The following is a 461,373-nucleotide window of genomic DNA, read 5'->3' on the forward strand; positions in this document are numbered from 1 at the left end:
ACAGAGGCGGATTTCAATTCATTCTCACTTCACAGGGGGAGAGACCCGTATTTCATCCCGGGAGAATTAAACAGAATATACTCAGGCAGAGACACAATGTTTACCGATTCACTCTCAGACCCGACAGGAAACTATACATACAAAATCACAGCGAAGGATAACCAGGGACTCGTAAGCAAATGGGACAGTGTAACGGTGGTACTGACAGATATTGCTGAAGGTGGAGAACTTACACCCAAGGGAGTGGTACTCTACCAAAACTATCCCAACCCGTTCAATCCATCGACAACGATAAGATTCAGGCTTGAAGAACCGGGAGAGGTGATACTGAGGGTTTATGATGTAAACGGAGCGATTGTGGCAGTATTGAACAACGGCTGGCTACCTGCAGGAGAGCATGAGAGGGACTTCACCCCGGGAAAGACAGGAACGATGAATGACATGGCATCAGGAGTCTATTTCTACAACCTCACCGTAAGGGATGCAAACCTGAAACCGGTTTTCATCCGGTCGGACAAGATGCTCTTTGTGAAGTAGAACCAAGTCCAATGGCGGTAATATTTCATCTTGACCTTGATACTTTTTTTGTTTCGGTAGAGCGGATACTCGATCCCTCCCTGGTGGGGAAACCTGTGATAGTTGGCGGACAACCGGGTGGAAGGGGGGTTGTTGCCGCCTGCTCATATGAGACCAGGAAATTTGGGGTGAGATCGGGAATGCCTGCAGGAAAGGCGTATAAACTTTGTCCACAAGCCATATTTGTCAGAGGGAGTCATGGTGAGTACAGCAGATATTCCAATATGGTGAAGGATATTCTTGTGAAGTATCCCCCTGTTTTACAGCAGGCTTCCGTGGATGAGTTTTACATGGATTTCACAGGCTGTGAGAAGATATACGGAAATTTCATGCTGCTCGCCGAGAGGATACTGGATGAGATCTATGAGAAAATCGGACTTCCCGGTTCAATAGGAATAGGAAGCAACAAGACGATCGCAAAAATATGTTCAGATTTCAACAAACCACGGGGAATCACTTTTATACCGAATGGCACGGAAAAAGAATTTTTGGCACCACTTCCCGCTGAGGTGATGCCGGGAGTGGGGAAGGTTTTTATTCGTGAACTCCATTCCCGGGGTATTTATACTCTGGGTGACATTGCCCGAATGCCCGCCGAGTATTTTGCATCGGTTTTTGGGAAAGGAGGATTGGATATTTGGGAGAAAGCGAACGGAAAGGGGACGGAATTTCTTGCGGAATCCTGGGAGAGGAAAAGCATTTCGAGTGAACAGACATTTCGTTCCGACATTTCCTCACCCGCAGAAATTGAAGCCATTATGTTCAGACTTGTAGCCAAAATTTGTCAGCAGATCAGAGATGAAGAAAGTATGGCTACAAACATCCATATCAAACTGAGATATGCCGATTTCTCCACCATCACGAGGGCAAAACAGGTGTTGCCAACAATGGATGACAAGTTCGTATATGAAACCGCAGTGGATCTTTTCAGAAAAGCATACACCCGCCGGGTTGGTGTGCGTCTTATCGGTGTCGGAATGAGCGGTTTTGTCGAGTATCATCAACAACAATCACTGTTCGAAACCACCGAAGAAAAACGGGAAAAAATGATGGAAGCCATCAATAAAATAAGGTCAAAGTTCGGATTTGAGTCGATTGAGATGGGGAAGAATTAAGGCTGAATTTCTGAAGGCTGAAGTATGAGGTCAGAAGTTTGAAAAATTTAAGGGACCGGATTGGATAAAGGGATATTACTGCATTATTGGATTACTGCATTACTGCATTATTGCATTATTGGATTAGAAAAAGATGTTACATGTACACAGCAATTACTCCCTGTTACAGGGAGCGGTATCGATAGACGACCTGATCGGGCGGGCAAAGAGCTTTGGAATGAAGGCTCTTGCTCTTACGGACAGGAACGGCATGTACGGACTGATTCAATTCTACAAAAAAGCCACGGAGGCCGGAATCAAGCCTCTATTGGGTGCTTATATTGATGATCCCGGGAATGAGAAGGAGTATGTACTTCTTCTTGCTGCCACAAGGGAGGGGTACTCAAATCTTTGCAGGATAATAACTGCCAGAAAGCTGAAGGGGGACTTCACACTTGATGGACTTGTCAGGAGTGAATTACCGGGAATTTTCCTCATTACCCCTTCGATCAGACTTCTTCAGGCAGCAGGGAACAAGGCAACCGTATTTGGTGAACTTCCCGTAACGCCATCCACTAAGAAAATGTCGAGGGAGGTGTATGAATTCTGCATAGCCAATGGTTACAGATATGTTCCCACTTCTCCCGTTTACTTTTTGGACAAAGAAGACCATCTTCTGCATAAAACCGTTACAGCAATAAGACTGCGAACAACTCTGGGGAGCATAAAACCGGAAGAAACAGAGTCCAAGGATTACTATTTCAGGAGCTATGAGGAAGTGTTGCGGGAGTGGAAAAAGATACCGGGCGCACTTCAGAATATAAACCACATCGTTGACAACTGCAACTTGAATCTCGAGATGGGAAAGACCAAATTTCCTCTTTTCCCCACACCAAACAATGAACCGTCGTTTTCATATTTATGGAAACTTGCCTTCAAAGGGCTGGAAATGAGATATCACACGATCACCGAAACCGCAATTAACCGCCTCCGTTATGAACTTGAAGTGATTAATGATCTCGGCTTTCCCGACTACTTTCTTGTGGTTTGGGATATCGTAAGGGAGGCAAAACGGCGGGGGATGATGCTGCTCGGGAGGGGATCGGCTGCTAACAGTCTTGTTTCATACTGCCTCGGCTTCACGGAAGTGGATCCGATAAAATATGACCTCTACTTCGAAAGATTTCTGAACAGGGGAAGAATGAGTCCCCCGGATGTTGATCTCGATTTTTCATGGCGGGAAAGGGACGAGATTGTTAAATATGTTTTTGAAAAGTACGGCTACGATAAAGTGGCTATGATCTCGACTACTGTTACATTCAGAGCGAGATCAGCTTTCAGAGAGACAGCTAAAGTTTTTGGAATTGCGGAGAGTGAAATATCGCAGTACAGCAAATTTATTCCGTGGACAGATGCAAGAAATCTTGCAAATCTCTCAACCATGTTTCCGGAATCGAAATCATTAAAGTTTGAAGGGGAGCCATGGAAAAGTATCATTTCAATCGCTTCACGGCTGGCATCATTTCCGCGACATCTCAGCATTCACCCCGGGGGAATTGTTATTACACCCACTCCCATCACCGATTTTGTTGCCCTCGAATTCGCAAGCAACAAGGGGTTGGGGATAATCATCACTCAGCCCGACATGTATCCCGTTGAGGATATGGGTCTGATCAAAATTGACCTCCTCAGTCAGCGCTCCCTCGGAGTACTAAGAGAAACCATGGGGAAAGTGCTGTAATCCAGAAATAAATATTCTTGAATAGTTTTAACAGTATAAACAACTAAAGATTTAATTAATCCGTTTCTTGGCGTCCGTGGAATATTTTTTTCGGATTTCCTCCAATTTTTTCAAGTAACTCTCTCTGTGCAAAAGATACTCTTTTGAAGTCTTTTTTATAATTTCTTCTTTCAATTTGATTGCATCCACAGTTTTCATTTTATTCTCCAATAATTTCTCTCGGTGTCCGGATCTCTATTGTTTTTAAACCATTTAACATATTAACTGAATTGAAAATTGTAATCCGCGCTAAATTAACAATATGCTTGAAGTTCCAACTAACCAGTACATCAACATTGTTCAGAGAAGCAACGGCAATATGTAAAGCATCATTAAAATATTTGGGAGATACAGCCTTGGCCTTTAAATAATCTTTAGCTAAATTTTCTGCTTCCTCGTTGAGAGCAATAATTATTTTGTTCTGTTCAGGTACAGTGTCCAATATTTCCCGCACAAATTCTGGTGCATGTTCCATTTCCTCTAATACAACATCAGAAAGTACTATTTGGTTTTCGCCGGACCTGAAAGTATCAAATAATCTGTTAGACCATTTGGAAAATTCCTGGTCGAAACATCCCCCAATCACTGAGGTATCAACATAAATCTGCTTTACACGCGGTTTCATAAAAACTCTATTTTTTCTCTTAAATATAACTATTCCCCTCTGTTTTTACTCAACTTCTTTTTTTAATGTAATTTCTTTTTCCCTTGACATTCTTGAAATATTTCCCTACTTTACCATACAAATGTATGGTATTTTGTAGTCCGCTTTTTTGAAATATTACTGCATTTTTGGATTACTGAATTATTGGATTAACAGTGTTTAACATGATCGATTACCGGCTGCCGGAGCAGTCGAAGACAAAGATAATCTCTCTCCACCGCCCGATACCACGGAAAGCGGCAGGGGTGGACTTTGACATTTTCGATTATGATTTTCTGTTCAAGGATGAGAAGACAGTTGACATAATAAAGCGGGGGAGAACGATAGGGTGTTTTTACATTGAATCGCCGGGAATGCGGTCACTTCTTACGCGGTTGGATGTTGATACATTCGAAATGCTGACAGCGGCAAGTTCGATTATTCGTCCGGGTGTGGCGGAAAGCGGCATGATGCAGGAGTTTATTGCACGCCACAAAGACCCCAGGAGGCGGAAGTATCTTATTCCCGATATGGAGAAGATACTGGGAGAAACTTACGGTGTGATGATCTATCAGGAGGATGTAATCAAGGTGGCGCATCATATAGCGGGGCTCTCGCTTGAGGAAGCTGACCTTCTCCGTCGCGCAATGAGCGGCAAACTCAGGAGCAAAACCGCGATGGAGAGGATTGAGGGGCGGTTCTTCGAGTCGTGTGAGATGCGGGGCTTAAAACCCTATGTTGCAAAGGAATTGTGGCGGCAGATAAAGTCATTTGCGGGTTACTCATTCTGCAAGGCACACAGTGCGTCGTTTGCTCTTCTTTCATATCAGGTGGCATACCTTAAAGTCCATTATCCTGCTGAGTTTATGTCGAGTGTCTTAAGTAATGGCGGAGGCTACTATTCCGCTGCAGTTTACATTCAGGAGGCACGCAGACTGGGTCTTAAGATACTTCTTCCCTGCATAAACAAAAGCGTTTACGAATATACGGGGAAGGGGAGCGAACTAAGAATCGGTCTGCAGGCGATAAAAAATCTCAAAAAAAGTACCGCCGAAAATTTGATCAGGGAGAGAAAAGAAAACGGCGACTACACTTCCCTCAAGGATTTTTTGACAAGAACCCGCTCCGGATTCGAGGACACAGTTCACCTGATAAAATGCGGGGCAATGGACTGTCTCGGTACGGGAAGACCCGACCTTCTTAAGCAGCTCGATGTTTATATGAAACACAGGCGGCTACTCGATACACTTCAGGAGAGCCTTTTTGCGGGTGAGGAGATGGAACTGGAGCGTAAGGTGATCACGGGAGTTCAGTACTCTGTTGAGGAGAAGTGTCTGGCGGAAATGGAGGCGTTCGATTATATGGTCAGCAGGCACCCTCTGCAGTTTTATGGCGGATGGACGAACGATCCCACTGTCACAAAAGCCATCGATATCCCCAAAATGCACGGTAAAAATGTTAAAATGATCGGCTGGTTTATGACCGCCAAAAGGATACGGACAAAAGACGGCAAGGCGATGAAGTTCCTGTCACTGGAAGATCTGACCGATACCTTTGAAGCCGTGCTTTTCCCAGAAACATACGCCAAATATGCCGAAAAAACGATGTCGTTCGGTCCCTATCTCGTCGAGGGGAAGGTTGACGCCCTGAATGGCAACAATCTGATTGTGAACAAACTTGAAATCATCGGCGGTGAACTCGATATGGAACTGCTCCAAAGCGCAACATATTCCGAAAGCAACTACAATGGCGAAAACGAAAAGGTGTACGAAGAGGAAACACAAATCACCCTTGATCTCGACAAAGAGAAGCTGATCAGGGCGTATGCCGGGTAGGGTTTAGCTATGATCTATGAACTATGAACTATAAGCTGGCGCAGTTATGAGTTTTGAATTATTAGTTATTGGTTGGGTTGGGCCTCGATAAACAAATACAAAATGAATGATTTTTATCCATTGCTACTCCAATATTTGTACTTTTCGCCAAAGTTGACAATTATACGGAGAAGTTCCTCCGGAAGAAGAGTAATAATGTGTTCTTTTATTTCTTTGGGGACTCCGGAGTAATAGGCTTCCGCAATACTTCCGGCGATGGCTGCAAGGGTATCACTGTCACCACCTAATGAAACAGCATTTCTTATACAATCTGTAAAGTCAGAACCGTCAATAAAACACCTAATGGCAGGAGGAACAGTACCTTGGCAGATTTCATTATATCGGTAATCTGCCCTAATTTCATCAATTGATCTAGTGAGGTTGTATTGGAAAGTACTCTCAACGAATTCTTTAATGCTTTCCTTTGAATTTCCGGTTCTCGCCATAAATATCGCACCTGCAACTGCCTCAGCCCCCTTAATACCTTCAGGATGATTATGTGTTACCTCTGCTGTCTTGCGGGCAGCTTTCAAAGTCTGGTCAAGGTTGTCAAAAGCCCAGCCAATAGCACTGACACGCATCGCCGATCCGTTTCCACAACTGTTGTATGGCCCCATTGTATCACTTGACAACCACTGCCAGAAGGTACCTCCATAACCACCCTTAGGAAATTTGTACTTATTTCCCATTTTTCTCATTTCGGTGCCATATCCGGAGCCCTCAACAAGTGCGTTCGCAATGGCAAGGGTGAGCAAAGAATCATCCGTATATATTGACTCGTCGGTAAAAAGAGGGAATTCTTTATTTTTTATTCTTTTTCCGGGCCCTTCATACGGTGAGCCAACAACATCCCCTGCAATTGCTCCAAACAAAGGATAATTATTTGTCAGGCATTTTTCCAACAGGTTTTCATGTAACAGTCCCTCTAATGCAACAGGCATATTAAACATTCCTTTCCGGTTATGAATAATTTAAGCTCAAACATAATTTGGATTCAACGGTACTAATCAAATTCAAGCTAAGCAGAAATTTGCTAATTTTGAACTATAAAATATAGAAATTTTAAATGAAAAATCTTACAGACACACACGCACACTTGTTTTATCCCGATTATGCTGATGAAATCGATCAGGTGATTGAGAGAGCCCTGGCAGCAGGGGTTGAGTATATTATTGTTCCTGCCACTGACCTTGCGAGTTCCGCTCAGGTCGTTCAACTGACAAAAAAATATGAAATTATATACGGCTCCGTGGGAGTACATCCCTTGGACAGCAAGGAATGGGACAAAGCCTGGTTGCCACTTCTCGAACAGACAGTATTGGCAAACAAAGAAAAAATAGTTGCCATTGGCGAGATTGGTCTCGACTATTATTACGATTACTCTCCAAAACAGAAACAAATAGAAGCATTCAGAGATCAACTGGAACTGGCGATTAAACTTGATCTTCCTGTGATTGTGCACAATCGTAATTCCGATGATGACATGCTGGAGATTATCAGAGAGTTTACTCCCAGGGGACTCAGAGCACAGTTTCATTGTTTTAATGCACCGCTCGAGCATGCTCTTGAGTATGTCAGAATGGGACACATGATCTCTTTTACAGGTAACATCACCTTTAAAAAAGCGGAGGACCTTCGACTGATAGCAGCAAAGGTTCATCCCGAACACCTTCTACTCGAGACTGATTCGCCGTTTATGACTCCCGTTCCTTTCAGAGGAAAGCGGAATGAACCTGGACATGTTCAGTATGTTGCAGAAGAACTGGCGAAACTTCACCATCTTACAGTTGACGACATTGCCCGGATTACAGCTTACAACGCATGGCGATTCTTCAAAATCGGGAAGGCTCCCGAAACTTCGATTGCTTATCAGATAGGCACGGCCTTATATGTAAATGTGACAAACCGTTGTAATGCCGATTGCGTTTTCTGTGGAAGGAAGGATTCTCCATTTCTGGCAGGATATAACCTCGGGATGGATAAAAACAACGAACCGGGTATTCAGCAATACATACACGCCATCGGTGCTCCGATGAAATATTCCGAGATAGTTTTTTGCGGATATGGTGAACCTACTATCAGATGGGATGTGGTGAAAGTTGTTGCGGGATTTGTGAAGGAGAACGGGGGAAAGACCCGCATTAACACCAACGGGCATGGAAATGTGATAAATCACAGAGATATCACCCCTGAAATGAGAGGCCTTATAGATACCGTTTCAGTCAGTCTGAATGCCACTGATTCCAAAAAGTACGCTGAATTGATGCGGGTGGATGAAAGTATGTATGCTGAAATGCTGGATTTTACGAGAAAAGCTAAAGCATTCGTACCGAATGTAGTTTTATCAGTTGTAGGAATTCCAGAGGTGGATATAGAAAAAGCCCGCTCGATAGCAGTTGACGAGATTGGTGTCAACTTCAGGGAACGGACTTATTTTTAAGATTTAGTATACCGGGTTATTTCGGCATTACAAAGATTTTATCATCAACTTTTGGGTCGATTTCGTTGGAATCGAGAGCCATTTTGTAGATTGTTTGTCCTTCGGCTTTTACTTCAATGTCGAAGGCTATCTTCATACCGTCAATATCTTTATAGTTGGAAGGATAAATCTCCATCTCAACCGGTTGACCACCCATCACGGTTTTTGAGGTTTGCTTCAGGATCATGAATGATTCTTTATCGAGATAGATTTTATAACTGTCTTTTTCGGCATCTTTAAGTTCAATCACGAAGCACTCAACACCCTCGACTTTTTCGTTGGGGAGCAGCTCAGCAGTATATCCCTTGGTTTTGTAATCCCAGAGCGCTCCATCCATATCAGCCTGAACCTTTAAGTTCTTTAGCTGGTCGGCAGGTATTTCGGCAGGTTCACCATCACCCATAAATGGATTGGTTGACCAGCCTTTCACACCATCGAATGCCTGGATCATTGTTAGACCCTGGAATGTGACTTCGAATCTAAGTTTTAACGGTCTTGCATAGGTCATTTTGAAAGGAAGGTTCTGGCCCATCTGGGAGAGTTTGCCTTTTGACAACATGGTATTTACTTTAACAAGTTTTTCCTGTCCAATGGCTTTGTAATATTTTGCGAGCACTTCATCGAGTGTTTGAGCATGAATTGAAGTGGCAAGAAATAGAAAGAGGGATAGAACAATGAAATTCTTCACAGTATTCTCCGAATTAATGAATAAAAATTCAAATCTTATATGTAAAATAACATTTTCTTCAAAAAGATTCCCGATAGTCAATTTCGGGTTGATTTGAGAGTTAAATCATTTTTTTTGAACAATCAACTGTTTATCTTTACTTTCATCAAAAAATATTTTAATAAATTCAATTCAATCAAGAAAAAGGCATTTTATGTTCAAAATCAAATTTTTTCTGTTAGTTTCATTCATTATTTCAGTCTCTTCGCTCAATGCTCAGATTTTTGAGGGAAAAGTCACTATGACCATTTACGACGCAAAATCGCAGGAACTCAAGGATGTAGAGTATTACACGAATGGCAAGGAATCCGCGATACTGGCTGAAGAAGAAGGAATGAAAGTCTCCATCATGATGAAAGAGAATAAAATGCTGATGGTGATGCATGCTCAAAAATTATATATGGAAATACCTCTTGACGGCGAAAACAAAGCAAACGATACTTCCAAAAATATTCAGGACGCTGTTGTAAATACTGGTGAAACAAAAATGATCAACGGGTTGAATTGTACAAAATACATCATTAAATCCGGTGATCTTGAAAACGGTATCGCCTGGTTTACGAAAGACTTGGGCGGATTTTTCCTGTTCAAGCTGGATCAGGGAGCGGAGAGCAAAGGGAGCGTGATGGGAGCGTTGGGTCAGTTTGCCGATCTTTTCCCGGTACTCGTTTTGGATATAAAAGACGGTAAAGAAGTCAAGATGCTTGAAACTACAAAAGCCGAAGTGATGCCTGTACCGGCGAGTATTTTCGAAGTACCAAAAGATTATAAGTCACTCCTTGATCAAATGATGCAACAGAAATAGAAATCTGACAAGAAACGGAGAATTTTAATGTTGGATGTGAAGAAAGATCCCATTTGGAAAATGATGGGTTTGTTGTTCAAACCCCACCCATGGCACGGGATTCCGATCGGTGATAATGCCCCTGACAAAATAACGGTATTTATAGAAATTGTTCCTACCGACACGGTTAAATATGAAATTGACAAGGGCACGGGGTACCTCAAAGTTGACCGTCCACAACGGTTTTCAAATGTTAGTCCGTGTATGTACGGGCTGATACCCCAGACCTTTTGTGCTGAAAATGTTGCCGCATATTGTGATGAAAAGACGGGAAGAAAAGGTATTATCGGTGACGGTGATCCTTTGGATATATGTGTTCTTTCTGAAAAAACCATAACGATGGGTGGAATCACACTTGAGGCGATTCCCATAGGCGGATTAAGGATGCTCGATGGTGATGAGGCTGATGACAAAATTATTGCCGTTATGAAAGGTGATGCCATATATGGAAATATGCGGGACATCCATGAATGTCCGCCTTCACTTATTGAGCGGTTAAGGCACTACTTCCTTACTTATAAAGACATTCCGGGGTCTTCGAAAGCCCGCACTGAGATTACTCATATTTACGGCAGGGAAGAGGCACATGAAGTAATCAGAAGAAGCCAGCTTGACTATGAAAGCAGATTTGGCGGCATAGAGGAGATGCTTACAGACATCCTTCGCGGTTAGTCATTATAAATATCAAACATCATGCAAGTGCCCTCACCGAGGGCACTTTCTATTTGTAAAGCAGATCCGTTAATATTCAAAAAGTTCTTTATGATAATCAATCCGATGCCGGTTCCTTTTTCATTATCAGTTCCGGGTTTCGACTTGATCGAATTCTCATTCAAGATCCTGTAAATCTCATCCTGAGGTATTCCTGTACCTGTATCACAAACCCTTACTGAAATTTTATTGTCACTCGACAGACCAGCATGAATTTTTATGGTGCCGTTTCCGGGTGTGTATTTTATCGAATTGGCGACCAGATTTCGAAGGATGGTGTCGAGCATGAATTTATCGAACCTGACGGGTGGCAAATTTTTCTGGACAGCATTCTCGATTGTTACTGATTTGACTTCCGCAAGGGGAGCAACTGTAAGAATGGTCCCCTCTACAATATTATAGAGATCCAGCGGCTCTTTTATCACGGTTAATGATTTACTTTGGGTTCTTGCCCAACTGAGAAGATTTTCTAAAATCTGTAAAGTGGCGATTGCTGTTCGTTGTGAGTCTTTCAGAAGTTTGAATTTTTCTTCTTCTGTCATCTCATAATACTCGTCGATGAGGATGTCAGCGATATTGATCAAGAGAACAAACGGATTTCTCAAATCATGAGCGAGTATTGAAATCAGACGGTCTTTACTGTCGTTTAATTTAATCAGTTCCTCCTCCGACCGGGTTAATCTTTGCAGGTACTGCTTGATCGTTTTTTCTGCATTCTTAAGAGAAGTGATGTTAGCTGCATAAAGAACTATTTTCTCCACTTCATCTCCCTTGCTCAAGGCCGGGTAAAAATTCAGATTGAAGTTGTAATTGATCCCGTTTTCAGATTGAAATTCGACTTCCTCAATAAATGAATTTTTTTCCTCCTTTATTCGTTTCAGTCGTTCCGGAGTGAGAATCGAACCCATCTTCATTTTCACGAACATATCGCTTATCTTCGATTTATTTCTGATCAGGATTTCACTGTTCGAAGCGTTTATAAGCATAAAGGGGTCGGTCACAGAATTGATCATATCCTGAACGAGTCGTAATGAGGCTCTTTTTTGATAGAAAATGACAAGAACAGTTATAAGTAAGGAACCGAGTGCTATAAAAATGATCAGGTATATCATGAAATTGCGGCTGTTTTGAAGCTCCTGAAGTTGCTGTTGCTCCGAAAGTGTCCTGATTTCCTGATCTTTTAATTTTATTTCGTAGTCTATACTCTTTAACAACAGATTATTGTAAGAAGATCTTGTAAAGAGGCTGTCTCTCTGTTGTATTAGCATATCTGCATATTTAATAGCCGTTTCAGAATCATTCTGTGCTTTGGCGATGTTAAAAAGTGCTATATAAGCCTCCGTCAAAGCAACTTTAAAGTTAAATCGCTTTGCGAGTTGCACCGCTTCTTCCAGTCTTTTGATTGCTTCACCCGGCTGATTGTCCTTCCTGAAGTATTCCGCGAGTTCAATCCATGTCTCACATTTTCCACGCGGGTCGTTCAATTTTTCAAATATCCCCGCAGCCTTCAGTGTGTATTCTATTGCTTTGCTGTATTGTCCTTGATCGGCATAAATCCGAGCGAAACTTTTGTAAACAATTCCCGTTCCACCTTCGTACCTGTACTTGACGCTTAATGAATATGCTGTATCGAGATAACTTGAAGCCAGAGTATAAAGTTTCTTCTTGCGGTAAATTGAGGCAAGATTTGTGTAGGTCCTCGCGAGAGAATTGTAATCCCTTGTTTTTTTCTTTAGTTCGAGAGAGAGGAGGGTATATTTCTCAGAGTTCTGATAGTCTTGCTCCATCGAGTATGCTATTGCGAGATTGTTATAGAGTTTGGAGAGCTTGTCCTGGTTGTTATCATGTTTCCTAAATTCCAGTGCCATCTCATAAAATCGGATCGCCTGCTTTCCATCTCCAAGAAAGTAGAAAGCCAATCCGATGTAGTTGTGTGAATCGGCTATAAGGACGGGGATTTTATACTTCTCACCAATGGCTCTTGCTTTCATTGCGTAGGTAACCACTGAATCGTAATAACCAAGATTGGTAAAATTAACCGCAATCGCAGTATATGCAGTTCCTTCAGTCAGTGGATCTTTTTCTTTTCGGGCAAGTGCTGCGGCCTCAAATCCCTGTCTGGTTCCGAGGAGGGGATCGACATCCTTATACTGGAATGAGAGTTGTACAAGAGTTGCAGCTTTTATGGCACCGGTCTGTTTGGATGCAGCAGACAGGAGTGAATCAATCGATGTGCCATAAGTTGTTTCGACCGTTAAAAACAGAAACAACAAAAGCCGGCATAATTTATATTTCATTGTGTGAAGTATTTTATCATTTTTGAAGAGGTAAAATAAAGATTTTTTCTGTAAACAATAATAAATGTTAAAAAGATATCTAAAACAATCCATGTCCCGAAAGTGGGAGAGAACCCTTTTTATCCTTGTGGTTTGCCAGTTTTTTGCAATGGGTGGAATGAGTGCTTTAATTCCCTTTCTTCCACTGTTCATAAGGGAGCTTGGGATAGCCACGACAAATGAAATTGCCATCTGGAGCGGGATTGTTTTTGCCGGCCCGTTCGTGACGGCCTTGATTGCCCAGCCGATGTGGGGTGCTTTGGGGGATAAACGGGGCAGAAAGCCGATGGTAGTGCGTGCTTTGCTCGGATTGTCGATTGCTCAGGTTTTAATTTATTTTGTACCGAATGTTTACTGGTTGCTTGGAATGAGACTTTTACAGGGAACATTAAGTGGATATAATGTCGCGGCGATGTCTTTAATCACAGCCATCGCACCAAAAGAACGACAGGGTTATTCCATCAGTTTGCTTCAATCGGCAAGCAACGGAGGGGTAGTGATTGGACCCGTGATCGGAGGCCTGCTTTCAGAAATTCTTGGTTTTAGAGGAGTGTTTCTGGTGGTGGGGCTTGCGATAGCTCTGCTGGCGGTTGTTGTGATAATGTTTGTTGATAAGGATTCACATGCTCCTGACAAGGAAGAAGAAATCAGGGTGAGAGACAATATCAGAACCATGCTGAATGACCGGGTTTTATTGGGCACAGCATCGCTCATACTGTTGACTTCACTGGGGATTTCCTCTCTCAGGCCCATATTTGTTTTGTATATCGAAAGTTTCAATTTACCAACTGAGTATTCTCTTGCTTTTATGGCAGGAAGTTTATATAGTATTCTTGGGATTTTTTCAACCATCAGTTCGGCTTATTTCGGAAAAATTGTCGATACAGCAGTTCTTAGAAAGGTCCTGGGATTTGCCTCACTGGGAACAGGCCTGATGTATGTTCTCCATCCGTTCATTACCAATGTATATCTTTTGATACCTGCACGGACAGTATTAGGCTTATGTTATGGGGTTATTGTGCCAGTTCTATTCACAAAAATATCGACACATGCGAGTGGAAAAAATAAAGGAGGCATACTCGCACTCGCGATGAGTTCGCAAACTTTGGGGGTGATTTTCGGCTCCATTCTATCGGGTAACCTGGTGAACTGGTTTGGAGTCCGCTACCCGTTTTTGATTATCGGTGTGTTTTTCCTCTCCATCTTTGCCATCACTCCCTTCCTCAGGAATGATTAAAACGATTTCATCGAGTGCCATTTTCCGGTGTGAAATTTTATATACATCACGACCATGTAAATTGTCGTATATAGAATCAGAGCCGACCAAGCACCGGGCAACCCGTATCCAAGATAGATTCCAAGGAAATATGACATCGGCACCAGGATCAGGAGATTGGTAATTACCTCTACCATCATTACAAAGGTGGTTTTCCCGGTTGATTGTAATCCATATGCGAAAACTATACCCGCTCCGAAAAATATTTGAGCAAAGCCTGCAAATTTTATTGCCGGAATGGCTGCGTTTATGACCGAATCTTTTTCAGTAGTGATATGCAGCAGAACTTCAGGAAAGAAAATGAATATTGTGGAAAGTATAAGTGTGTATATTGTCGCAAGTTTTGCAGTTTCATAACCAAATGTCTTCGCGCCGGCAATGTTATCTTTCCCGAGTTCATTACCCACTAGGGTCTGAGCGGCAATTCCAAACCCGTTGGATGGCAAGAATGAGAGAAAAAGAGTGGAAATGATAGCCTGAGTTGCGGCTTGCTGATTTATGCCGAGTAATCCGGTAATTGCAACAAAAGAGAGGAATCCTACGAGGATAAAAACATTTTGGAAAGAAACGGGAACTGACAATTTCAAAATTCTTTTGATAATCTCCGGGACAATTTTCAGACTTTTGCCAAAATGATATTTTTCCCTGTAGTTTCTGAAACCAAGAAAAACAATAAAATAATAAATTGCATCAAACACTGTCGCGAGAGAAGATCCGAGAGATGCACCGGCAATTCCCATCTCGGGGGCGCCCAGTTTCCCGTATATGAACATGTAATTGAACAGAATATTCAAAAGATTTATCATTATCGCCGAGAACATGAAAACTTTTGTATTTCCCGTTCCGAAAAAGAACCCTCTGAATGAAACTGTAATCATGAAGAAGGGGAGTCCGAGGTATCTCCAGATCATGTATTGTGCGGCATAATCGGCAACTTTATCATCTTTTGAGAGAAATCCGGATATCCAGTCGGCAGTTACCCATCCAATGATAGCCATTAGCGTACCAATCGTCACGGTGAGTACGAATGAATTGAAAAGCACAGCACTGATGCCGGCATAGTTTTTTTCACCATAACGGCGTGCAACGAGTATGTGAGTTCCGGTGGAAAGGGAAGAACAGATGCTCACTACCGCCCAGGTGGCGAGTAATCCCAAACCCATTGCTGCCAAAGTATATTCCGGATCCGGAAGCCTGCCAACCATGGCAGTGTCAACGAGAGAAAGAATCATCTGAGTTGAAAGTCCGGCAATAACAGGTAAAGCCAGTTTGAGGATGGTGCCGGAGTAAGCCGGATCAGGTAGAATTTTCTTAAGCATGCAATTTTGATTTATAAAAGAAGCACAATTTACGAAAAGCAGTGAAAATTTGAAAGACTTTAATATTGTTGATCTAAAATCTCAAAGAGTCTTTTTCGTTTTAGCGGTTTAGAGATAAAATTGGTAAAACCGGCTTCGAGACATTCCTTTTCAGTATTGGTAAGAAAGTATGCGGACATGGCAATAGCCACCGGCACATTTGGTAAAGTATTTTTTATATGCATGAAGAGTTCGATCCCGTTCATACCTGCACCGAGATTAATGTCGGTCATGAGAAAATCGAAGGAAGATTTTTCGAGAGCTTCGATTGCTTCTTTTGCTGATGAAACCAGCGTAATATCATACTCTCCGGAAAGGTATATTTTGATCAGTTCACGGTTTGTGTAATCATCTTCAACGATGAGGATGCTCTTTTTGGGATAGTTATTCAATTTTTCCCGTACTCCATCAGAATCGGATTCGAGCATCAAGATATCCGACTTTAATTTAAGAGTAAATTTGGAGCCATTCCCCGGTGAACTTTTTATTGAAATTTTAGCATCTATCATCTCACAAAATCTCTTGACTATACTTAACCCGATGCCAACGCCTTCATAATTTCTGCCGATTCCTTCAGAAACCTGTCGAAACTCATCAAAAATTATCTCCTGATCCTTAAGTGAAATACCGATTCCGGTGTCCTCAACTGAGATTGAGATGATTCTTTGTTTTTTCTGATTTTCAACTCCGAGTCTTATCAAAATCCCACCCGTGTGGGTAAACTTTATTGCGTTGGAAAGGAGCTGTCGCATGATCTTAACGAGTATTACCTCGTCAATTTCAATTATTACAGGATGTTCAGGAATTACATAACCAAGTTTGAGTTGCTTTTTCTCAACCAAATCGTTGAATCCGTTATAAACCTGAACAACAATTTCCCTTAAATCCACAGCATGTTTTTCAGATTTGTAGTTTTCGATTTCAAGTTTTGAGAGGTCCAGAACTGCTTCCAGAGTTTCCATAAGTTTAATGGCGCTGTTATAAACTCTTTCAGCCATCTCAAGTTGTCCCTGATCCACAAGATCTTCCTTCAGCAAGGCTGAGAAACCGATTATGCCATTCATAGGTGTTCTTATTTCATGGCTCATGTTTGCAAGGAACAATGATTTCATTCGGTTGAGAGTCTGAGCCTCATTTTTTGAACGGATAAGTTCATTCTCGAAAATCTTGTAGCTTGTGTAGTCGCTCATCTGAATAATCAGTGCATCTGTACCGGCAGGTGTCTTAAACCAAAAGTAATTTACGCGAAGAAAAGTTGATTTTTCATCCTTCTCAATCACAGAATCGTAACTGACATAGCTGACAAAGTCCTTTTTGAGTCTTCTTTCAGCATTAAAAATTTCAGGAAATATTCTCTCCATATCATCAAGACTTCCGATTATATCCGGATCAGAGTTTATTTCCAGAATATCAATGGCACTTCTGTTTTTACCAATGAGATGCCCTTTTTCATCTAACAGCAGAATACCGAGAGAAGAGCGTTCGAACAGTGACTCCAGAAGTTGAAAAAAGATGGAGGATTCTTTATTGTCAAGGGGGTTTGGGCTATTCCCGGTTTCTGAATTGCCCGATGGAGATGAAGAATCGTTCTCCTTAGGAGTAATTTGTCTCTTCCTGAAAATGACGAAATAGAAGATGAAAAACACGAGGTTTATCAGAGTTAAAAGGAGGAGAATAGAGTCGGTCATCAAACTGTCAAATTATTGCTCCGTAAAAATATTAATTTCTTCGGTTAGAAAAAGAATTTCAATTGAAAACTTAAAAAAAAATGTTAAATTTGGGCTTAATACATAGAAAGAATAAACGAAGAGATATGTCGCGAGAGCTGGTTCAGAAAATTTTGTTGATTTCGCTTGGTGTTATGTTCATCTTCTCCGGAATAAGTAAACTTTTTCCAATTGAGGCGTTTGAGACTGTTACTGTGCAACAGGGGATAATGAATTGGGAACTGGTTCCCTGGTTTTCGAGGGCAATGATCTCGTTTGAGTTGTTTCTGGGATTATTGTTTCTGTTCAACATCAAGTTACGAAAGTTTACCCTTCCGGCATCTTTTTTGTTGCTGCTAACTTTCACAGTTTATCTGGCAATTCTCGAGTTCAGTGGAAAGGGCGGCGACAATTGTGGTTGTTTTGGTGAACTGGTTCCAATGACGGCACTTCAATCGATTCTGAAGAATCTGATTTTTATGGGTGCTGTCGGTTATCTCTATTTCTCAATTGAAGCAGAGAAGAAATACACATTCGTTCATGTAGCTGCCGGTTATGTTGTCGTACTGGCATTGTTGCTGATTGTTTTTCCCGTTAAAGCCTATGAGGTGCTGAAAGCACCGGAAATCTCGAAACCGTTGCTCAAACCGGCTGAAAACGATTCCCTGATTCAGGCAGCAAAAACAGACAGCCTGAAAGCAATTGAGAAGGGAAAAGATAAGAAGAAAGATACTGTCACAGTGAAAAAGTCTGATGACAAGCCACCTTTGGCATCAAAATATCCCCCGGTCGTCTCGATATACAGTCAACTTGTACCCGGAGCGGACAGGGGAATTATGATTGTGGCTTTTTTGAGTCTTGATTGTGATCACTGTCTTGCAGTCGCAACAGCTTTGAATCAAAATTCGGCATCTCTTAAAGAAGCCGGAAGATATTATTTGTTTTTAGGATCTGAGGATCAGATTGAACCGTTTTTTTCTCAGTCGGGTGGGAGTGTCTCAAACAATCTGTTGACACCACAAAAATTTTATCCTCACCTTAATTCGGCCCCCCCGAAAGTAATACTTTTGGTAAACGGTAATATTGTGATGACCATGGAAGGTGAGAGTGTGAATGTAAAAACACTAATCGACAAAATTAATGAATTGACACTAACTTATTTGATATAATGGAATTAACAAGAAGTATCTCGATAGTAAACAAAATAGAAGAGACTGTGCAGGTAACCGAATTAATCGAGTCGACTGCACAGGAAGTTGGTTTCCCTCAAAAGGATATTTATGACATTTTGATAGCAGTCGATGAAATATTGTCGAACATTGTTTACTATGCCTATGAGGAAGGGGAAGAGGGGCGAATCGAAATCAAGTTGATTTTCAAAGACAAGTCCCTTAATATCGAATTTATCGACGAAGGCAGGGAATTCAATCCTTTGGTAAAGTCCGATCCTGATCTTTCCATTCCACCTGAGGAGCGAGAAATTGGAGGGTTGGGAATTTTCATAGTTAAAAAATTAATGGATTCTGTAGTCTACTCCCGGGAGGGAAAAAGGAATATTTTGAAGATTACTAAAACAAAAACCGGAGAATAAAATGGAAATTAAAATTAACCGGAGCGCCGGACAATTGGAACTGGAACTTGATGGAAGACTCGATATAACTTTTCAGGAAGTGCTTGAGAACGCTGTTACCGATGCTTTCGCTGAAAAACCGGAAAAAGTGATTATCAACTGTGCAAAACTCACTTTTATTTCGAGTGCCGGTCTTCGAGTTTTTATGAAGGCACACAAACTTTCAGCAACTTCGGGTACTCAACTTTTTATATCAAATTTAAATGAAACAACCAGAAAGATATTTGATATCACAGGATACCTTTCTATTTTTAATTTAATCGATTAACCGGAAGTAGATCATGGATATTACCAAAAGTACAAAAAGTGATGTAACAATTCTTGAACTGAAGGGACGGTGTGAGATTCAGGATTTTGATCTTTTGAGTAAGCACTTGACCGACATTATCGAATTGGGTGAAAAGAGGCTTATTTTGGATTTTTCGTCACTTCATTTTATCAATAGTGCCGGTTTAAGAGCCATAATTGTGGCAGTACAAAAGATGAACAATGCATCCGGAAAAGTGGTTTTTTGCAATGTAAACGAGACGGTTGAAAAACTTTTCGGGATCACAGGCTACTCCTCGCTGCTCGAAAGATACTCATCTGTCGAAGAAGCTCTAAAAGGTATAAAAGGTTAGAAAACCGGCTTTAGATTGTCTAACGGTTTCTTGACGGTATTTTTCCCTGTCTCGATATTTTTTGGAACGGCGATTTTGAACAACAGTTTACTATCGCCGTTTGTAAATTCCACAGCATCCTTCATGGAGAGCAGACTGATTTTTCCATCATGGATGAAAAGAGTATACTCGAGATCCCCGTTCATTCTGTCCCAAATCTGTAACAATCCGGTAGAGGAAAGCGCTGCAACATGTGATTTACCAAATTCGGATAAACCGGTCAAAGCGAAATCACTCTCTTCGAATTGAGAAATTGCTCCCTTGTCGATATCTATTGACGATAGAAGTCCGCCATCTCCCGTTGTCAGGACGCTTCCTTTAGTGTTGAAAATTGCACCCGAAACAATACCGTTGTCATTCTGATAGGTTCTAAAATTAAACAACTGATTCGTGTTCCAAAAACGGGTAGTCCGGTCATCAGAAGTTGAAACCATATATTCACCTTTATCACCGGTAACAACCGAGTTCACCGCACCTGTATGACCGGAAAAAGTGCTTTCCTTTTTCCCTGTGAACGGGTCGACAAAATAAATAACACCTTCATATGTCCCGGCCGTAGCGAGTTTAAGCTCCTCAGAAAATCCCACGGATGTAAATTTACCCTTCAGTTCTGATGTGATTGCGCTGAGGGCACCTAAAGCATTGGCGGGCATAATTTTTAATTTTCGGTCTCCACCACTTGAAATCAGAAAATCCTTGCTGAACTTAATTGAGATTATTTCCTTTTCGTGGATTTTCTCCAACAGATTGATCTCTCCGTTTTGAAGGTTAATCACACAAATTTCTCCATCCTGGTTGCCAATTGCCACTTTTTTGCCGTTGTTGTTGAGAGATAAGGCAGTAACCGGGGAGAGAGCCTTATAGATATTTACCGGTTTGAATGTTTCATTTAAAACCACTCTAAATACATCACCATCGGGAGTGGAGTAGACAAGATAGTCTTTTCCTGATACGAAGAGTGCAATTTCTCCCTGAAAAGAGTTAAATTCTCTTTTTTCCAGTTCTGTTTTGTTTAGATCCCAAAAAAGTGATCTGAAGCCGAATGAGAAACTGACACCCTCGGTATCATTTTTGAACAGGAAAAGCGACAGTGTATATTCGTGGGCTTTAAAAGATTTGTAAACGGTTTTTTCACCGATGTTAATCAATAAAATCTGATTCTCGAGGGTTGTAGCTGCTGCCAGTTTTCCGGAGGGGGAAGCTGACAATGAAGTAATCATTGAAACAGGTTTTGTGCTGATGACTCTGTTTTGTTTAGGAATTCCGGCAGGATTACAATCAAAAAATTTGATGTCACCGTTAAAAGATGAAGCAAGCAGCACTTTCCCTTCGTTAAAATTTTGAAGTCCTGAAACATCTGAATCGAAAATCTCGCTCGAATCAGTGATTTTCTGTTTACGGGTATCGAAGAGATACAGCTTTCCTGAAGTTGCCCCCAAATACAGAATACCGGTTTCTTTGGCAAAAGTGGCTGTATTAATATCTGCGGGAAGATTTTTCATATCAAAAAGTGTGGTCAGGGAATCAGGATCCAGCCCGACCAGAAGACCTCCAAAGCCGCTACACCAAATCATATTTGAAGTTTTATCGAAGACCACACTGTTTATTGCCCTTGATGAAATTTTTCTTTTTGATAAAAGCTTCATTGTCTCAATATCGTAGAGGCTGACCGCCCCTTTTGAGTCACCGGTAAGTATAATATTCCCTGAGAAAAAATTCATTGCATTGACAACTCCCGGCAAATTTTTAATATTTCCGGTCAAAATGCCTGTATCGTAATCCCAAATCTTAAGCAGATTATCGAATCCGGAGGTTATGCAGATTGTACCGTCTGGTGAGATAATGGCAGTTCTCACTCCGCTGGAATGATTGTTCTGGGGAACAATTTTTCCTGCCTGAGGGTAAGAAAAGTTGACCATTAAGGTACATAACAGGAATAAAACCGCCGCGAAATAGTTAGGCATCTGCATTTCCTTTTAAAGTTTTCCGATTTTCCATAAATTAAAAATAGTAAATCTTTAATTTACACTTTAAAAGAATTTTCTTTTTGGTGAAGAGCACAAAAACGGAGAGAAATTGAGCGAGACATATGAAAAGGCCGGTGTAAGTATAGAAGCCGGTGAAGAAACTGTAAGAAGAATCAAGAAAATGGCAAAATCCACTTTTAATAAAAGTGTTCTGAGTGATATCGGGCTTTTTGGCTCATTTTATGAACTTGATCTTGAAAAATATAAAAAACCGGTTCTGGTTTCGAGTGTGGACGGGGTTGGAACAAAGTTGAAAGTGGCATTTGCGATGGGAAAACACGACTCGGTTGGGCACGATCTTGTGAATCATTGTGTTAATGATATCGCTGTATGCGGAGCGGAGCCTTTGTATTTTTTGGATTACATGGCATTCGGGAAACTGAATCCTGCCGTTGCAGAGGATATTGTGAAAGGCTTTACACAGGGCTGCCTCGAAAACGGTTGTGCACTTATTGGTGGGGAGACCGCTGAGATGCCTGGTTTATACAACGAAGGAGAATACGACATGTCGGGAACCATCGTTGGCGTTGTTGAAAAGGAAAAGGTAATAAACGGATCAAAAATTAAGAATGGTGATCTGCTGATAGGATTCAAGTCCTCAGGTTTGCATACGAACGGTTACTCTCTTGCGAGGAAAGTATTATTCTCAAAGTTTTTACCGACTGACTATTCGGAGGATCTTGGTAAATCCTATGGTGAGGAATTGTTGAGCATCCACAAATCATATTTAAAATTGATTAGAGCCTTTACTGAGCATGATCTGGTTTCGGGGCTCTCCCATATCACCGGAGGAGGTATAGAAGGAAACACAAACAGAATTCTACGGGAAGGTTTGGCTCTCTCTATCGATTGGTCCGCCTGGGAGATTCCTGCAATATTTAATATCATCCAAAAGACCGGCAACATTTCCGATGAAGAGATGCGGCATGTCTTCAATCTTGGAGTCGGGCTTGTTGCAGTGGTACCGGAATCCAATGTTGACGCTATTACAAAAATCTCCCTGAAAGAAGGTGAGACTCCTGTTGTAATGGGTAAGGTGGTAACCGCATAGATGAGGCGATTCATTCCTTTAGCCGTTCTGATTTTATCTTTTTCGATTAACACTTTTTCGCAAGATGTTACCGGAAAACCTTTCGACACTTGTATCGATGTAATTTCGTATCATCTTGAACTCAACCTCGTAGATGCATTCAAAAAGAGAAACAATCGAGCTTTTGAGGGAGAGGAGATTATCTCTCTTGCGGTCAAACACATTCCTAAAGATGGAAATATCTGGCTAAATGCTTCGAAGAATTCAATTGAAATTAAAAGTGTGTCAGGTCATCTACAAATTTCAGAACGGGATGGTGACAAAGTCCGTTTTCTACTTGATAAAAGTGTAAAAAAGGGGGACACGATAGTCTTCTCGATGAAATATGCACATACCGGAGTGATTGACGAAGGATTGTTTGTTTCTCCCGGGTCCGTCTTCACCAATAATGCACCGATAGAAGCGAGGGACTGGTTCATTTGTAAAGATCATCCGAGTGACAAGGCATTTTTCTCCGCTAAAATTTCGGTGCCATCCAACATCACTGTAGGTGCCGTAGGACTGCTCGAAAGTGTCAGCGATTCAGCAGGTATTAAAAAATGGTACTGGAAGAGCCGGCACCCGATGTCCACCTATTTAATGGTCTTTTCCGCTTCTTCAGATTACAAAACTGAAAAGTTTATTGTGACTTCTAAATTGACCGGCAATGAAATTCCGGTTGAACTATACTGGCGGAAGGGGGAGGACAAAGAGAGTGTGGACTATATCAGAAAAGCAATGCCATATATGCTCGATTTCTTCGAGGAGAGATTTGGTAAGTATCCTTTCGAGAAGATAGGTTTTGCAACTCTTACTTCAGATTTTCCTTATGGTGGCATGGAAAACCAGTCTTTCATAACGCTTTGTGCCGGTTGCTGGGACGAACTGCTCATTGTACACGAATTTTCGCATCAGTGGTTTGGTGATCTTGTCTCTCCCAAGAGCTGGAAAGACCTGTGGTTAAATGAGGGCTTTGCTGAGTATATGGAAGCCCATTGGGTCGAGATTTGGACACCAAAAGAGAAGAACTACTACAAATCGATCATTGAAGACTATGCGAATTACTATTTTATCATAAACCCCAAGGAAGCCATCTCGGAAAAATCGTGGGACTATAATACTCCTCCAGGAGGTGAACTTTACAATCCTGCACTTGTATATAAAAAAGCCGCGTGTGTCATTCACATGTTAAGGCAGGAGCTTGGAGATTCAACATTTTTCCATTTGTTGAAAAGTTTCGTGACTGACCCCTCCTTAATGTACGCAAATGCATCAACAGAAGATTTTGTAAAACTGACTAATGAAGTGAGTGGAAAAGACTATTCGTGGTTCTTCCATCAGTGGCTTGATTTCCCGGGTCACCCGGTTTATGCGAACAGGACCCGCTTGTTCAGCGAGAATGGTGCCGACTGGCTCGAGATTACTTTCATTCAGAAGGAGTGGGAACGGGTATATTACAAAACAAATTTTGAGCTTCTGGTTGAATATGAAGATGGAAGCAAAGAAATTTTCAAGGGATTCAACAAAGAGAATGGAGAGACTTTTAGATTCAGAACAGGAAAAGGTGCGAAATCCGTAATTTTTGATCCCGACAATAAAATTGTGTTGAAGAAGGAGGAATAATCCTCCTTCCTCTACTCCCAAAATGAAATTTCATCAACCGGGAGGCCATGTCATTTTTCTGCCTCCGAGCAGGTGGATATGGAGATGATGAACCTCCTGTCCGCCGTCATCCCCGTTGTTGATTACCAGTCTGTAACCTGATTTGTCGATCCCTTCGGACACTGCAATTTTTTGTGCAGCATCGAAGAGGGAGGCAAGTAATTCCGGGTTTTTTGGCAAATCGAAATTTTGAATTTTATCAATTTCCAGTTTTGGAATTATAAGAATATGAACCGGAGCTTTCGGATTGATATCCTTGAAAGCAAGCACTTCATCATTTTCAAAAACGATGTTTGCCGGGATTTCTTTTCGAATGATTTTAGAAAAGATGGTTTCTGCCATTCTATTCTCCTTTTTCGATACCGTATTTTTTAAGTTTGTTGTACAAATGACTTCTTTGGATATCAAGATCTTCGGCTGTCTTGCTTATATTCCAACTGTTTATCTCAAGTTGTCTTAGTATATAAGCTTTTTCCGCCTTGTCCTTGAAATCCTGAAAAGAACTGCTCTCAGATATGAGATCATCAATCGAGACTTTTTCGACCGGCAGAAGAAAGTCGATATCTGCCAGTTTTATCACCGGTGAATTTGCCAGGATGATTATCCGCTCAATAATGTTTCTAAGTTCTCTCACATTTCCGGTCCACTTCAGCTTTTTGAGGAGAGTTATTGCATCATCAGCGAATTGAGGCACAGTTTTTTTATGCTTTGTCGCAATTTCCTTTGCAAAGTGCCGGACAAGAACCGGGATATCATCGACCCTTTCCCTCAGCGGAGGAACCCTGACCGGAATCACATTTAATCTGTGATAAAGATCCTCTCTGAACTCACCCTTGGCGATCATTTCGTTCAAATCTCTGTTTGTTGCCGATACAAGTCTCACATCGACAGGAATTTTCTTTGAACCGCCCACCCTTTCAATTTTTCCATCTTCGATAGCTCTTAAAACTTTTGCCTGCGCCTGAAGGCTCATGTCACCAATTTCATCAAGGAAGAGGGTGCCCTTGTCGGCAAGTTCAAATTTCCCGGTCCTTTGGTTCATGGCACCGGTAAAAGATCCCTTTTCGTGACCAAAAAGTTCAGACTCGATCAACTCATTAGGTATAGCTGCACAATTTACTTCCACAAAAGGCATAGAGGAACGGGGTGACGCGGAATGGATGGCTCTGGCAACAAGTTCTTTGCCGGTACCGTTTTCCCCAAGAATCAGGATTCGTGCATCCGTCGGAGCTACTTTTTTGATTATTTCGAGAATCGAAGTTATCTGCGATGAAATGCCGAGAATGGGGGAAGGGGTCTCAATCTCTTTTTTTATCGTCTCAAATTCTTTTTTCAGAATTGCAGTTTCAGATGCATTCCTCACGGTTATGAGCAGCTTTTCCCTGTCCACGGGCTTTTCAAGAAAATCGAATGCGCCGTTTCTGGTTGCCTTTATCGCATTGTCTATGTTGCCATAGGCAGAAATAATTACAACATTCAGATTCTTGTCAATTTCCTTGATATGCTTAAGAGTCTGGAATCCATCCATTCCGGGCATATTGATATCGAGGAGGACGGCATCATACTTGTCTTCTTTGATTAATTCGAGTGCCCGTTCTCCATTCTCTGCGGATCCGGTTTCATAACCCTCATAGTCGAGGATCATCGCAATACTTTCTCTTATTCCGGGCTCATCATCTACAATAAGTATTCTTGGCATTTGGTGTCTATTTGTTCAGTTTATACAATTTCAGGTAATTTGACGGGAGTTCCCGGCTTTTTTTTCTTAATTCATTTCCAAATTTAATTCCCAGCAAGTTAACAGAAATATCCTTGCCGGAGAATTTTGAATCAATTTTGAAAGATTCTTCGAAAACTTCTATAAAATAGCCAAAAAGTTCTGTAACCCCGGGGATAAAACTGTTGTACTCCAGGAAAGCCGACCCAAAAAAATGGGACAGTTTGTCGATATCACCCGATTCTGTCGTTGGTGAATCATCAAAAAGATATCTTGGCAGATTCCGGTTTTTTTGCTTGAAAATTTCAGTGGAAGCAGAGAAGAAGGGGATGTTCAATCTCATTTTTAACAGAGGAGTAACAACAGTGGCTTCTTTCACCGTCAGACACGCCCAGGTGCAGGCAATAAGAGCATCTGAAATGTCAGAGTCTGCTATTCTCATGCTTTCCCTGAATATGGAATCTACGGATGCAAGTTCTCCATACCGCTGCCTGATCTCAGCAAACCCGGAAGAGGATATATAACGGGAAAGTTGATCCACATTTCTGCCGGTCGTACTTTGCTGAGAATAGACGATGTTTGCGAATCCGGAAATTGTGACTGACAAGATCAGAAATATTTTAAAAGGAGCCATATCCAAATATAAAAAACTTTCTCATCTCGAGTTATTTTTGTAAGTTTACATAATAATTATAGGTATAAAAGGAGATCATATGGAGACGAAAAACAAGAGTAGTGAAATGCTCGACGAGTCTCTCTATTCGGCTGAAACGCATCTTATATACGGTAAGAATGTCAGCTCAAAATGGGACTACTCCCATCATGTGGTTTCACCACTTTCATCTTCAGTTATCTTCAGGCTCGATTCAGTTGAGAGAGGAGCCGAAGGATTTCTGGAGTTTGGTGATACAAATGTATTAAACTCTGAACTTCAACCAATCTATATTTACGACAGACTAGGCGAACCTAACAAGGATCTCCTCGAAGAGAATCTGTCGTATATCGAAAAAGGTGAAATGGCTGTCACCTATACAACGGGAATGGGAGCAATTTCCGCTGTGCTGGGTGTCTTACTTCGTGCGGGTGATGAAATAATTGCTCACAGAACTTTGTATGGCTGCACATTTTCCCTGTTCAAAAACTGGTACCCCAGACTGAATATCCAATATGTTTCGACTGATCTGACTCATACAGGCGATCTCGCCAATCTTATTACCCCTAACACGAAAGTCATCTACTTCGAAACTCCGGGAAATCCGAATCTTGATTTGATAGACATTGGTGAAATAAGAAGAATAGTGAATGAGGAGAACAAAAAACGGGCAGAACAGGACTGGATATATATCGTGGTCGACAACACTTTTGCCACTCCATTTTGTCAGAGGCCCATCGAACTGGGAGCTGATTTTTCTGTGCATTCCCTTACAAAAGGAATCGGAGGATTTGGTACTGACATGGGAGGGGTTGTAATTGGACCTAAAAAGTTCCAAAGCATGCTTTTACTTTACAGGAAAGACTTTGGAGCTGTTCTGGGTACCAAAGCTGCCTGGACCATTCTGACCTACGGATTGCCCACATTGCATCTCAGAATCAGCAGACAGACCGAGAATGCCGGAAAAATTGCCGAGTTTCTTGTAAATCACCCAAAAGTAGAGTTCGTTAACTACCCCGGATTACCTTCCTACAGATTTTACGAACTTGCTCAAAAACAGATGACAGACTTTAAAGGTAATTTTGCACCCGGAAGTCTGATGTTTTTTGGAGTTAAAGGTGATACACTCGAAGAGCAGAAAGAAAAAGCACGAATTGTCATGAATTATGCTGCAAAATATGCTTACACACTCACTCTTGCAGTCAGCCTCGGGCATACAAGAACACTTATTGAACATCCTGCAACCATGACACACTCGGTCATCCCGGCCTCGGAATTACCGCGGCATGGTATACATCCCGGAGGGATAAGGCTTGCAGTTGGAATAGAAAATCCCGACGATATCATTAAAGATCTTGCGAGATCACTGGAACAAATTTAAGAACAAACAATTCGGATTCACAATGAGAATAGGAATACCAAAAGAAACAAAATTCGAAGAGAAAAGAGTCGCTCTTGCACCGGCAGGAGTTGATGCGCTGGTCAGGAACGGACATACAGTCTATATACAGTCCGGTGCGGGTGATGGAAGTCATTTTTCAGATGAGCAGTACAAGCAGGTCGGAGCAAGAATTGTTTACAGTTGCGAAGAGGTATTTGCCCGGTCTGAGATGGTTGTAAAAGTCAGCAGAATATCGGAAGAGGAACTTGGATTTTTACAGGACGATCAAATTATTGTATCCTTTTTGAATCTCGCAGTCGTAAGTAAAAAAATAATTTCCACATTTATCGAGAAAAAAATTGTCTCAATCGGTCTGGAACTTATCGAGGATGATTTAGGCTTGCCTGTGCTTCATTCAATGAGTGAAATAGCCGGTCAACTGGCAATTCAAGCTGCTGAAAACCTGCTTGAATCCACAAACGAGATTTCCCGAGGTGTTTTACTTGGTGGAATACCCGGAGTTGCACCTGCTGCAGTTGTAATTTTGGGAGCCGGAGTTGTAGGAACCGTTGCCGCACAGGCTGCGATCGGAAGAGGCGCTCAGGTTATAGTTCTTGACAAGGACATCCACCGACTCAGAAGACTCGAAAAAATGTTCAACAAGCAGATAACCACTGTGGTTGCAAATCCTTATACTATATCCCGCGGGGTAAAATTTGCAGATGTTCTGGTTGGTGCTGTTATGATCAAGGGAGAGAAAACTCCAAATCTTGTGACTGAAGAGATGGTAAAAACAATGAAAAAGGGGAGTGTTATAATAGATGTCTCAATAGATCAGGGAGGATGTATTGAAACAAGCAGACCGACAAGTCTGTCGAGTCCAACATATGTAATGCACAATGTGATACATTACTGCGTCCCGAACATGACGGCACTGGTTGCCAGAACTGCAAGTTTTGGACTCACCAACGCTGCACTTCCTTATATTCAGTCAATAGCAGACAAGGGAGTAAACAGTGCTTTAATGGGTGATCATGGGCTGACGAAAGGTGTCTGTACAATGAGTGGTTTCTGCTCCAATGAAGCAATCGCAGAAACTTTTAATGTCGAATTCAGAAGAATTCATATATTTTCAAATAATTAGGTAACGAAAATGACTGATGAAATGAGAGTTAAACCCAGCTTGTCATCCTCCATGTTAAAGAACTACAAGAACAAGTTGGTTAGTGCCGAAAAGGCAGTAAGTGTTGTTAAATCCGGTGATAATATCGCCATCCATTCGAATTGTGCATTCCCAAGGACTCTTATTGAAGCTCTGGTTGAAAGAAAAGATGAATTGAGAAATGTACAGTTGATCCATGCTCTGTCTGTTGGTGAGCTGCCCTATCTGCAGCCAGGGATGAGAGAATCATTCAATCACAAATCGTTTTTTATGGGCGGGGAAGCCCGAAAAGCTGTTGGTGAGGGAAGAGCCGATTTCATGCCAATGTACCTGTACGAATTTCCTATCCTGGTAAAAAAAGGATATCTGCACATCAATGTTGCACTGGTGCATCTTTCTCCACCTGACGAACATGGTTTCTGCAGTTACGGTGTTGAAGTGGGAATTATAAAAACCGCCGCTGAAAATGCCGACATTGTAATTGCTCAGGTTAACCCCAACATGCCAAGAGCGTTGGGTGACAGCTTTATCCACATCAGCAAAATCGATTATATTGTTGAAGTGGAAGAACCGATTCTTGAACTTCCGCAAGGTGCCAAGGACTCCGATCCTGTTATGGATGCTGCATATACCGCAATAGGCAGAAATATAGCTGACCTGATAGAGAATGGTTCCACACTCCAACTCGGAATAGGTGTGATCCCGGATAATGTATTGAAATTTCTTGGTGATAAAAGGGATTTGGGAATTCACTCTGAAACATTCAGTGATGGTCTGATTGATCTGGTGGATCGAGGAATTATAACCAACAGTAAAAAGGGACTCCACGAAGGGAAGATAATTGCCGGATTTGTGCTCGGAACAACAAAACTTTATCAGTTTATCGACAATAACCCGTTGATCGAGTTTCATCCGCAGGAATATGTAAACGACCCGTTCATTATTGCCAAGAACAAAAAAATGGTTGCCATTAATGCAGCTTTAGAAGTGGATATTACAGGCCAGGTTTGTTCCGACTCAATCGGACCCCGGCTCTACAGCGGGTTTGGTGGCCAGGTTGATTTCATCAGGGGTGCGACAAGATCCGAAGGAGGAAAGCCGATCATCGCTCTTCCATCAACAACCAAAGATGGCTCGATCTCGAGAATCACTGCGCAGTTAAAACCGGGTGCCGGTGTCGTTACAAATCGTGGTGATGTTCATTATGTGGTCACAGAATATGGTGTCGCACAACTATGGGGCAAAACTGTGAGAGAAAGAGTAAGAGAATTAATCAACATTGCTCACCCCAAATTCAGGGAAGAGCTTGAATATTATGCTAAATCAGTGAAATATATCTAAAATATGTTTGCTGTTTTTGGAGATATTCACGGTTGTGTAAATACTTTGCGAAGTCTGTACACGCGAGTGAAAGAGACCTACGAGGATATAGAATTTTACTGTACGGGCGACCTGGTCGACCGTGGTAACTTTTCACTCGAGGTGTTGGATTTCGTAATGGAAGAAGATATTCATCCGGTCCTGGGTAACCATGACCGGATGTTCTTCAGCTATTTTACAAGTCCTGACAGTTCACCTGCGAACCTGTGGATATATAATTCATCTTCCAAGACCCTTTATGACTATGAGCATAATCCCGGGCGTCTTGTTGATCACCTGGAATTTGTGGGGAGTCTTCCATTGTTCTATGATCTGCCCCGACATATTATATCGCACGCCGGAATAGGTAAAAACTGGCTTTCGATACTCGATAATAACGGAAATATCGATGTGCAGAAATTAAATCAAATGGCAATCGAGAATATTGACAATGAGAACGGATTGCTTTGGAACAGAGCGGAATTGTTAAAAACGAACAAGATTCAGATTGTTGGCCACACACCTGTTCCAAACTTCAAGTATTATAAAAATCAGAGAGCATATTATATAGATACTGGAGCAGCTGCAGGAAACAAACTGACAGCTCTGATTTTTGGAGACGGAGATGAGGCTGATATCATTTTTGAACGGACAGATAAAAGAGATTTTAGCTCAACATTCTTCAGATAGTTCAAAAATTATTACATTAACGATTTAGCTGATTTTTTTTAATTTTAGCGATGGATAATCATTAATTTTTGAGTCATAATAGACATTTCTACCATTTTTCACAACATTTGGATTCCCGGCCATTAAAAGAGTTGCGTCTACACCAGTCAGGTTGTCAAAACTCCTAATATTATACTTTATAACGGTACTTTTTGCTTCCATCATAACAGGTTTTATGCCGGAAGTCGAAATATCTGCGAACAAGGTATACTATATTCCGGATTACCTTCTCGACAATGCTTCGAAGAAAGAAGCCGTAGAGTCAAAAAAACAGACCGAGAAAAAATCTCCGGCACCCCGAAATATCATCCACCCGCAAAGAAAAACAATTCCGGTTTTTTCACTCGATTTAACTCCGCAGGATACCATCGACAAAAAGGGTGATTCACTCAAAATATCCGATTCGAGTTTAGTGAAGGATACGGTTAAAAAGGACACTCTCAAAATCGATTCTTTGGCACTGGACTCCACCGCACGACTAAAACACTTCAAAGTTTCAAGGGAAGATGTTCCCTACACAAGTTTTAAAACAGAGAAAAACTCCTCATTTTTTGCTCAGTCGGTTAATTACAAACGGGTCATTGAGATTGATTCCGCCGGTGGTTTTGTAAATATCAGGGAATACATCGGAAATACACCCTACCGTTACACATTACGGGTTCCTTTTGATCAGTATCTGCAGATGGCCATTGATAATAAAAGCAAATCGCTTTGGCAGGAACTTGGGTACAAGTATGAACTGAAAGTAAAGAAAAAGGAACTGTCAGATCTCCTCAAAGACATCACGGATTTCGAAATTCCACTGCCGAGTGTGGGTGTTTTAAGTATTTTTGGACCTCCGGTGATCAGTTTGAGAATCGGTGGTGCAGTGGATATCAGAGCCGCATGGAGAAATGAATCGACCGAAGGAATTACGGCTTCCAGACTCGGAAACACCCGAAATGAGCCCGATTTCAAGCAACAGGTGCAGATAAATGTCAGTGGAACGATTGGCGACAAGCTTAATATCAATGCTGACTGGAATACTGAAAGAACTTTCGAGTATGAGAATCAGCTCAAGATCAAGTATACCGGATACGAGGATGAAATAGTCCAAAGCGTGGAAGCCGGTAATGTGTCTCTACAAACTTCAGGCCTCGTAGGTGGATCAGAGGCTCTCTTCGGAGTAAAAGCAAACTTTAAAATGGGTCCTTTTACTCTTACAGCCCTCGTCTCACAGAAAAAAGCAGAAGTGAAGGAGAAAGACCTTGGTGGTGGTACTATTTCTCAGGACTTTGTAAAGAGAGCATATGATTATTCGATTAATCACTATTTCCTTGATACACTTTATGCAGACACATCTGCTCAGTTAAATCTTTTCTACAGGTATTATTCAAAACCTACACCTGAAATAATACAGCAGTTTTTCGTAAAAGATATTGAAGTTTGGAAGTCTATCAATCAGACTCTAAAAGATCCAAATGAGAGATCTGCTAATGCATTTATATCTTTGCCTCCAATTTCGCAAGGTCAATCATACGATGACAGTTACAGAAGAGTCGACATCGAGGAAGTTCCCGGACAGCAGGTTAAAGGCAGATTCATCAGACTGACAGATGGTGTGGATTATATAATTCACAGGGAGACGGGGTTCATTTCTTTTAAGACTAATGTGCAGGATCAGGATATCATAGCAGTGGCATACAGAACTGAGGGTCCCAATCCTTCAAGTGCTGCTGACGATCAGTTTTATGGCGAATTTCTCGATCAGACTTCTGCACAGAGCGATACCACACGCCGACTGGTGCTTAAACTCGTAAAACCGCAGTTCCTTCAGCCACAGTTGACTACCGCTTGGAAACTTCTTCTTAAAAACATTTATCCGATGGGCGGAAGAAATGTGAAAGAGGAGGGGTTTGAGTTCGATATCAAATACGAAATTGATGGAGGGGATCCTCAGTCTGTGTTGGGAGATGTGAGATTATTGAATGCTCTGGGTCTCGATTTGGTTGGTCCGAGTAAACTTCCACCGCCGGATGGTAAATTTGACTTTAAAGCGGGTATCACAATAATTGCCGAGACAGGTGAGGTGATTTTCCCGACCCTTCAACCCTTTGGTCGAAATCTTCCAAGCACCGTGCCAAACAGTGATTCGATAAAATATCTGGCCGTATACGATCAGTCCCTAACTTTTGCAAAACAGGATAAAATCAAAGACAAGTGGCTCCTGACAGGAAAGTTTTCAGGTGAAGCGTCCTCAACCTATCAGCTTGGGTTCAATGTCGTTGAAAATTCGGTGAAGGTTTATCTGGATGGTCGTCAGTTAAGTCCCGGAAGTGATTATATCGTCGACTACAACATAGGTCAGGTAACAATTCGAAATGCCGCAGCACTTGTACCCGGTGCAAAACTAAGGATTACCTACGAAGAAAATGATCTTTTCCAACTCGCCTCCAAGACCCTCTTCGGTGCCAGAGGTGTGCTTGACATATCCAAGAAAACAAAACTCGGTTTTTCTGCTCTTACTCTATCGCAACAGACTCTGTCAGACAAAGTAAGAATCGGTGAAGAGCCGTTGAGCAATTTTATTCTCGGTCTCGACTTTCAGACTGCCCATGATCTACCATTCCTGACTGATCTTGTCGATAATCTCTTTTCCACAAAGGAAATGTCGTCAGTCAGCTTCACCGGTGAAATGGCGTATATGAGTCCTGATCCGAATACCAAAAAAAGCACGATTGAGAGCGACGGTGGTAAATCGATTGCTTATATCGATGACTTTGAAGGTGCGAAGAGAACCATTCCGATAGGTATCACATACGGGGCTTGGAAAGACCTTTCAGTTCCGGACAGTCTTCCGGCTCTCTCCGGATTATCCAGAACTGAACGGATGAAATATAAGGGTAAATCGTGGTGGTTCAATGTGCTTCCATCCGATGTTACAGTATTCAACATCTGGCCGAACAGGCGTGTGGCAAGAGGTGAAGAGCAGGTGACTGTATTGGATTATATATTCCAACCGGACACTGCAGGCAGTTTTAACTATGAACCCAATTTCTCCGATAAGACGAAATCATGGGGTGGTATGATGAAAACTCTTTCATCGACCGCGAACAACCTTGTTGATGAAAACATTGAGTTCATCGAATTCTGGATGAATATCAGAAATGCACCTGTAAATTCGAAAATGTATATCGATCTTGGTAAAATATCCGAAGATGTAATTCCGAATAACCGTCTTGATTCAGAAGACAGACCACCACAGAACGAGTTGATAGATGAAGGTGAAGATACAGGTCTCGACGGGTACTTTGATGCTCAGGAAAGAACCGTGTTCAACAGCCAAAAAGGTGATCCGAGCAACGATAATTTCTCTTTCAACAACTCGGGCATTTTCAATCTGTACAATTACTTCAACATTAACGGCACAGAAGGAAATGCTCAGCTTACTGATATCGGTAGAATACCTGACACTGAAGATTTGAATAAAAATGGTGTGCTCGATCAGGCGAACTCATATTTTAGATATGAAATTCCAATTGATACAACAGCGCAGAATAACCCTTATATTCAGGGTGGTGGAAACAATGCCGGATGGTATCTTGTTCGAATCCCACTGAAGGACTTCAAATCGGAGATCGGAAAACCGAGTCTAACACTTGTAGAATATATCAGACTTTTCGTGACAGGAGCGAATGATCTTGTTGCAATCAGACTTGCAGATTTCAATCTGGTTGGAAATCAATGGAGAAAATCGATAGAAGGTGACACTGTTCTATCCATTTCAGTTGTGAACATTGAGGATAACCCTTCCTACAGTTCTCCTCCGGGTGTACAAAGAGAAAGAGACAGAAGCAGACCTGATCAGGAAATTTTCAGGAATGAGCAGTCTCTTGACCTGGTACTTAATGGACTCAACCCTCAAACAAGCAGGGAAGCGATTAAGTATCTGTTCAGACCTCTCGATGTATTCAATTATTCTGAAATGAAGCTATTCATTCATGGTGATTCAGCACAAATTCCCGGTGGTGTTTCCTATCAGTATCAACCCGGTGTGTATTCTTCGGAGATTTATTTCAGGTTTGGTACCGATACAAATAACTACTATGAATACCGTCAGCCTGTGGAATCGGGTTGGCAGGAAATCGGCATCGTATTCAGTCAGCTAACAGCAATTAAACAGGCACGCGACAGCGCTAATTCGATTTACCGGCTACCTGTAGATGGTAAACCCGGACACTACTATGTCGTTAAAGGAAATGCAACTCTGACATCCATCAAGTTCCTGAGTGTTGGTATTACTAATACTTATCCGTTTGCAGACCTTTTTGGCGAAATATGGATAAACGAGTTGAGGGTTGTTGGTGCTGATAATACACCCGGTTGGGCATATACCGCATCTGCATCGTTGAAGTTTGCCGACATTCTAACGGTCAATGCAAATGTAAGCCAAACAGATCCATATTTCCATAGACTTGCTGACAGATTTGGAAGCAGAATTGAAAGCCGTAACTGGGGTGTTTCTGCCGATCTTGACATCCTTAAACTTTTGCCTGTGCCACTTCCCGGAAGTAATTTAAGATTGAACTATTCCCGTACAGAGGGAGTGGGGAATCCATTATACCTCCCCGGAACAGACATAAAAGTATCGGAAGCTGCAAAAATTCAGAAAGAAAAATTGATAACTGCAGGTGTTGATCCGGCACAAGCAGAGGTGGTCGCACAACAGATTGTAAGCGATGCACAAACTGTGAATGTATCAGACACCTGGACCGTGGCAAATGTGCAAATAAAAATTCCGAGTGATTTTTGGGTTATAAGAGATATCTTTAACAATCTCACTTATAACTTCAACTACAACAGTTCATTCAGTCGAAACCCGACGACACTCTCTTCGAAGAACTGGCTTTGGAATGCAAGCATTAATTACGGAGTTACACTATCTCCGAATAATTACTTCGAACCGGCTAAGATTCCATTTATTGGTGAGGCACTGGCATTTCTGACTGATTACAAAGATACCAGAATCTATTTTACACCTCAGAACATTAACTGGAATATTTCAGCGCGAAGATCATTCACTCTTACTCAAACCAGAGCCATCGGTCAGGCACTCTCGCAGGAAACTGTTTCGAGAGATTTCACCGCCAACAGAGGGTTTAACTTTAACTGGAAAGTAACAGAGAAAGCACTGATAAATCTTGCAATCTCTTACCAGACAGACTTTGCATCATCATTGAATTACCTTGAAACAGATGAATTCAACAATCCAAGGTCTGAAAGCTCGATTTGGAGTGATATATTTGGCGGTCAGTTCTTTGGTCAGGATTTCCGCTATAACCAAAGCCTTGACTTCAAAACATCACCTCGACTTCCGTCGTTCGGGAAAATCAATGAGTATTTCCAGATTACTGCCGGATATAATGTCCGTTACGGTTGGAATAACGATTTCAGGCAGATTCAGGTAGGTAGAAGTGCCGGTTTCCAGAACAGAACCGCTTTGGGTATCAGACTGCGTCTAAAAGCCCTTACTGCTCCGTTGTTTGAAGAGAGTGATCCGTCGAAAGGCCAGCCGGAAGTAACGCAACCCAAGCCAAAAACCCGGTCAAGAGAAATTGATGAAACCGGTGAAAACAAAGGTGAACCTGTACCGGGTGGAAAGGTAGCCCAGACTCCTGATCCCAATGCACCTCAGGATACAGTTCCCAAAGTCAAAAAACCTTCACTTCTGAACAATTTGTGGGGAATTCTAAAGAACGGTATCAGGATTCTAATTTTTGATTACGACAATATTACAGTCGATTTTTCCAATGATGTAAGTGTTTCTGCAAATGGTATCAGAGGATTTGGCAACGGATTTAAGAATTTCTGGGGACTTAAGCAAAGTAACGAAGAAGGTCCCAACAGAATGTTTCTCCTTGGTCTGAATCATGATGTTGGTCCCAGAGCACCGAATGCCAACCTGACAGACAACTATTCAGAACGAAACAACATCGATATTCGTACCTCCAAACCTCTTTGGGAAGGAGCAAAGATCGATTTGTCATGGAAAGTTGGCTGGTCGATAAGTAAATCCACAACTATGCAGAGTGATAATGATGGAAATCTGTTCATTCAGAATATTTCATCAACCGGAAATACAACAAGATCGTTCTTTACGATGCCTCCTGTATTGTTCCTCTCTATTTTCAAGAGTGGAATTAAAAGAGTAAATGAGCTGTATGACAGGAATTCCTCCGATCCGGCAGGCAATTTATCATCGGCTTTTGTCAAAGGATTTGAGTCACTGCCACTCCTCGCAAGTCTTGGACCTTTGGGTGAGTTTACAAACTATATTCCAAGACCTAACTGGAGAATGACCTGGGATGGACTTGAAAAACTTGGTATTTTCCAGGGATTTGCAAAGAGGGTTTCACTTGATCACTCTTACTCCTCGGAATATACTGAGGGTTGGAAAATCACTCCGGATGGAAATAAGGTTGTTCAGACGCAGAGAATCAACTACAGCTTTGCCCCGTTGATTGGTCTGAATATCACATTCAATAACCTTTGGGGTGGTAATTTTACCGGGCGAATTCAATATAACACCAGAACATCTTACGATCTTGGTACTTCAACCCGAAATATCACAGAGAATCTGAACAGAGATATTGGAATTTCGTTTAATTATGCAAAATCCGGATTCGAAATTCCATTATTCGGATTGTCCCTTAAAAATGACATAGAATTCAGTTTCTCTTACACGAGTACTAAAAACTCAACAGTTCAGTTTGACATGGAACGGTTCACTGATGAAGGTATCCCTCAAAACGGAACGACCACAACGACAATTGAGCCTCGAATCAAGTATGTAATCAGTTCCCGTGTTACACTTTCATTGTTCTACAAGCGATCTGACACCACACCGGAGGGTGCAGCAAGAATTCCTCCAACAACGAGAAATGAAGCCGGTCTGGATATCAAAATTTCAATCCAGTAGCAATTCTTAAAACTTTGAAACCAAAGCCGGATTATCACTAAGAATATAATCCGGCTTTATTTTTATTAAGAAACTGTTTATTGCACTCTCACTGTTCAAGGAATAGGGGATAACTGAGACAGGATGTTTGTAGAGAGAAGGATAATTATGATCAAGTAGAAAATGGTTTATACACAGGTAGCCTTTTGACTCATTAATTATTTCCATCAATCTCCCTGATACAGGTCCGTTCAGAGTATGTTCGAAATCCGGTAGTGTTGTATTCGATTTTCCCGGTGAAAACTCTCTGTCATTGTAATCATCAAAATAAAATTTTATTTCAGGTATAACCTCAGCATATTTTGGGGAAAATAGCTTTGTCATTGTCGCAAGTGTATTCTTAGACTTTTCAATACCGAGTATAAGTTTAGCCAGACCGTATTTGAATTTAGACACTGTATAATTGTGGCTAAAGCAGAGAGGAATTGTTGGATCGATTTTATGGAAAGCAAACAAAACTTCAGGGAGCCACGAAACAATTACTGAATTTGGGAGTAATTGTTTTTGTGAAAGCATCGAATAGATTTTCTCTTCCTGACCAAAATCTTTAATATCGATGAAAATCCTGCTATCCGTGCGTTTTTGTTTGCCGAACTCTTCAAGAATTTCTGCAAGATCCGGCAAACAATCTGTCATCCCGGATTTCTCCTGAAATTCTCTCATCTCAGCTAAAGACGAATGGATAATCGAAATTTTATTGTTTCTGTCAGTCCGGAAAAATGGATCATGATTCACCACAGGAATTCCATCAGCAGTTACTCGTACATCGAATTCGAAACAAATAACGCCATTCTCGAGTGCATTTTTAAAGGAGGAAAGCGAGTTTTCACGCTCACCAAAGCCACGAAATCTGTGGGTTACTATTTTCATCGTAAATGCTTACATTTAAAGTTGTGTTTTTTTCTTATCTAAATATAGGTACAATCGGTTGTCAAATAAAAAGAAAAAACTTACCGGCTGGCTGGTTCTCGAAATAGTACTGATTATGCTGCTTTTACTGACTATTCAGTATCAGCGGTATATGCTTGCCGGAGTTGTGGCATTAAAGCTTCTGTTTGTATCTTTCAGATATTATCACCTGAGGAGATTACTTGAGTCGTATTCGATGTTTCGAAAATTCGATCATCTTGAGGACGAAGGTACATTTGAAGGTCAAACACCTGTAATTTATGAGGGTGAAAAGCGTGAAAAAGGTGTACTATTGATACATGGCTTTTCTTCCACTCCACGGGAGATGGGTATTCTGATGGAATTCCTGAGACAGGAGGGGATTCCCCATTATGCTCCTGTTCTCACAGGCTTTGGTCTTGACGATGTTCATCTGCTTCAAGCTATCCAGCCTTCGGACTGGTTTCGCGATGCTATAAATGCGTATGATATCTTTTCTGCCAATTGTAATGAGGTTGTTGTTGTGGGAAATTCGATGGGGGGACTCCTAGCCTGCCATATCGCTTCAAAAAGAAAAGTCGATAAACTTGTTCTGCTCGCACCCTACCTGCTTTCGAAGAAGAAACACGAATTTAGTAAAAAAATGCTTATTGACAGCCCCTTTGCCTGGTTGTTAAAGCTCTTTAATCCTTATGTAAAGAAGAGCCGGAGGCCCGATGACTCAACCGAACATATTCCAAATCCAAGATTCGCCTACGATGTACTCCCGGTAAATTCTGTTGAGGCACTGTGGAGGCTTCAGGACAAAGTGGAATATGAAAACATAAAGGCTGGAAAGACATTGATCGTGACGGGGAAACTCGATAACACTGTCGAAAATGAACGGGTTTTTGAATTGTTGAGGACTAAAAATGTAGATTTTGAAAGTCTCGAACTCGAACAATCAGGGCATCTCGTTTTTGAAGGACCTGATTCGATTCAGGGAGTCAAAAGAATAATGGAATTCATCAGGGGCTGAAGATCAAAATTTTGAAAGCCAGGTTTCTTTCAAAATATCGAATGCTAAAGAGGGGAGAATCTCACCATTCATCAGTTTTTCTTTCATTTCTGAGAATTGACGGCTTGTCTCGTCGTCGTTGAAGAATGAATCGAATAGAAAATCCTTAATCATAAATTCAACCCATTCTATATTCTGAGTCCTTCGGCGCTTGTCAAAAACTCCCGATTCTTTTGTAATTTTTGCAAACTTTTCAATTTCATTCCACAATTCAGGAATGCCTTCTCCCGTTAGTGCTGATGCAGTACAGGCAATTGATTCCCAACCTTCCGTCGAAGGATAGAGATAATGGAGCGCAGATGAATATTCCGCTTTTGCTGTGAGTGCCTTTTTCTTATTCTCTCCATCCGCTTTATTGATTAGTATGGCATCACAGATTTCCATTACACCTTTTTTCATTCCTTGAAGTTCATCACCACCTCCGGAAATCAGTACGAGGAGGAAAAAATCCACCATCGATCTGACGGTAATTTCACTTTGACCCACACCCACGGTTTCGATAAGAATAATGTCGTAACCGGCAGCTTCGCATATTGTTACAGACTCCCTTGTTTTTCTGGCAACACCACCCAGAGTTCCTCCGGAAGGGGAAGGGCGAATGAAACAATGTGGATTTTTAGACAGGTTTTCCATTCTGGTTTTATCGCCGAGAATGCTGCCCTTGCTGATGGAGCTTGAAGGATCGATAGTGAGAACCGCGACTTTATGTCCATTGTCTATTAACCAAGTACCAAGGGCTTCAATCAGAGTACTTTTACCGGCCCCCGGTACCCCGCTGATTCCAATTCTCAGCGAATTGCCTGCGAATGGTAAAAGCCGGTTCAAAATTTCTTTTGCCTTCTTTTGATGCAAAATTGAAGTACTCTCGATCAGAGTAATGGCTTTGGCAAGCAGATTTCTTTTGTTTTCGAGTACACCCTGTACAAGTTCATCATCAGAGTATTCTTTTTTTCGAAACTGCCTGTTGGCGGGTGGTACAGGTGTGGAATCCACGCCTTTAACTATGCGAATCGCAAATTCATCACCATGTTCTTCAGGTACCCAGTCGGGCTTATAGGAATTGTCGTCAGTATTGTTCATAAAAATAAAAAAGCCGTATCAATTGAAAAAATTCATAATTCGAATATAACAATTGATACGGCGAAAATTTAGCAGAAAGGGTTATTCACTAAATCTTTTGTGAACTTCTTCCATGATCTTCATAGCTGCTTCAGGTATTTTAGTACCCGGCCCGAAAATAGCAAAGGCACCATGTTCGTAAAGGTAGTCATAATCCTGATGTGGTATTACGCCACCAACTATTACAATGATATCTTCTCTTCCGAGTTTTTGCAGTTCTTCAACAAGTTTCGGGAGCAATGTCTTATGACCCGCGGCCAGTGAGCTCATTCCGACGCAATGGACATCGTTCTCGACAGCCTGTTTTGCTGTCTCCTCAGGAGTCTGGAAGAGAGGACCCATGTCGACATCGAAGCCCATATCAGCGTAAGCTGTGGCTACGACTTTTGCACCGCGGTCATGACCATCCTGTCCCATCTTGGCGATCATAATCCTTGGACGCCTTCCTGCTGAAGCTGCAAATGCATCGGTCATTTTTCTGACTTCAATAACCGGATCATGCTCACCGTGAGAGTATTCTTTAGAGTATACACCTGCAACGGTTCTGGTCTGAGCCTGGAATCTGCCACATACTGATTCGATTGCAGAGGAAATTTCACCGAGGGTGGCTCTTTCTCTTGCAGCGATTACAGATAATTCGAGCAGATTACCTTCACCTGTTTCGGCAGCTTGGGTAATTGCCTCGAGACATTTTTGCACTTTGTCATTGTTCCTGTTAGCTTTCACTTCCTGAAGTCTTTTTATTTGTGAAATGCGAACTGCAGTGTTGTCAACCTCAAGAATTTCCATAGGTTCTTCTTTGGCAGGTTTGTACTTGTTCACTCCGAGAATGGTCTCTGATCCGCTGTCAATCCTTGCCTGACGACGGGCAGAAGCTTCTTCGATTCTAAGTTTGGGGATACCGGCTTCGATAGCCTTGGTCATACCTCCATAAGATTCCACTTCGAGAATATGCTCCCAGGCTCTGTTCATAAGAGCAGCCGTCAATGCTTCGAGATAATAGCTGCCGCCCCAAGGGTCAATAACCTTGCAAATGCCCGTTTCATCCTGAAGGTAAAGCTGGGTATTTCTCGCAATTCTCGCCGAAAAATCTGTCGGAAGAGCAATAGCCTCATCGAGTGAATTGGTGTGAAGTGACTGAGTATGACCGAGTGCAGCAGCAAGAGCCTCAATACAGGTTCTCACCACATTATTGAACGGATCCTGTTCAGTCAAGCTCCAGCCTGATGTCTGCGAATGGGTTCGTAATGACATCGACTTCGGATTTTTGGGATTGAAAGTCTTAATCAGTTTCGCCCAAATCAGTCTGGCGGCTCTCATTTTTGCAACTTCCATGAAGTAGTTCATGCCCTGAGCCCAGAAAAATGAAAGTCTTGGAGCGAAAGTATCGATATCAAGTCCGGTTTCGATTCCGGTCCTGATGTACTCAAGACCGTCTGCAAGGGTATATGCCATTTCAAGATCGGCTGTGGCACCGGCTTCCTGCATATGATATCCGGAAATACTAATGCTGTTAAATTTAGGCATATTGGCAGAAGTAAATTTAAAGATATCGGCAATAATTCTCATCGAAGTGGCAGGTGGATAGATGTAGGTATTCCTTACCATGTATTCTTTCAGAATATCATTTTGGATCGTTCCACTTAAAAGTTCAGGTTTTACTCCCTGTTCTTCAGCAGCTACGATATAAAATGCCATAACAGGGAGTACAGCTCCATTCATGGTCATTGAGACCGACATCTTGTCAAGAGGGATCGAATCAAAAAGAATTTTCATATCCTCTATTGTATCGATAGCTACACCCGCCTTGCCTACATCACCAATTACACGGGGATGGTCGGAATCATATCCACGGTGTGTCGCCAGATCAAAAGCGACAGACAAGCCCATTTGACCTGCTGCGAGGTTTCTTCTGTAAAATGCGTTACTCTCTTCGGCAGTTGAAAATCCTGCATACTGTCTTACCGTCCAGGGTCTTTGCACATACATTGTCGCATATGGTCCTCTCAGAAAGGGAGGAATGCCTGCAAGAAAATCGAGATGTTGAACATCTTTCAAGTCTTCTTGGGTATAGAGACTTTTAACGGGTATCTGCTCCATCGTATTCCACATTACATCTTCAGGGTTCTTTCCGGTAACAGAGATGAACTCTTTTTTCCAGGCTTCATATCCTGTTTCACTATTGTTTTGCGAAACGATAAAATCTTTAAAATCTGGTCTTTTCATTTCACAACTCCGGTTTTGTCAAAAATAGAGGAGATAATAGTCACTACATCGGCACCAAGGAAAATAAATTCATCGATTCCCGATTGCTTGTGTACTTCCACCTGATCTTTCGGGTATCCGGCAAGAATACACAGATTGGAAGGATCTGCCTTTTTTATTTGTTCTACGAAGGTCGGAACAAGTTCGGGGTAGGTATCATCAGTCGAACAGAGGACAAAAGTCCGGGCACCACTCAAGACAGCCTGCTGAAGCCCCTCGGAGATTGTCTGAACGCCTGCATTATAGATTACTTCACAACCACCGGCTTCAAAGAATCCTCGGGCAAAATCAGCCCTTGCTTTATACTGTTTTATTGTACCGATGTTAAAAAGGTAGATTTTGGGCAATGATCCTTTTTCAGATTTTTCTTTAAAGGCTCTCACACGAAGACTCTCAAACTTCTCTGCAGGTCTGATTGCAGTTACAGTTTCTATTTCCTCGTGATCCGAAGATTTCCTCAGATGGCTGAATATTTCACCAATAGTTGCTCCTCGTTCAGCCAGTGCTGCCGCAAGTGAAATCTGATCGGCTTCATCTCCGGCGTGATTAATTTTTTCTAGCTCGATCAGGATAGAAGAGTGGTTCTCACCGTTCCCGGAGACCCGTAATTTTTGCAGGTACCCGGCTCTTTTATTGTAAACTTCTTCAAGGTCGATTTCAGGCTTATGAACAGGATTTTCCTTCACATTTGCATAACTGTTCACTCCAACGATCACAGACTTACGAGTGGCAACATCTTTTTGTCTTTTTTCGTTGACTTGTTTAATGTCATTCTGAATCTTACCAGCGCGTAAGGCTTCCACAATTCCTCCGGCTGCCTCTATTTCCTTGAAATATTTCCATGCATTTGTGGCAATCTCATTAGTGAGGGTTTCCACATAATAAGAACCACCGGCAGCATCGATAACATGATTCAAATGAGATTCCTCACTAAGAATTATTTGAGTGTTTCTGGCAATTCTTTCTGCAAATTCATCACCTGCAGCGAAGAGCGAGTTAAAGGGAAGTGTTTCTATCATTTGAACACCGCCGATCACCGCTGAAAATGCCTGTGTGGTTATCCGTAGCATGTTTACATATGGATCGACCGTGGAGTGGTAGAAACTGCTTGTCCTGGCACCGGAGAACATTTGCACATTCTCTTGTGTAATATTCATCTGATTCAGCAGTTCAGAGAATAAAATTCTTGCGGCTCTGAACTTGGCAATCTCCATAAAAAGATTGGTGCTGGTTCCAAAAATAAACGCCATACGGTTTACCAGCGATTCAGGACTAATGCCTGATTCAGATAATCTTACGAGAGACTCAACAGCAACTGACATCGCCAGACCCAACTCCTGGACCGCAGTCGCACCTTTGTCTACAAAAACAGATCCATTTATGCCAATGGTGCGAATATTGGATTTGTGTTTTTCAATAAATAGGGTGGTTTTTTTGATCTGGTCGAAAGCCTCGTCCATTGTAACCGGCATTGTACCGTTTTCGAAAAGGAAGCCAACCGGATCACCATAAACAGCCCCGGCAATTTTGGAGATATCCTGGTTGTTTTTATTAAGATATCCTTGTAAGAGTGCCATGAAAGCAAGAGGTGAAAAACCGGCATTCACAAATAGCGGACATGCAGTCAAATCCACTCCGTTAAAAGCCCGTGACAAGCTGCCAATACCGGATATTGAAACACCACTCTTGCCAGTCTCTCCCGGTTTCCCGTAATCAGCATCGAGTCCCGAACGGGAAGTAATATCCAGGGGCAGTACAATTGCATTTTGACCTCTGCTCAGTGCATCAAGCAACAATGTATTATACTCCTCAGCATATGGGTGGGTGAGGCTTGCTGCAACCAGCCAAGGTTGCAGGGTACATCCATCGGGGGCTGAACCTCTGAGAAAATTTGGAAAACCGGGGAAGTTATTTATTGCTTGAAGCTTTTTTAGGTCCTCAATCGTGTAGATTGGCTGAAGGTTTATCCCTTCATAAGTTGGGGTTACAAGTTTCTTTTCAAAAGGGACACCTTTTAAGTCTGCCTCCGCTACCTGTCTCCAGGCATCGTAACCGGAAGGGGAGAAGTCATCCCTAAGATTTAGTTTTGTTGGTAATGTATGATCCATTTTAAGTTTCTTTTTTTTGTCAAAAATCTAATCTTTTGATATGGAAAATTAAGAAAATAATTTCTTATAGTTTTGTCGAAATGGAACAAATTTTGCAGAAAATCGTTTAATTAAGTTGTGCACTTGTTTTTAGAACAATTAACCTTTAGCCATTTCTTATATTGCCAAATCATTTTAATATTTTGGATGTGAAATTGATAACCAGAGTCAGGAAATTTATGAGAACCCCTCTTTTTGTTGCAGTCATATTTTTATTCATTTCTTCATTTAATGCATCAGTATGTTCGCAAACTTCGACAGTTGATACAAGTAAATCTCTGTCACCTGAAGAGAGGCACTCATCAGCGATGCAACTCGTATCGATGTTCGTAGAGAGATATCATTACAGCCCGAAAACTGTTGACGACAGCCTCTCGGCATGGATATACAACGATTATCTGAAGTCTCTTGATTTTCAGAAGATGTACTTCCTCCAGTCGGATGTTGATGAATTCAGCAAATATAAATTTGTCCTCGATCAGAATATGGGGACAGGAAATCTCGTTCCGCCATTTGACATGTTCAACAAGTACAAAGAGAGACTGAATGAAAGAATCAAGTTTGTTCTCACGATTCTGGAGAAACCCCTTGATCTCACCAAAAATGAGGAAATAAATCTTGACAGAGAGAAAGCCGGTTATGCCGAGGATGAGAAAGAATTAAATGAACTCTGGGTTAAGAGAATTAAATTCGATGTAATCGGATTGATTCTCGGTGGAAAAGAGGAAAAAGATGCCAGAGAAGTTTTGCAGAAACGATATAAAAATTTACATAAAGCAGTACTTCAATACAAGGCAGATGATGTTTTTCAAATATACATGTCGTCGGTGATGGAATCAATAGATCCTCACTCATCATATATGTCCCCAAAAACATCACAGGATTTCAACATCAACATGTCACAATCCCTGGAAGGGATCGGGGCCACTCTCACATCAGAGAATGATTATGTTACCATAGTAAGGGTGGTACCCGGTGGACCTGCTTCAAAAAGTGGTTTGCTCGACGACGGTGACAGAATTATTGCAGTCGCACAAGGTGATGATGGTGAGATGGTCGATATAGTCGGGTGGAGAACCGATGATGCGGTTCAACTTATTAGAGGGGCAAAGGGGACGGTTGTCAGACTCTCAATTCTCAAGAAAAAAGATGGCGCGAATGCCATCCCTAAAGAGATCAAACTGGTCCGTGAGAAAATAAAAATCGAGGAACAGTCGGCAAAAAAGAAGATCATTGAAATAAATGAGGACGGTAAACAGTACAAAATTGGAGTGATTGATGTCCCATCATTCTATCTCGATTTCGAAGGGAAAAGAAAAGGTGAAAAAGATTTCAAAAGTACCTCCAATGATGTGAAGAAAATTCTCGATACCCTTAAAAATGAAGGTGTAAGCGGAATTGTGATGGATTTAAGAAACAACGGTGGTGGTTCCCTTGTGGAAGCCATTGAATTGACGGGCTTGTTTATAAGTACGGGTGCCGTAGTTCAGGTTAAGGAAGCTGATGGTTCTGTAAAAGTAAACAAAGATACCGATAAGTCAATTGCGTGGGATGGTCCTATGGCTGTATTGATTAATTCCGGAAGTGCTTCGGCGAGCGAAATCTTTGCGGCTGCAATTCAGGACTACGGCAGGGGAGTAATACTTGGAGAACAGTCTTTTGGTAAAGGGACAGTTCAGAATTTGATTGATCTCGACAAGGTTTCGGGTGGACAGAAACTCGGGCAGTTGACGCTGACAATTGCGAAATTTTACAGAATATCGGGAGGCAGTACACAACACAAGGGTGTGATTCCGGATATCCTTTTCCCTTCAGCTTTTGATCCAGCAGAGACAGGCGAGAGCAGCTACCCTACTGCACTTCCATGGGATAAAATCAACGCTACCGCATTTCAGGCCTCCTCCGGTCTATCCTCGAGTATAACTGATCTTGCAGCAAAGCATGAAACAAGAACAGGTAAAAACAGTGAGTACCAATATTTCATTAAAGATCTCAATAAATCAAAAGGTCACAGAGGGAAGAAGGTTTTTTCTCTAAACCTTGAGAAGAGAAAACTTGAACAGGAAGAAATTAAGAAAGAAGAGGAAGCCCGAAAGAAGGAAAGAGCCAACAAAGGTTTGATAGAACTTGACAAAGAGGGAAAAGTTGTTAAAGAAAAACTTGTAGTTGAAGATCCGCTTCTTGAGGAGAGTGGTCACATTCTTGCGAATCTGATTGAAATCGTGGATACAGGTAAAAAAGCGAAAAAGAACTGATGATCGTGAAAGAGGCTGTCCGGTTTACTGAGACAGCCTCTTCAAATTTAATTGAAATTATTTTTGTCCGTGAACAAAGAGCATGTTGCCTTTTACATAGTGTTCCAATCTCTTAAGAGTTGACGGGAACAATCCGAGCAGGTCGTTAATGGCGATGGGTGTACCGACCTCACCCCGTTTATACAGAAATCGGAGATACCGTCCACCCCGTTTGCGATCGGTGGTCAGGCAAGAGAAGTAGAATTCACCACCCTCAGCCAAAACCCTTAGACCCTCGTTGATAAATTCAGTTTTGTTGTCGAACATGTGAAGCATTCCAAAACTTACGACTGACTCGAAATGGTTGTCATCAAATGGAAGTTTTATCGCATCTGCATGCAAAAGTGTAATTTTTCCGGGAAAGGGGATTGATTGTTCCATAAGTCTTTCCTTCCCAATCTTCAACATCTCAATCGAGTTGTCGAGAAGTACCACTTCATGCCGGTTTCTTGCGTAAATTTTATGGGTCTGAACCAAACCACCACATCCGATGTCAAGAATTTTCCCGTTTGCAGAATTGTATGCAAGAGTCGCGAAACCCGCATAATCCTGTATTGTGGTCCCCCACATAAATTTGTTGTAAAATTCCGAACTGACCAGTTTTTCATAGAGTCTTGCTTTATTGTCGTATAAAGCTTTTTCGGAACCTTTAAGAACGGATACAATTCCGTCTTCAACATTGTAAAACTCCTGATTAAGGTGCATTTCCATTTCTCTCTCCAATTAAACTAAATTAACTGAGACAAAACTAACTCATGGAAATATTACGCATATTCTGAAGTGACAGAGAGTAAAATATTGTTATTTGAGGGCTAAAATCGGGTTAACCGGAGACACCTTCCGCTACAGCGTCTTTGTACCAACCCATAACCACTCGAGGGCGGGTGATAACTGTGCCGACAACAACTGCAAAAGCACCAAGTTCCATCATCTTTTTTGCCTCTTCGGGTGATTTAATCTTGCCTTCAGCAATCACCGGAATATGACAATCTTTCGCCAGTCTTTCAAGAAGTAAAAAGTCGGGAATAACTTTTGGAAGATTTATTGTTTCGGGGGTGTAGCCGCTAAGCGTTGTGGAAATGCAATCTGCTCCGCTTGATTCACACACGATCCCTTCTTCATATGTGGCGATGTCAGCCATAATAAGAACTCCCGGAAACTCAGATTTTATTTTTTTGATAAAATCCGGACCAGTAAGGTTTTCCCTTTTTCTGAAGGTGCCATCTATTGCAATAATTTCGCAACCAAGTTTGAGAAGTTGTTCGACCTGGTGTTTCGATCCTGTTATTTTGACTGTTCCGTCGGGAAATTTTCCTTTTAGTAAACCAATCATTGGCAATGGTACATGCTTTTTGATCATCCTGATCTTGGCAAGACCCTGTGATCTGATTGCCGCAGCACCTGCCATTTGAGCTGCTTTAGCAAAAAGTGTTACACCCGAAGGGGTGTTAAAAGGATCGGAGCCCTCTGACTGACATGATACAATCAAACCGTTTTTAATCTGTTCAAATACCTTATTCATTTTTTCTCTTCTGCAATAATTACACATTTGGAATCAGCGGGGAGATTTTTAATTTCTATTTCAGCGATGGAAACGAGTTGGGTCTCAGATATCAATCCGCTCAAATCGATAATTTTTGGACCTGCAATTAGATAAATTCCTGGAATCAGAGCCCCTGCGTCGCCGTAGGTGGTCATTTCAGCAATTATCGAACTGATTTTACTTTTCACTCCTTCGGCACTGACAGCATAAGCTTTTGCACCATTTATCTGCAATTTTACGGTACCCTCATCATCGATTACTTTTACTCCTGTAACCTTTTCCTTAAAGAGTCCAAAGAACTTCGATTTTTGATGCTCAGCAGAGAAAACGAACAAGGAACCTGTATCTCCCTTAAACTCAATTTTATTTTCAGGAAGTCTGAAGGCATTCGATGCGGTTTTATGAATACCGGCAAAATCCAGAGTGGTGATACCCAGATCCTTTGTGCGTAATTCACCTGAGCCGAGAGCGGTAGCGATTACTTTTTTGTTCTGATTATCGATCTCGATGGTGACTTCAACCGAGTCGGGATTTGCACCCATTTTTACAACCGACCCAAAGGCTTCCTGTCTGATTGAGAGGATATCGTTTTCAGAGGGGTTAATAATATTTCTTTCCACTGAATCTCTTATTATTCCCAGTGCTGCGCCGATAGCAGAGATAACCTCACTGTTTTCGGCAATTTTATAGGGCAGATTCATGTAGTTTGCAGTAAACGGTACAATGGCTGATGCTCCACCACCACCTCCGACAAACTCAATCAAAGCTTCATCCAGTTTATATTCACGACTGAGTTGCTTTATTACGGGTTTAATTTTTTCTGCAGATTTCGTCAGGATTTGCTTTGCAATTTCTCCGGCAGAGATATGAGTCAATGTTTGAAGCCGTTCAAGGATATTCGCAATGGATTCACTGTTCGCAGCTCCATGTCCGTAGTCAGAGACCAAACCAAGGAAGTAGGAACATTCGGTCGGGGTAATAGTGTAACTCGTCTCTTCTCCCGTCAATTTAACACTCAGGTAATCACCGGGATCGCCTTTCAGAGGTGTTACAGGTTCAATTTGACCCTGACTAAAATCAACATTATTTGAGTACGCTGCATAGTGCAAGCCGGCGATGTGTGCTGATCTGGGTCCGACATCAATAAATAAACCATTTGAGTATCTTGGAACCGATCCGCCTGCAATTCCAAGAGTTCTTACATCGAGTGTTCTTACAAAGAGTCTGTTTTTACCAATCTGTGCGGTTTTGACCTGTGGCTTACCGTTTTTAATTACACTAATGTCAGTGGAGGTACCTCCGACTTCAAGAAAAATTCCATCAGAAATTTTTACATATTTTAGCGCTGCCGCAACACCTGCAGCAGGACCGGAGAGCATTGTAAGGATGGGCCTCTTTCTCATCTCGTTAATATCCATTATACCGCCATCCGAACGCATAACCATAAGGGGAGCATTGATTCCGCTTTCTCTCACAGCTTTCTCTGTCATATCAGCGGTTTCAAGCATTTTTGGCATCATGCTTGCGTTGATTACGGCCGTCCTGGTTCTTACCCGAAGCCCGTAGAGTTTGGTGATGCCACTTGCGGTTGTAGTGAGTATTCCTTTTTTAGAGGCTATTTCAGCGACGAAATCTTCATTCGCAGGGTCATCAACTCCAAACGCTTCCGTAGCGACAATAACTTGTGCACCCTCCTGAACAAGTTCATCGATCAATTGAGGGACGGAATCTCTCCAGTTTTTGGAACCGCAATCAATAAATCTGAATTTTGCATTAAGCAGTTTTCCAGGTGACAGCTCAATATTTGTCGGGTTACACTCTTTTTTTGCGAGTAAGGCTTCGAATCCCTTTGCCATTCCGATTACGCCCACAGTGGCTACATCCCCCTCCAGGAGAGCATTTGTCGCCTGTGTGGTTGAATGGGCGATCAGGATTACCTCTTCAGGGTGAATATCACATTCCTTTACGAGAGTGAGCATCGAATCAACCACGCCTCTTGCTACACCTTCTTTCGATTTATGTGTCGTTGGGACGCATGATTTGCCCACAATGGAATAATCTGAAATATCAACAGCCACTGCATGTGTAAAAGTGCCGCCAACATCGATTCCTATTTTAATTTTTCTGTCTTTGTTCATTCTTAAAACCTCAATAGAAAATCAGGGCGGAAGCCATTAGTCCAAGAATTGCAGCACCCCAGGTGTAGGGGATGGTGTTCCACATGATTTTTTGTACATCAATTTTCATTTCATTAGCCAGCCAGACATTCTGGGTGTTCGTTGGATCAGAAATTCCCTGAATCTGTCCAACAGCCATCAGCAAGCCCATGATAGCGCCTGCCGGCATTCCACCCGCGAGAAAAATGGCAGCAATTCCATAACCCATTCCCCACACATTAAGGGGTCCTCTGTAAAGGGCAAGAGGGGCAGCAAGGCTGAACAACAGGACATAGCTAAGGGCGGATTCAGGTTTGATTGCCTGCAAAACGGGCTTTAACAGCAACAAGACAGGCCATCCGTCTTTGTAGTTCTCCATTAAGGCTGCCGGTGGGCCCATAACTGCATTTAACAGCATTCCAATTCCCAACATCAGTGCGACTGCAGGCATCACAACAGCTCCTCCGTCGAGGACCGATCTGATGAGAATATTTAGTGAACTTTTACGATATGTTGAGAGATAACCGTAAGCCAATCCTGCGATAAATGCTGCAATGAAATTGATTCCAAAGACCAGAATCAGAAACAAAGGGACAATGGGAATGAAATAGGCAGTAAAGTAAACTTTATCAGTCTCTCCGTCTCTGAAAATTCTTAAGATTGAAAGCAGAACCAGGAGAGCAATACCTGAACCGGTGAGATACTTCAAGAAAGAGGGGAAAAATGAAAGCAGGTCAGTGATCCCTGTATTAAGGTTGTCGGGGAGGAAACTCCAAACGGCATAACCCGCTGATCCAACTGCCAGGATAATGAGAGAGTATATTGCAATTTTGGAAAAATTTATATCATGACCATCCCTGTAAAGTTGAATTGTTATATAAATGATGGCAATAACAAACATAATCAGAAGCATAACAAGTGCAAATGACTGAACATCACCTGTTTGCAATTTTAGTACCTGGGTGTAAACAGCCCAATTTCCAACATTGAGGATACCGCCAATACTCAATCCGGTCAGGAAAATTCCCGTTGTTGTGACAGGACCGACTCCGACCGAAGCAAGAATAGGAAGTACGACTGTTGAAACCATAATAATAGCACCAAGTCCGCCGAGAGTTGTAAATAGCAGGGTGATCAGCAGCAACATGACCATTGAGATAGCCCACGGTTTGTCGCCCGAAAGTTCGGCTCCTGTTTTTATAAAACTTTCCGCTACGCCGGTCTTTTGCATCATTATTGAAAGCATACTTCCGAATATTGCGATCGTATATGCTTCAGATAATTTGGTCGATCCGTTCCCAAGGACGAGGGTCACCACATCAACAATATTCACCCCTGAAATCACAGGAATAAAGAATGCAAGAATTGGTAACGCCAGTAGTGCCGGTATCTTCCTGAGAAACATCAGGATGACAAAGGCTAAAAATACTGCGAGCAGTAAAAAGAGTTGTAGTGTTTCCATGAAATATTGTTATTAATATTTATTATCCAAAACTCAAATTTAAATTAATTTTTTATTCGGTGGTGGATTATTTAAATTAAACAGGTTGTTTTTTTAAGTTAAGGAAATTAATGAATATCAAGAAAAACAAATCTCTCCGTGAATTTAATACATTTGGTGTGGAATCCACCGTGGCACATTATCTGAAAATAGCCACAGAGGAGGATTTGTATGATTCAATGAAATATGTCGAGAAAAACCGGCTTAAATACTTTTTCCTTGGTGGAGGAAGCAATATCCTTTTGACCTCTGAAAAATATAATCTGGCAGCCCTCCACATTCAAACCTCAGGAATAGATATTGTAAATGAAGACGACGAGAGTGTTACAATTCGATGTGCAGCAGGCGAAAACTGGGACGATGTTGTCGCATTTTCGGTTGAGAGGGGATTGGGTGGGATTGAAAACATGTCGCTCATACCGGGAACAATCGGGGCGGCACCAATTCAGAACATTGGGGCTTATGGACAGGAACTAAAAGATACTTTTGTGGAAGCGAAGGTGTTACTTACTGAAACGAAAAAAACTGTTGACATTTCCAATGAGGAGTGTAAATTCGGTTACAGGGACAGTATATTCAAAAGAGAACTTAAAGACAAAGCTGTAATTTTGTATGTGACCCTGAAATTGAGAAAAAATCCAAAACTGAACTACTCCTACAAGGGAGTAAGGGAGATAATATTTGTTACAGGTGATGAGCAGGTGACAGTAAAAGAAATTAGAGATGCGATAATTAAGTTAAGGACTGAAAAATTGCCTGATCCGGCAATTCTCGGGAATGCAGGAAGTTTTTTCAAAAATCCTGAAATACTGGAAGAATCTTATGACATTCTAAAACGGTTCTCACCCGAAATAGAAGGTTTCAAAACGAAAGATGGTAAAGTTAAACTTTCTGCTGCAAAATTAATCGAACTTTCAGGCTGGAAAGGGAAACGGGAAGGAAACTGCGGGGTTTACGAGAATCATTCCCTTGTTCTAGTAAATTATGGTGGAGCAAAAGGTTCTGAAATTGCATCCGTTGCCAAAAAAATTATTAATGATGTCTTCGATAAATTCGGTATTAAGCTGACCGCAGAGGTCAACTTTTTCTAAGTAAAAATTTTAGCGAAAAATTCTGCCAAAGAGAAATAGATGGGGATGCCCAAAATAATATTAAACGGAAATGTTATCGCAAGCGATGATGTCAGGTAAATGGAAGGGTTAGCTTCAGGTAACACTATTCTCACCGCTGCAGGAGCTGCTATATATGAAGAACTTGCAGCAAGAACCCCAAATAACAACGAATTACCGGTCCCAAGCCCCAGTAATGTTGCGAGGAAGGTGCCTGCGATTCCGTTGAATATCGGGAAAGCTATTGCGAAAATCGTGAGGGGAATTCCAACTTTACCAAATTCATGAAGTTTTCTGCCGGCTACAATTCCCATATCAAGCAGGAAAAAAGTCAGCACACCTTGAAACGGATCAATGAAGAAAGGTTTTGTAAGTGCATACCCTTTATCAGCTGTTATAATCCCGATCAGAAGGCTTCCACCAAGTAGTATTACACTTTCGTTAGTTATTGACTCGTGAATCACGGTTTTTATCGATTTTGAACCCGAAGATTTGGAAGTGTAGTAAAGCGCGAGTCCAATTCCCGCCAGAATCGCAGGGAATTCCATCAGAGCCATTACACCAACCATAAACCCGCCGAATTCAATTCCCGCTCTGTCGATATAAGATATTGCGGTAACAAATGTGACAACACTTACAGAGCCGTAGTGGGCTGCGAGTGCGCCTGAATTGACAGCATCGAGTTTGACAAAGCCCCGCAACAAGTAAAAAGCCATCACGGGAATGATTGCTGCCAAAACCAGTGCCAGGCCGGCAGAAGTCATAAGTTCGGGACTAAAGCCGGTTTTCGATATCTCATATCCACCTTTAAAACCTATGGATGCCATCAGATAGTAGGAAAACATCTTAATTATCGGATCGGGAATCTTTAATTCTGATCTGATCAGGGCAACGGTAAGACCAAGAAGAAAGAAGAGTATTGCCGGGTTTTTTAAGTTTATAAGTCCATTTGAGATAAAATCGAACATACAACCTCACTTTTTGAGACAAAAAAATCAAAAATTGACTCGCAAAAGAACGAAAAAAAAACTATTTTGCGGTACAATTTTTTAATAATTATCAGATAGACTTTAGTGCGTTACTTACAAGCAACATTTTTAATCTTTATTCTGTTCTATTCAAACATTCTTTCACAGACAGCAGTCACACCAAAACAAGAGAAATCATTCACAATCGGACTAAGGGGAATCTATACCACAGGTCCATGGATGAATCAAGCCGGACTAGGTGCCGGGGGTAATCTAAAATTCGAATGGAAACTCGGTAAACGAATAGCCTGGTATTTTCAGGGAGGTTATTACTATATCAACGGTAAACAGGCGACTTCCAATGGAATCACTTACAAGACTTACTTCAACGACGGTGAGGTTTCTACCGGAGTTAAATTTCTTTCAGAGAAAAACTATTTCGGACTTGCCGGAATCAGTATAAATTCGTTGATGAGGAGAACGGATGTCGTTCAATATATAAGCGGATGGAAACAGGAAAGCACCTCTTCGAGCACTGCTGAAAAATTCGGGTTGATAATCGGTGGTGGATACACATACCATTTAAGTGATCTGATTGCCTTGGAAGGAATGGGATTGTTCAACTATTTGGGTGACGAGGGCTCAAATCTTGCGTTGAACATCGGTGTTAAATTTAAATTTTATTAACAGTTTACAAAAGTTACCGGAGTAAAAATGGCACATATGATAAGCTGGTTCGAGATTCCCGTAAAGGATATGCAAAGAGCCAAAAAATTCTATGAGGAAGTATTTAATGTCGAGATGACTTTGATGTCATTTGGCGGCCATGACATGGCTTTTTTCCCTTCTGAGGGGATGGATGACATTTCCGGTGCGCTTTGTGCCGGTCCCGATTATAATCCGTCTTCAGAAGGTACACTTGTTTATTTCAGCGGGAATCCAGATATGCAAAAAATACTTGATCGCATTCCCGGAGCCGGAGGTGTGGTACTTCTTCCCAAGAGAGAAATTTCAGCCGAATACGGCTTTATGGCCCTTTTTATGGATACTGAAGGCAACAGACTCGCGCTTCATTCATTAAAATAGTATGATCAGATATTTAAATGTTGTACTTCTGGCAGTATTTCTGATCACTGCAGCCGGTTTTTATTCGGTCGAAAGAAAAGACCCATCAATCTCTCAACTCCATTGGTTGAAAGGGAGGTGGTCAAGAATTGCATCCGGAGTGGAACATTATGAATTGTGGAATATCGTGAAAGACTCTTTGCTCGAGGGTGAAGGTTATTATATGAAAACCAACAACAAAAAAGTTACCGAAAAACTTTCGATCAAGTGGATCAACAAAAAGCTCTTCTATGTTGCAGACGTTCCGGGTAACGAAGGGCCTGTGAACTTCGAGAATATTTTTCTCAACGATACGATGGCGGTTTTCGAGAATCGAAGTCATGACTATCCGAACAAGATAACCTATATCAAGACGAGTAAACGGGACTTTAAAGTCATCCTGAGTGATAACTCAGGTCAGAGCAAAAGATCGATGAGCTTTAAACTCGTAACCAAAAGGTGATTGCTAACCCAATTCAAAGGAAGTAACACCGAAAATCTTCTCTCTGTCCCTTTCAGGATTTCCGTTGTGATACATTCTGGCGGTTTCAAACACGAATTGCATCCCGAACTCTTTTGCCAGTTGTACTGCCTGCGGGTTAATTTCCGGAGTGTCAAGATAAACCGGTTTGCCCTCGGCAAAATCGGCTAATGCCAGAAAGAGTTTCCTGGCAATTCCATAGTCATCTGCGAACAATGGACCGATTTTATAACCACCATTGTAACACTTTCTTATTGTTCCATACCCCTGAAGAAACACGCCTTGTTCTGCTTTTAGTGTCAGGCTTTCGGGCATGGCTACCCATTCTTTAATAAAAGCCGCTCTGTTGGCAGGAAAAACGGTCTTGTCGTAATCTAGCAGGTTACAGAGATCTTCGTCGGTGACGGGTTTAACTTCAAATGATTTTTTAGGTATCAAATCCTTCGCTTCGAACCGGATTTGCCTGTAAGCGAATTCATATCCTGATCTAATATAATTGTGTTGTTGCTCGACTACACCATCCATCCCGGAAGGAATATCCCGGATTCTGTCAAACCCCGCTTTCCAGAGCTGGAATCCGTATCCCTTGCCACGGAACTCAGGCTTCACAATATAAAATCCCATGAAACCGAATTCATTGCCATACCTGACTGCTGATTTTGTTGCAATTATCTCTCCGTCCAGTTCACCAACGAGAAATCCCGCGGGGTCCGAAAAAAGAAACGGACGATCATCATGTAAACCTGGATTCCAACCTTCCTTTTCAGCCCATTGTATAAAGATTTTAATTTCTTTAGGCAGGATTTTACGGATTTCGTAACTCATGGCACGCTCCTTTGTCAGAATGATGTAAAAGCAAAGCGGAAATTATAAATAATTCAATTAATAAAAAACAATATCCCGCTAATTATTCAATTCCTGTCGGAAGGAAAAAACCGGGCGTTTATTTCTCTGCGATTTTTTCCCTGAACATATTCGGGTTGCCGGTTTTAACAAAAAATCTGATATTTAACATAAGTGAGGAAGCTATCAGGCTGAGGGACAAACCATACCAGATTCCTTCAGTACCCAATCCCAATGGAAATCCGAAAATGTAAGCACCGGGCAATCCAATAAGCCAATATGCAATGAAGGTAATCACAGTTGGAATTTTAACATCGGTAATACCTCTTAAATTACCAAGAGCGATTGCTTGTGTGCCATCAAATATCTGAAAAAAAGCGGCAATCATCAACAACTTGGGAGCAATCGAAACCACCTCCGGATCTGAAGCGTAAAGAAGGGGAATGTGTTCCTTAAATATGATCAGAAGAATACCGGCGCAAACCATGAATGATGCACCGAGAAATAGTGCCACGGTGGCTGCTTTTCTCACCTGTGTGATGTTTTTTGCCCCGACTGCATTGCCCACTCTGATTGTGCCCGCAGTAGACAATCCCAAACATACAAGATAAGTCAGCGATGCAACATTTAGTGCTATTTGATGTGATGCAAGCTCATCTTTACCTATCCAGCCAACCATGAACGCTGCAGTCGCAAAGCAGCCAACTTCAAAAAAATACTGGATTCCACTTGGTATTCCGATTCGTAAAATTTCTTTTCCGTTTTCATCCAGGCCTTTGAACGGGAATATTTTCAACCCAAAACGCTTAAATTCTCTGTTCTTATGGACAAAAACCGCAAGAGAAACGAACATGAAGATTCGTGATCCGAGAGTTGCATAACCGGCTCCATCCAATCCTAACGCGGGGGCTCCCCAGTTTCCATAAATGAATATCCAGTTAAAAAAGAAGTTGACCACATTTGCAGCAATCGAAATTACCATAGCCGGACGCGTAAATGAGAGGCCCTCTATAAACTGTTTGTATCCGGTAAACAGGAGCATGGGAGGGATGGAAAATGAGATAATTCGGGTGTAACTTAATGCAAGGTCAACCACTTCTTTTGGCTGATCCATATACGAAATTATGTCTGTTCCAAAATAAACAACAATATTCAAAATGATGCCGGAGAAAAGACTCACCCAGATTCCCTGATGAAAAACTCTGGAACATTTATCACTGTCGGAAGAACCTACGGCAATTGCTACCAGGGGAGTCATTGCCATCACAATCCCCAAGCCAATCACAGTGATTATGAAAAACAGGCTTAAGCTGAGTGAGGAGGCGGCCAGTGGAGCGTCACCAAGGCGACCGACCATTGCTGAATCCACCACACCCATCATGACAAAACCCACCTGGGCTATCACGACAGGCAGAGCCAGCGATACCGTTTCTTTTAAATGTTCTTTAATTGTCATGCTATTTTTATTAAATCAGATGGCAAATGTAAATATTCAAAGAAAATAATCGACTACTTTTTACCGGATAAATTATGGTTTGTCTTTATTTATGATGAACGGTCAATTATTTACCGGATAAAAGCCAAACATTTTCTTTGAAATCTTTGACAATATTCCTACATTTGTAGTCTGTTTATCTGAAATTTATGACGGAAATTATGGAGAGATGGCAGAGTGGTTGAATGCGGCAGTCTCGAAAACTGTTGTGGGCTACGGTTCACCGGGAGTTCGAATCTCCCTCTCTCCGCCACTTGATTGAGGCTTCCGGCAGATCTTCGACGAACAGAAATTGTATGGGCAAATGGAAAGGTGCTAGAGTGGTTGAATAGGCTCGCCTGGAAAGCGTGTGTACTTTTACCGGTACCGCGGGTTCGAATCCCGCCCTTTCCGCTCATTGGAAAAGATCAGTTTTTACTGATCTTTTCTGTTTTAAACAGTTGATCTTTCTAAATTTCACATATATTCTGAGAGCAGGGGAGTAAATGCCTGTGATTTTTGACATTTTGGGGAAATTGTAACACTAAAATAAATCGTTCATCTTGTATTATGTCCTTTTATCATTAATGGATTGAAATTTTGTCATTGCGGATGTAATTTTACGCCGTAAACAAACAGGAGTCCAAAATGGAAAAGAGAATATACAAATCACGCAAAGAAAGAATGATTGGTGGAGTTGCCGGCGGCATAGCTGAATATTTTGAAGTTGACCCCGTCATCATCAGATTTGCATTTATTGCATTGACTTTGGTAAATGGAGTGGGACTTGCTTTATACATAGTCGGTCTGATAATAATTCCGGAACAGGTTATGCAGTTCAATGTCAAATCCGAGCAATCAGTCCCGTTCGCTGTACCTGATGCAAAGCCTTCGTCTGAAAACAAAGGGAAGTTCTCAATCTATTTAGGAGTTTTGCTTATCGTAGCCGGTATTTTATTCGGACTCGATAATTTTGTTCCTCATTTTGATATTGTTGACGCGTTCCCGTTAATTCTTGTACTGCTGGGTGTATGGATAATATTCACCGGAAGGAAAAAAAGCCATGGAGACAAATATGAAACCGAGTAAAATTTTCTGGGGAGTCTTTTTTCTGGGACTTGGAGCCCTTTTATTGGTTAAAAACTTTTCAGATGTTGATTTCTATCTGCCGGAAATAAGGAAATTTTGGCCATTGCTCCTGATAGCAGGTGGAGTGGTCTATCTGACAAAAAACCTGATCGTTAGAAATGTGCTAGCGGGAGTTGCCGGATTTTGCCTGGCGTTTTTCCTGCTCACGGTCTCAGCATCGATACATAATTTGCCAAAAAAGTTTTTTGGACATGTCAAGTCGTCGAAGGACAAAAGCAGTCTCATATCCATAAAAACTGAACCCTACGATACAACGATAAAACTTGTTGAGCTAAGTTTTGATGGTGGTGCCGGCACTTATATCGTGAACTGTAGAGACACAAATTTGATGACATTAAAAACTGACAGAAGCAACAGGAAATTCTCGGTAAACAACAATATCGCCGGTGGTAAAGCAAACCTTGATATCCAAATGGCTGAGTTTCATTTTGATAGTGACGACACTTCATTCGCTTCACTTGTGGAGTTGAATATCAATCCGAAGCCATTTTATGAAAGTCTTAATTTTCAAATTGGTGCGTCAGAGTTTGAATTGAACATCACCGAACTGCAATTCAGGAAACTGAACATCGATATGGGTGCCAGCTCGACCAAGTTGTTTCTCCCAAAACCTGCAGCGGGAAGCAGTGAGGTAACGATCGAATGTGGGGCAAGCAGCATAGATATAGTCGTAAGCAAGGATGCTCAGGTAAAACTGATTAATTCGATGGCATTAAGCGATTCCCATGTACCAAAAGGTTTTGTAGAAAAAAATGGTGTCATTTTCTCAGAAAATTTTACGGGAACCGGAGACATCCTCACTATAAAACTGGATGGGGGTGTGAGCAGTTTGAAGATAAGAAGAGATTAATTTAGTTTACAGTTGGAAAATATTGTTTAAAAACGGCTGAAATATGCCGTTTTTTTATTTTAAAAGGTGATTTAACAATAAATAATCATATTGTTTCTTTTTTTTGATCATAAGAAAAACTATTTTTGATAACAAAAGGTACAAAAATTTCTCAAGACCGATGACTGACGAAGAAACACTATCATTTATTTATCGATTTAAGCTTCCATCTGAAGTGAAAGAGTTCTCAGTCTGTCTGCGTCGCTCTGATCTTTCCATAATCAGAAATGAAGAGGACTCAGTAAAAACCGACTGGGCGCTCCTGAAGAATTTTGCCTGCCCGCATTGCCCGCTTGATCAGTCTGCAAACGAGTATTGTCCTCTGGCGTTAAATCTGTACCATCTTATAATGGAATTCAACCATTTTGCTTCTTATGATGATGTAGAAGTGGAAGTCGAAACTTTTTCGAGAAACTTTACCAAAAGCACTGCTCTTCAATCGGGCGTAAGCAGCCTCCTTGGAATTCTGATGGTATCAAGCGGTTGTCCTATCATGGGAAAACTGAAGCCGCTTTTGTACAGTCATTTGCCGTTTGCCACACTCGATGAAACCCAGTTAAGGGTTTTCTCCCTTTATCTTCTTTCGCAATATATCAGGTATAAAAAAGGTGATCAACCTGATTGGGAAATGGATAATCTTGTCGAGATTTATAATAAAATCTCCATTTTGAACAGAAATGTCAGTAAACAGATTGTTCTTCTCGAGGAAAAAGATGCCAGCATTAACAGCCTGATAATCCTGAACAATTTTGCAGAGTATGTAACCTTTACCATCAATGAGAAGATGATTGATGAGATAGAGTTTTTTGTAAAGTCATTTAATGAATAGTTGAATGTCGGGAAGGGCCATATATGAAAGACAAACCGAATTTAGTATTTCTGTTCCTGGGTATGTTTTTTGTCTCGAATGCTGTGTTGGCGGAGTTTATTGGGGTGAAAATCTTCTCACTGGAAAAAACATTCGGTTTCGATCCCGTCTCTTTTTCTTTTTTTGGACAGGAAAACCTCTCTTTCAATCTTACTGCCGGAGTTCTTCTTTGGCCCATCGTTTTCATTTTTACAGATATCATCAATGAATATTTTGGGAGGAAGGGAGTTCGCCTGCTTTCCTTCATTTCAGCCGGTTTAATTGGTTACGCATATGTAATGGTTTACTTTTCGATGGGACTTGTACCTGCAGATTTTTGGGTTATGCGGGACACTGTTACCGGACCGGTAAACATGAACACAGCGTTTAATGCCATATTTGGGCAGGGGCTATGGATTATCATAGGTTCACTGGTGGCATTTTTGGTAGGTCAGGTTGTGGATGTGACGGTTTTCCAATGGGTAAGAAAGCACACCGGATCGAAATGGATATGGGCAAGAGCCACCGGATCAACGCTTGTGTCCCAGTTTATCGACAGTTTTGTTGTTCTTTTTATAGCATTCTATTTCGGGGCGAACTGGAGTCTTGGTCTCGTTTTGGCAATTGGCTTGATGAACTACATCTATAAGTGTAGCGTGGCGGTCTTTCTAACCCCCATATTGTATGTTTTACATACAATAATCGACCGTTACCTCGGGAAGGATATTGCTCACCAACTGATGGAAAAGGCTGCTTCCGAAGAACTTTAGTTATAATGCAAGATTCTGTACATCTTCAATTGTTATCTTCACAAGATCATCGTCGCTAAGGTTGCTCAAAGTCAGAATTCTTTCCTCCTGATTCCCTATAGCCTTGTAGAGGACATTTCTCACCGTGCGGGCATTACCAAAATTTTGATCTCTGCTATCATAGATTTCCTTAAAGACATGATTAAGGTGTTCCATCGCCGATTCATCAAGTTTGTAACCGCTCTTCTCACTCAACACTTTCGTAATATCGAGCATCTCCTCGGGAGTGTAATCTTCAAACATGAAGAAATTTGTAAACCGGCTCTGAAGTCCCGGATTTGAATCGAGAAAATTTCTCATCTCATTAGGATATCCCGCCACGATTACAACAAGTTTGTCGGAGTAATCTTCCATTCTTTTAAGAAGTGTATCGATAGCTTCCTGACCGAAATCGTTACCACCGCGGGAAAGTGTATATGCTTCATCAATGAAGAGGGTGCCCCCGAGTGCCTGTTTTATTACATCATCCGTTTTTTGGGCAGTCTGACCCTGATAACCGGCAACCAAAGATGACCTGTCAACTTCTATCAAATGTCCTTTTTCAAGCAGTCCAAGTTCTTTGTATATCTTACTAAGTAATCTGGCAACGGTAGTTTTTCCGGTACCCGGGTTACCCATAAAGACAACATGAAGATTTTTCTTGATAACTTTTAAGCCCCGCTCTTCCCGAAGTTTGGCAATCTTTAATGAGCTTATAAGTTTTTCCGTTGCTTTTTTTACCTCACCCAATCCGGTGAGAGATTCGAGTTCTTTGAGATGCTGCTCTAAAAGTTTGGCATCACCTTCAACCCTGACCTGCTTCTTTGCCGCTACAGGTGCCAGCTCTTCGATATCTTCCACAGTTATTGTGTGTGACATTTCATCGGTTATCGATTCCTTGGGGACCTCCACCATTCTCAGAAGCTGTCTTTTAATGGCCGCTTCAGCGATGTTTCGTACCATTCTGGCATTGGAAAATGTTTTGTCGCGCTGGCGGTATTTCTCGTTGAAATAAACTTTAAGTTTTGCCATCGTCTCGGGGGTCATAGTCAGTTGTTTCGACTTGAAGATATTAACGGCGATGCTAACCAGTTCGTCAGGAGTATAGTCCTCGAAAAGGATAAATTTTGTGAATCTCGACTTGAGTCCGGCATTACTGTCAAGGAATTTTTCCATATCCTCAGTATAGCCGGCTGCGATTACTATAAATTTGCCACGATCATCTTCCATTCTTTTAAGAAGCGTATCGATTGCTTCTTTTCCAAAATCGCTGCCTGAATTATCACCGGCTTTTACGAGTGTATAAGCTTCATCCACAAACAGAGTGCCACCAATCGACTGATTTATCACTTCGGTGGTCTTTGCAGCAGTTTGTCCCACATAGCTTGATACAAGATTTTGCCTGTCGGTCTCTACAAGATGACCCTTCGGCAGTATACCAAGAGCCGAGTAAATATCGCTGAATATTCTCGCGACGGTTGTTTTACCGGTTCCGGGATTTCCTAGGAAAATGATATGATCTGAAAATTTATTCTGAAGATTCTCACCTCTCTCAAAATAAAATCTGGCTATCTTTACCAGTTCATTAATTTCTTTCTTGACAATGGTTAAACCCATTAAACCGTTGAGTTTATCGAGCGATTCCTTAAGTTTTTCCTCATTGATCCCCACATCAAATTGTTTGGCTTCATCCTTTTTAAATACAGCTGCAATATCCTCGGGTTCGAATGTGGTCAATGCTTCTTCAGTTCTCATTCCGGGAGGCAATTTGAGGTATCGTTTGCTTAGCCTCATTTTAGCATCATCGTATACATTTCTGACAAGCCTTCCGTTACCAAAAGTTTTGTCACGGTTTCTGTAAAGATTTGTAAACTCTTTGTTGAGAATATCCTTCGCCTGTTGAGACAATGAATAGTCTTCTTTCTTCGCCATCATCTCGAAAATTTGAATCATCTCATCCGGAGTATAATCCTCAAATTGAAAGAACTGTGTGAATCTGGATTTCATTCCGGGGTTTGATTCGAGAAAATCATTCATCTCATTGGGATAACCGGCAACAATCGTTACGAACTCACCGGCTTTATCTTCCATTCGTTTCAACAGGGTATCGATCGCTTCCTGACCAAAATCCTGCCCGGTGCCACCTTTTTTTACGAGAGTATAAGCTTCATCGATAAAAAGGATTCCACCCATTGCATCTTCAATCACTTTTTCAGTTTTTTGAGCAGTCTCGCCAACATATTGCCCCACGAGTGTAGCCCTGTCAACCTCGATGATATGTCCTTTAGGGAGCAGATTCATTGCCTTGAAAACATCTCCAATAACTCTTGCAACTGTTGTTTTACCTGTACCGGGATTGCCTAAAAATACCGAGTTGACGGAGAGGCCCTCTTTTGTCTTTAAACCGAGTTTTTTTCTTTCCTGAATAAAGTTCAGATAGTCAACGAAATCACGCATTGTCTGTTTCACAGTCCCCAAACCGATGAAACCGTCCAGATCAGCCAGAACCTTTTCTACGGTAAGCTCACCGTCAGCACCTTGTGATGCCTGCGATTCCTCCATTTCCTCAATTTCATTAATATCATAATGCTCGAGATCATAAATAACTGAGAATCCGAGAATGAACCATTTAGTGCAAATTAATTCGTTGTTTAGAAATATTTCAACCCGTCCCTGTCCGGGAGTCCAAAATCCGGGGTTTCCGGTTCCCCAGCTCTGGACAACAGCAACATTGCTCCATTCAGATTCAATTTGGAGCTCAAAATTGCTCTCTCCAATCTGTTTTTCATTAATATACCAAAGAGCCTGTCCATCTACCGCAACATCTTTGCTGTTGAAATATGGATTCTTGACGATAAGTTCAACCGCTATAAACCCTTGAGCTGGCGCATTAAACTGATGGACAAAATACTTCCGTCCCGAATTCAACTGCTCGGTGAGATCGAAAGTTCTGGCATAATACCCCCTGAATTTCACTCCCTTGTTTAGCTCGAAGTCGGTTCGTTTGCCCGCAGAGGCAGGAGTGGAAACTGAAGCCTTCTCCTTTTTGGGTTCTTCTGCTTTGCTTTCTCTTTTACTTTCGGGACTGAGTTCGATTACACCTTTTGGCTCCGGTTTTGTAGCCGGGTCGGGTGGGGAGGGGAGTGGATGTTCAACCGGTTCCGGTTTTAGCGGTACTTCCTCAATTATTTCTTCCTGAGTAGTACTTCTGGTTTCGATCTCCTCCATTTTAACGGCGATTTCGATCAGAACAGGATTTCCCGGGAGGAGCGGGTGTAATTCTTTAAGTAAGGCTTTTGCAGGTAATAATTTGAATTGATTAAAAAGGATTTTTAACTGTAGCAGTTTCGCATTATTCTTTTTGTCCTCGTCTCCGGTACCTTCGATGATTTTTTTAAGAGCATACTCCGCATACCAAAGTTCCTGACAAGCAATAGCATCTTCTGCGTCAATTAGTAAATCGCCTGCAGGAGCGAGTAATTTACTCAGGAATGAAGATTTTTGGCCGGCAAGATTTTTCAACCATTCGCGAAGTCTTGGTTTTCTGTGGGAAAGGGAATGGTCGATGCTCAAGGTGGTATCATAGAATCTCATGGCATCGGCATATTTACCGAGAGCTGCAAGACAAGAAACTTTGTATTCGAGGGCTTTGGCTCCGAATTCTGCAGAAAGGTTAATTACATAGTCGAAATCGAGAAGAGCAGATTCATACATACCCATTTTATACTGAATTTGTCCCCGGAAAAATCGGGCATTCGGATCTCTGTCGGCGAGCTTTACGGCAATATTTGCATATTCAAAAGCATCTGAGATACGAAAATCTTCGAGACAGACTACTGCATAGAGATAGTTTGCCTCGGGGTCTAGCGGAAATGCTTCCAGCATCCTCGAAGCAGCTTCTCTGGCAGCCTTAATATCCTTTTTTTGCAGGTTAATATTAACCTGATCCTTTAACTCTCTTATATCTTTGGAACTTAATACCTGGTTCATTTTTCTTGTGCTGATCTCTTCCGGAAACTTCAAAATCGAAATAAGAATATACTTGATTTATGATAAAGATAAAAGAAGTGAATTGGATAATAAAAAAAAAGCCCCCGACATTTCTGCAAGGGGCTTTGAAAAGGGGCGAACTATTAATAGTCCATTCCACCCATACCTCCGGGAGGCATCATTGGAGCGGATTCTTTTTCTTTTTTCTCATAAACTACTGCTTCAGTAGTGAGGAGTAAACCTGATACTGATGCTGCGTTTTCAAGAGCTGTTCTTGATACCTTGGTAGGATCAATAACACCAACTTTGATAAGATCTTCATATACTTCTGTAGCAGCGTTGAAACCATAGTTTCCTTCACCTGCTTTTACATTGTTCACAACAACGGAGCCTTCGAGACCGGCGTTGAAAACAATCTGTCTCAATGGCTCTTCAAGAGCTCTTTTTACGATCTCGATACCGGTTGACTGGTCTTCGTTAGCGCCTTTGAGGTCTGCGAGAGCATTGATGGCTCTGATGAAAGCAACACCACCACCAGGTACGATACCTTCTTCAACAGCAGCACGGGTAGCATGAAGAGCATCTTCAACTCTGGCTTTGATTTCTTTCATCTCGATTTCAGTTGAAGCACCAATTTTCAGAACGGCAACACCACCGGAAAGTTTTGCAAGTCTTTCCTGGAGTTTTTCTCTGTCGTAATCTGAGGTTGTTTTTTCAATCTGAGCTTTGATCTCATTGATTCTTTTCTTGATTTCAGTATCTTCGCCTTTACCTTCAACTATGGTTGTATTGTCTTTGTCAATAACAACTTTTGAAGCGGTTCCAAGATATCCGAGCTGAGCGTTATCAAGTTTGTAACCTTTTTCTTCGCTTATAACCTGACCGTTGGTGAGGATAGCGATATCTTCGAGCATGGCTTTTCTTCTGTCGCCAAATCCGGGAGCTTTAACAGCAGCAACACGCAGGGTACCTCTCAATTTGTTTACCACGAGGGTAGCGAGAGCTTCACCTTCTACATCTTCAGCGATGATAAGGAGTGGTCTGCCTTGCTGTACGGTTTTCTCGAGGATAGGGAGAAGATCTTTCATTGCGGAGATCTTCTTGTCGTAGATGAGAATAAAAGGATCTTCGAGAACTGCTTCCATAGAGTCAGCATCTGTAATGAAGTATGGTGAGAGATATCCACGGTCGAACTGCATACCTTCAACTACATCCAATACTGATTCAGTACCTTTTGCTTCTTCAACTGTTATAACACCTTCTTTTCCAACTCTGTTCATGGCTTCAGCGATTCTTTCGCCGATCCATTTTTCGTTGTTTGCGGAGATAGTACCAACCTGAGCAATTTCTTCATTGGTCTCGATTGGTTTTGAGATTGATCTCAGGTACTCTACAACCTTTATAACTGCGAGGTCGATACCGCGTTTCAGATCCATTGGATTGGCACCTGCGGTAACATTTTTCAGACCTTCTTTGAAGATTGACTGAGCAAGTACTGTAGCGGTGGTTGTACCGTCACCTGCTACATCACTGGTTCTGGAAGCAACTTCCTTAACCATCTGTGCACCCATATTCTCAACTGCATCTTCGAGTTCGATTTCTTTAGCAACTGATACTCCGTCTTTTGTTACAAGAGGAGCACCGAATTTTTTCTCGAGAATTACATTTCTTCCTTTAGGACCTAATGTAACTTTTACTGCATTGGCGAGCTGATCCACACCTTTTTTAAGTTTGGAACGAGCATCAACATCAAATTCAATTAATTTTGAAGCCATTTTATAATTTCCTTATTTTGTTTGTTACTTAATGATTGCAAAAATATCGCTCTCACGCATGATCAAATACTGCGTACCATCGATTGTTACTTCGGTACCGGAATATTTGCCGTAGAGAACTTTATCGTTTACTTTAACCGACATTGGAGCGGTTTTACCGTCATCGGTAACTTTTCCCGGTCCTGCAGCTACCACTAAGCCTTCAATTGGTTTTTCTTTTGCGGTGTCGGGAAGATATAAACCACTTTTGGTTACTTCCTCAGCTTCCTGTGGTTTAATAATAACCCTGTCAGCGAGGGGTTGAAGATTTAATGACATATTTACCTCTGTTTTTTGTTTGAAAAACAATTGTTATTAGCACTCAATAATTGCGAGTGCTAAATTAACATTTTTTTTCGTGACAGTCAAGAGCATTTTGAAGACACAGCATGATATTTCAACTTTTTTACATTAATTTAACATTCATTTATTCTTGAATTCAAAACTTCGCTATGGTTCCTGAAATTTACAGGACAAAAACTAAAATTGTATATCAAATCAATACTCTCAAATCAATCACACTAACACAGGAGAAGTCATGAAAAAAACGATTCAGATTGTTTTTTTGTTTTTCACTCTCTTTACCACTGATGCTCTGACACAACCGGCATCGGTCGCCCTGAAGGATGGCAGCGGTTCGCCAATCAGCACACATGCCTCAATTACTGAAGCATATGGTGCGATCGTAACACCAATGACACAGGGTTATATAATAGAACTTACCGGTGGTTACACAGGTGCCAACGAGACCTTTCCAATTTCCTTAACTCAAAAGGCAGGTATAGATTCTTCGAAAAGGATCACAATCAGACCGGCAGCCGGAGTAAATCTGGTGACAATTTCTTCGCTTCAGGCAAGTCTTCCTGTGATTCTGTTTGACGGTGGAGATTTTATTACTATCGACGGGCGAGCGGGTGGAACCGGCTCTTCAATAAATCTCTATATCGAAAACACCACACTGTCCGGTGCAAATACCACCACAATCAATTTTATTAATGGCGCGACATACAATGAATTAAGGTATCTACATGCTAAAAAAACAGCCTGCAGAACTCTGCAGGTCCCCGTGTTATTTTATTCTCCACTTCAGCCAACAATCCTGAAGGCAACTCCTATAACAAAGTGACCAATTGCAAAATTGAAGGAAGCAGAACCGGGATAGCATCGAGTGGCACCGTAACTGTTTTCAATAGATTTCTGGTTATTGAAGAGAATGAAATATTTAACTGGGGATATGCCGGTATATGGTTACTCTCGGCATGTTCAGATGTGGTGGTCAAAAATAATATAATCTACCAGACACAAGGCTATAACAACACTATCGTGTCAGGAATTATTACCGGTGCAGTAATCGGGCAGAATATGACCATATCAGGTAATAAAATCTTTGGGATGAACAGTTCATCCACGAGCTCCACACAAATGCGAGGTATTGCCATAACTCCCGGCAGAGATGCCAACTTTAAGATATACAATAATTTTATTGCTCTTGATCAGAATGGTCCCGCTAATGTAAGCGCCTGTTATGGAGTTCTTGTAGCCGGTTCAATTCCATTTACATTTTCATTCGATTTTAATTCTGTGAATATCGGTGGTGTCCACAGCGGTGGTACCACAGCTACCGTTTTATCAGCAGCATTTGCAAAGAGTTCGAGTAATGATACCGCTGTCTTTAAGATCAGAAACAATCTTTTCAGAAATACAAGAACAGGTGGTGTTGCAGGTGGCTTCCACGCCGGCAGCTTCGTTGCTCCAAACGGTATCGCTGAAATGAACTATAATGTAGCTTATTCGACAGGTTCAGTTGATAATTTCCACGCAGGCTGGGGAAATACATTATATAATGACATTGGTCAGTACAAAACCGGTGCTTCGCCACATGAGACCAATACCATTTTCAAAGACATTTCGTACACTACTGCAACAGATTTGCACCTTCTGCCACCATCCGATGGTGATCCCGATCTTGCAGGCATGCCTGTTCCTGAAATAACATCAGATATCGATAACCAGATCAGGAATGCCACTGCTCCTTACAGGGGAGCTGATGAGGCAACCAATCCTGTCCCGGTTGAACTTACATCTTTTGTTGCCAATGTCACAGGAAATTCCGTAACATTGAAATGGGTAACAGCATCAGAAAAGAATAACAGCGGTTTCCAGGTTGAGAGATCAATTGCGACGAGTGATTGGGTTTCGGCAGGTTTTGTGACCGGCAAAGGTACCTCGTTATCATTAAACGAATATTCGTTCGTTGATAAGGGACTTGCTGCGGGCAAGTATTCGTATCGCCTTAAACAGATCGATCATGACGGTTCAGTTAAATATTATCAACTCGCGAGTGAAGTGGAAATAGGAATACCTGCTGAATTCAATATTTCGCAGAATTATCCTAATCCGTTTAACCCGGCAACCAGGATCGATTTTGCTGTTGCAGAACTCGCATCAGTCAATATTGAGCTCTTTGATATTTCCGGATCGAAGGTTGCCGAACTTTATAAGGGGATAAACGAACCGGGTTTTTATTCGATGACAATCGATATGCAAAAGTATGGTTTGAGCTCGGGTAACTACTTTTACAGATTTTCGGCAACAGGTGTAAGAGACGGAAAAATCTTCACATCATTCAAGAAAATGACTCTGTTGAAATAATTTAAAAGCAAAAGAGCCGGCTCAACAGAACCGGCTCTTTTTTTCTAACTTTTATAAAGACTATTTCAAAGCGGCAAGTGCTGCAGCATAATCAGGTTCCTGTGCGATTTCAGGTACCTGTTCTTTGTAGACAACTTTACCTTCTTCATTCACAACTACCACTGCTCTGGAATAGAGACCGGACAGTCCTCCTTCAACAATGGTGACACCGTAATCTTCTCCAAAAGAGGAATTTCTAAATCCACTTAGTCCACTTACTTTTTCAAGGCCATCGGTTGTGCAAAATCTTGAGTGAGCAAACGGGAGGTCCATTGAGATGCAAAGGACTTCTGTGTTTTCCAATTTTGAAGCTTCAGCATTGAATTTGCGTACAGATGAAGCACAAACAGGTGTATCAAGACTGGGGAAAATATTCAAAACCAGTTTTTTTCCTTTGTAATTGGCGAGTGATACTTCTGCAAGAGAAGTATTTACGAGACTAAAATCAGGTGCATCAGTACCTTCTTCGGGAAGGAAACCAATGGTGTTTATCTTGTTTCCTTTTAGTGTAATTTCTGCCATGGGTTCTCCATAAATTAGTGATAATAAAATAACCTTTATTCGTCCGTTTTAGTTTCAGACGGAGGTTTTACTCTAAAACTTTTTGTAATAATCGTGGTTGGATCCCAGCTCCGCATCCTTTTACCTTCTGTATCCTCGGGAAATCCCATCACTCTGCCAAACATCGCAGTCTCGGGAAATTGTTCCAGCATCACCTTAAAAATTACCAGCATCGGGATGCCGAGAAACAATCCGCTCACACCCCACAGACTTCCCCAGAAGACCAGTCCAAACATTGCTGTGATCGTATTCAATCTTAGTTTGTTTCCCATCAAAATGGGTTCAAGAATGTTTCCCATACCCATCTGGATTGTTGTGAGCAGGACAAAAACCACGCCCGGAACAAAAATATTATCAAACTGCACAAGTGCCATCAGTGAAGGGAAAAGTACTGAGATAATTGCCCCGATAAAAGGGACGAAGTGAAGTAAAAAAGCTACAAATCCCCACAAAAATGCGAATTTGACTCCAAAAATTATGCAAACTGTATAGACGAGGATACCAACTATCAGGTTGATGAAGAGTTTTATGTTGGCGTAAGAGTAGATGAATTTTTGAATAGTGAGATAAGCACTGGTAACCATCTCAAGATTTTGTCCACCTGCCACATACCTCAAATATCTTTTATAGTTCGGCAGGGCAAAAAGGAAAACGACAAAATAAATTGAGAACCAGAAAAAACTGTTTGTGAACGCGGTGAATGAGGAGACCAGTCCCTTAGCGGTTGTAGTAATAAAATCTTTTGAGAGAAGTTGGGTCAATTCCTTCTCAATATCTACTGTTGTATGAAAACGAAGATTTATTACATTTTCGATGCCATTAAGCAATCTGTCAATTTTTACTATCAGCACTTGCACAAAGTCATCGCTTTGTGCGCCAATCTCACCAAAGGTCGATGAAATTATCAGGTACATCATAAACAACACCCCCAAAGTTATAAATGAAATTGAGGGGATTATGAGATAAAACGGCACTTTCTTGCTTCTAAGGAAAATTGTAATTGGTTGAAACATGGTTGCAGCAAGAAATGCGAAAGTAAGAGGAATAATAATTGCTGAGAATGTCGCGAGGAGATAGAAAGCTAACACTACAGCAAAAGACAGAAGCAGGACGAATATTCGATTAAGGCTTTTTTCCATTAAAATCTTTAAAATTGTTAAAGCAAGATAACAGAAATCGAGAGTATAAAAAAGAAAAAGGCGATCAAATCATCATTAAATCTGACCGCCTGTAAATTTAGAATAACAGATTGTTGGGGGTTCTTGGGTAGGGAATTACATCACGGATGTTTTTCATCCCTGTAAGGTACATGACAGCACGCTCAAGACCGAGTCCGAATCCTGCATGAGGGAATGATCCAAATTTTCTGATGTCCTGATACCACTCATACTCTTCAGGTACAATTCCAACCGCAAGCATCTTCTGATGGAGGACTTCATAGTTTTCCTCTCTCTGGCTTCCTCCGATTATCTCACCAACACCGGGAACCAGTAAATCCATGGCTCTTACAGTCTTGTTGTCGCTATTCAGCTTCATATAGAAAGCTTTTATATCCTTAGGATAGTCAATAACGAAGACGGGCTTCTTAAAGATTTCCTCAGTAATATATCTTTCATGTTCCGTTTGGAGATTTTCTCCCCACTCAACGGGATATTCAAATGTATGACCCGATTTTTTCAGGTAATCGATTGCTTCAGTGTATGTGATCGTTGCGAAATCTGAATTCAAAACATTGTCAAGACGGGACAGGAGTTCATTATCAACAAACTTGTTAAAAAATTCCAGTTCATCCGGTGCTTGAGTCATTACTTCATTCAGGACGAACTTCATCATATCCTGTGCCAGCCTCATATCATCTTCCAGCTCAGCGAATGCTATTTCAGGTTCAATCATCCAAAATTCGTTTGCATGACGGGCGGTATTTGAATTTTCAGCACGGAAAGTCGGTCCAAAAGTGTAAACATTTCTGAAAGCAAAACAGAATGCTTCTACCGCAAGTTGTCCTGAAACGGTAAGAAATGATGGTTTTCCAAAGAGCTCCTGCGAAAAATCTATCTGTTTTTTTTCATCCCTTGGGGGATTGTCAATGTTCAGTGTAGTTACACGAAACATTTCTCCGGCGCCCTCGGCATCTGTACTTGTTATGATCGGAGTATGAACATAAACGAAGCCTTTTTCCTGAAAGAATTTGTGAATTGCATATGAAACTATCGATCTGACCCGGAAAGTTGCCATATAGGTATTGGTTCTGGGTCTAAGATGAGCGATGGTTCTGAGGAATTCGAAAGAATGTCTTTTCTTCTGAATGGGGTTATCGAGTGAAGCAAAGCCGACCACTTTTATTTCATCAGCTTTTAGTTCGAAAGGTTGTTTGTCGCCCAATGAGCGAACATATGCTCCGTTTATCTCAAGCGATGAACCGATGGAAATTTTTTCAATTTCTTCAAAGTTGGAGATTGAATCATCAAACACAACCTGAAGATTCTTGAAACAGGAACCATCATTTAATTCAATAAATCCAAAATTCTTGGAGATGCGCGAAGTTCTTACCCAACCGGTAAGTTTTAATTTTTCGCCTTCAAATTTTTCTCCTCCGGCGAGCAGATCTTTAACCGTAACGGCATTATATGACATATTGATCCAAAATTTATTCTAATTCAATTCCAAATTTAGTGAAAATTTATTTGCAAGGACTCTACTAACGAATGTTCTTTTAAAATCGGGCAGTCTAAAGTATGTTTGTATTAAAGAATTCAAAAAAAATGGAAGAAAAAGTGAAAGTATTGTTTGTTTGTCTTGGGAATATCTGCCGTTCACCTGCTGCAGAGGGAGTGTTTCGTGAGAAAGCTAAAATCGCCGGACTGGAAAGTAATTTTGAGATAGATTCAGCAGGGACAGCAGGTTACCACATTGGTGAGTCGGCTGACAGAAGAATGATAACACATTGTAATGAAAGAGGTTATGATATCACACCTCACAGAGCAAGGAAACTGTCCGCAAATGATCTTAAAGAATATGACATTATTTTGGCAATGGACAGATCAAATTATTATAACATTACATCGCTGGATTCAGATGGCACATATCGCGAAAAAATCAGAATGATGACCGATTTTGTTACTCGATGGAATGTAAATGAAGTACCGGATCCGTATTATGACGGACCTGAGGCATTCCATCATGTAATCGACCTTCTCGAGGATGGATGTGATAATTTACTTAATTACCTGCTTAATCATTACAATCCAAAATGAATTATTTATCAGATTTGACAGGTGAAGATGTCAAGTTTGTGAGGAGGGCAGGAGGTGGGTGCATCGCTGATTTTGCAATCTATGCAGGAGCAAGTGGCACGCAATATTTTGTAAAAACTTACAAAAGTGAAAGTGGGAATCTGAAGGCGGAAGTGGAGGCAGCAGGGCTAAATGAACTCGCAAAACAAAGTCAGATTCGTGTTCCAAAAGTCTTTGCCTGCTCCGGGAATACTCTTGTAATGGAAATGATAAAAGAAGGGCGAGCACGGTCTAATTTTTGGGAAAATTTTGGCAGAGATCTCTATTTTTTCCATGAGACAGTTTCCGATTCCGGATTCGGTTTCCATGAAGATAATTTTATCGGTGACTCTGTGCAGAAAAACACTCCATTTATGGACTCTTGGGTCGATTTTTACAGAGATAAAAGACTTATGCCTCAATTTCGAATTATGAGCCAAAACGGTTATACTGATAAATTGCTGGCTACAAAATTTGACTCTCTGTTAAAAAGACTGCCTGAATTAATTGATGATAAATCGGTAAAACCGTCCTTGCTGCACGGTGATTTATGGTCTGGGAATGTAATGGTGGATGAGACCGGGGAAGCTGTTATCTTCGATCCGGCAGTTTATTATGGTGACCGGGAAACAGATATCGCGATGACGGAGCTGTTTGGAGGATTTGATGGCGACTTTTACGGGGCGTATTTCGAAAGTTATAGCCGGTATAACCAATACAAAGAGAGAAAAGAGCTATATCAACTCTATCATCTGATGAATCATTTAAATCTGTTTGGGTCAGGATATCTGGGGAGTGTGAAAAGTATAATTCAAAAATATGCTTAGTTACACTTCAACTATTTTATTCCTGTCGACGACTTTGAAGAAGTATTTTCCCGGTTCAAATTCCTGAAGTGCTTCCTCAATAAATATTTCCAGTTTATCGGGTTCGGAGCAGGTGTACAAGTCGATGGAAAGTCTTGATTCCTCGGGAAAAGTATGGACCAATGCATGAGATTCGCTAAGAATGGATACGAAAGTCAAGCCCTGTGGAGTGAACTCGTGCTTCATAGATGATACTATTGAAAATCCGGATCTCTTGAGAAGCGAGTTGAAAACAGAGCTGATTTTCTCATTATCGTAAAGATCGTGACCTTTACAATTACAAAGCTCAAAAATCAGGGTGTATTTGTTCATCATGGCAAAAATTCGCCGCTTGTCAGCGATTATAAAATTTAATCAAAAACAGAGTATAATTTAGCAGATTTTTAATTATATTTCGAACAAAATTAAATCATTCGAGGAAAAAATATGTCTTCAAAATATGAATTGGTAAAAAATTATTTAATTAATCTGGGATATCACATCTCAAGGGAAATACCGGAAGAGGAAATAGTGATTGTTGATGATACAGACAAGGGCATTTCGAATCTGATTATAGATTGCGAAAACCCTCTTTTGATCTTCGAACAGTACATTGGAAAACTCAAAAAAGATGAAAAAGATGTTTACAAAAAACTCCTTCAAGTAAACAGAAAACTTGTTCACGGGGCATTCGTCCTTGAAGAGGTTAATAACACGCTTCTTTTTAGAGACACCCTCCAATTGGAGAATCTTGATGAAAACGAAGTTGAAGGCACAATGTCATCCATCCATTTCGCGATGGCAGAGCATACTGATTTTCTTATTGAAATTTGCAAATAGAGGAGAACATGATGAGTATTTTCAAAAGGCTGTTTAAAATCGGTCAAGCAGAAGCCCATACAGTGATCGACAAACTCGAAGATCCAATCAAGATGTCGGAGCAGGCGATAAGGGATCTTAAGAACAATCTGTCACAAGCAATGCAGGCATTCGCCGAAGTAAAAGCTCAGGCGATCAAAATGGAAAGAGACAGAAATCTCTACAATGAAAGATCGATTGAGTGGGAAAGAAAAGCTGTTCTTCTTCTCCAGCGGGCAGAATCAGGTCAGATGGCTCCCGAAGAGGCAGAACGGCTCGCAAAAGAAGCCCTGATCCAAAAAGAAGACAGTGTGAAAAAAGCCTCTGAATCTGCAATCAATCTGGAAAAGCAGAATGAAATGATTGGAAAACTTCAGATGCAAATTGAAAAATTAAGAAGGACCATTCAACAGCAGGAAAATGATCTTATTACGCTTAAAGCTAGAGCCAAAACTGCTGAATCAATGAAGAAGGTGAATAAACAGCTTTCAGGAATCGATGCAGACAGTACTATTGCAATGCTGGAAAGAATGAAACAAAAAGTGGAAGCTGACGAAACTCTTGCTCAGGCTTATGCTGAAATGGAAGGTCTGAATGAGGGTCTCAATACAAAAATTGATAAAGCTCTTTCCGAGACTGACCTGCAGGGCGACCTTCTGCTTGAAGATCTTAAGAGCAAACTGAAAAAACCTTAATCACTTATTTGGGGCATCCTTCTCAGGGTGCCCTGTTTTTTATCAAAACTGGATGTCAGCATGGTTTTTAACTGGTTTAAAAAGAAGAAAAAAGAGGAAGAACAGCCGTCGTACGATCCGACCAACCTTAAAGTCACAGACCTAAGAAAAGGATTTATTCTTGATGTTGAAGGGGCAAGTTGGGAAGTAACAAAGGAGTTTGAATATGACTGGGGTGATGATTTTTTTACTCTTGAGTTCCAAATAAAATCCTCTGATGCCACTGCATATTTGCATGTCGAAGAAGACGACGAAATCGAGATTACCGTGATGAAGGAAGTGGATATCAATAATATTGACAAAAATTTGATTGAAGAAATTATCGAACAGGAAAAACCGAGACGGATAATTGAATTCAGCGGCAGGACTTTTTTCAGAAAAGCTGAAGCTGCAGGAAATTTCAGGGATATTTCAGGCAACACCTGGGAACCCTTCATCAGTTGGGACTACAGGGATGAAACAGGAAAGTATATTTTGTCGATTGAACAATGGGGTGAAGAAGACTTTGAGGCAAGTATCGGCAGGGTGGTACAAGAATATGAGATCAGCAACATTTTCCCCGGAAAGATTTAAATGAAAAAGATATTTCTTGCAACTCTTATGCTCCTTTTTCTTGCAGGTTGTGGCAAAGAGTACAAAAAACCGCCTGTCGATGATCTGATTACAAAGCTTAACAATGAAAAAGTCCCTATGTATTCGATCATACTGAGCGATATGGATGTTGACGGTACATTCTTTAAGGACTACAAACATAAATATCAGATTATAAAACAGTTTGACTCGATCAAAATAAAAGATGAGACCACCGACTGGATTGAAGTCAGCGAGGAAGTCTTCTGGGAAAATGAGAACTATCTCGGGATGGAAATTGCATCCAAGGGCGCTGACGGAAAGGTGAGCAAAGCCATTGCCCCGGCTGGTTACAATAATTATGTGGGTAATCCAAAGTACGGGAGTTGGGTTAACAGCGGTTCCGGTTCATTTTGGCAGTTTTACGGACAGTACATGTTCCTCAGTTCGATGATGAACCTTGCATCAGGATCGGTTTTCCGCGGTGAGTACGATGATTATAACAGAAACTACAGAAACCGAAAACCGTATTACGGTCCTATGTCGGGAGGAAGTTATAAATACGGTACTTACGGTTCATACACAACCAAAACAAAGCCTGCATCATTCGGTGAAAAGATTTCGAAAATAAAGTCCGGTTCGCAGAGCTTCAAAGAAAAAGTAAACAACAAAGTATCCCGTTCGGTTGGCAGAGGTACTCCCAATGTCAGATCACGCGGTGGATCGGGAGGTAAATGAGATGATTTTAGACCATTTGCTCACAGCTGCAGTCTATTTTGCTGCAGGAGTTATTCTGATGCTTCTCGGTATCTTTGCGTTCAGGTTATTCAATCCGAAATATAATGTAAAAGATGAACTCGTCGAGAAAGATAATTTTGCATTTGCGATAGTTTTTGCGAGCTATTTTGCGGGAGTAATCATATCAATCGGAGGAGTCTTTTTCGGACCGTCCGGAGGACTTGTAAATGATTTGATAGATATTGCCATTTACGGGCTTCTTTCCATCATACTGCTGAATATTTCTGCATATATAAATGACTGGTTTATACTGCGGAAGATTGATGCTCCTAAAGAAATAACTGTGGACAGAAATGCCGGAACTGCGGTTGTACTTGGTGCTTCATCCATCGCCACAGGACTTGTGGTCTCGAGTGCAGTTTCAGGTGAAGGCGGAAGTATTCTGACAGCGATTGCATTTTGGGTGATCGGCCAGTTTGCTCTTATTTTATTTTCATTTTTATATCAGTTTATCACTCCATACGATTATTTAAAAGAGATAGAACAGGACAATGTGGCTGTTGGACTTGGATTCGCAGGTATCCTGATTGCCATATCCATAATAATCAATGAAGCGATGTTTGGTGATTTTCCGGGCTGGGAAAATTTCATATCTGATGTTGTGGTCGATCTATTGATTGGTATTGTTTTGCTTCCTCTGGTCAGAATCCTGACGGATAAGGTGATTCTTCCCGGCAAGCGATTAAGTTATGAAGTTCAGGGACAGTCAGTGCCAAATACTGGTGCCGGCCTGATAGAGGCTTTTGTTTATATAGGATCTGCACTACTAATAGGCTGGGCTCTATAGGTTTGTGAAAAAATCCAACCTTTTAAAGTTATGTCTCTTTGCCACAGGAGTTTCGGGCATTGTGGCGGAGTATATTCTCTCTACTCTTGCTGCATATTTTCTTGGAGACTCGGTCATTCAATGGACGCTTATTGTCTCTTTGATGCTGTTTTCCATGGGGCTTGGGAGCAGTTTAAGTAAATTTATTAAACATAATTTACTCGAAAAATTCATCCTGATTGAGTTTACACTCTCTATAGCGACCTCATTTTCAGCAATAATTGTCTACTCGATATCCGCATTCCCTGAATTTCGGGGAGTTACAATCTATTCACTCTCTATTTTTATCGGATTATTGATCGGACTGGAGATTCCAATCGTAACCCGTCTGAACGAAGAGTTCGAAGAACTGAGGGTCAATATCGCGAATGTACTGGAAAAAGACTACTATGGAAGTCTGGTCGGTGGCATTTTTTTCGCTTTTGTTGGTTTGCCGATCATCGGACTGACTTACACTCCCTTTATCTTGGGTGCGATAGATTTCTCAGTAGCACTACTGCTTTATTTGCACCTTCGCGAGCGATTTAAATATTCAAAAATTGCGATGGGAACATTGATTATTTCAGTTACTATTATCATTGTTTCAGGTGCCATATTTTCGAATCCAATAATCCGTTTTTCCGAGCAGTTAAAATACCTCGACAATATTGTTTATGAAGAGCAGACCAAATATCAGAAAATTGTTATTACAAAATGGAAAGAATATCACTGGCTCTACTTAAATAACAGTGTTCAATTTAGCACTTACGATGAATCGCTTTATCACGAACCCCTCGTCCATATTCCTCTTCAAATGTCCGGGAGTATGGATCGTGTACTAATACTTGGCGGTGGAGACGGTTGTGCAGCAAGGGAAGTCCTGAAATATCCTGCCGTGAAGGAAATTTATCTTGTGGATATTGATAAGGCAATTACCGACCTCGCGCAAAAAAACGATATACTCCTCGAGATTAATAAGGGCTCTCTGAATAACAAAAAAGTCAAAATCATTAACACGGACGCTTTTCGGTATCTGGAGGAAAGCAATAGTCTATACGATGTCATCATCGCAGATTTCCCTGACCCAAGAAATTCCGATATCAGTCGTCTGTATTCCAAAGAGTTTTATTCGATTGTCCAAAAACATCTCTCAAAAGATGGAATATTTATAACCCAGGCATGTAGTCCATATTTCGCTGCGAAGGCTTTCTTTTGTATTGATACAACGATTAAAGCATCCGGTTTCAGTACGCTTAGAATGAGAAATCATGTTCCAACAATGGGGGAGTGGGGGTATATCATCGGTTCGACTTCGCTTAACGGGGAGCAACTCAAACAAAAATATAATGAAATTAAAATTGATGAGCATATAACCAACTGGTTAAATAACAATGTGTTAGATGCCCTCATCTCATTTGGTAAATCTCCTCTGAAAGATAATGAGGAAATTAAGGTAAATAATCTTACTGAGCCGGTTCTTTACCGGTATTTTGAACAGGGAGACTGGGGTCTTTATTAACCAAATAGAACTGGAACTGCTATATTGATATTTTGTTTTAATACTTTTTGGAATACACATGTTTGAAGGCGCTTTCGGTCCGATTATTGTCGGACTTTTAAGGATTTGCGATGTTAGTCTGGGAACACTCAGAACCATACTCGTTGTTCAGGGCAAAAAATATCTTGCAGGATTTGTCGGATTCTTCGAAGCTGCAATCTGGGTTATCGCAGTCAGTCAGATTTTTGCGTATCTTAATGACAATCCATGGATGATACTTGGGTATGCAACAGGTTACGGGCTTGGAAATGTTATCGGGGTGTGGTTCGAACAAAAGATCGGACTGGGATTTGTCCAGGTTACAATTTTTTCTTTGGAGAAATCGGACGAAATTGCAGCAGAACTCAGGTCGTCTGCCTTCGGAGTAACGATTCTTCCGGCAGAAGGTCTCACCGGTAACATCAAAATGCTCATATCTGTCGTTGACAGAAAAAAACAAAGACATCTCATGAAACTTGTTGAGTCGATCGACTCAAAAGCGTTTATTTCAATTCAGTCATCACTCCCTTATCGGGGATATAGACCCGGAGCCAGAATTTAGTCTTAAAGAACAATTGTTAATAATTTGTTAATCTGACTGTTGTTAAAATTCAAATTGAGTCTAAGTAAATTTCGAAGCCATTATTTTAAAATTATGGCAATTGATTCACATATGAGAAAATCATGGAAATTTATTACTTAGTTATAGTTTTTGTTCTTTTTATACTTGCAGTTTCTGATTTGATATTTGGTGTTGCTAATGATGCAGTTAACTTTCTAAATTCAGCCATCGGTTCCAAAGTTGCTCCGAGACATATTATACTTGTCTTCGCAAGTTTGGGTGTTCTTGGTGGAGCTCTGTTTTCGAGTGGAATGATGGAAGTGGCAAGGAAAGGTCTCTTCAATCCTGAGATGTTCAATTTTGCACAAGTGATGGGCCTTTTTGTAGCTGTAATGTTTACGGATGTACTGCTTCTTGATCTTTACAATACTTTTGGATTACCCACTTCTACGACGGTTTCTCTGGTATTTGGACTGCTGGGGGCAGCCCTGGGGACAGCAACATTTAATGTTTTATCCACATCGGGCAATTTAGATAGTGTGATGACTTTCATTAACACCGAAAGAGCATTTATCATAATCAGCGGGATTTTTCTTTCCGTGATAATATCGTTTAATGTTTCTTTGGTTGTTCAATATTTTGTAAGGATGATCTTTACATTCGATTACAAACCAAGAATAAAGAAGTATGGTGCAATTTTTGGTGCTGTGGCATTTTCACTCATTTCGTTCTTTTTATTCTCCAAAGGTTTGAAGGGTTCCATTTTTGAACATACAGCCTTTGCAGACTGGGTGACACATCACATTCTTGAGAGTTTAGCTTATTCTTTTGCCATTTCTTTGGTTTTATTCTTTATTCTGAATAATATCCTTAAAATAAATATCTTTAAACCCATCGTTATTCTCGGAACATTCGCTTTAGCCTTTGCATTTGCTGCAAATGATCTGGTAAATTTTATTGGTGTTCCTCTTGCAGGCTATCAGGCGTTTCAAAGTGTTTCGTTTGACTCTGATCCTTCAAATACAATGATGTCGTCTTTAAAAGAAGGCGGTGCTGTGCCATTTCTGATACTCGTTTTATCGGGTGTGATAATGATCGTTACAATATGGAAATCGAAAAAATCCAATACTGTGACAAAAACAGAAGTTAATCTTTCCCGACAAGGAAAAGGGAAGGAAAAATTCAAGAAGTCCAGCATCGCAAAAAATGTGGTAAAATCCACACTTTTCATTTTTGATATGTTCAAATCTGTTTCACCTAAAATTCTGACCAATTGGATTAACTCCCGTTTTGATAAATCAAAATATCAGCCGGAACCGGGACCGGATGGCAAAATACCTTCTTTCGACCTTATAAGAGCATCGGTTAATCTTGTGGTTGCATCCAGTCTGATTTCATTTGGAACATCTTTGAAACTACCGCTATCCACAACTTTTGTTACATTCATTGTTGCGATGGGAACCTCTCTTGCTGACAGAGCCTGGGAACATGATAACGCTGTAAATAGAGTTAATGGCGTGCTGACAGTGGTTGGTGGATGGTTTCTTACAGCCGTTTTTGCTCTTGTTATTTCTTTTATTTTCGCGCTCATGATTTCTGCAGGTGGATTGGCAATTATCATGTTGCTTCTTTTGTTATCTGCTTTCCTGATATTCAGAACACACAAATATCATGGAGAACAAGTCAAAAAGGAAGAAGAAGCTGACGCTAAATCAAAATAAATAAAATCAGGTATTCGTAGAAAAACCGCCTTCGGGCGGTTTTTTTTTAATCAATTTTTAAGCAGGCGAAATTAATATTATAAACCGATTTTCGCTAATTTTGTTTATGGAATTTAAGATATTTGAAGCTATCCCCCGGAAGTATAAAATATGATCAAAAATCGGTATCTACCTGTAATATTTTTCTTTATTTCAATTGCGGTGTGCTCGCAATCGCTTGATAATCCCTCCTTCGTCGATACACTCTCCGTAAAACGGGCTCTGCACCTGGCAGTACTGAAAAGTCCGAAATTACAGAAGCTTGTCCAGGCAGTAAATCAAAAAAAGGCAGAATTAAGAGGGAACAGCGGACTCTCTGATCCGGTGCTTTCTTACTCGCGTGAAGGCATCGGAAATACAAGTTTCTCCTCTTTTGATGAACAAAGACTGGGTATTTCACAAGACATCATTTTCCCGGTTACAACTTCACGAATTACCGACAGAATAAGTTCAGAAATCGAAGCTCTTCAACTTGAATATGAAAATGCCCTCCTCCTACTTCGCGAAGAGATTAAAAAATCCTATTCACAACTTCAGTATGGTCTGGAAATATTGCATCTCGCAGAGAGTGAACTGGAGATTTCAAAGGGTGTCTATGAAGCCGTGAAATTGAAGTTTGAATCCGGGGAAGCGACAAAAATTGAGTTACTCAAAGCTAAAATACAGGTAAATGAAGCAGAAAATTCGATTTCGGAGGCGCAAAATTACCTGCACCAGTCACGATACAGTCTGTTCAATCAGATTGGACTCGAGACCACAAACCAGAAATATTCGATCAATTTCCCCGATACACTCTATTACAAAAAAACTGAAATTTCCCAGAGCGATATACTCTCTACTTTTTATGACATGCCTGGTGTGCGTTCCAAGAAAAAACTTATTGAAGCCGCAGAAAATCAACTCCGGGTTGCTGAAGCCGCTTATTTCCCAAATATCTCACTTAATCTATTTGGACAGGATTTCGGATCCGGTTTTAAAGCACTGGGCTTTGAGGTCGGGGTATCGCTTCCACTCTGGTTTCAAAGTAATCAACGAAGTCTCATCGATCATTCAATTTCATCAGTTAAAATATCTGATGAAAACTACCGTGAGGAACTTCTATTGATGAAAAAGGAAGTTGAAATTGCATGGCATGGCTACGAGTCCGCCGGTGAAAATTTGGACCGGTTTGCAAACGGCATACTTGCGGAAAGTGAAGAACTTCTTAATCTAACAACCGAGGGCTACAAACTCGGAGAAATTGATTTCTTAACCCTGCTCGAAGCAAGGAGAACATACTTAACCAGCTCCAGGAGATATTACGACTACCTCCTTGATTATAATTTTAGATTGATCGAACTTGAAAAATTTTCACCCAAAGAATTTTTATATAATGAATAGATACAGGTATACTATGAAAATACAGCTTACTCTTTTTACTATTTTTATGATTGTCGCTTTCACTGCAGGCGGTTGTGGAGAGGAGCAAAAACCTAAAACAAAGGAGCAGAAAAAGGAACAACCTAAAAAGTATCAGGAAATTACCTTGACAAAAGAACAGGCAGCAATCCTGAATGTCAAACTATTCAAAATTGAGAAGAAATCTCTCGACTATTCTTTAGTGATAGCTTCTACAGTTGTTCCTGCACCTCAAAACATCGCCAAAGTTAGTGCACCGATCAGCGGAAGGATTATCAAGATTTACAAAAATGAAGGTGACCGGGTCAGGCAGGGAGAAGTGATTTGTGAGCTCGAAAGTTTGGAGTTTGCTGACCTGATAGCCGATTTGGTAAAAGCAAAGTCAGAATTGAACTATCAAACAAACAAACTTGACAGGAATTTACAGTTAAAGGAAAAGGGAATCAGCACAGAGAGCCGACTCGAAGAGGTAAAAGCTGAATACGAGAGGGCTGTTGCTGCTCTTGCTGCAGCAAAAGCAAGGTTGAGATCTGTCGGAGTACCTGAAAAACAAATAGAATCCCTAAATTCCTCAAACATCAAAGATCCGGTCCTAAAGATTTTCAGTCCAATGTCAGGGCTTGTAAACGAAGATATGATCGATCCGGGTCAGGCTGTAACCTCCTACCAAAACATGATGTCAATTGTAAACCTGAGCAAAGTTCAAATTCGTGGTTTCGTTTCCCCTGAGGATCTTAAACTGGTCAACACAGGTGACAGATTTACTGCTTTCTCAAAAGATAACCCTGAACAGTTTGTCTCGGGAACCATCGGAAGCATAAACCCTTCCCTCGATGAGGTGAACAAGGCCATAACCGTCAATTCCACAGTCACGACGAAAAATGAATGGCCTAAACCAGGTCAGATTCTACGAATGGAAATTTCTACAGGTACGGAAGAACCGGTAATAGGCATACCATTGGATGCCATTATCTACCAAGGTGATGTTCCATATGTATTTGTGAAGAAAAGTGAAAACACATTTATTCTCAGACCCGTAAGGCTCGCAAAATCCACTGAGAAGATTGGTATCGTAAAAGAAGGTTTGTCAGAAGGAGAGGAGATAGCTACAAGTAATGTATTCGATTTGAAAGCCCTGTCGAAGTCCGCCGAGGGTGGAGAATAAAATTATGCTGAAAGGAATAATCGATTTTAGTTTGCGGCAAAAGGTAGTCGCACTCAGTCTGATGATTTTGATGGCTTTCGGCGGCTATTATTCGTTAACTGAACTTCCGATAAACTCGCTTCCGGATGTTACCCCTGTTCAGGTGCTTGTAATTACAAAATCAGGAAGGTATTCTCCTTACGATGTTGAAAAACTCGTCAGTTACCCGATAGAGACATCGATGAACGGGCTACCCGGCGTAAAGCAGGTGAGATCCATCTCTCAGTTTGGTCTTTCAGCAGTGATTATAGAGTTCGAGGAAGATCAGGATATCTATTTTGCCCGCCAGATGGTCTCACAGAGGCTTCAGAGCGTTCAGGACCAGCTTCCACCCGGTGTATCGACTCCAAACCTGGGACCCATCTCAACCGCTCTAGGAGAGATATATCAGTATGTGGTCAGAGGTGAAAAATATTCGCTTACAGACCTCAGGACCATTCAGGACTGGCTGATAATGCCTCAACTTAAGACTGTAAAAGGTGTAACTGAGATAAACTCATTTGGTGGTTATGTTAAACAGTATGAAGTGGTCGTGACTCCCGGTAAACTCCGGGCTTATGACCTCGGGTTCAAGGATGTTCTTGATGCCATTCAGAGCAATAACAGCGTGTCTGGTGGAAACTATCTTGAGCATAACAGAGAACAGTATATCGTCAGAGGTTTTGGTCAGATAAAAAATGCAACAGACATATCTCAAATAATCGTGAAGAAGTTTGCCAACCGGTCCATTTCGATAGGTGATATCGCAGATGTAAGAATCACCGAACAGCTCCGGCAGGGAGGTGTCACTCAGGATGGAAAAGGAGAAGTCGTTACCGGCATCGTGATGATGTTAAGAGGTGGTAACGGCAGGGAAGTAATCGCCGATATCGATGCCAAGATTAATTCCATAAATGAGAATTTACCGGAGGGAGTAACCATTGAGAAATTTTATGACCAGTCTGATCTTGTAGACCGTACCACATCCACTATTCAAACCAATCTTTTGGAAGGCGGATTCTTTGTAATTGCGGTGTTGCTACTTCTGCTTGGTGAGATAAAAGGTGCCCTGATTGTTGCTTCTGTCATTCCATTTTCAATGCTCTTTGCATTTATCGGGATGAGAGAGTTCGGACTTGCAGCTAATCTGATGAGTCTCGGTGCCATCGATTTTGGGATGGTTGTGGATGGATCTGTTGTTATGGTGGAAAACATAATAACAAAACTGCAGAAGAGTCAGGGAAAGGATAAAAGTAAAATTATCAGGGAGGCGGCTCATGAAGTCGCTCGACCTATTTTCTTTGGTGTTCTTATCATCCTGATGGTATATGTCCCGATAGCCACTTTCTCAGGGATAGAGGGGATTCTTTTCAGGCCCATGGCGATTACGGTGGCTACTGCAGTGTTTGGCTCCTTGATACTTGCATTGGTGTATGTTCCGGCTCTCTCTTCAATTGTTTTCAGAAAAGGTGTGAAAATCCGGAAAAATTATCTTATCGAGTGGCTCAAACCGATCTACACAAAGCAACTGGAGTTGCATCTTGATAAAAAGGCACTGGTGCTGGGTGTCTCAACTTTGATAATATTTGGTTCACTTGCCACACTTCCATTCCTCGGAACAGAGTTTCTTCCTGAACTCGATGAAGGGTCAATATTAATAGAGGAGGTGAGACTACCTAGTGTTACCCTTAAAGAATCGATGGACAAGGCGAACGAACTCGGTAAATTTATAATGGCAAATGTTCCTGAAGTGAAGACGGTGGTTCCCAAGACCGGCAGGTCAGATCTGGCTAACGACTGGATGGGGGTACATCAGACCGATGTATGGGTGATTCTGAAACCGTCCTCCGAATGGCGGGATGGAATGACCAAGGAAAAAATTCAAGAGCAAATAAAACCGTTTCTTGAAAAGGAGCCGGGGTTGTCGTATAATTTCACGCAGCCGATTGCAATGAGAGTGGATGAGCTGACCTCCGGAGTAAAATCCGATCTGGCTGTGAAAATCTATGGTGATGATCTTGAGAAGCTCTCCATGATCGCTGAAAACATTTCTAAAGAAGTTGCTTCGATTGAAGGAACTGACAATTACTTCATCGAGAAACCATCGGGACAACCATATTTAACAATTGAAATTGACAGGGAAGCCATCTCAAAATACGGTCTAAATGTGGATGATGTTCAACAGGTAATAGAGACCGGTATTGGTGGAAATACTGCCGGAACTGTTTATGAAGGTCAGAAACGATTTGACATCGTTGTCAGATTAAGAGAAGATTTTAGAAAATCATTCGATGACATTTCGAACATACCTGTTCAAATACCCTCGGGTGGAAATATTCCTTTAAGGGAAGTTGCCCGCATCTCTAATCAGGAAGGACCTCGAGAGATTGCCAGGGAAAATGGCTGGAGAAGGGTGATCGTCGGGATAAATCTTGCAGGTCGGGACATTGGCTCTTATGTTGCCGATCTTCAGTCGCGAATCTCAGCTAATATTGAAGTCCCTTCAGGCTATTTTATCCAATACGGCGGGTCTTTCGAGGATCAGCAGAGAGCCATGAAGCATCTTTATATCGTGGTACCTCTTGCGATTTTTATAATTCTGGGACTTCTCTATTTAATGTTTGGAAAATTTGTTTATGCCGGATTGATATTCCTCAATTTACCTTATGCACTTTCCGGTGGTATACTTCTGCTCCTCGCGAGGGGTCTATACCTTTCAATTTCAGCGAGTATCGGATTTGTAGCCCTGTTTGGTGTGGCTGTGTTGAATGGTATAGTGTTGCTTGAGCACCTGAATCATATGCGCGAAAAAACAAGTGACCTTCGGAAAGCTGTGATTGAAGGGACGGCGGACAGACTAAGGCCTGTACTTATGACTGCTCTTGTGGCAAGCTTCGGCTTTATTCCGATGGCGTTCAATACGGGTCCCGGTTCCGAAGTGCAGCGTCCACTGGCGACAGTTGTAATCGGAGGTCTTGTTACTTCAACGCTGGCGACTCTGATGCTTCTGCCTGTAATCTATTATATTGTGGAAAACAGGAAGAAAAAGAAAGAAACAGATGCCGTTCCTTCAACAGAAACTTCAAACACAGTTGAAAATTAGATAAAATTAAAAAGAGGCTGTCTCAAAAGGGGCAGCCTTTTTTGTTTTGTTCTCATAATTAGCACGAAGTGTCCCATCCTCAACCTGGTTCCAACTTATACATTACTGATTTATTGACTCCTCTCCCAACCATCAATATTAGAAAGTGTAGTACCTTGTTTTCGCCAGAAAATTGACCAAAGCGTGTTAACATAAACATGTCCTAACCTATTGTAATATATAGTAGTTAAGAGGAATATATATTTGTGTATCCGATCAATTTTTTGTATTTTTGCATATGAAAAAGACACCAAAAACCCCTGCATTCAAACCCTACGATCAGCACCAAATGTTTCTGTTTCCTCCTTCAATTGAGGATATGATACCCAAGGAGCATCCTGTTCGTGTGGTAAACTCAATTCTTGATAAAATTAACTATACATCTTTGTTCGACCGATATCCGGGTGGAGGGACTTCCAGTTATAATCCCGTGATGCTTGTAAAGGTAATCGTTTATTCCTACCTTAACAATATTTACACCAGTCGAAAGATAGAAGCTGCCCTAAAGGAAAATATTCATCACATGTGGATAAGCGGTATGCAGCAACCTGATCACAATTCAATAAACAGGTTCCGCAAGGATAAGCTGAGTCTATCCCTGAAAAACCTCTTTACACAGGTGGTTGAACTACTGGTAGAACAGAAAGTCTTGAGCATAAAAGAGTTGTATTTAGACGGTACAAAGATAGAGGCGAATGCCAATAAATATACCTTTGTTTGGGGCAATGCCATCAAATCAAACAAAGAGAAAATGAAGAGACAGCTTAAGGATATTTGGGAATTTGCTCAAACACAGGCCTCAGAGGATGAGAAGGAAGATTTTCCCTTTGAGTACCATGAGCCCGATCCTGAGAGTGTCAAGGAGGCAATAGAGAGGATTAATAAATCTCTGGCAGACAGCGAGGCCGAGGTACCGGCAAAGCTAAAGCAGAAGTTGAAATACGCAGAGAAGAACTGGCCGGTGAATCTGAAGAAATATCAGGAGCAGGAGGGTATACTTGGTGAGAGGAAGTCGTATAGCAAGACAGATAAAGATGCGACATTCATGCGGATGAAGGAAGATCACATGATGAACGGGCAGTTAAAAGCGGGTTATAATGTAGAGATAGCAACGAACAACCAGTTAGTGGTAAGTTATGATATTTTCCAGAAACCTGCTGATGCAACGACATTACCTGATGTAGTAAAGGGAATACAGCAAGAGTATGGAGAGAGCCCTGAGTACTTAATTGCGGATGCGGGTTATGGGTCTGAGGAGAATTACCAGTTCCTACATAAGGAGGGAATAAAGGGAGTAATAAAGTACAATTACTATGATGCTAAGAAGAAGAGAAAAAGTAAGTACCCATTCAGTCACGAGAATCTTTACTATAATCAGGAAGAGGATTGTTTAATCTGTCCGATGGGTCAGAGAATGGATAATGTAGGAAAACGGCACAGAAAAACAGAAAATGGTTACACACTTGAGTTGAGCAGGTACAAGGCGAAGAACTGTGAGGGATGTCCACTTCGGGGAGCATGTCACAAAGGTGCCGGGGAGAGAATTATAGAAATAAGTCATACAGGGAGAGAACTAAGACAGAAGGCGGAAGAGATACTCGAATCAGAGACCGGAGCAGAACTCTACAGACGGAGAAAGATAGATGTGGAGCCGGTCTTCGGAAACATAAAGCAAAACATGGGATTTACGAGGTTCACACTTCGAGGAAAGAAGGGTGTGCTGACAGAGTTGGGATTGGTAGCTTTTGCTCACAATTTTAGAAAGATAATATTAGGCAAAATGTTCGAATTTACCCCAAATTTTGCTTAAAAAAGGGTTAATACCCTTTTTTTGTGATCAAAAAACACAAAAGTTACTTTGGTTAATGAACAATTACCGGTAATATTCGAAAAAACGAAAAATGACATAAAAAAAGAGGCTGCTGGATATTTACTATCGAGACAGCCTCTTTTTTTTTTGAAATATATTTCGTTTCGCTCTTGACTCGGTACTATACTACGGTGCGTATATTTGTGAAGTACGAAAAAAGGAATTAAAAAATGGTTGAATATTTTGTAGGTCAATTGGCAAAAGATGCCGGAATTAATGTGGAGAGTATCCGCTATTATGAAAAGCAAGGACTTCTTCCCAAACCAAAGCGTAGAGATTCGCATTACAGAATCTATGATGAAGTGGATTTACACCGATTACTTTTCATTAAACGAGCTAAAGAACTTGGTTTTACGCTTAAAGAAATTAAGGAGTTGTTAAGGTTGAGAATCGATGACGATGCAAAATGCGGAGATATCAAACATCTGACTGAACAAAAACTGAGAGATGTGGAGAATAGAATTAGAGACTTAAAAAAGATCAAAACCGTTCTTGTTAAACTCATAGACCAATGCATTAATGAAGAAGTATCATCAGAAGAATGCCCGATTCTTGAATCAATCAAATTTTAATATTGGAGAAAAAATGAAAAGTAAATTATTATCAGGTAGCGGAATTGTAACTGCACTTCTCGCATCGCTTTGCTGTATTACGCCTGTGCTTGCCGTGCTTGGTGGTTTGGGAGGAATAGCTACTACTTTTTCTTTCCTTGAACCGTTGAGACCTTATCTTATTGGACTAACGGTTATCGTTTTGGGATATGCATTTTATAAAACATACGCGCAAAAAGAAAATGATGCAATTGAATGCGCTTGTTCAACCGATGAATTGTCTGACAACAAAGCAGTAAAGATCAAATTCATTAACTCAAAGAAATTCCTTTGGATTATTACTGCTGTTAGTGTAATGCTAATTACATTTCCGTATTACTCGGCAGCTTTTTTCCCAACTGAAATAGAAGATATTGTAATAATACAATCTAATAATATCGTTAAATCCAAGGTGAACATAGAGGGAATGAGTTGCATCGCCTGTGAAAAGTCAGTTGATCATGCGCTTAAATCAAAAAAAGGTGTTGTTAGTGCAACATCATCTTACAAAACCGGTACTGCCTATGTTGAGTATGACACGACAAAAGTTAAACCAGAACAACTTAAAAAGGTTGTTGAGGATAAAGTTGGCTATAAAGTGACGAGCATTGAAAATATAGCAAAATAAGAAGATGTTTTCAGAAATTAGTGCCACGAAATTCCTAAATAAATTTAATAACGGAAAACAAATTGAAAGATTAAAATGACTATTCAGACAATAGACCTGGAAATAAGTGGAATGACTTGCGATCATTGCTCAAAAACAATTGAGAATAAAGTCTCAGCAATCGATGGTTTAGTCGATGTGTCTGTTAGCTACCCGGATAAGAGAGGTAAATTCCAATATGATTCTGATAAAACTTCAGCAACTGAAATTATTACTGTTATCAATTCTATTGGTAGCTATAAAGTGGTTGATGATATTAAAGGATTGAGCGACGAAAACTCTAAATATGATTTAATAATTATCGGTGGTGGTTCAGCAGCTTTTTCAGCAGCAATTAAAGCCAGTGAGTTTAAGAAAAAAGTATTGATGATTAATGAAGGACTTCCTGTGGGGGGTACCTGCGTTAATGTTGGATGTATCCCATCCAAAACATTAATTCGTGCAGCAGAACAATTCCATATTTCAAATTATCCCGGATTTACGGGAATTAAATGCGGAAAAAGTCAGATTGACTTTAATGACATAATTCGGCAAAAAACAGAATTAATAAACGGATTACGAAACGCAAAGTATGTTGATATTATTCAAGATGATCCAAATGTAACTTTCAAAAAGGCATTTGCTAAATTTTTCGATAAAAATACGGTTGAAGCTGATGGTAAAAAATTTACTGCTGAAAATATTCTTATTGCCACCGGGTCCACTACTTTCATCCCGACAATTCCCGGTCTGGAAGAAGCCGGCTATTTAACAAACGAAAATCTTTATGAATTAAAAGAACTTCCTGAGCACTTAATCGTAATTGGCGGACGATATATCGCATTGGAAAATGCCCAAATGTTTGCAAGATTTGGTTCAAGGCTCACTATTCTTCAAAGGTCGAGCCGAATTCTTTACGATGAAATGCCGGATGTTACTGAGACGCTGAGAGAATTATTAGAGGCAGAAGGAATATCAATTTTAACTGATACGAAAATAAAATCGGTTGTAAAAAGAGAGGGAAAGACCTTGATCAATGTTACAGTTAATGGAAATGATCAAGTTATTGAAGGGACTCACATTTTTGTCGCCACGGGAAGAATGGGTAATACTAAAGGTTGTGGTCTGGAAAAATCAGGGATCAAAATTCATAGCGGCAGTTTTATAGACACGAATGAATTTATGCAAACATCAATTCCGAATATCTACGCTGCCGGTGATGTCACAGGGGAGTATTTATTTGTTTACTCAGCTGCTTATGAAGGTTCGCTCGCAGTTCAAAATATGTATGATGAGATAAAAACCAAAAAAGACTATGCTATTTTTCCCTGGGTTGTCTTTACCGATCCGCAGATTGCAGGAGTAGGGATGGATGAAAGTATGGCTAAAAATAACAAAATTGAATATGAAGTTTCCATAATTCAACTTAAAGATGTCCCTCGTTCACTTGCGGCACGAAATACAAAAGGATTTATTAAGCTTATCCGTAATAAAGAGAATGACAAATTAATTGGAGCGCGGATTTTAGCTTCCGAAGGTTCGGAATTGTTAATGGAAATTTCTCTTGCCATTAAATATGGAATTACCGTGAAGGAATTAAGAAAAATGTTTCATCCTTATCTTACTTTATCAGAAGGAGTAAAATTAGCAGCCATTAGTTTTGACAAAGATGTGAAGAAACTTAGCTGCTGTGCAATGTAAATTCTTAAGTAGCATTGTAATTAATAGATCATCATTAAAGAATTTTCTTGATTTAAACGGTTAGAATACACAAACAAAAAAGAGGCTGTCTCAAAAGGGGCAGCCTTTTTTGTTTTGTTCTCATAATTAGCACGAAGTGTCCCATCCTCAACCTGGTTCCAACTTATACATTACTGATTTATTGACTCCTCTCCCAACCATCAATATTAGAAAGTGTAGTACCTTGTTTTCGCCAGAAAATTGACCAAAGCGTGTTAACATAAACATGTCCTAACCTATTGTAATATATAGTAGTTAAGAGGAATATATATTTGTGTATCCGATCAATTTTTTGTATTTTTGCATATGAAAAAGACACCAAAAACCCCTGCATTCAAACCCTACGATCAGCACCAAATGTTTCTGTTTCCTCCTTCAATTGAGGATATGATACCCAAGGAGCATCCTGTTCGTGTGGTAAACTCAATTCTTGATAAAATTAACTATACATCTTTGTTCGACCGATATCCGGGTGGAGGGACTTCCAGTTATAATCCCGTGATGCTTGTAAAGGTAATCGTTTATTCCTACCTTAACAATATTTACACCAGTCGAAAGATAGAAGCTGCCCTAAAGGAAAATATTCATCACATGTGGATAAGCGGTATGCAGCAACCTGATCACAATTCAATAAACAGGTTCCGCAAGGATAAGCTGAGTCTATCCCTGAAAAACCTCTTTACACAGGTGGTTGAACTACTGGTAGAACAGAAAGTCTTGAGCATAAAAGAGTTGTATTTAGACGGTACAAAGATAGAGGCGAATGCCAATAAATATACCTTTGTTTGGGGCAATGCCATCAAATCAAACAAAGAGAAAATGAAGAGACAGCTTAAGGATATTTGGGAATTTGCTCAAACACAGGCCTCAGAGGATGAGAAGGAAGATTTTCCCTTTGAGTACCATGAGCCCGATCCTGAGAGTGTCAAGGAGGCAATAGAGAGGATTAATAAATCTCTGGCAGACAGCGAGGCCGAGGTACCGGCAAAGCTAAAGCAGAAGTTGAAATACGCAGAGAAGAACTGGCCGGTGAATCTGAAGAAATATCAGGAGCAGGAGGGTATACTTGGTGAGAGGAAGTCGTATAGCAAGACAGATAAAGATGCGACATTCATGCGGATGAAGGAAGATCACATGATGAACGGGCAGTTAAAAGCGGGTTATAATGTAGAGATAGCAACGAACAACCAGTTAGTGGTAAGTTATGATATTTTCCAGAAACCTGCTGATGCAACGACATTACCTGATGTAGTAAAGGGAATACAGCAAGAGTATGGAGAGAGCCCTGAGTACTTAATTGCGGATGCGGGTTATGGGTCTGAGGAGAATTACCAGTTCCTACATAAGGAGGGAATAAAGGGAGTAATAAAGTACAATTACTATGATGCTAAGAAGAAGAGAAAAAGTAAGTACCCATTCAGTCACGAGAATCTTTACTATAATCAGGAAGAGGATTGTTTAATCTGTCCGATGGGTCAGAGAATGGATAATGTAGGAAAACGGCACAGAAAAACAGAAAATGGTTACACACTTGAGTTGAGCAGGTACAAGGCGAAGAACTGTGAGGGATGTCCACTTCGGGGAGCATGTCACAAAGGTGCCGGGGAGAGAATTATAGAAATAAGTCATACAGGGAGAGAACTAAGACAGAAGGCGGAAGAGATACTCGAATCAGAGACCGGAGCAGAACTCTACAGACGGAGAAAGATAGATGTGGAGCCGGTCTTCGGAAACATAAAGCAAAACATGGGATTTACGAGGTTCACACTTCGAGGAAAGAAGGGTGTGCTGACAGAGTTGGGATTGGTAGCTTTTGCTCACAATTTTAGAAAGATAATATTAGGCAAAATGTTCGAATTTACCCCAAATTTTGCTTAAAAAAGGGTTAATACCCTTTTTTTGTGATCAAAAAACACAAAAGTTACTTTGGTTAATGAACAATTACAAGTTTTGTTCAAAAAACTGGTAAAATGACAAAAAAAAGAGGCTGCTGGATAATTACTATCGAGACAGCCTCTTTTTTATTAATTAACAGCTTCTTTTCTTTTTAGCAATTTTTTGATTCTGGCTCCTGTGTTATCCACAAGTTCATAAACCACAGGAACAAGAACGAGGGTAAGAAGCAGGGAACTTGACAGACCACCTATAATGCCCCAGGCAAGTCCTGATTTCCACTCTGATCCATCACTTGATGACATTGCTATTGGTATCATACCCATGATCATCGTAAGGGTTGTCATCACGATTGGTCTCAACCTCGATCTTCCGGCTTCAACAAGTGCATCTCTTGATGAAACCCCTTGTTCAAGTTTCATCTGGTTTGCCCGGTCAACGAGGAGAATAGCATTTTTCGCCACCAGTCCAACAAGCATTACTATTCCGAGCATGGAGAAAATTGATAGAGATTTCATCGCCATCGCAAGGGCAAGAAGTGCTCCAACCATGGCAACCGGTATTGAAAAGAGCACTACAAAAGGATATACCCAGTTATCGTATAAAGCAACCATAATCAGATACACGAACAAGATTGCCGCAGTAAGTGCAAGGAACATGCTGGAGAATGATTCACCCTGCATCTTTACATCTCCCATGTACTTGAAGGTCACACCTGCAGGGAAATTAACTTTTGCTCTTGCAATATCAATGTCCTGAGCGATAGAACCGGTGGGTCTTCCAACTGCCTGCGAGTAAACATAGAGAGCGTTACTTCTGTCGGTTCTTGTCAATTTTGAAGGACCTGTTGTCGACTCAAGTGTAGCAAACTGACTTAGCTTAACCTGTTTTCCGGTTCGCGAAGTAAATATCATTTCCTCGAGCGAAGAGGTTTTATTTCGGGAGACATTATCGAGCATGATTCTGATATCAAACTCGTTCCGGCCGTCCCGGAATTTGGTGTTATTATCACCTGTAAAAGCGATTCTTAATGTCTGTCCCACTTCTGCAAGAGTCAGTCCGTAGCTCGCCATAAGTCTTCTGTTGACTTTGACAGAAATTTCTTTCTTACCCTGTTCAGAAGATAGTCTGACATCAGCAGTACCCGGTACTTTTTTGATGACTTCGGCGAGTTTTTCGGCGGCTACTCTTACACTGTCGAGGTTAGCACCGGAAACCACGAGCATAATCGGCGTTTGATTGGCAGTACCAAAAATACCAATTGGATTAACATGAACTTTTAATCCTGGCCTAGCATTCAACTTCTGGCGTATTTCTTCACTTATCTCATCGGTTGATCTTTTTCTCTCTTTTCTTGGGATCAGCGTTACATCGATAGAAGATATATTGTTGGCATTTTGACCGAGCATTCCTTCTGCTGCAAGTCCGGCAGTCGTGTTAATTCTTTTGACCTCCGGAATCTGAGAAATTATCTTTTCAATTTCCATCGATTTGAAATTTGTTTCCCTGATATTGGTTGACGATGGCATCTCGACAACGACAGTAAATTCACCTCTGTCTGCGACAGTCATAAATTCTCCACCTATGAAGCCGAGAGGGACGAGACTTAAAGAGCCCAGAAAAAGAACTGTAGTAACAAGGAACACTGTTTTCTTATGGTTCAGACCCCATTTTAGAAGTGCAATGTAATCCTCGGTCAACTTTTTGAATGCTCTCTCAAATCCGTTAACAAATCTGCCGAAGAGTGTATTTTCGGAGAACTTTTCAATGTTCGAGAACCTTGATGCCAGCATTGGAGTAATCGTAAACGAAACCAGCAGACTCATAAGAGTGGATACTACAACAACGAGAGAAAACTGCCTCAAAATATTACCCACGATACCCGTTACTAAAGCAAGCGGAAGGAAAACCGCCACATCCACAAGGGTAATTGACAGAGCGGCAAATCCAATCTCATTTCTTCCTTTCAGAGCTGCAACCCGTCTGTCCGCACCTTTTTCCAGGTGGTGATAAATATTTTCCAGCACCACGATAGAATCGTCGACGAGGATACCCACGACGAGAGACAGAGCCAACAGGGTCATCAGGTTGAGTGTAAATCCAAACGCATATATCGCTATAAAGGTGGAAATCAAGGATGATGGAATTGCGATCAATACGATTACCGAGTTCCTGAATGAATGCAGGAATAGAAGCATCACAAGCGCAACAAGAACCACCGCGATTGCAAGATCTTCTTTTACAGCATCGGCTGCAGCGATAGTATAGAGCGAACCATCCTGAGCAATATCGAACTTTAAATTGATATTCGAATACTGTTTTTCAAGTTCGAGGAGGGTTTGCTTACTTACTTTTGCAACTTCCACTGCGTTAGCGTCCGATTGCTTTTGTATGAGCACTCCCACAGATGGAACTCCATCAATACGCGATTGCTGGGTGAATTCCTTGGTGCCATCAATAACTTCCGCGACATCGCTTAGCATTATGTCTGAGCCATTGAAGTTTCGCAGAATCACCATATTTCGAAGATCGTCGATATTATTGAACTTACCTGCGATTCTGACCACATATTGTGCATCAGCGTCTTTGATTGCACCCGCAGGAAAATCCAGATTTGAAGCCCGGATAATCTGAGTGACTGTATTTATTGAAAGATTGTAACTCTTTAATTTCTGCTCATTTAGGAGGATTTGAATTTCGCGTTCCTGACCTCCCACAAATGAAATTTGAGCAACACCTTTTACCTGTGCGAGTTCAGGCTTCACAAAATCATTCAGAAAGGTTCTAAACTCGTTTGGTGGAAGGTTGCTTGTTGTACCGATTCTTAAAATGGGGATCTCATCAAGAGCAATTTTAAGAAGTGTAGGCGGATCGATGTCATCCGGGAGCTTTGCCACTATCTGGTTTACTCTTCTTTGAGCATCCTGTAGAGCAAGATCTATATTCACAGACTGATTAAACTCAACTGTAATGAGGGATAAATTTTCTGAAGAAGTTGCATTTACAGTGGATACCTGATCCTGTCCGGAGACTGCATCTTCAATTATTTTGGTAACCGAAGTTTCCACTTCATCGGGTGATGCACCCGGATAAGTGGTAATGATCACTATTACAGGGGGGCTGATTTTTGGGAGCAACTCATAGCTCAGTTGCTGGTAACTGAAAAGTCCTAAAAGAATCAGTACCGTAAACAGAACAATGATCAGGGAGGGTCGCTTGATCGATAATTCAGTAATTGTCATTTTTTGTTCTCAAACTTATTTTGATTTAACGATATTTACAGGACTGCCATCTCTCAAATTTACCTGACCCGATATTGCGATCTGATCACCTTTTTCTATTCCTGAAAGAATCTCGATATTCGTTCCGGTTTCGATTCCGGTTGTTACTTTTTTCAGTTTTGCAACATTATTCTCGATGATAAAGACTTGAGCATCTGCTGTGCTTCCGATAATCGCAGTTCTGGGGACAACCACCGATTCTCTATTCACTCTTCTGTTAAATTCAACATCGACATTCATCCCGGCTTTCAAATTTTTGTTATTCAAAATGACAAGTTCCACCGGGAAACTGTGGACTTCATCACCTTTCACACCGATTGATTTGATTCGTGCACTAAATTCCTTACCGGGGAAAATATCGGTAGTAATTGTGGCGAGATCACCGTTCTTTAGAAAAAATACATCACTTTCAGCAACACTTACCTTTACTCGGGGAGCGCTGATATCAACAAGATTAACGACAACAGTTCCTCCAATCACATTACTACCGAGATTAACCATGCGCTGCGTAATCACCCCTGAGAAGGGGGCCTTTATTTTGGTATCTTCAACCTGTCTCCTTGCAATGGTCAGTTGAGCTTCTGAAGATTTGAATGCCAGTCTGTAGGCATCCACCTGTGCCTCGGTCGCAGAACCTTCTTTGAGAAGTGCTTCAAATTTTTCAAGGTCTTTCTTTGATTTTTCGTAATCAGCTTCCCTGAGTCGAAGAGCAGCTACTTTCAGTTCATCATCCACTTTAAATAGTATCTGACCGGCTTTAACCATATCGCCAACATCGCAATAAACCGCTCTTATTAGTCCGGGTGCCTCTGATACAACTGCCACTTCCTTATCAGCGAAAACCGTTCCAGTTTGCGTAAGTTTTTTATCAATAGTCTCGATTGCTGCCTCAATCACGGAGACTGCAACGGTGGTCATTTTTTTTGTTTCAACTTTTGCAGCCATTTTCTGTTTGTTGTTAAAAAGTACAAAAGCAATAACTCCAATTATCGCTACAACAATCAGGATGTAAATAATCTTTTTTAGCATTTTTTTCTCTTAAATTCTTTATTAGTTACCGGTTGCTTTGTCTAAAAGTGCTTCTGCGTTCCTGAGATCGGAAATTGATGTGACGAGTTTTATTTTTGCATCAAACAGCGCCACTTCAGCATCAATCAGGTCAGAATTTTTAATCAAGCCTTGCTGAAAGAGGTTGTAACTTACTCTGTAATTTTCTTCGGCTTGTTTTACGGTATTTTGGGCAAGTTCAATTCTGCTCTTGTTGGCAGTATAGTTCAAAAAGGCTTGTTTCACCTCGATGAGAATGCCATCTTTCATCATCTGATACTGATAATTGGTCTGTGCAAGTTCAGATTCAGCCTGCTGTGTCTTATATGAAGTGGCATTCCAATTCCAGAGAGTGTAGGAGAGTGAAAGTGTTACATCCCAGGTACCTTTAAATTCATCCTTGGTAGGAACGATTCTTTGGTTCGGTCTTGAATAATTATAATTGCCAATGAAATAAATATCAGGGTACCATGCAGAGCGTGTAAGCTCAATCGCACTTTTTCTGGAGTTTAATCTTACCTCCATAGCCTTAAGTTCGGGTCTGCTCTTCAGGGCGAGAGTGTTTATCTCGTCGAGTGTAAGATTTGTTGCAGGTTGATCGGTAATCAGCGAAGGTTTAAGGGTCAGTTCGGTTTCATATGGCATATCCATACTGTTCAACAACATTAACTTCGCCATCTGCTTCGCATTTTCTGTTTCCAACAGTTGTACTTTTGCGGAAGAAAGTTGCACTTCCAATTTAAGAATTTCGTTTTCTGTGATCAGGCCCTGTTTGAAAAAATTCCTGAGATCTTTCAAGTGCAATTCAATTGTCTTTATGTATTCTTCGACAACTTTTTTGCCTTCGGTTACTTTATAAAGCGACCAGTAGGAATTAGCAATTGAGTATTTCAATTTGCTCTTCTCACTCTGAAGGTCAAAAAGACCGGCAGCAATTGCCTGATCTGAGAGCTCTTTGTTCAGGTCAATTTTGAAACCTGTAAAGACGGGTTGAGTGAGTGTTAATTTTGCCGAATAGTTGTTCAGTATGCTTGGGGAGACTGTGAATGTCTGCATTGAGCCACCGAACGGTATACTAATTGCGAATGGATCAACCTCACTCAGTCTGGTATAACCTGCTTGAAGGGAGAGCGAGGGGAGTCCGGCGGTTCCTGCCTCTTCTCTTTTTAATTTTGCAGCATTTACCTTTTCAGCAGCAACCTTTATGCTCTTGTTGTTCTCCAATCCGTACTTGACGCAATCATCCAGGCTCATCTCCACACTTTTCTGTGCGGATGTCAGCCCTGTCACGAACAAGATTAAAATGGACAGGTATTTGGGCAATTGAAACATAAATCTTCCTTGGTGTGTTTTCCTGTTAAATCACATATTTCGCAGGTAATTATTAAAAAAATCAGGTGTTTCTGCTTATTTTTTCAGTCTGTTTTATTGAAAATGTAAAATTGCAATAAAAGACAACAAATTTAAGAAAAAGCGATTGATCAAAGATGAATATCTCAATCATGATTTCATTTATGGAATGATTTTATAATTAAAAAAAAGACTTAAATATGGAATGGATATTTTTATTTGTTGCGGGTTTACTCGAAATCGGATGGCCCCTTGGGTTCAAGTTGTCTCAATCATCACAGGATGGATCTACAAAATGGTTGTGGATAATCGCCGCGGTTATAAGTATGGCAGGGAGTGGCTATTTCCTTTGGCTTGCACAAAGAAATATTCCAATAGGAACAGCTTATGCAATCTGGACAGGAGTAGGAGCAGCAGGAACATTTATAATAGGGATATTATTCTTTAAGGATGCGGCAACGGCAGGTAGAATTCTGTCGTTTTTTCTGATAGTTGCGGGGATAATAGGATTGAAACTTACGAGTTAAAGAAGGGTTTAAAGGTGGTGCCGAAAGCCGGGGTCGAACCGGCACCTGGTGTGAGCCAGACTGGATTTTGAGTCCAGCGCGTCTGCCAATTTCGCCATTTCGGCATACCTGAAAAAAATTGCCACGGTCGGTATCGTGGCAGGAAAGTGGGCAGGGACGGAATCGAACCGCCGACACAAGGATTTTCAGTCCTTTGCTCTACCGACTGAGCTACCTGCCCTCTAAATCAAATATTTAGACTGTAAATTTAAGGAATTTCTCAATATTGAGCAAGACCTGTAAGCAAAAAAAACAAAAAAAATCGCCAAAAAATAAAAAGAGAGGAGCGATTTGGAATCACTCCTCTCAAAAGGCATGGTTAATTGGCCAACTATTTTATTAACATCATTTTTCTGTTTGCTCTGAAACTCGACTTACCATCTGATGAGACAGCTTCAATAGAATAGAAATATGCACCTGAGGCTACAGAACTCATTATCTGTGAATGATGATGCAATCCCGGAGCCAGGGTTCCTTTATCGTAACTTTCCACGAGGTTACCTGCAGCGTCATAAAAGTTCAATTTTACTCTGCTTTCAACAGGTAATGAGAAGGAGACCATGGTTGAAGGATTGAATGGATTCGGATAATTTTGATGCAGTTCAAAAGTTGCCGGAGTAGTAATTACGGCTTCAACAGCTTTAGTGTACTCAAATCTTCCGTCAAAATCCACCTGGCGGAGTCTGTAGAAATATCTTCCGGGTTTAGTCACACTTCTGTCAGTAAATACATAGCTGTTCTCTTCAGAAGTTGTTCCTTTTCCTTCAACAAATGAAATTCTTGACCATGCAAGTCCTGATGCCTGATCTTCAGCTCTCTCAATTTCAAATCCCTTATTATTGGTTTCGGTAGCGGTTGTCCAATCGAGTTTGACCGTGTAACCATCGGAATTTGCGATGAAAGAAGTCAATTCCACCGGTACAGCAGCTGTAACAGTGACATTTGATGTTCTCTTATGAACAGGAGTACCACCGGCACCTTCGCCTGTGACAGTAACTGTATAATTGGCTTCGGGAACTCCACCTGAAGTACGAATCCAAAGTTTCAAACTGTCCGGGAAAGTAGTCAGTGAGTCTTTCCCTTCGAACCGTAAGGAAAAACTACCACTCGTTGGTACAGGGGTTATTGCCGCTGAGAACTTCACACTTTTTGTGTATGCTTTAACGGATGGAACCGTTACATAAATAAATGTACTGTCAAGATCGTTACCTACAGAAACATTGGCGGGTAACACTCTCATTCCATAATCGGGGAAGTAGGAGCCATAAGCACCAAAGCTGTTGTTCCTGAAATCGGTATACGCCATGAAAGCCTGATTACCAACCGACTGAATCGCATCGTAGTCACCCTGGTAATTGGCTCCAGTGCCTGATGATTGCTTAATCTTGGCTGTCTTGTTTGTAATTCGGTAGTTGGGAGCGAAAGTCTGTCCTCCATCATCGGTATAGGTTGCAAAGACATCCATGCTGTCTGAGGTTGGAACAAGCCTGGTGTCGTAGAATTTTACATAAAGTCTTCCGGATGAAATGTCGCACCAGATAGCAGGGAAGAAACTGTGATTATTCTGCGGATTTGCATCATCATTCACCACCTTTGCGGCTGACCATGTAGCACCGTAGTCGGTTGAATAGCGACTGAAAACATCAGATTTGTTTCCGCTTCCTGTTGGACTGTTTGAGGCATAAACCAGATACAATCTTCCTCTGTATGGTCCGTTACTGTTGTCAGCAGCTATCATTGGATATGGTCGGGTACGCATATTCTGGACAGTTGATCTTCCTGAAATTTCTGTACCGATCACATTTGAGAAGGTTTGCTGTGATTTTAGCGTAAAAGTAGCACCGCCATTGGTTGAATGGTAGAAACTGTAAATTCCGGCAGCATTAGTACCCGAGTGGGTAACTACAAAAACTGATCCGCCATCCACCCAGCTTGTACCATTGTAGTATGGTCCAATTGCAGACATCATTCCGGGAAGAGCCTGTGTGGAGAGCTGTGTTACTCGCGAAAATGTAACCCCACCATCGGTGCTCCGGTGGATATTACCCATACCTGAGCCGGCGGTCATCACATTATAGATATAGTTCGAGTAAGGCCCGGTGGTCTGATCGATTGCCATCCAGTTTTTATCGACACCATCAACTCCGGTAACTGCTGCGGTCCATGTTACACCACCGTCAGTGGAACGAATGTTTTTTGAACCTGTGATATTTCCAAACATACTTTGATAATGGAGAACGCCATCTCTTCCCCATGCAGTAAGTGGATCACCCTGGACCGCGACTCCGAATGATGGAACTATGCGTGTCCAGTTCCAGCCATCGGCTGTGTAGTATGCAGCGTTAATGTTATACGCTGCAAACATCCTCTTAGGATTCGTCGGATCCATTGAAAAATGAGGTTCAGCCTGTTCGGTACCAAAAAAGAAATTATCGTAATCTCCGATGGTAACAGGTACTGATTCAATTGAGATGAATGGGGGAGATATCTTCTCCAGATCTTTCGGAAACCGGTCAAATATGGCATCAGGGTTTCCTTGTGAAAAAATACTACTGAAAAAGCCGGCTATGATAAAAAAAGCCACAACTTTTGAGCGTATCGATGTTGTCATCGGGACTCCGTTTGGTGATGAGATTAATTAAGATATGATGTAGCATAAAGTTACAAAGAAAATTTAATATTAGAAAATGAGAAGTGAATATTTTTTGTAATTTCCTAAATTTGTTATTCATTTTTTTAAAGATATCTGATGCCAGAGATAATTTTAGCCCCTGTCCTGCAAAAACTCGAAAAGGTTGCATCCGGAAAAGTAAGAGAAATCTACAAAGCCGGGGATGACTTGTTATTCATTTCAACTGACCGATTATCAGCCTTTGATGTCATAATGGCTCAAGGAATTCCATTTAAAGGAACAGTACTGAATTCCATTTCCGCGTTTTGGTTTAACCATACAAAAGATATCGTGAAGAATCATTTGGTAACAACGGTTGTTTCTGAATATCCTTCCGAATTGCAGGAATACAGTCACCTGCTTAAGGGCAGATCAATGATAGTCAAACGAGGCAGGATAATTCCAATTGAATGTATCTTGCGAGGTTATATCAGCGGGTCAGGTTGGAATGACTATAAAGAGACGGGTAAAATTTCGGGGATTCCGTTGCGTGCAGGGATGAAAGAATCCGAAAAACTGGATGAACCTGTATTTACGCCTTCAACCAAAGCTGAGATCGGCGAACATGATGAGAATATCTCATTCGACGAGGCTTGCAGGATAGCCGGAGGTCCGCTGATGGAAGAAGTAAGAGAAAAGGCTATTGCCATATATAAAAAATGTGCCGAATATGCCCTTGAAAAAGGAATTATTATTGCTGACACAAAAATGGAGTTTGCTATTGATCATAATGGGGAATTGATGCTCGCGGATGAACTGCTCACTCCTGATTCCTCCAGATTCTGGGATAAATCTTTATATTCGCCCGGTAAGGCACAATTCAGTTATGATAAACAATTTGTAAGAGACTATCTGCTCTCGATAAATTTTAACAAACAACCTCCACCACCACGATTACCTGACGAGGTTATAACGAAAACCGCGGAAAAATATCTTGAAGCATTCAAAATAATTACAGGTAAAGAACTCATCTAAATGATACTTCCAAACCAGTTGACTGTTTTAAGGATAATCCTTACTCCTTTCGTCGTTTTTTTCCTTCTCGGTGATGGTGCTTATTTCGAAGAGATAACCATTGTCATCTATATCATTGCAGCACTTACAGACTGGTATGATGGCTGGCTTGCGAAAAAGTTTAATTACTTCACCAACTGGGGTAAGATTTGGGATCCGATTGCCGACAAAATCCTGACTGCAGGCACAATGCTCTCTCTGGTTTGGCTGAATGTTCTTCCGTTCATTCCTGTGGCGGTCATTATCCTGAGGGATATCTTTATGACCGGATTCAGATCATACGCAGAGCACATCCACAAGCCTTTTCCCACGAGCAGGTACGCTAAAGTGAAGACATTTATAGAAATGGTGTACCTCAATTATGTGCTCATCAGTTATCTGTTGAAAAATTCCGAAATATTACCGCTTGATGTCCGAAACTTCTTCGCCATGATTCATGTTGAACCGGTGGTGTATTGGGGGCTAATCATTGTCGCCTTTATTACAGTTCACTCTGCGTATATTTATGTGAAGGATAATTTCCATTTATTCAAGGAGATCCTGAAGGGTGAGTAAATTGAATGTTCTCCATAAATTTTTGGGAAGCGGCTTTCTTACAGGATATTTAAAGGGACCAACCGGAACATACGGAAGTGCCGTCGCACTTGGTATCTATTTGATTCCGGGAGTTGAAAATCTTGCCTTTTTAATCCCCTTAATAATCGTCACTTCAATTTACGGCACATGGGTATGTGGCAAATTTGAAGAATTGTATGGAAAAGATCCCGGGGAGGCAACGATAGATGAATTTGCAGGAATGTGGATTTCTCTTATTCTGGTTCCCAAAGAACCTGTTTACCTGATTCTCGCATTCTTTCTATGGCGGATATTTGATATCATTAAACCGCCACCGGCACGAAACTTCGAAAAACTTGAAGGCGGACTTGGAGTGATGGCTGATGATATTATGAGTGGAGTTTACACCCTGATCGTGATGCAGGTAATTATAGCAATGTTTAAATAAGGTATTGTAAATGAATGCAATTGTGATTTCGATTGGTGACGAATTATTAATCGGACAAACTGTGAATACAAATGCTTCTTTCATTGGAGCAAAATTAACTGAAACCGGGTTGAGAGTGATGAAGGTTGTTACCGCCCCCGATGAGATGGACAGCATTATCCTGGAACTTGAAAAAGGATTGAGTGAGCACAATGTTGTGATTGTTACCGGTGGACTTGGCCCAACTCACGATGATATAACAAGAGAGGCAATTTGTAGATTTTTCAAGGCTGAACTTGTCAGAGATGAAGATGTGTACAATGATATCAAGGATAGATTTGCCAGGTTTGGAAGAGATCTAACCCCAACCAATGAGGATCAATGCCGGGTTCCTGAATGTTGCCAGCCGATTAGAAATTTTAACGGTACTGCTCCCGGCTTTTGGATCGAAGAAGGTGATAAAGTTGTAGTCGTAATGCCGGGTGTGCCCAGGGAAATGCAGGCTATGGTCGAAAATTTTGTAATTCCTAACTTAAAAACCAAATACGGGGACAAACTTAAAAAAATTGCACGACGCAATATTCTGACAACAGGAATTGCAGAATCCAATTTGTATGATAAGTTGACACCGATTGATGAAGTCTTTCCTAATGTTAAAGTTGCGTTTCTTCCAAATCTGAACGGTGTAAAAATCAGACTCACAGCAGAGGCCGATACCATGGAAGAAGCAAACGAAATTGTTACTGCCGCAGAGCAGCAACTCAGATTGAGAGTTGGCAGATACATCTACAGTAATGGAGAAGATAACCTGAGCAAGGTAATTGGAAACCTGCTGCGGGAACGACAACTCACTCTCGCCATTGCAGAATCATGTACCGGTGGAAACATTTCCAATCTTCTCACGGATAATTCAGGAAGCAGTGAGTATTTTGAAAGAGGCATAATTGCTTACAGTAATGCATCGAAAGTTGAGATTCTCGATGTAAACGAGGATCTGATAAACGAGAAGGGGTCTGTTTCAGAAGAGGTTGCTATGGAAATGTGTAAAGGTGTTCGTTCAATTTCCGGAACCGATCTTGGACTGTCGATTACAGGAATATTGGGTCCAAAAGGTGCCACGGCGACAAAACCAGTTGGACTGGTGTACATAGGTGTGGCTTCACATGAGCGCGCTGTAGTGAAAAAATTCAATTTTGGCGGAACGCGAATTGAAAACAAGGTGAGAGCATCGCAGGCAGCTCTCGAATTGCTAAGAAGATTTGTACTCGGAATTCCGATTGAAGCATAGACTTTTCATCGCGATCGATTTTCCGGACGAGGTAAAGCAATCTGTTTATCAGAATGTAAAAAAAATGATCAAGGGTTCTGATTTAAGAATCAGCAAACCCGAAAATTTACATATTACAATAAAATTTTTGGGGGATGTTGAGGAAACCAAAATCCTTGAGATTATAAGCAGTCTGGATTTTCTCAAATCGATTCGAGGAGAGACTGTAAATTTCTCCCGGTACGGGTTCTTTTACAGAAATCGGGTTCCTGCGGTTTTTTGGTTGAAATGCGAGGTCGGGGAGAATGTTATTTCGACAGTGAAAAAACTGGAAACCGTTTGTGAGCAAATCGGATTTAAAAAAGTAGATAGGGAATTTGTTCCTCATCTGACTCTTTGCAGGATAAAAAGAGAACCCGATCCTGCTATTGTTCAGAAGATACTGAATGAACCTGCAATAAATTTGGCAACTACAATTTCTAATATCACTCTTTTTAGCAGCGTGCTGACCGAAAAGGGTGCCATTTATACAGTTTTACACAATTATCAGGAGTTAAAATGAGTGATACTCGAGAAGTAAAAAATAGAATTATTGAAGATACAATCTCCAATATTGAGAAATCGTTTGGAAAAGGCTCAATTATGCGCCTTGGAGACGGTGTGATAAATAAAGTGGAGTGCATTCCGACAGGTGCTCTTTCTCTTGACCGGATACTTGGCATTGGTGGCATTCCCCGCGGTAGAATTACTGAAATTTACGGTCCTGAATCGAGTGGTAAAACCACAATTTGTCTCCATGTCATCGCAGAAGCTCAGAAAACAGGCGGAATTGCTGCGTTCATAGATGCAGAGCATGCTCTCGATATCAATTACGCAAAGAGACTCGGTGTGGATGTTTCTAATCTTCTCCTTTCCCAACCCGATTTTGGTGAACAGGCTCTTGAAATCACAGATACTCTTGTAAGGAGTAATGCTCTCGATGTTATTGTTATTGACTCTGTAGCCGCACTCGTACCCCGGGCTGAAATCGAAGGTGAGATGGGTGATTCACACATGGCAGTTCAGGCGAGATTGATGTCCCAGGCACTAAGAAAGCTTACAGGAGCGATTTCAAGAAGCAAAACGGCAGTGATTTTTACAAATCAACTTCGCAGTAAAATTGGTGTAATGTTTGGAAATCCTGAAACTACCACTGGTGGTAACGCTCTTAAGTTCTATGCTTCACTTCGGCTGGATATCAGGAGAGTTGCTCAAATTAAAGACGGAAATGATGTGGTCGGGAACAGGACCAAAATAAAAATAGTCAAGAGTAAAGTGGCAGCTCCCTTCAAAGAAGTTGAGTTTGATATCCTCTATAATGAGGGAATCAGCAAAACCGGAGATCTGATCGATCTCGGTGTCGATACCGGAATAATTAAAAAAGGTGGCAGCTGGTTTACATTCGGTGAGGACAGATTCCAGGGAAGAGAGCAGTTTCGTCAAAAACTTCTTGAATTACCCGATCTTTTCAACAAACTTTCATACGAGGTTAAAGTAAAAATCGGTCTTATTGAAGCCAACGAGGAAACAAAATAATTTTGATGGCATCTTTCGGGATGCCATTTTTTGTTTTCATGAATACAATTCTTAATATCAGACTCAAATCCGAAAATTTTGTAATTATCGAATTCGATAATTTACCTCCGCTTATTGTACCTAAACTGCTCGTTTACGAGATGGGATTACGGAAGGGTGATCTTCTTACAGAAGAGATGTTGGAATCGCTGAATTTCGAGAATGAACTCTACCTGTGTGAACAAAAAGCACTCTATTATCTTGGGAAGAGACTCCACTCCACAATGGAGTTGAAAAGGAAGTTGTATCAAAAAAAGTTTTCCAAAAAGGTTATTGAACCTGTTATCCTGAAGATGAAGGATCTGACCTATCTGGATGACAAAAAGTACTCCGAACTGCTGGTAAATGAATCTCTCAATCTCAGGCACGACGGGCTGCAAAAAATAAAAGCAAGATTAATTGAAAAAGGCATCGCAAAAGAGTTGATTTCAGAAGTGTTGTCTTATATGCTTAATGATGAGATTGAAGCAGATAATATAAAATTAACGGCAGACAGGAAACTTTCTTCCCTGAAAAAGAGATTTACTGATAAGAAGGAGATCAACCAAAAGTTGACTGCCTTTCTTTTATCAAAAGGTTATTCCTTTTCCGCCATTAAGAATTATTTCAAAAATATCGATCAGGAAACTGACCTGAATGAGGAGTATTAAATGCTGACATTTGATCCCAAATCAATTTCTGTGATGGAAGTGCAGCGGTTGATTCAGGGTGGAGTTGCCCCCAGACCCATTGCTCTTGTTTCAACGCTTTCTGAAGATGGAACACCCAATTTATCACCATTCTCTTTCTTTAATGTCTTTGGTGCAAATCCACCGGTTGTAGCATTTTCCGCTTCCAGGAGAGGTCGGGACGCCACTTTTAAAGATACTTACAAGAATCTGATGGCAACAAAAGAATGTGTCATCAGTGCGGTTACTTTCGAAATGGTTGAACAGATTAGTCTTGCTTCAGCCGAATATGAGAGTACTGTTGATGAGTTCGTCAAATCGGGTCTCTCTAAAGTCGATTCCACTTTCGTAAGACCTTTCGGAGTGAAAGAATCCCCATTCAGAATGGAATGCAGGCTTCATCAAATGGTTAGTGTCGGTGAAGGGGGAGCAGCAGCTAACATTGCAATCTGTGAGGTGATCGGATTTCATGTGGCAGAGGATATTTTTACCAATTCTGTCATTGATCCTCAAAAAATCGATCTCGTAGCGAGGATGTCGGGGGATTACTACTGCAGGGCTTCAGGAAGTGCGATTTTCGAAGTGGAAAAACCTGTCGGTAAAAAATGTATCGGATTTGACAATCTTCCGGCATTCATGCTCAATTCGCATTCATATACCGGAAATGAACTTGGTGCATTCGCAAATTCCGAATCCATTCCTGACAACTCAGAAAACAGACAGCTCATCTTAAGCATTACCAGCAAAGAATTTCCGGGATATGAAAGAACCCCCGCTGCCTTAAACCGCTATTTCCGCAGAAATGAACTTGAGAAAGCAGTAAAGCTCCTTTTTACGAACGAAGAAATTAAAAATTATCCAAAAGAGAAACGGGTAAAGTTGCTCGAGCAGACAACAAAACTTGCTCTTCAACTAAAGAAAATCGATATTGCATGGGCACTCGCTCTTGAAGTCGAAAAACTTTAAGAGGATTTAGCATGGAACCCAAACTTCTTTGGTCACCTTCCCCTGAGCGCAGAAACAGTTCAAATCTTCAAAGGTTTATCAGTTTTGTTAATCAAAGACATGAACTCGAAATAACTGATTACCCCGGTATCTATCAATTCTCGATAGATAACATTGAGACATTTTGGGAGGATATTCTTCATTTCTCAGGACTGATTTATTCAGGCAGTTACCAAAAAATACTAAGTAACACTGAAATGCCGGGAGCCAAATGGTTTGAAGGCATTTCTCTGAATTACGCAGAAAATGTCTTTTCAAAATTGAGCGGAGAATATGCCATTACTTCGTATCGGGAGGGTTATGGTACCTTCAGGATAAAATCAACCCGCCTCAAGGAAGTATCTTTGAAGCTGGCAACGGCAATGCGACAATCGGGAATTGTTAAAGGTGACAGAGTGGCTGCATTTTCCGCAAATGTTCCTGAAGCAGTCATGGGATTATTGGCTTGCTCTTCGATTGGAGCAATCTGGAGTTCCTGCTCGCCTGATTTTGGTACTACAGCAGTAATTGACCGGTTTGGACAAATTGAACCAAAAATTCTTTTCGCATCTGAATCATATGAATACAATGGCAAACGATTTGATTGTATTGAGAAAATAAAAGAAATTGTCGCAGCAGTCCCATCAGTTGAAAAAGTCATTCTCATCCCTGCATTTCAAGATTTCGAAAGTGAATCGTTGCATCTCTGTCAATCCGTCCCGGATAATTTTATCTGGTTCGATGATTTCATCGCTGAGCAGAGCGAGATTACCGGATTCGAAAAGGTAGAGTTTTCGCATCCGCTATATATATTGTACTCTTCCGGTACCACAGGAAAGCCCAAATGCATAGTTCATGGAACCGGTGGTGCAATGCTCCAACATTATAAAGAGCTTTCGCTTCACACTGATCTTAAGGAAGGAGAGAAACTCCTTTACTTCACCACCACGGGTTGGATGATGTGGAACTGGCTTGTCAGTGGTATGCTCGCCGGAGCAGAAATTGTGCTCTTTGATGGTTCGGTGATCTATCCTGATGAAAAGGTGTTGTGGGAATTCGTTTCAAATGAGGAAATTAATGTCTTTGGTACGAGTCCAAAATTCCTTTCCATTAGCGAAAAGAATAAGGTAAAACCGTCTAATCTTTTTCATTACAACAAGTTAAAGACGATCCTTTCAACCGGTTCACCACTATCTGAAAATAATTATGAATGGGTTTACCAAAATGTAAAAGCTGATATTCAGTTGGCATCAATTTCGGGAGGTACGGACATTGTTTCATGTTTTATGTTGGGTTCGCCTCTGCTTCCGGTTTATTCGGGAGAAATACAATGCCGGGGACTGGGCATGAAAGTGGAAGTATTTAATGCAGAAGGGAAAAGTGTTTCGGGAGAGAAAGGAGAGTTGGTTTGTACTGCCCCATTTCCGAGTATGCCTGTTAAATTCTGGAACGATGAAGGGGATAAAAAATACAGGGATGCCTATTTCACTCATTATCCGGGAGTATGGCGGCATGGCGACTATATAATGATTAATGAAAGAGGTGGTATTGTTGTTTACGGGAGAAGTGATGCCACTTTGAATCCCGGTGGAGTAAGGATTGGAACAGCAGAGATTTACAGAATAGTTGAAGAACTGGATGAAGTTTCTGACTCAATAGTTTGTGGATTTGAGACAAAGGGAGAAATTGAAGTTTTTCTTTTTGTTGTCCTAAAACCGGGCCTGGAACTGACTCCTGAACTCACATTAAAAATCAGGAAGTCATTAAAAAGCAAAGCCTCACCAAGGCATGTACCCCACAGAATTTTCCCGGTGGCAGATATCCCGAGAACAATCTCGGGGAAAAAAGTTGAAATGGCAATCACCAAAATCCTTTCTGGTGAAGAACCGGATAACAGGGAAGCACTTGCCAATCCTGAATCACTTAGTGCTTTTGAGAAAATTAAATTAATAGTTAACAACACATAGGTGGAAGATTTTAGTATCGGAAGGAGAGGGGATTCCGATTCACGCGCCTTGTACAGATTTTCGCAAAGTGCTATAAAACTGCCTGGGGGGTGTGGCGTTTTCTTAGAGAAATATTCAAAGCGCTTGTAAAAAATTACACCGTTTTTCCTTAACTTTAATAATCAAAAAAACGGATTATTCATGCAGGATAAAGACTCAGCTTACAAGGAAATTGCTTCTCTTATTGAGAGATTTGAAGAACAGATAATATCATATAAACGCTCAGAGTATAACGAAACGCTAACAAGACGAGATTTTATTGATCCGTTTTTTAATGCTTTGGGTTGGGATATTGATAATAAACAAGGTTACGCGGAGGCATACCGAGAGGTTATCCACGAAGACAAGGTAAGGATCGGAAGTTCCACCAAAGCACCTGACTATTCATTCCGTCTTCCGGGAGGCAAAAGACTCTTTTTTGTTGAAGCCAAGAAACCAAGTGTTGTAGTTAAAGAAGAAATATTACCCGCATATCAGGTTCGCAGATACGGCTGGAGTGCAAAATTACCAATCAGCATAATCACAGATTTTGAAGAATTCTCCGTATATGACTGTACCAAAAAACCATTCCCCACAGATAAAGCTTCCGTTTCCCGAATAAAATACCTGACTTTTAGAGATTATCTCAATGAATTTGATTTCTTGTGGGATACTTTTTCAAAGGAAAAGGTCTTAAAAGGGAGTTTCGATAAATTTGTTGCTGGTACTGCTGATAAGAAAGGAACCGCAGCAGTTGATGAAGATTTCCTTCTGTCACTGGATAAATGGCGCAGTCTGCTTGCGGTCTCTATAAGCAAATTAAACAAAGATTTGGATGAAGATGAACTCAATTTCGCAGTTCAACAAACCATCGACAGATTGATTTTTCTAAGAATTGCAGAGGACAGAAACATTGAACCATATGGGAATCTTGCATTTGCTGTAAGACAAGGTGAGTATTTCCAAAATTTGTATCAAATCTTTAAAGATGCAGATGAAAAATACAACTCGGGACTTTTTGATCTGAAGAAAGATCAAATCAGTAAAAATCTGCTGATTGATAAAAAAGTTATCAAATCAATCGTTGAACAACTTTATTATCCTGAATGTCCTTATGAATTTTCGGTTCTTTCAGTTGAGATACTTGGAAGTGCTTATGAACAGTTCCTCGGCAGGCAAATAAAGATTGGGAAATTTAATAAAGCGGTAATCGAGGAGAAGCCTGAAGTCCGAAAAGCCGGCGGAGTATATTACACACCTCAATATATTGTTGACTATATAGTCGAAAACACTGTTGGCAAACTCATTCAGGATAAAACTGTTGATTTTGTTAGTAAAATAAAAGTTTTAGATCCTGCCTGCGGAAGTGGCAGTTTTCTGATCGGAGCATATCAGTATCTTCTTGACTGGCACAAAAACTATTATGGTGCAAACACCAGGTCTTTCAAAGGAGGCAAAAATTCACCCGTTACTCCCGAAGGAAATCTAACAACTTCCGAGAAAAAAAGAATACTTCTGAATAACATATTTGGAGTCGATATTGATGTTAATGCGGTAGAGGTGACAAAACTGTCTCTTCTTTTAAAATGTTTGGAAGGGGAAACCGAAGCATCAATCAAAAATCAACTCTCGCTTTTTAACGAAAGAGTGCTCCCCACACTCGATAACAATATCAAAAGTGGTAACAGCCTGATAGACACCGATTTTTACGATTCACAAATCGACTTCGGTCATGAAAGAAAGATTAAACCGTTCAACTGGCAAAAAGCATTCCCTCAAGTGTTTAACTCCAACGGAGGTTTTGATGTTGTTATTGGTAATCCTCCCTATGTAAAGATTCAAACAATTCTCGAAAGCAATCCCGGAGAGATTGTAGAGTACTTTAAAACCAGGTATGCATCTGCCTCAAAGGGGAATTATGACCTTTATGTTGTATTCACAGAACGGGCTTTTTCCTTGTTGAATAAGGAAGGTGTACTTGGGTACATCCTGCCTCATAAATTTTTCCAATCGGAATTTGGTGCCGGTCTTAGAGACCATATCTCAAAAGAAAATGCTATCGAAAGAATTGTGCATTTTGGTGCGGAACAAATATTCAAAAATGCTACGACATATACATGTCTGTTATTCCTTGGCAAGAATCAGAAAAAATCATTTGAATTCTTGGAGATAAACAAACCCGAAGTTTGGGCAGAAGACCATTCAACATTTAATTTTATCAATGTTAACCAACCTCTACCGGGTGATAAATGGAATTTTAATACATCGATAAATTCGGCGATCTTTGATAAAATGAACAAAATTCCTGATACCTTGGGTAGTATTACAAGGAAGATATTTGTTGGTTTACAAACCAGTGCGGACAAAATTTATGTTTTGGATATAATCAAAGAAGAGACGGAAACTTTCACTTGTTTTTCCAAATCTCTTGAACGGGAAGTCGTATTAGAAAAGGAAATGGTAAAGCCGTTTTTGATGGGAAAAGATGTTAAAAGATATCAAAAACCGAAACCAAGATGTGTGGTGATATTTCCTTACAATATCATTGAAGGTAAAGCTATACTGATGACAAAAGAGGAAATTAAGAAAGTCTTCCCGCTAACTTGGGAATATCTGTCAGAAAATAAAAAGGTTTTGGAAAATAGAGAAAATGGGAAAATGAAGGGGAATTCATTCTACGCTTATATTTATCCCAAAAATCTTGTAGAATTCGATACTACAAAAATTATGACTCCTTACCTGGCGTTACAACCAAACTTTACATTCGACAACGATAATTTGTATCACACAACCAAAGTGTTTAGCCTCTCATTTTCAAAAAGAAGCAAGGTTGATCCATTGTATATACTTGGATTATTAAACAGTAAATTGATGGATTTTCATATCAGATCAACGGGTACCGTTTTTCGTGGCGGTTATTTCACCTTCAATACACAGTTTATTGAAAGTTTTAGAGTGAAATTGTTGAATCAAGATCTCCCTCAAGAAAAAGTTATTCATGATCAGGTGGTACATATAGTAAAGCAGATTCTCGATTTGACTGAGCAGGTTAATCACCTTAAAATTCAATCGCAAATTGACGAGATGAAAACCAAAATAAGCTACCTCGAGGAAAAAGTTGACCGGATATTTTATGATCTTTATGAACTCACACCTGAGGAGATAAAGATAATTGAGACGAAGGCAACAAACAGCCAAGAGCCATAGCCTTAACTTTTAAAAACATGCACTAAATAATAAATTGATAGATGTTAAAAAGAAATAAATCAATCATTTTTCAAAAAGGGCGGATTTCAGATGTCTTTCAACAAGTTCACGAAAACATTAAAACTGCCATTGATAATCAAAGCGAAAGCTATATTCTAAATGTAAATGAAACCGATTACATTGACTATTTGGAAAAAATATACAGATTATCAGTTCCTGAAATTCATTTTGACCACGAATATGTAGACAGTTATGAGGCTGATATTCCAGCAGAAAATTTTCCTAGTGCCTTTTATGTAATTAAAGGGAAAAAGTATAAGAAAGACATAATCAAATTCTTTATTCCTGTTTCTGGTGACATTAACCTTTTAAACTATTTACCTGCATCCTCATTTTCATTACGAGGTGGTAACTTTGCAATTGAAGGAGTCAATTTGGTTACAGAATTCATTAATTTTTCAAACGATGCTGATGAAATTAAGCGGAATTATGAGAATGAGGTAAATGGAATTCGTTTTAACTATAATATTTTAATAAAGGATATTGAAAATTTCAATAATTCACTGCGAACAATAATTAATTCATTTTTGAGTCATAGGAAACAACAACTTTTCAACAAACACAATTTACTTTCATCCTTAGGTGTTCCTCTGAAAAATAAAGAAAATGTTCCGTCGACATTTGCTGTTCCAAAACCCCAGTTAAGAGATAAAATAATTGTTAAACCTATTGTTCGAGATAACGGATTCAAGCCTGAACCAACTTTGGACAACGACAATTATTTTAAGATATTAAAAATAATAAACGATGTGGGTAAGAATTTTGAACGTTTGCCTGGCGTTTATGAAGGTAAAGGAGAAGAAGATTTACGAGACCACATTTTATTGACTCTTGACCCAAACTTTGAATTTGGAAGTGCAAGTGGAGAGACTTTTAACAAGACAGGGAAAACGGATATTCAATTGAGATATGACAGTTCTGTCGTATTCATCGCTGAATGTAAATTTTGGAGTGGGGAGAAAAAATACATGTCAACAATTGATCAACTTTTGGGCTATTTAACTTGGCGTGATACAAAATCATCAGTAATTATTTTTGTCAAGCAAAAAGACTTCTCAGCAGTTATTGAAAAAGTAAAAAATGAAACAAGTCAACATTCAAACTTTTTATCCTTTGTAAACCAATCAGACGAGAATTGGTTTAACTACCGTTTTCATCTTAATGGCGACAGAAATAGAGAAGTAAGACTTGCTGTTCAACTTTTCCATTTACCTGACAACAAAGTATGATTAAAGCAACTAAGCAAGAGGAAATCGCAGACTTCCATTATGTAAGAGCGGAGGTTTCGTTCTATTTGACTTTGAATCTTCATCCCCCAAAACAAAGAAATTTATTTGATGTTTTAATTAAATTTAAAAGTGTCAAGGCTCATAAACTATTACAATTTCCCCCAAAATCTCTCCTGTTTGAAAGGCATTCTTAAATTGAGTATATTTGGAATTCAATTTCCATCAAATTCGAGGAACATTTAGATGTCGAAATACGATCTCGCCATACTTGGCGGAGGACCGGGCGGCTATGTCGCTGCAATTCGAGCAGGTCAGTTAGGATTAAAAACAGTAGTGATAGACAAAGACAATCTGGGCGGTATTTGTCTGAACTGGGGTTGCATACCAACAAAATCTCTCCTTAAAAACGCAGAAATCTATGATACTCTTTCAAATCACAGCGCTGATTTTGGGATCTCATTTAAGGAATTGAGTATCGACTTTTCCAAAGTGATAAAGAGAAGCCGGGATATCTCGGAGAAAATTTCTAAAAATGTTGAATTATTGATAAAAAAGAACAAGGTTGACAGGGTCAGAGGTTTTGGCAAGCTGGCATCTGCATCTTCAATTGATGTTTTCGATAATGAAGGGAAGAAGTTCCAGACAATCGAAGCTGATAAAATTATTGTGGCTACCGGCGCGAGACCAAGAATTCTCCCTTCGATTCCGGTTGACAGAAAAGACATAATAACCAGTTCCGAAGCCATGACGCTTCCCGAACTTCCTTCCAGCCTGATAGTTGTCGGAGCCGGAGCGATAGGAATCGAATTTGCTTATTTTTATTCTGTTCTTGGCACAAAAGTGACAATAATAGAGATGTTAGACAGAATCCTGCCGGTCGAAGACAGGGAAGTGTCTGACGCTCTCGCAAAAAGTTTCAAAAAAAGAGGTATCGAGATTCATACCGGAGCGGTGGTTGAATCCGCGGTACCGGGAAATGACGGTGTTAAAGTCACCATCAACAAAGACGGTAAAAAGATTGAACTGAAAGGCGATAAAGTCCTTTCCGCAATAGGAGTAACCGGAAATATCGAGGGGATCGGACTTGAAGAACTCGGTGTCGAAATATTTAAAAATCACATAAAAGTTGACAAGTCTGACTATTCAACGAACATACCCGGTGTTTATGCAATTGGCGATGTTATCGGGCCACCCTGGTTGGCTCATGTTGCGAGTGCAGAGGGAATTCGTTGTGTTGAAGTGATCAAAGGTGCACATTCAGCTCCTGTAAATTACGACAACATACCGGGTTGTACTTACTGCCAGCCGCAGGTCGCAAGCATCGGTCTTACAGAAGAAAAAGCGAAAGAACAGGGATACAAACTTAAAATTGGTAAATTCCCGTTCATGGCTTCCGGAAAGGCTTTTGCCATTGGTGAAAGAGATGGCTTTGTTAAACTGATCTTTGATGAACAGTATGGTGAATTGCTTGGTGCACATATCATCGGATCAGAAGCAACGGAAATGATCGCGGAACTTGGTATAGCCAGGGCACTCGAAGCCACATATGAAACTATTATTAAAACTGTTCATGCTCATCCAACTCTTTCCGAGTCGGTAATGGAAGCAGCCGCAATGGCAAATGGTGAGGCAATCCATATCTAAGGAATTATTTTATGCAGATCCCGGATTGACGGGTTATCAGGAGGCCTGGGATCTGCAAAAATCTCTGCATTCTCTTAGGTACGAGGGCAAAATCAAGGATACCTTCATCATGCTCGAGCATCCGCATACATATACCCTGGGTAAAACTGCCGATAAAAACAACCTCATTGGCTCTGACGAGTTTCTTCGTGACAGAGAAATCAAAGTTTTTGAGATTGACAGAGGTGGTGATATAACCTATCATGGTCCCGGGCAAATTGTGGGTTACCCCATAATCAATCTTCAGGACTGGAAACCTGACACGCATCTCTATCTCAGAACCCTTGAGCAGGTTATCATCGATGTGCTCAAAGATTACGGGATAGAATCCGGCAGAAAACCTGAATATACAGGTGTTTGGGTAGGGGAGAGCAAGATTGCTGCCATAGGAATTAAGATATCACGCTGGATTACCATGCATGGATTTGCATTCAACATAAATACAGATCTCGACCTTTTCAACGGTATCATACCGTGTGGAATAAAGGAAAAGGAAGTGACATCCTTGAAAAAATTATTGAATAAAGAAATAAATATCGGCGAAGTTAAAGCTAAACTGCTTCTGCGGTTTATGGAGCATTTTAATTTTACTGAAAAACAAGAAATTAACATCTATCAATTGGTTCAATTAAAAACTTAAAAAGGACCGAAATGGCAAAAACTGCGGTATTAGAAGAAAAACCGGTTAAAAAAACTTCACAATCGAATAACGGTAGTGAGAAAATAAACATAGACAAAAACACTCTCATTGCTGCCTACAGATATATGTATCTCGCCAGACAGATCGATAACAAAGCCATGAATTTGCTAAGACAGGGAAAAACTTTTTTTCATATCGCAGGTGCAGGTCATGAGGCTATACAGTCGGCTATCGGTTTGATACTCGATTCACGGGTAGATTGGATTTTTCCCTACTACAGAGATTTGACCCTGACTCTGATGTCAGGAATGACTCCGAAAGATTTTTTCCTTGCCTGTTTTGGAAAAGCGGATGATCCCGCTTGTGGAGGAAGGCAATTACCATGTCACTTTGGAGTGAAAAAACCTAATCTTGTTCCGACTCAATCAAGCCCTACCGGTACCCAATTCTTGCAGGCTGTCGGAACCGCTCTTGCATCCGAACGACAGGGAATCAAAAACATTTCTTATGTCAGTTCCGGCGAAGGAACCACCAGTCAGGGTGAGTTTCATGAAGCGGTAAACTGGGCTTCAAGGGAGAAACTTCCGGTTTTATTTGTAATTCAGAATAACAAATATGCCATTTCTGTGCATGTATCACAGCAGAGCGGTGGTGAGGGAAATCTTATCTCCGAAATGATGAAGGGATATGCAAACCTGAAGAGATTCCATGTGGATGGAACCAACTTTTTCGAGTCATACAGAATCGTGCAGGAAGCTGTAGATTATATCAGATCAGGAAAAGGACCGGCTCTTATAGAGGCTGATCTGGTCCGTTTGCATTCTCACTCATCATCAGATGATCATAAGAAGTACAGATCGGAAAATGAATTGAAGGAGGATCAAAAAAGAGATCCGATTTTTAGATTTGGCCATGATGTACTTGTTCAAAATATTTTTACTGAAGATGAACTTGAAATAATTCGTAAAGAAGTGGATGAATCGATCAATTCTGCGGTTGACGAAGCATTCACGGCTTCAAATCCTGATCCTGCTACTGCAATTAATCATGTTTTCGATGAAAGCGGCTTTAAGGAGTCACTGGATTATGAAAAATCGACTCCGGAAGGCAAGTCGATAGTCATGGTTGATGCCATAAATCATGCTTTACTGGAAGAGATGGAAATCAACGATAAGATCTATGTTTTTGGCGAGGATATCGCTGATGGCAAAGGCGGAGTGTTTACTGCAACAAAAGGATTATCGACTAAATACGGGAGTCGAAGAGTTTTTAACAGTCCTTTAGCTGAGGCGAGCATTGCGGGAGTGGCAACAGGCATGGCACTTGCCGGTATGAAGCCGGTGGTGGAAATCCAATTCGGTGATTACATCTGGCCCGCTTTTATGCAGTACAAAAACGAAACCGCAACATTCAGATACCGTTCAAACAATGAGTGGGCTGCCCCTTTTGTAACAAGAGTTGCTGTCGGTGGCTATATTCACGGAGGATTGTATCACAGTCAGAACATCGAAGCATTCTTCGCCCATGTTCCGGGTCTCTATATTGCATATCCTTCGAATGCAGCGGATGCAAAGGGCCTGCTTAAAACCGCAATCAGGATTAACGATCCTGTGATATTCTGTGAGCACAAAGGACTTTACAGACAGTCATTCGCCATGGCCCCCGAACCAGACGCAGAGTATTTAATTCCTTTCGGAAAGGCAAAAGTCGTCCGAGAAGGGAAAGACCTTACGGTTGTTTCATGGGGAGCCACAGTGTGGGAAGCAGTAATTGCAGCCAAAAAACTGGAAGAAGAAGGTTACAGTGTCGAGGTAATCGATATCAGAACAATCATTCCACTGGATATCGAGACAATCTACTCATCCATCAAAAAGACGGGTAAGGCGATAGTTATTCATGAAGATACACTTACAGGTGGATTTGGTGCTGAAATATCAGCCAGAATCGCTTCCGATTGTTTTGAATATCTCGATGGACCGGTAAAACGATATGCTGCAAGAGATGCACATATTCCCTACAGCCCAATTCTGGAAGATGTAATTTTACCTTCAAGAACAGGCGTTTATCAAGCAATTAAAGATTTAGCACAATACTAAAATTGAGGTTTTGAATGAAAATTGACATTGTAATGCCTAAAATGGGTGAGAGTGTTACCGAGGGAACCATCATAAAATGGTATAAAAAACCGGGTGACAGTGTAAAACGGGATGAGATAATTTTTGAAATAAGCACCGACAAAGTGGACACTGAAATACCTTCCCCTGAAGAAGGAATCCTGACAGAAGTGCTTGTTCAGGAGCAGGAAACTGTTGATGTAGGGGTTGTTGTTGCCCGGTTATCCACCGCCTCTGAAAATGCAGAATCAGCAACACCGGAAGCCACTGATGTCTCAGAAGTTGTAAAAGAGACCGGAAATCAGGCTCAATCTGCCCCGGAACCGGTTGAAACACATACACCTTTAGTTTCTTCTGACCTTGTCGATATCCCGATGCCCAAAATGGGTGAATCGGTCATGGAAGGTACCATAATAAAATGGTACAAAAAGGTCGGGGAGTCAGTCAAGAAAGATGAAACATTTTTTGAAATAAGTACCGACAAAGTTGATACCGAAGTAACTTCACCTTCAGATGGTGTGGTTATGGAAATTCTGGTGCAGGAACAGGAAACCGTTGATGTAGGCACTGTCGTTGCCAGAATCTCCGGATCCGGAAGTGCAGCGACTAAACCCGTTGCACCTGCAAGCACGGCTGTGAAAGTTGAACAAACACCTGTCGAAACCGTATCAATGCACGATATGATAGGGAAGGCAGCAATGACTGAAACCGTTCAGCCGGTTGAAGAGGCGAGCAGTGATAAGTTCTTTTCTCCTCTTGTTTTGAGCATTGCCAGAAAAGAGGGAGTATCGGTATCCGAACTCGAATCAATCAAAGGAAGCGGCATCGGTGGCAGAGTAACAAAGAATGATGTTTTTTCTTATTTGTCAAATCGCTCAGCGACTCCAAAAGCAACCCCTTCCGTGGCAGTTCCACAACCGGTTCATTCACAGCAGACTCCTGTTTATACACCGGCTCCTCAACCGGCGTATAATTTCAATGCCGGTGAGCAGGAAATTGTTCCTATGGACAACATTCGCAGAAAAATCATGCAGCATATGGTGATGAGCAGAGACACCTCTGTGCATGTGACTGAGCTTGCTGAAGTGGATATGAGCAAAATCTATAAGTTCATCCAGTCAAACAAGGACGCAACTGCCCAGAAACATGGGGTCAAACTAACCTACATGCCTTTTATTGCTCATTCTGTGATAAGAGCTTTGAGAGAGTATCCACTCGTAAATTCAAGCATTGATGGCAATAATATCGTCCAGAAGAGATTCGTAAATCTGGGTATTGCTGTTGCAGTTCAACCCAACGGTCTCATTGTTCCGAATATCAAAAATGCTCACGAAAAAAACATTATCGGACTTGCAAGCTCGATAAATGACATTGCTCTGCGGGCGCGAAATAAAAAACTCTCTCCTGATGATATAACAAACGGAACTTTCACCATAACAAATTACGGAGTATTCGGAACACTTTTCGGAACTCCGATAATAAACCAGCCTGAAGTTGCGATACTTGGGGTCGGAGCGGTCGTAAAGAGACCCGTCGTTGTCGAAGTCGATGGCATGGACACAATCGCTATTAAGCCGATGATGTATCTTACCCTGGCACACGATCACCGTCTTGTGGATGGTATGCTCGGTGGTTTGTTCCTGAAATCGGTTAAGGATTATCTCGAAAACTTTAACGAAAACATGATTTATTAAGAGAGAAGTATTGATTTGGAAAGAAAAACTATAAACAAGCATCAAAGAGATTTTGCGGAAAAAGTTCAAGATGCCAAATCCACACTTGGCAGAAGACCAGAATGGCTGAAAGTTAAACTGCCAACAGGGAAGAATTATGTTGATGTAAAAAACCTGATGAGAAACAATAAACTCAACACGGTATGTGAAGAGGCGAAATGCCCCAACCTCGCAGAATGCTGGAATCACAGGACCGCAACTTTTATGATTCTCGGTGATACATGTACCAGAAGTTGTGGATTCTGCAATATTAAAGTCGGGATGCCCAATGAACTTGATTTGGATGAACCCAGAAGAGTGGCAGAAGCAGTAAACAATTTGCAATTAAGGCATGTTGTGATTACCTCTGTAAACAGGGATGAACTGATCGATGGCGGTGCGGGTATTTTTGCAGAAACAATTCGAATTATCAGAGAAACCACTCCTGAATGCACAATCGAAATTTTGATTCCCGACTTCAAAGGCTACGAACCTGCCTTTGAAATAATTATGAAAAATCCTCCCGATATATTAAATCATAACCTCGAAACTGTCCCTTCACTTTACCATGCTGTTAGACCTCAGGCTAAATATCAAAGAAGTCTTGATCTTATCAAGTGGTTTCATGATCGAGGATTGAAGACTAAAAGCGGTATCATGGTTGGAATTGGAGAGACCAAAGAACAGGTGGTGGAACTGATGCGTGACCTCGTGAATCACAACTGCGATATTTTGACTATAGGTCAGTACTTGCAGCCAACAACGAATCATCTTCCGGTAAATCGCTTTGTCACACCCGATGAATTCGATTTTTACAAAGAAGAAGGTCTTAAAATGGGCTTCAAAATTGTGGAATCGGCCCCACTTGTTAGAAGCTCCTATCATGCTGACAAGCAGGCAAGAATGGTTACTCTGGTTAATTAACTGTTAAAGATTAGTGACAGTTTTTTTAGAATCATTATTTGACTTTATTTGAAGTCTCACTTTTATTTTTTTTTGAAATTGTATGAAGATTAAACACCTGTTAGCCCTCACAATTGTGTTCCAATTTCTGGCACTTGCACAACAAGAAATCCCGTCACTGAACGCATTTAGAAAAGACGATAATTCAAAATACACATCAATCGGAAATTTTGGCATAACCATAACAAATTTTGGTACTTATGGCCATGGTTTCGCTCTTTGGCCACAACAGCCATCAGGTGAGTATCCAAAGGGAAGCGGTATTGAACACATATTTGACGGTGGTCTTTATGTTGGAGGGTTTATCAGCAATGATTCCCTGGGATCGGGTAAAGTTGGTCCTTTCGTAACCACCGGTGCAGTTGATGCTGCTTCAGTTTCCGCAAGGGGAGGTGGATTTGAATTTACGAATGCAAAAGAATCCAGAGTGGTGGAAAGATCCTCCCTTCTAACCTCACGGTACTACAAACCTGAAGCCGTTTCACATCAGGATTTTGTAATGGACTTTTCTGATACAAATCTCGTGTGGGAAAATGGAGAACCAATTCAGGAACATACACCCCTGGGTATTGGTGTACATCTTGAAACCTACGCCTGGAACTTTCCCTTCGCTGATTTCTTCGTTATCTTCAATTATACAATCAAAAATGTAAGCAACAAATATCTGGACAGCGTTTATGTCGGAATGTGGACAGATGCTGTCGTGAGAAACACTAAAATTACATCGCCCGGTGGATCGGCATTCTTCAACAAAGGTGGCAACGGGTTCATGGATTCCATAAATATAGCTTATGAATTCGATGCAACCGGTGACATTGGGTTTACGGACAGCTATTTGGGTATTCAATTTTTAGGTTCAGATACTCGCCACGACAGCGTAAATTATGTGAACTGGCAATTTAGAAATACTGCTGACCCGCTTTTCTTTGCTCCTCAAACAGATCAGGAACGATATGTAAAAATGCAGGGCTTTTTTGGCGGGAATGCCCGTTACAATGCCGGCGTTACACCTCAAACACTCAGAGTTCCTTCAAACAGATCTATACTGTTGTCTGCGGGAAGTTTTAAAAAACTTGCTCCGGGTGATTCCGTAAATGTCGTTTTTGCCATGGTGGCTGCCAAAAAGTTTGGTGATCAGCTTGCATCACTCGACAGTGATGAACAAAGAAAAAATCTTGTTATTAATGCGGACTGGGCAATGAGGGCTTACAGCGGGGAAGATAAAAACAGAAATGGTGTTCTCGATCCGGGTGAAGACCTCGATGGTGACGGTAAAATTACCCGTTACATCCTTCCGGCTCCTCCCGTGTCTCCAAAGGTAGTGGCAATCCCACAAAGTAATAAAGTGACCCTCTACTGGGATAAAACTTCAGAACAGAGTATCGACCCAATCTCCGGAAACAAAGATTTCGAAGGATACAGAATTTATCGCTCTAACGCAGGTTTTGATTTTCAAAATAACGCGACCGAAGCTCAGGCTCTCGTTAAAATGGCAGAATTCGATTCAACCGGTAACGATCTCTTCTTTAATACGGGATTCAGTCGTATAAGACTCGATCAACCCGTCAAATTTGAAGATGACAATACAGAATACTGGTACAAATTTGAGATTGATAACCTTCTTAACGGATGGCAATACCTGTTCAATGTCTCCTCATTTGATAAAGGTGATCCGGTTAACAGAATTGAAAGTCTTGAATCAAGCTACCTTTTTAATGTTCACAGAGTCATTCCGGGCACTACACCAACATCAAAAGAGGATGTTGAAATTGGTGTTTATCCAAACCCGTATTACGGAAACGCATACTGGGATGGTCCTTTCGAAAGATTGAGAAAAATTTATTTTTATAATTTGCCCGCAAGAGCAGAAATTGTCATCTACACTCTTGCAGGAGATATTATCAAGAAAATGGATCATGACGGAAACAGCAATGGTGACGATCTAAGATGGTTTCAGAACTTTTCACCCGGTGGAACACAAACCATGTCGGGTGGCGAACACGCATGGGATCTAATCTCTGACGGGGATCAGGCAGTTGCTACCGGTTTGTATCTTTTCTCCGTAAAAGATCTTGATACAGGTAAAATTAAAACAGGCAAGTTTTTAGTTATCAAATAAAAGGAATACATATGAAAAGATATCTTTTTCTTTTCGTTTTCATACTCGCCGGATATAGCTTCAGTCAGCCATATCCTTTGAGAACAATTCAGGAAATTACAACAACTCCTGATTCATTATTATCACCAGGGACAGAGTATTCTCCTTTCATAGGGGATACCGTAAGACTCAGAGGTTTGATTACGGTAAAACCGGTTGTTGATCCCTCAACTGACCGTAGAAGAGTTATTGCTGCCGGTGGACGCTGGTATGCATATGTACAGGATCCTAACGGACTCCCATTTGGCGGTATATCAATTATACAAAATGATACTACCGGAGTAAACCAGAACTCAGGGTTCGACCTTGTGGATACTGCCCAGGTTTGGGAATTTACTGCTGTTCTTTCGGTATTTTCCGGAAACACAGTTCAGGCAAACCTGCTCGTGAATCCCCCGACTCCGGTTGAGTTTATCTCCCAGGCAACAAAAAGACCTGATCCAATCGAACTGCCAATGACAACTTTTATGGAAAACGGAGTCCTTAAAGGTGAAGGCGAAAAATATGAGGGTATGTATGTCATTATCAGAAATGTTTTGACAAGTGACAGAAACAACTCTTCAGGCGTTTTTCGTTTCAATGACGGTAATGGTAATTTCATGGAAATGTATGATCAGTCGGGTTATTTTACAAAAAGAGCTCACCGTCTTACGGGTCTAACTGATTACGATGCTCCTGCAGATGGAACATTCCTTGAGTATATAAGAGGTGTCGTCCACACAAGAGCTACCGGATATTATATCGTTCCGCTTTACCCCGGTGACATAAAGGTTGGAGCAACTCCTCCGAGTATTTCGAATATTGCAAGAAACAACGCTTTTGTTGCAAGAAATGTACCCGTTGAAGTATCAGCCAGAATAGTGGATCTTGATGGAAGAATCACTTCCGGAAAACTCTTTTACAGAGTTAACATGGGTTCGTACAACGAACTCGCCCTCGTTCGTGGAACCGCAGACACAAACACATTTTCAGCTACAATTCCCGGTGTTGATGCAGACTCCGCAGTTGTCGACTATTTCTTCTGGGCACAGGATAATGAAAACAGAATAACCTTGAATCCTGCTGACACTACAAGAAACAGATGGTTTTACCCGGTTCTTAACAGACCTCTGACAATACAGGATGTCCAGTACAGTCCATATGGCTCCGGTTTCAGTGCTGTCAACAATTACAGAGTTACCGTTAGTGGTGTTGTTACCGCTGATACATCTGATATTCCGGGATTCGGAAGCACAGCTCTCAGGGTTTATATCCAGAACGGGTCCACCCCATGGTCAGGTATCTGGGTTAAAGGTTTTGATGCTCTCAACTTGAAGAGGGGAGACCTCGTAACTGTAAGTGGCAAAGTTGTTGAAGATTTTAATGTTACCTGTCTCGATTCAGTAACAGCTATCGTAGTCAATTCAACAAACAATCCAACCCCTGAGCCGATTGTTGTAACAACAGGAACAATTGGAGCAAAAGCAGGCGGTGTTGTTGATGCTGAAAAATACGAAAGTGTTTTGATCAAATATACCAATCCTGTAATCACCAGAACTAACGCTGATCTCACAGGTAATTTCGGTGAAATGCTTGTTGATGACAATTCAGGTGGTACAAGAGTTGAACTCCAGGATGGAAATCATCAGTATCACAATAACTGGGAACCAAATCTTTCCGGTATCCAAGTGGATTCTCTCGCAAGATTCAGTTCTTTGACCGGTGTATTGTATTTCTCATTTTCGAATTACAAACTCACACCAAGAAAAGATGCTGATTTCGTAGGATACACTACTGACATCAAAGATAATCTGACTCCTGCTGAATTTTCACTCAGCCAGAATTATCCTAATCCTTTCAATCCTTCGACAGCTATTGAATTCAGTCTGCCAAAAGGTGAGAATGTAAAACTGGAGATTTTTGATGTTCTTGGAAGAAGTGTTCAGACAATAATTAATGAATACAAAGAAGCCGGAAACTACAAAGTATATTTCAATGCTTCCGCTCTTCCTTCAGGAATGTATATCTACAGAATTGACGCAGGAGCAAAATCCTCCGTCAAAAAAATGATCTTAATGAAATAAATTTCTCAATCATTGGGAGGTCCGGTTCAAGGACCTCCCCTGGATTTTTTGTATGAAGCTCAATAAAAAAATACTGATTACCGTATTTTCCGTTTTTACACTGTTTGGTTTGTCGTCATGTACTGACACTGCGACCGGCGTACTGATAGGAAACAAGCCACCTGACACCCATATCTTTCTGTATCCTGATTCAACAGTATCGCAGCAACCAAGCAAGTTGACTGTAAACTGGTGGGGCGATGATCCGGATGGACTGGTTGTGGGTTACTACATAAGCTGGGACGAAAAAAACTGGTCATTTACCACGCGTAACGACAGTACTTTCGCTCTTCAGATTGGTGCAGCAGATACTTCCTATTTTTTCCAGGTTAGTTCTGTTGATAATTCCGGCAACGGAGTTTACGATAACAGTGTTGTTCAAAATGGGATCAATTACGGTCCTGAACCATTTATTGATGCTAATGCAAACGGGAAGTACGATGCCGGAGAAAAGTTTTTCGACATCGGGATAATTGACCCTACTCCCGCAAGACTTAAATTTCCTATAAAAAACACCCCACCCCAGATATCGTGGGATACACTTACTGTAATGCCTACAATATCATTGCCAGTCATGACATTTAAGTGGAAAGCCTCTGATCTTGATGGTGATGAGTCGATCCAGAAAATTAACATTGTTTTGAATGATACAACGAATCAGGCTAACTTTGTTGAACTCCGCGGTAATACCAGACTCGTAACTCTTCGGGTTAAAGATTTTGTTTCTGCTAATCCCGAAACTGAAATTTTGATTGACGGAGCTGAATTCAACATCTTCCCCCAAAAACTTAAGGGGATTGTGTTGAATGGCTTCAACAAGGTTTTTGTTCAGGCAGTTGATATTTCGGGTGCTAAAACACCATTCATCGAAATGCCGGGACCCAACAAGACATGGTTCGTTAGAAAACCTGTTGGAAAGATGTTGCTCATTGACGATTATGTAACAAACGATGACGTAACTGCATTTTATACCGGTCAGTTGAACACTGTCAGGGGTGGAGCTCTCGCAGGAAAGTTCGATACTTTGAATATAGCAGGTAAACAGATCCCGTTCTTTAGCTACAATTTTTTCCTGACAATCAAACTTTATGATTGTGTGGTTTGGTACGCTGATAACAATCCTTCCATACAGGCTGCACAAAATGTAGTGGACAAGTATCTTGCAAATGGCGGAAAAATGTTTATCTCCATGCAGTTTCCCAGAAATCCGGCTCCGGATATCCTTGCGCTGAGTGAGTTTTTACCTGTTGACTCAATTTCAAATCTTGTCACTGTTCTAACAAGTGGTTTGGAGTTTGTAGTGGATCTCTCGAATCCGGCAAATGCGGGATACCCGATACTTAAAACTTCTTCTTCCATACTTGGTAATTTTGGACTTTTTGTCAATCCAACCCTGGCAAGACAAATCTACAGATCATCCGGGACACAATTGCCGGGAAGTGCAGGATTTATAAATGGTAATAAAAATCTCTTTTTTATGGGACTTCCTCTTAACAAGTTAAATGGCAATTCCAATGCCGGTCAGCTCTTTGAAAAAGTTCTTTTCGATGAATTTGGACTAAATTTATGAACAGTGGAACAAGCATGATAAAACTGATACCCGTTTTTCTTCTGTTATTTACACTTTCGACATTTGCACAAAATGGCAGCATAGGTGGAAAAATAATTGATAAACGAACCGAAACTCCACTACCCGGTGTGAATGTGATACTCAAGGGTACTTACTTTGGTGCCGCATCTGATGTAAATGGCGGCTTTATGATAAAAAATGTTCCTCCCGGTTCATATAATGTTGAAGTTTCTTTTATCGGATATAAAACTACACAGATAACCGGAATAAAAGTTACCGCAAACACCAAGACTACTGTGGATGTGAAGCTCGAAGAGACCTCATTGACACTTACGCAGGATGTCGTAATTATCGGTGACAAGCCCTTGATGGATGTTGAAGAAACTCAGAGCAAGAAAACCATTTCCAGTGAAGACATTGAACTTGCTGTCGTTGAAAATGTCACTGACATCATTGCTCAACAGGCCGGTGTGGTTTCAAATGATAATTCTCTGCATATCAGAGGCGGACGCTCATATGAAAATGCCTTTCTGCTCGACGGTGTTTCCGTACAGGATCCACTTGCAGGAACAGGCTTCGGACTCCAGATCAGTGCTAATTCGCTGGAAGAAGTTGAAGTTATTACAGGCGGTTTTAATGCCGAGTTTGGTCAGGCAACCTCAGGTATTGTTAATGTGAAGACCAAAGAGGGAAGTGTCAAAAGATTTAATGGCTACATATCCTACAAAACTGACAATCTTGCCGACAAATCAAATCCGCATGTATTTAATATCGATATTTTTGAAATAAGCCTTTCGGGACCTGAACCGATTACAAAATATTTACTCCCTGCTCTTGGAATTGAATTTCCGGGTGAAATTTCATTTTTTACCAATCTTTATGTGGGTCTCTCTGACGGTATAACCCAGGGCTATTTCAAACCTAAAACTGCACCACTAAATTCAAGTACATTCTTCGGAACGAGGTTTGCTCCTAAAATGGAAAACAGTTGGTATGGTTTAGGTAAGGTGACATATAAGGTTACTCCAACTTTCAAAATATCCTATTCATATAATCAATCTGTTTCCATTAATCAGAATTCGCAGTCACTGCAATCGAACCTCGAGTATGTGGAACCCAGCCCCGGTTATCAGTATGAATTCCAGAATATTTTGGAAAATGCAAATGTTTTCACTCATAAAAACATTTACAACACATTAGGTTTGACACATACACTGAATACCAAAACATTCTATGAAATCAAGTTTAGCAAGTTTCTCACCAATTTGAGAACTGACGCCAATGGAAGGGACTGGACCCAGTATCGTCAGCCAAAAGATATACCAAACTTTCCGGTAGAGTACTATAATCTTGGAAGAGATACAATCGGTGTAATACCCGGTGATGGATTTTGGGATGTAGGTAATCCCTATACCTGGCATGATCACTATCTGGATGAGTTCTCAATCACAGGTGACCTGACCAGCTTTTTCGACGAGAAAAACAAATTCAAAGCAGGTTTTAAACTCCAGTTTCAGGAGATGCAGGTTGTCGACATCTATCAGCCATGGGTTGGAACACTTGGTTTAAACAATGATATTTACAAAGTTCACCCCATGATCGGTTCAATTTACGCACAGGATAATGTCAATTTTGGTGGTATGATCCTTAATTTCGGTTTGAGACTCGATTTCTGGTTCCCCGGTAAGTATGTCGACGATGCCGTTGCAAATCCTGATGTTGTTACTATTCCTGATCAGGTAAGACAAAATTACCGCGACGACAGTTTCAAGTTTTTTGGTGACAGGTATTTCAAGGCAAGACTAAGTCCTCGTTTGGGTATTTCGCATCCAATCACAAATTCACAGACCTTGTTTTTCTCATATGGACATTTTAGTAAATGGCCAAAGCCTCAGTTTGTTTATGCAAAACTTGATCCATATAATTCTCAGTCTTCCTTCCAGAAATTTGGTAACCCGAATCTGAAACCCGAAACCACAGTGGCTTACGAACTTGGGGTAAAGACACAGTTCACTGATGACGATGTACTCACTGTTACTGCGTACTACAAAGATATTTTTGACTATATAAATACAAGAACTGCCAGAATTTCAAGTCCAAGGTTTGCATCCCAGAGATTTACTACCTATGTGAATGCCGATTATGCACGCTCGAGAGGTTTGGAGTTTGAATATCAGAAGAGAATAGGGAAGTGGTTCAGAGGAAGTGCAGTATTTTCATATTCTGAAGTGACGGGTAAAAGTTCTTCTGCTGATGAAGGCATCCTGATCGCACAGGGAACACTCGAGGAGTCGATAAAAGAACAATATGCTCCTTGGGACAGGCCCATCACTGCAACTCTGAGTGCAAACTTTTTTGTGGCGCCGGGCGAACCGCTCTTCGATTTTGGTGAAGGAATTCTTGATGACTATAACTTTAATGTTAGATTCTTTTTCCAGTCAGGAAAAAGATACACTCCGGCAGTTTTCACCGGAAGTTACGAAGCTGACGGAAGACCTCAGTACGAAACAGTTCGTGGCGAAAGATATACAATGATCGCCGATAACTGGTTTTATATCGATATGAATTTTGAGAAATATGTAAAAATCGGTTCTTTTAGATTCAGTGTATTTCTTGAAGTAAACAACATTTTGGATACAAAAAACTCGGCAATTATAAATCCTGCTACAGGCAAAGCCTACGAAGCAGGTGATCCGACTCCAGGTACATGGAATGACCCTCTTTATCCTGACCTTCAGGCACCGTTGAATCCTTATCCGTTCAACCCAGCCAGATATTTAACAAGACGCAACATTAAACTCGGTGTAAGCTTTAAGTTTTAAAATGAAAAAAACACTATTACTCATAACAATTCTCTTAATTGGCGAGTCATTCGGACAGCTCTTCCCCGTTTTAGGCGGTCAAAGAGCAGGTATCTCGACAGCTCAATTTTTAAAGATCGGTGTCGGCGGACGAGCCTCAGCTATGGGAGACGCTTTCGTTGCAGTAGGTAATGATGCATCCGCACTCTACTGGAATCCTGCGGCACTGGTTCAGTTCAATGATAACCAGGTCATGTTTTCACACAATAGCTGGCTTGTAGGGGTCAAGCATAACTTCGCCGGGGCAGTCTATCACATAACCGGTGATGACGCCATCGGAGTCTCACTTACCTCACTTTCCGCCGGAGACATGAAGGTTACCACCGAGTTTGCTCCTATGGGAACAGGTGCCTATTTTACATTTTCCGATTTGGCAATATCTCTTAGTTACGCCAGAAAAATGACCGATAAGTTTAGTTTTGGTGCAACAGTCAAGTATATGGAAGAGACTTTGGACAAATTGAAAATGCGTGGTGTGCTGGTTGATCTTGGAACTTATTACTGGACCGGGCTTGGCTCATCCAGATTTGCGGTTTCTTTTTCCAATTTTGGAAGTCAGCTTGCTCCGAGCGGGGATGTTACTCTGTCGGGTAACATAACCAAATCAACCTGGCAGGAGTTTTCTCCTCCAACCATGTTCAGGCTCGGATTTGCATTTGAGCCCTACGAAACGGAGCAACACAGAGTGACAACAAGTATACAATTGAATCATCCTAACGATAACAGCGAAAATTTATCTTTGGGTGCAGAATATTCCTTCAAGGAGCCCTCAACCGGATTTTCCTTACTCTTAAGAGGCGGATACAAGATAAATGTTGAGGAACAGAATTACAGTTTCGGAGCCGGTTTGAATCTCCCTATTTCGATGGCAAAATTTACCTTTGATTATGCCTATGTAAATTTTGACCGTCTCGGTGCAGTTCACAGACTTTCCATCATTTTGGGGTTGTAAGATGAAGAAAATACTTTTTGTAAACCTCTTGTTACTATTTCTTTTCGCCGGATGCGGAGAAAAGCTTGACCTCGGAATATTTGATTCCGGAAAAACAGGCGGAAATGTTTCCGGTGATACTGTCTATATTAAAATTACCCCTGACTGGACCGGATTCAATGCACCTACCGACATTATAATCGGAAAAGACTATTTTATTTATGTGACCGACACAGATAACAATCGTGTGGTTATGCTCAATTTGAACGGTGATGTGCTCAGCACTCTGACGCTTCCGAAACCATTGAAGATTGAACAGGATTACCAGCTTAATCTGATTGTTATTGCAAAACTGGATACTGTTTTGGATGGAGTTAATCGTTCAATTGATGCGGTATACAAAATTAATATGGTGGCTGGAGGTCATAATCTCGGATCTGCACCCGTAACAAGATTGTTACCCCGTCCGGGCAGTGGCATCTCTTCTTCTGATCTCAGAGTTTCATACACAGGTATTTCCGTATTCTATCACAACTGGTTCTATATATCGAGAAGAGGGCCAAACAATACCAGTGTTGTTGATCCCGATAACTCAATTTTATCCTTCCAAAAATCAGTTTCAGGTAAAGATACTCTGATTGGAAGACTTCCGGCGATTGATCCTAACGGAACGGGTATTCTTTCTGCAAACGGAATATCATCCCTCATAGCTTTTGATAAAAGAAATATCGATTTTATATTAACCCTGACCGGAGAGAACAGTTTCCGTGTGCAGTGGCTGACTTATGTAGTCAGTTCTCTTGGTGAACAATACGAGTTGAAACTTTCTCCTCAAGGTGGTTCGGATCTGATGCAGATCAATAAATTTACGGCACCGTCTGATGTGGCAATTGACAGATCCGGGAACATGTATGTGGCAGATACCGGAAAGGACTCCATTTACAGATTCAATTCCTTTGGCGGTATTTTGCAAAAGGTGGGAGGTCCCCAGAATTTTGCATCACCGGCAGGAGTGGCACATTATGATCGTATTCTTTATGTTGTAGATAAACCCGGTAACAGAATTGTCAGATTCAGGTTATCCACAGACAATTAGGGTGAATTTTATTTTTATCTTTTGCTGAGCTGTTAACGCCGGATTGAAAAAGATTAAAAAAAATAGTAAATTTGTAATTCGGATTTTAAAAAATAAGGAAAAAAATGGCGCTTCAAGGCAAAATTATACAGGTAATTGGTCCTGTAGTTGATATCCAGTTTGAGAACAACCATCTTCCTGGAATCTTAAACGCAGTAAAAATACCCCGTGAAAACGGCGAAGAGTTGATTGTAGAAGTTCAGCAGCACCTTGGAGAAGATAAAGTAAGAGCTGTGGCAATGGACACGACTGACGGACTTGTTCGTGGTATGATCTGTTATGACACCGGCAAACCGATCATGGTGCCTGTCGGACCAAACACTCTTGGAAGATTGATTAATGTAATCGGTCAGCCAATTGATGGTAAAGGTCCACTTGAAACTGATACATATTATCCAATCCACAGACCTGCTCCTGAATTCAAGACTCTCTCCACCAGTACTGAAATGCTCGAGACCGGAATCAAGGTTATCGATTTGCTTGAACCCTATTCAAAAGGCGGTAAGACCGGTTTATTCGGTGGTGCCGGGGTTGGAAAAACCGTTGTAATCCTTGAACTTATTAACAATATTGCCACGCACCACGGCGGTTACTCGGTATTTGCCGGTGTGGGTGAAAGAACAAGAGAAGGTAACGATCTTTATCTCGAGATGAGTGAATCAGGCGTTATCAACAAAACCGGGCTTGTATTCGGTCAGATGAACGAACCACCCGGAGCCCGTCTTCGCGTTGGTCTTACAGGTCTTGCTCTTGCAGAGTATTTCCGTGATGAAGAAGGAAAAGATGTACTCCTGTTCATCGATAACATTTTCCGGTTTACACAGGCTGGATCGGAAGTATCGGCACTTCTCGGCAGAATGCCTTCGGCGGTTGGATATCAGCCTTCACTTGCGACCGAGATGGGTGCTCTTCAGGAAAGAATTACTTCTACAGATAAAGGGTCAATTACATCAGTTCAGGCAATCTATGTGCCTGCAGATGACTTGACTGATCCTGCCCCAGCAGCAGCATTTTCTCACCTTGATGCGACCACTGTATTAAGTCGTCAGATTTCCGAATTGGGTATTTATCCTGCAGTTGATCCTCTTGACTCAACTTCCAGAATTCTCACTCCTGAAATCATCGGTGATGAACATTATGCAACGGCAAAGAGAGTGAAGGAAGTTTTACAGCAGTACAAGGATCTTCAGGATATCATCAACATTCTTGGTATGGATGAATTGTCTGACGAGGACAAGATTGTTGTAAGAAGAGCCCGCCGTATTCAGAGATTCCTTAGCCAGCCGTTCCATGTCGCTGAACAGTTTACCGGTATAAAAGGTAAATATGTTGAATTGAAGGATACCATCGCCGGATTTAAGGCAATTCTTGAAGGTGAATGTGATGATCTTCCTGAGCAGGCATTTATGTATGTTGGTAAGATCGAAGAAGCATTTGAAAAAGCTAAAGAGTTGAGCCAGTAATGAAAGAGTTCTATCTGGAGGTCTTGACGCCGTCGAAGAAGGCTTACGAAGGGGATGTCCTTTCGGTAACGCTTCCCGGTTCGGCAGGTGAATTTCAGATTCTTTTCAATCATGCCCCAATTATAAGTACTTTGGAAGTTGGACGGATGAAAATCAGAACTGCAGCCGGTGAAGAAACAGTGTACGCTGTCTCCAACGGAGTTGCAGAAGTCTTAAAAAATAAAGTGCTTATTCTGGTGAGATCAGTAGAGAATGTAGCTGATATCGACATTGAGAGAGCTGAAAAAGCTGCGGAAAGAGCGAGAAAACGATTAGGTGATAAAGCCGATCCTGATATCGATTTTACCCGTGCAGAAGCCGCTTTGGAGCGGGCTCTCAACAGGCTTAAACTGAAGGCAACACTATAAAATTAAAAATCCCGGCACAAACCGGGATTTTTTTTTTAATTCAGGTATCCGTCATTTTGCATGATTTGTCGCATGCTCTCTTTTTCATCCAGCTCAATCGCAAGTTTCTTAAGGTGTTCAATCAGAAAGTAGATTCTTTCCCCCTCATTTTGCAGCGTTATCAATGATTGTTGTTGTTCGAGAGTCAGACCGGCTTTTTCTGCAATTTTGAAAGATTTAAATTTGCATTCATTCAGATTAAGGAAAAAGTTGTCTCCCGGATCATATTTGGCTTTCTCAAGCACAATATTGAATGCGGCTATCATTTCTTCTTCCAACTCGCTATAAGTGCCCGTAATCATATCTTCATACTTGTCAACTTCTGCTTCGAAATATCCGATAATATTTTCACGCATTGTTTTTAGTATGAACCGTTCTTCACCGCGAATCACTATGTCGAAACTGCCGTCAGGATAATTTTTTGTGATCGATTCAACTTTGACCTTTGTGCCAATTCTGCCAAGGGTTTTGTTCTCATATACAATTATACCAAAGGGTTCACCCAGCTTAATTGCATACTTAACCATGTTTTTATACCTCTCTTCAAAGATGTGAAGAGGATATTTTGAACCCGGGTAGACCACGAGAGAAAGGGGAAAAATCGGTAGCATTATATTCAGGATTTAAGTGAGTCCCGGCTTTGACACCGGGACTGAAATTTTATTATTTTGCCTCGGAGAATCGTTTTGCAACTTCATCCCAATTCACAACATTCCACCAGTTGCCGACATATTCATTTCTTCTGTTTTGATATTTCAGATAATAAGCATGTTCCCAAACATCAAGACCGAGAATTGGTGTACCTTTTACATCTGCTACATCCATTAGCGGGTTGTCCTGATTTGGAGTGGACGAGATCACTAGTTTACCACCGGCCACGACCAGCCATGCCCAGCCTGATCCAAATCGTGTCATTGCGGCATTGTTAAATTTCTCTTTCATTTCATCTACTGAATTGAAAGTGGAATTTATTGCCTCAAGAAGAGCACCTGAAGGGGTTCCGCCACCCTGTTTCATAATGTTCCAGAACAAGGTATGATTGAAATGTCCACCACCATTATTTCTAACGGCAACCGGATATTTGGATATCGAGCTCATCAAGGCTTCAAGGCTTTTACCTTCCATCTCGGTTCCTTCAACGGCTTTGTTTAAATTTGTAACATAAGCCTGATGATGTTTTGTATGATGTATTTCCATGGTCATTTTGTCGATGACGGGTTCAAGAGCATCATACGAATATGGAAGTTTTGGTAATTCAAATTTTGACATTGTGTTTTTACTCCTCGTATCTGAGTTTAAATGATTAATCTTTTCAATTGTGCTTGATATTGGTTTTACCGTTGCTGCAGCCGAAAGGACTCCGAGTGCAGAAAGAAAATTTCTTCTTTTCATTTACACACCAAATGACTGGCCACAGCCACAGGTCTTGGAGGCATTTGGATTGTCAAAAGTAAAGCCTTTGCCGTTAAGTCCGTCGGAAAAGTCGAGTTCTGTCCCCATCAAATAAAACAAACTTTTTGGGTCAACAAATAACCTCACACCTTTCTGCTCAATTACAGTGTCCACTTCTTTTGGACCATTATCGAAATTCATTGTGTAAGACATTCCGGAACAACCGCCGCCTTTCACTCCAACTCTTAAGCCACTTCCTTCCGGAATTGAATTTTCCTGCATAATCTTAAGAATTTGTGCAGCAGCTTTGTCAGAAATAGTTATTTCACTTGATGTAAGGGTATCATTCATGTTTCGACCTCTTGTTTATTTGGATTCTCCGGCTGTCTCAGCGGGTACCGGGATAACTGTTGAAAATTCGGGATAATTTAACATCCAGGTAAGGGGACTCATATAAACGAGTATTCCGTTTCCTTCAAGGTGTTTAATAAAATCCTTTGTAGTCTGAATTAAAAGCTTGTTTGACAATTCGATGTTTCTCGAATTCAGGTAATATTTAATCGAATATTCGAGATCCCTGTAAAATACATTTGATTTGTGAAAAACAGGAAACCTGAATTTGAAAAAATTAAGAAATTTTTCCTGTTCACTTGTCAGAAGGTTAAAAGCATTATTCATTTTTTTCTCTTTGATTTTATGTAGTTACTTATTGCGACTGCTGCCACTTGAATCTCGTCCAATGTGTTCATAAAACTGAAGCCGAATCTTGCAGTGGAGGCTATTTCCTCGTCATTTAATCCGATGGCTCTAAGAACATGGCTTCGCGATCCGTTGTCGGAAGAGCAGGCAGCACCAGTGGAAAACATGATATGACTTAAATCATTCAACATATCACCGGCACTAATTCCCGGAAATTGCAGGCTTAAATTGTTAAACAGTCTGTCTTTACTGCCGTTAACCAGGAAATTGACATCGAGAGTACCCAAAAAGCTGCAAAAACTGTTTCGAAGTTCAGTTAATTCACTTTCTTCCCGTTTCTTTTTGCTATCCATCAGGGACAATGCTTTACTTAATCCAACAGTCAAAGGGGTGTTTAAAGTTCCTGGTGAAAGTCCGTTTTCCTGACCGCCGCCGAAGAGCAGGGGATTGATTTTGATCCTCTTCGAGCTTCTGTTTATTGCAAGGTAGCCAATGCCCTTCGGTCCGTGAATTTTATGTGCCCCGCCCGAAAGCAGGTCAACATTTAATTGCTTCATGTTTAATTCATATCTGCCGGCGTACTGGGTAACATCGGAATGGAAGATTACATCATGGTTTTTGCAGATACCACCAATTACAGCTAAATCCTGTAATGTGCCTATCTCATTATTCGCTGCCATTATCGAGACGAGAAGTGTATCCTTCCTGATTGCTTTCGCTAATTGATCCGGATCAACCTTACCGGTATGGTCAACATCAAGAATTGTAATATCGAACCCAATTGACTGAAGGTGCGAGAAGGTGCCCATAACAGCAGGATGTTCAGTAGCCTGAGTGATAAGATGCTTTTTAGCAGGATAATTACCGTACGCCTGTCCTGCAATTGCAAGGTTTATGGAAGCAGTTGCAGATGATGTAAAATAGAGATCACCGTCGGGGATATTGAAGAGTGATTTGATATTAAGTCTTGCTGCTTCAATGGCTGCTGAGGCTTTTATTCCGTAGTGGTGGGACGAAGAAGGGTTACCATACACTTCTGAGAAGTAAGGCAACATCTCTCTTAGTACTGTCGGATCGACCGGTGTTGTTGCGTTGTTATCGAGGTAGATAAACTTTTGTATTTTCATCTACCTCGAAAATATCTAAAATCCGGCTATTTTCAAAGTCGCTCGAGCCAAATCAACGACAGGGGAGAAATAAATACCCAGAATGAGTATTGGCAGTCCAAGCGCCAGAAGTACTGCCTTGTTTCCCAGAGAGAGGACAGGAAGTATGTCAGAATTTGGGGATTTCTCAAAATACATTGTTTTGAGGACTCTAAAATAATAGAATACCGCGATTACTGTGTTAAATATGGCAGCGAAGGCAACGAGATACAGTTTAGCCTCCATCAACGCTGTGAAGACATAAAACTTAGCCCAGAAACCTGCAGTAGGTGGAAGTCCGGCAAGTGAGACCATGAAAATTACCAGCATCACTGATAGAAATGGCAGTTTGTAACCCAATCCCTTGTAATCTCTGATATCTTCAGAATTGATCCTGCTTTTTATCAACAAGACGATCAAAAAAGCACCAAAGTTCATAAGAGAGTAAATTGTGAGGTAAGAACCTATTGCAATCATTCCGGTTTCGTTGTGAGCTGCCAAAGCTGCTACAATAAAGCCAATGTGCCCGATGCTGGAATATGCAAGGAGTCTTTTAATGTTGTTCTGAAAAACGGCTGTCAGATTACCGACGGTCATTGTAATTATTGAGAGGAAGACCAGTATTGAATTAATACTAAATCCCATTCCTGCCAACTCTGTGTTTTCCAGTTCGGGAGCGAACGACGCAACCACATATCTGACAAAAACTGCCACACCCGCGATTTTGGAAGAAACGGAGAGAAATGCAGTTATTGAAACAGGTGAACCCTCGAAAACATCAGGAGCCCAGAAATGGAAAGGAACCATGGAAATCTTATATCCAAAACCGCCGATTATGAATATACTCGACAAAATGGTCAGAACTCCATTAGGCATTGCATTTCCGATGCCCTTCAGTGCATCGAAGGAGGTTGAACCAACACCAAGATAAAGTAATGAGATACCGAATAGCATTACACCAGAGGCAACAGATCCAAAAAGGAGATACTTAAGCGAAGCTTCACTGCTTCTGTTATCTCTTTTCAGGAAGCCGGCAGCAACATAAGAGGGAAGTGACAATACTTCCAAAGCTACATAGACTGCGATCAAATCACTTGCCGAGGCAAGGAGAAGCATGCCCAGTACCATTGAATAGAAAAGGATATAAAATTCGCCTCTGCGGCTCTTATATTCGTTTATCTCGTTGTCATGCCTGAAAAAGTAGAGAATTACAAATGAGGAGGCAAGTATCAAAAATTTGAAGATAAATGCGAATCCGTCATTCACAAAAATCGCATTCGGGTCCAAAATCTTTTCGGTACCAAAAAGGCTGCCGGAGAAGAAAATGGTAACGAGGAGTGCCAGGAGCAGTCCTGTCATCGCAACCAAAGGGATTTTTGCAGAAACTTTTTCATTGCTAATGTCCATAAAAACTATCGCCATCAGGAAAAAGATGATGATATATTCAGGGATCAGAGTAGCTAAAAAATCTAATTGATTAGTCATGTCTTAGGTCCCGTTTACTTTCCTAAAGCAACAAGAAGATTGCTGATCGTTTTATTCATGATATCAAGCATCGGAGTAGGATAGATACCAAAGATAATCACGATGATAGCCAGGGGTACGAACATTATATATTCTCTGATCGTGAGATCTTTAAGGCTTTTGTACTCTTCCTTTACTTTGCCAAGGAAAATTTTCTGAAGTGCTCTCAGCATATAAACTGCACCCATTACAATACCGATTGCGGAGACAATTGTCAGAACTCTGATTGATTCGTTGCTGAAAGCACCGATAAAGATCATTAATTCAGAAACGAAGGAGCTAAGTCCCGGCAAACCAAATGCTGCGAAGAAAGCAAGGGTCACGATTCCGGTGTACATCGGTACAACAGATGCAAGACCGCCGAAATCATCGAGACCCCTCTTACCTGTGCGTTCATAGATTACACCCACAATAAGGAATAACATTGCTGTTACGGTACCGTGGTTGAACATCTGAAGAACTCCACCGGCGAGACCAAACTCGTTGAAAGCGGCAATTCCAAGAACCACAAAACCCATGTGAGAAACAGAGGAGTAGGCGATTAACTTCTTGAAATCCTTTTGTCCCAGGGCGCAGAAAGCACCATAAACAATGTTAATCATTCCGAGGAAAGCAATCCAGTATGCCCACTGATGAACCTGCTCGGGGAAAATCGGGTAAATTATTCTTAAGATCGCATAACCACCCATTTTCAGGAGAACACCAGCAAGAATTACTGATATTGGAGTTGGTGCCTCAACATGCGCATCAGGGAGCCATGTATGGAACGGGAAAAGAGGGATTTTAATAGCAAACCCGATAAACAAACCGAGAAATGCGAGGAAGCGGAAATTGTTCGGATTCAGCAGCGACATGATGCCGTCTTTTGAAAAATTCGTACTGTCCATCATGACAAGCATGTTGAAAGTATGAATTGTCTTTCCATCAACCGTTTCCTGTACACTCAGATAAAGTCCGATTATTGCAAGCAATATCAGCACTGATCCGGCAAGAGTGTAAATAAAGAACTTAATGGCAGCATATTCTCTTCTTGGACCTCCCCAGATACCAATCAGGAAGTACATCGGTAGAAGTACGAGTTCCCAGAACACATAGAACAAGAAGAAATCGAGAGCTACGAAAACACCAAGAGTACCGGTGTTGAGGATAAGAAGAAGAATGAAATAACCTTTGCTCGAATTCGGTTTGTGAGTCGAATCTTCAATATTCCATGAAGATATAACCGCAACAAAAGCGATAATTGAGCTCAGTATCACCATCGGCAAACTGAGTCCATCGATTGCAAGGAAATAATCAATCTTAAAGGTATCGAATACGGGGAGACCTGTCATGTAAATCCAGGTAAACTTCTCGATAAACTGATATCCTTTTATATCATTAATCCCTGAGAGGTCAAAGTTAAAGTTCATCCACAACAAAACTGTCAGGATCAGTTGAACGATAACCACACCCAGGGCGGTATATCTAATGGCGTTTTTCTTTTCAGCCGGCACAAAGATTAAAGCGAGTGCCGCAATAAGGGGTAGAAAGGTCAGTACTGAAAGATACGGAAATTGTGACATCTTATATTCTTCCGGTTTCTTTAATTAGAAAAAATATACATTACAAAAATTACTATGAACACCATAACGAGAGTCAGATAGGTCTGTACCTTCCCGGTCTGGAATTTTCTTATTATCATGCTTGCTATGCCATTAATCCAGGCAACGAGGTTAACGAGCCCGTCAACGACATAACGATCGAAAGCTGCACCAAATCTGCCGAGCATCATTGTTATTTTTGCACCAAGATTTACTGCACCATCGATAACATATCTGTCAATCAAAGTCATTAGAGTAGCTGTCAGATAAGTTACTCTTATTATTGTTGCATCATAAAGCGCATCGATGTACCATGCTTTTTGTGAGAAAAGGTACATTTTACCAAGAAATCCTTCTGGGACTTTTGGCAACATTTTTTTATTCATATACATGTACCACGCAGTACCAATTCCAAAGGTGATAATCAACCCGGAAATGACGGTAACTATTATTTCCGATCCATGCAAAGTGTGCATATATGCTTCCGAGTAGATTGTTCCTTCATCTGCAGAAGTCAGGAATGGATATGTTACACTGGCAGGAAGCAATATTTTTGGCAATCTAAAAAGCAACTCTGTAAGATATGTTCCGTGAAGTGTAATCGGATTGAAGGTGAACAGGAAAAAGAAACAGAGTGCCGCAAGAAGTATAAGTGGCAGTTTTATGAATATATTGAAATCGTGAGCATGCTCATAGGCGTGATGATTTCTTGGTTCACCAAAGAATATTAAAAAGACATATCTAAAGATGTAGAATGAAGTCAGGGTACTTGTGAGTACCGCAAAGATAAAATAGATGTAGTTGCCTGAGAGAGAACCGAGAGTTATTGATGATGTAAGTATCATCTCCTTGCTCAAGAAACCAATCGTTAAAGGAAATCCCACAAGCGACAGTGAATAAATCAAAGTTGTGTAGAAAGTGACCGGCATTTTCTTCCTTAGCCCACCCATATCCATGATATCCTGTGTGTGTGTCGCATGGATTATCGAACCAGAACCGAGAAAGAGACCTGCCTTGAAAAATGCATGGAAGAGCAGATGAATTATAGCTGCCTGGTATGCACCCACACCTACCGCCAGAACCATCAATCCGAGTTGACTGACCGTGGAGTAAGCAAGTATTTTCTTGATATCCAACTGTGTGAGGGCTATCGTGGCGGCCATAAGAGCTGAGAAGCCACCGATGATGCCTATGATAAGGAATGCACTCTCTGTGAACATCGGGAAGAGTCTTACGATCATGTAAACACCGGCAGCAACCATCGTGGCAGCATGGATGAGGGCACTGACCGGAGTCGGACCAGCCATCGCATCAGGAAGCCACACATGGAGAGGGAATTGAGCTGATTTACCAACCGCTCCTGCAAACAGCAGAAGTCCGGTAACTGTCAGCCACATTTCACTTCCCAGTGGATACTGACCTTTTCCGATCATATCGAATATGACAAAAAGGTCAAAAGTACCGTAAGTGATGAATAGCATCAAAATTCCAAGAAAAAACCCAAAATCGCCAACACGGTTGGTAATAAAGGCTTTACTGCATGCATTTGCTGCTTCATCCTTGAATCCCCAAAATCCGATCAACAGATATGAAGACAAACCAACGAGTTCCCAAAAGATGTAGATGAACATGATGCTTCCCGTGCTTAGAAGACCGAGCATCGAGAAGGTGAAAAGTCCAAGATATCCAAAATATCTGTTTTTCAGCGGTTCATCATGCATATACTCCAGAGAGAAGAAATGCACAAGGAAACTGATCAGGGTTACCATGAAAAGAAGAGAAACAGTCATGTTGTCCATTGTGAGGTCAACCATGAACTTGAATCCTTCTCCCGCACCGGAGAGAGAAAACAGAACGAATGAGTATCGTATCGTTTCATCAGGATAATCGTGGATTTTGGTAATAAACAGAAATGCTGCCATGAGAAGTGAAACAAACATTATGCTTACTTCTGCGATGTACGACTTTTTCATGCTCCTGGGACTAAGAACAGCCACCAGGAAGCCCGAAAGAGGCAACAAGACTATCAGTATCTGATAAATAGTGAGAGTATTCATTCTTTAATCTTTTAAAGTATTAATTTCATCAACATTTACATTAGAGTAATTTTTGTAGAGATTCAGAACAATTGCAAGCGCAATGGCTGCCTCTGATGCTGCAAGCACAATGATGAACAGGGAAATTACCTGTCCGTGAGCTGCCATATCGGTGAAGCGGGAGATTGCCACAAAGTTCAGAGATGCTGCATTTAAAATCATTTCAAGCCCCATTAATACCGTAATGGCATTTTTTCTGGTGAGTACACCAAAAATTCCGAGGCAAAAAAGGATCGATGAAAGTATAAGAAAATGATTTAGACCAACCATAACTAATCTTTATTGTTTCGTGCCATACCCGCAGCTGCGATCAGAATGACCAAGAGCAGAACGCCGAGTACACCAAAAATTAAATAATACTTGCCAATTAATAAATTTCCTAAATCCTTTATCGGAGTCGAAACGATGTTTGCGCTTAGCATCTTCGAGGGAAGGGATGTAATGCCCGTAACCAGCAGACCACAAAGCAACCCTGTCGTAACCGAAGCCAGAAGGAGATAAAAGAAATTCTCTCTTATTGGTACCGCCTTAACCTGACCTGTCAACATAATACCGAAGACGACCAGGATAAGAATACCACCAACATAGATCAGTATCTGGACCATTGCCAGAAATTCAGCTCCGAGAATAAAAAACATCGCAGCTACACTGCTCAGAAGAACAAGAAGAGCAAAGGCAGCGTATATCAGGTTTTTATTCAGAACAGTAACTGCTCCCGAGATAACAATAACGGTCGCAAAAATATAGAAGAATAAATCAAATAATTCCATAAACTAACTTGCCGTATTTGGTTGTACAGGTTTGGCTTTGCTTTCAGCAAGTATCCTGAAATTTTCCTTCTTTTCAGCGGATTCTTCAGGTGTTAAAGTCGCAAAGTTGTAAATAAGTGCTGACCGGTCATATTCAGAGAATTCATAGACATCAGTCATGTAAATGCAATCGGTCGGACAGGGGAAAACGCAAAGCTGGCAATAGCAGCACTTCGCGAAATCAATATCGAATTTGGTGACCCAAAGCATTTTCTTCTTACCGTTACTTGTTTTACCGAGGTCTTCCCCGGGTACACACTTGACGGTCTCTATATCAATACAACTGACCGGGCATGCTCTCGCACACTGATCGCAACCGATGCAGTCATCCATGTTAACATATAAGCGGTTTCTTGTCCTTTCGGGAAGAATCGGCTTTACCTCCGGATATTGTATTGTTACAGACTCATAGAACATATTCTTCCAGGTAATTTTCATACCGATAAGAGTAGTCATTACTGCTGATTTTATCTCATTGAGATATATAGTTATTGCGTTCATCATACTAGATATACATTACGATCGTGATGTAAATAAAACATATAAATGCTATTGGTATCAGATATTTCCAGCATACTTTCATAAGCTGATCCATTCTCAAGCGGGGGAGTGACCATCTCATCCAAATCTGTACAGCTACCAGGATCAAGCCTTTGCTTAGGAACCAGAAAACCTGTTCTACAGGTACGAGCCATTCCCAGCCTAAAAGTCTTCCGAGGTATCCAAAGGGAGACTGATAACCACCAAGAAAGAATGAAGTCACCAGTGCTGAAACTGCGAACATGTTCGCATATTCCGATAGGAAGAAAAGTGCAAATTTCATTCCGCTGTATTCGGTATGAAATCCTGCAACAAGTTCCGACTCGGCTTCCGGAAGATCGAACGGTGTTCGGTTTACTTCGGCAAGAGTACTTATAAAAAGAACTATCATCAAAGTAAAAAGGGCGGGGATCAGTAAAATCCTTTTGAACCCGAGATCAGCAAAACCAAAAATACCCCAGTTAAAGATGTTTGAGGTTTGCATTTCGCTCAATTCATGAAGATTGAACTGTTGAGTAACTGCAAAAATCGAGATGATTACAAAGAGAGTGGGTATTTCATAGCTTACAAGCTGTGAAGCGGATCTCATTGAACCCATGATTGAGTATTTGTTGTCTGAAGCCCATCCGGCAAATACGATGCCTGCTACAACATATCCGGATATTGCAACCATGAACAAAACTCCAAGGTTGATATTTGTACCAATATATACCGATGTAAATGGAAGTGCGGCATAAGCTGCGTAGCTCCCGAGAAACACAACGATAGGTGCTATCAAAAAGAGTTTTTTGTCTGCTCCTGAGGCAACAATATCTTCTTTCTGCATCAGTTTAAGAATATCCGCTGTCGTCTGAAACCAGCCACCGGGACCTGTTCTGTTTGGACCTACACGGTTCTGGATCCAGGCGGATATTTTTCGTTCTGCAAAAACTGCCATCAGCGCAAAAGGAATAATAAACACGAGCGGCACGATGGCGTAAAGGAGAATTAAAAGAAAGTCCCATAAATTAAACATTGTCATCTGTCGATCTCTCCCAAAACAATATCAAGACTGCCGAGAATTGCTACAACATCACTAACCATGTGTCCTGTGGCAATTTCGGAGAATACGCTTAAATTTACAAAAGAAGGAGGACGCACTTTTACTCTTGCAGGTTGCAGTCCGCCTTTACTGATTATAAAATAACCGAGTTCACCTTTAGGATTTTCAACTCTTGCGTAAGCGATTCCTTCGTTTGGTTTCACTCTCTTGGGAATGGCAGAAGTTACATCACCTTCAGGGATCTGTTCGATTGCCTGTTCCAGAATCCGGAGACTCTGTTCCAGTTCCAATACACGGACATAGTATCTGTCCCAACAGTCGCCTAGAGTACCGGCGAGACCTTGACCAACCGGCACATCGAAATCGAACCTGTTGTAGATGGAATAAGGATCATTTTTGCGGATATCCCATTTGAATCCGGAACCTCTTAAGCTTGGACCGGAAACTCCATAATTAACAGCAAGATCGACAGGAAGTACACCTATGTTGGCGGTTCTTTCGATAAATATCTTGTTATAAGTCAACAGACCGTTAAGTTCTTCAACTTTTGGTCTAAAATATTCGATAAATTCTTTAGTTAATCTTAAAAAGTCAGGATGAAGATCATGAGATACCCCACCAACCCATATATAATTGTATAGCAGTCTTGCACCGCAGGTGATCTCGAAAAGATTGAGGATTTTTTCTCTGTCACGGAATGTGAACAAAAACGGTGTGAAAGCTCCGACATCGAGTCCGAAAGTTCCGAGAGCAACAAGGTGCGAAGCAATCCGCTGTAATTCACTCATAATTACACGAATGTATTCAACTCTCTCAGGAATTTCTATTTTAAGGAGTTTTTCGACTGCAATCACATAACCGAGCTCATTATTCATGGCAGCAAGGTAATCCATACGGTCGACATAGGGAATTACCTGAGGGTATGTCATTGCTTCGCAATGTTTTTCGAAGCACCTGTGCAGATAACCAAGATGTGGTTCTGCATGGATGATCTTTTCACCATCTATTTTAAGTTCCACACGGAGAACACCGTGAGTAGACGGGTGTTGTGGTCCCATGTTAAGGACCATTTCATCAGTTTTTAAGTTTGAAGCTATTTTATTCGTCATGGCAGTTTTTAGTAAGGCACTTTCATTCCGTGATAAAATTCCGGATTTTTATAATCTTTTCTGAGGGGGTATCCAAATTCCCAGTCGTAAGGCATCAGGATTCTGATAAGATTGGGGTGACCCTCGAAAATGATACCATACATGTCAAAAGCTTCCCGTTCATGCCAGTCGGCACATCTCCAAACGGAGGAGACAGACTGAGTGACAGGATTTTCCCTTTCGACGGACACTCTCAGGGTCAATTTGTGTACGAGGGATGTGGATTCGATATGGTAGTAGACACTCAATGTGCCACCCTGAATCTCGAATGACTCATCTTCGTGCTTGATTTTCTCACCATTCTCATCATCCGCACCTGAAAGCAGAATAAGTGAGTCGAATTTCAACTCTCCTTCGGTGGCAAGAAAATTGCAAACATCTTTTATAATAAGGGGATTCACAAGAATGACATCTTCGGTGCCTTCTTTGCGGGCTTCGATATCTGATTCCCCGGTAAATTTAGATTTTAATAGTTCAACGAGTTCTTCGAATGTTTTCATCTGTTTATGCCGATTTAATCAAAGATTCATTTCTGATTTTTTCCTGAAGCTTTAACAGGCCTTCGAGAAGGGCTTCGGGTCTTGGAGGACAGCCGGGGACATATACATCAACAGGAATCACTCTGTCGACACCTTTTAATACATGATATCCGTGTTCCCAGTATGGACCGCCGCAATTTGAACAACTGCCCATGGAAATTACATATTTTGGATCGGGCATCTGTTCGTAAATTCTTTTGATTCGGGTAGCCATCTTCAGGGTAACGGTTCCTGATATAATAATAACATCAGATTGTCTCGGGCTTGGTCTGGGAATCACACCAAATCTGTCAAAATCGTAATGTGAAGCTGAAGTTGCCATCATTTCTATAGCACAGCAAGCCAAACCAAAAGTTGTTTGCCAAATTGAAGAGAGGCGAGCCCAGTTCAATAGAGCTTCAAGATTTGTAACAACTATGTTCTCTTGAAGAAATTCTTTATCGAGTACACCCATTATACCATCTCCTTTTCAATCTTCTTTACGGTTGCTGTCGGATCTTTTACTTTCTGATTGGCTACTACATCTTCATATGTAAACCAGTCGAGATCACCTTTCCTCCATTCGTACACGATACCAACACCAAGTACGATAAGGAAAAAGAGACCCAGCAGGAGACCAAAAAGTCCGTAATTCAGATAAGCTGCAACCCAGGGGATTACGAGAACCAGTTCTACACCGAACACGAGGTATAAAAGTGCAACCACATAAAATCTGACATTATATTTAATGTAAGGTACACCTTGGGTTTCTTCACCGCACTCATATACCTGCATCTTTTCAAAGGTGGGGCGAGTGGGTCTTAAGAGGTAGGCGGTAAAAATAGCCACAATACTAAACAGGACGGCTATCAGGATAAAAGCTACAATATATTGTAAATCGTAAGACATATTGTTCTGATTTTTTTCAACAAATTTGCATCGTTAGTACTAACAGACTATCTCAATTAATAAATATTAATAATCTGTTTTACTAAATTACAAAAAATATTCAGAATAAAATATCTTGTTCAAAAAAAAATTACATTTTTTCTGATTTTTCTCTTTCTGAATCTAATTAAGTATTATTGTAAGGAATAATTTTTATTTTATGCAAATCAGACCGACTAAAGCCTTAATTAATCTTTCAAATCTTGCTCATAATTATATGGTCATCTCCGGGCTTGTCCAGCCGGCAAAAATAATTGCGGTTGTGAAGGCAGACGCTTACGGACACGGAGCCCATAAGATTGTTGAAAAACTCATCACATTGAAGAATCCTCCGGAGTTATATGCCGTTGCTACTGTTGAAGAAGTCATCGATTTGACAATTTCCTTCCCGGAAGCCCGGTTTCTGGTTTTTGAACCCTTTAACTTAACCATGATTAAATCGATTGGGAAATACCGCTATGAAGTTACGGTATCCTCGTTCGATCAACTTGAGTATATTAAAAGTTCAGGACTGCAGGAGAGGCTTGGAGTACATATTAAAATAGACACCGGAATGGGCAGACTGGGATTTAAGACAGACGAGGTTGATCGATTATTAAAGGTATTACCCGCAATTAATATAATAAGTATTAAAGGTGTGTACACTCATTTTGCTACCTCCGATGAACCTGACAGGAAGTTCACCTGTCTGCAGATTGAGAGATTCGAAGCAGTGCTTCGTAAATTCAAAGCAGCCGGCATAGAGACAGGAATGGTGCACGCATCGAACTCAGGTGGGATATTCGACTACCCACAGGCACATTTTGATGCAGTCAGACCAGGGATAGCCTTATATGGTTACTATAAAAATGAGGAAACCTCAACAAACCTTGGTTTGAAGCCGGTGATGTCGATTGTCGGTTCCCTTTCAACCGTAAAGCGGTTTGCTGCCGGGGAGAGCATCAGTTATGGTAGAAAATATATCCTAAAAAAAGACAGTTGGATCGGATCAATCTCCATTGGTTATGCAGATGGAATCAGGAGGTCGCTGGGTAGCAGGATCTATTGTCTAATAAATGGCAAAAAGTATTCTCAGGCAGGTACGATAACAATGGACAGAATTATGATTGATCTTAAGGATGACGAATACCCGATCGGTCAGGAAGTTGTAATTCTCTCAGACGATCCAAAATCAGATTCAAGCTGTTGGAAGTGGTGCTCAGAACTGGATACGATTCCATATGAGATTACAACAGGCATCTCAAAGCGTGTCCCAAGGGTTTACGAAAGCTAAAATGGACATAGTAAAAAATTACATAATCAGTGCGATTAACGAAGCCTCGAATAAACTGAGACTGAACCCGGAAAAAATTCAGATATTGAACAGTCTTGAAGAATGGATTTCGAGCAGAGAGAATCTGAATGCTGACATTCAGGTACTTAAGCGGATTACAGAAACTTCGAAACTTTCCATTCGGCTACAGGATATCACAAATTATTTGAGTTTCGAAAAAATTGACTATAAAAAGTTTTCTGAAAAGTTTCTCGAGCACAGTCTGTTTCTTGTTGCAGATCTCGATTTCCTTCTGCTCAGTGTAAATACTCTTTCATTCAAAAAAATTCTTAACAGGGTCGAAACCCTCAAAAGTCTTAAGATGGAAGAACAGAGCCATAATCTAAAAATTGAACTTGACCAGGCAGCAGAGGAATTCCAAAAGGTTCAAAAAGCCGCATCAGGTAAAAGATCAATGAAAATAGAAAAAAAATTAGAACCTGAATTGCCTTTAATCTATGAAGATCCTCCAAAAAAAGAGAAGAGAAAGTTAATCGAAGAGGAAAGGGATTTCCTTTATGCCCCGTTAAAGGATTTGGAAGAACTTTTGCAAAGAATGAAAAAAGAGGATTTCAGAAGCAGCGAGGTTTTTAGATTTTCGGACATTTTCGAGGAAAGATTAAAATTCTGCAAACTTCACGGATTGAAAGAACTAATCGATGCATACAGCAATCTTGCCGGTGCTCTCTTACTTATATATAATAAGGAAATGACTGTCAATAAAGATATTCTTGATTATTTCAGAGCAGCGATGATTGTGGTGGTTACCGAAATTCGCGGACTCGATCATGACATTACAGAATACAGATTGCGAAACCAGTTGTTCACTGAAAGTTTAAAAGTTTACAAAGGATCACAAAAATGAATATTTACGCTATTATAATGGCTGGTGGTGTCGGTTCCAGATTTTGGCCCCGCAGTCGTGAAAAAAAACCTAAACAGCTCCTCAATTTGTTTGATGATGAATCTCTGATAAGGAAAACGGTAACGCGCCTCGATGGTTTGGTGCCATCTGAGAATATTCTTGTAATAACAAATACGGTTCAGGCTGACTCAATCGCGGAAGAGCTTCCATGGATTCCGAGAGAAAACATAATTGCAGAACCATATGGCAGAAATACTGCTGCTTGTGTGGCATTGAGTGCGATTTTAGTGGCTAAGAAAGACCCTGAAGCAGTTTGTTTTGTTTTACCTGCAGATCATCTGATTACAAATACGGCCAAATTCAAAGAAGATCTGTTAAAAGCCGCAAACTATGCTTTCAACAGTCATGGACTGGTCACCCTGGGAATCCCTCCGTCAAGACCTGAGACCGGATACGGCTATATACAAATTGAGAATAACGAGAAAAACCCTGAAGTTTTTAAAGTGGCAACATTTGCTGAAAAGCCCAACTATTCCACAGCCGTCAGATTTCTTAAATCCGGTGATTTTATGTGGAACAGTGGAATGTTTATTTGGAAGGCATCTGTGATTCTTGAAGAGATTAATATTTTCCTTCCTGAACTTGCCAAACACATGAGAGACCTCTCAAATTATCTTTATACAAATGAGTTTGCTGAACATCTTGAAAAAGCTTACAGCCAGATCAAAAGTATTTCGATTGATTACGGGATAATGGAAAAATCTCACAGGGTGTTTCTGATAAAAGCCTCGTTCGACTGGAGTGATGTTGGCAGTTGGGAAGAAGTCTATCAACTAAGTGAAAAAGATGAGAGAGGTAATGCTGCAGTAGGAGAAGTGTTTACCAATATGACTCACGATTCCTATATTTACTCTCCAAATAAATTCACTTCTGTAATAGGGGTGGATAACCTGATAATCATTAATACAGAGGATTCACTCCTTGTTTGCAGAAGAGATCAGGCACAGGAAGTGAAGCAAATAGTCGATTATCTTAAACACAATAACAAAACAGAATTGCTCTGATGAAAAGACTTATTACTGAAGATTTTGTAATTGCCGCCGCAAAACGGGGTGAGAAAGAACTCGTTGTGTGCAGGAATTGTGTGATTACTCCCTTGGCTCACGATAGAATCAAATCTCTGGGGATGGCAATCGTCGACGAGTCGCAGAAATCAACCGGTTCGACCATTGCGCCAGTCTATAATCTTCGGGTAATTATTGGTGGCGATCATACAGGTTTCGCACTTCGCAAAATCATTTCGAATTTTCTTAAAGAAAAGGGGATTGTTGTTGAGGATGCAGGCTCTTATTCCGCAGATGCCTGTGATTACCCTGATTTTGCAAAAGAGGTTGCGCTTGCAGTAAAGACCAAAGGATTCAACTTTGGAATCGTGGTGGATGCAACCGGAATCCCGTCCTGCATCACTGCGAACAAGTTCAAAGGCATAAGAGCTGCCACATGTTATAATGAATTTTCCGCGAGAAGTGCCAGAGAGCATAACGATGCAAACATACTGGCACTCGGGGCAAAAACCCTCGGGGAAGAGACAATTAAATCGATTATAAATACCTGGTTATCGGCTGAATTTCTGGGTGACCGGCACCAAAAAAGACTGGATAAAATAAGCAAAATTGAAGAACTTAATTTCCGTTCCTGAAAAAAACTGTTAAATTTTTGCCAAACCATCCAATAAATTATATATTTCGAATGTGGTTTTGATATTTTATTACTATTTTTGGATATCAGAATAATCCGTTCTTGAATTTACCCCCGGTAAGTTCTCCCTGTTTACAATAAATAATTCTTTTCACGATTCCACCCGTTCTGTAGTTTCTTGCGGGAAATAACTTGATTATTACTAAAGTCTCTGTCACATCTGTAGCACAGTTAAAAAATCACATATTCCTTCTAAAATGTAATTCTTCCCGGTTAAGCAGTGAGTTTAAAGCCGGGCAGTTCGCAAATATCAAGGTCAGCGATTCTTCATTTCCCTTATTACGCCGTCCTTTTTCCATCTGCGATATTGATCAGGATAACATCTGTTTTATGTTTACAGTACATGGTGAAGGAACCAAAAACCTTTCTGATAAGAAACAGGGCGACTTGATTGATGTTATTGCACCTTTGGGAAAAGGATTCGGGATTGATGAAGATTTCGACCACGCAATAATCATTGCCGGAGGAATCGGTGTAGCTCCATTTCCTCTTCTCACAAAAAGACTGGCCGGGAAAAAGGTGACGACTTTCTTGGGGGGCCGAAGTACAAATGATATTGTAACGTATGGACTTGAGAATATGAAAATCGCCACTGATGATGGTTCAATGGGGGTCAAGGGAAATGTAGTCGATTTGTTCGCCACACACCTCGATGAATTGAGGGATGAGAAAATGAAAGTTTTTGCCTGCGGACCAACACCGATGTTGAGGGTTTTACAACAATTACTTCTTCGGGAGAATATTAACGGCGAGATTTCCACGGAATGTGCGATGGCTTGCGGCTTTGGAATTTGTCAGGGATGTCCCGTTGAAAACAGCCACGATGAAACGAAATACCTCTTGGTATGTAAGGACGGTCCGGTCTTCAATGTGAAAGATGTAGTGCTATGAAAACGCCTGATCTTGGTGTTGAAATTGCCGGTTTGACCTTTAAAAACCCTGTACTTCTTGCGTCAGGGACTGTCGGTTACGGCTATGAAATTTCAAATTTTACCGACTTGAACAAAATCGGTGGAATTGTAACAAAATCGATAAGTTTAAAACCGCGTAAAGGGAATCCACCTCACAGAATAGTTGAGACAGCATCCGGAATGCTTAACGCAATCGGGCTAGCAAATGTTGGCGTGGAAGAATTTATCCTCGAGAAACTTCCTTTTCTTTCAAAGTACGATACCCGTGTAATTTGCAATATCGCAGCCTCATCAGTTGAGGAATATGTTGAATGCGCACGGATTCTGACACAGGAACAAACTATAGATGCCTTCGAGATAAATGTTTCATGCCCGAATGTCAAGGATGGCGGACTAATTTTTGGGAACGATCCGGGTTTTGTTGGCGAGATCACCGATAAAGTCAAAAGTGTCTCATCGAAACCTGTCATCATCAAACTATCTCCTAATAATTCCGATATTGGATTGTTTGCGAGGATAGCAAAGGAAAACGGTGCTGATGCGGTGTCTGCGATCAATACTTTAGTTGGAACAGCATTCGACATTTGGACACGCAAGCCAAAACTGTACAATATCACCGGTGGTTTGTCAGGTCCGGCAATTAAGCCGGTAGCACTTGCAAAGGTACTCGAAATAAGCAGAAAGTGCGATATTCCGATCATTGGAATTGGAGGTATTACAGGTTGGGAAGATGTTGTTGAATTTATGATAGCCGGAGCATCACTGATTCAACTCGGAACAATAAATTTTGTAAATCCGGATGCTGCCGAAAAGATTATTCCTTCACTCGAGGAATTTTGTCTAAAAACTAAGAGAACTAATATTAATACAATCATTGCATCATATGAGTTTAACTAACCCTGCCATAGACCATTATCTCCAGATTCTATTCAACCTCCACAATCGTGGAGTGAAGTTGGGCTTGGAGAATACCATGAATTTTCTCGATCTCCTTGGGAATCCACAACGAAAGTTAAAGTGCTTTCATGTAGCGGGGTCAAATGGAAAAGGGAGCACCTCATCTTTTATAGCCAGCATTCTGACTGAAGCCGGATACAAAACCGGGTTATATACATCACCGCATTTCATAAAGTATAATGAACGGATAAGAATCAACGGGCAGATAATTCCTGATAAATATGTCATTGAATTTATGGCCGAGTATGAGAGTGTTATCTATGAGACAAACCTGACATTTTTTGAAGTGACCACAGCACTAGCCTTCAAATATTTTGCCGACAAGGAAGTGGATTATGCAGTAATTGAGACCGGACTTGGCGGAAGACTCGATGCGACAAATGTAATAAAACCTTTGGCTTCTGTTATCACTTCCATCAGCCTCGAGCACACCAATATACTTGGGAACAGTTTGGAACAAATAGCTGAGGAAAAGGGGGGGATAATTAAAGAAAAGGTACCCGTTTTTCTCGGTTTTCTGGAAAAACCGGCTCAGGAAACCCTGATCAGGATTTCCGAAGAAAAGGGATGCAAATATTACAAGCTAAAGGACTACATTAACAAGAGGGAACACAGCTTCGAGTTTTATTCAAGTGAGCTTTTTTTCGACAATTTTGTTACCCCTCTTAAAGGCTCATATCAGCAACTTAATGCAGCGCTCGCCATTCTGACCCTGAACAAAACAATAAAATTTAGTGATTCAAAAAAAATACTCGCCGGGATCAAAAATGTTGTGACAAATACCGGAATACAGGGCAGGTACGAGAAGATACATGATAATCCAAGAATTATTCTCGATTCTGCTCATAATCTTGATGGAATTCAAAATTTCCTGAAGGAATTCTCGAAAGAGGAAAAGAAATTCAGGGAGCGCTATCTGTTGTTTTCATGTCTTAACGATAAAAATCTGGAAGATATGCTGATTCAGAGTAAACCGCATTTCGATTTAATCTATCTGTTTGAACTGAAGGATAACGAAAGGGCGGTGAAGATGGAGGAGTTTGTAAAAATTGCAGAGAAACATGAAATAAAATACAAGAAAATCGATGACATCCCGGCTTTTATTAAGAAATTTTTGAGCGCCGCAGATAAAGAATGTCTTGTAATTTACGGCAGTATGTATCTTATCGCCGAAGTAAAAAAAGTATTTGAAAAAAAATATTACAGTAACATTTTGTAAAGTTTTAATAACAAGGTAATCAAATGGATATTTCAGAACTGAAATCAAAAAAAATCGTTGAGTTAAACGAAATTGCCAAAGAGCTTAAAATCACCGGTTTTACCGACCTGAGGAAACAGGAACTGATTTTTAAGATTCTCGAAGCACAAACTGCAAAGGATGGACTTACTTTTTCCAAAGGAGTTCTTGAAGTGCTGCCTGATGGATATGGATTCCTCAGATCAGCAGCATACAACTACCTCCCTTCACCAGACGACATCTACATTTCACCATCTCAAATCAAAAAATTCTTTCTCAGAACAGGTGATTTTGTCAGCGGACAGGTTAGACCGCCTAAGGAAGGGGAGAGGTTTTTTGCTCTGCTGCGTGTGGAAGCTGTAAACGGAATGGATCCTATCGAGATAAGGGAAAGAACTCTTTTCGATAACCTTATTCCGGTATACCCGACCAGAAAACTCGTTCTCGAGTCAGCTCCGGGTGAGTATGCCATGAGAATAATGGACATGCTTACTCCTATCGGCAAAGGACAGAGAGGTCTGATTGTATCTCCTCCAAAAAGCGGTAAAACCGTTTTGCTTCAAAAAATAGCAAATTCAATCACAAGAAACCATCCTGAAGTCAAATTAATCATCCTCCTTATCGACGAGCGTCCTGAGGAAGTAACTGACATGGAAAGAAGTGTAAATGCTGAAGTTATCAGTTCGACTTTCGATGAACCCGCTGAAAGACATGTTCAGGTAGCTGATATGGTTATCGAGAAAGCGAAGAGACTTGTAGAGGCCAAACACGATGTCGTGATCCTTCTTGACTCAATCACAAGACTTGGAAGAGCCCATAACCTCGTAGTACCTCACTCAGGGAAAATCCTTTCAGGTGGTCTCGATTCGAATGCACTCCACAAGCCAAAGAGATTTTTTGGAGCAGCAAGAAACACAGAAGACGGCGGATCACTCACAATCATCGCGACTGCACTTATCGACACCGGTTCAAGAATGGATGATGTTATTTTTGAAGAGTTTAAGGGCACCGGTAACATGGAAATTGTGCTCAATCGCGATCTTAGCGACAGAAGAATTTTCCCTGCCATCGACATTAACCGTTCAGGTACCCGTCGTGAAGAACTTCTACTTAAAGAAGAAGAACTCCAGAGAATCTATATTCTGAGAAAATTCCTTAGCGACTTCACCCCTGTCGAGGCAATGGAAGAAATACTCGACAAAATGAGAGGAACCAAGAATAACAAAGAATTCCTTCATATGATGAACAGCTAAAATGATTCAGAAAATGACGGGTGTAATATCCTGTGGTGATATCAATGGCATTGGCCCCGAAATTACTCTGAAAGCGATTGATAAACTTCTTCAGGTAAAGGATATTAACTATAAAATTGTTATTCCCGGCAATGTATTTGCAGAGGCAGTTGAACTGACAAAGATAGACCTCTCGGAGAAGCGGAATGTGGAGATTGTCGATATCGGAACCTTTGAACTCAGAAAGGGGGAACCGACTGCCGCCTCCGGAGAAGCATCATACCGTGCCCTCGAAAAAGCGTTCGAGATTGTTTCAAAGGACGATCAAGCTTTTCTTGTAACTGCTCCAATTTCCAAGTATGCATTCAGTCTGGCGGGTGTCGATTTTCCGGGTCATACCGAATTGCTGGCGGAGTGGGATAATTCGACCGGTTTTGTGATGACTTTTTTGTCAAATCAATTAAAATGTGCCCTTGCAACTATTCATATCCCTCTATCAAAAGTCAGCCGGGATCTAACGACTGAGAAACTGAGAATGTGTCTTGATACGATAAGCAATTCTCTCAGATACGATTTTAGTATCCATCAACCCAAGATTGCCGTCCTTGGTTTGAATCCCCATGCCGGAGAAAACGGGCTTTTAGGGAGTGAAGAGAACGACACAATTATTCCTCTTTTAAAGGAGTTTTCAGGCACTGTGGAGGGGCCATTTCCGGCTGATGCATTTTTTGCACGAAAACAATATCTGAATTTTGATATGTTTGTCGCGCTGTACCACGATCAGGGACTTATTCCTTTTAAACTGCTTACTGCAGGATCAGGTGTCAATTTTACTGCCGGATTAAACATCATAAGAACATCGCCCGACCACGGCACTGCACACGATATTGCATGGCAAAATAAAGCTGATTTCAGTTCCATGATTGAGGCTATCGATTGGGGGCACAGAATATCCACGAACCGTCGTTTCATCTATGGGAAGTGATTCCTATTCAAACATTTCCACGATTTACAACGATCTCGTTAGGCATGTAAACTATTCCGGTTGGGCTGATTACCTGAATGAGTTGATTGCAAAGTATCAAATAAAAACTGATTTTGTACTCGAACTGGCTTCAGGAACAGGCAGGATGCTGCCCGCAATGAAACTCTCTTCCAAACTTACGATATTGAGTGATAGATCCTTCAGAATGATAGATCAGGCACCTGCGGATGCGGTAAAAATGTGTATCGATATGACTGAAATACCGTTCAAACAAAAATTTGATCTGGTGATATCTTGTTTCGACAGTGTTAACCACCTTTCTACTCGAGAGTCTTTAATTAAATTCTTTAACGAAGTCAAAAGGGTGCTGGTCTCAGGCGGCTACTTGTTGTTCGATATTGTGACTGAACAAAATTCATATGCATATGTGGGTTCTTACAGTAAAAAAAGGAAACAGGGTAATCTAGTCTATCAGCAGGCTTCCAATTACGATCCTGTGAGAAAGATTCACAAAAATTCCTTTGTCATTAATCTTCCTGACAACACTAAGATTGAAGAAGATAACTACGAATACATTTATTCCACTGAAATGATAGATGAATTGCTCAAAGAGTGCAATTTTACGATAATGAAGAAATTTGAAGCCTTCACCCTAAAGGGAGTTAATCAGAAGACATTTAGAATACAATATGTGACAAGGAGTATGGATGATACTGGAGTTTAAAGGCGTTGAATTTGCATATGGAAATCATAAAATCCTGGATGACTGCGATTTTTCTCTCGCCCAGGGTGCTTTTGCTTATCTTGTCGGAAAGAGCGGATGTGGGAAATCGACCCTCATGCAACTTTGTTATTTCAATATTTTGCCTCAAAAGGGGAGTATAGAAATCGCGGGATTCACTTCATCAAAAGCTGACCAAAAAAGCATTCCAAAACTCAGGCAGAAACTCGGAATTGTCTTTCAGGATTTCAAACTGCTTTCTGACAGAACTGTTTTTGGAAATCTTTCCTATATCCTTGAGATAAATAATTATCCTCAAAAAAAGATTCGTGGGAGAGTGGAATCAGTGCTCAGTGATCTGGGAATATTGCACTTGAAAAATGCTTTTCCCAAAAGTCTGTCAGGAGGGGAACAGCAGAGAACCGCAATAGGGAGAGCTATAGTGAACGAGCCTTTATTGGTTATCGCAGATGAGCCGACAGGGAATCTGGATCCTGAGACCTCATCCGAAATAATCAAAATATTTCAGGATATCAACAGAAAAGGTACAGCCATTCTGTTGGCTACACACAATTATGACATCATTGATACATCAGGGGCTATTTACAAACTTGACGCTGGCAAAATTACCAAAGTAAAAATAAAAAATTAGATTTTTGCCATTTTTTTGTGGTAGTAACTCTGCAGGTTAAACCCGTTGTTTTAACTCATCCACAATATCTGAAATCAGTTTACTGACAACATTGATGGGTTGCAGACCGTTGATGTAGTGAAGATCAGTTAAACCGTCATAATATTTGACAACAGGTAAAGTCGTGTCATTAAATATTTTAAGTCGTTTTCTTATAACCGATTCATCGTCATCGGGTCTTTGAAAAAATGAGTATTTTGCCCCACATTTCGGACACTCGGTCAGATTGGCAATTTCATTATTGCTGAAAATATTATTACAATTTTTGCAGGCCCGCCTTCTCGCCAGTCTTTCGACGAGGGCTTCCTCGTCCACCTGAAAAACAAGTACAGCACCAACACCGAAATTGAGCTCACCGAACAGTTTATCCAGTGCTTCAGCTTGTGAAACTGTTCTTGGAAAACCGTCAAGAATAAAGCCATCACGAAGCTGCGGTTCAGATAACTTTTCCCTTATGATACCAATCATGATATCATCGGGGAGGAGTTGTCCACTCGACATAATCTCGTGAGCCTTTTTTCCCAAAGGAGTTCCTTTTCTAACAGATTCTCTTAAAATGTCGCCGGTCGAGATGTGTTCGAAGCCATATTTATCACTTATTATTTTGGCTTGCGTTCCTTTTCCCGCACCAGGAGCACCGAATAGAATTAAATACATGATCTTCCTTGTTGTATCTCTGTTAAAAGACTAAAATTAATACAAAGCAAAACTACTAAATAAATATTAATTTCTTAACTTTTCAAAAAAGTTCTTGAGCAAAAACATACTCTCCGACTCCATCAATCCGGAATAAATATCCACTTTATGATTGAACCTGCCATCCCCAGCATGATTGCATATTGAACCACAGCAACCGGCTTTTGGATCAAATGCCGCAAAAATCAGTTTTTTTATTCTGGAATGAATGATCGCACCGGTGCACATTAAACATGGCTCCAGCGTGCAATAAAGTGTACATTCATTCAATCTGGATGAGTGAAGATAATTTGACGCAGCAGTAATAGCGATCATTTCTGCATGAGCAGTAGGATCATTCAACTTTATGTTCTGATTGTAACCTCTGCCGATGATACGGTTGTCGTGTACAACCACACAGCCAACCGGTACCTCTTCCTGCTCGAGGGCGAGTGAAGCTTCCTGAAGTGCAGCATACATAAACCTGTAATCATCTTCGGTGAAAATCATAAAGCGTTTTAAATTTTTGAAAAATTAAGAAACAACGGTTAAAATTTACGAATAAAAAGGGGAAATAAAAAAAGTCCGTTTGGAGAAACGGACTTCGAAGTACACCCGGAAGGAATCGAACCCTCAACCTTTTGATCCGTAGTCAAACGCTCTATCCAATTGAGCTACGGGTGCAAATTTCAATTATTCAGACCGTAAATGTAAGAAAAAGCGCCAATTTATCAAAACACTACTTTCTGTTTCTGTAATAGATTGAATAAATTCCGATTAAATTAAGGAATTCTTCGTATTGAAAAGGAATTTGCAGATGTGGCATTAATACATCGGCATATCCGCCGGTCACGAAAATTTTGATGTCGGCTGATAACGCATAGAAGTGACTATAGACTCTTTCAGCCAGTCCAATTGTCGAATTGATCAGACCGGAACGAATCGAATTCTCTGTATTGTTGCCGAGAAAACTGCCAAGATTCAAATTATCAACCAACGGCAACTTTGCGGTGTACTGATGAAGTGCAGCGTTCATTATTCTCAATCCGGGGGCTATCATCCCTCCGGTGAAAGAGGGTACTTTGCCAACCTGTAATACATTAACCGTAGTGGCAGTGCCCAAATCGAAAGTAATTACATAATCATAATCCATCAGTGCGTTATCAATCTCCAATAGATGTTTTGCCCCGGAAACCGAGCAAAGTCTGTCGACTCCAAGTGAATGGACAGGTGAATAGGAGATAGTAAATCCAAAATCAAGATTATGATCGATCAGATAAATGTCGGTGTTGGGTTGATTTTTAAGGATACTCTCCATCAATGAAGTATTTTTTGGCACTACGGAGGAAACCACAACATCAATTTTACTGCCGTAAATCAGAGGTTTTATCTCCAACGGATCATTGATGATCATGGTTCTGATCAGTTCTGAGTTATAAAACTCACCGGTTTTGATTCTTGTATTGCCGATATCAACAGTTATAACTTTCATATGGCAGAGACATCACCAAAAGTGATAGTTTTTTTGTCGTCGTAATTATCGATCAGAATTATATGTCCTTCTTCGCTCACATCGGTAAAGAGCCCCGTGAACTCTTCCTCACCGGCTTTTACCGTCACTTTGTCACCAAGCATTTTACAGAATTGTTTCCATTCCGCAACTATCTGATTTGGTTCCTCTTCCAACCTGGCAAGTGTGTACTCAAAATTGTTGAGTATTTCTGCAAGAAGTCGTTCGCGTGAGACTGGTTGCTTGAGTTCCATTCTCACAGATGTAGGCTCGGTCAGATATCCTGAGGCAAAATTAGCCTGGTTGACATTAATACCAATTCCAACCGCCACTTTGCTGATCCTGCTGCCTTGGGAGACCGATTCACAAAGTATACCGGCAACCTTTTTGCTTCCAACGAGTACATCGTTGGGCCATTTTAAATTCGTTTTGATGAGGTGGAGGTTTTCAATCGAGCGCGCGACAACAAGAGAAGCGACAAAGTTCAACAACTGCGGGTGTTTGATGGATCTCTCCTTAAGATCAACCAAAATGGTGAATGTCAGGTTTTGTTCCCGGCTCGAGACCCATTTCCTGTCAAGTCTTCCTCTGCCGGCAGTTTGAAATTCAGCTAAAACAACAGAACCATCCTGTTTTACATTATTTGCACTGTTCAGCACAAACCTGTTAGTTGATTCCGTTTCGTCCAGATAGATGAAATTTCGTCCAATAAAATCAGTTTCAAGTTTGATATCAAACTCTTCAATAGCGAACATATAAAATCCTTTGTGTGACATTGTGTCATATAAAACGACATACTTTATGACAATGTAATATTTTTTATTTACAAAAAGCTGGTTTTTGAGCTGAAAAACAGTTTGGTACGCTTTTTGCAGTGTATAGTCAATTAGAAAAAAATCAGATTTGAAAAACAATTTACGAAAAGGAGACTAAAAATGGGAAAAATCATAGGAATTGATTTAGGTACCACAAATTCCTGCGTTTCGGTTATGGAAGGCAATGAGCCTGTAGTAATCCCAAATGCAGAAGGAACAAGAACCACACCATCTGTTGTGGCTTTTTCTAAAACCGGCGACAGACTTGTCGGCCAGGCAGCTAAAAGACAAGCAATAACCAACCCGAAGAAAACAATCTTCTCAATCAAGAGATTCATGGGAAGAAGAGTTGATGAAGTAACAGACGAGTCACATAAAGTGCCATATCAGATTGTGCCCGGTGATGACAGAACAGCCAGAGTGAATATCGATGACAAACAGTATTCACCTCAGGAAATAAGTGCAATGATTCTTCAGAAGATGAAGAAAACCGCTGAAGATTACCTGGGTCAGGAAGTTACTGAAGCAGTAATCACTGTACCTGCTTACTTCAATGATGCACAGAGACAGGCAACAAAAGATGCCGGGGAAATAGCCGGTTTGAAAGTACGCAGAATAATCAATGAACCTACTGCCGCAGCTCTTGCATACGGTCTCGATAAAAAAGGGAAAGAAGAGACTGTAGCTGTGTACGATCTTGGAGGTGGTACATTTGATATCTCAATCCTCACCATCGGTGACGGTGTTTTTGAAGTGAAATCAACCAATGGCGATACGCACCTCGGTGGAGATGATTTCGATCAGAGATTGATCGACTATCTCGCTGATGAATTCAAAAAAGAAGAGGGCATCGACCTTAGAAACGATCCGATGGCTTTACAGAGACTGAAAGAAGCTGCTGAAAAAGCAAAGATTGAATTGTCATCTTCTGTTTCCACGGATGTTAACCTTCCATTTATCACCGCAACTCAGGATGGTCCAAAACACCTTGTTCATACTATCACAAGAGCTAAGTTTGAGAGTCTCGTTGGTGACCTGATCGACCGCACAAAGTTACCATGTGAGCAGGCGATTAAGGATGCCGGAGTCTCGAAAAGTGAGATAGACGAAGTTATACTTGTGGGTGGTTCTACCCGTGTTCCTGCAGTACAGGAGATGGTAAAAGCGCTTTTTGGTAAAGAACCTCACAAAGGTGTAAACCCTGATGAAGTGGTGGCAATTGGCGCATCAATTCAAGGTGGTGTTTTAAGCGGCGATGTAAAAGATGTGTTGCTCCTCGATGTTACTCCACTTTCACTCGGTATCGAGACTTTGGGCGGTGTGATGACAACCATGATTCAGGCAAACACCACTATCCCAACCAAAAAGACTGAAGTGTTCTCGACTGCATCAGACAGCCAGCCATCAGTTGAGATTCATGTGCTGCAGGGCGAGCGTCCCATGGCGTCTGATAACAGATCTCTGGGAAGGTTCAACCTCGATGGTATTCCACCGGCTCCAAGAGGAGTGCCTCAGATCGAAGTAAGTTTCGATATCGATGCCAACGGAATTCTGCATGTCTCGGCAAAAGACAAAGGCACCGGAAAAGAGCAATCGATTAAGATAACCGGATCCGGTGGCTTGAGTCAGGATGATATCGAGAAGATGAAAAAGAGTGCTCAGGAACATGCTGCTGAAGACAAAAAGAAAAAAGAATTGATCGAAGCTAAGAATCTTGCTGAAAACATGATCTTCCAGACAAAAAAACAGATGGATGAACTGAAAGACAAGATTACTCCTGATCAGAAAAGCAAACTTGAATCTGAAATTTCAAGACTTGAGGATGCAGTGAAAACGGATAATACAGAGCAAATAAAATCTGCTCTCGATCAGTTCCAAAAAACATGGACAGAAATCTCTCAAACTCTTTATGCCCAGCAAGGCCCTGCCGATCCGAATATGGGAGCCAACTTCAACCAGGGAGCTCAGCAACCAGGCGGAGAGACCGGTGGTAAAGAAAAAAATGTTGAGGATGCAGAGTTTAAAGAAGTTTAGTCAACAGTTTTCTGTCTAACTTCCTCTAATTCAAAATATTCCAAGAGGCTGCTCAATCACGGCAGCCTCTTTATTAATTTACCCACCCTCATTTTACCCCTCGTCGGTCATACCCTTTACCTTTCAAAAAGAGCGAATAAATTCGTATATTTGTAACTCAAAAAAATCAAAAGGTGGTATGGCTTTACTTGATACTCTCAACGCGCAACAAAAAGCAATCGTAGAATATAATAGTGGTCCACATGTTGTAATAGCAGGACCCGGAACCGGAAAAACAAAGGTCGTAACATACAAATTAGCTTATCTTCTGGATCAGGGAGTTGATCCTGAGACTATTCTTTGCGTTACCTTTACAAACAAAGCAGCAACAGATTTAAAGAACAAAGTCAGAGAACTTCTTGGTAAAAAAGACTTTGAATTTCCCTGGGTTGGCACTTTCCAGTCTGTGATGGCAAAGATTCTGCGAGTTGAAGCAAAACAAATCGGTTACTCCACAAGTTTTTCAATTTACGACACTGAAGATTCTGAATCGCTGGTTACAAATATCATTGATGATTTCAACATAAACAGTGAGGCTCTCAATCCTCGCGATGTAACCAGAAAGATCAGCTACCTTAAGAATGTGATGACGTTTCCAGCTGACCTCCTTAAAAAAGAGGATAGATCATCAGTTGAAGACAAATTTATCAGAGTGTATCAGGAATACCAGCGAAAAATTCTTGAGAACGATGCGATGGACCTTGAAGACCTGACCCTCAAGCCTCTGGAATTGTTGCTGAATAACAAAAAAGCCTACAACAAGTACAAGAAGAAATTTGATTATTTTATATTCGATGAGTTTCAGGAAACCAACACCGCACAGTATGAAATTATAAAAATACTCTGTTCGAAAGCCGGTAAAATATGCGCGATCGGTGACGATTCTCAGAGTATTTACAGTTGGAGAGGTGCCAAACCGTCGAATATCCACAGTTTTAAGGAAGATTTCACACGGACAAAAGTTTTTCCACTGGAAAAGACCTATCGTTTTACAGAGCAGATACTGAGAGCCGGTGAAGAGATAATTTCCAAAAATGAGAGCTACATCTCCAAAAAGTTATATACCGAACTTGAGGAAGGGGAGCATCTCTCCCTCATAAAGTGCTCTGATGAGAAGGATGAAGCATACCAGCTTGCGAAATTTATAAAAGACGAGATAGCTGATAACAAATATTCCTACTGTGATTTTGCGATCCTTTACAGAACCAACAACCAGTGCCGTGCTTTTGAAGATGTGTTTGTAGAAGAAGGTATTCCCTTTAAAATTTATGGCGGCATAGAGTACTATAAAAGAAGAGAAATTAAAGACCTCATTGCCTATCTGAAAGTGATTATCAATCCTAAAGACGAGGAAAGTCTTCTCAGGATCATGAATTTTCCGCAGCGCGGAATCGGCATGACCACCATAAAAAGAATGATTACCTTTTCCAAAAAACATGAAGTAACACTCTTTGAAACCATGGGCAGAGTGTTCGAGGTGATTGACATAAAAGAGAGAATCCAGAAGAATGTGAAAAACTTCAAGATTCTGCTCGACAAGTATATCGTTCTTAGAGATAAATTATCGGTCGGTGAACTGACCCACGCACTCGTTGCAGAACTGGAACTTCAGAGACTGTTCAATGAAGAGACCACGCATGAATCTCTCGACAAAATCGACAACCTGAATGAATTTCTTCTCTCGATCTCAGAATTTTCCAAGAAGTATCCTGAATCATCAATCGAGGAATATTTAAGAATTGTTAACCTGATGACTGATCTCGACGGTATCGATGAATCTGAGAACGCAATCAGACTTATGACCGTTCACAGTTCAAAGGGAATGGAATTTCCTGTGGTTTTTGTGTCAGGTCTCGAGGAGCAACTTTTCCCGTTATCAACGAAATTTTCACCTGAGGCAACTGTCGAAGAAGAACGCAGGTTGTTCTATGTTGCTGTTACAAGAGCCAAAACCAAAGTTTACTTGTCACATGCAAGAGCACGGTACAGATTTGGCGAAGTTGCCTACGAAAACAGATCGATGTTTATTAACGAAATAGCAACCACACTTCTAAAAGAAGAAGATGCAAGTCAGAACCGTAAAGGCAGAAAGACCAAAAAAGAGAAAATTATCCAGAAATTCCAATCAATCGGTTATGTGGATTGGGAACATCAAAAATCTCTTATCAAACAGGGAAGCAGAGTCTTTCATGAGCAGTTCGGTCTGGGCAAGGTGATTTCAGTCATCGGAACGGGTGAAAACCAAAAAGTGACAGTTGTATTCGATGGCAATAACATGAAGCAACTCATGTTGAAGTTCGCAAAATTGAAGGTTCAGAATTGAAACAAAAATCTCTATTCATCTCTCTTTTTTTCATCCTGACCCTGATCAATCTAAGTGCTCAGGAATTCAGAGGGACATGGCTTGCAAGAAACAGTTTATCCAGCAAGGAAGTCCTGGCGAAAGCTATGGACAGTCTTGCTGCTAATAATTTTAATACTGTCTTTGTAAATGTTTGGAGCAGGGGATATCCCCTATGGAAAAGTGATGTTTTTTTTAGGGAAACAGGAGTGTACATCGACCCGACTTACCAGGGAAGAGACATCCTGGCTGAAGCCATCGTTGAAGGACATAAAAGAGGACTTCACATCGAAGCCTGGTTTGAATATGGATTTGTTGGTGGTTGGACAGGTAATCAGCCTCCCGGCGTGAAAGGACCAATATTCCAGAATCACCCTGACTGGGTAGCCCGCAGAAATGACGGCGGGGAAGTTGACGGTTCCAACTTTTACTGGATGATTCACACCAAACCAGAAGTGCAAAATTTTCTGATTGCCATGTGTACCGAAATTGCTCGAAATTATGATGTTGACGGAATCGAGCTTGACCGAATTAGATATTCAAGTCTTTCTTATGGTTATGATCCTTATACAGACAGCTTGTACAGAGCTCAAAATAATGGAAATCCGCCACCAACCACCGTTTCTGACACATCCTGGATACGATGGAGGGCAAATAATCTGAATCAGTTCATGTTGCGGACACGAGATTCGATTAAAGCAATAAACCCGCACATCAATATTTCAAATGCCCCGTCCCTCTATGCCTCAGGAAGCTATACATCGTATAATACATTTTGTCAGGACTGGATAGGATGGCTTTCCGACGGGTCTGTGGATAATGTTCAGGTGCAGTCCTATGTTGGGACATCCACTTCTTTTTCCTCTATTTTGAACTACATAACTCAGATTGTGCCCGATATTAACAACGTTTATCCGGCCTTCGCAATTTCTCCAAACGGAAATACAATTTCAAATCAGGAAATTACAAATTTTGTAAATGTCACCCGGACCAAGGGATTCAAAGGGAATGCAATCTGGTATTTTACCGACCTCGGCTCTGTTTTCCCGTATATCAGGCAAAATCTGTATCAGTCCCCAAATTATCCGCCACATTCAACTGCATCGTGGAGATCTCTTTATCAAATAATTGAGATTAGTGACCAGAGTAAAGCCGTTCGTTCCGGTACCTGGACTTCGAGCAATGTATTCGGCTATAACGGTCCTTCCATTTATACTGATAATACCGCCCCGGCTTCAGTAAAGTACTTTTTTAATGTACCTGCAGACGGGTTCTATGAAATTTATGCCTACAATGTGACATCGGTTAACAGAACCGATTCTGCATGGTATTCAGTTACTGACTCATCAGGAAATCCTGTTAGCGTGCGACTAAACCAAAATGATGTTAATGTCCGCAGATGGAATAAACTGGGTGATTACTTTCTTAAAGCAGGAGAGAGAAACTGTGTAACTCTCTCGAATAGCGGCCTCTCAACGGGCGAACTTCTGAGTGCCGATGCAGTAATGATATCACTGAACAGGCGGTTGTCGCCATCGGTGGTAAATTCAGTAGAATCCGATGGATCCGACTTAAAAAAAAAGTCCATTAATTCATTCGAGGTAAGGAGTTACCCGAATCCCTTCAATGGTGAGTTTAAATTGTCTTTTGTCCTCAGTGACGAAACTCCTGTGGAAATCTCATTGTTCAACACATTGGGAGAGATCGTATTTTCAAAAAGTGTTGAGAATGTTAAAACAGGTTATAACCAAATAAGCATCGGAACCACCCAAATGTCAAGCGGTGTATATTTAGTTAGAATCAGGCAAGCCGGATACTACGATACGATCAAGATCATCTTAAACAAATAGAAGTTCTAACCAACACAAGGACACAAGAATGATAGCTCCTAAAAAATTAGCCATACTGGTTGGAGGCGGACCGGCTCCGGGAATCAACAGTGTGATAAGCAGTGCGACCATTAGAGCCGCAGTTGAAGGAATAGATGTAATTGGAATCAAGGACGGTTTTCAGTGGATTATGGATGGTGAGATAGGGCATTGCCAGCCACTTTCAATCGATGATGTGAGCAGGATACACTTTAGAGGCGGATCTTTTATTGGTATATCGAGAGCTAATCCGACCAAAAATAAAAAACATCTTGAAAATACTGTAACTTCTCTCCTCCGGTTAAATGTAGATAAACTGATCACTATTGGTGGTGATGACACAGCCTATTCTGCGATGAAAGTTGAAGAAATGGCAGCCGGAAGAATCAGAGTTGTGCATGTCCCTAAAACAATAGACAACGACCTTGACCTCCCTCATGGAATTCCAACCTTTGGTTTTCAGACAGCTCGCCATATTGGAGTTGAGATAGTCAAAAACCTAATGGTGGATGCACAGACCACTTCCAGATGGTACTTTGTTGTTACCATGGGAAGAAAGGCAGGCCACCTGGCTCTCGGAATAGGAAAAGCAGCCGGTGCAACCCTTACCCTCATACCTGAAGAATTTCCATCCACAACGATCAAACTTGATCATGTTATCGACCTTCTTGTCGGTGCCATAATCAAGAGAATCAGCTATGGAAAAATGGACGGTGTGGCCATCCTCGCTGAGGGTCTTGTGGAACATTTGGATCCTAATGACCTGATTGCACTTGGTGAAGTGGAAAGAGATGCTCATGACAACCTTAGAATTGCAGAGGTAAATCTTGGTGAAATCCTTAAATCAAAAGTTCAGGAACGACTCAAAGAATTCGGTCATAAAGTGACTGTAGTTGCCAAAAACATTGGCTACGAATTACGGTGTGCCGATCCGATACCTTTCGATATGGAATACACCCGCGATCTCGGATATTCCGCAGCTCAGTTTATTTTAAATGGTGGAAATGCGGCAATGGTATCGATTCAGGGCGGTAAATTCGTACCGTTGTTCTTCAAAGACATACTTGATCCAAAAACCAAAAAGACAAAAATCAGGATGGTTGACCCGTCAAATGAATCGTTCCTCATCGCGAGACGATACATGTTGCGATTGACAAATTCCGATTTCGATGATCCGCATGAGCTTGCAAAATTTGCAGCAACATGTGGTATTTCACTCGATGAATTCACTCAGCGGTTCCATTATATCATCGAAAATGATATGCTATACAAACATATCAAAGATGGTAAGGTGAAACTTACGGGGTCAAGCGAGAAAGACGAATCAAGTCCTAATTTGTAGGTATTAACAATGAGAAAAGAAGCTTTGATCTTCGGCAGTTCAGGTGCACTCGGCGGGGGAGTCGTCAAAACACTCCTTAAGGGTGAATTTGACCATCTCTATTTTTTCGATATGCACATGCCTGAAGATGAATTACCTGCTGTGACAAAAGTTGTGACCGGTGATTTATCTGATTCAGCGAATGTGAAAAAAGCGTTCGAATTTGTGGATCCATCAGAGGACAAGCTTCTTTTCTTGTTTAGTACAGTTGGAGGGTTTGTTGGTAGTAAAATGATTGAAGAAACCACCGATCAGGACCTCCAAAAAATGTTTTCCATGAATTTCACATCAAATTTTAATATTTTGCGCGAGTTCAAGCAGAAAGTTGCGAAATGTGCCGGGGGATCTGCGATTTTCACTTCCGCGTATACTGCTTTCGCCGGTGAAGCCGGAAAATCCGTTTATGGCGCTTCCAAAAGTGCCCTTTCGCACCTCGTTGAGACGGGATCTGAAGAAGGGCGAGCGATAAACCTAAGCGTAAACGGGATAGCTCCTTTCATTATCGATACCCCTGCGAACAGAAGCTGGATGACGGAGACTAATTTTGATACCTTGATAAAACCTGAAGAAGTAGGTAACCTGCTCCTCTCTGTTTTTCGTAACTTCAATTTCGTTTCAGGAAATATCATAAAGTTGCCTTACCGGTTTCCGGTAAACTTCAATCCACAAAAATAAATCACGAGAGCCGGATGAATTCCTTAACTTCGATGTATATTGACGGTGGTGATTTTATGCACCCCATATTGATTGTTTTTATTTTGGGTCTTGTATTTAGTTTTGAACGGCTTTATACTCTGCGAAAAGCGAAAATTAATACCAAAACATTCGTTGATCAGGTAAAGAAAACCATAGAGAGCAAGGGAATTGAGGAAGCAAAGTTAATCTGCGAGAAGAATCCCGGTTCTGTTTCTGCCGTGCTTCATGCCGGTCTTCAAAGATTCGATGAGGGACTTGATTCAGTTGAAAAGGCCATAATGACCTATGGAGGAATCGAAACGGGGTTTCTTGAAAAAGGTCTGGTTTGGATTTCGCTTTTTATTGCCCTCGCACCTATGCTTGGTTTTACAGGTACCGTGCAGGGTATGATAGAGGCGTTTGAGGCGATCAAGGAGGCTAACCAGATTTCTCCTGCAATTGTTGCCGGGGGTATAGCTAAAGCTTTGATAACCACACTTTTTGGTCTGGTGGTCGCAATGATACTTCAGGTTTTTTACAACTATTTTATCTCGAGAATTGATTCTCTTGTTTCTGACATGGAAGAGAGTTCGGTTCAACTGATCGACAGTCTCTATTCACTGAAACAAAACACAGCAAAAAAATGAGTCTTATCAGACGCAGAAAGAGGACACTCCCTGTTGTCCCGCTTGCATCCATGTCTGATATTGCCTTTCTCCTCCTTATATTTTTTATCGTAGCTGCCACCATAGATATAGATACTGGTATTTCCCTCTCTTTGCCGGAATATAAGCCGGAAGAGTCACCTGCTCAAGTAGAAAAAAGTCGTGTAATCGAAATAAATATACTAAAGGACTCTGTTTTTCTGAATGGCGAACCTGTTTCAAGTAATGGTTTATATGCGAGTATACTTGACCGTGTAAGGCAGAGTCGTGAGATCCCTGATGATGCAAAACCTGTTTCATTAATACGCTACAGTAATAAAACTCTATATCAAAAATATATTGTTGTCCTTGATAATGTGAAGCGGGCATATAAAAATGTGCAGGAAGAGACAGCTAAAGAGAAATTCGGCAAGTCTTTTAAGAATTTATCCGAGGAAGAAAAAAACACAGTTGCTAAAATTGTGCCTGTTTACATCACTGTAGCGGAATTAAAAAAGAAATGATTAATTTTGCGGGCAAACTTAAAAGAAAGAAATCAGAACCCGGTATCCCGCTGGCGTCAATGCCTGATATTATTTTTATTTTGCTTCTCTTTTTTATGGTCTCAACAGTTTTGAAGGAAATCGATGTAAAAGTGCAATATGATCTTCCTGAGGCAACGACTTCCGAAAAATTTGATAACAGACGTCTCACGGCCTACCTGTTTATCGGCAGGGATGGTAAAATGCAATTGAACGACATGGTTGTTACACTCGATCAACTGCGAGAAAAAATGGAGGTCATCAGATCACGAATGAATAATGTCGTGGTGCAACTTAGGGTCGACAAAAATATACCGATGAGTCAGGTGGAGAAAGTTCAACTTGAACTGAGGAAAGCCAAGTGTTTGAGAATTAATTATGTTTCATCACAGAAAGAGGATTAGAGATGAATTTAAAAGAAAAAATTAATGAAGAATTAAAATCGGCAATGAAGAGCGGCGACAAACTTCGCCTCGAAACCGTCAGATCAATAAGAGCCGTGATTCTTGAGTATGAAAAAAGCGGCAAAGGTGAATTGAATAACGAAGCAGAAGAATTAAACATCCTTAACTCTTTGGCAAAAAAAAGGAAAGAAGCTGCCGACATCTATCGTTCGGCAAATCGTCCGGAACTCTGTGAAAAAGAGGAGAGTGAATTAAAAATCATTATGGAGTTTCTTCCTGCTCAACTGACTCAGGATGATATCAATAACAAGGTTAAAGAAATTGCCGAAGCCAATTCCATCGCAAAAGGCGGTGAATTCAGTAAACTCATGTCTGCAGTTATGAAAGAACTAAAAGGTAAGGCTGATGGTTCTTTAATCAAAAAAGCAGTCGAAGAATTCTTGCGTGGATAATGATTGAATTGGATTGATATAATTGTAATTCTATTGAGCGCAGCCTCTTTTTATCTCGGTTATAAAGAGGGCTTTATAAAGAAAATTTTCGATGTGATCGGATTTTTTCTCGGGATATTTCTTGCGATTAAATTTGCAGGAGCAGCCGGAAATGTGTATAAGAGTGTACTTGGGGTTGCTGACGGTTCCGCAGGCATAATTGGAGGAGTTACAATTTTTATCTTCTTTCAAATTTTAACGGCGATTATTGTAAAAGCCACCAAAATTCACGACAAGGTCAATCATCTGATAAATAAAATAGTTGGTGGACTGACCGGTGTAATACAGATAATAATTTTTTTAAGCGCTATCTTTTTCTTCGCTTCCAAACTTTCGTTTCCATCTGAGGAAACGGGGAAAAAGTCTTTTTTCTATGCAAGTGTGAAAAGTGTGCTACCCGGAATAATTGACACAATTATTCCCGATGAGAAGGGGAACACAAAAAAGAAAAGCAGCATAGTAAACAACCTCCTTATCCGGAAATAAATGTTCTACTCTGATAAACTTGAATTCCCCAAAGTTCTGAATTACATCTCCAAATACTGCTACACTCAGAAGGGAAAAGAGATAGTAAACAGTCTTCAACCCCTATTAGCAGAGACTGAAATACTCCTTGAGGGGAAATATGTAACAGAAGCGAAAGAACTCATAAATCAACGCGGGTATCCGCCAATCAATTCTTTAGACGATATTCAACGGGATATCCAATTGTCAAGGGTTGAAGGTGCAGTACTATCAGCCAAGTCAGTTTTTAACATCTTTGAACTCGCCATCTGCTCTGTAAACTTAAAGAGTTTTCTTTCCCAAAACCGGGACATTGCCCCGCTTCTTTCCGAATTTGCCACATTTCTTTTTGAGGATAAATTATTTGAGAGATATATCTCCTCCATATTTGACCCTTCGGGTGAAGTAAAGGATACAGCAAGTAAAAGCCTTCAGTCGATCAGAAGAGAGATTCGGGACCGTTCAGACGAGTTAAGAAGGTATGTCAGCAAAATTGTAAAAGATCTGACCGAAAAAGAAATAACAAGAGAAAATTATCTCACTCTTCGTGACGGCAGACTTGTGGTTCCTGTAAAAGTTGAGTATAAAAGGCAACTTAAAGGTATTATACACTCCGAATCTTCCACAGGTCAGACAGTGTACATCGAACCGGAAGAGACACTTAATCTCAATAATGAAATTGTATCTCTAAATTTTGCAGAAAAACGGGAAATTGAGCGGATATTAAAAGAAGTAACCGTCAGGATCAGAAACAGTTCCGATGAACTTCTTCTTGCATTTGAGACGGTTACCCGGCTCGATTCAATTTTTGCGAGAGCCAATTATTCTATTGAGGTTATGGGAGCTTTTCCATCATTTAACATAGATGAAGAAATATCTGTTTACGGTGGCAGGCATCCGTTATTGATTCAAAAACATGGAATTAAAGGAACCGTTCCATTTAATTTGAGGATTAAACCGGGCAACTCTGTAATTATCACAGGTCCTAATGCAGGCGGAAAAACTGTTCTTATAAAGAGTATTGGACTTCTCGTGCTGATGGCTCAATCGGGCATTCATATACCTGCCGGGCCCGATACAAATCTCCATATTTTCGACAAAATTCTAGTCGATATTGGTGATTCTCAATCAATCGACGATGATTTAAGCACATTCAGTTCGCATCTTTCCAATATCAAGCATATTCTTGAAATCGCTGACGAATCCACATTGGTTCTTATTGATGAGATTGGAACAGGTACAGATCCCGACTCCGGTGCTGCCATCTCCCGCTCAATATTACTGGAATTGAGCGAAAAGGGAAGTCTCGTTTTCTCAACGACTCATCTCTCCGCACTCAAAGCACTCGCGTCAGAGTTCGAGGGATTTAACAATGCCTCCATGAGTTTTGATACAGATGAATTAAAACCAACTTACCTGTTCAGACAGGGAATTCCCGGTTCGAGTTATGCTTTTGAGATTTTACTCAGGCTTGGCTTTGAAAAATCATTTATTGAACGGTCTACCGGATTTGTTCAGGATGTGAATGCAGGCCTGGAAAAAATCCTGCTCGAAGTGGAGCAACGGGAGCAGGAATTGATGAAGAAACTCTCCCATTATGAAAAGGAAAACACAAGGCTTACCGGACTGGCTAACCTGTATGAAAAAAAAGTTCGTGAACTCGATAAAGAAAAAAATAAAATCTTAAAGGATGCAAAAGAAAAGGCAGCCGTTTTCATCGAAGAATCGAATAAAGAGATTCAAAAAGTGATAAAAAATATCAGGGAATCACAGGCAACTAAACAGACCACTTCCAAAGCTATTAGTACAATCTCGGAATTAAAAGGGAAGCTTTCCAAAATCAAAACTGGGGAGACGGAAACAGTTGAAATTGATGCTTCACCGATAGAAATTGGCGATGTTGTCAAAATCAAAGATTCAGAGACCACGGGTGAAGTAATTGAAATTACTCCGGACAAAAAACATGTAGTTATCTCAACCGGTCCGCTTAAAATCTCATTCAATGTTGACGAATGTGTAAAGGTTTCGAAAAAAGACCTGAGAAAAGAAAAAAGAAAAAGCTCACATGTTGAAATCAGATCTGATGTCAGTTACAGACTTGATATAAGAGGGGAGAGACCCGTCGACATTGAAAACAGGGTTGAAAGATTCTTGATAGATGCCTATCTTGCAAACCTTGGCAGCGTCGAGATAATTCACGGCAAAGGTACCGGAGCTCTTAAAAAAGCGGTTCATGATATAATTAAAATAAATCCAAAAGTAAAGAATTTTCACTTTGCCTCTGTCGATGCAGGGGGTGAAGGCATAACCATTGTTGAATTTACGGAGTAACAAGTGTATTTCAAAAAGATACTTATAGTTAATCGTGGTGAAATCGCACTTAGAATTATTCGCAGTGCAAAGGAATTGGGAATCGCCACTGTAGCTGTATATTCAGATGCAGACATGAACGCTTTGCATGTTAAATACGCTGATGAATCATATTCCTTGGGTGGAACAACCGCAGCAGAGTCCTATCTTGATATCAACAAAATACTCGAAGTCGCCAGAATTTCCGGTGCGGACGCCATCCATCCCGGTTATGGATTTCTCTCGGAGCGAGCACATTTTATCGAGGCTGTTGAAAATGCAGGGATCTCATTTATTGGTCCTTCAGCAAAATCGGTGGAAATGATGGGCAGTAAAACCGGGGCAAGACAAATTATGCAAAAACATAATGTACCATTCGTTCCCGGAACTGTCGACCCGCTCGAATCGATTGAAGAAGCAAAGGCTTTTGCTTCCAAAATTGGCTATCCCATTCTGATCAAAGCCTCTGCTGGAGGGGGAGGTAAAGGGATGAAAAAAGTTTATTCTGACTCTGAAATGGAGGAAGCCTTCTATTCAGCCAAGAGAGAAGCTCTTTCGGGGTTTGGTGACAGCACGGTTTATATTGAAAAATTTATAGAAAATCCGAAACATATCGAAGTCCAGATTCTGGGTGACAAGTTCGGTAATTATGTCCATGTATTCGAACGGGAATGTTCGGTACAAAGAAGGCATCAAAAGATAATTGAAGAATCTCCTTCTCCTGTAATGGACAGCGTCACTCGAAAAAAAATTACAGAGACAGCTATAAATGCAGCCCGTGCGTGTGACTACTACAACGCCGGAACAATCGAATTTTTGATGGATGAGAAGAAGAATTTCTACTTCCTTGAGATGAATACCCGCTTGCAGGTGGAACACCCGGTGACAGAACTGATTTCCGGTCTCGATCTAGTGAAGGAGCAGATTAGAATAGCTGCAGGCGAGAAATTGTCATTTACTCAAAAAGACCTGAAAATTGCAGGCCACGCAATCGAGTGCAGGGTATATGCCGAAGACCCCGATAATAATTTCCTTCCTTCAACAGGTAGAATTACTTTTCACAGGCTGCCGACAGGACCGGGAGTAAGAGTTGACGAGGGGATAGAGGCAGGTTCAGAGGTTTCGATGTTTTACGACCCGATGTTGAGCAAGGTTATTGTTCACGGCTCTGACCGTCATTCAGCGATCGAAAGAATGAAAATTGCCCTCGCTTCCTATTCAATTACCGGTGTTCAGACCAATTTGTCTGTTTTATTGTGGTTATTGAATAACGATTCTTTTTTAAGTGGAAAATATTCCATAAATTTACTTGATAAGGAGTTTTTTCCTTTAGTCCCCGGGAAATGGAAGGAAAGTCTGTGCGACGACCTTGAGGATGCTGCAGTCGCACTTGTCTCTATCCTTCGCGATGAAGCACGCAACAGTTCAAACAATGTCCGAATAAATGAGGTATTCCACGATAACAATTGGTACAACGAAGAATAATGCCTGACTATTTTGTTGATGTAAACAAGAAAGAAAAGTCTGTCCGGTTTACGGGACCGGGTACCATTGTGATCGACAACAAACAATACGATTATCGTCTCGAGGAAATCAACGATAATTATTATTTGCTTCGTTTGAACAATAAAGTTTTTAGAGTAAATAGAGTATCAGGAGAAAAAAACAGCCTTCTGATACTTATTGAAGGCAGATATTTCGAAACCGAAATAAGGACAAACCTGGAACAGAAAGCCCGTCAGGTTCTCTCCAATGTAAAACAGAAAAATCACCACTCATTGATCAAATCACCTATGCCCGGGATGGTTCTTAAGCTTAAGAAGAATGCCGGGGATGAGGTTGCTCAAGGTGAGTCTATCATGATCCTCGAAGCAATGAAGATGGAGAATGATATCAAATCCCCCTTCAGTGGAATTATTAAAGAGATTTATGTCTCTGAACGCTCTGCTGTCGAGAAAGGAGCAAAGTTATTTTTAATAGGTTAATCAATAATTATTTTATTCCGGAGGTACTGTGAAAAAATATTTATTCTCTTTTCTGTTTTCTCTAATAATTGGAGGAAATGTAATCGCTGGTGGCTTTCAGTTAAATGAACACGGAGCCAAGGCGATGGCGATGGGTGGTGCGTTTGCCGGTTTAGCAAACGATCTCTCAGCGTTTTATTTTAATCCCGCAGGATTGGCTTTCATGAATGGCATCAATGTGTCGGCAGGTACAGCTCTTATCGCTCCGACCGGCGCATTTAGAGGACCATCACCTTCGATACAGGAATCAAAGATGGTGAACAAGGTGTTTACACCAAGTCATCTCTATTTTTCATATCAGGTGAATGATAAACTGGTTCTTGGTTTTGGTGCCAATAATCCATTCGGTCTCGGTACCACCTGGGATAACAACTGGCCGGGCAGATTTGCTGCAGTTGTGACAGAAGTACAGGTTTTCAGCTTTAACGCGGTAGCTGCATATAAATTGCTTGATAACCTCAGCCTTTCGGCAGGTTTTCAATACAATTTTGCTAATGTAGAGATCACAAAACAGCAGAAACTCGCTCCATTTGATGCCGAAGCACATGTAGATCTCAAAGGAAAAGACATGGCGGCATTTGGATTTATAATTGGTGCCATGTGGAAACCAACCTTGGATTTCTCCATTGGAGCAACATACAGAAGCCAGGTTAAGTACGGCTTTGAAGGTGATGTTGTAACTACAGGACCCGCACAGCTTTCAGCATCATTACCGAATGCACCAATCGCAGCAGAGCTTACAACCCCTGCGCAGGTTATCGCGGGTGTGGCTTACAAGTTTATGCCTAATTTCGTTGTTACCGCTGATTTTCAGTATGTCATGTGGTCAAGTTATGATTATCTGACAGTAACTTACAAGTCTGATGGCAAGGTACTTACTTCATCGGAAAGATTGTTTGAAGATACATGGATAGCCAGACTTGGACTCGAGTACAAGTATTCTTCAGCTCTCGCTCTTCGTGCAGGTTTCCTCTATGACAGAAATCCTGTAAAAGATGAGTATCTCGATCCCACACTTCCTGATGCAAACAGACTTGGTTTCTCAGGCGGTATCGGTTACGCTCTTACAAACAATTTGAGCCTTGATCTTGCTTATCTATTCCTAAGGTTTCAGGAAAGAACAATCACTAATTCAAAAATAAGTGCCACCGGTACTGCCGGTTTCACTCCTATGAATGGTACCTACAATTCCTATGCAAACCTCTTTTCATTAACATTTAATTATAAATTTTAATCTGAAGGAGTTAGATAATGAAAAAGATTCTTAGTTTATTCCTGGTTCTGGTTTCAACAGTAGTACTGTTTACAGGATGTCAGGACAGATCAGACCTTACAGCTCCTGCTGCACCGGCAACGGGCACAGCAAGCTTCGCCCGGTATGTTGCAATAGGTAACAGCCTTACAGCAGGATATCAATCGGGTTCACTTTATGAATCAGCTCAGAAGTATTCGTATGCTAAACTGATCGCTGACCAGGCCGGGACCTCATTTGCCTTCCCGAATATTGGTGAACCGGGTACGAGAGGCAGACTTGAAGTACAGTCGATCACTCCATTCGTATCTTATGTAAATCCGAACAGTGGTCCACTCTTAAATGCAACCTACGCCAAACCATATAATAATCTTGGTGTTCCCGGAGCATTGATTTACGACTTCCTGAATGCTTACGACTCCTTGAGTTGTTTCTCTGCAGTTTTTGGTGGTTCACCGAATCCGATGTTTAACATCGTACTCAGAAACCAGGGTGGTGCCAAAACCACACAGTGGCAACAGACTAAGGCTCAGCAGCCTACTTTTGTAACCTTCTGGCTCGGATCAAATGACATCCTTGGCCACGCCGCCTCCGGTGGTGTTGTTCCTTACACTCCTGTACCAACTTTCACAGCCCTGTTCAACCAGGCAATGGATAGTTTAAAGACTCTCGGCTGCCCTGTGGCAGTAGGAAACATCCTTGATGTAACTGTAGCTGCATACTTCACTACTGTGGGTGGACAGCTTCAGCAACAGGGAGTTACCGCCGTTTGGGGTGTCAGGGGAACCGGAGATACAATTCCACTTTCTCTCAGCAAAAACCTCCTTACTCTTACTGCTTCGGCTGAACTTGCTGCCGGAAAAGGTTTGAGCAAAGCAAATCCTATCGGAAACCGCTACATTCTTGATTCAGCAGAGATTGTTGGAGTCAAAACCGTAATTGCTCAGTTCAATAATGTAATAAAAACTGCTGCTGAAGCCAGAGGTTTTGTACATGTGGATGTTGCGGCACTTCTTGGTAAAATTGCTCTTGCTTATGTAACCAGTGGTGGTTATGTAGTTGATGGAGTGAAGTTTACACCTGTATTTGTTACAGGAAATCTTTTCAGTCTTGATGGAGTTCATCCAACCAGCCAGGCACATGCTTTGGTAGCAAATGAATTCATTCAGGCAATAAATGCGAAGTACAATGCAAAAATACCGGCGATAAATGTAGCAACAATTCCGGGCAGTCTTGTTTTTAAACAGCAGCCAAGTGGAAATGTCGTTCCAAATTATTCTTCGGATATGTTTAAACACATATTGTTCTAATTAAACAAGTAAAGGATTTTGGCAGTGAAACTTTTATTTTCCAACACAAAAATGATCCAAATGTACGCCCTTCTATTTTTGGTCGCGTTGTTTGCATCATCATGTTCCTCGGTTTCAGATGAAAATAAAAAAGAAGAATCGGCAGTAACCTCTAATCAACTTGATACAATCAAATCTGTTGATAACACCCCTTCTGTAGATTCAAAGGTGGAAGTGCCAAAATCCTTCCTTTATATTATTCAGATTGGTGCCTACAGCACATTCGAAAAAGCAAAAAAGTTTCGGGGATCAATTAAAAATAAATTAAGTGAGGAAATTTTTGTAAGTTTCGATAAGAGAACTTCACTTTATGTGGTCAGGTTAAAACCGCGTGAAACTCGGGCAGAGGCAGAGGAGATCAGGACAAAATTGCGCGCGACAAAAGAATTTTCCGATGCCTTCATTTTAACAATTGAGATTTAGTTCAATATATTCACAATCTTCGGGAGGCTGGTATGCGCAAGCTTTTACTTGTTGTATCCATACTTATATTTTTTGTCGGGCAGAATAATGCCCAGATTACGACTAACTGGGCTTTAATCAGTGGTAATGCAAACATGCCATCATGGTTTGGTTTATCAAATACTGAGAGAGGAATGGCATATTCCTCTGTTAATAATTTAATGTATGTTGTCGTCAGAAATGGTGGCGTTGTACTGAAATCCATCAACCCAACCAACGGTGCTGATGTGGCAAACTACGATATGACAGGTGTTGCCGGTGGTACTTTCATTCTTAATGATGCAGAAGCATCAACGGATGATGGTAAAGTTTATGGTTGCAACCTTGCTACCTCGAACGCAAGCGCATTCAAGGTTTATCGCTGGGATAATGCCACCGCAGTGCCTGCTGTGGCTTTTTCATATACTGCACCGGTTGCCGGTACAAGGATGGGTGATAACTTCACGCTGGTTGGTAAAAATGCTGACAACACTACCAAAATACTTTTCGCTGACGCAACCCGCAACATGGTGTTTATTGCCAAAACCACGGATAATGGAGCAACCTTCCAACTCCAGGATTCAGTACAGTTGCCTGCTTCAAGTTTCGGAGGCGCTGCTTCAGTTTACCCGATTATGAATAATCAGGGAGCAATTGAAGGAATCATTACCAACAGTTCCGGAAAAAATGTAGTTGCCTACACTATGGCAGGTCAACCAATGGGCAGTATCCCGGGTGGTGTTATCGGGACAGGTTCAACTACTGTCAGAGGTTTTGAAGTAAACGGACTTTTCTATATTGCTACCTTCCAGTATGGTGGTGGAAATGAGAATGTAAGAATCGTGGCAGTTGGCGATGATCCAAACATGGCAAGGACATATGCGATTACAACACCTCTTGGTACAAATGCAAATGTGAACGGTACCGGAGATTTTACATGCTATGTTCGCCCGAATGGTAAAGTGGAAATTTATGTTTTGGGAACCAACAATGGTATTGCTAAATACACAGTTGATTTCCCGTTCTTCATGAATGGAAGATTCAACGAACCCTATACCTTCGTTGCATCAAAACAGAATCAGAATTCAGGTTTTGGTCCTAACATGGAATTAAAAACCATGGGATATGCCTATGATTCCAACTATGTTTACATTGCGGTTCAAGGCAAACTTGACAAAACAAACTCAAATGGTATTGCAGTTTTCTTAAATTTCAGTGATATCACTGGTATTCCCGCCGGCTCATCACTGGGTGCTGTTCCTAACGGTGGACATCTCTTTGGTGATGCTACGAACCCTAACTTCAAGATGGGCTTCGAGGTTGACATGGCTTTTGTTATCAACGGTGGTGGAAACGATTCCGTTTCTTATCTTGATGCAGCCAAATACTTCAACGGAGTTAAAACCGGTGGTTATATTGGCTATACCTATAAATCAGGTTCGGCGGCTCAAGGTCCTGCAGCTCCCGGAATCTTCGCAGCAAATGCAATTACATTCGCTCTCGATTCGGCTTACGACAGAGGTCGCGGTCTTGAAATAAGAATTCCAAAAACCGAATTAAACAACCTCGGATTTTCAGGAACCATTCAGATGGCTGCTTTTATTGTTTCAAACACAGCCTATTTCTCTGATCTCTCACTTCCCGGCAATATCACCGGTGGTAATGTTGCTTTCAATCCTAACTTTGCATCACTTCCCGGTGGTCCCTACTACACAGGCGCTTTCGCTCTCCCTGTCGAGTTGGTTTCCTTCTCGGCTAAAGCGATTGATAATGTTGTAGTTCTTGACTGGATGACCGCTTCCGAGCTTAATAATAAAGGTTTTTCAGTTGAAAAGAGCTTCGATGGAACAAGTTTCTCAGAGATCGGTTTTGTAGCCGGTAGAGGAACAACCACTGAATTTGGTAAATACAGCTTCACAGACAATAATGCCGGTGCAGCGGTAGTTTACTACAGACTGAAACAGTTGGATTTCGATGGCACTTTCGCTTACAGCAGTGTTGTAAGCGTTGAATCATCTTCAGTTCCGGCAGTTTTCGCATTGAACCAGAACTATCCAAATCCTTTCAATCCTTCCACTTCAATTTCCTTTACTGTAGCTTCGGAAGGAATTGCAAGTCTGAATGTTTATTCCATCAATGGCGAACTTGTTTCCACACTGTTCAACGAAACAGCAAAAGCAGGTCAGGTTTACAATGCTAAATTTGATGCCGGGAATCTTCCTTCGGGAATTTATTTCTACAGACTGACCCAAGGTAATTCTGTTGTTACCAAAAAGTTAACCCTTCTTAAGTAAATTCTTCTGAAATTCGGGCTGTCTTGAAAAGGGCAGCCCTTTTCTTTTCAAGTAAAGATTCTTAACACTTTAGTAATCGTAGTATCAAGAAGTTTTACTAAATTTAGCAACGATTTTTTTTTATTTAACAACTCGAGGATCCAATGACTAAAAAGTCACTTTCAATAATTCTTGTTCTGTTTCTATTCTCCGCGACTTCTGCTTTTTCGCAATTAATCAATGAAAATTTCAACTATCCGGTCGGTGATTCAGTTTCCGCTCACGGATGGACCGGTCATAGCGGTTTCCTTACCAACAATATTCTTATTGGTGCCCCAGGGTTGGAATTCCCCGGCTATTTTGTAACCGGCGGCAACGCTGCATTGGTTAACAACACAGGTCAGGATATCAATAAAACTTTTGATTCGGTTAGTGCCGGAACTGTATATGCTTCATTTCTTCTCAAAGTCACCGCTGCACCGATAACCGGTTATTTCTTCCATCTTGGTCGTAATCCTTTTAATACATTCGATTTCAGAGCAAGAGTATGGGCAAAACCCGAAGGAGCCAATTTTAGACTCGGCATCAGTTTTTCAGGCAATGCTGACACAGTTTTCTCGACAGGAAGTTATTTTATCGACAGTACTTATCTTGTAGTCGTTAAATACAAAGTTGAAGCTGCTGCTGACGATTCAGTAAGTCTTTATGTTTTCAAACCAGGCGATAACTTTACTGTAGAACCGGCAGTTCCAACTGCAGGACCAAAAAGTACAACCGGTGGCGATATATCACCGGGTGCTGTTGCTCTTAGACAATATAATGCAGCTCAAAGATACACCGTTGACAATATTCTTGTTTCAACAAGCTGGATGCTCAATGTAGTACCTGTAGAATTTACCACATTCTCTGCCACTGCTCAGAATGGAAAAGTAAATCTCGTATGGGAAACTGCTTCAGAAACCAACAACAAAGGTTTTGAAGTTCAGAGAAGTCTTGACAATCAGAACTTCAGTAATGTAGGATATGTAACCGGAAAAGGTACAACAACCGAAACTTCCAGCTATAATTTCACAGATGATTTCGCTGTTTCAGGTAAAGTTTATTACAGATTGAAACAAATCGATTTTGACGGAACTTCCGCTTTCTCGAACACAATCGAAGTTGAATCGAACATGATTACCGGATTTGAATTATTCCAGAACTATCCAAACCCGTTCAACCCTTCAACCAGCATCAACTTTACCGTTTCTGAATCAGGTTTGGCAACATTGAAAATCTTCAGCGTTACAGGTGAAGAAGTTGCAAATCTCTTCAGTCAGTCAGTTGAAAAAGGAACTGTTTACACTGTTAATTTCAACGCAGCAAACCTGAACTCAGGTGTTTACTTTGCTCAGTTGTCACAAGGTAACAATGTTAAAAACATCAAATTGATCCTGAATAAATAAGCTTATTAGTCAGATTATTTGGAAAGCGAATAACCTTTTGGTTATTCGCTTTTTTATTTTAATTTTAGTATTGTAATTAATTTAATCTTTTAAATGGAGGAATTGTGGCACTATCACTAAACAAGGTAATGCTTGTCGGCAATCTCGGGAGAGATGTTGAAACAAGATTTTCGAATGATAACAGTCTGACCATATCCTCGTTCACCATGGCGACGAGTAGAAGTACAAAAGGAAAAGACAGCAACTGGATTAATGAATCAACATGGCACAATGTTGTGGCTTTCAATCTTAATGATAAAGTTCTCGAAGGTCTGCGAAAGGGAGTCCGTGTCTTTGTTGAAGGAAGAATCCAGATCAGAGAATACACAAAACAGGATAATACACCGGCAAAGGTGTACGAAATTGTGGCTGAAAAAGTTCAGTTTGTAGATAAAAAACAGGATGATGGCAGTTCACCATTCGAAGCATACGGTGGTGGTCAAAAATCTGAAAACACAGGAGCGTCTGAACCTGAGGCAGGTAAAAAAGTTGACGATGATCTTCCTTTTTAGTCAAATACGAGAACCTTTGTGCCAACCGAGCTGATTCTTCTCCTGGGCTTGCTTGGTTGCTTTATCGTGTCAGCACTGTTCAGTGGATCAGAGGTAGCCTTATTCGGAACTGATAAATCGTTATTAAAGAGGGGATTCCACAAGAACCCCCTCTTGTTGCGATATGCACTGTTTTTAGTGGAAAACCCAAAGCGACTGCTGGTTACCATTCTCTTGGGGAATAACCTGGTCAATACTCTTGCTTCCATCCTTGCGGTTGCAATAACTGTTATAGTTGCGGGTAAATTCTCGGTTGATCTCGAATCTGCTCTTACTGTTCAGATCGCAACTGTGACTATACTGGTGTTGCTTTTTGGCGAGATAACACCGAAAGTATTCGCCACCCATAATCCCATCGGTTTTCTGAAAATTGCTCTGGTACCTTTATACTGGGTCAGTCTTGTACTTTATCCTGCGTCCGAACTGATCAATGAGTTTATTAATTTTGCCTTCCAAAGGTTCAAGTTAAATAAATCCAAGCTTGCTATCAACCAGGATGATATCTCCCAACTCGCAGATATAGGACACAAAGCCGGTACTCTTGCCGAAAAAGAACATGAGATAATAAAGGGACTTGTCTCTTATATAAATGTTTCCGTTAAGCAGGTAATGAGACCCAGGGTGGATATAGTTGCAGTTCCTCAAAATTCTTCCCTGGATGAAGTGGCAAAACTCATTCTCGAAGCAGGTCACAGCCGGATACCGGTTTACAAGGATGATCTGGATAAGATAACCGGGATTCTTTATGCAAAAGATTTGTTACCACTGATTAAAAACACCATGATCAGAAACAAATTGGCTTTTACACCCACAAAACTCGCGCGTCCGGTAATGTTTGTACCTGAAACAAAATTAATCAGCGAATTGATGCAGGAATTCCAGGAAAAAAAACTTCACATGGCAATCGTCATTGATGAGTATGGTGGAACATCGGGTCTCATCACTCTGGAAGATATTCTCGAAGAGATACTCGGTGATATAAGGGATGAATACGATAAAGAGGAACCGACTATTAAAAAACTCGGACTCAATCTCTATGAAGTAAGCGGGGAACTGACCATTGGCGAACTTGAAGAATTGTTGCAGGTGGAATTCGGTGAAATATCTCCGGATATTCAAACTATAAGTGGTTTGATATTTGAAAGTGCCGGAAAGATTCCTGAAGCCGGTTTTTCAATACTCATTGGTCCCGTCCAATTCAAGGTTACCGGAGTTGAAAGAAACAGACTTCGCAAAATTTTAGTACGGCGTCAGCAGTGAAACCAGGATGTTTTCTTAAATCTTTGATTATTGGAACTATCCTTTTGGGTGCCATCATCTATATCATTTCGACCAAAGGGCAGGAATGGATAATAAATCCAGTGAAAGAAACACTGGTGGCGAATGCTTTTGAATCACTGCCGGCGGAGTTTAAGAAAATAAAGGATTCGAAAGAAAAATTGGTAATCGTCCAAAAACTCGACAGCCTGATTAATTTGGTCAAATCGGATTCCGTTTCGGCAACAATCAGCTTCACACGGCTGGAAAAGTTTCTGGAGCAATTGGCTACCTATTCACAAGACAGTGTACTTTCCAGGTCGGAAATGGAATTTCTAAAAAAACTCAGCGATGATATAGTTTCAACAAAAAAACGGAATTTAATCGAATTTGAAAAAGATACGGTGAAGTGATGAATCAACAGCATAAAATGGAAATAAAAGTCGGTTTAACGGTAATAATTGGTCTCCTTGTCCTTATTTGGGTGATCGGATGGGCAAAGAATTTAAGTGTGGTCGACAAGGACAAAAAGGTTAAGGTATTGTTTGGAAATGTATCGGGACTTGAAATTGGCGACAATGTAACGGTTAACGGTGTCCGTAAAGGATTTGTTGAAACCATTGTAGTGCAGGATTCGTCAGTGATTGTGGGTCTTTCGTTGGACAACGATGTTCAGTTGCCGGAAGGATCGAAGTTTTATGTTACCATGCTCGATCTTATGGGGGGCAAGAAGGTGGAAATAAAACCGGGCTCCAAAAAGATACCTCTGAATCTGGCACTTTTGCAGAAAGGTGAGTTTCAATTTGATGTTCCCGAAGTAATGAATCTCGTTGGAAATATGAGCGGTGATATTCCTAAAATAATGACGAAGATCGATACTTCCCTAAGTGCAATAAATGCTTATTTGAAGGATGACGATATAAAACGCGACATAAAAACAGGATTGAAAAATTTCGTGGCACTTGCGGTTGAATTCAGATCAGTCCTTCAGGAGCAAAGAGGTCAAATTGATGTTCTTGTAAAAAACGGAATAAGACTTGCTCAGAATGCTGACTCGTTAACAATGACGGCTTCCGGTTTCATAAAAGAGAATAAAGATTCTATTGCGAGCAGCATAAAAAATCTTAACAATCTTCTGGCGCAATCAGACAAACTTGTTTCGAAGCTGAACTCCATTATTGATGAGACAACATCTCAGAAGAACAATCTTGGGAAACTTCTTTATGATGAAAAAAGTTACGACGATTTAAGGGCTACTCTTAAAGACGCGAAAGAGCTTCTGCAATTAGTGAAAAAACAACTGAAAAATGAGGGATTGAATGTCAAAGCCAGAATCGATCTTTTCTAAGAATTACATTTCTTCCATTTTAGTTTTTTCAATTATCTTTTTTTATGGCTTTACAGGTTACTCCCAAATTCCACAAATTAAAGAGGGAATGGTTGTTTCGGCCGACTCAATCGCCACAGAAGTTGGGATTCAGATTCTCAGGGAAGGTGGTAATGCAGTCGATGCTGCGGTTGCAACTGGGTTTGCACTTGCGGTAACATACCCCGTAGCGGGTAATATTGGCGGTGGCGGATTCATGGTTATCAGACTTCAGAGTGGAGAGGAAATTACTCTGGATTACCGGGAAAAAGCTCCTTCGGGGGCAACCAGGGATATGTATCTTGATAAAGAGGGGAATTTTATCGACTCACTGGCTCAGGAAGGTATTCTCTCCGGCGGTGTTCCGGGAAGTGTTTCAGGACTGCTCACCGCCCTCGAAAAATACGGGACCATGAGCAGAGAGATGGTTATTGCGCCCGCTCTCAGACTTGCAAAGGAGGGCTTTAAATTACCCAAGCCTACCGCTGCCTCATTCAAAAAGTACAACAAAGTTTTCAATAAATTCCCGTCAACTTCTGCAATCTTTACAAAAAATGGTCTCCCATTCGAACCGGGCGAACTGTTTATTCAGAAAGATCTCGCCGAAACACTTGAACTGATTCTAAGAGAAGGAAAAAATGGATTTTACACGGGTCCTTTAGCAGACCGGATCGTAGCCCACATGAAAAGAGAATCAGGTTTAATTACCTCTGATGATCTGTTGAACTACGAAACTGTCGTTCGCAAGCCTGTTACAGGTAGCTACAGGGGATATAAGGTGATATCAATGCCTCCTCCGAGCTCGGGCGGAGTTGCTCTTATCCAATTGTTGAATATTCTTGAAAATATCGATTTAAAATCGTTAGGTCATTCTTCACCTGAATATGTTCATTACCTTGTTGAGGCAATGCGCAGGGTCTACGCTGACAGATCTGAATATCTGGGCGATCCCGATTTTTTTAAAGTACCTGTGAAAGATTTGATCAGCAAGGAGTATGCCAAAAAGCTTTTCTCGCAGATCAAATCCGTTGCAACTCCCTCGGAAGAGGTAAAACCGGGACTCGAAACCCCGAAAGAAAGCATGGAAACCACTCACTACTCAGTCCTGGACCGGTGGGGGAATGCGGTCAGTGTTACAACCACCATCAATTCAGGATACGGTTCAAAACTTGTTATAGACGGTACCGGTTTTTTCCTGAATAATGAAATGGATGATTTTTCTGCAAAACCTGGGGTTCCGAACCAGTTTGGTCTGCTGGGAAGCGACGCGAATTCCATCAAACCGGGCAAAAGGATGCTGTCATCGATGACCCCTACAATTTTACTTAAGGAGAATACTCCTGTCTTGATCGTCGGTTCCCCGGGTGGTTCGACGATTATTACCTCTGTCCTTCAGGTTATTCTCAATGTGGTTGATTTTGGCAACGATATCAGGAACGCAGTTGATCTGCCCCGTATTCACCATCAGTGGTACCCTGATGTGGTTTCAATTGAAGAAGATGTCTTTTCCACCGAAACCCGCGATATTTTTGAGAAAAAAGGCTACAAAGTGAAGGATATACCGCAACTTGGACTCATTGAAGCCATATCTATTGATAACAAAACCGGGGAGGTTTCCGGAGCCTCCGACAGAAGGGGAGTGGGTCTGGCACGAGGGGAGGGTCAGAAATGATAGTAGGAACAGGAGTGGATATCATAGAGATCGACAGGATTCGAAAATCCATCGAAAAATTTGGAGACCGGTTTCTAAATAAAATTTACACCAAAACCGAAATTGAATTCTGTTCGAGCAAAGCCGATAAATACAGAAGATATGCTGCACGATTTGCGATTAAAGAAGCAGTCTATAAAGCTGTCATGAAATATGATGCCACAATTGCATGGCTTGACATCTCAGTGCAAAATGACGGTGATGGGGCCCCTGTACTGGAGGAACTTTCGAAAATCACTGCCATAAAACAAGCCGGCATTCGGATACATATATCACTAAGTCATTGTAATACATTTGCTGTAGCCACTGCAATCGCAGAAAAAGAACTATAATCAAACTTCTTAGAGGTTTTTCTTGTTTCAGTATAAACAAGAAAGGAGCAACAATTCAGCTTCCAGAAAAATCAATCCGTTTTACACAATACCTTTGTACTTGTTCTAAATCAGAGTTATGAACCTCTTTCTGTTTGTTCAGTTCGCCGCGCTTTTGATATGATTTATCTGGGTAAGGCCGAGTTGGTACTTGCTGACAAAGAGAGGACTATAAAAAGTGTCAGGAAGAATTATCCCTTCCCCGTAGTAATCAGACTTAGGAAATATGTGCATATCCCTTATAAACAGGTAATCCTCACCCGAAAGAACATTCTCAGACGCGATGGTCACAAATGCGTCTATTGTGGAAAATCTGATGTTGTCCTCACTATTGACCATATTATCCCTAAATCGAGAGGTGGAGAAGACTCTTGGGAAAATCTGATTTCAGCCTGCCCAAAATGCAACAGCAAGAAAGGTGATCGTACTCCGTCTGAAGCAGGAATGCCGCTACACTTCCAGCCTTATGCTCCTAATAACATGTTTTTTATTAAATTTACAGTCGGTATTTTAGATAATCGCTGGAAACCATACCTTTTCACTAACTGAATTAATCAATGCAGAAAAAACGAATTTTAAGCGGGATGCGTCCAACTGGAAAGCTTCATCTCGGACATTACACCGGAGCCCTGGAAAACTGGATAAAACTACAGGATGAATACGAAAGTTACCATCTAATTGCAGATTACCATGTACTGACCACAAATCTGGACTCATCAAATATTTATAATGACACGATTGATATGGTCATCGACTGGCTGGCTGTCGGGTTGGATCCCGATAAAGTAAAAATGTTCAGACAATCGCAGATAAAGGAACATGCAGAGCTGTTTTTGATTTTCTCGATGCTCATCACTGCAAACAGACTTGAGAGAAATCCTTCATTGAAAGACCAGGTTAGAGACCTCAATATTCAACAAATAGTATATGGACACCTGGGATACCCTGTATTGCAGGCAGCAGATATCCTGATTTACAAGGGCGCTGTTGTTCCTGTGGGTGAAGATCAGGTTCCGCATGTTGAGATCACTCGTGAAATCGCCCGCCGGTTTAACAATCAGTACGGCGATGTTTTCCCTGAGCCCGAGCCTCTTCTTACCGTGTTTTCCCGGTTGGCAGGCTTGGATGGTGAAGCTAAAATGAGCAAGTCGCTTGGTAATACCATACTTCTTTCGGATGAACCTGAAACTGTAAAACTAAAACTTAAAAAAGCCGTTACAGATGTCCTTAAGGTAAGACGAAATGATCCGGGCAGACCTGAAGTCTGTGTTGTGTTTTCATACCATAAAAAATTCAATCCCGCTGAAGTTGAAGAAATTGAAGCAGGTTGCAGAAGTGGTGCGCTTGGATGTGTCGACTGTAAACTTAATTGTGCTTCAAAGATATCAAAATTCCTCGAGCCTGTGCTTGAAAAAAGAAAAACTTACGAGAACAACATCTCACTTGTACTCGATATAATTGCTGATGGTGAAAAAAGTGCAAAAACAGTTGCTAACGAAACTATGACAGCAGTTAGAAAAAACATGAATCTCGGCTAAATGTTCAAAGTCAAACTTGATTCGTTTGAAGGTCCTCTTGATCTTCTCCTCTTCTTTATCAAAAGGGATGAACTGGATATCTATGATATACCAATATCATATATCACCAATGAGTTTCTGAAGTATCTGGAGTTGATTAAAATTCTCGACCTCGAACAGGCAGGTGACTTCATCCTGCTGGCATCCACGCTGATGCATATCAAAGTGAGGATGCTGCTTCCGAAAGAGATTGACGAAAAGGGGGAGGAAATAGACCCCCGGGCTGATCTTGTAAAACAACTTTTGGAGTACAAGAGATACAAGGAAATGGCTGACGAATTTGTCTTTTTTGAATCGGAACAACGAAAATTGTTTTTCAGAGGCAATTTCAATCTGGACGAAAAATCAACTTTTGACGATACCGGGCTTTTATTGAAAAACATAACCGTATTCGATCTTGCGAGGGCATTCCAAAAAATAATGTCCAATCTGAAACCGGAACCGGTACATCAGATAAAGCGGGTACCTGTAAGCATCGAGGACCAAATGGAGTTTATCAGAAACCAATTACTCCTGGAGAAAAGAGTAATTTTTTCGAGAATGGTTACAGGATTAAAGATTAAAATCCAAATCGTCTATACATTCATCGCTTTGCTCGAGATGGTAAAAATGCAGTTGATCGGCATAAAGGAGTCCGACAATTTTAATGATTTTGAAATATATGAATTAGAAAATGGTTGAAGAAGTATATCTTCCTGTTATTGAAGGACTCGTTTTTGCATCCGAAGACCCGATTACTTCAGATGAACTTGTAAGGGCTATCATCGCCATTGATGGTGAAACCACTGCAATTTCTTCCGGCGACATCGATTCGGCTATTGATTTGATTAATTTAAAGTACGAGCCGGCACACTTTCCTTTCAAAATCGTCAAAATAGCCGGTGGATTTCTCTTTGCAACAAAACCTGAATTGAGTAAATATCTCGGTTATCTAAATTCGGAAAAGATCAAACGAAGACTTTCTCAGGCATCCCTTGAAACTCTTTCGATAATTGCTTATAAACAACCTATAACGAAACCTGACATTGAAGCCATAAGGGGCGTCAATTCTGATTATATCCTGAGTACTTTGCTTGACAAGAGACTTATAACCATTACAGGGAGGGCCGAAACTGTCGGAAGACCCCTGTTGTACGGTACAACTGAAGAATTTCTTAAATATTTCGGGCTGAATAAAATTTCAGACCTGCCAAAACCGCGTGAAATTGATGAATTGATGCAAGATGAAGATTTTATTGAGCAGAAAAGAAAATTGATGATGCAAGCGGTTGAAGAAACAATAGAATTGGAATTAAAAGATGACAACATCGAAAATTAGAATTAATAAATTTCTCGCGATGTCAGGGGTGGCGAGCAGAAGAAAAGCGGAAGAGTACATTCTTGAGGGGAGAGTGGATGTAAACGGAAATACCATCATCTCTCTGAGTTTCATGGTTGACCCGGACAAGGATAAAGTATCTCTTGATGGCGAACCTCTCAAATTCGAAGAGAAGGTCTATTATATTTTGAACAAACCATCAGGTTACATAACTACCGTTGAAGACGATAAAAACCGCCCTACAGTGATGGAACTGATAAAAACTTCGAAAAGGATTTTTCCGGTTGGCAGACTTGACTATGATACAACAGGGGTCCTGATCCTTAGTAATGACGGTGAATTTGCAAATGTTATGCTGCACCCCAAAAACAAGATACTCAGAACTTATGAAGTAAAGTTGGATAAACCATTTGAACAAAGTCATTTAGAACCTTTGCTGAAAGGAGTGTCGATCGAGGGCGGGAAAGGCAAGTTCGAAAATGTTAAAGTCGACAAAAAGAATCCCCGTTCCCTGACAGTCGAATGTACCGAAGGAAGAAATCTTTTTGTGAAAAGGATGTTCAGGAAGATGGGTTATTTCGTTGATAAACTTCATCGCAGCAAGTTCGCCGGTTTTACAGTGAACGATCTAAAATCTGGCGCCTACAGACAGGCAAGTAATCAAGAAATCCAGGATGTGCTTGCGAAATATACTCACAGTTAGTTTTGCTTTTGCGATAATTCTTAACTTCAGTATTGAAGCACAGAAGGATTCCGTCCGGAACAGCCCAAAATACTGGACTGCCGGATCAAAAGAAATATGGCAGACTATTGACGGCATCCTAAGCGATCCAAATATTTCGAGCGCTACTTGGGGAGTGGTCATCCAGTCCATTTCTTCGGGCGAAATTCTTTACAAAAGAAATGAAAATAAGCTCCTGAATTCGGCTTCATTGATAAAGCTTTTTACCACAGGTGCCGCTCTAACATATTTGGGAAGTGATTTTGTTTACGAAACTCTCGTAAAAACTTCGGGAACCATTGAAGGTGACCAATTAAAAGGTGACCTGATTATTACAGGCTCAGGTGATCCCACCATCTCAGGCAGACTTCAAAACAATGATGTCTACGCAATTTTCAACTCGTGGGCTGACAAGTTAATAGAACTGGGGGTTTTGAATATTAATGGTGACCTTATTGGTGACGACAGGTATTTCGAAAGCAATGGTATCGGGAAGGGATGGCAATGGGACCATCTTGGTGAGTGGTTCGCGGCCCGTTCAAGTGCTTTGGCGTTTAACGATAATTCTGTGGATGTTACCATCCTTCCGGGAGAAACGGGCTTTCGAGCAGAACTCGATATGACACCTTCCACTAAATATGTCAGTATCATCAATGATCTTGAGACTGTTGGAAAAGATTCTACTACTGCCATTGAAATCCTGAAATACCCCGGGAGTAATATCATAAGGATTTCCGGTACAATAAAAGAGACAGATAAACCTGTTGTGAAGAGTCTTGCCATCGATGAACCCGGCGAGTTTTTCCTGCAGTGTCTACGCGAAGTGCTGCACAAAAGAGGGATTAAAGTCAAAGGTAGAATCAAACTCTTGTCCCAGTACACAAGCCCTCAAGCGGATCCGAAAACAACCATTTTGTTTCGGCACAAATCAAAGCCACTCTCGGAAATTATAAAACTGTGTAACAAGAACAGTTATAACTTTTATGCTGAACAGTTGTTAAAGACAATCGGACTGGTAGAATCGGGGCTGGGAAGCACAAAAAATGGAATAAATTCAGTAACCAGACATCTTAAGAGCGCCGGAATTGATCCAGCGACATTGAACATCGTTGACGGGAGCGGTCTTAGTTTGCTAAATCTTACCTCGGCGGAGCAGTTTTCAAAGTATCTGCGTGTTATCTTTAAATCTGAGGACTTTTCCTATTTTTATAATTCGCTACCGGTGGCAGGTCGTGACGGGTCTCTTGCGGACCGGTTACTTGATGCCAGTGCAGCGAACAATCTAAGAGCTAAACCCGGTCTGAATGAAAATGTGAGAAGTCTGGCCGGATATATCAAATCCGCAGACAACGAGATGATTTCTGTTGTGTTCATTGCAAACAATTTTCTTGTACCATATTCTTTTATCGATAATATTATAGACAAAATTTGTAACAGATTAAGTATTTTGAAGAGAAAAAAATAAAGGAAATAAATTGGAAAATATCCATGTAAATGATGACCTCAACTCATTAATGAGGCGAAGACTTGAGGAATTAGATGAATTGAAAGCAAAAGGAATAAATACCTTTGCATACAGTTTTGATGTAACTTCCGATTCGAAGGATATAATCGAAAATTATGTCGACGAGAGTAAGAGGGAAGTGAAAATCGCAGGAAGAATAGTCACCATCCGCCGTATGGGAAAAGCGTCTTTTGCTCATATTCAGGACAGAGCCGGCAAAATTCAAATCTATCTCCGTCGTGATGATATCCCTGAACAATATGAAAACTTCAAACTTTTTGACATCGGGGACATTGTCGGCGTAGAAGGATATGTATTTAAGACCAGAACAGGGGAGGTTTCAGTACACGCCACTTCAGTTCAGTTACTTACGAAGTCGATCCGCCCAATTCCCGTACCAAAAGAGATGATTGATGAAGAGGGAAACAAGGTTATCTACGATCAGTTTTCAGACAAAGAATTAAGGTACCGTCAGAGATATCTTGATTTGATTTTAAACCCTGAAGTAAAAGAAGTGTTTGTCACCCGCTCAAAAATAATCTCTGCAATGAGGTCGTTCCTCGATTCCAAGGGGATTCTTGAGGTTGAAACTCCAGCTCTGCAGTCGATTTATGGAGGTGCATCTGCACGTCCGTTTGTCACACACCACAACGCACTGAATATCCCTCTCTATCTCCGAATTGCAGATGAACTCTACCTGAAAAGGCTCATCGTCGGCGGTTTTGACGGAGTTTATGAGATCTCAAAGGATTTCAGAAACGAGGGAATGGACAAAACACATAATCCTGAATTCACAATGATGGAAGTTTATGTTGCCTACAGAGACTATGAGTGGATGATGTCTTTCGTCGAAGAAATGGTGGAACATATCTGTATATCGGTGTATGGTACTACAAAATTTGATGTCGATGGTCAGACTATCGAATTTAAGGGTCCTTGGAAAAGAGTTTCGATGGTTGATTCCTTAAAGGAAAAAACAGGTATCGATTTCCTGACCGCATCAGATGAAGAAGTACTCACAATTGCTAAAAAATTTGGTATCGACACACAGAAAGTTCAAAGCCGTGGGAAAATTATAGACGAACTTTTCGAAATCACAACACAAAGTGAGTTGATACAGCCCACTTTTGTGATCGATTATCCCGTTGTAACCTCTCCATTGGCAAAAAAACACCGTGAGAAAGACGGACTTGTTGAGAGATTTGAAGGATTTGTTGTGGGAAGAGAAATCTGCAATGCCTTCAGTGAGCTGAACGATCCCATTGATCAGAGAGCACGATTTGAAGATCAGCTTAAGCAGCGCGATCAGGGTGACGATGAGGCTCAGGTAATTGATGAGGATTTTGTTAGAGCGCTTGAATACGGCATGCCTCCTACTGCCGGCTTGGGTGTCGGTATCGACCGTCTCGTCATGCTCCTTACGAACCAGCCTTCAATCAGGGATGTGATTCTCTTTCCAACCATGAAGCCCCTGAAATAGTGAGAAAATATCTCCCGTTTTATTTGCTCATAATTTTGATCAATCTCTTGCCACAGTCTGAAAGTGGCAAGAGTCTGATCCCTCCAAGGGAACCGGGTGACTCAATCATGATTTTTCCCGATTCTTCCCGGGTTCTGAAACCGGTTTATCCAAAAATAGAATTCCCAAAGCCCGATTATCTGCTCCTAGGTGGTCTTGGTGCCGTTTACACAGGCTCCATCGCTGCAATTCACTTGTATCAAACAAATGCATGGTGGAGCGGAAAAAGAGGAAGTTTCAGATTTATAGAAGACTGGGACTACGCATTATGGCTCGATAAAGTCGGCCATTTCTACGCTCCAATAATTCTCTCACATGCTTTTTCGGTCGGACTCGAGGCAGCCAAAGTTGATTATGGCACCGGCATTTGGGTATCCTCGGCAGCAGCGCTCTTTTTTCAATTATATGTGGAATTTGAAGATGGGTTTGCTCAGGACTGGGGTTTTAGCAGAGGGGATGCCATAGCAGATGTTCTTGGAGCTGCATACCCGGTTTTTCAGTATTACTATCCTGTCCTTTACAATTTCCAGCCCAGATTTAGTTATTTCCCTAAAAATCTTGGGAAGGAAGGACATAATCCGGGTCAAAAACTCATAGTGGTTGATGATTATGAAGGACAAAAATTCTGGCTCTCCGTCCGCGTTAATAATTTGTTTGGCGAGAGCTTCAAGAAGTTTTGGCCTGATTTTCTGATGCTTAGTCTGGGATATGGTGTACGAGACCTTGACGGCAGGGGGGGCGGAAAAGCTGATTTTTATATAGCACTCGATCTTGATTACGAAACCATCCCTCTATATGGTGCATTCTGGCAGATGGTTAAAAATACCTTTGGATTTATCAAATTTCCGATGCCTGCAGTTAGAATTACAAACGGTGTGGCATTTTTTGGTCTTTGCTTTTGATGGGAAACCCGGAATTTTCGATCATCATACCAACACTAAATGAAGAAAAACTCCTTGAGGGACTTTTTGCAAATTTAAAAGAAGCAATCAGACACACAAAACATTCGGTGGAGGTGATTGTCGCAGATGGGGGGAGCACCGATGGGACAATCCCGATTGCACTCAGGTATGCAGATAAGATAGTTAACGCCAAATTCGACGAGGTTAACAATATTGCTTCAGGAAGAAATGCAGGTGCAAAAAATGCAGCAGGAGATTTTCTTGTGTTCTGCAATGCAGATATTCTTTTTGATGATGTGAAATATGTGATCGACAGGATATACAGTGAATTCGAAACTAAAAGCCGGCTCATTGCTATTGCTGCATGGGTTGATACTTTTCCCGAGGAAGAAAAAACCATCGACCGGATTTTCCATCGGTTCTACAACCACTACTTTAAATTTCTAAACACTCTCAATCTTGGTATGGGCAGGGGTGAGTGCATCATAGTAAAAAAGGAATTTTTTGAAAAGGCAGGATATTTTAATTTTGCACTTCCGGCGGGCGAAGATTTTGAACTTTTTAATCGTCTTATAAAATTGGGGAAGGTCGAATATTCAAAAAAGATTAGAGTATTTGAATCGCCCAGACGATTTCGAAAGTCCGGATATTTAAGGGTAACTGCGTTGTGGACATTTAATGCACTTTCAATTATGCTGAGAAAAAAGACCGTTTCCTCTGAATGGAAGCCGGTCAGATAGAAAATCTGGTAACAAATGGATAATAAAGTTGTAAAGTCACTATTAGTGATCGTTGTACTCCTCTCCTTTTTCATGCTGTATGAGCGATTTTACGGTAACGGTAGCCTCTTCGCTACAAGTGAAAAGGATAAAATTGATCAGGCATACGACCTGATTAAAAAATTGTATGTTGACGAACTCTCCGATTCGACCCTTGGAAGGAACGCAATCGAGGGAATACTCTCAAATCTTGACCCTCACAGTGTCTATTTGACCGATGATGAGGTCAGAGGAAGTGAAGAGGAAATGAAAGGTGAGTTCGAAGGTATCGGGATTGAGTTTCAATTGATAAAAGACACTATCAATGTTATTTCTGTAATGTCTGGGGGTCCAAGTGAAAAAGCCGGGCTCCTTCCGGGTGACAAAATAATTAAAATTGGCGACTCTTCTGCCGTGAAAATTAAGACTGAGCTGATCCGAAAAAGAATAAAAGGGAAAGCCGGCTCCACTGTTAACATCTCGATATTGAGGTATGGCAAAAAGGATTTAATTGTCAAATCGATCAGGAGAGGTAAAATTCCTGTTAAATCTGTCACCGCAGGGTTCATGCTCGATTCGATAACAGGCTACTTTAACATAGTAAGATTTGGTGAAAAGACATCCGTAGAAGTACTCGATATGTTGAATTCACTTCGGGCGAAGGGAATGAAGCAGATCGTAATCGATTTGCGTAATAATCCGGGCGGATATCTGAACGAGGCAGTAAAAATAGCCGATTACTTCATCGATGGCGAGAAGGTAATTGTCTCAACAAAAGGACGAATTTCTCAGGCAAATGAAGTTTTTAAGGCTGAAACCGCATATCCGTTTGAAAAAATGCCTCTGATTCTCCTTATAAACAGGTCAAGTGCATCAGCAGCGGAAATACTCGCAGGAGCAATTCAGGATTGGGACAGGGGTCTAATCATCGGAGAAAGAAGCTTCGGGAAAGGACTTGTACAACAGCAGGTGCCTCTTAGCGATGGCTCGGCCATTAGACTGACAATCGCGAAATATTACACTCCGTTGGGGAGATCGATACAAAGACATTACGAAAATAAAGAAGAATACTATAAGGAAGTGGAGGAGAGGGATGATTCTGAAAACGATTCCCTTTCAGACTCGGTAAATCATCTTCCTTCTTATCTTACACCGGACAAAAGAAAAGTATATGGCGGGGGAGGAATAACCCCTGATGTGGCTGCCGGTGTTTTTGAAGACAAGAAAGAGGCTTACGCTCTGTTGAGAAACAACTTTTACTCACAGGCTGCACTTTTGTGGTTCGAAAAAAATGGCGATCGAATTAAAAGTGAATTTAAGGATGTGAGCAAGTTTGAGAGCAAATTTGAATTTAGTCAAGGTGAAATAAATTCATTCCTCACTTTTGCCGGAGAGATAAATCTTGAATCGGACATCAAAAATTCACCTGCCAGCATATCGTATATGAAAAACAGAATTAAAGCCGAGGTCGCACGGTATATCTGGAACCAGCAAGGTTTCTATTTCGTTTTCATGAAACATGATGATGTTGTACTCAAAGCTCTGAAACTGTTTCCTGAAGCGGCTAAAATTGCAAAACTGAGATAGAGGAGAAAATTTAGATTGAAAAATTCGAAAGCCACCATCTGTTCTTACGCAGGTAAATTTCCTCAAATAGATGATTCCGTTTTTATCGCTGACGGAGTCAGAATAATCGGGGATGTTACTGTCGGAAAATGTTCTTCGCTGTGGTATAACTCAGTGCTTAGAGGCGATATTGAGTCAATTACGATTGGTGAATTTACCAATATACAGGATGGTTCAATCCTTCATGTAAACAGTGGTAACTTACCTTTGAAAATTGGCAGTTTCGTCACTGTAGGGCATAGTGCCAACTTGCACGCGTGCACTATTGAAGACTATACTCTCATAGGAATAGGCTCTATAATTCTCGATGGTGCTCTCGTTGAAAAGAATTCCATTGTTGCTGCAGGGTCTGTCGTTACTCCCGGGATGGTTATAAAATCCGGTTTTATGTACGCTGAAGCACCTGCAAAAATAATTCGAAATTTATCTGAGAAAGAACTTGCTTATTTCGAAAAAAGTGCTTATCATTATTTTGAGATTGCAAAAGAAAGTGAAATATCAATTTTGTCTGATATTAGAAAGGACTTGCAATGAAAAATATTGATGTAGAAATTCATTCGAAACCTGCACTCACAAAAACACTGGTAAAAACCATAGTGAATGAGGTCTCGAAGATTAAGAATTTCCATTTTTCTTACCTTGAGATTTCTTTCGTTACAAAGGAAATTATTCGGGAAATAAACAAAGAACATCTTAATCACGATTATCCCACAGATATCATCACCTTCGAGTACGACAGAGACGAGGATGGCAAAATAGATGCCGAATTGCTTATCTGCAGTGAAATTGCTGAAGAAAATGCCGAAGAATTTGGTGTTTCGGTGGAAAGTGAGCTCCTCAGACTGATTGTTCACGGGATTTTGCATTTGACCGGTTACGATGATACAACTGATGAGAAGAAAAAAATCATGAAAAGTGAGGAAGATCATCTCGTAGAGTTGCTTTATCCAAAATTATTTATTATATAATCAAGCAACTTTTTTATATTCTGTGATCATCGACCTCGAAAAAAATTGTGAAGCTTTTCTGGCTTATCTCGAGCTGGAAAAAAAGACTTCGCAGAATACGTTGACAGCATACCGGCATGACTTGCAAGAGTTCAGGAATTTCTGTTACGAACTTGAAATCAAAGCCATAAGTTCTGTTACGATAAAAGTTATCAAAAGATATGTCGGTCACATGAATGGAAGAGATCTTGACAAATCCAGTATCGCCAGAAAAATGACGACACTAAGGATGTTTTTCGATTTTTTACTGGATCGCGAATTGATTGATTATAATTTTGTTAAAGATATAAAAAATCCAAAATTTCGAAGAAAACTGCCGGAGATTATCTCTGAAAAGGAATTTGAAAAAGCTGCCTCAGTATCGCAATCACTCGAACAAAACCAATTTAAAATTCTTCTCCATGAAGCAATTCTTGAGTTGCTCTATGGTTGTTCTTTGCGTGTTTCAGAGGTTTGTTCCGTAAAAACCGGGGATATCGATTTCCTGAAAGGATCAATCAGAGTTCTTGGGAAGGGCTCAAAAGTCAGAATTGTCCCTGTCGGAAGAGTTTCCCTTGATTGTCTGAAAAAATATTACGATATTAGAATTGGAATCTCTGTCAGTCCGTATTTCCTGATTAATCATCTTGGGAATAATATCAATGTAAAATATGTATACCGGCTGGTAAACCGTTACCTGTCGGTAGTCACCGAGATTGAGAAAAAAAGTCCGCATGTGTTGCGACACAGTTCGGCAACCCACATGCTTGACAATGGAGCGGATTTACTGGCGATAAAAGAGATATTAGGTCATGAAAATCTTTCAACCACCCAGATATATACACATGTAAGTATCGAACGGTTGCGAAGTATATACAAAAAAGCTCACCCAAAGTCATAATTATTCGGGAGGTACCATGAATATACAGATAACAGCAAGAAAGTTCACCGCAAGAGACACCTTAAAAGATCTGATTAAGGAAGAGGTTCTCTCATTACAGAAATTTTCAGACGAAATTCTTGATGTCGAGGTGATCATGAGCTATCAAAATGTGAAGGATAGCATAAAGGAAGTTGAATTGATAGTTAAACTCCCAGGAACAGTTTTAACTGCCAAAGATGAAGCTGACGAGTACGGCAAAGCACTAAAAGCCGCCGTTGAAAAAATCGAAAAACAGATCACAAAAAGAAAAACAAAAAGAGACGCTGTAAAGAAAACCGAACAGGAGTTGTAATTTATTGGAACTGATTAAAAAAGACCACATTACTGTTGAGTTCTTCTTTAACAGAACAACCGGTAAATTTAAAATCACAAATTTCACAGGAAACCGTGGATTTGAAAAAAAAATAAAAGAACCCAATCTTCACAGACCCGGCTTGGCTTTAGCCGGGTTTGTTGATTTATTCTCATACAACAGAATTCAGATTTTCGGAAATACTGAGATCAGATATCTTTTGTCGATACCTGAGGAACAGCGAAAAGCTACCATCGAGAATATCTTCAAATTCGACATTCCCTGCATAATCATCACCAACAATATTCAACCATTTCCTGAAATGCTCGAGTTATCGGAGAAATACGGTGTTGCGATATTTGGATCTCCTGATTCCACAACGAGATTAAGTTTCTTTATTAGTGATTTTCTCGATGACCAGTTTATGCCTCAGGCATCCATCCATGCATCTTTAATTGATGTTTATGGAGTGGGTATCCTCTTCACAGGTCAATCGGGAGTAGGGAAGAGTGAGGTCGCTCTTGATCTTGTAGAGCGGGGTCACAGGCTTGTTGCCGATGATGTTGTAATCGCCACCAAGAAGGGAGAAGGAATCATAATGGGTTCCGGAACCGATCTTTCCAAACATTTTATGGAAATCCGGGGCCTTGGTCTGATTAATGTGGAAAAAATGTTCGGAATCCGTGCAATTCGTTATCAGAAAAGAATTGAAGTGATTGTTCATCTCGAGATTTGGGACCCCGAACACGAATATACAAGAACAGGACTGGATGATACAACCACTCAGATTATGGATGTGGAGCTCCCCTATGTCACGCTCCCGATAGTTCCAGGGAAGAATATTACGGTAATTACCGAAGTCATCGCGCTAAATTATCTGTTGAAGCATTATGGCTACGACAGTGCAAAGATTTTCAGAGACAGACTTGACAGAAGATTGAAAAGTCCTTCGGGGGATAATTTTACCCGTGGAATTGACTACTTCGAGCACGATTTTGAGTAAATATGTCTTGTTTAAGAGTGCCAGTTTCTTAGTTTTGTACATCTAATTTTAATTTTTTTTTATTCTTTAAATTCAAGACTCTATGCGCAATTTTCTGAGCAGATATTATTTTATCTCCAGACGAGAACTTAAAATACGCACATTTAAATTACCTCCTGCAAAATCGATTTTCCCAGTTATTGTTACATTTTTTGTTTTTCAATTTATCATTCTTCTCACTTCCGGCTTCTTTCCGGGGGTATCAGGTGACAGCGAAAACCCCTCAGGTCTCGCTGTCGAAAACGCAGAATTAAAAAAGCAGCTCAGTGAGCTGAAGGATGAAATTGCCCGGGTAAATGGGAGACTCTCAACAGTAATAAGTCTGAATAATGAAATCCGTGAGATTGCTGACCTCCCAAGAATGGATGAAGACCTGTTCAAAATTGACAACACTCTTGCATCCTACGAATTGACAGGAGGGCTGGCATCTGCTTCTTATGGCAGTCTTGAAGATGCCTCCAAATTATTGAAGCTGCTCGAGAACAACCTCGAACTTCAGTCGAGAATCAACAAGGAAATTTCAACAGCATTTGTCGATAAGACCGGCTATCTAAGGGGAATACCCTCGATAAAGCCTTTGGATGCTTCGTTTAACCGGACAAGTTTTGGTCCGCGTAAAAATCCGATTACCGGAAAGCCTCAGTTCCACACAGGGCTCGATATTGGTTCCACATATGGACAGGAGATTTTCGTTACCGCTGATGGAATCGTGGAAAGAGCAGATAATTTTAGCGGTTACGGACTTTGTGTAATAGTTGCTCATGCCTCTGGTTATAAAACTCTGTACGGACATTGTTCCAAACTCCTCGTGCAAAAGGGAGACAAGGTGTCCAGAGGTGAGTTAATAGCGCTTGTAGGAAGCACAGGACTCTCAACAGGACCCCATCTTCACTACGAAGTTATCTATAACGGTGAACATTTAAACCCGGCTGATTTTTTCTTTGACGAGGAAAAAGCCAATTTTGACAAGAAATCGAAGAAATAACAAAATAGGGATCAATATATGATTTGGACAATTGAACTGGCGTCTTATCTCGAAGATGCTCCTTGGCCCGCTTCCAAGGAGGAATTGATTGATTATGCAGAACGCATCGGGGCTCCGCTTGAGGTTATAGAAAACCTTAAGGAACTGGAAGACTCTGATGAACCGTACGAATCAATCGAAGATATCTGGCCCGACTATCCTACTGACGAAGATTACTTCTTCAATACCGATGAGTATTGAGTGAAGTGTAATTCCCTCTAATAATGGATCCGTTCAGTGGAATTTATGGTCAGGAATCCGTTAAGGAAATACTTACCGGATTTCTGACCAATAAAAAAATCCCCCAAGCTCTACTTTTCTCAGGACCTGCCGGTACAGGGAAAGATTTTCTGGCAATCAGATTTGCAAATCTGTTAAACTCTCTCTCTGACGGTATTCCTTCTTTTTCGCACATTGATTCCATTCAGGAGCCGGTTGTAAAATTTATTTGCCCGTTACCCGTAGGTAAAAATGAATCGTCTGATGACGGTCCATATGACCGGCTTGCACAAACAGACTTAGAGTTCATTCAGGAAGAGTTTCATAAAAAAGAAGCGAATCCTTACTACCATATAAAAATACCAAAAGCCAATGATATCAAAATCTCGTCAATCAGATCGATTACGAGGTATTTGTCGTTATCCAGCGATACTTCCGGTTACAGAGTTATTCTGATTTCTGATGCCCATCTGATGAATGAACCTGCACAAAATTCACTCCTTAAGAACCTTGAAGAACCTCCTAAAGGCTTTGTTTTTATCCTTACGACCTCCGAGCCGGCGATGCTCAGGGAAACTATCAGGTCACGATGCTGGCCCCTCGAATTTCGTCCACTATTGCCGGAGGATGTGGGGCAGGTACTTAGTAGATATTTTGAAGTTGAAGAACATGAAGCAGAAATTTTGGGGAAAATAAGCGGCGGCTCTGTTTCACGAGCTTTATATCTGAAAGAAAAAAATCTCGTGGACAGGCAGGCAACGATTGTTTCTTTCCTCAGAAACTCACTCAGTGGTAAATTCAGGTCCGCGCAAATGGAGTTGAAAGAGGTTATTTCGGAAAATGACAGTGACCTGTTTCGGCTCTTTTTTAATCTTGTGATGTACTGGTTTGAAGATTACAAACGCTATCTTGCCGGTATCCGTGAGGGTCTCTTTTACTCGGGACATATGGATACATTTGAAAAATTTTCGGTCAGGTATAATAAACTTGACCCCACAAGGGCAATCGATTCGATTGAAAAAATCCTTTATTTTATTGAAAACAACAATGTTAACATGCAAATAGCTTCCTACAATATCATGTTTCTGTTAGCATCTCTGATACAGGAAGAGATCAGATCTGAAAAAATTTATCTTTTATGAAAGGCATTAAAATGAAAAAAGTAGTAATTACTCACGCAAAAAGAACCCCAATCGGCTCATTCGGTGGTACACTTGCATCCTTTACCGCAGCACAACTCGGTTCATTTGCAATTAAGGCTGTGCTCGAGGAATCGGGCATCGATAAATCGCAGGTTGACGAAGTAATATTCGGAAATGTGCTTATGGCAGGTCAGGGACAGGCCCCTGCTCGCCAGGCTGCAATTTATGCCGGTTTACCCGACACAGTCGAAACCATGACATTAAATAAGATGTGCGGCAGTGGCTTAAAAGCGATAATGCTCGCACAACAGGCTATTCTTGCCGGTGATGCAGATGTAATAATTGCTGGCGGCATGGAGTCAATGTCCAATGCTCCTTATCTGCTTCCAAAAGCAAGAAACGGATTTAAGTATGGCCACGGCGAAATTCTTGATTCAGTTTTACTCGATGGACTTACAGATGTTTACAATAAAATTCACATGGGAAATTGTGCTGAAATATGTGCAAAAAACATGACCATCACCAGAGAAGAGCTTGATGAATTCGCTATCAACTCCTATACAAAAGCTCAGAATGCTCAAAAAGAAGGCAGATTTAACGAAGAAATGATTCCTTTGGTACTTAAAACCAAAGCAGGGGAAACAGTCATCGATAAAGATGAAGATCCTGAAAAGACCAATTTCGCCAAAATTCCGACGCTTCGACCCGTTTTTGATAAAGAAGGTGTGGTTACTGCTGCAAATGCAAGTAATCTGAACGATGGAGCCGCTGCAGTTTTAGTGATGTCTGAGGAAAAAGCTCTTGAATTGGGTTTTAAACCTCTCGTTGAAATTGTGGCTCAGAGTTCGGCTGCAAAAGCTCCTGTTGATTTCACAATTGCACCTGCAGACGCCATACACAAAGTATTGAATAAAGCAGGCTTGACGGTAAGCGATATCGATCTCTATGAAATTAATGAAGCCTTCGCTGTCGTTTCAATTGCTGTAAACAGATTAACCGGAATTACCACTGAAAATACAAATGTTAATGGTGGAGCTATTGCCCTCGGACATCCAATCGGTGCAAGTGGTGCGAGAATTGTAGCCACACTTGTCCATGAGATGATGAAACGAAATTCCACATACGGTCTGGCAAGTCTCTGCATCGGTGGTGGTGAAGCTTCCGCAATGATCGTCAAAAAATACGAATAGAGGAGATCATATGAATATTAACAAAGTGGCTGTGGTTGGCGGCGGTACCATGGGTAATGGAATCGTTACCGTGTTTGCGATCAACGGTTTCAAGGTTACTCTCGTTGAAACCAGACAGGAACTGCTTGACAGGGCTATCGTGAACATTTCGTCCAGTCTTGAAAGAATGGTGAAAAAAGAGACCATCACTTCTGAAGTGAAGGATTCGGCTCTTTCAAATATAAGCACACTGATTGGTGTGGAGAATATTGATCCCGATTCTGATCTTGTGATTGAAGCTGTTTTTGAGAATAAAGATGTTAAGTTAAGTATTTTTAACACCTTAGAGAAATTTCTTAAACCTGAAGCGATAGTTGCGTCCAACACTTCTTCCATCTCGATTACTGAACTTGCACCCGGAACAAGAGCCGACAAATTCATTGGAATGCATTTCATGAATCCCGTTCCCGTAATGAAACTCGTGGAAATTATCCGTGGCTACTCAACCAGTGATGAAACCTATGCCACCATTAAGGAGTTGACATTAAAACTTCAGAAGGTTCCTGTTGAAGTTCAGGATTATCCGGGTTTCATTTCGAACAGAATCCTGATGCCCATGATTAATGAAGCCATCTTTTGTTTAATGGAAGGTGTGGCTTCAAAGGAAGATATCGATTCAGTAATGAAACTGGGCATGAATCATCCAATGGGACCTCTTACACTTGCTGATTTCATCGGATTGGATGTTTGCCTGGCAATAATGGATGTGCTCTATTTTGGATTTAACGATCCGAAATACAGACCGTGTCCGCTCCTTAAAAAGATGGTATCAGCAGGCAAACTCGGCAGGAAATCGGGGGAAGGGTTCTATAAGTACCAATAATAGAAGAGTCGGTTGGATTGCTACAGTCTCTGCCGTACTCAAATATTATGCACTTAAGATTCCAATCAGATCGTATAACTGGGATCTTACTCAAGATGGATACACACTTCTTTTAGGCGCTGTTACCGGAGTTTTATGCGGTTTCGGCGCCGTCATTTTTCATTATTCCATTGAACTTATAAGAGATCTCTTCTTTTTTCTTCCTCCGCAAATAATTTCCGGCTTCAAAACTTTCTACCCTGACACCGTCACCGGAGTCTTGTATGTTATACTGGTTCCTGCAATTGGTGGACTTGTAGTTGGTACCCTCGCCATGATCTTCGAAAAAGGGAAAAAAGGGGAGGGGATACCGAATGTAATCCTCGCTGTTGCTACAAAGGGCGGAATTATAAAGGGAAGTGTTGCAATTCTTAAAACTGTGCAGACCGCGATAAGTATTGGTACCGGTGGTGCAGGTGGAAAAGAAGGACCAATTGTTCAGATAGGTGCCGCAATAGGTTCCGGATTTGGTCAGTTTTTAAATCTCTCTTCTGACAGACTGCGCATTCTCGTGGGTTGTGGTGCTGCAGCGGGACTTTCAGCAGCTTTTAATGCTCCGCTGGGTGGTGCAATTTTCACTATGGAAATAATACTTCGGACTTTCAATTCCAGATCATTAGGTCCGATTATTGTCTCATCAGTTTTTGCGACGGTTATTTCAAGAGGATTTATTGGTGAAGAGCCGGCATTTCAAATTCCTGTTTACAATCTGAACAGTAACTCAGAGTTTTTATTCTACATTGTTCTGGGAATTCTTTCAGGTTTGATGGCAGTTTACTTCGTAAAAGTGATTTTCTATTTCGATGAAATGTTTACGAAACTGACTGTTCCGACATTTCTTAAGCCGGCCATCGGAGGCTTGATGGTTGGCATCATCGGTGTGTTGTTACCGGGAATCTACGGCTTCAATCAGCAGTCAATAGATAAATCGCTTTACAACCAGAACACACTCGAGTTGATGATCTTGCTCTTTTTGTTAAAACCGCTTGCAACATCACTTACAGTCGGATCCGGCGGGCATGGTGGAACCTTTGCACCCAGTCTGTTTACCGGAGCCATGCTCGGAGGAGCATTCGGACAGGTTGTAAACATTCTATTTCCGGAAGTACCTGCTGCACCGGGCGCATATGCTCTCGTTGGAATGGGAGCTGTTGTTGCCGGTACCACTCATGCGTCACTCACGGCACTTATTATGGTGTTTGAAATGACAAACAACTATAAAATTATCCTTCCTCTGATGCTCACAATTATTATTTCAACAATGATCTCCAAGGGAATCCTAAAGGGTTCACTTTACACCTTAAGACTGGGTAAGGAAGGCACCGGACTGGATGTCTACGGCAGAAAAAGCTCGGTCCTCAAATCGATGAAGATTTCATCTATTGTTGAAGATGTGAAAGAATTTATTCATGAATCAGACACTTACCAAAGGGTTGTCGAGTCATTAAGGAATTCTCAGTATGAGACGCTTCTTGTAGTCGATAAATCGGGTGAAGTCAAAGGAGTGATATCTTACACAGATTTGAGAAAATCACTGTTCGATGAAGAGACCATGGCCGTAATGGAGTTTTTAATTGCCGGAGATTTGATGAAGAAAAGGTTCACAAAGATTAGTGACCTTGAAAATGCTGATAATGCGCTGAAGATGATGGAAACTTTTGATTTGGAATTTCTTCCTGTTTACAACACAGATGACAAATTCATCGGGGTAGTGTCAAAACAAAAAATACTTAGAGTATATCAGAATGAGTTGTTTTTAGCAGAAAAGAACCTTGATCTGTCAAGTTAACCGTTTTAAGACCTTTTAAATGTCCTATAATGTATATTATGTAAACTAAAAGCAATACCGTTTGATCGAGGCTTTCCGGGCCAACACATTCACCCCGCCTCCCCACATTTGTAGTTTTCAAAGACAAATACCTGTCGTTAAATCATCGAATTACTTTATAACTTCAACCGCCGGAATCAAGTAGAATTTTAACATCGACTTTTTGTTGAAAGTCTTTTTCGCCATCTCAGAAATATCCTTTAGCGTCATCTTTCTGATAATCTCGTTTCCCTCAGTAAATCCTTTCAAATCAGAACCGCTCATAGCATGTGAACTTATCAGGTTCAGTATGCCTCTGTTTGTCTGGAAAACTTCTTCGCGTTCCTTAAGAGCATTTTCCTTTGCTTTCTGAAGTGTTGTTTCATCGTTGAAGTTTTGTACTAAAGAATCAATGATAGATTCTGTTTTAGCTGTAAGTTCTTCTTTTCTGGCAGGGTCACAATTAAAAAATACAGTATTATTGAATTGAGATTCAGGATACTGATTAAAACTTACACCAGCAGAAATAGAATAACTTCCGCCAAGTTCCTCGCGGATTACCTCGTTAAACTTGATATCAAGGACTTTTTGCAGAATCGTTAATTCGAGATTACTTTTTCTACTCCAGTCATACTTGCCCGGGAAAGCAAGAAAAACTGTTGCCTTGTTCTCCATCCCTTTTTTCACGGTTTTTTCACCACCATTTTGAGAATACCTGACTCCCCTGTCAAGCCATTCTTCATGATCCACACTTTTCTGTGATGCTATATACCTGCAAATGAGTGATTTAATCACATCTTCATCAAAATTTCCGGTGAAAACAAAAGTAAAATCGCCTGCTGAATTAAATCTTTCCTTGAATATCTGATATGCCTTTTGTTGATTTATTTCACCGAAACGGCTGATACTCATCGGTTTCATCCGCGGGTTGTTGTTATACAGGGCCACAACAATTGAATCATAAAACACATTGTCTGGTGACAGTCCTTCATTGATCAGATAACTTCTCAGTTTTTCCATAAAATTTGCAGTGGATATTGTATCCAGACGCGGTTTTTCAAATGTAAGGTACACAAGCCGGAAAAAATCCTCGAGATCATTGACCGAACTTTGTCCGTTAATCTCCTCATATAGCTCAGTCACATTTGTTTGGACTGATATCATTTTTCCTGCAAGTTTTTTGTAAAGTTCAGTAAGATTGAACTCACCCAAACCAGATTCCTCGACGATCGAGGTTGCGTAATTTGCTGAGACAAGGTCCTTATCCTCAACTTTGGAGAGACCGCCTCGGCTAAAACCGTACATTAGCACTTCATCTTTTTGCAAGCCGGTTTTTTTTAGGTAAACTTTTGCGCCGTTACTCAAAGTCAACAATTTTACATCATAAACATCAAGGTTTTCTTCTGTAACGATTCTGCCGGGTTTGGGTTCCACTTCCACAAGCGGCTTGTTTACTTCCGTCGATTGAGGTTTTGCAATCTCCATGGTGGTAACAGATTTGAAGATATTTTCAAGATTTTCCTGTTTTGGGACAATTGCACCTGTTTTTTCAGGATAGGAAACGAGAGTTACCATATTCGAATCAGAAATCAGTTCTGATGCAATTTGATTCACTTCCGAGAGGGTGATTTGTGGTACAATTTCCTTGTATATCTTATAACCCGTTTCAATATCCGTATAAATTGCATCATTTATAAACTGATCGAGCAAGGCATTCACCACACCGGTGGAATACTGATTGTCTTTCTCCCTGTAATAATTATCCATAGATGCATCAAGATTTTCTTTAGCCCGCGAGAATTCCTCTTTCGTAAAGCCATATCTTTTCATTTTTTCACCCTCGAGAACCAGAAGTGAAAATGACGAATCTATCATATTTTCTTTGGAAGAGGCGTAAAGAACGAAAGCACCCTTATTATAAGAAAGGGTTGTGGAGTATCCTCCACCATTTTGCAGAGGTGAATTGCTTAATTTAGAAATATCAAACAGTCGTTCACTCAGAATGGAACCGACTATCTGATGTATGATCCCTTTTTTATAGTCAGCCACAGTGTTCGCTTTAAGTACAGGTCGCTTGTTGACTATGACGACATTGCTCGTTGTTGTTTCTTTGTCACCAACGATAGAATAAAGCCTCTCTTTATGATCCGGTACTTCATAAATAATTCGCTTCTTTGGGGTGTCAGAGGCACCGTAAGACCCGAAGTACTTCTTAATGAGTGTTTCCATATCCCCAGCCTTAAAATCACCCACAGCCACCACAGACATTAATTCCGGCCTGTACCACTCTTTGTAATAATCAGTCAAAGCTTTGTGTGGAAAAGACTTCAGAACTTTTTCATCACCGATCGGCAATCTCTGTGCGAATCTCGAGTTGTGGAAAAGAACAGGAAACTGAATGTCCCTGATTCTGCCCTCAGCCCCTTTTCCCATTCGCATTTCCTCAAGCACCACTCCCCTCTCCTTTTCAATCTCAAGAGAGTCAAATGTAGCCTGAAACGCCCAGTCGGAGAGCACCATAAACGCAGAATCGAGAATGGTTTCACGGTCTGTGGGTACCGTTAGCATATACACAGTTTCTTCTGTCGAAGTATAGGCATTTATTTCCGGACCGAATTTCATACCGAGTAACTCAAGAAAATCAATAACCTTGTTTCCCGGGAAATTCTTTGTACCATTAAATAGCATGTGCTCAGTAAAATGTGCAAGACCTTTTTGATCATCGCGTTCATTAAGAGAACCGGTCAATATCACCAGCCTTAATTCAGCTTTTTTCTCAGGTAATCTGTTTTCAAGTATTGAATACTTTAAACCGTTTAACAGAGTGCCCTCAAGAACAGAACGGTGTTTAGGAATTGAATCAGAAGAGGTCTGGGGAAACAGATTTATTGTGAAAAGAAAAAGGGCTAAGATTGATATATTTGTCAGTTGCATGTTATGGGAAGTCTTTCGCATTATGACAGATCGGTCAGATGAAAACTCAAAATATGACATTTAATTTGTGTGGTGATATCGACATCTTGATCTCTTTGACCAGGTCATCAGATGTTTCTCCATCAAGATGCAGGTATGCCGGTTCATCAAGAGAGATTGTGTAATTGTTTGTTGTAAAATAAGTTACCTCTTTTAATCCGAGGTGTGACCCTGTGATGGCTTTCGGTAAATTTTTAAAGATTTTTGGCAGAGACATATTCTCAACGATACAGACATCTGCCAGTCCATCATCAACCTTTGCATCAGGAGTCAGCTTAAAGCCACCGCCGGAATACAACCCGTTGCCCGTAGTGATGAACATGGCTTCTCCGCTCAAATTCTTTCCATCCCCTGTGGACAGTTTGTATCTGACAGGTGTATAAGAGAAGAGTGCCTGAATAAGAGAAATGATATAAACCGTCATCCCGGTCAGGAACTTCTTCTTTTCTTTCAATTTACCAACATAGGCGTCGAATCCTATCCCCGAGGTATTGATAAATTTTTTCTTCTCAACACTGCCATCTACGAAGGTGATTCTTAAATCCCATACATCCATTGCAACAGATTCCGAAGCCGCCAAAGCTGCTTTTAGAACATCGACAGGGTTGTTTGAAAGATGAAAATATTTGGTAAGGTCGTTTCCCGATCCGGTGGGAATCAATGATACAGAGAAACGGTAAGGTGGTGGAACAAGATTCACGAGGGAATTAAAAGTACCGTCACCCCCGGCTAAAAAGATGTGGCTATCACTCCTGTTTAGATCATTGTAATATCTGGAAGCCTCATCGAGAGTTTTTGGAAGGAAAACCCGTAGTCCGGAGATCAATCCGGAATGACCTATGAGTCCGGCAAACTTTCTGCCTCTCCCGTTACCCGAGAGAGAATTTATTATTAAATATTTGTTTTCAGGGAGTTTCAGCAGGTATTCTCTGGTTTACTTTGAAAAAATTGCTTCAACATACATACGGGGGTCGAAATTCTGGAGGTCTTCAATTCCCTCTCCAACTCCAATATATCGTACAGGTACTTTCAGTTCTCTGCAAATTTGAAAGATTACCCCGCCTTTCGCAGTTCCATCAAGTTTTGTAACTATCAAGCCAGAAAGCTCGGTAACTTTTGAGAACTCCTTCCCTTGTTGCACGGCATTCTGACCTGTTGTACCGTCAACCACTAAAAATATCTCATTTGGTGCATCAGGCAGCTTTTTGGAAATCACATTTTTGATCTTCTTCAATTCTTCCATCAAATTCACTTTGGTGTGAAGTCGGCCCGCAGTATCTATCATTACCACATCGGCATTGATTCTGATAGCCTCCTGAATTGTCTCAAATGCAACCGAGGAGGGATCTGCACCCTGGTGTCTGGATATAATTGGAACTCCCGCTCTGTCAGCCCATATTTCGAGTTGTTCATTTGCCGCAGCTCTGAAGGTATCTGCAGCTCCAACAACTACTTTCCAGCCCGATAGTTTAAAATTATGGGCAAGTTTTCCGATCGTAGTGGTTTTTCCCGCTCCATTTACACCTACAATAAGGATAACAAACGGTTTGTGTTGCTCAACATCAGGAACATACTCCTTTGAAGAGAGTGAGTGCTCGAGTTCTTCCTCAAGAACTGCCTTTACAACTGCCAATACATTATCTCCGGAACGGTCTTTTTCTGACTTAAGTTTTTTCCGAACTTCATCAACAATTTTCATTGCAAGATCATATCCGATATCTGAAGTGATCAAAATCTCTTCCATCTCTTCGAGTGTAATTTCATCAATTACAGCCTTGCCTGTAACCGTTTCAGAAATTTTATTGAATATTTTGTCCCGTGTTTTCGAAAGCCCGTCTTTTAGTTTTCCAAAATTAAAATTCTTAATAAAACTCATTTTTTACTCTTTATTATCTTTATAGCTTTTATGACATAGTTTAGATAGGATGCGATTATTAACACAATCAGTGAGTAATAATATAACCGCATGAACAGCAGGGATTCACTCAACTGTAAAAAAACAAGAATGAGATATGAACCGATAAAGAAAAATGTCCATTTACCCAACCAATCGGAGGGTGGCACCCTTCCGATACTCTTGCTTAGGAATAGACCCGGAAGCATAATAAGTAGATCTCTTGCCACAATCACAAAGAAAAGCACCGGATCAAGTATACCAGTGATATAGAATGTGATTGAAACCGAAATTACGAGCACCTTATCAGCGAGAGGATCGAGAATTTTCCCCAGTTCCGAAACCTGATTAAATTTTCGGGCAAAATAGCCGTCAAAAAAATCAGTGATGCTTATTAATAACACGAGCAGAACAGTTAAGGGCCTTCCAAGAATGTCGGGATTTACCAAAAACCATATCAGCGGAAATGAACCGAAGAGTCTTGAAAGACTCAAAAGATTTGATACCTGGAAAAAGTGTTTTTTTTCGATCCCGAACATCATCTTATTATTGCAATCTTTCCGGTTTTTGTACCAAGTTCATTCTTTTTTCCGTCAGTCATTGTTGCCCGGTAAATATATACTCCGGAAGGCACTTCCCTGCCATCTGAATCCAAAAGATTCCAGTCCACTCCACCATTTCCGTCATTTTCCGAAAACTCTGCAATCCTGACTCCCTCAAGATTGAAAATAATTATATCCACATACCGCGGAAGATTTGCAAATGTGACGCTCCTGTGTTTTGATTTGTCCACGGGACTCGGGAAAGTATAGATATCTTCAAGACTGGATGCCGTGGCTGTAAGAACAATAGTAGCACCTGAGTTTGAATTTATCAGCAAGTTTCCGGATCCGGCATCCGATCTGATGTTTTTCAATGTCAGGGTATATTCCCTTCCTAAAGATCCGACCGGTTTTGATCCCTTGAGACTAAGAATAACCGTCTTCTTATCCGTTGGGGAGACGGTCGCGGAAGTCACTTTGTTATCGGGTGAAAATGAATAATTAGAGACATCACCGGCAGTCGCAGGATCCAAATCCAGATTCATCCTGATCGAAACTGTGTAATTATCAAGAATTTTGAAGCTTTCTATAAAGAAACTCTCTGTAACGACTCCGGGAGTATAAGTAAAAGTTGCCGTATCCGAGCTAACGGGTGAGCCGTAGTTGTCAATTAGTCCTGAAATTAGAACCCTGTTGGGACCGTTATTAAAGTTCGAGGAGAAAGTTAAAAGGAAAGCATTCTCTCCCGACGGAGTGTAGGAGGAAAGCGGGATTTTTTCATTTCCCTTGATCAGGTGGATACCCGAGGGATTATCAATCTCTTTTCTCATCTTGTTCGAAAACAAAACTTCAACGGAATTTAGAGTTTTCACAGAGGCAGAAGAATATTTTGCCGGAGAGTGATGAAATACTTTAATCACTTTGGAGGCCGCTTTACGGGTGCCAGAAACACCTTCAACCTTGTAATAATAATTTTTATTCAGCTCCACACCGGTATCATTGAAGAACTGGGAGGTCGTGGAATCGTAAAGAACAAGTTCGGATTCTGTAAGCCCTCTGTAAACAAAATATTTCGATGCTGAACCCTGAAAGCTGATTCTGATTTTTGAATTGTCCACACTGAATGCGGAGGTCAGAGTCGGAGCAAACGAAGCGGTTTGGTTGAACTCAAAAAATTTGATTATGTTTCCATATGGATAAGCTATTTCGGCAATTCCATTTCCGTCAAAATCCTCGATTAGAATTGCATTGGTATTTACATTCTCGTCATACGAAACAATTTCACCACTCAATCCCTGACTTTTAATGATGTATGCGTAAGGATATGTAAACAGGAGCAGTTCCTGCTTGCCGTCACTATCGATATCATAAAACTTAAGTGAATTGGATGCCCGCTGGAAAGTGGATTTAAATTCCACAGCAGGATCAATAAAAGCATTATCATATGAAATATTCAGATTGGTTCCGGCGAAATTGAAAATTATTATTCTATTATAAGGAGCAACATCGACATCGGGAACGGCTTGGAGGAGGACGGCTAAATCCTCTTTTCCATCACTGTTAAAATCTCCCGAAGCAATAAAGGAGGATGACGACATGTAACCGGTTCTGATGATTTTATCGGTTTTAATGTCGTTTATTGCATTTACCTTCATTACAACTATATCACCGTCAGAATCCGTGAAGACAATTTCGTTTTTTGAATCACCATCAATATCTTTGACAACCAGAAATGGCGAGTTAAATGTATTTCCACCGAAACCCATACCTGACTGATTGTAAAATCTTGATTTGTAGGTCAGGGATAAATCTGAATTAATTGAGTAAACAACCACAGTAGTATCGTTTCTTACAGCCAACAGTTCATTTTTATTATCCCGGTCGAGATCAAACACACCAATGGGCCAAAAATAGCTTGTATCAGCCGATGTAGCGAGCTGGAATGTCCCCGTATTGTTCACCTGCTTATGAATGTGGGCAGAGTAACCCCAAAGAGATAGCAGATCTGTTACCCCGTCTTTGTTAAAATCGCCATAGTCTTTGGCTATTTTGCGATTTAAAGTATCAGTCTCCAGAGTTACAAACTTTTCGTTCTCAAATCTGTAAAGTTTGGTGGTCTCCGGCGACATCACTTCCCGAATGAGGGCTCCCTTGTTGTTACCGGGTAAAGCAATCGATTTATCAAAAATATATCCTGCCGGAAGTGTAAAAGTTTTTTGGGTTTTCTCATAGGTTCTGAACAAATCACCGCTGTTTAGTGTGAAATATCTGTCGACAGTATCCCTGATTTCAGTCTTGAATCCACCCTCATTCGTTACTTCAAAATAGATATCATACTGTTCAGATGGAAATATTTGTGATCTCGGAATAAATCCATAGTGCAATTGTTTCACAAAACCCGTGTTGGTCGAAAATCCATCCAGTGTAACATAACTGAAAACTGACTCAGAACTCCTTTTATAATACATCTTGACAACAGCAGGGTCCTCTGTATAAGTTGCAGCCATAAATGTCGGTTTATCGCCATAATAAGCAGGCAAAAGTGAAATCAGTTCACCTTTTGTTCCAGACCTTTTGATACGAAAATTTACTCTTTCTTCTGCTGTGAAAGAATTTGTCTGTTCCACTTTGAGCCGAAGTGTATAGACAGAGTCTTTTAGGCTTTTAAGAGCAAAATTGTAGATGATTTGATCTGAAACCTGATTTTGCTGGTTACTGATAAGATTAGTCCAGGAAACGGGGTTTAATCCTGTGCCGTATTCAAGCGAGAAAGATTTAAAGTAGGATGAAAGAATTGTCGCATTAATCTTCAAAGTATCAAGAGAAGTTGAGTAATCCTGTAGAGGAAAATTGAACTTGATGACAGAGGGAGCGAGTACCTTGAGGGCTCGAAGGAGGTTTAGTCTTCCTGCTCCTGCCCTGATATCCCAGCCGGGGTTCCCGATATCATCAGCGGTCGATTTTAGTATCTGCTTCACTTCTTCATTTGAAAAACTTTTTTTCGACAGAATCATGGCTGCCGATGCGGTAACGAATGGTGCCGCTGCTGAAGTACCGTTAAAATCTGTGTAATTCCAGTTACGGGAGGTAGTCTTGATTTGCGTACCGGGTGCCACAAGATCAAGAGTTGAACCATAGTTCGAACTTCCTGCGACATAATCCTCCGCGGTTGAGTTACCGACTGAAATCACTTCACTGTATCCCGACGGGTAGTGAGGATCGGGCGAATTGGAGTTACCTGAACTTCCAACGAGAACAACATTTTTTGAATAAGCATACCTGACTACATCCCGGAGTACATGTGAATAAGAGTAATCTCCAAAGCTCATGTTTATTACTTTTGCCCCCATCAGGACCGAGTAAAGTACAGCAGCTGACACATCATCTTCTTCGCCATAACCTTGAGGATCGAATGATCTAAGATTTAGAATTTTAATTCGGGGTGCCACACCGGCGATTCCGAGAGAATTATTCGTTTCAGCACCAATGATTCCCGCCACAGCTGTACCGTGTGAGTAGAGGTTTTCATCCATCGGATCATTATCCCAGTCGAGATAGTCACCCCCTGTAGTGTCGAATGGGAAGCCTGTCCTGTCAGTAAAATCCCATCCCATGTAATCATCCACAAAACCGTTGTTATCATCATCAATACCATTAGAGTTTTTATCTCTACCCTGCTGATCTTTTCCGGTTTCACCTTGGTTAATAAACACTTTATTTTTCAAATCAGGGTGTTTATAGTCAATTCCCGTATCTATTACGCTCACTATTACCGTGTCAGCACCCTCAGTGATTGCCCATGATTCAAACGCCCCTATTTTTGAAAGAGCCCATTGCTGATTTACAAGACTGTCGTTAGGAATGTAATCAATTTTGTAGGTCAATCCCTCCTGCACATATTCGATTTCGAAATTTTCCTTAAGTGCATTGGCTACAGATTGTGCGAGAGGTTCATCAGAGATTCTTACGGCAACAATCCGGGACAATTCAGGGATTCTGTCCGCAAGTCCTTTGGCAAAAGGAGCTATCGTTATTTTGGAATCCTTTGACGGGGCATCGGTTGCGATTATCGATTTTATGGAGGCATCAAGTCTGCTTTTTACTTCGGAGGAAGGAACTGATGCCTTGTATTTAACAAAAATAATTTTCTGTGAAAATGCCTGACTCGAGATGAGTAAAATGAAGAAAAAAAAAATCCTGCTAAATTTCATACTGATCCTTCGAGAAATTGAAATCAACTTTTACGGGATAATCACCTGAAAAACAAGCCGTACAATAATCTTCAGGACTGTCTTCCTTCACAGATTCATACAGATGGCTGATATCAAGATAACTAAGGGAATCTACCCCGATATAATCGCGGATTTTGTCCACATTGCCATCCATGGTGTAGGCAATCAGTTCCTCTCTTGAGGGGAAATCCATTCCGTAAAAACAAGAATGCATTATGGGAGGCGATGAAATTCTCAGGTGGATTTCCTTCGGTTTGGCTTCTCTTATCAGATTAATCAACTGTCTTGAAGTAGTGCCTCTCACAATCGAGTCATCAACCACCACAACGATTTTGTCTTTCAGAACACCTTTTACAGGATTGAATTTTATCTTAACCCTGAGTTCCCTGTTTTCCTGACCGGGTTCGATGAATGTTCGCCCTATATAGTGGCTTCTTAACAATCCGATTTCAAATTTTGCGTTGATTCCCTGTTTTTCCAATTCTCGCGCATATCCCAAAGCAGCAGTATTTGAGCTGTCGGGAACACTTATAACAATGACTTTATCATCCTTCTCTTTAGGAATCACCGGAAAATTTCTGGCAAGTATCTTTCCCAGTCTCCTGCGAACCTTGTCAACATTGTGCCCAAAAATCATGCTGTCGGGACGGGAAAAGTAGATATATTCAAAAATACATTGCTTTTTTCCTGCTGTCTTCCCATTCAGGTGCCTGACTTCCAACTCTGCGGATTCTTCAGACAACGGTATGAAGACCACTTCACCTGGATCGATGTCCCTGATGTATTCTGCGGAAATGATGTCAAATGCACAGGTTTCGGATGCAACAACAAAGGTCCCCTCCAGTCTGCCGAGGCAAAGGGGACGAAAACCTGATTTGTCTCTGGCAGCAACCAGATATTTATCTGTTAAAATCACAACCGAAAAAGCACCCTCAAGGAAATTAAGTGCCTCGATTACCTGTTCCCGTTGATCTTTTTCCTTGCTTTTTGCGATCAGATGAAGAATCACTTCCGTATCAGATGTTGTCTGAAAAATGGAACCTTCCGAGACAAGCCAGTCTCTCAATTTTTTGTCATTCGTCAGATTGCCATTGTGAGCAACAGCCAGATTTCCTGAATGGTAATTTACAAGGAAAGGTTGAATGTTTTTTCGGGAGTTTGAGGAGCCGGTTGTGGAATATCTGTTATGACCAATCGCGGCATTTCCGGTTAGTTGAGGTTTCCAAAAATCGAAATCATCAAAAACTTCGGACACCAGTCCTTCGCCTTTTATAACTTTGAAGACATCTTTATTGTTTTCAATATCATGCGTCACTATTCCGGAGGCTTCCTGTCCCCGATGCTGGAGGGCATGAAGTCCGTAGTATGTCATCGTGGAGGCACTTTTATTGTTGGAGATACCAAATATCCCACAAAAGCACTTCGTTTTGCTAATTGTAATTTCCATCAGGTGTATTTTTTATTAAGAGATGTCAAATTTACCAAATACGAGGCAGGTAGAAAAGGCAAAATCGAGTAGAAAAGATGAATAAAATGGTCGGAACGGCGGGATTTGAACCCGCGACCCCTACTACCCCAAAGTAGTGCGCTACCGGGCTGCGCTACGTTCCGAAAACTAAAGTTTTGTTCTTAATATTTCCAAAAAGTTTTTTATCTCAACAAGATCTTTGTAAAGTTCCGATTTATCACCGGATACTTCTTTTTCCTGATCAGCTTCAAAAAGACTGCTCTCATCAGACTCATCATCATGAACCTGGAACTCTTCTCTTTTGAGTTCTTCAAGTGACGGGGTTTTTCCCTTGTACTGATCGGCAAGTACCTTTTTAGCACCTTCGATAGTATATTTCTGATCCCGCAACAAACTTTTGATAAAAAGTATGGTTTCGATTTCTTTATTGGTATAAATTCTGTTCCCGGCTCTGTTCTTTTGAGGTCTCAGTTGCTCGAAAACATTTTCCCAAAAACGGAGCACATATTGCTCCACATCGGTTATTTTACTGACTTCACTAATCGAATAGTAAAGCTTCTTGATGTTAAAATCTTTCATCAGAACCGTAAAAATTTAGATTACAAATGTATAAAAATAGTCAGACAAAGCAAAATTCAATATTCTGACGGTTAATTATTCTCTTTGCTGATAATGTCAAGAATCTCGGAGAAATCGTTTAATTCGTAATCAGCGTTGTGGAACGGGGTATTAAATGTGTCTCCATACTTGGCAAAAGCAGTCTTTATGCCAATATTAGCAGCACCGACAATATCCCTTTCTGCCCAGTCGCCGACCATTAGAGCCTCTGCAGGCTCGACATTCAATTTTCTTAAGATGGCTTTAAAAGGAACCGGACTTGGTTTTCTCTCCCCGGTTTCATCGAATGTAACAACTTCGTCAAAAATATGGTGGAAATTTAAATAAGCGAGTCTCAGCCAGGCTTCCTTGCTCGGCGCATCTGAAAGAATCCCCAGTTTAATTCCCATTTTAACAAGTTGATTTAAACTCGAATAGACATGAGGATAAGGAATCAGGTTTGCCTCCCTCGCTTTTCGATATGCAACGATTCCCGCACTCAGGATTTTATGATCGATTCTGCCAAGCTGCTTGGTAAGAAAGAGGTCAAAAACCTGTTGATACTCAATCCCCTGCTCTTTGTAAATCAAATCTATTTCAGCCGACGCACTTGAAAGGTCCATCTTTAGTCCGGCATCAATCATTGCTGTAAGAGCAGCCTCTATCGACAACCGTTTCATTTTCATAAAATCCACGAGTGTGTTGTCAAGATCAAAAATCACAGCTTTAATCATCTGAATCCTCTTTTATTTTACGAAATCTCTGATAATTTCAACGGCAGCAACATATCCTGTATCTTTAAAGCCCGAAATGTAACCGTCACAGGCAGTCGCTGTCACAAGTCTCTGTCTGAAGTCCTCTCTGTTTGCCAAATGGGAGAGATGAACTTCCACTTTAATGGTTTTTATCAGTTCCAAAGCATCTCTGATGACAACTGAGGTGTGGGCATAACCGCCCGGATTAATTATTATATGAATATCTTCTTTTCTTAATTCTTGAAGTTGTTCGACGATCTCTCCTTCGATATTGCTCTGAAAAAAAAGAAATTCGATTTCAGGAAATGTCGTCTTCAGTTTTGCCTCAATTGATGCCAGAGTCGTAGAGCCGTATTTTGATTCATCCCTTTCACCGAGAAGGTTGAGATTCGCCCCGTTGATAACCGCAATTTTCATTTCATTTCCGCCATTGAATCGATAAATTCCCTGATTCTTGGTGAAGTATAAATTGAATCAACGCCAAGATCTTTAAGCGCAGAAGCAAGAATATTTGCTCTTCTTTGTTCACCGGCATTTTTATTGATCACTATCACTTTCGATTCCTTCAGGATACAATACCCGCCCCTAAAGTCACCTTTCTCAAATCTGACTGTTGCACCAAGCTGGAATGCCAGATCCTTGAGTTCATTGATGAGTGATTCCAACTCTTTTTCTTTTATCTTCATTTACAGCGATTTAATAATCTAAAACTTCAGGAAAAGTTAATAAATTGCATATCCATAATAATTTAGATATTCTGAAAACACAAAATAATAAAATCTTATGAATATTGCCTCAATTGACACCGGTACAAATACAGTTCTTTTACTAATAGCATCCACAGATTCAGGGAAAAGCCTCAAAGTGGTGAAGGAAATTCACAATATGCCCCGAATGGGTGAGGATGTTTTTAAGTCAGGTGTGATCAAAGAGGAAAAGATCATTGAATTATGCAACATCTATTCTTCTTACAGGAAGGAGTGCGATGCAAATAATGTCACAAAAATCATCGCTTGCGGTACAAATGTTTTCAGGATTGCGAAGAACAGCGATGAAGTGATTCGACGGGTGTATGAGGCTTCCGGAATTAAGCTTACAATAATTTCAGGCGATCTTGAGGCCGACTGCTCATATTTGGGGGCGACTGCTGATTTCGACAGAAATGAAAGGATAGCCGTTATCGACATCGGAGGTGGCAGTAGTGAAGTAACTTGTAAGGAAGGAAACAATCTGATCTTTCAAAATAGTTTTAGCACCGGTGTCGTAACACTCCGAGAGAATTTCCTTCGTAAAGGGATGGTTACCGCAGAAAATACAAAGAGGCTGGAACAATTTTGTGATGATTTTTTTGATGAACTAACAAATATCGAACCGCTTCCGGCGAAAGCAATCTCAATAGCAGGAACCCCTACAACACTCTTCTCCCTCTACAAAAAATATCCTGAATTCTATGGTGAGAAGATACACAAGCAATATCTGTCGATAGAAAACATTGATGAAGTCCTGAAAAGAATTCACAATATCCCGTTTAGTGACTATGGAAAATTCGGGAAAATAGTGAAAGGACGGGAAGATCTTTTGGCTGCCGGTGCGATGGTTCTTAAAACAATCCTGAAAAAAACGGGGCTCGCTGGTACCTTTGTTTCAATTACAGGACTTCGTTACGGCATTATTCTTAAACATCTGCTGAGTCCTGATGACTGGTCAGGTACTGCTTCCTAAGACTTCTGATAAGTATTTTGAATGATTGTGTTCTCAGGTGGTCTTGTTTCATCTGTCAACGGATAATCGAGTGTGTAATGCAGTCCCCTGCTCTCTTTTCGAATCACAGCAGACTTAACAATCAGGTACCCGGAAGTAACGAGATTTCTCAACTCGATCAGGGAATCAAAAACTTTTGTCTTCTTGTAAAACTCTTCAATTTCATTGTAAAGAAGGTTAATCCTTCTTGAAGCAAAATCGAGCCGAAGATTTGATCGGACAATTCCAACATAATCTGACATCAGTTGTTTCAACTCCCTCGCACCATGTGTAATCAGAACCTTTTCATCAGCAGTCAGCGTACCAGAATCATCCCAATCAGGAATATGCTCTGCACATCCGGGAAAATCATTAATGTTCTTTCTGATATCATTTGCAGCCCGTTGAGCGAAAACCAAAGCCTCAAGAAGAGAATTGCTGGCTAGACGGTTTGCCCCGTGTACCCCTGTCATCGACACCTCACCCACAGCGTACAATCCGGTTAGAGTCGTCCTTGAAAATTCATCCACACATACTCCACCGCAAATATAATGGGCTGCCGGAACCACCGGAATATAGTTACTGGTTATGTCCACTCCCCGATTTAGACAATTCTGATAAATATTGGGAAAATGATCAAGAATTTGAGATTTCTCTTTGTGTGTGATATCGAGGTAGACAAAATCCTCACCCTTCTTTTTCATCTCGGTATCGATAGCTCGTGCAACAATGTCCCTGGGAGCAAGTTCCTTCCTCGGATCATACCGGTGCATGAATGCATCACCTGAACCGTTCCTCAAGATTCCGCCAAAACCCCTGACTGCTTCAGAAATTAAAAATGAATGTGTAGCCTTGTTGTCAGGTTTCGGGTCATAAAACGAAGTTGGATGAAACTGAATGAATTCCATGTTGCCCATTTTTGCACCCGCCCTGTAAGCCATTGCAAAGCCGTCACCTGTCGCGATTGAAGGATTCGTGGTATGAAAATAGACCTGACCAATTCCGCCGGTTGCCAGAATTGTAGCTTTTGAGGTAATTTTAATTACTTTACCTGAACTGTTCTCCAAAACATAAGCTCCCCAACAGTGCCTGCTGCTTATTGGAAGATGCCGCAAATTAGTGACATTGTGTTCTGTTATAAGATCGATCGCAAGAGTGTTTTCGATAATTTTGATATTCGGGGTATTCGCTGCCTTTTCAATCAAAGCCCTTTCAACCTCTTTTCCGGTGAGGTCTTTTGCATGAACAATCCTGCTGAATGAGTGTCCACCCTCCCTTACGAGGTCAAGTTTTCCGTCTTTCAGAGTAAATCCCGTTCCGATTTCTACAAGCTCCATAATCCGGTCGGGACCCTCTTTAACAAGTATCTCGACGGTTTTTCTGTCACAAAGTCCCGCTCCGGCGATCAAAGTATCCTTAATATGGTTCTCAAATGAATCATTGGGGTCAAGAACAGAGGCTATACCACCCTGAGCGTAGTTTGTGTTGGACTCGCTTTTATCTTTTTTGGTAACTAAAATTACTTCAGCAAATTCAGAAATTTTTATTGCGCTGTAAAGACCCGCAATTCCACTTCCTATTACCAAAACATCGGTTTTAAAATTCATTATTAACCAGCCTGATTGAAATTCAAATAATTAATTGTCAGAAAACATATTACAGAATAAACCGACATCATCAAAAGCGAGATGACGAGCGCTGTTATTCTCTTGATTCCAAATCTGTGAAATAAGGATGTATTCAGGACGAGTGTCCAGATTATGAAAATTACCTCCAACAAAACGAACATCACTCCGAACGATTGTTTAAAGTCGAGAGGTGAAGGTTGGTTGTTAAACAGGAAACCTCCATAGATTATGAATTCGAAAAATATTAAAAGTGCCGCGCTCATTGCGATTGGAGCATATGAGTAACTGACACCAGCCATCAAATCCCGCCATTTCAGGTTTAGAGTACGGAAATTTCCTGTTTTTATAAGGAAAAACGGCAAAAGCAGAAATACACCCAGAAGTACCAGAAACTGGAAATAAAGCATCAGTACTTTGTCAAACTGATATTCGTAGAAGTGAAATGAGAAAAGAAGTGTGAGAAAAAAATACTTCAAGACTGCTAAAACCACAAAAAAGGAGGTGAAATTTTTATTTTCCGCGAAGATTATTTTATCGAAGGTTTCGCCGGGGTGATCGATAATTCCGGAAAGGGTTTCCCACAAGTCGATGTTGGCAACTCTGTCGCGGAGTATGTTACCACAATCTGTACAATCATGGTTGAATCGCGAATTTTCTGTCCCGCACTTGGAACAGATTATTATTGAAGGGATCATGTTGATCAAAACTTAAATTTGAAATTTAGCTGTTTACTGCCTGTATTGAAGTTTTCCGATACATCAAAATCGAATAAACTTGCATCAACATATGCGTCAAGCAGGTTGGCTAAATAAGCAATTCCAATATAAATTACAAATAAATCTCGTTGATCGCGATAAAAATCCCTTAAACGGCGATAACTCTCGATAGAAAAACCGGACTGAATATAGAGGCTCTTGTAATCAGAGTAGTTATTGTTGTTAGTTACATAATTATACGCCAGCCAGCCAAATACTCCCCAGAATACAGGGATTTTCCAATATGACTCGTTGTAGTATTGTCCCCACCCCGGCAGGATCGCACTTTTCCAAACTGCGGTCATTGGATCTTTAGTCGGCACATAAATGTCAGAGTTGCCAATTGTATCCATCACAATCCCCGGAGCACCCTGATTCAAAGATGTGGAGTCTGTCTTGATTGTGTCAATCCCCTGCCCGGAAAGGTTCACAGCCAGCAGTAGTATAAAACCTGTAAGGCTATATATGATTTTTTTCAATTATCTCAAAAAGTTCGATCAGCCTGTCAAGCTCATCATTTGAATAAAACTGGATTACAATATCTCCTGTGCCGTCAGGTTTTTGAGTACAGGTTATTTTTGTTGCGAGCAATTTTCGCAGGTAATCCTCAATTGAATTTAAGGCTGCCGTATTTCTCGGTTTAGGTTTCTCAGGAAGTCTTGTTAATTTGGGTGAAGAGGGCTTTGACATTTTTTTTACGAGCTCTTCCACCTTCCTTACCGAAAGTCCTTCTTCTTTTATTTTGTCAAACGCATGAAGTTGGAGAGATTCACCGGGAAGATTGATCAAGGCCCTTGCATGTCCAACAGTTATTTCATCTTCAATTAATGATTGCTGAATTTTTTCCGGAAGTTTTAGCAATCTTATTGAATTTGCCACAGTCGATCTGTTTTTACCAACCCGTTCAGCGATTTCCTCCTGTGTGAGGTCGCATTCTTCCATAAGTCTTTTGTATGCGAGACCCTCCTCAATTGGATTGAGCCGCTCTCTCTGAATATTTTCGATGAGAGCCATGGCAAGCATAACTTCGTCGGAGGAGACTTCCATGATATAAGCAGGAATCTCTGAGAGCCCCAATTCCCTGAAAGCTCTTAAACGGCGCTCTCCTGAAATCAGTTCATAGCTGTTTTTCCCGACAATTCTCACAGTAACCGGCTGGATAAGGCCGTTCGATTGGATCGATTTTTTCAGATCTTCCAGCGACTGACGGTCAAAATTTGTTCGGGGTTGAAAAGGATTCGGTTTAATCTGCATAATTGGCAGTTTCACAATTGAATCAGCTGATTGCGTTTCCTTTCTCTCCACCTCATGAGTCTGAAAATCCTCACCATTTCTATTTCCCATAAGTGCTTCGAGACCTCTGCCGAGGCCGGTTTTTCCTTTACCCATCACCTCTTACTGTTCCTTCCCAAAAATTCCTGAGCGAGCTCAATGTAGTTTTTTGCACCATTTGAAAGTGCGTCGTACATCAGAACAGGTTTACCGAAACTTGGTGCCTCCGAAACCCTGACATTTCTGTGAATTTTTGTTGCAAAAACTTTGTCTTCGAAATATTTTCTTACTTCTTCAGCCACCTGTTCTGAAAGTTTCAGCCTTGAATCATACATGGTCAGCAAAACTCCCTCGATGGTCAAATGTTTGTTGAACCGTTCCTTCACCAAAGCGATGGTTCTGAGCAGTTGACCAAGTCCCTCGAGAGCAAAATACTCGCACTGGACGGGAATAAGTACAGAATCACTCGCTGCAAGTGCATTCAAAGTCAGGATTCCGAGAGTCGGAGGACAGTCGATGAAGATATAATCGTATTTTGATTTGGCCTCCTTGATACGCTCCTTAAGGATGAATTCTCTTCTTTCCATCTCGAGCAGTTCAATCTCCGCGCCAACAAGGTCAATTGTTGCCGGGATTAGATCGAGGAAAGGTATCACTTCCTTAACAATTGTGTCGGAGAAGCTTACGGACCCGACGAGCAGATCATAGATGGAAGGCTGAGTGTTGGGGAAACTCAAACCTGATGATGAATTCCCTTGAGGGTCAATATCTATAACAAGTATTTTCTTTTCAGCAACCGCGAGCGAAGCAGAAAGGTTGATTGCAGTGGTTGTCTTCCCCACTCCACCCTTCTGATTCGCCACGGATATTATTTTACCATGCATAATTTTTACTTCTGTTCCTGATATCTTCTGAATCTGTCATAAAGATATTTCTTCTCCAAATTTAAGAATCGTACAATTTTTGTTTACAGATTCAAGTTTTCGTTTAAAATCTTCGGGATCGTTCTCGATCACGGGAAATGTGTTGAAATGGAGCGGAATTGCAACTTTTGGATCTGCAAATTCGACAGCTACTACAGCGTCATCAATTCCCATAGTGTAGTTATCTCCAATCGGGAGTAACATGTAATCAATTTTATTCAACTCACCGATAAGTTTCATGTCGCTAAACAATCCTGTGTCACCGGTGTGATAAACGGTTAAACCATCAGCGGTGAGAATCACACCAACGGGGTTTCCACCATATCTTCCATCCGGATAAACACTTCCGTGATGGGCAATTGTAAACTTTACTCTGCCAAATTCAAAATTAAACCCGCCACCAATATGCATTGTGTGGACCTTCACACCTTCTTCCGCGAGAATATTTCCAAGCTCAAATACGCAGATTACGGTTGCATTACATCGTTTGGCAATTGAGACGGTGTCACCGACATGGTCACCGTGTGCATGTGTTAAAATGATATATTCGGCATCAACTTCATCAGCTTTCACCGGTGAAACGGGATTTCCGTCCAAAAACGGGTCGATAAGTATCCGGATGCCATTTGTCGTTGTAAAGAGGCATGCAGAATGCCCAAAAAATCGCAGCTTCATTTTAGTAATCTTTCAAAGGTTTAACTATTTGACTCACAAATTTAAGAGTTGTTTCCATATTTTTCATTTTACTTTTTTCTTCCCCATAAATTGTAGGAATATCAACCCAGCCAAATGAAGCCTGTTTTTTTGCTGCCCTTATTATCATTTCTGTTTCTGCAATATAACCTTTTTCCACGGGAATTATTTCTTTTAACAGACTCGCTCTTATTCCACGGAAGCCGGACTGACTGTCGATTATCCTGACACCCGTTTTCTTTGAGAGTAAAAATGAAGAGACAGAATTACTTATCACTCTGGAGATCGGCATGATGCCCGGTTTGATTTTCCGTTTCCCGATTACAAAATCATAATTCTCCAATTCAGCAAGAAAATATGGAATGTATTTTGGGGGATGTTGTAAATCACCGTCCAAAGTAATTATTTTTTTGAATCCTCTGTCCAATGCTGACTTGAATCCCGTTACAAGCGCGTTTCCCTTACCCGAATTTGGTTCAAGTCTTATTATTTCCACGCCCTCCATTCCACCTATAAGTTCCGCTCCTCCGTCCGTGGAGCCGTCATCCACCGCGATTACTACCGGAGAATATTCGAGTGATTGTTTCACCACTTCGAAAATGAAGCGTTTTTCGTTATAGAAAGGAATTACAACGCAGTAGCTCATTTTCTGAAGAAAATCCGTCTAAGCAAGGTATCTTTTGTGGATTCTTCCTTAACAAGTGATTTTTTCAGAATATTTGTAAGTGACTCCCTGGTCAGTCCACGGGTCAGTGTTCCATTTTGCGCAACGGAGATGGTTCTGGTTTCCTCAGATACGATAATCACGAGTGAATCGAATTCGGCTGAATGAGTCAAACCTGCCTTGTGTCTCATTCCGGTGCCTTCTTCGCTAAAGTGTTCCTCTTTTGAAAAAGGGATTGAACACCGTGCGGCAACTATAATATCGTCACGAACCACAACTGCTCCGTCGTGAAGTGGTGATCCGGGGACAAATATCGACCGTAACAGCATCGTGGAAACCTTCGCATTCACTTCCGTTCCGCTTTCTATCAGTTGTCTTAGATCATTTTCCTTCTCGACAATAATTAAGGCACCGTGCCCGACATTTGAGAGCGCGATCGCAGCATTGGTAAGCACTTCCACCAGACCGGGATTGTTTTTATCCCTTCGGAAAGCCTGGAACAACGGATTGGAAGCAAGGGACGCCAAAAAACGCCTGATCTCAGGCTGAAAAAGAATTATAAAAGCGATCAGCCAGATATCAGTAATAACCTTCAGGATAATGCTGACAGCTTTCAGGTTAAGGGCTTGGGAGATAAGGAAGAGTACGAGAATTATTACCAGTCCAAAAAGGATTTGACTTGCTACGGTTCCGCGAAGCAGTTTGTAGATATTGTAGATTATCGCAGCAACGATAATGATATCCAGTAAATCGAGGAATCTGAAAGTAACAAAACCGATTTGGAAAAGATCAAACATTCAGACTCTCCAAAATTTTCCTGTATTTCAGTGCGTTTTCGATGTTGTGGGTCCTTATATAGCGAACTCCTTTTAGTGCAGCGAAAAACTCATACATCGCAGATGGGAAATCCCGCTCAGAGGTTTCAAGATTCAGATATTTTCCGATGAAGGATTTCCTTGAGAGACCAACTAAAACATCAAAGCCACTATTCGTGAACTTATCAATGTTCGAGATAATTTGGATATTTTGCTCGACTGTCTTGCCAAAACCAATACCCGGATCGATTATCACTTCACTGATTCCTTCACCTTCAGCTTCTTTTGCTCTTGATAAAAGCCAGCCTTTCACATCATTCACAACATCACTGTAGGTGGTCATTTGCTGCATTACCGAAGGTCTCCCGGGTGTATGCATCAAAATATATTTTACCTTGGAACCCGCAACAACCTTCCACATTTCTGCATCAAAAGTGCCTCCGCTTATGTCGTTGACGAATGTTACGCCCTCATCGAGCGCAGCTTTGGCAACTTCACTTTTGTATGTATCAATTGAGATTGCTGCATCAGGTATTTCCCTGAGGATCCCTTTAATTACAGGAATCGTCCGTCTGATTTCTTCCCCGGCGGTTACTTCTTCTGCACCGGGCCGCGTCGACTCACCACCTATATCGATGATGTCCACACCCCGGTGCAAAACTTCGAGCGAATAGCGAATGGCATCTACAGCGGAAAAATAAAGTCCGCCATCTGAAAAGGAATCAGGTGTTACATTGACAATTCCTGCAATCTTCAAATTTGTCACGATACTCAGGTTAGTCCAGCATTCTCTTATATTTGATATTTCCCTGATGAATTGTCATTTCCACTTCAAACTCATCATTCATCACTACAATATCTGCGTCTTTTCCTACAGCGAGAATACCTTTTCTGTCTTCAATATTCAGAACCTTTGCGCCATTCAATGAAGCCATTCTGACAGATTCAGTCACTTTTGCATTAGCTTTTTTAATCATGTTTTTGATCGCACGATTTAAGGTAAGCGTACTTCCTGCGAGAGTGCCGTCAGATAAAAATGCCTTACTGCCTTTCATGTAAACTTTCTGATCTGCAAATTCATACTCACCCTCGTGCATTCCACCGGCGCGAATGGAATCTGTTATCAGGATAATCCCGTTCGATCCCTTTAGCTTGAGCAGCAATTCCATAACCGCAGGGTGAACATGAAGTGTATCTGCTATCAGCTCTATTTTCAATTCATTTCGCAACATCGCACCCAATACCACCCCGGGATTTCTGTGGTGCAACGGAGTCATGGCGTTAAACATGTGGGTAACATGTGCAGCGCCGTGATCAATGGCAAGCTCAATGGTTTCATAGTTGGCTGTCGAGTGTCCGATTGAAAGGACTACACCCTTTAAAGCAGCAGCCCGCATTACCTGAAGTGATCCTTCAAGTTCAGGGGCAATTGTCATTATTTTTATAAGCCCGCGAGAAGCTTCCCACATTTCATCCCATGATTCGACTGATGGAGTCCAAAGGTATTCCTCGTTCATGGCACCCTTTAATACAGGGTTAAGGTATGGGCCTTCCATGTGGATTCCTATGATATTCGAATCAGGGTTGGCATGAATGTAATCAGCAATCCTCCTTAAATCAGCTAAAAGTTGATCTTTTGGTTTTGCGTAGAGTGAAGCCAGAACCGTGGTTGATCCATGACGAATAAAATAATCAGCAACTATACCGATGCTAGAAGGATCTTCATCGGCAAAACCTTTTCCACCACCACCATGAACAAGGAGATCGACAAAACCGGGAGTTACAATGTTCCCGCTTACATCAATCACTTCGCATTCATCTGGAATTCTTACATCCGAGGCTTTTCCGATGTCAGATATCTGTCCATCCTGCATAACAATAGTGCCGTTTTTAACGATACGGAAGGGAGTGATTATCTCTCCGCCGATTAGTGCTAATTTCACAGTTTACCTCAACTATTTAAAATCTTTAAAAAATTATTCATTGACTCTTTAATATTCTTTGCGTTGTAAATCGATGACCCTGCCACGAATACTTCACAACCTGCATTTGAAATTTCTTTGATATTCTCCTGATTTACTCCACCATCCACCTCAATCAGATAGTCGTAACCGTTCTCATTTTTCAGAGCGGCAAGCTTCTTTATCTTCTTAAGAGCATTAGGAATAAACTTTTGCCCACCGAACCCCGGATTTACTGACATTACAAGAATCAGGTCTACCAGATCCAATACCTCAGAGAGCGTTTCAACCGGAGTTGCCGGATTTATGGCAACACCGGCCTTGGCACCGTATTCCTTGATACGGTTTAATGTTCTGTCAAGGTGGACCACCTCTTCATGATGTACAGTGATGAAATCAGCACCTGCCTTTATAAAACCGGGAATCAAAGAATCCGGATCCTCAACCATCAAATGGACATCTAAAGGAAGTTCTGTAATACGACGGACCGCCTCTACTATGATACTTCCAAAAGTAAGGTTTGGTACAAATTTTCCATCCATTATATCACAATGGATGAAACCGGCACCATTATTTTCAACGATTTTTATCTGTTGTTCAAGATTCGTAAAATCAGCGGATAAAATTGAAGGCGCTAATATCTTCCTGATCACTGGATAATCTCCTCATCAGAATTTGAGACAGAGACTTCAAGATCGACGACTTCACCTTTTTTCACTTTTATTCCTGGACTGATACTTTGGCCAATCACTGATCCGGGAAGATGGTCAGGAGAAACGACTTCTTTTATCGTACCAACTTTCAGCCCAAGATCGGTAAGTTGTTTGATTGCCTCCTGTTTTGACAATTTCTTTAATCCCGGCATGGTTACCATGTCAATATCGGTACTCTGATCCTCTTCAGTTGATTTGAAATCGAGTGTATCGACGATAATATCACCCGGCATGTCAATTCGAATGTAAATCGAAGAACCTTCGGGAACTTTCTCACCCGGTTTACGGCTCTGCTCGAGAACGAGAGCCTGGAGGTCCGGTTCTGAAACTTTGTTTATAAGTCTGAGAAGCAGGTTTGAAGAAAGCAAAATCTGTTCAGCTTCTGCGTAGGTTTTTCCAATCAGATCGGGAACTTCGACAGTCTGCCGGGTATCGTTCGGACCGCTGCCTCGGTAACTGCCCACCCAAAGTAAAATTACTCTTCCTTCTTTTACAATTTTACCATTAACCGGTTTTTGCTGAAGAATCTTACCATCTTTGGTGGGATCTGATACTTCGATCACATTTGAAACTGAGTAGTTTAAATCGATCGAGTCCAAAATATCGAGAGCACGTTGCTTGTCCAGTCCGACAACATTTGGAACTTTTACTTCATCTCCGGATACATAGAATGGCATGATTATTTTATCTATTGCAAAAAGAGAAATAAACAAACCGAGAACAATGTAGGATGCTCTTAGTAAAAGTGTGATTTTGCGAGTTTTTTTCATCAAATCTGTTTTAGTGAAATTTTTGTTTTAAACATGAAATTTATCACAAAAAAATGAATTAGAGAAATTAAGTCGCAGTTTCGTAATTTGCCTACTTACAATTTTAAGTTTATTATCACTTCATTTTTCTTTCACTTTTAGTTAACTGATTATCCTTAATAATCGTAAAAGGTATCTTATGTTCAAAAATCACCCTTCCGGACTTCCGGTTCTCTTCTTCACTGAATTGTGGGAAAGATTCGGCTACTATTTAATGTTAGGAATCTTTTTCCTTTACATGACTGATTTTGCCCCCAAGGGATTGGGATATTCAACCGAAATGGCTTCCGATATTTACGGTACATATATTGCTTTGGTTTATTTAACCCCGTTTTTAGGAGGATTGCTGGCTGACAGAGTGTTTGGCTATATAAAATCTATAGTTTTCGGCGGAATATTGATGGCGCTTGGTTATTTTGGACTCGCCATACCCGGCGATACCTTTTTATGGCCCTCACTTTTTCTCGTAATCTTTGGAAACGGTTTCTTTAAACCAAATATCTCCACACTTGTTGGCAATCTTTATTCACAGGAAAAATACAAAATTCTCAAAGATACCGGATACAACATCTTCTATATGGGTATCAATATAGGAGCATTTGTATGTAACTTTGTAGCTGCCTACCTGAGAAATGAATTTGGGTGGGGATTTGCGTTTGCCGGAGCCGGTGTCGGAATGATCATCGGGGTTATCTGGTTCATGTCGGGTCTGAAGCATGTTCGCGAAGCCGACATTAAAAAACCTGCTCAACAGGGTGATCAGTCACTCGCATCCATATTCCTTTATGTCTTTTTGCCGGCTATAGTTACAGCCATAATCGGTTATATGCTTCCGACAATTGCTTTCGGAAAACCACTGTTTGGCTCCCCTGCTACGGATGCATTTATTTTTGCGAGCATACCAATTGTATTGTTTTATTTCAGCCTGTGGTTCCGTGCAGCTAAAGAGGACAAGGAGTCAATTGCCGCACTTCTTTCTATTTTTGGTGTGGTGATTATTTTTTGGGCTATTTTCCATCAGAATGGAGCAGCTCTGACAGTTTGGGCAAGAGACTATACAAACCGTCAACTTCCCACTGTTGTTGAATCTGTTGTTTCTCCACTCGGATTGACAGAAGAAAAGTATAAAAATGTGCTCATAGTTGAGAAAGCCGGTAAAACTACCGAAGTTCCTGTTTTGCTTATAACCACCGGTAAGGAACCTTCAAAAATTTACTACAAAACTTCAGCGGGTGAAAAAACCACTCAGTCCGTTGACACTACCGGAGCAAAAGTAACAAAAGGTCATGGAACCTATTTTGGAAACATGTCCCAGGAAGATAAAGCGAAAGTCCCTGAAAATGAGGCTTATATTATCCTTTCAACTGAGATTTTTCAGTCAATCAATCCTTTCTGGGTTGTTCTTCTGACTCCCGTTGTGGTTTCATTTTTCTCACTTCTTCGCAAGCGGGGTAAGGAACCTTCCACAGCCGGAAAAATTGGATGGGGACTGTTTATTACAGCAATTTCAACCATTGTTATGATCGGTGCTGTTATCTTCTCCGAAAATGGAAGTGTAAAGAGTTCTGCTGCCTGGCTCGTTGGAACTTATTTTGTCATCACAATTGGTGAGTTATGTCTCAGCCCGATGGGTCTCTCTCTCGTCTCGAAGGTTTCACCTCCACGGTTTACCGCTTTAATGATGGGTGGATGGTTTCTTTCCACATCGATTGGTAATAAACTTTCCGGTGTGATTTCAGGACTATGGACCAGTTTCGACAACAAAGTTTATTTCTTCCTGATCAACTTTATCGCTGCAGGATTTGCTGCTTTGGCAATCTTCCTGATGATTAAGTGGCTGCGAAGAGTAATTTCGCAACATTCATAAATTTTATGGAGGCTGTCCTTAAAAGACAGCCTCTTTTTTTACCATGTATAACAGCTATTTTTTTCTAAAACGGTTTTTACAGGAGATTCTTCCGGAAATAAAAGGAAAATCCCTTGTGTCAGTCCATTCACAGGAAAAGGATATTTTTCACATCACGATTGGTGAATTTCTCCATTCAGATGAGAATATAATCCTCGAGTTTTCGACGGTCCCCAACTCCCCCTACCTTCTAAAAAGGAAATACTTTAAACCTGCCGGGAAGAATCTTGTTTACTTTTTCAAAGATTACATTCCTCAAAAAATCAGGGATATTAAGATCGCCCGTGGAGAGCGGGATATGATGCTGATCCTCGAGTCAGGATTTGTGGTAATCTCTCTAAAAGGCGTTAAAACCAATCTTTTTTTCCTTGATTCGGAAACAAACCTGCAATACTCGGTAAAAAAAACTGATGGCTCAGCCTCGTGGTTTGAGACCGGTAAGGGGCTTACATTCATATCTCCGGGTGATAAGGATGTGTTGCCGGAAACCGAATCTTTTCCCGACATAACCACTATCAAAAAGGCTCTCCCCTTTCTGGGTAACGATTTACTCAGGGAGATACAACTTTTGCCCGGACCATACACCCGTAACGATCTTATGAATAAAATCAAAAGGGTTTTAAAAGACAAAATCGTGATGGTGAAAGATGGTCTCACAGGGAAAATGGTATTATTGCCCGAATCATTCAAGACCGATTGTGAGAAGATAAAAACATTTGATAGTGCAGTCATTGCTTTGCAGGAGTTTATTTCACACCTCAGAAAACATGACTCCGAAATTCAGATAAGAAAACGGGTGGAGACCCGAATTAGAAAGGATTATCAATTTTATCTTCAGAAGCGGGAAAACCTTGAGAATGTACTCGCTTCAGAAGACAAAGCAGAAATGTATGACCAGTTTGCAAATCTTATTATGATAAACCGGGATGATGTCCCCAAGGGCGCTGAAGAACTGACAGTCAGTAATCTATTTGATTCAGAAAAGATTGTAAAAATCAAACTGAAAAGTGATCTTTCGGTTAACGAGAATGTTGAGTTTTACTTCAAAAAAGCAAGGGGCGAACGGCTAAAATTTGAGACTGCGGCAAAGTCACTTGTGATGGTAAAACAAAAAATTGTAGATTTGGAATCAAAGATTAAATTATTTGAGAATATGGATTTAAACGATTTAAGAAATTATGAAAAGGGACTTCCACCCGATCGTGATAAAGGAAGTGGTGTTTCTAAAGAGGAGCTGAAAGCCAGAAGATTCCTGATTGACGGCAAGTGGGAAGTTCTTGTTGGCAAGGACAGTGAGAACAACGATTATCTTACTCTTAAAGTGGCAAAACAGTCCGACTACTGGTTTCACGCTAGAGGCTCATCAGGATCCCATACAATCCTGCGGTTTAGTGGCAAAGAAAAACCACCAAAAGAAATAATTAAAAAAGTTGCTCAAATTGCCGCATTTTACAGCAAAGCAAAAAACTCGAAACTCGTTCCGGTATGTTTTACACAAAAAAAATATGTTGTAAAGCGTAAAGGTATGAATCCCGGGCAGGTTTCGTTACTGAGAGAAGAAGTGGTTATGGTTCCTCCTGTAATCCCCGATAATGCTCTGCAGGAGAATAACGATTAATAAATGGAGATCAAAAAATGAGACTAATTATTCAACCAAATTATGAACGAATTTCTGAATGGGTTGCCTATTATGTGGCAGCCAGGATTAAGGAATATGCTCCCAACAACAGAAGAAAATTTGTTCTGGGTTTACCGACCGGTTCCTCCCCGCTCGGAATGTATAAAAAGCTGATCGAGCTTAACAAATCAGGATATGTATCATTCAAGCATGTTGTTACTTTCAACATGGATGAATATGTAGGCTTGCCGGAAAATCATCCGGAAAGTTATCATCATTTCATGCATTCAAACTTTTTCAATCATATAGATATTGATCCTGAAAACATCAATATACTAAATGGTAATGCTGATGATCTTGAAGAGGAGTGCAATTTGTACGAGAGCAAGATTAATGCAGCAGGCGGGATAATGCTTTTTGTAGGAGGTATCGGTCCGGACGGGCATATTGCTTTCAACGAACCGGCATCTTCACTCGGGTCACTGACGAGAGTTAAAACCCTCACCATGGATACAATTATCGCGAACAGTCGTTTTTTCGATAATGATGTCGACAAAGTGCCAAAAACTGCTCTTACAGTTGGTGTAAAAACCGTACTGGATTCAGAAGAAGTACTTGTGATCATTTCAGGACATGCCAAGGCGAGAGCATTGGCCAAAGTTGTGGAAGAAGGAGTGAATCACATGTGGACTGTCAGTGCTTTGCAACTGCATCCGAAAAGTACAATCGTTTGTGATGAGGCTTCAACTGTGGAGTTGAAAGTAGGAACAGTTAATTATTTCAAAGATATTGAAGCACAAAATCTTGACCCAAAAACACAATTGATCTGACCTTAGCTATTCAGGGCTAACCCTTTTATATTGAATGGATTAGCCCTCTTTCTTTATACCTGTATCAGGTAGTTGTCAATCAATCTTGTTTTCCCGATCCTGCATGCAACGAGAATAAAATATTTTTTGCCTTTACCCAGTTTTTCTGCGGATTGAAAAGAATCAAATTCCACAATCTCAAAGTAGTCAAGAGATGCAGACTCAACCTTGGCGTAAAGTGAGGTTGCATTTTCTTTAATTTTTGATACTGATGTCTCCCCTCCCGAAATTAATTCAGAAGCCAATTTTAAAGATCGTGATAACACCAAAGCATCTTGCCGTTCGGTTTCCGACAAATAGACATTCCTCGAACTCATCGCAAGTCCGTCGGGTTCGCGCACAATTGGACATATTATCATCTCAAGATCGATAGCCAGATCTTTTACCATTCTGTTTAGAACAGCGCACTGTTGGGCATCTTTCTGACCAAAATATGCCCGGTGGGGTTTTACGGCGTTAAACAGGATTGAGACAATAGTGGTAACCCCTCTGAAATGCGTCGGACGGAACTCCCCTTCGAGCCGGGTGGATATCTTTTCCTGGACCACAAATGTTTCGAAACCATCCGGGTATATCTCAGAACTTTCGGGATAAAATACAAAATCCACACCCGCTTCGTTCAAAAGTGACTCATCTTTCTTGAAATCCCGGGGATATTTTGAGAGGTCTTCATTTGGACCAAACTGTGTCGGATTTACAAAAATGGATACAACCGTGACAGAATTTTCTGCCTTTGATTTTTGCACAAGTGACATATGCCCGCTGTGCAAATAACCCATGGTTGGAACAAAACCAATAGACTTACCCTCCTTTATCAGAGCGGAGGAGATCGCCTGCATTTCCTTTATGTGGTTGACTATCCTGATGATTACCTCACTTGAAGAAAGTCTAAAATTGTCGAAAGTGTCTGACGAAGTTCTTTTCTGTGTGATATCATATCAACAAATCCGTGCTCCTGAACAAACTCGGATTTCTGAAAACCAGCGGGAAGGTCCTTGCCAATTGTTTGTTTAATAACTCTTGGACCGGCAAATCCGATCAGAGCATTGGGTTCCGCCACAATTACATCACCCAGCATTGCATAGCTCGCGGTCGTTCCACCAGTTGTTGGGTCAGTTACGACAGAGATGTACGGAATTTTAGCATCTGCCAGTTGGGCTAGTCTTGCACTTGTTTTTGCCATCTGCATCAATGAAAGAGCTCCTTCCATCATTCTGGCACCACCGCTTGAACTGATAATAATCAGCGGACATTTGTTTTTTAATGCCTTGTGCGCAGCCCGTGCGAGTTTTTCTCCGACTACAGAACCCATGGAGCCACCAATAAATTTAAAGTCCATACAACCGATCACAACCTCTTTGCCAAGAATTTTCCCAATACCGGTTCTGACTGCATCCTGAAGACCCGTGGCTTTGATTGTACTCTCTATTCTTTGAGTATATTTTTTTGTATCCTCGAACTTGAGAGGATCGGCAGATTTCATTTTTTTGTCGTACTCCTTGAAGCTACCTTCATCGAGCAGCAATTTAAAATATTCTGCGCTTCCTATTCTGAAATGGTAATTACACTTAATACAGGTCCAGAGATTATTCTCAAGCTGTTTTTTGTGCATAATCTCGCCACATTCGGTACACTTCTCCCACAGTCCATCGGGCATGTTTTCCTTTGGATTTGTTTCGGGAGCGATGTTGTCTTTTTTCCTTTTAAACCATGCCATAAATTTAATCTCTAATTAGTAATTTCTGCATAAATGGTGAGTGTGTAATATTCTTCCGTTTTATCATTGGTTACGAGAGTAATGGTTCTGCTCGTTCTTCCTGCTCTGTTTTTCGAATCGAAAGAAACCTTCAATTCTCCTGATTCACCCGGTTTAAATATTTTTTTACTCGGTTCGGCAGCAGTGCAACCACATGAAGTTCTAATATCTTTTATTTCGAGATCAGCTTTACCAATATTTGTAAATTTAAACATGTGCGAAACAATGATTCCCTCTTTTATGACTCCAAAATCATGTTGTGATTTTTCAAATTTGATCTTTGCACCTTCAAGCTCTTTAACGGGAGCTTCTATCACCTTGCCGGAAAGAGTGAACTGAAAAAGAGGGTTATTCGCATCATTTGATAAAACACTGACAGTTTTTAGCTGGTCACCTGTTCTACCGGTGGAGTTAAATTCAACGGCCACGGTAGTGGTTTCGGAAGGTTTCAATTCTTTCTTTTCTGGTTCAGCCACTGTACAACCGCAGGAAGAAACTACTTTATCTATAACCAGATTTTGATCACCATTATTTACCAATACAAATTTGTGTTTTACTAAAACACCGGCTTCAACAGACCCAAAGTCATATTTGCTCGCAGGTGAGTATATTTTTGGTCCTTGAAACTGCGCTAAAACCGCAATCGAAAGAAGCAAGAGAAAAGAAAAGGTCTTCATCATATTATTTAACTTTCACTATAAAATTTTTAAAGTAACGGGGTTCTATAAAATCAACATCATAATCAAACTTAAAGTCAGTTCTTCTTTTTGCGTACCTGACAACCGACAATGCTTCGGGGGAAGTTTTTTCCACAATCTCTATTTGATCCAGTTTCACATTTGAAAAAACTTTCGAAAAATCCCATTTACTGACAAGCGAATTTACAACATTGTTCTCAATCAACGAAAGTTCGAAGAGTTCGTTGAAATAACCGGATTGTGCTTCAAACCCGTAGACATAAGATTCTTCAAGGGCGGCTTTGGTAACAATTAAGCCTCTGCTCCCCGGACTCATAGTCATGGATAGTTCTTCAGCAAGGCTTTTAAATGTTGGGACTTTTATGATTCCGATACCTGCACCGTAAGCAATCCCTTTTGCAGCTGCAAATCCGAGACGAAGTCCTGTAAACGAACCGGGACCCTCCGAAACACATATTCCGCCAAGATCAGCAGGAGTAATATTAAAAGAATCTACTGCAAAATCAATAAGGGAAAGAATCTTTCGTGAATGTGCCTTATCCAGATTCAGAGAGATGGTCAGATTCTTCTTTTCGCTTTCATAAACACAAACACTACAGACTGAACCGGTGGTTTCAATTCCAAGAACCGGTTTACCAAGGATATTCAATGATGACCTCTCTCGAATCGTCTTCCGATATTTTAATGAGAATATTTATTCTTTTGTGTGGGAGCACCTCAGGAAAAAGGTCTGCCCATTCAATAAATGAAACAGCATTTTCATCAGCAAGATATTCCTCAAGACCAATATCGTGCAATTCAGCGGTTTTTTTTATCCGGTAAAAGTCAAAATGATAAATTCTGAACTTCCCCTCATAGGAGTTTACGATTGCGAAAGTCGGACTTGAAGATAACGGGACACCCGCAGCCCTGCAAAACGCCTTCACGAAGAAGGTTTTACCGGCACCCAAATTACCGTTTAGTGTGACGATCGTACCTCCCTTTAAGCTCTTAAATAACTTTTCCGCGAGATGCGTCATCTCATTTTCAGAGCGAACGACAGTCGTTTCAATCATTTAGGCTCCATCGTGATTACAGGAATAATCATCTCCTCAAGTGAAATGCCGCCATGTTGAAAAGTGTCTTTATAGTAACTGAGGTATTTATGATAATCAGTCGGGTAAACAAAATAATAGTCTTCTTTGGCGATGATATAGTTGACTGTAATTCCCCTTCTGGGAAGTTTATAGTCTGCCGGATCTTTAATAAATACTGCGTGTTTATCATCCACTTTAAGATTCCTGCCGTACTTGAAGCGAAGATTTGATGAGGCTTCCCTGTCTCCCAGTACTTTAGCTCCTCTCAGAGCTCTGATGCTTCCATGATCTGTTGTAATTATCACTTTAGCCTTACCCATTGCAGCAATTGCCTTAAAAGTGGAAATCAGGTAGGAATGGGAAAACCAACTGTTGGTCAAAGACCTGTAAGCCGGTTCATCGGGAGCAATTTCCTTCAAGAGATCGGAATCAGATCTTCCGTGTGCGATCATATCCAGAAAATTTATGACAACTGCACTTAAATGACTGTTATGGTATGATTTTATGTTATGTTCAAAGTTTCGTCCGTACTCCGGATCAATCACCTTAACAAACTTGAGATCGCTTCTGAGGTGTATCTTTTTTCTGTCGAGTTGTAACTGAAGGAGATCTTTCTCATATTTATTCATGGAAGTCTCATCCTCGTCATCCCCGTACCAGAGATCAGGATAATACTGTTCTATCTCTGAGGGATACAAACCTGCAAAAAGAGCATTTCTCGAATATGAAGTGGCAGTAGGTAAAATACCGTAATAAAAGGTTTTATCGATTTTGAAATCATCAGTCAAAAGCTTTTCCATAACCAGCCATTGATCGTATCTGAGACAATCAATGACGAAGAAAAAGACCGGAACATTATCCTCTTTTAGTGCCGGAAGAACATAGTCATTAACAATATCAACAGTAAGAACGGGTCTGTCAGCCTTGTTCTTAGCCTGAACCCAGCTTTTATAGTTCTTTTCGATATATCTGCTGAATTCCTTGTTGCATTCTTTTTTCTGCTCATTCAGTGTCTGACGAAGTCCGATTTGTGGGTGAGAATCGAGCTCGATATCCCAGTTCACCAGCTTAAGGTAAATCTCTATCCAGTCCTGATGATCCGGTTGATTCAGAAGGAGAAATGAAATCTGGTTGAAATCCTGGAGGTAATCTTTAGCAACATATTCTGTTGAAATTTTCTTTTTCTCGAGGATTTTTTTGCATACAAGGAGAACCTGGCTTGGGTTAACCGGCTTTGTGAGGTAGTCATCAATTTTACTGCCGATGGCATCTACCATCACAGATTCTTCTTCATTCTTTGTGATCATCACTACAGGAATATTGGGGTCTTTGTCCTTGATCCGTCCCAACACCTCAAGTCCTCCCATTCCGGGCATCATTTCATCGAGGAATACGAGATCCACTTCACTCTCTTCTATGGTTTCGAGTGCGTCAATCCCGTTGGTGACAGTAAGAACATTATACCCTTTTTCTGTGAGGAAAATTACATGTGAACGAAGGAGTTCAATCTCGTCGTCCACCCAAAGAATGGTCTTTTGCTTCATAGTCTTAAATATTTCTGTTTAGTTGTTCAAAATTAAGCAAAACAACCGATAATTTGATACCAAAAAGATGTTACTAATGACAGCAGTCAGGCTGACTCAACTCTTCAGTTTGCGGTTTGTGCTCAAATTTTGGACTTATAAAAGGTATCCCAAGGTTTAACCCTCTAAGGATGAAGATAATTCCCAGAACGAGTGATACGGCCGGAATTATTTTCCTGGAGTTAAATTTCGGCAGGTATTTCCGAAGTGTTGGCAGAAATGAAAAAGCAAAAAGAGCAGGCATGGTGCCCATTCCAAAGAGAAACATATAAAGCGAGCCATCAAACGCATTTCCTGTGGCTATCGCGCCCGCCAGACCGGCATAAACAAGTCCGCATGGGAGAAATCCGTTTACGACACCAATCACGAAAAAAGGCTTTGAGTTGCCTGAACTTAGAACTTTTGAGAGAAGGTTTTTGACCTGTTCATTGTATTGTTTGAATGGTGGCAAACTTGTAACTGCCGTTTTGATCGATTTTGGCAGAATTATCCAGAGAACTATCAAAGACCCGATGACGATTGAGGCGATTTGCTGCAGACCCGATAGTTGTATGTGATTCCCGAGCACACCAAAAAGCGCGCCCATCACAGCGTAAGTAAAGGCTTTACCAAGATGATAGAGAACCCTCTGCAATATCATTTTATACATCTCATGTTTTGCACTGCTGATCGCAAGCACAATCGGACCGCACATTCCAATGCAATGAAGACTGCCTAAAAAACCTAAAACAAAACCGGACAGAATAAACATGATTACCTCAGGAATACATCTTCTTTAAACAAATAATCTTTACTGCCATCGTTCACCAGGATTGAGATTTTCCATTTACCGGGAGCTTTCCCTGCCATATTGATTGTCTGAAACCCGGTCGAATCATATTTCACAGCTATATTATAGTCAAACTTCTTCTGATCAGGTCTGTACAAGTGGATGTTCCCTTTCACCCCGTTTTTTCGCAAGGATGCCGGATAAGATATCTCAAGATTCACATTATTTAAGTTTATTTTCAATGAATCTGGCAAATTGAGAGCGTTGCGCATCATGACGATATCATCTTCGTATTTCAACTCTTTTTCATAGTAATTATCAGTTACAAGTTGCACATCCTGCCTGAAGACAAAAACAATTACAATTAAATTCAGCAGAAGGAATATTCCGAGAGTTATCGCAATGCCATGTCCCCAATTCAATTTCTTTTTCAATTAGTCATTAACCTTTCCCAGAAACGAAGTCTTTATCGTTTCAATTTCTCTTCCATTCTCAATAACTGCAATATCGATTTTTGTATTTACGGCTTTCAAATCTTTTTGATCAACTACGAGCATAAATCTTCCTTCATAAACCTCAAGCTGCTTAACCTTGGGTTCAGATCCGAGAATCTTGATCGTTGCCGGTATTCCCTTCACTTTTAATTCGATATTCATGTCATAAAAAGTTTTGTTGATAACATGAAAATTATAGATGTTGCTTATTTTGTTGTTCGGTTGCTCCTGAAACAGCATACCCGGAGTTCTTAAAATGTTCACTTCAACATCTTTCCTGTTGGCCATCAGGACTGAGATAATTGAAATCAGAATGACAAGAATTGCGGAATAAATGCCAACTCTCAATGAAAAACTGAATTTTTTTCCGGTCTCAACACCATTGAGAGAATCAAGTCTGATTAGCCCCTTCGGTTTCTTTATTTTGGTCATGACCTCGTCACATGCATCCATACATGCTGTACAGTTCACACATTCCAATTGAATGCCATTTCGAATGTCGATTCCGGTAGGACATACATCAACACAGAGTTTACAGTCAATACAATCTCCCTCAGTTCTAACCTGATCTTTGTGAAGTTTACCGCGAGGTTCTCCCCTGACAAAGTCATAGGTTACTGCAAGAGAGTTTTTATCCAACAGAACCCCCTGCAGCCTCCCGTAAGGACAGACTATCAAACAAGCCTGCTCCCGGAACCATGAGAATACGAAGAAAAAGAGTCCTGTAAAGACATTCATGGCTATAAAGCCACCGGGTCTCTCGGATGGAGGAGAAGTTACAATTTGTGTGACCTCATCCAATCCAACCAGATAAGCCATAAAAGTGTGGGCAATCAGATATGATATCCCCAGAAAAACAGAATACTTAAGCACTCTTTTGAATATTTTACGTCCGGTCCAGGGAGCAGCTTTTAGTCTCCTCTGATCCCTGTAATCACCATCAATTAAATATTCGATCTTTCTGAATACCAGTTCCATAAAGATAGTTTGCGGACATACCCACCCGCAGAATATCCTTCCGTAAATCGCTGTGAAAAGGATAACAAAAATGATCAGTGCTATGAACGAAAGAAGAAAAATGTGAAAATCATATGGTCCGAAAAAAACACCGAATATGATAAATTTTCTCTCGAAGACATTAAACAACAGAAATGGCTGTCCGTTCACTTTTATAAAAGGCATCCCAAACAGAAATGCCAGGAGGAAGATACTGACTATACTTCGTGCATTGTAGTACCATCCCGAGGGTCGTTTCGGAAATATCCAGTTCCTTTTACCATCTTTTTTTATCGTACCAATCGAATCCCTGAACGACTGGTCGATAACTTCTTCTTCGTTCATAACACATCAATCTGTTTCAAAATAAAATTTAAAACTATTTTTTAACTTCGTTCTTTTTGTCGTTTTTAACACTGTCCTTCTTTGCACCGTCTCCTTTTGCCGAATCGGCCGGGGCAGTCTCTTTAACAAGATCACCCTGAGGTTCTTTGGCATTCGGAGGATTGGTGCCCTTCAGGCTCTTAATATAGCTGGCAGTCGCTTCAAGGTCTTGTGAGCTAAACTGTGCCCTCCACGATGGCATGCCTTTTGCGAGGACACCATTTACGAGAACAATGTAAACTTCTTTGACAGTGCCGCCGTGTATCCAGTAATCGTCTGTTAGATTGGGACCAACGAGACCCTCACCTTTTGTACCATGGCAGGATGCGCAGTTTTTATCAAAAATATCCTTGCCTTTAGCGAGTGAAGCAGCATCAGTCAGAAGCTTGACATTATCGGCATTAACAGTTGTTTGTCCCTGAGATGCTGCGAGAGCCAGTTGTGCCTGACGCACTTCGTTTTCATATTCTGCAGCGGAAGATGGACCACTCGATAAATGATAATAACCCATATAAACAATAGAAAAAACTATTGTTGCATAGAACATATACTTCCACCAAGGGGGCAGATTGTTGTCCAGCTCTCTGATGCCATCGTAATTATGATCAAGCAAGAGCGCCTCTTCCTCCTCCAATGGTTTTGTATCGTTTATCATTTTGTCAAGTTTTTTGATCATCTCCTTTTCTTCTTCAGGTTTTTTGTTTTGACCGATCAGAAATATGATGGTCATAACAATTACATAAATGAAGAAAATCAGGAATCCGGTGTTGATGTATGTTTCTGCATCAAAACCCGCGCCTTCTGCCGCGATAGCATTGTTCTGCAACAGGATAAGTGAAAGCACGAAATTCAAAAAGATGAACTGCTTGCTTTTCACAGTCGATCCAAATTTACAATTAAATTTTTTAAACATTTTTTTCCTCTAAATTCTTTTCGTCAAGGGGAATTTTTTCAAGCTCATCTATTTTCGTTTTTGGCATTCTGACCACATGAAAGATCATGAATGAAAAGAACGAAACGAAAATTACGAGCCCTATAATCGGGAATATCGTGATGCCATCAATTGATGAAAGAACATCTTTATACATTATTTAGCCTGATTGGTTGTTGTCGGAACAGCTTTGATGTCCTTACCCAACCTCTGAAGATAGGCAATTAATGCAACAAGTTCTTTATCGTGATCTATTGCAGCACCGTTTTTCTGTAAATCTTTTGCAATTTCCTTTGCCTGTGCTTCAAGATTCTGAAGTGCTGTGCTCTCAAATCCTTCCGGATATGGAACCCCGACTCTTCTCAGAGCAGTAATTTTATCTGCTGTCGAAGAGACATCAAGCACATTTGTCTCAAGCCATGGATAAGGTGGCATGATTGACCCCGGAGACATCCTTGTTGGCTCTATCATGTGGTGATAATGCCATACATTGGGATATTTCCCGCCTTCTCTGTGAAGATCAGGACCCGTTCTTTTTGATCCCCACAAGAATGGATGATCATAAACGAATTCTCCCGCTTTCGAATATTCACCATAGCGTTCTGTCTCAGATCTGAAAGGTCTCACCAACTGGCTGTGGCAACCAACGCATCCTTCTCGTATGTAGAGGTCCCTGCCTTCAAGTTCAAGTGGAGTGTAGGGTTTTACAGATGCAATGGTGGGTATATTTGATTTAACCAAAAACGCAGGCACAAATTCCACTATTCCACCAATAAGGATTGCTACGGTAGCCAATAGTGTAAACTGGATAGGACGACTTTCGATCCAGGTGTGAGGTGCCTTTTTGTTGAATTTCTCAGCCTTTTTCTCCAAAGGTGCTGCTTCAGCTTCCTCTTCAGCAAGAAACTGTCCTTGTTTCGCAGTCTTCATCAGGTTATAAATCATAATGAAAAGACTGAAGAAGTATAACAACCCGCCAAAGGCTCTGATGATATACATCGGAATAATCTGGATAGTTGTCTCAAGGAAATTAGGATATTGCAGAATCCCCTGTGGAGTAAATTGTTTCCACATTAAACCCTGAGTAAGTGCACTCCAGTACATTGATGAAGCATAAAAAACTATTCCGAGGAAACCGAGCCAGAAATGATAATTTGCGAGTTTCTTTGAGTAAAGATTTGTTCTCCACAACTTTGGTACCAAATAGTAAAGCATTCCAAAGGTTAGGAAACCGTTCCATCCCAAAGCACCGATATGGACATGTGCGATAATCCAGTCGGTAAAATGCGCAAGCGCATTAAGATTTTTGAGAGAGAGCATTGGTCCCTCAAAGGTGGACATACCATAAGCTGTGATTGCCACAACCATAAATTTCAATACGGGGTCTTCTCTCACCTTGTCCCATGCGCCACGAAGGGTCAACAATCCATTTATCATACCACCCCATGATGGAGCGATCAGCATCACTGAGAATACAGTTCCGAGTGACTGTGCCCAGTCAGGAAGTGCACTGTAGAGCAAATGATGTGGTCCTGCCCAGATGTACAGGAATATCAGCGCCCAGAAATGGATAATTGACAACCTGTATGAATAGACAGGTCTGTTGGATGCCTTTGGCATAAAATAGTACATAATACCAAGATAAGGAGTGGTCAGGAAGAACGCAACAGCGTTATGTCCGTACCACCACTGAACCAGCGCATCCTGTACACCTGCATAAAGAGAATAACTCTTCAAAAAATTGACAGGTATTTCAAATGAATTCACAATATGAAGCACTGCAACTGTAACGAAAGTTGCGATATAAAACCATACTGCAACATACATATGTTTTTCGCGTCTTTTTATGATCGTACCGATCATATTTACACCGAAAATTACCCAAACAACGGCAATAAGTATATCAATTGGCCATTCCAACTCCGCATATTCTTTACTTGATGTAATACCTAATGGAAGTGTAACTGCAGCCAGTACAATAATCAGTTGCCACCCCCAAAAGTGTGCATAACTAAGAATGTCGTTGAACATCCTCGCTTTCAACAGCCGTTGAAGCGAATAGTAGACACCCATGAACAAACCATTTCCGACAAATGCAAAAATAACTGCGTTTGTATGCAGTGGTCTTAGTCTGCCGAAAGTCAGGAACGGCAGATTCAGACTTAGTGACGGAATGAACAATTGCAATGCGATAAGAAGTCCGACAAGCATACCAACAACACCCCAAACGGTGGTTGCCAGAGCGAAGTACTTGACAATCTTATTGTCATAACTGAATTTTTCAACTTGCATTAATTGTGCTCCTTTTTCTCCTGGTCATTTAATTGTGAAGAATCATTTTGACTTTTTAAAACTTTTGGCTCATCCTCAAATAACATCCGTACTGAGGGCGTGTATCTGTCGTCCATCTGTCCACTCTTTACAGCCCACAAAAAAGCAATAAGGAAACCTGTTGCAACCACAAGACTCGCACCGATCAGGATATAAATTGCGCTCATACCTCAAGTCCGTGTTTTTTTGCGGTATACAGGGTACCCATGGTGGTAAACACTACAACAGAAATTGAACTGACAGGCATAAGAATTGCCGCAAACAATGGTGAAAGCTCACCGCTTAACGCAACAGTGACGCCGATTATATTATAAATAGTTGACATTACGAAACTCAATTTAACCACATTCATAGTCGAGACAGATTGTTTGATAAAGGCAGAGAGTTTGCGTAAGGCGCTCCCATGAAGCAAAGAATCACTTGCTGGAGTGAAATTCATCAGATCATCTGACAATGAGACACCAACATCGGCTTTACTCAAAGCCGCCGCATCATTTAATCCGTCCCCTATCATCAATATTTTTCTGTTTTCGGATTGAAGTTTCCCTATAAAATTCATTTTATCGGAGGGTGAACAGTTGAAGATAACATTCTCAGGCCTGGTAAGTTTTATTAAATTTTCCCGTTCGCTTGAATTGTCTCCTGACAAAATGAAAATCTCTTTTTTCTTTCCGATTTCTTTAATAATTTCAGCAATGCCATCGCGGTATTTATTCGTAACCCTGAAAAAGCCTTTGTTCATACCGTCAATACTGAAATAGACTCTGCTTCCCTCAGCACCATCATCAGTGTTCGATCTGCTGTCCTGCCCAGTGATATTCAAAAAGCCTGAAGAACCAAAAATCACAATTTTTGATTCTATTTTTGCCGTACCTCCCATGCCCGGTATTTCTTCAAATGACTCAACGGACAGTTCTTTTGTTTGCACCAAAGAACGATAAATGATTTTACTTAAGGGATGAAGCGAATTCTTTAAAGCAGACTTAACGAGCGACCTCTCGTAATCTGTTAAATTTTCTCCTTCAAATATTATGCCAATCTCCTGATTTTCTGTGAGCGTGCCGGTTTTATCGAAAACGATCGTATCGATTGATCCAAGGTACTCAACAACATTCACACTTTTCAGGTAAAATTTGTTTCTTCCAAGCAATCTTAGAGTGTTTCCGAGGGCAAAAGGGGCTGAAAGAGCCAGTGCACAAGGGCAGGCAACGATTAAAACCGAGGTAATTACCGACAATACCTGAGCCAAACCCGAATTATACCAAAGAATTCCACCAAGGACTGCGAGTAATAAAATTGCCAGTGTAAAGTACTTGCTTACAACATTTGAAAAATTTATGAGCCCGTTTTCTCGATTCTTAGAAACAATAAAGTCATTCCAGAGCCTTGTGAGGTAGCTTTGAGACACTTGCTTGTAAACTTCCAGCTCGATCACACCACCAATTTGTTTGCCACCCGCAAAGACTTTATCTCCCGGTTTTCTGAATTGTGGGAGACTTTCACCCGTCACAAAACTGTAATCAATATTTCCGGTTCCGGAAAGGAGAATGGAGTCGGCCGGAATTATTTCATTATTTCGAATTAATATTCTGTCTTTCACCGAAATTCTGGAGAGTGGAACCACTTCCTCGACACCTTCCTTTGATTTCCGCGTAATTGATATCGGGAAATAAGACTTGTAATTTCTCTCAAAATTAAAATATTCGTATGTTTTGTTCTGAAAGACTTTTCCAATCAACAGAAAAAATATCAGACCGGCAAAGGAATCCATATAACTCTCTCCCGATCCCCAAAATATTTCATAAATACTCCTTCCCCAAAGAGCTACTATTCCGATTGAGAGAGGAAAATCGATATTAATATATTTTTTTCTGATCCCCTTCCACGCTGAGATGAAATAATCAGAACTGCTGTAGAAGAGCACCGGGAGAGAAAGTGTGACCATGATTAATTGGAAAAAAACTCCGAATGATTCCACACTGTCCTTGATTGACAAATATTCCGGGAAACTCAACATCATGATATTCCCAAAAGCGAATCCGGCTATTCCAAGTTTTAAATACAGAGATTTGTTAAAAGTTTTTGTATCCTTTCGGTCGAGTTCATCGAGACTTAACCTCGGCTCATACCCGATAGAATCCATAATCGATACAATTTCACTTATCAGTATCGCCGGTTTCGCTTTAATAAAAACTTTTTTCGCCGGGAAATCGACCCGGGACTCGAGAATCCGGTCGTCAAGTTTGTACAGATTTTCGAGAAGCCAAATGCAGGAAGAGCAATGAATTGAGGGGACAAAAAAGAAAAGTTTGAAAAGCTGATCGTTTCCAAATTCGATCAGCTTTTCAGAAATTTCAGGATCATCGAGATAGTCGTACCGTTTACCTGCCACTTTCTCCCGTTTTGATGATCCGGGAGTCGCATTAAGGTTGTAATAGGTGCAGAGATTGTTCTCCTTGAGCACCTGATAAACCAGCTTGCAACCTTCACAACAAAATGATTTATCTTCAATAGAGATTGATCCGTCTTCACACTTTTCACCACAATGAAAACAGATCAAATCTTCTCGTAAATCAACTATTTCAGGCATTCTTCGTCAACTACTCCACGATTTGGAGTTACAAAAAAAATAAAAATTGTATTTAAATTATAAGCAATTTTTATTTGATTTCAGCCTAATTAGTCTGATTTACTTAACTGTCCTGTCATGGTAATGTGTATGAAGCAATGTATGAGCCGTGTGACTTCCGGGTTCGCGCAGGAACTCCTTATAGAGTTTCTTTACTGATTCGTTGTCATGCGATCTTCTGGTTACACTCTGTTTGTCTATCTCATACAACGCACGAACTCTTTTCATAACATTATCGAGATTTTGGTGGATTGGCTGGCCGCCTCCATTGATACAACCTCCCGGACAAGCCATCACTTCAATAAAGTGATATGGTGAGGTTCCGGCAATTATTTCATCAATAATAGGTCTTACATTTCCAATTCCATTGACAACTGCAACTTTCACTTCAAGATCACCCATCTTCAGAGTGGCTGACTTCACACCTTCCATACCGCGGATCTGGTCAACTTCCACATTGTCAAGATTTTCACGTGTAATGTTGAAGTATGCAGTTCTTATCGCAGCTTCCATAACACCACCGCTCGTTCCGAAAATTGCTGCTGCTCCGGTCGACTCACCTAGTGGATTGTCAAATTCTTCATCCGGCAAATCAGAAAAATCGATGCCTGCCATATTGAAGAAACGAACAAGTTCTCTTGTAGTGAGAACAGAATCGACATCATGAAGTGCGTCATGTGAAAGCTCGGGTCTCTCAGACTCGAATTTTTTCACTGTACAAGGCATGATCGAAACCACAAAAATGTCTCTCGGGTTGATGCCCATCTTCTTGGCATAATAGCTTTTTAAAACGGCACCTTCCATCTCATGAGGAGATTTACAGCTCGAGAGATTCGGTATAATTTCAGGGTAGTTCATTTCAGCGAACTTAACCCAACCCGGGCAACAACTCGTGAACATTGGAAGTGGCTGGTTGTTCTGAACTCTTGATACAAGTTCGTTTGCTTCTTCAATGATTGTCAAGTCAGCAGCAAAATTTGTATCAAATACTTTCTTAAATCCAAGCCTTCTTAAACCACTGACGAGTTTTCCGGTAACATCGGTACCCGCCGGCATATGGAATTCCTCACCGAGCGTAGCCCTGACTGCAGGAGCAATCTGTGCTATGACAAATTTATTCTTGTTGCCGAGTGCGGTACTTACAATTTTAGTGGAACTTCTTTCACGAAGCGCCGCTGTAGGACATGCAAGGATACACTGCCCGCAGAGGATACAATCGCTTACATTCAATCCTTTGTTATAAGGTGTTGTAACGATGCTTCCAAATCCTCTTCCTGAGAAGTCTATTGCACCCACTTTTTGAACTTCATTACAAACTCTAACGCATCTGCCGCAAAGAATACATTTTGCAGGATCCCTCTCCAAAGAAGGACTTGAGATATCCACAACATGTTTCCTCTTATCACCCGCGAACCTGTGTTCCCTGACTGCATATCTTTCGGAAAGATCCTGAAGTTCGCAATTTTTATTACGAACACAAATCAGGCAGTCCTGTGGATGATTTTCAACAAGGAGCTCGACAATTGTTTTTCTGGCTCTTCTCACCCGAGGCGAGTTGGTCTCAACAACCATCCCTTCGGCTACGGGGTATGCACATGAAGGAAGCAGGTTCCTTTGTCCGGAAACTTCGACCACACACATTCTACAGGCACCTGTAGGAAACAAATTTTTTATGTAACACAATGTAGGTATTGAAACACCCACAGATTTTGCCGCATCAAGAATTGTCATTCCTTCTTCGGCTTTAACTTTTAAATTATTTATTGTTAATTCTACCATTTTAATCTCCGGCTCAGTTTACATTAATTGCACAGAATCTGCAGGTTTCGAGGCACATTCCACATTTAATACATTTATCCTGTAAAATGTAGTGCCCTTCACCCTTCTGCCCTACTATTGCCTCGGTACCGCATTTTCTCTTACAGAGACCGCAACCCGAGCATAGAGTATTGTCGATTGTAAAGGTCAAAAGTTCTTTACAAACTCCGGAGCGGCATTTCCTGTCGAAGAGATGCTCTTCATACTCCTCTTTGAAGTATTGCAAACCGGAAAGAATTGGATTGGGTGCCGACTGTCCGAGTCCGCACAATGAAGTGTCGCGGATGACATCTGCCAGTCTTTTTAATCCGATGATTCCTTTGAATCTCTGCAACTGATCATATTTATCAGCTCCATCCTTGTAGGCAACCGGAATTCTCTCGATAATCTCAAGCATTCTTTTGGTACCCTCTCTGCAGGGAACGCACTTGCCGCACGATTCATTTTGAATGAAGTTCAGGAAAAATCTGGCTATATCAACCATACATGTATCTTCATCCATTACAACGAAACCGCCCGATCCCATCATTGCACCAACTTCTTTCAGTGACTCATAATCAACCTGGGTTTTTATAACGCTCATTGGCAGGCAGCCACCAGAAGGACCGCCAATCTGTACGGCTTTGAATTTCTTGTTGTAAGGAATTCCACCGCCAATGCTGAAAACCACTTCTTCAAGTGTAATTCCCATCGGGATTTCCACAAGTCCTGTGTTTACGATTTTCCCGGAGAGAGCAAAAACTTTGGTTCCTTTACTTTTCTCTGTACCAACACTCGAAAACCATTCAGCACCTCTCGCGATAATGGCGGAGACATTGGAAAGTGTCTCGACATTGTTGATTACCGTCGGTTTACCCCAAAGACCCGATACTACCGGGAATGGAGGTCTTGGTTTTGGCATTCCTCTTTTTCCTTCGATTGAGGCAATGAGAGCAGTTTCCTCTCCACAAACAAATGCACCTGCGCCTTTTTTAATTTTCAACCGGAAATTGAATCCACTGTTAAGGATATTGTCACCGAGCAAACCGTACCGTTCACATTCATGGATACAGTGGGTCAATCTCGATATTGCCAAGGGGTATTCAGCTCTGCAGTAGATATATCCTGAACCAGCACCGATGGCGTAAGCTGCTACCATCATTCCTTCAATAAGTTTGAATGGATCACTTTCGAGAACCGATCTGTCCATGAAGGCACCCGGATCACCTTCGTCGGCATTACAAATGATATATTTTGTCTCTGATTTCTGTTTTAAGGCGAATTCCCATTTTTTGCCTGTTGGAAATCCTGCACCACCTCTTCCTCTGAGTCCTGAATCCAGAATTTCCTGCACAACTTCTTCCGGTTTCATCAACTTAAGAGCTTTGTTAATGGCTTTAAAACCACCGCTGGCGATATATGTATCGATCGAATCGGGATCAATAACACCACAGTTCTCGAGGACGATTTTCTTCTGATGTCTGAAGAAAGGTGTGTCATGCATTGATGTGCATACTTCTGATTTTCTTTCGTGACTTCCGAGAAGGTTATCCTGCAGAATTCCACCCTCAACGATAGTGGTCTGTATAAGCTTTGCCACAAGTTTAGGAGTAACCTCTGAGTAGGCAATTCTTTCACCGTTTGGAAGTTTTATGTCAACGATTGGCTCTTTTGCACAGTAACCGATACATCCGGTTCTGACAATTTGAGCTTCGATATTTTGTTTCGAAAGTTCAGATCTTATTGCCTCTTCAACTTTGGCAGCACCGGCTGCAAGTCCACAAGTTCCGGCTCCGATAAAGATTACAGGTACTTCATGCTCCTTGAAGAGAAGGCGGTTGTTGAATGATTTTATTTTATTTGTGCACTCTTCACTGTGGTGACAGAGTGGTCCTTCAGTACAGCATTGTACAAAATGCTGACACTGCTTTTCAGGTGAATGCCAGCACTCCGAACAACATTTTTCGATAAAACTCTTCATTTTACTGTCTCCTCTGTTTTAATCGATGATGATCTGGGGGTTACCGGCTGATATTTTTTGAGAATCTTGTCAATTTCTTTCACGCTAATTCTGCCATAATAATCATCGTTAATGCAGATTACCGGAGCTATGGAACAGGCACCGATGCAACTGACCACTTCAAGAGTAAAATTCTTGTCACGGGTTGTTTGACCGGCTTTAATGTTAAGTGCGGATTCCAGTCCGAATAAAATATTTGCAGAATTTTTTACATGGCATGCAGTTCCTCTGCAAACTCTGACGATATTTTTACCGAGTGGAGTTAAACGGAACTGGTTGTAGAATGTAGCAACGCCATAAATCGAGCTCAAAGGCATTCCGATATGTTTGGCTGCTTCCGTTAATACATCTTCGGGCAGATAACCGTGTTCATCCTGGATATCCTGCAGAAGTGGTATTAAGATACTTCTGTCGTTCTTTGGGTAGTTTTCAATTATATGATTTGCCATTGCAATTTCCTTAATGATACACAGAAATTAATCAATAATCGTGCCACATGAAATCAGGTCACAAATTCATTCATAGTCGTATTGGCACGCTTTTTGCTAATTATTTGCAATTCTCATTTGTTAGAGAAATAGTTCTAATAAGTTAGAATTCCGGTTTTTAATAAATGACCCTTTTAGGAAGTGCCGTTTTTTTATTTTTGTACAGTTGAAAATTAAATAGATGGAGGTATTTGTGTTGAAGAGCAGACCGGTTCTTACAGTCATTGCGGTTATCGCCATATCATCGGCGATATTTTTGTTAAATGGTGACAATTCTTCGGGTAAATCAATTTATGAGAATTCGAATTCGATCTCTTCCGAGAGAGAAAATATTATCACACGAACAGTTGCAAAAATCTCCCCTGCCATTGTCGGAATCAATGTCACAGAGGTTCGACAGGTAAATAACCCTTTCTTTAATCCTTTTTTCAACGATCCCTTCTTTCAGCAGTTTTTTGGTGACCAAAGCTACTCCCAGGAAGTCAAAGGTCTTGGTTCCGGTTTTTTGATCTCAGCAGATGGTTACATTCTTACAAATGATCATGTCGCGGGAAATGCAAAAAAAATAACTGTCACCTTGACTGACGGCAGGCATTTCGACGCCAAAGTTATCGGAACAGACAAAGTCTCGGATGTTTGTCTTCTGAAAATTGAAGAAAGCAAACTTCCCTTTCTCAAGCTTGGGAACTCATCTGATATTATTATCGGTGAATGGTCGATTGCACTCGGAAATCCTTTTGGCCTCTTTGATGTGAACGACAAACCTACCGTTACTGTTGGTGTGATTTCGGCAACCGGGATGAATCTGGAACCAGTCGAAGATCGTTTTTATCTCGACATGATACAGACGGATGCTGCGATCAATGGTGGCAACAGTGGTGGACCACTGGTCAACTCTTTGGGTGATGTAATAGGAATGAATACCATCATTTACTCGACCGGTAGCGGGAAAGGAAGTATCGGTCTCGGATTTGCCATCCCGATAAATAAAGTAAAAAAGATCGTGGATGAACTTAAAGTAAAAGGGGAAATCGACAGAAATTTCTTCACGGGACTTGGTGTCCAGGATATAGATGAAAAAATCGCCGCTTACTTCAAACTTCCGAACTCAAGAGGCGTGATTGTAAACAGTGTTATGAAAAATTCACCCGCAGAAAAAGCAGGATTCAAGAACGGTGATGTAATTCTCGCACTCGGAGATTTCAAAATCAGCAATCGAAACACACTTCTCGGTGCTTTGCAGGAATACAGAACAGGACAGAATGTTTCTTTCTCGGTTCTTCGTGATGAGAAGAATTTAAAACTTGAAATGGAACTGGAGAGAAGAAAATGATCGACAGGTATACTCTTCCGGAAATGGGAAAAATCTGGAGCGATCAATTTAAATATGAAACATGGCTCAAAATCGAAATTCTGGCTACAGAAGCAAGAGTCGGCACGGGTGAAGTGCCTCAAGAGGATCTCGCGGCAATAAAAGAGAGAGCCTCGTTTTCGGTTGAGCGAATTAATGAGATTGAACTCACTACTCAACACGATGTTATCGCGTTTCTCACCAATGTTAATGAAAATGTTGGACCTGCCAGCAGGCACCTGCATTATGGAATGACCTCATCGGACGTATTGGATACTGCTCTTTCAGTACAGATCAAAGAGGCATCCCGTATCATTTTAGAGAAGATAGATGTTCTGACTGATGCCCTGAAAACAAGAGCTGTTGAGCATAAAAACACATTATGCATCGGCAGGACTCATGGCATCCACGCAGAGGTTACTACCATGGGTTTGAAATTTGCCCAGTGGTATGATGAAATGCGAAGAAACCGGGCAAGATTTGTGAAAGCAATTGATGAAATTTCAACAGGACAGATTTCCGGAGCAGTTGGAACTTTCGATCACCTCTCCCCCTTTGTGGAAGAATTCGTTTGTGAAAAACTTGGTCTAAGACCTGAACCGGTTTCCACTCAGGTCATTCAAAGAGACAGGCACGCGTTTTATTTGTCAGTACTGGGAATAATCGGAGGCACGCTCGAAAAAATTGCCACAGAAATAAGACATCTGCAAAAAACAGAAGTTTTGGAAGCTGAGGAATACTTTGGAAAAGGGCAAAAAGGCTCATCAGCAATGCCCCATAAGAGAAATCCGATTATCTGCGAGAGAATTACCGGAATGGCGAGACTGATGCGATCTTATGTCTCCCCTGCCATTGAAAATATTGCCCTCTGGCATGAAAGGGATATATCGCATTCGTCGGTTGAGCGTGTGGTCTTCCCAGACGCCACAATTCTCATCGATTATATGCTTCAAAAATCGATTGATCTGATTACAAAGCTGATTATTTATCCCGAAAACATGATAAGAAACATCCACCTCACCCGTGGACTGATTTATTCCCAGAAAGTCCTGCTCGCTCTAACAGAATCCGGAATGTCACGGGAAGAATCGTATGCGGCTGTTCAGGATGCGGCAATGAGAGTCTGGCGTGACACTTCACTGAACCTTAGGGACGAACTTCTGAAAAACGAAAAAGTTGTGCAAAATATTGACCCTAAAAGGTTCGAAACAATATTTGATCTTACAAATTCGATGAGGAATATCGACTATATTTTCAACAGAACTCTTACTTAAATAAGCTTTTTAGCAAGATCGAAAACTGTTTCTGCATGAGTGGAAACATCGACATCTCTCAAGATATGCGCGATGTTACCTGATTTGTCGATAATAAATGTAATACGACTCGACATGCCAAGTTTGTTCAAAACTCCGTAGGCTTCACTCGTCTTTTTTTCCGAGTCTGAGAGAAGAGTAAAATTGAGTTTTTGTTCAGCCTCGAACTCCTTCAAACTTTTGGTGTCGTCAACACTGATACCCAGGATCTTTATTCCGTTCTCTTCAAATTTCTTGAAATTGTCTCTTATTCCACATGCCTGTTTTGTACAACCGGGTGTTCCCGCTTTTGGATAGAAATAGAGAACTACAGGACTCTTTCCTTTGAAATCAGCCAGTGAAACCTTCGTACCATTCTGATCACTTAACGAAAATTGCGGTGCTGACATTCCTTCTTTAATATTCTCGGCGGTCCCTCCACAGGAAGCAAGCAACAGCCCGGCTACAAACAGAAAAAATTTCTTTAGATTATTCATCACATCTCCTTTTTATTGATAAACAATTACAAAACTGATAGTGTTCCTGTCAACTTCCGAGACCTTGTATTTAATAAAAAAGCTGCCCGGTTTTGACCGGACAGCTTAAGAATATTGAGATTTATGCTTCTACGAATTACTAAATCAGAGATCGAACTTGATTCCCTGTGCGAGTGGTATTTTCGTCGAGAAGTTAATTGTATTCGTTTGTCTTCTCATGTAAGCACGCCATGAATCAGATCCTGATTCTCTGCCTCCTCCGGTTTCTTTTTCGCCACCAAAGGCCCCACCGATCTCAGCGCCTGAAGTTCCGATGTTTACATTTGCAATTCCACAGTCAGAACCGCGAGCGGAGAGGAATTCTTCAGTTTCTCTCATATTCAGAGAGAATATAGCAGAGGAAAGTCCCTGTACCACATCGTTTTGAATGGCTATGGCTTCTTTTACATCACCGCTGTATTTAATCAAATAAAGAATTGGTGCAAAAGTTTCTTCCTGAACAATCGGATAGCTGTTTTCAACTTCACAGATTGCCGGCTTTACATAACAACCGGATTCATAGCCTTCTCCCGACAGCACTTCACCGCCATAGAGTACTTTTCCACCCGATTTTTTCACTTCTTCTATAGCCTTTGAAAAATCAGCTACTGCGCCTTTATCAATGAGTGGTCCAACATGATTCGCTATATCAAGAGGATTTCCGATTTTAAGTGAGCCGTAGGCTTTCACAAGCGTGTCTTTAATCTTGTCGTAGATGCTTTCATGGATGATCAGACGGCGTGTGGAAGTACATCTCTGTCCGGCTGTTCCCACGGCTCCAAACACGATGGCAGGTACCGCCAGTTGAAGATCTGCATCAGGAGTTAGAATGATAGCGTTATTACCGCCAAGCTCCATGATTGCTTTTCCGAATCTGCCTGCGATTACAGAATTTGCATGCTTCCCGACGCGGGTTGATCCGGTTAAAGAGATAAGGGGTATTCTTTTGTCATTAAGAATTCTTTCGCCGATGGTTGAGCCCTTGCCAACAATAAGTGAGAAAACTCCTTCAGGTATATTGTTGGTTTCAAGAACTCTGGCAACAATTTTTTGAACTGCAACTGCTGCCAATGGAACTTTCGAGCTGGGTTTCCATAGATTAACATCACCACAAACCGCTGCTATCATGGCATTCCATGACCATACTGCCACAGGAAAATTAAATGCTGAAATAGTGCAAACGATACCGAGTGGGTGCCATTGTTCGTACATTCTGTGATCGGGTCTCTCAGAATGCATGGAGAGGCCGTAAAGCTGTCTTGACAAGCCTACCGCGAAGTCGCAGATGTCAATCATCTCCTGAACTTCACCCCAGCCTTCCTGTAGAGATTTACCCATTTCATACGAAACAAGTCTTCCGAGCGGGTCTTTATACTTACGGAGTTCATCACCGATTTGCCTGACAATCTCTCCTCTTTTGGGAGCCGGCACATCACGCCAGTAGATAAAAGCCTCAGAGGCCTTCTGAATTATTTCTTCGTAATCAGACTCTGATGCCTGATAAACGGAGGCTATCTTCTCACCTGATCCGGGTGAATAAATTTCAAGTTTTCCGGCATTTTCAGTTTTCTTCCATTCGCGACCGGTGCACGAACCATAATTTATTTCTTCGATTCCAAGTGTCTTTAGGAAATCCATTTTTTCTCCCGAGAAATTAATAAATGTATCATCGAAATATATGGATAATAGATAAATGGAATTTCGTTTTTCTTTTTAGGCTGAGTTACCGCGCAAAAAAAACTTAAAAAGTCGACCGAACTGTAATTTATTCTCTCAATGAAATTGATTATATTTAGGCATGAGATTAAACAATTTAATTTATCCATGTCGTCCTTTCAACGAGTCATTTAGCCCGCGGCTCCTCCGCAGCTATTTCGTCTCCAAGTTCGAATCAGTGTTTTAAGCACACTCCCCCTCCAGACCCTACAAATCCTTTTTTTTACATACGATTTTCTTTCAGATAAATTTCCTTACGGGAGGTGTTCTATGAATAATACAGCAACTTTCAGCGATCATAATGTTACGGCTGTTGATGTTTTTCCAATTCTCCACAAGCATATTCTTGCTGATGGATACGATTTTGTCCTCGATATTAAAAAAAGCCACGGTTGCTACATGGTGGAAGAAAGAACAGGTGATGAATACCTTGACTTCTTTTCATTTTTTGCATCGTCAGCTTTGGGGATGAACCACCCTAAACTCAACAATCCCGAGTTCCGTGACAAACTGGCATGGGCAGCTCTAAATAAACCATCCAACAGCGACATTTACACCGTTTTTAAAGCGGAACTAGTGCATACAATCAGCAAATATGTAATGCCCGCGCATTTCAAATATCTGTTCTTTGTTGAAGGTGGTGCCGTTGCTGTTGAAAACGGATTAAAAGTTGCCTTCGACTGGAAAGTTCGTAAGAACTTTAGAAAGGGATACAAAGAGGAAAAGGGGCATAAAGTTCTCCATTTCAGAGAGGCATTTCACGGAAGAACAGGATATACGATGTCTCTTACAAACACCGACCCGAACAAAGTGAATTTATATCCTAAATTTGACTGGCCCCGTGTATTAAACCCAAAAATTGTTTTCCCCTTAAATGATCACCTTCAAGAGGTCATTCATGCTGAAAATGAAGCAATAGCTCAGATATATGCTGCCATCAAACAGTATCCTGATGATATTGCCGTTATAATCATCGAACCGATTCAGGCAGAGGGTGGTGACAATCATTTCAGAAAAGAATTCCTTCTGAAACTGAGAGAGATTGCCGATGAAAATGATATCATGCTCATGTTCGATGAAGTTCAGACAGGTGTAGGATTGACCGGTAAAATGTGGGCATCCGAGCACTTTGTTATGCCTGACATTATCTCATTTGGCAAAAAAATGCAAGTTTGTGGAATTATGGTTAGCGACCGCGTAAATGAAGAGCCGGATAATGTGTTTAAGGTTTCTTCACGAATCAACTCTACCTGGGGTGGAAATCTGACCGATATGGTTAGAGCCGCCAAAATACTTCAAGTGATTCATGAAGAAGGTTTGGTTCAGAACTCTGCTATCATGGGAGATCTGCTGCTTTCGGAACTGAACGATATGCAAAATGAATTCCCCGCTCTGGTTTCCGGAGTTAGAGGAAGAGGTTTGATGTGTGCTTTTGACATGCCTGATAAGGCAACAAGAAATGAATTCATCTCGAGATGCTGGAAAGAACGACTAATGATTCTCGCCTGCGGTGAAAGAAGTGTCCGTTTCAGAACACCTCTTATCATTCAAAGTGATGATTTATTAAAGGGTTGCAAAATTATCAGAGAAGTGTTAAATTCGCTTGTCAAATAACATAAAGTTGTATATACCTTTAAACTACTTGCACTGCACGGCTCCCCGAAAGGGAGCCGTTTCAGTTTTAAATTCCCGTCGGGCTAATTTTCGTCATCGTACGCTACAAGACTGTCGACGGCATATCCTTTGAGCTTTTCTCTTCCGGGCAGAAAAGTAAGCTCGATGATAAATTGAATCGAAACAACCTCACCACCGGCTTTTTCTATCAGTTTTATTGCTGCTGCGGCAGTACCGCCGGTTGCAAGAAGATCATCATGGAGCAGCACTCTGTCCCCTTTCTTGATCGAGTCAATATGCATCTCGATCGAATCAGTGCCATATTCGAGAGAGTAATCTTCCGAATATTTGGCTGAGGGGAGCTTTCCCGGTTTTCTGATTAGAACAAATCCAGCGTTTAAATGTGAGGCTACAATTCCGCCCAGAATAAATCCTCTGGACTCAATCCCGGCTACTTTGGTAATGCCAAGATGTTTCACCCTGTTATAAATTTCCCCTGCGGAATAGTTGAGTGCCGAGGGATTTTCGAGCAAGGTGGTGATGTCCCGGAACATTATGCCGGGTTTCGGGAAGTCTTTGATACTCCGGATCGTGGCTTTTAAATCCATTTTGATGCCTGTTTATTTGTTAAGAAACTTGTCGATTCCAGTTTTGAATTCCTCTGTTGATCTGCTTATCACATTATACTTTTGAGACAGTTTTACTGAATTTTTATAGTTCAGAGCGGAAGTTTCTCTGATCAATCTTTTGGTTTGAGAAATGCTTTCTGTGGAATTTTTATTCAATTTGGAACATAATTCAAGAGAATCTTTCATCACATCATCCGAAATCTGATCTATTAAACCGGTTTCCAGAGCTCTCTCTGCGTTCAAAATCTCTGCCGAAATCAGAAGCTGTCGTGCCTTGAATTCTGTCAGTCTTCTCAGAAGAAGAAAAGACACAATTGCCGGCAAAAAACCTATCTTTACCTCACTGTATCCCATCATGGTATTTGTTCGGTCTGCAATAATAAAATCACAGGCTGTAGCAAGTCCACACCCTCCTGCTATGGCGGGTCCATTAACGGCTGCCACAACGGGCTTGTCACACTCATAAACAGTGAGGATCATTTCAGATATCAGTTCAGAATCTTTATCGTTCTCCAGTATTGAATTGTTTTGCAACTGCTGAAGATATGCCAAATCAGCCCCGGCCGAAAATGCCTTTCCCGAGCCTGTAATGATAATGGACTTTACTGCGTTATCATTTTCACAATTTTGGAAAACACTTATAAATTTTCTAATGAGTCCGGGTGAAAGAGCATTTCTTTTTTCGGGTCGGTTTAATGAAACAATTGCAGTTTCGTTCTCTATCCTGAAATCAACCATTATTTTCTCCCGATAAACTCTCTAAATTTTTCCAATGAGTAGCAATTTATGATTTCATCCTTTCGCATTCCGGCTTTCTTTGCGATCTTAATTCCATACTTCACGCTTGACAATTGTGAAGTGGAGTGGGCATCCGGATTAATACTAAAAATGCATCCTTTGTCTCTTGCGATGAACAACCTTCTCCAATCCATATCGAGACGATAGGCTGAAGCATTTATTTCTATAGCCACTCCATTTGCCAGACAAGCATCGATAATCTTTTCATAATCTGCCTCATATTCCGGTCGCTCCAGCAGTATCCTGCCGCTTGGATGCCCGAGAACATCAGTGTGAGGATTCTCGATTGCCCTGATTATTCTTGCTGTCATCTCCTCCCTGTTCAGAGAGAACCGCGAATGAATTGAAGCAACAACAAAATCAAAATTAATTAAAAAATCATCTCCGTAGTCAAGAGTCCCGTCTTTGAGAATATCCGCCTCTATTCCGTGAAAAATGTCCTTTCCAAGTGTGATGGCTACATTTCTTATTTCTTCCTTTTGAAGGAAGACCCTGTCTTCTCTTAACCCGTTGGCTTGAAATGAAGCTTTACTGTGATCACAGACTGCGAAATACTCATAACCGAGTGCAGATGCAGCCGTAACCATCTCAGTCAGGGTATTTGACCCGTCTGAATAGTTGGTGTGAAAATGGAAACTTCCCTTAAAATCCTCCGGGGAAAGTGTTGAAATGGAAAATCTTGGATCATCGATGAACGGCAGATACTCCCGTTCTCTCATTTCCGGAGAAATGTAGGCCAATCCGAGTTTCTGGAAAATATCGACTTCAGAATTGAATTCGCCCGATTTTGAATCCGCAACATGGAATTTTTCAACAAAATCCCTCGAACCGGTAGTCTCATAAAGAGTCTCAAAGAAAAAGTGCTGATTCATTTCCTGATGGAACATTATCTTCACTCGCCCGCCGTAACTTGTTTCCTCTGAATAGGATAGATCGGGCAACCCAAGTTTTTCCTTCAATTGTTCGAGCACTTTTTGCTGATCCTGTGTCAGGATTACGAATTCCAGGACTGATATTACTTCCATGTTTCGACGATATTCCCCCGATACCGAATACAGTTCGATACCCGTGCACCCTTTAAGTACCACTTCGATCTCTTCAACAATTCGGGTTGCATCATTTAGCCGGATTTGAGTCTGATTCTTTTTATACATTTTTATGTGATCGAGCAATTTTTCAGCACCAGCGTCAGTAAATCCCTTGACTTTGGCAAGCTCTCCCGACAAACAAAACTGCTCTAAAACCTGCACGCTTGTAACTCCGTGATCATAATATAACTGAACGGCTTTTTTTGGTCCCAGACCCCGGATCTGATTAATCTCAATCAAACCGGGAGGAACTTCGTCTTCCAGCTCTCTTAATGCTGAAGAATAACCCATATTGTAGTAGTCCGCGATTACCGAAAGAATTCCCTTACCAATTCCTTTTAATTCAGCCATTTGACCCGACTCAAACATCAGGGCAAGATCTTCCTGCAGACCGGACAGGATCGTATATGCCTTACGGAAAGCGTTAATCTTGAAAACATTCTCACCTTTCAGTTCGAAAAGATAGGTAATTCTGTCAATGATTCGTAAGAGGTTTTCTTTGTCGTTGTTCATATTAAAGGAATTAGTTTAAAAAGAATTAATGTATTAAATACGCCGAGTGATGCACCGGCTAAAATCTGACCAGTTGTGTGACACTTCAACTCAAATCGTGCCCAACCCAAAGCGAAAACAACAGGAAGTGCCGCCAATCCCCAGAAACCATGAGTCAAAATGACGACTGCCACCAACCCGCCGGCGCCCATTGTATGTGCACTTATTTTCCACAGCAAATTTACAAAAAAGAGAGTTAAAAGATTAGCAAGATAGATGAGAAATAATATTTTTATTTCAACTGCATGGTCATGCCAGGGAATCAGAAAATATCCTGCCAGAATGATCGCCGCAAAAACCAGATAAGGGATGTGTCTCTCGGTTCTGTTTCGTGCGTCAGCATCGGCTATTTTTCCCTTTCGCAGAAAAAGAATGAACACAATAACCGGAAGTACGACTGAGAAGAGAGAGGTGTAACCAAGGATCAGGAGAGAATTCCCCGAATCCGGTTCGAACTTGTTAACTGTTAAAAAAAATGAAATTAGGTTGAGCACGGGAGGGAGAAAGAGGTATGAAATGACTTTTGCTATCAACTCCCGCTTCTTATGTCCCATATCACTGTCTCAAATCGATGTGAGCATTCGCATAAGCACTTTCGAGACCTGAAAGATATCTCTCGTAACTAAACAGAAGCTCCTCGACCCGCGAAAATTCAAGAATTTTCATCAATTCCTGTCGGATATGGCTGGCGTTTACCAGACCTTTAAGGTATCCTGAATAATACTTTCGTTGTTCGAGTATGGCTCTTCTTTCACCTTTTACCATTGTGGCAAGTTGAAGATGTCTCAGGCAAACCCTGATTCTTTCTGAATACGGAATCTCATCCTCTATCGGCAATCCATTCATTAGCCTCTTGGCATCCTTAAAAATCCATGGATAACCAATCGCTCCGCGGGCAATCATTACTGCATCGGCAGAGGTTTCCTGAAACGCTCTTACAACATCCTCAGCCGTCATTACATTACCGTTCAACGCAACCGGTATCGACACAACTTCCTTCACTTTGTTAATCCACTCCCAGTCGGCATCTCCTTTGTGCCCCATGCTTCTGGTTCTGCAATGGATGGTCAACGCTTTTACTCCCGCATCTTCGAGTCGTTGAGCAACCTCGAGTATATTTATATTCTCGTGATCCCACCCGATTCTCGTTTTAACAGTAACCGGAAGCTCCACTGAATCGACCACAGCCTTCACAAGTCTTTGCATGTTCACCGGATCTTTTATCATGCCTGCTCCTGCACCACAGGCAACAACTCCCTTAATCCAGCAACCTGCATTAATATCTATCAACTCGGGCTGAAACGACTCGGCAATTTTGGCCGCTTCTACCATCGACTCAAGTTTTCCGCCATAAATCTGAATACCAACAGGGCGTTCTTCATCTATTATTTTAAGCTTTTTATGTGTCTTTTCATTTTTGCGAATAATGCCTTCAGCATTCACAAATTCTGTGTACACCACATCCGCACCCAGCTCACGGCACACCAGTCTGTAGGAGATGTCTGTAACATCTTCCATTGGTGCCAGCAGAAGGGCTTTATCTATCTCAACAGGACCAACTCTAAACATTTGCCAACTTTGGTTTAATAATAATATTGTAATATTTTGCACAGTAAAAAAGGAGCAGGATCGAGACCACAGCTCCGGTGAAGAACGGAATTTGATACCCCAAGTACTGGAAGGCAAAGCCGCCCCAAAGCGGGCCGAGAACCCTCGCAAATGATGACATTGATTGGTTAAGACCCAAAACCATTCCCTGATCTGCTTCCGAGGAGACCTGGGAGATCAGACTAAGAAGTATCGGCTGTAGCGAGCCAGTCCCAACCGACATAAGACCCAAAATTAATGCCATAATTGTAAATGAATGCCCATAGGGTATAAGTGCCAAACCCACAGCCAGACTTGAAAAACCCGTGATAAGAAGCTGTAATTTAGTAAAGCGGGTAGTCAGTTTGCCCATCATGAAGCCCTGCATAAACGCGGAGACAACTCCCATTATGCCGAACAACATTCCATTATCGAAATCGGTAAATCCGAAATGTCCGCTTCCGAGGATGGCAAATGTACCGTAAATATTGGCAACGGAGAAAGTCAGAAAGAAAGTCAGGGTAATAACGAAAAATGAAGCCTTTTTTCTAAATACCTCGATAAAGGCATGAAAGTCGATCAGCTTTCTTTTTCTTAACGGGGCTTCACCCTCTCCCGGTTTTTTCAGGGATTCAGGCAGATAAAAGAAACTTAGAACAAACGCAAGCACTGAAAACGCTGCACTGGCGAATCCGGTGACTTCATATCCAAATTTTGAAAATATACCACCCAGCATTGGACCGAATACAAAACCCAGGCCGAATGCCACTCCAATCAGTCCCATTCCTTTAGCCCGCTCCTGTGGTGTTGTTACATCGGCAATATAAGCCTGTGCAACTCCAATACTGCTTCCACCAATACCCGATATTATCCTTGCGGCCATTAGCATTATGAAAGTGTGGGTGAAGGAGAAGAGTATGTAACCGGCGGCATTCAAAAGGAGTGTGATGAGAATTATCTTTCTTCTCCCAAATCTGTCCGACAGTGACCCGAATAACGGATTGAACAAAAACTGTGTGAGTGAATAGACTGCCACTACAATTCCGACAGAACTCTCATTCATTTGCAGAACTTTAACTGCAAATGTCGGAATGATCGGGATCAGGATACCGAAACCGAGTAAATCAATAAAGACGACTAAAAATATAAGTGACAGCGGGAGATTTTTTCGCATAATTTTTCCGGAAACAAAATGCAAAATTACAAAAAAAAAGCCACTCAACGGGTATTGAGCGGCTTAACAATTGATATAGGAATCAGTAAAGTATACTAACCTTTGCGTGAATTCTTTGTTTCCTGAACATTCTCACGAAGGTCCTGAGCGAGTTTTTTAAGGTCGCTAAGGCTTTTTCTGATTCTTGTACCGGCTGCTGATTGTTCCTTTTCATAGAATTTGTGGAAATCAGCCTCCATAGCTTGAACCGCGTCTAATAACTGCTTGTATTTCTCCATATGGTTGCTCCTGTTTATTTATGGATGTGTGTGTTTTCAAAAACAATTTCTGCGATGTCCCTGACTTTCACATCGTCCGATTTTTCCAAGGCCTTTACACCGTCTGTCATCATGGTCATGCAGAACGGACAGGCTGTAGCAATGGTGTTGGCTCCTGTTGCTATTGCCTCTTTACTTCTTTCAATGTTCACTCTTCCCCCCTCGGAATCTTCCATGAACATCCTGCCGCCACCGGCTCCGCAACAAAATCCCTTCGATTTGCTCCGCGTCATTTCAATTTGTGGTGTTGCAACCGATTTCGAGATAATGTTTCTTGGTGCGTCATAAATCTCATTGTATCTTCCGATATAGCATGAATCATGATAAGTAGCAGTAATTTCCTTTGATTTTTCGTCAATTTCAATTTTGCCATCAGATATAAGCTTATCGATCATCTCTGAATGATGCAGGACCTCATAGTTTCCACCAAACTGAGGAAACTCATTTTTTAGTGAGTTGAAGCAGTGCGGGCAAGCCGTAACAATTTTCTTGACGCCATAATTATTCAATGTCTCAATGTTTGTCTGCATCAATGTCTGTGCGAGATATTCATTTCCCAACCTGCGTGCTGTATCTCCGTTGCATTGCTCTTCACTTCCCAAAATTCTGAAGTCAATACCCGCCTTCTGCATTATGCCTGCGAAAGATTTTGATACTTTTTTGTACCTGTCATCGAAAGAGCCTGCGCATCCAACCCAAAACAGATATTCAGTATTCGGGTCTTCTGCCATCGTCTTTATTCCCAATCCTTCTGCCCATGCACCTCTTTCAGAGGCAGGAAATGCCCAAGGGGAGCCATTACTTTCAAGACTTTTGAATGTATTGTTTAATTCAGCCGGGAAATTGGATTCCATTAATACCAGGTGACGGCGCATATCCACTATTGTACCCACATGCTCAATCATTACCGGACACTCCTGAACACAAGCCATACATGTGGTACAAGACCATAGTTCGGCTTCGGAAGTGTAATTGGGGACAAGAGATTTCTCCAGCATCTCCCCTTCTTTCACTCCGGATATAAGCAGTGGTCCTTTGTCCAGTGTTCGGTCGCGAACATCAGTGATTATTTTTCGGGGTGAAAGCGGTTTACCAACAGTATTCGCCGGACAAACAGATTCACACCGACCACACTCGGTGCATGAAAAACCATCAAGCAGTTGCTTCCAGGTAAACTTTTCAATGTCATTCACACCAAAATATTCAGCATTTTCATCTGCAAGATTAATCGGCTGAAGTTGCGCTCTCTTCTCCAATGGATTCGAGAAATAGACATTCGGAACTGAGGTGATGACATGGAGGTGTTTTGAGTAAGGAAGATAGTTGAGGAAGCCCAATACAAGCAAAACATGCAACCACCAAAAGACTTCAAATGCGTTTTCCGCAGCGCCGGAAGTACCAAAAAGCCCAGTCAGATAAGTTACAACCGGTCTGACCTCCCATTCGGCGAGATGACCTGTCTTCGCGACATGAGCGGCATTTTGTCCCATCATACTAAGAACAACAAACAGTATCAAAACGAGAATAAATGCTGCATCAAGTTGTCCTTCCCTGTCCACCTCAAGCCTCTTTACTCTCTGGATAAACCTTCTGTATAAGGCAAACAGGACTGAGCCGATAACCAAGAGTCCGAAAACATCCTGCGTGAATGTCATCAAACTAAAAACAGGGCCAAGAAATGCAAATGTAAAATGAGGTGCAAATCCCTGTATGAAAGTCTCAAGAACTGCAGAAATAAACAGGACGAAGCCCCAGAAAATGAGGGCGTGTACGATTCCTGCCACAGGATCTCTGAAAAGTTTTGACTGGGCTATTGCGATCACTATCACATTTTTTATTCTTAATCCGATATCACCAAACCTGTTATCAGGCTTACCGAGTTTAAGAAAACCCAGTATTCTCCTGGCACTTATCGAAAAAATAATAAACGCCGTTAAAAGAACGATTGCAAACGCAACGATTTTCAACATCATTAATAATTCTTATTTTCTGAGGGATTTAAGGATCAATGAAGCAGCAAAAACTTTAACAACAGTCGAAACCGAGAAGATAATTACTCCAAGTTCAAGTGTTTTATCGAAACCGCCTGCAAGGAAAAGATCGAGATAAAGAGCTCCCATTCCAAGAATAACTACATGCGCTCCAAAGAATGTAAGAACGGAGGTCAAGTAATCAGATTTTCTTTCAATGACAAAGCCGGTCAGCCATGCTGCAAGCGGGAAAGCAAGAAGATATCCACCGGTTGGTCCGAACAATCTTGCGATTCCGGGAGCGAGCTCGGGTGACTGTGCAAACACAGGTAATCCTGCAATTCCCATGCCCAAATAAGCGATCATGGCGTAAAAACCTTTTCTGGAACCAAGCATTGCTCCCGACAGTACCACAATCATGGATTGAAGTGTTGTAGGAACAGGTTTCATCGGAATTGTAATTTGTGCAGCAATTGCCATCAGAATTGAAAAGGATGCGATACCAAACAGTGGATGTGATATCACTTTATCTTTAATGTAAGAAATAATATTTTCTGATTTTGTAATCACGGACATTCTAACCTCTGTTATATTTTCGAAAAAAAGATTCTGTTTTATTTAATACTTCGTTAAATTGTTCTGTTATATCACCCGCAGGATGTACCATATTAAATGTATGCCCTGCTTTTGGGACAATAAAAAACTCTGATGAAGGATTTTTGCAATATGAGTAGATGTTTCCTGCATCTTTTACCGGTACGGTCAAGTCGATCTCGCCATGGATTGTAAGAATTGGCAAGTCCAGCATTCTTACACGGCTCTCAACTGACAGTTTGTCATTTTTATTTATTAAAATATCTTCAAGGAACGAATAATCGAGCTTCATCTCCTGCCCCGTTCGCGTGTTCAAAAAGCTCAGACACCCCTTCTGCTTCCACTCTTTTTTCTGTCTTTTAGTATATCTGTCGACATAAGAGATCGAAGCCCAAACAGACAAAGCACTAAGATTTTTAATTTCGGGAGAAGCAAGGAGTGTAACTGCTCCGCCCCTGCTGTGTCCAATAATGAATAATTCACCATTAAAATTACAAAATTCATTTGAAATAACACGCAACGAAATCTCTTTTAATTCGTCTACTTCCAAGGAAAGAGTGTTCTTTTCAAATTTTTCAAGCTCATTGAAAATATCATTTCCGGAGGTTATCCCATTGTGCGAGAAATTAAAGACGATTGAATGATAACCCTGCTCCTCGAAAAATCCGGCTGCCGAAGGGAAAAAACCCCAGTCTTTGAACCCCTTAAATCCATGTACAAAAACAACCACAGGCTTGGGTATTGACTTGTCGCCTGAATAAACATCCAGCTCAATTTTGTTTCCGGATATTGTATCTATCAAGAAATTATATTTCATATTTTCTAAAATGCTATAAATTGGTCATAAAATCAAATTTTTAGCTCAAAAATAGTGGAAATTGTAAAAAAATCTTTATAAAAATTAATATCAACACCTTTTTATTAATTATTTCTTATTTTAGCAAGGTAAAACAACAAATTATATGTCATTGCTAGTAATTCCTTCTATTGATATAAAAAACGGTAAAACAGTTCGTACAGTCCAGGGCATTCCTGAACTGGGATGTTCGGGCTATTGCGATGATCCGCTCGAGATGGCGATGATCTGGCGTAGTGAAAATGCCAAGATGATCCATGTGGTGGATTTTGACGGTATTTATGGTTCCACATCAGTAAATCATTCTCTGATATCACAAATTTGTTCATCTGTAATCATTCCGGTTGAGTTTACAGGTGGCATCAGAACTGTAAAGGATGCAGAATATGCATTCGAAACGGGCGTCTGCAGAGTTGTGGTTGCCTCGGTTGTGATCGAAAACAGAAAAGAATTTTATCGTATTTTTGACAAATTTGGTCCATCAAAAGTGGTGGTTGGAATCGATGTCATTGATAACGAGGTAGTAATCAAGGGACGGAAAGAAAAAACCGGCATTCACCCGGCTGATTTAGCCTCTCAACTTGCAGGTATTGGAGTAAACAGGTTTATCGTTGCTGATGTACTGACAAACGGTATGCTTGGGGGCCCAAATATCGAACTTACAAGGCTGATCGCAGAAGTCACTCAAAAAAGAATCACTCATTCCGGTGGAATCGCGAATAAAGAAGAACTTTTCGCAGTGAATGCATTGGCGTCTGAAGGAGTTGACTCTGTAATTATAGGCAGGGCATTATACGAAAACAGATTCCCCTGTCAAAAAATCTGGCGACTTGCAGAATCGGGTTTATTTGATTAGTTGAATTAATTGAAAGGTTAAGACGATGATACAATTCGATAAAATACTCGTTCCTATCGATTTCAGTGATTACTCTCTTCAGGCTCTTAAATATGCCTCGGAGTTTGCAAAACTGTATAAATCAAAAATTTTACTCGTTTATGTTGTTGAACCCGTAATCTATCCTCCCGATCTTAGTATAGGTCAGATAGCACTTCCAACACTGTCATATCAGATTGATGAAAAAGCCAAGGAGGAACTGGGAAGGGTTGCCAGAGAAAATATCCCTGCTGATATTGAAGTGATTCCAATTGTAAAACTTGGTAAACCATACCTGGAGATAATAGACCTTGCAAAATCTGAAGATGTGGATCTGATCATTATTTCCACTCATGGTCACACAGGTGTCGAGCAGATTCTATTCGGCAGCACAGCAGATAAAGTGGTAAGGAAGGCACCATGTCCTGTTCTTACTCTTCGGGAACCGGTGAAAGGATTCGATTTCAGAGACAGTCGGGCTTGATTGTTCGGCTGCAATAAAGCAGTTTAGAATCTAACTTTTTCTGTTTACGACGAAGTCAACGAGCGAGAGAAGTGAATTTTTATACTCACTCTGAGGAAAAACCTCGAGACAGGCTTTAGCCTCATCTGCTATTTGTACAGCCTTTTCCTGAGCGAGTTTGAGACCATCGTTCTTGATTACGAAGTCGATAATGCTTGCGACGCTGTCTTTTTCGTTCAGAGATTTGATCTCTTTGATGATTTTCCTGCCTGCTGATTTCCCCGCTTTATCCATGGCATAGATAAGAGGAAGTGTAATTTTTTTCTCTTTTATATCACCGCCGATTGGTTTCCCAAAAAGCTTTGTTGTACCCTCATAGTCAAGAATATCATCTTTAATTTGAAATGAAATTCCTAATAAACTCCCGAATTTTCTTGCTTTCTGCCTGAATGTTTCATTATCAGTCGCACTCAACGCACCAATATAGCAACAGGTTTCGATGAGAGAAGCCGTTTTATCAGAAATTACCTTAAAGTAAGTTTCTTCGTCAATATCGAGTTTACGCGATTTTTCAAGTTGGAGCAACTCCCCTTCCGCCATCCGTTTTACAGTATCAGTGATGGTCTCGAGAAAATCATAGTCTTTGGATGAAACCGATAGCATCAAACCTTTTGAAAGAAGATAATCTCCCAGCAGTACGGAGGCTTTGTTTTTCCAAATGGCATTAATGGAGGGAAATCCCCTTCTCTTGTCAGCCTGATCGACCACATCATCGTGTACCAAAGTTGCGGTATGCAACAATTCCACCATCGTGGCACCACGATAAGTTCTTTCATTGATACCACCACACAGGCTCGCTGTCAAAAGCACCAGGGTTGGCCTTATTTTCTTCCCTTTTTGCTTTAAGATAAAGGAAGTGGCGAGATCGAGAAGTTTGACATTTGATTTCATCGACTCTTTGAAGTGTCTGTTAAATTCTGTCAAACCATCCTTGACCGGAGCCAAAACCTGATCCATTACCGGGAAGTTAAATTTTTCTTTGTTGCCCATTTTGATATGAGAATACTCGTTTCGTAAAGTAAAAAAAGCGGAACAGCCAGAATCAACATTGAAAACGGATCAGTTCCCGGAGATAAAAATGCTGCCAGAACCATCAGGATTATTATGGCATGCCTGCGATACTTGATCATGAACTCCGGCGAAAGTATTCCTATTCTTGTCAAGAGATAGGAAACAACCGGCAATTCGAATATTAGTGAGCTTCCGATCAGGATGCTAAAAATCAGCGACATATACTCATCCAGCGCGAAAATATTCAACACCTCTGCACTCCCAAAACCGGCAGCGAAACTTAAAGTCATCGGAATCATGACAAAGTATCCAAAAGCCGTACCACCCAAAAAACAGAATGACGAGTAGAATGCTGCCCAAAGCAAAGCATTTTTCTCATGTTTGTGCAAAGCGGGTGCGATAAACTGCCACAGATGATAAAAACTGTAAGGAACTGTTATTATAAGTGCAACAATAAAACTTACTTCAAAGTTTAACATCAACTGACCGAAAGGCCTGATATTCTGCAGTTTAATTGTTGAATTCCATGCCGGTGTCAACAAAACAGTATTTATTACATCCTGTGCAAATCCAATTGAAATCAACCAAATCGGTATTACACCCGCGAATATTTTGAGGAGTCTGCTCCTGAGCTCTTCAAGATGATCCCAAAATGACATCTCCACTTCAGGTTCATTATTCTCTTCTCCCGATAACTGATCCGGAATTTCTTCAGCGATCATTTATTTCCCGAAAAACAGAGGAAAACCCGAGCAGAGCTCTTTTACATCATTTTTAATGCCTGCAAGAATCTCATCATTTTCTGAATTAAGGACTGCTTTGTCAATCAACTCTGCGATTCTTACCATTTCATTTTCCTTCATTCCACGGGTTGTGGAGGCAGGTGTTCCGACTCTTATCCCACTTGTAACAAAAGGACTTCTTTGGTCAAAAGGTACCATGTTTTTGTTTACAGTAATGCCGGCCTTTCCGAGTGCAATTTCAGCAGCTTTTCCACTGATATTCTTATTTGTCAGGTCAACAAGCATCAAATGATTGTCGGTCCCGCCCGAAATTATGTGATAATCTTTTTTTACCAGTTCGGCAGCAAGTTTTCTTGCATTGGCTCTAACTTGATGTACATAGTCAGTGAATGAGTCCTGTAAGGCCTCACCAAAAGCCACTCCTTTAGCCATAATAATGTGCATAAGCGGACCGCCCTGAATACCCGGCATTATGGTGCTGTCAATCAATTCCGACATCATTTTTAACCTGCCGGTTTTCGGCACCGATATTCCGAATGGATTCTCAAAATCTTTTCCCATTAATATTACTCCGCCTCTCGGTCCGCGAAGTGTTTTGTGGGTTGTGGAAGTAACGAAATGACAATGTTCGAGTGGATTGTTTAACAGCCCTTTTGAGATCAGTCCTGCAGGATGTGCCATATCGCAAAGGAGGAAAGCACCGACCTGGTCAGCTATTTCTCTGAATTTTTTGTAATCCCAGTCTCTCGAATACGCACTGCCACCTGCTACAATCAGTTTTGGTTTTTCCTGCTTTGCAAGCGCTTCAATATTATCATAATTCAACAGGCCGGTCTCTTTGTCAAGTTCGTATGCAACGGCCTGATAAATTTTGCCTGAAAAGTTGACGGGGGAACCGTGTGTAAGGTGACCACCATGAGCAAGGCTCAAACCGAGAATTTTGTCACCCGGTTTCAGGATAGTCATATAAACACCCATGTTGGCCTGTGACCCGCTGTGTGGCTGGACATTAACATATTCAGCACCAAAGAGTTTTTTTAGTCTTTCGCGTGCGATATCCTCAGCCATATCAACATACTCACATCCACCATAATATCGCTTTCCTGGGTATCCTTCGGCATATTTATTGGTCAGAACAGATCCTGCCGCGGCAAGAACTGCGGGACTTACGATGTTTTCGGAAGCAATGAGTTCAAGTTTTTCTGTTTGTCTCCCCGTTTCGAGTTGTAAAACCTCGTACATTTCGGGATCATTTTTTAAAGAATCGTACATTATATAATCTCCGTTTATTGTATCTTTAACTTTTCTTCAATCCAAATATAACAACTTCCCATAATCTTTATATCATCACCTGACTTGAAGCCGGTAGCCGCATAGTCTGAAGTTTCGGGAAGATATTTCTCTATATCTTCAATTCTGTTTTTCAATTCTGTAAGTGTGGAATCATACCCAAGAGCATTCAGATATTTTTCATAAGCAAGTTGATAAACACATTTATCATAAAACTCAAGTTTACCGCAGGCTCTGGCAGAGTTTTCATAAACCAGACCTTCATAAAAAAGTGCTTTGCCCCACCCTTTTCCGACTTCCGAAGCTTTTCTGAAATATTTTACTGCTGCCCCGTAATTGTCTTTTTTCTCGAACAGCACACCAATATTGAAATAGTAATCCTTAACGGACGGTTCGAGTTTGATCAGATTCAGATAGCCGGTTAAAGTGCTTTCTTCGTCTTTCAGCTTGTCTGCAGTAAAAGTGTAGCTTTTCCAGTACTTTAATTCCTCAGGAGATTGTCGTGTAAGTTTGACTAAATATGGGAAGGCATCCTTATACTTTTCGTTCTCGATCAGGATTGAGACAAGAGCCCAGGTGTTGGAGGAACTCTCGGGTTTGAGTTCATGTAGTTTTAATCGGAGCTTAATCAGGTTTTCTTCTGATCCGGCGAGCTGACTTATCAGTTCACCCCACTTTACTTCATCCGGATATTTTTCAAGGAGATATGTACTCATATCAAGAATCGTGAGAATTGTCGAAGTATCTTTGATATCAGCTCGAGCTGCTTTTTCTGAAAGTCGCTGGATAATGAGGTCATCCTGCTTACCCGCAAGTTTTAGAGCAGTTTCGTAGAGAGGGTAAATATCCTTGAAACCCAGATCAAAATATCTGTCAAGTAAAAATGCTTCGGAAACATAGTAAGGGAGTGAATTATCAGGATCGTTAGCCCTTGCGGACTTGAAAAAATCGCGAACAAATACCGGAGTAATACTTTTAGCGGTGTCCGAAATGTTGTGAAGCAGCACTTCACTAAATTTGGGGTAGAACCATGAATTATATGCGGAAAAACCGGGCTGTAATAACAACTCTTTACCCAGATAAAATGCCGAATCATACTCACCTTTTACAACAAGATTCGAAAATATGCTGTATTTCTGTGAAAGTGAGTCAGCATTCTTCCCTGAAAGAGAAGTGATGAAGACAAAGATTAACAGGAAGGATCTAAGAACTGTACTGATCACTACTGTTAATAATCAGTTCTCAAAAACCACAATTCACCAATACTTAACCCTACTACGAAGTTAATCGTGTTATCTTTTATAATATTGGCGGCGTTTGATGAATTGAACGAGTATTGCAAACCAAGATCGATATAGTTTGCCGGTGAAAGTGGAAAGCTGATACCAATTCCGGCGGACATTCTGTATGAACTCTCACCTGATAATAAATATGGCAGTTTCTCATAACTGAGTCCTAGTCTGTAAGAAAGTGCCTGCTCAAAAGTATTCGATTTCGAGTTTGGATTATATTCAAAACCTGCACTAACTTTAAAAGTGTTTGTAAGAGATTGAGTACCCTGATTAGTCATATAGTAATCGGTCCACGACTGTGTCAAGTAATCGGCGAAAATTTTTGTCCGCGGGTTGAATTTGATCGAAAAGCCTGCAAAAAAACGGGACGGAATTGAGGATTCCATATCACCTTTTAATGTGGTATCCTGGAACCCGAAATTGTTCACGGTATAACTGCTGTAATCACCTTTCAGAGTGGCTTTGAGGCTGTAACCCGCTGACAATCTGATTTCGTCAAGAGCATCAATTTTCATAAACTTGTTCAAATCTTCGGTGATAAGTCCAAAAGTCGCTCCAAATCCTTTAAAATTCTGTTCCTTCGCAAAAATTCCATTGAGCACACCGTCAGCAAAGAATTTCACTGTTGAATTATACTCATAGTGTCCCATATAAAAGTCAGCAGTTCCGCCAAGATTCAATCCAAACGGCAATCTGTATGATGTACCAAGGTAGATTTTGGTTATTCCACCGTCATAAAAATACTCTTCTTTGTAGTTAACCGGGACGACAGAACCACCTCCGGTTACAGATCCGTCTCTTGAGCCTTCATAGCTCACATCAGAATATTTGGAAACACCAAACACGATACCAACCCCATGTTCATGGCTTACAGGTATTCCCATGTTAAAGCCGGGGAAATAGGAACCGGCATAGTAGTTTTTATTCTTCGAATCAGAAACGAACGAAGCCTCAAGAACCTGACCAAAATCGACTCTTGTCAGATTAAAGCTTCCAAACGAGGCAGGATTGAAGAGATTTATTCTGTCATCATCATAGTTCGCAGTACCGAGTTCGCCAAAAGAAAGACTTCTTGCGGTTGTTCCGTATATCAGGGTACCGGTTCCAAATCGTGAATAGACCGTATTTACCTGAGCAAACGCGCATGTCGCAAAAATTATAAGGGATACTAAAAGTTTTAATCTCATTTTATAACTAATCTATTTTTGAGTAAGTAATGATCAATTTTGGTTTTAATCCGGCAGCTGCTTTTGAACTCCGAAGGTAGAATGTTTCCAATCCTTCAATTGCGTTGGAGGTTTGGACAACAAATCCGAGATTTTTCTTTGATGTGTAAATTTGTCTCACCAGTGTAGTGAGGTTGCCCGTATACTTTCCGCCTGAATAATAAAGATTAGCCGTGTAAAGCGAATTTTGAACAAATGTGCTGTCATTGGTCAGTTCATCAATAATTCCGATAAGGATACCGTTCAAAAGGCTGTTTCCGATTAGTTTCTTTGTTGTATCTGCTGTGAGAACAAGTTCGGCGTTATTGATAAAAACACGCTCAGGTAACTTTGCAAGATCGAAAAAGACGCGTGATTTTATCGTTGTGCCGCTCTGAACTACCATTTCATCCGGCGCAAGCGAAGGAGTGGCTCCATCGACAATATGAGCATCGGAAAGTGTCCGGAATGAGATTGTGGTATCTTTGCCTGTGGCAAGATATTTGAATTTCAACTCAATTTTGGGAGCATTTTCGCCGGTAGAAGAGAATCCCTGAAATCCGACAAGAAAAGGAGTCGGAGACTCTGCACGGAGCAAAAGACCATTGTTCACAAAATTTATTGTGTCGTAGCTGTTCTTCATCCACTGAAGGGCAATGTCATTTTTTACATTAAAATAGTAGAAAGAATCGGGAGCAGGTTTTGCAGAAAGAATATCCTGAGAGTAGTCAACGGTTGGCAGCGAGTCAATCTTGACTTTTAAGGGATCCCAAGCACCTGTTATTTTATACCCGTTAATCATCGGTACCGGGAAAGCCTGAAGCGTATCGCCAATTCCATAAACTTTCTTTAGAACAATTCGTGCGGAGGTCAGTGAAATGCTGTCTTTTTGGATTGCATTTTTCGTGGTCTCATCAAAATTCACATTAAACTGAAGCATGACGCTCGATTTTACACCAAGAGCATTTCCCAGCAAAATAAAATTTGAAGCACCCAATGGAACAATTTTCCTGAAAGATGCTGATGTCTGGGTCAAACTGTCGGTCTGAGAATCGAGAACTTTTACTTTCAGGAGGTCACTTCCCAAATCATCTACTCCAATCGGAGAAGGTGAATCTGAACACCCTGCAAATATTAATGCAGCGACAAAAAGGGAAATAAATTTGATTTTCAACAAGCGGAAACTCCGGATTTTAATTTTATAATTAATTTTGCAGATTCATAAAGATTTGAACATGTAAACTTTGGCATTTTATTTTGTTCCTGCAAGACAGAAATATGCTCCCTGCCGTTACCGGTATTCACCAAAATGGAAGTTATACCGAAGTTGTAAGCAGCAAGAATGTCTGCCTGAGAATCCCCCACCATGAATGATCTTTCAATATCAATTTCATACTCACTCATTGCCTGCTTAAAAAGTCCGGTTGCCGGCTTTCTGCAGTCACATTCTGAAGCAGGGCTGAAAGATTCATGATGTGGACAATAGAAGAAACGGTCAATATGAACAGAATAATATTTGTCAAGAAGGTTATTTATTCTTTCATGGATTGAATTAACCTGATCATCAGTAATTAATCCCCTTGCTATTCCGGACTGATTGGAGACTACCAGCAGAGTGAAGCCAGCATCTTTCAAAAGTTTTAATGCTGAACCCGTACCCTCAATCAGTTTTACATTCTCGGGATTATTAAGATAACCGGGATCATAATTGATTGTGCCATCCCTGTCAAGAAACACTACCGGAACTGGCATCAACCTGCTAAAATGTTTTTATAGAGTTCAACATATTTTTTTGCAGAGAGCTGCCAACTGAAATCGGTTTTCATTCCGTTTCTGATCAAAGTTATCAAATCTTCTTTCTTCTTGTAGAGAACCATTGCTCTGTGAATCTGTTCCAATAGCGCTGCACCACTGTAATTTTCAAACATCAATCCGGTTGGATTTGCATTTGAAGAGTTGAAATCGACGACGGTGTCAGATAATCCCCCTGTTTTTCTCACAATCGGAATCGTCCCGTAAAGCAGTGAATACATCTGATTCAATCCACATGGTTCTGTTTTTGAGGGCATGAGGTAGAAGTCGGACCCGGCTTCAATAAGGTGGGCAAGTTCGTCATTAAAGCCTAAATAACATGCAAATTTGGAAGGATATTTCTTGGCATATTCATCAAATTTATTGACATATTTCATCTCACCTGTTCCCAGGAGGACAATCTGAAGATTCAGTTTCAGAAGATCAGGCAGGCACTGTTCAATGAGATCTATGCCTTTATAGTCATAAAGTCGCGATATTATGCTGAAAACCGGCACACTGCTGTCGTAAACCAGCCCGAACCGCTCAACAAGATTCTTCTTGTTTACATACTTGTTATCGATACTTCGGATATCGTAATTCTTAACAATAAGTTTATCTGTAGCTGGATTCCAGACTTTTTTATCAACACCATTAATGATTCCACTAAAAGCTTCCGCCTTGTTCTTCAAAATCTCGTCGAGGCCGTTACTTAGTTCAGGTGAAGACAACAAATCATTTCTGTAACCGGGGCTGACTGTGTTGATGTGATCAGAAAAAATGATTCCGGCCTTCAGGAAGTTTACCTTGTCTTTATGGATGATATAGTTTTCATTGTTAAAATCCTGAGACAAGCCGGTCGTGTTGAAAGATTCGATAGGAAACTCACCACCGTATTCAAAATTGTGTATAGTGGTTACAGCTTTGCATTTTTTAAAGTAATCGTCTTCTTTGTAGATTGTTTTCAGGAAAGCCGGAACAAGAGCTGTCTGCCAGTCATTTGCATGAATAATATCGGGAGCCCAGCCCAGTTTCTTAACGAGTTCAAATACTCCTCTTGAAAAAAGTACAAACCTTTCATCATTGTCAGGATATGGTAATCCCGTGAGCATATCGATGTATAAGCTCTTACGGTTTCCGAAGTACTCATCATTATCAAGAAAGTAAACCTGAACACGATTTTTCATGTTTGGAAGAAACGATGACTTGACCGAAAAGATGACATCTTTCTCGCCAAGTCGGACGCTAAAATCTTTCAAACGCACAACATCATGTATCTTGAATTTGCGTGTGTCTATGGCACCATATCTGGGCATAACTATCCTGATCTCGTGACCAAGTTCAGCTAATTCTTGTGGTAATGAGGCGGAAACATCTGCCAACCCACCCGTTTTTACAAACGGAAAGAGTTCAGATGTGATAAAAAGGATTTTGTATTTTTTTCCTGAAGCCATTCTTCAAAAAAATTATTGATTACAAAAATACATAAAAAAAAGGAATTTTCTTTCATTTTCCTTTACTTATTTCCAAATATCCCTTATATTTATTGTTTGTTTATTTCGAAACCAATAGATTAAATTAATGTACTTAAAAATTAGCCTGATTCTTCTTACGGTAATCTCCGTTTCAGTTTTTGGGCAGGAACAGGACATCCAGCTTTCCTTGCCCGGTGACTCGACAGTGATTGTCTCGAAACCCTGGTATTCCTACCAGGATTCAAAATTGTCTGAGCATATCGTCAAATTCTATACGGATGGCTTTAAAGTTTCTCTTGGAAGTGTTCAGACTGAATCAGAGGCTCTCATGATTAAAAGAGAGTTGAGTTACAAGATAGGAATCGATCTCCTCTACATTTATAAGGAGAAAGATAAATACCTCCTCAGACTTGGAGATTTCACGGACAATGGGGCCGCCCGTCTTATGATGTTTCAATTAATACAGATGGGCTACACCAAAGCCAAAGTAATTCCGGATAAAGTTTACAGTTTTTAGTAAATGTATAAACGAATTATTGACCCCGCTTTTATTCTGACCCTCGATACAAAGGGCTCCGGTAAAAAACCTGGACAGACAGCCTCTGACAACGGCATCATTGAAGGTTTTGATTTACTGATTCAGGATGATAAAATTCTCGATTTCATCCCCTCCGGTTCACATTTTGCTTCTCCCCACAAAAAAGTAGATGCCAAAGGGCGAATAGTTCTTCCCGGATTTGTAGAATGTCATACTCACTCACTATTTGCCGGTGATCGCTCCGCTGAATTTAAAATGAAACTTCAAGGAAAGTCGTATGATGAAATCGCCGCTGCCGGCGGTGGTATTGCAAGTACCATGAAGGCAGTAAGATCATCAGACGAGAAATTTCTGCTTGCGACTCTACTCAAAAGGTTAGACTATTTTATTTCACAGGGAGTCACAACTCTTGAAATTAAAAGCGGTTACGGACTTGACTTCGAATCAGAACTTAAAATGCTCAGGGTCATCAAACGAGCGGCAAGCCTTAGAAATATAAGATTAATCCCCTGCTTTCTTGGAGCCCATACCGTTCCACCCGAATTCAAGAACAACAGAAGCGGTTACATTGAAATTCTTCTGCATCAGTTGTTGCCCAAAATCAAAGAAGAAAATCTTTCCAACCGGTGTGATGCATTTTGTGAAGCCTCGGCTTTTTCCCCGGATGAAGTGGAAATCATATTTTCGAGAGCCAAAGATTTAGGATTTGAGCTCACCCTCCACTCAGAACAATTTAACAATATCGGGGGCCTCGAGCTCGCTGTCTCGATGAATGCCCTTAGCGTAGACCATCTGGAGGTATTGAAGGACGGACAAATTCCCCTTTTAGCAAATTCCAACACAGTCGCTGTTCTGCTTCCGGGCGTTTCATACACACTCGACTATGATTATGCACCAGCAAGAAAATTGATTGATTCCGGAGCAACCGTTGCACTTGCTACAGATTATAACCCGGGCACTTCAAATATTAACAACATTTTCCTTATTATGTCGCTCTCTGCCAGAAAAATGAAAATGTCCATAGAAGAGATTATAACTGCATACACAATCAATTCCGCTGCCGCACTCGGAATTTCCAATGAGACAGGGAGTCTCGAGCCCGGCAAAAAGGCAGATATAGCAATTCTTAATCTCTCCACTCCTGATCAGATAATTTATAATACAGCCCAAAAATTTAATGGAACAACTATTCGTTCCGGGAAAATTGTTTACAATAAACCTAACTAACTGAGATTCGATTATGAAAATTAAATTCAACTTACTCACTATTATCACCTTATTATTGTCAGTCAGCATTTCTGCACAGGTATTGACGGGCATAGAAGTTCTTGAAAAAAGAAACTTTGACCTGCTGAAAGGGAAAAAAGTCGGCTTGATCACCAACCCGACAGGTGTAAATTCAAAACTTGAAACAACCATCGACATTCTTTCCAACGCTGAAGGTGTGAAGCTGGTTGCACTGTTTGGACCTGAACATGGTGTCAGAGGTGACTTTTCAGCCGGTGACAAAGTGGATACTTACACCGATCCTAAAACTGATCTTCCCGTTTATTCATTGTATGGGAAAACAAGAAAACCAACCAAGGAAATGTTGAAAGGAATTGATGTGCTGGTTTTTGATATTCAGGATATTGGTTCAAGGTCATACACTTACATTTCAACCATGGGACTCGCCATGGAAGCCGCTGCAGAATTTAAAGTAAAATTTGTGGTGCTCGACAGACCCAATCCGATGGGAGGGCTTAAAATCGAAGGAAATCTTGCAGAAGACGGCTACATCTCATTTGTCAGCCAGTTCAAAATCCCATATGCTCATGCGATGACGGTTGGAGAACTTGCCAAATTTTTGAATGAAGAAGGTCACCTCAAGGGTGGTAAAAAGTGCGATCTCGAAGTGGTACCGATGGAAGGGTGGAAAAGAGAGATGACTTTCGATAAAACAGGACTGCCTTGGGTGCTTACATCACCACACATTCCATATAAAGAATCAGCAATTTTTTACACCACATCAGGAATAATGGGCGAACTGGGCGTTATTTCGGAAGGTGTCGGTTATACTCTCCCCTTCCAAATGTTTGGCGCAGAATGGATTGATGAACTTGAATTAGCCGATAAACTCAATTCTAAAAATATCCCCGGAGTCATTTTCAGACCCCTCAAATTCAAACCATACTATGGGAATGCGAAGGGAAAAAACCTCGGTGGCGTTCAACTCTTCATTACAGATTATTCAAAAGTGAATTTAATGTCGATACAGTTTCTTGTAATGGAAGCAAACAACGAATTGTATCCCGATAAAAACCCGTTCAAACTGGCAAAGAAAGACCGCCTCGATATGTTCGACAAAGTCTGCGGATCAAAGAATGTGCGGGAGAAATTCTCAAAAAGAATGAAATACGATGATGTGAAGGACTATTTAAACAAGGATGTGGAAAGTTTCAGGAAACTTTCTTCAAAATATTATCTTTACAACTAAAAGAGAATAGTCTCAGTCCACATTCCATTTGAAATCGAATGTGACCCATCGGGGAATCAACTCAATTACGAAAGGGTGGACAAAGAATTTTGCGGAATGCTCGAAGGGAAAGAGCAATCCAAAGAAATATTCTTTGTCTCCCCTTTTATCTTCAAACAACCTCAGGTTATACTTCCCCGGCAATAAATCGACAAATTCAAATTTTCCGTCAGGCTGTAACACGGTTTTATAAACCCTGTCTCCTTTTTCGACATCGCTCAATTCAACTAAATATTTGCCGGCCACACCCTTAATGGTCCCAGAGAGTCCCGTAAAGTTGATGCTGTTATAAGTGGTAAACTTCGACTGAAGGAGTGTATCCCTCATGTTTCCGGCGGCATCCGTCAGTTCTGCAGTGTTTATTTTGAGGAAATATTCTGTGAGAGGTTCGAGTTTTTGTTCAACTGTTACTTTATATATCGCATCATCAACTCGGGAAATTTTGGTTTTCACAAGTTTTTTTGAAGTGTCAGAGACCGTTATGGCAGATATCACCTTTAAAGGGTCCACTCCATCATCCAATTTAACTGTAAATTCGGGAAATACAGGCATTATGTTGTTCAAGTCGACAGGCTCTATCTGTGAGATTGAAACCGGAATAGTGTCCCTCTTTTCAGATATTGGCACTTCCATCCTCATTTTTGAAGCCGTATTACCAAAAATATCTTTTACACCTGTGATTTCAACCGCAAGTGCTGATTCCTTTTTGATATTTCCGGTCACAGAAACGACAGCCTCGCTTTTTTTACCACCCGGACAGTAAACAAATAAAGGTTTTATCAATCCATTTGATACAGAATCAATGAATGAAATGTTGGCAGATTCTATTGAAGAAATGGCGATATCTTCATTAAAACTCAAGAGCACATGGTTTATATCTGTCATTACTGCTTTTTGCAAAACAGGTGGAATTGTATCAAATTTTGTCATGAAAAAATTCAGTTTTTCCCTGAGGGTATCATTCTGCGAAAGAGTTACATCCTTGTTGTAAATACCAATCCGGTCGCTGTTGAGATTATAGATTAAATCACCAAAGGCATTTCCGACTGCAAAAAACCTGAAGTCTCCCTTGGGCAAGCCCGATAAGCGAAATTCACCGGTTGAACCGACCTGTGTTACAAAATCAGGCTTTCTTTTTAAAATTGAGTCACCTGGAGTACCGAGAAGATAGGCAAAAACAAAGATTTTATTGGGATCTTTATCATAAATCTTGCCGGAAACAGTTGCTTTATCTATCACATCTCCGGTTGAGAAAATATACGAATACGCAACCGCCATGTTGTTATTGTTGTTAAGGTCAGTAACACTCGTACCGATTGTAATGTTGTAAGTAATATCCGGCTTCAACTCCTCATTAAACTTGAGTATCGCTGTTTTCCCGGACCATTTAACATCGAATCCTTTTTCGAGTGACGGGGAAACGAAAATTGCATCTTTGAAGGTTCGTTTGTCGACATATTCAGAGAATGTAAATTCGATTTCCTTGTAGTTAAACATTCTCTGACCGTTTTCCGGTGACACGCTTACAATTTGCGGAGGAATTCTGTCAACCTCACCGCCACCGGGTGCCTGCATGTTAGCGCATCCCGAAAGGAATGCCATCAAAACAACTATTGAGTAATATTTAATGAGTCGAGCCATTGATGGTATTCTTTTGCATATTTTTTGTGTTCTTCATATGTTTTTGAGAAGATGTGTCTTCCCTCCTTACCGGCAACGAAAAAGAGAAAATCATGTTTTTCGGGGTACACGGCGGCGAGAATTGCTTCTTTTGAAGGATTGCCGATAGGACCGGGTGGCAAACCGGCATATTTATATGTATTATAGGGTGAATCTATCTTCAGGTCTTTTCCTGTAATCCGGTTTTTTGATTCTGGGAGTGCGTATTGAACTGTCGGATCTGCCTGAAGTTTCATGTTTTTTTTAAGCCTATTATGATAGACACCCGAAACTCTTGGCATCTCATCGGCATATCTTGATTCCCTGCTGATGATGGATGCAAGGATGATAATCTCTTTTTTCGAGAGGTCACCTTTGTTAATATCTTCCATAACTGCGGGAGTAAAGACTTTTTCCTGCAGTTCGAACAGTTTTTCCAAAATTTCACGGGCTGATGTGATCCTGTACACCTCGATTGTGCCGGGGAAGAGCCACCCCTCAAAATTGTTTGCTTCGATCCCCTTGCTTCGTACCAGCGCCGAATCCTTTACCAAAATTGCGAGCGAATCAGCTGCCTCAAGTTTAAGCTGTTTAGCTCTGTTAACTATTCCGTTTATGGTAATTCCGGAATAAAGTTCAAGCGAAACCGGTTTTTCATAATCGTTGGATGCAAACATCGACATTAAATCTGTGTAACTTATCTCTTTCGGAATTGTGTAGAGACCGGCTTTCATCTTTTTATCTGCACCAAGGAGAAAAGCTGTAATTTTTGCGAGGGTTTTGTTCCCGACAATTCCTTCTTTCTCGAGGTCATCCAAAACCTTGTTGAATGAGGTTCCTTCTCTGACGATATACTTGATACTTTCATCACCGGAAGAAAAAGGCATAAAAAACAGGTACACAAGGAGAAGCAAACCGGCAAGAAAAGTTGCAAGAACTATGATAAACTGCTTCTTACTCAGCAAATTTGAAAACTTTATCTTCTTTTCTTCCATCGATTAAATCTTTTGAATGAAAAAATTATTAAGTAAAAAGATATTTGGATTGAAACGATGGAAACGGTTCAGAATCATGCGAAAATCTTTCACCCGCTTCATAAATCGATTTTCCACGGTAGGCAATCATCGCTGCGTTATCTCCGCAGTATTCAAACGCGGGAATAACTGCGGGAATTCCATATTTTATACCGAGTTTTTCGACAGCTTCTCTGATTACAGAGTTAGCAGCTACACCACCATTCAAACTTAGTGATGCAGGTTTGAACTCCTGAATTGCTTTTTCCATGTTTTTACTAAGGGCCTTTACGACCGAATCCTGAAATCCATAAGCAATTTCATTCAAGTCCTCCTGCGGGATACTCCCTTCCGGGAAGTGTCTCTGAACATACCTTAAGACTGAAGTTTTGAGTCCGCTGAATGAGAAATGAAACGGTTGCTTGAGCTGAGAAACAGGAAATACAATATCTTTTTTCACGGCAAGTTGAGCTGCCTGTTGTATTTTTGGACCACCAGGGTATCCCAAACCGGTCATTTTCGCAACTTTATCAAATGCTTCGCCTGCTGCGTCATCCACGGTAGCCCCGAGAAACCGGATTTTGATATCTGACTCAACGAGCGTGAGCATCGTGTGACCGCCTGATACTGTCAGAACCAGAAGAGGATATTCGGGTTTCGGTTTCATAAGAAAACCGGAATATATATGACCTTCAATGTGATTTACCGGAACAAATGGTTTGTTGATTGACCAGGCGAAGTGTTTTGCAAAAGTGAAACCGACAAGCAATGCACCGATTAATCCGGGACCGGCTGTTGCCGTCACAAGGTCAATATCGCCCGGTTTTATCCCTGCTTTCGCGATCGCTTCTCTGGTCAGAGGTACGATTTGCTCCAGGTGAGCCCTGCTGGACAATTCCGGAACAACACCGCCGTATAATTTATGAAAATGTTGCGATGAGATAAGATTAATACTTACCTCATCGCCCTTCAATATTGCGACCGAAGTCTCGTCACATGAGGATTCTATACCTAAAACAATCATTTTCCAAACTTAAAAATATTTGCAAATATCTGTCCTGCAACATTTGGATTCTCTTTCAGTCTTCTTATCGAGTATTTATACCAGTCTTTGCCAAACGGTACATATATTCTGACTTTGTGGCCTTCTCTCACTATCTTGTCTCTCAAGTCTTCTTTGACACCGAGTAACATTTGAAATTCCATTAGATTTCCCGGTACATCCATTTCTTTTTTCAAACGCAATGCTTCATTTACGAGATAGTCATCATGAGTAGCAATTCCAACATAAGCCTTGTCTTTCATCATTTGCTCGAGGCAACGAACGTAACTGGCTCTGACTGACTGACGGTCTTTAAAAGCAATTTCAGCAGGCTCAATGTAGATTCCTTTGCATAACCTGTAGTTGCTGTTTATCTTGTTCAGTTCCACAACATCGTTATAAGTTCTCTTAAGATAAGACTGAAGCACTATGCCGACATTGTCAAATTCTTCCCTTAACCGCTTGAAAACGGTTATGGTTTTATCGGTACATGAGGAATCTTCCATGTCTATTCTGACAAAATTCCCGTATTCTTTGGCTTTTGATACGATCTCTTTAATCTGCTGGTAGGCAAATTCAAGATCAATGTTTAAACCAAGCTGGGTTGGTTTTATTGAAAGATTTGAATTGAGTTCATTTTGTTTAATAGTATTTAAGACGGCGAGACACTCGGATTTTGCGAGAATTACCTCCTCTTTGGTGGTAATAGATTCTCCAAGCACATCCATGGTTGCAAGAATCCCTTTTTTATTCAATTCTTTAACGAGATTTACAGCATCCTGCAGTCTTTCACCGGCTATATATCGTTTAGCAAAGAAGTAAACCACACTTTTTGGAAGTATTTTAACTACCGAAACAATTATTTTATTTATCAACAACATAACAACAAAAATCTCCTAATTTAACATTCTAAATTATGAAGTAACAAACGATCATACAAAAAGATAAAAATGATATCATTGGATAAAGTATGGAAATGATGAAATATCACCTGTTTTATCTTTTTCAATAATGTCGACAAATTTCTGAAGTTTATCGATAAATTCATGTTCTGTTTGATCGTTGACTATAACAAAATGGGATAATCTGATTTTTTCATCTTCACTAATCTGATTAGCCATCCTGTCAGTCACATCTTTTTCAGAAAGTCCGCCTCTTGCGACTGCTCTTTTTAGCCGGATATCCCTGTCCGCTGTTATAAGAAGAATGTAGTCGAATCTGTTGGTCATTCCCGATTCAAACACCAAAGCGGCTTCATAAAACACCACATCGTCATATTCCAAGGCCATTGTCATCAGTTCCGCAGATCTTGCGATTACAGCCGGATGCACTATGGCATTGAGTTTTTTAATTTCTTCGGGGAATGAAAAGACACGGGAGGCGAGATATTCTTTATTGAGTCTGCCATCGAGATAGGATTCTGCTCCAAACTCTTTGACGATTTGTGATTTTATTTCAGGATTACGAATCATTAATTGCGTTGCGAGGATATCTGCATAAAAAACCGGATATCCGAGCGACCTGAAATAGTTGGTTGCAAAGGTTTTACCGGAGGCAATTCCTCCGGTAACTCCAATTCTTGTTTTTTTATTTTGCGATTGCAAATTTTCTTACTTCACGAATAACGGTGACCTTAATCTGACCGGGATATTCCATGTCGGACTCAATCTTCTGAGCAATATCAAACGCGAGTTTATCTGCATATATATCATCAATCCTTTCGTGTTCCACCACTACTCTTACTTCCCTGCCTGCCTGGATGGCATAGGTTTTTGCCACACCCTCGAACGATTTGGCAATGGTTTCCAGGGTTTCGAGACGCTTTGCATAACCTTCTATTGGTTCTCTTCTGGCGCCCGGTCTGGCACCTGAAATGGCATCTGCCGACTGAACAAGTGCAGCAATCGGGTGTTCCATCTCGATATCATCATGGTGTGCACCAACTGCGTTGCAAACTATTGCATTCTCACGATATTTCTTAGTAAGTTCGTAACCAATCAGAGCGTGTGGTCCTTCGATTTCCTTGTCGAGAACCTTGCCGATATCGTGAAGAAGTCCTGATCTTTTGGCGAGCATAACATCCAAACCGAGTTCAGCAGCCATGATTCCGGTAAGATAAGCAACCTCAACACTGTGCTCGAGAATGTTCTGACCATAGGAAGATCTGTATTTCATACGGCCTATAAGTTTAACGAGCTCATTATGCATCCCGTGAAGTCCAAGCTGTAAGACCGTGTTTTCACCTATCTTATAGATTTCCTCTTCAAGTTCAATCCTGACTTTTTCCACCACTTCTTCTATTCTAGCGGGTTGGATTCTGCCATCGGCGATAAGTCTCTCAAGTGATACTCTGGCAACTTCTCTCCTAAAGGGATCGAAAGATGAGAGTATAACCGCTTCCGGAGTATCATCAACAATCACATCTACACCGGTTGCTGCTTCGAATGCCCGGATATTGCGACCTTCCTTGCCGATGATTCTTCCCTTGATTTCGTCGCTCTGGATATTCAAAACCGACACAGTGGTTTCCACTGCATAATCTGCAGCGGTTCTCTGTATTGCCTGAACTACAACCTTCTGAGCTTCTTTCTTGGCTTCCGATTTCGCTTTTTCGTAGATATCTTTGATAAGCTTTTGAGATTCCATTTTGGCATCCTGCACCATGTTTTCCAGCAACATGGCTTTAGCTTCATCTGCAGTCAGATTTGCAATTCTCTCGAGTCTGTTATTTTGTTCAGTCTCAAGTAGTTCAAGCTCTTCTTCCTTCTGCTTTATGGCTCTCTGTTTGTCACTGATCGACTGTTCAATTCGTTTAAAATCGTTCTCTTTTACACGAACCAGCTCAATCTTTCTGTCGATTTCATCCTCACGACGCGAAAGCTGTTTCTCCATGCTTTGGAGATTCTGCCTTTTTGCATTAAAGTCGTTGTCGAACTCCACTTTTTTCTTGTACCACTCGTCTTTTACCTCAAGAAGTTTTTCTCTTTTGAGGTTATTGGCTTCTTTGTCCGCATCTTTAAGGAGTTGAGTAGCTCTCTCTTCGGCATTGGAAACTATATGTTTGGCTTTTTCCTCTGCAAGTTCAACGATCTCTTTCCCTTTGTCTTCGGCTGCAGCGATGCTTTTCTTTCCAAACCGGTTGTTTATGTACCAGCCCAAATAGAAAAAGATCGAAACCGCTGCCAGAAGCATCGGGATTATAATTACTAAATCATCCATTATCTGTATCCTAAGTTAAAAATAAATCCGTCATGGCCGGCAATGTCAGTCAAGGAAAAGAACCCTTTAACGACATATTGGGTAACGACCCTGAGCTTTTTGCTTCCACCGCCACACGGATGTGGTTCCGACAAGTCGGAATGAGGCCTGCAATACGCCTTTGGAGTCCGAGTCCCATGATTTTTACATATGGTTCTTTTTATGTGTGTCATCAACCGGCCGGACGGAAAAACTTATGACGGACTGTGAAGAGAGCGGGATTCTAAGAGGAGTTTTAGACCTTTTATTTTATCAGAAGCTTTGGAGGTAAATTCTTTACTTTTTTCTCTCTCTATAAAGAGATCATACGCAATGTTAAGTGCAGCAATAACTGCCACAGTTTGCATCGGTTGATTGGGCAATTCCTGCCTCGTTTCTTCCATTATTTGATCGACATATTTCGCAAGATCTTTGGCAAGATCCTCATTATCTACTAATAGAGAGTATTCTTTATCAAAAATTTTAATCTTCAGCTTCTTTTTTTCGCTCATCAGGGTGTCCGCAGTACCAATATCTATAAGTTGATCAGATGCTTATTGATCTTAAGGATCAGATCATTTATTTTTTGTACCAAAATTTCCTTTTCGTGGTCACTCATCTCTTGAAATAATGAAAGATGAGTGGCAAAAGTCCCACTTTTAAGTGTATCACTTTCCTTTTCGAGTTCGGCGATATGTTTTCTAAGATTTTTATTCTCTTCGAGCACCTTGGTCAGTCGTGACTCAAGGGCGTTCCTCTCCTCTACAGCCCTGTTATGGTCTGCAATGAGAGCTTTCACCAGATTTTGTAAAGAATCCAGATCGCTGAATAAAACATCAATTTTGGTCAGATCACTCAATCAGTTTCCTCGTAAAACTGCGTTGAAATGTTTCGTTATCTTGTTTATTAATCCGGAAAACTCCTTTTCCACTTCCTCTTCAGTCAAAGTTCTGTCATTCTCAAAAAATTCAAGAGTGAATGCAAGACTTCTCTTACCCGGACCAATAACCGATTCATTCTCGTACTGGTCAAAGAGGTCCACTTTTTTAAGAAGAGAAGAAGAATTTTTCCTGATGAATTCAGAAATTTCACCATATTTGATATTCGAATCAAATATGAATGCAAAATCTCTGACAATTTTCGGATACTTCAGAAGCGGTGAATACTTCTTAACCTTATCCGTATTTCTTTTAATGCAATTTACGAATAATTCAGCACAATACACAACTTGTCCGATATCAAATTTTGAACAAAATTGATCTGATACCTTTCCGAGTACCCCAAGCTTCTCCTCGCCGGCGAAAACTTCGATCGAATACTCAAAAATCCCCTTCTCCTCGTTGTTATAAACATGAATTAAAGGGCTTGTGTTCATGAATGATTCGAGAAGTGACTTGAAGTAACCCTTCAGATCATAAAAGTCGAAGAATCGTTCGCTGCTGTTCCAGGTTTTTTGTGATGCCCGACCTGTAAGAAGAAATGTAACCATTCTGTCTTCCACAAAATCGTCGAAAGAATTTATTACATTCCCTTTCTTGTTAAAGGTATGGCCCGTCTCAAAAAGCATCAGATCTTTTTCACCAACATTCAGATTGTTTCTGACAGTATACAGAGCACCGGGTATCAGAGAACTCCTCAGAACTGCCATTTCAGCATTTAGAGGATTTAACACAGGGACAGGATTTCCTGTTTCTGCTGCAATTTCATTGGGTTGAAGTGAATTGTTCATGATTTCGTTAAATCCGAAACCCGAGAGGATTCCCCGGATAGTATCCAACAGTTCCAGATCATCAACCGTTGATTCTAAAGGAGATGTAACCCGGTGAACAGTAGGAATGTTGTCATAACCGTGAATTCTTGCCACCTCTTCAATCAAATCGATTTCCCTGTCAATGTCAGGTCTGAAACCCGGCACTTTAACCGCAACTTTGGTTTGATCGACTGATACAACTTCCAGATCAAGATTTTTGAGAATTTGAACAACTTTATCGTCCGGGACATGATATCCGAGTATTCTTTCAATCTGGGCAAATCTTAGTTCAACTTTTAGCGGTTTGAGCCTTTCAGAAACAATATCGATCTCACCTGAAAGAATTTTTCCACCGGCGAATCTCGACATCAACTCTGCTGCTCTGTTCGCAGCATAGAGTGTACCCTCATGATTTGTGCCTCGCTCAAACCTGTATGAAGCTTCTGTGGAAAGTCCCAGATATTTTGCCGATTTTCTCACGCTTGTCGGATGGAAATATGCACTCTCAAGCAGGATATTAGTGGTGTTATCACTCACTTCAGAGTTTTCTCCACCCATGATTCCGGCAACCGCCACTTCTTTTTCGCCGTCACAAATCATCAGCACCGATTCCTTTAAAGTTCTCTCGACAGAATCAAGGGTTTTGAATTTTGTGTTCTCTACGGCTTTTTTAACAATAATCTTCCTGCCGCTTAGATTATCAAGATCAAAAGCGTGTAATGGCTGACCGAGTTCGAGCATTATATAATTTGTGATATCCACAATATTATTTATTGGACGCATTCCTGCCATCTTCAGTCTGTTCTTCATCCATACAGGTGATTCACCAACTTTACAGTTTTTTATGACAACTGCTGAATATCTCGGACAATTGATCTCATCTTCCACGAGTACATTTGCGACATCCCAAATCCGTTCTGCATCTCTTGTTGCAGTCACAGGTTTCTTCTTCAACGGTTTGTTAAAAAGAGCAGCCAAATCTCTCGCTACGCCTATATGGCTAAGGGCGTCAGGACGATTAGGAGTAATTCCAATTTCAAATACTACATCGTCATATCCGATAGCCTTTGCAAGTGGTGTACCCGGAACTGAATCCTCAGGGAGCACCATAATGCCGGAGTGGTCGTTGGAAAGACCAAGCTCGGCTTCTGAACAAATCATTCCCTGGGACAACTGTCCGCGGAGTTTAGTTGATTTGATAATAAAATCAGCATCAGGAATTTTGGCGCCTTCTATCGCCAAAGGTACTTTCTGTCCCGCGGCAACATTTGGAGCACCACAGACAATCTGTAGTGTTTCGGCTCCTGTGTTTACCTTACATACAGAGAGTTTATCGGCATTTGGGTGTTTGATTTTTTCCAGAACCTCTGCAACGATAAATTTATCATAAACGAGATTGTAGTCGGTTACACTTTCTACTTCCAAACCGGCCATAGTAAGTTCATAGGCCAGCTTGTCAACACTGATTTCCGAGAGGTCGATAAATTCATTCAACCAGCTTAAAACTATTTTCACTTTTTCACCATCTAAAATTGTTTCAAGAATCTGACATCATTTTCGTAAAGAAGACGGATGTCATTGATATCATGCTTTAACATTGAAATTCTTTCTATTCCCATACCAAAAGCATAGCCGGTAACCTTTTCAGGGTCATAACCGACATATTTGAATACATTTGGATCAACCATTCCGCAGCCCAGTATCTCGAGCCAGCCGCTGTGCTTGCAAACCCGGCAACCCTTGCCTCCACAGATAAAACATGTAATATCCATCTCGGCGCTTGGTTCGGTAAACGGGAAAAAACTTGGTCTGAATTTATATTGAACACTGCTGCCGTAATATTCTCTTGCAAAATGTACGAGTGTCCCCTTTAGCTCTGCAAATGTCACCTTTTCATCAATGTAGATGCCATCGACCTGGTGAAACATACAGTAACTTCTGGCATTAATTGCCTCATTTCTGTAGACTCTGCCGGGCATTATCGCACGGATCGGAGGTTGTTGATTTTCCATGATTCGCACTTGAACCGGTGTGGTGTGAGTCCTGAGAACAAAATCTTTGTTGATGAAAAATGTATCCTGCATGTCTCTAGCCGGATGGTCTGCAGGAAAGTTCAACGCTTCGAAATTGTTTTTGTCCGATTCAATTTCAGGACCAGTGATGACAGAAAATCCAATTTTCTTGAAAATAGAAATAATTTCCATCATTGTCTCTGCGACGAGGTGACCTGAACCCGCTTTGGTTTGCCGTCCGGGAAGTGTCAAATCAATTTTTGGCGCATTTAGTTTTGCTGACTTTTCGATTGACTCTTTAAGATCATCAAATTTTGACTGCAGTTCCTGACGGAGGAAGTTCAGTTCTTTTCCCAATACTCTTTTCTCTTCAGGAGTTACAGTTTTAAATTCTTCGAAGAGAACGGATACAAGTCCGTTTCTTCCGAGATATTTGATCCTTAAATCTTCGAGATCTTTGGGAGTTTTAACATGCAAAATATCGGAGGCATATTGCGTTTTGGCATCATTTATCTTATTTAACATCTGCTGACACTTTAAGTTTAAATAAAAAAACCCTCTTAATCGGATAATTTCCGAGAAAGAGGGTGTAAAACATTTAATTTAAGTTAGCTTTTAACCAGATTCGCCAATTCTGCGAAAACCTGCGGATTTTCAGCAGCAAGATTAGCGAGAACTTTACGATTGATTGCTACACCTTTTTTGCTCAAACCGGAAATAAAAGTAGAATAATTCAATCCGTGCATTCTTGCAGCGGCGTTTATTCTTGCGATCCAGAGTCTTCTGTATTCGCGTTTCTTTAATTTTCTGCCCACATAAGCGTGTGTTAAACCTTTTTCAACATGGTTTTTGGCAATAGTGTAAACATTTTTTCTGGAACCCCAGTAACCTTTTGCAAGTTTGAGGATCTTTTTTCTTCTGTGGTGTGAAGCTACATTATTTTGTGACCTTGGCATATTATTTCATCCTTCCTATTGCAACATTCTTTTAATCTTCGGAGCATCAGCGTCGGTAACCATTGTACCTTTTCTAAGATGTCTCTTCCGTTTTGTTGTTTTGGAAGTAAGAATGTGGCTTCTGTAAGCTTTCTTACGCTTGAAACCGCCTGAGGCAGTCTCTTTGAAGGTCTTCCGCGCTCCGCGGTTGGTTTTCATTTTTGGCATTGCTGTCCCGAATTTATTTCTTTTTTGATTTGTTTTTTACCGGTACAACGATAACATTCATATTTCGTCCCTCCAATTTAATTGGAGATTCTACTTTAGCGATTTCTGCAATTCTTTCAACAAACTTGTTCAACAATGTCTCTCCAAGCTGTGTATAAGCCATTTCGCGACCTTTGAACATTACTGACACCTTAACTTTGTTTCCTTCTTCAAGGAAGTTAATTGCATGCTTTGTCTTGAACTCGAAATCGTGAGAATCGGTATTCGGATGGAACCTTATCTCTTTGAGTATCTGTACCACTTGATTTTTACGCTGGGTTTTCTCCCGTTTTTGCTTCTCGTATTTAAACTTGCCGAAATTGATTATTTTACAAACCGGGGGGTCTGCTTTTGGAGCTATCTCCACGAGATCAAGCTCTTTGCTTCTGGCAACGGCTATCGCTGCTTTTGTTTCCATAACCCCTAATTGCCCACCGTCTGAATCTATTACCCGAACCTGAGGAACACGAATTTCCTCGTTAATCCTTACGGAATCTTTTGGTTCTTTGGAATTTGAATTGTTATCTTGTATCAAATTTTAAATGATACCTTTCAAAAGTTGTAAAATAATCACTGCATAATAAAACCGGAATGAACCGGTTTTTGTGGGTTCTACAGGAGTCGAACCTGTGACCTTCTGTACGTCAAACAGACGCTCTAGCCAACTGAGCTAAGAACCCGTTTTAACTCCCTCTCAAATTTATGGTACCGAGAGCCGGGGTCGAACCGGCACGGGAGAAACTCCCACAGGATTTTAAGTCCTGTGCGTCTACCAATTCCGCCATCCCGGCACACAAAAATTTAGATTACAAATATACCCTTTTCTAAAAAAATAACCAAATACTTCTTTTATTTCTTTAGTTCAGGTTTTATAGGGGTAAACTTAATTTCTCTGGACTCAACAATCCTCCAGCCTCCGTCTATTTTTTCTAGGATGTGTCTGGTTGTTGACCGGTGATCGTCAAACTGAGGTCCGTTCACTTTTCTGACTTCCATCTCAACCTCCACTTCGGCAGACCGGGCATCACTTCTTAAAACAGTAAAGTTCAGGATGGTGTAGTCAAGATCGTAGAGTTTTGTTACTGATTCGAAGTAATTATAAGCATTTATGGAGTCAAGTCCGCTGACTTTGATGGTGCTCATATAATCCGATACATTCTTCCCCTTCAGACCTTGGATCTGTTTGTTGAAAACAAGTCTTAAGGATGTGTAATTGGAATCAATTTTTGCATTTCCTGCAAGCGAGTCTTTTTGTGAGGTGGCTTCACTGTTTTTTTTGTCGCAACCTGGTGAGATTAACAAAATAACGACTAGAATGAGTACTGAAAATGTCTTGTATTTCAAAACAAAATTATCCATTTCAAAAAAAATTATTTGTTGAAAACACAAAAATAGCTATATTTTCAGTCTCAATTTGAAATTTTTTAGGACCCTTAGCTCAGTTGGTTAGAGCAACTGACTCATAATCAGTAGGTCCCAGGTTCAAGTCCTGGAGGGTCCACCACTTCCGTGCCAAATCTTTTCCTTGTATTCACATCACTTCAAGTAAATCAATTTTTGGTGTTTTCTGTGCATTTTTCCGGATGAGGAAATAAAGTTGACATCTGCAATATAGACTCCGGATGGTTGACTTCTGAACTCTATAGGCAGCAGTAAGGTCCCGATTTCTTTGCGAATTAATACTGTCTCTACTGCTTTTTCACCGGTCAGTGAGTAGATGTTAACTGTTACTTCCCCACTTTCAAAATGGTCGATTTGCAAAGAGGTGGAATTGTTAAATGGATTTGGGTATGCAGCGACTTGGAAAAAGTTGTCAGGCACAGCATCGTTTACAATTCCAACTGGGACATTAAATGTGAGGGTATGGTATGACTGATATTCAGGGTTTTTTATAAATTTGGGACGAAAACTTTTGTCCTTTAATTTAAGCCAATACCTGACATGATAACCACTCCTAATGATACTGCTATCAAAGGTAACCACAAAACTGTTTGAACTCGAAGCTTTGTATTTTAAAGTTATGATGTCGGTTGAGTCAACTCCATTTGAGTAATAATATTCGAAAAAAAGTGTATCAAGATAATTGAATTGCGGATTATTTGGCTGCAGACGATAATTCAGATAATGCCAGTTGGCTGTCGAAAAAGTTGGGCTCCAGGTAGTTGAGGGAGATGTTACAGGTGTAAAAATCATTGAAGGAAAATAACCATGATCAAGATAAAGTGTATCGCCATTTACTTTCCTCCCGAGTTTCGATAGTGTTGAAGTACTGAATGTTGACCATCTTGAACTCATCACCATTTGTGATACATGGCTAATTTCACCTGTTTCTTTTGCGTATGTGACAGTTATGTCATAGACAGGGTAAACGCCATAGTGAGCCTTGAAAACTTTTGAACTGGAGTTTCCCGTTACAGTAATGGGAGTACCATTCCCGAAGCCACCGATAAAAGAAGACCCTGAAGGTAGACCGAAGTGAAGACTTAGTCGTTTCACTCCATCAGAATATTCATAAAGTTTATTTGAATCGCTGTCAAATCCATAATAAATAAGTCCCCGTTTATAGAACATGATACTATCGATCAGCATCGAGTCTGTCACTTCCCAAGAGCTGTAACTATAACTTGAGTAGCCCCCATCTCCGGTTGCATGAGTAATGCCTTCCCACCGGTCCAGCCCTGACAATCTTAGGAAAGGTTCCGAGACAGTCTGAGCATGCAATAGAGGTAGGTTTATGCCAAAGACTAAACAGATAATTATTATAGAAATATTTCTCTTATTCATTTCTTAAACTCCCATATAATGTACACGAAAAGTAAAAAAAATTCTCAAAATTCCAAAATATCATCTCATAACAACAACTTTTACACTCCTGACTCCTGTATCTGTTTTCATTACAAGAAAATAGATTCCGTTAGTTAGCTGTCTTGAGTTGAACGAAAATTCTTGGATTCCGGATGAAACGGTTCCATTCATGAGATTCATCACCTTCTCGCCGAGAGGATTATAAAATGAAATATCAACATTCCCGGTTGAGTTTAAATGGAAAGATATGATAGCATTCTCTTTAAGAGGATTGGGATAAACTTTTATGTACTCGTCAGTTAATGCCTGCCCGTTATCTCCCTTTGTGGAAGTAACGGTAAAGTTTTTGGTTTCTGTTGCAATTATTGAAGGTGAATGATCCTCGTTTTGCCACATTGAAATAAACCTTATCGCTTCGGGAGTGTTTAGTCCGGCAAGTTTATTGATTGCAGAGGGTTTCATTGTCTGATAACAAAGTCTCGCCTGTATTGTCAGTTCACCATTTTCTGCGGGTTTAATTCTATATGTAACGACATCAGTACCACTTCCTTCGATGTTCCCTGTTTTGTTGAAATTTGGATCATCATATACACCGTAAATTTTGACGCTGTCATACGAAGGATGCGCGGTTGTAAAACCTGAAGGAGGCAGCCGGTTGTCTTTAATATTGCTGGCTGCTCTCAGAAGTGTTTGGGTAACCACTCCATTAACATCCACAGGGACACATTCGAATATTTGGACTTCATCAGCCTGACGGATTATGTCGTAGTGCTTTTCATAAAGCGAATCATGCCCTATGATTTCACCATCACTTCCCCACTCTCCCGAGTGAAAAATTGTCTGATTCAACGAATTCAGAATTTTTAGTTCAATCCAAATTCTTCGAAAAGGAATTCCCGAGGGTAGTTTGTGACCCGTCAGATTGGTGATTTTCACATTTATATCGAGTGAGTCTTCCACAGGCAAGACATCAATTTGAAGTGTTGCAGTTTTGCCATTGAAGTTTTTGTTTACTCTGCCAATAGTGCTGTCGAAAAGCGCTGCTGAAGCGGTTGCACTGAGTGAGTCGATATTGTTTTTAATCAGATTCAGCATCATTTTATTGGCACCGACAAACTCATGTTTGAAGTAGGGCGAATGCTTAACTGTATGGTTAGACGGTAAGGTGGAAATATCAATGGAATCCTGAATTGCAGGCATATGGCAGGTTTGGCACTCAATTCCGTTTTGTGCAAAATCGCTGTTTTTCCATTCCAGATAAGGTGTCTGTTCCGGGTAGTAGCCCGCAACCTGATTGTTATAATCAAAGTAAGGTGTGAAAAGTGTATGGCATGTGGCACAAAGTTCTGAATTATTCATGTGAGGTGAATAAACAGAATTGAAGTTTACGAAATTTATCATGGGCTGTGCAAATGGATTTTGATAGGGACCGTAAATAATTCTCGTTGTATCAATTTTGTAACCACCGCTGAACGAGGTTTGCATTCCGAGATTGGCGGGATCAATCTGGTGGCAAAGGGTGCAGCTTACGCCATCCTTTCCAAGAGGGTCTGACCGCATTTGTGTCAATGTGTAAGTGGTTAATCCATCTTTTTTTGCCTGAGTATTTCCCAACGGAGCATGACATTTTGTACAGATTGACTCAATTTCATCTTTCATCGTTGGGAAATTATGAGTTTCTTCAGAGACCACTGCCTGCCAAAGTGGGTCTTTAGAAGAATTTGCCATCATCGTGCTTCTCCAATGAGTGACGGGTGAGATATCCACGCCGTTTTGGGTAAGCACTGCCCCTGCCCCCGTGTGACAGGTTGAACAGTTGCCCGAAGCTGTGAATAATGAAGAGTTAAAATATGGGAGTGGATTTTGCGCAAAAAGCGCAACGGAATAAAGGCAAATGTGGAACAGAAATTTCATTCAGATCTCAATTTAATTCGCTTGTATATCGTAATTTTTTCAGTTTGACAAGTTTTAATTGAATTTGGTTTATTATAATTGAAAATATACAGTTTCTTCACAAATTATTATGAATTTTTATTGAATCTTTTTTGTTTTACTGTTATCTAACCTGTTAGAGTTTTAATAATTATCCGGAGAACAGAAATGAAGAAGAATGTCGGATCGGCTGATAAAATTATCAGATACATAGTTGGTATCGCCATCATTGGTGCAGGAATATATTACAAGACATGGTGGGGAGCTGTTGGAATCGTCCCACTTCTAACGGCAGTGATGAGCACATGCCCCGCTTACTTGCCTTTCGGTGTATCGACCATAGAGTCTAAAAAGAAATAGTTTAGAACGGGCCCCTGAAAACGGGGTCCTTTATTATATACAATATTTATTATTTCCCCCTTCCGTTTCAAAAGATTAATTTGGAATACACTTCAGATTAATTTTTTGGAACAGCCATGAAAAAGTTAGCACTTCTTCTCTCTCTTATCTATATTTCCGCAACAAACCTGTTTTCACAACCTGTAATTAAAGTCAAAGATTTCGGCGAATTCAATGAGGGATTGCTCTCCGTCCTTATAGGCGATAAATGGGGATTCATCGATACAAACGGAGTTATGGTAATTCAGCCTAAATACCAAAGCATGATGGGTGCTCCCTATTTCTCGAACGGAGTCGCGGTAGTCGAACTTGAAAAAGCAGGTCCTTTTGGCGCGATTGATAAAACGGACAAGACTGTCGTTCCATTCGCATTTTACAGAATGAGCCAATTTGGCGATGATGTGGCGGTAACCATGAAGCCTGCTGACGCAGGAAATGGCGGAACCCGCGCCCATTGCCAGGTGGTTTCCAAGAATGGAACCATAGTAAATGACTCGACCATTAACGAATACAACTTCAACACATTTTACAGCGAAGGCCTGAGTCACTTCCGTGAAAAATCGAAATATGGATTTTTAGACAAAAACGGGATGGAATACATTGACAACATCTATGGAGACATTGCCCCTTTCAGTGAAGGTCTTGCTGCCGTTTACCATGAAGGGAAATGGATATTTATCGACAAATCGAACAAACAGGTTCCCGGATTTTCATCGAAGAACCAACCCGGTGATTTTAAGAATGGCAGATCTATTATTTTTGAGGATAACAAACGGGGGGCAATCGACAAATCCGGAAAGATTGTTGTCGACCTCAAATATGAAGCTTTGAGTACATTCGACGGTGGATTTGCTGTCGGAAAGTACAGCGATGAAAAAACCTGGGAGACTGTTTTTGAAATAATTGATTTGAACGGCAAAGTGATCAAAAAATTTACACCTTCAATCGATAAAGGAAAATACTTTTTCATGCTCACGGGTTTTTCCGAGGGTTTGGCAGTAATCAGAGAAGGTTATGAAAAGTCAGGATTTATCGATACAAAAGGTAAAATGGTAATTGATTTCAAATTCAATCAACTTGAAAAGTTCAAAGATGGCAGGGCTTATGCTGTTTATACAGATCCAAAAACTCAGGAAGAAAACGCAGGATTTATCGACAAAAAAGGTAAATTTGTGTTTTACCTGAAAAAAGATTAACAAACAGAAGGAGAGAATTTGGAAAAGAAAAGGATCGGGTTCATCGGGTTAGGACTCATGGGCAACCCGATGGCAACAAGAATCATTGAGGCAGGACACGAGTTGTTCATATTCAATCGTACAACCGGGAAAGCAGCCTCACTGATTGCCAAAGGAGCGGTTTTTTGCAGCACCCCCCGGGAAACTGCAGCGAATTGCGATATCATTTTTACGATGTTGACGGATTCAAATGTGCTGGAGGATATTGTCTATGGTGAAGATGGAGTATTAGCCGGATTGAAGCCGGGAGCTGTGCACATTGACTGCAGTACAGTCCTCGCACAAACTACCACCTCAATGTTTGAAAGGTACAAAGCCGAAGACAAGCATTTCGTACACTCCCCTGTTCTTGGCAGCGTACCTCAGGCTACTGACGGTTCTCTTTTAATGTTCCCCGGTGGAGAAGCCCAAATTATCAATGAATGCAGTCCCGTTCTCAGGCTGTTGAGCAAGTCAATGTGGATATTCGACCATCCATCAAAATCCAGTAATCTTAAAATAGCATTAAACTCTATAATTGCAGGAACGATGGCGATGCTTTCGCAAAGCATGGTTTTTCTTCAAAAAGCAGGAGTGGATAATTCTGTATTTCTGGAAGTGCTTTCAAATTCGACCTTGAATTCTCAAACAATTCAATTCAAGGGAAATAATATGCTGGACAGGAATTTTACACCCAGATTTACAGTACAAAATCTGCTCAAAGACAGTAATTACATGGCAGAGTCTTGTCACAGCCTGGATTGCCGTGCAGACATAGCCGAGAGCATATCACAAATCTTGAGGGATGCAATCGCTCTTGGTCATGGTGATGAAGATTATTCCGCGCTTATAAAAGCATTCGAATCAAGTGCAAACATTGAAGTAAAAAGAAAAGACTAAAATGAAAAAATTGTTCATAATCCCTTTATTGCTTTTGTTGATTCCGGTCAGTATCAATGCACAAAAGGAAGAGGTAATTGTATCAGGAGAACTACAGGCAGGTGGAAAACCGATTGAATTGATCTTTGTAATTAAACCGGGACGAAGTATAATTGAAGTACCGGTTCAGTATGTTTATGATATGGAACTCACTTCCGCTTATTTCAAGGATGACAGTCTCTTCGTTCTTCACGATCCAATGAAGATGAAATATTCAGGAAAAGTTTACGGTTCGATCGATTCCATTAACGGGATTTATACTCAGGGAAATTACTCGTCACCCCTCACTCTGTTTCCCAAAAATGACTATAAACCTGTCGTCAGAACACAGAAAATTTCACCACCATATCCTTATTACACCAAAGATGTAACATTCAAAAACAAGGTGGAGGGTTTTGAACTCGCGGGAACGGTAACAGCTCCCGATTCGATTGGTAAATATCCTGCAGTAATATTGGTGACAGGTTCCGGTCCACAGGACAGAGATGAAAGTCTTGTTGGTCATAAACCATTTTTAGTGATTGCTGACTACTTAACCCGCAACGGAATTGCCGTTCTTAGATATGATGACAGAGGAACAGCCAAATCGAAAGGTAACTTTAAAAGTGCCAAAACACTTGATTTCGTGGTTGATGCATCCTCTGCAATCGATTTTCTTCGGACACTCCCGTTTGTGGATACCACGAAAACGGGGCTAATTGGTCACAGCGAGGGCGGGATCGTCGCGCCCATTGCAGCAAACGAGAATTCCGGAATTAAATTTATTGTCTCTCTTGCCGGTCCGGGTGTTACCGGGAAGGAGATCATTATGGAACAAACCATACTTCTCGCAAGAGCCGAGAATGCAGAAGAAAAGGATCTGGAAATCTTCAAAGGACTTCTAAAATCGTGTCTTGATGCAATTCTTGCCAACCCTGAGTTTGCAGCAAAACAGCTCGATTCCGCTTACAAAGCTTTTATGTCACAATTCCCCGAAGAGGAAAAAGAGAGACTTCAGAAACTGGAACAGTTTGATAAGAGAGGTTTTTTCTCCTTCACTACGCCCTGGTTTTTGCAGTTTTTGATCCTCGATCCTGTTTCTTACATAGAGAAACTTAAAGTTCCTATGCTTGCTTTGTGGGGAAGTAAAGATTTGCAGGTGCCCCCAGATCAGAGCATGCCACCTGTAAAAAAGGCGCTCGAAAAAGCGGGTGTTGATTATGAGATCGAGATATTCGACTCCCTTAATCACCTGTTTCAAAAAGTAAAGACCGGCGGCATGAACGAGTATGCTACTACCGAGACAACCATAGAACCTGAGGTACTTGAGAGATTAGTGAAATTTATCAAGGCTCTCAAATAAAATTAGTTTTCAGGGGATTCATGACACTTGAAGATATCCGAAAGTGAATGAATCCCCTTATTCTTTGATTAGCTCAGAAAATCGTTTCTTGATGCAGGATACAACTGATTGATCATGTATGTTCCTGCTTCGGAAAACTCTCTCAGATATCCATCCACATCGTCAGTTATTATATAATCGAATACCCTGTCAACCTCGTGTTCCTCGTTCCTGTGTTCAATCACATTTAGACAATCATTCCAGACATTCATATAAACCCTCAGGTTGTGGAGAAGATTGTCTGTTGCAAATGATTTAACGAGGAGTACCGATCTCATCCTGTCTGCTTCCATTGCATGGACAGGAGGAAGATAGTAGACTGACTCTATTTTATACTTGTCCTTATCCAGCTTCGACACCATTCTTTCGAAGAACTTGGCATTTCTATTGTACTTGATATCAGCACCGAGTTCTTTGAATGTATGAGTTGAACTGTCATCGTGCACTTCAGGTTCTGTGTACCCTTCGGGCATTATTACAGCGATTGCCTTTTCTTCTTCAGCATTCATCAGTATTTTGAGTGTACCACCATCAAACTCATCCATAATGTCTGTCACATAGACGACACTTGAAAGATGGGCACTGTCAGGCAGCATATCGATTAGAAGGTTGTCCGACTTCTTGATGAACGCCTCGTTAAAATTGGCATTAGTCTCATCCAGGAAGAGTGGCAGGTATCGAATGGAAGATTCAACCAGATCCTGGAAGAAATGAGTTCCGAAACTAAGGTCAGGTTTGTAATTACCTTTTTGTTTAGCAATTTCTATCAACATTGCAGTATTGTTTATTTGGGAGTATGTCACACTCACGCCAAGTTTGATATCTCCCCGACTTCCCCATCTCCCCGGTCCCATCAAAATAAACTTTCTTCTAGGAAGCATCTTGTTTAGTTTTCCAACAACGGATGCGACCTCCAGCATAGCCTCTTTTGTTTGGAGACTGTCGTAACCGTCAGGATCCACATATACAATGAACCGCACAGGATTCACTTTACCGTTCGAAATGTATTTGTTTGTAGAAAAGAGAACCCTGTCTGCCGGAATATTTTTAGGTATGGTATCCGCAGTATGCTGTTTCGAGTAACTTTGGGGACGGCACTGCAGCAGATAAAAATCTTTGCCATCACTTGCAAATTCAACATCGACGGGGACTCCAAATTTATTCTGCAAAATCTGCAGGATGGTGTGCATTTTCTGAAGGAACTGAGATTTATTCAAAAGTCCGTTAAATGTAACCACAAAATCATCATTCTGATAATCAACCTGCAGCGGGTTCGGGGGTCTAAGCATACCGTTCGAAATTACAGATACGATATTATTGATTTGAGGGTACTCGTCCCCCACTTCTTTAATGAGCTGGTCGATCTCAATAGTCTGAAACTGGTTCGTTTTAAGATTAATAAGATCAATGTTTTTCGGAGAATACCTAAGTGATTCCTCGAATGTAACATTAACCCTGAGATTCGGCTGCCCGGGAGCTATAAGAATTGGATAGTCATCACTTACACGGTCAACGGCGCGTGTACCGAGGCCCGGCACAATTCTTACAAGGCCGTCTTCCCTGTTGATTCTTGGTGACCATCTAAATTCGTTGTTGCTGAAAGCAACACCGGCGAATGCGGGGAAGAAGTAATCTTTAACCCGGGTACCCACCACCTCCATGATCATGATGCCCATCTCTTCATGGAAATCGATCAGACCTCTTTCCGATCTGTATTCGATTGGATCGGGTCCAAATGTAGAGGCATACACCTCGGCAATGGCATCCATTAAAGCGCTGAGACGTTCCGGCTTGCTCCCCTGGTTTGCGAGGAAAAGCGATTTGTATTTTCCTGAAAAAGCCGATCCAACCTGATCCTCCAAAAGGCTGGAACTTCTTACAATTATGGGACTGTTGCCAAAATCATCGAGAGCGAGTGAAAGTCCTTTAAAAATATCGGGAGGAAACTGACTGTCTTTGAATAGCTGAAGCACCTGAGGATATTCGACTCTGATCTCTTCGATGTCACGGTATTTGTGCTCGTAAACTTCTTCAAGGTTATTGTACTGAATAAACTGCATAATACAATCGGAAGTCAGGTACCATGTTTTGGGAATTTTCACTTCGAATGGCAGTTCTGCATCATTTACACTTGCAGTGAGAATGTTATGGGCTAAAAACACCCCCGAACTTTTACCGCCGAGTTTGCCGTGACTTCCGGGGAGAAAAATCATTTTGTCGATGAGTTTGTGGAAGTCTGTCAATTTTACATAATCTTTTGCGATCTGAATAAAATCGAGATCATCCGTGAGAAATCTTCTCAGAAGCGACACCCTTAGTCCCTTAACCGTGGCAGGCGACAATTCGATTTTTTCAGGTGCCATATGATAGAATCTTCTGATGGCATCGGAGATATCCGCGAGAGAGGAATCCTGTGATTCGAGTACTTTTATGAGGGAACTGGTATTATCGTTCTGAATCCATTTTTGGACTCTCCAGAGGATTTCCTCTTCGGTAAAGTTCTCACTCGTAAGTTTCAGAATGGCGTTAATGTAGTTATCATAATCGTTGATTATTCTTTTTTGGAGAGGTCGATTCTCATCCTCGGTTTTTCTTTCCTCATCCCCTTTAAGATCGATGCTCATCTCTTTCAGCAGTGCTTCGGCTTCCTCGATCCCTTTCCAGTTCAACTGGTGCAGCATTTTCCTGAGGAGACGCATAAAGAGCGCAGGATCTGTCTTCCTGATCATATCGACTACAATTCGCCACTCGGTTTTTTCTTTGACGGCTTCTTCAACCTTTTTCTTGTCAAGTTTCTTTTTGAGCCGCTGATTATAGATAAAATCACCAAGCCGGTTAGCCACTGTCTCGAGAAGCCTTTTTTCCTCCTTCAGGAAAGGACCGATATCGGCATTAGGTGCCTCTTTCACATAAGTAACCTGAATGTCACCAACGATTTTCTCACCGGCTATCAAATCCTGATTGAGGACAGGCATGTCTTCGATATATGCCCCTGTATCGAAGGTTTTATCCCTGTAGCGGAGCCGCACTTCACAAATATCAGGATGCTGCCATGCAGATTGCATTCGATGTATTATGATTGAAAAAATATCCTCTTTGAGAAGTGTCGGGTCATGCAAAAGGTCTTCCAGTTCGTGGAGAAAACTGATCTCTTTCATTCTCTCGTCAAGTTGAGTTGATATTCTTGATTTGTTTTCGGAGTGGGGCATTAAAAACCTTAAATTATGGAATCGATTATTTAAAAATAAAAAGGCTGTCTTAATTATCGCTAATATAAGACAGCCTTAAAGCCTTTTTCAAGGGAAATTTATCAGCACCAGCCTCTGTCGTGGCAAGCCTGAGCTACTCTGCTGATCGCAATCACATAAGCGGCATCTCTCATGTAGATTTTCTTCTTTGCAGAAGTGTCATAAACAGCATGGAAAGCTGAAGTCATTTTTGAATCAAGCTTGGTCAGAACTTCTTCTTTATCCCAGAAGTAGTTCATGTTTCCTTGTACCTGTTCGAAATAACTGCAGGTCACACCACCGGCATTTGCGAGGAAATCAGGAATAACGAAGATACCTTTTTGTTCAAAATATTTGTCAGCCTGAGGAGTGGTCGGTCCGTTTGCACCTTCAGCAACAAACTTTACTCTTGGGCTTATTTTGACAACATTATCTTCTCTTATTTGATTTTCGAGGGCTGCAGGGATCAGGATATCGACATCCTGCTCGATCCACTTGTCTCCGGCGAGTACTTCATAACCGAGTTGTTTGGCTTTATCTTTATTGATACCGCCGAATTTGTTTGTGATGCTTAAAAGCTCTTGCAGATCTATTCCCGTAGTTCTCTTGAAGCTGTATGAAGCCTGATCTTCTTCATCCCAACTGGAAACGCAGATAACTTTGCCACCAAGTTGAGTATAAAGTTTAATTGCATACTGGGCAACATTTCCAAAACCCTGAACACTTGCAAGTGTATCTTTAGGATCGATACCTTTAAGTTTCAAAGCTTCGCGAAGCGTATAGATAACACCATAACCTGTAGCTTCGGTTCTGCCAAGTGATCCACCCATCCCGACGGGTTTTCCGGTAATGAATCCGGGATATTTAGCACCGTGAATTGCTTCATATTCATCGAGCATCCACAACATGTGCTGAGGATTGGTCATAACATCGGGAGCAGGTACATCCTGGATTGGTCCGATGTTTCTTGCGATTTGTCTAACCCAACCGCGGCAAATTGCTTCCTGCTCTCTCATGCTGAGGTTATGAGGGTTGCAGATTACCCCACCTTTGCCACCGCCAAGTGGAATATCAACAACTGCACACTTCCATGTCATCCACATCGAAAGGGCTCTTACTGTATCGACTGTTTCCTGCGGGTGAAAACGAATTCCACCTTTTGCAGGACCTCTTGCATCGTTGTGCTGACATCTGAAACCTTTAAAAACCTTGTTTGAGCCGTCATCCATTTTAACGGAAATGCTAAAATGATATTCGCGCAGAGGATTTCTTAAAAGGTCGCGGGTCGCTTCATCGAGTTCGAGAAGTTCTGCTACTTTGTCAAATTGTGCTTGCGCCATGGCGAAAGCATTGAATCCTGATTCAGACATATTTATGCCTCCAATATTCAGATTTTAGATTTTATGCAAATAGATAATTATTCTTTCAAAGAGTTAGTTTAATAATGAAAAAATAATTATTTGAGATATTAAATTACCACTAAATGAACCACATTTCAAAATAATTTTCAAGACTATTTAAAAAGTTTTGGAAAACTCGAAGTGAACAAGATTTTTAATCCGGCGCTCATGGTTCCGGCAGTTTAGAGTAACTTTAAAGTGCCTTGTGTCCTATATCTTTTCGGTAATAAATATTATCAAAACTGATTTTTTTTATTTCTGTGTATGCACTCTCGATTGCCGAACGGAGATTACCGTTTGAGTCCACAGAGGTAACAGCCAGCACCCTGCCGCCTGTCGTTAAAGTCTTATTTTCCTTAAATTCCGTACCGGCATGAAAAACGAAACTGTTACCCTTTACACTGTTGAGTCCGTGAATCTCGAATCCTTTTTCATATTTACCGGGATATCCTTGAGATGCGGCAACCACACTTACAGCAGCGGCATTTTCGTACCAAACTTTGCTGCTGTCAATCTCGCCATTGGCTGCAGAATAAAGCAAACTGAGGAGATCACCCTCAAGAACAGGTAGAACAGCCTGTGTTTCAGGATCGCCAAAACGGCAGTTGAACTCAACGACTTTTGGACCTGATTCTGTTATCATTATTCCCACATAGAGACAACCTGTGAAAGGATTTGACTCAGCTCGCAAGCCTGCCAAAAACGGGACGATAATTTCAGAATTAACTCTCCTCTCAATTTCAGAGGTCACTACCCGTGCCGGACAATATGCCCCCATACCGCCGGTGTTTGGACCGGTGTCGCCATCACCCGCTCTCTTGTGATCCTGGGCTGCAGGAAGACAAACAAAATTTTCCCCGTCGGTAATAGCGAAAATTGAAGCCTCCTCCCCTTCCATAAATTCTTCTATCACAACAGATGAACCGGCTGCGCCGAAAACTTTGTTAAGCATCATGTCACGAAGTGCATTTTCCGCTTCAGTAAAATTGGAAGCGATCACAACACCCTTACCGGCAGCAAGTCCGTCTGCTTTGAGGACAACCGGGAATTTGCCTGTGAAGAGGTACTCGACAGCAGTATCATACTCATCGACTGTGAACTTTTGATACGCAGCAGTCGGAATTCCGTATTTTTTCATGATTCTTTTCGAATATGATTTTTCAGACTCGATTCGTGCTGCCTCTGCGGTGGGTGCGAAAACAACTATTCCATGGTTTCTGAGAAAATCACCGAGTCCGTCAACAATCGGAATTTCGGGACCAATAACGACAAAATCGATTTGCTCAATAACGACGAAGGAGAAAACCTGATTGTGATCTTTCAGGTCGATGTCGACATTTTCACCAAGAGTGTGTGTACCGCCATTTCCGGGTAAAAAGAAAAGCCGGGAGCACAGGGGGGATTTCCCAATCGCATAACCGAGGGCATGTTCCCTGCCACCATTTCCAATTATCGCTACCTTCATTAGTGCACCTTCAGAAAAAACTGAAATTCGGTTGCGAGTTGTTTAGTCAGGATTCTTCTGTCAAACCTGTTCACAAATTCCTCGTCAGGTTTTGGTTGTTTTCCGGAAGTGTAGTCATTATAAGCTTTTAGAATGTTTTGCTTGATTTTTTTAATATCATATGGATCGGAAATATAGCTTGCTTCATAGTCAGCAAGGTGGCTTCGCAAAGCACCGTCGGGCAGGCACGCCAGGACAGGTTTTCTGGTTCCAAAATACTCGTACATTTTACTGCTCGAGATTGTATCAGCATTTCTTCCCTTCCCTACCATAAACCAAAGGAGGTCACTAGCCATAATCTTTTTAAGTGCTTCATTGTGTTCCATATAACTGTGTTCCACAACGAAATTCTGCAGATTGTATCGTCTGATAAGCTTTCTGTTTTCAATCCTCAGAAATCCAATAAAGTGCAGTTCGATGTTAGCTGCTATTTCAGGATTTTCTTTAACTATTTGTCTGAAAGCTTTCAGGAAATATTTGGGAGTAATATATTCGTAAAACAGTCCTGAATAGGTAATCACCATTTTTTTTGAGAGTTTTACAATATTCTGAGAAGCTTTCACAATGTCTTCAGGGTCAAAGCCATGCGGAATAATCAACATCTTATTGTGTGTAAGGAAAGGATAATATTTCATCAGTCTTTCCTTGATTCGGCGGTTAGTTACCACGATCTTGTCAACTTTACGAAGTGTTGCATCCTCTTCTTTTTTGGTCTTCAATCTGTGCCATACCGTGGGATACCTTGCAAACTGATTTCCATACCAGAGATCGCGATAGTCGACGAAGAGTGGAATTTTAAATTCTTCGCTGATTTTCAAAGCTGCTTCAACAGATGAGAAAGGAGGACCGGTAACAAATACGACATCAAATCTCTCCTCAGTACAAAGTTTTTTTGCCTCTTTGTAAGCTTTTTTGCTCCACGATCTTTTGTTGTCAGGGATGTAGAACCAGGAACTGATGTAGGAAAAGATTTTACGGAATATCTCACGGGGCATTTTTATTGTGCCCTTCTTTTTGAGAATCGAGTTTATCTCTTTTCCGCTCACTCTTGCAACCCTGATATTCTCATTTTTCAAATCTTCGAGCAGGGAATGATCATGAGCAAAGTATGCAATATCCCCGGTGGTAATGACCGTGGGACTCCAGTTGAAATCAGGGAGATATTTAACAAATTTTGAGGTTCTTTGTACCCCGCTTAACCCCTTTGGGGGAAAATAATATGAGAATATTAGTGCTTTATACATGAAATTATTTCGTTAGAAGTTTTGGACCATCTTTTGTGATGAGCCAGTCATTTTCAATTCTGATTCCAAATTTCCCCGGGATATAAATCCCCGGTTCAATTGTAATAATTTGTCCCTCCTTAAATTTTGTCCCCTTCGCTGAAGAGATTCTCGGAGTCTGATGTACTTCATAACCGAGCCCGTGACCGAGAGAATGTGGCAGACATTCTTCAGGATTATTATGCTTCGATTCCAGATACTCTTTTGAAGCGGTATAAACTTTGGAAGTATCTTTCCCGGGTTTACACAGTTTTTCAGCAATTTTAATCGATTTCTTGACGATTTTCATTACTTTTTTATACTCTTCTGTCGGGTTTTTACCAAACCAGAAGGAGCGGGTAATGTCAGTGGAAACACCCTTGTATTTCACTCCGAAATCAATTAAAACGGGTGAATCCTTTTCCAGTTGCCTGTCGGATGGTTCCGTGTGAATTTTTGCGGTATTTGTACCAAAAGAGACTATTGGTGTGAATGCTTCTTCACATCCTGAAAGATGGATAAAGTAGCTGATGGTCGCCCGTAGTTCAAACTCCCGCATTCCCGGAATCAAAAGATTGGGAATGTTTTGCTCAACTCTTTTTGTGACATTATTTGCGTATTCGAAGCGTGACAAAGTTTCATCATCAGCGATGGAAATGAATTCATCTATTGCTTCCGTAATGTCGATTGGTCGTGATTTACTTCGTAGCAGACTCCTGCCGATTTGCGAGGCCGGAAGATCAGAATCACCACCTACAGCCACAGGTCTGTGGGGGAAGAAATTTTTCAGAATCTCATGCGGATCGCTTACAACTTTTCTTACTATTCTTCCATCCACTTCCTCAAGTTCGAGCCGGTATCGCGGATCAGTAATAATCATAATTTCGTCTCCGATTGCAAGGAGGCATGCATTGCTGGAAACAAAATCTGAGAAGTAGCGGATATTTGAGGGATTGGCGAGGATGATGCAATCGAGCATATTATCCCGCTTATAGTTTAGCAGGAAGGAGAATCTGTTGTCGAGATATCTGTTTATCATATCTTTTGGTAGTTTGGAGCTTCCTTTGTGACAATAATGTCGTGAGGATGACTCTCTTTTAATGAAGCAGCGGTGATTTTCACAAATCTTGATTTATCCTTGAGGTCGGTTATTGTTGCTGCGCCTGCATATCCCATTGAAGCTTTCAGACCACCTGTGAGCTGGAAAACAGTGTCAGACAATGGACCTTTATATGGAACCATACCCTCGACACCTTCAGGTACAAGTTTGCTGATCTCGGTTTCGGAGTCCTGAAAATACCTGTCACCACTTCCCTTTTTCATGGCATCCAATGAGCCCATACCACGGTAAACTTTGAAACTCCTTCCATCGTAAAGGACTTTTTCACCGGGACTTTCGTCGGTTCCGGCAAACAATCCACCGATCATCACTGTATCAGCACCCGCAGCGATGGCTTTTGCTACATCTCCCGAATATTTTATTCCGCCATCTGCGATGATGGGAATCCCTTTGTCTTTAAGAGCCCGGTGCACTTCCATAATTGCACTGATTTGTGGTACACCAATACCGGCTATTACTCTTGTAGTACAAATTGAACCGGGACCAATACCAACTTTTACAGCATCCACACCTGCATCGTACAGTTCCAATGCTGCTTCATATGTGGCAATATTTCCGGCAATCAGTTGAATGTCGGGGTATTTGGTACGAATCTTCTTGATTGTGTTGATCACCCCCATCGAATGACCGTGAGCTGTATCGACAATAATAACATCAACACCAACAGCTACAAGTCTGTCCATTCGCTCAAAAGTGTCGTTACTTACACCCACAGCAGCTCCGACTCTCAATCTGCCCATTTCATCCTTGCAGGCGAGCGGATATCGCTTCTTTTTTTGGATATCTTTGAAAGTTATCAAGCCTCTCAGGATACCTTCACCGTCGACGACGGGGAGTTTTTCGATTCTGTGCTGGTGAAGAAGTTCTTCTGCATATTCGAGTGTGGTGCCGACAGCAGCGGTTACGAGATTTTTCGAAGTCATCAGTTCATCAACACCGAGACTTGGGTCTTTCACGAACCTCAGATCACGGTTTGTCAGAATTCCAATCAGTTTACCTGTGGAATCAACTATAGGAATTCCCGAAATGGAATATTTCCGCATCATTTCGAAAGCATCAGCGGCTTTTTTGTCTGAAGTAAGAGTAACAGGATTTCTTATCATTCCGCTTTCGGAGCGTTTTACCCTGTCGGCTTCCTCAGCCTGTTGCTCGATCGACATGTTTTTATGAAGGATACCGATGCCGCCTTCTCTTGCAATGGCAACGGCAAGTTTGCTTTCGGTTACGGTATCCATCGCTGCAGAAAGGAAAGGAATATTCAATCTTATTCCTCTCGAGAGCTGAGAAGAAACATCCACTTCTCTCGGTAAAACGGATGATTTAGCAGGAAGTATCAGCACATCGTCGAATGTGATACCTTCGTAAGCAAACTTTTCGTTGTCCATTGTAATGCCTTTATGTTTAATCGAAAGCAGGAATACCTGTGATGTCCTCGCCCAAAATCAGGGTGTGCATCTCGTGGGTTCCTTCATAAGTTTTAACCGATTCCAGGTTGTTGGCGTGTCTCATAACGGGGTATTCGTCAAGAATTCCGTTGGCACCGTGGATTTCCCTCGCGACTCTTGCAATGTTAAGCGCGATTTCGCAGTTGTTTCTCTTAGCCAGTGAGACATGCTGGAAGCGGAGGTTGCCCGAATCCTTGAGTCTTCCGAGTTGCAGGTTAAGAAGTTGTGCCTTTGTTATTTCGGTAAGCATGTAAACAAGTTTTTCCTGAGTCATTTGGTAACCGGCAATTGGTTTTGAGAACTGAATTCTCGATTTCGAATAGTTTAATGAAGAATCGTAGGAAGCCATCATGGAACCAACCACACCCCATGCAATGCCGTAACGGGCCTGATTGAGGCACATAAGAGGAGCCTTTAATCCGGCAGCTCCGGGAAGTCTGTTTTCTTCAGGTATGAATACGGAATCAAAAACCAGTTCTGAGGTAACGGAAGCTCTAAGCGAGTGTTTTCCCTTCATTTCAGGAGCGCTAAAACCTTTCATCCCTTTTTCCACGAGGAATCCGGCCACTTTACCTTCAAGTTTTGCCCAAACAACAGCTACATCTGCAAGTGTTCCGTTTGTGATCCACATTTTGGCACCATTCAGGATATAACCGCCGTCAGTTTTTTCAGCTTTAGTTACCATCCCGCCGGGATTTGAACCGAAATCGGGCTCTGTTAATCCGAAGCAGCCGATTTTTTCACCTTTTGCGAGTGCAGGAAGCCATTTTAATCTTTGCTCTTCACTACCGAATGTGTAAATCGGATACATTACCAGTGCACTCTGAACTGAAACAAAACTACGAACGCCGCTGTCTCCTCTTTCCAGTTCCTGCATAACGAGGCCGTAGGCAACATTATTCATGTCGGAACCGCCGTACTGTGACGGCAGATTCGCTCCAAAAAGCCCCAATTCACCCATTTTTGGTACAAGGTCCATCGGGAAAGTGCCTTCTCTGTAATGTTTTTCTATGACCGGGATTACATTGTCGTCCACAAATTCCCGAACCATATCCCTAACCATTTTCTCTTCATCTGACAATAAAAGATCCGTATTGAAATAATCCAAACCAATAAACTTTGACATCTGATCTCCTTCTGTTTTCGAACACATTTTTTTGAAAATATTAACTTTAAAGGTAAGATTTTGGGAGTTTGTGTACAAGTTATTAGGCAGAGGATAGTGTTAATTATGAGTTATGAGTTTTTATTTATGAGTTTTTTTTAGTGCAAGAAAGGGTTACGAGGATTGCATGGATTTTTCGAGGGAACGCAGATGAACGGTTTTTTTGAGAGGATGCGGATACACGCTGATTTAACGTGCCGAAGGCATCCCTTTGGGAGATTTATGCAGAGGAAGAATGGTTACACGGATTAAACGGATATTTCACGGAAAGCACGGATTTTATATTGAGCCCTCTGGGCGACATATGGGTAGTATTTCTGCACCCAAGCCAAATAAAGCCCTCCGGGCGACATATGGATAGAAATATGGCACCCAACCCAAAAAGAGCCCTTTAGGGCGACATGTAGATAGAAATTTGGCACCCAACAAAAAAAAAGAGCCCTTTAGGGCGGCATATGGATAGAATTTTAACAAGCCGGAAGAAAGCTCTTTAGGGCGACATATGGATAGAATTTCAGCACCCAACCTAAAAAGAGCCCTTTAGGGCGACATATGGATAGAATTTCAGCACCCAACTGAAAAAGAGCCCTTAGGGCGACATGTGGATGTGTTTTTAAGAACGAACGAATTATTTTTTATGTGGCTGAGGGACCATAATCTAAGATCGTTCTGATGAGAGTTCCTGGGTATTGGAGTAGAACTTTTTTCTATCCATATGTCGCCCTAAAGGGCTTTCTTGGGGCTTTTTGCCGAGGTTCTACCCATATGTCGCCCGAAGGGCTTTCTTGGGGTTTATTGCCGAGGTTCTACCCATATGTCGCCCGAAGGGCTTTCTTGAGGTTGGATGATTTGTATTCTACACACATGTCGCCCCGAGGGCTTTCTTAGGATTGGGTGATATGGTTCTATACACATGTCGCCCTAAAGGGCTTTCTTGGGTTGGATGATTTATGATCTACCCATATGTCGCCCTAAAGGGCTTTCTTGGGTTAGATGATTTGTATTCTACACATATTTCGCCCTAAAGGGCTTTCTTGGGATTGGGGAATCCTGCAAATCCTTTAATCCTGTAAATCCAGCTTCAGACAAATGTCACCACCCGGGCTCAATCATGCAATATAAACGGTCTTCACATTTACGAATTCTTTTATGCCGAAGGGTGATAGTTCCCTGCCGTAACCTGATTGCTTTATGCCACCGAAGGGTAATCTGGGATCACTTTTGACGAAGGAATTCACAAAACTTGAACCTGATTCAAGCATTGATTTGGCAATTGTTTCACCGTTTGCCAGGTCTGATGTGAAGATGGCACTGCCGAGTCCGTAGTCAGTTGAGTTTGCAAGAAAGATGGCTTCTTCAAGAGTTTTAACTTTGAAAAGAAGTGCCACGGGACCGAAAATCTCTTCACAAAAAGCGGGAGAGTTTTCTGGAATGTTTTCGAGTACAGTCGGCGGGTAATAAAAACCGGGGCCTTCGGGGATATATCCGCCTGCCAAAACGGTGGCTCCAAGTTCAATTGTCTTTTGTACCTGGGCGTGAACTGTATCCCGTAAGTCCTTGCGGGCTATGGCTCCAATGTAATTTGTTTCATCCATTGGATCACCCGTCTTAAGTTTTTTTACTTCAGCCAGGAAAAGTTCTTTGAATTGATCATAGACTTTTTCGAAGATCAAAAGTCTTTTCGCAGCGATGCAACTTTGTCCTGTATTGAGCATTCTACCAATCAGACATGCCTTGACAGCGGACTCGATATCAGCATCATTCATGATAATATAAGGATCGCTGCCGCCGAGTTCGAGGACACATTTCTTCAATTCGCTTCCCGCGATTTGAGCTACTGACTTCCCTGCCCGGGTACTTCCCGTAAGAGTGACTGCTGCGACTTTTTTGTTTCTTATAATACCTTCTACATTTTCCACTTCAGTAACAATAGTCCGGAAAACATTATCAGGGAAACCTGCTTCTTTAAAGACCTTTTCGATTGAAAGGGCAGATCCTGTGACATTTGGTGAGTGTTTCAGAAGCACACCATTTCCTGCCATAAGAGCGGGTGCTGCGAATCTAAACACCTGCCAAAAAGGGAAATTCCACGGCATGATTGCGAGAATCACACCAAGTGGCTGAAAAGAAACGAAGCTTTTTCTGGCATCTGTTTCAATGGTCATATCCCGTAAAAATGATTCAGCTCCGTCGGCATAGTAGTCACAGACCCAGGCACATTTTTCTGCTTCAGCTACTCCCTGCAAAACCGGTTTTCCCATTTCGGTGGTCATCAATTTTGCAAATTCCATTTTTCTGGAGCGGAGAATTTCTGCTGCTTTTTTGAGTGCGTATTTTCTTCCTTCAAATCCTGTTTTTTTGAAAGAGTGAAAAGCCTCATCAACCTGATCGATCACGGATGCAACCTCTGAGGGGCTCATCACGGAATATTCTGCAACCACTTCCCCGTTATGGGGATTAATCGACTGAAACATTATTTTCCTGTGTAGTAATCTATCATTTTTTGAATTGCCCTTTTGCAGGCTGTGCAATAGTTGTCAACTGAAATGGAGTTCATTGAGCAGTCCTGTTTTGGACGGTAAACGCCTTTCTCCACATAACCACCACCTTCGAATGCACCGAGTTTCTTTTCGAATTCCTTGGTTGCAGGGGTTGGAATTGGTGTGTCTTCTTTAACGAGTTCTTTCCATTTTGAGCCAAAATCGACTAAAGTTGTGATATTTGGTTCGAGAGGTTCGACCCCGAGAGGATAAAAATCGTTATAAGCCGTTGAGCTTGTGTAATATTCATCGGCAAGAAATGCAAAAGCGTGTCCGAACTCGTGAACAAATACATATTCTGAATAGATATTGAAATTAACACAGGTGGCGTAGTAATTGTAGATAGCACCACCCCCATACTTGTCGGTATTTACGAGGATATAGATCTGATCATAAGGAGCATTTGCAGCGAGGTCCCGAACATCATTATACTCTTCTGTCATCAGATACCGTTCTTCATCAAAGGTATAAAAAGAAGACCCGGCAACAGTATTCACATAGATTTTTTCTTTAGGAATATCTGTTCCCGATTGAGCAGAAGGTGCCTCAATTCCCCAGATATTGAAGAAATTTTTATTCTCTTTATAGGGAGATGAATTGAAAAGATACTGAGCGAAGCGGTTGCAGTCTTTTTTGAACTGATCCATTTCCTTGGCGGTATAGCCTTCGGGTATTATCACGATATCCACTTTTTCAGAAGGGTCGCCACTGTTCACAACTTGAAATGAGGGATAGACATTTTTTCTGTCTTTTTTGATGAAGTAGTTCTTCGGATCCACTTCAAGTTCATATCTCTTTTCGAGAGAAAGGTCCTTTTTTCTTGAAGAAATCGTTATAAGAACGGGATTTTTCGGGTATGGAAAAACGACACTCTCTTCAAATGACTTGTTGATTTTCATGGCTTCCTTGGTAGTCTGCCATTCGGAAAAAAGTGTAGAGTAGTGTTTTGAATAGATCAGTTTGCCCGAAGCCTTGTCGAAGACTTCGAGTTTGTATTTGCCATAATTGAAGGGGTCAATCATTTTTTTAACGGGACCTCCCCAGAAGGGTTCCTCGATCAGACTTCCAAAGGAGAAGTAGTCATCGGTCTTGTTGCCCGAGTGAATGTAGTTCAGACGAAGTGTCTTTTTCTCAAAATAATTATTGAAATCACTTTGAGAAAAAGCCAAAGTGGAAACAAAAAGGACAAAAAATAAGATTCTCATTGTACACCGTATAATTGATAGTGCACAAATTTACTGATTTTCTGCCTTTTTTTTAGTTTAAAAAGATTTGGTTATCTCTCAGAAAATATTTTATGATCAATTGCCGAAGCCAATTTAAAATCCCTGCCTGTAATTCCGTTGGCATCATGGGTGGAAGTTGTGATTCTCAACTTGTTCCAACCGAACATAAGGATATCCGGGTGATGGTTTTGGTCTTCTGCCAGTTCGGCGATTCTGTTCACGACCTGAACAACTTCGGAAAAATTACCAAGGTTGTATATTTTGGTGATCGCATCACCCTCTCTCTGCCAGCCGTTCAAGCCTGCGAGTTCGTTATTGATCATTTCATCGGGCAGTTTTAACATTTTGTTCCTCCGTAAAATAAAAAAAGGCTATCCGAAGATAGCCTAATTGAAATTAAACACTAAGATCGGTTCCGACTTCGAGTGATTTTTCATCCATGAAGACAAGAAAATCATTATCGTCAACATGTCGGGCAATCACGCGGGTTCCGTCTTTGAATGACCCTCTAAGAATTTCTTCCGAGAGAGGATCTTCAATATAGTTCTGAATTGCTCTTTTTAGAGGACGGGCACCGAATTTCGGATCGAAGCCTTTTTCTGCAAGGAAATTCTTTGCAGAATCCTCTATCACGAGCTCAAGTTTGTTGTCATGAATATTCTTCAGGAGATCCTTGATCTCAACATCAATAATTTTCAAAATATCTTCTTTCGTAAGATTTCTGAAAACGATTTGATCATCGAGTCTGTTGAGGAACTCAGGACTGAAAAGTTTCTTCACCGCATCATCAATGACGCTCTTCATGTTATTATACTGGTCGGCTACACCGTCAGCATTGAATCCGAAGGAACCGAGCGGTTTTATATCTCTAAGACCAATATTTGAAGTCATTATGATTATTGTGTTCTTGAAATCCACTTTTCTTCCGAGGCTGTCGGTCAGTCTTCCCTCATCGAGTACCTGTAACAGGAGCGAAAAGATATCGGGATGAGCTTTTTCGATCTCGTCGAAAAGTACCACCGAGTAAGGTTTTCTTCTGACTTTTTCAGTCAGTTGACCGCCTTCTTCATAGCCGACATATCCCGGAGGCGCTCCAACGAGTCTCGATACGGCGAATTTTTCCATGTACTCACTCATATCTATCTTGATGAGGGCATCCTCTGTATCGAAGAGATATCTCGCAAGGACCTTGCAGAGTTCGGTTTTTCCAACACCGGTTGGTCCGAGGAAAATAAAGCTTCCGATAGGTCTGTCGGGGTTCTTTAATCCCGCTCTTGCTCTTCTGATCGCTTTTGTAAGTTTCTTAACTGCTTCATCTTGACCGATGATGCTCCCTTTAAGAGCTTCTTCCATATTCAGGAGTTTATCAGATTCGGTCTGAGCAACCCTTGTAACAGGGATACCTGTCATCATGGCGACCACAGTGGCGATATCCTCTTCTGTAACATCGAAGATATTTTCTTTCGATTTCAATTCCCATTCATCTTTGGCTTTCTCGAGTTCTGCAAGAAGGTTTCTTTCAGTGTCGCGGAGACGGGCGGCTTCCTCATAATCCTGTCGCTTAACGACGGCAGCCTTCTCTTTTCTCACATTTTCAACATCGTCTTCCATCTTGAGAATTTCGACAGGAACCTCATAATTTCTCATGTGAACGCGGCTTCCCGCTTCATCGATCACATCTATTGCCTTGTCAGGAAGATGTCTGTCGGTGATGTACCGCATACTCATCTTCACTGCAGATTCAACGGCGGCAGTTGAGTAACTCACATGGTGATGTTCTTCATATTTAATTTTAATGTTCTCGAGGATTTTGATAGTGTCGTCATAACTTGGCGGTTCAACCATCACCTTCTGGAATCTTCTGTCGAGTGCACCATCTGTCTCGATGTATTTTCTGTATTCATCGAGTGTGGTGGCACCTATACACTGGAAATCACCTCTTGCGAGTGCAGGTTTGAACATGTTTGAGGCATCGAGTGAGCCTGAAGCTCCACCGGCACCAACAATGGTGTGAAGTTCATCAATAAAAATGATTACTTCCTTTGCTTTTTCAAGCTCGGTTAAGAGGGCTTTCATTCGCTCTTCAAACTGACCGCGATATTTGGTTCCTGCCACAAGTCCGGCGAGATCGAGAGTAACAACTCTTTTGTCCTGAAGGATTCTGGGAACCTTTTTCTGTATAATTCTAATAGCCAAACCTTCGGCAATGGCAGTTTTACCAACACCGGGTTCACCGATAAGTACCGGATTATTTTTCTTTCTTCTGCTGAGTATCTGGGCGACTCTTTCAATCTCGTTTTCTCTGCCGATAACGGGATCGAGTTTATCCTCGATGGCGAGTTTGGTGAGATCCCTTCCGAAATTGTCCAGAACTGGTGTTTTAGTCTTCTCTGTTTTTTTCCCTTGAGCAGGTGGAACCGACCCTTGCGAAGACTTGTCAGGGTTTTCCCTGCTTGAAAGCAGGCTGTTCAATTCACTTTTTGCTGCCTCATACGACAGACCGAATTGCATCAGAATCTGAGTTGCAAGGGTATCTTCATCTCTGAGAAGAGAAAGCAAAAGATGTTCAGTACCGATAACATCAGCCTTATAGATTTTTGCTTCTATCTGAGTGATCTTTAAAATCTTTTCTGCCTGTTTAGTCAATGGCAAATTGCCGATAGTGAGTGTACCACCACTCGAACGCAAAGAATCTTCTATTACTTTTTTTAATTCAAGTAAATCACAATCGAGATTCTTCAAAATCCGAACAGCTACGCCCTGGCCCTCGCGGATAATCCCAAGCAGGAGATGCTCTGTGCCGATATAATCATGTCCAAGTCTTACAGCTTCTTCTCTGCTGAGCCTTATTACATCTTGCAGCCTGTCCGAAAAACTTCCATCCATTTTGTTGTCCTAAGTTTTTTTCTTAAATAACTAATCGAATATATATATTAAATTCTTTTTGTGCAATTCCCGGATGTTTCAGATAAAAAATAGTGACCAAATCATCCTCCCTCGGAAAAGCACTCCTCTCCATTTAATTAAACAAAACAGTTTGCAAAAATGTTTCTTAAATACCAATTTATTTTATCCTTTAATTCATCTGATTTTGTTATCTTGAGAGGACTTTTTAATAAATCTTATTGGAGAAAAAATAATGCAAGATATCTTATCCGGTACAATGATATTCTTTATCGTTGGTGCTGTAATCTTTTTAATGTTCTTTTTATATTTCGTTCCTATCGGACTTTGGATAACCGCGGTTTCATCCGGTGTTAAAGTAAAGATATTCAAAGATCTTGTTGGAATGCGACTCAGAAAAATAAACCCGAATGTAATTGTAAGAGCCAAAATCACAGCTACGAAGGCAGGAATTGAAGTGGAGATTCCGAAACTTGAAGCTCACTTGCTAGCAGGTGGAAATGTTGACAAAGTAGTAATGGCTCTTGTTTCTGCAGATAAAGCACAATTAAACCTTTCATTCGAGCGGGCTACCGCTATCGATCTGGCAGGCAGGGATGTACTTGAAGCCGTTAAAATGTCGGTAAATCCTAAAGTGATTGAGACTCCACTGGTTGCTGCGATGGCAAAGGATGGTATCCAGTTGAAAGCAGTTGCAAGAATTACGGTCAGAACAAATATTGAAAGACTCGTTGGTGGTGCCGGAGAAGCAACAATTCTTGCAAGAGTTGGTGAAGGTATCGTATCAACAATCGGTTCATCCGAGAGTCACAAACATGTGCTCGAAAATCCTGATTCAATTTCCAAAGTGGTTTTAAGCAAGGGACTTGACAGCGGTACCGCATTCGAGATTCTTTCAATCGACATCGCTGATGTGGATGTAGGTGCGAATATCGGTGCCAAACTTCAGGCAGATCAGGCTCAGGCAGATCTTCAAATCGCCCGTGCCCGCGCAGAAGAGCGCAGAGCTGCAGCAGTTGCCCTTGAGCAGGAAATGAATGCAGAAGTAGCCCGCCAGAAAGCCAAAGTGATTGAAGCCGAAGCCGAAGTGCCAAAAGCAATTGCCGAAGCATTCAGATCGGGTAACCTTGGAATTATGGATTATTACAATTTAAAAAATGTTCAGGCTGACACCTCCATGAGAGAATCAATAGCCAGACCTGACGATTCAAAATCGAAACCGACAAGCTAAGACCGTGGAAGACATAGTTCAAATTGTTGTATTTGTTTTGTTTATTCTTTTCTCCCTCATAAGCGGGTTGAAGAAGAAGAATGAACCAAATGTACCGCAACAGCGCAAACAACAGCCAAAACCTCAACAGAGACCTGTTCCGAAGGAGTATACAACTTACAAAAGCACTCAGCGACAAACTGAAATGGCACAGTCGAGTGATGCTTTTAAGGAGTTGGAGGCACTTTTTGGAAGAGTTCAAACTGATGAGCAGAGCTACACTTCCCCGGCGAAGGTACCTCCAACGAGCGGAAGCAAAACTCCCACAGTTAAGTCACCTGAAAGAGAATCTGATTACACTCCTTTCGAAGAAACTGTAAAAGAAGGTGGATACAGGGAGTACCAGAAAAAAGAACCCCTTATTAAAGAGGATCAGGGAGAGGGAAGCAGCTTCAAACCAAGTGCGGAAGAATTCTCTTACGAGGCGATTGAACCCGTCTCAGTAGAGGAACTTAACAGAAGGTTTGAACAGGCTGAGGAAGATTTATTAAGGCACTCTTACGAGGCAGACCTGGATATTACCAGCAGTACAAGAAGCAGAGGATATGCAACCCTGCTTCGGAATCGCGGGAATGTCCGGGACGCAATAGTCATGAGTGAGATATTAAGAAGACGCGGAGCAAGTTGGAGAAGAGCATAAAAACAATAAAATTAAGGAATATTACCTCTCCCGGTAAATACTTAAAGAATTACGATGAGTCAAAATTCGCAATCGATTATGTCAATTCACTCAATTCTGCACAGTATGAAGCGGCAAGAGCTGAAGAAGGCAGTTTTCTGATTATTGCAGGTGCGGGTTCAGGGAAAACCCGCACTCTGGTATACCGTGTTGCCAGGCTTATTGAAATCGGTTACGATCCCTCCTCCATTCTGTTACTTACTTTTACCCGCAAAGCAGCAAATGAGATGATGCACCGTGCTGAATTGCTTTTGGACAAGAGATGTTCAAAAATTCAGGGGGGTACATTCCACTCATTCGCTAATATGATTCTGCGAAAATATGCAGTTGCAGCACATCTTCAACCGAATTTCACGATCCTCGATCAGGGTGATTCTGAAGATGTGGTTAATCTGATAAGATCTGAATCGAGCGCAATCGAGGAGAAAGTCAGATTCCCCAACAAGCAGACTTTGTTCAAGATTTTCAGTTTAAGTGTGAATACAGGAAGACATCTCGATGAAATCGTCGAGGAAGAATTCCCCCACTTTATGCGGCATATTGAAAAAATCAGTGAGCTTCATATTGCATATACCGAGTACAAGAAGAAAAACAACCTTGTGGATTTTGACGATTTGTTGATCTATCTGAGAGATTTTTTCTTTGAATACTCCCCGACTGCGCAAAGGATTCTGAATTCGATCAATTTCATAATGGTTGATGAATATCAGGATACTAACCACCTGCAGGCGGAACTTGTTGAGTCGCTGACACAAACGAACAAAAACATAATGGTTGTGGGTGATGACCTGCAATCGATTTATTCGTTTCGTGGTGCCAATTTCAGGAATATTATGCAGTTCCCGGAGCTTTTTCCCGGAACGACCCTGATAAAACTTGAGGAAAACTATCGCAGCACTCCACAGATTTTAAGTTTTGCGAACAAGGTTCAGGACGCTGCAGTTTGGAAGTATGAGAAGTCGTTGTATTCATACCGACCGGATGGTGAACTGCCGTACATCATTGCATCTGAAAACGAGAGTATGCAGAGCAGGTTTATTGTCCAGAAAATTCTCGATTTAAGGGAAGAAGGCGTAAAACTCTCTGACATCGCTGTTCTGTTCCGTTCCTCGTTTTTCTCGTTTGATTTGGAAATAGAACTCACCAAGGCTAACATACCATTTGTTAAAATTGGCGGAATAAAATTCGTGGAAGCTGCCCATATCAAAGATATTCTGGCGTTCTTGAGGGTGTTATTGAATCCGCTTGATCTTGTAAGCTGGTACCGGATTCTGATGATGCACGCAGGCATAGGTCCCAAAACAGCCCGAAAAATATTAAACGAGATATCCGATGGCAAGGCCGGAATAACAAAGGAAGTAAGTGCTTCGGCAAACACGATTTTTGCGACAAAATGCCTGAAACTCCTCGAAATGATGAGAAAATTGTATGTCAGGCAAGATACTCCAACTGAGAAGACCCAACTTGTTGTGAATTATTACTATCCCCTTTTTAAGGATCTGTACGACGATTTTAACAAGAGGTCAAAGGATATCGATACTCTTTTAAACATCACAGAAAAGTATGATACCCTACACGACTTTTTGTCGGACATGGCGATCGAACCACCGCTTGATTCCATTTCAGATCTCGACAGTCCCGATAAAGAGGATGAAAAACTGACTCTCAGCACCATTCACTCTGCAAAAGGACTTGAGTGGCACTCAGTTTTTATAATGCATGCTATTGATGGTTTCTTTCCGTCAATCAGATCTATAGAGACTGCTGAAGGACTTGAGGAAGAGCGCCGATTGATGTATGTTGCATCCACCCGTGCAAAACAAAATCTCTTTATTACTTATCCCATGAAGGTTTTTGACCGTGAAATGGGTGTAACTTTCTCGAAACCTACAAGATTTTTGAACAATATCACCCCCGATATTGCAGAAGGTTATCTGCTCGAAGAGTAGCAGATGAAACTTTTTTCTATAATCACGATATAATCAATAAAAAAAGGAAAATTTATGTTCAAATTTGCTCTTTTAGCCCTCCTTTTCATTTCTCCTGTAATCTTCGGTCAGACCGGTCTTACAGTGAAAAAGGAAAAATTCACTAAGGCTTATACCAATCCTAAAAATGCCTCCGAGAAATTTTTGGATTTTCATCTTGAATATCCTGTCTTCTCTGGTACAGGTGCTGCAGCGAATACCGCCAAATTTCTTAACGCACAGGTGGCAGAAATAGTTTTTGAAAAAGAAAGTTCACCTGAAGCCTTGTTTGACAAATCTGTAAAAGAACACAAGGAATTATACGCCGAAGGTGAAGGAATGGGTATGCAGTGGATGCTTGAGAAAATCCTTGACTATAACAAATTAACTGAAGAAGTCGGAACCTTCACACATTCCGGCAGCCAGTACAGCGGTGGTGCTCATGGTGGAGCATGGGTGAATTACTTCAACTACGATCTGAAAAACAATAAACTGTTGCTCCTGAAAGATGTTATGAACGCAAATTTCCTTCCTGCGCTGACAAAAGAAGGAGAAAAGATTTTTAGAAAACTTAAAGGCCTGAAGCCAAACCAAAGTCTTGAGGGTGATTACTGGTTTACAGATAACAAGTTTCATCTGAATGAAAACTACCTTTTTACAAAAAAAGGGATTACATTCTACTACAACCAGTATGAAATTACATGTTATGCATGCGGTACTACAGAATTGGTAATACCCTGGAAAAGCATAAAATCATTAATCAACAAAAATGGCCCCTTAAAATCATTCTCCAAATAATCAAAAGGATACTATACCAAATGACCCGATTCTTCTCATTACTGTTCGTTATCTCGCTTTTTGTTTCAGTGAATGCTCAAACTGTTTTATATACAATGGATACCGAGAGCAGAATCTACAACAGCGAAAAATACAACCGGGACTCTGTATATATAATCGACATCTCATGGCCCGTTTTTGATGAAACTAAAGGATTTCCCGAATTAGCACAAATATTAAACAAATTTGTAAGGCAACAACTTCCGGGTGAGACCACTTCCGTTAAGTCAGCGGTTGACGACATGATTAAGCTGTACAAGGAATTTGAAACCGAAGAAACGATGGGTATGTACTGGATGTACGAAGCCAAAATTTCTGTGACTGAAACAGGAGGTCAGATTGTATCCATAATAAAAAGCGATTACGACTATTCCGGCGGTGCTCATGGAAACGGTTTTCTCGGGTACTATAATTTTGATGTAAGTACGGGGTCCATTCTATCCCTCGCTGATTTGCTGGTTCCCGGTACTTATGAGAAGGTAACTGCGGCAGGAGATAAGATATTTCGCCAACAGACTGGGATTGGTGATGGAGACTTAAACGAGGCAGGTTACTGGTTTGAAGGCGGGAAATTTTATTTGAACGAAAATTTCCTCGTTACTGAAACAGGATTGAGCTTCTTCTACAATTCATATGAAATTGCCCCTTATGCAGGTGGTCCTACAGAACTGGAAATTCCATACTCTGCCATCAAGGATTGCATTAAAAAAGATGGTCCCTTGAAGTTTCTGTTCTGATTTTTGGAAAGAGACCGGAGTTGGCTCCGGTCTCATCCTTTTCTACAAAAGCAGATTTTCCTCTGAAGAAGCGTCAAAAAGGTGAACTGCCGATGTGTCAAATTCCAGTTCGATTTTTTCACCCGCTTTGTATCTGATACCGGTATTTACTCTGGCAACAAATTTAATTCCTTCCACCGTAAAATGAAGATACTCTTCATTTCCCATCAATTCGACAAGATCAAGTTCGGCTTCAACTACATTAACACCCTCTTTTGCGATGGCTGAATGAGGTCTGAAGTGTTCAGGTCTTATCCCTGCGATGACATTTCCAGCACTTCCGAGTGATTTGTCATATTTTGACCTGTCGAATTCAACTGAAACTTTACCCCCCTCACTTTCAAAAGTATAATTGTTAAGCTGACGAGTGATCTTCCCGGGGATAAAATTCATTGACGGACTCCCGATGAACCCGGCAACAAATTTATTTGCAGGTTTTTCATAAAGGTTCATTGGCTCATCAAACTGTTGCACATATCCGGCATTTAGGACGCATATCCTGTCTCCCATCGTCATTGCCTCAACCTGATCGTGAGTAACATAAATCATGGTTGCCTCAAGCTGTTTGTGGAGCCTCGAGATTTCCGCTCTCATCTGGACTCTTAGTTTGGCATCGAGGTTACTCAATGGTTCATCAAAAAGAAAAACTTTGGGCTTTCTGACGATAGCCCTGCCTACTGCAACCCGCTGGCGTTGTCCTCCTGAAAGAGCTTTGGGTTTTCTGTCAAGATATTCACCAAGTTCAAGAATGGATGCTGCTTCGTTCACTCTCTCTTCTATCTCAGCCTTGGGCATTTTTCTTAATTTAAGACCAAAAGACATGTTCTCTCTCACAGTCATGTGAGGATAGAGAGCATAGTTTTGAAAGACCATGGCTATATCGCGATCCTTTGGTGGTAAATCGTTCACCAGTTTACCATCGATAAAGAGTTCACCGCCGGTGATCTCTTCCAATCCGGCAATCATCCTTAGTGTTGTGGTTTTCCCGCAGCCTGACGGACCAACAAGCACAACAAATTCCTTGTCTTTGATCTCGATATCCACGGAGTGGACAACCCTGTTGCCCCCCTCGTAAGTCTTTGATATCTTATGAAGTTTTACCTCAGCCATTCCATTTCTCCTTGAATGTAAACGCTTACATTAATGTTTCAAAAATAAGAGATATTTATGAAAAAATAAACTGTAAAAACCGTTTATCTCATTTTTTTATCAAAATTCAGGAATCTTTTTTATTTTTACCCGTCACTTTTCAGAAATATATGATTCGACCCAAATTAAAGTATCTTTTTATAGTTTTGTTAGTCGTTGTGCCGGCTGTTATTTATCTGTTACTCCAGTTAAATTCCAACGGCAGCAATCATTATTTGCCTGACATCGAAAACAAGGACACTTCCTACATGAACGATGATTATTCCGCAAAACGGGATTCGATGGTAAAAGATCAGCTTATCGCCCGCGGGATTAAGAATGATCTGGTGCTTAAGTCGATGCGAATGGTCAAGAGACATCTTTTTGTACCCGAAAGATACCGACAGTATGCATATGATGACGGTGCCCTCCCGATTGGACTTGACCAGACAATTTCGCAGCCATATATTGTGGCTTACATGACAGAGGCGGTAAATCCCACAAAAGAGATGAAAGTACTGGAGATTGGTACAGGTTCAGGATATCAGGCGGCTGTTTTGGCAGAAATCGTCAAGGAAGTATATACTATAGAGTATTTTGACGATTTAGCAAATAATGCCCGGAAATTGCTCGATTCCCTTAATTACAAAAACATTAAAGTAAAAGCCGGAGACGGATTTTACGGCTGGGCTGAATATGCCCCCTTCGATGCGATAATTGTAACTGCTGCTCCCGAAGATGTCCCAAAACCATTGGTCGACCAACTGAAGGAAGGTGGTAGAATGATCATTCCTCTTGGACAGTCCGGGACGGTTCAGTCACTCGTTATCCTCCAGAAGAAAAACGGCAAAATTGAGCGGCAGGACGCCATGAAGGTCAAGTTTGTTCCCTTCCTCAGGAAATAATCTCTCCTTTTAACTCAGAAACTATTTACCCAGAAATCCGGCGACGGCATTGGATACCACTTTCAGGTCGCATCCGGGTGCAAGGTGACCGCAGTCATTCTGTAAAATCAAAAGATCACAACCCAGCGTTTTGGCGAATTTTATCGATTGAAACGGCAGAATCAGGTGATCTGTTGCCGAAACAATTACAAACACTTCCCCCTTCACAGCTTTCGCAGTTTCTTCAAATGAATGGCCGTAATTCCTTGTGATATCATGCGTTATCATGGCTTTCATTTGGGCGATTCTATTCTTTGCCGGGAACCTCTCGGCTGTTTTTCCCCTGAACTTTGCGAGCAAGTCTTTATACTCATCGGGTGTAAAATTAGTGTCAATCTGTGAAGGAGTTCGTGCAAGGAGGTAGAAATTCAGATCGAAAATTTTGTTTGCAACGGAATCAGGGACTCCATATTTTTCAATGGTCTGAAGTGTCAGCAGAGAAGATTCAAAGACAATCTGGTTACCGCTGCTTTGAATAGGTGTTCCCACATAAGGAATGTATTTTTTAGCATATCCGGGATAAGCAACCATCCACTCATAAACCTGCATTCCCCCCATCGAACCGCCAATAAAAGCATGGATCCCCTTAAGACCAAAATGCTTTGAAAGGAGAAGGTATTCACTTTGCACCATATCAGAAATTGTGATATCAGGAAAAACCGGCTTTGAGTAGTTGGTTGGGGAGGTGGAAACTCCATTTCCCAATGCATCAATGAGAATTGTGAAATAAATGGTGGTATCGATAAGTTTGTTTTTACCGAGACTCGCGATCATGTCTTCAGAGGATCCTGCGTACCAGCTTAAAAATGCAACGACATTTGATTTGTCGTCATTCATCCTGCCAAATGTTCTGTACCCGACTTTTACATCATTGAGGGTCTCGCCTGAAGAAAGTTTTAAGTCACCGGCACTATAAAACTGTTGCTGACCGGATACAATTCCACCCAGAACCAACAGGAAAAGAGCAAGTCCTTTTTTCATTTCAAATTCTTTCTGATTTTATAAAATTAAGAGATTCAAAATTGCAAAAATTATTATGAATCAGAGAATCGATTCATTTTTTTTAATCCGGAAAAGTGAAGATAATAGTTTTAACAGATTGATTATTATGGATATTTAATCACTGTAAACAGTTAAATTTAAGATTGAATTTTATTTATTTAGCAGAACAGGTATTTAATGCGTGCAGTTTTATTATTTCTGATTTTAAGTTTTCCTTTCTTAGCCCAAACCGGTCAACCAAAGATCAAGGAGATTTCTAAAAATCTCGAATTGACGGGCTTTTCAAAGGAAAATGGATTTATTTTACAAAATCAGGACCGTTTTGTTTCGGAAGTTTCCGGATCTGCAATAATTTCTCCGGAAGTGGCTGTACCCGATTTTACGAACGCCCCTTTCATAGCAACGGGAATAAAAGTATCAGGGAAATTCAAAACTCCCGAAGTAATAAGTTTTATTCTCACCGTAGATGGTGTGGATTACAAAATGCACGCAAATGAGGATGGTGATCCAATAATCTCCAAAACCACAATTCTTACCCCTCTTTACTTCGCAAAACCTTCAAGTAAGATGGTGAAAGTTACCGTGATTGCTGAGGCTGCAGGTGTTGAGATCACCGGAGTTGAACTCGTTTTTATCAATCCGGGAATTTCAAACCCTGCTGAACCGGAAGTTTCAGTGACACAGGATACTTATCCTAAGCCACCTGTTGTGAGCAGGACAGCTTGGGGATGTCCGATTGGACAAAACAGCAACTGTGGTGCTTCCTCAACGAATGTAACTCATCTCATCATTCACCATACCGATGACAATAACAACATCACTGACTGGGCAGCAGCAGTTAGAGCCATTTACCAGTATCACACTGCCAGCAACGGCTGGTGCGACATCGGATACAACTATCTCGTCGCACCTACTGGTGTTATATATGAAGGCAGAGGTGGCGGTGATAATGTTGTAGGTGCCCATTTCTGCGGTTATAACGGCGGTACCATGGGTGTTTCAATGCTCGGTACTTATACTACCGTTTCCCCTTCGGCGGCACTTCAGGCATCACTGACAAAATTACTCGCATGGAAAGCCGACCAGAGGACGATCAATCCTCTCGGGATATCTTTTCACGCATCATCAGGATTGACAATCAATAACATTTCCGGTCATAGAGCGGCTTGCGCTACCGATTGCCCCGGTCAAAAATTTGTCGATAATGACATTCAGAATATTCGTCAGGGGGTTTTATCTCTGATTCAAAGTATCGCACCAAAAATAACTTCTTCATTTCCATTAAACGGCAGTAATGATTTTAAGGTTTTTAATCCTCTTCGCCTTACATTCAATCTGCAAATGGATACCAATACTGTCAGAAATGCCATTTCAGTCTCCCCTGCCGATACCTTTGCAGTTTCATTTCCATCCGCTTTTGAGGCGGTGGTAACCCCAAAAGGACTTTGGAGCTACAATACAGCCTATACCTTGAAAGTAGACACAACAGCAAAAAATATTTACGGCACTTCCATCGACGGTGACGGGAACGGAACAGCAGGCGACCCTTTCTTCCTGAATTTCACTACTTCAATGCCCGACAATGACCCTCCTCAGATTGTTAAATATTATCCCTCAGGCTCCGATGTTGGTACATTTGCTGAGATGATGATCGTCTTCAATGAAGAAATCGCCAACTATGCTCAGAACATCTCTTTGAGCGATGGTGTGAATAATAATATTCCTCTTTCTGCAATGTCGTTTAACTGGGACGGGAAATACGGCAGACTGGCTTTCAAAACAGTCACAGCTCTCACGGGAGGTAAATTCTATCTCCTCAAACTAAAGAGCAACATCAGCGACCGGGTTGGAAACAGATTGCCACAGGACTTTGATATAAACTTCCATGTACCGATTGTTAATTATGCCGATGGTAACATTGTTGACAGGTTCGAGGGCTACTCGACATGGGGCAATCCGCTTCAAACGCCCGGCACCACAGGTGTGGATACCACTTTGACCAATTTCAGCATAACCTCTGAAAAGAAGAAGGGCGGTATCTTTGCCGGAAAGCTCGGCTACAAGTTTACCGGAACTGAAAACGGCAAAATCGTCCTTAAAAAATCGACGGGGCATCTGCTTCCAACCGGAAATTCGACTGTCGGAATCTGGATATTCGGCGAGTTGAACAACTGCAAGCTTTCGATGATTCTCGAAAATTCTTCTGAAGTATTGGTGGATATGGGAAGAATCAACTTTTACGGTTGGAGATTTTTCAACATTCCGTTCGATAACTCTGCCGGAAATACTCAGTTTAAAGGCTTTGTTCTCCAGCAGACAGACATCGCAGACAATCAGGGATCAGTCTATTTTGATAATCTGCAATTCAATGGTACTTTCACAGGAATTGAAGATGAGGGCGGAACCCCTGAACACTTCACACTTCAGCAAAATTATCCCAATCCTTTCAACCCGGAAACTGTGATTTCATTTACACTTCCCCAAAAAGGATTCGTCACCGGGAAAGTCTATGATGTTATGGGTAGAGAAATTGCCGTCTTGTTGAACGGAGAATTTGAATCAGGATTTCACTCCGTCAGATTCAACGGTTCAGGACTTTCATCCGGAATTTATTTCTTCAACCTGATCGCCGGTAATGAAAGAAAAACAATTAAAATGATCTTTAACAAATAGAATTTAATATGACTTCAAAAAAGATAGTTTTTGGAACGGATGGATGGCGCGGGATAATTGACGAGGAAGTAAATAACAAGTCGATTGCCGAGGTTGCCCAGGCTTTCGCCGATTATTTGCTCTCGACTGTACATAAAATTATTTCACCTTCGGTTGTAGTTGGTTACGACGGCAGAAAAAACTCAAAACAGTATGCAACCCTCTTTGCAAGAGTTTTGGCAGGAAACAGAATTAAAGTTACTCTGAGCGATAAGATTACTCCCACACCTGTCCTTTCTTATGCCGTGAAAAAGGGTGGATTCAATGCAGGTGTAATGATTACCGCGAGTCACAACCCCGCAAGTTTCAGCGGCGTAAAATTCAAGGGACATTATGGCGGTCCCTTTCTTACCGAAAATACAAAGAGAGTAGAATCTTTCATCAATTACAATTTGATTCAGTCTTCCGATAATCTTGCAACTATTGACATACTTGAAGATTATATACTTGCCCTTGTCGAGAGAATCGACTTCAAAAGTGCAAGAAAGAAAAAATTAAAAGTACTGATCGACTCAATGGGTGGTGCAGGCGGAACACTGATTCAGACTCTTCTGCAAAGACAAAAAATTGAGTGTGAAACCATCTTTGGTGAGCCTGACCCCGACTTTAACGGAAGATCACCTGAGCCGATTGATCAGAATCTCGCCCCTCTTAAAGAAGCAATTCTTAAGGGAGATTACGCATTTGGTATAGCAACCGACGGTGATGCTGACAGGGTTGCTTTTGTGATGGACAATGGTGAATGGTTGAGTGCTCAGGAGACTATTCTCCTCTTTACTGATTATCTGCTCGAAACAGGCTCGGAAGATGGCGACATCGTGAAGACAGTCTCAGTGACCGACAAATTATTCGCTCTCGAAACCCCTTCAAGAAAAATCAGGGAAGTACAGGTCGGCTTTAAGTATATCACCGAAAAAATGCTTGCCGGTGGTGTAGCCATGGGATTCGAAGAGAGCGGCGGATTTGGCATCACAAGCCACATTCCCGAAAGGGACGGTATCCTTTTTGCCATGCTGATGCTCGAGATGCTTGCTGATTCTGATTACAACAAATTAAGTGATTATGTCAAAGCCAAGCGGGTAAAATTCGGTGAAATAAATTATAAACGGATCGACTTTTCCTACAACGAAGAAGACAGGATGGAACTGCTTCCCCGGCTTGTCGAATCGACACCAAAAGAGTTGGCGGGATTTGAAATCACCGGCACTTCCCTTTTCTACTCTGCTACCGGTGTTGTAAACGGAATGAAGTTGAGGCTGTCAGGTAATTCCAGATGGCTTCTGATCAGAAGCTCGGAAACCGAACCTCTGCTAAGGTTTTATGCCGAGGGAGACAGTCCGGATGAACCGGAAACATTATTAAATGCAGGAATCGAACTCCTGCTTCAAAAAAAGAATAACTAATACCATGTCAATTAAATATATTGAAAAATCAGAAATCCCCTTCCTCTATAACGGAATGGGTGAAGATTTTGCCATGATAGAAAATCCGGGATATATTTTCCCCCGGTTTGAAATTGTTCCACTGGCAAAAAAACTCAAAAATGTGGACGATATCACTGCCGTCGTGATGGATATGGACGGAACTACCACAACAACGGAAGTTCTATGCATTCACTCTCTTGAGTTTATGGTAAGACAGATTACAGGCAGAATGTCAAAACAGGATTGGGAGGGACTGAATGAAAAACAAGACTACCCCAACATCATCGGTAACAGTACAACCAAGCATGTAGAATACCTGATAAAAACCTACCGTGACGATATAAACATCGAACAGCTTAAAAGGGCATTTATCAAAGCTGCCGTCAGAACCATCTGCTTTGGGAAGGATCCGAACAGAATTGCCGAGGTAAAGAACAATCTTGTTTCGCTCGGTCTTAACAATCTGTGGGAAGCCGCTGAGGTTGATGCCATAGCAAAAAAGGGATCTGAATTTTTTGAGAACTCACCTGAACTTCAATCGCTGATAACTCACAACCTTAATGAATTCAGAATTGAAACCGAACACGAAGTTGTAAGGGCAGCAATCGATATCTACTATGCCCGTTACCACGAAATTCTTGCCATAATCGCCGAAGGCAAGGGTGCACAGATAATAAAAGAGCTGAACCTGCCTCTTGGCAGACACCTGATTGAACCGATGCCGGGTGCCTTGTTTCTTCTGCTCCTCTTAAAAGGAAAACTAAAAGGGAAAATCCCTGCATTAAAAAATTATCTGATAAAGAATTTTGAAATCCTGAATGATTCTTCACTGGACATCGAATCAGAAATGGGATTTCTGCAGCATCTCGCCGCGAAATTTGAGCACACCCCTGTCAAGATAGCAGTTGTCACCTCTTCAATCAGATACGAAGCTGACATAGTGCTCAATCAGGTTTTCGAAGTTTTTCGTGAACAGCTTGTTGAGACAGGACTTAGTTCCGGTGAAATTGCAGAATTGTGCTCCTTATTTACAGACCACAATCAGTTTTACGATGCAGTAATAACCGCCTCCGATTCAAGTGAAATAAGGCTGAAACCTTTTCGCGACCTTTACTCAATTGCCCTCCACAAACTTTCCGTCCCTGTCGAGAAGTTCGATCAGGTTATCGGATTTGAGGATTCAGAAAGCGGCAACCTGGCTATTCGTGCCGCAGGTATCGGGATGGCGATTGCCGTACCTTTCGCACAAACTGCGGGTCACAATCTCTCCGCAGCAACTTATATTGCCAATGGAGGCATTCCCGAAGTAATCTTTAAAAAACATCTTTTTCTAAATCATATTTGAGAAGTTATGTCAAAGTTTGATGACCACCTGAAAAACAAAGTCTTTCATGTAATCTCCAATACCCACTGGGACAGGGAGTGGCGCTTTCCTTTCCAAAGAAACAGGCAAATGCTCGTTGACATGATAGACAAAGTGATTGAGATACTCGAAAACAACCCCGACTACCGTGCATTTCATCTCGACAGTCAGTCGATTGTGATTACCGACTACCTCGAGGTGAAGCCTCAGATGAAAGAGAGATTCGTAAAACTCGTCGAGGAAAAAAGATTACTGATAGGTCCCTGGTTCATCCTTCCCGAGCAGTTCCAGGTTGGTGGAGAAAACCTCGTGCGGAATCTGCTGATCGGTCATAAAATATGCAAGGAACACGGTGGTGTCTCCAAAATCGGCTACTCCCCTTTCTCATGGGGACAAATCTCCCAACTTCCCCAGATTTACAAGGAATTCGGAATAGAACTGATCATGTTCTACCGCGGAATAAATTCATTGGAGTCGCCTAAAGCTGAATTTGTATGGGAAGGTGCCGATGGTACAACAGCCCTCGCATCGAGATTTTCGACCATGCCGCGGTATAATTTTTACTTCTATATCTACAGAACTGTCGTCCACAACGAAACCCCCTATGATGTTGAACATCCATGGAACAAGGGTGGTGTTCTGTTTCATTTTGCCGATGAAAAGCTCTACAAGGAAGATTTTTTCATGGCGGAATACCCCGATCACTACTACCCTGAAAATGTTAGACCTTCTGTAGAGGATATCGTAAACCGTCAGGCTGATGATTTCACCACTCCGCATGTCATCTGGATGGAAGGTCACGATTCGTCGGGTCCGAATGAAAAAACTGTCAAAATTATCGAGGACATTAAAAAGGAATTCCCTGAGATTAATGTAATTCACTCCACTCTCGAAGATTACGCCGCTGCCCTCGCAGAAACATTTGATGAGGAAAAGGCAGCCTATGTTACGGGTGAAAGAAGAAGTGCACAATACGACGCCAGAAGCGGAAATATGTACGGCTACACGACGAGCGCAAGAATGTACCTGAAACAAAGGAATTTTGAAGTGGAAAATTTCCTTCAGTTTTATGCAGAGCCTTTCAACTCTTTCTCCGGGATGCTGGGAAATGACATAAACCACAAATACCTCGATATCGCCTGGAATTATCTGGTTCAAAACTCAGCCCACGACTCTATCGGCGGATGTTCACTTGATGCAATCCACGACGACATGATGTCGCGCTACAAACAGGTCGAAGAAATTTCAACCGGTGTCTTTGAGCGGGCATGCAAATATTTTATCAAAAACATTGACCATTCGGGCAAACTCGAGAAATATGCTCATCCCGACTATCCTCAGTTTCTTACCGTTTTCAATCCGACTTCATACCTCAGAAACGAAACAATGAGATTGATGATCGACATACCCGACAGAGCAATTGCAGGGTCATTAAAAATCATTAATGAAAACGGTGAAAGTCTTTCCCTCTCCATTCTTGAGGAATATGATGTTGAACCTGTTCTCGAACAAATGATCAACAGACCGATGTATCTTAAGACAAAGAGGTATGAAGTACTGGTTTCACTAACCAATATTGCTCCTCTCGGTTACACATCCTATGCAGTTGTTCCCGATTCTTTCCTCCCGCTTGAGTCAGAATTTATCGCAACGGGTAAAAAGAAAAAAACAAAACTTGACAATGAACACTTGCAGGTTACTTTTAACGACAATGGTACCTTCAATGTTTTCCACAAAGAAACGGGATTCTATTACAACAATCTCGGAAATATTTATGACGAAGGTGAAGGCGGACACGCATGGGTCAACAAACCTCTCCCTCCGTTTGTCACAACTGATGAGTCAAAAGCAAAGGTAAAACTGATCGAAAACTCGCCTCACTCCGCAACCGTGCAGATCAGGCAGTATCTCTCCCTCCCCTCCAATTTAAAGCAGAGACAGGGCAGAAATCCTGACTTTACGGTGGTACCGATAAAACTGAATGTAACACTCGAAAAGGGTGCCAAAAAAGTTGAAATCAAAGTGGATGTGAACAACAAAGCCGAGAGCCATCGCCTTAGACTCCTCTTCCCTACCGGTTTGAAAATAAAAACCCACTACGGTGAAGGACAATTCGATGTGGTTGAAAGAAGTGTTGAGAGACCCGATACTAGCAACTGGATAGAACAACCGATGTACGATTTCCCGATGCATCAGTTTATGGCGGTTTCAGACGGAAGAAACGGTGCTGCTATCTTCACCAAAGGTCTGAAAGAATACGAAATTCTTCCCGATACCCAGAACACAATCGCTATTACACTTCTGAGGTCTTTCAATTACATCATTTCTCCAAGTTCTGTGGAAGATTACTCGGAATTAAAGGGCTCACAATGCCTTGGAAAACAATCTTTCGAACTGGCATTCTATCCCTTTAAAGGTGACTGGTCGGATGGAAATGTTTATCCTGAAGCGATGAAATACAATCTTCCCCTTTCGGCTGTTATCAGCTCCAAAGCTAACGGTACGATGCCCTCGACCATGTCATTCATAAAGATTGAGCCTGAAAACCTGATATTCAGTTGTTTTAAAAGGGCGGAATCTGAAGAAGACGGCGAGTATGTAATAAGAGTCTATAATCCGACCGAAGAAGGAATTTCGGGTAAAATTTCGTTCGGAATTCCTCCAAAACATGTCTCCAGAACCACACTTGAAGAGGAAATTCTGGAAAACAAAAATTTGACAGTACCGAATGAATTGTCCGTCAAGATCGGTGCAAAAAAACTTAAAACCTATTTGTTAAAATATTAGTTGATATAAAAGATGATAAAGAATAAATACGGCTACTATACCGAAGACTACCGCGAATTTGTAATTACCGATCCCCGCACTCCAAGACCTTGGTTTAACTATATGTGGAACAAGGACTTTGCAGGGATGATTTCACATACCGGCGGAGGTTTTTCATTCCTTGAAACTCCCCGTGACAACAGACTGACCAGAATGCGTTATAACTGCCTCCCATGGGACAGACCCGGCAGGTATGTCATGGTTAAAGATGCAAAATCAGGTGAGTACCACTCTCTTAGCTGGGCACCGACAATCGAGAGAAAATATGACCTATACGAGTGCCGGCACGGTCAGGGTTACACTTCCATAAAGACGGTTGTTTCAGAAATCGAAGGCAATATAACATACTTTGTTCCCCGTGAAATTAATGCCGAAGTGTGGCGGGTCTCTCTTAAAAATCTCTCTAACGAAACGAGAAATCTGGAGATTTATTCCTTCGCAGAACTTATGATGGGAAATGCCCTCAACGATATAATCAACCAGCCAAATGACAAGCATTTCACCGATATTCACTTCGACAAAAAACATGACACACTCGTTGCCACCCGCAGATACTGGGTACTCAATAAAAAAGTCAGTGTGGAACAACCAAATCTCGACTGGAAATATGACCTCCTCTTCACTTCCACCCTCCCTGTTACAGGATTCGATGGAAGTCTGGATAAATTCATCGGCAGGTGGCGTTCTGAAGCCAATCCGGAAGCTGTGGAGAGAGGTGAAATGTTCAACACCGAAATTACAGCCGGTGATCCTGTTGCAGCACTTCAAAACAGAATTTCTCTTAATCCGGGTGAATCAGTTGAATTTGCAATAATCATGGGTGTGGCTCCCAAAAACGAGTCGGATTCAGAGTTCAAATACAACGAACTTAAATGGTCAGCACTAAAGGATATCAATAAGATTGATTCCCTCCTTGCTGAAGTAAAAGAATACTGGACAAACTATCTAGGCCACTTTTCTGTAGAAACTCCAGATGAAAAACTGAACGCTTCGCTCAATGTCTGGAATCAATATCAGGCGGCTGTTACTTTCGACATGGCACGAAACTCAGGATATTATCACGGCGGCCTCCTCTTCGGAAACGGTATCAGGGATCAATTCCAGGACATTCTTGGCATGCTCCTCCCCGAACCGGGACGGGTTAAAGCCAGAATTCTAAACGCCTTAAAATACCAGTTTAATGACGGTTCCACCCTCCACAACTTTTTTAAGATTACTGAATGGGGAGAAAAAACAAATCACTCCGACACTCCCCTCTGGATTCCTTTTGGAGTAACTGAATACCTCAACGAGACGGGCGATTTTTCAATTCTCGATGAAGTGGTTAAATTCTATGACGAAGGCGAAGCTACTGTTTATGAACATACCGCCAGAGCACTCGATTTTGCTATTTCTGCTGTAAGTGAAAGGGGCCTCCCCAAAATCATGAACGGTGACTGGAACGATACTCTCGACAAGGTAGGTCCGCGCGGAAAGGGCGAAACCATCTGGGGTGCCTTCTTCCTCGGTTATGTGATAAAAAAAGCTCTCCCCCTTCTTGGTTTAAGAAATGATCAGGAAAGAATCAAACATTGGAGCACTGCTTTTGTTCACATGGAAAAACTTATTAATGAAGTTGCATGGGATGGTGAATGGTATATCAGAGCCTTCAACGATTTTATGGAACCTCTCGGCACTCATAAAAGTGAACAGGGCAAGATTTTTATAAACTCACAGTCATGGGCTGTCATCTCGGGAATGGCTCCCGAAGAGAGAGCGAAAAAGTGTATTGAATCAGTTAAAAAACAACTGCTCCGTCCAAACGGAATTCAGATTTGCTGGCCCTCCTACACAAAAGTGGAGGAAAATACCGGCTTAATCAGCAGATGTGTACCGGGTAAAAAAGAGAACGGAGCAATATTTAATCATGCTTCTTCCTGGTTCATCATGGCTTCAATATATGCAGGTGATATCGATTCGGCTGTGGACATTTACAAAAGGATGCTCCCCGCAAATTCCTCTGAGAGAATCGACATTTATGAAGTCGAACCCTATGTCTTCGCAGAGTATATAACGAGTCCTGACCACCCGACCGAGGGACAGGCGAGCCATTCATGGCTTACAGGAACCGCTGTCTGGATGCTCCGGATTGGTATGGATTACATAATCGGATTTCAACCCCGCTTTACAGGAATTGCAATATCCCCCGCACTTCCTTCTTACTGGAACGGGTTTAAGGCTTCACGGAAGTTCAGGAATTGTAATCTGTCACTTACAGTGAAAAGAGCCGGTAAAAATGAAACTCCCGGCTTGTATCTCGAAAACAACCTGATGCCGGATAATTTTATACCTCAGGAAAATCTGATTCCGGGAGGAAATCTGAATCTCCTCTTCCTCTCTAAATAACCTTAACAAAAAAAGCTGCCCGATAATTACATCAGGGCAGCCTTTTTATTAAATTATTTATTTCATAAAGACAAGTTTTGTGGTTTTTACCATTGTTCCTTTGTCTTGTGTTTGAAGAGTTAACCGGAGTAAATAGACGCCGCTTGGTACATTTAAGCCTGAAAAATCAAGTGTGGTCTCGTTTTTACCTTTGTTCCGGTAAGAGAGATTTTTTTTAACGATTTCTTCTCCGAGGGGAGAATAGACGGAAAGGTTCACCTCTCCCGATTCAGGAAGAATATACTCAACCTTTACTTCAGGGTTAAAGGGATTTGGATATGGATTTATCTCAATATTATATCCTTCTGGCAGTGGTTCGTCTTCGATCCCGCTCGGGTTTATTGCTGTGGTGTCTCCTGACCAGACCATATAATAAAGCGGCTGACCCCACTCCAATCGCTGACATGCATTTCCGCCACCGTTACCGTGAAATTCACCGGCAGCAAAATCATCAACTCCATCACCGTTTATATCACCAACTTGCCCCATGTGACGGTGATATGAGTCTGTATATCGTCTTCCAATAACAGGTGTTGGACCCCCAAGCAAAACAAGTGAACCGCCGGTTAAGGTATAGGATACAAATCCAAGATCATTGTAACCATCATTATTAATATCTCCGAGCAGTTTAGGCGTTTTTAGTGCCGTACCTGTTAACCAAAAAGAAACATCCCTTGTAAGTACATGACCAGATCCTCTTTTCCCAAAACTTATTTGTACATAAGAGTCGGGAAAGTCTTTTGTCCACATCAACTCAGCCATTCCATCACCATTTATGTCGGGTATTATTCGCATATTGGATGCGTACATCGTGTCTTCCGAAAAGAAAACATAATTATCCAACGAATACTGAGGGTTTCCGAAAATAAGTTTGGCGCCCAGACGTTTTGTGTAACTTATATTGTTATTTGCGTTAAGTGTATCAGTTTGCATCAATACATCTGTATAACCATCCCCGTTTATGTCTCCACTTGTTAATATTTGTGAACCAAAACCTTCTCTTCTTGTTAGTGTATCAGGAAGTCCCAGATAATATTGAACTGTAGAAAACGGGACAGTAAGCGGCAAGAACAATAAAAAACCGTACTTCCCCCCTCCTGCAAAGGGATTCAAAAAACTCGATAGCATCATTTCTTTAGTACCGTCTCCGTTAAAGTCACCAAAATTTATAGTAGTGCCATAGAAATGTAACTGCTGACTATTGTTGACATGTCGCCCAGGAGTAGGCAAACTTAAATCAGGAATTGTATCAAAATCAGGACCTCCATAAAAAATATCCATGGTGTCTATTAAATTATAATACATTCTTAACTTACAAATATCAAGATAACCATCTTTATTAAAGTCATAGATTATTGGGTCTGTCTCTGCATTATTGGTGTTCCCGCCGTTATTCACAAACCAATGATACTTTGGCATGGGAGGAGGGGGATTTCCCCCCTCAAATATCATGTATCTGTAACCATCAATCATATAACCGTGCGGTGATAAGTATTCCCGGCAGGAGATCAGCAGGAACTCGTCCTTGACATCACCATTCCAGTCACCAAGTGTTGCGATCTTTGTGCCTATATCCACCCCTCCGCCCTGATTGTAGGCTATGGAGTCTATTGTATTGCATTTGAACCTGAACAGAAGATTATCAAAAGCCTCCGGCTGTGAAAATGCGTTTGCTGTTAATACAAATATTGTCATTAAAAGAATCTTTTTCATCGCCTTACCTCCTATTTCACTAACATCAGTTTAGGGAACACAGTTTTTCCTAACTGTGCATAAATATGGGGGGGGTAATAATAATTGTTAAGAATAAAAACAAGAATGTCTTTTTCATCATCTGCTCCAATATAAAAACAATTCGCCTTCGTATGTTTTGTTCAGTTTATAAACTGATTAGCAAGGGAATAGCTTAAACTATCCTCTTTTGGTGCGCTTAACCGGGGTGGGATGAGAGATGTGAAAAATGGAGTTATCCCTGATAACACCCTGAAAAGGTTGATTCTTAATAACCGGAAGAGAATTTTACTCTTCTTTTTTAGTATGGGCTTGTTTCCGTTTGCTCCGGGAATAAATTATAAATAGCTTTATTTAGTGTAAACATAATTTTATTTAAAGTCAAGAGGGGGAAAAATTATTTTTTTACATTTAGTTTTGCTGAACATTGTAAAAATATTGGTTCAAAATTAAAGACAGATTATATGTTGCCATAATACAAATAAAAGGCTGCCCGATAATTACATCAGGGCAGCCTTGATTGAATTTTTGTGACTTCGTGACTCTGTGACTCCGCTACTTTAAAAGTTGAAGTTTCACTCCCTCTTCTTCACAGGATGAAAAAACATCACAATTCCAAATGACAATGCAAACAAAAAATAGATTGAAGTAAGAACCCACATTCCCGGGAGGTTTGGTTTTTCAGAGAGGACTCTTCCGAGAGCGAATGTGCCGATCAGGAAGTGAGAAAAATTCCCCATCGCAAGTGGTCTGGCATATATTCCCCCGATAATTGCCTGCCGCTGCATCCAGTTCATAATTGCGAAACCCATGTAGAGTGCTGCCATAATCTGAATAATCATGTCGGCTGCCCCGTTCGATGTGATTTTAAGATGAACAAGCAGTTCTTTGGAGAAAAAGGATGACAAAAATCCAAACAATGCCAATGTGACGGCACTCAGTGACATTAAAATCCTGGTATTTATCATATTAGTTTGTTTTCCGTTTAATTGAAAAGTTTTTCGATGTCTTCATCGGTTACGGTTCTTTTCTCGTCATTTAGTTCAATAAGGTAGAGGAACCCTTTTGGATTTCCGAGAGAAGAATAGATATCCAACAGTTTCTGCTGGTCGCTGCTTATGAGAATTCCTTTATCGTCCCATAATTCGATGCCGCTGAGACACCCGTGAGTCGGCACATTTGGATAAAAAACCTCCTTGAGATAGTACCTCTGATCGACAGTGGTTCCGTGCATAACTATGTCAAACCTGCCTGCCTTGCCTGCATAGAAAGACTCCATCACAGGGAAATAATCTCTCCAGCGTTCGGGGAACAATTTCCTGTAAAGTATCGAATCGCTCTCCCCTTTCAGGTTCGCTTTTGAATTATAGAATGTGTTGTTATCGGTTTCTGATGGCATAAACAACCGTATTCGTGGAGTGGGTCCTATCAACTTGGCTGCGGAATTGTAAACACCAGTTACAGAGAAAACCCCCTGCGGTGAATTTCCATTGGTAAGATAGCCTGGCATGTTGGGAAGTGCTCTGGCAAAATATGGAAGTGTCACTAATTTACCTGAATTGTCCCGAAGAAATTCGCCGTTCTTCCTTCTGAAGACAATTCTGCCGGCATAATTTCTGTCGTTACGAACAAACATGAACATCCTGAAAACTGAAGTGTCTTTTCCGTAGTTCAAGAGATCGGTAACGGGTGGAAGTTTTTGTCCCCCATTCGACTTCATCGAGAGATTTCCAATCAGTGCCTGAAGAATCGGGTTTTTCATTTCTCCTGCAAATTTTGTTTTGGCGAGTTTTTCGTATTCCTCCATCTCGGATATATTAAGGTTGCAGTAATTAACAGCCATTGCAAACAGTTTGACATTTGAAGTTTGTCTCGCGAACTTTTCAGCAGACTCTTTAAACTCACCCCTGTAAAGTGTGAAAGCCGTTTGAAGTATTCTCCTTTGTATATCGGAGTCGAATTTAATAAGAGAATCCATCATTGATCCGAGGAAAGCCTTAAACTCAGGGCTTCTGTCCATCGTCAATTCTGCAGCCCACAAACCATTTGCCATTATATCAGCGTTTTTAAAGTTTGCGGGTTTTTGGCACTCAACGATTTTCAGTTTTAATTCAGTGTAAAAACTGTCTTTTCTCGCAAGAGTCGCAAAATCGAAAAAGACGGATTGAGAGAGCAATGTTGAAACGGACAGTAACATAAGCAGTAAAATTCTATAAGGCATTAAAATTTCTCCGGTGTATTTTTTATTTTTGAAGGATCAATCTTGATTCGCAGGTTTTGCAACCTGATTTACAAAGCAACACAAATGGATTGCGATCAATAAAGGAAATAAATTTTTCCCGTAACCACTCAGGCTCAAGGATATAAAACTTGAATCGGGCGGAAAGGCTTTTAAGTTCACCATCCGCTAATAGATAATTTTCAAATACCCTGAACCCTTTCGCACACCCGGGAAACTCAATAACGGGATAAACCCCCGAATTTGACAGTGACATTGGTATTGCTCCCATATACTCCCAGGGGTTGATGTGAATGTAAGGCAACTGCTCCCGGTTTTCGAGGTAATGAAGGTGGGTCAAGGATTCAAATCCACAGCCAATCATTACGATTCTTGCTGAGGCATTAGACTGAATAACCTCACACATCGAACCCTTTCCCAACGGGGAGACAGGGTTGTTCGATTGAGTCAGTCCCGTGCCATCACCCAGAAAAAGGAACGAATGAGACGGCGAAGAAGTTCTAACCACACCCGGATACTTCCTGAATTCTTCAGTCAGGGCCCCGGTTAGAGAATGAGTTGAATCTCTGTCGAAAGGGAGAGTATCCTTGAAACGGTTGATGAAATTATAGCTGAAACACGGCATCACCAGCGTTGTATCATCATTTTTGACAGAACAAAGTGATGAAATGAAGTCAAACGGACTTGAGTACCCGCCAAATTCCCTGATACAACCAAAAGAAGTATGAAAAAGGAGAAGTTTTCCTGATCCGGTTATCTCATTAACCAAGAGATTATATTTTCATGCTCGTTAAAGAATCAGTTTTTTTTTCGCGAGGATGCTGTAATCGTCAACCGATCTTCTGATTGTATTTGAAAGTCTTCCCAATCCTTCAATTTCAAGTTCGATCTCATCCCCTTCTTTCAGCCATACAGGTGTGAAATCCTCTCCTTTTTCCTTCGCTTCCAGTGCTGCGGTACCGTTTAATTCAAGGTAGCAACCTGTACCGACAGTTCCGGAACCGATTATGTCACCGGGATAAAGATCGACACCGTATGAGGCTCTCTCTATCAACTCTGCAAAAGTCCAGTCCATCTGACTAAGATTGCCTTCGGAAATGAGTTTACCATTGTGTCTGGCTTTCATAGCCAAATCAAACTTGTCACCGTAAGGTGTGGAGATTTTTCTTCCTTCAAGTTCATCGGGAGTAACGAGCCACGGTCCGATTGCTGTTGCGAAATCCTTCCCTTTTGCAGGACCGAGATTAAGCAGCATTTCCTCCATCTGCAGAACTCTGGCGGAAAAATCATTCATTATCATATATCCTGCGATGTAATTATCAGCTTCATAGGATTTGATATTCCTGCCATGTCTGCCAATTACAATGGCTGCCTCAAGTTCAAAATCAAGTTTTTGCAGATGATCCGATTCTACAATCAGGTCACCGCCACCATAGATCGCGTTATGATTAGTGAAGTAAAAGACGGGATACTGATCGAACTCGGCAATCATCGGAACTCCCCTGTTTCTTCGCGCCGTAGCCACATGCTGACGGAATGCATACCCGTCGCGGCAGGAAGTGGGATTTGGTACGGGAGGACCAATCGTGACCTCTCCGGCAGGAATACCGCCAATATTTCCCGAATGGAAATTTTTGATAATCATTTCAAGAATTCCCGAAGCATCACCCCAGACTTCAAGAAGCTCTTTCATGGAAGCGGGGAGTTTTTTTCCGGTAGAACCGGAGCCGTCTTCAATATCGACTATTACATCATTTATAAGAAGTGCCGCTCTAAACTTCGAGTCTTTCAGATAACTAACTAATTTCATTTCATTCTCTTTATTAAAAAACAGGTGATTTTGTTTTGGATCTTGGAAACAGCTCTGAAAAACTTCAGGCTTTCTCCCTTATCAGGTCCATTACTTCCACAATAATTTGAATTGCAAACTCAGTCTCCTCTTCAGTACCCGAGTTTATTCTGACTCCGTTGGGAACGCCAAATGAGCCTGTATACCTGAGTATAAGACCCCTGTTTAAGCACTCATCATTAAACTGAATTGCGGTGCTTTCGTCAGGGAAAACGAGCATAAGAAAGTTTCCGACCGATTTGGTGTATTTGATTCCAATCTCATCGAAAGCCTGTCTGAACCGGTTTAAGGACCACTTGTTAAGCTCTGCAGTCCGTTTCAGGAATTCTGTGTCACCCAAAGCCGCCATCGCTCCAATTTGAGCAAGCATGTTGGGTTCGAATGGTAACTTCACCTTGTAGAGCGACTGAATTAGTTGCGGGTCGCCAAATCCCGCTCCAATTCTCAGTCCTGCCAGGCCGTAATCCTTTGAGAAAGTACGAAGAACCATTAAATTACTCTTTTCGTATTTCAATCCATCAGGATATTCCTGATTTTCACGGGCATAAAGGGTGTAAGCCTCGTCCAGAACAATCAGAATTGAATCAGGAACCCTGGCAAGAAATTCATCAAATTTAGCCCTGGTGAACATCGTACCTGTGGGATTATTCGGGTTCGCCAGATAGATTATTTTCGTTTTTGTGTTTATGGCATCATAAACTGCATCAAGATCGTATGTAAAATCATCCATCAGGGTTTTTACACAATTAATATTATACTTGTCTGCGTTTACATACCAGCCAATAAATGTGCCCTGTGAGGTGATTACTTCATCTCCCGTTTCACAGACTCCCGAAATAATGTATTGTAAAATTGCATCGGAACCGCTTGCTACTATTATACGATCCTGATCAACCTCATAATATTGAGCGAGTTTTTTCGTGAGGTTATAGCATTTGGGATCAGTATAGCGGTGAAGCTCGTTCAGATTTTCTGCGATGGCTTTTAATGCCAGCGGAGAGGGACCCAAAGGATTCTCATTGGAAGCGAGCTTTACAATTTTGGTAAGCCCTTTTTCCCTTGCGAGTTCCTCAATCGGCTTTCCCGCTTTATATGGTGTAAGATTTTTTATGTGTTCAGGTAGTTTGATCATTGTTGTATCCGGTCTTTATTTACACCTCAAGCCAGGAATTTTCATATCCTTCGATGAGTGTATCTTTGACATTTTCAGTTAGTCGAAGTGGTGCATAAGTATCAATCATGACCGCATATTCGAATGTTTCTTTTGCTCCGATTGAAGCCTCTGTTTTCCCGGGCTGAGGTCCGTGCGGAATCCCCATCGGGTGAAGTGTAACCGACCCTTCGCTGATGCTCTTTCTCGACATGAAGTCGCCATCCACATAATAGATCACTTCATCGCTGTCGATGTTTGTGTGGAAATAAGGAGCAGGTATCGCCTGCGGGTCGAAGTCGAACAACCTCGGACAGAAATTGCACACTACAAAATTGCTCGTCCAAAATAGAAGATGTACAGGTGGCGGAAGGTGGAGCCGTCCCACTTTTGGAGCATAATCCTTGATGTTAAACGAGTAAGGGTATAAAAAGCCGTCCCAACCGACAACATCAAACGGATGATGGGGCACATCATATTCAAAATGTCTGCCGTTCAGATTGACAATCATTTTGTAGTCACCTTCCTCAAAGTTTGGTTCGAGGTGTGAAGGAGGTCTGAAATCTCTTTCGTAATATGGTGCATCTTCTGTCAACTGACCATATTCGTTTCTGAAGTGCCTTGGTATTTCAAAGGGGGTAAGTGATTCAATTATAAGAAGTTTCACCTTTTCATATGAATCAAATTTCAACTGGTACACTGTCCCTTTAGGAATTATCAGGTAGTCCCACTGCTGAAATGGAATAACACCATATTCGGAATACATCTTTCCGCTACCGTGGTGGACAAAAATCAGTTCTGACATCTGTGAATTTTTATAGAAGAAATCAGCTTCCTCGGTAATATGGGCGGTAGAGATATTGCAGCCCGAATTCCTCATAAATGACTGACGGGCTGTCAGGATATTACCGGGGGTTACTTTTCTCCCCGTAACAAAGTGATAGTACTGAATCGGAGCATCTTCCCAGTCTTTTGTGGTAAAAGGAAAAATTTCCCTTATTTCTTTTACCTGTGGCGGAATGTGAAAATGGTATTTGTTGGAATAGACCCCCGAGAAGCCTCTCGTGCTGAAAAGTTCTTCCCTGTAAAGGGATTTTCCATCGGGTTTGTAAAAAGTGGTATGCCTGCGGGGAGGCAATTCACCAAGTTTATAATAAAATGGCATCGTACTGTCTCCTCTTAATTAAAAGTTTCCTCTTGCAGCCTGATCTCTCTCGATCGCTTCAAAGAGTGCCTGGAAGTTACCTTTTCCGAATCCCTGACTTCCTCCCCTTCTCTGAATCACTTCGAAGAAAAATGTGGGTCTGTCACCAACGGGTTTTGTGAATATCTGCAACAAATAACCGTCACTTTCAGGGTCAAGAAGAATGCCGTAATGTTTCAGTTCGTCAATATCTTCCTCAACCTTAAGGTCTTTTTCCTTCAACATCTGATAATAGGTGTCGGGTGGAGTACTCAGGAACTCAATTCCGTTCTTTCTCATCGCCGAAATTGTCTCTATTATGTTATCTGTTCTAATGGCGATATGTTGAATTCCGGTCCCGCAAAATTCCTCGATATACTCTTCAATCTGCGATTTTTTCAATCCTTTGTAAGGTTCATTCACAGGATTTCGGATTATGCTGTCCTCTGATCTCACAACCTTCGAAAGGAGTGAGGAATACTTTGTACCGATATCCCCTGCCTTAAAATCAACAAAAGTTTCAAAACTGAGGGATGCATTCATATAGTCAACCCAGAAGTTCATTTCATTTTCGCGAACATTACCGACTATGTGATCAATTATCTGAAGACCTGTTTCGTGAGTTTCCACTTCATAATTTTGAACGGGTTCACCGAATCCGGGACGGAATAGGCCCTTGTATTCGTCATGGTTCACAAAAGAGATTTCAGCGTCATCATAGAGTTTGATTGCCGCTTCAAAATAGAGTCCGTTTTCGTCCTTCACTTCCCGTGGCTTTATTGTGGGAATAGCTCCGTTGGTAATTGCATGATTAAACGCATATTCAACATCATTTACATTAAGAGTCCACCTTTTTACTCCATCACCGTGGCGTTGAAGAAAGTTGTAAATCTCGTAATTTTCGGGCTTAACGGGTGATGTAACAACAATTTTGAGGTTGTTTTTTTGCAGGAGGTAGGAAACCTTGTTTTTCACTCCGGTTTCAGGACCTGAATAAGCTGTAATTTTCATGCCGGTAGCTTTGGCAAACCAGTATGCCCATATTTTCGCCGTACCGACAAAAAACTCGACATAATCGTAGCCTCTGATTCCCAGTTTATTAGCCATTTGATCTCCGGTATTAATGGTTAGTAAGAGGAATAAAAGAATAATTAAAATTTAATTCCCTAAAATAATAATAAAGTGCAGGTCGGGAAACTCTAAAATAAGTCACCTGACCTGCAAATCACAAATTCAATTTCTACTCTTCTCCATCATGGCTGTGCTGTGTCTTAAGTGCTTTTGCCATAAAGTAAACGGTGAAGAAAATAATAACCGACCATGTCGGGATCATCATTAGTAATGCAGCAGTACTCATTTATTTACTTAAATCCTTTCTTCTTTTAATCTGATTTTCCATGCGAAGGCAATAAGAATACCTATCAAGACATATACTGACACGAGAAGAAGTCTTGTTAAGTTCGTAACGAGAATTTTCTCGGGGTCGTCAATTCCGATATGAAAAAGTGTTCCTAAAACACTTGATGGATCAAGGTTCCAACCGTGCCCGTTGAACAAACCTGTAAATGCTTCAATCCACTTTCCTCCGACGGGTTGTATCATTGAACCTATAAAAACAAGGCCGATGAATGTGGGTGTAACATATTTCAAAATGTATTTAAAGATCACAGGAATTTTAATGTCGGCTCCCCTGTTGATTTCTTCCCAGGCATTATCAATTCCAAAAACCCACAAAAATATAATGGATTCAGCCAGAGCAAAAACAACCAGCGAGAAAGTCCCTGCCCAAAAATCAAATTCATCAAAAGCCCCGTGATCGTAGAGCAGAATCGTTGGTAGAGCGAGAATAACTACTGCGAGCCCAAAAAACATTGTTGACTTTTGGCGGCTGAACTTGAATGAATCCTGCAGAAAAGCCATTACAGGTTGTCCCATCGCAATTGAACTCGTAATTCCCGCAAAAAACAGCAATCCGAACCAGGTAAAACCACCAAGAGCTGAAAGCAGCGGACCCCAATTCTCGAATAACATTGGTAGAGTCATGAAAGACATTCCGAATCCACTGAAAGTGCTCAATGAAGCCAGTCCGAGATAAGCCACAGCAATCGGAATCACCACCGAACCGCCAAGAACCACCTCGACAAATTCGTTCATGAATCCTGCAGTTGTGGCATTTAGAGCCACATCATCATTTTTCCTAAGATATGCAGCGTAACAGTGTATAGATCCCATTCCTACTGAAAGTGTGAAAAATACCTGACCGGCTGCTGCGAGCCAAACCTTGGGATTTGATAGAGAGTCAAAGTGAGGAGTCCAAAGGAAATTCAAACCCGCAACTGCATCCTCCACTGCCCCGTATTCACCCGCATCAAGTGTGAGTGCTCTGATGGCAAGAAAAATACCAAATAGAATCAGCAAAGGCATCAGTATTTTGCTGGCTTTTTCAATCCCTGCACTGATCCCACGGGAGAGCACCCAAAGATTAAGTCCGATTGTTACAAAGAAAAAGAAAAGAGCGATCGGCGAAAAATTAATAAAACCTTCACCCGAACCAAGATAGTCTTTAAAATACTGAATTACTTCAGGCTGTGTCATACCATTAAAAACATCGAGAACTGAGAAGAATGTGTAAGCAAGCGTCCACGACTCAATATAACAATAGTATGCTGCCACAACCAGATTGGTAAAAATTCCAAAAACACCAAAATACTTCAGTAATTTCGATCTTCCCAACACATCAAGCATTCCCGGAGTGGAATGATGCCCGTGCTGGCCGCCTTTTCTTCCAATTGCCCATTCAACCCACAAAAGTGGAATTCCCATCAGGACCAGAGAAACGAGGTAGGGAATTATAAAGGCGCCACCGCCATTTTGTATTGCCTGTGCAGGAAATCTTAGGAAGTTACCCAACCCGACTGCATTTCCTGCAACTGCAAGGATCAGTCCGAGTCTCGACGCCCATCTTTCTTTAGTACCACTCATTCTATATGCTACTCCTGTTTTATTTCGATTAACTCATTTTCACTTTGTGCTATTATAACGGCTCCTGCAGCATCACCTGTTACATTTGTGATTGTTCGGCACATATCCAATATTCTGTCTATTCCCAGGATTAGAGCTATTCCCTGCTCAGGCACACCAACCGATTTCAAAATTATTATCAGCATGATGATCCCGACTCCGGGAACGGGTGCTGTTCCAATCGATGCCAGTACAGCCATAAAAACCACTGTAATCTGCTGAGCAAGTGACAATTCCATCCCATAAACCTGGGCGATAAAAACGGTCGCGACACCCTGATAGAGTGCAGTTCCGTCCATGTTTATTGTTGCCCCGAGAGGTAATACAAAACTGGTAATTGATTTTGAAACGCCAAGATTCTCCTGACAACATTCCATATTTACGGGAAGTGTTGCTGCCGAGGAACTGGTACTAAAACCAACAAGTTGCATGGGTCTTATGCCTTTAAAAAACTTAACAATGCTGAATTTCGTAAATATTTTTAGAAGCAAACTGTAAGTACCTGCCGTATGCAAAAAGAGTCCCAGAAGAACTGTAACTGCATACCACAAGAGCGTTTCGAGTATGTTGAATCCAAATTCCGAGACAGTGGCAGCGATAAGTGCAAACACACCAACGGGTGCAAATTTCATGATAACATCTATCATCTTTATCATAATGTCGCTGAGAGCGTCAAAAAAATTGAGCATTATCTTCGACTTTTCTTTGTCGGCAAAAGTCAAAACCATCCCAAAGAAAACAGCGAAGAAGACTATCTGCAACATTTCACCCTGGGAAAGCGCTGCAAAGGGATTCTTCGGAATCATCTCCACGATCATCTTTATTCCGTCAAACTCAACATCGCTTCCAATTTTGTCCTGTGTATCCTGTGAGTAGGTTTGAAGCAGATTGTTCTTGGTGGTCTCATTCATCCTTTCACCGGGTTGTATTACATTTGCAAGTACAAGCCCGATCGTCACGGCGAAAGCGGTAGTCAAAATGTAGTAGGTTAAAGTCTTTGTCCCGATTCGTGCGAATTTTTTGATATCGCCAAGACTCGCAGCGCCGGCAATCAGGCTCGCCAATACTAAAGGAACTGCCACCAGATTCAATAGACGAATGAAAATGTCACCCAGCCATCTGATCCATGTTGCGGGTGTTTTCTCATTTCGCACCATCCTTACATCGGTGTAGAGTTCTGTTCTCCCGATTCGTTTTGACTCATCAGATGAGACAGAGACGGCAATGAGGTCAACAGCAAAACCTGCTTTTTTAAATGTCTTGAAGGAGTTAATAAGTTTCGGTTTTTCGCCGGTTTTAAATGAAACTGAGTCTTTGATATTTTTGGAGAGGTCAATTTTTACAAGAGTGACAGAACTCCAGTCAGTAATATTCTGTTCGACTTTTTCTTTTTTATCCATGAAGGATATTACAAAATTGTTCTCATCGACATTGAGCCATGCACCAAAAAGGGCACCTGCTATAAGCGCAATCAATATCTGTGTGTGAAGTGGCGGCAGTTTAAACTTCATGAATTTTCCGGATATCAGAGATTTTTTTGTGAAGCATTCTTTAAAAAACAAAAATAATCAGTATTATTGAAACTTGAAACGATTAATTTTAAAAAATCATCAAATCATCAATTTTTTAGTAATATATTCACCACCCTCCTTCAAATAAATGAACTATAACAGCAAAAACGATTTATTACGCAAACTCACGCTTACGGGCGCAACCATGATTGTTGCAGGATCCATGATCGGTTCCGGTATCTTTCGCAAGCCTGCCACGATGGCAGGGCAACTTCTTTCACCGGAACTTCTGATTATTGTGTGGATTGCTGCGGGTCTGATCACACTGGTCGGAGCTTTAATCAATGCAGAAATTGCCGGTATGATAGATGCCACCGGAGGGCAGTACATTTACTTCAAAAAAATGTATGGTGATTTTACATCCTATATGTATGGCTGGTCTGTTTTATCGGTAATCCAGACAGGAAGTCAGGCTGCCATAGCTTATGTTTTTGCAGAATATCTGAATTCTTATCTTCAGATTGGAGGGTTGTCTCCTTCGATGGCAGGGTTTGAGGTCTATATGCCTTTTGTGGGGATGATAAAGCCGTTTGCAGAGTTTGGCACCAAATCCATTGCCATATGTGTAACTTTGTTTCTTACCGGAGTAAATTATGTCGGAGTTTTCTTCGGTGGAATAGTTCAGACTATAGTAACTTTTGTAAAAATCGGTTCGATTCTCGGGCTTACGGTTCTTATTTTCATTCTTGGTGATGGCTCTGCTTCGAATTTTTCAAACGGCTTTTCGATGCCTGCTGAAACAGCTTCGAACATCGTGTCACTTTTTGGACTCGCACTTGCCGGTGCATTTTGGGCTTATGACGGATGGAATAATGTAACTTTTGTGAGTGGTGAGATTAAAAATCCACAGAGGAATGTTCCTCTCGCTCTCCTTTGGGGAACACTGATAGTTATTGCAGTATATGTCTTAATAAACATGGCTTTTCTGTATGTGCTTCCAATTGATGAAATGAAAAATTCGGACCTCGTTGCAAGAAGTGCAGCAGAAAAAATCTTCGGAATTGCCGGCGGAACTGTAATTTCAATTGCGGTAATAATATCAGCTTTTGGAGCTCTTAACGGAAGTATCCTTTCAACCGCGAGGGTCCAGTTCGCCATGGCGAGAGAGGGTATGTTCTTTGAAAGTCTTGGAAAGGTCCACCCGAAATTCTCAACTCCACATGTTTCACTTTTGGTGCAGGGAATCTGGTCAGCGGTTCTCGTATTGTCGGGGTCATTTGATACCATCAGTGATTATGTCATTTTTGCTGCGTGGTTGTTCTACATGCTCGGTGCTGCGGGAGTATTTGTATTAAGAAAGAAAATGCCGGATACACCGAGACCCTATAAGGTTTGGGGATACCCTTACACCCCCGCTCTTTTTGTAATTTTCTCCTTTTTATTTTTAGTAAATACCGTGGTTTCCGATACCAAAAACGCCATGATGGGACTGATGCTAATTCTCAGCGGACTCCCCTTCTATTTCTACATCAAATACAGAAATAAAAAACAGGAAAGCAAGAATCAGTAAATGAAAAAGATTGTTCTTATCGATGCGATGGCAATCGCATACAAAGCTTATTTCGCATTCATCTCCAGACCGCTTCGTACAAAATCGGGCGAACCTACATCAGCGATATTCGGTTTTTTTAACCAGTTGTTCAGATATCTTGAAGAGATTAAACCCGATTCAGTTATCGTTGCTTTCGACTCAAAAGAAAAAACTCTGAGAGCCGAAAGATTTGAACAATACAAAGCAAATCGTGCTGAAATGCCTGAAGAACTGATCCCGCAGATTGGAAAAATTAAGGATATCCTTGAAGCGATGGCAATTCCTGTCTTCGCAATGCCTAAGATCGAGGCTGATGATATAATTGGGACGATGTCAAGGCTCGCTGAGGAGGACGGTTATGCCGTCTATATGGTTTCTCCTGACAAGGACTATTTTCAACTTGTCACCCAAAATGCATTTCTTGTAAGACCCGGGATCAAGGGAGAGGACTTTGACATATATGATATGGAATCCGCCAAACAAAAACTTGAAATCGAACCATCACAGATGATCGATTATCTTGCATTGATTGGAGACAAGAGTGATAACATTCCCGGTGTTGCGGGTATCGGAGAAAAAACTGCCATTCCACTGATTCAACAATTTGGTACTCTCGAGGCAATCTATGAGAACCTCGATAAAATATCCTCTAATTCGGTAAGAACAAAGCTTGAGACAAACAGGGATAACGCATTTCTTTCCAAAGAGTTAGCGACCATCGATCTGAATGTCGACTTAAAATTTGATCCCGACAAGGCAACCATCGGAGACATCAATTTTCCGCTCCTTGAAAAACATTTCAAAGACCTTGAATTAAGAACTCTCTGGTTGAAGGCTATCAAATATTTTAATTATTCTCCCGAACAGGTACAAACTTCCGATCAACCTGACTCGGGTGAGGGCGATGCTGATGATGACAAGAGCAAATCTTTCGATCCAAAAGAAGTCACTTACAAACTTGTTAAAACTGCCGATGAGGCTCGAAAACTCGCTGATTATCTCTCGAGTCACGATCTCTTTGTCTTCGATACGGAAACCGATTCGTTGAATATCTTCAGTGCACGCATAGCAGGTGTCTCATTCGCAGTAAAGGAGAAGGAGGCATTTTTTGTTGCTCTCGAACCTGATACCCGTACAGTTGACATGTTCTCAACCCGCGTTGAAGAAAGGTTGTCGCTTTCAGATTTTAAGAAAATTTTCTCCCCTTTGTTTGCGAATCCCGCAATTAAAAAAGTGTGTCAGAACGGGAAATACGACATTGCGATCTTAAGAACAGCGGGTATCGAAGTTAAAGGCTTCTACTTTGACACCATGGTTGCGTCATATGTTATCGATCCTGACAAAAAGCACGGAATGGATGATCTGGCATCACAATGGTTAAATTATGATACAATTCACCTCTCAACTCTCATCGGTGTGAAGAAAGACCCTTCAAAAATCTTTGATGTTGATCTGAATGCCCTGTCAATCTACAGTTGCGAGGATGCCGATATCACTTTCAGGTTGTACGAAATACTCAGTAAGAGAATCGAAGAGGATGCATTGCATCATCTCGCTTTTGATATCGAATTCCCTTTGGTTGAGGTGTTGGAAGACATCGAAAGAAACGGTGTTAATATTGACAGTATGATGCTAAAACAACTCTCGCAGGATCTTGAACTTATGATGATGGAAACGGCACGCAATATTTACTCAGTGGCGGGTGAGGAATTTAACATCAATTCACCACAGCAAATGCAAAAGATCCTGTATGAAAAATTGCAACTGACTTCCGGTAAGAAGACAAAAACAGGATATTCAACGGATGCTCAAACTCTGGAATCTCTGAGGGGGCAACATGAAATAATTGATATGATTCTTTCGTTTCGGCAGCTCTCCAAATTGAAATCAACTTATGCCGACTCACTGCCGACACTGATCGAGAAAAAAACAGGTAAAGTACATACATCATTCAATCAGACTGTCGCATCCACAGGAAGACTCTCTTCGAATGATCCGAATCTCCAAAACATTCCGATCAGGACTGATCTCGGAAAAGAGATTCGGAAAGCGTTTGTACCTTCTTCAAAAGATAATGTGATACTTAGCCTCGATTATTCACAGATAGAACTGCGAATTATGGCCTCCATCTGCGGAGATGAATACCTGACAAAAGCATTTATTGATGGTGAAGACATTCACAGAAGGACCGCAGCGCTCGTTTTCCGGGTCGATCCGAGTGAGGTAACGGCTGATATGCGAAGGAAAGCCAAAGAGGTCAATTTTGGCATTCTGTATGGAATTGGTGCCTTCGGACTTAAAATAAGGCTGGGGATAGCTCAGAACCACGCAAAAGAGATTATTGATACATACTTCGGTACCTTCAAGCGCGTTAAGGAGTTCATGGACAACTCCATCGGTAATGCACGGGAAAAAGGATATGCTGAAACACTGACAGGCAGAAGAAGATACCTGCCGAATATCAACAGCAAGAATTTTGCAGTCAAACAGTTTGAGGAAAGAGTTGCCATAAACATGCCGATTCAGGGAACTGCTGCCGATATGATCAAGCTCGCAATGATAAAGGTGCACGCGGCTCTAAATGACGGTGGATTCAAAACTAAAATGATACTGCAGGTTCACGATGAGCTTCTATTCGATGCACCAAAATCGGAACTCGAAACTGTCACTCCCCTGATCAAGAATCTGATGGAACAGGCACTCCCGTTAAATGTTCCCGTTGTAGTGGAATCGGGCTATGGAGACAACTGGCTGGATGCCCATTAATGCGGGGAAGGTAAAACCCGGGAGATCAGACGTTCTGATTTTTTGAGATAATAAGGTTGGCGGCAGTCTTCCCGCTCATTACCGCACCTTCAATGGTAGCGGGGAGCCCTGTGTCCGTCCAGTCCCCGGCAAGGTACAGGTTTTCGAATCCTGTTTTGGAAGGGAGTCGATAATCCAGATTTTTCCCTCCGCAGACGAATGTCGCCCGTTTTTCTTTTATCATTTTTTGAGCGATTACGGCTGAAGGTTTTATCCCTAAACAACTCTCAAGTTCACTCAACACAATCTTAATAATTTCCGGTTCCTCTTTGGTGTTCCAATCTGTCGAAGCACTTGTAACTGTGGTTATATAATCACCATGATTAAAGACCCATTGAACAGGAGAATCAATCAGCGCAACAAATTCTGTTTTAAGAGGGTTGCTGTCTATCCTCAAATGGAATGTTGTAATGGATGAATATTCCATATCAAAATTCTCAATTCCCGGAAAAACTCCGGATATCCCGTCAATTTTTTTCAATGCGAAATGAGGAATCGCCAGAACTGTGTTTTCAGGATACTCGATCGTTCTGTTTCTGAATTTTAGAGAAACGACCCGTCCATCCCCGGTCTCTATACTTTCCAATGGATTGCCAAAATTGACCGAACCTCCCCTCTCCTCGATCAGTTTGATTGCATTATCAACGAAAAGCTCACTCAGCCCACATTTCGGAACAATTATTTTTGCATTATTCTTCCCGTTCAGAAAGATTTCCTTGAGAACCCTCGCAAATATTAACGCTGAGGTTTTCTCAGGGGGTGAGTTCATCGCTCCCACACAAAGGATTTCCCAAATGCCATTAAAAAGTTCATCTGTTTGTCCTTCTCCCTTTAACCATTCAGAAACGGTAAGATTCGAAAGAGTTTTAAGCCGGATAAATCTCAACTTCTGAATAAAAAGAACTGCTTTTAGTTTTTGCTTAAAGGTTAGGAAATCGTAATTGAGGATTGCCTGTAACAGATTGAGTGGATAAGGTAAAGCGCCACTTTTCAGAGTAAACGATTTCCCGTTTCTGTGCCTGTATTCAACACTCATCCTCTCCTGAATATGGATTTTGTCCATTGCTCCAATTTTTCCAAGGAAGGAAAGTGTATCGTGATAACAACCCATCAGTATATGCTGACCGTTGTCCACAAGATATTGATCTGCCTGAATTAGGAAAGTACCGGGGTGAAAAGAATGAGGAAAGGAATATGCCCTGCCGCCTCCTTTTTTTGTGGATTCGAACAGATCAACTTTATAACCGTTTAAGGAGAGTTCCACTGCCGCAGACAGACCCGCGAGACCTGCCCCGACAACAATTGCTCGTGGCATTAGTAAACTAATCTATACTTTGCCCAGACTCCCAGGGAGATGCCAACCTTCTCCACTTTAGAAATATTAACATTCCGGTTATAGATATCGTATTTTTCGTGGATTATATTTTTAAGTATGCGGAAATAGATGTGTTGCATCGCCCGGGCAGCAAACATGTTTCCTTTGTCTTCTTTGTTAAGAGCTGCTGTGGCTTTGTTAAAATATTCCATCGCTCTGGAAACCTGAAACTCCATAAGTTTAATAAAATTATCATTATAAACCGAGTCAAGGAGTTCTTCCTCAGAGTATCCGAACTTTCTCAAATCTTCGAGGGGGAGGTAAATTCTGTCTTTTTCCGCGTCTTTTTTTATGTCTCTTAGAATATTCGTCAATTGAAGTGCAATCCCAAGATTTTCTGCAAATTCCTGTGCACTACGATGCTTGTATCCAAAAATCTCGATGCACATCAGTCCAACAGTTGAAGCGACCCGGTAACAGTAGATCCTGAGCTGTTCAAAGGTATCGTAGCGCCGTATTTTAAGATCCATCTCCATCCCTTTGATCAAATCAAAAAACGGTTCAACAGGAATGTTAAACTGTTTGATGGTCATTGCAAGCCGATTCATCAAAGAGTATGTGGAAGTGCCATTAAAAGCATGCTCAAGTTCAACTCTCCAGTGTGTTAAAAGATTGCTCTTCTCTTCAGGGGTGCGAATTTCTTCATCAACTATATCATCGGTTTCGCGACAGAACGCATAGACAGTTGTCATGGCGTCCCGTTTTGGTGCCGGTAATAAATTGAAAGCGTAGTAGAAACTGCTGTTGCTCTTTTTTGAAATTTCTTTTGCTTGTTCTAACGACATTAAAAAATCGATCTAATGAATAAATAAAAATAATCGAATTTACTCAAAGCCGGACGAATCAGATGAGAGTTGTAACCACCTAATCTGATTTTTTCCAAAATCGACAATCCGCCATAAAAGGTGGCTGAAATTTGAATCCGGAGTCTTCCGTTAAGCAGCCCGATAAGGGGTCGTCCATCCATCATTATGGCCTCTGCCCTGTCAACCTGAGACCGTATCAGTTCTGAAACATTGAGTTGCTCCGGGGACAAGACTAATATCTTAGGATCAATTCCATAAGATAGAATTTCCTCAATGGGAATATATAATCTATTTCGTTTAAAGTCAACTGAAAGATCCTGATAAAAATTAATTAATTGAAGAGCGGTGCATATTTTATCTGAATAGTCATAATATTTTTCATCTCTTATGTCATGTAACTGCAAAATGAGCCTTCCCACAGGGTTGGCAGACCTGCTGCAATAATCCAAAATATCCGCAAATTTATCATATCTTGTTACGCTGATATCCTGACGAAATGCGGAAATTAAATTCCGGAACATCTGACTGTCGAGATTTCGAGTGTAAATGGTATTTGCCAGCGCCTCATCAAGTTCGGAATGATAATTTCCTTTCAATGAGTCTTCGAACCTCTCAAGAAATCTGTCGAGTGCTTCTTCCCTCGCCTGAGGCGGTGCACTCCCTTCATCAGCAATGTCGTCAGCGGTTCTTGCAAACCAGTAGATGATTGCTACATCTTTTCTCAATTTCGCCGGAACAAACATCGAGACCACAGGAAAATTTTCGTAATGTGCTCCGGCAAGTTGAAGCGCTTCCGCATAACCCGGTAATACTTTTTCCATCTTCCTCATATATATTTAAAGTAAACGGTTCTCCCTCCTTCAAAAAAGAAACAGGAAGAACCGTAAATCAACTTCCAACAAGTAAAACTAACTCATTCGCAATCCTTATTCAGATTCTGCGGCGTCCACAAATTCTTCAACCTCGGTTTTAAGATGAGTTTCAATCACTTTCAACATGTCTTTAATGATAAAAAGATGTTCCTCAGTCAGTCCATCTTTAAAATGCACATCTATGTTATGACCTGCAACATGAATACAGAACCTGTTTTTACCTGAAAGAATACTCTCCAACAACTCTTTTTCATAAAGAAGCTTTAGAAGATATTCAGCATTCTCTTTAACATTGTGGGCATGATTAAATGCTTTTTTAATCCTGTCAGCGTTGATCGATGCGTCCTGAAACTTTGCGAGTTTTTCGGCAGCATTGTTAAAATCAAACATTTGATGTGTCAAATGCTGATTTTTTGAAAGCGCGGATTCCATAACGGATACTCCTGATTATTTATTCTGTGTACACGATACTAACGGCGGTTTGAGAACAAACCATAATTCTGTTATCAAAGATAAAGAATTTTTTATACTGTATGTTATAACCTAATAACTAAAAACGACATAATCAAGAGATTTGGGAAAAAAATAAAAAAAAAGCTGAAGAAAAATCTTCAGCTTGTCAAAAATGAGTGCCCGAGACAGGAATCGAACCTGCATGTCGTAACCGACACTAGAACCTGAATCTAGCGCGTCTACCAATTTCGCCACCCGGGCAGATCAAAATTTAGAATGCAAATCTAATCATTTTTTCCGAAATAATCACACCTCTTTTACCATTCACTCCCTGATGTGTCGGTTTTTTTGCTGCCGCCATCACCCACATGCGCTTTCTCGCAAACAGGTATGGCAGATGCCTCACTCGCAAGAACATAATCACTCACAGCAGGACAACCGGGACCCGCCTTGGCAAGAAATCCTGTTCCGGAAGCACAGAGCTCGATTTTAATCAGATTTGGAGCAGTGACGGGAAACTCTTCTTTCGGATAATTCTTCGCTCTATAAACAGCAGCCATAAAATCACCCCAAATAGGAAGCGCAGCCGTTCCGCCATACCCTCCCTGATATTTTATACGGGCATCATCGAAGCCAATCCAGACCAGAGCAACAATTCTGGGTGTAAAGCCGGCATACCAGGCGTCGGTAAAATTCTGTGTGGTTCCCGTTTTTCCTGCAGCAGGAAATGGAAATTTTCCTTTAAGGGATGCGGCCGTTCCTGATTTAACCACATCCTCGAGCATGCTGATCATCATAACGGCGGTTTCTTCGGAAACAGCCCTCCATTTCGATGGAGAAAATGGTACAAATTCGCTCTTATCGCGGTCTTCAATCTTTTTGAACCAGTTCGGAGCGATATACATCCCTTTGTTTGGGAAAACTGAGAAGGCACCGGCAAGTTCGAGAGGCACCACTTCAGATGAACCCAGGGCAATTGTGGCATCATCCGCAACAGGTGTCCTTAGCCCCATTTTTGAGGCTACATCCCTGATCGAACTGACACTCACCACTCCGTCTGATATCATTCTGACGGCGACAATGTTAATAGACCTCTCAAGGGCCGTCCTTATAGGGAAAACTCCACCGCTCGAACCGTCAGCGTTTTTCGGAGAATATCTTCCTTTCAACGGTTCGTTAGAAACTCTGAATTGAGGATAAACATTCGATTTCTCAATTGCTGAAGTATATAGTATCGCTTTATAAGTTGAACCCGGCTGTCTCTTAATCTGAGTAACATGATTCAGTCCAAATCCCCGGGTTGTGTCGGTTCCCCCGACCATTGCAAGAATATGGCCGGTTCCTACTTCAAGGGCTACAAATCCTGCCTGAACCCTGGTTGCTGCATACTTAACGGAATCAACGAATTTTTTATCTTTTTTGAGCTTGTTATAGTAAGCCTGTTTTTCTTCCTTGGTGACAAGAATCTGATATTCCTCATCGTTTTTAATTGCCTTGTCGAGGATATCATCAAGCAGTGCCTGTTTACCTCCCCAGCTCCAGTAACTGTCGAAACCCCGCTGTAATCTGTTTACATTGCTTACAACGGCGCGGTCAGCAATCATCTGCATTTCGAGGTCAAGCGTAGTATAAATATTCAAACCGGCAGTAAGAACATCAATTCCGGTGGCCTTTTCACTCTGAATCATCTCGTTTTTCAGGTACTCAAGGAAGTAGGGAGCCTTGTTCAGAAGCGCTTCTTTCTTTTCTCTCCTTATCTCGATCTTCATTCCTGAATACCTCCGGTATTCATCCTCCGTGAGAAATCCATCGTCCATCATGTTCTTAAGTACCTGGTTTCTGCGCTGGATTGATCTTTCGGGATACCGGATAGGATCAAAATAGGTGGGTGATTTTAACAATGCTACAAGAAGTGCCGATTTTTCAGGAGTCAGTTCTTTTGTTGTCACACCAAAGAAATTTTTTGCGGCACTCTCAATTCCATAGGAGCGGCGACCAAAATAGTTGAAATTCAAATACATCGTGAGAATTTCAGTTTTCGAGAACGATCTTTCGATTTGAACCGCAGTAATCCACTCCCGCACTTTTCGCATTGCCAGTTCGGAAGAACTTTCGTCATTATCCTTAAACTTGTAAAGATTTCGGGCAAGCTGTTGTGTGAGCGTACTGGCACCCTGTGGTTTTCCAAGGAAAATGGTTTTTACCGCTGATTTAATGATTCTGTCAACATCCACTCCCCAATGGTCAAAAAACTTCTTGTCCTCTGTAGAAATGAGGGCTTCAATTAGATTTTTTGGAATATCAGCGTACTGCACTTCGACACGATTCTCCACATAGAAGTGGCCGAGGAGTTCGCCTTTTGTATCAAAGACTTTGCTCGCCAGAAAAAATTTGGGATTCTCCAGCTCTTCCACAACGGGAAGCCCGGATTTTATCTTCACCCACAAAATTGCAAAAGAAAACAGAAAGAGAACCAAAACTCCGCCTGCAATGAGCATTATTTTATGTTTCTTCTGTAATCTTGATCTTAAACTTTTATTTTCAGTCATTAATTCAAATCCGTAATGGTAAATCCTTTATCATCCAAAAGCCCGTAGCAAGGTTGCTGAAACCAGGAACCAAGGTTTATATATGCTCCGGAATCGTATTTTTCAAATTTTCTTTTATGTGAGTGTCCAAATATAACAAAATCGAACCCTTCTTTAATTTTTTCCTCTGCGACCGCAACCAATCCATCCACTTTCCCATAGTCTTTTCCACCGGTGTAGTGCCTGCTCCCCTTGCTCGTGCCACGGGCAATCGCAAGTCCAAGGTCGGGATGAATCAGTCCGTAGAAGAACTGAACTACTTTATTTCTTAATACAGTCTTCAGTATCCTGTAACCGCCGTCATTTTTCACATAACCGTCACCGTGAGCTATAAATAATTTTGAGTCGAGACATTTCATGATCAAAAAATCTTCGATCAAATTAACAGAAAGCTCTTTTTGGAAAAAATCTCTGTGAAAAAAATCATGATTGCCAATCAGATAGTGTATATCCACTCCCCTCCGGCTGCATTCATAAAGAGCTGCAAGCGTTCTAAAGAAACCTCTTTGATAAACCTGCCGGTACTCAAACCAGTAATCAAATAAATCTCCGGCGATAACAAGGGCACTACCGCTTTCCGGCAAATGAAGAAAATCGACCAGCAAGTCTTCCCTCTTCCTGTTCAAATCCTTCTCACCTGCACCCAGATGAATATCAGAAATGAAGTAAACTTTGGAATATTTTTTGTCGATCTGATCTGATTTTTTAATCATCAGCCATCCTGAACAATGAGTAATTTTCAGGGTCAAGTTCAAATTTTGACGGTTTGAAATCAAGATCTATACTTACAACAGTTTCCCTGTTATTCAGTCTAAATGATTTGGTGACAGATTTTTTGTCACCGGTAAATCGAACATCCATCAATAAATTATAAGTTCTTTTCTCTTCCTGCACCTGTTTTAACTTAAGTGAAACTTTGTACTTGCCGGTTTTTTCTTTAACCTCCATCTTCCCTGTCTCCAATGAGACGATACCCTGACCGGAAAAGATCCATTGATCAAAAAATTCATCAAAGTTCCTGCCCGAAATTTCATTAACAAGTTCAACCAGTCCTTTTGTATCGGCATTTGAAAACTTGTTCCTGTTGTAATACTCTTTCAGGAATTTAAAGAACAGTTCATCCCCCATTTCGTGCCTGAGCATTCTCAATACCCACGCACCTTTGATGTAGACACCTGACGAGAAAATTTCTTCCGGAGCATAGATTGGACCGGGGAAAAAATGAGGCATTTTTTCCTCCTTGAGAGCCCTTCCCAGATAATCCTGTCCTTCTTTTTTTCCACTTTCTTCGAGATAGAGCCATTCGGCAAAGGTTGCAAATCCTTCATTAAGCCAGATATCTTTCCAGGTCAAAGGTGAAACGGAGTTCCCGAACCATTGGTGTCCCAGTTCATGTACAAAGATATTCATGTTCGAAGGGTAGTTGTCGATGAATCCACTTCCGAACCCGGAGGCGGTCTGATATTCCATCGCACCCATCTGCCACAGAAAAGCTACAACAGAATACTTTTCATTCTGGAAAGGGTATTCCCCAAAATACTTTTCCATAACCTTAATAAAATCTTTATGGTCATCAAGTATTCGTCTCAGTTTCCCTTTCTGCCATGGAAAACCATAAATCGAAAGATCCAGAGTTTTCCCGGAAACTCCCTTAAATGTTCCATGTTCTGAAACATATTTTGATGAAAAAAACGAAATCAGGTAAGTAGCAATTGGATAGTCTGTGCTCCAATGAAAAGTTTTTTTTGCAGACCCCGGTTTACTTACAACAGAATCAAGATTCCCTGATGAAATGGAAGTGAATCCGGAATCATTTGTGATTGCAAAATTTAAGGTTGCCTTGTCACCCGGAATATCGTTACAAATCAACCAGTCGCGGGCATTCTCCGGTTCATTCAAGGTATATATTACCGGAAGACTGTTAATCCTGCCAAAAAAGAAATTTTTCCGGCGGGAGGGATTACCTTCGTAACTGACTTTTATAATGAGAGTATCTTTATCGAATTTCGTAGAATTAATTCTAACCTTGTCACCATCCCTGGAATACTCTGCCTTTTTCCCGTCAACCGCAACTTCCTTTATTTTCATATCCTCTGATAAATCGAGCGATAAATCAGTTGACTGGGAAGATTTGACGAGAGTAATTGCTACCGTGGATTCGATGTTTTTATTGGTGTGATCAATATCCAAAGAAATATCGTAGTGGAGGACATCTATACCTCTTTTCGAAACCGTATTATGAATCTCAAGTTTTTTTTTGAAACCGTACCATTCTGAGATTTCACCGGATTTAATCGATTGAAGATATAAACTGTTCCAGCCGAACAATAAACCATAAACAGCAGCAAGAATAAATGTTGTCACTATCTTAAAATTTCGATATTTCATATTGCCAAAAATAACCATTCACGCTCAATTATTGTGCCTAAATTTGGGTATCAGCGACAAGAAGCGTGATATTTACGGTGTTATAACATAAGTTCATCGGGCAAAATAATGTATGTATCGAAATCTGTAATTTGTCGATACTGCCATTATTACTTTTGTTTCATAAAAATTTGAAATTCATGAGAGTCCATAATGATAGAATATGTTTATATAATCGCTGCCTCCATTGGCATCTTGACAATTATCTTTAGCGTAATGGCGGCAGTAATGCCTTCAAGAAAAACGGAAGTGCCGTTTGATCCTGTAAATTCCGCTACTTTGTTAAATTACTCTGTATTCGAAAATCACAGAGATGTGCCGATGTCAAACACTCACGAAGAAGATTATAGTGAAGAAGAAAATTACAGTGAGCCGGTTTACGAAACAACAGGACCGGTGACAGGCAAGTACACCGAAAATAATGCGTATTATCCTTTGTCTGTAAGAGATTTCACAATTTCGGGCAGCAGAATAGTTCAACCGGCGAGAAATAATTTCCGGGTATACAACTCCTCACGAATGACACCTCTTCAGTTCAAATAATAGCTGTAATCTGGTTTTTGAGGTTACCCTGCGGGGTAACCTTTTTTGTTTTAATTCGCTCTATTAGATTAAACTTAATTTGTTATTAAAAAAAAATGTCGTAAATTTAGGAGTTAACTCAAATAACTCTCTTACCATTGGGTGGAGAATCATCATCACAACTAAAGGAGTGCTTTATGAAAAAAGTAACAACTTTTTTTATGTCCCTTTTTCTAATCGTAGCATTCATCAACCTTGAAGCTACCAATATTAAAAATCTCAAAAAAGATGAAGGCAGAGGCAGAGGTCACACCGAGGACGGAACATGGACCCTGCAGAACACAGGTTTTGCCACCGCTTCAAGAGGTATTAACTACATTTCCATCGTTGATAACAATGTCGTTTGGGCTGCTGCATATAACGGCACTTCAACAACAACCTATATAACTGAATTCACCATGACTACCAACGGCGGTACCACATGGACACCTCGCACGGTTACCGGTTACACAAGTGGCTGGGGAACATCCATGATATTCGGAACAAGCGCAACTACTGCTTATCTGCCGGTGTTTAATGCTACAGCCGGTGGTGGCAGAATCCTCAAAACCACCGATGGTGGAGCAACTTTCACTTACCAGTCAACTGCTGCGTTTGCTGCTCCTGCGGGATTCCCCAATGTCCTTCACTTCTTCAACGAGAACGAAGGCTTCACCATGGGAGATCCAAATGGAGGTTATTTTGAAATCTACACAACTACCAACGGTGGAACAAACTGGAACAGAGTGCCAACAGGAAACATACCCGCTCCTGCTGCTTCTGATGAGTACGGTGTTGTTGGTTATTATTCAGCAGTTGGAAATACTGCATGGTTTACAACAAACAAAAGCAGAATTTTTAAAACCACTGATAAAGGTGCAACCTGGACTGTTTCGACAACTCCGATCGCAGTAGGCAACCAGTTCAAAATTGAGATGAAAGATGCAATGAACGGTATCATCCTTGATGTTGTTGCTGCAACTCCTCTTTACTACAGAACTTCCGACGGCGGAGCTACATGGACTCCCCTTCTTCCAACAGGTAATTTCTTTGATGGAGATTTCTGCTATGTCCCCGGTACTTTAAATGCTTATGTGTCAACTGGCAGTGCAACAGGATTCACAGGTGCTTCCTATTCACTCGATAACGGTTCAACATGGACAGACTTTACCGGTACGCTTGGAATTCAACACCTTGCAGTTTCATTTTTCGACAATACAACCGGCTGGGCAGGTGCGTTCAACACGAGTGCCACTGTTGGTGGTATCTACAAATTTAGTGGCAGAGTTGATCCCGTTCCTGTTGAGCTGACATCGTTTACAGCAAATGCTTCACAGAGTTCAGTTGTTCTCGTTTGGGAAACAGCAACGGAAGTGAACAACTACGGCTTCGAAATCGAGAGAAGTTTCGATAATGTTAATTTCTCGACTCTCGGATTCGTAAAAGGAAAAGGTTCGACCACAGAGAAACAAATATATTCTTTTACAGATCAGACAGGATTGACCGGAAAAACCTGGTACAGACTCCGTCAGGTCGATTTCGATGGAAGATTCGAATATTCAGAAGTTATTTCAGTTGAAAATACAATTCCTGAATCATTCTCCTTGAATCAGAATTTCCCGAATCCTTTCAATCCTTCAACCAGAATTCAATTCTCGATTCCACAGGAGTCGCAGGTTGAACTGAGCATCTATGACGCTTCAGGAAAACTTGTTGAAAATCTCGTATCAGGTGTGAAAACTGCCGGATACCATGAAGTTATTTGGAATGCAACCAACAATGCTTCCGGAATTTACTTTGCTCAGATAAAAGCCGGAAAATTCGTTAAAAACATCAAAATGACTCTGATGAAATAAGCGGTCGTTATTATATAAAAAAAGAGGTTGACCCTTCAGGATCAACCTCTTTGTTATTTTAAAGAAAACTACACAATATAATGGACAGGATCTTTTACACCGGCCTGCTCAAAACCATGCTTTCTTAGAATGCAACTGTCGCACTCGCCGCATGAAGTTCCGTCAGGGAGAGGATCATAGCATGAATGAGTGATTGAATAATCCACGCCGAGTCTGATACCCAGCTCAATAATTTCTTTCTTGCTCAATTTCTGAAGCGGAGCGTGAATTTTAAGATGTGTTGTCCCTTCCACCCCGACTTTAGTTGCAAGATTGGCCATTTTTTCGAATGATTCGATATATTCAGGTCTGCAATCGGGGTATCCGCTGTAGTCAATGGCATTCACTCCGATAAAAATGTCACTCGCCTGTAAAACTTCTGCAAATGCAAGAGCATATGAAAGAAAAATGGTGTTTCTTGCCGGAACATATGTAATCGGAATATTTTTCGACATCTCCTCCTCTTCCCTGTGCTTAGGAACTTCGAGACCCGAAGTCAGAGCCGATCCGCCAATCACCTTCATGTCAATATCGATTACAAGGTGCTTTTTTGCCCCAAAATATTCAGCAACCTGTGCGGCAGATTTCAATTCCTGAAGATGTCGCTGACCGTAATTAAAACTTAGGCAGTAAATTTCATATCCTTGTTCTTTGGCAACTGCCGCCACGGTGGTCGAATCAAGCCCGCCACTTGTAAGAACAACTGCTTTTTTTGGCATTTGGTATTCTTTGAGTTTTTGAAAAAATTTAATTTTTGAAGCCCAAATCTAACCAAACAGTGACTTTTGACCAATTATTACATTCCACTTGTCCCACCTTTGACTTGTATGGTAAATTGTTTAACACTAAATTAAGAGTTTACTTTAAATATTTAATGCCGGTGCTTATCCGCTGTTAATTACAATTATGGTTCATCAAATATGAACTTTAATCTTCTCTGACAGGTTTTTCAACTGACAGCAAAATCTTATTCCAAAACAATATAGCCCTTTTTCTCAAAGGAGAAACAATGTACAAGTATTTTTTCATGTTAGCCGTCTTTTCTTTCGTGACCTTTGGCCAAAGCAAAGGGAATCCTGAAATTACGCCGAAAGAAATAAGTGAACACATTAAATTTTTGGCTTCAGATGAACTGGAAGGTCGTTCACCTGGAAGTGGCAAAGATATTATAGCAGCAAATTATATCAGGGAGATTCTGAAAAGATCAGGTATCACTCTGCTAGGTAATGATGGATTTCAGCATTTTGAAGTCGGCGGTGCATCGAAAATCAGTGAGAAAAGTTCGTTATCCATGAACAAAACCGAGCTAAAATTTGACAAGGATTTTACACCTCTTGTAATTTCCTCATCAGGTGAAGTGAATGCGGAAGTCGTCTTTTGCGGTTACGGGTATGTCATTAACGATCCAAAACTGAAAGTCAATGATTACACCACAGAAGTAAAAGGTAAATGGGTTTTGGTTCTGAGAGGGGCACCGGATGTTACCGGGATGAAGGATATTTTCGACAGTCACTCTTCGTTAAGAAAAAAAATCATCACCGCTAAAGACAACGGAGCTGCCGGCATCATTTTCGTTAATGGTTATGACTTCGACAAAAACGACAATCTTGTCAACAGTTCACAAGGTGCCGGCGAACCCGATGCGGGAATTCCGGCTGTTCATGTTACCAGAGAAATCGCGGAGATGCTTCTTAAAGGGTCAGGAAAATCTTTGGTACAGTTGGAAGCCTCTCTAAAAAATGATATCACGAAAAGTGTCTCTTTCAACACATCAGTGGTTGTTAAAGGAAATACGGTGGTTACCAGAACCAAGAAACCAACTGTTAATGTTGTTGGAATGATTGAAGGCAGCGATCCGGTTTTAAAGAATGAATATATCGTTATCGGTGCACACTTTGATCACCTGGGTTGGGGTGGTCCCGGTACGGGCAGCAGAAGGCCCGATACAATAGCCATTCATAACGGTGCTGATGATAATGCTTCCGGAACAGCCACTGCTTTGGAGATATTCGAAAAACTTGCTGCAAACAAATCACAGCTAAAAAGAAGTGTGATTTTTCTCGCTTTTGGTGCTGAGGAAATGGGATTGCTGGGATCGAAGTATTTTACCGATAATCCAATAAAAGAATTGAGAAATATCAAGCTGATGATAAATCTTGATATGGTCGGAAGATTGAATCCTGATACTAAAGTACTGAGTGTCGGAGGGACAGGAACCGCCGTCGAATTTGAAAAATACATCGACAAATATATTGCAAAATCAGGCTTGCAGGTCAAGAAATCTCCCGAAGGTTACGGACCTTCAGACCATGCCTCATTTTATTCAAAAGACATCCCCGTTCTCTTCTTCTTTACCGGTGTGCATGACGATTACCACACACCATTCGATGACTGGGAGAAGATCAATTCAGACGGAGCGGGTGTTATCGGTAATCTTGCATACGACATAACCATGGAAATTGCCAATACTGATGTACCACCTGTGTTCCAACTCGCCGGTCCCAAAGAAAGACCAAAAGATTCACCGGGTTACAAAGTATCCCTGGGAATTATGCCAGACATGTCGGCATCGGATATTGTCGGAGTCAGGGCTGAAACGGTTATCCCCGATCGTCCTGCTCACAAAGCCGGGATGTTGAAAGGTGATATTATCACCGCAATCAACGGGAAACCCGTAAAGGATCTCTACGAATACATGGAGAGACTTGCAGAATTGAAGAAAGGTGATCTTGTCAATGTCACTGTTACCAGGGGTAATGAAAGCCTGATTTTGAAGGTTCAACTCTAAAATTTTTTCGGAGCGGAGACCCGGGGTTTTAAGGGTCTCCGCTCCGCTACTTCTCTATTCATCCCTTGAATGCGTTTTCAGCCCGAATTGACAATTTCTTTCCTTTTTTGGTATTTTATACACAAGTTATCAACATTTCTGTTGATAACTTTATATGGAATTAATTTCAGATATTCAAATTAAATCTCTCTTTTTTGACAATATTTTTTTTCTGATCCAATTTTTTTCCTGTTTTGTATGATAATTACTCAATAATTGTCAATTTTTTAGTAAATTTCGACTGTTTTAATAAGCATAATCGTATCGGGCTTTTGGACACAAAAAAGTTATCAACAATTTTGAGTCAACAGCAGTCATAAATATGATCTCTATTATAATATTCCAAAACTCCCTGTTTTAACCTTTATCCATTCAAATGAGTGCAAAATGCCGCAGGATCAATTAGCCAGGTTTTTAGATGAACAATATGTAATTTCTGACTTGCCATACCTCGAGATTGGCGACTCAATCGTCCTTTCAGGTAACACATACAAAATCATCGAATCTTTCTACAATATAGATTTTTTGCCTGATGGATTTTACTACAAAGCTTCAAACAGCGATAATGAAAATTTCCTCATAAAGCTGCTTTTCAAATTTAGAAATGTAGCCAACGAACCAAAACCTGTGGTACACTCCGGACTAACCGGTTTGTCTCATGAGTCCCTTGCCGTTCCCGTGGAATTTGGTACCGGAATCAAGAAATACAACTTCAAATATTGTTTCGAGATTTACGAGCTTCCGGGTGATGTGGTGCCTTTGGTTAATGTTGATATCGCAGCCGGTGCAGTAAGAAATGGTCTTCTTCCGCAAATGAAAAACCTTCTCGAATATTTGCACGAAAATGATTTTTATCTTCCCCACTTGCATTTGTGCAATTTATTTGTTTCTCCGGGAAAGTCACCGAGAATAGTGTTATTTGGTTACGGTCATGCATTGATGAAGAGTAAATTTCCGTTCATCGAAAAGACCTCTTTCTCCGAAGGAAACCTCTGCAGATATTATTATTCGCCTGAAATCATCGAAGGTCTCTATTCTGAAACCAGCGACTATTATTCCGTGGGTATGATTTTGTTGCGACTGTTTTATCCGGAGACTTTTGACTCTGCAGTCTATCGCTCGATCGTTCGGAATGGCGAAGAACTAAAACCGATTATCGATTACAAAACCGACCTTTATGAGGTCAATACGATTATTGAAGGATTGACCCTGCATGAGGAACTGAACCGCTTTTCCTCAAAGGAAATTGAAGACCTGATAGCCGGAAAACGGGTCGTCCCCCTCTATTACGGGAGTTTCTTCCTCTTTAAGGACGATTTTGGTGAAGTCAAGCTTCACAACCTTGGCGATTTTGTCGAGCTGGTTAAATCGGAACCTGAAAGATTTCTTTCGTTCAGCAAAGCGCCTCAAAATCTTAAAGCTCTCTCCGACTGGTTTAATGGTCTCGAAGGGGTTAAAGATATTGCGGGACTGAAAAAGAGGATCATCAGGTATCAAAATATTTCGCCAAAATATTTCATCGAGGTCATTCTTCGTCACCTCCTTCCCACCAAAAGTCTGATTCTGAATGAGATCGAATTCGATTTTTCCGATAAACCGGAAATCGAAAAGAACCTTCAGATATATTTCAGAAATCTTGAACATATTCATTATTACTTCCCTGCTCATGATCTACGCGCTGAACTCTTTTTCTTCCTCCTTGCGGCGAGCGAAATCAGCGAACCTGATCCAACCGGTTATAAGCTTCTTAGGGACGCAAGGGATACAATCTGCAACATTCTTGAGATTAATCCCGCCGGATTGATCGATTCATTCAGTACTCCCGCAATGACAGTTTTTCCTGCCCAATGGGCACGAATATTTCATGCTTTTATCCCCAAAAAGTATTTCAGGTCATTCGAGGGAACGAAGATTCAAAACCTCGAGGATTTTGCTTTTTACCTCGCTCAGCATCCTGAGGTGCTTACCGATGAGTTTCACTACTACGATATGATCAAATTTCTTGAAAATTTCGATGTAACTGACCTGAAGGGAAGAACATACAAAGAAATCGTTTTCGAGATTCTGGACAAAAAAGTGGAATGCGACATCAACATTTCGCGAATTGATGAGATCGAAGCCGGCAAATACAAAATGTACTTTTCGTACCGGTATTCTCTCACCAATTTCTTCAAATCACATGGTCTCGAACTTCCCTTCACAACGGAAATAAAACAGCAGTACAATTATGAGTTCAAGAAAAAGGGACTAAAATCTGCCTCCCAGACCATAAAGCATTTCTTCTCGCATCTTGAAAAAGAATACTCCGTTAAAATCGAAAAAATTACCGAGGAGAAGAAAAGTGAGATAGCAAACCAGTTTAATGAAATTCTGGCAACTAAAATCAGGTGGCAAACAATCCTTGTAAACATACTTATTATTGCCGGTACAGGTTATCTGATATCGGAATTCGGATCGGGTCTTGTCTTGAATGAAAAGATGAAGTGGTACCTTAATTTGATGCCCGATTTCGAATTCTTTGCTACCAAACTGTTACCGTATATCTTTATGACGGGATTTGTGACAATGCTCTATGTCCTGTCGCAAAACCTGAAACTATTCGGATTTATCGTCTTTGCTCTGCTTCTTGTAACAGGTGGAGCAACCTGGTTTGTGTATGACAAAGGCAGTAAAGCTATCGAAGAGGATGTCAGTCTGAAAAAATTGATCCTTACAGATCTTTATACAGGGCGCTCTGCAGAGACGAAACCTGAAGTAATCACTCCGAAGGAAATGGTTGCACTTTTTGATTTAACATTTGGAATTGTAAATCCCGGATACAAACCTCTCGTTCAATATTCAGTTAATCAGGAGAGATTTCGGGTTAAATCAAACAGCAGGGTTGTTTCCCGTACTCTCCGAAAATTACAGGATGATTCCTGGGCGGCCAAGTTTGATTTCATCGACAATTTCGCTCTCCCGCTGGAAAGAACTGTTGGAACTGTTCAGATACCCGATAATAACGGATTTTTTAACAGTCTCGGCTACTTTGGATTTAATTTAAAAATGAGTAATATAAAAATTGAAGGTGGCGAAAATTCAATTTTTGGTATTGCTTTCAACAGATACTACCTGATAATTACGAAATCTGAAGTAAAACTCCTTAAAAAAGAGGAAGAAAATAAAGGTGATAAACACGAATTTTTGCTTCTGAGCGAGATGACAGGTTACGATTATTCAATTGAAGCTTCCGGTCCCGACAGAGAGGTTATGCCGGCAGGGGTGCTCGAAAAATTGTTTACTGAAAAAGAACTTGTAAAGGAGAAACAGGAGCTCAACAACTCTGAATTTGATCTGGAAATTACCGTTTTGTTTTCGTCAATATCTGTTAAGATTAACGGGAATGAAGTGATCAGGACGAATGAAAAGAATGGTTACACTGACCTTGATTATGAACATTTTAAGCCTAATATATCGCTTGTTTTTGGAGTGGCAAGCGACTATTCATTTACTTCTGTCAACATTTCTCCATTACCTGATCCGACAGGTGACAGAAACTACCTTGCAAGGCACAATCTCAAGTGTAAAATCAAACCCGGTTCATCATTTTTTACAGATAAGGGTTTATCTTCAGCATCAGCCGATAAACTGACCGACAAGGAGATTCTTTTTGTAAAAAATCTGGAAGGAAATGTTGTCACTCTTGAAAGTTCCACCGGTAAAGTTTTTTATTTAAGTAAAAAGGATGTGGACGATATCTATTTCTGATCGATTGAAGGCAGGTTCTCTGTTCAGTCACCGTACCCGGTAAGTTCAACATAACCCGTACCTTTGATTGTGGATCCATTGGTTTTTTCGATATCCACAGCCCCTTCGTAGTAGGAAATTCGAAATTTATGCAGTTGGTCTTTCATGGAAGTGGAAATCTTGTAAATGGTCTTCTCCGGCACAACCTGAATTTCCCATGCAGATGGATACACTTTGTTATCAAGTGTTACTGTACTCAATACTTTGAGTTTTATTTCCTCACTCTTCAGGGTTTTGTAGTTACCATCTGCTTTTACCAGACTCCCCTTCTGAAAGTTGGTATTCCCTTCTTTGTCTCTCAATCTGAAATACATCAGTTCGGTTTTATCATCCATTTGTATGGCAAACCAGTCCCAGCCCTTTTGGTCAGGTTCGAGGGCGCTTGTTGACCATTCGTGATCCATCCAACTCCACCCCTCAAGTTCGTGTGATTCACTCCCTGTCTTTACTTGCCCCTTTGTGGCGATTCTGGTAAAGGAATAATAATAAGAAGCATTTCCGGGGTTGTTGGACTTCCTGCTCAACCCTTTATCACCCTGCAATACCATTTCCTTAACAGGTTCAAGGGTGAAAGAAAATTCGAATTCCCTGCTCCTCGCAGAAATGGAAATTTTCGGCTTGGAACTGCCCGTTTTAAAGTCAAAAGAGAGTTCGAATCCCTCGATGAAGATCCTGCCCTCCTCCGGGTCGCTACCTGCCAGTCCTCCGGTGCCTCTTGCGAACTTCTCAACCGAATAGAATTTTCCGGTTGCGATATCACTTAGTCCCAAATGTGCAGAATAAACCGATCCGGTTTGAAATCCCGTAGAATCATCTTCTTTTCCCGGTACAATGCCGTTTCTGAAAATTGTAAACTGGTAACCAAACCGTCTGCCTGTTGTGGTCTTAAGATTTCCTGTAAAGTACCACCACTCCGTTTTGTAATCGTAGTGGGCAAAGTGATCTTCAGGGAAATCAAAACTGATAACTGAATCTGCCTTTCTGAATCCTTGAGATTCTGCAGACATCACACTCGTAACTGTCAATTTTGCCTCACCTGTATCACTATCGAGATTGAACACAAACCACAACACTGCAGAGAGTATAATAGCAGTCACTAAAGAAAGGAGCAACAATCTCATCTATTCGTCCCTCAACGATTTTGCCGGAGTGGTTACTGCCATCTTGTATGCAGGGTATAGCCCGGCGAATACAGAAGCTATCACAGAGATAAGAAACGCCTGAAAAAGAAGAACAGGTGAAACCTGCATGTCCATGGTCCAACCAAATGAACGAAGATTAATAACATAAATCAAGGCATAAGCCAGAACCATTCCAAGCGGAACTGCAATGACGGATGCGAGTGTACCCATTGAAAAAGTCTGAATGGATATTAATTTGAACATCTGCCCGGGGGTCAATCCCGTAGCCCTGAGAATCCCCATCTCTTTCTCCTTTTCCAGTTGAATCGACATCAAAGCGCTGAAAATCCCTATAAAAGCAACAATAACGGATAAAATATGCAGCAGACTTGCCACTACAAAAGTGCGATCAAAAATTTCCACAGAGTAATTCCGTAATTCACTGTTCAACCTTATTACTATGTTTTTCTGTGAACTAAATAGCGTTTCAGCAGACTTTCTGACCTCAGCAGAGTTCGTGCCGGGCTTAAGATAGATGCCAATTCCGGAGATTTTGTAATTTTCCCACAATGTGGAAAAAAGTTTGTAATCGAGTGAGATATGCCCCATTTCTGAACTGTAGTCATAGTAAACAGCGGATATTTTTACGCTTTTTTCACCTTTGGGTGTTGTGAATGAGACGGTATCGCCAACTTGCAGTTTCCATTTATATGCAAAAGTTTCAGTAACAAGTGCACCCCTGCCATCTCTTATCTCTTTCCATGCAAGCGAGGGATCTCCATCCTTAAACTTGAATCGGTATTCATTTTCGGGATTTATTCCTGCACCGAAAACTTCAATCTCCTTTCCCCGGAAAGTACTTTTTGCCTCGGAATAGTAATCAATCGATTTGACCCCTTCAATTTTAAGGAGATTATTTAGAATTGAAGGCTCCATCACAGGTTCATTCTTTCTTGAAACAGGTCCCGGTGCAGAAATGAAAAGATCGGCCACCAGAGTCTGCTCCAGCCAGGTTATTACGGTTCCGCGGAAGGAGGTGATCATTGTTGATACACCGATTGTTGCGGATACTGCGATCGCCAAAGCGGCAATAGCTACAGTCGTTCTGCTCAGGTTCGCGACTATACCCCTTAATCCAATTTTTCCCGTGTTCCCGAACAGCTTTTGAACCAGCGGTTGCATCAAAGCTACTCCCTTTACAACCACAAACGGCGTAAGCAGAGCAAATGAAATAATGAGGAGGAGAATTCCGAAATAGCTGAGCAAAATTCCGGCATCTACAAAAACCAGTATGAAAATACCTGAAAGGAATAATATCGATGAAAGAACTGTAAAATATCTCGATTTCTTTTTCAACCCGGACTCAATCGAGGATCTCTTCAGCACAACCCCCGGAGAGGTTGTGGCAGCTTCATAAGCCGGATAAAGAGATGCGAGGAGTGTACCCGTTATTCCGGCAAATCCTGCCTTAAATAGACTTTCCGCAGGAATCGATACTGATTTGACATTTGTGACAAAGTAGAGGTCGTTTATACTCTGTGTTACAAGACCAAGTAGTTCCTTCCCAAGAAAAATGCCGGCAACTATTCCTGAAAATGTTCCAATTGCACCAATGAAAACAGCCTCAGCCAATATCTGAATGTATATTTCCTTCCTGGTCACTCCAATCGCTCTGAACAGTCCTAGAAGTTTTCTACGCTGAATCACTGAAAATGTCATTGAATTGTAAATCAGAAAAAGTCCAACTATCAGCCCCAGCATGCTCATGGCATTCAAATTGAGCCTGAAGGCCTCTGTCAGGGACTTTGCAGTGTCGTTTGATTTGCTTGACTCTCTTAACTGAAGATCGCCGTTGTTTTCGACGATTTTTACAGCCCGGTCATAATCCTGCCGGTCGAGTATCAGGTCAATATAACCAACCTTGCCTTTTTTATCGAAGAGTGAATCTGCTGCTCCAATATCCGCAATTACAAACTGATCAATCGAGTTTTTCCCGGTATTTGAAGAGGAAGGAATTAACGCCTGACAATATACTTTAAACTGCTTCGTTTGCCATATGACAGTAAGAGAATCACCCGGTTTCACCCCGATAGCCGAAGCGAATGCCTCGGGCAATACCACCCGATCCTTGTGAGACAGCAGGTCTCTCAGCAATTGATCGCTCCCCTGACCTGAAACATCGAAAAAATTCCGGAATTTCTCTTCCGAAAAAGGATCGAGTCCAAGAAATGTTGCATTTTCACTCTTCTTGCCTGAAATCTTTATATTTTCTTCAATGACAGGTGCAGAAGCAGCAATTCCTTCATTACGAATCCCAACGAACTGACTGAAACTTAATGAGCCACTTTTGGATGTGAGACGGTGGGTGGCTTTTCCTGATACTGTTTCCATCGAAATATCGAATGCCCTCAGGGAGCTCTCATTCGCCATATCGATGGCAAGAATTACGGCCACACCAAGTGCTATTCCGGTTGCAGACAAAATTGTCTGCCAGGGATGAGTGAAAAGATACCGAAGTCCGGCTTTCTGAAATAATGAGATCACTTTAGTCACCGGTCGTCGAGATGAGCGTATTGTTCCCCTTAAATTCAATTATCTTGTCAGCCAGTCCGGAGAGATCCCGGCTGTGGGTTGCCATAATCATGGTTTTCCCGGTTTTCTTGACCAGATTATCCAGTAGTTCGACAATTTTGTCAGCGGTCTGGTAGTCCAGGTTTCCGGTAGGTTCGTCGGCAAGTATTATTTTTGGATCGTGAACAAGTGCACGGGCTATGGCGACTCTTTGCTGCTCACCACCGGAGAGAACATCAGGATAGCTGTTGGACCTGTCCGAAAGCCCTACTTCATCAAGCAGGTATTTCGCTCTTTCCAGCCACTCCTTCCCCTGTTTATTGGTCAGTTCGAGGACAAGATTCAGGTTTTCCAATACTGTCAAAGTGGGTATCAGATTGAAAAACTGGAATACAAATCCCACATTTTCACGGCGGAAGATGGTACGAAATGGTTCTTTTAGGGAAGTTAATTCGGTGGAATTGAGAATTATTTTGCCAGTGTCAGGGACATCAATTCCACTAAGCAGATTAAGAAGGGTTGATTTTCCCGATCCGCTTCTGCCGAGCAGAATTACAAGTTCACCCTCATCAATTCCCAGATCAAGATCCCGGAGTACATGGTGACTGGTAATTCCTTCAGTAAATGATTTGTTTAATTTCTCTATTTCAATAAAAGGCAAATGTTATCCGTTTTTATACAGATAACATTTACCCGAAACAATAAATTCCAATGATTCTCTATATTTTACTCAACTCAGTCATCATATCATCAAACTGACTAAAGCTCATCGATTGCTGAGCATCGCTGAGAGCTTTATCGGGATCGGGATGAAACTCGACCATAACACCGTGAGCACCGACAACTTTTGCGGCTTTCGCCAGAGGGATTACTTTGTCTCTGTGACCCACTGCGTGTGAGGGGTCTACTATAACAGGCAGATGTGTCAGCTCCTTCAAAACTGGAATGGCGCTCAGATCCAAAGTATTTCTCGTGGCCGTCTCAAATGTCCGTATCCCTCTTTCGCAAAGAATTACCTGACGGTTCCCCTGAGCGAGTATATATTCGGCAGCACTCAACAACTCTTCAATGGAGGACATCAGACCCCTCTTTAGCAAAACAGGTCTGTGTGTCTTCCCCACTTCGATCAGAAGTGAGAAATTCTGCATGTTTCTTGCCCCGATTTGAAGAATATCAGAATATTTCGCTACTTCTTCCACCTGATTTATCGAAAGCACCTCAGTAATCACGGGGAGATCATAAAACTTGCCTGCGTCTGTCAGAAATTTTAGTCCTTCATAACCCAATCCCATAAATGCATACGGATTGGTTCTGGGCTTGAAGCAACCACCACGGAGGATGTGAGCGTTAGTTTGCTTCAATTCCCTGGCACACTCAAAAATTTGTGTTTCTGACTCCACAGAACAGGGACCACCGATCACAACAAAGTTATCACCACCGATCAATACATCTTTAACTTTTATGACTGTGTCTTCGGATTTGTAGTCTCTGCCGGCGAGCCGGTAAGGTGATGATTTTGTCTTTACTTTTGCCGGAGGTTTGATTTCAGGGATTATTTCTCCGGCAGGTTCATCATTTTCAATGAAACGGGGTAATTCAGTTTTCACTGAAGTTTTTTCAATATCATTGGCAGGATAGCTTCCGAATACCTTGAAATAGCGGGTGTTTTTCCCAAGTTCATCAATCATCAAGTTGACTTTGTCATCCTCGATATTACCTTCGAAGTCGATGTAAAACATCTCCTCCCATGGATTTCCTGCAACAGGCCGCGATTGAATTTTGGTCATGTTAACACCAAATTTGTTAAATACCATCAACGCCTCGACCAGTGCACCCGGTTTCTGAGCCGTCGAAAGAACAACAGATGTTTTTGCCGGAATCCTCAGATCAACAGACACCGGTTTCTTTGACGCTATTACAAAACGTGTAAAATTCTCTTTGTTATTGGCGATATCCTCTCTGATAACAGTCATTCCAAAGGTTGAAGCCGCTTGTTCGCTTGCAATTGCCGCATATTCAAGATTTCCTGAGTCTCTCACCTTCTGAACTGACAGAGCGGTATCGCTTACTTCCTCAATTTTCGCATTTGGCATGGTCTCAAGAAATTTACTGCATTGAGCGGCTGCCTGTGGATGCGAAAATATCTTCTTTATGGTCAAAGGATCTACATTGGCAATACCGATCAGATTCTGCTTGACCCGCAATTTCTCTTCACCAATTATGGCAACAGAAGATTTCACAAGCGCATCGTAAACATCATTTATGTTCCCCGAAGTAGTGTTCTCAACGGGTAACATTGCATAGTCGGCCTCCTGATCTTCGACAGCCTTCACTACCTCTTCAAACGTCATTTTACTTATAAAACCAATATTGACACCCCGATTGGCAAAGAATCTTGCTGCTGCCAATGAACTGAAGGAGCCTTCTATCCCCTGTATGGCTACACGGATGCTTCCACCCGATTCACCACCATTTTCGCCGAGTCTGTGTAAATATGACTGTTGCAGCCTGACAGAATCATCAATTATTTCATGAAAAATCCGGGTCACAAAAGTCGGCTCCAATCCGGCTTTTTTACCGGATTTAATAAGCTTTTGAAGCAATTCTTTTTCCCGGGTTGTATCCCGTAACGGATAACCTTCACGGTCTTTTCGTTTCACAACTTCCATACTCAAACCTCTTCTTTTCACGAGGAGAGCTATGAGTTCTTCATCCAACGCATTAATTAAATCTCTAAGGTCGTTCATTTTTTCCGGAATCTGTTCTTAATTGTTAAATTAAAATTTTTATTTGATTAAAAGCGTTTTGATCACTCCATCAGACTTCCCTGTCTCCACTCTGATGTAGTATGCTCCACTCGCATAACCTGATGCATCCCATTTCCATTCATGTAAACCGGGTGGTAATTCACCGGCATTGTGAGTTGAAATCAATTCACCCAACTGATTGTAAATAAATATCTTAACCAGGGCTGTCTCATTGGTGGTATAACTTATCACTGTTACGGGATTAAAAGGGTTTGGATAGTTTTTAAGTATGAGACTGTTTTCAGGATTTGAAGAAACCGTTTCATCCTTTATCGTTGTGACAACCACATCGGGTGACTTTTTTCTGTCGATCAAAGCCATGCCGGCATCTGACATCACATACTTGCCTGGTGCCACCCCGTCATTGCTCAATTCAATTACTTTGTGATATCCCTGTGGCAACTGAAAGCTGCCGAGATGGTACCAGCCCTGCTTACCGGGGCTTTGTTGATTAACAATGATGGTGGAATCACCATTTTTTGCGGAAATTGTGTATTTCACCTGATTCGAAAAAGAAAATGACGGAATCAGATAAACATAGAGATTGTACCAAGCCTCAGAAGGAATATCGTAGTGGTACTCAAGTTTTGAAGGTTGCGAGGTCCCTGTTCTTGTAATTCCACCTCGAAAACCCGGAACGGGCAGGTTATCCCACTGACCGGTTTTTACCACATTTAGTGAATCTTCATTGATCACCAAGCCCTTGGGTCTTCTGTTAAATTGTCGCCCGGGCATTCCAGCGGGATTTTTGTAATATGTCGCTCTAAGTGTGTCAGCAAGGCGGTTATTGTTTCTCCTCAACCCTTCATAAAAAAAGAACCCCTCTCCCATGACACCATTCTGCCGGTTCAGTTGAAGCGATTGAAGAAGAAATTGTGGATCGATGGTATAACTGCCTATATTCATGAGAATACCGGCAAAGGTAATTCCTTTTTTTGATGGATCGATATGAAACAAGGAATTGTTAAGTTCGTAGAGGTATTCCATAAAACTGTAACGATAAAGCTGCGGCAGGAACTGATCTACTATACCGCTGTTTACCCAGGTCTTTGAATCCTGAAGATACTCTTCATATGCCCAGGGATAAAGACTTGGCGAGGAAGCCACAAAAATATGACTGTCACTGTTTTTTATACTGTCTCTTACCCTTCGATAAAAGTCATTCAACTTATCAGCTCGCCACCTCTTCCAGGCTAAATCATTGTAATTTGATGGGGGTGAAGCACCGTTATGGTCAAGTTTATAGAGAGCCACGGTTACAGAATCATAACCACACTCAACGGGAAGTGCCGGCATTCTGTCAGAATACTCGATACCGTCAATATCATATTTATTCATCACCTCCCTGGTCAGACCAATAATCATGTTCTGCACTTCAGGATTTATGCCTGACATCCAGTCAAATCCGTTTTTTACGCAGATGTCACCGTTAACATGCCGGGCAGCCCATTGAGGATATCGCTGAAGTATATGCCCTCCGTAGGGTGGTGTTCCCCCTGAATAGAAGGATGAAAAACCGTACTCAAACCAGGGATACACTTCAATTCCCACTCTGTGTGCTTCAATTACCACCGTCTCAAGGGGGTCCCTGCCTCCAAACACCGGATCAATTAAAAAACCGAACAAAGAGTCTGTTATCCGGCTCGGATACTGGGTGTATCCACCATTCCAAACGACCGGAATTACAGAATTGATGTTGAAGGAGGCTAAAAAATCCATTGCTTCTGAAATGGACTTTTCGGAAAACAGTACCTGACTGTCGATATCCGTCAATTTCACCCCGCGAAATTCATTGGTCTGAGCCTGACACTTCGAAGATGCTAACAGCATCATAGAAAGAATTAGTAATATTTTAGTAAATTTTAAGTGCTGATTCAAATATTGTGACATTAAAAGGTAATCTATTTATATATTAATTTACAAAAATACAGAAATTTTTATTAGCAGACGAAACGCAAATGCCCCCAAAATTCGACTTTGATTGTATTGTAATAGGCAGCGGTCCCGGAGGTGAGGGTGCCGCAATGAAACTCGTGAAAGCAGGAAAAAGGGTCGCTATGGTCGATTCTTTCCCACGAGTCGGCGGCAGTTGTACTCATACAGGTACAATTCCAAGTAAAAGTTTGAGACAGGAAATTCAAAGAATTGCTGAAATCGGTAGAACCGCAGGAATCACTTATCAGGAAGTGTTAAGGAATACCCAGCGGGTTGTCGATCAGCAGGTTGATCTCCGATACGGCTTCTACAGACGGAATTATGTTGATGTGATAAACGGATGGGCTAAATTTGCGGATGCACACACACTTGATATCGAACTTGGTAACGGTGGATTCGAACGCTACACCGCAGAATATTTTATTATTGCAACCGGTTCCAGACCATATCACCCGGATGATGTGGATTTTTCTCATCCCAGAGTTCTCGACAGTGACACAATCCTCACCACTCCGTTGAATTTCCGCTCAATTGCGATTTATGGGGCAGGAGTAATAGGGTGTGAGTACGCTTCGATCTTCAGAGGTCTTTCTATTAAAGTAAATCTTATCAATACAAGAGATCGCTTACTTACATTTTTGGATGATGAAATAAGCGACGCTCTTTCGTATCACCTGCGGGAAAATGGTGTACTCATCAGAAACAAGGAAGAGTATGTAAAAGTTGTACCCGAAGAGGATTCCGTCTCCATACATCTGGAATCGAATAAAGTAATAAATTCGGATGTATTGCTCTGGGCTCAGGGCAGGACCGGGAACTCACAATCGCTCGAGGTCAATAAACTTGGCATCGAGACTGATTCGAGAGGTTCAATTGTTATAAATGATAAACACCAGACCATCCACCCCCATATTTACGCAGTTGGTGATATATGCGGTTACCCTTCGCTTGCAAGTGCTGCATACGATCAGGGGCGGTTCGCAGCAACTCACATTATTGAAGGAAAATGTGAAAATCAGTTATTGAATTTTATCCCGACAGGAATCTACACAATCCCCGAAATCAGTTCGATCGGGAGAACTGAAAGAGAACTTACCCGCGACAAGGTACCCTATGAAGTAGGGCATTCATTTTTCAGACACCTCGCTCGTGCGCAGATAACCGGACACAAAACAGGTATGCTTAAAATCCTGTTCCACCGCGAGACTCTCGAAATCCTCGGGATTCATTGCTTCGGAACAAACGCAAGCGAGATAATTCATATCGGTCAGGCTATTATGGTCCAAAAAGGAGAGGCAAACTCTCTTATGTACTTTATTAACACCACCTTCAACTATCCGACGATGGCTGAAGCTTACAGAGTTGCCGCCCTTAACGGCCTGAACAGGGTTAGATAATTTGTTTTCGCTGCGTATTCTCCTGTTTTTTACTTTAACTACAGTATTGTCGGTTGCCCAACAATTCGAGGTACATAAGTATGGTATCAGGGACGGGTTGAGTATTGAATTAACAAAATCGGTCACTCAGGACACTTTCGGCTTTATCTGGGTTGCAACTGATGAAGGATTAAGCAGGTTCGATGGATATTCATTTAAATCATTCAACACAATTCCGGAAATTGCATTTTCTAAAGAGATTATAAGGCGAAAGAACGGAAATCTGCTGGCGGTTTCAGATCTTGGTATCTTTGAAGTTACTCCAAGACTCGATTCAGCTATTGTTAAAATGATTTCAAAAGGCTCACGGGAATTCAGCCGCTCTACTATCTGGTATCCTAAAAGTATATTTGAGGCTAAGGATGGTACCATTTTTGTCGGCGAACAAGGATCAATCATACGAATCAAAGACGGTAACCTGAAAAAATATCCACTCGACAAAGCAGATTTCTCGTACAATTTCCTGCGGGCTCACCACTTCTTCGAAACAGAAGCAGGTGAATTGTTTATTGTTGCCCATAATGGTGGTATTTTCCGGTTTGACTTCAGGAATGACAGACTCATCCTTGCCGGCAGACTAAATAACACGAGTAACATCGCTGCCATAAAATACCTTGGGAATCTCAAATTTTTGGCCGGTAACAATCTCGGAGTAACCGAAGTCCAACTTGTCAGGGAAAAAAATAACGAATTTAAAATTGCCTCTTCAAAAAAATATTTCCCCGAACTGAACATCTCAAGTTTTCTCTTAAAGAACGGCCTTGTTTTGGCAGGAACCTGGGACAGGGGTGTCTACTCATTTAAAATTGATAAAGAAATTTCCAACTTGCAGCACCTTGTCGAAGTCGGGGAAATAAAGATTAACACTCTGTTTCTGGCAAAAGACGATGATATCTGGTTGTGCTCGGAGAGCGGACTAATCCTCTTAAATTACAGGCTGTTTAACCCGGTTCTTCCCTCAGTGATAAAGCAGTATATTCAGGATATTATCACAATTAAAGACAACAAGGCTTTTGTTTCAGACGGAAACACCCTGTACGAAATAGTTATAAATGGCTCAAATATTACTTACAAGATCGTTCTGACCGTTCCTGATAATGTAATCATTAGCATATGTAGATTTAAAGACGGGGTACTTGCTTCCCTTTCAAACGGTGAGCTTGTGTATCTGGATGACAACGGCAACCGTACAACGATCAGGATAGAGAGAAAAGGTAAATTCTTTAGATATCTCTCTTATGGCGTTTCTGATGATCTGTGGATGATTGAGGAAGGTGCAAAAGAGATAATAAATTTGAAATCCGATATGTCAGTGAAACGGTACGATGTGTCACATTGTCCCATCGATGCATACAGTATAATTTTCTCGAACCAGAAAAATGAGGTTTTTGCCGCCGGTACTGCTTCAAAGATTGAATTGATAAAACTTGATCCAAAAAAGGAAAAGTTCGAACCGATGAAAATTTCATCGGATTTGTCAATTAATGGTGAAATTACTGTTAATGACATGGATTTTGACCGGGCAAACAATCCGGTTATTGCTACCTCAAAAGGTGTCTTTGTTATTGCCGGGGGAAAGGCTACTCTCCTTGACCGATCATTTAACCGTGTTAATGTGAGATCCGTCTCGGTCGATAATGTTAATTTCAACTATTGGATTGGTACTTCAGACGGACTCTACCGGTTTGACGGACAAAGTATATCACATTTTGATGTTATCTCAGGCTTGCCGAGCAAAACCATCGGAAGCAGAACCCTCACAATTGATCCTTCTGGAAATATTTGGGTTGGTACGGCAGAAGGTGTCGCACTGATGCGGGGAGTCTTTAAAATTGAAATTTCCGACGCAGCCAAACTGATTCTTGCGAACAAGAAAAACGATGTGAGTTTTTCTCAGTATGACAAATCCATCGAGATTCTTGAAGGAGAGAACTGGTTTATTAAAGCTCTGAATTTTACTTATCCTACAAGATCTATACTCTATCAATACAGGTTCTCGGAAAAAGACGAGTGGATAAATCTGTCAGATGGCAATATAATTCCTTTGGAAGGAATTGGATCAGGAAGCTTCAAAGTTGAAGTCCGAACCCGTCAGCATGGTAACCACTCGTGGAGTGAGGTCAGTTCGCTGGAATTCACAATTGTACCTTACTGGTATAAAAGATGGTGGGTGATACTCTTATGGGTTTTACTCATGACCGTTATAGTCTACACGATAGCAAGAATTTATGCAAGGAACCTGCAAAAGGAAAACCTGCTGCTTGAGAAGACCGTCAGTGAGAGAACCTCAGAACTCTCGAGCAAAAATGCTGAACTTGAGAAAAGCCAAAATGAAGTCGTTTCAAAAAACAAGGCCTTGGAAGTTCTATTAACGGACTTACGGGACATAAACGCAACAAAAGATAAAATGTTCTCTATCATCTCACATGATTTGAAGAATCCCTTTACTACAATCATGGGATTCTCTGAGATTTTGAAGGATGACCTCGAAGATATGACAAATGTGGAAGTGAAGGATTTTGTAACCAGAATTTACAGTACTTCCAAGAGAACATATGAACTTCTTGAAAACCTCCTGGGCTGGAGCAGAGCACAATCCGGCAGTCTGTCGATCACTAAATCAGGGATTTTACTCCTCCCGATTGTCAAAAAGGTTGCTGATCTGGCGACAGATACAGCTTTTGACAAACAGCTTACGATCCGTACAGAACTTCAACCCGATCTGATGGTTAATGCGGACCCGAATGCTCTTGAGACAATTTTGAGAAATTTGCTCGTGAATGCCATAAAGTTCTCTATTCCGGGAAAGGAAATATTGATTTCCGCAGTAACTGAAGGTCCGCTGATTAAAATTAATGTCGTCGATCAGGGTGTTGGTATGAATGAGGAAACACTTAATAAACTTTTCAGAAACGATCTTCATTTCACAACAAGCGGAACTCAACAGGAACGGGGAACCGGTCTGGGTCTTATTCTTTGCAAGGAATTAGTAGAAAAACACGGTGGGAACATCTCCGTAAAAAGCAAACCGGCAGAAGGAAGCACATTCACTTTCACTCTGCCGGTTTAGCCTTGGGATCAGGTTATCTGCTTATTAGTTTATAACTTCTATTATTTCACCTTTGTATGCAAATCTTACATTCCTGCCGAGTGAAAGAACCTGGGCGGCTTCTTTGTCAGAAAAGGCAAGTTCAAAATATTCGCTTGATTCGAATTTAATTTTCTTCAGCTTCATGTTCCCCTGTTTTTCAAGCTTCGAGTCAATCCAGATTCCATTATTTTCATAGAAAGCCCTACCTGCTGCATCTGTAAGATTAATGGTTTGGTATTGTCCCGATTTGTTATCCTTGTCGACATTCCGCTTTTCATAATCACGGTGGTTCACCTGGTCAGCACCTGAATAGTCTCTTATAGTCTCACTGGCTGTCGTACTTCCCTTCCCCTCCTTGTTTTTCATTCCATCAAATTCATCTTTGAAAACCTGGGGATTTGCCTCTGGAAATCCTCCTGCATCTTTAAGATTTGGTGCAAGCGGGGGTCTTGGGGTACCGGTAAGTTGTTCATCCTCGAGAATTAAATATGCGGTGTAAGGTGTTATCAGACCGTATTTTTTGGCAAGATAAACTACCTCGTCGATCAGTTCTTTCGATTCACCGTTCAGCCTTATCAAATCCAGCAGATGTCCTACGCGCCTCATTGACCAGATAACCGGAATGAATGTGTAGGAGTCACCATCTGAAATCGTAACATCCTTTTCAAACTTTACTTCTTTACCGTTCCGTTTTCCTTTAATGATTATTTTGCCGGAACTTCCTTCTTCGATAATTCCTGCAAGAGTCAAAACTCCGCCTTTGAATATGTCGATTTTTGTATTTGGATACGATTTGCTGAATTTAATGTTTCCCGAAGTACTGACGGTTACATCAGTCAAAATTGGAAATTCAATTTTTTCAAAGAAACTACTGATATTCACTTCAATTTCACTGTTTGGCGGCGAGTAATTTCTTACACCGCCTGTTTTGAGGGCAATTTTATCGAGCAGATGAATATTGATATCGTATCCGATACCGAAAGTGAAGATTCTTTTACCGGCGATCAGGGAAGAATCAAGTCCGGCAACCAGTTTAATATCATCTCTTTCACCGATTGTAGGTTTGCCGTCAGTGATGAAAACAACATAAAAAGGTCGATCTTTCTCCCCTTTCTCCTTTAAAGCAAGTTTGAGAGCCTCCTCGATATTGGTACCGCCAAGTGCTTCCATTTTCTTTATCTTTTGCTCGGCAGACTCTTTATTTTTCTTATCGGCTTTCATGAAGGAGGAGAACACCTTTTCGGCTTCAGTTCCAAATTTAATAATCTGGAAATTGTCCTTCTCTCTTAATCTGTTTACACAATAGACAAGAGCGGATTGCGCAGCCGTCATTTTTTCACCTGCCATACTGCCTGAAATGTCCAAAACAAATACAACATCCTTGGGAACATACTCAGCAGGAAATTCAGATTCATCAACTGAAAAATTCAAGAGGAAGAATTTCTCTTTGTCAGAGGAGTTATATGTCATTAAATCGATCACACTTCCTTTCGGAACTGTATGAATCACAAGAAGATAATCTTTGTCAGGTTTTACATTAATTTCACTGTAAACAGATTTAAAATGGTTGTCATCCAATCGCTCACTTTTGGTTTCGTGAGTAGGTGAGTAAATGCCGTTGATTTTATTTTTGTTCTTTATATCTACAGCAACAGAAACTTTTTCGAGTGCTTTTGAAGAAAATTTCTCGGTATTCAGAGGATAGAGATATTTGTAGGTCCCCCCGTCGTATTCGAGAGTCTGAAAATATTCAATCTCAATTTTTCTCTCGGATCTTGGCTCGATAGGGAATATTTTTAGTGTATAAATATTTTTTCCTGAATATTCAAGAAGCGCCGGATCTTTACTTTTGGATACTATCTCCTGATAAAGTTTCTTTGCTTTTTCAGCGTCAAGAAGTTCTGCTTTGTACTCTTTCCCGTTTATAAACATTTTGAATCCGGTAATAACCGCACCCTCGGGTATTGGAAAAATATACTGACCTTCGAGCCGCTGATTTAACGGATTGAAAAAGACCTGATCGATCTTTGTTTTGGCAGTAAAACCATCAATCGTCACATTTACATCGTGATATTTCACTTCGAGTGGAAACGGGTCTCTCCACCCCGGATGTGGTCTCGGACCCGGGTACGGCGGATCCGGTATGATAATGAAGCCGTCCGCAAAAATCTGCGGAACGGCTAACATTAAAATGATGAGGAACTTGACTGCGGATTTCATTTTAGTTTCAACTCTGTTTTAATTGACTGAATCAGGGCACTTCCAAAAGTGTTTTTGGAAGAAGGATCGTCATTTTTTGCTAGGAAATCGTTTCTTAATTTCTCATATTTTTTGATTTCAGCTTTGATCTTATCCCGATCCTTGTCATACTGGTCAATTTTTGCCTGAATTTCTTTTTCTGTTAAATTCTTAAACTCTTCAGGTAAATCGGCTTTGTCAATTTTCTTCAAATCAAAACCTTCATCTTTGGAAGCATCAACAAGATCCCATTTGGAATTGTTGTAAAACTCGGTTGCCTTGGCACCTGCTCTTTGAACAGCAGCGCTTGGAGCCGACATCATGGCATTGTTGTCTTCCTGTTCCTGACGCATTTTTGCTTCCTTGCCTGACTTCGAGAAATAAAGGTATGTACCGTTTAATTGATTGTTAAGATCAAGAATTGTCTTGTCATAGGGGGTCGGTTTCTGCTCTGCTGCAAGATTCTGATCGATAAACATAAATGTGCCGTTCCCAAGAGTCGAACCGTCACGCCATGATTTGGCTTCGTCGTTATCAGGATTTCCACAGTAAATTGTGTTTACCTTAATCCCCTTTTCAGAAGCTTTTTTACATACATTTTTATAGTCAATGATCCCCTGATTAAAGGGCTCATTACCGGCAATCAGGATTACATTAACTGCATCTTTGTCTCTGTCCCAGTTGATTTTAAGTAATGCCTGCTCGATAACAGCTCCGCAGTATTCAGCCCCGCCATTGGTTACAAGCCCAAAGAGGTGCTCGGAGACCTTGTCAAGATCCTGGCTGAGTGAATCCACCATTCTTATATAGTGATCTGATGGTTTTAAACCATCATTACCATATTCGAAAAGTGAAATGCTCAGTTCGAGTTTTGTATCAGGCAAATCCTTGCTCAAAGATGCCATTTCGTTAACAATCCTCCACAATTCCTGTCTCGCCTGGTTAATCAAACCATCCATACTGTTGCTTGTATCCAACAGAATAGCGATGTTTATCTTTTTTGTGTTTTTCTTTTTATCAACAACATTAGGAAGTATCGCTGTTGTTAAAATGAGAAACATCAAAAATCCGCTTAGTAACTTTTTCATCTCTTAATCCTTTTTTTGAATCTACTTTCTTATACTATTTATGTGATTTTATGTTCCGGGAAAAACTTAACACTCACTTAAAATCATCCCGCCTCTTTATTTAAGTTTATTTCTTTAAATTTGTTGCTGTCAATTATTTTTTTAATTGATTGGCGCAAACTCAGAATCAAGTAATTTAATGGAGAATAAATGTTCAGCTTAATTCCGAAACAGGAATTTGACCGGGTAAGAGAACTTAACCGGAGTGATTTTAAGGATCTTCAACTGTTTGCAGATATGTGCAGATTAAACACATTCATTATGGTTAAAAAAGCCGGAAGCGGGCACCTGGGGAGCAGTTTTTCGGCAGCTGATATCATTACTTATCTCTACCTTAAAAAACTGAATGTACTTGAGACCGGGTTTGACTCACCCGACAGAGATATCTATTTTTCCTCAAAAGGACACGATGTTCCAGGGTTCTATTCGCTTCTTTACGCTTTGGGTGTTATCCCTGAAGAAAAAGCATTAATGCTTCGTCGCCTCAACGGTCTCGACGGGCACCCCGAAGTGAGGATTACGGGTGTGGAAGCTTCCACCGGTTCCTTGGGCATGGGAGTATCCAAGGCAAAGGGAATGGCATGGGCGAAAGCTTACAACGGTTCTGGTGGAAAAGTTTTTGTGCTGACAGGTGATGGTGAATTTCAGGAAGGTCAAATCTATGAATCTCTCCAGTCGACTGCCCACCAAAAAGTGAACAATGTCACTGCGATTATTGATCACAACAAATATCAAACCGATATGCTTGTGAAAGATGTGAACAATATCGAAGATTTGACTGAAAAAATTTCAGCATTCGGCTGGCATGTTGAAAAAATCGACGGTCACGATTTTGCGCAATTAGACCGTACACTGAGGAAACTCGATACAATAAATGATAAGCCCAAACTCATTATTGCTGATACGATCAAAGGGAAGGGTATCTCATTTATGGAATCTCCGGTGCTCGATCCGGCAACAGGCAACTCATTTTATAAATGGCACTCGGGTGCTCCGGACGACGATACCTTCAAGGCAGGTTATAACGAACTCAAAAGCAGAATTGAATTTCAGGCAGCGGAGCTTGGACTCGATCCGATCGATTTGCCGGTAATAAATGTCGACTCCGCCCCTCCTTCCAAAGCAACTAAAGAATTTGTTACCGAAGCCTATGGCGATGCTTTGGTTGAACTCGCAAAAACCAACAAGAAATTTGTGGTGTTGGATGGTGATCTTTCAGCGGATTGTAAACTCAGAAAATTCGAAAATACTTATCCTGACAGGTTTATTGAAAACGGAATTGCTGAGCAGGACATGGTTTCAATGGCAGGTGGGTTAGCCCGTATGGGACTTATTCCTGTTGTAAATACATTCGCAAGTTTCCTCTCTGCGCGTGCTAATGAACAAATTTACAACAACTCCACGGAACACAAAAAGATTATATATACCTGTCACTTTGCAGGAATGATTCCTGCCGGACCGGGAAAATCACATCAGAGTGTTCGTGATATTTCCCTCTTTGGCGCACTTCCCAACACAACCATTCTACAGCCATGCAACGCACTCGAGACTAAACTCGTTACAGAATATTGCATTAATTCAGAAGATGAAGTAAATGTTATCAGATTGAACATAGGTCCTTCCCCAGAGGTAATAAAGCTCCCTGAAAATTATAAACTGACGATTGGAAGAGGGGTTTCTCTAACCCATGGATCTGATGCCATTATTTTCGCTTATGGTCCTGTTCTGCTGCACGAGGCTTTAGTAGCCGCAGATTATCTTCGTAAAATCGAATTCGGACTGCAGGTTGTTAATATGCCATGGTTGAACAAAGTGGATGTGGAGTGGATTGGAAGTCTGGTTGAAGATCACAACAAAATTTTCGTCCTCGAAGATCACTCCAATTTTGGAGGATTGGGTGACAGATTATTGAACGCTCTCGTTTCGGGACACGACCTCGGCTCGAGAATCTTTATAAAACTCGGACTGGATGATTACCCTGAATGCGGAACACCGCTTGAAGTACTCGAATACCACAAGATGGACGGGAAATCTCTTGCAGAGAGAATCGCAGGAATCAGCAATATTGATGATCTCATCGAACAGAATCCCGAGCTTCAATCAAAATATACTGCTGACGCTCCTCAATAGAGGATAAACACTAAATAATTTCAGAGGCTGCTCTCATTTAAGGGCAGCCTCTTTTAATTTCACTACTCTTGTGAATCTGTATCCAGTTGGTCAGGAGTGATTCCCTTGGCAAGACAGTAATACTCTTTTGTAAGCACCTGAAGTCTTTCAGCCAGATTGATCAGCATCTTTTTCACCAGGTCAGGATATTTTTCTATAAGTTTGTCAATAGGCAGATTTAGATTCAGCACTACAGATTCTTCTTCTGCTATGAGCGTAGCAGTTCTCAATCCATTCAGAATAATGCTCATTTCTCCGATAACCATCCCTTTTTCTGAGAATTCAGCAACTTTCACATCAGCTTTAAAAACTCCAATCTTACCATTGATAAGAATAAAAAGTTCTTTGTCGTTTGCACCTTCCCGGGTAATTACTTCTCCGGCTTTGAAGATTTTCATGTTTGTTCCTTTAATTTGCGGAAAATTTTAACAGATACGCTTTAATAAATTTGTAAATATCTCCGTCCATCACCCCCTGGGTATCGGAGGTTTCCACATCAGTCCGGTGATCCTTGACCATATTGTATGGATGAAAAACATATGACCGGATCTGACTTCCCCACTCAATTTTCATTTTGCTTTTCTCAAGCTCGTTTTTAGCAGCGCTGAGTTTTTCTTTTTCAATCTGATAGAGCTTCGATTTCAAAAGTTTCATTGCTCTCGTCTTGTTCTGGATCTGAGAGCGTTCGCTCTGACAGGCAGCCACAACGCCGGTAGGCATATGAGTAATCCTCACTGCCGTCTCCACTTTGTTCACATTCTGTCCGCCTTTACCGCCTGATCTGAAAGTGTCAATACGCAAATCAGCCGTATTGATGTCAATCTGAATACTGTCGTCCACTTCAGGAATAACTGAAAGGGCGGCGAAAGAGGTGTGTCTCCTCTGATTTGAATCGAAAGGTGAAATTCTGACCAATCTGTGAACACCTGCTTCGGCTTTCAGGTAACCATAAGCAAACTCACCTTCAACCTCAATTTCAGCACTTTTTATGCCTGCCCCATCACCGTCAAGGATATCAACTATTGTTGCTTTCAATCCACTCAGATCGCAGTATCTTAAATACATCCTGAGTAGCATTTCTGCCCAGTCCTGCGCCTCTGTACCACCGGCACCTGAATGGACTGTGATAATACAGTTGTTTCCATCCTCATCACCCGAAAGCATATTTTTGAATTCGAGTTCTTCGATTTTAGCGGAAATTTTTTCGAGTTCTTTGCCAATGTCTTCCGAAAGCGATTCATCTTCCGCTTCTGCAGCCATTTCGATTAGTTCACCAACCGAAACAACGCCGGAATTCAATTCGTCCCACAACTCGATCCATACCGTAAGCCTTTTTGCTTCCTGCAGAAGAGCCTGTGCTCTTCTCTGATCATTCCAAAAATCACTTTGCTCGCTAATGAGTTTTATCTCGTCAACACGAGACTGTTTCTCATCTAACTTAAAGATAACTCCGCATGTTATTCACCCGAACAGTCAAATCTTTATGCGTTCTTATCTCATCATCAAACATCAAATACTCCAATCATTTTATCGACAACTGTCAACCGTAAATTACTTAAAATCTTAAATATTACTGCATTATTGCATTACTGCATTACTGCATTATCTCTATTTCCATCCTCAGAAGTGCTGCCGCAAGAGTCTTTCCCTGGGCGTCAAGTTTCAGAGAAATGGTACCACCTCCACCAAGTGTATTGTGAAGGATAAAATTTAAAGCCCGGAGGTTTGGAAGTTCGTACCTTTCGACCTCTCCGAGACAAACGCCTTCGAAATAATTCTTTACTCTCTCGGCAGTGAGATGATTCTTAATGATTTCGTAGCCTTTATCATCGTAGGCAATTATTCCTACATTCGCAGCATCACCTTTGTCACCACTTCTGCCATGAGCTATATCTCTTAATTTTATTTTCATTTCATAACTCCAAAATTGAGACGACAGGAACCACAAGTTCCTTTTTAATGAGTGCAGGCCAGTATGCTACCACAGAGCTTGGTTTTGGTCTCCCTCCTGCAAATCCTGTAACTGCCGGTGGACCGGTTAGGATTAAGGGCGCAATTTCCTGTCCAAATCTTTCAATTGACTTGTAGTCGGTACCTCTGACTGCAAATCTTACCATAATTTCGTTGATATTCTCTTCATCGACCTCTTTGGCAGCTTTGCCGTGACAGGCATTGTACCCGACAAATTCAGTTCTGAATTCTTCAAATTCGCACCCAAGTGCTTCAAGTCTTTTCTTTAGTATTTTCTCTGCAGCCCTGGCTTTTGTTAGAGCCTGAGGCCAACTGTAAGTTAGCGAGGCAAATGAAGAATAACCATATTCATAAGAGCAGGAAACCTTATAGAATGGAGTAAAAGGTTTTCCCTTCACCCCGGACATTCTTACTCTGTTTTTTCCGTCATCGCTCAATTTTATTGTAGTAAAATCAGCAACACAATCGGGTGTTATATATTCTGCCGGATCACCGATTTCATAAAGAAGTTGTTCCGAAACGGTGTCTATAGTAACTGCACCGCCAAGCGACTCGTGTTTGGTAATCACAACTTCGCCGTTTGGATAAGCTTCTGCTATCGGAAAACCGGGTTTTTCCATATTTTCAATCGATTCCCAGTCACCGAGAAAATTTCCACCCGAAGCCTGAGCTCCACATTCGAGAATGTGCCCGGCAACAGTACCGGCAGAAAGACGGTCGAAATCATCGCTCGACCAGCCAAACTCATAAATCATCGGAGCAAGGGTAAGCCCTGTATCTGTGGTTCTGCCCGTTATCACAATATCTGCACCCTTTTGGAGAGCTTCAACTATCGGGAAAGCTCCGAAATACACATTGGCGCTTAGGAGCCTGTCTTTAACGATTGTGATTGGTTCCCCTGTCTCCATATTTGATAATCTACAATCATCGCTTAAAAGTTCATCAAGCCGGTCTTTTATATTATCGCCTTCAATGATCGCTACTTTTAACCCCTCAATCCCCAATTCTCCGGCAATATTCAGAATCGCCTCTGCACAGGCGGAAGGATTGACTCCCCCTCCATTAGTGATCACCTTAATCCCCTTTTCTTTACAAACAGGAAGAATTCTCCTCATGAGAGGTGGAATGTCTTTTGCATATCCAAGTTTGGGATCTTTGTTTTTTTGTTTCTGAAGAATTGACATCGTCACTTCTGCAAGGTAATCCATTACCAGGTAATCAATGTCACCCGAGGTGACCTGCCAGTATGGTGCCTCAATGAGGTCTCCCCAAAATCCTTGCCCGGAAGCGATTTTAATTTTTTCTTTCATTTCAGTTTCAACTTCATTTTAATGATGAATCAGTTCTAACAGTTGGGTTGGAGATGGTAAAGACTCCGCAGAAATCCATTTTATTTTAGGATCAGCTCTAAACCAGGTAACCTGCCTTTTGGCATAACGGCGGCTGTTTCGCTTAATCAGCTCAATACATCTATCGCAAGAGATTTCATTGCAAATATAGCTAATCATCTCTTTATAACCTACAGTATTCAACGAATTAAGATTCCGTGAGTAACCAAGATCGAGTACTTTCCTGGTTTCGGTTTCCAATCCTGATGAAATCATCCGATCAACCCGCTCTTCAATCCTTTTATATAGATTTTCTCTCGGGAGGTCGATCGCAAATTGAAAAAACTGAGTATCCGTTTTCCCGGTCTGTTTATTGTGGTGTGCCCAAATTGGTTCTCCGGTCAGCTCCAAAACTTCCAGGGCTCTCACAATTCTTTTCCAGTTGCCTGTATTCATCTTCGATGCACTGACGGGGTCTTTCTCCTTAAGCATTTCAAGCAACTTCCCGGTCCCTTCTCGCTCCATTATCCCGTGCATTTCCTCCCTAAAAGCGATATCTTTTGACGGACCATCGAAAATCCCTTCAATAAGCGCTTTTATGTACAATCCGGTGCCTCCGGCAACAACAGGTATTTTCCCACTGTTTTGCAAAGATTCAATAATTTGCATTGCCTGTACTTCGAACATTGAAGCGTTGTACTCTTCATCAGGTTCAAGAATATCGATTAAATAATGTTTGACGGAAGATAATTGGGTCCGGGATGGTTTGGCGGTTCCGATATTCAGGTGTCTGAATATCTGCCTGCTGTCTGCGGAAATTACTGCAGAATCGAAATATTTTGCAAGTTCAATTGCATAGTCGGTCTTACCGGAAGCTGTGGGACCGGTAATGATGATTACTTTTTTTTCCATCCTTCTTTTCCGAGAAGCGGTACAAAAGCGAATTCGGGTATCTCTTCAGTCCTGAACTCACTCTCAGAAACCTTTTGAATAATCATCATTTTCTGTGATTCCTTTTCACCAACAGGAATAATCAATCTGCCCCCGGGAACAAGTTGCTTCTTTAACGGTTCCGGCACGGAGGGTGAACCTGCAGTTACGAGAATTGCATCATAAGGAGCAAATTCATTCCAGCCAATCGATCCATCCCCCCACTTCGAATAAACGGGGTATCCAAGTTTCTCGAATCGCTCCCTCGACTTCATGTAAAGGTCGTATTCTCTTTCAATGCTGTAGACTTTTGCTCCAAGAGTACTCAAAATCGCAGCCTGAAACCCGGAACCGGTCCCAATTTCCAAAACCTTGTCGCCGTTCCTAAGTTTGGCAGCCTGTGTCATAATTCCAACGGTCGTTGGTTGTGAAATGGTCTGACCGTAGCCAATGTGCAGAGCAGAATCTTCATATGCAAGGTGAGAAATGGCTTCAGGAACGAATCTGTGGCGGTCGCATACCATAAAGGCATCCAGTACCTGTGGATCATTTACTCCATTGGATATCAGTTTTTTTATGAGTGTTTTTTTTGCAGAAGTGAACATCATTGTCGATCGAAAAGAAAGAAATTATACACCAAAATAAAAAAAGCTGTCAAAAAAGTTGTTTACCGGTAGTTTGCCGAATTTCAGCTAAAAAGATGAACAACTATTAAGACAGCTTTGTGGAGGCGCCGGTCGGATTCGAACCGACGGATAAAGGTTTTGCAGACCTTCCCCTTAAGCCACTTGGGTACAGCGCCATTTTTATTCTCCAAAATGAAAAAATCCACTGGCGTGGATTTTTTACTGGAGCGGGAAACGGGACTCGAACCCGCGACTTCAACCTTGGCAAGGTTGCGCTCTACCAACTGAGCTATTCCCGCAAATCTTCAATAAATTGGTCTACAAATATAGCTAAATTCAATATTTCATGCAAGTGGAGCAAAAAATTTTTTTAGCTAAATCTTAATTTTTTTGAAGGATTTACCTTCTTTTCCTCTTCACAGGCTCTTTCACAGCACTCTCCTCTATTAATTTAAGAGCCTCTTCAAATGTAATCGAGACAGGTTCCTTCCCTTTCGGGATTTTTGCATTCACCTTCCCGTTTGTTATATATGGACCAAAACGCCCGTTTAGGATTTTAATCTCAGGGTTCTCTGTGAAGCTTTTAATGTTTCTTGCCGATTCAACATCCCGCTTCGTAAGTATCAACTCGATACACTCCTTCTCTTCAATTTCCAAAGGGTCGATATTCTTGGGAATCGAGTAAAACTTGCCGCCATGCTTCACATACGGACCAAATCTTCCGGTAGCTATTGTAAGTTCCTCGCCTTCAAATTCTCCCGCGATTCTCGGAAGCTTAAAAAGATCCAGTGCCTCTTCGGTCGTGATAGTATCAAGCCTCTGCCCTGCCTTAAGAGAAGCCATCCTAGGTTTGATCTCAGGATTATCAGGGTTATAGAGTTGAGCCACCGGACCATATTTGGCCATTCTGACGATCAGATCGAGACCGGTCTTTGGATCCTTGCCTAATTCCCTCGACCCCGTGGCACGGTCACTTGACTCAATAGTTTCTTTGACTATTTTATGAAAAGGCTGATAAAATTTGTTCAGCATCGTTATCCGCTCCACTTCGCCTTTTGCTATATCGTCCAGCTCTTTTTCAACTTTTGCAGTAAACTTAAAATCAAGGATACTGGGGAAGTTCTTCACCAAAAAATCGTTCACAATAAATGCAATGTCAGTCGGGAACAATTTTCCCTTATCAGCTCCCGTTATTTCTGTTTTATCTTCGGTAATTATCTTTCCTGAAGCAACGAGGGTTAACTTCTTGTATTCTCTTTGCTTACCTTCTCTCTCCTCTTTCACAACATACCCTCTGTCCTGAACTGTGGAAATTATCGGTGCGTATGTGGAGGGTCGCCCGATTCCAAGTTCTTCAAGTTTCTTCACCAGGGCAGCCTCGGTATATCTTGCTGCGGGGCGTGTATAGCGCTGTGTGGCAGTAATTTCTTTCATGCTGAGACCCTGCCCGACCTTCAATGGTGGAAGTATCGAGAGATCCTGTTCTTCACTGTCATCATCATCTTTTGATTCGATATACAATTTCAGAAACCCGTCAAAAAGTATCACTTCTCCTGTTGCAATAAATAAATGATCGGAAGTTGAAACCGCGATGGATGCAGTTGTTTTTTCAATTTTTGCATCACTCATCTGTGAGGCGAGAGCCCTTTTCCAAATCAGATCATACAAAACCGATTCGTCACGGGAGAGATTTGATATCTTTCGCTTATCGAAATATGTGGGCCTGATGGCTTCATGCGCTTCCTGAGCATTTGCTGACTTCGTTTTATACTTCCTCAAGTGATGATAATTACTGCCAAAACTTTCAGTAATTGTCTCTTTGGCAGAACCCAGTGCAAAATCGGAAAGATTTACCGAATCGGTTCGCATGTAGGTAATATGTCCTGCTTCATAGAGATTCTGAGCAATTCGCATTGTCTTTGAGACTGAAAATCTCAGCTTTCTCGCAGCTTCCTGTTGAAGAGTCGAAGTTGTGAACGGCGGGGCTGGTGATTTTTTGAGCTCCTTCTTTTCCAGGTTCGAGATGGTAAACTCTGCACCATTGCATTTTTGAAGAAACTCAAACGCCTTAGCCTGGTCATCAAATTTTGTATCCAAATCCCCTTTTAAGGAATAATCCTTTCCACCATCTTTGACACCAAAAAGTCCGGATACATTAAAATAATCTTTGGTAACGAATTCCTGTATTTCTCTTTCCCTGTCCACAATCAGTCTTACAGCCACTGACTGCACTCTGCCAGCAGAAAGAGATGGCCTTACCTTTTTCCACAAAACAGGCGAAAGTTCGAAGCCGACCAGGCGGTCAAGTATTCTTCTTGACTGTTGGGCATCGACCAGGTCATCATCAATGGTTCTTGGATTTTTTACAGCTTCCAAAATGGCAGGTTTTGTGATCTCATGAAAAACAATTCTTCTGATCTTCTCCTTAGGTATCTCCAAAGCCTCTTTCAGATGCCATGAAATAGCTTCACCCTCGCGGTCCTCGTCAGTAGCCAGCCAAACAGTCTCTGCTTCTTTGGCCATCTTCTTTAATTCAGCCACTTTTTTCTTCTTGTCAGAAGGCACTTCGTATTTTGGAATGAATCCGTTTGAGGTGTCTATTCCCATATCCTTCTTTGCAAGGTCTCTTATATGTCCATAACTCGATGTTACGGTGAAATCCTTGCCGAGAAATTTTTCAATTGTCGAAGCTTTTGCGGGTGATTCTACAATTACCAGGTTTTTTATCATAATTCGTAAATTTTCAGATTAACTGTTTTGTTTTGTTCGTCCGGTATGTTTATACAATTCCGGTTTCAAAAAAAAATATTTTCAGGATGCAAAGGAAATGATTTTATTTGGATGTGCAAAAATAATGCTGATTGATGCAAAAAATTAACGGGCGTACCCGATTTATATTCCCTTGAACATCGCTGACTCTATTCATAACACCGATCGTTAACTTATAATTCTATATCACAAACATCCACGATACTTTCAGAATAACAACAAGGTCCTTCGATCTCAATCCGTCGTGTGTGCTTAGTATTTTATTAATGACAAGATAGATGTCGCTGCCGGGAGATGGCTTGATATTTAATTTGTAATTAAAATTAAGCTCCTCCACCTCATTATTCCACTGAAACAAGAGAAATGAAGCGACATTTACATTCATCGTATATTTTATTCGTGTAAAGAACTCATTTGTTTGAAATCTTGTGGAATTTACATCAAGGTCATTAAACCGATAGCCCAGTGAAAACCCAAAATTCTGATTCAGAGTTGCATTCAATTCATTCTCGAATTCAAATCGTTTTCCTCCGTAATAATCTCCGTAAACCATCTCAAACCCGCCGAATAACTGCCTGGCCGGATTCGATTCGAAAGAAAATCCGTACATGTTTCCGTAGTACTCCCCTTTTTGGATGACTGTGTTTTTGAAAATTCTGAAATCCTCTTCAGGCTTGTCAAATTGCCTTAGAAAAGTAAGATTGATCCTGTCGTTGGAGGCAAAAGTAAGACTTAAGGGAGTTGCTTCATACTCAAACGAAATCATGCTCCCTTGCGGATCGTGAGTCATACGAAATTCAACCGGAATAATTTTCAACCGTCGGAGCATTCCGTTGTTAAATCTTGGTGACCATGCTGCATTAAAAACAAATTCGTTCACCCCTGCTTCCGAGATAAATCCCGATTCAGGATTGAAATTCTTCTGTGTGAATCCGTATGATGAGAAAATGTTCACCAGATCATTCGGAAACTCAACACTCAAACCACCGGCAAGATTATCCTTGTTGTTGTTGTTATCCTGCGATGCGGCGATACGAGAGGTAATTACGAGATTCTGATCTCCGAGAAAATCGTTAAAATTAAAACTCAAATCAAGACCTCCCATTCGGTTATATCTGTCAGTCGACTGCACATTACTAAAGATAAAGCCGGCATAGGAATTTGTGCCAAATCCGAATTTTGCCCTGCCGACTGAATAATTTGTCGTATTTTTTGTGGAAGTGCCTTCTGTTTGAACTGACAGCAATCCCGCTTCCAAATTGCCGGTCGACCCCGTGACTTTCAGTCCTCCGATTATTGGAATTCCCTCTCCGTTGGCGATACCTATGACGCGGGAATAATATGCAAGATTTCGACTTGCAAGATTAAAAGAAAAAAGTTTGTGCCCCTCAAGGAAGAAATCCCTCTTTTCGGGCAGATATAGAGGAAATCTCGTCAGGTTTATCTCAGCAATATCCGCCTCGACTTGAGCGAAATCCGTGTTTATGGTGAGATCGACTGTGAAAGCATCGGAAATGCCATACTTAAGATCGAGTCCTGCTTTAAATCTTGTCTCCTTTTCGGAATTGATATCCTGAAATCCTCCATTCACATAAGGAAGTAAATAAACAGGATTCCCTCTTTTTATTCCCTGCAAACCGGTAAGTTGTCCGGCGCGGGTAAGGTCAAATAAAAATCCATTCCTTACAGCACCGGACCAGATAACATCCTGACTCAACCTCCTGATCCCCCTTTGAAAATTAATTTTCCAGTTTTGTATATCTCTGTCAGGAAATTTCAGCGAGGAGAAAGGTAGTTTGAATTCGGCACACCAATAATTATTGTGAATTGCCGAACTTACATCCCAGATCATATCCCAATCCTCATTGAATTCACCATATGATCTGCCTGCTACCAAAGCATCATTTTTTACAGAAAGTGGATTTGTCGCAAACCAGTATCCGTTTCTTTGGTCTCCAAATGTATCCAATATTAATTTTACATTGTCATCCCCTGATGTAAATCCATCGTACTTCATCTCCCTGGCAATTATTTTTTCAGGCTCGGGATCAAAGCAGATGAACAACACATACAATGCATCTGCGGTATATGCAACCTTGACAGTTGTGGGAAATGCAGATGCTTCTCCGGGATTCGGATCGATTTGTAAAAACGATGAATCACCCGGGATTGAGAACCAGACACTCTCCTTATCATTGCCATCCAGTTCAGGTGCTGTCTGTATCCTGGTTGCCTTTATCGATTTTTCACCATTTTGTGAAAGGGCAGTTAACGATATCAATATCAAAATAAGAAGTGTAAAGCGGACAGTTGCGATATTTACTCTCATATTATTAATGAATAATGGTTTTTACTGTACCAATTAAAATTGAATTTCTGTTTTGCGATAAATTACTTTAAAGTATATTTATAATTACAAAAATAGCTTATTTTAATATTTACACATGAAAATACTTTATTCTTCAGCCGAGTCGCTGGCGCAACAACTTAAAGTGTACCTTGCCCCCGGTGGGATGATTATTCACTCCGCTCAGGATGGTTTGCTTGATTCAGTCAAACTCGAAAAACCCTCAGCTATTATACTTCTGCCTGATGAAGTGAATATTGATGTTTTACTTGCTGTCAGGTTCGCCTCCCCTTCATCATTCATTATTGTCGCCGGATCGGATCTGCCTTCTGACTGGTTAAAAGAACTGTTTAACCATAATTGCATTCACTTTTTTCTTGATGAACGAAATATTGATTCTGAATCGGATCTTCTAAAACATTCGTTCTGGAGCCATTATTTCGTTCGAAGAAAAATCGATCAAACGGAAAACCGTACTGAGTATTTCTTTGCCAGAATAAAATTCCTGCATGAGATTACCATAAAGATGCTCGAAAACAAACCTCTTGGAAGACTTCTTGACGAGATAATGCTTGCAAGTCAACATGTTCTCGATGCTGAAAAAAGCTCATTTATGCTTTATGACCCCAAAGACGGACTTCTTCATTTCCATGTTCTTGAGGGAGCATCTGAAAATATTATAAAGGACCGGCCACTCGAGCTTGGTAGTGGAATTGCCGGCTGGGTTGCGAAACACAGAATTGCCCAACTCGTGGATGATTGCTACACCGACAAAAGGTTCAACCCGAATTTTGATAAAATATCCAATTTTAGAACCCGCAATATGGTTTGTGCCCCAATCATTAAAAATGATATGCTGCTCGGGGTGATTTCTGTTCTAAACAAGAGGGGTGACAGTAAATTTCTGGTCGAGGATGTACAATTGCTGGAAACTCTCGCCGGTCAATGTGCTGTAGCTATCGAAAATGCACGGCTGCTCGATTCAAAGATCGAAAATGAGGCAATTAAAAAAGAACTCGAGATGGCTTTTAAGATACAGCAAAAATTACTTCCGAGCGAATTGCCTGTTTTCAAATCACTTTCTGTGTCAGCTAAATTGATTCCGGCTCAGGAAGTCGGTGGTGATTACTATTCTGTTCACAGGTTATCTGAGAACCGTTGTCTGTTGATGGTCGCAGATGTGTCCGGCAAAGGCATACCCGCCGCACTTCTTGTCTCAACAATTGATGCCACTCTCCACACAATAATAAAACTCAAAGGAGATGACCTCGATCCAAAATTTATCGCGGAAACTATCAATTCAGTACTCTGTGATGTTACTACAAGTGAAAAATTTGCCACTGCCTGGATTGGGATTCTTGATATGAATTCCGGAATTCTAAAAAGTATAAACGCCGGGCACAACGAACCGATACTGTTCAAATCCTCCAATTCATCAATTATCAGATTGCGAAAGGGAGGGATTTTTCTGGGTGTGGTACCTTTCGATTATGAAGTGGAGACACTCGAGTTTTCAAAAGATGATATTATAGTATTCTTCTCTGATGGTGTTGTTGAAGCCATGGATACGAGGCTGAATCTCTATTCCGATAAAAAACTGGTGGAATTGGTACAACAGAATTCCCATCTCTCTTCAGGTGAACTTGTTGATATGATTGTTAAAGATGTTTTGCACCATGAGGAGAACACTCAACAAAGCGATGATATAACCATTTGCATTGCAAAGGGTTTGTAAAAATTGGCAATTTATTTAGTATGTTTCAAAGTTTGATTTAAATATTTCCGATGCAAACTTTATATCTTTTTATCCTCGTTCTCTTTTTTGGCTATCTCGTAACCGGACTGGTTCTTAGGAAGATATCCAATAAGAATTATTTCCCCACCGGGACCGAGTATATCATTCTGGGAATCATACTCAGTCCTGCATTTTTTTCCCTCATAAATCAGTTTCTTCCGGAAAATTTTCAATCGCAAACAGGACCCGGGCTTATTCCCGCTTTGTCTCCTTTTATGAGCGCTGCCACAGGGTTCCTCGGCTTTTATTTTGGGATGCACTTCAACATTGTGGAGCTGCTTAAGACCAATCGTGAAAGTGTCAGAATCGCATTATATGATTCACTGTTTTCTCCTCTTCTAACGGGAGCAGCGACTTTCGCAATCCTGGTTTACTTTTTCCCTGATAAACTGGATACATCTCAAATTCTTGCAGCATCAGCCGCATTGGCAATTATTATCTCACTCTCGACCCCCTTCTTCATCGATAAATTGAAGGTTGAACATTCCATCTCAGGAAAACTGACAGAATCAATGCAGATCGCCACCAGGTTCTCGAAGTTCTTCTCCATTCTCCTGTTCGGGACAATCTTTCCCCTGTACCACTCAAGTCAGAGTACCGGACCCGAAATAACATCAACTGAATTTTTAGTTATCAGTCTCGGTATTGCTGTTGCCGGAGGAGTTCTCTTTTTCGTTTTTCTCGGCAGGGAATCGAATCAGCAAAAGATTGTCACCGGTACTTTAGGCATTACTTTACTGGGAGGTGGCATTGCGTATTACCTGGGAATTTCCCCGCTTGCTCTCTGTTTTATCATTGGAGTACTGGCAGGCAATTTTTCCAAAATTAAAAGTGAAATCCTTGCTTCAATCGAAGACCTCGTTTATCCTGTTTCTCTTGTAACTGTCATTTTTGCCGGAATGTTATGGTCTCTGCCGGACAGTGAAATTTCGTGGGTAATAATCCTGATTCTGCCAATAGTCAAAGTGTTTTCAAAAATTCTTAGCCACAAAACCGCCATTAGTGCTGCTTTCGATAAAAAAAGTGTTAATAATCGTCAATTTGAAATTTTTCTTCCGAATGATATACTGATTTTTTCACTTCTGATCAACTATGCCACTGTGATAAACAATTCATTGACTTCCATCGTTATTAATACAGCCATTATCTCGGCAGTAATATTTAATTTTTCAGGCAGTCATGCCGCAAAAAGATTTCTTGTTGAGTCAGACGAAATCCGGGGAGAAGTAAAATGATTTCGTACTTCAGAAAATTTGCAGTCTTGGGGATTTTATTCGGGCTGATGCTACTCACTCTGAATATTGGTTCTTCTCAGAGTCTCATATACCCTAAGATGATAGCAATTCTTGGATTTATAATTCTTGCTTCTTCCACAATTGGCGATCTTTTTCAGAGTCTGTCACTCCCCAGAGTGCTTGGATATCTGATCTGTGGAGCACTTTTCGGGTTACCATTTTTCCAACTCTCGGATATCCCCGAACTCAATCTGATGACAGAAGCAGTTGTTGGTAATTTAACCTTTGTCGCGAACATCGCACTCTCATTTATTGCATTTTCCGCCGGTCTGGAACTGAAGCGGACTAAAGTATCGGGAATTTACAAAAATGCTCTCCTGACAATCGGGTTCAAGGTGTTTTTTGTTTCACTGTTTGTCGGTGGTGGAGTTTTCGTCCTCTTCCCTCTCCTTTCTGAAACCAGTTTTACTACTGACTATCTGCTCTTCTCGGGGATTCTCATTTCCGTTCTGGCTATGGGATCTTCTGTGGAATTCACAAAAGCTGCATCATATGATGAGGATGGAGAAAACCGGTTGCTCGATTTCACCATGGGTACTGTTGCTTTTAAAGAAATTTTCAATCTTCTGTTGATAGCCGGTTCATTCTACTTTTTAGCCACAGTACAATCATTTACTTCTCCTTCATTTTCACCCGACTACATTCAAAGTATTCTTTCTGACCTTCTGCTTTCTCTGCTTGCCGGTATGATTTTAGGAATTCTTACAATATCATATGTCAGATTAGTTAAGAGTGAAATTTCATTTTTTCTCATTGTTTTTGTTATGGCAGGAAGTTATGGCTCAACACTTCTTAACCTTCAGCCATTGATTGTTTTCCTGGTTGCAGGAATTGTTTCGGTGAACTTCACCAAAGATTTTGACTTTAAGTCCCATATCATAAATTTTAATCTCCCTGTCTTTTTAGTGTTTTTTACCCTGCTTGGGGCATCTCTGAATTTCTCCCACATACTGCCGGCGCTCTTCCCCGCTTTTATACTTTTCCTGCTTAGAGTTGTCGCGATTTATATTTCAGTAAAGATTTCTTCGGGAATCACTGAGATGTCGGCACAAACCGGCAGATATGGATGGGCTGGTTTTATTTCACCAAATATGACCCTTACAGCTCTCATTCTTTTGACTATCTCTTCACTCTCGATCGGTTCCCCTTTTGTCACAGGAGTGATTTACGACTTTTTCCTCCTGAACTTGTTTTTGGGTCCATTACTCTTTAAACTTGCTCTCGTGCTAAACAACAAACCCGTAAGTCCTGTATTTGAAGAGAAAAGTACGCCCGAACCTGAAAAAGAAATTGTCGAAAAATTAGAAACTGTTGAAAAAGATTATCGAATCGTTTTCTCTGAACCAAATTTCATTGATCCTGATCTCAATAAAATTCTCTTCGATCTCTATTTCAAAGTTGTAGAACTCGCGAATGAGTTTAGAGACACCTTTATCTCCAAAAGAAATTTTGAGACAGAAGAAATATTGAATGAGACCATTGCACTCTACAGGAACATGTTTTCGAGCATCGAGTCGATTCTCCTGTCAGGCAAAGAACCCAGAGCTATAAAATCGACTCTGCAAAGTCTCAGGATCAATCAAACCGAGGTGCTGCTGCACAAACTTGATGAGCGTAAAAATATTGAACGGGAATTTGCCAATTCCGATACTCTCATCAAAAGACTCCTAAATGAAGTGATGCAACTTACCGACGGGCTCTCTGAAGAGTACCCTCTCGATGTGGAGATAGATTACGCCACCTATTCAAAAAAACCTGTTTCATTTCAGTTTTTTATACTCAAACTTAAAGTCAAAGCTTTTTTCCAGACCTTTTTTACAGGGCGTCACGAAGCTGTAGTTAAGGTTAATCTCAAAAATATTGCCAGATATTATCTGAATTCAAAAGCAACCCACGAATTGTTGGAAACCCTGAATTTAACAGGTGCCGACAGGTTGAACCTGTTCAGAAAATTAAAAGCGATACACAAGAATTATATCAGTTACCTCGATGAATTAATTCTACTGATTGGCCAGGAAAGAAGCAGCCTCGGATTCGTAACTGTTTTCTTCATGCGTTATGAAGAACTGAAAGCAATGTTTTTTAATGAACTCGATGTTTATAACTCGGAACAATCTTCAACTGTTCAGGAAATTGAAAAAAGACTAAGTTACGCTTTTGCATCTCCCTACAATTCACTCCTCGATGAAATTGCCGATATCATGCTGGTTAAAAAGCGTGGTGATGAGTTAAACTTCCTCGAAGCTTTTGAGAATGCACAGTTGGAGAAGGAAAAACTCCTCGACTCCATCAGACACTGGGTAATATATTATCAAGGCATTATCGGGTTAATTCAGAAAGAGCTGTATATTTATCGATTCGAAATTCAGCTTAACAATTTTATCGACAGAGCCTTGTTAAATCTGGCAGATGAAGTTAGTGACAGAATCCGTGCCGGATGTCCTAAAGTTGCTGATCAGTTTAGAACTTTTTCAAAAGAACTTGGTGAACTGATTCCCCTCGGTTACAGCGCTTTGAAGATCTATTCTGACAGTTTCAGAATGTCGTTCGCAATACCCGAGCTCACTTCCCTAATAAGAGATCTGGAAAAAACTGCCCGCAGCCGTAAAATCAGAACTTTTTTTGATACACTGATCAATGGAATTAAGTCAGTCTCACTCGGGTTGCCGGAAGAATCTGTTTTCCTGGACGAGAGTGAGTTGGTGCTCCCGAACCGTACACCGGAGTTCAAAGAGCTTAAAACTTACAAAATAAGATCGCTCACCTCCCATTTTCTTCTTTTGAAACTGCCGAGGGAGATTGGCGAAGTTAACGAGTTTCTCGTCAACTATATCGATGGAGCCCTGAAAGAAATTCGTAACCTCGAGTCAAGTATCAACTACTATTTCGATTCGATGGTAAAAAGACTGCAGGAGGATCCGGATGATCACGACAGTGTAAAAGCAATTCTTGAATCCCTGGATGAAAATTTCATCTCCCGTCTAAGAGAAATTGAAAACAACAACGATAAACTTGAACTTGCGATTAATAAGCAGGTGGCAAGTAAAACTGCTTTTGCTGTTACCGAAGTTAAAAGATTGATTTCCCTCTCTGCGGTCAACTACCAAAGTTCTGCGCTTGATTCAGAGAAATTCAGATTAAAAGTTTACTATTCGTTGAGAAAAGTAAAGGTACTTACGAAGAGATTCTTTCGCTCCATCTATATTTCTGTTAAACACACCCTTTCCCGTTTTGTCTTCCCCCTGTTTAAAAGAGGTGTCGAAAACTTAAAATATCTTTCAGGACGATTGACAGTAAATTATCGTGAAGACCTCTTCAAAACCCAGGAGATTCTTAATTCCCTCCCATTTATCTACAGACGCCTTTTTGACGGCACATCGCTTGAATCAAGCGAACTGTTTCTCGGGAAGGATGAAATAAAGTCTATCGTAAATCAGGCAAAAGAGAGATTCAAGGCAAAACTCCCGGCTTCAATCCTTATTACCGGCGCACCCGGATCCGGCAAAACTTCATATATCTACTATATTAAAAAGGATTTGTTGCAACCCGGTGAGTATATCGAACTCTATTTTCTTGAAAGAATAAGTACGGTAGACGAACTCAGACGACTGATCTCGGATGCTCTTGGTTACAATGAACTCAAAACAGTTGAAGCAATTATCATCGATTTAAATGAGAGATTCAGGAATAAATTTGTTCTGCTTATCAACCTGAACAAGACTTTTGTGAGGACTGTCGATGGCTTCGAGGCTTTGAAGACAATGCTCTACATAATCTCGATGACAAGTTCAAATGTACTTTGGGTGGCTACAATTCAAAGTATCGGCTGGCAGTTCATAAAAACAAACTTCAAGGCAGCGTCACTTTTTAACTTCTCTGTCTCTTTGGAAGAGTTGAACAAACACAGGATAAAGGACATTATCCTCCACAGACAGCACACCACCGGTTTTGCTTTCAGATTCACCCGGGATGACCTCTATCTGTTGAGAAAAAGATTGTTTAAGTCATCCAAACCTGTTGAGGATCAATCATACCTGGAACAGGTCTATTTCGAGCGTCTGACCGAATATGCCGACGGTAATATTGTAGCAGGTATGAACTATTGGCTGAATTCAATCTCGAAGATCGAGGAAAACACACTCGTAATTCACACTTACAAGTCTTTTCCACTTATCGACCTTTCTTTCCTCGATATTTCCATGATTACCGTTCTGTATACTGTAATGCTGCATGGTGGTCTGAAGAGGAGTCAACTGGCACAGTCATTGAATATTTCTGAAAAACAGGCAGGAGAATACCTGGAAAAACTTCTCTCTCTGAACCTCTTGAGGATTGGTGAATTGAGTAAAAGCCATGACTACTATTATATAAACAAATTCAAGTTCAAATCAGTACAGAATGAACTTCAAAAACGGAATATACTGCCATGGTAAATTTCAAACCTCTGCTGGTCTTGTTCTTGTTTTGTGCCATGCACCTTGCGGGTGTTTCACAATCTGTGGAAAAAATCAAAAAGGACTCTGCCGGACACACGATTTTACCGGTCAAAGACAGCGTTTTAAGAATTGATACGATAGTTCGAATCGACAGCGTGTACATTTTTGACACAGTAAGAATTACCGATCAGAAAACCGCCAGAGACAGCAACTTTTTCCCGACATCTTTTATCATCGTGGATTCATCATCTAACAAGCTCCCCTCTCTCGATGATATGGTGAACTCAATAAATTTCGTAAAACAGTTGGGGATCTTCAAACTCGTTCTGATTCTCTTCATTATTGCGATCGCATCAGGTTTGACTTTTGCATTCAGGATTCTCTCAAAATATCTTTCGTTCAAGGGAGAAAAGTTTGGTAGAATTCTGAAAGTCATCTCTGTGGCAAGAACATTTGTTTGGATTGTGACATTTTATTTGATTCTTAAGCTGGTTTTTGTCCAGACTCAATTCCTTCTCCTTCTCTTTATTCTCATATCACTCGTTCTTTTGGGGATTGCAGCACTGCCACTACTCGGCAATTTGCTGGGGAGGCTTTTTATCCTCTCAGGAAACATGTTCAATCATAATGACTACATAAAAGCCGGACTGCATAGAGGATTCGTTCAGGAAATCGGATTAAAACATGTAACCATTCTGAGTGATGAAGGATCAGCCATTTTTATTCCTAATTCATACTTTATCAACAACCCTTTTGAAAATGTAAGCAGAGGTAAAAAGGAAGAGCAGATCTCGCTTGATTTTGACTTCCCGTCTAAGTATGATCCTGAAAGAGTGCTCGGAATCCTGAAGGAAGCGGCGATATCAAATCCTTATTTGTACATCAATAAAGAGCCGGAAGTTTTTATTAAACAGGTCGATTTTATTAATGACCGTTATACAATAAAAGTGAATCTTTATTTGTACGATTCAAACTATATTGACGAATTATATGACTCTATTAATAAATCGGTTTTAGCTAAATTGACCACCGATCAATCTGAGAATAAATGAAGAACGAACCAATCAGGCAAAGTACCCAGGCTAAAATTCTTAGAGCCCTGAGAATAATTCTTATTTTTTCTGCAACAGCCGGATTTGCGACTATAATCCTCGAGCATGGTTTCCAAATAAATTTTGTTGAGGAAGCGTTAATCAATCTTCTCTCCGTGGCTGTCGTTGGAATCTTCATGATTTATCAACTGACTAACATCACTTTTGCCGAAAATAAAGGTCAGTTTCTTCGGGCACATCTTTTTGAGTTCCTCATAATTTTCTTCATCATCATAGAGGGGATACTGACTTTATCCGGGGTTAGTATTATACAAAATATTGGCACGACATTTAACATTAAGAATATCACTTTTCTTTATGTCGTTCTGGCACAGGCATACATTGTAATTGGTATTATTCTCGGAGCAATCAGGTACAATAAAAAGATCCTGGAATCGAAAATACACCCCGCCAGACTCTTTATGCTTAGTTTTGCGGTCACCATTCTCATTGGTGCCCTGCTACTGATGTTACCTGCCGCAAGCAATATTCCCGGCGGTTTAAGATTCATTGATGCTTTGTTCACCTCAACAAGCGCTGTTTGCGTTACCGGATTGACCGTCGTTGACACCGCCATAGATTTTACGAGATTCGGTCAAATAGTGGTCATGTTACTCTTCCAGATAGGTGGACTTGGGTTGATGACTTTTACTACTTTTTTCGCAATCTTTCTTTCGGGCGGACTTGGGATCAAGGAAAAATTCATTCTCCGTGAGATGATGCATGAAGATAATATCGGGGCAATCGGCAAGGTGCTTTCAAGTCTTATCATTCTTACCTTCACCCTCGAGGGAGTAGGTGCTATGGTTATTTTCTTTTCAATAAAGGATTTTTATCCCGGAAATGTTGAAGAAGCGGTATTCAGCAGCATTTTTCACGGTATTTCAGCCTTTTGTAATGCCGGATTTTCGATTTATTCGATGAATCTGGCCGATCCGATGATAAAGAACAATTATATCTTCAACACTACAATATCCCTTTTGATCATCTTTGGAGGTTTGGGCTTCACAGCGATTCTAGGAATGCCTAGGTATATCAAAGTCAATACAAAACCATTGTTCGCAAAATTGAACATGCCTCTGCAGGTTAAAATAGTGTTTCTCACAACGGCTGTGCTGATCGTTGGCGGTACTCTAACAACCTATCTTCTGGAAATCAATTCATCGCTGAAGGGATTATCAACTGGTGATGCATTATTCCATTCCTATTTCCAGGCTGTATCGGCCAGAACAGCCGGGTTCAACACAATCGACATCTCCGCCTTTACTGACCCGACTACATTCTTCTATTGTTTCCTGATGTTTATCGGTGCCTCTCCCGGTGGTACAGGCGGAGGAATAAAGACGACTACATTTACAGTTGTTTTTCTTTCTATTCTGATGTACAGAAACAGTACCAGGGATTTGAGAATAAACAAGAGAACCATCCCAACTGATGTAATAAATCTGGCTTTTATGATCTTTTGGCTCTCAGTTTTGTATATACTTCTCGGGGTGTTTATTATGAGTATTTCAGAACCGGGAAAGAAATTTATCGATCTGATGTTCGAAGCATTTAGTGCGGCTGGAACGGTGGGATTGTCGAAAGGGGTATCCCCAAACCTCTCGGATGTCGGTAAATTGGTTGACATTCTGTTGATGTACATCGGCAGGATCGGTCCACTGACAATAATTTTTAGTTTTATTGGTGAGAGGGACAGCAGCCGGTACTCTTACCCAAAAGACAACATTTCAATGTTATAATATTGAGGTTTTAATTTGAAAAAGAAATATGTAATTATCGGACTCGGTGATCTAGGAAGAAGCATCGCCAAATCACTGGGTAAATCCGGTTCGGAAGTGCTTGCCATTGATGTCGATGAAGATGCAGTAAACGACATCAAAGATCTTGTGGATACCGCTGTACGAGCTGATTCAACCGACGAAAAGGCTCTTACAATGCTTGGTATAGATAGTACAGTTGATGCTGCTATTGTCGCCATTGGTCCCGATAAATTTGAGACAACGATCCTTACATCGGTTTTGCTTCTTGAGAAGAAGGTTAAAAAGGTTGTCGCCCGAGCATCTTCAGAATTACAGGAGAATATTTTAAAGAAACTGGGTGTTCATCAGGTATTGATCCCCGAAGTCCAGGTCGCAAGACAGATTATCAGTCTTGTCACAAGTCAGGATGTGTTGGACACCATCACACTTGGCGAGGACTACAATATCGTTCATCTGAAAAATCCCAGGGCTTTCATCGGAAAAAGTCTTCAGGAACTTGACCTCCGGATTCGATATAATGTCAACCTTATCACCATCAAACGAATGTCAAAGAGTTATAAAGGGAGTGCCCAGGAACCTCATGTTGAAATTTATGGTGTGCCGACTGCATCCACTATACTCGAGGAAAACGATGTGCTAATTGTCTTTGGACGAGATAAAGACATTAAAAAAATAGTGGAATAATGGACATGTTCCCTTCAGCCAAAGAAGTTTGCGATGCACACCAGAGGATAAATCTGTATGTGCATAAAACTCCTGTTTTAACTTCGAGAAGCATTGATGAGCTCGCAGGAGCCTCGCTTTTTTTCAAATGTGAAAATATGCAACGAGGTGGTGCATTCAAAGCAAGAGGTGCATTTAATGCCTCTTTGCAGTTATCAACTGAAGAACTGGCAAAAGGCGTTGCCACACACTCTTCCGGAAATCACGCCACCGCTCTTAGTCTTGCCGCCCGTACATTGGGCATTCCGGCTTATATCGTCATGCCATCCAACTCAAAACGGATTAAGATTGCTTCGGTTGAAGCTTTTGGTGGAAAGATTACTTTTTGTGAACCCACACTCCAGGCAAGAGAATCGACTCTGGAAGAGATAGTTCAAAAAACAGGTGCTGTTTTCATACCACCCTATGATGACTACCGGATTATTGCCGGACAGGCAACGGCAGCAAAGGAATTGATCGAAGAGACGGATAATCTCGATGCCATTATTGCACCGGTTGGAGGTGGCGGTCTGCTTTCAGGCACTGCCCTTTCAGTAAAATATTTCGCCGAAGGATGTGTTGCTTATGCCGCTGAACCGGCGGGGGCTGATGATGCGTGGAGGTCACTTAAAGCAGGTAAAATTATTCCTTCCATCAACCCTGTCACGATATCTGACGGGCTGCTGACATCCCTCGGGACACGCAATTTTCCAATAATACAGGAGCTCGTTTCAGAGATAATTCGAGTCGAGGAGAGTGAAATCATATCTGCGATGCGTCTCCTTTGGGAACGATTGAAAATTGTAGTAGAACCAAGTTCTGCAACAGTCTTAGCCGCTGTATTGAAATCGAGGGAGCTATTCGAAGGTAAAAGAACAGGTTTGATACTCTCAGGAGGAAATGTCGATCTCTCCGAGATGAAGAATTATTTTTAGCCTCTCCCTCATAAAAGTTAAGAATTGCAAACTCACCCCAGGCACTAAATCCCGGCACCCGACACCATGCGATCTAATTCATAACTCATAACTCATAACTGAAACCTCCCTCTCTTCTTTTTTCTTTCTTTCAATTTTGTTATATTTGCAGGCTACATTATTGCGAAAGTGGCGAAATTGGCAGACGCGCTAGACTTAGGATCTAGTGGAGAGATCCGTGGGGGTTCGAGTCCCCCTTTTCGCACTTCAAATCTTTAAACCAGAGGTTAGATTGGAAAGGAAAATAAATCAGTTATCAACAGCTGAACATCAATTAGAAGTAACATTAAGCCCTGAAGAAGCCTCACCACTTATTCAATCAGAAGTCGCAAAAAAAATTACCACTATTCAAATCCCCGGTTTTAGAAAAGGCAAAGCCCCTCGACATGTGATTAAAAATATGTATGGTGATTCTCTTGAATACGATGCCGCTGACAAAGTGGCAAACAAGATATTCTGGGACTCGGTAAAAGAGATGGAATTGAAACCACTTAACACGCCGGGTCTGGTTGACCTCAATTTTAAACCGGGAGAGTCTCTCTCCTTCAAGATAAATTATGAAATCTTCCCTGAGGTTGATATCCTTAATTATCGCGGAAATGACATAGAAATTCCCCTCTACGAAGTAACTGAATCACTCGTTGAGGAAGAACTTAAAAATCTGCTCAATTCGAATGCTGAATTTGAAAGTGTGGATAAAGTTGAGGATCCTGCGAATACACTTATCGACATCGATTTCTACAATACCACTACTTCACAGGAAGTTGGAACACCAAAAGCAATTGAGATCGATTATCCCCTTTTAAGCGATTCATTCAAGTCGTCAGTAGGAAATCTTAAGGCCGGTGATTTTATCAAACCTGCTGATTTTTACTCTGATCAAAAAATGATCGATGCTTACGAGAAATCCTCATATATTTTTATCGTAAAAGGTTTCAGAACAAAGAAACTCCCTGAACTTACAGATGAATTTGTACAAACTATCTCAAAAGAGTACAAAACTGTCGATGAACTGAAAGAAGGTATTGCAGCCTACTATAAAGGCTACTATGAGGATATGACGAATAAAATCTATAATTCTCAGCTTGAAAAGAAAATTCTCGATGCCAACGATTTAAAAATTCCGTCAACTTTTACTGAACGCGTACTTGAATATTTTGTGAAAGAGGAGACTGAAAAAGCAAAGAAGGAGAAAAAACCACTCCCCAAAGCTGAAGACCTCCGTACAGCTTATTTGCCGTATGCTCAAAAAGAAGCTAAATGGCAGGTAATTCGTGAAAATATCATCCGTCAGGAAAACCTCACAGTTACAGATGAATATATCGATGAACTTGTGAAACAGGAAGTTGAAAAATACAATATTGGTGAAGATATACTCAGGGATTATTTCCGGGGTGACTCAATAAAAAATCAATTGTTGTATGGACTTCTTGACAAGTTCCTTGCCGCTGAAAACCCGCGGAAGTCTATCGATCCTGAGGAATATCGTGAAAAGTATGTCAAAAAACATGATCACGATCATCATGACCACAATCACGATCATGACCACGATCACGATCATGACCACGATCATGAACATCATCATTAATTGAAACCAAAAAAATTAACTGTTTGTTTTTAATTTAGATATGTTAACAAAATTTAGTGAAAGTTAATTATGAGTAATAAAATAGAAATTTTCAACCAGTTGGTTCCCTATGTCATCGAGCAGACAGGCAGAGGCGAAAGAGGTATGGATATCTATTCCAGATTGCTTAGAGAGAGAATTATTTTTCTCGGTACTGCAATTGATGATCATGTAGCCTCTCTTACAATCGCACAACTAATCTTCCTCGAGGCTGAAGATTCCTCTAAAGATATCTATTTATACATAAACTCGCCCGGTGGAAGTGTTTCCGCTGGTTTGGCAATTTATGATACCATGCGGTTCATCAAACCGGATGTCTCTACGATCTGTGTCGGACTGGCTGCCAGTATGGGAGCGGTTTTACTTGCAGGTGGTGCAGACGGGAAACGGTCAGCACTCCCCAACTCTAAGATCATGATACATCAACCCTGGGTTGGCGGAATCTCTGGTCAGGCATCCGATATCGAGATTCAGGCTAAAGAGATGATGAAGACAAGAGATACTCTCTACAAGATACTCTCTGACCACACAGGAAAAACGATTGCACAGATCACAAAAGACTGCGACAGAGATTATTTCATGACATCGGAAGAAGCAGTTGAGTATAAACTTATAGATAAAATTCTCGACAAAAGAAAATAATTTCTTTTCGCGTTCAAATTTTGAAGCTGCCCCAATGGGCAGCTTTTTTTTTGAATACGGCTATAAGTGTTACAACACTCAATATGAACCATTCTTTTCCCTGCAATGTTAGTATGGTATGAACGGATTTAGATTTACAAAGTACATTCCCCCATCGATTGATGATGCACGATTTGAAAATCTTCTGAAGATTTTCCTCCAGCTTCTTACGATGACCTCAGGCGATGTCAGCGAGGCTCTCAACTGGATGAATCAACTCGACAGACGATACAAATTATCTTCTGATTCCTATGGTATGGGTGATTTTATTTCAGATTTGAAATCGAAAGGATTTTTAAAGGAAGACCCTGTTACAGGCAATTATACCCCCTCGGCAAAATCAGAAAAGACCATCCGGAAACAATCTTTGGAAGAAATTTTTGGAAAATTGAAAAGAGGAAATGTGGGTAACCACAGAACTCCCTTCAACGGACCGGGTGATGAACTGACCTCTGACAGAAGAGAATTTCAGTTTGGTGATACTCTTGACCAGGTCGATGTGACCGATTCTATTAAAAATGCTCAAATCAATCACGGACTCGATGATTTCAGACTAACAGAGAACGATCTCGAAATTCAGGAAAAGGATTTCAAAGCAGCCACTTCCACTGTCCTCATGATTGATATTTCCCATTCAATGATTCTGTACGGTGAAGATCGTATCACGCCTGCAAAGAAGGTGGCGATGGCGCTAGCAGAACTGATTACCATTAAATACCCGAAAGACACCCTGGATATTATTGTCTTCGGAAATGACGCCAGACCGGTATCCGTCAAAGACCTCCCCTGGCTTCAGGTAGGACCATATCATACAAATACAGTGGCAGGACTTCAACTTGCTATGGAGATTCTAAAAAGGAGAAAAACTTCCAACAAGCAGATATTCATGATAACAGACGGAAAACCAACCTGCCTGAAGATTGGTATCAAATATTATAAAAACAGCTTTGGTCTCGACAGAAAAATTGTGAACAAAACTATGGACCAGGCCGCAATCGCTAAAAAGCGAGGTATACCAATTACTACTTTTATGATCGCCTCAGACCCCTATCTACAGCGATTTGTGAGAGAGTTTACTGAAGTCAATCAGGGAAGGGCTTTTTACAGCGATTTGAATGGGCTGGGTCAGTTCGTATTTGAAGATTTCATTCGAAACAGAAGAAAAAATTTACGGTAAAGGACTTTATGTACTATAATATTGAAGAGATTAAAACATTTCGTGACCTGAAAAATTCCGGTTACAAGCCGAAAACCATCAAAGATGAAATGAGGAGTAACCTGATTGCTTCCCTCTCGAACGGGCAGGAATATTTTGGTGAAATTCACGGCTATGAAGAGACTGTTATCCCTGATCTGAAAAGGGCGATTCTTTCCAGACATAATATCTTGTTGCTGGGTCTGAGAGGTCAGGCAAAAACCAGAATAGCAAGGACTTTGGTTAAGCTTCTCGATGAATATATACCCGTAATCAGAGGGAGTGAATTGATGGATGATCCATATAACCCCGTTTCGACTTTTGGAAAGTCCCAAATAGTTACGCATGGAGATGATACCGAAATTCAATGGATTCATCGTGATCAAAGATATACTGAGAAACTCGCTACTCCTGATGTATCTGTAGCTGATCTCATCGGAGATGTCGATCCCATAAAAGCAGCTTCACTGAAGCTCCCCTATTCGGATGAAAGAGTGATTCACTACGGTTTGATTCCCCGTTCTCACAGGTCAATCTTTGTGATTAACGAACTTCCGGATCTTCAGGCGAGAATCCAGGTTGCTCTCTTTAATATTCTGCAGGAAGAGGACATTCAGATAAGAGGTTTTAAGATGAAACTGCCTCTCGATATTCAGTTTATATTTACAGCAAATCCTGAGGATTACACCAACAGAGGTTCGATTGTCACTCCGTTGAAAGACAGAATCGACAGTCAGATTTTAACTCACTACCCGAGAAGCATCACTGTATCAAAAAACATTACTAAACAGGAAGCGAGACTGCACGAACAGCAGGCATCAGATATCGTCTGCTCACCACTTCTGGAGGATCTTGTTGAACAGGTGGCTTTTGAAGCCCGGAAGAGTGAATATGTGGATGAAAAAAGCGGGGTTTCTGCACGACTAACCATTTCAAGTTATGAGAATCTGTTCAGTTCTGCCGAACTTAGACGACTCATAAACTCCGAAAAAAGTGCAATCGTTCGAATAAGTGACCTCTTCAACACAATTCCTTCGATAACAGGTAAAGTTGAACTGGTTTATGAAGGTGAGCAGGAGGGTCCATCTACGGTTGCACATCTGCTGATTTCAAAGGCAATTAGAACAGTTTTCCAGCAATATTTCCCTTCACCTGAAAAAAACGGAAAAAATGAAGACGGGAAGAAAGCATATACAAAAGTACTCGACTGGTTTTCAAAAGGAAATACTCTCGATTTGATTAGTGGTTCTTCCCAGAAAGAGTATGAGAATTCACTTATGAGAGTAGAAGGACTGATGGAACTGGTGCAGGAATTTGTAGCCGGTATCAGCAAACAGGAACAATTCATCTTTGCCGAGTTCCTTCTTCACGGTATGTGCGAATTTTCCCTTATCAGCAGGTTTAACCTGACGGGGAAATTCGAATTCAAAGACATGTTGTCTTCCATGTTTACTTTGGACAACCTTGACGAAGATGAATTCGATGAAGAAAAATATTGATTTAATTTAAAACAAAAAAGGCTGCCCGATTCAGGCAGCCTTTTTTTATTTATCTTTTCTAAGCTTAAGTACCACAAACCGTTTCTCACGGTCGCTGGCGAATTCTTTAATAGAATCAGTGATTTCTTCGTGCGAGCCGGTTTCATCTTTAGGTTTCGAAGTGAATTCCTCTCTCTTTTTTTCGAGAAATGAGGAAAAAATCGATTTATTTCCGTCTCTTTCAACATTCCCCTGGGTTCTCCCAGAGACCTGTGTGGTTTGAAACTTGCTTTTGGGTCTGCCTTGTCCTACAACCTGAAATCTTGCATTCTTTTGATCTGTTGTTCCGGGAGTAATATCGGCCTGAGTAGTCGATTTCGGTCTCTCTTCCTGTAGATGTACTCTCTTGCTCGCCTGATAAGGATCGTAATTATCGTCTTCTTCGAATAATCCGGTGGTTTTCCTTCCCCATGCAAGGGTTACCATCCCTTTTCTATCGACATTGTTTCTCTCTCCGGTTTGTTTTTCACCTGTTGCGGTAGTTGGAGGCCGGTCGGTTGTGTTTTTGTCAACAGTATTTTTCTTGTTAAAACTGAGATCCATTGAAGTAAGAGCCTGAAATTTCGATCTGGTTGTTGCCGGATCAGGTTTTGTTTGCTCAGGCTTAGGATGTTCTGCCTTTGGAGAATCAAATGTCTCATTAGTGGCAAGATTTATCACTTTATCAAAATCTATTTCATCAAAAGCACAAAGCAATTCTGCGAATGATCTGTCATTCTGGTACTGAACCTCAGTAGCTTCAAGATCAAAACTGTATGACTCTTCAAAATCCGATAATCCATCCACTACACCACGGGACTGGAGACCAACCTGTTGGATTCTGAACCGAAGATCAGGATCATCATTCAGAAAACCATTATCTTCCATCTCCTTAATGCAGTAGATGGGGTCAAAATAGATTACTTCTCTTGCATTGTTCACGATGACCTGTTGACCGTACTTCACATAATTAATATCGAAATCATCAAGATTTGTCAACAACCTGTACGCTATAACCGTCTTCGGCTGCATATCATTAATGTAACCACATACTTCGTTATAATGCAGTCGAATCGGGTTGTTAATCCCGATGTTTCTTCTGATCATTCGAAAATTGTTTTCTAAATTGAAGCGATTCTCCGAATAAATGAGAATATCACTTCCATCGCCGCGCGTTGTCTCTAATATCATTGTTAGACCGGTAGTTCAGATTCTGTTAAATGAAAGGAATGGTTCACAGTTTTTGAACCGTAAACTTAACACTTTTTCAAACCTCAATATAATATTTTTGATTTACATTTCGTATCGTTTTATAAAGCTTATAAAAAATAAAAAGCCCGAATCGTCAGATCCGGGCTTAAATCATTGTTTCATTTTTATTATGAAACTATTTAAGGAGTACCATTTTCTTAATTTCACTATACGAATTACCATCAATTGTGTTGGCTTTTAACTCGTAGAAGTAAACACCGCTTGTGAGTTTCGCGCCAGCAACATCGTCTGCATTCCAATAGAGTGAATAACCACCCGCGTTGTTGAATCCTTCATAAAGAACTTTTACCACTTCACCTAACAGGTTGTAGACAGTAATCTTAACATTAGCTGCTTTAGGGAGTGTATATTCGATCCTGGTTGTAGGATTAAATGGATTTGGATAGTTCTGTCCGAGTGAAAATGCTCCGGGAATTGTTGAAGTTGTTTTAACATCGGTCAGTGTACCGTTGTAATTGAAGGACAACGAAGCCATGTTGACAATCCCCGTCGAACCAACGAGTGTTCCCGCTCCGGTTGATGGATTTATCTGAATCAAATCAGTTGCCTGATTATTTGTTCCCTTCAATCCAAAGAAGCCACCTTCCTTATCGAACTCGATATCAAATATTGCGCCACCAAAGCCGGTGTAACCGAGTCTCGTAGTGTCACCGGTTGTCTGATTTATTTTGAAAATCATATCCTTCGGTGAACCAAGTGCGCGATAAAGTGATGCGTAAAGTTCATTTGTCTGAGGATGAAAAGCGATACTCAAGACTGGAGAAGCTGTTGAAAATCTTTCTGTGAAAGATGAATCCAACAATCCCACTTTATAGATTTTGCCTGACTTCTGGGACGCATATAAATTCCCGGATGTATCAAATGCTATACTTCCCAAATCTGTAATACTGGCCTTAAATAAAGTATGGGCATCACCACCGGTAGCATTCAATCTGACGATTTCCTGCGGAGTGGTGTTCCTTAACCCGTAAATAACTTTACTTTTAGGGTCAACAGTTATGCTTGTGAAAAGGTTTTTTGTTGTAGCACCGATTTCAGTGGGAACTGCGTTTCCCGTTCTCAGATAGAAAAGCCGATTATTGTCTGTTCCGCCGGACACCGAATACATTGCCTTTTCGTTTGCTGCAGCTATCTGATAACCAGTCGCAGTAACAGCTACACCTTTCAATCCGGTCTCGTTCGATCTAATGAAAAGAGTGTCCGCTATCGGTCCTAAATCAACAGGTTTGGCACTCAGTTCCACTTCTATCGTTCTGTTAGGATCGAGTGTAAAAGGATATGAAAGATTGGTGTTAAGAATAAAATTACCTGAACCAAAGTACAATGAATCTATTACTATACTCTGTGTTCCGAAACTTGTAAGCTTAAACCTGTCCGGGAGACTGGTTTTGTTTTGCTCAACCTCACCAAAATTCAAGACAGCTTTATCTACGAATCCTTTTGGACCATCAAAGGGAGCGATTCGCAATATGCCTGTCCATGTACTCCAGGTATTTGATGCTGATGCATATTCAGTAAACAGTACAAAATCGGTCAGATTTTCCGGATCAGCCCAGATTCCCATATAATCGCCCCAGCGATTTCTGGTACCGCCAAATGTTTTCACATAATTGGCTTTACCCGTCTGAAGTGGGGCACTGTATGTAAAATTGGTTTCATTTGCGAATTTTGACGAATAGAATGCACCTGCATATTCGGTATCACCAGAGCGTGCAAATGTTGCGGCGGCATTGTCAAATTTATCAACTGCTATAGCACCGAAGTAATACCATAATCCACTTGCTCCGAGTACAGACTGCTCTGCAACTGTGCTCGTGGCTGTGTTTATTTTTACATAGTGAAGAGCTGAATAGCTGGACGCACTTGGATTTGTTATGGTGTGTATTGACCAGATTTTACCATCTCTGAAAATCGGTTCATCCTGAAGCTGGGCACCGTTGGTGGAAAGCAACGGAGATCCTCCCCCAAGTTGATTTGCATTAGGCGGTGAACTGTAGCTGATCGTCGGAACCATTGAACCTCTGAGCACAGGGTTGGTTAATGGATTCTCTATCCAGTAGAGTGCAAATGCATTCCCGCCATTTGGTGCATGGAGGAAATAGTATTTTGCAGGATCATGTGTGTAGGCAATCGTTGGTCTTATATGAAATATGAATTGCTGAGTCGGACCCGGTGAGGGATACTTAATACCATAGATATCATTCCATGTAATTGTTGCATTGGCATCATTGGAATAAAGCGCTGATTTAGGGTAAATCCTGATCTTTGCATAGTTAAATGCACTTGCAAATGAGAACTGGTTACCCGAAACATACACTGCATCATCATCGAAGCCCACACCCTGATAATCCATCCAGTTGTTTGATGGAACATCACCGTTCACATCCGAACGAATGGCATAGTTGTACCATGTACCGGTCGGAATGGAATCATCCGAAACCGAGATGAGATGATAGCCTCTTGCAGGATTGTCATTCTGATCGAGCCAAACCATTACCCATTTTTTGTCAAAATGGTCATAAATCACTTTAGGATCGAACGCTCCGGGTGAAGAAAGAGTTGTTGCATACCATGCATCAGCATTGATCCTCTTAAGAAGGTTGCCGTTCTTGTCGAAAATCCCAAAATCGCTGTTGACTGTTGCAACGATATATCCTGCTCCCACAGCAACATGTGGATCGGGTGGAATCGAGTTTGTCTGGGTTAATCCCTGAAAACTCTTCAACATCAGTGCCTTTGTTGTGTCGATTGCATCTTTTCCTGCATTCGAGTCTTCAACATAGTATTTTATTGCTTCATACATGTCGTCGTATTCTTTTATAAATACAGGACTTGCATTGTAATCAACCTTGTTTCTTATCGTCTCCGGCTTTGGGAAACTGTTCGAAGGTGTTAAGCCAAAATTGTTAGTATTCACTACGACTCCACCGGTCTTGGAACCCGCGGCGGGTCCATTATAAGCCTGTCCAAGGACAAGAGTCGAGGTTAATGCCAACAACAATAGTGAAAAAAGAATGTTTCTTATCACTTTTATCTACTCCGATTATTTAAAATTTTTATTTCTGGCCGGCTTTCCACCCTTTGTACTGATTTAACAGTTCAATTGATGTGGTGTCGCTGCTAACTGTGGTTGAAAACTTGAACTCTTTGCTTCCGGAAGGCCATTTTATTATCTGTGGTCCACCATTTTCACCAAGATATTTTCCATTGGATGAAAGATATGTCTCTGATAAAAATCCACCCATTGAATAATATACCGGAGCACAATTACAATCTTTTTCTGCAAGGAAAGAGATTTCTGTAATATCGTTGAACTTGAATTTTACCAGACCGTTCAGCTTGCCGTTTTCTTCAATCAATTCCTTGGAAACTACCTGCAAAGACGGGTTTTCATCTTCAAATTTTGTTCCCTTCACATATTCATCTATCAATTCGGCAAAATCCTTTAACGAGACATCTGTCTCACCATCTTTTGCAGATTTTATGTTGTTGAACTTGATCCAGCCCTCTCCGGAGCCATCTTTCGAAATTTTATAGTAATATTCTTTTGTATCTACCGTCAAACACCCTGTAAAGAAAACGGTTAAAAGTGCGAGTAAAACAAGTTTCAATGAAAAAGATTTCATTTAAATCTCCTTTGGGGACTAAAAGTTTATTGGGATTTTGAAAAAGTGGATATATAGACTTCAAAATATGAAAATATAATTGGATTTCAAACATTAAAATTATGACCGAACCATTCCCTGAAACCAGGAGCGACAGAGAATGCTGTGAGTGAACTCACATAAACCACAAATTACTCCCTCTACCCGCCTGAAAGTGATGTCCAACAAAAATACCACCCCGGTCAGGAAGTATATTGCTTTCGAATTTTTAATAAACTTTAATCGTACCATGAAAAAACTCTTTTCAAAACCATTCAAAATCTTTTTGTTGCTGGTCGCGCTGCTGGCAATAGCCGAAATATCCTACATAAACCAATGGATAAATCCTCACTCTGGTACTTTTGAAAAACTGAACCCGGAATCTGAGGTTGAACCCGGTGGCAAAAAGAAGACCATTCTTGTACTCGGTGACGAGATCAGCGCTAATCCACAAAGCTATGTAGCAATGCTCAGAAAAAATCATCCTGATTACAGAATTATTAACGGATCTGTACCGAATACAGGAGCGATTGAAGCATCTTTTATCGGTGAAAAATTGATAAAGGAGTACGATCCCGACATTCTGGTTTATCAGATGAATCCGGCTAATGACCTGTACGATCTTAGAAAAGGACAGGACTTGTCTGAAGCGAACCTGGTCGGAAGTGTCACCAACCTGCTGACCGACAAGATTAGAATTTTGAACTACATCTTTTACACAATATCCAGAACAGCTTCTGAAATGGGCGGGAATGCCTTTGCAGCGCTCGAACCACAAAACCTGATTCAAAACCAGAACATTTCATTTAAACCGCTTACGGGAAAATCATTCGAAAAGCAAAACGGTCTGGTGGAAAACTCCACCCTGTTAAAATCGGGAAGAAATATCGACTTTGAGGAATCAATGAGCCGCCTTAATACGCTTTTCTGCTGGTTAAAGAAAGGTGCTACCGTCCTGTTTCTCATCACACCACATTGTTCATGGATTGACAAATATTATGTCGACAACATGCTGAAGGCCGGGAATTTTGTCTCCAATGACTTTGCAAATTATTCCGGAACCTATCCAATTATTAAAAAAATAAAAGATTACTCATTTTCATTTCAAAAAGTAAAGATTGTGGATCCCACATTAATGTTGCGTTTTTACGATATCCCTGAAAAGCGTCTTTTCAATGTCTCTTCAAGTGACATGAATAAATATGGACATGAGGTTTTGGCGTCCACTTTGTCAGGGTACATTCGACAGACATTCTAAAATTAATTCTGATTCCTATTTTTGCATTGCAAATATCCAGGAATTTCCAATGTCAAAAACGAATGCTGTAAGAATTCTCGAATCCAAGGGAGTCCCTTTCACCCTGCTGAATTACGAAGTGTCGGAAGATGAACTTGATGCAGTCTCAGTCGCCAAAAAAATAGGTTTCGATCCCGACTCCGTTTTTAAGACCCTTGTTGCAAGAAATGAGGCAAACTCACTCCTCGTGTTCGTTATTCCCGGTTCATGCGAACTTGACCTTAAAAAAGCAGCTAAAGCCTCGGGTTCCAAAAGGATTGAAATGGTGAAGGTGAAGGAACTCTTTGAACTCACCGGTTATATCAGAGGAGGCTGCTCCCCTGTCGGCATGAAAAAAAATTTCCCTGTCTTCCTCGATGAGACAGCACAACTTTTTGAAAACATCTCCATAAGTGCAGGAGTAAGAGGCACACAAATTATTATAAATCCCGGTGATCTCATTAATTCGATCGCTGCCACTTCCGCAGATCTGATATAATTAAAATTTATTTTCCCTTCCTTCACGAATTACTTGGTAAAATACCTTAAATTGTGTTGTTTTTTTTCAAAATTAACTCATTATCTCACCGGTATCATATGTCAAAAAACTCAGCTATTTTCTTTTTACTTCTTTTTGGAGCCGGTCTCCCTGTTATTTTACAGGCACAATCCAAAAAACAACTTGATCATTCCGTCTATGAAATATGGAAGCGAATTGAGCAACCCCAAATTTCCAAAGATGGAAATCTGCTTGTTTTCGAGGTTAATCCACTCCGAAAAGATGGCAATCTCTCCATTTACATAAAAAAAGATGACAAGACTCTTTTTGTCCCAAAGGGAAAGGGAGCAAAAATCACACCCAAAAGTGAGTTGGTTGTCTTCTCAATAAAACCGGGATACGACACTCTCAAATCTGCAAATTTGAAAAAAGTGAAGAAGGATGACCTGCCGAAAGATTCGCTTGGAATCTACATAACATCCAAAGACTCTCTCATGAAATTTGCAGATATAAAATCATTTAAACTCCCGGAAGAATCAGAAGGATGGCTTGCAATTCACTTTGACAAGCTTAAAAAGCCAAAGGAAGAGAAAAAAGCAAAAGACTCCTCAAGTGTTAAAGACACTTCACTTTTTAAAGATACTTCAAAAATAGCGAAGGAAAAGGAGCCTAAACCTTCCAAAGGCAAAAAAGAGGGTACTGATCTCCTCCTTTTTAATCCTCTTAAAAATCTCGAATTCAGATTCTCTAATGTGGATGACTATACAACAGACAAATCCGGTTCCCGGTTTGCTTTCATCTCAATGGTGAACGACTCGGTGGATACGGCTTATGTGGTAAGATTTAATACTCAAACACTCAAGGGTGACACAATTGTGCTAAACGGATCAGTCAAATCTTCCGTATTGTCTGATGACGGAAAACGACTCGCCTTTTTATTCTCACCTGATACGGCGACAGTGAAAAACTATAACCTTTATCTTCTGAATGACAAGGATAATAGATTCTCTGTCTTGATTGACTCTGTAAATGCAGCTATACCGGCCGGATTCAGAGTATCAGCAAACTACGACCTGAATTTTTCCGATTCCGGTGAGAGGCTCTTTTTCGGAATTGCAAAAGCACTGCAGATTGAGCCTGATGAAACACTCCTTGATGAGGAAAAACCGAATGTCGAAGTCTGGGGATGGAATGACCCGCTCATCTACACTCAACAGAACTTTGAACTCAGTCGTGAAAAGAAAAAAACTTTCCTGTTTGTCTGGCACCTTGATAAAGGAAAAGCAATCCAGTTGACTGATTCTCTATTGGAAAGCGTCTCTTTATCAAAGTATTTTGATAACAAATACGCTTTAGGGACATCGGGCGTTCCATACAAAAAATTGATTTCATGGGACGATGGCTATTCCGACCTCTATTCAGTGGATATTACCTCCGGTGAACGAAAGCTGATAAAGAAAAAACAAAGTCAGCTTAACACCATTTCACCAAACGGCAAATTTATCGTCTGGTACGAAGAATCTGATTCATCCTACTATTCTTACGACAATGAGAGTGGAACAACCGCAAAAATTTCGAACGGTATAAGTGAGCCGTTATTTGATGTGGAAAACGATGTTCCCGATCTGCCCTCAGCTTACGGAACCGGTGGCTGGACAGAAGATGACAAAAATCTTTTAATTCATTCCCGCTATGATGTCTGGATGGTCGACCCCCGCGGGGACGATAAACCGGTTAGATTAACCTCTGGAAAAGAATCAAACATTGTTTTCCGGACGCTCGATCTTGACAGAGAGCTTCCTTTCTTTCATGAAAATAGCACACTCTATTTTACGGCGTTTAACAAAACTTCAAAAGAGAGCGGATTTGCAAAATTTCAGTTAAAATCCGATAAAACCGCTCAGATTCTGTTTATTACGGCAAATGGATATGGAGCAATTGCCAAAGCCAAAAACAGCGACGATTTTATTATTAACAGAGAATCTTCGAAAGAGTCGCCAAATATTTACTATTCAAAAGGACTCACTCCCGACCTTAAGAGAATAAGCGACATTAACCCCCAACATCAGGACTGGCTCTGGGCTGATGTACAGCTCGTGAAATACTATTCCATCGACGGAAAACCTCTCGAAGGACTCCTCTATTTACCCGAAAATTTGGATAAATCGAAAAAATATCCGATGATGGTATATTTCTACGAAAAGAGTTCTGATAATCTTAACAGATACTGGACTCCCTCCCCCAGCAGATCGATAATAAATCCTTCTTTTTATGCCAGCAATCAGTATGTTGTATTTATCCCCGATATTGTTTATGAAGACGGATATCCCGGCAAAGGAGCCTATAACTGCATAGTTGGTGGAACACTTTCAATGCTTGAGCAATTTCCTTTCATTGATCGTGAAAACATCGCACTTCAGGGACAGAGCTGGGGTGGCTACCAAACAGCATTTTTGATTACACAAACTAATCTTTACAAAGCTGCAATGGCAGGCGCACCCGTTTCAAATATGACAAGTGCTTATGGTGGAATCAGATGGGGTTCGGGTCTCGTCCGTCAGTTTCAGTACGAGAAGGGTCAGAGCAGGATTGGTGCTTCACTCTGGGAGAAGCCTGAACTCTACATCGCCAACAGTCCGTTGTTCTTCCTTGACAGAGTGCAGACTCCCCTCCTGATTATGGCAAACGACAAAGATGATGCTGTGCCATGGTATCAGGGTATCGAGCTGTATACCGGCTTGAGAAGGCTTGAAAAACCGGTCTGGATGCTCAACTACACAGGAGATGTGCATAATCTTAAAGAGTCAAACTGGGGAAACAGAGTGGATTTGAGTATCAGGATGCTTCAATTCTTCGATCATTACCTGAAAGGTGCACCGGCACCAAAATGGATGACCGAAGGAATCAGAGCAATTGACAAAGATAAAATTCGCGGTTATTGATAATCAGTTGGTAATCAGGAGAGTGAGGTAATATCAACCTTACTTTCCTGATTAATTTTCGAAATTCCCCCGCAGCGATTCATACTTCGGAAACCTTTCGATAAATCCCGATTTTCCCTGCAGTCCTCCGGTGTGATATACCAAAATCCTGTCATTTTTCTTGAAAAACCCGTTTTTCGAGAGTTCCGATACTGCAAAAAGAACTTTCCCTGTGTAAACAGGATCGAGTTCAATCTTTTGTTCGTTCTGAAAGTGGATGATAAACTGCAGAAGTTGTTCGTTTGTTTTCGCATAACCCCCGAAATGAAAACCGTCGATTACACTCAAATTGTCGAAATTCTCCACTCCCTCGGCGGCGATTGTCTTTTTTAGATTATCTATTATATTGTGGTGATCTCTTAGTACCGGAATCGACAAGAATTTTGTATGATGGTTTTTACCCTCCCAAGCAGCAAGAAGGTTACCTCCAAGTGTCCCACCCGACCCTGTAGCCATCACGATGTAATCAAATTCAGGAGCATCAGCAGGCAGCATTTCTGAAGCACCGAGGTACCCTAATCTGTTGCTTCCACCCTCCGGAACAAAATAAAAGTCTCCAAAAATAGTGCGAAGTCTTTCGATGTATTCTTCGGAATACCTTTCCCGGTACTCACTTCGACTTACAAAGTGAAGCCTCATTCCGAATGATTCTGCTTCCCGAAGAGTGTGATTGAGAGGATCAGTCCTCTCCCCTCTGATAACTCCTGTTGTCGGAAGACCGAAAATTTGGCCTGCACCTGCGGTAGCGTGAATGTGATTTGAGTAGGCTCCGCCAAAAGTCAGAAGCGAGTCTTTTCCCTGTTCAATGCATGCAAGTATGTTCCTTTTAAGTTTGAACCATTTGTTACCCTGAAGGACAGGATGAGTTTTATCGAATCTCTCAACAAATATATTGCCGGTTGGAAAGAGTTCACTCTTTTGGATCGGCGTTCGGGGAACTGAATAATTCTCGAAGAACTGCTTTACTTTCGCAGAGTTTGTCATAAATGTCCCGGTAAATTCCGTTTAGACGCTATTTGTTGAGTCGGAAATTCGAGATAAAAAGTCTGACAGACTCAATTTCCGAACCAAGATAAGTATCCCCTTCTGGAAGTGGCAATATTTTGTTTAACTCATCGAAAAGAGAAGCAGTCCCTTCACCCAGCCTGCATAAATCTCCTTCAAGATAACCCGGTTTGTTGTTAGTCATTTGCAAGCCTCTCAAGGCACACAAAATCTCAACTGCAAGCACTGTTTTAAGGTTTTCCAAAACCTTCAGCAAATGAACAACACCAACACTACCCATGGAAACAAAATCTTCCTGGCCTGCTGAAGTCGAAATGGACATTACGGAAGCAGGATTCGAAAGCACTCTGTTCTCCCCTGCCCTGGAAGCCCCCGAATATTGCGCGAGCATTAGACCCGAATCACCTTTCTCAGGCGAAATTGCAAGATTGGAAGGAAGTCCAAAACTCAGGTTTTTGCTGAGCATTGAAAATGATCTTTTGTCGGATATCAATGAGAGTGTCGTAAAAGAAAGTTTAAGATAATCTATTACATTTGCCAGTGGTTGACCATGGAAGTTTGAACCGGAGTGAAAAATCAGAGAATCGTCTTCAAGTTCAAACAAAGGATTGTCCGTTACCGAATTTATCTCTATTGTGAGGACTTCATCAAACTTTTGCAGGGCCTCAAAAGCCGCTCCGTGTACAGGTGGAACAGACCTAAAACAATATCTGTCCTGCACTCTCTCAGTGGCTGAAGCAATATCCTGCCCTTTGAACTGAATTTTTTGGGCTTCCACTGTTGTTCGTTTTGATCCGTTCAAGAGCCTCCGCATTTCCCCGGAAACTTCTACAAGACCTTTGTGCTGTCTTTTAGAAGCAAGGAAACTGCTGAAGGCATCCTTTTCACCTCTTATTGCTTCGAGTGAAAGAGCTGCTGCCAAATTACTTGTTTTTAACAGGTTACGAGCTTCAATTGATGCAAATACAGAGTTTGCCGACATGAAATTGGTACCGTTAGTCAAGCCCATTGCCTCTTTGAATCCCAATCTAACAGGATTCAGACCGGCTCTTTTTAGTGCATCGGGAGCCTTCAATAGTTCTCCATTGTACCATGCCCGGGCTTCAGGAAGTCCAATCATTACTCCGGCAATCATTGCCAAAGGAACGAGATCACCGCTTGCACCAACCGACCCTTCTGTAAGCACTAACGGAACGACTCCGGCATTTAACATCGACTCAAGCATCTCGACCGTCTCAATCGACATAGCAGAAACACCATGAGCGAACGAATTAAGCCTGATTATCATCATTGCCCTGACGATTTCCGGGTTCAAAGGCTCACCGGTTCCACAACTGTGCGATTTAATATATTTAATCTGAAACTCTTCAGCATCTTCAGGTGAAATGTACGTGTCTTTCAAATTTCCCACGCCCACATTCACGCCATAAATTTTCTGAAGCGGATTTTCCGAAATCTGCTGTAAAAGCCTGTCGCGACACTTTGCGATGGCAACGCGGGCATCATCAGTTAACAAAACCTTAAACGGTTTCACGGAGGCATCATAAACTTCATCTATCGTTAATGAGTGCCCGTCCAAATAAAGGATATTATTCTTGATCATTCTGTATCTCTCCCGTACTTTTCCGTTACCTGTTTAACATTTGTTTTACTGCGGCAACAAGATCTTCACGCAACACTTCTTTTTGGACTTTTTGTTTCCACTCTTCCTTGTTCGTAATTGAGTCCGACATTTCTTTCCCAAGAGCGAGATCCCTGACTGTTACGACACCTTTAGCATACTCGTCACTGCCAAGAAGAAGACATACAGGTGAATCCATTTTATCAGCATAACCGAGCTGTTTTTTCAATCCCCGTTGTGCACCATAGTAAACTTCTGTGCTGATTCCTGCATTTCTGAGCTCAGTTGCTATTTTCTGATATTCACCCATGAGTTCATCATCAAAGACAGTGACCAGAACAGACGATTTCGATTTAACATCCGAATTACCCGATAACACCAGCAATTCACAGAGCCTGTCAACTCCTATGGATGCACCTGCAGCCGGCACTTTGATACCGAGCAGTCTTTCAACCAAACCATCGTATCTGCCACCACCGCATATGGAACCCACTTTTCTTGTATTTCCTTTTGAGTCTTCAAATGTAAGCAGCGACTCTACTTCGTAAACGGGTCCTGTGTAATATCCCAATCCGCGAACAATTGATGGAGAAAATAAAACTCTGTTCTCGTCAAAACCGGCGGATGAAAGTAGCATGTCGATCTTTTTTAATTCTGCCAAACCTTCTGCAAATTTTTCATTTGATCCACCCAGTCCCTCTAGCTCTGTAAGAATGTCTTCTCTTTTACTGTCTTCCGTAAATCTTTCGAAATAACCTGCTATTCCTTTTACAATTGTTTTATCAATGCCAAGGCCCGGTATGAAAGCACCTGAGGAATCTTTTCTTCCCTCTCCGAGTTCAGCTACAATTCCCTGCACACCGACTTTATCTATTTTATCGATAATTCTTAATACATTAGCCTCGTTTGCTTCGCCTTCGATACCGAGAGACTCGAGGAATCCGGATAATATCTTTCTGTTGTTCACCTTAACCAGATAAGAATTTCTCGCCAGCCCTATTGCTTCCAAAGCATCTGAAAGGATCATGCACGATTCAGCATCCGTTGCTACATCAGCGGTACCAACAGTATCAAAATCGAGTTGCCAGAATTCCCTGAATCTGCCCGGATCAAGCTTGGCTTCAAATCTGTAAACGGGACCGTATTGATATCTCTTGAACAAAGGGGCGTTTTTGGTCGTCAACTGACTTTTTATCGATTGAAGGAACAATTCCTCAGCATACATTCTCGCCAAAGGGGCAGTAAGATCATACCGCATTGCGATATGGTGATTATCCATTACCACAAAATCGGACTCATCCCGTAACTCGCTCCCGTCATCTTTATAAACAGGCTCAGTCTCAGGGTTTCTGAATGAATAGACACCTTCAGCCACTGTTTCCTTGTCGGGAAGATATTTACCAAGGTTCTCAGCATATTCAAGTATCGGAGTGTCCCAATGACGAAATCCGTAAAGTTCGTAAACCTTTCCGGCTTTTTCGACCACATTCTTTCGTAATTCATTTAATTTCGGCTCAATATCTCTGAAACCTTTAATTTTTCGTGGAATCATTCCATTCATTTTCTATCCGGGTTTTCTAAAAATTATAAATTTAAATTTACGAAAAAGTTATCATGTTGATCCATTTTGTATTTTTGAAGAATCATTCATAAATATTACGAGACAGATTTTGGAACTCTTCAGCAAACTGCGCGAACCGGTAAATGGATTTACTCATTTCCTGGGTGTAGTTCTTGCGCCAGTAGCACTATTTGTGCTTTTGAATCGCGAGCATCCTGCCGTAACAGGGACGCACATTGTTGCATTTTCAATTTTCTGTGCATCGCAGTTTTTTCTTTTTCTGGCGAGTACACTCTATCACTGGATTCCGGCCTCGGATCGAAAACTCGTGATACTCAGGAAAATAGACCACATCATGATCTTTGTTTCAATTGCAGGTTCTTACACTCCCGTTTGTTTGATTACCCTCGGAGGTACTCTCGGGTATGTAACACTGGGAGTGGTTTGGACGATAGCCCTTGCGGGTTTTTTCATCAAGGTATTTTGGTTGCATGCGCCGCGAAAACTGTATACAGGAATCTATCTTGCAATGGGGTGGCTCGTTCTTTTAGTCATCTATCCGCTTTACAATGCAATGCCGGAAGGTGGAATGTTTTGGCTGATTCTTGAAGCAGTATTTTATACTGTTGGTGCTCTTATCTATGCATTTAAGAGACCTGACCCGTTTCCGGGGATAATGGGATTTCACGAAATATTTCACATCTTCATCTTGTTGGGGGCATTCTCCCACTTTTATCTTTTACTCAAATTTGTTTGAAAATCCGGAAGTCAACATTAATCGCGCGCTTGTAAGTTAACGGCCTGTGAGAAAAACAAGATAAGACTAAGATCTCATAAAATTTTTATGCAATTTCAGTATTATCTTTATCCTTAACCTTGTTTTTTCCAAATCTTAATCGTATTTTCCACACTTTAATAGAAATATTTCATTAATCAATCTCACAAGAGGTTAGCATGCGCAAAATGTACTCTCTCTTCTTCTTCATTTGTCTTTCACTGATCGCATCATCCCAGGATTTGCGTATCGAGAAACCGGTCTTCTCCGCGGGCAATCAGGGTGACTGGGTTCCTGACAATGTAGTGCTCAACTATAAACCGATCGGAATGATGTCAGGAATTCAAACATCCAACGGTGATATATATATTGCTATCAATGATACTCTTTCAACCACAAACTTGGGTCTTGTCGTCAGAAAATCGACTGATGCCGGGGTTACATGGACTACTCTCAGCGGAGTAAACAGCAGAACAAAATTTGAAAAACTCAAACTTATTAAAAGTTCTTTGGATTCTGTTTACTGCTTCTTCCAGGAAGGTTTCAGCGTTTACAGTTGGAATATTAACGGTTCAATTTTAAATCCCGTTATGGTTGCTGGTGGTTACAGATCTTTTGATGTGGAGATAACATCAACCAATTCAATGTATGTCGTTTTGGATTCACTCCCATCAAACAACCTGGTAAGATATGCCTCGCTCGATTATGGTTACAGTTGGATCAACAGAGGAAGTATATCCTCAGCTGCGGCATTACCATTCCTCTCCAAATCTGTAAGTGGTGATACTCTGTTTCTTAATTATATGGGACCCATCCTCGCCGATACTGCAACATCGGTCATAAGAGTTGTAAGGTACCGTGAAACAGCCCCGGGCGTATTGGCTTCAGCAACTTTTCAGGATATAGCAACCAGTACCCTTCCGAAATATGAATATAAAACAGTAGCTGGAAATGGCGTTGCCTGGTTTGTTTATACAAAGGTTGATGGAAGTTCACAACTTTGGGCGCGACAGAGCACAGACGGAGGCTTCACCTACGGCACAGAATTCAGGGTTAATCCTGATGAAACTGTTAATCAGTATGGATTTGATCTAAAAGCGAAATTTCCTGCCGGAAACGGATTCAGTTTTGTTTATCATGCTGACAGTGCTCAGGTTGGACCTTCGACTTCAGTAACTGATAAAATACAATTCGGATCTGCGCTTCAGACAGGTTCTTCGTTCCAGCCTTTTGAACAGATCAATCAAGTGCCTGCTTTCTTCTCAGCAAACAACTGCAAACCAATCATCGTCGAACTTCCGTTCTACAACAGCTCAGGTGTAGCATTTGAAGCTGAGACCGGTACAGGAAATAAAGTCTACTGGGATGCTTTCCATCTCGTTCCTGTTGAATTGACTTCGTTCTCTGCAGATGTTTATGCAAATAAAGTCGTCCTTAACTGGTCAACAGCCACTGAAACCAACAACCGCGGATTTTCAGTTGAGAAAAAGACTATCGGAAACTGGGAAAAAATCGGATTCGTAAACGGTAACGGAACTTCAACCAGAGCTCACAATTATTCATTTATTGATAATGACAACGCCACCGGAAAGGTTTACTACAGACTGAATCAGATCGATCTGGACGGAACAAGTTCCTTCTCAAAAGTTGTTGAAGTTGATCTTTCTACACCTAATGAGTACAACTTAAGCCAGAATTATCCGAATCCTTTCAACCCTTCAACCTCAATAAAATTCGCATTGAAGGTGGATTCAAAAGTATCTTTGAAGATATTCAACCCTCTCGGACAGGAAGTAATGACTATCCTCTCCGACAACCATGCCGCAGGAAGCTACAATATTTCCGTTAATGCAGCAGGTTTGAACAGCGGTGTATATTTCTACACACTGGAAGCAAACGGAGTGGATGGGAGTAAATTCACTTCCACGAAGAAAATGATACTGATGAAATAATTCAATTATTTAAAACTAAAAAGGCTGCCTTTATGGCAGCCTTTTTTTGTACCGTTGATAGGATTCGAACCTATGGCCTTCTGAGCCACAGTCAGACGCTCTAACCAACTGAGCTACAACGGCAGAATTTAGTCTGCAAATATACCAATTTTATCGTTTATTTCAAAAAATTCTATCTGCCTAATCTAAATTCTTTCAAACTTTTTTCGTTCAAACCCCTTATCAAAAAGCAGATTTACACCGCAATCTATAAATCAAGTCTCAACTGATTCGCCCTGATCACCTAAATTCCTCTCATCATTTTGCAACTGTACAATCGTCACATATCATTAATTTTAATGCTTATTTTTATCTCCGTATATTTAAAGCTTGAAAATGAAAAATTTCGCATTTGGCTTCTTCGCCCTGTTACTCTTCTTTTGTTTTGTTTCCTGCGAATCACCACGACTTGTATTTCCCGATATGGACTATGGAGTAGTGATTGATTCTTCAGATGTCAAATTGTACCAGTCGGGTAAAAGAGATTCACTCGATCTTATTTCACCAGGTGACAGAATAAAAGCCCAGGACAGCATCGTAATTTTATTCTCACCAACTCAGGAGCTCTATTTTTCCTCACAGGCAACGGTAAAGTTGTTTGTTGAAAGGAATCTGGATTTCGGAGATGAGACGATTGTAAATATCACCGATCATTATTCCATTTCTAAAATCAATGATTCTCTTGTTGTGAGAAGAAGCGCGACCAAGATCATTTTCGCATCTGATAAGACTCAATCCATATCATGGGACCAAAAATGAACCGCTTAAAAATTACTCTATTGTTTACAGTTATTCTCTTCTCACTAAATTTCGCTCAAATTAATATAAAAATGATCGTGAAGGCAGAAGGAGTTGAGAACAGCGAATCAGTCTATATCGCTGGAAACCGGCCGGAAATCGGTAACTGGAATCCCGGCGCTACAAAATTTTTCAAAGAACCAACCGGCAACTGGGTATACTCGTTCACCATCCCGGCACCTGATCAATTGGAGTTCAAGTTTACCAAAGGAAGCTGGAGCCAGGAAGCCGCCAATCCCGATGGAACCATTCCCGGAAACACAATAGTAAACGCAGTTCGCGATACTGTCCTTGAATTTAAAATTTGCTGCTGGAGCAAAGCTGCCGGTACCACTGCCTTCAAAGGACAAATTACCGGAAAAGTGGAATACATCAGAGGACTTGGTGAGGGAAACATCCTTCCGAGAGATATCATCATTCTTCTGCCTGAAGGTTATGAAAAGTCATCGGACCGCTATCCTGTTCTTTACATGCACGATGGACAGAACATCTTCGATCCTTCAACTGTAGGCTTTGGAGTTGACTGGCAAATAGATGAAGCAATCGACTCACTTGCAAAACAAGGCAAAGTCGAAAAGATGATCATTGTTGGTATTTACAACAGCAAAAACAGACGACCTGAATATTCCCATTCAAAACTCGGTGAAGAATACATGAATTTTGTTGTCAATAAGGTAAAACCTTTGATCGATTCCAAGTACAGAACAAAACCGGGAAGAGAGTTTACCAGCACGGCCGGTTCGTCGATGGGTGGACTTATCTCGTTCATGCTTCTCTGGGAGCATAATGATGTCTTTTCAAAAGCAGGAAGTTTCTCCCCTGCTCTTAAAATAGATATTTACGATTATGTCTCGATTGTAAAAAACACTTCAAGTCCAAAAAGAAATTTCAAATTATACATCGATAACGGTGGAAAGGGACTCGAAGCTAAACTTCAACCGGGAATCGATGAAATGATTGCCACCCTTGAAGAACTTGGTTACAAACAGGGAGAGGATTTTATTACTGTTTTTGATCCCGAAGCAGAGCACAATGAAAGCGCCTGGGCTAAAAGAATCCCAAATTTTTTAATGAAAATGTTCGGTACGAATAAATAACCCAAGAAAATTACTGATTAAACAGGACACCATGCTTAAAATCAATGAAATATATTTTTCTGTCCAGGGTGAGAGCACTCATGCCGGACTTCCATGTGTTTTTGTGCGACTCACATATTGCAACCTGAGATGCACCTACTGCGATACTGAGTACGCTTTTTATGAAGGAAAGGATATGAGCCTCGAAGATATCCTTGCTGAAGTGAAAAAGTATAATTGCGACATGGTTGAGATAACCGGTGGGGAGCCTTTAATTCAGAAAGAAGTACTGCCGCTTATGACTACTCTTTGCGATATGGGGTATAAAGTCCTTATTGAGACAGGTGGAAGCCTCCCGATCGATAATATCGACCCTAGAGTACATGTAATAATGGATTTAAAGTGTCCGTCAAGTAAAATGATGAAGAAAAACCGTTATGAAAATCTTCAGTACATTAAACCGATAGATGAATTGAAGTTTGTAATCGGCAGCCGGGAGGATTATGAATGGTCAAAAGAGATTATTAAGGAATACGACCTGCAAAATAAATGCGAAATATTATTCTCCGTCGTATTTGAAAGTTTAAAACCCGTGGAGCTTGTAAACTGGATAATTGAAGATTCTCTAAAAGTGAGATTTCAATTACAAATGCACAAGTTTATTTGGGATCCAAAGAAAAAAGGAGTTTAGAATAATGAAAGTATCAAAAAGTTTTCATTGGGAAATGGGTCACCGTCTCCCCTTTCATCAGGGTAAATGCGTGAATCTTCACGGTCATTCCTACAGGATGTTTCTCGAAGTGGAAGGTGATCTCGATGAAAACGGGCTTGTTATCGATTTCTATGACCTGAAGAAAATTGTTAACCCGATAATCGAAGAACTCGATCATTCATTCATGGTATCATCTCTCGATGCTGATTTGAACAATCTTCTCAGCTCTTTTCCGACGAAGAGGGTTGATGTCGACTTCCATTCATCAGTAGAAAATATTACAAAATATCTTCTCGACCGAATCGCCTCGAGTACCCTTCCAAAAAATATTCGTGCAATCACAGCAACAGTTTATGAAACTCAGGACGCTTATGCCCGCGATACAAGGATTACAGGTTAAACTCAGATGCCGACATATAAAATCACCCTTGAGTACGAAGGAACCCGCTACAGTGGCTGGCAGGCTCAAAAAAACGCAAAGACTGTACAAGGTACACTTCTCCAAATCCTGAAACAAATTTTTGGGACTGATAACATCGATCTTCAAGGAGCTGGGAGAACCGATGCCGGTGTACACGCTGCGGCTCAGATTGCTTCCCTTGTGACTCCTGTTGCCATCCCCCCGGATGTCCTCAAATTAAAAATTAACGATTTGTGTCCTCACGATATCAATATCCTGAAGATAGAACAGGCAAATGAGCGCTTTCATGCAAGACACAACGCAAAGCGAAGAACCTACATCTATCACATCTCTACCAGAAGAACGGCGTTTGGAAAGAACTATGTCTGGTGGGTTAAAGATCAACTCGATTCAAAAGCAATGCGGGCCGCAGCCAAAGAGTTGAACGGGCTCCATGATTTTGCTTCCTTCGGAGATATGAAAGCCGGTGGTGACGCGAAATCGAGCAAGGTAATGGTCTATTCCACAGAACTGGTGGATACGGGTTCGATGATTCTTTTCAGAATAACAGCTTCTCATTTTTTGTGGAAGATGGTTAGAAGAATAGTTGGTGTGCTGGTGGAAGTTGGCAGAGGAAATATAAAACCGGAAGATATGAAAATACTATTGAATGAGACAAATGACTATCCGGCGAAATTCACTGCACCACCAAGTGGACTGTTTCTCGAGAATGTTCAGTATGACGACAAGGATATCCTTTCGGATATAAAACCGTTGTTTAAGGTTTAGACCTTTTCTTCGTCCTGTTTCTTTTTGAGTTCTTCTATTTCAGCTTTGAGTTGTCTAACAGTTTCGTTCAAGCTTTCAAGGTTACGAATGTGGACTTCTATTCTCTTGTACTGATTAATCTTCTTGACAGGACTTCCCAAATAAATACCTTTTTCAGTCAGGTTTCGTGAGACTCCTGACTGGGCTCCAATAATAATCCCGTCTCCGATTTCGATGTGGTCGACAAGACCCACCTGACCGGCAAGAATTACATCCTTCCCTACTTTTGTGCTTCCGGAAACACCCGAGAGTGCAGAAATTGCAGTATTCTCTCCAATTTCCACATTATGCCCAATCTGAACAAGATTATCCACTTTTGAGTGGGCTTTTATGATAGTGCTTCCTAAAGCAGCTCTGTCAATACAGGTATTGGCACCTATCTCAACAAAATCTTCAATTATCACATTCCCGATCTGTGGAATCTTAATGTAATTGCCATCAGGGCCCTTGATAAATCCAAATCCATCGGCACCAATTGATGCACCACCGTGGATGATGACCTTTTTGCCGATTTTTGTGTTTTCTCTGATCGTTACATTTGGATAAATGAGGGTTCCGTCACCAACAGTACAACTCTCCAAAATAACAGTATTGTGATAAATGATAACATTGTTGCCAATTGTGCAGTTTTTGCCAATTACAACATTTTTGCCAATTGCTGCACCCTGACCAACAGTGGATGAGGGATCAACAGAAGCTGATGGGTCGATACCGTTCAGATCCGGTTGTTTGGTGAAAAACTTCTGTAAGGTAAGAAGAAATGCTTTATGAGGTTCATCAACAATGAGGAAGGTTACATCACTTCTGTCCCTGTTAAAGTCTTTCTTAACCAGAATTGCAGATGCTTTTGTAGTGTGATAATACTTTTCATAAGCAGAAGAGCCGAGAAAAGTTAAACTTCCCGGCTCTGCTTTTTCAATATTTAGAAGTGTCTCAATTGTAATTTCATCGTCACCGATAATTTCGGCTCCAACAAAAAGGGCAATTTCTTTTAAGCTTACTGACATTATTTTAACTTGTCCAAAACTTTGGAGGTAACATCATATTTATCTTTGGCAAAGAGCAACATTACAGCACCGCTCCTGTCGAATATGAAATCGAGATCATCATCCTTGGCAACCTGTTGAATTGCATTAAAAACCTTGTTTTGAACAGGTCTCATTACTTCTTCCTGTTTCAAAAACAGTTCACCACCATTTCCAAATTTTTTGGTTCGGTAGGCTTCGAGGTCTTTTTCAAGTTGTTTAATCTCGGCTTCAATATCAGACTTCATTTGATCAGTGAGAATGAGTTTCCTCTTCTCAAAATCCTCTTTCTTTAGTCTGATGTCTGACTCGAACTTCGAAATCTCGTTCTGCCATTCGACGATCAAAGCATCAAGTTGACGCTTCGCATCTTCAGCATCCGGAAGATTTTTCATAATTGCATCAGAATCAACATAACCGATCTTGAGTTGGGCAAAAAGTCCGGTGGTTGCAAATGCAATTACAAGGATGATAAACTTAAGTTTCATCTCTGTTTGCTCTTCGTGGTTTTATTTACCTGATTTTCTAATCTTGTCCAAAACTTTATAGGTAAGATCAAACTGAACATCCGCGTATAATACGATAGGATCCTGACCTGATTTTTTGTTCAGTACATAATGCATTCCCTCTTCTTTGGCGGTAATTGCAATATTGTCATACAGTTTTTCGTAGATTGGTTTCAAAAGTTCATCCTGTTTTACAAGCAGGTCTTCTCTTCTTTTAGCCTGAAGATCTTCGATACTTTTCTGCTTGTTAGCGAGTTGAATCTGTTTTTCTTTTGCTTTTGGATCATTTGGTTTGTTCTGGAATTCTTTTTGAAAAGCTTCCACTTCTTTTCCGAATGCCTGTCCGATTGAATCAAGTTCAGCTTTAAATTTGCTTTCAAGCGCCTTAAGGTCGCCATTGGCTTTTATTGCTTCAGGTAATTGCTGCAGAATAAGGTCTGCGTCGACGATTGCCACTTTAAGTGTTGTATTCTGTGCATAAACGGATGCACCCAGAATTAAAAACAGCGATAGAACAATTAGTTTTTTCACTTCTATTTCCTTTTTGTATAATTTAATTAAAAACCTTTACCAAACTGGAAGTGGAACTGCCATTTTGGATCAGTACCATCAACTTCCCGTCTGTCAAAACCGTAGCCTAGATCAAAACCGAGCAAGCCTACAGGATTGATAAGTATCCTTGCGCCGAAACCGGCACTTCTGCGTAACTTAAACGGATCCGCAGTTGTAATATTCTCGAACACATTTCCTGCTTCAGCGAATGCGAGCACATATAACGGCATCGGATCAAGTGATACTGCAAAACGCAATTCTGCAATATATTTGAAGAACATTCGTCCACCGATTACATCACCGTTTGTCTGTCTCGGACCCACCGTTCTGTCGTCATAACCCCTGAGTGAAGTGGTTGCGATAACGAGACCGGCACCGCCCATGTAAAACAGTTCGAATGGTTGTATGGTTGTGTTCTTTTTTAATTCCTCTATATAACCCATATCACTGCTGAGATAAAGGGCAAATCTGTTGGAATTGAACAATCTCTTGTACCACTCTGTTGTGAGTGTCATTTTAAAGTAATCCACCGAACCCGGTAAAAAAGGCCCGCCACTGATTTCAGACGACCAGGTGAGTGATGATCCCTTTGAAGGGAAAATAGGATTATCCACATCTTTTCTGTTCAAAGTGAAACCAAGAGTAAACTGCTCCGATTCACCTTCTCTGTAGAATCCACCACCATTCAATACATTATTGTTCTGGTATCTGAAAAATCCCTGAATGTAAAAATAATCATCGGGCCACTTGAGACGACGGCCAACTTTGACCGATCCGCCCGCTTGGAACAGATCATAAATATAGCTTTGTCTCGTAGAGAAAAGATCAAAACCTACAAGCGTAGGTGTATTCATGAACCATGGCTCTGTAAAACCGAATGAAAATGTTCTGTATAGATTACCAACACCAAACTGCCAGTTGAAACTTAATATCTGTCCCGCACCAAGCTGGAACGGTTCAGCAATCGAGAAGTTATTCAGTGTCACACCGATTGCACCTGAAAATCCAAATGATCCGCTGTAACCGATTGATGCATTTAAGTAATCGCTCGATTTTTCTTCAACTATGAAAGCGACATTTACTGTGCTGTCGTTCTCTAAATTATAGTCAACACCTTCTTTGTATAATTTTTCAACATTAAAATACTGAAGGTTTGCGAGCTGTTGCAGACTTCTGATCATGGCAGCTTTATTGAAAAAGTCACTCGGAACCGTGTATAATTCTCTTCTGATAACTTTTTCTTTAGTCTTGTCATTTCCCTTGATTGAGACTTTACCGATCTTAAACTGATTATTCTCATTCACGGATATGTAAATATCAATCGAATCCTTGGCAACTTTCTTCTCGGCAGCATTAACTGTAAAAGTCAAATAACCATTGTCGAGGTAGAGTGAAGCGACATCATTCTGCTTTTCGTTTCCCCTCAAATTCTGATTGAAAGTAATCAGATCGTAGATGTCACCCGTTTTAAATCCTAATCTCTCGTTTAATACTTCGGAATTGTAGACTGTGTTCCCTTCCCACACGATATTTCTTATTTTATATCTTGAACCTTCAAGAATGTTGAAATAAACATCAACCATTTTCTTGTCTTCGGTATATACGAGCGAATCTGACAGAATTTCAGCGTCGCGGAATCCGTTTTGATTCAGGAATTTAAGAAGGGTCTCTTTATCTTTCTTTACTTTTTCAGGTTCATATCTCGCAGAACTCCAGAATTTCCACCATTTTTTCTCGGACAATTCCTCAAGTTCGCTTTTCAGATCATCTTCAGAGTAAAAACTGTTCCCAGTAAATCTAATAGTCCTTACGCTCAGACGGCTGTTTTCTTCTATCTTAAACTTAACCAGTTTGCGAACTTTAATCTTGTCAGAGAGGTTACGGTTCACTCCCTGCAGATCGTCGTATGTGGTTGTTATTTCGTCAGAGAAATCCTTTTGATTCCGCCATGTAACTGACATTTTGTTACTTGTGGAATCGACAGAAAGGAAATCGTAATAAATGACATCGACTTTGGTGTTTAAATAACCTTCTTTGGTATAGGCATCAATAATTTTATTTTTGATCCTGATCAATTCCTGAGGTTTAAGAATTTGACCCCGTACAAGAGAAATCATTTCTTCAAGCTCTGATTTGCTGAGTTCGGAGTTTCCTTGCAATACCATTTGTTCAAAACGGGGATATTCTGAAACCTTGATCTTCAGAAAAACACCATTTTCAAAATACTTTTCAATAATTATCTGTATATCAGAAAATATTCTCAAATCCCACAGGTTTTTTACGGCACTGATGGTCTCATCTCCGGGAATTTGAATTTCCCTGCCGGTATCCTTGATTTTTTTCAGTCCTGAATATTCCACTATGGTGTTTGCATCTGCAGTGACATTCCCCTCTACCGAAACAGAGAGAACTTTATAGTATGTCGTATTTATCTGGGAATATACAGAAGGGACACAAAAAAATAGTAAAAATAAGAAAAATGAAAACTTCAATCCCGAAAAGTGGAATCTCATCATTATTGCCTTTGCTTTTGTAATTGTTCGCTGACTTTTCCGAATCTTCTTTCGCGTTTTTTATAATCCTCGATTGCATCCATGAGTTCCTTGGTTCGGAATTGGGGCCAAAATACAGGGGTTATATATATTTCCGAATACGCGAGTTGCCACAGAAGGAAATTGCTTATTCGCATTTCGCCGCTGGTGCGGATGAGGAGATCAGGGTCAGGAATGTTTTTTGTATTTAAGTATTTTGAGAATGTTTCAATTTTTATCTCATTCTCGCTTATTTTGCCATCATTCAGATCTTTCACGATCCCTTTGACAGCATCGATTATTTCCCACCTGCCGCTGTAACTGAGAGCGAGTACCAGGGTGAGTGTTTTGTTGTTTTTTGTTTTTTCGATGGCATCGGAAAGTTCATGTTGGACTTCCGTCGGAAGAGAACAAATATCCCCAATCGCCATCAGTTTCACATCGTTGTTATGCAACTCATGTATTTCTCTTCTGAGAACTTTCACAAGCAACCTCATGAGAGTTGTTACCTCTGTTTTCGGGCGTTTCCAGTTCTCTGTTGAAAAAGTATAGAGGGTCAGATACTTGACACCGGCTTTGGCACTTGCCTTGACGATTTCCCTGACCGACTCGACTCCCTCTCTGTGACCGGCAATCCGGGGGAGATTGTTACTCTTCGCCCAACGACCATTTCCATCCATGATGATGGCTATGTGACGGGGTACTTCGCTATGAGTATTCAGTGTTTTAGATTCTGTTTGAGATGTACTGATATTTGCTTTGCCCAACTGTGGACCGGTTAGTTACAAAAATAAAAATTCAAAGAAAGGAATTTTAAATATTTTTCGACGGAAAAACAAATTACTTTAACAATTAGCAAACATCTGAATAATTTTTTTGCTAAAAAAGTCAAAAAGAAGGGAGATTTTTAGAAATTGTCTCTTTTAGCTAATTAATGAACCTGGGGAGCAGAGTTTTTGACTGAGCAAGAGCTTCGTTGAACAGTATTTCGGACTCCGGCTCACAGAGTACGAGTTCTATGTTTTCGGAAATAGAAGCCAGATCAGTTTCGACCAGATGTTTTATCAGGAAAAAGTTCTTTCTCGCGAGGGCTATGAAAAGTTTAACCGGATTCCCGCTGTATGTCGATTTCCGTTCAGCAAGAAACTTAATCTTTTTTCTGATAAACTCCATATCCATCCCGGACAAATCATCGATCACAATTCCTATGGCGAATTCCTTCTTTTGCTTTGCCAGAATATCAATCTGAAACTCACCGATGTCGGGCGGATCCGGTATATATGTACCGTATCGCCTGCCGAGAGTCGAGTATCCACTTGATCTCAACTTAAAATACAGCTTGTCTGTCAGGTCTCTTTTATTTAACGATTGCATAATTTCCTCCGGGTTCCTATTGAAAGCGGGATGTATTAACTACTCTGGGAGCGAATTTCTCCTGTTCAAGTACCTTGATATTATAGATTTTGCGAAACTCAAATTTTTGAATCGTATCTGTATCACTTATTTTTCCATATATCGTCTTTTTACCTTCTTTGTCACAAGAAATGATGTACGGATCAATTACCAGTTGTTGCATTGAATAGTAAAATCTGATTTTGTTTCTGTTTTTGATTGCTTTGTTCAATATATCTGTTTTCATTTTAATTCCTCAGTTATACCACCTTAAAACACCGACAACTTTACCGGCTATTGAAAAATCACTTGTTGGCTTTATCTCGATAACGGGGAATGCATCATTCTCCGGAACAAGAGTAGTCTTGCCATCTTTTTTCAGGTATCTTTTCACCGTTGCATCACCGTCAACCATCGCAACAACGATATCGTAATTGTGTACCGGTTTCTTTGGTGAGACTACGACAATATCGCCTTCGTAGATCCCGGCATTTATCATGCTGTCCCCTTTCACCTTAAGAGCATAGCAGTCATCAGTAGTTCTCACGAAGACCGAATCGATTACGATGCTTCCCTCAAGATTTTCCTCCGCCAGAATTGGCAATCCGGCTGCAACTCTTCCAACTACCGGAACATTAATTGCTGAATCGATTCGCGACTCTGTCTCCCGGTCAAATCCGGAATCTGTTCTCAAGGAAATTCCCCTGCTTACATTGCTGCTCATATTCAGATATCCTTTTTTGTAGAGAGTATCCAAATGCTTTTTTGCTCCACTTGGGGAGTTAAAACCAAAATGTGATGCTATCTCTCTTACTGAGGGAGCATATCCATTGTTCCCGATATACTGAGATACAAATACCAGTATCTCTTTTTGTCTGTCTGTAAGGTCGTTTTTCACTGTTCACCTAAAGTAATCAATTGTACACCACAAATATAGTGTACAGATGTACACTTGTCAAGTACTTTCTGCAATTTTTTTTAAGAAAAATGTTTTACATTGCCAGTTAAGGGCATGCTTCTTATATTTTTGATTGATTTATTATATTTTAGGCAAAAATTGAAGATATTAATTTCAAATGACGACGGCATAGATTCCTACGGAATAATTGCCTTGGGAAGGGAGCTCGAGAAATTTGGTGAAGTGTTCATTGTTGCTCCCATTTTCGAACAAAGTGCTGCCGGGCACTCAATCACCATGAAGAGACCACTGAAAGTAGTAAAACATTTCGTGGAAGGCAGATTTTTTGGATATGCTATTAACGGAACACCGGCTGACTGTGTAAAAATCGGTATTACAAAAGTTCTTAACTTCATTCCTGATGTCGTGGTCTCCGGAATCAACCATGGTTCAAACACCGCTACTAATATCGTTTACTCGGGTACCGTGTCTGCTGCCAGAGAGGCATCAATGATGGATATCCCCGGAATTGCTTTTTCGATAAATGGCAGAACTTCGGAAAATATCGACTGGGCAGCCGAAGCGGCTGCAATAATCACGGTTAAAGCTCTCGAACACGGCTTCGAAAAAGGGAAACTGCTGAATGTAAATTTCCCGAATCTTCCAAAATCAGAGATTAAAGGTACCCTTATCACAAGACAGGGAATATCCAGATTTGCTGATACTTATGACACAGTACACGATATTATTGGAAGAGAGTATCACCAGCTCAAGGGCGATTTTATCAATCTTGACGGTACTGATCTTTCCATCGACCAGAATGCAATCGAAAATGGTTACATCTCGATTACCCCGATCCAACTCGATTCAACAGACCATCAGGAGATCGCCAAAATAAAAACCTGGAACTTTGAAGATTTGAATGGAACCAATGGAAGTTAGAATTGCCTGAGCAAATATCACTTCTGATTTCGGGGTCATGGCTCTACTACTTCATCGCTGCATCTCTGCTGGCTGTGCTGGCATGGTATTATTACAGAATCACCATACCTGTTGTCTCAACCGCCAAAAGAACTTTCCTGTTGATTTTGAGAAGTTCAATTCTCATGACACTTGCTTTACTTTTGTTCAGTCCGGCGCTAAATCTGGGCTTTACATCGATACAGAAACCGGTTAATTATTTTTTCATCGACAGATCCGAATCGATCAGGTTTGACGATGGAACAAAGAGAGAAGAAGTAATCAACAAATTTCTGGCTGACCTCGCCGCATCGCCTCTCGGTAAAAATTCCAAAGTTTTTTCATTCTCCAAATTAGTGGATTCCATTTCCTCGAATAGTGCATCAGGAAAACTGAAATTTGACGGAGAGGTAACGAATTTTGAGAGCATATTTGAATTTGCCAAGGAAAAAAAAATAAAAAATGCTACCATCACTATCGTTTCTGATGGTGTCATGACTGATGGCACAAATCCACTTATCAGTGCCGGAAAACTCGGTGTTCCGGTCTGGTCAGTCCTTATTGGCGATTCTACCGTTAAAAAAGATATAGCAGTGGAAAATGTTTTGTACAACGACTATATTTTTAAGGGAAGTCGTTCCCCTGTTACTGCTACCTTGCAGGTGGCAGGATTTCCGAATACAGATATAAAAGTCGATCTCACTGAAGACGGTAGAATTATCGAGTCTGCTAACGTATCAGTTGATAAAAATGGCTCTACATCAATTAATTTCACATATATCCCGAATTCGACAGGGATTAAAAAACTTGCAGTGACCGCAAAAATTTTCCCGGCTGAGGTAAACAAGCAAAACAACACCTTTCCGTTCTTTGTTAATGTAATTGACAACAGAAAAAAGGTGCTCGTTTTATCCGGTGCCCCAACACCTGATGTTACATTCATCAAAAATGCCCTCTCAGGAGACTCCAATCTGACAGTAAGATCAATGACTTTTGATGCTTCAGATAAACCACTCGAAAAGGATATTAATAGCTCTGTTCTCGACAGCACGGGGGTCCTTGTACTGGTTAACTATCCTGTCAAATCAATCCCGGGATCAATCCAGGATAAAGTTGTTGATCTTATTTCAAACAGGAATGTTCCCGTATTCATACTGATCAATCAATACTCTGATCTCGCACTTCTGAAAAAAATTGAGCCCTGGCTGCCGGTTACGCTTCGACCCGGAGCCGGTGTTGATTTCGAGGCTCAACTTTCGATGGCGGAGGGGGTTGAAAGAAATCCACTCTTCTATTCGAGTGACCCTGCATCGCTGAAAGAATGGGATGCACTTCCCCCTGTTCTGATTCCCAATCTGCGGGCTGATGCAAGACCTGAGAGTCAGGTACTGGCTTTCGTAAAATTGAACAATAAAGTGTTGCCTAACCCCTTGATTGTCAGCCGGAATTTTGGTTTTAAGCGGTCTTTGGCAATAATCGCAGGAGATATCTGGAAATGGAAATTGAAGGCGAAGAAGGAAAAGTTGTTTGATGATTTTCTTTTCAGTTCGGCAAAATGGCTTGGAGCGGTCAAAGACAAAAAAAGATTCAGCGTAAGAACCAACAAAAGATTCTATTCCAGGAATGAGCAGGTTGAGTTTATTGCAGAGGCTTATACAGAGTCGTTCGACCCTCTTTCCGATGCCGATGTTAAAATTTTGATCAACTCTCCCGGTGGCAAAACTGAATTCAACCTTTCACCGGTTGGATCCGGAATTTATCAGGGAATATACAAACCTGAAAAGGTTGGCGATCATACATTTTCAGGTACAGGTTCACTCGCCGGGAATCCTTTTGGTACTGATCCGGGTACTTTTAATATCGGTGATGTAAATATCGAAATGGTTGACCCTTACGCTAACCCCGGTTTTCTAAGAGACCTGTCCTCACTAACCGGTGGGAATTTCTATACTTACACCAACTACCTTAAATTCTTTGATGAACTGGAAAAAGCAAACAAGGAAACATCACTGGAATTCAGGGAGAACAAATCCCACAATCTGTGGAACAACTCATGGATGCTGATAGTGCTTGTCTTATTGCTTTCGACTGAATGGTTTTTAAGAAAAAGAGAAGGTATGATGTAGGTGGCACGGCTTGTTTCAAAACTTGCTGATGTTATTGTCCCCCGGTTTTGTATCCACTGCGAATCTCTTCTCCCCTTCGAGGCAAATTTTTTGTGTAAAAAGTGTTTCGAGACAGAGCCCAAACTTAACCATTTCGATTTAATGAAGTTGCACCACGAAAAGTTTCACGACGGGGTGATAACTGATCTCTTCTCACTGGCTAAATTTACTCACGAGTCCCCTCTTAGAACACTGGTCGTATCTCTAAAGTATAACGATTTATATCACGCAGGAAAGTATCTCGGCGATCTGATTGGAGCGCACTTCAATGAGGCATTCAGTGTCTTGGGTATCGATTATATCGTTCCGGTTCCCCTTCACCGATTAAGAATGATTGAGAGGGGTTTTAACCAGTCAGAAGAAATAGCCAAAGGAATAAGCAGTGTAACAGGACTATCTGTGGAAAAGAGCCATCTCAGAAGAATTCGCTACACCGAGGCTCAAGTGGTTACCGGATCGAAAAGTGGAAGGGAGGGCAATCTTATAGGGGCATTTAAAGCAAAAAACCCACTGCAGTTCACATCAAAAAACATCCTTTTGGTTGATGATGTAATTACCACGGGTTCGACAATCCGGGAAGCAGCCAAAGCCCTTTGGGATTCCGGTGCTTCCAATATCTATGCAACTTCGGTTTTGATAGCCTGACTACATCTTCTCAGGAGCAGTTACACCAAGGATACTTAAACCATTTGAAATAACGGTTTTAACTGCATTTACCAAAGCAAGTCGAGCCCCGGCGAGTCCTGGTTCACTACCAATAATTCTGCAGACGGTATAAAATTTATGAAATGCCGCTGCAAGTTCTTCAAGATACGCACAAAGAATCACTGCATCAAGCACCTTTGCTGCACTCTCTACAACATCCGGATATGACAACAATTTCTTAATCAGTCGTTGTTCTTCATCAGTAACAAGGAGTTCCAATTGATCGGTCTGCATTCTCAAACCCTCCTGATCGGTCATCCGAAGGATTGAGCAAATTCTCGCATGTGCATATTGAAGATAAAATACCGGATTTTCCTCGGAATGTTTTACCGCTAGGTTCAAATCAAAATTTAGATGTGTCGAAATTGCCCGCATATTGAAGAAGTATCGCACAACATCGGAACCCACCCAGTCAATCAACTCATCAAGGGTGATATAATTTGCTTTTCTGGTCGACATTTTCACCGCTTTACCATCTTTGATAACGGTTACAAACTGATGAATCATCACCTTTACTTTTTCGATATCGTAGCCAAGTTCAGCGAGAGCTGCCAGAACATCGGGATATGTGGCTGTGTGATCGGATCCAAAAAGATCGACAATAAAATCGTAACCACGCTCAAATTTTGTGGCATGGTATGCAATATCCGGCAGTCTGTAAGTGGGTTCTCCGGTATTTTTAACTATTACCTTATCTTTTTCGTTGCCAAGATCGGAGAGTCTTAACCAGACAGCCCCGTCTTTTTCGTAACTTAGGTCCCTGTCTTTGAAAGTTTTTAACAAACCGTCAATTTTCCCATCTTCATAAAGGGAATTCTCGTTGAAGAAAACATTGTGTTTTATCCCAATCCGTTCGAGTGTTTTCTTTATATCCTCGAAAATTACTCTTTCAGCCTCTTCCTTAAAAATACCCTCGGGACCTTCAGATTTAAGGCTGTCACCATGTTTTTCGAACAAATCCTGTGCAATCCCCGTAATATATTCACCCTGATAATGATCCTCCGGAAACTCCTCCAGCTCGCCTGTCAATTCAAGATAACGCAACCTGACCGAATTGCCGAGAACTCTCATCTGCCTGCCGGCATTGTTAAAATAATATTCCCTGTCCACTTCAAATCCGGTTGCCTCAAGCAGGTTAGCCATAGTGTCGCCACTAACAGCATTTCTGCCGTGACCTACGGTAAGAGGTCCTGTGGGATTTGCGGAGACGAATTCAATTATCGCTCTCTTCCCCCTGTTGGAATCACTTTTACCGAACTGCTTCCCTTCATCAAGAATTTTTTTCACGGATGAAGAAATGTACTCAGGCGTAAAATAAAAATTTATAAAACCGGGTCCGGCCACCTCAACTTTGGAGATTATTGACCTGTCAAAATTTAGACTGTAGATAATTTCCTGAGCAAGGTCCCTTGGTTTTTTATCAAGCCGTTTTGCCATCAACATCGCAATATTGGTTGAGAAGTCTCCATGAGATTCAATCTTAGGGATGTCAAAGCTTACTTCGATATCTTCCGATAACTCAAAATTATTCTTAAGTCCGGCAAACAAACCTGACAAATACTTTTTCAAATTTCTACTCCATGAGGTAATTTAATTGGATGAGATTCAGCCGATGGGGTCTTTTAGTTCCTGAACTGGTGCATCACCCCAGAGTCGTTCGAGGTTGTAGAATTGTCTTGATTCATTTCTGAATACATGAACAACAATATCGGAAAGATCAATAAGTACCCACGAAAGAGCTTTGAATCCCTCTTTTTTCCATACTTTGATCCCTTCGTCGGAAAGGCTTTTATCAACATTGTCGGCGATGGCTTTTACTTGCATATCTGATTCACCACTACAGATAACGAAATAGTCTGCAATTGTGGTTATGTTTCTAAGATCAAGTATCTTAACATCAACCCCTTTTTTCTCAAATATCGATTCTGTGATAATCTTTAATATTTGATCCTGTTCCTGGTCCCGTTCGTTCATTTTTTCCATTTATTGATTGTTGAAAGGTTTTAAATTTTTATAATCTTTCCCGATGATAACTATCACATCGAGAAGGTAGTCTTCATTAATATTTTCTGAAACATTTTTCTTGGGGTCAACGCCAAGCACTTTGGCAGTTTGGAGGGCATTCTCACGGTTTCCCCGGTTGTCGATAACCAGAGTCTCTTCGACATCGAATGATGAATAATTTTCAGCATCTATAATGTCGAAATTATTCTTCCGCAAATATTCGGTTACTTTTTCACCCAGACCTTTAATTCCACATCCGTTATATATCTTGACCTGAATCAACCTTTGTACTCCCGGTTGATCGCCTGTCTTTACTTCTTTCGCAGAATCAGCAAGTTTTCCAATACCCGAATAGATAAAATACCCGAGCATAACCAATAGAACGAAAATGGAGATATTCAGCAGGACATTGAGGGGTCCCTTTACAGAACTCTTCTCTTTATTCTCAGCACCTTCTTTATTGGAGAACAATTTGCCCCAACCTTTTAGCGAACAAACCAGTCATCATTAAATGAATTTCCCCAGGGGCTGTAATTTCCGTAAAAAGGATTATTGTATCCGTAATACGAATTGTACATGCCCGCAGGGATATTGCGGTACTGAATACGAATAACTGTATCATCCCATGGTTTGAAGTTTAACTCTGCTCTGCTGATGTATAGTCCGTTTATGTTGTCCTGAAAGGTTTTACCCAGCGAATTATAAGGTGAATAGACGAGAGACGCATCAAGTCTGATGTTTAAATTGTCAGAAAATTTATAAAACATACTGTTGGTATAGACTGTTGTTGCTATCCCATGTTCGCCAAAAGTTGAAAAAGATGCATCAAACGAATGTTTCATCGAAAAATTATCTGAGTTAAAAATATTGGAGAGGAAATTCCCGCCGGTTTCTTTTGAGAAAATACCGTCACGAACCTCAGGTTTTGAAAACGGATCTTTTTTGAACTGAGCAAAAGAAACTGCGGTGATCAGCAATACTAAAATCAATATTTTTTTCATAATTGTCTCCGGGTATCGTTCAGATAATCATCAATTAGAAGGTTTTGGTTACTCTGTTGTTGTCATCAACTATCACGACTTTTGGTTTGTAATCAACCAGGGTTTCGTCTTCCATCATTGCGTAGGATATAACCACAATTTTATCACCAACATAACCTAATCTGGCGGCAGGCCCGTTCAAGCAGATAATGCCCGAACCTCTTTCACCGGGTATGGTGTAGGTTTCAAGCCGGCTTCCGTTATTTACATTTACAACTTGTACTTTTTCATACGGTAAAATGTTCGCTTCATCAAGTAGATCGAGATCGACAGTCAAACTTCCCTCATAATAAAGTTCGGAAGCTGTAACAGTCGGTCTTTGAATTTTGGATTTACACATTTCTCTTAACATTAAGAGTCTTTTCCTCAAGAATATTTATAAAAAACAATCAAAGATACAAATAATTTGAAACAAATATTAGTTCCTTAAAACTCTGTGCTTACACCAATCCGGTGAAGTGTACCAATTTCCCCGTAGGAAGAAAAGGCGTAATCGAAGGTATATTTATCAATTTTGACTCCCAGACCGGCATTGAAACCTGCAAGTCCGGCAAAATCACCCACCTTCAAATCTTTTCTTTTTTTGTTGTCATATCCCAAACGAAGAGTCAAAGATTTGCTTAGATAAAACTCGGTTCCAAAGCTGAAGTATTCAAGCCTTTTAATAAACTCATCTGTATCTTCATTGAGACGATGAAAGTCCAGAAAAAGTTTTACGGGCAAGTGTTCAAGTTTTTTCGTGACACCGACACTTATATCAAATGGCAGTTTTTCAGTTGCTCCGGTGTATGAGGAGAGCTGACCGCCAATGTTGGTCATTGTGAAGCCGATATTAATCAGTTGGGAAGGAATATTATACTGTAATCCCAAATCGAAGGCAATACCCGAAGAACTGTAGGAAGCTATCGATGAGTGGATCAGCTTTAAGTTTGCACCATAATAAAAATTTTCAGCGAGTACATTCGCATAACCAACCGTAAAAGCCAGTTCATTAACTCCGTAGGTACCTGTTTTGTTCCCGAATTCGTCAGCTTCGGTAAATGTACCGTAATTGGCATAACGAAAAGCGGCTCCGAATCTGCCAATTCCTTCAAACTCTTTGGTGTATGCAACACCGAAAAAATTGATATCAAGCAGATG

At 41.1% G+C, this 461,373-nt stretch carries 384 protein-coding genes and 14 tRNA genes (1 of these 398 only partly in view); 194 read left to right on the top strand and 204 right to left on the bottom strand.

Going from position 1 to position 461,373, the window contains the following annotated elements:
- The 3 genes from J0L60_07680 to J0L60_07690 all read left to right on the top strand — a co-directional run.
- A partial coding sequence (locus J0L60_07680) for a T9SS type A sorting domain-containing protein (GenBank protein ID MBN8545999.1) occupies positions 1 to 537 on the top strand: 537 nt, incomplete at its 5' end.
- Between the two features lie 11 nt (positions 538 to 548).
- Entirely contained in the window at positions 549 to 1,691 is a 1,143-nt protein-coding gene (dinB, locus tag J0L60_07685) for a DNA polymerase IV (protein MBN8546000.1), read from the top strand.
- A gap of 133 nt (positions 1,692 to 1,824) precedes the next feature.
- Positions 1,825 to 3,411 carry a DNA polymerase III subunit alpha gene (locus tag J0L60_07690; GenBank protein ID MBN8546001.1) on the top strand — a complete coding sequence of 529 codons (1,587 nt, stop codon included), beginning with the start codon at positions 1,825 to 1,827 and terminating at the stop codon, positions 3,409 to 3,411.
- Between the two features lie 51 nt (positions 3,412 to 3,462).
- Here the strand turns inward: J0L60_07690 and J0L60_07695 are convergent, their stop codons facing one another.
- The gene (locus tag J0L60_07695) at positions 3,463 to 3,609 is read right to left on the bottom strand and encodes a hypothetical protein (protein ID MBN8546002.1); all 147 of its coding nucleotides are present in this window, start codon (positions 3,607 to 3,609) and stop codon (positions 3,463 to 3,465) included.
- A 1-nt stretch (position 3,610) separates the two neighbouring features.
- Positions 3,611 to 4,075, bottom strand: coding sequence for a PIN domain-containing protein (locus J0L60_07700; protein MBN8546003.1), 465 nt, complete (start codon positions 4,073 to 4,075; stop codon positions 3,611 to 3,613).
- A gap of 194 nt (positions 4,076 to 4,269) precedes the next feature.
- On the opposite strand from J0L60_07700, the gene J0L60_07705 reads away from it, so the two are divergent.
- Entirely contained in the window at positions 4,270 to 5,928 is a 1,659-nt protein-coding gene (locus tag J0L60_07705) for a hypothetical protein (protein ID MBN8546004.1), read from the top strand.
- A 113-nt stretch (positions 5,929 to 6,041) separates the two neighbouring features.
- Here J0L60_07705 and J0L60_07710 read toward each other — a convergent pair whose 3' ends face one another.
- Positions 6,042 to 6,839, bottom strand: coding sequence for an ADP-ribosylglycohydrolase family protein (locus tag J0L60_07710; GenBank protein MBN8546005.1), 798 nt, complete (start codon positions 6,837 to 6,839; stop codon positions 6,042 to 6,044).
- A 194-nt stretch (positions 6,840 to 7,033) separates the two neighbouring features.
- Here J0L60_07710 and J0L60_07715 point away from each other — a divergent pair, with 194 nt between their 5' ends.
- On the top strand, positions 7,034 to 8,407 hold the full coding sequence (locus J0L60_07715; protein MBN8546006.1) for a YchF/TatD family DNA exonuclease: 1,374 nt from the start codon (positions 7,034 to 7,036) through the stop codon (positions 8,405 to 8,407).
- A 16-nt stretch (positions 8,408 to 8,423) separates the two neighbouring features.
- On the opposite strand, the gene J0L60_07720 is transcribed toward J0L60_07715, so the two are convergent.
- Positions 8,424 to 9,134: a hypothetical protein gene (locus J0L60_07720; GenBank protein ID MBN8546007.1), complete on the bottom strand. Its 711-nt coding sequence runs from the start codon at positions 9,132 to 9,134 to the stop codon at positions 8,424 to 8,426.
- 193 nt (positions 9,135 to 9,327) lie between these two features.
- On the opposite strand from J0L60_07720, the gene J0L60_07725 reads away from it, so the two are divergent.
- Together J0L60_07725 and J0L60_07730 are read left to right on the top strand one after the other, a co-directional pair.
- Positions 9,328 to 9,978 (top strand): DUF4412 domain-containing protein, encoded by a 651-nt coding sequence (locus tag J0L60_07725; protein MBN8546008.1) that lies wholly within the window; start codon positions 9,328 to 9,330, stop codon positions 9,976 to 9,978.
- A gap of 63 nt (positions 9,979 to 10,041) precedes the next feature.
- Positions 10,042 to 10,689: an inorganic pyrophosphatase gene (locus J0L60_07730; protein ID MBN8546009.1), complete on the top strand. Its 648-nt coding sequence runs from the start codon at positions 10,042 to 10,044 to the stop codon at positions 10,687 to 10,689.
- On the opposite strand, the gene J0L60_07735 is transcribed toward J0L60_07730, so the two are convergent.
- Positions 10,686 to 13,025: a tetratricopeptide repeat protein gene (locus J0L60_07735; GenBank protein ID MBN8546010.1), complete on the bottom strand. Its 2,340-nt coding sequence runs from the start codon at positions 13,023 to 13,025 to the stop codon at positions 10,686 to 10,688. The two genes, J0L60_07730 and J0L60_07735, sit on opposite strands and share 4 nt — an antisense overlap.
- Before the next feature lie 91 nt (positions 13,026 to 13,116).
- Here J0L60_07735 and J0L60_07740 point away from each other — a divergent pair, with 91 nt between their 5' ends.
- Entirely contained in the window at positions 13,117 to 14,301 is a 1,185-nt protein-coding gene (locus tag J0L60_07740; GenBank protein ID MBN8546011.1) for an MFS transporter, read from the top strand.
- Here the strand turns inward: J0L60_07740 and J0L60_07745 are convergent.
- Positions 14,298 to 15,659 carry an MATE family efflux transporter gene (locus tag J0L60_07745; protein MBN8546012.1) on the bottom strand — a complete coding sequence of 454 codons (1,362 nt, stop codon included), beginning with the start codon at positions 15,657 to 15,659 and terminating at the stop codon, positions 14,298 to 14,300. The two genes, J0L60_07740 and J0L60_07745, sit on opposite strands and share 4 nt — an antisense overlap.
- Positions 15,660 to 15,718: 59 nt before the next feature.
- Entirely contained in the window at positions 15,719 to 17,386 is a 1,668-nt protein-coding gene (locus tag J0L60_07750; protein MBN8546013.1) for a response regulator, read from the bottom strand.
- Positions 17,387 to 17,511: 125 nt separating this feature from the next.
- Here J0L60_07750 and J0L60_07755 point away from each other — a divergent pair, with 125 nt between their 5' ends.
- From J0L60_07755 to J0L60_07770, 4 genes are read left to right on the top strand one after another with little or no spacing between them, the layout of a single operon-like run.
- Positions 17,512 to 18,573 carry a DoxX family membrane protein gene (locus J0L60_07755; GenBank protein ID MBN8546014.1) on the top strand — a complete coding sequence of 354 codons (1,062 nt, stop codon included), beginning with the start codon at positions 17,512 to 17,514 and terminating at the stop codon, positions 18,571 to 18,573.
- Positions 18,573 to 18,995, top strand: a complete 423-nt coding sequence (locus tag J0L60_07760; protein MBN8546015.1) for an ATP-binding protein — start codon at positions 18,573 to 18,575, stop codon at positions 18,993 to 18,995. The genes J0L60_07755 and J0L60_07760 overlap by 1 nt, the downstream gene beginning before the upstream one ends.
- A gap of 1 nt (position 18,996) precedes the next feature.
- On the top strand, positions 18,997 to 19,302 hold the full coding sequence (locus tag J0L60_07765; GenBank protein ID MBN8546016.1) for an STAS domain-containing protein: 306 nt from the start codon (positions 18,997 to 18,999) through the stop codon (positions 19,300 to 19,302).
- Between the two features lie 13 nt (positions 19,303 to 19,315).
- Positions 19,316 to 19,654, top strand: coding sequence for an STAS domain-containing protein (locus J0L60_07770; GenBank protein ID MBN8546017.1), 339 nt, complete (start codon positions 19,316 to 19,318; stop codon positions 19,652 to 19,654).
- Here the strand turns inward: J0L60_07770 and J0L60_07775 are convergent.
- Complete coding sequence (locus J0L60_07775; GenBank protein ID MBN8546018.1) at positions 19,651 to 21,657, bottom strand: WD40 repeat domain-containing protein; 2,007 nt, start codon at positions 21,655 to 21,657, stop codon at positions 19,651 to 19,653. The two genes, J0L60_07770 and J0L60_07775, sit on opposite strands and share 4 nt — an antisense overlap.
- A gap of 112 nt (positions 21,658 to 21,769) precedes the next feature.
- Between J0L60_07775 and J0L60_07780 the strand changes: the two genes are divergently transcribed.
- Positions 21,770 to 22,771 (top strand): phosphoribosylformylglycinamidine cyclo-ligase, encoded by a 1,002-nt coding sequence (locus J0L60_07780; protein MBN8546019.1) that lies wholly within the window; start codon positions 21,770 to 21,772, stop codon positions 22,769 to 22,771.
- Complete coding sequence (locus tag J0L60_07785) at positions 22,772 to 24,412, top strand: M1 family metallopeptidase (protein MBN8546020.1); 1,641 nt, start codon at positions 22,772 to 22,774, stop codon at positions 24,410 to 24,412. It begins immediately after the preceding gene.
- Positions 24,413 to 24,445: 33 nt separating this feature from the next.
- Here the strand turns inward: J0L60_07785 and J0L60_07790 are convergent, their stop codons facing one another.
- Genes J0L60_07790 through J0L60_07800 form a run of 3 tightly spaced genes read right to left on the bottom strand, consistent with a single transcriptional unit; the run spans position 24,446 to position 26,775 of the window.
- A complete protein-coding gene (locus J0L60_07790; protein ID MBN8546021.1) occupies positions 24,446 to 24,793 on the bottom strand; it encodes a histidine triad nucleotide-binding protein in 348 nt (115 codons plus the stop codon).
- A gap of 1 nt (position 24,794) precedes the next feature.
- Complete coding sequence (locus J0L60_07795; protein ID MBN8546022.1) at positions 24,795 to 26,150, bottom strand: sigma-54-dependent Fis family transcriptional regulator; 1,356 nt, start codon at positions 26,148 to 26,150, stop codon at positions 24,795 to 24,797.
- Positions 26,151 to 26,157: 7 nt separating this feature from the next.
- The gene (locus tag J0L60_07800; protein ID MBN8546023.1) at positions 26,158 to 26,775 is read right to left on the bottom strand and encodes a hypothetical protein; all 618 of its coding nucleotides are present in this window, start codon (positions 26,773 to 26,775) and stop codon (positions 26,158 to 26,160) included.
- 106 nt (positions 26,776 to 26,881) lie between these two features.
- On the opposite strand from J0L60_07800, the gene J0L60_07805 reads away from it, so the two are divergent.
- From J0L60_07805 to sprA, 5 genes are all read left to right on the top strand, one after another.
- Entirely contained in the window at positions 26,882 to 28,201 is a 1,320-nt protein-coding gene (locus tag J0L60_07805) for a PLP-dependent transferase (GenBank protein ID MBN8546024.1), read from the top strand.
- A gap of 22 nt (positions 28,202 to 28,223) precedes the next feature.
- The gene (locus tag J0L60_07810) at positions 28,224 to 29,345 is read left to right on the top strand and encodes an alanine dehydrogenase (GenBank protein ID MBN8546025.1); all 1,122 of its coding nucleotides are present in this window, start codon (positions 28,224 to 28,226) and stop codon (positions 29,343 to 29,345) included.
- A 9-nt stretch (positions 29,346 to 29,354) separates the two neighbouring features.
- The gene (locus J0L60_07815) at positions 29,355 to 30,704 is read left to right on the top strand and encodes an acetyl-CoA hydrolase/transferase family protein (protein ID MBN8546026.1); all 1,350 of its coding nucleotides are present in this window, start codon (positions 29,355 to 29,357) and stop codon (positions 30,702 to 30,704) included.
- A 3-nt stretch (positions 30,705 to 30,707) separates the two neighbouring features.
- Positions 30,708 to 31,412, top strand: a complete 705-nt coding sequence (locus tag J0L60_07820; GenBank protein ID MBN8546027.1) for a serine/threonine protein phosphatase — start codon at positions 30,708 to 30,710, stop codon at positions 31,410 to 31,412.
- Positions 31,413 to 31,626: 214 nt separating this feature from the next.
- Positions 31,627 to 38,409, top strand: coding sequence for a cell surface protein SprA (gene sprA, locus J0L60_07825; protein MBN8546028.1), 6,783 nt, complete (start codon positions 31,627 to 31,629; stop codon positions 38,407 to 38,409).
- Between the two features lie 6 nt (positions 38,410 to 38,415).
- On the opposite strand, the gene J0L60_07830 is transcribed toward sprA, so the two are convergent.
- On the bottom strand, positions 38,416 to 39,318 hold the full coding sequence (locus J0L60_07830) for a glycerophosphodiester phosphodiesterase (GenBank protein ID MBN8546029.1): 903 nt from the start codon (positions 39,316 to 39,318) through the stop codon (positions 38,416 to 38,418).
- A 58-nt stretch (positions 39,319 to 39,376) separates the two neighbouring features.
- Between J0L60_07830 and J0L60_07835 the strand changes: the two genes are divergently transcribed.
- Positions 39,377 to 40,354, top strand: coding sequence for an alpha/beta fold hydrolase (locus J0L60_07835; protein ID MBN8546030.1), 978 nt, complete (start codon positions 39,377 to 39,379; stop codon positions 40,352 to 40,354).
- 3 nt (positions 40,355 to 40,357) lie between these two features.
- Here J0L60_07835 and meaB read toward each other — a convergent pair whose 3' ends face one another.
- The 3 genes from meaB to J0L60_07850 all read right to left on the bottom strand — a co-directional run bounded on the left by meaB (position 40,358) and on the right by J0L60_07850 (position 45,885).
- A complete protein-coding gene (gene meaB / locus J0L60_07840) occupies positions 40,358 to 41,473 on the bottom strand; it encodes a methylmalonyl Co-A mutase-associated GTPase MeaB (protein MBN8546031.1) in 1,116 nt (371 codons plus the stop codon).
- A gap of 81 nt (positions 41,474 to 41,554) precedes the next feature.
- Positions 41,555 to 43,738, bottom strand: coding sequence for a methylmalonyl-CoA mutase (gene scpA, locus J0L60_07845; protein ID MBN8546032.1), 2,184 nt, complete (start codon positions 43,736 to 43,738; stop codon positions 41,555 to 41,557).
- Positions 43,735 to 45,885, bottom strand: coding sequence for an acyl-CoA mutase large subunit family protein (locus tag J0L60_07850; GenBank protein ID MBN8546033.1), 2,151 nt, complete (start codon positions 45,883 to 45,885; stop codon positions 43,735 to 43,737). The genes scpA and J0L60_07850 overlap by 4 nt, the downstream gene beginning before the upstream one ends.
- Before the next feature lie 218 nt (positions 45,886 to 46,103).
- Between J0L60_07850 and J0L60_07855 the strand changes: the two genes are divergently transcribed.
- Positions 46,104 to 48,179 carry a carboxy terminal-processing peptidase gene (locus tag J0L60_07855; GenBank protein ID MBN8546034.1) on the top strand — a complete coding sequence of 692 codons (2,076 nt, stop codon included), beginning with the start codon at positions 46,104 to 46,106 and terminating at the stop codon, positions 48,177 to 48,179.
- A 57-nt stretch (positions 48,180 to 48,236) separates the two neighbouring features.
- Here the strand turns inward: J0L60_07855 and J0L60_07860 are convergent, their stop codons facing one another.
- From J0L60_07860 to J0L60_07875, 4 genes are all read right to left on the bottom strand, one after another.
- Positions 48,237 to 48,929 carry a class I SAM-dependent methyltransferase gene (locus tag J0L60_07860; GenBank protein ID MBN8546035.1) on the bottom strand — a complete coding sequence of 231 codons (693 nt, stop codon included), beginning with the start codon at positions 48,927 to 48,929 and terminating at the stop codon, positions 48,237 to 48,239.
- A 112-nt stretch (positions 48,930 to 49,041) separates the two neighbouring features.
- Positions 49,042 to 49,740 (bottom strand): putative N-acetylmannosamine-6-phosphate 2-epimerase, encoded by a 699-nt coding sequence (locus J0L60_07865; protein ID MBN8546036.1) that lies wholly within the window; start codon positions 49,738 to 49,740, stop codon positions 49,042 to 49,044.
- Positions 49,737 to 51,899, bottom strand: a complete 2,163-nt coding sequence (locus J0L60_07870; GenBank protein MBN8546037.1) for a hydantoinase — start codon at positions 51,897 to 51,899, stop codon at positions 49,737 to 49,739. Before J0L60_07870 ends, J0L60_07865 begins: the two co-directional genes overlap by 4 nt.
- Before the next feature lie 10 nt (positions 51,900 to 51,909).
- Positions 51,910 to 53,379, bottom strand: coding sequence for a citrate transporter (locus J0L60_07875; protein MBN8546038.1), 1,470 nt, complete (start codon positions 53,377 to 53,379; stop codon positions 51,910 to 51,912).
- A 110-nt stretch (positions 53,380 to 53,489) separates the two neighbouring features.
- Between J0L60_07875 and murB the strand changes: the two genes are divergently transcribed.
- The gene (gene murB, locus J0L60_07880) at positions 53,490 to 54,509 is read left to right on the top strand and encodes a UDP-N-acetylmuramate dehydrogenase (protein MBN8546039.1); all 1,020 of its coding nucleotides are present in this window, start codon (positions 53,490 to 53,492) and stop codon (positions 54,507 to 54,509) included.
- Here the strand turns inward: murB and J0L60_07885 are convergent.
- Complete coding sequence (locus J0L60_07885) at positions 54,506 to 55,495, bottom strand: sodium-dependent bicarbonate transport family permease (protein MBN8546040.1); 990 nt, start codon at positions 55,493 to 55,495, stop codon at positions 54,506 to 54,508. The two genes, murB and J0L60_07885, sit on opposite strands and share 4 nt — an antisense overlap.
- A 105-nt stretch (positions 55,496 to 55,600) precedes the next feature.
- Between J0L60_07885 and J0L60_07890 the strand changes: the two genes are divergently transcribed.
- From J0L60_07890 to J0L60_07900, 3 genes are read left to right on the top strand one after another with little or no spacing between them, the layout of a single operon-like run.
- A complete protein-coding gene (locus J0L60_07890) occupies positions 55,601 to 56,182 on the top strand; it encodes a hypothetical protein (protein MBN8546041.1) in 582 nt (193 codons plus the stop codon).
- Positions 56,183 to 56,218: 36 nt separating this feature from the next.
- Complete coding sequence (locus tag J0L60_07895) at positions 56,219 to 56,581, top strand: VOC family protein (GenBank protein ID MBN8546042.1); 363 nt, start codon at positions 56,219 to 56,221, stop codon at positions 56,579 to 56,581.
- 1 nt (position 56,582) lies between these two features.
- Positions 56,583 to 57,062 (top strand): hypothetical protein, encoded by a 480-nt coding sequence (locus tag J0L60_07900; GenBank protein ID MBN8546043.1) that lies wholly within the window; start codon positions 56,583 to 56,585, stop codon positions 57,060 to 57,062.
- A gap of 3 nt (positions 57,063 to 57,065) precedes the next feature.
- Here the strand turns inward: J0L60_07900 and J0L60_07905 are convergent, their stop codons facing one another.
- Positions 57,066 to 57,905: a GNAT family N-acetyltransferase gene (locus tag J0L60_07905; GenBank protein ID MBN8546044.1), complete on the bottom strand. Its 840-nt coding sequence runs from the start codon at positions 57,903 to 57,905 to the stop codon at positions 57,066 to 57,068.
- 118 nt (positions 57,906 to 58,023) lie between these two features.
- A complete protein-coding gene (locus J0L60_07910; GenBank protein ID MBN8546045.1) occupies positions 58,024 to 59,379 on the bottom strand; it encodes an MATE family efflux transporter in 1,356 nt (451 codons plus the stop codon).
- A gap of 202 nt (positions 59,380 to 59,581) precedes the next feature.
- Here J0L60_07910 and J0L60_07915 point away from each other — a divergent pair.
- The 6 genes from J0L60_07915 to J0L60_07940 all read left to right on the top strand — a co-directional run bounded on the left by J0L60_07915 (position 59,582) and on the right by J0L60_07940 (position 63,052).
- A tRNA-Ser gene (locus J0L60_07915) sits at positions 59,582 to 59,671 on the top strand.
- A gap of 53 nt (positions 59,672 to 59,724) precedes the next feature.
- Positions 59,725 to 59,811: transfer RNA gene (locus J0L60_07920), tRNA-Ser, on the top strand.
- Between the two features lie 234 nt (positions 59,812 to 60,045).
- Positions 60,046 to 60,486, top strand: a complete 441-nt coding sequence (locus J0L60_07925) for a PspC domain-containing protein (GenBank protein MBN8546046.1) — start codon at positions 60,046 to 60,048, stop codon at positions 60,484 to 60,486.
- Complete coding sequence (locus tag J0L60_07930; protein ID MBN8546047.1) at positions 60,473 to 61,396, top strand: hypothetical protein; 924 nt, start codon at positions 60,473 to 60,475, stop codon at positions 61,394 to 61,396. Before J0L60_07925 ends, J0L60_07930 begins: the two co-directional genes overlap by 14 nt.
- Before the next feature lie 160 nt (positions 61,397 to 61,556).
- Positions 61,557 to 62,264 carry a hypothetical protein gene (locus J0L60_07935; GenBank protein MBN8546048.1) on the top strand — a complete coding sequence of 236 codons (708 nt, stop codon included), beginning with the start codon at positions 61,557 to 61,559 and terminating at the stop codon, positions 62,262 to 62,264.
- 23 nt (positions 62,265 to 62,287) lie between these two features.
- On the top strand, positions 62,288 to 63,052 hold the full coding sequence (locus J0L60_07940; GenBank protein MBN8546049.1) for a queuosine precursor transporter: 765 nt from the start codon (positions 62,288 to 62,290) through the stop codon (positions 63,050 to 63,052).
- On the opposite strand, the gene J0L60_07945 is transcribed toward J0L60_07940, so the two are convergent.
- The 3 genes from J0L60_07945 to groES all read right to left on the bottom strand — a co-directional run bounded on the left by J0L60_07945 (position 63,053) and on the right by groES (position 69,153).
- Positions 63,053 to 67,060 (bottom strand): AAA family ATPase, encoded by a 4,008-nt coding sequence (locus J0L60_07945; GenBank protein MBN8546050.1) that lies wholly within the window; start codon positions 67,058 to 67,060, stop codon positions 63,053 to 63,055. It abuts the gene before it with no gap.
- A 143-nt stretch (positions 67,061 to 67,203) separates the two neighbouring features.
- Entirely contained in the window at positions 67,204 to 68,835 is a 1,632-nt protein-coding gene (groL, locus tag J0L60_07950; GenBank protein MBN8546051.1) for a chaperonin GroEL, read from the bottom strand.
- Positions 68,836 to 68,859: 24 nt separating this feature from the next.
- Entirely contained in the window at positions 68,860 to 69,153 is a 294-nt protein-coding gene (gene groES, locus J0L60_07955) for a co-chaperone GroES (GenBank protein MBN8546052.1), read from the bottom strand.
- Between the two features lie 259 nt (positions 69,154 to 69,412).
- Here groES and J0L60_07960 point away from each other — a divergent pair, with 259 nt between their 5' ends.
- Both J0L60_07960 and J0L60_07965 read left to right on the top strand, forming a co-directional pair.
- The gene (locus tag J0L60_07960) at positions 69,413 to 70,000 is read left to right on the top strand and encodes a hypothetical protein (protein MBN8546053.1); all 588 of its coding nucleotides are present in this window, start codon (positions 69,413 to 69,415) and stop codon (positions 69,998 to 70,000) included.
- Positions 69,997 to 71,526, top strand: a complete 1,530-nt coding sequence (locus tag J0L60_07965; protein ID MBN8546054.1) for a hypothetical protein — start codon at positions 69,997 to 69,999, stop codon at positions 71,524 to 71,526. The genes J0L60_07960 and J0L60_07965 overlap by 4 nt, the downstream gene beginning before the upstream one ends.
- Positions 71,527 to 71,586: 60 nt before the next feature.
- Here the strand turns inward: J0L60_07965 and tpx are convergent, their stop codons facing one another.
- From tpx to asnS, 3 genes are all read right to left on the bottom strand, one after another.
- A complete protein-coding gene (gene tpx / locus J0L60_07970) occupies positions 71,587 to 72,087 on the bottom strand; it encodes a thiol peroxidase (GenBank protein ID MBN8546055.1) in 501 nt (166 codons plus the stop codon).
- A 35-nt stretch (positions 72,088 to 72,122) separates the two neighbouring features.
- A complete protein-coding gene (locus tag J0L60_07975; GenBank protein ID MBN8546056.1) occupies positions 72,123 to 73,265 on the bottom strand; it encodes an AI-2E family transporter in 1,143 nt (380 codons plus the stop codon).
- A 97-nt stretch (positions 73,266 to 73,362) separates the two neighbouring features.
- Positions 73,363 to 74,760: an asparagine--tRNA ligase gene (gene asnS / locus J0L60_07980; protein MBN8546057.1), complete on the bottom strand. Its 1,398-nt coding sequence runs from the start codon at positions 74,758 to 74,760 to the stop codon at positions 73,363 to 73,365.
- A 140-nt stretch (positions 74,761 to 74,900) separates the two neighbouring features.
- Here asnS and J0L60_07985 point away from each other — a divergent pair, with 140 nt between their 5' ends.
- Positions 74,901 to 75,380, top strand: a complete 480-nt coding sequence (locus J0L60_07985; GenBank protein ID MBN8546058.1) for a low molecular weight phosphotyrosine protein phosphatase — start codon at positions 74,901 to 74,903, stop codon at positions 75,378 to 75,380.
- Positions 75,377 to 76,225 (top strand): fructosamine kinase family protein, encoded by an 849-nt coding sequence (locus J0L60_07990; GenBank protein MBN8546059.1) that lies wholly within the window; start codon positions 75,377 to 75,379, stop codon positions 76,223 to 76,225. The genes J0L60_07985 and J0L60_07990 overlap by 4 nt, the downstream gene beginning before the upstream one ends.
- Here J0L60_07990 and J0L60_07995 read toward each other — a convergent pair whose 3' ends face one another.
- Positions 76,226 to 76,579, bottom strand: coding sequence for an S-adenosylmethionine decarboxylase (locus tag J0L60_07995; protein ID MBN8546060.1), 354 nt, complete (start codon positions 76,577 to 76,579; stop codon positions 76,226 to 76,228).
- 111 nt (positions 76,580 to 76,690) lie between these two features.
- On the opposite strand from J0L60_07995, the gene J0L60_08000 reads away from it, so the two are divergent.
- From J0L60_08000 to J0L60_08075, 16 genes are all read left to right on the top strand, one after another.
- Positions 76,691 to 77,083, top strand: coding sequence for a YbjN domain-containing protein (locus J0L60_08000; protein ID MBN8546061.1), 393 nt, complete (start codon positions 76,691 to 76,693; stop codon positions 77,081 to 77,083).
- Between the two features lie 11 nt (positions 77,084 to 77,094).
- Positions 77,095 to 77,796, top strand: coding sequence for a PspA/IM30 family protein (locus J0L60_08005; protein ID MBN8546062.1), 702 nt, complete (start codon positions 77,095 to 77,097; stop codon positions 77,794 to 77,796).
- A 60-nt stretch (positions 77,797 to 77,856) separates the two neighbouring features.
- Positions 77,857 to 78,408: a DUF4178 domain-containing protein gene (locus tag J0L60_08010; protein MBN8546063.1), complete on the top strand. Its 552-nt coding sequence runs from the start codon at positions 77,857 to 77,859 to the stop codon at positions 78,406 to 78,408.
- Complete coding sequence (locus J0L60_08015) at positions 78,409 to 79,143, top strand: hypothetical protein (protein MBN8546064.1); 735 nt, start codon at positions 78,409 to 78,411, stop codon at positions 79,141 to 79,143.
- A 1-nt stretch (position 79,144) separates the two neighbouring features.
- Positions 79,145 to 79,990: a DUF350 domain-containing protein gene (locus tag J0L60_08020; GenBank protein ID MBN8546065.1), complete on the top strand. Its 846-nt coding sequence runs from the start codon at positions 79,145 to 79,147 to the stop codon at positions 79,988 to 79,990.
- 4 nt (positions 79,991 to 79,994) lie between these two features.
- Positions 79,995 to 81,527 carry a polyamine aminopropyltransferase gene (locus J0L60_08025; GenBank protein MBN8546066.1) on the top strand — a complete coding sequence of 511 codons (1,533 nt, stop codon included), beginning with the start codon at positions 79,995 to 79,997 and terminating at the stop codon, positions 81,525 to 81,527.
- A 58-nt stretch (positions 81,528 to 81,585) separates the two neighbouring features.
- Positions 81,586 to 82,107 (top strand): DUF2179 domain-containing protein, encoded by a 522-nt coding sequence (locus tag J0L60_08030; protein MBN8546067.1) that lies wholly within the window; start codon positions 81,586 to 81,588, stop codon positions 82,105 to 82,107.
- 122 nt (positions 82,108 to 82,229) lie between these two features.
- Positions 82,230 to 83,828 carry an inorganic phosphate transporter gene (locus J0L60_08035; GenBank protein ID MBN8546068.1) on the top strand — a complete coding sequence of 533 codons (1,599 nt, stop codon included), beginning with the start codon at positions 82,230 to 82,232 and terminating at the stop codon, positions 83,826 to 83,828.
- Between the two features lie 150 nt (positions 83,829 to 83,978).
- Positions 83,979 to 85,247, top strand: a complete 1,269-nt coding sequence (locus tag J0L60_08040) for a TolC family protein (protein MBN8546069.1) — start codon at positions 83,979 to 83,981, stop codon at positions 85,245 to 85,247.
- A 13-nt stretch (positions 85,248 to 85,260) separates the two neighbouring features.
- Entirely contained in the window at positions 85,261 to 86,430 is a 1,170-nt protein-coding gene (locus J0L60_08045) for an efflux RND transporter periplasmic adaptor subunit (protein ID MBN8546070.1), read from the top strand.
- A 4-nt stretch (positions 86,431 to 86,434) separates the two neighbouring features.
- Positions 86,435 to 89,551, top strand: coding sequence for an efflux RND transporter permease subunit (locus J0L60_08050; protein MBN8546071.1), 3,117 nt, complete (start codon positions 86,435 to 86,437; stop codon positions 89,549 to 89,551).
- A 277-nt stretch (positions 89,552 to 89,828) separates the two neighbouring features.
- Positions 89,829 to 91,400: an IS1182 family transposase gene (locus J0L60_08055; protein ID MBN8546072.1), complete on the top strand. Its 1,572-nt coding sequence runs from the start codon at positions 89,829 to 89,831 to the stop codon at positions 91,398 to 91,400.
- A 230-nt stretch (positions 91,401 to 91,630) separates the two neighbouring features.
- Positions 91,631 to 92,032, top strand: coding sequence for a heavy metal-responsive transcriptional regulator (locus J0L60_08060; protein ID MBN8546073.1), 402 nt, complete (start codon positions 91,631 to 91,633; stop codon positions 92,030 to 92,032).
- Positions 92,033 to 92,045: 13 nt separating this feature from the next.
- Positions 92,046 to 92,678, top strand: coding sequence for a mercuric transport protein MerTP (merTP, locus tag J0L60_08065; GenBank protein MBN8546074.1), 633 nt, complete (start codon positions 92,046 to 92,048; stop codon positions 92,676 to 92,678).
- Positions 92,679 to 92,753: 75 nt separating this feature from the next.
- Positions 92,754 to 94,397: a mercury(II) reductase gene (merA, locus tag J0L60_08070; protein MBN8546075.1), complete on the top strand. Its 1,644-nt coding sequence runs from the start codon at positions 92,754 to 92,756 to the stop codon at positions 94,395 to 94,397.
- A 345-nt stretch (positions 94,398 to 94,742) separates the two neighbouring features.
- A complete protein-coding gene (locus J0L60_08075; protein MBN8546076.1) occupies positions 94,743 to 96,314 on the top strand; it encodes an IS1182 family transposase in 1,572 nt (523 codons plus the stop codon).
- A gap of 146 nt (positions 96,315 to 96,460) precedes the next feature.
- Here the strand turns inward: J0L60_08075 and J0L60_08080 are convergent, their stop codons facing one another.
- The 3 genes from J0L60_08080 to J0L60_08090 are packed head-to-tail and all read right to left on the bottom strand — an operon-like array spanning position 96,461 to position 101,989.
- Positions 96,461 to 99,571: an efflux RND transporter permease subunit gene (locus J0L60_08080; protein MBN8546077.1), complete on the bottom strand. Its 3,111-nt coding sequence runs from the start codon at positions 99,569 to 99,571 to the stop codon at positions 96,461 to 96,463.
- A gap of 15 nt (positions 99,572 to 99,586) precedes the next feature.
- Positions 99,587 to 100,639: an efflux RND transporter periplasmic adaptor subunit gene (locus tag J0L60_08085; protein ID MBN8546078.1), complete on the bottom strand. Its 1,053-nt coding sequence runs from the start codon at positions 100,637 to 100,639 to the stop codon at positions 99,587 to 99,589.
- Positions 100,640 to 100,660: 21 nt separating this feature from the next.
- Positions 100,661 to 101,989, bottom strand: coding sequence for a TolC family protein (locus J0L60_08090; GenBank protein ID MBN8546079.1), 1,329 nt, complete (start codon positions 101,987 to 101,989; stop codon positions 100,661 to 100,663).
- Positions 101,990 to 102,207: 218 nt separating this feature from the next.
- On the opposite strand from J0L60_08090, the gene J0L60_08095 reads away from it, so the two are divergent.
- Positions 102,208 to 102,534 carry a multidrug efflux SMR transporter gene (locus J0L60_08095; GenBank protein ID MBN8546080.1) on the top strand — a complete coding sequence of 109 codons (327 nt, stop codon included), beginning with the start codon at positions 102,208 to 102,210 and terminating at the stop codon, positions 102,532 to 102,534.
- 15 nt (positions 102,535 to 102,549) lie between these two features.
- On the opposite strand, the gene J0L60_08100 is transcribed toward J0L60_08095, so the two are convergent.
- From J0L60_08100 to J0L60_08110, 3 genes are all read right to left on the bottom strand, one after another.
- Positions 102,550 to 102,638, bottom strand: a tRNA-Leu gene (locus tag J0L60_08100).
- Positions 102,639 to 102,681: 43 nt separating this feature from the next.
- Positions 102,682 to 102,754, bottom strand: a tRNA-Phe gene (locus tag J0L60_08105).
- A gap of 150 nt (positions 102,755 to 102,904) precedes the next feature.
- Entirely contained in the window at positions 102,905 to 105,184 is a 2,280-nt protein-coding gene (locus J0L60_08110) for a hypothetical protein (GenBank protein MBN8546081.1), read from the bottom strand.
- Positions 105,185 to 105,322: 138 nt separating this feature from the next.
- Here J0L60_08110 and J0L60_08115 point away from each other — a divergent pair, with 138 nt between their 5' ends.
- The 24 genes from J0L60_08115 to atpC all read left to right on the top strand — a co-directional run bounded on the left by J0L60_08115 (position 105,323) and on the right by atpC (position 137,993).
- Positions 105,323 to 106,219 (top strand): phosphoribosylaminoimidazolesuccinocarboxamide synthase, encoded by an 897-nt coding sequence (locus J0L60_08115; GenBank protein ID MBN8546082.1) that lies wholly within the window; start codon positions 105,323 to 105,325, stop codon positions 106,217 to 106,219.
- Positions 106,220 to 106,813 carry a CDP-diacylglycerol--glycerol-3-phosphate 3-phosphatidyltransferase gene (gene pgsA / locus J0L60_08120; GenBank protein MBN8546083.1) on the top strand — a complete coding sequence of 198 codons (594 nt, stop codon included), beginning with the start codon at positions 106,220 to 106,222 and terminating at the stop codon, positions 106,811 to 106,813. It begins immediately after the preceding gene.
- Positions 106,806 to 107,261, top strand: coding sequence for a phosphatidylglycerophosphatase A (locus J0L60_08125; protein ID MBN8546084.1), 456 nt, complete (start codon positions 106,806 to 106,808; stop codon positions 107,259 to 107,261). Before pgsA ends, J0L60_08125 begins: the two co-directional genes overlap by 8 nt.
- Positions 107,262 to 107,271: 10 nt before the next feature.
- Positions 107,272 to 108,528, top strand: a complete 1,257-nt coding sequence (locus J0L60_08130) for a competence/damage-inducible protein A (GenBank protein ID MBN8546085.1) — start codon at positions 107,272 to 107,274, stop codon at positions 108,526 to 108,528.
- Positions 108,518 to 109,069 carry an RNA 2',3'-cyclic phosphodiesterase gene (gene thpR, locus J0L60_08135; GenBank protein ID MBN8546086.1) on the top strand — a complete coding sequence of 184 codons (552 nt, stop codon included), beginning with the start codon at positions 108,518 to 108,520 and terminating at the stop codon, positions 109,067 to 109,069. The genes J0L60_08130 and thpR overlap by 11 nt, the downstream gene beginning before the upstream one ends.
- On the top strand, positions 109,066 to 110,082 hold the full coding sequence (gene recA, locus J0L60_08140) for a recombinase RecA (protein MBN8546087.1): 1,017 nt from the start codon (positions 109,066 to 109,068) through the stop codon (positions 110,080 to 110,082). Before thpR ends, recA begins: the two co-directional genes overlap by 4 nt.
- Before the next feature lie 38 nt (positions 110,083 to 110,120).
- Entirely contained in the window at positions 110,121 to 110,771 is a 651-nt protein-coding gene (locus J0L60_08145) for a regulatory protein RecX (GenBank protein ID MBN8546088.1), read from the top strand.
- The gene (locus tag J0L60_08150) at positions 110,772 to 111,755 is read left to right on the top strand and encodes a flavin reductase family protein (protein ID MBN8546089.1); all 984 of its coding nucleotides are present in this window, start codon (positions 110,772 to 110,774) and stop codon (positions 111,753 to 111,755) included. It begins immediately after the preceding gene.
- A gap of 11 nt (positions 111,756 to 111,766) precedes the next feature.
- The gene (locus tag J0L60_08155) at positions 111,767 to 113,740 is read left to right on the top strand and encodes an acetoacetate--CoA ligase (GenBank protein ID MBN8546090.1); all 1,974 of its coding nucleotides are present in this window, start codon (positions 111,767 to 111,769) and stop codon (positions 113,738 to 113,740) included.
- 180 nt (positions 113,741 to 113,920) lie between these two features.
- Positions 113,921 to 116,965: an N-6 DNA methylase gene (locus J0L60_08160; GenBank protein MBN8546091.1), complete on the top strand. Its 3,045-nt coding sequence runs from the start codon at positions 113,921 to 113,923 to the stop codon at positions 116,963 to 116,965.
- Between the two features lie 41 nt (positions 116,966 to 117,006).
- Entirely contained in the window at positions 117,007 to 118,254 is a 1,248-nt protein-coding gene (locus J0L60_08165; GenBank protein MBN8546092.1) for a hypothetical protein, read from the top strand.
- A 243-nt stretch (positions 118,255 to 118,497) separates the two neighbouring features.
- Positions 118,498 to 119,898, top strand: coding sequence for a dihydrolipoyl dehydrogenase (gene lpdA / locus J0L60_08170; GenBank protein ID MBN8546093.1), 1,401 nt, complete (start codon positions 118,498 to 118,500; stop codon positions 119,896 to 119,898).
- Positions 119,876 to 120,577 carry a lipoyl(octanoyl) transferase LipB gene (lipB, locus tag J0L60_08175; protein MBN8546094.1) on the top strand — a complete coding sequence of 234 codons (702 nt, stop codon included), beginning with the start codon at positions 119,876 to 119,878 and terminating at the stop codon, positions 120,575 to 120,577. The genes lpdA and lipB overlap by 23 nt, the downstream gene beginning before the upstream one ends.
- 11 nt (positions 120,578 to 120,588) lie before the next feature.
- Positions 120,589 to 122,673 (top strand): dehydrogenase E1 component subunit alpha/beta, encoded by a 2,085-nt coding sequence (locus J0L60_08180; GenBank protein ID MBN8546095.1) that lies wholly within the window; start codon positions 120,589 to 120,591, stop codon positions 122,671 to 122,673.
- Positions 122,674 to 122,687: 14 nt separating this feature from the next.
- Positions 122,688 to 124,385 carry a 2-oxoglutarate dehydrogenase, E2 component, dihydrolipoamide succinyltransferase gene (gene sucB / locus J0L60_08185; GenBank protein MBN8546096.1) on the top strand — a complete coding sequence of 566 codons (1,698 nt, stop codon included), beginning with the start codon at positions 122,688 to 122,690 and terminating at the stop codon, positions 124,383 to 124,385.
- A gap of 30 nt (positions 124,386 to 124,415) precedes the next feature.
- On the top strand, positions 124,416 to 125,327 hold the full coding sequence (gene lipA, locus J0L60_08190; GenBank protein MBN8546097.1) for a lipoyl synthase: 912 nt from the start codon (positions 124,416 to 124,418) through the stop codon (positions 125,325 to 125,327).
- Between the two features lie 82 nt (positions 125,328 to 125,409).
- The gene (locus J0L60_08195; protein MBN8546098.1) at positions 125,410 to 127,485 is read left to right on the top strand and encodes a hypothetical protein; all 2,076 of its coding nucleotides are present in this window, start codon (positions 125,410 to 125,412) and stop codon (positions 127,483 to 127,485) included.
- Positions 127,486 to 127,496: 11 nt separating this feature from the next.
- The gene (locus tag J0L60_08200) at positions 127,497 to 129,587 is read left to right on the top strand and encodes a T9SS type A sorting domain-containing protein (GenBank protein ID MBN8546099.1); all 2,091 of its coding nucleotides are present in this window, start codon (positions 127,497 to 127,499) and stop codon (positions 129,585 to 129,587) included.
- Positions 129,588 to 129,639: 52 nt separating this feature from the next.
- Positions 129,640 to 131,196 (top strand): hypothetical protein, encoded by a 1,557-nt coding sequence (locus J0L60_08205; GenBank protein MBN8546100.1) that lies wholly within the window; start codon positions 129,640 to 129,642, stop codon positions 131,194 to 131,196.
- Positions 131,193 to 134,018 carry a TonB-dependent receptor gene (locus J0L60_08210; protein ID MBN8546101.1) on the top strand — a complete coding sequence of 942 codons (2,826 nt, stop codon included), beginning with the start codon at positions 131,193 to 131,195 and terminating at the stop codon, positions 134,016 to 134,018. Before J0L60_08205 ends, J0L60_08210 begins: the two co-directional genes overlap by 4 nt.
- A 1-nt stretch (position 134,019) precedes the next feature.
- Positions 134,020 to 135,009, top strand: coding sequence for a PorV/PorQ family protein (locus J0L60_08215; protein ID MBN8546102.1), 990 nt, complete (start codon positions 134,020 to 134,022; stop codon positions 135,007 to 135,009).
- Position 135,010: 1 nt separating this feature from the next.
- Entirely contained in the window at positions 135,011 to 136,084 is a 1,074-nt protein-coding gene (locus J0L60_08220) for a hypothetical protein (protein MBN8546103.1), read from the top strand.
- A 104-nt stretch (positions 136,085 to 136,188) separates the two neighbouring features.
- Positions 136,189 to 137,586 (top strand): F0F1 ATP synthase subunit beta, encoded by a 1,398-nt coding sequence (atpD, locus tag J0L60_08225; protein MBN8546104.1) that lies wholly within the window; start codon positions 136,189 to 136,191, stop codon positions 137,584 to 137,586.
- The gene (gene atpC / locus J0L60_08230; GenBank protein ID MBN8546105.1) at positions 137,586 to 137,993 is read left to right on the top strand and encodes an ATP synthase F1 subunit epsilon; all 408 of its coding nucleotides are present in this window, start codon (positions 137,586 to 137,588) and stop codon (positions 137,991 to 137,993) included. Before atpD ends, atpC begins: the two co-directional genes overlap by 1 nt.
- A 35-nt stretch (positions 137,994 to 138,028) precedes the next feature.
- Here the strand turns inward: atpC and J0L60_08235 are convergent, their stop codons facing one another.
- The 16 genes from J0L60_08235 to J0L60_08310 all read right to left on the bottom strand — a co-directional run bounded on the left by J0L60_08235 (position 138,029) and on the right by J0L60_08310 (position 151,434).
- Positions 138,029 to 138,643, bottom strand: a complete 615-nt coding sequence (locus J0L60_08235; GenBank protein ID MBN8546106.1) for an LON peptidase substrate-binding domain-containing protein — start codon at positions 138,641 to 138,643, stop codon at positions 138,029 to 138,031.
- A gap of 52 nt (positions 138,644 to 138,695) precedes the next feature.
- Entirely contained in the window at positions 138,696 to 139,301 is a 606-nt protein-coding gene (locus J0L60_08240; GenBank protein ID MBN8546107.1) for a superoxide dismutase, read from the bottom strand.
- Positions 139,302 to 139,424: 123 nt separating this feature from the next.
- Positions 139,425 to 139,775, bottom strand: coding sequence for an iron-sulfur cluster assembly accessory protein (locus J0L60_08245; protein MBN8546108.1), 351 nt, complete (start codon positions 139,773 to 139,775; stop codon positions 139,425 to 139,427).
- A 15-nt stretch (positions 139,776 to 139,790) separates the two neighbouring features.
- On the bottom strand, positions 139,791 to 140,102 hold the full coding sequence (locus tag J0L60_08250; GenBank protein MBN8546109.1) for a hypothetical protein: 312 nt from the start codon (positions 140,100 to 140,102) through the stop codon (positions 139,791 to 139,793).
- Positions 140,099 to 141,250, bottom strand: coding sequence for a cysteine desulfurase (locus tag J0L60_08255; protein MBN8546110.1), 1,152 nt, complete (start codon positions 141,248 to 141,250; stop codon positions 140,099 to 140,101). Before J0L60_08255 ends, J0L60_08250 begins: the two co-directional genes overlap by 4 nt.
- A 15-nt stretch (positions 141,251 to 141,265) precedes the next feature.
- Entirely contained in the window at positions 141,266 to 142,753 is a 1,488-nt protein-coding gene (locus J0L60_08260) for an NADH-quinone oxidoreductase subunit N (GenBank protein MBN8546111.1), read from the bottom strand.
- 14 nt (positions 142,754 to 142,767) lie between these two features.
- Complete coding sequence (locus J0L60_08265) at positions 142,768 to 144,354, bottom strand: NADH-quinone oxidoreductase subunit M (GenBank protein ID MBN8546112.1); 1,587 nt, start codon at positions 144,352 to 144,354, stop codon at positions 142,768 to 142,770.
- Positions 144,355 to 144,374: 20 nt separating this feature from the next.
- Positions 144,375 to 146,429: an NADH-quinone oxidoreductase subunit L gene (gene nuoL / locus J0L60_08270; protein MBN8546113.1), complete on the bottom strand. Its 2,055-nt coding sequence runs from the start codon at positions 146,427 to 146,429 to the stop codon at positions 144,375 to 144,377.
- Positions 146,430 to 146,432: 3 nt separating this feature from the next.
- Complete coding sequence (gene nuoK, locus J0L60_08275) at positions 146,433 to 146,738, bottom strand: NADH-quinone oxidoreductase subunit NuoK (protein MBN8546114.1); 306 nt, start codon at positions 146,736 to 146,738, stop codon at positions 146,433 to 146,435.
- Between the two features lie 2 nt (positions 146,739 to 146,740).
- On the bottom strand, positions 146,741 to 147,238 hold the full coding sequence (locus J0L60_08280; protein MBN8546115.1) for an NADH-quinone oxidoreductase subunit J: 498 nt from the start codon (positions 147,236 to 147,238) through the stop codon (positions 146,741 to 146,743).
- A 3-nt stretch (positions 147,239 to 147,241) separates the two neighbouring features.
- Complete coding sequence (locus J0L60_08285) at positions 147,242 to 147,769, bottom strand: NADH-quinone oxidoreductase subunit I (GenBank protein ID MBN8546116.1); 528 nt, start codon at positions 147,767 to 147,769, stop codon at positions 147,242 to 147,244.
- A 13-nt stretch (positions 147,770 to 147,782) separates the two neighbouring features.
- Entirely contained in the window at positions 147,783 to 148,838 is a 1,056-nt protein-coding gene (locus tag J0L60_08290) for an NADH-quinone oxidoreductase subunit H (GenBank protein MBN8546117.1), read from the bottom strand.
- Complete coding sequence (locus J0L60_08295) at positions 148,835 to 149,968, bottom strand: NADH-quinone oxidoreductase subunit D (protein ID MBN8546118.1); 1,134 nt, start codon at positions 149,966 to 149,968, stop codon at positions 148,835 to 148,837. The genes J0L60_08290 and J0L60_08295 overlap by 4 nt, the downstream gene beginning before the upstream one ends.
- 8 nt (positions 149,969 to 149,976) lie before the next feature.
- Positions 149,977 to 150,507 carry an NADH-quinone oxidoreductase subunit C gene (locus J0L60_08300; protein ID MBN8546119.1) on the bottom strand — a complete coding sequence of 177 codons (531 nt, stop codon included), beginning with the start codon at positions 150,505 to 150,507 and terminating at the stop codon, positions 149,977 to 149,979.
- A 4-nt stretch (positions 150,508 to 150,511) separates the two neighbouring features.
- Positions 150,512 to 151,000: an NADH-quinone oxidoreductase subunit B gene (locus J0L60_08305; protein MBN8546120.1), complete on the bottom strand. Its 489-nt coding sequence runs from the start codon at positions 150,998 to 151,000 to the stop codon at positions 150,512 to 150,514.
- The gene (locus J0L60_08310) at positions 151,000 to 151,434 is read right to left on the bottom strand and encodes an NADH-quinone oxidoreductase subunit A (protein ID MBN8546121.1); all 435 of its coding nucleotides are present in this window, start codon (positions 151,432 to 151,434) and stop codon (positions 151,000 to 151,002) included. The genes J0L60_08305 and J0L60_08310 overlap by 1 nt, the downstream gene beginning before the upstream one ends.
- A 199-nt stretch (positions 151,435 to 151,633) precedes the next feature.
- Here J0L60_08310 and alr point away from each other — a divergent pair, with 199 nt between their 5' ends.
- The 11 genes from alr to J0L60_08365 all read left to right on the top strand — a co-directional run bounded on the left by alr (position 151,634) and on the right by J0L60_08365 (position 162,103).
- A complete protein-coding gene (gene alr, locus J0L60_08315) occupies positions 151,634 to 152,746 on the top strand; it encodes an alanine racemase (protein MBN8546122.1) in 1,113 nt (370 codons plus the stop codon).
- A 1-nt stretch (position 152,747) separates the two neighbouring features.
- A complete protein-coding gene (locus tag J0L60_08320) occupies positions 152,748 to 153,650 on the top strand; it encodes a hypothetical protein (protein MBN8546123.1) in 903 nt (300 codons plus the stop codon).
- Positions 153,647 to 154,714 carry a mannose-1-phosphate guanylyltransferase gene (locus J0L60_08325; protein MBN8546124.1) on the top strand — a complete coding sequence of 356 codons (1,068 nt, stop codon included), beginning with the start codon at positions 153,647 to 153,649 and terminating at the stop codon, positions 154,712 to 154,714. Before J0L60_08320 ends, J0L60_08325 begins: the two co-directional genes overlap by 4 nt.
- A 122-nt stretch (positions 154,715 to 154,836) precedes the next feature.
- Complete coding sequence (rpiB, locus tag J0L60_08330; protein MBN8546125.1) at positions 154,837 to 155,349, top strand: ribose 5-phosphate isomerase B; 513 nt, start codon at positions 154,837 to 154,839, stop codon at positions 155,347 to 155,349.
- A 191-nt stretch (positions 155,350 to 155,540) separates the two neighbouring features.
- Positions 155,541 to 156,299 (top strand): dihydroorotate dehydrogenase electron transfer subunit, encoded by a 759-nt coding sequence (locus tag J0L60_08335; GenBank protein ID MBN8546126.1) that lies wholly within the window; start codon positions 155,541 to 155,543, stop codon positions 156,297 to 156,299.
- On the top strand, positions 156,296 to 157,216 hold the full coding sequence (locus J0L60_08340; GenBank protein ID MBN8546127.1) for a dihydroorotate dehydrogenase: 921 nt from the start codon (positions 156,296 to 156,298) through the stop codon (positions 157,214 to 157,216). The genes J0L60_08335 and J0L60_08340 overlap by 4 nt, the downstream gene beginning before the upstream one ends.
- 76 nt (positions 157,217 to 157,292) lie before the next feature.
- Positions 157,293 to 158,495 carry a bifunctional folylpolyglutamate synthase/dihydrofolate synthase gene (locus J0L60_08345; protein ID MBN8546128.1) on the top strand — a complete coding sequence of 401 codons (1,203 nt, stop codon included), beginning with the start codon at positions 157,293 to 157,295 and terminating at the stop codon, positions 158,493 to 158,495.
- 23 nt (positions 158,496 to 158,518) lie between these two features.
- Positions 158,519 to 159,766: a transcription termination factor Rho gene (gene rho, locus J0L60_08350; GenBank protein ID MBN8546129.1), complete on the top strand. Its 1,248-nt coding sequence runs from the start codon at positions 158,519 to 158,521 to the stop codon at positions 159,764 to 159,766.
- Between the two features lies 1 nt (position 159,767).
- A complete protein-coding gene (gene pdxA, locus J0L60_08355; GenBank protein MBN8546130.1) occupies positions 159,768 to 160,730 on the top strand; it encodes a 4-hydroxythreonine-4-phosphate dehydrogenase PdxA in 963 nt (320 codons plus the stop codon).
- On the top strand, positions 160,720 to 161,454 hold the full coding sequence (locus J0L60_08360; GenBank protein ID MBN8546131.1) for a methyltransferase domain-containing protein: 735 nt from the start codon (positions 160,720 to 160,722) through the stop codon (positions 161,452 to 161,454). Before pdxA ends, J0L60_08360 begins: the two co-directional genes overlap by 11 nt.
- On the top strand, positions 161,438 to 162,103 hold the full coding sequence (locus J0L60_08365; protein MBN8546132.1) for an ATP-binding cassette domain-containing protein: 666 nt from the start codon (positions 161,438 to 161,440) through the stop codon (positions 162,101 to 162,103). The genes J0L60_08360 and J0L60_08365 overlap by 17 nt, the downstream gene beginning before the upstream one ends.
- A gap of 36 nt (positions 162,104 to 162,139) precedes the next feature.
- Here J0L60_08365 and J0L60_08370 read toward each other — a convergent pair whose 3' ends face one another.
- From J0L60_08370 to J0L60_08390, 5 genes are all read right to left on the bottom strand, one after another.
- Positions 162,140 to 162,799 (bottom strand): adenylate kinase, encoded by a 660-nt coding sequence (locus J0L60_08370; GenBank protein ID MBN8546133.1) that lies wholly within the window; start codon positions 162,797 to 162,799, stop codon positions 162,140 to 162,142.
- A 66-nt stretch (positions 162,800 to 162,865) separates the two neighbouring features.
- Positions 162,866 to 163,327: a tRNA adenosine(34) deaminase TadA gene (gene tadA / locus J0L60_08375; GenBank protein ID MBN8546134.1), complete on the bottom strand. Its 462-nt coding sequence runs from the start codon at positions 163,325 to 163,327 to the stop codon at positions 162,866 to 162,868.
- 100 nt (positions 163,328 to 163,427) lie between these two features.
- Positions 163,428 to 163,501: transfer RNA gene (locus J0L60_08380), tRNA-Arg, on the bottom strand.
- Between the two features lie 55 nt (positions 163,502 to 163,556).
- On the bottom strand, positions 163,557 to 164,309 hold the full coding sequence (locus J0L60_08385; protein ID MBN8546135.1) for a type III pantothenate kinase: 753 nt from the start codon (positions 164,307 to 164,309) through the stop codon (positions 163,557 to 163,559).
- Positions 164,306 to 165,082, bottom strand: coding sequence for a biotin--[acetyl-CoA-carboxylase] ligase (locus J0L60_08390; GenBank protein MBN8546136.1), 777 nt, complete (start codon positions 165,080 to 165,082; stop codon positions 164,306 to 164,308). The genes J0L60_08385 and J0L60_08390 overlap by 4 nt, the downstream gene beginning before the upstream one ends.
- 180 nt (positions 165,083 to 165,262) lie before the next feature.
- Between J0L60_08390 and dnaK the strand changes: the two genes are divergently transcribed.
- The 45 genes from dnaK (at position 165,263) to J0L60_08615 (ending at position 211,946) form a co-directional block, all read left to right on the top strand.
- Positions 165,263 to 167,176 (top strand): molecular chaperone DnaK, encoded by a 1,914-nt coding sequence (dnaK, locus tag J0L60_08395; GenBank protein ID MBN8546137.1) that lies wholly within the window; start codon positions 165,263 to 165,265, stop codon positions 167,174 to 167,176.
- A gap of 178 nt (positions 167,177 to 167,354) precedes the next feature.
- A complete protein-coding gene (locus J0L60_08400) occupies positions 167,355 to 169,538 on the top strand; it encodes a UvrD-helicase domain-containing protein (protein MBN8546138.1) in 2,184 nt (727 codons plus the stop codon).
- On the top strand, positions 169,535 to 171,406 hold the full coding sequence (locus J0L60_08405) for a family 10 glycosylhydrolase (GenBank protein ID MBN8546139.1): 1,872 nt from the start codon (positions 169,535 to 169,537) through the stop codon (positions 171,404 to 171,406). The genes J0L60_08400 and J0L60_08405 overlap by 4 nt, the downstream gene beginning before the upstream one ends.
- Positions 171,407 to 171,434: 28 nt before the next feature.
- On the top strand, positions 171,435 to 172,766 hold the full coding sequence (locus J0L60_08410) for a 6-phosphofructokinase (protein MBN8546140.1): 1,332 nt from the start codon (positions 171,435 to 171,437) through the stop codon (positions 172,764 to 172,766).
- 9 nt (positions 172,767 to 172,775) lie between these two features.
- On the top strand, positions 172,776 to 173,480 hold the full coding sequence (locus J0L60_08415; GenBank protein ID MBN8546141.1) for an SDR family oxidoreductase: 705 nt from the start codon (positions 172,776 to 172,778) through the stop codon (positions 173,478 to 173,480).
- A gap of 14 nt (positions 173,481 to 173,494) precedes the next feature.
- A complete protein-coding gene (locus tag J0L60_08420) occupies positions 173,495 to 174,127 on the top strand; it encodes a MotA/TolQ/ExbB proton channel family protein (protein MBN8546142.1) in 633 nt (210 codons plus the stop codon).
- Positions 174,124 to 174,648 (top strand): biopolymer transporter ExbD, encoded by a 525-nt coding sequence (locus tag J0L60_08425; GenBank protein MBN8546143.1) that lies wholly within the window; start codon positions 174,124 to 174,126, stop codon positions 174,646 to 174,648. Before J0L60_08420 ends, J0L60_08425 begins: the two co-directional genes overlap by 4 nt.
- Positions 174,645 to 175,070 carry a biopolymer transporter ExbD gene (locus tag J0L60_08430; protein MBN8546144.1) on the top strand — a complete coding sequence of 142 codons (426 nt, stop codon included), beginning with the start codon at positions 174,645 to 174,647 and terminating at the stop codon, positions 175,068 to 175,070. Before J0L60_08425 ends, J0L60_08430 begins: the two co-directional genes overlap by 4 nt.
- Positions 175,071 to 175,072: 2 nt before the next feature.
- Positions 175,073 to 175,522 carry a GatB/YqeY domain-containing protein gene (locus J0L60_08435; protein ID MBN8546145.1) on the top strand — a complete coding sequence of 150 codons (450 nt, stop codon included), beginning with the start codon at positions 175,073 to 175,075 and terminating at the stop codon, positions 175,520 to 175,522.
- 3 nt (positions 175,523 to 175,525) lie between these two features.
- Complete coding sequence (locus tag J0L60_08440; GenBank protein MBN8546146.1) at positions 175,526 to 176,047, top strand: CvpA family protein; 522 nt, start codon at positions 175,526 to 175,528, stop codon at positions 176,045 to 176,047.
- Complete coding sequence (locus tag J0L60_08445; GenBank protein ID MBN8546147.1) at positions 176,048 to 178,396, top strand: endonuclease MutS2; 2,349 nt, start codon at positions 176,048 to 176,050, stop codon at positions 178,394 to 178,396.
- 3 nt (positions 178,397 to 178,399) lie between these two features.
- Positions 178,400 to 179,899 (top strand): acetyl-CoA carboxylase biotin carboxylase subunit, encoded by a 1,500-nt coding sequence (locus J0L60_08450; GenBank protein ID MBN8546148.1) that lies wholly within the window; start codon positions 178,400 to 178,402, stop codon positions 179,897 to 179,899.
- On the top strand, positions 179,899 to 180,399 hold the full coding sequence (locus J0L60_08455; protein MBN8546149.1) for an acetyl-CoA carboxylase biotin carboxyl carrier protein subunit: 501 nt from the start codon (positions 179,899 to 179,901) through the stop codon (positions 180,397 to 180,399). Before J0L60_08450 ends, J0L60_08455 begins: the two co-directional genes overlap by 1 nt.
- Before the next feature lie 28 nt (positions 180,400 to 180,427).
- Positions 180,428 to 181,672: an outer membrane protein transport protein gene (locus J0L60_08460; protein MBN8546150.1), complete on the top strand. Its 1,245-nt coding sequence runs from the start codon at positions 180,428 to 180,430 to the stop codon at positions 181,670 to 181,672.
- A gap of 17 nt (positions 181,673 to 181,689) precedes the next feature.
- Complete coding sequence (locus tag J0L60_08465; protein MBN8546151.1) at positions 181,690 to 183,000, top strand: hypothetical protein; 1,311 nt, start codon at positions 181,690 to 181,692, stop codon at positions 182,998 to 183,000.
- Between the two features lie 24 nt (positions 183,001 to 183,024).
- A complete protein-coding gene (locus J0L60_08470) occupies positions 183,025 to 183,462 on the top strand; it encodes an SPOR domain-containing protein (GenBank protein MBN8546152.1) in 438 nt (145 codons plus the stop codon).
- A gap of 32 nt (positions 183,463 to 183,494) precedes the next feature.
- The gene (locus J0L60_08475; GenBank protein ID MBN8546153.1) at positions 183,495 to 185,774 is read left to right on the top strand and encodes a T9SS type A sorting domain-containing protein; all 2,280 of its coding nucleotides are present in this window, start codon (positions 183,495 to 183,497) and stop codon (positions 185,772 to 185,774) included.
- A 143-nt stretch (positions 185,775 to 185,917) separates the two neighbouring features.
- Positions 185,918 to 187,198, top strand: coding sequence for a T9SS type A sorting domain-containing protein (locus J0L60_08480; GenBank protein ID MBN8546154.1), 1,281 nt, complete (start codon positions 185,918 to 185,920; stop codon positions 187,196 to 187,198).
- 104 nt (positions 187,199 to 187,302) lie between these two features.
- Positions 187,303 to 187,749 (top strand): single-stranded DNA-binding protein, encoded by a 447-nt coding sequence (gene ssb, locus J0L60_08485; GenBank protein MBN8546155.1) that lies wholly within the window; start codon positions 187,303 to 187,305, stop codon positions 187,747 to 187,749.
- An 18-nt stretch (positions 187,750 to 187,767) separates the two neighbouring features.
- Positions 187,768 to 189,048 carry an HlyC/CorC family transporter gene (locus tag J0L60_08490; GenBank protein MBN8546156.1) on the top strand — a complete coding sequence of 427 codons (1,281 nt, stop codon included), beginning with the start codon at positions 187,768 to 187,770 and terminating at the stop codon, positions 189,046 to 189,048.
- 23 nt (positions 189,049 to 189,071) lie between these two features.
- The gene (locus J0L60_08495) at positions 189,072 to 189,458 is read left to right on the top strand and encodes a hypothetical protein (protein MBN8546157.1); all 387 of its coding nucleotides are present in this window, start codon (positions 189,072 to 189,074) and stop codon (positions 189,456 to 189,458) included.
- Positions 189,458 to 190,393 carry an MCE family protein gene (locus J0L60_08500; GenBank protein ID MBN8546158.1) on the top strand — a complete coding sequence of 312 codons (936 nt, stop codon included), beginning with the start codon at positions 189,458 to 189,460 and terminating at the stop codon, positions 190,391 to 190,393. The genes J0L60_08495 and J0L60_08500 overlap by 1 nt, the downstream gene beginning before the upstream one ends.
- Positions 190,365 to 192,083 (top strand): gamma-glutamyltransferase, encoded by a 1,719-nt coding sequence (ggt, locus tag J0L60_08505; protein MBN8546159.1) that lies wholly within the window; start codon positions 190,365 to 190,367, stop codon positions 192,081 to 192,083. The genes J0L60_08500 and ggt overlap by 29 nt, the downstream gene beginning before the upstream one ends.
- A complete protein-coding gene (gene acpS, locus J0L60_08510) occupies positions 192,080 to 192,454 on the top strand; it encodes a holo-ACP synthase (GenBank protein MBN8546160.1) in 375 nt (124 codons plus the stop codon). Before ggt ends, acpS begins: the two co-directional genes overlap by 4 nt.
- A gap of 159 nt (positions 192,455 to 192,613) precedes the next feature.
- Positions 192,614 to 193,042 (top strand): HNH endonuclease, encoded by a 429-nt coding sequence (locus J0L60_08515; GenBank protein MBN8546161.1) that lies wholly within the window; start codon positions 192,614 to 192,616, stop codon positions 193,040 to 193,042.
- Between the two features lie 8 nt (positions 193,043 to 193,050).
- The gene (gene trpS, locus J0L60_08520) at positions 193,051 to 194,031 is read left to right on the top strand and encodes a tryptophan--tRNA ligase (GenBank protein ID MBN8546162.1); all 981 of its coding nucleotides are present in this window, start codon (positions 193,051 to 193,053) and stop codon (positions 194,029 to 194,031) included.
- The gene (locus J0L60_08525) at positions 194,032 to 194,751 is read left to right on the top strand and encodes a segregation/condensation protein A (GenBank protein MBN8546163.1); all 720 of its coding nucleotides are present in this window, start codon (positions 194,032 to 194,034) and stop codon (positions 194,749 to 194,751) included.
- Entirely contained in the window at positions 194,744 to 195,388 is a 645-nt protein-coding gene (gene scpB / locus J0L60_08530) for an SMC-Scp complex subunit ScpB (protein ID MBN8546164.1), read from the top strand. Before J0L60_08525 ends, scpB begins: the two co-directional genes overlap by 8 nt.
- The gene (locus J0L60_08535; protein MBN8546165.1) at positions 195,384 to 196,091 is read left to right on the top strand and encodes an rRNA pseudouridine synthase; all 708 of its coding nucleotides are present in this window, start codon (positions 195,384 to 195,386) and stop codon (positions 196,089 to 196,091) included. The genes scpB and J0L60_08535 overlap by 5 nt, the downstream gene beginning before the upstream one ends.
- Positions 196,069 to 197,574, top strand: coding sequence for a D-alanyl-D-alanine carboxypeptidase/D-alanyl-D-alanine-endopeptidase (gene dacB / locus J0L60_08540; protein MBN8546166.1), 1,506 nt, complete (start codon positions 196,069 to 196,071; stop codon positions 197,572 to 197,574). The genes J0L60_08535 and dacB overlap by 23 nt, the downstream gene beginning before the upstream one ends.
- Before the next feature lie 49 nt (positions 197,575 to 197,623).
- Positions 197,624 to 199,093 (top strand): lysine--tRNA ligase, encoded by a 1,470-nt coding sequence (lysS, locus tag J0L60_08545; GenBank protein MBN8546167.1) that lies wholly within the window; start codon positions 197,624 to 197,626, stop codon positions 199,091 to 199,093.
- Positions 199,093 to 200,034: a DUF2279 domain-containing protein gene (locus J0L60_08550; protein MBN8546168.1), complete on the top strand. Its 942-nt coding sequence runs from the start codon at positions 199,093 to 199,095 to the stop codon at positions 200,032 to 200,034. Before lysS ends, J0L60_08550 begins: the two co-directional genes overlap by 1 nt.
- Positions 200,034 to 200,774 (top strand): glycosyltransferase, encoded by a 741-nt coding sequence (locus J0L60_08555; protein MBN8546169.1) that lies wholly within the window; start codon positions 200,034 to 200,036, stop codon positions 200,772 to 200,774. The genes J0L60_08550 and J0L60_08555 overlap by 1 nt, the downstream gene beginning before the upstream one ends.
- 15 nt (positions 200,775 to 200,789) lie before the next feature.
- The gene (locus J0L60_08560) at positions 200,790 to 202,379 is read left to right on the top strand and encodes a S41 family peptidase (GenBank protein ID MBN8546170.1); all 1,590 of its coding nucleotides are present in this window, start codon (positions 200,790 to 200,792) and stop codon (positions 202,377 to 202,379) included.
- A gap of 36 nt (positions 202,380 to 202,415) precedes the next feature.
- On the top strand, positions 202,416 to 202,952 hold the full coding sequence (locus tag J0L60_08565; GenBank protein MBN8546171.1) for a gamma carbonic anhydrase family protein: 537 nt from the start codon (positions 202,416 to 202,418) through the stop codon (positions 202,950 to 202,952).
- A complete protein-coding gene (ybeY, locus tag J0L60_08570; GenBank protein MBN8546172.1) occupies positions 202,949 to 203,386 on the top strand; it encodes an rRNA maturation RNase YbeY in 438 nt (145 codons plus the stop codon). Before J0L60_08565 ends, ybeY begins: the two co-directional genes overlap by 4 nt.
- A gap of 22 nt (positions 203,387 to 203,408) precedes the next feature.
- Positions 203,409 to 204,305, top strand: coding sequence for a tyrosine-type recombinase/integrase (locus J0L60_08575; protein MBN8546173.1), 897 nt, complete (start codon positions 203,409 to 203,411; stop codon positions 204,303 to 204,305).
- Between the two features lie 16 nt (positions 204,306 to 204,321).
- Positions 204,322 to 204,639: a ribosome-associated translation inhibitor RaiA gene (gene raiA / locus J0L60_08580; protein MBN8546174.1), complete on the top strand. Its 318-nt coding sequence runs from the start codon at positions 204,322 to 204,324 to the stop codon at positions 204,637 to 204,639.
- Positions 204,640 to 204,643: 4 nt separating this feature from the next.
- Positions 204,644 to 205,642, top strand: coding sequence for an HPr kinase/phosphorylase (locus tag J0L60_08585; protein ID MBN8546175.1), 999 nt, complete (start codon positions 204,644 to 204,646; stop codon positions 205,640 to 205,642).
- An 82-nt stretch (positions 205,643 to 205,724) separates the two neighbouring features.
- Complete coding sequence (locus J0L60_08590; protein MBN8546176.1) at positions 205,725 to 206,666, top strand: M23 family metallopeptidase; 942 nt, start codon at positions 205,725 to 205,727, stop codon at positions 206,664 to 206,666.
- An 18-nt stretch (positions 206,667 to 206,684) separates the two neighbouring features.
- Positions 206,685 to 206,906 (top strand): DUF2795 domain-containing protein, encoded by a 222-nt coding sequence (locus J0L60_08595; GenBank protein MBN8546177.1) that lies wholly within the window; start codon positions 206,685 to 206,687, stop codon positions 206,904 to 206,906.
- 23 nt (positions 206,907 to 206,929) lie between these two features.
- The gene (locus J0L60_08600; GenBank protein MBN8546178.1) at positions 206,930 to 208,066 is read left to right on the top strand and encodes a hypothetical protein; all 1,137 of its coding nucleotides are present in this window, start codon (positions 206,930 to 206,932) and stop codon (positions 208,064 to 208,066) included.
- Positions 208,067 to 208,077: 11 nt separating this feature from the next.
- Complete coding sequence (locus J0L60_08605; protein MBN8546179.1) at positions 208,078 to 209,256, top strand: acetyl-CoA C-acetyltransferase; 1,179 nt, start codon at positions 208,078 to 208,080, stop codon at positions 209,254 to 209,256.
- A 10-nt stretch (positions 209,257 to 209,266) separates the two neighbouring features.
- Complete coding sequence (locus J0L60_08610; protein MBN8546180.1) at positions 209,267 to 210,118, top strand: 3-hydroxybutyryl-CoA dehydrogenase; 852 nt, start codon at positions 209,267 to 209,269, stop codon at positions 210,116 to 210,118.
- A complete protein-coding gene (locus J0L60_08615; protein ID MBN8546181.1) occupies positions 210,012 to 211,946 on the top strand; it encodes a chloride channel protein in 1,935 nt (644 codons plus the stop codon). The genes J0L60_08610 and J0L60_08615 overlap by 107 nt, the downstream gene beginning before the upstream one ends.
- Before the next feature lie 150 nt (positions 211,947 to 212,096).
- On the opposite strand, the gene J0L60_08620 is transcribed toward J0L60_08615, so the two are convergent.
- The 11 genes from J0L60_08620 to J0L60_08670 all read right to left on the bottom strand — a co-directional run bounded on the left by J0L60_08620 (position 212,097) and on the right by J0L60_08670 (position 225,111).
- Positions 212,097 to 214,919 (bottom strand): insulinase family protein, encoded by a 2,823-nt coding sequence (locus J0L60_08620; GenBank protein ID MBN8546182.1) that lies wholly within the window; start codon positions 214,917 to 214,919, stop codon positions 212,097 to 212,099.
- Between the two features lie 25 nt (positions 214,920 to 214,944).
- Entirely contained in the window at positions 214,945 to 215,859 is a 915-nt protein-coding gene (locus J0L60_08625; protein ID MBN8546183.1) for a hypothetical protein, read from the bottom strand.
- Positions 215,860 to 215,871: 12 nt separating this feature from the next.
- Positions 215,872 to 216,813: a signal recognition particle-docking protein FtsY gene (ftsY, locus tag J0L60_08630; protein MBN8546184.1), complete on the bottom strand. Its 942-nt coding sequence runs from the start codon at positions 216,811 to 216,813 to the stop codon at positions 215,872 to 215,874.
- Positions 216,810 to 217,373 carry a CDP-alcohol phosphatidyltransferase family protein gene (locus J0L60_08635; GenBank protein ID MBN8546185.1) on the bottom strand — a complete coding sequence of 188 codons (564 nt, stop codon included), beginning with the start codon at positions 217,371 to 217,373 and terminating at the stop codon, positions 216,810 to 216,812. The genes ftsY and J0L60_08635 overlap by 4 nt, the downstream gene beginning before the upstream one ends.
- Positions 217,370 to 221,584, bottom strand: a complete 4,215-nt coding sequence (locus J0L60_08640; protein ID MBN8546186.1) for a S8 family serine peptidase — start codon at positions 221,582 to 221,584, stop codon at positions 217,370 to 217,372. The genes J0L60_08635 and J0L60_08640 overlap by 4 nt, the downstream gene beginning before the upstream one ends.
- Complete coding sequence (locus J0L60_08645; protein MBN8546187.1) at positions 221,574 to 223,052, bottom strand: amidophosphoribosyltransferase; 1,479 nt, start codon at positions 223,050 to 223,052, stop codon at positions 221,574 to 221,576. Before J0L60_08645 ends, J0L60_08640 begins: the two co-directional genes overlap by 11 nt.
- 87 nt (positions 223,053 to 223,139) lie before the next feature.
- Positions 223,140 to 223,216 (bottom strand) — tRNA-Pro (locus tag J0L60_08650).
- Positions 223,217 to 223,220: 4 nt separating this feature from the next.
- On the bottom strand, positions 223,221 to 223,652 hold the full coding sequence (locus J0L60_08655; protein ID MBN8546188.1) for a MerR family transcriptional regulator: 432 nt from the start codon (positions 223,650 to 223,652) through the stop codon (positions 223,221 to 223,223).
- A gap of 71 nt (positions 223,653 to 223,723) precedes the next feature.
- Positions 223,724 to 224,404, bottom strand: coding sequence for an HAD-IA family hydrolase (locus tag J0L60_08660; GenBank protein ID MBN8546189.1), 681 nt, complete (start codon positions 224,402 to 224,404; stop codon positions 223,724 to 223,726).
- Positions 224,405 to 224,416: 12 nt separating this feature from the next.
- A complete protein-coding gene (locus J0L60_08665) occupies positions 224,417 to 224,842 on the bottom strand; it encodes a 3-dehydroquinate dehydratase (protein MBN8546190.1) in 426 nt (141 codons plus the stop codon).
- On the bottom strand, positions 224,839 to 225,111 hold the full coding sequence (locus J0L60_08670) for a hypothetical protein (GenBank protein ID MBN8546191.1): 273 nt from the start codon (positions 225,109 to 225,111) through the stop codon (positions 224,839 to 224,841). Before J0L60_08670 ends, J0L60_08665 begins: the two co-directional genes overlap by 4 nt.
- A 97-nt stretch (positions 225,112 to 225,208) precedes the next feature.
- Between J0L60_08670 and J0L60_08675 the strand changes: the two genes are divergently transcribed.
- Positions 225,209 to 226,147: a hypothetical protein gene (locus tag J0L60_08675; GenBank protein ID MBN8546192.1), complete on the top strand. Its 939-nt coding sequence runs from the start codon at positions 225,209 to 225,211 to the stop codon at positions 226,145 to 226,147.
- Here J0L60_08675 and nadB read toward each other — a convergent pair.
- The 12 genes from nadB to J0L60_08735 are packed head-to-tail and all read right to left on the bottom strand — an operon-like array spanning position 226,144 to position 236,359.
- A complete protein-coding gene (gene nadB / locus J0L60_08680) occupies positions 226,144 to 227,772 on the bottom strand; it encodes an L-aspartate oxidase (protein ID MBN8546193.1) in 1,629 nt (542 codons plus the stop codon). The two genes, J0L60_08675 and nadB, sit on opposite strands and share 4 nt — an antisense overlap.
- Before the next feature lie 2 nt (positions 227,773 to 227,774).
- On the bottom strand, positions 227,775 to 228,488 hold the full coding sequence (locus J0L60_08685) for a hypothetical protein (protein MBN8546194.1): 714 nt from the start codon (positions 228,486 to 228,488) through the stop codon (positions 227,775 to 227,777).
- A gap of 5 nt (positions 228,489 to 228,493) precedes the next feature.
- Positions 228,494 to 229,027 (bottom strand): hypothetical protein, encoded by a 534-nt coding sequence (locus J0L60_08690; protein MBN8546195.1) that lies wholly within the window; start codon positions 229,025 to 229,027, stop codon positions 228,494 to 228,496.
- Positions 229,008 to 229,937: a ParB/RepB/Spo0J family partition protein gene (locus tag J0L60_08695; GenBank protein MBN8546196.1), complete on the bottom strand. Its 930-nt coding sequence runs from the start codon at positions 229,935 to 229,937 to the stop codon at positions 229,008 to 229,010. Before J0L60_08695 ends, J0L60_08690 begins: the two co-directional genes overlap by 20 nt.
- Positions 229,937 to 230,704, bottom strand: coding sequence for a ParA family protein (locus J0L60_08700; protein MBN8546197.1), 768 nt, complete (start codon positions 230,702 to 230,704; stop codon positions 229,937 to 229,939). Before J0L60_08700 ends, J0L60_08695 begins: the two co-directional genes overlap by 1 nt.
- Positions 230,705 to 230,740: 36 nt before the next feature.
- Positions 230,741 to 231,418: a metal-dependent hydrolase gene (locus J0L60_08705; GenBank protein MBN8546198.1), complete on the bottom strand. Its 678-nt coding sequence runs from the start codon at positions 231,416 to 231,418 to the stop codon at positions 230,741 to 230,743.
- Between the two features lies 1 nt (position 231,419).
- On the bottom strand, positions 231,420 to 232,082 hold the full coding sequence (locus J0L60_08710) for a glycosyltransferase family 2 protein (GenBank protein MBN8546199.1): 663 nt from the start codon (positions 232,080 to 232,082) through the stop codon (positions 231,420 to 231,422).
- The gene (cdaA, locus tag J0L60_08715) at positions 232,079 to 232,897 is read right to left on the bottom strand and encodes a diadenylate cyclase CdaA (GenBank protein MBN8546200.1); all 819 of its coding nucleotides are present in this window, start codon (positions 232,895 to 232,897) and stop codon (positions 232,079 to 232,081) included. Before cdaA ends, J0L60_08710 begins: the two co-directional genes overlap by 4 nt.
- A complete protein-coding gene (gene folP, locus J0L60_08720; protein ID MBN8546201.1) occupies positions 232,890 to 233,681 on the bottom strand; it encodes a dihydropteroate synthase in 792 nt (263 codons plus the stop codon). The genes cdaA and folP overlap by 8 nt, the downstream gene beginning before the upstream one ends.
- Positions 233,682 to 233,691: 10 nt before the next feature.
- Positions 233,692 to 234,858, bottom strand: a complete 1,167-nt coding sequence (gene nagA / locus J0L60_08725; protein MBN8546202.1) for an N-acetylglucosamine-6-phosphate deacetylase — start codon at positions 234,856 to 234,858, stop codon at positions 233,692 to 233,694.
- A gap of 8 nt (positions 234,859 to 234,866) precedes the next feature.
- Positions 234,867 to 235,526, bottom strand: coding sequence for a ribulose-phosphate 3-epimerase (locus J0L60_08730; protein ID MBN8546203.1), 660 nt, complete (start codon positions 235,524 to 235,526; stop codon positions 234,867 to 234,869).
- Complete coding sequence (locus tag J0L60_08735; GenBank protein MBN8546204.1) at positions 235,526 to 236,359, bottom strand: PASTA domain-containing protein; 834 nt, start codon at positions 236,357 to 236,359, stop codon at positions 235,526 to 235,528. Before J0L60_08735 ends, J0L60_08730 begins: the two co-directional genes overlap by 1 nt.
- A gap of 178 nt (positions 236,360 to 236,537) precedes the next feature.
- Between J0L60_08735 and J0L60_08740 the strand changes: the two genes are divergently transcribed.
- The 3 genes from J0L60_08740 (at position 236,538) to J0L60_08750 (ending at position 240,752) form a co-directional block, all read left to right on the top strand.
- Entirely contained in the window at positions 236,538 to 238,265 is a 1,728-nt protein-coding gene (locus J0L60_08740) for a peptide MFS transporter (GenBank protein MBN8546205.1), read from the top strand.
- Between the two features lie 115 nt (positions 238,266 to 238,380).
- On the top strand, positions 238,381 to 239,922 hold the full coding sequence (locus J0L60_08745) for a DUF814 domain-containing protein (GenBank protein ID MBN8546206.1): 1,542 nt from the start codon (positions 238,381 to 238,383) through the stop codon (positions 239,920 to 239,922).
- 17 nt (positions 239,923 to 239,939) lie between these two features.
- Positions 239,940 to 240,752, top strand: a complete 813-nt coding sequence (locus J0L60_08750; protein MBN8546207.1) for a glucosamine-6-phosphate deaminase — start codon at positions 239,940 to 239,942, stop codon at positions 240,750 to 240,752.
- Positions 240,753 to 240,805: 53 nt separating this feature from the next.
- Here J0L60_08750 and J0L60_08755 read toward each other — a convergent pair whose 3' ends face one another.
- The 17 genes from J0L60_08755 to nuoE all read right to left on the bottom strand — a co-directional run bounded on the left by J0L60_08755 (position 240,806) and on the right by nuoE (position 258,704).
- Positions 240,806 to 241,657, bottom strand: coding sequence for a pantoate--beta-alanine ligase (locus J0L60_08755; GenBank protein ID MBN8546208.1), 852 nt, complete (start codon positions 241,655 to 241,657; stop codon positions 240,806 to 240,808).
- Between the two features lie 2 nt (positions 241,658 to 241,659).
- The gene (locus J0L60_08760; protein ID MBN8546209.1) at positions 241,660 to 242,508 is read right to left on the bottom strand and encodes an acetyl-CoA carboxylase carboxyltransferase subunit beta; all 849 of its coding nucleotides are present in this window, start codon (positions 242,506 to 242,508) and stop codon (positions 241,660 to 241,662) included.
- An 11-nt stretch (positions 242,509 to 242,519) separates the two neighbouring features.
- Positions 242,520 to 243,227 carry a DUF1573 domain-containing protein gene (locus tag J0L60_08765; GenBank protein MBN8546210.1) on the bottom strand — a complete coding sequence of 236 codons (708 nt, stop codon included), beginning with the start codon at positions 243,225 to 243,227 and terminating at the stop codon, positions 242,520 to 242,522.
- A gap of 1 nt (position 243,228) precedes the next feature.
- The gene (gene tsaB, locus J0L60_08770) at positions 243,229 to 243,894 is read right to left on the bottom strand and encodes a tRNA (adenosine(37)-N6)-threonylcarbamoyltransferase complex dimerization subunit type 1 TsaB (protein ID MBN8546211.1); all 666 of its coding nucleotides are present in this window, start codon (positions 243,892 to 243,894) and stop codon (positions 243,229 to 243,231) included.
- Positions 243,878 to 244,300: a tRNA (adenosine(37)-N6)-threonylcarbamoyltransferase complex ATPase subunit type 1 TsaE gene (gene tsaE / locus J0L60_08775; GenBank protein MBN8546212.1), complete on the bottom strand. Its 423-nt coding sequence runs from the start codon at positions 244,298 to 244,300 to the stop codon at positions 243,878 to 243,880. Before tsaE ends, tsaB begins: the two co-directional genes overlap by 17 nt.
- On the bottom strand, positions 244,297 to 245,865 hold the full coding sequence (locus J0L60_08780; GenBank protein ID MBN8546213.1) for a bifunctional response regulator/alkaline phosphatase family protein: 1,569 nt from the start codon (positions 245,863 to 245,865) through the stop codon (positions 244,297 to 244,299). The genes tsaE and J0L60_08780 overlap by 4 nt, the downstream gene beginning before the upstream one ends.
- A gap of 73 nt (positions 245,866 to 245,938) precedes the next feature.
- Complete coding sequence (locus tag J0L60_08785) at positions 245,939 to 246,655, bottom strand: sulfite exporter TauE/SafE family protein (protein MBN8546214.1); 717 nt, start codon at positions 246,653 to 246,655, stop codon at positions 245,939 to 245,941.
- A gap of 2 nt (positions 246,656 to 246,657) precedes the next feature.
- Positions 246,658 to 247,107 (bottom strand): FixH family protein, encoded by a 450-nt coding sequence (locus J0L60_08790; GenBank protein ID MBN8546215.1) that lies wholly within the window; start codon positions 247,105 to 247,107, stop codon positions 246,658 to 246,660.
- Positions 247,108 to 248,508 (bottom strand): cytochrome c oxidase accessory protein CcoG, encoded by a 1,401-nt coding sequence (gene ccoG / locus J0L60_08795; GenBank protein ID MBN8546216.1) that lies wholly within the window; start codon positions 248,506 to 248,508, stop codon positions 247,108 to 247,110.
- Positions 248,509 to 248,542: 34 nt separating this feature from the next.
- Positions 248,543 to 249,460, bottom strand: a complete 918-nt coding sequence (locus J0L60_08800) for a c-type cytochrome (protein MBN8546217.1) — start codon at positions 249,458 to 249,460, stop codon at positions 248,543 to 248,545.
- Positions 249,453 to 249,635, bottom strand: coding sequence for a cbb3-type cytochrome c oxidase subunit 3 (locus tag J0L60_08805; protein ID MBN8546218.1), 183 nt, complete (start codon positions 249,633 to 249,635; stop codon positions 249,453 to 249,455). Before J0L60_08805 ends, J0L60_08800 begins: the two co-directional genes overlap by 8 nt.
- On the bottom strand, positions 249,635 to 251,770 hold the full coding sequence (ccoN, locus tag J0L60_08810; GenBank protein ID MBN8546219.1) for a cytochrome-c oxidase, cbb3-type subunit I: 2,136 nt from the start codon (positions 251,768 to 251,770) through the stop codon (positions 249,635 to 249,637). Before ccoN ends, J0L60_08805 begins: the two co-directional genes overlap by 1 nt.
- Positions 251,770 to 251,976 (bottom strand): cbb3-type cytochrome oxidase assembly protein CcoS, encoded by a 207-nt coding sequence (ccoS, locus tag J0L60_08815; protein ID MBN8546220.1) that lies wholly within the window; start codon positions 251,974 to 251,976, stop codon positions 251,770 to 251,772. The genes ccoN and ccoS overlap by 1 nt, the downstream gene beginning before the upstream one ends.
- On the bottom strand, positions 251,973 to 254,399 hold the full coding sequence (locus J0L60_08820; protein ID MBN8546221.1) for a heavy metal translocating P-type ATPase metal-binding domain-containing protein: 2,427 nt from the start codon (positions 254,397 to 254,399) through the stop codon (positions 251,973 to 251,975). The genes ccoS and J0L60_08820 overlap by 4 nt, the downstream gene beginning before the upstream one ends.
- Positions 254,400 to 254,498: 99 nt before the next feature.
- The gene (locus J0L60_08825) at positions 254,499 to 256,223 is read right to left on the bottom strand and encodes an iron hydrogenase small subunit (GenBank protein ID MBN8546222.1); all 1,725 of its coding nucleotides are present in this window, start codon (positions 256,221 to 256,223) and stop codon (positions 254,499 to 254,501) included.
- 7 nt (positions 256,224 to 256,230) lie between these two features.
- On the bottom strand, positions 256,231 to 258,216 hold the full coding sequence (locus tag J0L60_08830; GenBank protein MBN8546223.1) for an NADH-quinone oxidoreductase subunit NuoF: 1,986 nt from the start codon (positions 258,214 to 258,216) through the stop codon (positions 256,231 to 256,233).
- Positions 258,213 to 258,704 (bottom strand): NADH-quinone oxidoreductase subunit NuoE, encoded by a 492-nt coding sequence (gene nuoE, locus J0L60_08835; protein ID MBN8546224.1) that lies wholly within the window; start codon positions 258,702 to 258,704, stop codon positions 258,213 to 258,215. The genes J0L60_08830 and nuoE overlap by 4 nt, the downstream gene beginning before the upstream one ends.
- Positions 258,705 to 258,924: 220 nt before the next feature.
- Here nuoE and J0L60_08840 point away from each other — a divergent pair, with 220 nt between their 5' ends.
- The gene (locus tag J0L60_08840; GenBank protein ID MBN8546225.1) at positions 258,925 to 260,076 is read left to right on the top strand and encodes a trypsin-like peptidase domain-containing protein; all 1,152 of its coding nucleotides are present in this window, start codon (positions 258,925 to 258,927) and stop codon (positions 260,074 to 260,076) included.
- On the top strand, positions 260,073 to 261,368 hold the full coding sequence (locus tag J0L60_08845) for an adenylosuccinate lyase (protein MBN8546226.1): 1,296 nt from the start codon (positions 260,073 to 260,075) through the stop codon (positions 261,366 to 261,368). Before J0L60_08840 ends, J0L60_08845 begins: the two co-directional genes overlap by 4 nt.
- On the opposite strand, the gene bcp is transcribed toward J0L60_08845, so the two are convergent.
- Positions 261,365 to 261,883, bottom strand: coding sequence for a thioredoxin-dependent thiol peroxidase (gene bcp, locus J0L60_08850; protein MBN8546227.1), 519 nt, complete (start codon positions 261,881 to 261,883; stop codon positions 261,365 to 261,367). The two genes, J0L60_08845 and bcp, sit on opposite strands and share 4 nt — an antisense overlap.
- Positions 261,884 to 262,027: 144 nt before the next feature.
- Entirely contained in the window at positions 262,028 to 263,560 is a 1,533-nt protein-coding gene (locus J0L60_08855; protein MBN8546228.1) for an aldehyde dehydrogenase family protein, read from the bottom strand.
- Between the two features lie 348 nt (positions 263,561 to 263,908).
- Between J0L60_08855 and J0L60_08860 the strand changes: the two genes are divergently transcribed.
- Complete coding sequence (locus J0L60_08860; GenBank protein ID MBN8546229.1) at positions 263,909 to 265,252, top strand: L-lysine 6-transaminase; 1,344 nt, start codon at positions 263,909 to 263,911, stop codon at positions 265,250 to 265,252.
- 83 nt (positions 265,253 to 265,335) lie between these two features.
- On the opposite strand, the gene J0L60_08865 is transcribed toward J0L60_08860, so the two are convergent.
- The 10 genes from J0L60_08865 to J0L60_08910 form a co-directional block, all read right to left on the bottom strand.
- Positions 265,336 to 265,860, bottom strand: coding sequence for an adenine phosphoribosyltransferase (locus J0L60_08865; GenBank protein ID MBN8546230.1), 525 nt, complete (start codon positions 265,858 to 265,860; stop codon positions 265,336 to 265,338).
- 12 nt (positions 265,861 to 265,872) lie between these two features.
- Positions 265,873 to 266,619 (bottom strand): enoyl-CoA hydratase/isomerase family protein, encoded by a 747-nt coding sequence (locus J0L60_08870; GenBank protein MBN8546231.1) that lies wholly within the window; start codon positions 266,617 to 266,619, stop codon positions 265,873 to 265,875.
- Positions 266,619 to 268,280, bottom strand: coding sequence for a hypothetical protein (locus J0L60_08875; GenBank protein MBN8546232.1), 1,662 nt, complete (start codon positions 268,278 to 268,280; stop codon positions 266,619 to 266,621). Before J0L60_08875 ends, J0L60_08870 begins: the two co-directional genes overlap by 1 nt.
- A complete protein-coding gene (locus J0L60_08880) occupies positions 268,277 to 268,873 on the bottom strand; it encodes a hypothetical protein (GenBank protein MBN8546233.1) in 597 nt (198 codons plus the stop codon). Before J0L60_08880 ends, J0L60_08875 begins: the two co-directional genes overlap by 4 nt.
- A 1-nt stretch (position 268,874) precedes the next feature.
- Positions 268,875 to 269,888, bottom strand: coding sequence for a tRNA dihydrouridine synthase DusB (gene dusB, locus J0L60_08885; protein MBN8546234.1), 1,014 nt, complete (start codon positions 269,886 to 269,888; stop codon positions 268,875 to 268,877).
- Positions 269,881 to 271,083 carry an MFS transporter gene (locus J0L60_08890; GenBank protein ID MBN8546235.1) on the bottom strand — a complete coding sequence of 401 codons (1,203 nt, stop codon included), beginning with the start codon at positions 271,081 to 271,083 and terminating at the stop codon, positions 269,881 to 269,883. Before J0L60_08890 ends, dusB begins: the two co-directional genes overlap by 8 nt.
- A 92-nt stretch (positions 271,084 to 271,175) precedes the next feature.
- The gene (locus J0L60_08895) at positions 271,176 to 271,358 is read right to left on the bottom strand and encodes a histone H1 (GenBank protein ID MBN8546236.1); all 183 of its coding nucleotides are present in this window, start codon (positions 271,356 to 271,358) and stop codon (positions 271,176 to 271,178) included.
- Between the two features lie 14 nt (positions 271,359 to 271,372).
- Positions 271,373 to 273,370 (bottom strand): 4Fe-4S dicluster domain-containing protein, encoded by a 1,998-nt coding sequence (locus J0L60_08900; protein MBN8546237.1) that lies wholly within the window; start codon positions 273,368 to 273,370, stop codon positions 271,373 to 271,375.
- A gap of 9 nt (positions 273,371 to 273,379) precedes the next feature.
- The gene (locus tag J0L60_08905; GenBank protein ID MBN8546238.1) at positions 273,380 to 273,943 is read right to left on the bottom strand and encodes a biotin transporter BioY; all 564 of its coding nucleotides are present in this window, start codon (positions 273,941 to 273,943) and stop codon (positions 273,380 to 273,382) included.
- 1 nt (position 273,944) lies between these two features.
- Positions 273,945 to 274,778: an alpha/beta hydrolase gene (locus J0L60_08910; protein MBN8546239.1), complete on the bottom strand. Its 834-nt coding sequence runs from the start codon at positions 274,776 to 274,778 to the stop codon at positions 273,945 to 273,947.
- A 145-nt stretch (positions 274,779 to 274,923) separates the two neighbouring features.
- Here J0L60_08910 and J0L60_08915 point away from each other — a divergent pair, with 145 nt between their 5' ends.
- Positions 274,924 to 275,673, top strand: coding sequence for a 1-(5-phosphoribosyl)-5-[(5-phosphoribosylamino)methylideneamino] imidazole-4-carboxamide isomerase (locus J0L60_08915; GenBank protein MBN8546240.1), 750 nt, complete (start codon positions 274,924 to 274,926; stop codon positions 275,671 to 275,673).
- 25 nt (positions 275,674 to 275,698) lie between these two features.
- Entirely contained in the window at positions 275,699 to 276,175 is a 477-nt protein-coding gene (locus tag J0L60_08920) for a universal stress protein (protein ID MBN8546241.1), read from the top strand.
- 30 nt (positions 276,176 to 276,205) lie between these two features.
- Here the strand turns inward: J0L60_08920 and J0L60_08925 are convergent, their stop codons facing one another.
- The 8 genes from J0L60_08925 to J0L60_08960 are packed head-to-tail and all read right to left on the bottom strand — an operon-like array spanning position 276,206 to position 285,000.
- Positions 276,206 to 277,171, bottom strand: a complete 966-nt coding sequence (locus tag J0L60_08925; protein MBN8546242.1) for a polyprenyl synthetase family protein — start codon at positions 277,169 to 277,171, stop codon at positions 276,206 to 276,208.
- On the bottom strand, positions 277,171 to 277,944 hold the full coding sequence (tatC, locus tag J0L60_08930; protein ID MBN8546243.1) for a twin-arginine translocase subunit TatC: 774 nt from the start codon (positions 277,942 to 277,944) through the stop codon (positions 277,171 to 277,173). The genes J0L60_08925 and tatC overlap by 1 nt, the downstream gene beginning before the upstream one ends.
- A 3-nt stretch (positions 277,945 to 277,947) precedes the next feature.
- On the bottom strand, positions 277,948 to 279,240 hold the full coding sequence (locus J0L60_08935) for a serine hydroxymethyltransferase (GenBank protein ID MBN8546244.1): 1,293 nt from the start codon (positions 279,238 to 279,240) through the stop codon (positions 277,948 to 277,950).
- A gap of 14 nt (positions 279,241 to 279,254) precedes the next feature.
- Entirely contained in the window at positions 279,255 to 280,481 is a 1,227-nt protein-coding gene (locus tag J0L60_08940; GenBank protein ID MBN8546245.1) for a hypothetical protein, read from the bottom strand.
- Positions 280,482 to 280,486: 5 nt separating this feature from the next.
- On the bottom strand, positions 280,487 to 281,737 hold the full coding sequence (locus J0L60_08945; protein MBN8546246.1) for a hypothetical protein: 1,251 nt from the start codon (positions 281,735 to 281,737) through the stop codon (positions 280,487 to 280,489).
- Between the two features lie 7 nt (positions 281,738 to 281,744).
- Entirely contained in the window at positions 281,745 to 282,929 is a 1,185-nt protein-coding gene (locus J0L60_08950) for a hypothetical protein (GenBank protein ID MBN8546247.1), read from the bottom strand.
- The gene (locus J0L60_08955) at positions 282,926 to 283,507 is read right to left on the bottom strand and encodes an HAD family hydrolase (protein MBN8546248.1); all 582 of its coding nucleotides are present in this window, start codon (positions 283,505 to 283,507) and stop codon (positions 282,926 to 282,928) included. The genes J0L60_08950 and J0L60_08955 overlap by 4 nt, the downstream gene beginning before the upstream one ends.
- Positions 283,507 to 285,000 carry a glycogen synthase gene (locus J0L60_08960; GenBank protein MBN8546249.1) on the bottom strand — a complete coding sequence of 498 codons (1,494 nt, stop codon included), beginning with the start codon at positions 284,998 to 285,000 and terminating at the stop codon, positions 283,507 to 283,509. Before J0L60_08960 ends, J0L60_08955 begins: the two co-directional genes overlap by 1 nt.
- A gap of 127 nt (positions 285,001 to 285,127) precedes the next feature.
- Between J0L60_08960 and J0L60_08965 the strand changes: the two genes are divergently transcribed.
- From J0L60_08965 to J0L60_08975, 3 genes are read left to right on the top strand one after another with little or no spacing between them, the layout of a single operon-like run.
- Positions 285,128 to 285,538 (top strand): hypothetical protein, encoded by a 411-nt coding sequence (locus J0L60_08965; GenBank protein MBN8546250.1) that lies wholly within the window; start codon positions 285,128 to 285,130, stop codon positions 285,536 to 285,538.
- Between the two features lie 3 nt (positions 285,539 to 285,541).
- Positions 285,542 to 286,786, top strand: a complete 1,245-nt coding sequence (locus J0L60_08970; protein MBN8546251.1) for an imidazolonepropionase — start codon at positions 285,542 to 285,544, stop codon at positions 286,784 to 286,786.
- 13 nt (positions 286,787 to 286,799) lie between these two features.
- On the top strand, positions 286,800 to 288,035 hold the full coding sequence (locus J0L60_08975) for a DUF1343 domain-containing protein (protein ID MBN8546252.1): 1,236 nt from the start codon (positions 286,800 to 286,802) through the stop codon (positions 288,033 to 288,035).
- 12 nt (positions 288,036 to 288,047) lie between these two features.
- On the opposite strand, the gene J0L60_08980 is transcribed toward J0L60_08975, so the two are convergent.
- The 16 genes from J0L60_08980 to J0L60_09055 all read right to left on the bottom strand — a co-directional run bounded on the left by J0L60_08980 (position 288,048) and on the right by J0L60_09055 (position 301,348).
- Positions 288,048 to 289,715 carry an Ig-like domain-containing protein gene (locus tag J0L60_08980; protein MBN8546253.1) on the bottom strand — a complete coding sequence of 556 codons (1,668 nt, stop codon included), beginning with the start codon at positions 289,713 to 289,715 and terminating at the stop codon, positions 288,048 to 288,050.
- A complete protein-coding gene (gene mltG, locus J0L60_08985; protein ID MBN8546254.1) occupies positions 289,685 to 290,728 on the bottom strand; it encodes an endolytic transglycosylase MltG in 1,044 nt (347 codons plus the stop codon). Before mltG ends, J0L60_08980 begins: the two co-directional genes overlap by 31 nt.
- A 28-nt stretch (positions 290,729 to 290,756) precedes the next feature.
- Entirely contained in the window at positions 290,757 to 291,770 is a 1,014-nt protein-coding gene (tsaD, locus tag J0L60_08990; protein ID MBN8546255.1) for a tRNA (adenosine(37)-N6)-threonylcarbamoyltransferase complex transferase subunit TsaD, read from the bottom strand.
- Positions 291,767 to 292,669 carry a proline dehydrogenase family protein gene (locus J0L60_08995; GenBank protein ID MBN8546256.1) on the bottom strand — a complete coding sequence of 301 codons (903 nt, stop codon included), beginning with the start codon at positions 292,667 to 292,669 and terminating at the stop codon, positions 291,767 to 291,769. Before J0L60_08995 ends, tsaD begins: the two co-directional genes overlap by 4 nt.
- Before the next feature lie 75 nt (positions 292,670 to 292,744).
- Positions 292,745 to 293,392 carry a dephospho-CoA kinase gene (locus J0L60_09000; protein ID MBN8546257.1) on the bottom strand — a complete coding sequence of 216 codons (648 nt, stop codon included), beginning with the start codon at positions 293,390 to 293,392 and terminating at the stop codon, positions 292,745 to 292,747.
- A complete protein-coding gene (rny, locus tag J0L60_09005) occupies positions 293,376 to 295,007 on the bottom strand; it encodes a ribonuclease Y (GenBank protein ID MBN8546258.1) in 1,632 nt (543 codons plus the stop codon). Before rny ends, J0L60_09000 begins: the two co-directional genes overlap by 17 nt.
- 233 nt (positions 295,008 to 295,240) lie before the next feature.
- Positions 295,241 to 295,537 (bottom strand): cell division protein ZapA, encoded by a 297-nt coding sequence (locus J0L60_09010; GenBank protein MBN8546259.1) that lies wholly within the window; start codon positions 295,535 to 295,537, stop codon positions 295,241 to 295,243.
- A 23-nt stretch (positions 295,538 to 295,560) separates the two neighbouring features.
- A complete protein-coding gene (locus J0L60_09015) occupies positions 295,561 to 295,884 on the bottom strand; it encodes a hypothetical protein (GenBank protein ID MBN8546260.1) in 324 nt (107 codons plus the stop codon).
- The gene (locus J0L60_09020; protein ID MBN8546261.1) at positions 295,885 to 298,290 is read right to left on the bottom strand and encodes a phenylalanine--tRNA ligase subunit beta; all 2,406 of its coding nucleotides are present in this window, start codon (positions 298,288 to 298,290) and stop codon (positions 295,885 to 295,887) included. It abuts the gene before it with no gap.
- An 11-nt stretch (positions 298,291 to 298,301) separates the two neighbouring features.
- Entirely contained in the window at positions 298,302 to 299,312 is a 1,011-nt protein-coding gene (gene pheS / locus J0L60_09025; protein MBN8546262.1) for a phenylalanine--tRNA ligase subunit alpha, read from the bottom strand.
- A gap of 83 nt (positions 299,313 to 299,395) precedes the next feature.
- The gene (rplT, locus tag J0L60_09030; GenBank protein MBN8546263.1) at positions 299,396 to 299,743 is read right to left on the bottom strand and encodes a 50S ribosomal protein L20; all 348 of its coding nucleotides are present in this window, start codon (positions 299,741 to 299,743) and stop codon (positions 299,396 to 299,398) included.
- A gap of 15 nt (positions 299,744 to 299,758) precedes the next feature.
- Positions 299,759 to 299,950 carry a 50S ribosomal protein L35 gene (gene rpmI, locus J0L60_09035; protein MBN8546264.1) on the bottom strand — a complete coding sequence of 64 codons (192 nt, stop codon included), beginning with the start codon at positions 299,948 to 299,950 and terminating at the stop codon, positions 299,759 to 299,761.
- Positions 299,951 to 299,963: 13 nt separating this feature from the next.
- Positions 299,964 to 300,524, bottom strand: coding sequence for a translation initiation factor IF-3 (gene infC / locus J0L60_09040; GenBank protein MBN8546265.1), 561 nt, complete (start codon positions 300,522 to 300,524; stop codon positions 299,964 to 299,966).
- A 71-nt stretch (positions 300,525 to 300,595) separates the two neighbouring features.
- Positions 300,596 to 300,669, bottom strand: a tRNA-Val gene (locus J0L60_09045).
- A gap of 23 nt (positions 300,670 to 300,692) precedes the next feature.
- A tRNA-Leu gene (locus J0L60_09050) sits at positions 300,693 to 300,780 on the bottom strand.
- Between the two features lie 58 nt (positions 300,781 to 300,838).
- Complete coding sequence (locus J0L60_09055; GenBank protein MBN8546266.1) at positions 300,839 to 301,348, bottom strand: hypothetical protein; 510 nt, start codon at positions 301,346 to 301,348, stop codon at positions 300,839 to 300,841.
- Positions 301,349 to 301,416: 68 nt separating this feature from the next.
- Between J0L60_09055 and J0L60_09060 the strand changes: the two genes are divergently transcribed.
- A tRNA-Ile gene (locus J0L60_09060) sits at positions 301,417 to 301,493 on the top strand.
- 32 nt (positions 301,494 to 301,525) lie between these two features.
- Here the strand turns inward: J0L60_09060 and J0L60_09065 are convergent.
- Positions 301,526 to 302,773 carry a T9SS type A sorting domain-containing protein gene (locus tag J0L60_09065; protein MBN8546267.1) on the bottom strand — a complete coding sequence of 416 codons (1,248 nt, stop codon included), beginning with the start codon at positions 302,771 to 302,773 and terminating at the stop codon, positions 301,526 to 301,528.
- A gap of 60 nt (positions 302,774 to 302,833) precedes the next feature.
- A complete protein-coding gene (locus J0L60_09070; GenBank protein ID MBN8546268.1) occupies positions 302,834 to 304,708 on the bottom strand; it encodes a T9SS type A sorting domain-containing protein in 1,875 nt (624 codons plus the stop codon).
- Positions 304,709 to 304,894: 186 nt separating this feature from the next.
- Between J0L60_09070 and J0L60_09075 the strand changes: the two genes are divergently transcribed.
- The 4 genes from J0L60_09075 to J0L60_09090 all read left to right on the top strand — a co-directional run bounded on the left by J0L60_09075 (position 304,895) and on the right by J0L60_09090 (position 308,620).
- Entirely contained in the window at positions 304,895 to 305,086 is a 192-nt protein-coding gene (locus tag J0L60_09075) for a DUF2892 domain-containing protein (protein MBN8546269.1), read from the top strand.
- A gap of 116 nt (positions 305,087 to 305,202) precedes the next feature.
- Complete coding sequence (locus J0L60_09080) at positions 305,203 to 306,321, top strand: WG repeat-containing protein (GenBank protein ID MBN8546270.1); 1,119 nt, start codon at positions 305,203 to 305,205, stop codon at positions 306,319 to 306,321.
- Positions 306,322 to 306,339: 18 nt separating this feature from the next.
- Entirely contained in the window at positions 306,340 to 307,239 is a 900-nt protein-coding gene (locus J0L60_09085) for an NAD(P)-dependent oxidoreductase (GenBank protein MBN8546271.1), read from the top strand.
- Position 307,240: 1 nt separating this feature from the next.
- Entirely contained in the window at positions 307,241 to 308,620 is a 1,380-nt protein-coding gene (locus J0L60_09090; GenBank protein ID MBN8546272.1) for an alpha/beta hydrolase, read from the top strand.
- A 68-nt stretch (positions 308,621 to 308,688) separates the two neighbouring features.
- Here J0L60_09090 and J0L60_09095 read toward each other — a convergent pair whose 3' ends face one another.
- The 11 genes from J0L60_09095 to J0L60_09145 all read right to left on the bottom strand — a co-directional run bounded on the left by J0L60_09095 (position 308,689) and on the right by J0L60_09145 (position 326,434).
- The gene (locus J0L60_09095) at positions 308,689 to 311,868 is read right to left on the bottom strand and encodes a PEP/pyruvate-binding domain-containing protein (GenBank protein ID MBN8546273.1); all 3,180 of its coding nucleotides are present in this window, start codon (positions 311,866 to 311,868) and stop codon (positions 308,689 to 308,691) included.
- A gap of 101 nt (positions 311,869 to 311,969) precedes the next feature.
- The gene (locus tag J0L60_09100) at positions 311,970 to 313,256 is read right to left on the bottom strand and encodes a Glu/Leu/Phe/Val dehydrogenase (GenBank protein ID MBN8546274.1); all 1,287 of its coding nucleotides are present in this window, start codon (positions 313,254 to 313,256) and stop codon (positions 311,970 to 311,972) included.
- A gap of 223 nt (positions 313,257 to 313,479) precedes the next feature.
- Positions 313,480 to 314,751, bottom strand: a complete 1,272-nt coding sequence (gene purD, locus J0L60_09105; protein ID MBN8546275.1) for a phosphoribosylamine--glycine ligase — start codon at positions 314,749 to 314,751, stop codon at positions 313,480 to 313,482.
- Complete coding sequence (locus tag J0L60_09110) at positions 314,751 to 316,034, bottom strand: glycosyltransferase (protein MBN8546276.1); 1,284 nt, start codon at positions 316,032 to 316,034, stop codon at positions 314,751 to 314,753. The genes purD and J0L60_09110 overlap by 1 nt, the downstream gene beginning before the upstream one ends.
- Positions 316,035 to 316,038: 4 nt before the next feature.
- The gene (locus J0L60_09115) at positions 316,039 to 317,091 is read right to left on the bottom strand and encodes a M24 family peptidase (protein ID MBN8546277.1); all 1,053 of its coding nucleotides are present in this window, start codon (positions 317,089 to 317,091) and stop codon (positions 316,039 to 316,041) included.
- Entirely contained in the window at positions 317,088 to 318,557 is a 1,470-nt protein-coding gene (guaB, locus tag J0L60_09120) for an IMP dehydrogenase (protein MBN8546278.1), read from the bottom strand. The genes J0L60_09115 and guaB overlap by 4 nt, the downstream gene beginning before the upstream one ends.
- Positions 318,558 to 318,573: 16 nt before the next feature.
- Entirely contained in the window at positions 318,574 to 319,743 is a 1,170-nt protein-coding gene (locus J0L60_09125) for an acyl-CoA dehydrogenase family protein (protein ID MBN8546279.1), read from the bottom strand.
- A gap of 1,148 nt (positions 319,744 to 320,891) precedes the next feature.
- Entirely contained in the window at positions 320,892 to 322,256 is a 1,365-nt protein-coding gene (locus tag J0L60_09130; GenBank protein ID MBN8546280.1) for an NAD-dependent succinate-semialdehyde dehydrogenase, read from the bottom strand.
- Positions 322,256 to 323,527 carry a peptidase M64 gene (locus J0L60_09135; protein ID MBN8546281.1) on the bottom strand — a complete coding sequence of 424 codons (1,272 nt, stop codon included), beginning with the start codon at positions 323,525 to 323,527 and terminating at the stop codon, positions 322,256 to 322,258. The genes J0L60_09130 and J0L60_09135 overlap by 1 nt, the downstream gene beginning before the upstream one ends.
- Positions 323,528 to 323,598: 71 nt before the next feature.
- Positions 323,599 to 323,892 (bottom strand): 4a-hydroxytetrahydrobiopterin dehydratase, encoded by a 294-nt coding sequence (locus J0L60_09140; GenBank protein ID MBN8546282.1) that lies wholly within the window; start codon positions 323,890 to 323,892, stop codon positions 323,599 to 323,601.
- A 52-nt stretch (positions 323,893 to 323,944) separates the two neighbouring features.
- A complete protein-coding gene (locus tag J0L60_09145) occupies positions 323,945 to 326,434 on the bottom strand; it encodes an ATP-dependent Clp protease ATP-binding subunit (protein MBN8546283.1) in 2,490 nt (829 codons plus the stop codon).
- A 253-nt stretch (positions 326,435 to 326,687) separates the two neighbouring features.
- On the opposite strand from J0L60_09145, the gene floA reads away from it, so the two are divergent.
- From floA to J0L60_09170, 5 genes are read left to right on the top strand one after another with little or no spacing between them, the layout of a single operon-like run.
- Positions 326,688 to 327,683, top strand: a complete 996-nt coding sequence (gene floA / locus J0L60_09150; protein ID MBN8546284.1) for a flotillin-like protein FloA — start codon at positions 326,688 to 326,690, stop codon at positions 327,681 to 327,683.
- Between the two features lie 4 nt (positions 327,684 to 327,687).
- Entirely contained in the window at positions 327,688 to 328,362 is a 675-nt protein-coding gene (locus tag J0L60_09155) for a hypothetical protein (protein MBN8546285.1), read from the top strand.
- A 5-nt stretch (positions 328,363 to 328,367) separates the two neighbouring features.
- Positions 328,368 to 330,350 carry an ATP-dependent helicase gene (locus J0L60_09160; GenBank protein ID MBN8546286.1) on the top strand — a complete coding sequence of 661 codons (1,983 nt, stop codon included), beginning with the start codon at positions 328,368 to 328,370 and terminating at the stop codon, positions 330,348 to 330,350.
- Positions 330,351 to 330,404: 54 nt separating this feature from the next.
- The gene (locus tag J0L60_09165) at positions 330,405 to 331,166 is read left to right on the top strand and encodes a DUF3298 domain-containing protein (protein MBN8546287.1); all 762 of its coding nucleotides are present in this window, start codon (positions 330,405 to 330,407) and stop codon (positions 331,164 to 331,166) included.
- A gap of 20 nt (positions 331,167 to 331,186) precedes the next feature.
- Complete coding sequence (locus J0L60_09170) at positions 331,187 to 331,942, top strand: DUF3298 and DUF4163 domain-containing protein (protein MBN8546288.1); 756 nt, start codon at positions 331,187 to 331,189, stop codon at positions 331,940 to 331,942.
- 42 nt (positions 331,943 to 331,984) lie between these two features.
- Here the strand turns inward: J0L60_09170 and ugpC are convergent, their stop codons facing one another.
- Entirely contained in the window at positions 331,985 to 333,091 is a 1,107-nt protein-coding gene (ugpC, locus tag J0L60_09175) for a sn-glycerol-3-phosphate ABC transporter ATP-binding protein UgpC (protein MBN8546289.1), read from the bottom strand.
- 287 nt (positions 333,092 to 333,378) lie between these two features.
- On the opposite strand from ugpC, the gene J0L60_09180 reads away from it, so the two are divergent.
- The gene (locus tag J0L60_09180; GenBank protein MBN8546290.1) at positions 333,379 to 334,014 is read left to right on the top strand and encodes a protein-L-isoaspartate(D-aspartate) O-methyltransferase; all 636 of its coding nucleotides are present in this window, start codon (positions 333,379 to 333,381) and stop codon (positions 334,012 to 334,014) included.
- 21 nt (positions 334,015 to 334,035) lie between these two features.
- On the opposite strand, the gene J0L60_09185 is transcribed toward J0L60_09180, so the two are convergent.
- A complete protein-coding gene (locus tag J0L60_09185) occupies positions 334,036 to 335,034 on the bottom strand; it encodes an alpha/beta fold hydrolase (GenBank protein MBN8546291.1) in 999 nt (332 codons plus the stop codon).
- A 198-nt stretch (positions 335,035 to 335,232) separates the two neighbouring features.
- Here J0L60_09185 and J0L60_09190 point away from each other — a divergent pair, with 198 nt between their 5' ends.
- The 5 genes from J0L60_09190 to J0L60_09210 are packed head-to-tail and all read left to right on the top strand — an operon-like array spanning position 335,233 to position 345,765.
- Positions 335,233 to 337,728, top strand: a complete 2,496-nt coding sequence (locus J0L60_09190) for an Ig-like domain-containing protein (protein ID MBN8546292.1) — start codon at positions 335,233 to 335,235, stop codon at positions 337,726 to 337,728.
- An 8-nt stretch (positions 337,729 to 337,736) separates the two neighbouring features.
- Positions 337,737 to 339,170, top strand: a complete 1,434-nt coding sequence (locus J0L60_09195; protein ID MBN8546293.1) for a phosphoglucomutase — start codon at positions 337,737 to 337,739, stop codon at positions 339,168 to 339,170.
- Positions 339,171 to 339,174: 4 nt separating this feature from the next.
- Positions 339,175 to 340,536 (top strand): hypothetical protein, encoded by a 1,362-nt coding sequence (locus J0L60_09200; protein MBN8546294.1) that lies wholly within the window; start codon positions 339,175 to 339,177, stop codon positions 340,534 to 340,536.
- 6 nt (positions 340,537 to 340,542) lie between these two features.
- A complete protein-coding gene (locus tag J0L60_09205; GenBank protein ID MBN8546295.1) occupies positions 340,543 to 343,341 on the top strand; it encodes a hypothetical protein in 2,799 nt (932 codons plus the stop codon).
- 12 nt (positions 343,342 to 343,353) lie between these two features.
- Entirely contained in the window at positions 343,354 to 345,765 is a 2,412-nt protein-coding gene (locus tag J0L60_09210) for a glycosyl transferase family 36 (protein ID MBN8546296.1), read from the top strand.
- Between the two features lie 57 nt (positions 345,766 to 345,822).
- Here the strand turns inward: J0L60_09210 and J0L60_09215 are convergent, their stop codons facing one another.
- From J0L60_09215 to J0L60_09260, 10 genes are all read right to left on the bottom strand, one after another.
- Entirely contained in the window at positions 345,823 to 347,517 is a 1,695-nt protein-coding gene (locus tag J0L60_09215; protein ID MBN8546297.1) for a T9SS type A sorting domain-containing protein, read from the bottom strand.
- 593 nt (positions 347,518 to 348,110) lie between these two features.
- Positions 348,111 to 348,503, bottom strand: a complete 393-nt coding sequence (locus J0L60_09220; GenBank protein ID MBN8546298.1) for a hypothetical protein — start codon at positions 348,501 to 348,503, stop codon at positions 348,111 to 348,113.
- 17 nt (positions 348,504 to 348,520) lie between these two features.
- Positions 348,521 to 349,756 carry a hypothetical protein gene (locus J0L60_09225; protein MBN8546299.1) on the bottom strand — a complete coding sequence of 412 codons (1,236 nt, stop codon included), beginning with the start codon at positions 349,754 to 349,756 and terminating at the stop codon, positions 348,521 to 348,523.
- A gap of 22 nt (positions 349,757 to 349,778) precedes the next feature.
- Entirely contained in the window at positions 349,779 to 350,543 is a 765-nt protein-coding gene (locus J0L60_09230; protein ID MBN8546300.1) for an AAC(3) family N-acetyltransferase, read from the bottom strand.
- A gap of 21 nt (positions 350,544 to 350,564) precedes the next feature.
- Entirely contained in the window at positions 350,565 to 351,584 is a 1,020-nt protein-coding gene (locus J0L60_09235; protein MBN8546301.1) for a fumarylacetoacetate hydrolase family protein, read from the bottom strand.
- Positions 351,585 to 351,648: 64 nt separating this feature from the next.
- Positions 351,649 to 352,755, bottom strand: a complete 1,107-nt coding sequence (gene hisC / locus J0L60_09240; protein MBN8546302.1) for a histidinol-phosphate transaminase — start codon at positions 352,753 to 352,755, stop codon at positions 351,649 to 351,651.
- 19 nt (positions 352,756 to 352,774) lie between these two features.
- Entirely contained in the window at positions 352,775 to 353,938 is a 1,164-nt protein-coding gene (locus J0L60_09245; GenBank protein ID MBN8546303.1) for a homogentisate 1,2-dioxygenase, read from the bottom strand.
- Between the two features lie 18 nt (positions 353,939 to 353,956).
- Positions 353,957 to 355,063, bottom strand: a complete 1,107-nt coding sequence (gene hppD / locus J0L60_09250) for a 4-hydroxyphenylpyruvate dioxygenase (GenBank protein ID MBN8546304.1) — start codon at positions 355,061 to 355,063, stop codon at positions 353,957 to 353,959.
- Positions 355,064 to 355,321: 258 nt separating this feature from the next.
- The gene (locus J0L60_09255) at positions 355,322 to 356,938 is read right to left on the bottom strand and encodes a sodium-dependent transporter (protein MBN8546305.1); all 1,617 of its coding nucleotides are present in this window, start codon (positions 356,936 to 356,938) and stop codon (positions 355,322 to 355,324) included.
- Between the two features lie 8 nt (positions 356,939 to 356,946).
- A complete protein-coding gene (locus J0L60_09260) occupies positions 356,947 to 358,488 on the bottom strand; it encodes a dicarboxylate/amino acid:cation symporter (GenBank protein MBN8546306.1) in 1,542 nt (513 codons plus the stop codon).
- Positions 358,489 to 358,636: 148 nt separating this feature from the next.
- On the opposite strand from J0L60_09260, the gene J0L60_09265 reads away from it, so the two are divergent.
- The gene (locus J0L60_09265) at positions 358,637 to 360,058 is read left to right on the top strand and encodes an amino acid permease (GenBank protein MBN8546307.1); all 1,422 of its coding nucleotides are present in this window, start codon (positions 358,637 to 358,639) and stop codon (positions 360,056 to 360,058) included.
- A complete protein-coding gene (gene polA, locus J0L60_09270; GenBank protein ID MBN8546308.1) occupies positions 360,059 to 362,845 on the top strand; it encodes a DNA polymerase I in 2,787 nt (928 codons plus the stop codon).
- A gap of 25 nt (positions 362,846 to 362,870) precedes the next feature.
- On the opposite strand, the gene J0L60_09275 is transcribed toward polA, so the two are convergent.
- The 8 genes from J0L60_09275 to J0L60_09310 form a co-directional block, all read right to left on the bottom strand.
- Positions 362,871 to 364,199, bottom strand: coding sequence for an FAD-dependent oxidoreductase (locus J0L60_09275; GenBank protein MBN8546309.1), 1,329 nt, complete (start codon positions 364,197 to 364,199; stop codon positions 362,871 to 362,873).
- Positions 364,199 to 365,044 (bottom strand): presqualene diphosphate synthase HpnD, encoded by an 846-nt coding sequence (gene hpnD, locus J0L60_09280; protein ID MBN8546310.1) that lies wholly within the window; start codon positions 365,042 to 365,044, stop codon positions 364,199 to 364,201. Before hpnD ends, J0L60_09275 begins: the two co-directional genes overlap by 1 nt.
- A complete protein-coding gene (hpnC, locus tag J0L60_09285) occupies positions 365,044 to 365,886 on the bottom strand; it encodes a squalene synthase HpnC (protein MBN8546311.1) in 843 nt (280 codons plus the stop codon). Before hpnC ends, hpnD begins: the two co-directional genes overlap by 1 nt.
- 105 nt (positions 365,887 to 365,991) lie before the next feature.
- Complete coding sequence (locus J0L60_09290; GenBank protein MBN8546312.1) at positions 365,992 to 366,369, bottom strand: hypothetical protein; 378 nt, start codon at positions 366,367 to 366,369, stop codon at positions 365,992 to 365,994.
- A gap of 198 nt (positions 366,370 to 366,567) precedes the next feature.
- Positions 366,568 to 366,651: transfer RNA gene (locus J0L60_09295), tRNA-Leu, on the bottom strand.
- Between the two features lie 56 nt (positions 366,652 to 366,707).
- Positions 366,708 to 368,939, bottom strand: a complete 2,232-nt coding sequence (locus tag J0L60_09300) for a transglycosylase domain-containing protein (protein ID MBN8546313.1) — start codon at positions 368,937 to 368,939, stop codon at positions 366,708 to 366,710.
- Positions 368,939 to 369,691: a UDP-2,3-diacylglucosamine diphosphatase gene (locus J0L60_09305; GenBank protein ID MBN8546314.1), complete on the bottom strand. Its 753-nt coding sequence runs from the start codon at positions 369,689 to 369,691 to the stop codon at positions 368,939 to 368,941. Before J0L60_09305 ends, J0L60_09300 begins: the two co-directional genes overlap by 1 nt.
- Positions 369,684 to 371,342, bottom strand: coding sequence for a M1 family metallopeptidase (locus J0L60_09310; protein MBN8546315.1), 1,659 nt, complete (start codon positions 371,340 to 371,342; stop codon positions 369,684 to 369,686). Before J0L60_09310 ends, J0L60_09305 begins: the two co-directional genes overlap by 8 nt.
- Before the next feature lie 216 nt (positions 371,343 to 371,558).
- Between J0L60_09310 and J0L60_09315 the strand changes: the two genes are divergently transcribed.
- Positions 371,559 to 371,948: a hypothetical protein gene (locus tag J0L60_09315; protein ID MBN8546316.1), complete on the top strand. Its 390-nt coding sequence runs from the start codon at positions 371,559 to 371,561 to the stop codon at positions 371,946 to 371,948.
- A gap of 176 nt (positions 371,949 to 372,124) precedes the next feature.
- Positions 372,125 to 373,822, top strand: coding sequence for a T9SS type A sorting domain-containing protein (locus J0L60_09320; GenBank protein ID MBN8546317.1), 1,698 nt, complete (start codon positions 372,125 to 372,127; stop codon positions 373,820 to 373,822).
- Positions 373,823 to 373,890: 68 nt separating this feature from the next.
- On the opposite strand, the gene queC is transcribed toward J0L60_09320, so the two are convergent.
- A complete protein-coding gene (gene queC / locus J0L60_09325) occupies positions 373,891 to 374,580 on the bottom strand; it encodes a 7-cyano-7-deazaguanine synthase QueC (GenBank protein MBN8546318.1) in 690 nt (229 codons plus the stop codon).
- A gap of 290 nt (positions 374,581 to 374,870) precedes the next feature.
- On the opposite strand from queC, the gene J0L60_09330 reads away from it, so the two are divergent.
- Both J0L60_09330 and J0L60_09335 read left to right on the top strand, forming a co-directional pair.
- Positions 374,871 to 376,649, top strand: a complete 1,779-nt coding sequence (locus J0L60_09330) for a M20/M25/M40 family metallo-hydrolase (GenBank protein ID MBN8546319.1) — start codon at positions 374,871 to 374,873, stop codon at positions 376,647 to 376,649.
- Between the two features lie 426 nt (positions 376,650 to 377,075).
- Positions 377,076 to 380,435 (top strand): hypothetical protein, encoded by a 3,360-nt coding sequence (locus J0L60_09335; GenBank protein MBN8546320.1) that lies wholly within the window; start codon positions 377,076 to 377,078, stop codon positions 380,433 to 380,435.
- 23 nt (positions 380,436 to 380,458) lie between these two features.
- Here J0L60_09335 and J0L60_09340 read toward each other — a convergent pair whose 3' ends face one another.
- From J0L60_09340 to J0L60_09360, 5 genes are read right to left on the bottom strand one after another with little or no spacing between them, the layout of a single operon-like run.
- Positions 380,459 to 381,595: a carotenoid 1,2-hydratase gene (locus tag J0L60_09340; GenBank protein MBN8546321.1), complete on the bottom strand. Its 1,137-nt coding sequence runs from the start codon at positions 381,593 to 381,595 to the stop codon at positions 380,459 to 380,461.
- Positions 381,596 to 384,139 carry an ABC transporter permease gene (locus J0L60_09345; protein MBN8546322.1) on the bottom strand — a complete coding sequence of 848 codons (2,544 nt, stop codon included), beginning with the start codon at positions 384,137 to 384,139 and terminating at the stop codon, positions 381,596 to 381,598.
- A 1-nt stretch (position 384,140) separates the two neighbouring features.
- Entirely contained in the window at positions 384,141 to 384,827 is a 687-nt protein-coding gene (locus J0L60_09350) for an ABC transporter ATP-binding protein (GenBank protein ID MBN8546323.1), read from the bottom strand.
- A gap of 58 nt (positions 384,828 to 384,885) precedes the next feature.
- Positions 384,886 to 386,913, bottom strand: coding sequence for a bifunctional 3-deoxy-7-phosphoheptulonate synthase/chorismate mutase (locus J0L60_09355; protein MBN8546324.1), 2,028 nt, complete (start codon positions 386,911 to 386,913; stop codon positions 384,886 to 384,888).
- Positions 386,914 to 386,952: 39 nt separating this feature from the next.
- Entirely contained in the window at positions 386,953 to 388,806 is a 1,854-nt protein-coding gene (locus J0L60_09360; GenBank protein ID MBN8546325.1) for a family 10 glycosylhydrolase, read from the bottom strand.
- Positions 388,807 to 388,931: 125 nt separating this feature from the next.
- Here J0L60_09360 and sthA point away from each other — a divergent pair, with 125 nt between their 5' ends.
- Both sthA and J0L60_09370 read left to right on the top strand, forming a co-directional pair.
- Positions 388,932 to 390,305 (top strand): Si-specific NAD(P)(+) transhydrogenase, encoded by a 1,374-nt coding sequence (sthA, locus tag J0L60_09365; protein ID MBN8546326.1) that lies wholly within the window; start codon positions 388,932 to 388,934, stop codon positions 390,303 to 390,305.
- A 1-nt stretch (position 390,306) separates the two neighbouring features.
- Entirely contained in the window at positions 390,307 to 393,414 is a 3,108-nt protein-coding gene (locus J0L60_09370) for a hypothetical protein (GenBank protein ID MBN8546327.1), read from the top strand.
- 24 nt (positions 393,415 to 393,438) lie between these two features.
- On the opposite strand, the gene J0L60_09375 is transcribed toward J0L60_09370, so the two are convergent.
- Both J0L60_09375 and J0L60_09380 read right to left on the bottom strand, forming a co-directional pair.
- On the bottom strand, positions 393,439 to 395,655 hold the full coding sequence (locus tag J0L60_09375; GenBank protein ID MBN8546328.1) for a VWA domain-containing protein: 2,217 nt from the start codon (positions 395,653 to 395,655) through the stop codon (positions 393,439 to 393,441).
- Positions 395,652 to 396,761: a VWA domain-containing protein gene (locus tag J0L60_09380; protein MBN8546329.1), complete on the bottom strand. Its 1,110-nt coding sequence runs from the start codon at positions 396,759 to 396,761 to the stop codon at positions 395,652 to 395,654. The genes J0L60_09375 and J0L60_09380 overlap by 4 nt, the downstream gene beginning before the upstream one ends.
- A gap of 189 nt (positions 396,762 to 396,950) precedes the next feature.
- On the opposite strand from J0L60_09380, the gene J0L60_09385 reads away from it, so the two are divergent.
- Complete coding sequence (locus J0L60_09385) at positions 396,951 to 398,930, top strand: 1-deoxy-D-xylulose-5-phosphate synthase (protein MBN8546330.1); 1,980 nt, start codon at positions 396,951 to 396,953, stop codon at positions 398,928 to 398,930.
- 62 nt (positions 398,931 to 398,992) lie between these two features.
- On the opposite strand, the gene J0L60_09390 is transcribed toward J0L60_09385, so the two are convergent.
- The 10 genes from J0L60_09390 to J0L60_09435 all read right to left on the bottom strand — a co-directional run bounded on the left by J0L60_09390 (position 398,993) and on the right by J0L60_09435 (position 408,922).
- Positions 398,993 to 399,367 carry a cyclic nucleotide-binding domain-containing protein gene (locus J0L60_09390; GenBank protein MBN8546331.1) on the bottom strand — a complete coding sequence of 125 codons (375 nt, stop codon included), beginning with the start codon at positions 399,365 to 399,367 and terminating at the stop codon, positions 398,993 to 398,995.
- 10 nt (positions 399,368 to 399,377) lie between these two features.
- On the bottom strand, positions 399,378 to 400,430 hold the full coding sequence (gene prfB / locus J0L60_09395) for a peptide chain release factor 2 (protein MBN8546332.1): 1,053 nt from the start codon (positions 400,428 to 400,430) through the stop codon (positions 399,378 to 399,380).
- 133 nt (positions 400,431 to 400,563) lie between these two features.
- Positions 400,564 to 400,881 (bottom strand): hypothetical protein, encoded by a 318-nt coding sequence (locus J0L60_09400; GenBank protein ID MBN8546333.1) that lies wholly within the window; start codon positions 400,879 to 400,881, stop codon positions 400,564 to 400,566.
- A 1-nt stretch (position 400,882) separates the two neighbouring features.
- Positions 400,883 to 402,250 carry a DUF1446 domain-containing protein gene (locus J0L60_09405; GenBank protein ID MBN8546334.1) on the bottom strand — a complete coding sequence of 456 codons (1,368 nt, stop codon included), beginning with the start codon at positions 402,248 to 402,250 and terminating at the stop codon, positions 400,883 to 400,885.
- 18 nt (positions 402,251 to 402,268) lie between these two features.
- Positions 402,269 to 403,180: a tRNA (adenosine(37)-N6)-dimethylallyltransferase MiaA gene (gene miaA, locus J0L60_09410; GenBank protein ID MBN8546335.1), complete on the bottom strand. Its 912-nt coding sequence runs from the start codon at positions 403,178 to 403,180 to the stop codon at positions 402,269 to 402,271.
- Positions 403,165 to 403,803 (bottom strand): protein-L-isoaspartate(D-aspartate) O-methyltransferase, encoded by a 639-nt coding sequence (locus J0L60_09415; GenBank protein ID MBN8546336.1) that lies wholly within the window; start codon positions 403,801 to 403,803, stop codon positions 403,165 to 403,167. The genes miaA and J0L60_09415 overlap by 16 nt, the downstream gene beginning before the upstream one ends.
- Positions 403,804 to 403,923: 120 nt before the next feature.
- Positions 403,924 to 404,000, bottom strand: a tRNA-Cys gene (locus tag J0L60_09420).
- Positions 404,001 to 404,047: 47 nt separating this feature from the next.
- A tRNA-Gly gene (locus J0L60_09425) sits at positions 404,048 to 404,123 on the bottom strand.
- 100 nt (positions 404,124 to 404,223) lie between these two features.
- Positions 404,224 to 406,554, bottom strand: a complete 2,331-nt coding sequence (gene topA / locus J0L60_09430) for a type I DNA topoisomerase (protein MBN8546337.1) — start codon at positions 406,552 to 406,554, stop codon at positions 404,224 to 404,226.
- A 220-nt stretch (positions 406,555 to 406,774) separates the two neighbouring features.
- Positions 406,775 to 408,922, bottom strand: coding sequence for a carbohydrate binding family 9 domain-containing protein (locus J0L60_09435; protein ID MBN8546338.1), 2,148 nt, complete (start codon positions 408,920 to 408,922; stop codon positions 406,775 to 406,777).
- Between the two features lie 115 nt (positions 408,923 to 409,037).
- On the opposite strand from J0L60_09435, the gene J0L60_09440 reads away from it, so the two are divergent.
- The 12 genes from J0L60_09440 (at position 409,038) to J0L60_09495 (ending at position 425,998) form a co-directional block, all read left to right on the top strand.
- Entirely contained in the window at positions 409,038 to 410,675 is a 1,638-nt protein-coding gene (locus tag J0L60_09440) for a SpoIIE family protein phosphatase (protein MBN8546339.1), read from the top strand.
- Positions 410,676 to 410,725: 50 nt separating this feature from the next.
- Entirely contained in the window at positions 410,726 to 411,970 is a 1,245-nt protein-coding gene (locus tag J0L60_09445; protein ID MBN8546340.1) for a hypothetical protein, read from the top strand.
- Positions 411,967 to 416,463, top strand: a complete 4,497-nt coding sequence (locus J0L60_09450; GenBank protein MBN8546341.1) for a hypothetical protein — start codon at positions 411,967 to 411,969, stop codon at positions 416,461 to 416,463. Before J0L60_09445 ends, J0L60_09450 begins: the two co-directional genes overlap by 4 nt.
- Positions 416,457 to 417,518, top strand: a complete 1,062-nt coding sequence (locus J0L60_09455) for a mechanosensitive ion channel (GenBank protein MBN8546342.1) — start codon at positions 416,457 to 416,459, stop codon at positions 417,516 to 417,518. The genes J0L60_09450 and J0L60_09455 overlap by 7 nt, the downstream gene beginning before the upstream one ends.
- Positions 417,515 to 419,299: a hypothetical protein gene (locus J0L60_09460; protein MBN8546343.1), complete on the top strand. Its 1,785-nt coding sequence runs from the start codon at positions 417,515 to 417,517 to the stop codon at positions 419,297 to 419,299. The genes J0L60_09455 and J0L60_09460 overlap by 4 nt, the downstream gene beginning before the upstream one ends.
- 15 nt (positions 419,300 to 419,314) lie before the next feature.
- Positions 419,315 to 420,004, top strand: a complete 690-nt coding sequence (locus J0L60_09465) for a TrkA family potassium uptake protein (GenBank protein ID MBN8546344.1) — start codon at positions 419,315 to 419,317, stop codon at positions 420,002 to 420,004.
- Positions 420,004 to 420,957, top strand: coding sequence for a pyridoxal-phosphate dependent enzyme (locus J0L60_09470; GenBank protein MBN8546345.1), 954 nt, complete (start codon positions 420,004 to 420,006; stop codon positions 420,955 to 420,957). Before J0L60_09465 ends, J0L60_09470 begins: the two co-directional genes overlap by 1 nt.
- Before the next feature lie 162 nt (positions 420,958 to 421,119).
- Positions 421,120 to 421,201: transfer RNA gene (locus J0L60_09475), tRNA-Leu, on the top strand.
- A gap of 27 nt (positions 421,202 to 421,228) precedes the next feature.
- Positions 421,229 to 422,584 (top strand): trigger factor, encoded by a 1,356-nt coding sequence (gene tig, locus J0L60_09480; protein ID MBN8546346.1) that lies wholly within the window; start codon positions 421,229 to 421,231, stop codon positions 422,582 to 422,584.
- A 99-nt stretch (positions 422,585 to 422,683) separates the two neighbouring features.
- Complete coding sequence (clpP, locus tag J0L60_09485) at positions 422,684 to 423,265, top strand: ATP-dependent Clp endopeptidase proteolytic subunit ClpP (protein ID MBN8546347.1); 582 nt, start codon at positions 422,684 to 422,686, stop codon at positions 423,263 to 423,265.
- Positions 423,266 to 423,383: 118 nt separating this feature from the next.
- Entirely contained in the window at positions 423,384 to 424,481 is a 1,098-nt protein-coding gene (locus J0L60_09490; protein MBN8546348.1) for a VWA domain-containing protein, read from the top strand.
- A gap of 8 nt (positions 424,482 to 424,489) precedes the next feature.
- A complete protein-coding gene (locus J0L60_09495; protein ID MBN8546349.1) occupies positions 424,490 to 425,998 on the top strand; it encodes a magnesium chelatase in 1,509 nt (502 codons plus the stop codon).
- Between the two features lie 45 nt (positions 425,999 to 426,043).
- On the opposite strand, the gene J0L60_09500 is transcribed toward J0L60_09495, so the two are convergent.
- From J0L60_09500 to J0L60_09510, 3 genes are all read right to left on the bottom strand, one after another.
- Positions 426,044 to 427,207, bottom strand: coding sequence for a hypothetical protein (locus J0L60_09500; protein ID MBN8546350.1), 1,164 nt, complete (start codon positions 427,205 to 427,207; stop codon positions 426,044 to 426,046).
- Between the two features lie 196 nt (positions 427,208 to 427,403).
- Positions 427,404 to 430,316, bottom strand: coding sequence for a T9SS type A sorting domain-containing protein (locus J0L60_09505; protein MBN8546351.1), 2,913 nt, complete (start codon positions 430,314 to 430,316; stop codon positions 427,404 to 427,406).
- A gap of 28 nt (positions 430,317 to 430,344) precedes the next feature.
- Entirely contained in the window at positions 430,345 to 430,914 is a 570-nt protein-coding gene (locus J0L60_09510) for a hypothetical protein (GenBank protein ID MBN8546352.1), read from the bottom strand.
- Between the two features lie 148 nt (positions 430,915 to 431,062).
- On the opposite strand from J0L60_09510, the gene J0L60_09515 reads away from it, so the two are divergent.
- The 3 genes from J0L60_09515 (at position 431,063) to J0L60_09525 (ending at position 435,649) form a co-directional block, all read left to right on the top strand.
- The gene (locus tag J0L60_09515; protein MBN8546353.1) at positions 431,063 to 432,190 is read left to right on the top strand and encodes a hypothetical protein; all 1,128 of its coding nucleotides are present in this window, start codon (positions 431,063 to 431,065) and stop codon (positions 432,188 to 432,190) included.
- 49 nt (positions 432,191 to 432,239) lie between these two features.
- Positions 432,240 to 432,707, top strand: a complete 468-nt coding sequence (ybaK, locus tag J0L60_09520; GenBank protein ID MBN8546354.1) for a Cys-tRNA(Pro) deacylase — start codon at positions 432,240 to 432,242, stop codon at positions 432,705 to 432,707.
- A gap of 98 nt (positions 432,708 to 432,805) precedes the next feature.
- A complete protein-coding gene (locus tag J0L60_09525) occupies positions 432,806 to 435,649 on the top strand; it encodes a S9 family peptidase (protein MBN8546355.1) in 2,844 nt (947 codons plus the stop codon).
- A gap of 51 nt (positions 435,650 to 435,700) precedes the next feature.
- Here the strand turns inward: J0L60_09525 and J0L60_09530 are convergent, their stop codons facing one another.
- From J0L60_09530 to J0L60_09540, 3 genes are read right to left on the bottom strand one after another with little or no spacing between them, the layout of a single operon-like run.
- Complete coding sequence (locus J0L60_09530; protein ID MBN8546356.1) at positions 435,701 to 436,672, bottom strand: 1-aminocyclopropane-1-carboxylate deaminase/D-cysteine desulfhydrase; 972 nt, start codon at positions 436,670 to 436,672, stop codon at positions 435,701 to 435,703.
- A gap of 28 nt (positions 436,673 to 436,700) precedes the next feature.
- Positions 436,701 to 438,296 (bottom strand): aromatic amino acid lyase, encoded by a 1,596-nt coding sequence (locus J0L60_09535; GenBank protein MBN8546357.1) that lies wholly within the window; start codon positions 438,294 to 438,296, stop codon positions 436,701 to 436,703.
- Positions 438,297 to 438,321: 25 nt separating this feature from the next.
- Complete coding sequence (locus J0L60_09540; GenBank protein ID MBN8546358.1) at positions 438,322 to 439,875, bottom strand: histidine--tRNA ligase; 1,554 nt, start codon at positions 439,873 to 439,875, stop codon at positions 438,322 to 438,324.
- A 109-nt stretch (positions 439,876 to 439,984) separates the two neighbouring features.
- On the opposite strand from J0L60_09540, the gene J0L60_09545 reads away from it, so the two are divergent.
- Both J0L60_09545 and J0L60_09550 read left to right on the top strand, forming a co-directional pair.
- Positions 439,985 to 440,632 (top strand): hemolysin III family protein, encoded by a 648-nt coding sequence (locus J0L60_09545; protein MBN8546359.1) that lies wholly within the window; start codon positions 439,985 to 439,987, stop codon positions 440,630 to 440,632.
- Between the two features lie 197 nt (positions 440,633 to 440,829).
- The gene (locus J0L60_09550) at positions 440,830 to 442,602 is read left to right on the top strand and encodes a T9SS type A sorting domain-containing protein (protein MBN8546360.1); all 1,773 of its coding nucleotides are present in this window, start codon (positions 440,830 to 440,832) and stop codon (positions 442,600 to 442,602) included.
- Between the two features lie 49 nt (positions 442,603 to 442,651).
- Here the strand turns inward: J0L60_09550 and J0L60_09555 are convergent.
- Positions 442,652 to 442,725: transfer RNA gene (locus J0L60_09555), tRNA-His, on the bottom strand.
- Positions 442,726 to 442,977: 252 nt separating this feature from the next.
- Here J0L60_09555 and J0L60_09560 point away from each other — a divergent pair.
- From J0L60_09560 to truA, 5 genes are read left to right on the top strand one after another with little or no spacing between them, the layout of a single operon-like run.
- Entirely contained in the window at positions 442,978 to 443,400 is a 423-nt protein-coding gene (locus tag J0L60_09560; GenBank protein ID MBN8546361.1) for a hypothetical protein, read from the top strand.
- Positions 443,397 to 444,536, top strand: a complete 1,140-nt coding sequence (locus J0L60_09565; GenBank protein ID MBN8546362.1) for a histidine kinase — start codon at positions 443,397 to 443,399, stop codon at positions 444,534 to 444,536. The genes J0L60_09560 and J0L60_09565 overlap by 4 nt, the downstream gene beginning before the upstream one ends.
- A 31-nt stretch (positions 444,537 to 444,567) precedes the next feature.
- The gene (gene queE, locus J0L60_09570) at positions 444,568 to 445,206 is read left to right on the top strand and encodes a 7-carboxy-7-deazaguanine synthase QueE (GenBank protein MBN8546363.1); all 639 of its coding nucleotides are present in this window, start codon (positions 444,568 to 444,570) and stop codon (positions 445,204 to 445,206) included.
- Between the two features lie 4 nt (positions 445,207 to 445,210).
- The gene (locus J0L60_09575) at positions 445,211 to 445,627 is read left to right on the top strand and encodes a 6-carboxytetrahydropterin synthase (GenBank protein ID MBN8546364.1); all 417 of its coding nucleotides are present in this window, start codon (positions 445,211 to 445,213) and stop codon (positions 445,625 to 445,627) included.
- A gap of 6 nt (positions 445,628 to 445,633) precedes the next feature.
- Complete coding sequence (gene truA, locus J0L60_09580) at positions 445,634 to 446,416, top strand: tRNA pseudouridine(38-40) synthase TruA (GenBank protein ID MBN8546365.1); 783 nt, start codon at positions 445,634 to 445,636, stop codon at positions 446,414 to 446,416.
- Here truA and lpxD read toward each other — a convergent pair.
- From lpxD to lexA, 8 genes are all read right to left on the bottom strand, one after another.
- Positions 446,413 to 447,465, bottom strand: a complete 1,053-nt coding sequence (gene lpxD, locus J0L60_09585) for a UDP-3-O-(3-hydroxymyristoyl)glucosamine N-acyltransferase (protein ID MBN8546366.1) — start codon at positions 447,463 to 447,465, stop codon at positions 446,413 to 446,415. The two genes, truA and lpxD, sit on opposite strands and share 4 nt — an antisense overlap.
- Complete coding sequence (locus J0L60_09590) at positions 447,462 to 447,968, bottom strand: OmpH family outer membrane protein (protein MBN8546367.1); 507 nt, start codon at positions 447,966 to 447,968, stop codon at positions 447,462 to 447,464. Before J0L60_09590 ends, lpxD begins: the two co-directional genes overlap by 4 nt.
- A gap of 21 nt (positions 447,969 to 447,989) precedes the next feature.
- Positions 447,990 to 448,517 (bottom strand): OmpH family outer membrane protein, encoded by a 528-nt coding sequence (locus tag J0L60_09595; GenBank protein ID MBN8546368.1) that lies wholly within the window; start codon positions 448,515 to 448,517, stop codon positions 447,990 to 447,992.
- A gap of 26 nt (positions 448,518 to 448,543) precedes the next feature.
- Positions 448,544 to 451,054 carry an outer membrane protein assembly factor BamA gene (gene bamA, locus J0L60_09600; GenBank protein ID MBN8546369.1) on the bottom strand — a complete coding sequence of 837 codons (2,511 nt, stop codon included), beginning with the start codon at positions 451,052 to 451,054 and terminating at the stop codon, positions 448,544 to 448,546.
- Positions 451,054 to 451,836 carry an isoprenyl transferase gene (locus tag J0L60_09605; GenBank protein ID MBN8546370.1) on the bottom strand — a complete coding sequence of 261 codons (783 nt, stop codon included), beginning with the start codon at positions 451,834 to 451,836 and terminating at the stop codon, positions 451,054 to 451,056. The genes bamA and J0L60_09605 overlap by 1 nt, the downstream gene beginning before the upstream one ends.
- A gap of 160 nt (positions 451,837 to 451,996) precedes the next feature.
- A complete protein-coding gene (locus J0L60_09610; protein ID MBN8546371.1) occupies positions 451,997 to 452,443 on the bottom strand; it encodes a hypothetical protein in 447 nt (148 codons plus the stop codon).
- A gap of 16 nt (positions 452,444 to 452,459) precedes the next feature.
- Positions 452,460 to 452,708, bottom strand: coding sequence for a hypothetical protein (locus tag J0L60_09615; protein MBN8546372.1), 249 nt, complete (start codon positions 452,706 to 452,708; stop codon positions 452,460 to 452,462).
- 9 nt (positions 452,709 to 452,717) lie between these two features.
- The gene (lexA, locus tag J0L60_09620; protein ID MBN8546373.1) at positions 452,718 to 453,359 is read right to left on the bottom strand and encodes a transcriptional repressor LexA; all 642 of its coding nucleotides are present in this window, start codon (positions 453,357 to 453,359) and stop codon (positions 452,718 to 452,720) included.
- Between the two features lie 159 nt (positions 453,360 to 453,518).
- Here lexA and surE point away from each other — a divergent pair, with 159 nt between their 5' ends.
- The 3 genes from surE to J0L60_09635 are packed head-to-tail and all read left to right on the top strand — an operon-like array spanning position 453,519 to position 457,129.
- Positions 453,519 to 454,301 carry a 5'/3'-nucleotidase SurE gene (surE, locus tag J0L60_09625; GenBank protein MBN8546374.1) on the top strand — a complete coding sequence of 261 codons (783 nt, stop codon included), beginning with the start codon at positions 453,519 to 453,521 and terminating at the stop codon, positions 454,299 to 454,301.
- A 2-nt stretch (positions 454,302 to 454,303) separates the two neighbouring features.
- Entirely contained in the window at positions 454,304 to 456,445 is a 2,142-nt protein-coding gene (locus tag J0L60_09630) for a hypothetical protein (GenBank protein ID MBN8546375.1), read from the top strand.
- The gene (locus tag J0L60_09635) at positions 456,446 to 457,129 is read left to right on the top strand and encodes a ComF family protein (GenBank protein MBN8546376.1); all 684 of its coding nucleotides are present in this window, start codon (positions 456,446 to 456,448) and stop codon (positions 457,127 to 457,129) included.
- On the opposite strand, the gene J0L60_09640 is transcribed toward J0L60_09635, so the two are convergent.
- The 6 genes from J0L60_09640 to porQ form a co-directional block, all read right to left on the bottom strand.
- Entirely contained in the window at positions 457,130 to 458,758 is a 1,629-nt protein-coding gene (locus tag J0L60_09640) for an arginine--tRNA ligase (protein MBN8546377.1), read from the bottom strand.
- A 36-nt stretch (positions 458,759 to 458,794) separates the two neighbouring features.
- A complete protein-coding gene (rsfS, locus tag J0L60_09645) occupies positions 458,795 to 459,163 on the bottom strand; it encodes a ribosome silencing factor (GenBank protein MBN8546378.1) in 369 nt (122 codons plus the stop codon).
- A gap of 9 nt (positions 459,164 to 459,172) precedes the next feature.
- Positions 459,173 to 459,664, bottom strand: a complete 492-nt coding sequence (locus J0L60_09650) for a LytR C-terminal domain-containing protein (protein ID MBN8546379.1) — start codon at positions 459,662 to 459,664, stop codon at positions 459,173 to 459,175.
- 14 nt (positions 459,665 to 459,678) lie between these two features.
- The gene (locus J0L60_09655; GenBank protein MBN8546380.1) at positions 459,679 to 460,194 is read right to left on the bottom strand and encodes a hypothetical protein; all 516 of its coding nucleotides are present in this window, start codon (positions 460,192 to 460,194) and stop codon (positions 459,679 to 459,681) included.
- Positions 460,195 to 460,228: 34 nt separating this feature from the next.
- Positions 460,229 to 460,585 carry an aspartate 1-decarboxylase gene (locus J0L60_09660; protein ID MBN8546381.1) on the bottom strand — a complete coding sequence of 119 codons (357 nt, stop codon included), beginning with the start codon at positions 460,583 to 460,585 and terminating at the stop codon, positions 460,229 to 460,231.
- A gap of 74 nt (positions 460,586 to 460,659) precedes the next feature.
- Positions 460,660 to 461,373, bottom strand: the 3' portion of a protein-coding gene (gene porQ, locus J0L60_09665; protein MBN8546382.1) for a type IX secretion system protein PorQ. Its footprint extends 213 nt past the window's final position; 714 of the gene's 927 nt are visible here — the last part of the coding sequence; the start codon falls outside the window, past its right edge — the gene reads right to left on this strand; its stop codon occupies positions 460,660 to 460,662.

It is taken from the genome of Ignavibacteria bacterium, assembly GCA_017302895.1.
In the GTDB taxonomy this organism is placed as follows: Bacteria; Bacteroidota; Ignavibacteria; order Ignavibacteriales; family Ignavibacteriaceae; genus UTCHB3.

Excerpts from the sequence above, each read along its gene's own strand:
- dinB (MBN8546000.1), top strand. The coding sequence starts at position 549 with ATGGCGGTAATATTTCATCTTGACCTTGATACTTTTTTTGTTTCGGTA.
- J0L60_07690 (MBN8546001.1), top strand. The coding sequence starts at position 1,825 with ATGTTACATGTACACAGCAATTACTCCCTGTTACAGGGAGCGGTATCG.
- J0L60_07695 (MBN8546002.1), bottom strand. The coding sequence starts at position 3,609 with ATGAAAACTGTGGATGCAATCAAATTGAAAGAAGAAATTATAAAAAAG.
- J0L60_07700 (MBN8546003.1), bottom strand. The coding sequence starts at position 4,075 with ATGAAACCGCGTGTAAAGCAGATTTATGTTGATACCTCAGTGATTGGG.
- J0L60_07715 (MBN8546006.1), top strand. The coding sequence starts at position 7,034 with ATGAAAAATCTTACAGACACACACGCACACTTGTTTTATCCCGATTAT.
- J0L60_07725 (MBN8546008.1), top strand. The coding sequence starts at position 9,328 with ATGTTCAAAATCAAATTTTTTCTGTTAGTTTCATTCATTATTTCAGTC.
- J0L60_07730 (MBN8546009.1), top strand. The coding sequence starts at position 10,042 with ATGGGTTTGTTGTTCAAACCCCACCCATGGCACGGGATTCCGATCGGT.
- J0L60_07735 (MBN8546010.1), bottom strand. The coding sequence starts at position 13,025 with ATGAAATATAAATTATGCCGGCTTTTGTTGTTTCTGTTTTTAACGGTC.
- J0L60_07740 (MBN8546011.1), top strand. The coding sequence starts at position 13,117 with ATGTCCCGAAAGTGGGAGAGAACCCTTTTTATCCTTGTGGTTTGCCAG.
- J0L60_07745 (MBN8546012.1), bottom strand. The coding sequence starts at position 15,659 with ATGCTTAAGAAAATTCTACCTGATCCGGCTTACTCCGGCACCATCCTC.
- J0L60_07750 (MBN8546013.1), bottom strand. The coding sequence starts at position 17,386 with ATGACCGACTCTATTCTCCTCCTTTTAACTCTGATAAACCTCGTGTTT.
- J0L60_07755 (MBN8546014.1), top strand. The coding sequence starts at position 17,512 with ATGTCGCGAGAGCTGGTTCAGAAAATTTTGTTGATTTCGCTTGGTGTT.
- J0L60_07760 (MBN8546015.1), top strand. The coding sequence starts at position 18,573 with ATGGAATTAACAAGAAGTATCTCGATAGTAAACAAAATAGAAGAGACT.
- J0L60_07765 (MBN8546016.1), top strand. The coding sequence starts at position 18,997 with ATGGAAATTAAAATTAACCGGAGCGCCGGACAATTGGAACTGGAACTT.
- J0L60_07770 (MBN8546017.1), top strand. The coding sequence starts at position 19,316 with ATGGATATTACCAAAAGTACAAAAAGTGATGTAACAATTCTTGAACTG.
- J0L60_07775 (MBN8546018.1), bottom strand. The coding sequence starts at position 21,657 with ATGCCTAACTATTTCGCGGCGGTTTTATTCCTGTTATGTACCTTAATG.
- J0L60_07785 (MBN8546020.1), top strand. The coding sequence starts at position 22,772 with ATGAGGCGATTCATTCCTTTAGCCGTTCTGATTTTATCTTTTTCGATT.
- J0L60_07790 (MBN8546021.1), bottom strand. The coding sequence starts at position 24,793 with ATGGCAGAAACCATCTTTTCTAAAATCATTCGAAAAGAAATCCCGGCA.
- J0L60_07795 (MBN8546022.1), bottom strand. The coding sequence starts at position 26,150 with ATGCCAAGAATACTTATTGTAGATGATGAGCCCGGAATAAGAGAAAGT.
- J0L60_07805 (MBN8546024.1), top strand. The coding sequence starts at position 26,882 with ATGGAGACGAAAAACAAGAGTAGTGAAATGCTCGACGAGTCTCTCTAT.
- J0L60_07810 (MBN8546025.1), top strand. The coding sequence starts at position 28,224 with ATGAGAATAGGAATACCAAAAGAAACAAAATTCGAAGAGAAAAGAGTC.
- J0L60_07815 (MBN8546026.1), top strand. The coding sequence starts at position 29,355 with ATGACTGATGAAATGAGAGTTAAACCCAGCTTGTCATCCTCCATGTTA.
- J0L60_07820 (MBN8546027.1), top strand. The coding sequence starts at position 30,708 with ATGTTTGCTGTTTTTGGAGATATTCACGGTTGTGTAAATACTTTGCGA.
- sprA (MBN8546028.1), top strand. The coding sequence starts at position 31,627 with ATGCCGGAAGTCGAAATATCTGCGAACAAGGTATACTATATTCCGGAT.
- J0L60_07830 (MBN8546029.1), bottom strand. The coding sequence starts at position 39,318 with ATGAAAATAGTAACCCACAGATTTCGTGGCTTTGGTGAGCGTGAAAAC.
- meaB (MBN8546031.1), bottom strand. The coding sequence starts at position 41,473 with ATGAACAATACTGACGACAATTCCTATAAGCCCGACTGGGTACCTGAA.
- scpA (MBN8546032.1), bottom strand. The coding sequence starts at position 43,738 with ATGAAAAGACCAGATTTTAAAGATTTTATCGTTTCGCAAAACAATAGT.
- J0L60_07850 (MBN8546033.1), bottom strand. The coding sequence starts at position 45,885 with ATGGATCATACATTACCAACAAAACTAAATCTTAGGGATGACTTCTCC.
- J0L60_07855 (MBN8546034.1), top strand. The coding sequence starts at position 46,104 with ATGAGAACCCCTCTTTTTGTTGCAGTCATATTTTTATTCATTTCTTCA.
- J0L60_07860 (MBN8546035.1), bottom strand. The coding sequence starts at position 48,929 with ATGGAAATGCACCTTAATCAGGAGTTTTACAATGTTGAAGACGGAATT.
- J0L60_07865 (MBN8546036.1), bottom strand. The coding sequence starts at position 49,740 with ATGAATAAGGTATTTGAACAGATTAAAAACGGTTTGATTGTATCATGT.
- J0L60_07870 (MBN8546037.1), bottom strand. The coding sequence starts at position 51,899 with ATGAACAAAGACAGAAAAATTAAAATAGGAATCGATGTTGGCGGCACT.
- J0L60_07875 (MBN8546038.1), bottom strand. The coding sequence starts at position 53,379 with ATGGAAACACTACAACTCTTTTTACTGCTCGCAGTATTTTTAGCCTTT.
- murB (MBN8546039.1), top strand. The coding sequence starts at position 53,490 with ATGAATATCAAGAAAAACAAATCTCTCCGTGAATTTAATACATTTGGT.
- J0L60_07885 (MBN8546040.1), bottom strand. The coding sequence starts at position 55,495 with ATGTTCGATTTTATCTCAAATGGACTTATAAACTTAAAAAACCCGGCA.
- J0L60_07895 (MBN8546042.1), top strand. The coding sequence starts at position 56,219 with ATGATAAGCTGGTTCGAGATTCCCGTAAAGGATATGCAAAGAGCCAAA.
- J0L60_07900 (MBN8546043.1), top strand. The coding sequence starts at position 56,583 with ATGATCAGATATTTAAATGTTGTACTTCTGGCAGTATTTCTGATCACT.
- J0L60_07905 (MBN8546044.1), bottom strand. The coding sequence starts at position 57,905 with ATGAGTTACGAAATCCGTAAAATCCTGCCTAAAGAAATTAAAATCTTT.
- J0L60_07910 (MBN8546045.1), bottom strand. The coding sequence starts at position 59,379 with ATGACAATTAAAGAACATTTAAAAGAAACGGTATCGCTGGCTCTGCCT.
- J0L60_07925 (MBN8546046.1), top strand. The coding sequence starts at position 60,046 with ATGGAAAAGAGAATATACAAATCACGCAAAGAAAGAATGATTGGTGGA.
- J0L60_07930 (MBN8546047.1), top strand. The coding sequence starts at position 60,473 with ATGAAACCGAGTAAAATTTTCTGGGGAGTCTTTTTTCTGGGACTTGGA.
- J0L60_07935 (MBN8546048.1), top strand. The coding sequence starts at position 61,557 with ATGACTGACGAAGAAACACTATCATTTATTTATCGATTTAAGCTTCCA.
- J0L60_07940 (MBN8546049.1), top strand. The coding sequence starts at position 62,288 with ATGAAAGACAAACCGAATTTAGTATTTCTGTTCCTGGGTATGTTTTTT.
- J0L60_07945 (MBN8546050.1), bottom strand. The coding sequence starts at position 67,060 with ATGAACCAGGTATTAAGTTCCAAAGATATAAGAGAGTTAAAGGATCAG.
- groL (MBN8546051.1), bottom strand. The coding sequence starts at position 68,835 with ATGGCTTCAAAATTAATTGAATTTGATGTTGATGCTCGTTCCAAACTT.
- groES (MBN8546052.1), bottom strand. The coding sequence starts at position 69,153 with ATGTCATTAAATCTTCAACCCCTCGCTGACAGGGTTATTATTAAACCA.
- J0L60_07960 (MBN8546053.1), top strand. The coding sequence starts at position 69,413 with ATGAAAAAAACGATTCAGATTGTTTTTTTGTTTTTCACTCTCTTTACC.
- tpx (MBN8546055.1), bottom strand. The coding sequence starts at position 72,087 with ATGGCAGAAATTACACTAAAAGGAAACAAGATAAACACCATTGGTTTC.
- J0L60_07975 (MBN8546056.1), bottom strand. The coding sequence starts at position 73,265 with ATGGAAAAAAGCCTTAATCGAATATTCGTCCTGCTTCTGTCTTTTGCT.
- asnS (MBN8546057.1), bottom strand. The coding sequence starts at position 74,760 with ATGTCATATAATGCCGTTACGGTTAAAGATCTGCTCGCCGGAGGAGAA.
- J0L60_07990 (MBN8546059.1), top strand. The coding sequence starts at position 75,377 with ATGAATTATTTATCAGATTTGACAGGTGAAGATGTCAAGTTTGTGAGG.
- J0L60_07995 (MBN8546060.1), bottom strand. The coding sequence starts at position 76,579 with ATGATGAACAAATACACCCTGATTTTTGAGCTTTGTAATTGTAAAGGT.
- J0L60_08000 (MBN8546061.1), top strand. The coding sequence starts at position 76,691 with ATGTCTTCAAAATATGAATTGGTAAAAAATTATTTAATTAATCTGGGA.
- J0L60_08005 (MBN8546062.1), top strand. The coding sequence starts at position 77,095 with ATGAGTATTTTCAAAAGGCTGTTTAAAATCGGTCAAGCAGAAGCCCAT.
- J0L60_08010 (MBN8546063.1), top strand. The coding sequence starts at position 77,857 with ATGGTTTTTAACTGGTTTAAAAAGAAGAAAAAAGAGGAAGAACAGCCG.
- J0L60_08015 (MBN8546064.1), top strand. The coding sequence starts at position 78,409 with ATGAAAAAGATATTTCTTGCAACTCTTATGCTCCTTTTTCTTGCAGGT.
- J0L60_08020 (MBN8546065.1), top strand. The coding sequence starts at position 79,145 with ATGATTTTAGACCATTTGCTCACAGCTGCAGTCTATTTTGCTGCAGGA.
- J0L60_08030 (MBN8546067.1), top strand. The coding sequence starts at position 81,586 with ATGTTTGAAGGCGCTTTCGGTCCGATTATTGTCGGACTTTTAAGGATT.
- J0L60_08035 (MBN8546068.1), top strand. The coding sequence starts at position 82,230 with ATGGAAATTTATTACTTAGTTATAGTTTTTGTTCTTTTTATACTTGCA.
- J0L60_08040 (MBN8546069.1), top strand. The coding sequence starts at position 83,979 with ATGATCAAAAATCGGTATCTACCTGTAATATTTTTCTTTATTTCAATT.
- J0L60_08045 (MBN8546070.1), top strand. The coding sequence starts at position 85,261 with ATGAAAATACAGCTTACTCTTTTTACTATTTTTATGATTGTCGCTTTC.
- J0L60_08050 (MBN8546071.1), top strand. The coding sequence starts at position 86,435 with ATGCTGAAAGGAATAATCGATTTTAGTTTGCGGCAAAAGGTAGTCGCA.
- J0L60_08055 (MBN8546072.1), top strand. The coding sequence starts at position 89,829 with ATGAAAAAGACACCAAAAACCCCTGCATTCAAACCCTACGATCAGCAC.
- J0L60_08060 (MBN8546073.1), top strand. The coding sequence starts at position 91,631 with ATGGTTGAATATTTTGTAGGTCAATTGGCAAAAGATGCCGGAATTAAT.
- merTP (MBN8546074.1), top strand. The coding sequence starts at position 92,046 with ATGAAAAGTAAATTATTATCAGGTAGCGGAATTGTAACTGCACTTCTC.
- merA (MBN8546075.1), top strand. The coding sequence starts at position 92,754 with ATGACTATTCAGACAATAGACCTGGAAATAAGTGGAATGACTTGCGAT.
- J0L60_08075 (MBN8546076.1), top strand. The coding sequence starts at position 94,743 with ATGAAAAAGACACCAAAAACCCCTGCATTCAAACCCTACGATCAGCAC.
- J0L60_08080 (MBN8546077.1), bottom strand. The coding sequence starts at position 99,571 with ATGACAATTACTGAATTATCGATCAAGCGACCCTCCCTGATCATTGTT.
- J0L60_08085 (MBN8546078.1), bottom strand. The coding sequence starts at position 100,639 with ATGCTAAAAAAGATTATTTACATCCTGATTGTTGTAGCGATAATTGGA.
- J0L60_08090 (MBN8546079.1), bottom strand. The coding sequence starts at position 101,989 with ATGTTTCAATTGCCCAAATACCTGTCCATTTTAATCTTGTTCGTGACA.
- J0L60_08095 (MBN8546080.1), top strand. The coding sequence starts at position 102,208 with ATGGAATGGATATTTTTATTTGTTGCGGGTTTACTCGAAATCGGATGG.
- J0L60_08110 (MBN8546081.1), bottom strand. The coding sequence starts at position 105,184 with ATGACAACATCGATACGCTCAAAAGTTGTGGCTTTTTTTATCATAGCC.
- J0L60_08115 (MBN8546082.1), top strand. The coding sequence starts at position 105,323 with ATGCCAGAGATAATTTTAGCCCCTGTCCTGCAAAAACTCGAAAAGGTT.
- pgsA (MBN8546083.1), top strand. The coding sequence starts at position 106,220 with ATGATACTTCCAAACCAGTTGACTGTTTTAAGGATAATCCTTACTCCT.
- J0L60_08130 (MBN8546085.1), top strand. The coding sequence starts at position 107,272 with ATGAATGCAATTGTGATTTCGATTGGTGACGAATTATTAATCGGACAA.
- recA (MBN8546087.1), top strand. The coding sequence starts at position 109,066 with ATGAGTGATACTCGAGAAGTAAAAAATAGAATTATTGAAGATACAATC.
- J0L60_08145 (MBN8546088.1), top strand. The coding sequence starts at position 110,121 with ATGAATACAATTCTTAATATCAGACTCAAATCCGAAAATTTTGTAATT.
- J0L60_08150 (MBN8546089.1), top strand. The coding sequence starts at position 110,772 with ATGCTGACATTTGATCCCAAATCAATTTCTGTGATGGAAGTGCAGCGG.
- J0L60_08155 (MBN8546090.1), top strand. The coding sequence starts at position 111,767 with ATGGAACCCAAACTTCTTTGGTCACCTTCCCCTGAGCGCAGAAACAGT.
- J0L60_08160 (MBN8546091.1), top strand. The coding sequence starts at position 113,921 with ATGCAGGATAAAGACTCAGCTTACAAGGAAATTGCTTCTCTTATTGAG.
- J0L60_08165 (MBN8546092.1), top strand. The coding sequence starts at position 117,007 with ATGTTAAAAAGAAATAAATCAATCATTTTTCAAAAAGGGCGGATTTCA.
- lpdA (MBN8546093.1), top strand. The coding sequence starts at position 118,498 with ATGTCGAAATACGATCTCGCCATACTTGGCGGAGGACCGGGCGGCTAT.
- lipB (MBN8546094.1), top strand. The coding sequence starts at position 119,876 with ATGGTGAGGCAATCCATATCTAAGGAATTATTTTATGCAGATCCCGGA.
- J0L60_08180 (MBN8546095.1), top strand. The coding sequence starts at position 120,589 with ATGGCAAAAACTGCGGTATTAGAAGAAAAACCGGTTAAAAAAACTTCA.
- sucB (MBN8546096.1), top strand. The coding sequence starts at position 122,688 with ATGAAAATTGACATTGTAATGCCTAAAATGGGTGAGAGTGTTACCGAG.
- J0L60_08195 (MBN8546098.1), top strand. The coding sequence starts at position 125,410 with ATGAAGATTAAACACCTGTTAGCCCTCACAATTGTGTTCCAATTTCTG.
- J0L60_08200 (MBN8546099.1), top strand. The coding sequence starts at position 127,497 with ATGAAAAGATATCTTTTTCTTTTCGTTTTCATACTCGCCGGATATAGC.
- J0L60_08205 (MBN8546100.1), top strand. The coding sequence starts at position 129,640 with ATGAAGCTCAATAAAAAAATACTGATTACCGTATTTTCCGTTTTTACA.
- J0L60_08210 (MBN8546101.1), top strand. The coding sequence starts at position 131,193 with ATGAACAGTGGAACAAGCATGATAAAACTGATACCCGTTTTTCTTCTG.
- J0L60_08215 (MBN8546102.1), top strand. The coding sequence starts at position 134,020 with ATGAAAAAAACACTATTACTCATAACAATTCTCTTAATTGGCGAGTCA.
- J0L60_08220 (MBN8546103.1), top strand. The coding sequence starts at position 135,011 with ATGAAGAAAATACTTTTTGTAAACCTCTTGTTACTATTTCTTTTCGCC.
- atpD (MBN8546104.1), top strand. The coding sequence starts at position 136,189 with ATGGCGCTTCAAGGCAAAATTATACAGGTAATTGGTCCTGTAGTTGAT.
- atpC (MBN8546105.1), top strand. The coding sequence starts at position 137,586 with ATGAAAGAGTTCTATCTGGAGGTCTTGACGCCGTCGAAGAAGGCTTAC.
- J0L60_08235 (MBN8546106.1), bottom strand. The coding sequence starts at position 138,643 with ATGCTACCGATTTTTCCCCTTTCTCTCGTGGTCTACCCGGGTTCAAAA.
- J0L60_08240 (MBN8546107.1), bottom strand. The coding sequence starts at position 139,301 with ATGTCAAAATTTGAATTACCAAAACTTCCATATTCGTATGATGCTCTT.
- J0L60_08245 (MBN8546108.1), bottom strand. The coding sequence starts at position 139,775 with ATGAATGATACCCTTACATCAAGTGAAATAACTATTTCTGACAAAGCT.
- J0L60_08250 (MBN8546109.1), bottom strand. The coding sequence starts at position 140,102 with ATGAATAATGCTTTTAACCTTCTGACAAGTGAACAGGAAAAATTTCTT.
- J0L60_08255 (MBN8546110.1), bottom strand. The coding sequence starts at position 141,250 with ATGAAAATACAAAAGTTTATCTACCTCGATAACAACGCAACAACACCG.
- J0L60_08260 (MBN8546111.1), bottom strand. The coding sequence starts at position 142,753 with ATGACTAATCAATTAGATTTTTTAGCTACTCTGATCCCTGAATATATC.
- J0L60_08265 (MBN8546112.1), bottom strand. The coding sequence starts at position 144,354 with ATGTCACAATTTCCGTATCTTTCAGTACTGACCTTTCTACCCCTTATT.
- nuoL (MBN8546113.1), bottom strand. The coding sequence starts at position 146,429 with ATGAATACTCTCACTATTTATCAGATACTGATAGTCTTGTTGCCTCTT.
- nuoK (MBN8546114.1), bottom strand. The coding sequence starts at position 146,738 with ATGGTTGGTCTAAATCATTTTCTTATACTTTCATCGATCCTTTTTTGC.
- J0L60_08280 (MBN8546115.1), bottom strand. The coding sequence starts at position 147,238 with ATGGAATTATTTGATTTATTCTTCTATATTTTTGCGACCGTTATTGTT.
- J0L60_08290 (MBN8546117.1), bottom strand. The coding sequence starts at position 148,838 with ATGACAATGTTTAATTTATGGGACTTTCTTTTAATTCTCCTTTACGCC.
- J0L60_08295 (MBN8546118.1), bottom strand. The coding sequence starts at position 149,968 with ATGACGAATAAAATAGCTTCAAACTTAAAAACTGATGAAATGGTCCTT.
- J0L60_08300 (MBN8546119.1), bottom strand. The coding sequence starts at position 150,507 with ATGAAAACATTCGAAGAACTCGTTGAACTATTAAAATCTAAATTTACC.
- J0L60_08305 (MBN8546120.1), bottom strand. The coding sequence starts at position 151,000 with ATGGGTGTACTCGATAAAGAATTTCTTCAAGAGAACATAGTTGTTACA.
- J0L60_08310 (MBN8546121.1), bottom strand. The coding sequence starts at position 151,434 with ATGTCTTACGATTTACAATATATTGTAGCTTTTATCCTGATAGCCGTC.
- alr (MBN8546122.1), top strand. The coding sequence starts at position 151,634 with ATGCAAATCAGACCGACTAAAGCCTTAATTAATCTTTCAAATCTTGCT.
- J0L60_08320 (MBN8546123.1), top strand. The coding sequence starts at position 152,748 with ATGGACATAGTAAAAAATTACATAATCAGTGCGATTAACGAAGCCTCG.
- J0L60_08325 (MBN8546124.1), top strand. The coding sequence starts at position 153,647 with ATGAATATTTACGCTATTATAATGGCTGGTGGTGTCGGTTCCAGATTT.
- rpiB (MBN8546125.1), top strand. The coding sequence starts at position 154,837 with ATGGCAATCGTCGACGAGTCGCAGAAATCAACCGGTTCGACCATTGCG.
- J0L60_08340 (MBN8546127.1), top strand. The coding sequence starts at position 156,296 with ATGAAAACGCCTGATCTTGGTGTTGAAATTGCCGGTTTGACCTTTAAA.
- J0L60_08345 (MBN8546128.1), top strand. The coding sequence starts at position 157,293 with ATGAATTTTCTCGATCTCCTTGGGAATCCACAACGAAAGTTAAAGTGC.
- rho (MBN8546129.1), top strand. The coding sequence starts at position 158,519 with ATGGATATTTCAGAACTGAAATCAAAAAAAATCGTTGAGTTAAACGAA.
- pdxA (MBN8546130.1), top strand. The coding sequence starts at position 159,768 with ATGATTCAGAAAATGACGGGTGTAATATCCTGTGGTGATATCAATGGC.
- J0L60_08360 (MBN8546131.1), top strand. The coding sequence starts at position 160,720 with ATGGGAAGTGATTCCTATTCAAACATTTCCACGATTTACAACGATCTC.
- J0L60_08365 (MBN8546132.1), top strand. The coding sequence starts at position 161,438 with ATGATACTGGAGTTTAAAGGCGTTGAATTTGCATATGGAAATCATAAA.
- J0L60_08370 (MBN8546133.1), bottom strand. The coding sequence starts at position 162,799 with ATGTATTTAATTCTATTCGGTGCTCCTGGTGCGGGAAAAGGAACGCAA.
- tadA (MBN8546134.1), bottom strand. The coding sequence starts at position 163,327 with ATGATTTTCACCGAAGATGATTACAGGTTTATGTATGCTGCACTTCAG.
- J0L60_08385 (MBN8546135.1), bottom strand. The coding sequence starts at position 164,309 with ATGAAAGTTATAACTGTTGATATCGGCAATACAAGAATCAAAACCGGT.
- J0L60_08390 (MBN8546136.1), bottom strand. The coding sequence starts at position 165,082 with ATGTTCGCTATTGAAGAGTTTGATATCAAACTTGAAACTGATTTTATT.
- dnaK (MBN8546137.1), top strand. The coding sequence starts at position 165,263 with ATGGGAAAAATCATAGGAATTGATTTAGGTACCACAAATTCCTGCGTT.
- J0L60_08400 (MBN8546138.1), top strand. The coding sequence starts at position 167,355 with ATGGCTTTACTTGATACTCTCAACGCGCAACAAAAAGCAATCGTAGAA.
- J0L60_08410 (MBN8546140.1), top strand. The coding sequence starts at position 171,435 with ATGATAGCTCCTAAAAAATTAGCCATACTGGTTGGAGGCGGACCGGCT.
- J0L60_08415 (MBN8546141.1), top strand. The coding sequence starts at position 172,776 with ATGAGAAAAGAAGCTTTGATCTTCGGCAGTTCAGGTGCACTCGGCGGG.
- J0L60_08420 (MBN8546142.1), top strand. The coding sequence starts at position 173,495 with ATGAATTCCTTAACTTCGATGTATATTGACGGTGGTGATTTTATGCAC.
- J0L60_08425 (MBN8546143.1), top strand. The coding sequence starts at position 174,124 with ATGAGTCTTATCAGACGCAGAAAGAGGACACTCCCTGTTGTCCCGCTT.
- J0L60_08430 (MBN8546144.1), top strand. The coding sequence starts at position 174,645 with ATGATTAATTTTGCGGGCAAACTTAAAAGAAAGAAATCAGAACCCGGT.
- J0L60_08435 (MBN8546145.1), top strand. The coding sequence starts at position 175,073 with ATGAATTTAAAAGAAAAAATTAATGAAGAATTAAAATCGGCAATGAAG.
- J0L60_08445 (MBN8546147.1), top strand. The coding sequence starts at position 176,048 with ATGTTCTACTCTGATAAACTTGAATTCCCCAAAGTTCTGAATTACATC.
- J0L60_08455 (MBN8546149.1), top strand. The coding sequence starts at position 179,899 with ATGCCTGACTATTTTGTTGATGTAAACAAGAAAGAAAAGTCTGTCCGG.
- J0L60_08465 (MBN8546151.1), top strand. The coding sequence starts at position 181,690 with ATGAAAAAGATTCTTAGTTTATTCCTGGTTCTGGTTTCAACAGTAGTA.
- J0L60_08475 (MBN8546153.1), top strand. The coding sequence starts at position 183,495 with ATGCGCAAGCTTTTACTTGTTGTATCCATACTTATATTTTTTGTCGGG.
- J0L60_08480 (MBN8546154.1), top strand. The coding sequence starts at position 185,918 with ATGACTAAAAAGTCACTTTCAATAATTCTTGTTCTGTTTCTATTCTCC.
- J0L60_08500 (MBN8546158.1), top strand. The coding sequence starts at position 189,458 with ATGAATCAACAGCATAAAATGGAAATAAAAGTCGGTTTAACGGTAATA.
- ggt (MBN8546159.1), top strand. The coding sequence starts at position 190,365 with ATGTCAAAGCCAGAATCGATCTTTTCTAAGAATTACATTTCTTCCATT.
- acpS (MBN8546160.1), top strand. The coding sequence starts at position 192,080 with ATGATAGTAGGAACAGGAGTGGATATCATAGAGATCGACAGGATTCGA.
- J0L60_08515 (MBN8546161.1), top strand. The coding sequence starts at position 192,614 with ATGATTTATCTGGGTAAGGCCGAGTTGGTACTTGCTGACAAAGAGAGG.
- trpS (MBN8546162.1), top strand. The coding sequence starts at position 193,051 with ATGCAGAAAAAACGAATTTTAAGCGGGATGCGTCCAACTGGAAAGCTT.
- J0L60_08525 (MBN8546163.1), top strand. The coding sequence starts at position 194,032 with ATGTTCAAAGTCAAACTTGATTCGTTTGAAGGTCCTCTTGATCTTCTC.
- scpB (MBN8546164.1), top strand. The coding sequence starts at position 194,744 with ATGGTTGAAGAAGTATATCTTCCTGTTATTGAAGGACTCGTTTTTGCA.
- lysS (MBN8546167.1), top strand. The coding sequence starts at position 197,624 with ATGAGGCGAAGACTTGAGGAATTAGATGAATTGAAAGCAAAAGGAATA.
- J0L60_08555 (MBN8546169.1), top strand. The coding sequence starts at position 200,034 with ATGGGAAACCCGGAATTTTCGATCATCATACCAACACTAAATGAAGAA.
- J0L60_08560 (MBN8546170.1), top strand. The coding sequence starts at position 200,790 with ATGGATAATAAAGTTGTAAAGTCACTATTAGTGATCGTTGTACTCCTC.
- ybeY (MBN8546172.1), top strand. The coding sequence starts at position 202,949 with ATGAAAAATATTGATGTAGAAATTCATTCGAAACCTGCACTCACAAAA.
- raiA (MBN8546174.1), top strand. The coding sequence starts at position 204,322 with ATGAATATACAGATAACAGCAAGAAAGTTCACCGCAAGAGACACCTTA.
- J0L60_08590 (MBN8546176.1), top strand. The coding sequence starts at position 205,725 with ATGCGCAATTTTCTGAGCAGATATTATTTTATCTCCAGACGAGAACTT.
- J0L60_08595 (MBN8546177.1), top strand. The coding sequence starts at position 206,685 with ATGATTTGGACAATTGAACTGGCGTCTTATCTCGAAGATGCTCCTTGG.
- J0L60_08600 (MBN8546178.1), top strand. The coding sequence starts at position 206,930 with ATGGATCCGTTCAGTGGAATTTATGGTCAGGAATCCGTTAAGGAAATA.
- J0L60_08605 (MBN8546179.1), top strand. The coding sequence starts at position 208,078 with ATGAAAAAAGTAGTAATTACTCACGCAAAAAGAACCCCAATCGGCTCA.
- J0L60_08610 (MBN8546180.1), top strand. The coding sequence starts at position 209,267 with ATGAATATTAACAAAGTGGCTGTGGTTGGCGGCGGTACCATGGGTAAT.
- J0L60_08620 (MBN8546182.1), bottom strand. The coding sequence starts at position 214,919 with ATGCGAAAGACTTCCCATAACATGCAACTGACAAATATATCAATCTTA.
- ftsY (MBN8546184.1), bottom strand. The coding sequence starts at position 216,813 with ATGAGTTTTATTAAGAATTTTAATTTTGGAAAACTAAAAGACGGGCTT.
- J0L60_08635 (MBN8546185.1), bottom strand. The coding sequence starts at position 217,373 with ATGATGTTCGGGATCGAAAAAAAACACTTTTTCCAGGTATCAAATCTT.
- J0L60_08640 (MBN8546186.1), bottom strand. The coding sequence starts at position 221,584 with ATGAAATTTAGCAGGATTTTTTTTTTCTTCATTTTACTCATCTCGAGT.
- J0L60_08645 (MBN8546187.1), bottom strand. The coding sequence starts at position 223,052 with ATGGAAATTACAATTAGCAAAACGAAGTGCTTTTGTGGGATATTTGGT.
- J0L60_08655 (MBN8546188.1), bottom strand. The coding sequence starts at position 223,652 with ATGAAAGATTTTAACATCAAGAAGCTTTACTATTCGATTAGTGAAGTC.
- J0L60_08660 (MBN8546189.1), bottom strand. The coding sequence starts at position 224,404 with ATGATTAAAGCTGTGATTTTTGATCTTGACAACACACTCGTGGATTTT.
- J0L60_08665 (MBN8546190.1), bottom strand. The coding sequence starts at position 224,842 with ATGAAAATTGCGGTTATCAACGGGGCGAATCTCAACCTTCTCGGTGAA.
- J0L60_08670 (MBN8546191.1), bottom strand. The coding sequence starts at position 225,111 with ATGAAGATAAAAGAAAAAGAGTTGGAATCACTCATCAATGAACTCAAG.
- J0L60_08675 (MBN8546192.1), top strand. The coding sequence starts at position 225,209 with ATGAATATTGCCTCAATTGACACCGGTACAAATACAGTTCTTTTACTA.
- nadB (MBN8546193.1), bottom strand. The coding sequence starts at position 227,772 with ATGAATTTTAAAACCGATGTTTTGGTAATAGGAAGTGGAATTGCGGGT.
- J0L60_08685 (MBN8546194.1), bottom strand. The coding sequence starts at position 228,488 with ATGATCCCTTCAATAATAATCTGTTCCAAGTGCGGGACAGAAAATTCG.
- J0L60_08695 (MBN8546196.1), bottom strand. The coding sequence starts at position 229,937 with ATGGGTAAAGGAAAAACCGGCCTCGGCAGAGGTCTCGAAGCACTTATG.
- J0L60_08700 (MBN8546197.1), bottom strand. The coding sequence starts at position 230,704 with ATGCATGGTAAAATAATATCCGTGGCGAATCAGAAGGGTGGAGTGGGG.
- J0L60_08705 (MBN8546198.1), bottom strand. The coding sequence starts at position 231,418 with ATGAAGCTGCGATTTTTTGGGCATTCTGCATGCCTCTTTACAACGACA.
- J0L60_08710 (MBN8546199.1), bottom strand. The coding sequence starts at position 232,082 with ATGAGCTACTGCGTTGTAATTCCTTTCTATAACGAAAAACGCTTCATT.
- cdaA (MBN8546200.1), bottom strand. The coding sequence starts at position 232,897 with ATGTTTGATCTTTTCCAAATCGGTTTTGTTACTTTCAGATTCCTCGAT.
- J0L60_08735 (MBN8546204.1), bottom strand. The coding sequence starts at position 236,359 with ATGAAAAAAACTCGCAAAATCACACTTTTACTAAGAGCATCCTACATT.
- J0L60_08740 (MBN8546205.1), top strand. The coding sequence starts at position 236,538 with ATGTTCAAAAATCACCCTTCCGGACTTCCGGTTCTCTTCTTCACTGAA.
- J0L60_08750 (MBN8546207.1), top strand. The coding sequence starts at position 239,940 with ATGAGACTAATTATTCAACCAAATTATGAACGAATTTCTGAATGGGTT.
- J0L60_08760 (MBN8546209.1), bottom strand. The coding sequence starts at position 242,508 with ATGGCATGGTTTAAAAGGAAAAAAGACAACATCGCTCCCGAAACAAAT.
- J0L60_08765 (MBN8546210.1), bottom strand. The coding sequence starts at position 243,227 with ATGATGAAGACCTTTTCTTTTCTCTTGCTTCTTTCGATTGCGGTTTTA.
- tsaE (MBN8546212.1), bottom strand. The coding sequence starts at position 244,300 with ATGATTGAAACGACTGTCGTTCGCTCTGAAAATGAGATGACGCATCTC.
- J0L60_08780 (MBN8546213.1), bottom strand. The coding sequence starts at position 245,865 with ATGAAGCAAAAGACCATTCTTTGGGTGGACGACGAGATTGAACTCCTT.
- J0L60_08785 (MBN8546214.1), bottom strand. The coding sequence starts at position 246,655 with ATGTTTATTCTGTCCGGTTTTGTTTTAGGTTTTTTAGGCAGTCTTCAT.
- ccoG (MBN8546216.1), bottom strand. The coding sequence starts at position 248,508 with ATGAACGAAGAAGAAGTTATCGACCAGTCGTTCAGGGATTCGATTGGT.
- J0L60_08800 (MBN8546217.1), bottom strand. The coding sequence starts at position 249,460 with ATGTTTAAAAAATTTAATTGTAAATTTGGATCGACTGTGAAAAGCAAG.
- J0L60_08805 (MBN8546218.1), bottom strand. The coding sequence starts at position 249,635 with ATGTATAAAGATGTTCTTTCATCAATTGATGGCATCACGATATTCCCG.
- ccoN (MBN8546219.1), bottom strand. The coding sequence starts at position 251,770 with ATGCAAGTTGAAAAATTCAGTTATGACAATAAGATTGTCAAGTACTTC.
- ccoS (MBN8546220.1), bottom strand. The coding sequence starts at position 251,976 with ATGAGCGCAATTTATATCCTGATCGGTGCGAGTCTTGTGGTTGCAACA.
- J0L60_08820 (MBN8546221.1), bottom strand. The coding sequence starts at position 254,399 with ATGCCTGAAATAGTTGATTTACGAGAAGATTTGATCTGTTTTCATTGT.
- J0L60_08830 (MBN8546223.1), bottom strand. The coding sequence starts at position 258,216 with ATGAAGAGTTTTATCGAAAAATGTTGTTCGGAGTGCTGGCATTCACCT.
- nuoE (MBN8546224.1), bottom strand. The coding sequence starts at position 258,704 with ATGGCAAATCATATAATTGAAAACTACCCAAAGAACGACAGAAGTATC.
- J0L60_08840 (MBN8546225.1), top strand. The coding sequence starts at position 258,925 with ATGGAGGTATTTGTGTTGAAGAGCAGACCGGTTCTTACAGTCATTGCG.
- J0L60_08845 (MBN8546226.1), top strand. The coding sequence starts at position 260,073 with ATGATCGACAGGTATACTCTTCCGGAAATGGGAAAAATCTGGAGCGAT.
- bcp (MBN8546227.1), bottom strand. The coding sequence starts at position 261,883 with ATGAATAATCTAAAGAAATTTTTTCTGTTTGTAGCCGGGCTGTTGCTT.
- J0L60_08855 (MBN8546228.1), bottom strand. The coding sequence starts at position 263,560 with ATGGATTTCCTAAAGACACTTGGAATCGAAGAAATAAATTATGGTTCG.
- J0L60_08860 (MBN8546229.1), top strand. The coding sequence starts at position 263,909 with ATGAATAATACAGCAACTTTCAGCGATCATAATGTTACGGCTGTTGAT.
- J0L60_08865 (MBN8546230.1), bottom strand. The coding sequence starts at position 265,860 with ATGGATTTAAAAGCCACGATCCGGAGTATCAAAGACTTCCCGAAACCC.
- J0L60_08870 (MBN8546231.1), bottom strand. The coding sequence starts at position 266,619 with ATGGTTGATTTCAGGATAGAGAACGAAACTGCAATTGTTTCATTAAAC.
- J0L60_08875 (MBN8546232.1), bottom strand. The coding sequence starts at position 268,280 with ATGAACAACGACAAAGAAAACCTCTTACGAATCATTGACAGAATTACC.
- J0L60_08880 (MBN8546233.1), bottom strand. The coding sequence starts at position 268,873 with ATGGGACATAAGAAGCGGGAGTTGATAGCAAAAGTCATTTCATACCTC.
- dusB (MBN8546234.1), bottom strand. The coding sequence starts at position 269,888 with ATGTTTAGAGTTGGTCCTGTTGAGATAGATAAAGCCCTTCTGCTGGCA.
- J0L60_08895 (MBN8546236.1), bottom strand. The coding sequence starts at position 271,358 with ATGGAGAAATACAAGCAGTTATTAGACGCGGTTCAAGCTATGGAGGCT.
- J0L60_08900 (MBN8546237.1), bottom strand. The coding sequence starts at position 273,370 with ATGATGTTGAAAATCGTTGCGTTTGCAATCGTTCTTTTAACGGCGTTT.
- J0L60_08905 (MBN8546238.1), bottom strand. The coding sequence starts at position 273,943 with ATGTCCGTGATTACAAAATCAGAAAATATTATTTCTTACATTAAAGAT.
- J0L60_08910 (MBN8546239.1), bottom strand. The coding sequence starts at position 274,778 with ATGAAATATAATTTCTTGATAGATACAATATCCGGAAACAAAATTGAG.
- J0L60_08915 (MBN8546240.1), top strand. The coding sequence starts at position 274,924 with ATGTCATTGCTAGTAATTCCTTCTATTGATATAAAAAACGGTAAAACA.
- J0L60_08920 (MBN8546241.1), top strand. The coding sequence starts at position 275,699 with ATGATACAATTCGATAAAATACTCGTTCCTATCGATTTCAGTGATTAC.
- J0L60_08925 (MBN8546242.1), bottom strand. The coding sequence starts at position 277,171 with ATGGATCAGGTTTTGGCTCCGGTCAAGGATGGTTTGACAGAATTTAAC.
- J0L60_08935 (MBN8546244.1), bottom strand. The coding sequence starts at position 279,240 with ATGTACGATTCTTTAAAAAATGATCCCGAAATGTACGAGGTTTTACAA.
- J0L60_08945 (MBN8546246.1), bottom strand. The coding sequence starts at position 281,737 with ATGAGATTAAAACTTTTAGTATCCCTTATAATTTTTGCGACATGCGCG.
- J0L60_08955 (MBN8546248.1), bottom strand. The coding sequence starts at position 283,507 with ATGCCAGTTCCGGTAGTGTTTCTTGACAGGGATGGCACAATCAATTAT.
- J0L60_08960 (MBN8546249.1), bottom strand. The coding sequence starts at position 285,000 with ATGGCTTCAGGAAAAAAATACAAAATCCTTTTTATCACATCTGAACTC.
- J0L60_08965 (MBN8546250.1), top strand. The coding sequence starts at position 285,128 with ATGTACTTAAAAATTAGCCTGATTCTTCTTACGGTAATCTCCGTTTCA.
- J0L60_08970 (MBN8546251.1), top strand. The coding sequence starts at position 285,542 with ATGTATAAACGAATTATTGACCCCGCTTTTATTCTGACCCTCGATACA.
- J0L60_08975 (MBN8546252.1), top strand. The coding sequence starts at position 286,800 with ATGAAAATTAAATTCAACTTACTCACTATTATCACCTTATTATTGTCA.
- J0L60_08980 (MBN8546253.1), bottom strand. The coding sequence starts at position 289,715 with ATGGCTCGACTCATTAAATATTACTCAATAGTTGTTTTGATGGCATTC.
- mltG (MBN8546254.1), bottom strand. The coding sequence starts at position 290,728 with ATGGAAGAAAAGAAGATAAAGTTTTCAAATTTGCTGAGTAAGAAGCAG.
- tsaD (MBN8546255.1), bottom strand. The coding sequence starts at position 291,770 with ATGATTGTTTTAGGTATAGAATCCTCATGTGACGAGACTTCGGTCGCA.
- J0L60_08995 (MBN8546256.1), bottom strand. The coding sequence starts at position 292,669 with ATGTTGTTGATAAATAAAATAATTGTTTCGGTAGTTAAAATACTTCCA.
- rny (MBN8546258.1), bottom strand. The coding sequence starts at position 295,007 with ATGGATGATTTAGTAATTATAATCCCGATGCTTCTGGCAGCGGTTTCG.
- J0L60_09010 (MBN8546259.1), bottom strand. The coding sequence starts at position 295,537 with ATGAGCGAAAAAAAGAAGCTGAAGATTAAAATTTTTGATAAAGAATAC.
- pheS (MBN8546262.1), bottom strand. The coding sequence starts at position 299,312 with ATGTTAAATAAGATAAATGATGCCAAAACGCAATATGCCTCCGATATT.
- rplT (MBN8546263.1), bottom strand. The coding sequence starts at position 299,743 with ATGCCAAGGTCACAAAATAATGTAGCTTCACACCACAGAAGAAAAAAG.
- rpmI (MBN8546264.1), bottom strand. The coding sequence starts at position 299,950 with ATGCCAAAAATGAAAACCAACCGCGGAGCGCGGAAGACCTTCAAAGAG.
- J0L60_09055 (MBN8546266.1), bottom strand. The coding sequence starts at position 301,348 with ATGGATAATTTTGTTTTGAAATACAAGACATTTTCAGTACTCATTCTA.
- J0L60_09065 (MBN8546267.1), bottom strand. The coding sequence starts at position 302,773 with ATGAATAAGAGAAATATTTCTATAATAATTATCTGTTTAGTCTTTGGC.
- J0L60_09070 (MBN8546268.1), bottom strand. The coding sequence starts at position 304,708 with ATGAAATTTCTGTTCCACATTTGCCTTTATTCCGTTGCGCTTTTTGCG.
- J0L60_09075 (MBN8546269.1), top strand. The coding sequence starts at position 304,895 with ATGAAGAAGAATGTCGGATCGGCTGATAAAATTATCAGATACATAGTT.
- J0L60_09080 (MBN8546270.1), top strand. The coding sequence starts at position 305,203 with ATGAAAAAGTTAGCACTTCTTCTCTCTCTTATCTATATTTCCGCAACA.
- J0L60_09090 (MBN8546272.1), top strand. The coding sequence starts at position 307,241 with ATGAAAAAATTGTTCATAATCCCTTTATTGCTTTTGTTGATTCCGGTC.
- J0L60_09095 (MBN8546273.1), bottom strand. The coding sequence starts at position 311,868 with ATGCCCCACTCCGAAAACAAATCAAGAATATCAACTCAACTTGACGAG.
- J0L60_09100 (MBN8546274.1), bottom strand. The coding sequence starts at position 313,256 with ATGTCTGAATCAGGATTCAATGCTTTCGCCATGGCGCAAGCACAATTT.
- purD (MBN8546275.1), bottom strand. The coding sequence starts at position 314,751 with ATGAAGGTAGCGATAATTGGAAATGGTGGCAGGGAACATGCCCTCGGT.
- J0L60_09110 (MBN8546276.1), bottom strand. The coding sequence starts at position 316,034 with ATGTATAAAGCACTAATATTCTCATATTATTTTCCCCCAAAGGGGTTA.
- J0L60_09115 (MBN8546277.1), bottom strand. The coding sequence starts at position 317,091 with ATGATAAACAGATATCTCGACAACAGATTCTCCTTCCTGCTAAACTAT.
- guaB (MBN8546278.1), bottom strand. The coding sequence starts at position 318,557 with ATGGACAACGAAAAGTTTGCTTACGAAGGTATCACATTCGACGATGTG.
- J0L60_09125 (MBN8546279.1), bottom strand. The coding sequence starts at position 319,743 with ATGTCAAAGTTTATTGGTTTGGATTATTTCAATACGGATCTTTTATTG.
- J0L60_09130 (MBN8546280.1), bottom strand. The coding sequence starts at position 322,256 with ATGTTTCAGTCGATTAATCCCCATAACGGGGAAGTGGTTGCAGAATAT.
- J0L60_09135 (MBN8546281.1), bottom strand. The coding sequence starts at position 323,527 with ATGAGAATCTTATTTTTTGTCCTTTTTGTTTCCACTTTGGCTTTTTCT.
- J0L60_09140 (MBN8546282.1), bottom strand. The coding sequence starts at position 323,892 with ATGTTAAAACTGCCCGATGAAATGATCAATAACGAACTCGCAGGCTTG.
- J0L60_09145 (MBN8546283.1), bottom strand. The coding sequence starts at position 326,434 with ATGGATGGAAGTTTTTCGGACAGGCTGCAAGATGTAATAAGGCTCAGC.
- floA (MBN8546284.1), top strand. The coding sequence starts at position 326,688 with ATGCAAGATATCTTATCCGGTACAATGATATTCTTTATCGTTGGTGCT.
- J0L60_09165 (MBN8546287.1), top strand. The coding sequence starts at position 330,405 with ATGTTCAAATTTGCTCTTTTAGCCCTCCTTTTCATTTCTCCTGTAATC.
- J0L60_09170 (MBN8546288.1), top strand. The coding sequence starts at position 331,187 with ATGACCCGATTCTTCTCATTACTGTTCGTTATCTCGCTTTTTGTTTCA.
- ugpC (MBN8546289.1), bottom strand. The coding sequence starts at position 333,091 with ATGGCTGAGGTAAAACTTCATAAGATATCAAAGACTTACGAGGGGGGC.
- J0L60_09180 (MBN8546290.1), top strand. The coding sequence starts at position 333,379 with ATGAACGATGATTATTCCGCAAAACGGGATTCGATGGTAAAAGATCAG.
- J0L60_09185 (MBN8546291.1), bottom strand. The coding sequence starts at position 335,034 with ATGAAAAAAGGACTTGCTCTTTTCCTGTTGGTTCTGGGTGGAATTGTA.
- J0L60_09190 (MBN8546292.1), top strand. The coding sequence starts at position 335,233 with ATGCGTGCAGTTTTATTATTTCTGATTTTAAGTTTTCCTTTCTTAGCC.
- J0L60_09195 (MBN8546293.1), top strand. The coding sequence starts at position 337,737 with ATGACTTCAAAAAAGATAGTTTTTGGAACGGATGGATGGCGCGGGATA.
- J0L60_09200 (MBN8546294.1), top strand. The coding sequence starts at position 339,175 with ATGTCAATTAAATATATTGAAAAATCAGAAATCCCCTTCCTCTATAAC.
- J0L60_09205 (MBN8546295.1), top strand. The coding sequence starts at position 340,543 with ATGTCAAAGTTTGATGACCACCTGAAAAACAAAGTCTTTCATGTAATC.
- J0L60_09210 (MBN8546296.1), top strand. The coding sequence starts at position 343,354 with ATGATAAAGAATAAATACGGCTACTATACCGAAGACTACCGCGAATTT.
- J0L60_09215 (MBN8546297.1), bottom strand. The coding sequence starts at position 347,517 with ATGAAAAAGATTCTTTTAATGACAATATTTGTATTAACAGCAAACGCA.
- J0L60_09220 (MBN8546298.1), bottom strand. The coding sequence starts at position 348,503 with ATGATAAATACCAGGATTTTAATGTCACTGAGTGCCGTCACATTGGCA.
- J0L60_09225 (MBN8546299.1), bottom strand. The coding sequence starts at position 349,756 with ATGCCTTATAGAATTTTACTGCTTATGTTACTGTCCGTTTCAACATTG.
- J0L60_09235 (MBN8546301.1), bottom strand. The coding sequence starts at position 351,584 with ATGAAATTAGTTAGTTATCTGAAAGACTCGAAGTTTAGAGCGGCACTT.
- hisC (MBN8546302.1), bottom strand. The coding sequence starts at position 352,755 with ATGATCAAACTACCTGAACACATAAAAAATCTTACACCATATAAAGCG.
- J0L60_09245 (MBN8546303.1), bottom strand. The coding sequence starts at position 353,938 with ATGCCATTTTATTATAAACTTGGTGAATTGCCTCCCCGCAGGCATACC.
- hppD (MBN8546304.1), bottom strand. The coding sequence starts at position 355,063 with ATGGCTAATAAACTGGGAATCAGAGGCTACGATTATGTCGAGTTTTTT.
- J0L60_09255 (MBN8546305.1), bottom strand. The coding sequence starts at position 356,938 with ATGAGTGGTACTAAAGAAAGATGGGCGTCGAGACTCGGACTGATCCTT.
- J0L60_09260 (MBN8546306.1), bottom strand. The coding sequence starts at position 358,488 with ATGAAGTTTAAACTGCCGCCACTTCACACACAGATATTGATTGCGCTT.
- J0L60_09265 (MBN8546307.1), top strand. The coding sequence starts at position 358,637 with ATGAACTATAACAGCAAAAACGATTTATTACGCAAACTCACGCTTACG.
- polA (MBN8546308.1), top strand. The coding sequence starts at position 360,059 with ATGAAAAAGATTGTTCTTATCGATGCGATGGCAATCGCATACAAAGCT.
- J0L60_09275 (MBN8546309.1), bottom strand. The coding sequence starts at position 364,199 with ATGCCACGAGCAATTGTTGTCGGGGCAGGTCTCGCGGGTCTGTCTGCG.
- hpnD (MBN8546310.1), bottom strand. The coding sequence starts at position 365,044 with ATGTCGTTAGAACAAGCAAAAGAAATTTCAAAAAAGAGCAACAGCAGT.
- hpnC (MBN8546311.1), bottom strand. The coding sequence starts at position 365,886 with ATGGAAAAAGTATTACCGGGTTATGCGGAAGCGCTTCAACTTGCCGGA.
- J0L60_09290 (MBN8546312.1), bottom strand. The coding sequence starts at position 366,369 with ATGGAATCCGCGCTTTCAAAAAATCAGCATTTGACACATCAAATGTTT.
- J0L60_09300 (MBN8546313.1), bottom strand. The coding sequence starts at position 368,939 with ATGACTGAAAATAAAAGTTTAAGATCAAGATTACAGAAGAAACATAAA.
- J0L60_09305 (MBN8546314.1), bottom strand. The coding sequence starts at position 369,691 with ATGATTAAAAAATCAGATCAGATCGACAAAAAATATTCCAAAGTTTAC.
- J0L60_09315 (MBN8546316.1), top strand. The coding sequence starts at position 371,559 with ATGATAGAATATGTTTATATAATCGCTGCCTCCATTGGCATCTTGACA.
- J0L60_09320 (MBN8546317.1), top strand. The coding sequence starts at position 372,125 with ATGAAAAAAGTAACAACTTTTTTTATGTCCCTTTTTCTAATCGTAGCA.
- queC (MBN8546318.1), bottom strand. The coding sequence starts at position 374,580 with ATGCCAAAAAAAGCAGTTGTTCTTACAAGTGGCGGGCTTGATTCGACC.
- J0L60_09330 (MBN8546319.1), top strand. The coding sequence starts at position 374,871 with ATGTACAAGTATTTTTTCATGTTAGCCGTCTTTTCTTTCGTGACCTTT.
- J0L60_09335 (MBN8546320.1), top strand. The coding sequence starts at position 377,076 with ATGCCGCAGGATCAATTAGCCAGGTTTTTAGATGAACAATATGTAATT.
- J0L60_09340 (MBN8546321.1), bottom strand. The coding sequence starts at position 381,595 with ATGAGATTGTTGCTCCTTTCTTTAGTGACTGCTATTATACTCTCTGCA.
- J0L60_09355 (MBN8546324.1), bottom strand. The coding sequence starts at position 386,913 with ATGAACGACCTTAGAGATTTAATTAATGCGTTGGATGAAGAACTCATA.
- J0L60_09360 (MBN8546325.1), bottom strand. The coding sequence starts at position 388,806 with ATGATGCTGTTAGCATCTTCGAAGTGTCAGGCTCAGACCAATGAATTT.
- sthA (MBN8546326.1), top strand. The coding sequence starts at position 388,932 with ATGCCCCCAAAATTCGACTTTGATTGTATTGTAATAGGCAGCGGTCCC.
- J0L60_09375 (MBN8546328.1), bottom strand. The coding sequence starts at position 395,655 with ATGAAATCCGCAGTCAAGTTCCTCATCATTTTAATGTTAGCCGTTCCG.
- J0L60_09380 (MBN8546329.1), bottom strand. The coding sequence starts at position 396,761 with ATGAAAAAGTTACTAAGCGGATTTTTGATGTTTCTCATTTTAACAACA.
- J0L60_09385 (MBN8546330.1), top strand. The coding sequence starts at position 396,951 with ATGTTCAGCTTAATTCCGAAACAGGAATTTGACCGGGTAAGAGAACTT.
- J0L60_09390 (MBN8546331.1), bottom strand. The coding sequence starts at position 399,367 with ATGAAAATCTTCAAAGCCGGAGAAGTAATTACCCGGGAAGGTGCAAAC.
- J0L60_09400 (MBN8546333.1), bottom strand. The coding sequence starts at position 400,881 with ATGAAAATAAAATTAAGAGATATAGCTCATGGCAGAAGTGGTGACAAA.
- J0L60_09405 (MBN8546334.1), bottom strand. The coding sequence starts at position 402,250 with ATGAAAGAAAAAATTAAAATCGCTTCCGGGCAAGGATTTTGGGGAGAC.
- miaA (MBN8546335.1), bottom strand. The coding sequence starts at position 403,180 with ATGGAAAAAAAAGTAATCATCATTACCGGTCCCACAGCTTCCGGTAAG.
- J0L60_09415 (MBN8546336.1), bottom strand. The coding sequence starts at position 403,803 with ATGTTCACTTCTGCAAAAAAAACACTCATAAAAAAACTGATATCCAAT.
- topA (MBN8546337.1), bottom strand. The coding sequence starts at position 406,554 with ATGATAAAAAACCTGGTAATTGTAGAATCACCCGCAAAAGCTTCGACA.
- J0L60_09435 (MBN8546338.1), bottom strand. The coding sequence starts at position 408,922 with ATGAGAGTAAATATCGCAACTGTCCGCTTTACACTTCTTATTTTGATA.
- J0L60_09440 (MBN8546339.1), top strand. The coding sequence starts at position 409,038 with ATGAAAATACTTTATTCTTCAGCCGAGTCGCTGGCGCAACAACTTAAA.
- J0L60_09445 (MBN8546340.1), top strand. The coding sequence starts at position 410,726 with ATGCAAACTTTATATCTTTTTATCCTCGTTCTCTTTTTTGGCTATCTC.
- J0L60_09450 (MBN8546341.1), top strand. The coding sequence starts at position 411,967 with ATGATTTCGTACTTCAGAAAATTTGCAGTCTTGGGGATTTTATTCGGG.
- J0L60_09455 (MBN8546342.1), top strand. The coding sequence starts at position 416,457 with ATGGTAAATTTCAAACCTCTGCTGGTCTTGTTCTTGTTTTGTGCCATG.
- J0L60_09460 (MBN8546343.1), top strand. The coding sequence starts at position 417,515 with ATGAAGAACGAACCAATCAGGCAAAGTACCCAGGCTAAAATTCTTAGA.
- J0L60_09470 (MBN8546345.1), top strand. The coding sequence starts at position 420,004 with ATGGACATGTTCCCTTCAGCCAAAGAAGTTTGCGATGCACACCAGAGG.
- J0L60_09490 (MBN8546348.1), top strand. The coding sequence starts at position 423,384 with ATGAACGGATTTAGATTTACAAAGTACATTCCCCCATCGATTGATGAT.
- J0L60_09495 (MBN8546349.1), top strand. The coding sequence starts at position 424,490 with ATGTACTATAATATTGAAGAGATTAAAACATTTCGTGACCTGAAAAAT.
- J0L60_09500 (MBN8546350.1), bottom strand. The coding sequence starts at position 427,207 with ATGATATTAGAGACAACGCGCGGCGATGGAAGTGATATTCTCATTTAT.
- J0L60_09510 (MBN8546352.1), bottom strand. The coding sequence starts at position 430,914 with ATGAAATCTTTTTCATTGAAACTTGTTTTACTCGCACTTTTAACCGTT.
- ybaK (MBN8546354.1), top strand. The coding sequence starts at position 432,240 with ATGTCAAAAACGAATGCTGTAAGAATTCTCGAATCCAAGGGAGTCCCT.
- J0L60_09525 (MBN8546355.1), top strand. The coding sequence starts at position 432,806 with ATGTCAAAAAACTCAGCTATTTTCTTTTTACTTCTTTTTGGAGCCGGT.
- J0L60_09530 (MBN8546356.1), bottom strand. The coding sequence starts at position 436,672 with ATGACAAACTCTGCGAAAGTAAAGCAGTTCTTCGAGAATTATTCAGTT.
- J0L60_09535 (MBN8546357.1), bottom strand. The coding sequence starts at position 438,296 with ATGATCAAGAATAATATCCTTTATTTGGACGGGCACTCATTAACGATA.
- J0L60_09540 (MBN8546358.1), bottom strand. The coding sequence starts at position 439,875 with ATGAATGGAATGATTCCACGAAAAATTAAAGGTTTCAGAGATATTGAG.
- J0L60_09550 (MBN8546360.1), top strand. The coding sequence starts at position 440,830 with ATGCGCAAAATGTACTCTCTCTTCTTCTTCATTTGTCTTTCACTGATC.
- J0L60_09560 (MBN8546361.1), top strand. The coding sequence starts at position 442,978 with ATGAAAAATTTCGCATTTGGCTTCTTCGCCCTGTTACTCTTCTTTTGT.
- J0L60_09565 (MBN8546362.1), top strand. The coding sequence starts at position 443,397 with ATGAACCGCTTAAAAATTACTCTATTGTTTACAGTTATTCTCTTCTCA.
- queE (MBN8546363.1), top strand. The coding sequence starts at position 444,568 with ATGCTTAAAATCAATGAAATATATTTTTCTGTCCAGGGTGAGAGCACT.
- J0L60_09575 (MBN8546364.1), top strand. The coding sequence starts at position 445,211 with ATGAAAGTATCAAAAAGTTTTCATTGGGAAATGGGTCACCGTCTCCCC.
- truA (MBN8546365.1), top strand. The coding sequence starts at position 445,634 with ATGCCGACATATAAAATCACCCTTGAGTACGAAGGAACCCGCTACAGT.
- J0L60_09590 (MBN8546367.1), bottom strand. The coding sequence starts at position 447,968 with ATGAAACTTAAGTTTATCATCCTTGTAATTGCATTTGCAACCACCGGA.
- bamA (MBN8546369.1), bottom strand. The coding sequence starts at position 451,054 with ATGATGAGATTCCACTTTTCGGGATTGAAGTTTTCATTTTTCTTATTT.
- J0L60_09610 (MBN8546371.1), bottom strand. The coding sequence starts at position 452,443 with ATGCAATCGTTAAATAAAAGAGACCTGACAGACAAGCTGTATTTTAAG.
- J0L60_09615 (MBN8546372.1), bottom strand. The coding sequence starts at position 452,708 with ATGAAAACAGATATATTGAACAAAGCAATCAAAAACAGAAACAAAATC.
- rsfS (MBN8546378.1), bottom strand. The coding sequence starts at position 459,163 with ATGAACGAACGGGACCAGGAACAGGATCAAATATTAAAGATTATCACA.
- J0L60_09655 (MBN8546380.1), bottom strand. The coding sequence starts at position 460,194 with ATGAAAAAAATATTGATTTTAGTATTGCTGATCACCGCAGTTTCTTTT.
- J0L60_09660 (MBN8546381.1), bottom strand. The coding sequence starts at position 460,585 with ATGTTAAGAGAAATGTGTAAATCCAAAATTCAAAGACCGACTGTTACA.